The sequence below is a fragment of the Microbulbifer sp. HZ11 genome (genome assembly GCF_000708675.1).
Classification (GTDB): Bacteria; Pseudomonadota; Gammaproteobacteria; order Pseudomonadales; family Cellvibrionaceae; genus Microbulbifer.
This window is the reverse complement of sequence record NZ_JELR01000001.1, coordinates 230,687-692,059: the sequence shown is the minus strand read 5'-3', so window position 1 is coordinate 692,059 and position 461,373 is coordinate 230,687. Positions and strand designations below refer to the sequence as shown.

The 461,373-nt window shown below is 56.2% G+C and carries 399 protein-coding genes, 5 tRNA genes, 2 pseudogenes and 1 riboswitch (1 of these 407 running past the window's edge); of the genes and pseudogenes, 159 read left to right on the top strand and 247 right to left on the bottom strand.

Annotation, left to right across the window (positions count from 1 at the left end; all coding sequences use genetic code 11):
- The first annotated feature begins 179 nt into the window (after positions 1 to 179).
- Positions 180 to 1,382, top strand: a complete 1,203-nt coding sequence (locus AU11_RS03000) for an efflux RND transporter periplasmic adaptor subunit (protein WP_043316333.1) — start codon at positions 180 to 182, stop codon at positions 1,380 to 1,382.
- A gap of 5 nt (positions 1,383 to 1,387) precedes the next feature.
- Positions 1,388 to 4,561: an efflux RND transporter permease subunit gene (locus tag AU11_RS02995; protein ID WP_043316332.1), complete on the top strand. Its 3,174-nt coding sequence runs from the start codon at positions 1,388 to 1,390 to the stop codon at positions 4,559 to 4,561.
- Between the two features lie 81 nt (positions 4,562 to 4,642).
- On the opposite strand, the gene modC is transcribed toward AU11_RS02995, so the two are convergent.
- Genes modC through modA form a run of 3 tightly spaced genes read right to left on the bottom strand, consistent with a single transcriptional unit; the run spans position 4,643 to position 7,293 of the window.
- A complete protein-coding gene (gene modC / locus AU11_RS02990; protein WP_081847900.1) occupies positions 4,643 to 5,788 on the bottom strand; it encodes a molybdenum ABC transporter ATP-binding protein in 1,146 nt (381 codons plus the stop codon).
- Positions 5,778 to 6,470, bottom strand: a complete 693-nt coding sequence (gene modB / locus AU11_RS02985) for a molybdate ABC transporter permease subunit (RefSeq protein WP_043316330.1) — start codon at positions 6,468 to 6,470, stop codon at positions 5,778 to 5,780. Before modB ends, modC begins: the two co-directional genes overlap by 11 nt.
- The gene (gene modA / locus AU11_RS02980) at positions 6,460 to 7,293 is read right to left on the bottom strand and encodes a molybdate ABC transporter substrate-binding protein (protein WP_231491502.1); all 834 of its coding nucleotides are present in this window, start codon (positions 7,291 to 7,293) and stop codon (positions 6,460 to 6,462) included. Before modA ends, modB begins: the two co-directional genes overlap by 11 nt.
- Positions 7,294 to 7,396: 103 nt before the next feature.
- Here modA and AU11_RS02975 point away from each other — a divergent pair, with 103 nt between their 5' ends.
- A complete protein-coding gene (locus tag AU11_RS02975) occupies positions 7,397 to 8,056 on the top strand; it encodes an RNA polymerase factor sigma-70 (protein ID WP_043316326.1) in 660 nt (219 codons plus the stop codon).
- Positions 8,053 to 8,292 (top strand): zf-HC2 domain-containing protein, encoded by a 240-nt coding sequence (locus AU11_RS18625; RefSeq protein ID WP_043316324.1) that lies wholly within the window; start codon positions 8,053 to 8,055, stop codon positions 8,290 to 8,292. The genes AU11_RS02975 and AU11_RS18625 overlap by 4 nt, the downstream gene beginning before the upstream one ends.
- Here AU11_RS18625 and AU11_RS02965 read toward each other — a convergent pair.
- Both AU11_RS02965 and AU11_RS02960 read right to left on the bottom strand, forming a co-directional pair.
- Entirely contained in the window at positions 8,289 to 9,203 is a 915-nt protein-coding gene (locus tag AU11_RS02965) for a mechanosensitive ion channel family protein (protein ID WP_231491500.1), read from the bottom strand. The two genes, AU11_RS18625 and AU11_RS02965, sit on opposite strands and share 4 nt — an antisense overlap.
- 161 nt (positions 9,204 to 9,364) lie before the next feature.
- Positions 9,365 to 10,396, bottom strand: a complete 1,032-nt coding sequence (locus AU11_RS02960; protein ID WP_081847899.1) for a site-specific integrase — start codon at positions 10,394 to 10,396, stop codon at positions 9,365 to 9,367.
- Positions 10,397 to 10,561: 165 nt separating this feature from the next.
- Here AU11_RS02960 and AU11_RS02955 point away from each other — a divergent pair, with 165 nt between their 5' ends.
- A complete protein-coding gene (locus AU11_RS02955) occupies positions 10,562 to 11,671 on the top strand; it encodes a DNA-binding protein (RefSeq protein ID WP_081847898.1) in 1,110 nt (369 codons plus the stop codon).
- Positions 11,672 to 11,732: 61 nt separating this feature from the next.
- A complete protein-coding gene (locus tag AU11_RS02950; RefSeq protein WP_043316320.1) occupies positions 11,733 to 12,239 on the top strand; it encodes an acyl-CoA thioesterase in 507 nt (168 codons plus the stop codon).
- A gap of 17 nt (positions 12,240 to 12,256) precedes the next feature.
- Here AU11_RS02950 and AU11_RS02945 read toward each other — a convergent pair whose 3' ends face one another.
- The 9 genes from AU11_RS02945 to AU11_RS02905 form a co-directional block, all read right to left on the bottom strand.
- On the bottom strand, positions 12,257 to 12,595 hold the full coding sequence (locus AU11_RS02945; RefSeq protein WP_156035109.1) for a hypothetical protein: 339 nt from the start codon (positions 12,593 to 12,595) through the stop codon (positions 12,257 to 12,259).
- A 368-nt stretch (positions 12,596 to 12,963) separates the two neighbouring features.
- A complete protein-coding gene (locus AU11_RS02940) occupies positions 12,964 to 14,232 on the bottom strand; it encodes a site-specific integrase (RefSeq protein WP_043316318.1) in 1,269 nt (422 codons plus the stop codon).
- A 587-nt stretch (positions 14,233 to 14,819) separates the two neighbouring features.
- Positions 14,820 to 16,034, bottom strand: coding sequence for an FtsX-like permease family protein (locus tag AU11_RS02935; protein ID WP_043316317.1), 1,215 nt, complete (start codon positions 16,032 to 16,034; stop codon positions 14,820 to 14,822).
- Complete coding sequence (locus AU11_RS02930; protein WP_043316316.1) at positions 16,024 to 16,719, bottom strand: ABC transporter ATP-binding protein; 696 nt, start codon at positions 16,717 to 16,719, stop codon at positions 16,024 to 16,026. Before AU11_RS02930 ends, AU11_RS02935 begins: the two co-directional genes overlap by 11 nt.
- Positions 16,716 to 17,741, bottom strand: coding sequence for a murein tripeptide/oligopeptide ABC transporter ATP binding protein OppF (gene oppF / locus AU11_RS02925; RefSeq protein WP_043316314.1), 1,026 nt, complete (start codon positions 17,739 to 17,741; stop codon positions 16,716 to 16,718). Before oppF ends, AU11_RS02930 begins: the two co-directional genes overlap by 4 nt.
- The gene (oppD, locus tag AU11_RS02920) at positions 17,741 to 18,718 is read right to left on the bottom strand and encodes an oligopeptide ABC transporter ATP-binding protein OppD (protein WP_043316312.1); all 978 of its coding nucleotides are present in this window, start codon (positions 18,716 to 18,718) and stop codon (positions 17,741 to 17,743) included. Before oppD ends, oppF begins: the two co-directional genes overlap by 1 nt.
- Before the next feature lie 10 nt (positions 18,719 to 18,728).
- Positions 18,729 to 19,637, bottom strand: coding sequence for an oligopeptide ABC transporter permease OppC (gene oppC / locus AU11_RS02915; protein WP_043316311.1), 909 nt, complete (start codon positions 19,635 to 19,637; stop codon positions 18,729 to 18,731).
- Between the two features lie 15 nt (positions 19,638 to 19,652).
- A complete protein-coding gene (gene oppB / locus AU11_RS02910; RefSeq protein WP_043316309.1) occupies positions 19,653 to 20,576 on the bottom strand; it encodes an oligopeptide ABC transporter permease OppB in 924 nt (307 codons plus the stop codon).
- Positions 20,577 to 20,676: 100 nt separating this feature from the next.
- Entirely contained in the window at positions 20,677 to 22,353 is a 1,677-nt protein-coding gene (locus AU11_RS02905) for an ABC transporter substrate-binding protein (RefSeq protein WP_231491493.1), read from the bottom strand.
- A 287-nt stretch (positions 22,354 to 22,640) separates the two neighbouring features.
- On the opposite strand from AU11_RS02905, the gene AU11_RS02900 reads away from it, so the two are divergent.
- Complete coding sequence (locus AU11_RS02900) at positions 22,641 to 23,336, top strand: DUF3299 domain-containing protein (protein ID WP_081847897.1); 696 nt, start codon at positions 22,641 to 22,643, stop codon at positions 23,334 to 23,336.
- A gap of 4 nt (positions 23,337 to 23,340) precedes the next feature.
- Here AU11_RS02900 and AU11_RS02895 read toward each other — a convergent pair whose 3' ends face one another.
- Positions 23,341 to 23,730 carry a nuclear transport factor 2 family protein gene (locus tag AU11_RS02895; protein ID WP_043316307.1) on the bottom strand — a complete coding sequence of 130 codons (390 nt, stop codon included), beginning with the start codon at positions 23,728 to 23,730 and terminating at the stop codon, positions 23,341 to 23,343.
- Between the two features lie 192 nt (positions 23,731 to 23,922).
- Here AU11_RS02895 and AU11_RS02890 point away from each other — a divergent pair, with 192 nt between their 5' ends.
- The 9 genes from AU11_RS02890 (at position 23,923) to zigA (ending at position 32,262) form a co-directional block, all read left to right on the top strand.
- Positions 23,923 to 24,699 (top strand): DUF1826 domain-containing protein, encoded by a 777-nt coding sequence (locus AU11_RS02890; RefSeq protein ID WP_081847896.1) that lies wholly within the window; start codon positions 23,923 to 23,925, stop codon positions 24,697 to 24,699.
- 29 nt (positions 24,700 to 24,728) lie between these two features.
- Positions 24,729 to 27,230: a TonB-dependent receptor gene (locus AU11_RS02885; RefSeq protein ID WP_043316305.1), complete on the top strand. Its 2,502-nt coding sequence runs from the start codon at positions 24,729 to 24,731 to the stop codon at positions 27,228 to 27,230.
- Positions 27,231 to 27,290: 60 nt separating this feature from the next.
- Positions 27,291 to 27,701: a MerC domain-containing protein gene (locus AU11_RS02880; RefSeq protein WP_043316303.1), complete on the top strand. Its 411-nt coding sequence runs from the start codon at positions 27,291 to 27,293 to the stop codon at positions 27,699 to 27,701.
- Positions 27,702 to 27,713: 12 nt separating this feature from the next.
- Positions 27,714 to 28,139 (top strand): phosphoribosyl-AMP cyclohydrolase, encoded by a 426-nt coding sequence (hisI, locus tag AU11_RS02875; protein WP_043316301.1) that lies wholly within the window; start codon positions 27,714 to 27,716, stop codon positions 28,137 to 28,139.
- A complete protein-coding gene (locus tag AU11_RS02870; protein ID WP_043316299.1) occupies positions 28,136 to 29,470 on the top strand; it encodes a dihydroorotase in 1,335 nt (444 codons plus the stop codon). The genes hisI and AU11_RS02870 overlap by 4 nt, the downstream gene beginning before the upstream one ends.
- Before the next feature lie 109 nt (positions 29,471 to 29,579).
- Positions 29,580 to 30,485: a GTP cyclohydrolase FolE2 gene (gene folE2 / locus AU11_RS02865; protein WP_043316297.1), complete on the top strand. Its 906-nt coding sequence runs from the start codon at positions 29,580 to 29,582 to the stop codon at positions 30,483 to 30,485.
- A 103-nt stretch (positions 30,486 to 30,588) separates the two neighbouring features.
- Complete coding sequence (locus AU11_RS18655) at positions 30,589 to 30,741, top strand: SEC-C metal-binding domain-containing protein (protein ID WP_081847895.1); 153 nt, start codon at positions 30,589 to 30,591, stop codon at positions 30,739 to 30,741.
- A 30-nt stretch (positions 30,742 to 30,771) separates the two neighbouring features.
- On the top strand, positions 30,772 to 31,002 hold the full coding sequence (locus tag AU11_RS02860; RefSeq protein WP_043316295.1) for a hypothetical protein: 231 nt from the start codon (positions 30,772 to 30,774) through the stop codon (positions 31,000 to 31,002).
- Positions 31,003 to 31,068: 66 nt separating this feature from the next.
- Positions 31,069 to 32,262, top strand: coding sequence for a zinc metallochaperone GTPase ZigA (gene zigA, locus AU11_RS02855; RefSeq protein WP_043316293.1), 1,194 nt, complete (start codon positions 31,069 to 31,071; stop codon positions 32,260 to 32,262).
- Between the two features lie 133 nt (positions 32,263 to 32,395).
- Here zigA and AU11_RS02850 read toward each other — a convergent pair whose 3' ends face one another.
- The 6 genes from AU11_RS02850 to AU11_RS02825 all read right to left on the bottom strand — a co-directional run bounded on the left by AU11_RS02850 (position 32,396) and on the right by AU11_RS02825 (position 39,833).
- The gene (locus AU11_RS02850) at positions 32,396 to 34,579 is read right to left on the bottom strand and encodes a M3 family metallopeptidase (RefSeq protein WP_043316291.1); all 2,184 of its coding nucleotides are present in this window, start codon (positions 34,577 to 34,579) and stop codon (positions 32,396 to 32,398) included.
- 77 nt (positions 34,580 to 34,656) lie between these two features.
- A complete protein-coding gene (locus AU11_RS02845; RefSeq protein WP_043316289.1) occupies positions 34,657 to 35,142 on the bottom strand; it encodes a DUF6702 family protein in 486 nt (161 codons plus the stop codon).
- A 17-nt stretch (positions 35,143 to 35,159) separates the two neighbouring features.
- On the bottom strand, positions 35,160 to 37,592 hold the full coding sequence (locus AU11_RS02840; protein WP_043316286.1) for a M1 family metallopeptidase: 2,433 nt from the start codon (positions 37,590 to 37,592) through the stop codon (positions 35,160 to 35,162).
- 188 nt (positions 37,593 to 37,780) lie between these two features.
- Positions 37,781 to 38,800 (bottom strand): GTP-binding protein, encoded by a 1,020-nt coding sequence (locus AU11_RS02835; protein WP_043316284.1) that lies wholly within the window; start codon positions 38,798 to 38,800, stop codon positions 37,781 to 37,783.
- Positions 38,787 to 39,269, bottom strand: a complete 483-nt coding sequence (locus AU11_RS02830; RefSeq protein WP_043316282.1) for a Fur family transcriptional regulator — start codon at positions 39,267 to 39,269, stop codon at positions 38,787 to 38,789. The genes AU11_RS02835 and AU11_RS02830 overlap by 14 nt, the downstream gene beginning before the upstream one ends.
- 3 nt (positions 39,270 to 39,272) lie before the next feature.
- Positions 39,273 to 39,833: a DUF2796 domain-containing protein gene (locus AU11_RS02825; protein ID WP_197023745.1), complete on the bottom strand. Its 561-nt coding sequence runs from the start codon at positions 39,831 to 39,833 to the stop codon at positions 39,273 to 39,275.
- Between the two features lie 167 nt (positions 39,834 to 40,000).
- Between AU11_RS02825 and AU11_RS02820 the strand changes: the two genes are divergently transcribed.
- On the top strand, positions 40,001 to 40,420 hold the full coding sequence (locus AU11_RS02820; protein WP_231491483.1) for a TraR/DksA C4-type zinc finger protein: 420 nt from the start codon (positions 40,001 to 40,003) through the stop codon (positions 40,418 to 40,420).
- 100 nt (positions 40,421 to 40,520) lie between these two features.
- On the opposite strand, the gene AU11_RS02815 is transcribed toward AU11_RS02820, so the two are convergent.
- The 14 genes from AU11_RS02815 to AU11_RS02750 form a co-directional block, all read right to left on the bottom strand.
- A complete protein-coding gene (locus AU11_RS02815) occupies positions 40,521 to 41,231 on the bottom strand; it encodes a haloacid dehalogenase type II (protein ID WP_043316279.1) in 711 nt (236 codons plus the stop codon).
- Between the two features lie 184 nt (positions 41,232 to 41,415).
- Complete coding sequence (locus AU11_RS02810) at positions 41,416 to 42,129, bottom strand: cytochrome c biogenesis CcdA family protein (RefSeq protein WP_043316277.1); 714 nt, start codon at positions 42,127 to 42,129, stop codon at positions 41,416 to 41,418.
- The gene (locus AU11_RS02805) at positions 42,129 to 42,530 is read right to left on the bottom strand and encodes a thioredoxin family protein (protein WP_043316275.1); all 402 of its coding nucleotides are present in this window, start codon (positions 42,528 to 42,530) and stop codon (positions 42,129 to 42,131) included. The genes AU11_RS02810 and AU11_RS02805 overlap by 1 nt, the downstream gene beginning before the upstream one ends.
- Positions 42,531 to 42,866: 336 nt before the next feature.
- A complete protein-coding gene (locus AU11_RS02800) occupies positions 42,867 to 43,814 on the bottom strand; it encodes a cobalamin-binding protein (RefSeq protein WP_081847892.1) in 948 nt (315 codons plus the stop codon).
- A gap of 17 nt (positions 43,815 to 43,831) precedes the next feature.
- The gene (locus AU11_RS02795; protein WP_051686894.1) at positions 43,832 to 44,614 is read right to left on the bottom strand and encodes a heme ABC transporter ATP-binding protein; all 783 of its coding nucleotides are present in this window, start codon (positions 44,612 to 44,614) and stop codon (positions 43,832 to 43,834) included.
- Positions 44,614 to 45,636 (bottom strand): iron ABC transporter permease, encoded by a 1,023-nt coding sequence (locus AU11_RS02790; RefSeq protein ID WP_051686893.1) that lies wholly within the window; start codon positions 45,634 to 45,636, stop codon positions 44,614 to 44,616. The genes AU11_RS02795 and AU11_RS02790 overlap by 1 nt, the downstream gene beginning before the upstream one ends.
- Positions 45,633 to 47,108, bottom strand: a complete 1,476-nt coding sequence (locus tag AU11_RS02785) for a cobyric acid synthase (RefSeq protein ID WP_043316273.1) — start codon at positions 47,106 to 47,108, stop codon at positions 45,633 to 45,635. The genes AU11_RS02790 and AU11_RS02785 overlap by 4 nt, the downstream gene beginning before the upstream one ends.
- A 13-nt stretch (positions 47,109 to 47,121) precedes the next feature.
- On the bottom strand, positions 47,122 to 47,736 hold the full coding sequence (cobO, locus tag AU11_RS02780; RefSeq protein ID WP_043316271.1) for a cob(I)yrinic acid a,c-diamide adenosyltransferase: 615 nt from the start codon (positions 47,734 to 47,736) through the stop codon (positions 47,122 to 47,124).
- A 36-nt stretch (positions 47,737 to 47,772) separates the two neighbouring features.
- On the bottom strand, positions 47,773 to 49,626 hold the full coding sequence (locus tag AU11_RS02775; protein WP_043316269.1) for a TonB-dependent siderophore receptor: 1,854 nt from the start codon (positions 49,624 to 49,626) through the stop codon (positions 47,773 to 47,775).
- A gap of 103 nt (positions 49,627 to 49,729) precedes the next feature.
- A riboswitch (cobalamin riboswitch) is annotated at positions 49,730 to 49,877 on the bottom strand.
- Positions 49,878 to 49,926: 49 nt separating this feature from the next.
- The gene (locus AU11_RS02770; RefSeq protein ID WP_051686892.1) at positions 49,927 to 50,967 is read right to left on the bottom strand and encodes a hydrolase; all 1,041 of its coding nucleotides are present in this window, start codon (positions 50,965 to 50,967) and stop codon (positions 49,927 to 49,929) included.
- Between the two features lie 98 nt (positions 50,968 to 51,065).
- A complete protein-coding gene (locus AU11_RS02765) occupies positions 51,066 to 51,590 on the bottom strand; it encodes a DUF411 domain-containing protein (RefSeq protein WP_051686891.1) in 525 nt (174 codons plus the stop codon).
- Positions 51,574 to 52,527 carry an L-histidine N(alpha)-methyltransferase gene (egtD, locus tag AU11_RS02760; RefSeq protein WP_051686890.1) on the bottom strand — a complete coding sequence of 318 codons (954 nt, stop codon included), beginning with the start codon at positions 52,525 to 52,527 and terminating at the stop codon, positions 51,574 to 51,576. Before egtD ends, AU11_RS02765 begins: the two co-directional genes overlap by 17 nt.
- Complete coding sequence (gene egtB, locus AU11_RS02755) at positions 52,524 to 53,909, bottom strand: ergothioneine biosynthesis protein EgtB (protein WP_043316264.1); 1,386 nt, start codon at positions 53,907 to 53,909, stop codon at positions 52,524 to 52,526. The genes egtD and egtB overlap by 4 nt, the downstream gene beginning before the upstream one ends.
- 200 nt (positions 53,910 to 54,109) lie before the next feature.
- Positions 54,110 to 56,716, bottom strand: coding sequence for a TonB-dependent receptor (locus AU11_RS02750; protein WP_231491481.1), 2,607 nt, complete (start codon positions 56,714 to 56,716; stop codon positions 54,110 to 54,112).
- Positions 56,717 to 57,060: 344 nt separating this feature from the next.
- On the opposite strand from AU11_RS02750, the gene AU11_RS02745 reads away from it, so the two are divergent.
- Entirely contained in the window at positions 57,061 to 59,418 is a 2,358-nt protein-coding gene (locus AU11_RS02745) for a penicillin acylase family protein (RefSeq protein WP_043316262.1), read from the top strand.
- A 161-nt stretch (positions 59,419 to 59,579) separates the two neighbouring features.
- Here the strand turns inward: AU11_RS02745 and AU11_RS02740 are convergent, their stop codons facing one another.
- The 7 genes from AU11_RS02740 to AU11_RS02710 form a co-directional block, all read right to left on the bottom strand.
- Positions 59,580 to 59,843, bottom strand: a complete 264-nt coding sequence (locus AU11_RS02740) for a hypothetical protein (RefSeq protein WP_043317977.1) — start codon at positions 59,841 to 59,843, stop codon at positions 59,580 to 59,582.
- Positions 59,844 to 59,939: 96 nt separating this feature from the next.
- Positions 59,940 to 61,319, bottom strand: a complete 1,380-nt coding sequence (gene cysG, locus AU11_RS02735; RefSeq protein ID WP_043316260.1) for a siroheme synthase CysG — start codon at positions 61,317 to 61,319, stop codon at positions 59,940 to 59,942.
- An 18-nt stretch (positions 61,320 to 61,337) separates the two neighbouring features.
- The gene (serS, locus tag AU11_RS02730) at positions 61,338 to 62,612 is read right to left on the bottom strand and encodes a serine--tRNA ligase (RefSeq protein WP_043316258.1); all 1,275 of its coding nucleotides are present in this window, start codon (positions 62,610 to 62,612) and stop codon (positions 61,338 to 61,340) included.
- Between the two features lie 18 nt (positions 62,613 to 62,630).
- Positions 62,631 to 63,005 (bottom strand): fluoride efflux transporter CrcB, encoded by a 375-nt coding sequence (crcB, locus tag AU11_RS02725; protein ID WP_043316257.1) that lies wholly within the window; start codon positions 63,003 to 63,005, stop codon positions 62,631 to 62,633.
- An 85-nt stretch (positions 63,006 to 63,090) separates the two neighbouring features.
- The gene (locus tag AU11_RS02720; protein ID WP_043316256.1) at positions 63,091 to 64,440 is read right to left on the bottom strand and encodes a replication-associated recombination protein A; all 1,350 of its coding nucleotides are present in this window, start codon (positions 64,438 to 64,440) and stop codon (positions 63,091 to 63,093) included.
- Positions 64,433 to 65,050 (bottom strand): outer membrane lipoprotein chaperone LolA, encoded by a 618-nt coding sequence (gene lolA / locus AU11_RS02715; RefSeq protein WP_043316255.1) that lies wholly within the window; start codon positions 65,048 to 65,050, stop codon positions 64,433 to 64,435. Before lolA ends, AU11_RS02720 begins: the two co-directional genes overlap by 8 nt.
- 103 nt (positions 65,051 to 65,153) lie before the next feature.
- Complete coding sequence (locus AU11_RS02710; protein WP_043316254.1) at positions 65,154 to 67,478, bottom strand: DNA translocase FtsK; 2,325 nt, start codon at positions 67,476 to 67,478, stop codon at positions 65,154 to 65,156.
- A gap of 459 nt (positions 67,479 to 67,937) precedes the next feature.
- Between AU11_RS02710 and trxB the strand changes: the two genes are divergently transcribed.
- The 4 genes from trxB to infA all read left to right on the top strand — a co-directional run bounded on the left by trxB (position 67,938) and on the right by infA (position 70,928).
- A complete protein-coding gene (gene trxB / locus AU11_RS02705) occupies positions 67,938 to 68,879 on the top strand; it encodes a thioredoxin-disulfide reductase (RefSeq protein WP_043316252.1) in 942 nt (313 codons plus the stop codon).
- A 104-nt stretch (positions 68,880 to 68,983) separates the two neighbouring features.
- Positions 68,984 to 69,706: a leucyl/phenylalanyl-tRNA--protein transferase gene (gene aat, locus AU11_RS02700; RefSeq protein ID WP_197023744.1), complete on the top strand. Its 723-nt coding sequence runs from the start codon at positions 68,984 to 68,986 to the stop codon at positions 69,704 to 69,706.
- 140 nt (positions 69,707 to 69,846) lie between these two features.
- Positions 69,847 to 70,575 (top strand): arginyltransferase, encoded by a 729-nt coding sequence (locus AU11_RS02695; RefSeq protein ID WP_043316250.1) that lies wholly within the window; start codon positions 69,847 to 69,849, stop codon positions 70,573 to 70,575.
- Between the two features lie 134 nt (positions 70,576 to 70,709).
- Positions 70,710 to 70,928 carry a translation initiation factor IF-1 gene (gene infA / locus AU11_RS02690; protein WP_010130378.1) on the top strand — a complete coding sequence of 73 codons (219 nt, stop codon included), beginning with the start codon at positions 70,710 to 70,712 and terminating at the stop codon, positions 70,926 to 70,928.
- A gap of 93 nt (positions 70,929 to 71,021) precedes the next feature.
- On the opposite strand, the gene clpA is transcribed toward infA, so the two are convergent.
- Positions 71,022 to 73,307: an ATP-dependent Clp protease ATP-binding subunit ClpA gene (clpA, locus tag AU11_RS02685; protein ID WP_043316247.1), complete on the bottom strand. Its 2,286-nt coding sequence runs from the start codon at positions 73,305 to 73,307 to the stop codon at positions 71,022 to 71,024.
- A gap of 133 nt (positions 73,308 to 73,440) precedes the next feature.
- Complete coding sequence (gene clpS, locus AU11_RS02680) at positions 73,441 to 73,836, bottom strand: ATP-dependent Clp protease adapter ClpS (protein WP_043316243.1); 396 nt, start codon at positions 73,834 to 73,836, stop codon at positions 73,441 to 73,443.
- Positions 73,837 to 74,187: 351 nt separating this feature from the next.
- Here clpS and cspD point away from each other — a divergent pair, with 351 nt between their 5' ends.
- Positions 74,188 to 74,475, top strand: coding sequence for a cold shock domain-containing protein CspD (cspD, locus tag AU11_RS02675; RefSeq protein ID WP_043316241.1), 288 nt, complete (start codon positions 74,188 to 74,190; stop codon positions 74,473 to 74,475).
- A gap of 236 nt (positions 74,476 to 74,711) precedes the next feature.
- Here cspD and icd read toward each other — a convergent pair whose 3' ends face one another.
- Positions 74,712 to 75,962 (bottom strand): NADP-dependent isocitrate dehydrogenase, encoded by a 1,251-nt coding sequence (gene icd, locus AU11_RS02670; RefSeq protein ID WP_043316239.1) that lies wholly within the window; start codon positions 75,960 to 75,962, stop codon positions 74,712 to 74,714.
- A 254-nt stretch (positions 75,963 to 76,216) separates the two neighbouring features.
- On the opposite strand from icd, the gene AU11_RS02665 reads away from it, so the two are divergent.
- The 7 genes from AU11_RS02665 to AU11_RS02635 all read left to right on the top strand — a co-directional run bounded on the left by AU11_RS02665 (position 76,217) and on the right by AU11_RS02635 (position 82,644).
- Entirely contained in the window at positions 76,217 to 76,885 is a 669-nt protein-coding gene (locus tag AU11_RS02665) for a pseudouridine synthase (RefSeq protein ID WP_043316238.1), read from the top strand.
- A 275-nt stretch (positions 76,886 to 77,160) separates the two neighbouring features.
- Complete coding sequence (gene mnmA, locus AU11_RS02660; RefSeq protein WP_043316236.1) at positions 77,161 to 78,363, top strand: tRNA 2-thiouridine(34) synthase MnmA; 1,203 nt, start codon at positions 77,161 to 77,163, stop codon at positions 78,361 to 78,363.
- Complete coding sequence (hflD, locus tag AU11_RS02655) at positions 78,360 to 78,995, top strand: high frequency lysogenization protein HflD (protein ID WP_043316234.1); 636 nt, start codon at positions 78,360 to 78,362, stop codon at positions 78,993 to 78,995. The genes mnmA and hflD overlap by 4 nt, the downstream gene beginning before the upstream one ends.
- Before the next feature lie 58 nt (positions 78,996 to 79,053).
- Complete coding sequence (purB, locus tag AU11_RS02650) at positions 79,054 to 80,427, top strand: adenylosuccinate lyase (RefSeq protein ID WP_043316232.1); 1,374 nt, start codon at positions 79,054 to 79,056, stop codon at positions 80,425 to 80,427.
- Between the two features lie 27 nt (positions 80,428 to 80,454).
- Positions 80,455 to 81,654, top strand: coding sequence for a cupin domain-containing protein (locus AU11_RS02645; RefSeq protein ID WP_043316230.1), 1,200 nt, complete (start codon positions 80,455 to 80,457; stop codon positions 81,652 to 81,654).
- An 11-nt stretch (positions 81,655 to 81,665) separates the two neighbouring features.
- The gene (locus AU11_RS02640; protein WP_043316229.1) at positions 81,666 to 82,127 is read left to right on the top strand and encodes a GNAT family N-acetyltransferase; all 462 of its coding nucleotides are present in this window, start codon (positions 81,666 to 81,668) and stop codon (positions 82,125 to 82,127) included.
- Positions 82,111 to 82,644: a hypothetical protein gene (locus AU11_RS02635; RefSeq protein WP_043316227.1), complete on the top strand. Its 534-nt coding sequence runs from the start codon at positions 82,111 to 82,113 to the stop codon at positions 82,642 to 82,644. Before AU11_RS02640 ends, AU11_RS02635 begins: the two co-directional genes overlap by 17 nt.
- Before the next feature lie 114 nt (positions 82,645 to 82,758).
- On the opposite strand, the gene AU11_RS02630 is transcribed toward AU11_RS02635, so the two are convergent.
- Both AU11_RS02630 and AU11_RS02625 read right to left on the bottom strand, forming a co-directional pair.
- Entirely contained in the window at positions 82,759 to 84,933 is a 2,175-nt protein-coding gene (locus tag AU11_RS02630) for a malate synthase G (RefSeq protein WP_043316225.1), read from the bottom strand.
- Between the two features lie 116 nt (positions 84,934 to 85,049).
- Positions 85,050 to 85,985 (bottom strand): LysR family transcriptional regulator, encoded by a 936-nt coding sequence (locus AU11_RS02625; RefSeq protein WP_043316222.1) that lies wholly within the window; start codon positions 85,983 to 85,985, stop codon positions 85,050 to 85,052.
- A 176-nt stretch (positions 85,986 to 86,161) separates the two neighbouring features.
- Here AU11_RS02625 and AU11_RS02620 point away from each other — a divergent pair, with 176 nt between their 5' ends.
- The 3 genes from AU11_RS02620 to pta all read left to right on the top strand — a co-directional run bounded on the left by AU11_RS02620 (position 86,162) and on the right by pta (position 91,354).
- Positions 86,162 to 87,760 (top strand): isocitrate lyase, encoded by a 1,599-nt coding sequence (locus AU11_RS02620; RefSeq protein WP_043316221.1) that lies wholly within the window; start codon positions 86,162 to 86,164, stop codon positions 87,758 to 87,760.
- A gap of 211 nt (positions 87,761 to 87,971) precedes the next feature.
- The gene (locus AU11_RS02615; protein WP_043316219.1) at positions 87,972 to 89,210 is read left to right on the top strand and encodes an acetate kinase; all 1,239 of its coding nucleotides are present in this window, start codon (positions 87,972 to 87,974) and stop codon (positions 89,208 to 89,210) included.
- Positions 89,211 to 89,212: 2 nt separating this feature from the next.
- Complete coding sequence (pta, locus tag AU11_RS02610; RefSeq protein WP_043316217.1) at positions 89,213 to 91,354, top strand: phosphate acetyltransferase; 2,142 nt, start codon at positions 89,213 to 89,215, stop codon at positions 91,352 to 91,354.
- Between the two features lie 27 nt (positions 91,355 to 91,381).
- Here pta and AU11_RS02605 read toward each other — a convergent pair whose 3' ends face one another.
- From AU11_RS02605 to ppsA, 6 genes are all read right to left on the bottom strand, one after another.
- Positions 91,382 to 93,613, bottom strand: a complete 2,232-nt coding sequence (locus AU11_RS02605; protein ID WP_043316214.1) for an acetyl-CoA hydrolase/transferase C-terminal domain-containing protein — start codon at positions 93,611 to 93,613, stop codon at positions 91,382 to 91,384.
- 16 nt (positions 93,614 to 93,629) lie between these two features.
- The gene (locus AU11_RS02600; RefSeq protein ID WP_043316212.1) at positions 93,630 to 95,861 is read right to left on the bottom strand and encodes an acyl-CoA dehydrogenase; all 2,232 of its coding nucleotides are present in this window, start codon (positions 95,859 to 95,861) and stop codon (positions 93,630 to 93,632) included.
- Positions 95,862 to 96,012: 151 nt separating this feature from the next.
- On the bottom strand, positions 96,013 to 96,855 hold the full coding sequence (locus tag AU11_RS02595) for a DMT family transporter (RefSeq protein ID WP_043316210.1): 843 nt from the start codon (positions 96,853 to 96,855) through the stop codon (positions 96,013 to 96,015).
- A gap of 1 nt (position 96,856) precedes the next feature.
- Entirely contained in the window at positions 96,857 to 97,345 is a 489-nt protein-coding gene (gene rraA, locus AU11_RS02590; RefSeq protein WP_043316208.1) for a ribonuclease E activity regulator RraA, read from the bottom strand.
- 235 nt (positions 97,346 to 97,580) lie between these two features.
- Positions 97,581 to 98,270, bottom strand: a complete 690-nt coding sequence (locus AU11_RS02585; RefSeq protein ID WP_081847891.1) for a L,D-transpeptidase — start codon at positions 98,268 to 98,270, stop codon at positions 97,581 to 97,583.
- Positions 98,271 to 98,687: 417 nt separating this feature from the next.
- On the bottom strand, positions 98,688 to 101,066 hold the full coding sequence (gene ppsA, locus AU11_RS02580; protein ID WP_043316207.1) for a phosphoenolpyruvate synthase: 2,379 nt from the start codon (positions 101,064 to 101,066) through the stop codon (positions 98,688 to 98,690).
- A gap of 278 nt (positions 101,067 to 101,344) precedes the next feature.
- Here ppsA and AU11_RS02575 point away from each other — a divergent pair, with 278 nt between their 5' ends.
- The 3 genes from AU11_RS02575 to AU11_RS02565 all read left to right on the top strand — a co-directional run bounded on the left by AU11_RS02575 (position 101,345) and on the right by AU11_RS02565 (position 104,168).
- Positions 101,345 to 102,214, top strand: a complete 870-nt coding sequence (locus tag AU11_RS02575; RefSeq protein ID WP_051686888.1) for a pyruvate, water dikinase regulatory protein — start codon at positions 101,345 to 101,347, stop codon at positions 102,212 to 102,214.
- Between the two features lie 172 nt (positions 102,215 to 102,386).
- Positions 102,387 to 103,721, top strand: coding sequence for an aminodeoxychorismate synthase component I (pabB, locus tag AU11_RS02570; protein WP_051686887.1), 1,335 nt, complete (start codon positions 102,387 to 102,389; stop codon positions 103,719 to 103,721).
- 171 nt (positions 103,722 to 103,892) lie between these two features.
- Positions 103,893 to 104,168 (top strand): hypothetical protein, encoded by a 276-nt coding sequence (locus tag AU11_RS02565; RefSeq protein ID WP_043316204.1) that lies wholly within the window; start codon positions 103,893 to 103,895, stop codon positions 104,166 to 104,168.
- A 219-nt stretch (positions 104,169 to 104,387) separates the two neighbouring features.
- Here AU11_RS02565 and cysB read toward each other — a convergent pair whose 3' ends face one another.
- From cysB to AU11_RS02540, 5 genes are all read right to left on the bottom strand, one after another.
- Positions 104,388 to 105,362, bottom strand: coding sequence for an HTH-type transcriptional regulator CysB (gene cysB / locus AU11_RS02560; RefSeq protein WP_043316202.1), 975 nt, complete (start codon positions 105,360 to 105,362; stop codon positions 104,388 to 104,390).
- Between the two features lie 248 nt (positions 105,363 to 105,610).
- Positions 105,611 to 106,516, bottom strand: coding sequence for a 5'-nucleotidase (locus AU11_RS02555; RefSeq protein WP_043316199.1), 906 nt, complete (start codon positions 106,514 to 106,516; stop codon positions 105,611 to 105,613).
- Between the two features lie 9 nt (positions 106,517 to 106,525).
- On the bottom strand, positions 106,526 to 107,206 hold the full coding sequence (locus AU11_RS02550; RefSeq protein ID WP_231491478.1) for a TetR/AcrR family transcriptional regulator: 681 nt from the start codon (positions 107,204 to 107,206) through the stop codon (positions 106,526 to 106,528).
- 114 nt (positions 107,207 to 107,320) lie between these two features.
- The gene (locus AU11_RS02545; RefSeq protein WP_081847890.1) at positions 107,321 to 109,690 is read right to left on the bottom strand and encodes a TonB-dependent receptor; all 2,370 of its coding nucleotides are present in this window, start codon (positions 109,688 to 109,690) and stop codon (positions 107,321 to 107,323) included.
- Positions 109,691 to 109,902: 212 nt separating this feature from the next.
- On the bottom strand, positions 109,903 to 111,210 hold the full coding sequence (locus tag AU11_RS02540) for an FAD-binding oxidoreductase (protein ID WP_043316192.1): 1,308 nt from the start codon (positions 111,208 to 111,210) through the stop codon (positions 109,903 to 109,905).
- A 208-nt stretch (positions 111,211 to 111,418) separates the two neighbouring features.
- Between AU11_RS02540 and AU11_RS02535 the strand changes: the two genes are divergently transcribed.
- The gene (locus AU11_RS02535) at positions 111,419 to 112,753 is read left to right on the top strand and encodes a glutamine synthetase family protein (protein ID WP_043316191.1); all 1,335 of its coding nucleotides are present in this window, start codon (positions 111,419 to 111,421) and stop codon (positions 112,751 to 112,753) included.
- Between the two features lie 71 nt (positions 112,754 to 112,824).
- On the opposite strand, the gene AU11_RS02530 is transcribed toward AU11_RS02535, so the two are convergent.
- From AU11_RS02530 to AU11_RS02505, 6 genes are all read right to left on the bottom strand, one after another.
- Positions 112,825 to 114,483, bottom strand: a complete 1,659-nt coding sequence (locus tag AU11_RS02530) for a sodium:alanine symporter family protein (protein WP_043316190.1) — start codon at positions 114,481 to 114,483, stop codon at positions 112,825 to 112,827.
- A 347-nt stretch (positions 114,484 to 114,830) separates the two neighbouring features.
- On the bottom strand, positions 114,831 to 115,880 hold the full coding sequence (locus AU11_RS02525; protein ID WP_043317968.1) for a pyridoxal-phosphate dependent enzyme: 1,050 nt from the start codon (positions 115,878 to 115,880) through the stop codon (positions 114,831 to 114,833).
- 151 nt (positions 115,881 to 116,031) lie between these two features.
- On the bottom strand, positions 116,032 to 116,364 hold the full coding sequence (gene yajC, locus AU11_RS02520; protein ID WP_043316189.1) for a preprotein translocase subunit YajC: 333 nt from the start codon (positions 116,362 to 116,364) through the stop codon (positions 116,032 to 116,034).
- A 137-nt stretch (positions 116,365 to 116,501) separates the two neighbouring features.
- Positions 116,502 to 116,948, bottom strand: a complete 447-nt coding sequence (locus tag AU11_RS02515) for a helix-turn-helix domain-containing protein (RefSeq protein ID WP_043316188.1) — start codon at positions 116,946 to 116,948, stop codon at positions 116,502 to 116,504.
- Between the two features lie 443 nt (positions 116,949 to 117,391).
- Positions 117,392 to 117,868, bottom strand: a complete 477-nt coding sequence (gene bcp / locus AU11_RS02510) for a thioredoxin-dependent thiol peroxidase (protein ID WP_043316187.1) — start codon at positions 117,866 to 117,868, stop codon at positions 117,392 to 117,394.
- 197 nt (positions 117,869 to 118,065) lie between these two features.
- Positions 118,066 to 118,605 (bottom strand): DUF2244 domain-containing protein, encoded by a 540-nt coding sequence (locus AU11_RS02505; protein ID WP_231491475.1) that lies wholly within the window; start codon positions 118,603 to 118,605, stop codon positions 118,066 to 118,068.
- Between the two features lie 312 nt (positions 118,606 to 118,917).
- Between AU11_RS02505 and asnS the strand changes: the two genes are divergently transcribed.
- Positions 118,918 to 120,318, top strand: coding sequence for an asparagine--tRNA ligase (gene asnS, locus AU11_RS02500; RefSeq protein ID WP_043316185.1), 1,401 nt, complete (start codon positions 118,918 to 118,920; stop codon positions 120,316 to 120,318).
- Positions 120,319 to 120,498: 180 nt separating this feature from the next.
- On the opposite strand, the gene AU11_RS02495 is transcribed toward asnS, so the two are convergent.
- Positions 120,499 to 121,479 carry a malate dehydrogenase gene (locus tag AU11_RS02495; RefSeq protein ID WP_043316183.1) on the bottom strand — a complete coding sequence of 327 codons (981 nt, stop codon included), beginning with the start codon at positions 121,477 to 121,479 and terminating at the stop codon, positions 120,499 to 120,501.
- A 115-nt stretch (positions 121,480 to 121,594) separates the two neighbouring features.
- Entirely contained in the window at positions 121,595 to 121,873 is a 279-nt protein-coding gene (locus AU11_RS18650) for a hypothetical protein (protein ID WP_369797778.1), read from the bottom strand.
- A 241-nt stretch (positions 121,874 to 122,114) separates the two neighbouring features.
- Here AU11_RS18650 and AU11_RS18645 point away from each other — a divergent pair, with 241 nt between their 5' ends.
- From AU11_RS18645 to AU11_RS02485, 3 genes are read left to right on the top strand one after another with little or no spacing between them, the layout of a single operon-like run.
- A complete protein-coding gene (locus AU11_RS18645; protein WP_156035197.1) occupies positions 122,115 to 122,453 on the top strand; it encodes a hypothetical protein in 339 nt (112 codons plus the stop codon).
- Between the two features lie 31 nt (positions 122,454 to 122,484).
- On the top strand, positions 122,485 to 122,721 hold the full coding sequence (locus AU11_RS18640; protein ID WP_081847889.1) for a DUF4113 domain-containing protein: 237 nt from the start codon (positions 122,485 to 122,487) through the stop codon (positions 122,719 to 122,721).
- Positions 122,722 to 122,750: 29 nt separating this feature from the next.
- Complete coding sequence (locus tag AU11_RS02485; protein WP_156035107.1) at positions 122,751 to 123,698, top strand: hypothetical protein; 948 nt, start codon at positions 122,751 to 122,753, stop codon at positions 123,696 to 123,698.
- A gap of 22 nt (positions 123,699 to 123,720) precedes the next feature.
- On the opposite strand, the gene AU11_RS02480 is transcribed toward AU11_RS02485, so the two are convergent.
- Positions 123,721 to 124,110: a hypothetical protein gene (locus AU11_RS02480; protein WP_231491473.1), complete on the bottom strand. Its 390-nt coding sequence runs from the start codon at positions 124,108 to 124,110 to the stop codon at positions 123,721 to 123,723.
- 1,133 nt (positions 124,111 to 125,243) lie between these two features.
- Here AU11_RS02480 and AU11_RS02465 point away from each other — a divergent pair.
- The 5 genes from AU11_RS02465 (at position 125,244) to AU11_RS18620 (ending at position 131,909) form a co-directional block, all read left to right on the top strand.
- A complete protein-coding gene (locus tag AU11_RS02465) occupies positions 125,244 to 126,569 on the top strand; it encodes a TolC family protein (protein ID WP_197023742.1) in 1,326 nt (441 codons plus the stop codon).
- The gene (locus tag AU11_RS02460; RefSeq protein ID WP_043316170.1) at positions 126,566 to 126,952 is read left to right on the top strand and encodes a hypothetical protein; all 387 of its coding nucleotides are present in this window, start codon (positions 126,566 to 126,568) and stop codon (positions 126,950 to 126,952) included. Before AU11_RS02465 ends, AU11_RS02460 begins: the two co-directional genes overlap by 4 nt.
- On the top strand, positions 126,865 to 128,466 hold the full coding sequence (locus AU11_RS17635) for an efflux RND transporter periplasmic adaptor subunit (protein WP_197023741.1): 1,602 nt from the start codon (positions 126,865 to 126,867) through the stop codon (positions 128,464 to 128,466). Before AU11_RS02460 ends, AU11_RS17635 begins: the two co-directional genes overlap by 88 nt.
- Positions 128,460 to 131,666, top strand: a complete 3,207-nt coding sequence (locus AU11_RS02450; protein ID WP_051686884.1) for an efflux RND transporter permease subunit — start codon at positions 128,460 to 128,462, stop codon at positions 131,664 to 131,666. Before AU11_RS17635 ends, AU11_RS02450 begins: the two co-directional genes overlap by 7 nt.
- Positions 131,667 to 131,774: 108 nt before the next feature.
- Entirely contained in the window at positions 131,775 to 131,909 is a 135-nt protein-coding gene (locus AU11_RS18620) for a hypothetical protein (protein WP_255343167.1), read from the top strand.
- 127 nt (positions 131,910 to 132,036) lie between these two features.
- On the opposite strand, the gene AU11_RS02445 is transcribed toward AU11_RS18620, so the two are convergent.
- From AU11_RS02445 to AU11_RS18425, 5 genes are read right to left on the bottom strand one after another with little or no spacing between them, the layout of a single operon-like run.
- On the bottom strand, positions 132,037 to 132,270 hold the full coding sequence (locus tag AU11_RS02445; protein WP_043316168.1) for a GDCCVxC domain-containing (seleno)protein: 234 nt from the start codon (positions 132,268 to 132,270) through the stop codon (positions 132,037 to 132,039).
- A complete protein-coding gene (merP, locus tag AU11_RS02440) occupies positions 132,267 to 132,554 on the bottom strand; it encodes a mercury resistance system periplasmic binding protein MerP (RefSeq protein WP_081847887.1) in 288 nt (95 codons plus the stop codon). Before merP ends, AU11_RS02445 begins: the two co-directional genes overlap by 4 nt.
- Before the next feature lie 39 nt (positions 132,555 to 132,593).
- Positions 132,594 to 132,932, bottom strand: coding sequence for a mercuric transporter MerT family protein (locus AU11_RS02435; protein ID WP_043316166.1), 339 nt, complete (start codon positions 132,930 to 132,932; stop codon positions 132,594 to 132,596).
- A gap of 60 nt (positions 132,933 to 132,992) precedes the next feature.
- The gene (merR, locus tag AU11_RS02430) at positions 132,993 to 133,397 is read right to left on the bottom strand and encodes an Hg(II)-responsive transcriptional regulator (RefSeq protein ID WP_043316164.1); all 405 of its coding nucleotides are present in this window, start codon (positions 133,395 to 133,397) and stop codon (positions 132,993 to 132,995) included.
- Complete coding sequence (locus tag AU11_RS18425; RefSeq protein ID WP_197023740.1) at positions 133,376 to 133,519, bottom strand: hypothetical protein; 144 nt, start codon at positions 133,517 to 133,519, stop codon at positions 133,376 to 133,378. The genes merR and AU11_RS18425 overlap by 22 nt, the downstream gene beginning before the upstream one ends.
- A gap of 217 nt (positions 133,520 to 133,736) precedes the next feature.
- On the opposite strand from AU11_RS18425, the gene AU11_RS02425 reads away from it, so the two are divergent.
- Positions 133,737 to 134,072 carry a YnfA family protein gene (locus tag AU11_RS02425; RefSeq protein WP_231491713.1) on the top strand — a complete coding sequence of 112 codons (336 nt, stop codon included), beginning with the start codon at positions 133,737 to 133,739 and terminating at the stop codon, positions 134,070 to 134,072.
- A gap of 178 nt (positions 134,073 to 134,250) precedes the next feature.
- Here AU11_RS02425 and AU11_RS18520 read toward each other — a convergent pair.
- A pseudogene (locus AU11_RS18520) lies at positions 134,251 to 134,732 on the bottom strand (IS3 family transposase); the annotation flags it as partial.
- A gap of 621 nt (positions 134,733 to 135,353) precedes the next feature.
- Here AU11_RS18520 and AU11_RS18220 point away from each other — a divergent pair.
- The 11 genes from AU11_RS18220 (at position 135,354) to AU11_RS18615 (ending at position 146,648) form a co-directional block, all read left to right on the top strand.
- Complete coding sequence (locus AU11_RS18220; RefSeq protein ID WP_156035105.1) at positions 135,354 to 135,737, top strand: hypothetical protein; 384 nt, start codon at positions 135,354 to 135,356, stop codon at positions 135,735 to 135,737.
- A gap of 183 nt (positions 135,738 to 135,920) precedes the next feature.
- Positions 135,921 to 138,644, top strand: a complete 2,724-nt coding sequence (locus AU11_RS02410; protein ID WP_043316158.1) for a TonB-dependent receptor domain-containing protein — start codon at positions 135,921 to 135,923, stop codon at positions 138,642 to 138,644.
- A gap of 96 nt (positions 138,645 to 138,740) precedes the next feature.
- Positions 138,741 to 139,472 carry a hypothetical protein gene (locus AU11_RS02405; RefSeq protein ID WP_043316154.1) on the top strand — a complete coding sequence of 244 codons (732 nt, stop codon included), beginning with the start codon at positions 138,741 to 138,743 and terminating at the stop codon, positions 139,470 to 139,472.
- Positions 139,469 to 141,331, top strand: a complete 1,863-nt coding sequence (gene nqrF / locus AU11_RS17630; RefSeq protein ID WP_051686883.1) for an NADH:ubiquinone reductase (Na(+)-transporting) subunit F — start codon at positions 139,469 to 139,471, stop codon at positions 141,329 to 141,331. Before AU11_RS02405 ends, nqrF begins: the two co-directional genes overlap by 4 nt.
- 106 nt (positions 141,332 to 141,437) lie before the next feature.
- Entirely contained in the window at positions 141,438 to 141,884 is a 447-nt protein-coding gene (locus AU11_RS02395) for a hypothetical protein (protein ID WP_156035103.1), read from the top strand.
- Between the two features lie 190 nt (positions 141,885 to 142,074).
- Positions 142,075 to 142,608 carry a DUF411 domain-containing protein gene (locus tag AU11_RS02390; RefSeq protein ID WP_043316150.1) on the top strand — a complete coding sequence of 178 codons (534 nt, stop codon included), beginning with the start codon at positions 142,075 to 142,077 and terminating at the stop codon, positions 142,606 to 142,608.
- 7 nt (positions 142,609 to 142,615) lie between these two features.
- The gene (locus AU11_RS02385) at positions 142,616 to 144,598 is read left to right on the top strand and encodes a copper resistance system multicopper oxidase (RefSeq protein ID WP_051686882.1); all 1,983 of its coding nucleotides are present in this window, start codon (positions 142,616 to 142,618) and stop codon (positions 144,596 to 144,598) included.
- Between the two features lie 11 nt (positions 144,599 to 144,609).
- Positions 144,610 to 145,449, top strand: a complete 840-nt coding sequence (locus AU11_RS02380) for a copper resistance protein B (RefSeq protein WP_231491468.1) — start codon at positions 144,610 to 144,612, stop codon at positions 145,447 to 145,449.
- A gap of 120 nt (positions 145,450 to 145,569) precedes the next feature.
- A complete protein-coding gene (locus AU11_RS02375) occupies positions 145,570 to 145,863 on the top strand; it encodes a hypothetical protein (protein ID WP_051686881.1) in 294 nt (97 codons plus the stop codon).
- Between the two features lie 42 nt (positions 145,864 to 145,905).
- Positions 145,906 to 146,439, top strand: a complete 534-nt coding sequence (locus AU11_RS02370; protein WP_156035101.1) for a cytochrome c — start codon at positions 145,906 to 145,908, stop codon at positions 146,437 to 146,439.
- Between the two features lie 83 nt (positions 146,440 to 146,522).
- Positions 146,523 to 146,648, top strand: a complete 126-nt coding sequence (locus AU11_RS18615; RefSeq protein WP_255343165.1) for a hypothetical protein — start codon at positions 146,523 to 146,525, stop codon at positions 146,646 to 146,648.
- 92 nt (positions 146,649 to 146,740) lie between these two features.
- Here AU11_RS18615 and AU11_RS02365 read toward each other — a convergent pair whose 3' ends face one another.
- From AU11_RS02365 to cadR, 7 genes are all read right to left on the bottom strand, one after another.
- Positions 146,741 to 147,100, bottom strand: coding sequence for a cupredoxin domain-containing protein (locus AU11_RS02365; protein ID WP_043316148.1), 360 nt, complete (start codon positions 147,098 to 147,100; stop codon positions 146,741 to 146,743).
- Entirely contained in the window at positions 147,097 to 149,331 is a 2,235-nt protein-coding gene (locus tag AU11_RS02360) for a heavy metal translocating P-type ATPase (RefSeq protein ID WP_043316146.1), read from the bottom strand. The genes AU11_RS02365 and AU11_RS02360 overlap by 4 nt, the downstream gene beginning before the upstream one ends.
- Before the next feature lie 278 nt (positions 149,332 to 149,609).
- A complete protein-coding gene (locus tag AU11_RS02355) occupies positions 149,610 to 152,729 on the bottom strand; it encodes an efflux RND transporter permease subunit (RefSeq protein WP_043316144.1) in 3,120 nt (1,039 codons plus the stop codon).
- A gap of 12 nt (positions 152,730 to 152,741) precedes the next feature.
- Complete coding sequence (locus tag AU11_RS02350) at positions 152,742 to 154,007, bottom strand: efflux RND transporter periplasmic adaptor subunit (protein ID WP_043317943.1); 1,266 nt, start codon at positions 154,005 to 154,007, stop codon at positions 152,742 to 152,744.
- 17 nt (positions 154,008 to 154,024) lie between these two features.
- Positions 154,025 to 155,323 carry a TolC family protein gene (locus tag AU11_RS02345; RefSeq protein ID WP_051686880.1) on the bottom strand — a complete coding sequence of 433 codons (1,299 nt, stop codon included), beginning with the start codon at positions 155,321 to 155,323 and terminating at the stop codon, positions 154,025 to 154,027.
- A gap of 75 nt (positions 155,324 to 155,398) precedes the next feature.
- A complete protein-coding gene (locus tag AU11_RS18215) occupies positions 155,399 to 155,770 on the bottom strand; it encodes a hypothetical protein (RefSeq protein ID WP_156035097.1) in 372 nt (123 codons plus the stop codon).
- Positions 155,771 to 155,840: 70 nt separating this feature from the next.
- Complete coding sequence (gene cadR, locus AU11_RS02340; protein ID WP_043316142.1) at positions 155,841 to 156,263, bottom strand: Cd(II)/Pb(II)-responsive transcriptional regulator; 423 nt, start codon at positions 156,261 to 156,263, stop codon at positions 155,841 to 155,843.
- A gap of 74 nt (positions 156,264 to 156,337) precedes the next feature.
- Between cadR and AU11_RS02335 the strand changes: the two genes are divergently transcribed.
- Positions 156,338 to 158,521: a heavy metal translocating P-type ATPase gene (locus AU11_RS02335; RefSeq protein WP_043316140.1), complete on the top strand. Its 2,184-nt coding sequence runs from the start codon at positions 156,338 to 156,340 to the stop codon at positions 158,519 to 158,521.
- A 188-nt stretch (positions 158,522 to 158,709) separates the two neighbouring features.
- On the opposite strand, the gene AU11_RS02330 is transcribed toward AU11_RS02335, so the two are convergent.
- Positions 158,710 to 159,030 (bottom strand): helix-turn-helix domain-containing protein, encoded by a 321-nt coding sequence (locus tag AU11_RS02330; protein WP_043316138.1) that lies wholly within the window; start codon positions 159,028 to 159,030, stop codon positions 158,710 to 158,712.
- A gap of 127 nt (positions 159,031 to 159,157) precedes the next feature.
- Here AU11_RS02330 and AU11_RS02325 point away from each other — a divergent pair, with 127 nt between their 5' ends.
- The 3 genes from AU11_RS02325 to AU11_RS17625 all read left to right on the top strand — a co-directional run bounded on the left by AU11_RS02325 (position 159,158) and on the right by AU11_RS17625 (position 162,124).
- Positions 159,158 to 159,685, top strand: a complete 528-nt coding sequence (locus tag AU11_RS02325; RefSeq protein ID WP_043316136.1) for a hypothetical protein — start codon at positions 159,158 to 159,160, stop codon at positions 159,683 to 159,685.
- A 3-nt stretch (positions 159,686 to 159,688) separates the two neighbouring features.
- Complete coding sequence (locus AU11_RS02320) at positions 159,689 to 161,134, top strand: DEAD/DEAH box helicase (RefSeq protein ID WP_043316134.1); 1,446 nt, start codon at positions 159,689 to 159,691, stop codon at positions 161,132 to 161,134.
- Positions 161,135 to 161,251: 117 nt separating this feature from the next.
- Positions 161,252 to 162,124 (top strand): metallophosphoesterase, encoded by an 873-nt coding sequence (locus AU11_RS17625; RefSeq protein ID WP_051686878.1) that lies wholly within the window; start codon positions 161,252 to 161,254, stop codon positions 162,122 to 162,124.
- Positions 162,125 to 162,380: 256 nt separating this feature from the next.
- On the opposite strand, the gene AU11_RS02310 is transcribed toward AU11_RS17625, so the two are convergent.
- The 19 genes from AU11_RS02310 to AU11_RS02220 form a co-directional block, all read right to left on the bottom strand.
- Positions 162,381 to 162,980, bottom strand: coding sequence for an NUDIX domain-containing protein (locus AU11_RS02310; RefSeq protein WP_043316133.1), 600 nt, complete (start codon positions 162,978 to 162,980; stop codon positions 162,381 to 162,383).
- A 110-nt stretch (positions 162,981 to 163,090) separates the two neighbouring features.
- Complete coding sequence (locus tag AU11_RS02305) at positions 163,091 to 163,603, bottom strand: hypothetical protein (protein WP_043316130.1); 513 nt, start codon at positions 163,601 to 163,603, stop codon at positions 163,091 to 163,093.
- Positions 163,593 to 166,235: a hypothetical protein gene (locus AU11_RS02300; RefSeq protein ID WP_043316128.1), complete on the bottom strand. Its 2,643-nt coding sequence runs from the start codon at positions 166,233 to 166,235 to the stop codon at positions 163,593 to 163,595. Before AU11_RS02300 ends, AU11_RS02305 begins: the two co-directional genes overlap by 11 nt.
- Before the next feature lie 8 nt (positions 166,236 to 166,243).
- A complete protein-coding gene (locus tag AU11_RS02295) occupies positions 166,244 to 168,442 on the bottom strand; it encodes a hypothetical protein (protein WP_043316127.1) in 2,199 nt (732 codons plus the stop codon).
- A complete protein-coding gene (locus tag AU11_RS02290) occupies positions 168,442 to 169,662 on the bottom strand; it encodes a site-specific integrase (protein ID WP_043316125.1) in 1,221 nt (406 codons plus the stop codon). Before AU11_RS02290 ends, AU11_RS02295 begins: the two co-directional genes overlap by 1 nt.
- Before the next feature lie 58 nt (positions 169,663 to 169,720).
- Positions 169,721 to 170,221 (bottom strand): dUTP diphosphatase, encoded by a 501-nt coding sequence (locus tag AU11_RS02285; protein WP_081847884.1) that lies wholly within the window; start codon positions 170,219 to 170,221, stop codon positions 169,721 to 169,723.
- A 33-nt stretch (positions 170,222 to 170,254) separates the two neighbouring features.
- A complete protein-coding gene (locus AU11_RS02280; protein WP_043316123.1) occupies positions 170,255 to 171,031 on the bottom strand; it encodes a TatD family hydrolase in 777 nt (258 codons plus the stop codon).
- A 120-nt stretch (positions 171,032 to 171,151) separates the two neighbouring features.
- The gene (locus tag AU11_RS02275; RefSeq protein WP_043316121.1) at positions 171,152 to 171,505 is read right to left on the bottom strand and encodes a PilZ domain-containing protein; all 354 of its coding nucleotides are present in this window, start codon (positions 171,503 to 171,505) and stop codon (positions 171,152 to 171,154) included.
- Between the two features lie 200 nt (positions 171,506 to 171,705).
- Positions 171,706 to 172,743, bottom strand: a complete 1,038-nt coding sequence (locus tag AU11_RS02270; protein WP_051686877.1) for a DNA polymerase III subunit delta' — start codon at positions 172,741 to 172,743, stop codon at positions 171,706 to 171,708.
- Positions 172,740 to 173,378, bottom strand: a complete 639-nt coding sequence (gene tmk, locus AU11_RS02265; RefSeq protein ID WP_043316119.1) for a dTMP kinase — start codon at positions 173,376 to 173,378, stop codon at positions 172,740 to 172,742. Before tmk ends, AU11_RS02270 begins: the two co-directional genes overlap by 4 nt.
- 30 nt (positions 173,379 to 173,408) lie before the next feature.
- Positions 173,409 to 174,524 (bottom strand): endolytic transglycosylase MltG, encoded by a 1,116-nt coding sequence (mltG, locus tag AU11_RS02260; RefSeq protein WP_081847883.1) that lies wholly within the window; start codon positions 174,522 to 174,524, stop codon positions 173,409 to 173,411.
- A complete protein-coding gene (locus tag AU11_RS17620; RefSeq protein ID WP_051686876.1) occupies positions 174,518 to 175,423 on the bottom strand; it encodes an aminotransferase class IV in 906 nt (301 codons plus the stop codon). The genes mltG and AU11_RS17620 overlap by 7 nt, the downstream gene beginning before the upstream one ends.
- A 66-nt stretch (positions 175,424 to 175,489) precedes the next feature.
- Positions 175,490 to 176,731 carry a beta-ketoacyl-ACP synthase II gene (gene fabF / locus AU11_RS02250; protein WP_051686875.1) on the bottom strand — a complete coding sequence of 414 codons (1,242 nt, stop codon included), beginning with the start codon at positions 176,729 to 176,731 and terminating at the stop codon, positions 175,490 to 175,492.
- Between the two features lie 223 nt (positions 176,732 to 176,954).
- The gene (gene acpP / locus AU11_RS02245) at positions 176,955 to 177,191 is read right to left on the bottom strand and encodes an acyl carrier protein (RefSeq protein ID WP_010130751.1); all 237 of its coding nucleotides are present in this window, start codon (positions 177,189 to 177,191) and stop codon (positions 176,955 to 176,957) included.
- A 224-nt stretch (positions 177,192 to 177,415) separates the two neighbouring features.
- Positions 177,416 to 178,171, bottom strand: coding sequence for a 3-oxoacyl-ACP reductase FabG (fabG, locus tag AU11_RS02240; RefSeq protein WP_043316114.1), 756 nt, complete (start codon positions 178,169 to 178,171; stop codon positions 177,416 to 177,418).
- Between the two features lie 85 nt (positions 178,172 to 178,256).
- Positions 178,257 to 179,201, bottom strand: coding sequence for an ACP S-malonyltransferase (fabD, locus tag AU11_RS02235; RefSeq protein ID WP_043316112.1), 945 nt, complete (start codon positions 179,199 to 179,201; stop codon positions 178,257 to 178,259).
- 92 nt (positions 179,202 to 179,293) lie between these two features.
- Positions 179,294 to 180,328 carry a phosphate acyltransferase PlsX gene (plsX, locus tag AU11_RS02230; RefSeq protein WP_081847882.1) on the bottom strand — a complete coding sequence of 345 codons (1,035 nt, stop codon included), beginning with the start codon at positions 180,326 to 180,328 and terminating at the stop codon, positions 179,294 to 179,296.
- Positions 180,329 to 180,331: 3 nt separating this feature from the next.
- The gene (gene rpmF, locus AU11_RS02225) at positions 180,332 to 180,523 is read right to left on the bottom strand and encodes a 50S ribosomal protein L32 (protein ID WP_043316110.1); all 192 of its coding nucleotides are present in this window, start codon (positions 180,521 to 180,523) and stop codon (positions 180,332 to 180,334) included.
- 79 nt (positions 180,524 to 180,602) lie between these two features.
- Positions 180,603 to 181,181: a YceD family protein gene (locus AU11_RS02220; RefSeq protein WP_051686874.1), complete on the bottom strand. Its 579-nt coding sequence runs from the start codon at positions 181,179 to 181,181 to the stop codon at positions 180,603 to 180,605.
- A gap of 138 nt (positions 181,182 to 181,319) precedes the next feature.
- Between AU11_RS02220 and AU11_RS02215 the strand changes: the two genes are divergently transcribed.
- Positions 181,320 to 181,901 (top strand): nucleoside triphosphate pyrophosphatase, encoded by a 582-nt coding sequence (locus tag AU11_RS02215; protein WP_043316108.1) that lies wholly within the window; start codon positions 181,320 to 181,322, stop codon positions 181,899 to 181,901.
- Positions 181,902 to 181,911: 10 nt separating this feature from the next.
- Here the strand turns inward: AU11_RS02215 and AU11_RS02210 are convergent, their stop codons facing one another.
- Positions 181,912 to 182,556: an HAD-IA family hydrolase gene (locus AU11_RS02210; protein WP_043316106.1), complete on the bottom strand. Its 645-nt coding sequence runs from the start codon at positions 182,554 to 182,556 to the stop codon at positions 181,912 to 181,914.
- A gap of 42 nt (positions 182,557 to 182,598) precedes the next feature.
- Entirely contained in the window at positions 182,599 to 183,507 is a 909-nt protein-coding gene (rluC, locus tag AU11_RS02205; protein ID WP_051687045.1) for a 23S rRNA pseudouridine(955/2504/2580) synthase RluC, read from the bottom strand.
- 938 nt (positions 183,508 to 184,445) lie between these two features.
- On the opposite strand from rluC, the gene rne reads away from it, so the two are divergent.
- The 11 genes from rne (at position 184,446) to AU11_RS02150 (ending at position 197,234) form a co-directional block, all read left to right on the top strand.
- Positions 184,446 to 187,553, top strand: a complete 3,108-nt coding sequence (gene rne, locus AU11_RS02200) for a ribonuclease E (RefSeq protein ID WP_043317927.1) — start codon at positions 184,446 to 184,448, stop codon at positions 187,551 to 187,553.
- A gap of 134 nt (positions 187,554 to 187,687) precedes the next feature.
- Positions 187,688 to 187,775: transfer RNA gene (locus AU11_RS02195), tRNA-Ser, on the top strand.
- A gap of 258 nt (positions 187,776 to 188,033) precedes the next feature.
- Positions 188,034 to 188,738: a TVP38/TMEM64 family protein gene (locus AU11_RS02190; protein ID WP_231491466.1), complete on the top strand. Its 705-nt coding sequence runs from the start codon at positions 188,034 to 188,036 to the stop codon at positions 188,736 to 188,738.
- An 11-nt stretch (positions 188,739 to 188,749) separates the two neighbouring features.
- Positions 188,750 to 190,993, top strand: coding sequence for a hypothetical protein (locus AU11_RS02185; RefSeq protein ID WP_043316102.1), 2,244 nt, complete (start codon positions 188,750 to 188,752; stop codon positions 190,991 to 190,993).
- On the top strand, positions 190,990 to 192,270 hold the full coding sequence (locus tag AU11_RS02180) for a glycosyltransferase (protein ID WP_043316100.1): 1,281 nt from the start codon (positions 190,990 to 190,992) through the stop codon (positions 192,268 to 192,270). Before AU11_RS02185 ends, AU11_RS02180 begins: the two co-directional genes overlap by 4 nt.
- A gap of 26 nt (positions 192,271 to 192,296) precedes the next feature.
- Positions 192,297 to 194,828 carry an endonuclease/exonuclease/phosphatase family protein gene (locus AU11_RS17950; protein ID WP_081847880.1) on the top strand — a complete coding sequence of 844 codons (2,532 nt, stop codon included), beginning with the start codon at positions 192,297 to 192,299 and terminating at the stop codon, positions 194,826 to 194,828.
- Positions 194,829 to 195,052: 224 nt separating this feature from the next.
- Positions 195,053 to 195,733, top strand: coding sequence for a Bax inhibitor-1/YccA family protein (locus AU11_RS02170; protein ID WP_043316098.1), 681 nt, complete (start codon positions 195,053 to 195,055; stop codon positions 195,731 to 195,733).
- Positions 195,734 to 195,834: 101 nt separating this feature from the next.
- Complete coding sequence (tusD, locus tag AU11_RS02165; protein WP_043316097.1) at positions 195,835 to 196,227, top strand: sulfurtransferase complex subunit TusD; 393 nt, start codon at positions 195,835 to 195,837, stop codon at positions 196,225 to 196,227.
- Between the two features lie 4 nt (positions 196,228 to 196,231).
- Positions 196,232 to 196,591 (top strand): sulfurtransferase complex subunit TusC, encoded by a 360-nt coding sequence (tusC, locus tag AU11_RS02160; RefSeq protein ID WP_043317921.1) that lies wholly within the window; start codon positions 196,232 to 196,234, stop codon positions 196,589 to 196,591.
- Between the two features lies 1 nt (position 196,592).
- Positions 196,593 to 196,874 carry a sulfurtransferase complex subunit TusB gene (tusB, locus tag AU11_RS02155; RefSeq protein ID WP_043316095.1) on the top strand — a complete coding sequence of 94 codons (282 nt, stop codon included), beginning with the start codon at positions 196,593 to 196,595 and terminating at the stop codon, positions 196,872 to 196,874.
- Positions 196,875 to 196,889: 15 nt separating this feature from the next.
- Positions 196,890 to 197,234: a TusE/DsrC/DsvC family sulfur relay protein gene (locus AU11_RS02150; RefSeq protein WP_043316093.1), complete on the top strand. Its 345-nt coding sequence runs from the start codon at positions 196,890 to 196,892 to the stop codon at positions 197,232 to 197,234.
- Here AU11_RS02150 and AU11_RS02145 read toward each other — a convergent pair.
- Positions 197,231 to 198,667 (bottom strand): PLP-dependent aminotransferase family protein, encoded by a 1,437-nt coding sequence (locus AU11_RS02145; protein ID WP_051686872.1) that lies wholly within the window; start codon positions 198,665 to 198,667, stop codon positions 197,231 to 197,233. The genes AU11_RS02150 and AU11_RS02145 overlap by 4 nt on opposite strands.
- A 143-nt stretch (positions 198,668 to 198,810) precedes the next feature.
- Between AU11_RS02145 and ccoG the strand changes: the two genes are divergently transcribed.
- On the top strand, positions 198,811 to 200,163 hold the full coding sequence (gene ccoG / locus AU11_RS02140; protein ID WP_043316091.1) for a cytochrome c oxidase accessory protein CcoG: 1,353 nt from the start codon (positions 198,811 to 198,813) through the stop codon (positions 200,161 to 200,163).
- A gap of 19 nt (positions 200,164 to 200,182) precedes the next feature.
- On the opposite strand, the gene AU11_RS02135 is transcribed toward ccoG, so the two are convergent.
- A complete protein-coding gene (locus AU11_RS02135) occupies positions 200,183 to 200,590 on the bottom strand; it encodes a secondary thiamine-phosphate synthase enzyme YjbQ (RefSeq protein ID WP_043316089.1) in 408 nt (135 codons plus the stop codon).
- A gap of 147 nt (positions 200,591 to 200,737) precedes the next feature.
- Between AU11_RS02135 and trmA the strand changes: the two genes are divergently transcribed.
- The gene (trmA, locus tag AU11_RS02130; RefSeq protein WP_043316087.1) at positions 200,738 to 201,826 is read left to right on the top strand and encodes a tRNA (uridine(54)-C5)-methyltransferase TrmA; all 1,089 of its coding nucleotides are present in this window, start codon (positions 200,738 to 200,740) and stop codon (positions 201,824 to 201,826) included.
- A 143-nt stretch (positions 201,827 to 201,969) separates the two neighbouring features.
- Here trmA and AU11_RS02125 read toward each other — a convergent pair whose 3' ends face one another.
- Genes AU11_RS02125 through rmuC form a run of 3 tightly spaced genes read right to left on the bottom strand, consistent with a single transcriptional unit; the run spans position 201,970 to position 204,791 of the window.
- Positions 201,970 to 202,434 carry a DUF2489 domain-containing protein gene (locus AU11_RS02125; protein WP_043316085.1) on the bottom strand — a complete coding sequence of 155 codons (465 nt, stop codon included), beginning with the start codon at positions 202,432 to 202,434 and terminating at the stop codon, positions 201,970 to 201,972.
- Positions 202,431 to 203,375 (bottom strand): AEC family transporter, encoded by a 945-nt coding sequence (locus AU11_RS02120; RefSeq protein ID WP_043316083.1) that lies wholly within the window; start codon positions 203,373 to 203,375, stop codon positions 202,431 to 202,433. Before AU11_RS02120 ends, AU11_RS02125 begins: the two co-directional genes overlap by 4 nt.
- Positions 203,376 to 203,378: 3 nt before the next feature.
- Entirely contained in the window at positions 203,379 to 204,791 is a 1,413-nt protein-coding gene (rmuC, locus tag AU11_RS02115; RefSeq protein ID WP_051686871.1) for a DNA recombination protein RmuC, read from the bottom strand.
- A gap of 160 nt (positions 204,792 to 204,951) precedes the next feature.
- Here rmuC and murI point away from each other — a divergent pair, with 160 nt between their 5' ends.
- The 5 genes from murI (at position 204,952) to AU11_RS02085 (ending at position 214,276) form a co-directional block, all read left to right on the top strand.
- Entirely contained in the window at positions 204,952 to 205,776 is an 825-nt protein-coding gene (murI, locus tag AU11_RS02110) for a glutamate racemase (RefSeq protein WP_043316081.1), read from the top strand.
- A gap of 107 nt (positions 205,777 to 205,883) precedes the next feature.
- Entirely contained in the window at positions 205,884 to 208,613 is a 2,730-nt protein-coding gene (locus AU11_RS02105; RefSeq protein WP_043316078.1) for a PD-(D/E)XK nuclease family protein, read from the top strand.
- Positions 208,610 to 212,101: an exodeoxyribonuclease V subunit beta gene (locus AU11_RS02100; protein WP_051686870.1), complete on the top strand. Its 3,492-nt coding sequence runs from the start codon at positions 208,610 to 208,612 to the stop codon at positions 212,099 to 212,101. Before AU11_RS02105 ends, AU11_RS02100 begins: the two co-directional genes overlap by 4 nt.
- Positions 212,102 to 212,339: 238 nt before the next feature.
- Positions 212,340 to 213,413 carry a 3-deoxy-7-phosphoheptulonate synthase gene (locus tag AU11_RS02095; RefSeq protein ID WP_043316075.1) on the top strand — a complete coding sequence of 358 codons (1,074 nt, stop codon included), beginning with the start codon at positions 212,340 to 212,342 and terminating at the stop codon, positions 213,411 to 213,413.
- A 311-nt stretch (positions 213,414 to 213,724) separates the two neighbouring features.
- Positions 213,725 to 214,276, top strand: coding sequence for a YdeI/OmpD-associated family protein (locus tag AU11_RS02085; RefSeq protein WP_043316071.1), 552 nt, complete (start codon positions 213,725 to 213,727; stop codon positions 214,274 to 214,276).
- A gap of 452 nt (positions 214,277 to 214,728) precedes the next feature.
- Here the strand turns inward: AU11_RS02085 and AU11_RS02080 are convergent, their stop codons facing one another.
- From AU11_RS02080 to AU11_RS02060, 5 genes are all read right to left on the bottom strand, one after another.
- Complete coding sequence (locus tag AU11_RS02080) at positions 214,729 to 216,705, bottom strand: membrane dipeptidase (RefSeq protein WP_043316070.1); 1,977 nt, start codon at positions 216,703 to 216,705, stop codon at positions 214,729 to 214,731.
- Positions 216,706 to 216,843: 138 nt separating this feature from the next.
- Positions 216,844 to 217,824 (bottom strand): AraC family transcriptional regulator, encoded by a 981-nt coding sequence (locus AU11_RS02075; protein WP_197023738.1) that lies wholly within the window; start codon positions 217,822 to 217,824, stop codon positions 216,844 to 216,846.
- Between the two features lie 236 nt (positions 217,825 to 218,060).
- On the bottom strand, positions 218,061 to 218,696 hold the full coding sequence (gene tmpT, locus AU11_RS02070) for a thiopurine S-methyltransferase (RefSeq protein WP_043316065.1): 636 nt from the start codon (positions 218,694 to 218,696) through the stop codon (positions 218,061 to 218,063).
- An 18-nt stretch (positions 218,697 to 218,714) separates the two neighbouring features.
- Entirely contained in the window at positions 218,715 to 219,464 is a 750-nt protein-coding gene (locus tag AU11_RS02065) for a siderophore-interacting protein (RefSeq protein ID WP_043316064.1), read from the bottom strand.
- Between the two features lies 1 nt (position 219,465).
- Entirely contained in the window at positions 219,466 to 219,909 is a 444-nt protein-coding gene (locus AU11_RS02060; protein ID WP_043316063.1) for a MarR family winged helix-turn-helix transcriptional regulator, read from the bottom strand.
- Between the two features lie 167 nt (positions 219,910 to 220,076).
- Here AU11_RS02060 and hrpB point away from each other — a divergent pair, with 167 nt between their 5' ends.
- Together hrpB and AU11_RS02050 are read left to right on the top strand one after the other, a co-directional pair.
- Positions 220,077 to 222,620 carry an ATP-dependent helicase HrpB gene (gene hrpB, locus AU11_RS02055; protein ID WP_043316062.1) on the top strand — a complete coding sequence of 848 codons (2,544 nt, stop codon included), beginning with the start codon at positions 220,077 to 220,079 and terminating at the stop codon, positions 222,618 to 222,620.
- A 296-nt stretch (positions 222,621 to 222,916) separates the two neighbouring features.
- Positions 222,917 to 224,368: a family 16 glycosylhydrolase gene (locus tag AU11_RS02050; protein ID WP_369797777.1), complete on the top strand. Its 1,452-nt coding sequence runs from the start codon at positions 222,917 to 222,919 to the stop codon at positions 224,366 to 224,368.
- A gap of 77 nt (positions 224,369 to 224,445) precedes the next feature.
- Here AU11_RS02050 and nfuA read toward each other — a convergent pair whose 3' ends face one another.
- Positions 224,446 to 225,048 (bottom strand): Fe-S biogenesis protein NfuA, encoded by a 603-nt coding sequence (nfuA, locus tag AU11_RS02045; protein WP_043316059.1) that lies wholly within the window; start codon positions 225,046 to 225,048, stop codon positions 224,446 to 224,448.
- A 105-nt stretch (positions 225,049 to 225,153) separates the two neighbouring features.
- Positions 225,154 to 225,843 (bottom strand): type 1 glutamine amidotransferase domain-containing protein, encoded by a 690-nt coding sequence (locus tag AU11_RS02040; RefSeq protein WP_043316057.1) that lies wholly within the window; start codon positions 225,841 to 225,843, stop codon positions 225,154 to 225,156.
- 229 nt (positions 225,844 to 226,072) lie between these two features.
- Between AU11_RS02040 and metH the strand changes: the two genes are divergently transcribed.
- Both metH and AU11_RS02030 read left to right on the top strand, forming a co-directional pair.
- Positions 226,073 to 229,780, top strand: coding sequence for a methionine synthase (metH, locus tag AU11_RS02035; protein WP_043316056.1), 3,708 nt, complete (start codon positions 226,073 to 226,075; stop codon positions 229,778 to 229,780).
- Positions 229,781 to 229,899: 119 nt separating this feature from the next.
- Positions 229,900 to 230,115, top strand: a complete 216-nt coding sequence (locus tag AU11_RS02030) for a DUF2970 domain-containing protein (protein ID WP_043316054.1) — start codon at positions 229,900 to 229,902, stop codon at positions 230,113 to 230,115.
- Positions 230,116 to 230,284: 169 nt separating this feature from the next.
- On the opposite strand, the gene AU11_RS18610 is transcribed toward AU11_RS02030, so the two are convergent.
- Positions 230,285 to 230,419 (bottom strand): hypothetical protein, encoded by a 135-nt coding sequence (locus AU11_RS18610; RefSeq protein WP_255343161.1) that lies wholly within the window; start codon positions 230,417 to 230,419, stop codon positions 230,285 to 230,287.
- A gap of 294 nt (positions 230,420 to 230,713) precedes the next feature.
- Between AU11_RS18610 and AU11_RS02025 the strand changes: the two genes are divergently transcribed.
- Both AU11_RS02025 and AU11_RS02020 read left to right on the top strand, forming a co-directional pair.
- Positions 230,714 to 232,378: a nitrite/sulfite reductase gene (locus AU11_RS02025; protein ID WP_043316052.1), complete on the top strand. Its 1,665-nt coding sequence runs from the start codon at positions 230,714 to 230,716 to the stop codon at positions 232,376 to 232,378.
- Complete coding sequence (locus AU11_RS02020; RefSeq protein WP_051686869.1) at positions 232,362 to 232,931, top strand: DUF934 domain-containing protein; 570 nt, start codon at positions 232,362 to 232,364, stop codon at positions 232,929 to 232,931. The genes AU11_RS02025 and AU11_RS02020 overlap by 17 nt, the downstream gene beginning before the upstream one ends.
- A 32-nt stretch (positions 232,932 to 232,963) precedes the next feature.
- Here AU11_RS02020 and AU11_RS02015 read toward each other — a convergent pair whose 3' ends face one another.
- The 4 genes from AU11_RS02015 to AU11_RS02000 all read right to left on the bottom strand — a co-directional run bounded on the left by AU11_RS02015 (position 232,964) and on the right by AU11_RS02000 (position 237,439).
- Positions 232,964 to 234,001, bottom strand: a complete 1,038-nt coding sequence (locus AU11_RS02015) for an ArsA family ATPase (protein WP_051686868.1) — start codon at positions 233,999 to 234,001, stop codon at positions 232,964 to 232,966.
- A 19-nt stretch (positions 234,002 to 234,020) separates the two neighbouring features.
- On the bottom strand, positions 234,021 to 234,314 hold the full coding sequence (locus tag AU11_RS02010; RefSeq protein ID WP_197023737.1) for a cory-CC-star protein: 294 nt from the start codon (positions 234,312 to 234,314) through the stop codon (positions 234,021 to 234,023).
- A gap of 52 nt (positions 234,315 to 234,366) precedes the next feature.
- Complete coding sequence (locus AU11_RS02005; protein WP_043316050.1) at positions 234,367 to 236,043, bottom strand: carbon starvation protein A; 1,677 nt, start codon at positions 236,041 to 236,043, stop codon at positions 234,367 to 234,369.
- 172 nt (positions 236,044 to 236,215) lie between these two features.
- The gene (locus AU11_RS02000; RefSeq protein WP_043316048.1) at positions 236,216 to 237,439 is read right to left on the bottom strand and encodes a CaiB/BaiF CoA-transferase family protein; all 1,224 of its coding nucleotides are present in this window, start codon (positions 237,437 to 237,439) and stop codon (positions 236,216 to 236,218) included.
- Between the two features lie 250 nt (positions 237,440 to 237,689).
- Between AU11_RS02000 and AU11_RS01995 the strand changes: the two genes are divergently transcribed.
- Positions 237,690 to 238,034 carry a DUF962 domain-containing protein gene (locus AU11_RS01995; protein WP_197023736.1) on the top strand — a complete coding sequence of 115 codons (345 nt, stop codon included), beginning with the start codon at positions 237,690 to 237,692 and terminating at the stop codon, positions 238,032 to 238,034.
- 156 nt (positions 238,035 to 238,190) lie between these two features.
- Here AU11_RS01995 and AU11_RS01990 read toward each other — a convergent pair whose 3' ends face one another.
- Positions 238,191 to 239,672, bottom strand: coding sequence for a TyrR/PhhR family helix-turn-helix DNA-binding protein (locus AU11_RS01990; RefSeq protein WP_081847877.1), 1,482 nt, complete (start codon positions 239,670 to 239,672; stop codon positions 238,191 to 238,193).
- Between the two features lie 167 nt (positions 239,673 to 239,839).
- Between AU11_RS01990 and phhA the strand changes: the two genes are divergently transcribed.
- From phhA to AU11_RS17945, 6 genes are all read left to right on the top strand, one after another.
- Positions 239,840 to 240,640, top strand: a complete 801-nt coding sequence (gene phhA, locus AU11_RS01985) for a phenylalanine 4-monooxygenase (protein ID WP_043316043.1) — start codon at positions 239,840 to 239,842, stop codon at positions 240,638 to 240,640.
- 293 nt (positions 240,641 to 240,933) lie between these two features.
- Entirely contained in the window at positions 240,934 to 241,404 is a 471-nt protein-coding gene (locus AU11_RS01980) for an Lrp/AsnC family transcriptional regulator (RefSeq protein WP_043316041.1), read from the top strand.
- Between the two features lie 71 nt (positions 241,405 to 241,475).
- On the top strand, positions 241,476 to 243,155 hold the full coding sequence (locus AU11_RS01975; protein WP_081847876.1) for an aminotransferase class V-fold PLP-dependent enzyme: 1,680 nt from the start codon (positions 241,476 to 241,478) through the stop codon (positions 243,153 to 243,155).
- 176 nt (positions 243,156 to 243,331) lie between these two features.
- The gene (locus AU11_RS01970; protein WP_043316038.1) at positions 243,332 to 244,501 is read left to right on the top strand and encodes a cation:proton antiporter; all 1,170 of its coding nucleotides are present in this window, start codon (positions 243,332 to 243,334) and stop codon (positions 244,499 to 244,501) included.
- Between the two features lie 584 nt (positions 244,502 to 245,085).
- The gene (locus AU11_RS01960) at positions 245,086 to 245,328 is read left to right on the top strand and encodes a type II toxin-antitoxin system ParD family antitoxin (RefSeq protein ID WP_043316034.1); all 243 of its coding nucleotides are present in this window, start codon (positions 245,086 to 245,088) and stop codon (positions 245,326 to 245,328) included.
- The gene (locus tag AU11_RS17945) at positions 245,325 to 245,627 is read left to right on the top strand and encodes a type II toxin-antitoxin system RelE/ParE family toxin (protein ID WP_081847875.1); all 303 of its coding nucleotides are present in this window, start codon (positions 245,325 to 245,327) and stop codon (positions 245,625 to 245,627) included. The genes AU11_RS01960 and AU11_RS17945 overlap by 4 nt, the downstream gene beginning before the upstream one ends.
- Before the next feature lie 289 nt (positions 245,628 to 245,916).
- Here AU11_RS17945 and AU11_RS01950 read toward each other — a convergent pair whose 3' ends face one another.
- The 3 genes from AU11_RS01950 to AU11_RS01940 are packed head-to-tail and all read right to left on the bottom strand — an operon-like array spanning position 245,917 to position 251,874.
- Positions 245,917 to 249,081 (bottom strand): efflux RND transporter permease subunit, encoded by a 3,165-nt coding sequence (locus AU11_RS01950; protein ID WP_051686867.1) that lies wholly within the window; start codon positions 249,079 to 249,081, stop codon positions 245,917 to 245,919.
- Entirely contained in the window at positions 249,078 to 250,340 is a 1,263-nt protein-coding gene (locus AU11_RS01945) for an efflux RND transporter periplasmic adaptor subunit (protein ID WP_043316029.1), read from the bottom strand. The genes AU11_RS01950 and AU11_RS01945 overlap by 4 nt, the downstream gene beginning before the upstream one ends.
- 46 nt (positions 250,341 to 250,386) lie before the next feature.
- Complete coding sequence (locus AU11_RS01940) at positions 250,387 to 251,874, bottom strand: efflux transporter outer membrane subunit (protein WP_231491457.1); 1,488 nt, start codon at positions 251,872 to 251,874, stop codon at positions 250,387 to 250,389.
- Positions 251,875 to 252,175: 301 nt separating this feature from the next.
- On the opposite strand from AU11_RS01940, the gene AU11_RS01935 reads away from it, so the two are divergent.
- The 4 genes from AU11_RS01935 (at position 252,176) to AU11_RS01920 (ending at position 257,026) form a co-directional block, all read left to right on the top strand.
- The gene (locus tag AU11_RS01935; RefSeq protein ID WP_043316026.1) at positions 252,176 to 253,363 is read left to right on the top strand and encodes an acyl-CoA dehydrogenase; all 1,188 of its coding nucleotides are present in this window, start codon (positions 252,176 to 252,178) and stop codon (positions 253,361 to 253,363) included.
- Between the two features lie 182 nt (positions 253,364 to 253,545).
- Positions 253,546 to 254,163: a trimeric intracellular cation channel family protein gene (locus AU11_RS01930; RefSeq protein WP_043316024.1), complete on the top strand. Its 618-nt coding sequence runs from the start codon at positions 253,546 to 253,548 to the stop codon at positions 254,161 to 254,163.
- Positions 254,164 to 254,407: 244 nt separating this feature from the next.
- Positions 254,408 to 256,033, top strand: a complete 1,626-nt coding sequence (locus AU11_RS01925; protein ID WP_231491455.1) for an alpha/beta fold hydrolase — start codon at positions 254,408 to 254,410, stop codon at positions 256,031 to 256,033.
- Between the two features lie 123 nt (positions 256,034 to 256,156).
- Positions 256,157 to 257,026 carry a sulfurtransferase gene (locus AU11_RS01920; RefSeq protein ID WP_051686866.1) on the top strand — a complete coding sequence of 290 codons (870 nt, stop codon included), beginning with the start codon at positions 256,157 to 256,159 and terminating at the stop codon, positions 257,024 to 257,026.
- A 47-nt stretch (positions 257,027 to 257,073) separates the two neighbouring features.
- Here the strand turns inward: AU11_RS01920 and msrA are convergent, their stop codons facing one another.
- Both msrA and AU11_RS01910 read right to left on the bottom strand, forming a co-directional pair.
- A complete protein-coding gene (gene msrA / locus AU11_RS01915; protein ID WP_043316022.1) occupies positions 257,074 to 257,703 on the bottom strand; it encodes a peptide-methionine (S)-S-oxide reductase MsrA in 630 nt (209 codons plus the stop codon).
- A 32-nt stretch (positions 257,704 to 257,735) separates the two neighbouring features.
- Entirely contained in the window at positions 257,736 to 258,356 is a 621-nt protein-coding gene (locus AU11_RS01910) for a methyltransferase (protein ID WP_051686865.1), read from the bottom strand.
- Between the two features lie 232 nt (positions 258,357 to 258,588).
- Here AU11_RS01910 and AU11_RS01905 point away from each other — a divergent pair, with 232 nt between their 5' ends.
- Both AU11_RS01905 and AU11_RS01900 read left to right on the top strand, forming a co-directional pair.
- Positions 258,589 to 259,845: a porin gene (locus tag AU11_RS01905; protein ID WP_043316018.1), complete on the top strand. Its 1,257-nt coding sequence runs from the start codon at positions 258,589 to 258,591 to the stop codon at positions 259,843 to 259,845.
- A 55-nt stretch (positions 259,846 to 259,900) separates the two neighbouring features.
- Positions 259,901 to 260,434: a molecular chaperone DnaJ gene (locus AU11_RS01900; RefSeq protein WP_231491709.1), complete on the top strand. Its 534-nt coding sequence runs from the start codon at positions 259,901 to 259,903 to the stop codon at positions 260,432 to 260,434.
- A 13-nt stretch (positions 260,435 to 260,447) separates the two neighbouring features.
- Here the strand turns inward: AU11_RS01900 and AU11_RS01895 are convergent, their stop codons facing one another.
- Both AU11_RS01895 and AU11_RS01890 read right to left on the bottom strand, forming a co-directional pair.
- Positions 260,448 to 261,236, bottom strand: coding sequence for a methyltransferase domain-containing protein (locus tag AU11_RS01895; protein WP_043316014.1), 789 nt, complete (start codon positions 261,234 to 261,236; stop codon positions 260,448 to 260,450).
- 6 nt (positions 261,237 to 261,242) lie between these two features.
- Entirely contained in the window at positions 261,243 to 261,947 is a 705-nt protein-coding gene (locus tag AU11_RS01890) for a DUF599 domain-containing protein (protein WP_051686864.1), read from the bottom strand.
- A gap of 232 nt (positions 261,948 to 262,179) precedes the next feature.
- On the opposite strand from AU11_RS01890, the gene AU11_RS01885 reads away from it, so the two are divergent.
- From AU11_RS01885 to AU11_RS01870, 4 genes are all read left to right on the top strand, one after another.
- A complete protein-coding gene (locus AU11_RS01885; RefSeq protein ID WP_081847992.1) occupies positions 262,180 to 265,062 on the top strand; it encodes an insulinase family protein in 2,883 nt (960 codons plus the stop codon).
- A gap of 8 nt (positions 265,063 to 265,070) precedes the next feature.
- Positions 265,071 to 265,823, top strand: a complete 753-nt coding sequence (gene cmoA / locus AU11_RS01880; RefSeq protein ID WP_043317900.1) for a carboxy-S-adenosyl-L-methionine synthase CmoA — start codon at positions 265,071 to 265,073, stop codon at positions 265,821 to 265,823.
- 51 nt (positions 265,824 to 265,874) lie between these two features.
- Entirely contained in the window at positions 265,875 to 266,852 is a 978-nt protein-coding gene (gene cmoB / locus AU11_RS01875) for a tRNA 5-methoxyuridine(34)/uridine 5-oxyacetic acid(34) synthase CmoB (RefSeq protein WP_043316007.1), read from the top strand.
- Positions 266,853 to 267,144: 292 nt separating this feature from the next.
- The gene (locus AU11_RS01870; protein ID WP_043316006.1) at positions 267,145 to 268,530 is read left to right on the top strand and encodes an L-serine ammonia-lyase; all 1,386 of its coding nucleotides are present in this window, start codon (positions 267,145 to 267,147) and stop codon (positions 268,528 to 268,530) included.
- On the opposite strand, the gene AU11_RS01865 is transcribed toward AU11_RS01870, so the two are convergent.
- The 8 genes from AU11_RS01865 to AU11_RS01830 form a co-directional block, all read right to left on the bottom strand.
- Complete coding sequence (locus AU11_RS01865; RefSeq protein WP_043316003.1) at positions 268,527 to 269,324, bottom strand: class I SAM-dependent methyltransferase; 798 nt, start codon at positions 269,322 to 269,324, stop codon at positions 268,527 to 268,529. The genes AU11_RS01870 and AU11_RS01865 overlap by 4 nt on opposite strands.
- Before the next feature lie 45 nt (positions 269,325 to 269,369).
- A complete protein-coding gene (locus AU11_RS01860) occupies positions 269,370 to 269,738 on the bottom strand; it encodes an STAS/SEC14 domain-containing protein (RefSeq protein WP_043316001.1) in 369 nt (122 codons plus the stop codon).
- A gap of 96 nt (positions 269,739 to 269,834) precedes the next feature.
- The gene (locus AU11_RS17615; RefSeq protein WP_051686863.1) at positions 269,835 to 270,305 is read right to left on the bottom strand and encodes a hypothetical protein; all 471 of its coding nucleotides are present in this window, start codon (positions 270,303 to 270,305) and stop codon (positions 269,835 to 269,837) included.
- Positions 270,306 to 270,613: 308 nt separating this feature from the next.
- Complete coding sequence (locus tag AU11_RS01850; RefSeq protein WP_231491452.1) at positions 270,614 to 270,964, bottom strand: hypothetical protein; 351 nt, start codon at positions 270,962 to 270,964, stop codon at positions 270,614 to 270,616.
- A 232-nt stretch (positions 270,965 to 271,196) separates the two neighbouring features.
- Positions 271,197 to 271,847, bottom strand: a complete 651-nt coding sequence (locus AU11_RS01845) for an OmpA family protein (RefSeq protein WP_043315998.1) — start codon at positions 271,845 to 271,847, stop codon at positions 271,197 to 271,199.
- 713 nt (positions 271,848 to 272,560) lie between these two features.
- Entirely contained in the window at positions 272,561 to 272,788 is a 228-nt protein-coding gene (locus AU11_RS01840; protein ID WP_043315996.1) for a SlyX family protein, read from the bottom strand.
- A gap of 13 nt (positions 272,789 to 272,801) precedes the next feature.
- Positions 272,802 to 273,947, bottom strand: a complete 1,146-nt coding sequence (locus AU11_RS01835) for an EstA family serine hydrolase (protein WP_043315995.1) — start codon at positions 273,945 to 273,947, stop codon at positions 272,802 to 272,804.
- A gap of 139 nt (positions 273,948 to 274,086) precedes the next feature.
- Positions 274,087 to 274,950, bottom strand: a complete 864-nt coding sequence (locus AU11_RS01830) for an ion transporter (protein WP_043315993.1) — start codon at positions 274,948 to 274,950, stop codon at positions 274,087 to 274,089.
- Between the two features lie 170 nt (positions 274,951 to 275,120).
- Between AU11_RS01830 and yciH the strand changes: the two genes are divergently transcribed.
- Entirely contained in the window at positions 275,121 to 275,444 is a 324-nt protein-coding gene (gene yciH, locus AU11_RS01825; protein WP_043317897.1) for a stress response translation initiation inhibitor YciH, read from the top strand.
- A 62-nt stretch (positions 275,445 to 275,506) separates the two neighbouring features.
- On the opposite strand, the gene AU11_RS01820 is transcribed toward yciH, so the two are convergent.
- Together AU11_RS01820 and AU11_RS01815 are read right to left on the bottom strand one after the other, a co-directional pair.
- Positions 275,507 to 278,161: a hypothetical protein gene (locus tag AU11_RS01820; protein WP_043315991.1), complete on the bottom strand. Its 2,655-nt coding sequence runs from the start codon at positions 278,159 to 278,161 to the stop codon at positions 275,507 to 275,509.
- 284 nt (positions 278,162 to 278,445) lie between these two features.
- A complete protein-coding gene (locus AU11_RS01815) occupies positions 278,446 to 279,981 on the bottom strand; it encodes a sodium:alanine symporter family protein (RefSeq protein WP_051686862.1) in 1,536 nt (511 codons plus the stop codon).
- A gap of 260 nt (positions 279,982 to 280,241) precedes the next feature.
- Between AU11_RS01815 and AU11_RS01810 the strand changes: the two genes are divergently transcribed.
- Together AU11_RS01810 and greB are read left to right on the top strand one after the other, a co-directional pair.
- Positions 280,242 to 282,224: a S9 family peptidase gene (locus AU11_RS01810; RefSeq protein WP_051686861.1), complete on the top strand. Its 1,983-nt coding sequence runs from the start codon at positions 280,242 to 280,244 to the stop codon at positions 282,222 to 282,224.
- Complete coding sequence (greB, locus tag AU11_RS01805) at positions 282,224 to 282,730, top strand: transcription elongation factor GreB (protein WP_043315989.1); 507 nt, start codon at positions 282,224 to 282,226, stop codon at positions 282,728 to 282,730. Before AU11_RS01810 ends, greB begins: the two co-directional genes overlap by 1 nt.
- Before the next feature lie 95 nt (positions 282,731 to 282,825).
- Here greB and AU11_RS01800 read toward each other — a convergent pair whose 3' ends face one another.
- The 7 genes from AU11_RS01800 to AU11_RS01770 form a co-directional block, all read right to left on the bottom strand.
- Entirely contained in the window at positions 282,826 to 283,614 is a 789-nt protein-coding gene (locus AU11_RS01800) for a helix-turn-helix transcriptional regulator (RefSeq protein ID WP_043317890.1), read from the bottom strand.
- A gap of 155 nt (positions 283,615 to 283,769) precedes the next feature.
- A complete protein-coding gene (locus AU11_RS01795; RefSeq protein WP_043315987.1) occupies positions 283,770 to 284,327 on the bottom strand; it encodes a YbhB/YbcL family Raf kinase inhibitor-like protein in 558 nt (185 codons plus the stop codon).
- A 236-nt stretch (positions 284,328 to 284,563) separates the two neighbouring features.
- Positions 284,564 to 284,911, bottom strand: coding sequence for an AzlD domain-containing protein (locus AU11_RS01790; protein ID WP_043315985.1), 348 nt, complete (start codon positions 284,909 to 284,911; stop codon positions 284,564 to 284,566).
- Positions 284,904 to 285,650, bottom strand: a complete 747-nt coding sequence (locus AU11_RS01785; protein ID WP_043317888.1) for an AzlC family ABC transporter permease — start codon at positions 285,648 to 285,650, stop codon at positions 284,904 to 284,906. Before AU11_RS01785 ends, AU11_RS01790 begins: the two co-directional genes overlap by 8 nt.
- Before the next feature lie 120 nt (positions 285,651 to 285,770).
- On the bottom strand, positions 285,771 to 286,928 hold the full coding sequence (locus AU11_RS01780; protein ID WP_043315984.1) for an acyl-CoA dehydrogenase family protein: 1,158 nt from the start codon (positions 286,926 to 286,928) through the stop codon (positions 285,771 to 285,773).
- Positions 286,929 to 286,994: 66 nt separating this feature from the next.
- Complete coding sequence (locus AU11_RS01775; RefSeq protein ID WP_156035089.1) at positions 286,995 to 287,933, bottom strand: DMT family transporter; 939 nt, start codon at positions 287,931 to 287,933, stop codon at positions 286,995 to 286,997.
- Positions 287,934 to 287,955: 22 nt separating this feature from the next.
- On the bottom strand, positions 287,956 to 288,459 hold the full coding sequence (locus AU11_RS01770; RefSeq protein ID WP_043315982.1) for an Lrp/AsnC ligand binding domain-containing protein: 504 nt from the start codon (positions 288,457 to 288,459) through the stop codon (positions 287,956 to 287,958).
- A gap of 149 nt (positions 288,460 to 288,608) precedes the next feature.
- Between AU11_RS01770 and putA the strand changes: the two genes are divergently transcribed.
- Positions 288,609 to 291,755 (top strand): bifunctional proline dehydrogenase/L-glutamate gamma-semialdehyde dehydrogenase PutA, encoded by a 3,147-nt coding sequence (gene putA, locus AU11_RS01765; protein ID WP_043315979.1) that lies wholly within the window; start codon positions 288,609 to 288,611, stop codon positions 291,753 to 291,755.
- A 95-nt stretch (positions 291,756 to 291,850) separates the two neighbouring features.
- On the opposite strand, the gene AU11_RS01760 is transcribed toward putA, so the two are convergent.
- From AU11_RS01760 to AU11_RS01730, 7 genes are all read right to left on the bottom strand, one after another.
- A complete protein-coding gene (locus tag AU11_RS01760) occupies positions 291,851 to 293,701 on the bottom strand; it encodes a metallophosphoesterase family protein (RefSeq protein WP_043315978.1) in 1,851 nt (616 codons plus the stop codon).
- A gap of 180 nt (positions 293,702 to 293,881) precedes the next feature.
- Entirely contained in the window at positions 293,882 to 294,277 is a 396-nt protein-coding gene (locus tag AU11_RS01755; RefSeq protein ID WP_043315976.1) for a hypothetical protein, read from the bottom strand.
- 237 nt (positions 294,278 to 294,514) lie between these two features.
- Complete coding sequence (locus AU11_RS01750; RefSeq protein WP_231491451.1) at positions 294,515 to 295,831, bottom strand: cyclopropane-fatty-acyl-phospholipid synthase family protein; 1,317 nt, start codon at positions 295,829 to 295,831, stop codon at positions 294,515 to 294,517.
- A gap of 53 nt (positions 295,832 to 295,884) precedes the next feature.
- Positions 295,885 to 296,622: a DUF1365 domain-containing protein gene (locus AU11_RS01745; RefSeq protein WP_043315975.1), complete on the bottom strand. Its 738-nt coding sequence runs from the start codon at positions 296,620 to 296,622 to the stop codon at positions 295,885 to 295,887.
- Complete coding sequence (locus AU11_RS01740) at positions 296,622 to 297,902, bottom strand: NAD(P)/FAD-dependent oxidoreductase (protein WP_043315973.1); 1,281 nt, start codon at positions 297,900 to 297,902, stop codon at positions 296,622 to 296,624. Before AU11_RS01740 ends, AU11_RS01745 begins: the two co-directional genes overlap by 1 nt.
- Positions 297,902 to 298,690: an SDR family oxidoreductase gene (locus AU11_RS01735; RefSeq protein ID WP_051686860.1), complete on the bottom strand. Its 789-nt coding sequence runs from the start codon at positions 298,688 to 298,690 to the stop codon at positions 297,902 to 297,904. Before AU11_RS01735 ends, AU11_RS01740 begins: the two co-directional genes overlap by 1 nt.
- Complete coding sequence (locus tag AU11_RS01730) at positions 298,683 to 299,132, bottom strand: nuclear transport factor 2 family protein (RefSeq protein WP_043315971.1); 450 nt, start codon at positions 299,130 to 299,132, stop codon at positions 298,683 to 298,685. The genes AU11_RS01735 and AU11_RS01730 overlap by 8 nt, the downstream gene beginning before the upstream one ends.
- Before the next feature lie 201 nt (positions 299,133 to 299,333).
- Between AU11_RS01730 and AU11_RS01725 the strand changes: the two genes are divergently transcribed.
- Positions 299,334 to 299,954, top strand: coding sequence for a sigma-70 family RNA polymerase sigma factor (locus AU11_RS01725; RefSeq protein ID WP_043315969.1), 621 nt, complete (start codon positions 299,334 to 299,336; stop codon positions 299,952 to 299,954).
- 18 nt (positions 299,955 to 299,972) lie between these two features.
- A complete protein-coding gene (locus AU11_RS01720; protein WP_043315968.1) occupies positions 299,973 to 300,668 on the top strand; it encodes a ChrR family anti-sigma-E factor in 696 nt (231 codons plus the stop codon).
- 66 nt (positions 300,669 to 300,734) lie between these two features.
- Here AU11_RS01720 and AU11_RS01715 read toward each other — a convergent pair whose 3' ends face one another.
- Positions 300,735 to 304,259, bottom strand: coding sequence for an indolepyruvate ferredoxin oxidoreductase family protein (locus tag AU11_RS01715; RefSeq protein ID WP_051686859.1), 3,525 nt, complete (start codon positions 304,257 to 304,259; stop codon positions 300,735 to 300,737).
- Positions 304,260 to 304,484: 225 nt separating this feature from the next.
- On the opposite strand from AU11_RS01715, the gene AU11_RS01710 reads away from it, so the two are divergent.
- Complete coding sequence (locus AU11_RS01710) at positions 304,485 to 304,967, top strand: Lrp/AsnC family transcriptional regulator (RefSeq protein WP_010130896.1); 483 nt, start codon at positions 304,485 to 304,487, stop codon at positions 304,965 to 304,967.
- Between the two features lie 75 nt (positions 304,968 to 305,042).
- Here the strand turns inward: AU11_RS01710 and AU11_RS01705 are convergent, their stop codons facing one another.
- From AU11_RS01705 to AU11_RS01685, 5 genes are all read right to left on the bottom strand, one after another.
- Positions 305,043 to 307,277: a M3 family metallopeptidase gene (locus AU11_RS01705; RefSeq protein ID WP_043315965.1), complete on the bottom strand. Its 2,235-nt coding sequence runs from the start codon at positions 307,275 to 307,277 to the stop codon at positions 305,043 to 305,045.
- Between the two features lie 376 nt (positions 307,278 to 307,653).
- Positions 307,654 to 308,334, bottom strand: a complete 681-nt coding sequence (locus tag AU11_RS01700; RefSeq protein ID WP_043315963.1) for a glutathione S-transferase family protein — start codon at positions 308,332 to 308,334, stop codon at positions 307,654 to 307,656.
- A 32-nt stretch (positions 308,335 to 308,366) separates the two neighbouring features.
- Positions 308,367 to 309,728, bottom strand: coding sequence for a class II 3-deoxy-7-phosphoheptulonate synthase (locus tag AU11_RS01695; protein WP_043317878.1), 1,362 nt, complete (start codon positions 309,726 to 309,728; stop codon positions 308,367 to 308,369).
- 101 nt (positions 309,729 to 309,829) lie between these two features.
- Positions 309,830 to 311,026, bottom strand: a complete 1,197-nt coding sequence (locus AU11_RS01690; protein WP_043315961.1) for an amino acid aminotransferase — start codon at positions 311,024 to 311,026, stop codon at positions 309,830 to 309,832.
- Positions 311,027 to 311,121: 95 nt separating this feature from the next.
- Positions 311,122 to 311,655, bottom strand: a complete 534-nt coding sequence (locus tag AU11_RS01685) for a MarR family winged helix-turn-helix transcriptional regulator (protein WP_051686858.1) — start codon at positions 311,653 to 311,655, stop codon at positions 311,122 to 311,124.
- Between the two features lie 328 nt (positions 311,656 to 311,983).
- Between AU11_RS01685 and maiA the strand changes: the two genes are divergently transcribed.
- Positions 311,984 to 312,631: a maleylacetoacetate isomerase gene (maiA, locus tag AU11_RS01680; RefSeq protein WP_043315960.1), complete on the top strand. Its 648-nt coding sequence runs from the start codon at positions 311,984 to 311,986 to the stop codon at positions 312,629 to 312,631.
- Between the two features lies 1 nt (position 312,632).
- Here maiA and AU11_RS01675 read toward each other — a convergent pair whose 3' ends face one another.
- On the bottom strand, positions 312,633 to 313,625 hold the full coding sequence (locus AU11_RS01675; RefSeq protein WP_081847873.1) for a mechanosensitive ion channel family protein: 993 nt from the start codon (positions 313,623 to 313,625) through the stop codon (positions 312,633 to 312,635).
- A gap of 12 nt (positions 313,626 to 313,637) precedes the next feature.
- Positions 313,638 to 314,564, bottom strand: coding sequence for a 2OG-Fe(II) oxygenase (locus tag AU11_RS01670; protein WP_043315958.1), 927 nt, complete (start codon positions 314,562 to 314,564; stop codon positions 313,638 to 313,640).
- An 80-nt stretch (positions 314,565 to 314,644) separates the two neighbouring features.
- Between AU11_RS01670 and AU11_RS01665 the strand changes: the two genes are divergently transcribed.
- Complete coding sequence (locus AU11_RS01665; RefSeq protein ID WP_081847872.1) at positions 314,645 to 315,208, top strand: LEA type 2 family protein; 564 nt, start codon at positions 314,645 to 314,647, stop codon at positions 315,206 to 315,208.
- 49 nt (positions 315,209 to 315,257) lie between these two features.
- On the opposite strand, the gene AU11_RS01660 is transcribed toward AU11_RS01665, so the two are convergent.
- The 3 genes from AU11_RS01660 to AU11_RS01650 all read right to left on the bottom strand — a co-directional run bounded on the left by AU11_RS01660 (position 315,258) and on the right by AU11_RS01650 (position 317,149).
- Entirely contained in the window at positions 315,258 to 315,617 is a 360-nt protein-coding gene (locus AU11_RS01660) for a hypothetical protein (protein WP_231491449.1), read from the bottom strand.
- Between the two features lie 67 nt (positions 315,618 to 315,684).
- Positions 315,685 to 316,239 carry a sigma-70 family RNA polymerase sigma factor gene (locus AU11_RS01655; protein WP_043315951.1) on the bottom strand — a complete coding sequence of 185 codons (555 nt, stop codon included), beginning with the start codon at positions 316,237 to 316,239 and terminating at the stop codon, positions 315,685 to 315,687.
- A gap of 13 nt (positions 316,240 to 316,252) precedes the next feature.
- Positions 316,253 to 317,149 (bottom strand): DUF6249 domain-containing protein, encoded by an 897-nt coding sequence (locus AU11_RS01650; RefSeq protein ID WP_231491418.1) that lies wholly within the window; start codon positions 317,147 to 317,149, stop codon positions 316,253 to 316,255.
- 244 nt (positions 317,150 to 317,393) lie between these two features.
- Between AU11_RS01650 and AU11_RS01645 the strand changes: the two genes are divergently transcribed.
- Together AU11_RS01645 and AU11_RS01640 are read left to right on the top strand one after the other, a co-directional pair.
- Positions 317,394 to 318,023: a DUF924 family protein gene (locus AU11_RS01645; protein WP_043315949.1), complete on the top strand. Its 630-nt coding sequence runs from the start codon at positions 317,394 to 317,396 to the stop codon at positions 318,021 to 318,023.
- Positions 318,024 to 318,177: 154 nt separating this feature from the next.
- Entirely contained in the window at positions 318,178 to 318,474 is a 297-nt protein-coding gene (locus AU11_RS01640; RefSeq protein ID WP_043315947.1) for a YebG family protein, read from the top strand.
- A 98-nt stretch (positions 318,475 to 318,572) separates the two neighbouring features.
- On the opposite strand, the gene AU11_RS01635 is transcribed toward AU11_RS01640, so the two are convergent.
- The 3 genes from AU11_RS01635 to AU11_RS01625 are packed head-to-tail and all read right to left on the bottom strand — an operon-like array spanning position 318,573 to position 321,642.
- Entirely contained in the window at positions 318,573 to 318,965 is a 393-nt protein-coding gene (locus tag AU11_RS01635) for an MAPEG family protein (RefSeq protein ID WP_231491416.1), read from the bottom strand.
- Positions 318,965 to 320,260 carry an amidohydrolase family protein gene (locus tag AU11_RS01630; protein ID WP_043315945.1) on the bottom strand — a complete coding sequence of 432 codons (1,296 nt, stop codon included), beginning with the start codon at positions 320,258 to 320,260 and terminating at the stop codon, positions 318,965 to 318,967. Before AU11_RS01630 ends, AU11_RS01635 begins: the two co-directional genes overlap by 1 nt.
- The gene (locus tag AU11_RS01625) at positions 320,260 to 321,642 is read right to left on the bottom strand and encodes an amidohydrolase (protein ID WP_231491414.1); all 1,383 of its coding nucleotides are present in this window, start codon (positions 321,640 to 321,642) and stop codon (positions 320,260 to 320,262) included. The genes AU11_RS01630 and AU11_RS01625 overlap by 1 nt, the downstream gene beginning before the upstream one ends.
- 265 nt (positions 321,643 to 321,907) lie before the next feature.
- On the opposite strand from AU11_RS01625, the gene AU11_RS01620 reads away from it, so the two are divergent.
- Positions 321,908 to 323,548, top strand: coding sequence for a PAS domain-containing sensor histidine kinase (locus tag AU11_RS01620; RefSeq protein WP_043315943.1), 1,641 nt, complete (start codon positions 321,908 to 321,910; stop codon positions 323,546 to 323,548).
- A 22-nt stretch (positions 323,549 to 323,570) separates the two neighbouring features.
- Here AU11_RS01620 and AU11_RS01615 read toward each other — a convergent pair whose 3' ends face one another.
- Positions 323,571 to 323,900 carry a hypothetical protein gene (locus AU11_RS01615; RefSeq protein ID WP_043315941.1) on the bottom strand — a complete coding sequence of 110 codons (330 nt, stop codon included), beginning with the start codon at positions 323,898 to 323,900 and terminating at the stop codon, positions 323,571 to 323,573.
- Between the two features lie 195 nt (positions 323,901 to 324,095).
- On the opposite strand from AU11_RS01615, the gene AU11_RS01610 reads away from it, so the two are divergent.
- Complete coding sequence (locus AU11_RS01610; RefSeq protein WP_043315939.1) at positions 324,096 to 324,485, top strand: YchJ family protein; 390 nt, start codon at positions 324,096 to 324,098, stop codon at positions 324,483 to 324,485.
- Positions 324,486 to 324,514: 29 nt separating this feature from the next.
- Here AU11_RS01610 and AU11_RS01605 read toward each other — a convergent pair whose 3' ends face one another.
- Together AU11_RS01605 and AU11_RS01600 are read right to left on the bottom strand one after the other, a co-directional pair.
- The gene (locus AU11_RS01605; RefSeq protein ID WP_043315937.1) at positions 324,515 to 324,721 is read right to left on the bottom strand and encodes a hypothetical protein; all 207 of its coding nucleotides are present in this window, start codon (positions 324,719 to 324,721) and stop codon (positions 324,515 to 324,517) included.
- A gap of 23 nt (positions 324,722 to 324,744) precedes the next feature.
- Positions 324,745 to 325,953 carry an RtcB family protein gene (locus AU11_RS01600; protein ID WP_043315936.1) on the bottom strand — a complete coding sequence of 403 codons (1,209 nt, stop codon included), beginning with the start codon at positions 325,951 to 325,953 and terminating at the stop codon, positions 324,745 to 324,747.
- Between the two features lie 374 nt (positions 325,954 to 326,327).
- On the opposite strand from AU11_RS01600, the gene AU11_RS01595 reads away from it, so the two are divergent.
- Together AU11_RS01595 and AU11_RS01590 are read left to right on the top strand one after the other, a co-directional pair.
- Positions 326,328 to 327,053 (top strand): pseudouridine synthase, encoded by a 726-nt coding sequence (locus AU11_RS01595; RefSeq protein WP_043315935.1) that lies wholly within the window; start codon positions 326,328 to 326,330, stop codon positions 327,051 to 327,053.
- Between the two features lie 51 nt (positions 327,054 to 327,104).
- A complete protein-coding gene (locus AU11_RS01590) occupies positions 327,105 to 328,958 on the top strand; it encodes a M14 family metallopeptidase (protein ID WP_197023734.1) in 1,854 nt (617 codons plus the stop codon).
- Positions 328,959 to 329,010: 52 nt separating this feature from the next.
- Here the strand turns inward: AU11_RS01590 and AU11_RS01585 are convergent, their stop codons facing one another.
- The 4 genes from AU11_RS01585 to AU11_RS01570 all read right to left on the bottom strand — a co-directional run bounded on the left by AU11_RS01585 (position 329,011) and on the right by AU11_RS01570 (position 334,348).
- Complete coding sequence (locus tag AU11_RS01585) at positions 329,011 to 329,766, bottom strand: PP2C family serine/threonine-protein phosphatase (RefSeq protein WP_051686856.1); 756 nt, start codon at positions 329,764 to 329,766, stop codon at positions 329,011 to 329,013.
- Between the two features lie 18 nt (positions 329,767 to 329,784).
- A complete protein-coding gene (locus AU11_RS01580) occupies positions 329,785 to 331,293 on the bottom strand; it encodes an Hsp70 family protein (RefSeq protein ID WP_156035085.1) in 1,509 nt (502 codons plus the stop codon).
- An 86-nt stretch (positions 331,294 to 331,379) separates the two neighbouring features.
- Positions 331,380 to 333,614: a TonB family protein gene (locus AU11_RS17610; protein ID WP_051686855.1), complete on the bottom strand. Its 2,235-nt coding sequence runs from the start codon at positions 333,612 to 333,614 to the stop codon at positions 331,380 to 331,382.
- A gap of 89 nt (positions 333,615 to 333,703) precedes the next feature.
- Positions 333,704 to 334,348, bottom strand: coding sequence for a hypothetical protein (locus AU11_RS01570; RefSeq protein WP_043315933.1), 645 nt, complete (start codon positions 334,346 to 334,348; stop codon positions 333,704 to 333,706).
- Between the two features lie 269 nt (positions 334,349 to 334,617).
- Between AU11_RS01570 and AU11_RS01565 the strand changes: the two genes are divergently transcribed.
- The 4 genes from AU11_RS01565 to AU11_RS18210 all read left to right on the top strand — a co-directional run bounded on the left by AU11_RS01565 (position 334,618) and on the right by AU11_RS18210 (position 338,996).
- Complete coding sequence (locus tag AU11_RS01565; RefSeq protein ID WP_043315932.1) at positions 334,618 to 334,896, top strand: hypothetical protein; 279 nt, start codon at positions 334,618 to 334,620, stop codon at positions 334,894 to 334,896.
- A 75-nt stretch (positions 334,897 to 334,971) separates the two neighbouring features.
- The gene (locus AU11_RS01560) at positions 334,972 to 336,705 is read left to right on the top strand and encodes a hypothetical protein (RefSeq protein ID WP_043315930.1); all 1,734 of its coding nucleotides are present in this window, start codon (positions 334,972 to 334,974) and stop codon (positions 336,703 to 336,705) included.
- Positions 336,706 to 336,731: 26 nt separating this feature from the next.
- Entirely contained in the window at positions 336,732 to 338,543 is a 1,812-nt protein-coding gene (locus AU11_RS01555; protein WP_043315928.1) for a hypothetical protein, read from the top strand.
- Between the two features lie 189 nt (positions 338,544 to 338,732).
- The gene (locus AU11_RS18210; protein WP_156035083.1) at positions 338,733 to 338,996 is read left to right on the top strand and encodes a hypothetical protein; all 264 of its coding nucleotides are present in this window, start codon (positions 338,733 to 338,735) and stop codon (positions 338,994 to 338,996) included.
- Here the strand turns inward: AU11_RS18210 and AU11_RS01550 are convergent.
- Positions 338,913 to 340,808 (bottom strand): hypothetical protein, encoded by a 1,896-nt coding sequence (locus tag AU11_RS01550; protein ID WP_043315926.1) that lies wholly within the window; start codon positions 340,806 to 340,808, stop codon positions 338,913 to 338,915. The two genes, AU11_RS18210 and AU11_RS01550, sit on opposite strands and share 84 nt — an antisense overlap.
- Positions 340,809 to 341,155: 347 nt before the next feature.
- Between AU11_RS01550 and AU11_RS01545 the strand changes: the two genes are divergently transcribed.
- On the top strand, positions 341,156 to 342,229 hold the full coding sequence (locus AU11_RS01545) for an alpha/beta fold hydrolase (RefSeq protein ID WP_231491411.1): 1,074 nt from the start codon (positions 341,156 to 341,158) through the stop codon (positions 342,227 to 342,229).
- Between the two features lie 73 nt (positions 342,230 to 342,302).
- Here AU11_RS01545 and AU11_RS01540 read toward each other — a convergent pair whose 3' ends face one another.
- The 3 genes from AU11_RS01540 to AU11_RS01530 form a co-directional block, all read right to left on the bottom strand.
- The gene (locus AU11_RS01540; protein ID WP_156035081.1) at positions 342,303 to 344,051 is read right to left on the bottom strand and encodes a hypothetical protein; all 1,749 of its coding nucleotides are present in this window, start codon (positions 344,049 to 344,051) and stop codon (positions 342,303 to 342,305) included.
- Positions 344,052 to 344,151: 100 nt separating this feature from the next.
- Complete coding sequence (locus AU11_RS01535) at positions 344,152 to 344,397, bottom strand: DUF6482 family protein (RefSeq protein ID WP_043315923.1); 246 nt, start codon at positions 344,395 to 344,397, stop codon at positions 344,152 to 344,154.
- 97 nt (positions 344,398 to 344,494) lie between these two features.
- Positions 344,495 to 345,295: an ATP-grasp domain-containing protein gene (locus tag AU11_RS01530; RefSeq protein WP_043315921.1), complete on the bottom strand. Its 801-nt coding sequence runs from the start codon at positions 345,293 to 345,295 to the stop codon at positions 344,495 to 344,497.
- Between the two features lie 302 nt (positions 345,296 to 345,597).
- On the opposite strand from AU11_RS01530, the gene AU11_RS01525 reads away from it, so the two are divergent.
- The 3 genes from AU11_RS01525 to AU11_RS01515 all read left to right on the top strand — a co-directional run bounded on the left by AU11_RS01525 (position 345,598) and on the right by AU11_RS01515 (position 347,544).
- Positions 345,598 to 346,215 (top strand): hypothetical protein, encoded by a 618-nt coding sequence (locus tag AU11_RS01525; RefSeq protein ID WP_043315919.1) that lies wholly within the window; start codon positions 345,598 to 345,600, stop codon positions 346,213 to 346,215.
- Between the two features lie 10 nt (positions 346,216 to 346,225).
- Positions 346,226 to 346,891: a hypothetical protein gene (locus tag AU11_RS01520; RefSeq protein WP_043315917.1), complete on the top strand. Its 666-nt coding sequence runs from the start codon at positions 346,226 to 346,228 to the stop codon at positions 346,889 to 346,891.
- A 173-nt stretch (positions 346,892 to 347,064) separates the two neighbouring features.
- The gene (locus AU11_RS01515; RefSeq protein WP_043315916.1) at positions 347,065 to 347,544 is read left to right on the top strand and encodes a hotdog fold domain-containing protein; all 480 of its coding nucleotides are present in this window, start codon (positions 347,065 to 347,067) and stop codon (positions 347,542 to 347,544) included.
- Between the two features lie 275 nt (positions 347,545 to 347,819).
- Here the strand turns inward: AU11_RS01515 and AU11_RS01510 are convergent, their stop codons facing one another.
- The 3 genes from AU11_RS01510 to AU11_RS01500 are packed head-to-tail and all read right to left on the bottom strand — an operon-like array spanning position 347,820 to position 349,947.
- Complete coding sequence (locus AU11_RS01510) at positions 347,820 to 348,113, bottom strand: hypothetical protein (RefSeq protein WP_043315914.1); 294 nt, start codon at positions 348,111 to 348,113, stop codon at positions 347,820 to 347,822.
- Positions 348,110 to 348,439 (bottom strand): hypothetical protein, encoded by a 330-nt coding sequence (locus AU11_RS01505; protein ID WP_156035079.1) that lies wholly within the window; start codon positions 348,437 to 348,439, stop codon positions 348,110 to 348,112. The genes AU11_RS01510 and AU11_RS01505 overlap by 4 nt, the downstream gene beginning before the upstream one ends.
- Positions 348,440 to 348,465: 26 nt before the next feature.
- A complete protein-coding gene (locus tag AU11_RS01500; protein ID WP_255343216.1) occupies positions 348,466 to 349,947 on the bottom strand; it encodes an IS66 family transposase in 1,482 nt (493 codons plus the stop codon).
- Positions 349,948 to 350,011: 64 nt separating this feature from the next.
- Here AU11_RS01500 and AU11_RS01490 point away from each other — a divergent pair.
- Positions 350,012 to 351,557 (top strand): annotated as a pseudogene (locus AU11_RS01490) (IS3 family transposase).
- 12 nt (positions 351,558 to 351,569) lie between these two features.
- Here AU11_RS01490 and AU11_RS18205 read toward each other — a convergent pair.
- From AU11_RS18205 to AU11_RS01410, 16 genes are all read right to left on the bottom strand, one after another.
- Entirely contained in the window at positions 351,570 to 351,707 is a 138-nt protein-coding gene (locus tag AU11_RS18205; RefSeq protein WP_156035077.1) for a hypothetical protein, read from the bottom strand.
- Between the two features lie 26 nt (positions 351,708 to 351,733).
- Positions 351,734 to 352,090, bottom strand: coding sequence for an IS66 family insertion sequence element accessory protein TnpB (gene tnpB, locus AU11_RS01485; RefSeq protein WP_043315912.1), 357 nt, complete (start codon positions 352,088 to 352,090; stop codon positions 351,734 to 351,736).
- Positions 352,084 to 352,380 (bottom strand): hypothetical protein, encoded by a 297-nt coding sequence (locus AU11_RS01480; protein WP_043315910.1) that lies wholly within the window; start codon positions 352,378 to 352,380, stop codon positions 352,084 to 352,086. The genes tnpB and AU11_RS01480 overlap by 7 nt, the downstream gene beginning before the upstream one ends.
- A gap of 402 nt (positions 352,381 to 352,782) precedes the next feature.
- Positions 352,783 to 353,127: a hypothetical protein gene (locus AU11_RS01475; RefSeq protein WP_043315908.1), complete on the bottom strand. Its 345-nt coding sequence runs from the start codon at positions 353,125 to 353,127 to the stop codon at positions 352,783 to 352,785.
- Positions 353,128 to 353,222: 95 nt separating this feature from the next.
- Positions 353,223 to 354,766, bottom strand: a protein-coding gene (locus tag AU11_RS01470; RefSeq protein WP_156035073.1) for an IS3 family transposase whose coding sequence is annotated in 2 segments (ribosomal slippage) — positions 353,223 to 354,295 and positions 354,295 to 354,766 — 1,545 coding nt in all. Because the reading frame shifts where the segments join, the coding sequence is not laid out codon by codon here.
- Between the two features lie 29 nt (positions 354,767 to 354,795).
- Complete coding sequence (locus AU11_RS01460) at positions 354,796 to 357,114, bottom strand: ATP-binding protein (RefSeq protein ID WP_156035070.1); 2,319 nt, start codon at positions 357,112 to 357,114, stop codon at positions 354,796 to 354,798.
- Between the two features lie 261 nt (positions 357,115 to 357,375).
- Positions 357,376 to 357,452, bottom strand: a tRNA-Pro gene (locus AU11_RS01455).
- Between the two features lie 137 nt (positions 357,453 to 357,589).
- Positions 357,590 to 357,955: a MerR family transcriptional regulator gene (locus AU11_RS01450; RefSeq protein WP_043315902.1), complete on the bottom strand. Its 366-nt coding sequence runs from the start codon at positions 357,953 to 357,955 to the stop codon at positions 357,590 to 357,592.
- Positions 357,936 to 358,241 (bottom strand): integration host factor subunit alpha, encoded by a 306-nt coding sequence (gene ihfA, locus AU11_RS01445; RefSeq protein ID WP_043315900.1) that lies wholly within the window; start codon positions 358,239 to 358,241, stop codon positions 357,936 to 357,938. The genes AU11_RS01450 and ihfA overlap by 20 nt, the downstream gene beginning before the upstream one ends.
- 132 nt (positions 358,242 to 358,373) lie before the next feature.
- Positions 358,374 to 360,758, bottom strand: a complete 2,385-nt coding sequence (gene pheT / locus AU11_RS01440) for a phenylalanine--tRNA ligase subunit beta (protein ID WP_043315898.1) — start codon at positions 360,756 to 360,758, stop codon at positions 358,374 to 358,376.
- A gap of 80 nt (positions 360,759 to 360,838) precedes the next feature.
- A complete protein-coding gene (pheS, locus tag AU11_RS01435) occupies positions 360,839 to 361,852 on the bottom strand; it encodes a phenylalanine--tRNA ligase subunit alpha (protein WP_043315896.1) in 1,014 nt (337 codons plus the stop codon).
- 226 nt (positions 361,853 to 362,078) lie between these two features.
- Positions 362,079 to 362,438 (bottom strand): 50S ribosomal protein L20, encoded by a 360-nt coding sequence (rplT, locus tag AU11_RS01430; protein ID WP_010131381.1) that lies wholly within the window; start codon positions 362,436 to 362,438, stop codon positions 362,079 to 362,081.
- Positions 362,439 to 362,474: 36 nt separating this feature from the next.
- A complete protein-coding gene (rpmI, locus tag AU11_RS01425; protein WP_010131383.1) occupies positions 362,475 to 362,669 on the bottom strand; it encodes a 50S ribosomal protein L35 in 195 nt (64 codons plus the stop codon).
- Positions 362,670 to 362,810: 141 nt separating this feature from the next.
- Positions 362,811 to 363,338 carry a translation initiation factor IF-3 gene (gene infC / locus AU11_RS01420; RefSeq protein ID WP_043315894.1) on the bottom strand — a complete coding sequence of 176 codons (528 nt, stop codon included), beginning with the start codon at positions 363,336 to 363,338 and terminating at the stop codon, positions 362,811 to 362,813.
- Between the two features lie 52 nt (positions 363,339 to 363,390).
- Positions 363,391 to 365,325: a threonine--tRNA ligase gene (gene thrS, locus AU11_RS01415; protein ID WP_043315892.1), complete on the bottom strand. Its 1,935-nt coding sequence runs from the start codon at positions 365,323 to 365,325 to the stop codon at positions 363,391 to 363,393.
- Between the two features lie 121 nt (positions 365,326 to 365,446).
- Positions 365,447 to 365,523: transfer RNA gene (locus tag AU11_RS01410), tRNA-Val, on the bottom strand.
- A gap of 207 nt (positions 365,524 to 365,730) precedes the next feature.
- Between AU11_RS01410 and AU11_RS01405 the strand changes: the two genes are divergently transcribed.
- The gene (locus tag AU11_RS01405) at positions 365,731 to 366,738 is read left to right on the top strand and encodes a DMT family transporter (RefSeq protein ID WP_051686851.1); all 1,008 of its coding nucleotides are present in this window, start codon (positions 365,731 to 365,733) and stop codon (positions 366,736 to 366,738) included.
- Between the two features lie 11 nt (positions 366,739 to 366,749).
- Here the strand turns inward: AU11_RS01405 and uvrB are convergent, their stop codons facing one another.
- Entirely contained in the window at positions 366,750 to 368,759 is a 2,010-nt protein-coding gene (uvrB, locus tag AU11_RS01400) for an excinuclease ABC subunit UvrB (protein ID WP_043315891.1), read from the bottom strand.
- 232 nt (positions 368,760 to 368,991) lie between these two features.
- Here uvrB and AU11_RS01395 point away from each other — a divergent pair.
- Together AU11_RS01395 and AU11_RS01390 are read left to right on the top strand one after the other, a co-directional pair.
- Positions 368,992 to 369,067, top strand: a tRNA-Asn gene (locus AU11_RS01395).
- Positions 369,068 to 369,172: 105 nt separating this feature from the next.
- Positions 369,173 to 369,248 (top strand) — tRNA-Asn (locus AU11_RS01390).
- A 143-nt stretch (positions 369,249 to 369,391) separates the two neighbouring features.
- Here the strand turns inward: AU11_RS01390 and AU11_RS01385 are convergent.
- The 13 genes from AU11_RS01385 to gyrA all read right to left on the bottom strand — a co-directional run bounded on the left by AU11_RS01385 (position 369,392) and on the right by gyrA (position 385,809).
- Positions 369,392 to 371,386 carry a nucleoside-diphosphate sugar epimerase/dehydratase gene (locus tag AU11_RS01385; RefSeq protein WP_051687043.1) on the bottom strand — a complete coding sequence of 665 codons (1,995 nt, stop codon included), beginning with the start codon at positions 371,384 to 371,386 and terminating at the stop codon, positions 369,392 to 369,394.
- Between the two features lie 108 nt (positions 371,387 to 371,494).
- Positions 371,495 to 372,409 carry a glycosyltransferase family 4 protein gene (locus AU11_RS01380; protein ID WP_051686850.1) on the bottom strand — a complete coding sequence of 305 codons (915 nt, stop codon included), beginning with the start codon at positions 372,407 to 372,409 and terminating at the stop codon, positions 371,495 to 371,497.
- A 214-nt stretch (positions 372,410 to 372,623) separates the two neighbouring features.
- Positions 372,624 to 372,920, bottom strand: a complete 297-nt coding sequence (locus AU11_RS01375) for a ComEA family DNA-binding protein (RefSeq protein WP_043317851.1) — start codon at positions 372,918 to 372,920, stop codon at positions 372,624 to 372,626.
- A gap of 158 nt (positions 372,921 to 373,078) precedes the next feature.
- The gene (pyrF, locus tag AU11_RS01370) at positions 373,079 to 373,789 is read right to left on the bottom strand and encodes an orotidine-5'-phosphate decarboxylase (RefSeq protein WP_043315889.1); all 711 of its coding nucleotides are present in this window, start codon (positions 373,787 to 373,789) and stop codon (positions 373,079 to 373,081) included.
- Positions 373,790 to 373,842: 53 nt separating this feature from the next.
- Positions 373,843 to 375,033 (bottom strand): lipopolysaccharide assembly protein LapB, encoded by a 1,191-nt coding sequence (lapB, locus tag AU11_RS01365; protein ID WP_043315887.1) that lies wholly within the window; start codon positions 375,031 to 375,033, stop codon positions 373,843 to 373,845.
- A gap of 1 nt (position 375,034) precedes the next feature.
- On the bottom strand, positions 375,035 to 375,343 hold the full coding sequence (locus AU11_RS01360) for a lipopolysaccharide assembly protein LapA domain-containing protein (protein ID WP_231491409.1): 309 nt from the start codon (positions 375,341 to 375,343) through the stop codon (positions 375,035 to 375,037).
- A gap of 97 nt (positions 375,344 to 375,440) precedes the next feature.
- On the bottom strand, positions 375,441 to 375,749 hold the full coding sequence (gene ihfB, locus AU11_RS01355; protein ID WP_043315886.1) for an integration host factor subunit beta: 309 nt from the start codon (positions 375,747 to 375,749) through the stop codon (positions 375,441 to 375,443).
- Between the two features lie 140 nt (positions 375,750 to 375,889).
- The gene (rpsA, locus tag AU11_RS01350; RefSeq protein ID WP_043315884.1) at positions 375,890 to 377,569 is read right to left on the bottom strand and encodes a 30S ribosomal protein S1; all 1,680 of its coding nucleotides are present in this window, start codon (positions 377,567 to 377,569) and stop codon (positions 375,890 to 375,892) included.
- A 206-nt stretch (positions 377,570 to 377,775) separates the two neighbouring features.
- Complete coding sequence (cmk, locus tag AU11_RS01345; RefSeq protein WP_043315882.1) at positions 377,776 to 378,453, bottom strand: (d)CMP kinase; 678 nt, start codon at positions 378,451 to 378,453, stop codon at positions 377,776 to 377,778.
- A 77-nt stretch (positions 378,454 to 378,530) separates the two neighbouring features.
- Positions 378,531 to 380,804, bottom strand: a complete 2,274-nt coding sequence (locus AU11_RS01340) for a bifunctional prephenate dehydrogenase/3-phosphoshikimate 1-carboxyvinyltransferase (protein ID WP_051686849.1) — start codon at positions 380,802 to 380,804, stop codon at positions 378,531 to 378,533.
- Positions 380,805 to 381,908: a prephenate dehydratase gene (gene pheA, locus AU11_RS01335; RefSeq protein ID WP_043315879.1), complete on the bottom strand. Its 1,104-nt coding sequence runs from the start codon at positions 381,906 to 381,908 to the stop codon at positions 380,805 to 380,807.
- Between the two features lie 47 nt (positions 381,909 to 381,955).
- Entirely contained in the window at positions 381,956 to 383,035 is a 1,080-nt protein-coding gene (gene serC / locus AU11_RS01330; protein WP_043315877.1) for a 3-phosphoserine/phosphohydroxythreonine transaminase, read from the bottom strand.
- A gap of 191 nt (positions 383,036 to 383,226) precedes the next feature.
- A complete protein-coding gene (gene gyrA, locus AU11_RS01325) occupies positions 383,227 to 385,809 on the bottom strand; it encodes a DNA gyrase subunit A (RefSeq protein ID WP_043317845.1) in 2,583 nt (860 codons plus the stop codon).
- Positions 385,810 to 386,049: 240 nt separating this feature from the next.
- Here gyrA and AU11_RS01320 point away from each other — a divergent pair, with 240 nt between their 5' ends.
- The 5 genes from AU11_RS01320 (at position 386,050) to murQ (ending at position 390,949) form a co-directional block, all read left to right on the top strand.
- A complete protein-coding gene (locus tag AU11_RS01320) occupies positions 386,050 to 387,411 on the top strand; it encodes a TRZ/ATZ family hydrolase (RefSeq protein ID WP_051686848.1) in 1,362 nt (453 codons plus the stop codon).
- Positions 387,412 to 387,604: 193 nt separating this feature from the next.
- Positions 387,605 to 388,309, top strand: coding sequence for a bifunctional 2-polyprenyl-6-hydroxyphenol methylase/3-demethylubiquinol 3-O-methyltransferase UbiG (ubiG, locus tag AU11_RS01315; protein WP_043315875.1), 705 nt, complete (start codon positions 387,605 to 387,607; stop codon positions 388,307 to 388,309).
- A gap of 18 nt (positions 388,310 to 388,327) precedes the next feature.
- Complete coding sequence (locus AU11_RS01310) at positions 388,328 to 388,993, top strand: HAD family hydrolase (protein ID WP_043315874.1); 666 nt, start codon at positions 388,328 to 388,330, stop codon at positions 388,991 to 388,993.
- Between the two features lie 54 nt (positions 388,994 to 389,047).
- Positions 389,048 to 389,818 (top strand): YciK family oxidoreductase, encoded by a 771-nt coding sequence (locus AU11_RS01305; RefSeq protein ID WP_043315873.1) that lies wholly within the window; start codon positions 389,048 to 389,050, stop codon positions 389,816 to 389,818.
- Positions 389,819 to 389,965: 147 nt separating this feature from the next.
- A complete protein-coding gene (gene murQ / locus AU11_RS01300; protein WP_081847871.1) occupies positions 389,966 to 390,949 on the top strand; it encodes an N-acetylmuramic acid 6-phosphate etherase in 984 nt (327 codons plus the stop codon).
- A gap of 107 nt (positions 390,950 to 391,056) precedes the next feature.
- On the opposite strand, the gene AU11_RS17605 is transcribed toward murQ, so the two are convergent.
- Entirely contained in the window at positions 391,057 to 391,392 is a 336-nt protein-coding gene (locus AU11_RS17605; RefSeq protein ID WP_051686847.1) for a hypothetical protein, read from the bottom strand.
- Between the two features lie 198 nt (positions 391,393 to 391,590).
- Between AU11_RS17605 and AU11_RS17600 the strand changes: the two genes are divergently transcribed.
- The 4 genes from AU11_RS17600 (at position 391,591) to AU11_RS01275 (ending at position 395,555) form a co-directional block, all read left to right on the top strand.
- Positions 391,591 to 392,037, top strand: a complete 447-nt coding sequence (locus AU11_RS17600) for a hypothetical protein (RefSeq protein WP_051686846.1) — start codon at positions 391,591 to 391,593, stop codon at positions 392,035 to 392,037.
- Positions 392,038 to 392,404: 367 nt separating this feature from the next.
- Positions 392,405 to 393,556 (top strand): RNA polymerase sigma factor RpoD/SigA, encoded by a 1,152-nt coding sequence (locus AU11_RS01285; protein ID WP_043315870.1) that lies wholly within the window; start codon positions 392,405 to 392,407, stop codon positions 393,554 to 393,556.
- A gap of 190 nt (positions 393,557 to 393,746) precedes the next feature.
- Entirely contained in the window at positions 393,747 to 394,298 is a 552-nt protein-coding gene (locus AU11_RS01280; protein ID WP_231491407.1) for an acyloxyacyl hydrolase, read from the top strand.
- Positions 394,299 to 394,505: 207 nt separating this feature from the next.
- Complete coding sequence (locus AU11_RS01275; protein WP_043315867.1) at positions 394,506 to 395,555, top strand: glycosyltransferase family 4 protein; 1,050 nt, start codon at positions 394,506 to 394,508, stop codon at positions 395,553 to 395,555.
- Here the strand turns inward: AU11_RS01275 and AU11_RS01270 are convergent.
- Entirely contained in the window at positions 395,548 to 396,735 is a 1,188-nt protein-coding gene (locus tag AU11_RS01270; RefSeq protein WP_043315865.1) for a glycosyltransferase, read from the bottom strand. The two genes, AU11_RS01275 and AU11_RS01270, sit on opposite strands and share 8 nt — an antisense overlap.
- Positions 396,736 to 396,972: 237 nt before the next feature.
- Here AU11_RS01270 and AU11_RS01265 point away from each other — a divergent pair, with 237 nt between their 5' ends.
- Together AU11_RS01265 and AU11_RS01260 are read left to right on the top strand one after the other, a co-directional pair.
- On the top strand, positions 396,973 to 397,917 hold the full coding sequence (locus AU11_RS01265) for a TraB/GumN family protein (protein ID WP_081847869.1): 945 nt from the start codon (positions 396,973 to 396,975) through the stop codon (positions 397,915 to 397,917).
- Between the two features lie 282 nt (positions 397,918 to 398,199).
- On the top strand, positions 398,200 to 399,453 hold the full coding sequence (locus AU11_RS01260; protein ID WP_051686845.1) for an OprO/OprP family phosphate-selective porin: 1,254 nt from the start codon (positions 398,200 to 398,202) through the stop codon (positions 399,451 to 399,453).
- 81 nt (positions 399,454 to 399,534) lie between these two features.
- Here AU11_RS01260 and AU11_RS01255 read toward each other — a convergent pair whose 3' ends face one another.
- A complete protein-coding gene (locus AU11_RS01255) occupies positions 399,535 to 403,125 on the bottom strand; it encodes an indolepyruvate ferredoxin oxidoreductase family protein (protein ID WP_043315863.1) in 3,591 nt (1,196 codons plus the stop codon).
- Positions 403,126 to 403,393: 268 nt separating this feature from the next.
- Between AU11_RS01255 and AU11_RS01250 the strand changes: the two genes are divergently transcribed.
- On the top strand, positions 403,394 to 403,864 hold the full coding sequence (locus AU11_RS01250) for an Lrp/AsnC family transcriptional regulator (protein WP_010131435.1): 471 nt from the start codon (positions 403,394 to 403,396) through the stop codon (positions 403,862 to 403,864).
- Between the two features lie 105 nt (positions 403,865 to 403,969).
- Here AU11_RS01250 and AU11_RS01245 read toward each other — a convergent pair whose 3' ends face one another.
- Both AU11_RS01245 and AU11_RS01240 read right to left on the bottom strand, forming a co-directional pair.
- Positions 403,970 to 404,479 carry a shikimate kinase gene (locus AU11_RS01245; RefSeq protein ID WP_043315861.1) on the bottom strand — a complete coding sequence of 170 codons (510 nt, stop codon included), beginning with the start codon at positions 404,477 to 404,479 and terminating at the stop codon, positions 403,970 to 403,972.
- 23 nt (positions 404,480 to 404,502) lie between these two features.
- Positions 404,503 to 405,225, bottom strand: coding sequence for a DapH/DapD/GlmU-related protein (locus AU11_RS01240; protein ID WP_043315859.1), 723 nt, complete (start codon positions 405,223 to 405,225; stop codon positions 404,503 to 404,505).
- 231 nt (positions 405,226 to 405,456) lie between these two features.
- Between AU11_RS01240 and AU11_RS01235 the strand changes: the two genes are divergently transcribed.
- A complete protein-coding gene (locus AU11_RS01235; protein WP_051686844.1) occupies positions 405,457 to 406,086 on the top strand; it encodes a class I SAM-dependent methyltransferase in 630 nt (209 codons plus the stop codon).
- On the opposite strand, the gene AU11_RS01230 is transcribed toward AU11_RS01235, so the two are convergent.
- The 10 genes from AU11_RS01230 to AU11_RS01185 all read right to left on the bottom strand — a co-directional run bounded on the left by AU11_RS01230 (position 406,015) and on the right by AU11_RS01185 (position 416,689).
- On the bottom strand, positions 406,015 to 407,130 hold the full coding sequence (locus AU11_RS01230; protein ID WP_043317838.1) for a prenyltransferase/squalene oxidase repeat-containing protein: 1,116 nt from the start codon (positions 407,128 to 407,130) through the stop codon (positions 406,015 to 406,017). The two genes, AU11_RS01235 and AU11_RS01230, sit on opposite strands and share 72 nt — an antisense overlap.
- A gap of 65 nt (positions 407,131 to 407,195) precedes the next feature.
- Positions 407,196 to 407,978, bottom strand: a complete 783-nt coding sequence (locus AU11_RS01225) for a class I SAM-dependent methyltransferase (RefSeq protein WP_051686843.1) — start codon at positions 407,976 to 407,978, stop codon at positions 407,196 to 407,198.
- Entirely contained in the window at positions 407,978 to 409,375 is a 1,398-nt protein-coding gene (locus AU11_RS01220; RefSeq protein WP_081847868.1) for a glycosyltransferase family 4 protein, read from the bottom strand. The genes AU11_RS01225 and AU11_RS01220 overlap by 1 nt, the downstream gene beginning before the upstream one ends.
- Before the next feature lie 249 nt (positions 409,376 to 409,624).
- On the bottom strand, positions 409,625 to 410,437 hold the full coding sequence (locus tag AU11_RS17595) for an OmpW family protein (protein WP_051686842.1): 813 nt from the start codon (positions 410,435 to 410,437) through the stop codon (positions 409,625 to 409,627).
- A gap of 387 nt (positions 410,438 to 410,824) precedes the next feature.
- Positions 410,825 to 412,210, bottom strand: a complete 1,386-nt coding sequence (locus tag AU11_RS01210; protein WP_043315857.1) for a glutamine synthetase family protein — start codon at positions 412,208 to 412,210, stop codon at positions 410,825 to 410,827.
- 98 nt (positions 412,211 to 412,308) lie between these two features.
- Positions 412,309 to 413,658, bottom strand: a complete 1,350-nt coding sequence (locus AU11_RS01205; RefSeq protein WP_043315855.1) for an aspartate aminotransferase family protein — start codon at positions 413,656 to 413,658, stop codon at positions 412,309 to 412,311.
- Positions 413,659 to 414,020: 362 nt separating this feature from the next.
- Positions 414,021 to 414,329: a DUF6122 family protein gene (locus AU11_RS01200; RefSeq protein WP_051686841.1), complete on the bottom strand. Its 309-nt coding sequence runs from the start codon at positions 414,327 to 414,329 to the stop codon at positions 414,021 to 414,023.
- A complete protein-coding gene (locus tag AU11_RS01195) occupies positions 414,329 to 415,003 on the bottom strand; it encodes a GntR family transcriptional regulator (RefSeq protein WP_043315851.1) in 675 nt (224 codons plus the stop codon). The genes AU11_RS01200 and AU11_RS01195 overlap by 1 nt, the downstream gene beginning before the upstream one ends.
- Positions 415,004 to 415,079: 76 nt before the next feature.
- Positions 415,080 to 416,192, bottom strand: a complete 1,113-nt coding sequence (locus AU11_RS01190) for a hypothetical protein (protein ID WP_043315849.1) — start codon at positions 416,190 to 416,192, stop codon at positions 415,080 to 415,082.
- Positions 416,193 to 416,248: 56 nt separating this feature from the next.
- Positions 416,249 to 416,689, bottom strand: coding sequence for a VOC family protein (locus AU11_RS01185; RefSeq protein ID WP_043315848.1), 441 nt, complete (start codon positions 416,687 to 416,689; stop codon positions 416,249 to 416,251).
- Between the two features lie 225 nt (positions 416,690 to 416,914).
- Here AU11_RS01185 and AU11_RS01180 point away from each other — a divergent pair, with 225 nt between their 5' ends.
- Positions 416,915 to 418,012 carry a hypothetical protein gene (locus AU11_RS01180; RefSeq protein WP_231491404.1) on the top strand — a complete coding sequence of 366 codons (1,098 nt, stop codon included), beginning with the start codon at positions 416,915 to 416,917 and terminating at the stop codon, positions 418,010 to 418,012.
- A gap of 68 nt (positions 418,013 to 418,080) precedes the next feature.
- A complete protein-coding gene (locus AU11_RS01175; protein ID WP_043315846.1) occupies positions 418,081 to 418,806 on the top strand; it encodes an SIMPL domain-containing protein in 726 nt (241 codons plus the stop codon).
- Between the two features lie 172 nt (positions 418,807 to 418,978).
- Here AU11_RS01175 and AU11_RS01170 read toward each other — a convergent pair whose 3' ends face one another.
- The 3 genes from AU11_RS01170 to AU11_RS01160 all read right to left on the bottom strand — a co-directional run bounded on the left by AU11_RS01170 (position 418,979) and on the right by AU11_RS01160 (position 424,605).
- Complete coding sequence (locus tag AU11_RS01170) at positions 418,979 to 420,319, bottom strand: amidohydrolase family protein (RefSeq protein ID WP_081847867.1); 1,341 nt, start codon at positions 420,317 to 420,319, stop codon at positions 418,979 to 418,981.
- 143 nt (positions 420,320 to 420,462) lie between these two features.
- Positions 420,463 to 423,258, bottom strand: coding sequence for a pitrilysin family protein (locus AU11_RS01165; protein ID WP_231491400.1), 2,796 nt, complete (start codon positions 423,256 to 423,258; stop codon positions 420,463 to 420,465).
- Positions 423,259 to 423,516: 258 nt separating this feature from the next.
- Positions 423,517 to 424,605: a Glu/Leu/Phe/Val dehydrogenase dimerization domain-containing protein gene (locus tag AU11_RS01160; RefSeq protein ID WP_043315842.1), complete on the bottom strand. Its 1,089-nt coding sequence runs from the start codon at positions 424,603 to 424,605 to the stop codon at positions 423,517 to 423,519.
- 369 nt (positions 424,606 to 424,974) lie between these two features.
- Here AU11_RS01160 and AU11_RS01155 point away from each other — a divergent pair, with 369 nt between their 5' ends.
- The 7 genes from AU11_RS01155 to AU11_RS01125 all read left to right on the top strand — a co-directional run bounded on the left by AU11_RS01155 (position 424,975) and on the right by AU11_RS01125 (position 432,176).
- Positions 424,975 to 426,924 (top strand): VacB/RNase II family 3'-5' exoribonuclease, encoded by a 1,950-nt coding sequence (locus AU11_RS01155; RefSeq protein ID WP_043315840.1) that lies wholly within the window; start codon positions 424,975 to 424,977, stop codon positions 426,922 to 426,924.
- Positions 426,925 to 427,076: 152 nt separating this feature from the next.
- A complete protein-coding gene (locus AU11_RS01150) occupies positions 427,077 to 428,549 on the top strand; it encodes an aminoacyl-histidine dipeptidase (protein ID WP_043315838.1) in 1,473 nt (490 codons plus the stop codon).
- A gap of 98 nt (positions 428,550 to 428,647) precedes the next feature.
- Positions 428,648 to 429,115 carry a Cys-tRNA(Pro) deacylase gene (gene ybaK / locus AU11_RS01145; RefSeq protein ID WP_043315836.1) on the top strand — a complete coding sequence of 156 codons (468 nt, stop codon included), beginning with the start codon at positions 428,648 to 428,650 and terminating at the stop codon, positions 429,113 to 429,115.
- A gap of 44 nt (positions 429,116 to 429,159) precedes the next feature.
- Entirely contained in the window at positions 429,160 to 429,798 is a 639-nt protein-coding gene (locus AU11_RS01140; protein WP_043315834.1) for an HAD hydrolase-like protein, read from the top strand.
- Between the two features lie 43 nt (positions 429,799 to 429,841).
- Positions 429,842 to 430,153 carry a YceK/YidQ family lipoprotein gene (locus AU11_RS01135; protein WP_043315832.1) on the top strand — a complete coding sequence of 104 codons (312 nt, stop codon included), beginning with the start codon at positions 429,842 to 429,844 and terminating at the stop codon, positions 430,151 to 430,153.
- A gap of 131 nt (positions 430,154 to 430,284) precedes the next feature.
- Entirely contained in the window at positions 430,285 to 431,277 is a 993-nt protein-coding gene (gene rdgC, locus AU11_RS01130) for a recombination-associated protein RdgC (protein WP_043315831.1), read from the top strand.
- Positions 431,278 to 431,654: 377 nt separating this feature from the next.
- The gene (locus tag AU11_RS01125) at positions 431,655 to 432,176 is read left to right on the top strand and encodes a DUF4136 domain-containing protein (protein WP_081847865.1); all 522 of its coding nucleotides are present in this window, start codon (positions 431,655 to 431,657) and stop codon (positions 432,174 to 432,176) included.
- Positions 432,177 to 432,256: 80 nt separating this feature from the next.
- On the opposite strand, the gene gndA is transcribed toward AU11_RS01125, so the two are convergent.
- The gene (gndA, locus tag AU11_RS01120; RefSeq protein WP_043317828.1) at positions 432,257 to 433,777 is read right to left on the bottom strand and encodes an NADP-dependent phosphogluconate dehydrogenase; all 1,521 of its coding nucleotides are present in this window, start codon (positions 433,775 to 433,777) and stop codon (positions 432,257 to 432,259) included.
- Positions 433,778 to 434,090: 313 nt separating this feature from the next.
- Between gndA and AU11_RS01115 the strand changes: the two genes are divergently transcribed.
- The 4 genes from AU11_RS01115 (at position 434,091) to AU11_RS01100 (ending at position 437,317) form a co-directional block, all read left to right on the top strand.
- On the top strand, positions 434,091 to 434,597 hold the full coding sequence (locus AU11_RS01115) for a PH domain-containing protein (RefSeq protein WP_043315826.1): 507 nt from the start codon (positions 434,091 to 434,093) through the stop codon (positions 434,595 to 434,597).
- A gap of 317 nt (positions 434,598 to 434,914) precedes the next feature.
- Positions 434,915 to 435,703, top strand: a complete 789-nt coding sequence (locus AU11_RS01110; protein ID WP_231491399.1) for a triacylglycerol lipase — start codon at positions 434,915 to 434,917, stop codon at positions 435,701 to 435,703.
- Positions 435,704 to 435,814: 111 nt separating this feature from the next.
- Entirely contained in the window at positions 435,815 to 436,345 is a 531-nt protein-coding gene (locus tag AU11_RS01105; RefSeq protein WP_156035066.1) for a hypothetical protein, read from the top strand.
- A gap of 15 nt (positions 436,346 to 436,360) precedes the next feature.
- On the top strand, positions 436,361 to 437,317 hold the full coding sequence (locus AU11_RS01100; RefSeq protein WP_043315823.1) for a mechanosensitive ion channel family protein: 957 nt from the start codon (positions 436,361 to 436,363) through the stop codon (positions 437,315 to 437,317).
- A gap of 5 nt (positions 437,318 to 437,322) precedes the next feature.
- Here AU11_RS01100 and AU11_RS01095 read toward each other — a convergent pair whose 3' ends face one another.
- From AU11_RS01095 to cysM, 11 genes are all read right to left on the bottom strand, one after another.
- Positions 437,323 to 438,330, bottom strand: coding sequence for a tryptophan--tRNA ligase (locus AU11_RS01095; protein WP_043315820.1), 1,008 nt, complete (start codon positions 438,328 to 438,330; stop codon positions 437,323 to 437,325).
- Positions 438,331 to 438,415: 85 nt separating this feature from the next.
- Positions 438,416 to 439,534: a DUF3524 domain-containing protein gene (locus AU11_RS01090; protein WP_043315817.1), complete on the bottom strand. Its 1,119-nt coding sequence runs from the start codon at positions 439,532 to 439,534 to the stop codon at positions 438,416 to 438,418.
- Positions 439,535 to 439,591: 57 nt separating this feature from the next.
- Entirely contained in the window at positions 439,592 to 440,476 is an 885-nt protein-coding gene (locus AU11_RS01085) for an NAD(P)-dependent oxidoreductase (protein WP_043315814.1), read from the bottom strand.
- Positions 440,477 to 440,537: 61 nt separating this feature from the next.
- On the bottom strand, positions 440,538 to 441,338 hold the full coding sequence (locus AU11_RS01080) for an undecaprenyl-diphosphate phosphatase (protein ID WP_043315812.1): 801 nt from the start codon (positions 441,336 to 441,338) through the stop codon (positions 440,538 to 440,540).
- Positions 441,339 to 441,360: 22 nt separating this feature from the next.
- Entirely contained in the window at positions 441,361 to 442,089 is a 729-nt protein-coding gene (tsaB, locus tag AU11_RS01075) for a tRNA (adenosine(37)-N6)-threonylcarbamoyltransferase complex dimerization subunit type 1 TsaB (protein ID WP_043315809.1), read from the bottom strand.
- Between the two features lie 267 nt (positions 442,090 to 442,356).
- Positions 442,357 to 443,139 carry a hypothetical protein gene (locus tag AU11_RS01070; protein ID WP_043315806.1) on the bottom strand — a complete coding sequence of 261 codons (783 nt, stop codon included), beginning with the start codon at positions 443,137 to 443,139 and terminating at the stop codon, positions 442,357 to 442,359.
- Between the two features lie 269 nt (positions 443,140 to 443,408).
- Positions 443,409 to 444,440, bottom strand: coding sequence for a ferrochelatase (gene hemH, locus AU11_RS01065; RefSeq protein ID WP_043315800.1), 1,032 nt, complete (start codon positions 444,438 to 444,440; stop codon positions 443,409 to 443,411).
- A gap of 218 nt (positions 444,441 to 444,658) precedes the next feature.
- Positions 444,659 to 445,312 (bottom strand): adenylate kinase, encoded by a 654-nt coding sequence (adk, locus tag AU11_RS01060; protein ID WP_043315797.1) that lies wholly within the window; start codon positions 445,310 to 445,312, stop codon positions 444,659 to 444,661.
- Positions 445,313 to 445,569: 257 nt separating this feature from the next.
- A complete protein-coding gene (gene mazG, locus AU11_RS01055; protein ID WP_043315794.1) occupies positions 445,570 to 446,400 on the bottom strand; it encodes a nucleoside triphosphate pyrophosphohydrolase in 831 nt (276 codons plus the stop codon).
- A gap of 30 nt (positions 446,401 to 446,430) precedes the next feature.
- Complete coding sequence (relA, locus tag AU11_RS01050) at positions 446,431 to 448,683, bottom strand: GTP diphosphokinase (RefSeq protein WP_043315792.1); 2,253 nt, start codon at positions 448,681 to 448,683, stop codon at positions 446,431 to 446,433.
- A 53-nt stretch (positions 448,684 to 448,736) separates the two neighbouring features.
- Entirely contained in the window at positions 448,737 to 449,645 is a 909-nt protein-coding gene (cysM, locus tag AU11_RS01045) for a cysteine synthase CysM (RefSeq protein ID WP_304412652.1), read from the bottom strand.
- Positions 449,646 to 449,863: 218 nt separating this feature from the next.
- On the opposite strand from cysM, the gene AU11_RS01040 reads away from it, so the two are divergent.
- A complete protein-coding gene (locus tag AU11_RS01040) occupies positions 449,864 to 452,815 on the top strand; it encodes a response regulator (RefSeq protein ID WP_231491397.1) in 2,952 nt (983 codons plus the stop codon).
- Positions 452,816 to 452,817: 2 nt separating this feature from the next.
- Here AU11_RS01040 and recO read toward each other — a convergent pair whose 3' ends face one another.
- The 7 genes from recO to AU11_RS01005 form a co-directional block, all read right to left on the bottom strand.
- The gene (gene recO, locus AU11_RS01035) at positions 452,818 to 453,585 is read right to left on the bottom strand and encodes a DNA repair protein RecO (protein ID WP_043315786.1); all 768 of its coding nucleotides are present in this window, start codon (positions 453,583 to 453,585) and stop codon (positions 452,818 to 452,820) included.
- A 17-nt stretch (positions 453,586 to 453,602) separates the two neighbouring features.
- Positions 453,603 to 454,514, bottom strand: coding sequence for a GTPase Era (gene era, locus AU11_RS01030; protein ID WP_043315783.1), 912 nt, complete (start codon positions 454,512 to 454,514; stop codon positions 453,603 to 453,605).
- An 81-nt stretch (positions 454,515 to 454,595) separates the two neighbouring features.
- Positions 454,596 to 455,276 carry a ribonuclease III gene (gene rnc / locus AU11_RS01025; RefSeq protein WP_081847864.1) on the bottom strand — a complete coding sequence of 227 codons (681 nt, stop codon included), beginning with the start codon at positions 455,274 to 455,276 and terminating at the stop codon, positions 454,596 to 454,598.
- Between the two features lie 3 nt (positions 455,277 to 455,279).
- On the bottom strand, positions 455,280 to 455,732 hold the full coding sequence (locus tag AU11_RS01020; RefSeq protein WP_051686840.1) for a DUF4845 domain-containing protein: 453 nt from the start codon (positions 455,730 to 455,732) through the stop codon (positions 455,280 to 455,282).
- Between the two features lie 24 nt (positions 455,733 to 455,756).
- Positions 455,757 to 456,530 (bottom strand): signal peptidase I, encoded by a 774-nt coding sequence (lepB, locus tag AU11_RS01015; protein ID WP_043315780.1) that lies wholly within the window; start codon positions 456,528 to 456,530, stop codon positions 455,757 to 455,759.
- Positions 456,531 to 456,627: 97 nt separating this feature from the next.
- Positions 456,628 to 458,433: a translation elongation factor 4 gene (lepA, locus tag AU11_RS01010; protein WP_043315778.1), complete on the bottom strand. Its 1,806-nt coding sequence runs from the start codon at positions 458,431 to 458,433 to the stop codon at positions 456,628 to 456,630.
- Positions 458,434 to 458,624: 191 nt separating this feature from the next.
- On the bottom strand, positions 458,625 to 460,025 hold the full coding sequence (locus AU11_RS01005; RefSeq protein ID WP_051686839.1) for a DegQ family serine endoprotease: 1,401 nt from the start codon (positions 460,023 to 460,025) through the stop codon (positions 458,625 to 458,627).
- A gap of 247 nt (positions 460,026 to 460,272) precedes the next feature.
- On the opposite strand from AU11_RS01005, the gene mpaA reads away from it, so the two are divergent.
- A complete protein-coding gene (mpaA, locus tag AU11_RS01000) occupies positions 460,273 to 460,977 on the top strand; it encodes a murein tripeptide amidase MpaA (protein WP_043315776.1) in 705 nt (234 codons plus the stop codon).
- 27 nt (positions 460,978 to 461,004) lie between these two features.
- Here the strand turns inward: mpaA and ycjG are convergent, their stop codons facing one another.
- Positions 461,005 to 461,373: the 3' portion of an L-Ala-D/L-Glu epimerase gene (gene ycjG / locus AU11_RS00995; protein WP_051687036.1), read on the bottom strand. 612 nt of this gene lie beyond the right edge of the window; only the last 369 of its 981 coding nucleotides appear in the window; its start codon lies off the right edge, out of view — the gene reads right to left on this strand; its stop codon occupies positions 461,005 to 461,007.

Here is a 461,373-nt window from a genome sequence, read left to right as displayed (position 1 = left end):
TCCGGCAAGGGTTTTTCATACTTGCCCCTATGGGGCCAATACACTGAGCGGGTCTTTCAGTCACCCCGTCACGCTCTTCTACGACCGCCGCTCAGGTTCGCCTGAGGGGCGCCGTTTTTCCTGTTATCAATCGCGGTGGTGCCATGTGGCACCGGTATGGACGCAATCAAGAGGTCGTCATGTTGCACAAAAAGAAGTCGTTGATCTCCGGCAGTCTGTTGCTTGCCGTAGCGCTGCTAGCAGCCTGCGGAGAAAAACAGCCCGCCATGCAGGGACACACGCCGCAGGTCACCGTCGTCACGCTGGATACGCAGCCAGTCACATTGACCCGACAGCTTCCCGGTCGCACCAGTGCCTTCAAGGTGGCGGAAGTTCGTCCCCAGGTGGATGGCATCGTCAAGGATCAGCTGTTCAAGGAAGGAGGGCTGGTGGAAGCCGGCAGTGCTCTGTATCAGCTGGATGATGCCCGCTACCAGGCGGATTATGACAGTGCCAAAGCCTCTCTGGAGCGTGCCCAGGCCACACTGAGTGTCTCGAAGCTGCAGGCAGATCGCACCCAAGAACTGGTAAAGACCGGTGCAGTGAGCAAGCAGGACAACGACTCCGCCATTGCTGCACTGCAACAGGCGAAAGCAGATGTCGCATCGGCGAAAGCCGCGGTTCAGCGCGCCAAGGTGATGCTGGATTTTGCCCGTATCAGTGCACCGATCAGCGGCCGCATCGGGATTTCCTCAGTGACTCAGGGCGCACTGGTGACAACCAATCAGGCGGCACCGTTGGCAACAATCCAGCAGCTGGACCCGATTTATGTGGATCTCACCCAGTCGGTCAGCGAATTGCTGAATCTACGCAAGGCACTGGCCACGGGCAGTATGCAGGAAACCGACGACCTGCCCGTAACCATTCTGCTGGAAGACGGCAGTCCCTATCCCCACGCTGGAAAACTCGCATTCTCTGAAGTGAGTGTGGACCCGAGCACCGGCAGCGTGCGCCTGCGGGTAGTGGTGCCGAACCCGGATAACCTGCTGTTGCCCGGCATGTACGTGCGCGCATCGGTAGGTAGTGGTCAGCGCGACAACGCGGTACTGGTTCCACAGCAGGGTATTGCGCGGGATCCGAAGGGTAATACCACTGCCATGGTGGTCGGCGAAGGCAACACTGTGGAAGTGCGTCCGGTTCAGGTTTCCCAGACCGTTGGCAGCAACTGGTTGGTGGAGAGTGGTTTGAAGGCCGGTGATCGGGTGATCGTCGAAGGTCTGCAGAAAATCCGCCCGGGGGTGGTGGTAAATCCGGGAGAGGCGGCAGCCCCCGCACCGGTGGATCTGCCGGCGCCCAAAAATGAAACTGCAGGTAAGCCGCAGAACGACGCCAGCAAGGGGTAATTGAAATGGCAGGTTTCTTTATCGATCGCCCGATTTTTGCCTGGGTGATCGCCATCGTCGTGATGCTGTTTGGCAGTCTCGCGATCAGTAAATTGCCGGTAGAGCGATACCCGGATATTGCGCCACCGGTGGTCTCCATTACTGGTGCCTATCCCGGTGCCTCGGCGAAAGTCATCGAAGACTCGGTGACTCAGGTAATCGAGCAGAACATGAAAGGCCTTGATGGCCTTCTGTACATGTCGGCTACCAGTCAGTCTATTGGTACTGCGGAAGTGACTCTGACGTTTGCCAATGGTACCGACCCAGATATTGCCCAGGTACAGGTTCAGAACAAGCTGCAGCTGGCGATGCCGCTGTTGCCGGAAATCGTACAGCGGCAGGGGCTCACCGTCGGCAAGGGCCGGGCGGGCTTCCTGATGGTGGCGGGTTTCGTGTCCACTGACGGCAGTATGAAGAAAGAGGATATCGCCGATTATGTGGTATCCAATCTGGTAGACCCCCTCAGCCGGGTGCCTGGTGTGGGCAGCATTCAGGTGTTTGGGTCCAAATACGCCATGCGCATCTGGCTGGACCCGAACAAGTTGGATGCTTATAAACTGACACCTACGGACATCATCGCCTCGGTACAAAACCAGAACTCGCAAGTTGCGATTGGTAGCCTGGGTGGGACACCGGCAGTAGAGGGGCAGCAACTCACCGCAAGTATCACCGCGCAAAGCCGCATGCAGACACCGGAAGAGTTTCGCAATGTCGTGTTGCGGGCAAACTCCGATGGATCGGTATTGCGCCTGGGGGATGTCGCGCGGGTTGAAATGGGTACCGAAAGCTACGACTTCCTGACCCGCTACAACCGCGCGCCCGCTACCGGTGTGGCCATCTCCCTGGCGACCGGTGCCAATGCGCTGGAAACAGCCGAAGCGGTGAAGCAAAAGCTGGCAGAACTGGAGCCGAATTTCCCCACGGGCCTGAAGACGGTTATTCCTTTCGACACCACGCCGTTTGTTGAGGTGTCTATCAAGGGTGTTATCCAGACACTGGTTGAGGCGGTTATTCTGGTGTTCCTGGTGATGTTGCTGTTCCTGCAGAACCTGCGCGCTACCATTATTCCCACGATCGCGGTTCCCGTCGTGCTGCTGGGTACTTTTGGCGTTCTGTCGGTACTCGGTTTCTCGGTGAATATGCTCACCATGTTTGCGATGGTGCTGGCGATCGGCCTGCTGGTCGATGACGCCATCGTGGTGGTGGAAAACGTCGAACGTGTGATGCACGAAGAAAAGCTGTCGGCGAAGGAAGCCACCAAGAAATCCATGAAACAGATTACCGGTGCTCTGATCGGCATTGGTGTTGTGTTGTCCGCGGTATTCGTACCCATGGCGTTTATGGATGGCTCGACGGGTATTATTTATCGCCAGTTCTCTGCCACGATTGTCGCCGCCATGACCTTCTCGGTCATCGTCGCCATCGTACTTACCCCAGCGCTCTGCGCCACCATGTTGAAGCCCGGTGACCACGGTACCAAAAAGGGCTTCTTCGGCTGGTTTAACCGCAACTTCGATCGCAGCGCGGCATCCTATCAGCGCGGTGTGCGGGGCATTCTTGCTCGCAGTGGGCGCTTCATGGTGATCTTCGCACTACTGAGCGCGTTGATGGTGTTTCTGTTTGTTCGCTCGCCGAGTTCCTTCCTGCCGGAAGAAGACCAGGGTGTGCTTTTCTCACTGGTACAGACACCGGTGGGCGCGACCCAGGAACGCACTATGGAATCGGTTGAGAAATTGGAAAACCACTTTCTCGATAATGAGTCCGATCTGGTTGAATCTGTTTTCTCGGTGCAGGGCTTCAGCTTTGCCGGAAGTGGCCAGAATAACGCCATGGCGTTTATCAAACTGAAGGACTGGGACGAGCGTGAGGAGGAATCGGAGCAGGCTGGTGCCGTCGCCATGCGCGGTATGGGTGCCCTGAGTCAGATCAAGGACGCCATTGCCTATGCGTTCTCTCCACCCGCTTTGCCGGAATTGGGCACCTCGGCCGGCTTCGCCATGTATCTGAAGGATAACGCGAACCAGGGGCATGAGGCGCTGATCAATGCCCGCAACCAGCTGCTGGGTATGGCTGCCCAGAGTCCTCTGCTGGCCGGTGTGCGCCCGAATGGTCAGGAAGATACGCCCCAATTCAAGTTGAAGGTTAACAATGCCAAAGCGGCGTCGCTCGGCGTGTCCATTGGTGATATCAACAACACCCTTGGGGTTGCCTGGGGTGGCCAATATATCGATGATTTTATCGATCGCGGCCGGATCAAGCGCGTGTACATACAGGCCGATGCGCCGTTCCGTATGAACCCGGAAGACTTCCGTCTATGGTCAGTGCGCAACAGTAACGGTGAGATGGTCCCGGTGTCTTCCTTCGCGACGTTTGACTGGGATTACGGTTCGCCGCGTCTTGAACGCTATAACGGCGTGCCCGCTGTGCAGATTCAGGGGCAGGGTGCACCTGGGGTGAGCTCCGGTGACGCCATGGCAGAGATGGAGCGTCTGGTCAGCCAGTTGCCGGAAGGCTTCGGCCTTGAATGGACCGCACTGTCTTATCAGGAGCAGCAGGCCGGGTCGCAGACCACGTTGTTGTACGCGCTGTCGGTATTGATCGTATTCCTGTGCCTGGCGGCACTCTACGAAAGCTGGACGGTGCCCACCGCCGTGCTGCTGGTGGCGCCATTGGGTATTCTCGGTGCGATCGTCGCCAGTAACCTGCGCGGTTTCGAACGCGATATCTATTTTCAGGTGGCGATGCTCACGACCGTGGGGCTTACCAGTAAAAACGCTATTTTGATCGTGGAATTTGCCAAGCAGAACCTGGAAGCCGGTATGGAGCTGATTGAAGCCACAATGGCGGCGGTACGCGACCGTCTGCGCCCGATCATTATGACCTCGCTGGCCTTTGGTCTTGGTGTGTTGCCGTTGGCAATTGCGTCCGGCGCGGGCTCGGGTGCGCAGCAGGCCATCGGTACCGGCGTGCTCGGTGGCATGATTGTGGGCACACTGCTGGGTATATTCTTTATCCCGCTATTTTTTGTCGTGGTACAGAAGTTGTTCGGCAAAACGGTGGCGAGCACCGAAGGCGAAAATTTTGTCGGTAAGCTCGGGATCGAAGCGGAGCGCGCCGAGCGACGCTCAGAACCCGCGTAGACCGATGTTAAGTCTGTAAACCTTTGGCCGGGCATCGCGAAAGCAGCCCGGCCTTTTTTGTGTTCGGCAGTTACGTCTTGCTCAACGTACGATCGCCACAGATTTGATCTGGGCCCACACGGCAGTGCCTTTTTCAAGTTCAAGCAGGTGAGATGATCGCCGGGTAATCCGCGCAATAACACAGGAATGCTTTTCACTGCCCGTTATGTTGCGGGGGCGCAGTCGCACCAACACCATCGCCGGGTCTGAATCTGCGGATACTTCATCCACACACATTGGTAGCCGGTTCAGGATGCTGGATTGCTGATCTTCCTCCAGGGTCAGGCTTACATCCCGCGCGAGGATTCGAACGCGAAGCTGCTCACCAACGGACTCACCACTGTCTCGTAGCCACAGCTCGCCGCCTCCAAATCTTGCGCGCATCAAATTCCACTCAGGGTTTCGGTCCATGACTTCTGCACCCAGCAATACCCCCAGGTCATCGCCTACCTGCACCGGGAAATCCGTGCGCGACAGCAATTCGGTGGCCGCACCCGCGCACTGGATTCGGCCGTTCTCCAGAAGCAGTAAGTGGTCGGCAAGACGGGCAATTTCCTCGATGGAGTGACTGACATAGAGAATGGGTATGTCGAGGGAGCGATGCAGCTTTTCCAGGTAAGGCAAAATTTCCCGCTTGCGGGCCTGATCCAGTGCCGCAAGCGGCTCATCCATCAGCAGAAGCTCGGGTTTTACCAGTAGTGCGCGGGCAATGGCAACCCGTTGCTGCTCACCGCCAGACAGGGCATCTGGTCGTTGGGAAAGTAATGGTGCTATCCCCATCAGTGCCACGATTTCATCGAATTCTTGGTCGGTGACCGTCTGCGCGGCACGCTTGCGGGCGAATGACAGATTGCCTTCGGCGGTGAGGTGTGGGAAGAGGCTGGGTTGCTGAAATACATATCCCAGTGGACGCCGGTGAACCGCAAGCCTGCTGTCGCGGCTATCCGGTGACTGCCAGCAGGTGCCGTTCACCAAAAGACTGGCATTTTCACAGGGCTGCAGGCCGGCGATACAGCGCAGAAGCGTGGTTTTTCCTGAGCCCGATGGCCCGAAGATACCGGTAACCCCATGGCCGGGTATTTCGAAATCAACGTCGAGTGTAAACGGCTCGCCGCCCGTGCTGTCCCGTAGCGGCAGTAAGAAACGTCCGGCGATCACATTTTGTGGGGGGCGCTTGTTATGGGCCATACCGCCACCTCAATGCTGCGTGGCGACGCTGCAGAGTGTACAGGGCCAACAGTACGGTAAATGAAAATACGAGCATCGCCGCAGAGAGCCAATGCGCACGGGCATACTCCAGCGCTTCGACATGATCGTAAATCTGCACAGAAACCACGCGGGTTTCGCCGGGGATATTGCCACCGATCATCAAAATAACGCCGAACTCGCCCACGGTATGCGCAAAGCCCAGCACCGTTGCCGTAACGATACCGGGTTTCGCCAGTGGCAGTGTGATATGCCAGAAGCGGTCCCAGGGGCCAGCGCGCAACGTAGCCGCGACTTCCGCGTGCCTGCGGCCCTGGGCTTCAATCGCATTCTGAATAGGCTGGACGACAAAGGGCATGGAGTAGAGCAGTGAAGCAAAAACCAGACCGGCGAAGGTAAATGGCAGCGTGCCGAGCCCGAGGGACTCGGTAAGTTTCCCCATGGGGCCTGCGGGGCCCATAAAAATGAGCAGATAAAATCCCAGCACCGTCGGCGGCAATACCAGCGGCAGGGTAACCACGGCGCTCACCGGGCCCTTCCAGCGGGATTGGGTGTTTGCCAGCCAGTAGGCCAGCGGAGTGCCGAGGATCAACAAAAGCAGGGTCACCGTTCCGGCGAGCTTTAGCGTCAGCCAGATTGCGGTGAGATCGGATTCACCCAGCATCTACTTTCTCCACCGGGGTCTGTGTTGGGGTCCCAACCCGGTAGCCGTAGCGTTCAATAATACGCTGCGCCTGCTGTCCCTGGAAAAAGGCCCAGAATGCGTCCGTTGCGGTGCGCCTTCCCTGTTCTCGGTCACGCTGCAGAATAACCGCATCCTGACGAATGGGCTGGTGCAAAGTATCGGGCACGATCCACCCAGAGCCCGCGGTCAGATTACCGTTGAGAAATACCTGTGACAGCGCGATAAATCCCAGTTGCGCATTCCCACTGGCGACGTATTGATACGTTTGCGCAATGTTTTCACCCACAACCCGTTTCGCCCTGGTCTCGTCTTCGAGTTTCAGAGCGTGCAATACCTCCATAGCTGCAGCGCCATAAGGGGCCAGCCTCGGGTTGGCAATGGCGAGATGGCGAAAGGCGCCAGATTCGAGAGCCTGGCGCTCACCGCCGGCGAGCGTGCTATTTGCCGTCCACAGAATAAGTCGGCCCCGCGCATAAGTAATACGGCTGGCGGGATCGGCGGATCCCGCGCTAATCAGATAGGAGACTTTGTCCTGGTCTGCAGAAAAAAAGGCTTCAAATGGTGCCCCGTGCTGAATCTGGGCAAGCAGTTTTCCGGAAGAGCCGAAGGCGACGCGCACCCTATGCTCGGAGGTGGACTCAAATGCCGTTACGATCTCGGTCATGGGGGCGGAAAAATTAGAGGCAACGGCGAGAGTGATCTCTTCAGCCAGGGTAGCAGAGCATCGCAGAAGTGCCGACAGTGCAACCAGTGCGACGCTCGCCCGGCTGATCATCCGGTACTGTATAGGCCTACTCGCCACGACTGCTCTCCTGGCCGCACTGATGGTGAAGTGTAAGAATGTAGCGCATTATACGACTAAATCATGTGGTGCCCGCCATGGCCATCCCTTACGAGTATTACCGATGACCGACAGTACGCCCGATATTCGCGACAGCACAGGCCATACCCCTGAGCCTGACGCGGTAGGAACCGCGCTGCAAGACCCGCAGTTCGTCACCGAGCTGCGTCAGCAGATGCTGAAGTTCGCCCGCTTGCAGCTACGGGATGACCATCTGGCGGAGGATGCTGTACAGGAAGCTTTGGCGGGTGCACTCAAGAACGCGGACTCTTTTCGCCGCCAGTCGGCGTTGCGAACCTGGGTGTTTTCTATTCTCAAGTTCAAGATCACCGATCTTCTGCGCTATCGGCAGAAAGTCATCGCCACCAGCGAGCTTGGGGACGATGAGCACCGGGAGCAGGAGTTTTCCGAAATTCTGTTCAATCACGCCGGGCACTGGCACAAGGCTGAACGCCCGCGCGATTGGTCTGGTCCCCAGGGAGGGGTACACAGTGACCATTTCTGGCGGGTGTTCGATGCATGCCTGAATGGGCTACCAGAGCAGCAGGCGAGGGTATTTATGATGCGTGAATTTATCGAGCTGGAGTCGGATGAGATCTGCGATCAGTTGTCACTTTCGACCAGCAATCTGCATGTCATTCTGTATCGTGCGCGCCTGCGATTGCGAGAATGCCTGGAAAATGGCTGGTTTGACTCGAACGATCGTGGGGAGGCAGCGTCATGATGAACTGTAAGCAGGCCACGCGATTGCTATCTGAACGCATGGAGCGGGAGCTGAGTCCACGGGAAAAGTTGGGTCTCAAGGTACATCTCATGATGTGCCGCGGTTGCCGGAATTTTGGCCGGCAGATGGGCACACTGCGCGACTTGGCAAAGGCCTACGCTAAATCTGACGCGGGTCAGCGGACCGATAAACAATCCGCTGATTCGGGCTCCGGGTCCGATGGCGGCGAGGTCTAGCTCCCGGAGACAGGCAGGACCGGTGCCTCGGTGACCGCAGATTTGGGGCCGTACCAGAAGCGGTAAAAATCTTCGGTCACTTTTTGCTCGATGTCGGTGGCGTCTTCTCGGGGACAGAACAGGGTGATGGTGAGTACATCGTGCCCGAGCTCGCTGGTGGTGATCTTAATCTTGGGTTCGGTACCGGCGAGATCGACCCCCATGCGACTTTCAATCAGTTTACAGTAGCGTTCTGCTACATCTTTGAACGACTCGCAGTGTTCCAGAACACGCTCGGTAATAAACGCTTTAATGGCAAACGGGTTCTCGCCTTTGCTTTCGCGCACGATCGAAAATGTGTGCTCGATATATCGGCGCATAAAGTTCAGGTTTTTCACCGGTTGGGAAAAGAACACGCTGTTTGGTACATACAGTGTGGTTCCTGTGTAGCCGTTGCCCAGACCGTGCGGGTCGATCTCCAGCAAGGTTGTGCTCAGCCAATTATTGTCGATCACCTCACCAAATTGCTCGCCAATCTTGACCCAGTCGCCAATGGTAAAGGAGCGCATGCCGGCCTGATAGATACCTCCAACCAGGCACTGCACCACGTCACGCAGCGCAATTACGATTGCCACAGAAAAGGCGGCGATAGACAGGGCAAAATTGCGCAATTCGGACACCCAGATCGCAAACAGCCCGATCACCATGATGAGATTGCCGAAATTGTGCACCATATGCACCCGCCGGCGAATATCCTGACGGGCCCAGCTGGTTTTGCGAAAAGCGTGTGTCAGCAGGTAGCGGATCAGAATTATGCCGGCGATTAACACCAGGCTCCAGGCTAGTTGGCTGTCTAATAAAGGGCGAATGAATTCGCTGTTCATGAAGGGCTCGGTCAATCGGTAATCGGTAGGGTTTGCCGCCAGTGCCATGGCTTCCTCCGGCAGAAACAATCATTGCCAGGTCGAGAGCCTAAGTATGGCGTGCAGGTTTGGGGTGGGCGAAATTTCAGGCGGCAGTGTAGCCGATGGGAGGAAAACGCCGCAATGCTTGTTGCTGGGAAAGGCTCAGGGGATGGCTCTGGTTTTGGGGCTCATGGCCCCGATTCGCGTTCCAGTTCCGCTAGTTTCACGGCCAGGTTTTCCATGAGGGTGCTGGCTGCGTTGTCTGTCATCCGCTGTCCCTCCTCAATATATTCCCAGACCGTCGCATCACTCTTCCAGCCGCCCTGTTTCTTGATCAGCTCAAAGTCTACCTTTGCCCGGGCCGCCGAAGTCGACATGCCGCGCCGGAAACTATGACTACTCAGGGCATCGACAAAGTCGAACCCGCAGGCGGTCGCAAGCTGTTTAAGGATGTGATTCACCGCCCCAGGATTCAGAGGCTTTTCCTGAACCCGGTCCCAACGTGTAACGGCGCGAAAAACCGGGCCCCGTTCAATAAGTGCGTGCTCCAGCCAGCGTCTGAGCGCCCTCAGGGGGCAAACATCCGGCGTGCCAAAGGGGAGTGCGCGTTCCATACCTTCTCCGGTTTGGTCCGTTTTTGACCGGGGTAAAAATACGATGAGGCCATCTTCTTCCCACCTCAGATCTTCCACCCGGATTGAAACCAGCTCGCTACGGCGAAAGGCTCCGAAATAGGCCATCAGCACCAGCGCCAGGTCCCGGCGGCTTTTATGGCTTTCCGGGCTGCTACGGATATGTCGTGCGAGGGCGGCAATATGTTCCGGGCGGAGGGCTTTGGCCTTCTTCTTTGGTTGTGCGTGCAATCGGCGAATACCGCGCATGGTTTTCTGAATCAACGGATCGAGTGTGGGGCTGGCGATGCCCTGGTAGCGGTGCCATTGCCCGATAGCGGTCAGATGCAGATCCAGGGTACGGGGGTTGACGGTTTCAGCGCGCTCCAGCAGGTAGCGGACCAGGGCATCGGTGTTGGCGGGAAGGCGCCCGCCCCATTTTTCGAACTGGCGGATCGCAGATCGATAGGCACGTCGTGTACTTTCCGATGTCGCGGCATTCAGATATTCCCGCAGCTGAGGGTGCCGCGCGGGTGTGGTACTTGTCTGTGTGGCAGGGGTCTTTTCAGTTATGTGCACCTGGGCTAGGGGCTCGTCGTCGCTAAGCATTATTGACCGCTGGATGTTGCGCGAAGGTAGCGTTGTACCGGCGCTATGTTGAAGTCGTGGCTTTATTAAAATAAACCGATGATAAGTTTAATTATCGTCGGTTATGGTGTGGTTATCAAAGGTTGATTATCGATTCGAGAATAATGTAATAATACGTAACATGTAATGCGGTACGAAATAATTCCGAAACCTGGAGAGAACGAAATGGCGCGGTCCGGCGTGGGATATATCGACATTGCCAAAGCGGCAGAAGCGCTCAAGCAGCGCGGCGAAGAGCCCACCGTAGACCGGGTGCGGGCGGAGTTGGGAACGGGCAGTAAAAGTACCATCGCACCGCTGTTAAAACGGTGGCGTACCGAAGTTCAGGGTGAGGTGATTGACACCGGTGATCTGCCGCGAGAGCTGGTAGATGCGCTAAAAGAGTTGTACGGGCGTGTGCGGGCTCAGGCTGATCTCGAGGTTGAAAAAATTCGCGAGGAGTCGGAGCGTATTCAGGGAAATCTTGAGCAGGAGCTTGCACAGACCCGAAGTGCACTGTCGGTACGGAGTGCTGAACTGGAGCAACTGGAGCAAAAGTTGCAGGTGTCGGAGGGGGAGGGCCGCAGCCTGTCCCGACGCCTCTCAACAGCGCTTTCCGAGCTGGAAAAGAGTGAGTTTCAGCGCGATGAGGGGGCGAAGCGCACTGAGGAGCTGAAAGCGACGGTTGAAGAATTGAAGGCAGAAAATCGGGATATCCGCGAGCATTTTGAGCATTATCAGCAGCGTATGGCAGAAGATCGGCAGCAGGAGCGGGATCAGGCGCGTCTGGTCGCGGACCAGCTTCGCCATCAGGTCGCGAGCCTGGGGGAACAATGCGCGCAGCGTGAGCGCAGCATTGCGCAGCTGAATCAGCAATTGGAATCGGCGCATAATCGTTGTCGTGAGCTCGAAGCCGAAAGGCAGCTGTTGATCGCCGATGTCGAGGTGCAGCGGGGGAAACTCGCAGAGACTGAGCGATCGCTGCTCAGTCTGCAGCAGCAGCTCCAACAGAAGAGCGCGGAGTGTGAGCAGCACTTGGTGCAGGCCGGCGCGCTGGACGCGCAATTGTCGGCATCCATTCGTGAAGTGGAATGGCGGCAGTCGCTGGTCGATAAGCTCGAAATCGAGGTGTTGGCACTGCGAGATGCTGTGGAAACACTGAGGCAGGAAAATCGGGCGGCTCTTCAAGAGAAGGCGGAACTGCAAGGCAGGTTCAGGCAGCTGGAGCAATCGCTGGCTGCGGCAAGTTCAGCGTAGTGCCCTCTTTTAAACCCTATTGACCACTACCCACAAAACCAAAAAAAGATAAGGAAAGCCCATGGATGAGCCACGCGAGCACCAGCTGAGCATGAGCGTATTGATGACCCCGGATATGGCCAATTTTACCGGCAAGATTCACGGAGGTGATCTGCTCTCGTATCTGGATAAGGTCGCCTATTCCTGCGCCAGTCGCTATGCGGGGCAGTATGTTGTCACTTTGTCGGTTGACCGGGTGGTGTTTCGCCAGGCGATCAATGTGGGAGAGTTGGTGACCTTTCTCGCGTCGGTCAATTACACCGGCAATACATCGTTGGAAGTCGGTATCAAGGTGGTCACTGAAGATATCCGGACCCGCGTTGTCCGTCATACCAATAGCTGCTACTTCACCATGGTGGCGCTGGACGATAATGGCAAGCCTACGCCGGTGCCGCCTCTCAAGCCAAAAACCGTGGTCGAAAAGCAGCGTTTCGAAGCGGCCATGTTGCGCCGCAAGCTGCTGCATGAGCAGGAAGCGGCACACGATGCGATCAAGGAAAAGGTGCGTGGTTTTCAGTTTGAAAGCTGACTCGCTCGCTACGCGGATCAGTTCACCGCGTAGCGCATTTCCTGGCCAGAGGGCAGGGCAGTGATATCGAGAAAGTAGGTCATATAAAAATGCATGGCTCTCGCAGCCTGCTGATCGGTGTCAAGTAGGGCGCTCAAAGGCGGGTGAAAGGTGATGAGGTGGGCCATTTCCAGATGGTAGTCCGCGCATTGGCTGGGCAACGCGTCGGCAAGTACGGTGGCGATTTGACGGGCAACCAGGGGCGCGCTGCCGAAGTCCGTCAACACGCGGGTCATGCGTCGGCAGAAGCGCTCTCGATGGACCAGCTCCGGCGCGAAAAGTTCAATAGCGAAATAGATTTGTTGGCCGATAGACATAAAGCTCCCCCCGAGTAAAACGAGCGGCGCATCCTAGCGTTTACGTAGTCCGGAACCTATACGATATGGGCGCTTTGGCATGAATCGGCTGCCAAAATTTGTAACCAGTCGGTCATAGGATGCGGGCAACGCCAGTTCCACCAGTTGCGGGGGCGTCAATGGCGCCAATTGCCACCGTCTAGGCCGAAATCCAGCCTCCCACAGCTCCGCCAATGACTGCCAGCCGGGGCGGGAGCTTCCAGAATACCGGGGTGACCACTGCAGCGAGTTCCAGCGCGAAACCCTGCGAGCGATGAATCGCTAGGGCTACAGATTCCGGTACGGTCCGGTACGGATAGAATATACGGGGACAACCAGGCGTCCCGCAGCTATTCAACTTTCCGCCCCTTGCCACTTTCCGCTCGCACCCGGTTTTCCGTCTGTACATAGACCGTATCGGTTGTAGCCATGCTGGAATGGCCTAAATCTTCAGATAGATCCTTGAGTGCGCGGCCGCGCTCAACTTCCATGCTCGCGCCGGTGTGCCGGAGCCAGTGGGTCGAGGCCTCACGCAGTTTGCGCGCGCTGTCTTCACCCTCGGCTTGGCGCATATCGTCGTAGGCGCGATCGAATACCTGCTGGACGATCCGTGCCAGCTGCCGTGCTGTCATGCCGCCCTGACCGCGGATTTTTTCGACGATAGGGTGGTTTTCACCGGTGACGGGTAGGGGGCTTAACCCTCGGTAATGCCGGTAGCGCTTCAGGTACGGAATAAAGCTTGGCGGGACCGTGATATCCCTTAACTTGCGCCCTTTTCCGTAAATTTTCAGCCACCAGTTACCATCGGAATCCTGCCAGAAATGGCTCATCAGCGGCGACCAGGCGCGACGCTCGGAGAGCTCGGAAATCCGCAGAAACAGCGTCTTGAGCGCACAAATAATAAACAGGCTGCGCTCATGGATGGGATCTTCATCGGCCATCGTGTGTGCCACATTGAAGACATACTGCCACTGCGCCTCGGTTAAGCGCCGGATTTCCTTGACCTGGGCATCTCTGATGAAATGCCGGCAATCACCCTTGGCGATCTGCGCGGGGTTTCCATACAGGTATTCTTCGTTCATCAGGTATTTGTAGAATGCGATGATGCCGGTAAAAATCCCGGTCAGAGTCTGCTGCGATGGACGGTATTTCTTTTTGTCTGGTTCTTCATCGGCAGCCGGACGGTTTTTGGGTAGCTTGAGCCGAAACGGCGCCCAAGCAGGATTCTGTACGTAGCGGCCATTCGTCAGCTGAAACTTTTCGTGATTCGCGAGGCAAATCCAATCTACCGGCGGCTGCCAGCAGAAATCGGCGTACTCGAGGATGTCAGCTTTGCGCAGTCGGTCCATGGGTCTTTGCTTGATCTGAAACACCCATAACAGGAAACGCTCAGTTTCATTACGAAACCGTGTGTAGGTGTGTTCAGACTTGTTGCGGCCGATATAGCTGAGAAACTCCTGGCCCCAGAGCCAGTGTTCCATCCACCAGGATTCACCGGATGCCAGGTAGTCTTTAAGATCCGGGAAATCACCAAAGAACGTTTTGTCTGGGCTGACGGGCTTGAAGCCTTTGATGGCGTCATAAGTTGGGTACAGCGCGACGGGTTTCGGGATCGCCATATCTGGAGCCTGAGCGAGGTTTTTGTTGGTTTATGGAGCCAAAAGCCGATTCTAACCGCTTCCATATATATTGTCGAACACTAAACAGTATTGGACATAACTGAAGCCCTCTCCGTATAAGGCCTGTAGCCTACCAGTTAGAAAAACAGCAAACCTACGTCACATTGGCACATGGCAAATTAGCCACGCGGCGGGTCTGGATACCTCGAAAAGCACAAGTCAAAATCAGCCGATTCTGGCTTGATCGCTTCCAGCTCTGACCATATTTCCAAGATCACCGATTGGACCTGGCTGGCCTGCTCAGCTGATCCAGTTCGGGCCTCGATGGTTGGTCGATCCAGCCCGGCAAAAAACTCTCGAGCCGATGCAATTTCATCGGCGAAAAACGTAAATGTACTCCTTCACTTCCAACCCCTTAGTTCTAAAATATCAACAAAACGATGACTTGATTTAATTTTGGCTAAAATTTCCAGAATACCGGTCGCCCCTCTAATAGTGGCGCATTGGACCGCGCCACGTTAGCGGAACACATAACTCGCTACGGTACGCTCGCAACGATGGGAAAACCTTTTAGACCGTGAAATAGATTAAACCGTACTACGAAGTCCACTATTTATCGATTTTAGATATGCACTGAACGCAGGTACAGAGGCGATTGCGAGAGTCGCGATAAGCACTGCGCCGACAAGCTTCAAGGTTTCGCTTGTTAGCGGTGTCGCGGTCAGATAAATGCCAAAACACTCGTTCACCAATGGCTCCAACAGCCACTGACCGGCCAAGACCGCAGAAAATGCGCCTGCGGCCCCAAGCAGTACCACCAATAGCGCCTCCGCCTGAATCAGCAAAAACAATTGCAGCGGCCCCGCGCCAATCACCCGTAGCAATGCAATCTCCCTGCGCCGTTCACGCATGGATGTAAGCAACATGATGCAAAGGCCAAGCAACGCTGCAAGAACCACCATGGCGGAGATCAACAATAATATTTTCTCTACCATACCGAGCATTTGCCACATCTGGGATAGCGCTACGCCGGGCAAAATGGCAAGTAGCGGTTCGCCGCGGTACTGATTGATCTGTCGCTGTAGCTGAAAGGTAGCCACGCGGGAAACCAGCCCGAGCATAAATGCAGTAATACTACTGGGTGTCAGATCCGTATGTTCCTGTGCGTGGGGTTTGTGTACCGCTTCCATCCCTTCGAGACTGATGTAAAGGGCTCGATCCACCGGAGTGCCTGTGGCTTCGAGTATCCCGCTGATGATAAATGGGTGCTCTTCGTGGTGGCTGAAGCTGGTACTTCCCAGCCCGTGTGCGAGCACCAGGGAGTCTCCCCGTTCATATTTCAGCTGTTGTGCCACTGCGGCACCGAGTACCACATCGTGTGTTTCTGAGAAAGGGCGGCCACTGGCAAAGGTCAGCGCCCTGCTCTGGCCATATTGGTAGTGACGGAAAAAGTCATCGCTGGTACCCACAACCCGGTAACCGCGGTGAGAATCACCAAGGGAAATCGGAATCGTCCAGGCAATGCGTGGCTGCTCGGCTATATCGCGATACGCCTGCCAGGAAATATTGTTACTGGGTGTGCCGATGCGAAATACACTGTACAAGAGAAGGTTGATCTCGCCGGTGCGCGCGCCGACGATCAGGTCTACCCCAGAGACGGTGCGATTGAAGCTATCACGCGCTTGGTTGCGAACCTGTTCGACCCCGAGAAGTACCGTCAGGCTCACTGCGACCGAGAGTACCGCGAGAAGCACACTACCGCGGCGATGCATCAGGCTGCGCCAGGCGAGTTTAAGCAACATCGACGGCCTCCGGTTGCCAGGCCTGGTTCAGTTCTCGCATATCGGCGGTCACTGCAAAGTGTTGTGCCAATGTCGTGTCGTGACTGACAAAAATCAGTGTGTTTTCCGTGCCGGCGTAGCTTTCCATCAGCAACTGTACAAACGCATCGCGGGCATCCCGGTCCAGTGCGGACGTGGGTTCGTCTACGAGTAACAGTTGAGGCTGGTTGATGAGCGCGCGGGCAATGGCCACGCGCTGTTGTTGTCCCACACTGAGTGCTTCTGCGGGGCGTTGTAGCAGGTTATGGGGCAGCTTCAGCTGCGCAATCAAAGCTGCTGCCCGTTCGCGCACGTCGCCGCCACCGCCAAACTGCGCCGCAAGGCGGAGATTATCCATCACGCTGAGATAAGGAATCAGATTGAACTGCTGAAATACCACACCGATATGCTGTGCGCGATACTTGTCGCGTCCGCGATTACTCAATGCATTCAGTGACTGCCCGAAAATCTCTAGTTGTCCCTCCCCTTTCTTTGCAACCAACGTTCCCGAAAGTAAGTTCAGAAGCGTGGATTTGCCGGAGCCGGAGGGACCGCGCAGGAATACGCGGCTTCCCTGCGGCACTTGCCAATCGGCAACGTCCAGCACAGGTGCCGTGTTCCCGTAAGCAAACCGGAGGTTGTCTATGGCGACGGCGATGGCTTTCATGGCACCGCTGCTACCGGTAATTCGCCATTGCGCAGGCAGGCACTCTGATGCTCTGCTTCCCCTTTTAATACCGGCACCTGTTCGGCGCAGACCTCGGCTGCGTGGGGGCAGCGGGTGCGGAAGACGCAGCCACTTGGGGGATTGATCGGCGAAGGCAGATCCCCTTCGAGTAACTGAATCTGTTTGTCTTTTTCTTTTTTCGGGTCCGGAATCGGCACCGCAGACATCAATGCCTGGGTGTATGGGTGCCTGGGGTCGGCAAAGAGCTTGTCCTTGGTGCCGGCCTCTACCGCATTGCCGAGGTACATGACGATCACACGGTCCGAGATATGCTTCACCACGGACAGATCGTGGGCAATAAAAATCAGCGACAGGTTCATTTCCCGTTGCAGTTGCTTGAGCAGGTTGACCACCTGCGCCTGAATCGAAACGTCCAGCGCCGATACCGGCTCATCGCAGATAATCAGTTTCGGGTCGAGAATCAGTGCGCGCGCAATACCGATGCGCTGGCACTGCCCTCCGGAAAATTCGTGCGGGTAGCGGTTGACCAGATTGGGCAGCAGGCCCACTTTCTTCATCATAGCCTGCACTCTTTCGCTGACCTGCTCCCTGGGAACGTCCGGGCGCAGGGTGCGTAACGGTTCGGCGATAATATCGCCGATGGTCATGCGCGGATTGAGTGAAGCCAGGGGATCCTGGAAGATCATCTGTATGTCTTTGCGGGTGGCGCGCAGGGATTTTTCATCCAGCGCGGTGAGATCCTGGCCGAGCCACAAGACGTTGCCATCGGTCACTTTGGTAAGCCCGATAATGGCGCGCGCCAGAGTTGATTTACCGCAGCCGGACTCCCCCACAATACCGAGGGTTTCTCCCGCGTAGAGCTTCAGGTCCACACCATTCACCGCCTTCAGGTTGGCGGGTTTGGTCCACGGCCAGGCGTTTTCCTGCTTGATGGAAAAGTGCACCTTGAGCGCCTGTACATCCAGCAAAACTTCGTTGTCGGTGTGTTGTATATTCCGCATCAGCTGGCCTCCGGAATTTCGGCTAAATCCGCGTGGCAGGCACGCATGCGCGTTTGCTCGAAAGAGGTCAGTGCGGGGGCCTGCTGGCGGCAGTGCTCCTGTACCCGATGACAGCGTTCCTGAAATGGGCAGCCGCTGGGCAGGTTGAGCAGGTTGGGCGGATTGCCGGGTATGGTGGGTAGTGCACCCTCTTCTGAATCAAGCCGAGGAATCGCCTGCAGCAGCCCCTCGCTGTACGGATGGCTGGGGCGGTAGAAAATATCGTCGGCGCTGCCGTATTCCATGGTGCGCCCCGCATACATGACCAGAACCTTGTCACAGGCACCGGCCACAACGCCGAGGTCGTGGGTAATCATGATGATGGCGGTATTGAAATCCCGCTTCAGCTCGTTCAATAGCGTGAGAATCTGCGCTTGAACCGTCACATCCAGTGCGGTGGTGGGCTCATCGGCAATCAGCAGTTCGGGCCGGCAGAGCAGCGCCATGGCAATCATCACCCGCTGGCGCATGCCCCCGGAGAACTCGTGGGGATACATATTGAGGCGTTTGTGTGCCTCTGGAATCTTTACCGCATCGAGCATCTGTCTGGCTTCAGCGAGGGCGTCCCGTTTGCTCAACCCCTTGTGTTTGATCAGCACCTCTGCCAATTGATTGCCCACTTTCATATAGGGGTTCAGGGAGGTCATTGGGTCCTGGAAAATCATTGCGATTTTATCCGCGCGAATCTTGTTTAGTTCGCGCTCCGGCAATCCCAGGATTTCCTGCCCCTTAAAATTGGCGCTGCCGCTGACGATCCCGTTTTTGGCCAGTAGCCCCATCATGGCGAATACGGTCTGGGTTTTGCCAGAGCCGGACTCCCCAACGATACCCAGGGTCTCCCCTACATCGAGAGAGAAATTCAAATCATTGACAGCAGTAACGGCGCCCTCTGGTGTGGTGAATTCCACACGCAGGTTTTTGACGTCGAGTAAGTTCATGGGCACCTCTCTAGCGATCTTTCGGGTCCAGCGCATCGCGCAGGCCGTCACCGATAAAATTGAAACAGAACAGGGTCGTCACCATAAAGAGCGCGGGCACAATCAACTGCCAGAGGGCGATCTCCATGGTCTGGGCGCCCTCGTTCATCAGTGAGCCCCAGGAGGTCATGGGTTCCTGAACACCCAGTCCCAGGAAACTGAGGAAGGACTCGAACAGGATCATCTGCGGCACCAGCAGCGTGGCATAGACCGCGACGATGCCTAGTACGTTGGGAACAATATGCCGGGTAATCATGGCCCACTTGGATACCCCGTAAACGGTGGCCGCCTCGACGAACTCCTTGCTTTTAATGCTCAGGGTCTGACCGCGCACGATCCGCGCCATATCCAGCCAGCTGACTGCGCCAATGGCGATAAAGATCAGCAGGATATTGCGACCGAAGAACGTCACCAGTAGGATGACGAAGAACATAAACGGGAAAGAGTAAAGAATTTCCAGCGTACGCATCATGACACGGTCGGTGCGACCGCCGACAAAGCCTGCGGTGGCGCCGTAGAGGGTGCCAATCAGGACCGCCACCAGTGCCCCCATCACACCCACCATCAGCGAGATGCGTCCGCCCATGGCGGTACGTACAAACAGGTCGCGGCCGAGTGAGTCGGTGCCGAAGTAGTGGCCGGAGGCCAGTGAAGGTGCGGCGTGCATTGCGCCCCAGTCTACTTCATCAAACGCAAACTGGCTCAAAGCCGGACCGATAAAAACAAACAGCGTGACCAGTGCAAGAATGATCAGGCTGGTCAGGGCGGCGCGGTTATTGAAAAAGCGGCGGCGCGCGTCGTCCCACAAGCTGCGGCCTTTGACTTCCAGCTGTGTAGAAAGGTTTTCAACCGCTTCTCTATTGGCAGTAGTCGATAACATCAGAGTGACCTCAGCTTACGCGTAGCGGATTTTGGGGTCGACCACTGCGTACAGAATGTCGACAATCGCATTGAAAGTGATGGTGAGCGCGCCGACCAGAATGGTCAGGCCCAATACCATGGAGTAGTCGCGGTTGAGGGCGCCATTGACAAATAACTGGCCGATTCCGGGTAAACCAAAAATGGTCTCGATCACCACCGAGCCGGTGATAATGCCCACTAGCGCAGGCCCCAGATAGGACAGCACCGGCAAAATGGCCGGCCGCAGTGCGTGGCGCACGATGATATAGGGCACGGACAGGCCCTTGGCTTTGGCGGTACGGATAAAATTGGAGTTCAGGACCTCAATCATACTGCCGCGCATAATGCGCGAGATGGAAGCGATGTAGTACAGGGACATCCCCAGCACCGGCAGCACCACATACTGGGCCGCTCCATTGTGCCAGCCACCCGCGGGCAACCAGTCGAGCCAGATAGCGAAGATCAATACCAGTAACGGAGCGAGTACAAAACTGGGTATCACCACTCCGGCCATGGCGCTGGTCATGATGGTGTAGTCGAGCCAGGTGTTCTGACGCAGCGCGGCGATGGTGCCGAAGCACACCCCGCAGGTGACCGCGACAATAAACGCAAACAGGCCAATCTTGACCGAGACCGGCAAGGCCTGGGCCACCAGCTCGTTCACACTGAAGTCTTTGTATTTGAAGGATGGACCGAGATCACCCTGCAGCAGACCACCGAGATAGCTGAAATATTGCTGGTAGACGGGCTTGTCGAAGCCGTATTTTGCCTCGATATTCGCCATCACCTCTGGGGTCATGGTGATTTCAGCGGAGAAAGGATTGCCGGGCGCAAAGCGCATCAGGAAGAAGGAGACCGTAATCAGAATAAACAGTGTGGGAATCGCTTCCAACACACGTTTGGCGATAAATCTCAACATATGTGATTTCTTTTATCGTTTTTGTTGGCAACTTACTTGTTGTGAAATGCTTCCTTACTTAAAAATACCCGGAACTTCCAATGAAGCTCCGGGTATTCGGTTAGTGTTCGATGATCCACATATCTTTTGAATAGTAATTATCCAGCGGGTCTGCGGCATAGCCACCCACGTGGGGCTTGACCATATGCTGGATTACATACTGGTAAATCGGTGCGATGGGCATATCTTCAGCGAGAATTTCTTCCGCCTTCGCGTAGTACTCCGCGCGTTTAGCCATGTCCATTTCTTTCGAGCTTTCCGCCAGAAGTGCGTCGTAGCTGGGGTTACTGTACTTGGCGTAGTTACTGCCGCCGTCGGTCAGTAACAGCTTAAGCATGGTGGAGGGCTCATTGTAATCGCCGATCCAGCCGGCGCGGGCGATATCGAAGTCGGTATTGGCGCGGGTGGAGAGATAGGTCTTCCACTCCTGGTTTTCCAGGGTGACGTCCACGTGTTCCAGGTTCTGCTTCCACATGGCACTGATGGCGACGGCCACTTTTTTGTGGTTGTCATTGGTGTTGTAAAGCACGCTGAATTTGAGCGGGTTCTCCGCGTTGTAGCCAGCTTCGGCCAGCAACGCCTTGGCCTTGGCGATACGATCGGCTTGAGCAAGCTGGCTCCAGGGCGTCGGTGGTGCATCAAACCCTTTGACCACGCCGGGGGTCAGGTGAAATGAAGGTTCTTCGCCACGGCCCATAACCTTGTGAGCCATGATGTCGCGGTCGATGGCGTAGGCCAGTGCCTTGCGCACGCGAGCATCGTCGAACGGTGGCCGTGTGTTATTGAACTCGTAGTAGTAGGTGCCGATATAGGGGGTGGTTTTCACTTCATTACCCCGCTCTTTTTTCAGGCGGTGGATATGCTCTATGGGAATGGAGTACGCGAAATCAATCTCACCGGCTTCATAGCGCTTTAGCTCCGCATTGGGCGAAGCAATCGGGAGGTTGCGCACCTTGTCCAGTTTTACATTCGCCGCATCCCAGTAGAGATCATTTTTTACGTACTCGATACGTTCATTTACCACCCACTCGGTGAGCTTAAAAGCACCGTTGCCCACGTAATTCCCTACCCGGGTCCATTGATCCCCGTGTTTCTCCACGGTGTCTTTGTGCACCGGTGAGGTAGAAGCGTGTACGAGCATGGCGACGAAATATGGTACCGGGGCTTCCAGGACGACCTTGAGAGTCTTTGGATCCAGCGCTTCTACACCGAGGTCCTCAGGTGGCTGCTTGCCTTCACTGATGGCCTGGGCGTTCTGGACCTTGGCGGCGGCGAGATACCAGGCATACTTCGATGCAGTAGCCGGATCGACGAGGCGGCGCCAGGAGTAGACGAAATCATTGGCGGTGACCGGGTCACCGTTACTCCATTTGGCGTTTTCGCGCAGTTTGAAGATGTAGGTCTGGTTGTCGGTGGTGTCCCAGCTCTCCGCGACCGCCGGGCGGACACCGCCGTCGGGTGCGGCGATCACCAGTGTCTCCAGAAGGTCGCGCACGAGTGCGGATTCAACGGTACCGGAAATCTTGTGTGGATCCAGGGATTCGGGCTCCGAGCCACCACCGCGTACCAGGGTCTGATCTGCGGCCAGCTTGGTGGGGTCGAGTGCTACGGCGGGAGTACTGGATCCAGTGCTGGAGTCAGAAGGACCACCACAGCCGGCAAGGGTGAACAGGGCTGCCAGTGCAGACCCCAGATACCAGGTACGGCGATGATTGGAAGATTGGTTGCGTCGCATCATTTATTACTCATTCGTTCTTTTGGAACTTGGATTATTGTGTGCTTGGCTCTGCGGGCGATCGGCCCGCCGATTAGAGTTTATACCGCATTTGTCGCGAAAAGTTCTGCTCGGGCGCTCAATTGTGATCCAGGCGCCCAAACACGCCGGAGGTGCAAAAATGCTGCCAACTCGCACCGGTAAAATAGAAGGAGCGTATGTTTCTACCCGCGGCCTGCGGCTACCGTTTCCTTAACCAGCGCGAGAATGTACGATGCAACATATCGCAAAACACCAGACATTTACACGCCATGCTCATTAGAAATAACAGAACCGGCCGTTCACTTTCGCTCACCCTCATACTAGCAGGCGCCCTGGGTGTTGGTTGTAGTGATGAAAACAACGAGGCGGAGGCTGGGAGCGACAGTCAGCCGACGTCTACCGAAAGCGCGCCTGATAAGGCCGAAACCGCTGCCAAACTGGCGTCACCGGCTGATGAGAGCACTGTGGACTACCGGGAGATCAAATGGGAGGAACTGATCCCCCAGGAGGATCTGGATGCCCTACTGAATCCGCCAGAATACTACGCAATGATTCCCGAGGGCTCCGATGAGGATGTATTCCCCACCGAAGAGCCTCTCACCATCGACGGTCCTGCCAGTGCCGAGATGGCGCGCTACCAGCAGGCGCTCCAGTCCGCCAAGATCAAGCCAGAGTTCGATCAACAGCAGGTACGCATTCCTGGCTTTGTGGTCCCCCTGGAGTTTGATGACGACCAGACCATTACCAGTTTCCTGCTCGTGCCCTACTTCGGCGCCTGTATGCACCTGCCTCCGCCACCGCCGAACCAGGTGATTTATGCAAAGTTCCCCGAAGGGTTCCAGGTGGAGTTTCTCTACGACCCGGTGTATATCGAGGGCGAGTTGCGCACGCTTCCGGAAGATACCGAGCGTGGCAACGCGGCGTACACGATAAATGTGGCACGGGTGTCTGCCTACGAAGAGTAATGGTTTACAGTGTCCGTGGGATCTGCGAAGAGTGGTGGTGCAGGATCGGATTGGGGTTGGCGAGGTCGATCACGTAGCTGAATCGTGCCTCGAAATTAAGCAGTTCACCGTCAACGGCGAAGCGCCAGTTGTAGATGCCCCCCAGGGTGTACTGGTCACTTTTCATTTCCTGAACGGTCAGGGTCTTTTCGTGGAGCGCAATGCTTAGTTCAGGGCGACTACCCAACTTTTCAAAGTAATCCCGCAGTTTTTCCGGCGTATTTAGTATGCGGTTTGAAAACGTTGGGATCAGCACGGCGTGCGGGTCATACAGGTTTAGCAGGCTCTCTACGTCTGCGCCATTAACGGCCTGCATCCACTGATCAAGAATATCCTTGGGGCTGTGTTTCTTCATTTAAGCTTCCTTAAAAATCATTGTCTGCTGTTCGCTATCCCTTGGCTTTCGGCCTGTGCCTGACTTGCTGACTCGCCCCTGAGGGCGGGCTTATCGCGAGAAGTTTCGGTTGTTTCCGGATTCTACGGGCATTATGATACGTTATATCGTTAACGTAAAAGCCTGGCGGATTGTGAGCCGGATGAGGATGGAATGCGCTCTCTCGATATTGCCGAAAACGTCGCTGGTGCGGCGGCCGCCTCTTGTCTCTTGCCACGGGTTACACCAGTCGGGGCCGGGGTTTCCCCTGCCGTAGCACCACACAATGATAAGGGCCAGTCAGTCCAGTCGGTCTCTCGCCGCGCGGTATTTACACCCACGCCAGATGCATTTGGGGATATCTACGAGGACGACGTGCACCTGTCGGTCTGGCAGCGCCAGCTCAGCCCGGCACTGACTGCAGAGTGTGAAGCCTTTCTGGATCAGAAAGGCTTCAACAGTCATCGCCTGGTGGTGCCAAAGGTAAAAATCCAAAACCTGGGCGACGTGATACCGGGTCTCGATGCGTTCCCGAATTTATGCGCGGATATCGAGCTGCTGGCCGATATGTTCACTTGCCTGTTTGATCTGAGCGCCATTGGCATCCGTCTGAGTGTGCTGAGCGACACCATGTGCCCGCGCTTTCATGTGGATCGGGTGCCCTGCCGCCTGATCACAACATATTCCGGTGTGGCGACTGAATGGTTGCCCCACGATCAGCTGGATCGCACCAAGCTGGGTGCCGGCAGCGGTGGGCTCAGCGATGCGGAAAGTGGCCTCTATCCCTTTACTCAATCCATTCAGTCACTGGCTGCTGGCGAGGTAGCACTACTGAAAGGCGAGCTGTGGGCGGGCAATGAAGGTGCGGGTCTCGTGCACCGATCCCCAGCCGTCGAGCCTGGCAGCCAGCGCCTGATTCTTACCTTTGACATTGCGTCTTCTGACGACTGATTCTGAACGATTTGTTTCAAGGACTGATAATGAAAAAAACCGCGATCTCGCTCGCACTGATGACCATTTCCGGGCTGGCCAATGCCCTATCCGGCCAGGTGACCGATGCCGCCGGCAACCCCATTAGCGGTGCGGCGGTAGAGGTGACGGGTACTCTGTTGCAAACCCGCACCGACGAACAGGGCCGTTTTTCGATCGACACGGCGAGCGGAGCAGCGAACGAACTGCATATTAACGCACCCGGTTACAGTCACCAGACCCTGCGTCTCGAGAATAGCGATGCGGCGCCATTGGTTATCACGCTGCGTCGCTCAGCAATCGAGCAGATTGATGTGACCGCAACGCCGTTGCACACCTCCACCATGGAATCTGCGCAGCCGGTAACCGTACTTGCCGGTGACAGTCTGCGCCGCAAGCAGGCGGCAACGCTGGGGGAAACCCTCAAGAACGAAGTCGGCGTGCATTCGACTTATTTCGGGCCTGTGGCCAGCAGCCCGGTTATTCGCGGACTGAGCGGCCCCCGCGTGCTGATCACCCAGAACAGCCTGGATGTGAGTGATGCGTCCCGCGTCGGTCCGGACCACGTGGTGGCCACAGAGGCGCTCACCGCAGAGCAAATCGAAATTCTGCGCGGGCCCGCCACGCTCTTCTATGGCTCCGGTGCCATTGGCGGTGTGGTCAACGTGGTTGATGACCGCGTACCCGCTTCCAGTGAGTCCAAGGGCGCCTTTCAGTTTGGGCACAGTACCGTAAACAGCGAGGAAGACGCTTCCTTTGCGTATACCGGGGGCGGCGAGCAGTTTGCGTTTCATGTGGACGGTTTTACGCGCAAGGGAGATAACTACGAAATTCCTGGCGCTGCTGAACTTGAGTCCGACCATGACCATGAAGAAGAGGCGCATGGAGAACACGAAGAGCACAGTGTTGGCATTCTGGAAAACAGTGCCTCGGACAGCAAAGGCTTCAACCTCGGCGGTAGTTGGTTGCTGGACAACGGTTTTATTGGTTTGGCGTATGGCCGTCTGGAGCGTGTAAATGGTATTCCTGGTCACAGCCATGCCCATGGGGACGACGAGCACGGCGAAGAGCTGCACGAGGAAGAATACGTAGAATCCGAGATGCACGCCCATGAGGAAGAAGCGGAAGTGCTCTCCGATCTGAAGCAGGACCGCTGGCAGCTGATCAGCGAACTGAGCCTGGATAACAACCTGTTGAGCGGCGTGAACACGCGCATCGGCTACACCGATTACGAACATGTTGAAATTGAGAACAACACCACTGGCACCTTGTTCCAGAACGAGACGGTGCAGGCCCGTGTGGATCTGTTGCTGCAGGAAATGTCCGGCTGGCGCGGTGCCGTCTCTATTGAAGGTAAGTCGAGCGACTTTGCCGCAGTTGGCGAAGAGGCTTTCACCTCGCCCAGTCGTACTGACACACTCGCGATTGCTCTGATGCAGGAAAAGCACATGGGAGATTTCCTGTGGCAGCTCGGCGCCCGTGTCGAAAAGGTCACCATCGAGGCCGATCCCATTGCCTGGGAGTCTCATGAGCATGAGCATGAGCATGAGCACGATGAAGAACACGAAGGGGAAGAGCACGAGCACGAGCACGAAGAGCGTGCGCTGCTGGAATTCGACGAGCTCGATTTCACACCTTACAGCGTGTCCGCAGGTGTGGTGTGGGATTTTGCCGCAGACTACAACGCCGGCTTATCTGTGACCCACGCTCAACGCGCACCCAGCGCGTCAGAGCTCTTCTCTTACGGACCACATATCGGCACCGGTAGCTTTGAGGTGGGTGCACTGTTTGACCTACACGTTACCGACGAACCCCTCTTCGATTACGGCAACGCTGTTGAAGAAGAGGTATCCAACAACCTCGATCTGAGCCTGCGGAAGCACTCCGGCGACATCGGCTGGGTGGTAAATCTGTTCTATAACCAGGTGGGCAACTTTTTCTACGAGCGCGACACCGGTTTCACCAGCGAAGATTTCGAGTCGCACGCTCATGAAGAGCATGACCATGATGAACATGCGCATGAAGAAGGTGAAGAGCACGAACATGCCCACGACCACGGCGCCCTGCCCGTGTATGTCTTCGAGCAGGCAGACAGCGTGCTCTACGGTATGGAAGCACAAATGGCGTGGCAGTTCTCCGAGCCCTTTACCCTGACCCTGTGGGGCGACAGCATCCGCGGCAAACTCAAGGATGGCGGTAATCTCCCGCGGATTCCTCCAGTACGTCTCGGTGGACAACTGGCCTACGCCCACAATGGCTGGGAAGCCGCTTTCGGTGCTTCCCACTATTTTGAGCAGGACAAAGTGGCGGATCTGGAAACGGCTACCGATGGCTATACCCTGGTGGACGCAGAGCTGGGCTATACCTTCGCTAGCAACTTCGGTGACATGACCGTATTCCTGAAAGGTCACAATCTCACCGACGAAGAAGCCCGTGTACACGCTTCCTTCCTGAAAGACCGCGCCCCGCTTCCGGGCCGTAGTTTCAGCCTTGGTATGCGCGGCACTTTCTGAACGATTAAATATTTCTCGAATTTGACCTGAGCCAAGGTCAGGGAAAAGGAAAAAGTAGTAATGAAACCAACAACAGCAGCGACACACAAGATCGCCATTGGTCTATCTGCAATGTGTACCATCCACTGCCTGGCGTTGCCGCTGGTACTGGCACTGGTGCCCAGCATGGCGGCGCTAGGCCTCGATAATGAGGCCTTCCACCTGTGGATGGTGCTGGCAGTTATACCCACCAGTGTGTACGCCCTGACCATGGGGTGTAAGCAACACAAGCGTTACCGCGTTGTTGTGCTGGGCGGAGCCGGCCTGGGATTACTCGCCACCGCGGTTCTTCTGGGTGAGTCTGCCGGAGAACTGGGTGAGAAGCTGCTGACGGTTGCCGGTGCCAGCCTGGTAGCATTTGGACACCTGTGGAATTACCGCCTGTGCCAGCAGCCCTCTGACTGCGCCTGCCCCACCTCCAGTAACGGTTAAGCGAGACAGGCGATGCTACGGGATTATTTTATCGCGCTCGAAACGCACCCCAAGGATGCCCCTCTGGCGCTACACGATGTGATCGAGCAGTTGGCATTTAATGAGCAGGGATTGATCCCGGTCATTACTCAGGATGCGCAGAGCAAAACGGTTCTGATGTTCGCCTGGATGAACAAAGAGTCCCTGCTTGCCACCATAGAGACCCAGCGCGTTACCTACTGGTCCCGGAGTCGCGAGCAGTTGTGGGTCAAGGGCGAGACCAGCGGCCATGTGCAATCCCTGGTTTCCATGGCCTTCGATTGTGATGGCGATGTGGTGCTCTGCCAGGTAGAGCAGCAAGGCGCCGCCTGCCATACTGGACGTCGGTCTTGTTTTTACCTGCAGGTCGATTCGGAGCAGCGAAAAATCTGGGTAACCGGAGATCCTGTATCCGTATGACCTCGACATTGATTAAGCATGCGCGATTGGTCAACGAAGGCGATGTGATCGATGCGGATGTTCGTATTGTCGGCGAACGGATCGCAAAAATTTGCGCGGAAATCGCCGCAACGCCCGGTGATCGCGTGATCGACGCAGGCGGCGCCTATCTGCTGCCGGGCATGATCGACGACCAGGTGCACTTTCGGGAGCCCGGCCTTACCCACAAAGGCACTATCGCCAGCGAATCCCGAGCAGCGGTTGCCGGCGGCATTACCAGCTATATGGAAATGCCAAATGTAAACCCCGCCACCACCACCATTGAAGCTCTCGAAGACAAGTACGCGATAGCTGCCACGAGTTCGGCCGCCAATTTCGCATTCTACCTGGGCGCTACAGAGGACAATCTCGAACAGATCAAGCGGCTCGATCCGGCCAGGCACAGTGGTGTAAAAGTCTTTATGGGTGCCTCTACGGGCGACCTTCTGGTAGAACACCCGGAGGCGCTCGATATGATTTTCCGTGAGTCGCCAGCGCTGATCGTTACCCACTGTGAAAGCAGCCCGATCATTCGTCAAAACCACGCGGCATTACGACGCTCTAAATCGGTGCTGACGATCGAAGATCACCCAACGCTACGTGATACCGATGCTTGTTTTGCGTCATCTTCCTACGCGGTTGATCTGGCGAAGAGATACGGTAGTCAATTACATGTATTGCATATCACCACGGAAAAGGAGTTGGCTCTTTTTGAGCCCGGGCCGGTTCAAGGCAAACAAATCACCGCAGAAGCCTGCGTACATCACTTGTGGTTTTCCGACGAGGATTACCCGCGTCTCGGCAACCTGATCAAATGTAACCCGTCCATCAAAAGCCAGCGCGATCGCGATGCTTTGATTCAGGCACTACATAGCAATCAGATCGACATTATTGCTACCGACCATGCGCCCCATACGTGGGAGGAAAAGCAGGTCGATTACGAACAGGCACCCGCAGGACTGCCCCTGGTGCAACATGCCCTGCTGACCTTGATGGACCACGTGAAACACGGACGTATGAGTTTGGCGCAGGTGGTCGAAAAAACGGCGCACAACCCGGCGATTCGCTATGGCGTGATTGGCCGAGGTTACCTCCGCGAAGGCTACTTTGCCGACCTGGTACTGGTCGATCCAGACACAGCTACCTCGGTATCCAACGGGAACACCTTATATCACTGCGGCTGGTCACCGTTTGCGGGACACGATTTTTCTTCGCAAATTGTTGGCACCTGGGTCAATGGCCGACAGGTCTACAGTAGGGATGGTATTGCCGCAGCTGAAATAGCCGCGATGCCCCTTTCTTTTGACCGCTGAGAACCCGTGCTTCAAACACCCATAGGTCAAGGGTGGCACACCAAGGCCCCTCAACACATCGTTGACGGGCTTAGAGTCTTTTGAATCTTCAGATTTAGGCAAGAGTTACATGCAGTTTACCGGATCCCTCCCCGATATCGCCAAAACCCAGATTGAAACGGGAGCCTACCCGTTGCAGTGGGTTGGCATGGAAGGTATCGCCGTTCCCCTTACTCTCTCTCTGGCTGGCGGCCAGGCGCAGGTGGTTGCCGCCACAGCGAATGTGTATGTCAGCCTCGACGATGCCGCCGAGAAAGGCATTCATATGTCGCGGCTACATGCGATCCTCAACGAGCTGGCCGCGACCAATTGTGACAAAGAGGGCCTGGATACACTTCTGGCGAAAATGGTCACTTCTCAATCGGGTATCAGTCAGAGCGCAAAGGTCGATCTGGCTTTCGACCTGCTGTTGCCCAAAGCTTCACTGTTAAGTAATCAGACCGGCTACCAGACCTATCGCGTAGAGATCAGCGGTCAATGTTGCAATGGTGTCTATGACTATGGGTTGCAGGTAACTATCCCCTATTCCAGTACCTGTCCCTGTTCCGCGGCACTTTCTCGACAACTGCTGGCTGAAGCGCTGGACAAATCGTTTACGAGCGATCAGGTAGAGAAGCAGGAGCTATTGACACGTGTACAGGCCGCGAGTGTCGCCACGCCCCATAGCCAGCGTTCCTACGCCTATTTGAACCTGACATTGGGCGACAATGGCTGGCCAACCCTGTCTTCACTCATTTTCAATTTCGAGGAAGTGATCGGGACGCCGGTTCAGACCATGGTCAAGCGCAGCGATGAACAGGAATTCGCGCGCCTGAACGCGAATAACCTGATGTTTTGCGAAGATGCGGCTCGAAAAATCAAAGCGGTACTGGAGCAGTCGACCTGGGTAAAAGACTACTGGTTCAAGGTTGAGCATCAGGAAAGCCTCCATGCGCACAACGCTGTAGTGATCGATCGAAAGGCTTGTATCGATTAATCCCCTCTAAATTATTTGAACTGTGCCACGAGTGCGGGTCAACAACCGAGAAGTGAAAGACCTATGTTCGATGCATTAAGACCATTCCACTAGAGAGCAAGACATGGAATCGGCGAGTTGCTGTAGCAATGAAAGGTGTTGCGCGCCGCAAGCACCCGTCACACGTTCCACACCCAAGGTTGGGCGCAATGACCCCTGCCCTTGTGGAAACGGCCGGAAGTTCAAGAAGTGCTGTGGAAAGAATATTTTGGGTTGAAACAAGCATTGACAAAAGAAGGAATTATTTTTGGAAGCCATATTTACTCCGCAGAACTATCAAGAGTGGCGGCATTGCATCACGGTCACCTGTGGTCTGGAACTGACAGAAGCCTTTATAAACAGCCGCATAACGTCACTGAAGAACGAGTCGGATTACATGACCAAGCGCTTCGTCGAGCTGTATGGTGAGGCGCGACGACAGCGCACACTCGAGTGGTTTGTGCGCGCGAGTGAAGAAATAAAGCACCCCAGCCTGTAAATCCAAAGTGCTGCTGGGCAACAAAACCCTAGCGCTTTTTACCCTATCTTATTTGGAGTCACTCCAATGACTACGCAATTACCAGTGACGGTATTATCCGGTTTTCTCGGCGCCGGAAAAACGACGCTGCTCAATCAGATCCTCAACAACCGCGCGGATATGCGCGTGGCGGTTATCGTGAACGACATGAGCGAAGTCAACATTGACGCAGCGCTCGTGAACAATGAGGTGCAGTTAAACCGCACTGAAGAAAAACTGGTGGAGATGAGCAACGGTTGTATTTGCTGCACTCTACGGGAAGATCTGCTGGTCGAGGTCACCAAGCTGGCGAAAGAAGGCCGTTTCGATTGCCTCGTCATCGAGTCCACCGGTATTTCTGAGCCCCTGCCGGTGGCTGAGACATTTACCTTCGCTGATGAAGATGGACAGAGCCTGTCTGAAGTTGCACGCCTGGATACCATGGTCACCGTGGTGGACGGCGCAAACTTCCTCAAGGACTATCACACAGCGGAGCCCCTGAAAGAAGCCGGTGAATACCTCAGCGACGAGGATGAGCGCAATGTGGCGGATTTGCTGGTGGATCAGATTGAGTTCTGTGACATCCTGTTGATCAGCAAGGTCGACCTCATAAGCAGCGATCAACTCGAGGAACTAAAGGCCGTCCTCCGGAGCCTCAACCCCCGCGCGGAAATTGTGCCGATGCAAAAAGGCAATGTGCCTATTGAAAAAGTATTGATGACCGGCAAGTTTGACTTCGAGCAGGCACAACAGGCACCGGGCTGGCTTAAAGAAATGCGTGGCGAGCATACGCCTGAAACCGAGGAATACGGTATCAGTAGCTTTGCCTACCGAGCGCGCCGCCCTTTCCACCCGCAGCGACTATTCGACTTTTTTAATGACCCCCAGTTGAGCGGACGCCTGTTGCGTTCAAAAGGTTATTTCTGGTTGGCCAGCCGCCCCCACTATGCGGGCACCTGGAGCCAGGCCGGCGGAATCGCCCAGCACGGTGCAGCCGGCTATTTCTGGGCGGCAGTACCACGGAATGAATGGCCGGAAAATACCGAACAGCAACAGTATATTCTCGAGAATTGGGAAGAGCCCTTTGGCGATCGCCGTCAGGAGCTGGTGTTTATTGGTCAGAACCTTCCTGAAGAATGGATAAGGGGGCGACTGGATGAGTGCCTGCTGAATGACCATGAGATGGACGCAGGTGAAATAGTCTGGCGTACCATGCCTGATCCGTTTCCTGCATGGGATTAATGCATCACTATTATGGTGATTCGCATCAAACGGTACCGGACATTTTAGTAGAAAGTAAAAGCAAGAAAGCGGGCCATTGGGCCCGCTTTTTACGTTCAATTCACGTCGCTTTTACATGCACTTCCAGCACACGTTAGCCTTCTGAATTGAGACCACGGCGCTCAAGCAGCGCTTCAGTGGTGGGTTCCTGGCCGCGGAATTTGACATAGGATTCCATCGGCGGACGGGAGTTTCCGGTTTCAAGGATATTCTTGCGGTACCAGTCTCCATTCTTACGCGTTAAACCACCGCGCTCTCTAATATACGCGAAGGCATCGGCGGCCAGAATTTCACTCCACATGTATGCGTAATAGCCGGCAGAATAGCCACCACCGATAGAATGGGCGAAATAGGTGGACTTGTAGCGTGGCGGTACTGCGGCCAAGTCAACACCATGCTTTTTCAGTGCCGCTGCCTCAAACTTTTCTACGTCTTGAAGTTCCGCGTCCGCTGGTAGTGCGTGCCACTCCATATCCAGCAAGGCTGCAGACATATACTCCAGAGTGTCGAAGCCCATATTGAAGTTTTTGGCTTTCTGCACCTTCTCCAGTAGCTCTGCCGGAATAGGTTTGCCGGTTTTGTAGTGGTAAGCGTAATTCTCCAGTACTTCCGGTAATCCGGCCCAGTCCTCCTCAAAGGTTGACGGGAACTCGACGAAATCGCGGGATACGCTGGTGCCAGCCAGGCTGGGGTAACGGACATTGGAGAACATGCCGTGGAGACCATGACCCAATTCGTGGAACATGGTAGTCACGTGGTCATAGCTCACCAGCGTGGGCTCGCCCTCCGGGCCTTTTGGAATGTTCATGACATTCACCACCACGGGCTTCTGCTCAAGCAGTCCGGACTGGCCAACAAAAGAACTCATCCAGGCGCCGCCACGTTTGCCATCACGGGCAAAGTAATCCGCATAGAAAATAGCCAGGCTTTTGCCGTCGTGATCAAACAGTTCGTATGCCTTCACATCGGGATGGTAGACCGGGAGATCCGGGCGCTCTTCGAAACGGATACCGTAGAGACGGTTCATGGTGTAGAACAGGCCGTCGTTCAGTACACGATTGAACTCAAAGTACTCACGTACTTCCTGTTCATTCAGGTCGTATTTATCCTGACGGACTTTTTCAGCGTAGTAAGCCCAATCCCAGGGCTGGGCCTCAAAGTCGCCGCCTTCACGCTCGATCATCGCCTGAATATCGGCCTGTTCGGCTTTCGTATTGGCGACAACTGCCGGAACCATGGAGTTGAGCATGTTAAGCACACTTTCTGGCTTTTCCGCCATAGTGTTGGTCAGCTGGTATTCTGCCCAATTGTCGTAGCCGAGCAGCTCGGCTTTCTGTGCGCGGATTTGAACCAGGCGCTGAACGATGGGGCGGTTATCCAGTTCACCGGAGGTACCGCGGTTTGCTGACGCTTCCCAGATACGTTGGCGGAGCTCCCGGTTGTTCAGAGAGGCGAGCACCGGTTGGCGGGTGGTATTGGTGATGCTGATCAGATATTTTCCGTCGTGGCCAGCGTCTTTCGCTGCTTCCGCAGCCGCTTTAATGGCGCTTTCGGAAAGCCCGTCCAGTTCGCTCTTATCGTCCACGACCACCGCTATTTCCTTGGTGATCTTAAGCAGGTTCTGGCTGAACTGGGTAGTAAGAGTGGAATGTTCTTCGTTTAGCGCACGAAGTTTCGCTTTTTCCTCCGCAGACAGCTTGGCACCGGCTTTCACGAAGTTATCGTAGTACACTTCCAGCAGGCGATCGGACTCGGGGTCCATCTCCAGAGCGACACGCTGATCGTACAGGGCAGAAACGCGCGCAAACAGATCATCGTTCAGGTATATGCTATCCCAGTGCGCGGCCAGCTTGGGAGCGAGTTTGCTTTGCAGCGCGCGACGGGCTTCATTGCTATCGGTGCCGGAGAGGTTAAAGAATACTCGAGAAACACGGGTCAGTAGCGCACCGGATTTCTCCATGGCGACAATCGTGTTCGCAAAGCTCGCTTTCTCGGAATTCTTGGCAATTGCATCAATTTCCTGCAAATGCTCACTCATTCCCTGTTCAAAAGCTGGCTCGAAATGCTCATCTTTAATCTTGCTGAAGTCTGGCGCCTGGTACTGCAGAGGACTTGCCTTGAGTAGCGGGTTGTTCTGGACGGCGGCAGCGGTGACGTCGCCCGCTACCTGCGCGTTTTCCGCACCCGTGACTTGCTTATCTTTGTTGGCAACTGACTCAGGTGACTCAGAACAGGCCGTGATTGCCACGATTGCGACCGCGAGCAGAGATTTACGCATGTGTTTCTCCGGTTTCGATGTTGTTGTAGAAGTCCAGCCAGCTTGAGCTGAAATTCAACGGGTAATGAGATGTATGTTCAGTACTCTAGGGATTGCCAGCTGCTGTTGCGATCAAATACCAGAGATCGCACCTTGCCCAGCCCCTCGACATTTACCTGATTGACCTGGTCCGGCCAATAGTCCTGCAGGGCATCAAAGGCGAACCAAAGAGCCGAGAAGTGCTCTGGACGTGGTAACTCCTGGTATACCCAGATAAATTTACCGTCAACTTCCTGACCGATTGTATCGAGCGTTAACGGTTCTCCTTCTGTCACGCCCATACGGAAGTGTCCGGTGACATAGCGTCCGAACTGCTCCTGGGCATCCTTGTTCTCGGTAAGGTAAACCTGTTTTCCCAGTAATTCACTTAACGCGTGTTCAGCATCATGCACATAAAACCGGTGCATGATTTCCACACTCTGGGTCTGCTCGTTAAACACAACCCTGGTGATTGCCGTTTTCATTTGATGGGCCTGCACACTGCAGGCCATCCATACAGCGAGTAAAACAAACAGAATCCGCATGGCGCCCTACTTCCTGATTACTTCTGGTGAAAACCCGGCTTGGGTTCTTCCTTTTTCGTTTTGGAGTCGTGCATGATGTCACGATAGACCGGGTCGGTGCGCTTCTCTTCCTTGTAGATCTGTAGGCGTGACTTGTTGATGCGGCGCGGAAAGTGGTTGTTGTCATTATTGACATCCGCAGTTTCCCAACGTGGGTCAACCACTACCTGAGCCAGAGCTTTATCCGTAACCACCAGTTTGGATACGGCAGCTGGCGAGCGACGCCAGATCTCTGCAGGGATGTAACGCTCTTCCACGCTGCCATCTTCAAAAGTGAGTTCCAGTAGAATCGGCATCACCAGACCGCCAAGGTTGGAGAAGTCCATGACGTAATAATTTTTGTCTTCGTCCAACGCGCGCTTCAGTGCATCACGCTCCCAGGGCTCCAGGTCTGCCAGCATCTGCGCGTATTCATTGCGTTCTTTGTTGGTGACGGTGAAGCGGTCATTTTCGTCGTAGAAGTCGCGGATGTCCTTGTTTCTTTCCAGCCAGGTTTTATTGCCGGCATCGCGCTCGCGTTTTTCGAACAGTGGCTGCGGTTTGTCGGCCTCCTCCTGACGGCGGCGCTCAAAGTCGATATCCGGGTTCAGGGTGTCGAGACGCAGTTGCCGCACATTATCGATACTGATATCTACGTGATCGGTGGTATAGAACCAGCCGCGCCAGAACCAGTCCAGATCTACACCGCTGGCCTCTTCCATAGTACGGAAGAAGTCAGCCGGTGTTGGGCGTTTATACTGCCAACGGGTGGAGTACTCCTTGAACGCGTAGTCAAACAGTTCACGGCCGAGGATGACCTCACGCAATATGTTGAGGGCCGCTGCAGGCTTGGTATAGGCATTCGGTCCCAGGCGCAGTACAGAGTCTGACTGGGTCATGATTGGTACCTGAATATCGGACTTCATATAGTCGACGATATCCCGGGGCTCTACCCCCCACGGCATTTCCGGATCCCACTCGCGACCGGCGACGCCGTCGAGGAAGCTGTTCAGGCCTTCATCCATCCAGGTCCACTGGCGCTCATCGGAGTTGACGATCATGGGGAAGTAGATGTGCCCGATCTCGTGAATCACTACACCGATCAGGAAGCGCTTTTCCGCCTGGGTCCAGGTGCGGCTGCCGTCTTCATGCAAAGTCGTGCGCGGGCCGTTAAAGGTGATCATGGGGTATTCCATGCCGCCCACAGGGCCATTTACGCTCTGTGCAACCGGATACGGGTAGTCGAACGAAAAGCGCGAGTAGACCTCCATGGTGTGGATCACGGACTCGGTAGAGTACTTTTTCCAGAGTTCACCGCCCTCTTTCGGGTAGAAAGACATTGCCATTACTTCTGGCATGACGTCTCCACCTTGCTGGTAGCCGCGGGCATCCCACATGAATTTGCGCGAAGAGGCCCAGGCAAAATCACGGACGTTGTCGGCTTTAAACTTCCAGGTTTTGGTTTTGCGCGTACCTGCTTTCTCGTTTTCCAGCGCTTCCTCTTCGGTGACGATAAACACCGGACGCTTGGCTTTGCGGGCTTTCTCCAGGCGATCGCGCTGGGTTGCGGTCAGCACGTCCTCGGGGTTCTGCAGGCTGCCAGTAGAAGACACGATATGATCGGCCGGTACGGTCAGGTTTACTTCGTAGTCGCCGAACTCAAGGGTAAATTCACCGCGGCCGAGGAATTCCTTGTTTGTCCAGGCTTCATAATCGGTATAGGCATGCAGGCGCGGGAACCACTGCGCTAGCAGGAAGATATCGTTGCCGCCGTCTCGGGCATCATCGGGAAAGTGTTCATACCCGGAACGTGCGGAAACCGCATCTTCTTCCAGGATATTGAATGCAAAATCCATGCTGAAGGTAACTTGTTCGCCTGGCTTCAGTGGTCGCGCCAGGTCCACACGCATGTTGGTGCCGACGATGGTGGAGCGCAGCTCGGTGCCACTGGCATCCTTTAAATTGCTGATCGTGTAGCCCACTTCATTATCGGCAAGCCATTGCTGTCGGCGCAGCTCACCAAAGGTAATCCCCGCCGGTGCCTCAGGGGACTCGGCGCGGGTGCCGGGGCTGCCGAATGTGACTGTAGTCTCGGCGATGGAGTCCGGGCGGAAGCGGTTCTGATCCAATTGGAACCACAGAAACTTGAGCGTATCGGGCGAGTTGTTGGTATAGGTGATGGTCTGGCTGGCGTTTAGGGCGCGCTTGTCTTCATTCAGGCGCACATCGATGCGGTAATCTACCTGTTGCTGCCAATAGGCGTGCCCCGGTTCTCCGCCGGCATTACGATACACGTTCGCGGTGGGGAGCAATTCGTCGAGCTGACGAAACTTATCGCCGGTCACGTTCAGAGGATCTGCGGCCTGCGTCAAGGCTGCTGGGGTGAGGGTGAAGAGCGCCGCGGAAAGGCGTGCGACAAGTTTGAGGCTCATTGGGTGGTTTCCGGCTATATCACATCGATGTTACATCATATCGATGTGTCGCCGAAGGGCAACCATGCAATATATTGTTTTATCGCAGAATCAAAGCGTTTCACCCCGGCAGGGTCGGAATGGTCGTTACTTTATCTTGCATATGGCCGCCCGGTCAAAATAAGAAACTGTTGGAAACCTTCACCACTCTATCGGGCACTATCGGAGACGTTTGTTCTGGATTCGAGCAAGGCCGCCTCGATGGCATCCCAGTCCAGCTGGTCGGCGTTGATCATCTCCACACGGCTTTCCAGAGTGTCATCCAGCTCCATAATGCTCAATACATCGTCCGCTTTGTTAAAGCCAAAAACGCCCTCCTCTGTGATAAATACCCCTTTGATGCGCTCACTCATTGAACCACTGATCAGCGAGAAGAGTTTTTCGTATACGAACACAACCGCAGGGTCAAAGCGCCAGCCACAGCTGTGATAACCCTCGCCGCTGTTTTCGGCCCTGCGGTACCCACATTTGGGCAACGGCTCGTCCTCCAATTCTGGCGGTGGAGAGTGATGATGATTTTCACCTTTGTCTGGGTGCTGGAAGGTACTCGCTGCCTCTAGCCAGTCGGGTTCTATTTTGCCCTGTACCACGGTCTGAAGTGGCTTATCGGAATCCCCTGGAAGAAACGTGAGATAGCGCCGCAGGTGCTCCAGCTCGTCCGCTTCATACAAATCGGACTTGTTGGCGACTATCAGGTCGGCCACTTCAATCTGCTGGCGGAAAGTCTCATTGCATAGATAACGCTCATCCATGATGTGGCGTGCATCAACCAGCGTCATCGTGGCGCGCAGGTCCAACACGTCGCTTCGAACCAGACTGGATAAGGATTCCAGTACTTCGCGTGGGTGTCCTAGCCCGGTGGGCTCGATCAATAACCGGTGTGGCCGCGCCTTTGTAAGTAACTGGTTTAGCGCTACCTGCATGGGTAACCCGGCAGCGCAACACATACAGCCACCGGGCACTTCGCGGATAAAGATTTCACCTTCTTGTTCCGAGCCAAACAGTGCGCCGTCTATACCCACTTCTCCAAACTCGTTGACCAGTACCGCCCAGCGTTCATTTTCTGGCCGGTTTGCGAGCAAATGTTGGATCGCCGTAGTTTTTCCCACACCAAGGAATCCGGTAATTACATTGGTCGGGACTTTTTGAATCAATTTAGGTGTCGGCACAGGTAGGGCTCCGTTGGGCACAATCGGCGCAAAGGCAGTCAAGCTCTAACTGAGAGGACTGCAATTGGAAACCGGCCTCTTTTACCGTATCGCGAAGGGCGGTGATGAGGTCGGACTTGATGGCGATCTCACTCACTTTATTGCAGCTACAACAGATTAGAAATTGAGGTGTTCCGTGATGGTGACTGCAGTTGATATGGGCACAGGCAAGAAATTTGTTTTCGGAATTGAGCTTGTGGGCGAGATTTTCGTTCGCCAGGAAATCCAGCATGCGGTAGACCGACATTGCGGGTATGGGTTCACCGTAATCCTGACTGTATTGATCCACTATATCGTAAGCCGACAAAGGCTTTTGTGATCGCAGCAGTACCGCGAGCACATTTTTACGTTTTGCAGTCAGGCGGGCCCCCGATGCCCGGCAAGCAGCTTCGGCAGCGCTCAAGGTTCGGTTGATCTGAGTAGGGTTCATCGGCTATTTCATTTGGAGCTTAGGGCTTTTTGCGGTAAGAGTGGTTGCCCCCTGCTTGGTGGCTGTCAGCCACTGCGCATTGATTGTATGAATTTCACGAAAACGCGAAAACAATACAACGTTGATAGTATCCAGTGCGGCTACATTATCGCACCGATAATGGTAAGCCGCGCGAAAGCTTGCATGTGTAGAGTGAATTTCATGCGCATCGGAATGATCCGTGTGGCCGGTATGGTGGGCGTGATGTTGGCCTGCATCTGTGTGTGGCGGCTTGACTTCTGCACTCTGCAACTGGCACTCAGTGCCTTCGAACTGCAATAGCTGGTTTGGTGCGGCAAGCTCTCCAGAAGCCACTGCCAGCGCCTGCTCTTGTTTCTGATTTTGCGGCACATGCTCAAACCCGACCAGGTTGGCGCCGGGAGATTCAAATTCAATATGAAGCTCGTTACCGTTCACAGCTATAGCGAGTTGCGCTTCGCCATGTACATGGGCGTCCTGTTGTGCACTAGCCACTATTGCCACCAATGCAAGAGGTAGAAGGAACAACTTTGGTTGATTGGTCACGGTAAAGAGCCTCACGGTGATAATGCCCTGTGTGGACCCGGAAAGTATCCGGGCAGTACAGACAGACCTATAGGTAAGAACACTGAGTTAAGAATACTTGCGCCATGCTTATGTTACACCATATCATCTGGTGACAAGTATAAGCAACAGCAGTGACGCTCACCCCTATGCCACAAATCTCCGAAGACGAACTTTTGAAAATGCCTGCGGAAGAGTACATGAATGACCAGCAGCTGGCGTTCTTCAGGCATCGATTGCAGTTACTTAAAGAGGAAACCCGCGCTGAAATTGATAGTGCCCGCGAGGCCATCGCTACCGCAGATCTGCATGCAGCGGATGAGCTCGATCGCGCGGTAGCGGAAGAGGAAAACCGTCAGTGCCTGCGGTTCACGGAGCGAAAATACCTTTTACTGCGCAAGATTCAGCGCTCTCTGGATAAAATCGATGACGGCAGTTATGGCTATTGTGAGGTCAGCGGCGACCCGATCGGGCTGAAAAGACTACTGCTGCGCCCCACGGCCGAGCTCTCCTTTGAGGAGAAATCCCGCCAGGAACAACAGGAGCGCAATTTCCGCAAACAGCGGTAAAATGCGGTCGCAGCTCATTACAGCCGCGACCCTGTGGGAATGCCGTTACCCCCATCAGTATCGTCTGTCGGTACCGCTTTCTATCGTTCCGGCTGCCGCGTCAGCGGCGCTTGGCCTGCTGGAGCAACTCAGCCAGCTCTGTGACATTGTCCACCACATAATCCGGTGCCGCAGCCAGTGGGTAGAGTGCCTTACCAGGGCGTGCGATAAAGGCGGTCTGCATGCCCGCAGCCTTCGCGCCAGCCACATCCCATCCGTGTGCAGCCACCATCAGCGCTTCGTCTGGCTGTACACCCAGCTGTGCCAATGCCCAGCGGTAAGCTCGTAAATCGGGCTTATAGATCTGGATATCTTCAATGCTGTAACGTGCCTGGAAAAAATGCGTCAAGCCGGCATTTTCAAACTGGGTCTTGACGCCGTTGTTGGAAGAATTTGTCAGGCTGACGAGTTTGAACCCCTGTTTATTCAAGGACTTCAGCCCCGGGACCACATCCGGATGGGGTGGCAGACTGAGCAGCGGTGTGACGATTGCGGTCTTCGCCTCCCCTTCCGAGAGCTCGATGCCATTATTTTTGGCGACCATCATCAGAGAGGCCACCCCAATCTTACCGAAGTCGTGATAATCACCGGTCACTGTGGTAACCAGCGAATTATGCAGCATGGTGGAAAACCACAGTGGCAGCAGCTCTGCTCGATTCTCCAGTGCCTTACCGACCGACGCGCGCATGGACTCCAGGTCCAGTAGTGTCTCGTTCACATCAAAGACGATGACTTTCGGCAGCTTCTTCGCTGCAGTGGATGGTTTATCCATACCTGAAACCTCCTGTGCGATAGCGGATGCTGAAAAAGTCACGAGCGTTACAATGGCAATCTTCTGTATTAATCGATAAATTTTCATAACGGTTACATTATTTGCTGTATTTGGTTTGACGCCGACGCTGGAGAAATCCTGCGGCGCCGTTTCGAATTAAATCCGTGTCGAGGGTTAAGCTTGATCACAGAGAGAGCGCCCAATCGGGCAGAATACCCAGTGCAAACGCCTCCAGTACTTTGTCCAGTCCCGTCAGCACCATTAGTCCAAGAACGAGTAGCAGTGCCCCCAGTATCTTTTTGCCACGGCCGGCATTGGTCATGATGTTCCCACGCCAGCGGTCCAACAGCTTGCCTGACACGTATGCGGCTGCCAGTAGCGCGGCCGCCGTGCCAATGCCAAAGGCGAACATGACCACGAACGCTAAGGGGATCTGTTGACCGACCGATGCCAGGGCGATGGCCGCGCCTAGCGTGGGCCCCACGCAGGGTAGCCATACCAGGCCCAATAGCGCCCCCACCAGAAACTGTCCCCCAGCACTCGTGTGGTCGCCACCGCCACTATTGCCGAAACGTCCGGTCAAGCGGGACAGTTGTCCGCTCAACCAATTCCCCAATTGCGGAAACAGTAGGGTCAGCGCCACCAGGATCAGCAGTACCGCAGCAAAGTTACGGTAGGCGACAGGATCCAGGCCAAGATTAATGAGGAGGAGCGTCAACACGGTGCCGGCCACGGCGAAGGCGGTTGCGAGCCCGAGCGCCATAAAAATGGGGCCAGTGCGGCCACCACTGGCTGCGGAGGTCATGACGACCGGGACCAGTGGCCACACGCATGGGGACAGAATGCCGACAATGCCGGCGATCAACGCCAAGGGTATGGCGGCCAGCTCAAGTCCCATCACATGTCGCCTTGTGCAGCGGCAATCGCCTTATCCAGCTCTCGAGCAATGACCTCAGGACGGGTCTCCGCCACACTGAACCATGTCTGCTCTTCGCCGGCAAAGAGAACCAGTGTGGACTGGCGCGGTGCGCGAAAATGGCGTACCCACTCCTTGTCTTGGTCGAAATCCACCACCAGTACATGAAACTGCTTATCGGGATTCTGCGCACGATATTGCTTCAGCACTTCCTGCTGCTTCGCGCAGGTTGGGCACCATTCGGCAAAAACATCCACCAGGACCACCTCTCCGGCGGCCTTCAGTTGGTTAAATCGTTGCTCGGAGAACGGCTCTTTCTCCTGGGCGAATACGCTTGCGGTGAGGCCCAGAAATAATATGAGGCCAGAAATGAGTGATTTCATTGGGTGTCCTTATTAAACGTGGTGAAAATTGATCGGATACAAACAGTGCTGAATGTAGCTTTATTTGAGCGGCCGCTCAAGTTTGAGTTCCGAGGGATGTGAACGCTTTATCGACAAATCCACTCAGTTGATCGTTGTCACAGAGGGGGAAAGGAGACTTACAGGGGGGCGTGTCTTGCGCGGACACTAGAGATACTGTTCACACCGTTCAGGAAACCGGATGTTGTTGCGCTGGAAATACTGACTGCGGAACAAATTACTCTCTATCACCGGCCCGGTAGACGCCGCGCGCAAAATTCGTTTCCAAGCCAAATCAGCTGCCGACGCAACGGGCATTTATTTTCTGGACGCTTGCCCGGCCCGTGCTGATGCCAAATGGCGGCATACCATTTCCATGCCATCCAGAAGACGAAAGGTATGTCGCTGGATGATATCGGGCGGGACGTGGTAAAGGTTGCCATTTTTTACCGCGCTCAAGCCCGGGTAAGCTTTCCAGTCATTCAGCCACTCCGGGCGAGCATCGCCCATGCCGCTGGCGATAATTACGTCAGGATCCCGTTTCAGTACCGATTCGATACTGATTTTGGGTGCCAGCACGACGGCATCGGCAAAGGCATTGTGGCCGCCGCAGGCTTCGATCACATCGCTGATCAGGTGGTCACCATTCAGCGTCTGCAGGGGATCGTTCCAGACCTGATACAACACGCTGATCTTTGCCTGGCTTTCGTGGGCCTGCCGTAAAGCGTGCAGGCGATCCAGCCACTGTTTCGTTGCCCGATCCGCGATTTCTCCGGTGCCTGTCAATTTCCCAAACAGGCGAACGTTGTGCGGAATATCCTCCAGCGTGCGGGATTCGGTGACGAACACATTGAAGCCAAGATCCCGTAGCTTCTGAATCATTTCATCACCGTTTCCAGAGCCCCAGGCAACAATGAGGTCCGGCTTGAGTGCCAGCAGCCTTTCATAGTTGATGGATTTGTAATTGCCGACTTGTGGTAACTGCCGTGCCGCCGCGGGGAAATCGCTGTGACTTATCACGCCGATCAGCCGGTCGCCCGCCCCGGCGCTGTAAAGGTTTTCTACGATGTGCGGTGCCAATGCCACGATACGTTGCGCGGGTTGGGGAAGCGCCAGCCAATGACCGCGCGCATCCAGGACTCGCACTGGCTGCCCGGCGATCGTGCTGGAGGTACACAGGGTCAATAGGAGTCCGATGGTACGCACCAGCCCTGAAGCGAGAGAAAATCTGTTTCGCTTGGTGGGTTTGTTTAGCTTATTGGACATGAGACCGACCCGAAACGTTATTCATTTGCTAAAACCAGCGGCTTACCGGTAATTGGATGTGCAACTACAGTTACCCCGTAACCATACAGCTTCGATAGGATCGCGGCGGTAAGCACCGTTTCTCCGTCCCCATAGGCCATACAGCGCCCCTCTTTCAGTGCGAGGATACGGTCACTGTAGCCACTGGCGAGAGCGAGGTCGTGCACCGTCATTATTACCGCTACGCCGCGACGGGCGAATGCTCGGACCGCTTTCATCATTTCGTACTGGTGGGCGATATCGAGGCTGGTAGCGGGTTCGTCGAGTAGCAGCAGTCGATCGCCAACGTCTTCGGCACACCAGATTTGCGCCATCACCCGGGCCAGTTGTAGGCGCTGCTGTTCGCCACCGGACAGTGTCGTGTACAACCGGGCAGCCAGATGCGTGACATCTAGGGCCGCCATGGCTTCCATACAGATTTCCTGATCTCGGGCGATACCGGTGGTGTGGGGATTGCGACTGAGTGCGACCAGCTCAAGGCCGGTAAATGCGAACGACAGCGGATTGTGCTGCGGCAAAACCGCTAGCTGGCTGGCCCGCGCCCTTGGTGAAAGGCGTTCAATGCTTGCGCCTTTAAAGTGGACCTGTCCACGCGTCAGCTGCGCTTCACCACAAATTGCCCGTAACAAGGTGGACTTGCCCGCGCCATTTGGGCCTATCACGCACACCAGTTCTCCGGCATTGATATCCAGGTCGACACCGCTGACCAGTTCCCGCTGGTCTGCACAGACCGTGACATTTTCTGCATGCAACAGGGCCATCAGAGCGACTCCCGGCTTTTTCGAAGCAGTGACACAAAGAACGGGACTCCGATAAGCGCCGTTATCAGACCGACTGGAATTTCCACTGGCGCGATGATGGAGCGCGCGAGGGTATCGGATATGAGCAACAGGCTCGCACCGGCAAGGGCGGAAAGTGGCAGCAGTTGCCTGTGATCCGGCCCTACCCACAATCGCACCATATGCGGGACCACCAGGCCGACAAATGCGATGCTGCCGGCAACCGCCACCGAGGTGCCGACACCGGCCGCAGCGAGCACAATCAACCAGGTTTTGGTTTGCTCCACATCCACTCCGAGGTGCCGCGCCTGGGATTCTCCCAGTAACAGCACATTGAGAGACGCGCCGAAACGCACCATGGTGGCAACCAGCCCGCAAAGAATCAGCAACATCAGGAATGCGCGGGGATAACTGGCTGCGTCCAGACCGCCCATGCGCCACAGGCTGATACGGCGCAGCATTTCATTATCGGCAAAATACTCCATCAGCCCGGTAAGGCTGGCAGAAAACGCGGTAACCGCGATCCCCATCAATAGCATGGTGGCTACCGAGGTGCCGGTTACTCCTTTGGCAACGTGATAGACCAGCGCCACGGCCACCAGCCCACCGCAGAATGCGGCAACGGACACTACCGGTAAACTTCCAAACGCCGATGCCACTTGCGCGCCCAGAAGAATCGCCAGGCTCGCGCCGAAGGACGCACCCGCGGTGACGCCGATCAGTGATGGATCCGCCAGGGGGTTTCTAAAAAGCCCCTGCAACATGGCGCCGCAGATGGCCAGCACCGCGCCCACTGCGGCCGCGAGTAAGGCGCGCGGCAGGCGGATTGCCTGGACAATATCCGATGCCAGCCCTGCTTCACCAAACCCCGTCAGCGCACCGATTACCTGTGCAAATGACAGGGAAACAGCACCAATTGCCAGGGCAGTTATAAAACTCAACCCGAGCAAGCCGGGCAGAAACCACCTGGCGAATTTGAGACTGCGACGGCGAGCGAGAGTCATCGGCCCTCCTCAAATTGCTCTAGCCAATCGCGATTCATGTGCTCGCCGATGGTGTCCGCAAGCCGGTTCAGTTGTTGTTCCCGGTGCGCGTGTAGATCGAGTGTATTGGTGCCTTGGAGGCCGGCCCAATTAAGGAGTACCTGTTGCGCTGCGGGCGTGTCGAAAAGTCCGTGGACATAGGTTGCCAGTACCTGTCCATCACTGCTGATCGCACCGTCCGGACGAGATTCGCCGTCTTCTGAAACCAACTGTACTGCAGGCTGCTCCAGTGCCGGCCCTTCGCTGATTCCGCAGTGGATCTCATAGCCTTGCAGCGACACTTCAGAATGCGAGCCGTCGATGGAGAGAAGCCCGCTCACGTTTTTCAGTGCCTTTTCTGGCATCAAGGTGGTTGCGAAATCCAGGTAACCGAGCCCCGCTTCGCTGCCCGGCTCCTCTTCAATACCTTCGGGGTCATGCACGGCTGTGCCGAGCATTTGCAGCCCACCGCAAATTCCGAGTAACTTGCCTCCGTAGCGGAGATGCCTGTCCAGCTGCTGTGGCCAGTTGTTTTCCTTCAGGTGCGCGAGATCGGCGCGCACATTTTTACTGCCGGGAAGTATGATCAGATCGCAGGCAGGAACCGGCTCGCGAACACTGACAAATTCAAGGTCCACGTCCGGATGCAATCGCAATGCATCGAAATCTGTATGGTTGCTGATGCGTGGCAGCACCGGCACGATAACTTTAAGTTTGCCCGAGGTACTTACCTGCTGCGTGCTGATGGCATCTTCCGCATCGAGATAGAGGTCGTGTAAATAAGGCAGTACACCGAGTACCGGTTTGCCGGTGTAGTCTTCCAGCCAATCAAGGCCGGACTCCAATAGTTTGATATCGCCGCGAAACCGGTTGATGACGAAGCCAATAACCCGGTTGCGTTCGGATTCGGAGAGTAATTCGAGGGTGCCAACGAGATGGGCAAAGACGCCGCCGCGGTCGATATCGGCGATCAATATCACCGGGCAGTCTACCGCTTCGGCAAAGCCCATATTGGCAATATCATTTTCCCGCAGATTGATTTCCGCCGGGCTGCCAGCGCCTTCCACCAGAATCAAGTCATGCTCGTTGTGCAGGCGGTTGAAGGAGTCGAGTACGGCAGCCTGTGCGGTGGCTTTGTAGTGGTGGTAATCCAGCGCCTGCATATTGCCGATTGCCCTGCCCTGAATAATCACCTGGGCACCGGTATCGGAGGCGGGTTTTAGCAGTACCGGATTCATATCCGTGTGGGGTTCGACATTGCATGCCAGTGCCTGCAGCGCCTGGGCGCGACCTATTTCACCACCATCGGCAGTCACCGCACTGTTCAGAGCCATATTTTGTGGTTTGTACGGCGCCGCGCGTACACCGCGCCGAACAAAGTAACGGCCGAGCGCCGCGACCAGGGTACTTTTACCGGCATCGGACGTGGTGCCCTGAACCATCAATACTGACATGGTGGTCCGCCCGCTAGAAGTCCACGCCTTTGCGGGCCTTGATCCCCGCTTTGAACGCGTGTTTGACATCTTTCACTTCGGAAACCGTATCCATCAAGGCCTGAAGTGCACTGCCGCCACCACGACCGGTGACAACCACACTCTGCTCCGGTGGTCGCTGTCCGATTGCATCCAGTACTTTCTGTTCGTCCAGGTATTTGTAGGCGAGCATATAAGTCAGCTCATCCAGTACTACCAGATCGTAGCTGGCGTCGGTGAGCATGTTTACCGCTTCTACCCAGGTTTTTTCCGCTTCCGCCATATCGCCGGTGCGGTCCTGTGTGTTCCAGGTAAAACCGGTGCCCATCTGGTACAGAGTGACCTGTGGGCACTGATTCTTGATATACAGCTCTTCACCGGAAAGTTGCGCGCCCTTGATAAACTGCACAACGCCCACCTTCTGCCCATAACCAAGGGCGCGCATGACCATGCCGAAAGCCGAGCTGGATTTCCCCTTGCCATTGCCGGTCAGCAGAACCGCGACACCGCGCTCGGTGTCCGCCGCGGCGATATGGGAATCCACCTTGGCTTTCTGTTTCTGCATGGCCGCTTTGTGCCGTGCATTTTTCTTCTGCTGGTCGTCCGACATGGTCACCTCTTTGGGTCTAAAACGGCAAACGCGGGTTTAGAAGCTGAATTCAACACCGGCATAAGCCGCGACACCGGCAGTGTTGAAGCTGGCCACCTCAACGTAGTCTTTGTCGGTGAGGTTTTCACCGCGAACATACACGGTGGTAGCAGTGTTCAGCGCGTAACGCACACTGGCGTCCAGTACCTGATAATCATCCATGCTGGATCCGTCGATATCCACCCCATCGGCACTGGAGCGCAGATTCACGGCAACGCTGAGTGCGCTGGTGGGCTGATAGGTAAAGCCGAGGTTGGCCAGCTGTTTCGGGCGGCGCGGGCGCGGGGTGTCGGCGACGGTTTCCGAGTCGGTGTAGGTATAGTTGGCGGAGAGCATCAGGGTCTCGGTGACCTGAGCATCTGCAATCAGCTCCACTCCCCGCGACTGGCTCTCGCCACCGCTTTGCAGGTAGCCGGTGTAACCAACCAGGTCGAAGCCGATCTCATTTTCAATGATCTGGTCAAAAAGCACCAACTCCAGGTGCAGTGTATTTTCCCCGAAGTATTCAATACCCAGATCGACACCGCGACTTTCCTCTGGCGTGAGCGGTGCCAGGTCAGGGTTGTTTTGCGAGCGGTTGTAGTCAATCTCAAACAGGCTCGGTGCACGGAAGCCGGTACCGTAGCTGGCTTTCAGTTTGATCGCCCCATTTGCAACCTGATCGATCAGGTAAGCGGTACTGGCTCGGAAACTGTTGTGGCTGCCGAAATCCGAGTTGTCGTCGTGGCGCAGACCGAGGGTAAAAAATAGCTGTTCAGCGTAATTGCCCTGGTATTCCGAATAAGCCGCCCACTGATCGCGGCTCATATCGCGCACCGAGTCTTCGCGGCGCTCAAGTCCATAGATAAGCGCCTGGTTGCCACTCAGGTCGACATTTCCATTCAGATTCAGCTTTTGGATATCGCCCTCGGTATCGTAGGAAACGATACCCGCGGTGTAACTGGTGCGATTCAGGTCGGCTCGGGAATAGGAAAGCTCCTGCTGGCCGCTTTCACCATTGCGAGCAAGGCTGACGCGGGCATTTTGCTGGCTGAATGCGTCGGAGCACACATCCTGCGTTACCGGCCAACCACAGCGGTCGTATTCACTGGAGGCATCCACATCGCGTACTACCGCGTCCAGGCGCCATTGCTCGGAGATATTCCAGCCGGCGCGGCCGTGCAGTGTCTCGTTGTTGTAGCCGTCATCGTCCTGCAGCTCGGTGTCGTTGACGCTGGTATTGAATCCGGCGGTGTGTGCCTTGGCGGCAGAGACGAAATAGTCTAGAGACTCGGTGCTCCCGCCGGCACTGGCGTTGTAGCGTCTTGAATCGAAGCTACCGCCTTCGGCGCTCACATCAATCTGGTGACCGCTTTCTTCACGGCGGGTGGAAATATCCAGGACACCGCCGGCATCCGCGCCGTAGAGCATGCCCTGTGGGCCGCGCAGCAGCTCAACACGGCCCAGGTCATTGGTGAGAATATGCTGGATATGGGCACCGCCCTGGGTACTGGTCGGATCGGAAATATCCACGCCATCAATACGCACCAGGGTACGGAAGCCATCCTCACCACGCACACGCAAGGTGGTTGCCTTACCCATGCCACCAGAGTTGGAAACAGAAACAGACGGAACACTGCGTAGAACATCCGCCAGCGAAGCGAAACCGCGTGCCTTGATATCAGTCTCATCCAACACAGAGACGGAAGTGGCCACCCGACGCAGTGGCTCGCCCTGACGGGCGCTGACGACGATGATGGTTTCCAGGTCGGGAACCGTACCTTCAGTCACAGATTGGGTATCGGTGGTATTGGCGAACGCCGGTACGCTGGCAGCCGATGCAACGGCCCAGCTCAATAGAATCTTATTCAAGGTTCAACCCCTAAGGACAAATGCACATGGGATCGAGGGAGGAATAGCAATGCGGTGCGCGCACGCGCGGGAGGTCGTATTGCAGGATGGTAGCCCTCCGCTCCATCGTGATTCGATCAGAGGCCGGTATCGGGCTTACCGCTCACCTATTCAGGGACAGAGCAGATCACCGTTGCGGGGGCAGCGCCGGATTTCCGGACTTCCCGTTTAACCTTCTCAGCCGGTATTGAGCCTTGCTGGGCTCAGGGCAGAAGGCACCTCGTATCGCGGTGGCGAAATTAGGGGAATGGGTCCGGAAAGTCAAACTTTCCCGGTAACTGCCGCTACTTGGGCTGTAAGAAAAGCAGGAATAATCGACTCCAGCCAGTACACGGGCTTCCACAGGCTTCCGCTCACAAAACCTACATGCCCTCCCTGCTTGCTGATTGCCAGTGTGACCGAAGCACTGACGTCAGAATCGGTAGGAACCGCTTTCGGCGATACAAACGGGTCGTCGAGTGCGTGGATCAGGCAAGTAGGACGTGCAATGTTACTGAGGAGAGGCAAACTCGACGCACGTGTGTAATAGTCATCGACCCCGGTGAAGCCGTGCAGGGGCGCGGTGAAGTGGTCATCAAAGTGACGGAAATTGCTGAATGCACGAGGGTGGTCTATTGGCGGCATCTTGCGAGCCAGCTCCAGGTCCCGCGTCTTACGCGTCAGACTCTTTTTGAGGCTGTCGAGCAGGTGCTTCTGATAGACCTTTGAAAACCCGGTATTCATCTGCTTGCTCGAAAGGTGCAGATCCAGCGGCGCAGAGACAGAGACCGCGGCAGTCAGTGGGCTTTTATCGCCGTCTTCACCCAGCCATTTCAGCAGAACGTTGCCGCCTAGGGAGTAGCCGACAGCCATGAGCGGCGTATTCGGGTAGTGTGCCGTGAGTCTACCGGCTAACCAGCGCGGGTCGTCACTATCCCCACTGTGGTAGGCCCGGGGCAACCGATTTGGAATGCCGCCACAACCGCGAAAATGCATGACCGCAACCTGAAACCCGGCAGAAATCAACGCAGGCATCAGCCCTTGTATATAAGGGGATTCCACCGAGCCCTCAAGACCATGTAGGATCAACACAATGGGGCGACCGGGGTCATCTTCGAGGCGCACCGGGGCGTGTAATGCAATACGATCCCCATCGGGTGTTTCCAGCCATTGTGCCTGAGTGCGCACCCAGGGTTTTGAGCGATGGAAAACCGGAAAAACGGTTTGCAGGTGGCAGTTTGTGAGTCCGATACCTGGGGTAAAGGGCTGTTGTAAATGCGGGTGATCCCTAGATACGGGCGAGGTAGACGTGGAAGAGTTCAAATTGCGCGCAGCCGTAACAAAACATAAGTAATTGCTGCAAAGGGTATCCCCTGTCGGACGGCGATTCCAGCCCGGCAGGGGTTCTTTCCCGGGTGATGCTAGCTGGCTTCCGGTGCAGTCACTTTTTCGTAGAAACGGTATTCACCGTTGGACTGAATGGCATAAACCACATACGGCTCAAAGTTCTTGCCCCGGTACATGCCAGGGCTGCCCTGCGGCATTCCGGGTACCGCTAGTCCGATACTCCCCTTAGGGGGATTTGCCAGGAACTGGCGAATCAGCCGCGCGGGTACGTGACCTTCAAAAACATATTGATTGTTCCATACGCCAGTATGGCAACCTTGCATACTCGGTGGGATTTTCCACTGCTGTTTGACACTGGCGGTATCCAGTCCATTCTCACTGGTTACGGCAAATGCATTGCCTTCCAGATGTTCGATCCAGTCATTGCAGCAAAGGCAGAAGGGTGATTTGTAAACGGTAATCTGATTGCCCCCGAAGGCCGCGGCATCCCCCGACCGTGTATCGCCAGTATTTGATGCGCATCCACTCAGTAAAGAAAAAAGGAACACGCACCACAATGTGGGCTTTACCGCTTCAAATAGACTAAACAGCTTCGGCATAGTAAATCGCATAATGTTGTTGGTGATCGGTCCAGTACTGCTGGGGCTGAAATCCGGTTGATCGCAACAACTCTTTCAATGCTGCCAGCGTATATTTATGGCTGTTTTCCGTGTGGATGGTCTCGCCTTCATCAAAATGAAACTGCCGGCCACATACCTCTACCGCTTGCGATTCGAGGCTGACAAGATGCATTTCCACCCGACGGCGCAGGCGGTGATAAAACGCCCGATGTGCAAAAGCGTCGAGATTGAAGGAACCATCCAGTTCACGGTTGATGCGGCGTAACAGGTTTTTATTGAATGCTTCGGTAACGTGACTACTGTCATGGTAGGCCCTTTCTAGTACCACGGAATCCTTCACCAGATCCGCGGCCAGTAGCAACCCATCACCCGGGCGCAACTGCTCTGCGAACAGGGACAATAGCGCGTGGGCCTGTTCCGGAGTGAAGTTTCCGATAGTGGATCCGGGGAAAAATACGACTTTGCGCCCGGGAATTTCTGGGAGCTCCCGCCAGACACTATGACTGGTAAAATCCCCAACGACTGGTCGAATTGGCAGCTCCGGCGTACGGCGCTGTATACGTTGGCGTGCGGCCAGCAGAATTTCTGGAGAAATATCCAGAGGAAAGTATCCGGCAGGTGACAGCATTGCCCGCAGTAATGGCTCCGCTTTTTCACAGTTGCCCGCCCCAGGCTCAATCAGGGTGACTTGCGGGCCTATAGCCTCTGCCATTGCCTGGATTTCCCGAGCGAAAATGTCGGCTTCTGTGCGGGTCAGATAATAATCTTGCAGGGTGCAGATCTCTTCAAAGAGACGCGACCCCACCTCGTCGTACAGATATTTACAAGGCAGGGTTTTCTGCGGTGCAGCCAGGCCGGCCAATACGTCCTGCTCAAATGCCTGAACTATGGCAATTCCCTGTGCCGCCATATTCATAGTCCATCTCCTGCCAGGCGGATTCCGGTAAATTGCCAGGCCTGGTGCGGGTAAAAGAAGTTCCGATAAGTGATTCGGATATGGTTGCGTGGTGTCACGCAGGAACCACCGCGCAATACCATCTGGTTACACATGAATTTACCGTTGTATTCACCAACCGCATCGCCACTGGCGCGGAAGCCGGGATAGGGTTGATAGGCGCTGGAGGTCCATTGCCAGACATTACCAAGAAATTGCGCGCCGTCCGGCGCACCATGGCCGAAAAGTTCCTCCTGCTCGCTCACCGGCCGGAAGTGTCCCGATTCCAGCATATTGGCGGTGCGCTGTGCATCTTTGTGGCAGTGTAGCCAGGCGGCGATTTCCCACTCGAACTCTGTGGGTAGTCGGTACCCTGACCAGCTGGCGAATGCATCGGCTTCGTAAAAATTTAAGTGGCAAGCCGGCGCATCCAGGTCAATTGGGCGCATCCCGCCCAGGGTGAAATGTAGCCATTCACCATCCTGTTCGTGCCAGTACAGCGGCGCGCGGCGGCCGGAACGGGTAATGTCCGCCCAACCATCCGAGAGCCAAAGCCGCGGTTCTCGATATCCGCCATCCTGCAGAAATTCGAGATACTCACGGTTGGTTACCAGTCGTGTGGCGATGCGAAAGGCGGGTTGAAATCGCTGATGGGCAGGACCTTCGTTGTCAAAAGCAAATTGTTGGCCGTCGCTGCCCAGGGTGTAATTGTCCTCAGGGATGCTCAGCCAATGCCGGTCGGCGATCTCCTCTTGGTCATCGCCTGCGAAAATATCTTCACGGTAGCTTGGACGTAGCGGATTGATCGACAGCGCGTGTTTGATATCGGTCAGCAGCAGCTCCTGATGCTGCTGTTCGTGGTTCAAACCGAGCACCAGCAGATTGGCCAGCTCTGCCGTGACCTCTTCCTCTGTCAACCAACGCTCGATCTCACAATCGATGAAATGGCGGTAGTTCTGTACCTGAAGCAGGCTGGGACGGGATAACAGGCCCCGCTGTGGCCGGAAAAACGGTGTGCCCAGAGAGTTGTAATAGGAATTGAAGAGGTGGTGAAAATCGCGATCGAATGGGTCGTAGTCAGGCGCATGCGGCTGAAGGATAAAAGTCTCAAAAAACCAACTGGTATGCGCCATATGCCACTTTCCGGGGCTGGCATCGGGCATGGACTGAAGTTGCAGGTCTTCAGCAGACAGCGGTTCCGTGAGCGCCTCCGTCTGTGCGCGCACGCGTTGATACTGGGACAAGAGTGCGACACGCTCATCGAGGCTTAGGTCGCGACCCTCGCTTTCGCTCCAATAAAGCGCGGAGTGACTATCGACTTCCGGCATTGTAATGGCGGGATCCAACTCTGAGGTCAGGTTCATTCCATGTCCTGAGAACTGCATTAGATGCTCTTGATCATACATCCATTGCGGTGGATTCCCATGTCGGAAGTCACTTTGGCGCAGCAATCGGCGCCACTTATTCCCGAAACAATACTACCCTGCCCCAATACGCAAAAAGGGCCGGCAGAGCCGACCCTTTCCAGTGGCGCTAAGCGCCGGTTCGCAGACTGCGTCCGTGCTCAGAAACGCACGGTAAAGTCTGCACCATACATGCGCGGCATAAAACGCCAGGCCGGGCTTGCACCAATGGCCGCACCGGTACCGCCATAGCCACCAGCAATCTCCTCGTCGGTTACGTTCTGAACCCACAGGGCTGCAGAGTAACGGTCCGAAGCGCTGTTCCAGCCTGCACGCAGGTTCATCAGCTGGTAGTCCGGAATGACACGGGCCGGGTCGCTGATGGAACCAACACGCTCGTCGGTCCAGTTGTAATCACCGCGCAGTACCACGTCACCGCCGGCCGCCAGTTCCCAGGTGTATTCAGCCATCAGGTTGAATTTGTTCTCCGGGGTGCCGACGCGAGGCTGGCCAACACGAGAATGCTCCTCTTCCGTTTCACCAATCGCTTCAATGATCTGGTAGCGGGTGTACTCGGTGTCGAGGAAAGAGTAGTTACCGGCGATAAACAGGCTATCGGTCGCTGCCCACTGAACTTCAAATTCTGCACCGCGACCTTCGGCATCCGCATTGCGCAGGTAGTAGTTCGGAATCGGCGCACCTACGAGATCCAGCTGCTGCAGGTTCTTGTAGTCGTACGCAAATACGGAGGCGTTGAAGCGCACGGCGTTGTCAAACAGGCTGCTCTTCAGACCAATTTCCAGGTTGGTGACACCTTCCTGATCAAACGACGGGTCGATGCCTGGGGCGGCACTAAAGCTGTTGAAACCACCAGCTTTGAAACCGTCCGCCAGAGAGACGAAAGTCATCACGTCGTCATTCCAGCGGTAATCCAGAACGATACGGCCCGAGAGATCGCTCCAGGAGTCGCTCAGATCCTGACTCAGATCGGCAATACCATTGTTGTTGAATGCCATACCGAAGCGCTCGGCCGGAATACACGGCGGTGCTACGGCGTTATCGCAGGACGGCACCGCTGGTAGAGGCATCTGCATCATAACGCTGCCATCGGGAGCCATGATGTCAACCAGTCCCCCCGCAAGCGCGATTGGCAGCGTATTCTGGTAGGAGCTGACGATGGAGAAATCTTTCTCGTCGGCGGTGTAACGCGCACCGATGGTGAGATCCATCCTGTCGGTGAGGCTCCAGGTGGCGTCACCGTAAATGGCGGCGGAGCGGTAGTCTCCGGTGTTGAGTACCGACTCGTTCCATGGCGTGTCAGCCATTACCCACGGAGTGATGCCCGCCATCAGCTGCGCAGCCATCTGCTCGCGATTCAGCATACTGGCTGTGATACCGGCAGGCGCGCCCAGGCTGGTCAGTAGTGCGTCGGCCTGGCCGGACTGTACCATCAGGTCGTAGAGGAAGGTGGACACGGCCGCACCCTCAAAACCACCAGCAATCATGGCCTGACGCTGCTGATAAGCCATTTCTTCCACTTGGGTCGTGGTCAGGTCCAGGCCCAGTGCGTCCACCTGTGCCTTCACCCCTTCATACACTGCGAAAGATTCCAGAGAACCGGCGGTGAAGTAAGCATCGGTAGTGTGCTCCAGCTCTTCACGAGAGTAGGACGCACCCAGGGTCCACTTCAGGGTGTCGGTAGCGCCGTTCAGACGGAATTCCTGAGAGAACTGGGTCTGATCGTCGAAGTTGGCTGAGCCGAACATGTAGTCCGGGTTCGCGGTACCGTCTTCGTCCTGCTGCAGATGGGCTTCAAACCCACGGTAAGCAGTAATAGAAGTGAAAGTGAAGTTGTCGAAATCGTGTACCACCGACAGGGAGGTGCCCCAGGAGTCACGGTCTTCGATAGTTGGAGTATCCAGCGCGTAGTCACCGAACACATCAGTGCCGCCGGCCTCGGCCTGCAGCGATGGCACGATGGAGGTGCGCAATGCACTGCCCTGATCCATTACTCCGTATTCAGCACGCCACAGCACTTCGGTACTGGGAGTCGGCTCCCACAGCAGGGAGGCACGGTAGGTCTGGGTATCGATGTTCCCTACTTCGAAATCGTTCGCCAGGTTATCGGCGAAAGAGTCGCGGCGATTGGTGGATGCGGTAAAGCGGCCGTAGAGATTATCTGCGAGTTCGCTATTCAACAGCAGGTCAGAAGATACGCGACCGTAGTTACCGGCGGTGAGGTTCAGCTCTGCGGTATTTTCAGCTTGCGGCTTCTTGGAAATGATGTGAATGGCACCACCGGTGGCGTTTCGGCCAAACAGTGTGCCCTGCGGGCCTTTCAGTACTTCTACACGCTCAATGTCCGCCAGTGGAATCTCGGCGCCGGCGCCACGGCCGGTGTACACGCCATCGACATATACGGCTACAGCGGGGTCAGAGCCCACAGTGAAGTCGCCGGTCTCGATACCGCGCACGCTGTAGGTAGGCTGCAGAGGTGTGTCGTTGTTCATTTCCACACCCGGGGTGAATTTACCGAGGTCGGTAAGGTTTTTCACACCCATGGCCTTCATGCTGTCTCCGGTAAAAGCGGAGATGGCAATGGGCACGTCTTGCAGGTTTTCCGCGCGCTTCTGCGCGGTTACAACCACCTCTTCAATTTCTGCGGCGTAAGCAGCACTGCTCATGGCAGTGGTTACAGCAATGGCAGCGGAGAGAGTGGTCAGGGAAAAGGAACGGTTTTTTCCGGACTGATCGGCGTTGTACATCATCGCGTCCTCGCGTTTGTAGTTATATGAAAAGCGTGATGGAAATTGGTCGTTATTGATAGTTATGTTGGGCCATCTTACGTGTAGCTCGGTCCCAATAAAAGCTTGTTGTGACCTTTTTCTTGTGACTGGTCAGTTTTGCAGTATTTCAGAGTGGAATTTTGCGCCTACATGGCGCATAACGCTACAAAAAAGTGATAACCGTGACCGTATAGTGTCCTTCGGTAACCATTTAAGCGGCCTCGTATACTGATAGACTCACTGAAACAGCGGACCGCACCACTCTGTAATTGAGTGCCGGCTGTCCCAAAATAACAAAACCCAACCAACCTTCGAGAGACCTCGCGATGTTGACCCTATCCCCCTGGCCACGACGCCTGTTACGCAGTGCTGTTGCCGCTCTTGTCCTTTTGTTACTTGTTGTAGCGGCCACCGGGATCTGGCTGCGCCAGAGCCTGCCGATACTGGACGGCGTGCTGGACACCGGGGCGCTGTCCAACCCCGTGACCGTAGAGCGGGATTCACAGGGTATTCCTTTCATCCAAGCCGAGCACCGCACCGACTCCGCTTTCGCCCTCGGTTTTTTACATGCCCAGGAACGTTTCTTTCAGATGGACCTTCTGCGGCGCAATTCGGCAGGTGAACTGGCTGAACTGGTAGGTGAGGCCGCACTGCCCCATGATCGGGAAATCCGCGTTCATCAATTCCGCGAGCGTGCTGAGCGCAATGTGGCGGCAATGCCCGATGACCAGCAGCAGATCCTTATGCAGTATGCGGCGGGTGTGAACTTTGGCCTTGCGGAACTTGGGGCAGCTCCCTGGGAATACGCACTATTGCAGGCACAGCCCCGTGAGTGGGCCCCCGCCGATAGCCTGCTAACCATATTCAGCATGTACATGACACTGCAAAGTAATACCGGAAATTTTGAGCTCCGTGACAATGCTCTGGCGCAGTTGCTGCCAGAAGACCTCTATCATTTTTTTGTGCCCAAGGGGGGGATCTGGGACGCGCCACTGATTGGCGATGCCCGTGGCCCCCTGCCCTTGCCCCAGACCCATATCGCGTCGCTGGTGGAAGATGGAGAACCCATGGCTTACGAGCCGATGGAAAGTGAAGACATGATCTTCGGCAGCAATAATTGGGTCGTAGGTGGGGCGCTGACCGAGCATGGGGCGGCCATCGTGGCAGACGACATGCATCTGGCGATCACCGTGCCAAATATCTGGTATCGCGCAGGCTGGAATGTCCCTGGCACCGACTTCGAAATGCGCGGCGCCACCCTACCCGGCGGTCCGATCATCGTTGCCGGCAGTAATGGCAAAGTAGCCTGGGGTTTCACCAATACCACTGCCGACTGGGGTGATCTGATCCCCCTGGAAATTTCCCAGAACGGAGAAAAATATCGCACTCCGGAAGGCTGGCGGGCTTTTGATGTTGTTGACGAGCCCCTCGCCGTCAAAGGTGGCGTAACCGAAGTGCTCAAGGTGCGAAAAACCATCTGGGGACCGGTCGTCGGCGAGGATTACACGGGCAACCCACTCGCCTACCGATGGGTGGCTCACGACGTTCAAGGTGCCAACATGAATCTCCTTTTGATGGAGGTAGTCGAGACCACCCGAGAGGCTATGGACCTGGCGCCGGAACTCGGTATACCCCATCAAAACTTCGTACTGGGCGACAGCCTGGGTAATATCGGCTGGACCGTTGCTGGCCCGATCCCCCGTCGCGTCGGACTGGAAGGCAATCGTTCCGTCAGCTGGGCGGACGGCACCGCCTACTGGGATGGGTACCTGACACTGGCAGAGCAGCCGCACATATACAACCCGCCCTCTCATCGTATCTGGACGGCCAACTCGCGCACCATGGATGGCGAATATCTTCGTGTAATGGGTGACGGCGGCTACGCCCTCGGCGCTCGCCAACAGCAGATACGCGACAATCTATTCGCGAAAGAATCCTTCACCGAACAGGACCTCCTCGACATTCAGTTGGATGACCGCGCTGTATTCCTTGAGCGATGGCAGCAACATCTGGCGGCACTGCTGAAAGACAATGGGGGTTATGCAGATGTTCTTGAACAGGTAGAAAACTGGGGCGCCCGCGCCAGTGCGGACTCCGTGGGCTATCGCATCGTCCGCAACTTCCGCCTGCGCTTTATCGACCTGGCGACCGCACCGGTACTCACTTATATGAAGCGCTATGACGAAGGCTTTAAATTTGGTCGCGTAAACCGCCAGGTGGAATACCCGGCCTGGGAAATGCTTTCCGGCGAACCCGCACACCTGCTGAACCCGGAATACGAAAGCTGGCACGACCTGAAAATCGCTGCTCTGGATCTGGTTCTGGAAGAAATGGCTGAAGGCGGCCTGCCCTTATCCGAGCAAACCTGGGGCGTGCAAAATTCCGCTAAAATCCAGCACCCGCTGGCCCGTGCGGTCTCCGCTGTAAACTGGTTCACCGCCATGCCCGCCGACCCACTCCCCGGCGACTCCCATATGCCCCGTTTCCAGTCCGCGACCAATGGTGCTTCTGAGCGACTGGTTGTCGCACCGGGCCACGAAGAGCTGGGTATTTTCCATATGGCCACCGGCCAGAGCGCGCATCCGCTCTCTCCATTCTTTGGTAATGGTCACCGGGACTGGGTGGAAGGTAAGGCCTCTAGTTTTACTGAGAAATCCGCTGCCTACACACTGACTCTGCAGTGAGTGGACCCTAATTAATTTTGTGGCGGTGCTGCTACCGGGTACAAGCTTGCAAGACACGCCGTGAACCCATCCATGGGGGCTCTTCCGCGAGGTCCCTCTCGCGGAAGGTCTTGCAAGCTTGTACCCGGTATCAGCACCTTATCGTCGAATTCAGAGAAATTTCAGGCAGTTTCGTCGAGGATCGCAAAAGATAGAAAGGACGTGAAAAGTCCAAGGCCGAGGATAAACGGCAGCAATGGAAAGCAAATCATCAGCAAAGATGCGCCGATCCAGAGATTCTTCACCCAATTGCGTTTGATCTTGTAAGCGCGGGAATAGCGGCGCAGGTGGCTGTCGTCTTCGTCAGGCAGCGCGATTTCACTTTCTCGAGGCAGAAAACTGCGCACCAGAAGAGTGCAATAAAAGCAAAGCAACATCCACAGCATAAAACCACCATAGGCAAACATCCCTTTCAGTATAGATAGGGGTTTGCCAATGGTTAGTGGACTGGGTGCCTAAGCTGTAGCGCGCAGACAGAGAGCTTACTGGTACCAGCCGAGGCTCTCACGCAGCTTCACCACACCGCCGATGATCGTCAGCGCAGGTGCCTCCACTTGATGGGTCTCCGCCAGCGCCGGCAGGGTCTTGATTGTGCCGACAATCACCCGCTGATCCCGTGTCGTACCCTTCTCCACCAGCGCCGCTGGTGTATCCGCATCCATCCCGTTGGCAATCAACTTCTCGGAAATGGTGGGAAGACCCGTCAGACCCATATAGAACACCAGTGTCTGATTTTTGGTGATCAGCTCTTCCCAGGGCAATACCAGATCGCCCTGCTTCAGGTGGCCGGTGATAAACCGCACTGACTGCGCGTGATCCCGGTGGGTCAGAGGAATACCCGAATAAGCAGAACAGCCGATGGCGGCGGTAATACCGGGTACCACCTGAAACGGTACTTCCGCTTCCGCCAGCTTGTCGATTTCCTCACCGCCGCGGCCGAACACGAAGGGGTCACCACCTTTGAGCCGCAGAACCTTCTTGCCCTCTTTCGCCAGATCCACCAACAGCTGGTTGATGTCATCCTGGGGCACGGAATGGAACTGCTTCATTTTGCCCACGTAAATACGTTCTGCATCCCGGCGCACCAGTTCCAGTACCTCGGTAGAAACCAGTCGATCGTAGAGTACGACATCGGCCTGCTGCATCAGGCGCAGGGCACGGAAGGTCAGCAGGTCCGGATCACCGGGGCCGCCACCCACCAGGTAAACCTCACCGCTGGGCGCCGGTTTTTGTTCCCAGCGCTGCAATTCTTCCAGCACCGTCTGCTCGGCTTCCGCCTTGTGGCCACGCTCTATCTGGCCTACCACCGGACCATTGAACACCCAGTGCCAAAAATCTTTGCGCTGGGCCTCCGGCAATGCGATTTTGACCTTGTCGCGCAGGCGCCCGGCCAGTTCGGCGATGAGCCCCAGCCCGGGGGAAAGCAGTGTTTCGATTTGTGCGCGCAGCATGCGCGTGAGAACCGGTGCGGAGCCACCGCTGGAGATGCCGATGGCTACCGGTCCGCGTTCGACAATGGAGGGAAAGGTAAAGGTGCAGTGCTCTGGTGAGTCGACCACATTCACCGGCAGGCGACGTGCGCGGGCGTCGGCAGACACTTGGGCATTCACATCGCCATCGGCGGTGGCGGCAACCACCATTTCGGCGTTCTCAAGCAATTCCTTGCGATAAGTGCCAACGATGTATTCACCACCGCTGGCCATGACCAGCTGGCGCAACTCGTCGGTAATATCCGGAGCCACCACCAGCAGGCGGGCCTCCGCCTTGTTGAGTAGCCGCGCTTTGCGCGTGGCGATGGAACCGCCCCCAACAATGAGACAGGGACGGTTTTTCAAATCAAAAGCGAGAGGCAGGTAACGCAAGGTCTTATTCCATACTGCTTAGCCGATCTTGGTTGCGCCTTTCATATAGGGGCGCAGTACTTCCGGCACCTCGATACTACCATCGGCCTGTTGGTAGTTTTCCAGTACCGCGATCAGCGTACGGCCCACTGCAAGCCCGGATCCGTTCAGGGTGTGCAGCAGTTCTGGCTTGCCCGTTTCCGGGTTGCGCCAGCGGGCTTTCATACGCCGGGCCTGGAAGTCCCCCATCAGGGAGCAGGAAGAAATCTCACGGTATTTGTCCTGAGACGGAATCCACACTTCCAGGTCATAGGTTTTGGTTGCACCAAATCCCATATCGCCACCACACAGCACCACTTTGCGGTATGGCAGGTTCAGTTTCTGCAGAACATTTTCTGCGTGACTGGTGAGCTGTTCGAGCGTGTCCATGGACTGATCAGGGCGGGCGAAACAAACCAGTTCCACTTTTTCGAACTGGTGCTGCCTGATCATGCCGCGGGTATCGCGCCCGTGGGAGCCGGCTTCTGAGCGAAAGCAGTTGGTGTGGCTGACATATTTGTGCGGCAACTGATCGGCATCGACGATCTCATCGCGGTACAAATTGGTCAGCGGTACTTCTGCGGTAGGAATGAGGTAGAAACTACGCTCGTCCTCCAGTTTGAACAGATCTTCCGCAAACTTGGGCAGCTGGGAAGTTCCGTACAGGGAATCGCTATTTACTATTACCGGCACATTGGCTTCTGTATAGCCGTGCTCTTCTACGTGAAGATCTAGCATGAACTGTGCCAAAGCGCGGTGCAGTTTTGCTACCTGGCCTGTCATGACCGCGAAGCGGGAGCCGGTAATCTTGCTGGCTACTTCAAAGTCGAGGCCGCCCAGATTGCTGCCCAGGTCGACGTGATCGCGCACTTCGAAGTCGAAGCTGCGGGGTTCGCCCCACTTGGCGACCTCCACGTTATCGTCTTCGTCTTTGCCTTCCGGTACAGACGCGTCCGGTAGATTGGGTATTGCCAGCAGGATTTCATCCAACTGCTGCTGCAATTCTCCAAGGGCCTGCTTGGCTTCGTTCAACTGCCCACCCAGAGACTCCACCTCTTTCAACAGCGGCGCGATATCTTCGCCGGCGGCTTTTGCGCGGCCAATATTCTTCGACTTGGTATTGCGCTCGTTCTGCAGGGCTTCGGTGCGCACCTGCAGTTCCTTGCGCTGTTCTTCCAGTTGTTCCAGCTTTGCTGTGTCCAGCTGCACGCCGCGCTTGGCCAGGGCTGCAGCCACATCGTCGAGTTGGGTACGAATGAGTTTTGGGTCGAGCATGATTAATTGATTACCGCGTTACAGATATTTCATTCCCAGTGTGACGGCGGCTGCGGTCGCCCCCAGACACACCAGAAAGCTGACCGTCACATAGGCCAGCGCCGTTAAAGGCTGGCCATTGTGCCACAACAGCACAGTTTCCAGCGAGAAGGTCGAGAAGGTGGTGAGAGCCCCGAACAGACCGGTCATGATCAGCAGGCGCCACTCGTGACCGAGCGCACCTCGCTCGACGATCATCACGTAGGCGAAGCCGATCAGCAGTGAACCGAGCACATTGACAATCAAGGTGCCCAGGGGAAAACGGTGTTCAAACACCGGGTAGCTCCACAGGCCGATCAGGTGACGCATGATCGCGCCCACCGCGCCACCCAGGGCAATTGCAATCCACTGCATTGGATCAGGTCCTTTTGTTCTTATCGGGGTCTATTCAAGGGCCGATTCGGGTCGTGACACACGCCCGTTGAGACGAAGGGCGATTCTAGCGCTTTTCCCGCTCCGGGTATCGTTGCCGGCCGCTGCTTCGGTTGAGTTCCCTTAACTTTTCCATCTTTTCACTGATCTTCAGCTCAAGCCCCCTTGGCACCGGGTCGTAATATCGCCGACTGGCGATGGCCTCAGGGAAGTAGTTCTCCCCTGCCGCGAAACCGTCCGGTTCGTCGTGGGCGTAGCGGTAGTCGGCGCCATGGGCCATTTCCTTCGCCAGCCTGGTAGGCGCATTGCGCAAATGTACCGGCACTTCGTAGCTTGGCTCGCGACGAATATCGGCTAACGCACGTTTGTACGCGCTGTATACCGCGTTACTTTTTGCAGCGACGGCGAGATAGGTGATGGCCTGAGCGATGGCCAACTCCCCTTCCGGGCTACCGAGGCGTTCCTGGACATCCCAGGCATTCAGGGCTATCTCGAGGGCGCGGGGGTCGGCGTTCCCAATATCCTCGCTCGCCATGCGTACCGCGCGACGGGCGATATACATTGGGTCGCAACCGCCATCCACCATGCGCGCAAACCAGTAGAGCGCTGCATCCGGGTCGGACCCTCGCACCGACTTGTGCAATGCCGAGATCTGGTCGTAGAAAAAATCCCCGCCCTTATCAAAACGGCGCACGTCTGCGGTCAGCACTTCCGCCAGAACATCCTCATCAATCACCTGCCGGCTGCCCTCTTCTCGCGACAGATCGCAGGCAATTTCCAGCAGGTTCAGTGCGCTGCGTGCGTCGCCGTCTGCACTCAGGGTGATTTTGTTCAGGATCTCATCGGATATCGCGATGTTCCGGCTGCTAAGCTCTTCATCTTCTGTAAGCGCGCGTCGCAACATCCCCGCGAGCTCATCCTCGCTCAGGCTGCGCAGCAGATAGACTCGGCAGCGGGATAACAAAGCGTTATTCAGCTCGAACGCCGGGTTTTCGGTGGTGGCGCCGACAAAGGTTACGGTGCCCTCTTCCACGTACGGCAGAAAGGCGTCCTGCTGGGATTTATTGAAGCGATGCACCTCATCCACAAACAGGATCGTGCCTCGGCCGCTCTGGGCAGCATGCTGTTCAGCCTCCGCCACTGCCTGACGGATCTCCTTCACCCCGGCCAGCACGGCGGAAAGCGTCGCAAAACGCGCATCGCACTCCTGGGCGAGCAGTCGTGCGAAGGTGGTCTTACCGACACCGGGTGGCCCCCAGAGCACCATGGAATGCAGCTGGCCGCGCTCCACCGCCTCACGCAGCGGCTTACCCGGACCCAATAAATGCGTCTGGCCCACATAGTGGGCCAGAGTGTCGGGCCGCATACGTGCGGCCAGGGGCTGATGCCGGCGCGGTGACCGGAATAAATCATTCATCGCGAATAACGTCGGTACCCTTTGGGGGTTTGAAGTTAAAGATGCCGGATGACAGTTTTGGGTTGGCTTTGAGACCATTAAAGCGGATATCGGTAGTCTGCCCCATGCCATCTCGCACGGTCATTGCCGAAGGCAGGCCCTTGCCGTCGAAACGGATCACCATAGATTTAAACGGTGCCGATGCCCGCTTTGGGGTCAGATAGTAAGCGCCCTTTTTGTTTTCGACATTGAACGAGCCCCGGATCTCTTCAACCTTGCCGCCCAGCAAAAGCGCCGGGGTTTCTTTCATGCGGCTGTCTACCGGGCGGATCGTTACCTGCTCCAGATCCGGGTCGTACAGCCAGAGCTTCTTGTTGTTGGTGACAAGAAGCTGCGGGAAGGGCTCGCCGGTCTGCCAGCGCAGGCGGCCCGGCCGCTGAACGGAAAAATTGCCACTACTCTTCTGCAGAGTTTTACCCTTCTGGTCTTTCAGGGTCTGACTGAAATTGCCGGAGATGGCTCCCAGGGGCTGCAGCAGGCGGCTAAGCTCTTCGCTGGCGTCGGCGCTTGCCTTAGCCGTACCAAAGGTGCAGCCCAGTGCGATCAGGAAAATGCTCAGTGTGCGTTTCATTCGATGCCTTCCAGTTTGCTGATCTGTCCCTAAAGCCTAGTCGGACCCGGGTGAACCCGGCCTGAACCTGCAGAAAATCTATATTGCGCTCAGTGGTGTGCCATCAGGGCGGTGGCGGCGCCAGTACCTCGCGGTTACCGTTGGCTTGTTGCGGCGACACAACCCCAGCCGCCTCCATGGTCTCGATCATGCGGGCGGCGCGATTGTAGCCGATGCGCAATTGGCGCTGAACCGAAGAAATGGACGCCTTCCTGGATTTGGTCACAAAAGCCACAGCTTCGTCATAGAGGGCGTCCGCCTCCGGATCCTCGTCCCCTCCCTCTGTCGCCATTCCCGGCACGGGAATGCTGTTGTTGGAGTCATCAACAATGCCGTCAATATACTCAGGCTCACCACGGCGGCACCAGTCTGCTACAACCTGGTGCACTTCATGGTCATCGACAAAGGCACCGTGCACCCTTATGGGCACTGCGGTGCCCGGCGGCAGATATAGCATATCCCCGTGACCAAGGAGCTGCTCAGCACCCCCCTGGTCCAAAATGGTGCGCGAGTCAACTTTGGAAGAAACCTGGAACGCCATACGCGTGGGTACGTTCGCCTTGATCAGACCGGTAATCACATCCACCGATGGACGCTGGGTTGCCAGCAAAAGGTGGATGCCGGCCGCCCGTGCTTTCTGGGCAATCCGTGCGATCAGCTGCTCAACCTTCTTACCGACGATCATCATCATGTCGGCAAATTCATCGATCACAACCACGATCGCCGGCAGCGGCTTGAGGTGTGGGCGGGTTTGCTCCGCCTCCGGGACGCTGGACATCGGGTCTGGCTGCCAGGTCGGATCTTCCAGTGGCTCACCTTTGGCTGCCGCTTCCTTTACTTTGCGATTGAAGCCGGCGAGGTTGCGCACGCCCATTGCGGCCATCAGCTTGTAGCGCCGCTCCATTTCACCCACACACCAGCGCAGACCATTGGCTGCGTCGTTCATATCGGTTATTACCGGCGTCAGCAGGTGCGGGATTCCCTCGTAGACCGAGAGCTCGAGCATTTTCGGATCCACCAGGATCAGGCGAACCTCATCGGGTGTGGATTTGTACAGGAGGCTCAGCAGCATCACATTGATGCCCACAGACTTACCGGACCCGGTGGTACCGGCCACCAGTAGATGTGGCATCTTGGCCAGGTCCGCAACCACCGGCTGCCCGGCGATATCGTGCCCAAGGGCCAAAGTCAGTGCGGAACTGGATTTTTCATAGACCTCGGCGCCGAGTACTTCGGTTAGGCGCACCATCTGACGGTTTTCATTGGGGATTTCGATACCCACCACCGATTTTCCCGGAATCACCTCGACAACCCGCACACTGATTACCGCCAGGGAGCGCGCCAGGTCTTTCGCGAGGTTGGTAATTCGGCTGACTTTTACCCCTGGCGCAGGCTGAATCTCAAAGCGGGTTACCACTGGCCCAGGCAGTACGGAGACGACCTCTGCGACCACGCCAAAATCTTTGAGCTTCAGCTCCAGCAGTCGGGAAAGTGCCTCCAGCGCCTCGCGGCTAAAGCCGGCCTTTTTGTTGTCATCAGCCGGGTCCAGTAGGGAGAGTGCCGGTAAGGTTCCGGTGACCGGCCCTTTGAAGAGCTCGCCCTGCTTTTCTTTTACTGCCCGTGGGCTCGGTTTGGGGGGGGGTGCCGAAGGGGCAATCTGTGGCGGCTGGCGCTTTGCGGTCCGCTGTTTTTCTTCTTCTACAGCCGCTTTGCGCACCACGATAGCTTCACGGGCTACCCGCTGCTCCTCGCGCGCTTTCTTTGCTCGAGCCAACCGATTGCCCAGCCAACTGAATACAAACAGGACACTTCGGCCGATATCTTCGAAAAGCTGGAGCCAGGACATTCCGGTAAATACGGTGACCCCTATAGCAAAGGTGGCCAATAACAGAATGGTACCGCCCACGTAGCCGAGCCCGTGTTCCAGGGCAGAGGAAACCGCAGCACCAATAATTCCCCCATTGGAAAACGGTAATGGCTGCGCGGATTCGGTGAAACACAGGGTGGCTATACCGGCGCCGGCCACAAGCAGCAGTAGTAGGCCGGCTACCCGCAGTGCGAACAGCGGGCCGTGAAAACGCGCATTCCTGTCACGTAGAATCCGGTATGCCCGCCAGCCGATCAGCACGGGAAATAGGTAGGCCATCCAACCCAATAGTGACAGGCAGACATCGGCGAGCCAGGCACCGGTTGGTCCGATGGCGTTCGAGATATCGCGGCCACTACCAGTATGAGACCAGCCGGGGTCCTGCGGGCTATAACTCAACAGGCTGATGCCGACAAGTAAGGCGCCCGCCAGCAATGTAATCAGGGCGCCCTCGCGCACGATGCGCGCTATCAGGGATTCCGGAATTTCGGCCCCGGATTCGGTTTCACTCTCAGCCTTCAATGGCCACCTCGGCTATTTCTTTCTTCATGAAGGGCGCGCTGAGCGCTGCTCTTCAGGGTATCTGGAGGTCTGTGTACTACAGGCGTGCGGTAAATGCTACCGTGAAGCAACTTGATAAATCACTTTAAGTTATTATTTTAACTTAAAAAACAATAACTTATGTGACATACCTCCAGTACTCTTAATGTCCCGCGCAACACCATCCCGGAGGAAGGATGCCGTGGCAATACGGTCAACCTATAAAGAGGTGCAATGATATAAATTAGATCAAACTATTTGGTCAGCATGGCGCCATCCCCTATCATTGCCCGCGAAATTAAGCGGGTACCGTTACAAGCGACCGCTTCCCTTCACCGATACTGGAACAATGGGTTCCAGGCGGCTGCAAAAGGGCTTGCTACACGGCGCCGTAGCAATACAAATTCCAATTCCGAAAACTGAAGTACAGTGAGTTCTGATATGAGCAATCATCACCGCCTGATCATTCTCGGTTCTGGCCCGGCTGGGTATACCGCCGCGATCTATGCAGCACGTGCCAACCTGAACCCGGTGGTGATCACCGGTATGCAGCAAGGTGGTCAGCTGACCACTACCACGGAAGTTGAGAACTGGCCGGGCGGCGTGCACGATCTGCAGGGCCCAGACCTTATGGTTCAGATGCAGCAGCACGCCGAGCGTTTCGACACCAATATCATTTTCGATCACATCCACGAAGTGGACCTGAAACAGCGCCCGTTTACCCTGAAGGGTAACGAGACCTATACCTGTGACGCCCTGATTATCTCCACCGGCGCCTCCGCCCAGTACCTGGGCCTGCCCTCAGAAGAAGCATTCCAGGGACGCGGTGTGAGCGCCTGTGCCACTTGTGATGGATTTTTCTATCGCGATCAAAAAGTGATCGTGGTCGGCGGTGGCAACACGGCAGTAGAGGAAGCCCTGTACCTGTCCAATATCGCGGCTGAAGTCACCCTGGTGCATCGTCGCGATGAACTGCGCTCCGAGAAGATCCTGCAGGATCGTCTGATGGAAAAAGCACAAAACGGCAACATCAATCTCTGCTGGCACCACACCCTGGACGAGGTCCTCGGTGACGACAATGGCGTAACGGGGGTTCGCCTGAAGAACGTTCAGGATGGCTCGACCAAGGAGCTGGATGTTTCCGGTGTTTTCATCGCCATTGGGCACAAGCCGAACACCGATATTTTTGAAGGCCAGCTTGAAATGAATGGCGGTTACATTGTGGTAGAAAGCGGCCTGAACGGTAACGCCACTCAGACCTCTGTGCCCGGCGTGTTTGCGGCAGGGGATGTATCCGACCATATTTACCGTCAGGCGGTTACTTCTGCGGGTACCGGATGTATGGCGGCACTGGATGCTGAGCGCTACCTCGACGCCCAGTAACTTGCGCCGGGGCGTTTCCAGGAAGCGCTGACACGGTGTTATAAAAGGCGGCTCTTGAGCCGCTTTTTTCGTTTCAGGCCGTATCAGGTGGATAAGCGAACTGCATGGATGACATCCTTACACTACTGGACCCCGACCGGGTTGAGTTTCCCTGCACCAGCACAGCGCTGGCAGACCCAAATGGACTGCTGGCCGTGGGCGGCGATCTGACCCCGGAATGGCTATTGGCGGCATATGCCAGGGGTATCTTCCCGTGGTTTTCCGACGACCAGCCAATTCTCTGGTGGTCACCCTCCCCACGTTGCATAGTCCGCCCTCAGACACTCAAATTTAGCCGCAGCCTGCGCAAGACTATTCGTCAACAGCGCTTCGAGATTACCTTTGACCAGGCATTTGAGGATGTACTGCATGGATGTGCTGCCCCACGGTCTGACGATTCAGGCACCTGGATCACAGATGACATGCGCTGGGCTTATACGGAGATGCACGCGCGCGGCCATGCGCATTCGGTAGAAGCCTGGCAAGACGGTCAGCTGGTTGGCGGCCTGTACGGGCTCAGTATTGGTCGAGTGTTTTTTGGGGAGTCCATGTTTCATCGGGCAGCGGATGCATCCAAGGTGGCCTTCGCCCATCTGGTACGCCAGCTCAGGCTGTGGGGCTGCGAACTGATCGATTGCCAGGTCAGCAATCCGCATCTCGTCAGCCTCGGCGCGGAAGAAGTGCCTCGAGATGAGTTTGAGCAATTGTTGGTAGAGGGCGTCACCCAGGCTTCATTTCCCCACCCCTGGCCCGCAAAAGCGGGCCCCGAACTATTTGCGGCCGACTAGCAGGTCAAAGAGCGGCGCAGAATGTTTGAGTTTTTGCTGACCACAAATTACCCTCGGGTCTAGTGATACCCATCAATTGGCGGAGAGAGGACAGGCGTGGCAAAGGCAGACCATATCCGTGTCGAGCAGGCGGCAGACCAGTGAGCCAATACTCTCAATTGGATTCCGTGCGCCTGTTGGCAACCATGCCGCACCCCTGCGGCTACCTGGATGGGCAGGAAGCCACAACAGTGTTTGTCGATCCGCAAACCACGGTGGACCAGCGCCTCTACAGTCGCCTGTCTGAACTTGGTTTTCGCCGTAGTGGCAACTACCTGTACCGCCCTCAGTGCACGAGCTGTCAGGCCTGTGTGCCCGCGCGGGTGCCGGTGGAGCTGTTTGTTCCGAATCGAAATCAGCGACGCTGCTGGCGTCGCAACCGGGACCTGGACGTGTTCCATCGGCAGGATATAGATACTGACGAGCACTACGCACTCTACGCGCACTATATCGAGCAGCGCCATCGTGATGGGGAGATGTACCCGCCCAGTCGCGAACAATTCCGCAGTTTTCTGAATAACGCATGGGGTAGTACACGGTACCTTGAGTTTCGAGCCCGTGACCGCCTGGTGGGGGTTGCGGTAACGGATGTGCTCAACGGCGGCGTATCCGCGATTTATACCTATTTTGACCCCGACGAGGTCAAGCGCAGCCTGGGTACATATGCGATCCTCTATCAGATCGAATGGACCCGTCGTCTCGGATTGCCAAGCCTGTATCTGGGTTACTGGATACGGCAGTGTGAAAAAATGGCTTACAAAAATCAGTTTCAGCCGCTGGAATACCTGGTGGACAACCGCTGGACTCTCAAGTCAGATCAGGCGGACTAACGCCCTCTCCCCCATTTATCCAGCAAATCCCGGATTCACTTGGCCTGCGGGCGCTTTTCGTGCAAAATGCACGCCCGTCGCACCGCCGGCTTTGGCGGAATAGCTAGTACACATCAATCAAAGGTTGCTGCCGCATGGCAAAAGACGATTACATTGAAATGGAAGGCGAGGTGATCGACACCCTGCCCAACACCACATTCCGCGTAAAACTGGAAAACGGACACGTGGTGATCGCGCATATCTCAGGCAAGATGCGCAAAAATTACATCCGTATTCTGACGGGTGACAAGGTCAAGGTAGAGCTGACCCCTTACGACCTGAGCAAGGGCCGCATCACCTACCGCGCCCGCTGATTGTCAGATAGCAATTTCTCGCGGAATTGCAGCTGCAATAAAAAAGCCACCTCATGAGGTGGCTTTTTGCGTTTCTGGGTGGCTGACCGAAGGTCAGTGGAGTGCCGGAACTGCAGTCCTGATCTTCAGCTGATCATCTTCGACGGTAACTTCAACCTTGCCACCGTCTTCCGAAAGCTCACCAAAGAGAACGGCTTCCGCCAGCGGCTTGCGCAGCTTCTCGCGAATCAGGCGGGCCATTGGCCGCGCCCCCATCTTCTCGTCGTAGCCGTTCACTGCCAGCCACTCGCGGGCTTCGTCGTCCACTTCCAGTGTCACGCGGGACTCGTCGAGCTGGGCTTGTAGCTCGACCACAAACTTATCGACCACTGTTTTCACTACGCCGATATCAAGCGCACCGAACTGGATGATGCTGTCGAGGCGGTTGCGGAACTCCGGAGTGAACATTTTCTTGATCTCCTCCATGCCGTCACTGCTGTGATCCTGATTGGCAAAGCCAATGGAGCGGCGACTCATGACTTCCGCGCCGGCATTGGTGGTCATGATCAGAATAACGTTGCGGAAATCTGCTTTGCGCCCGTTGTTATCGGTCAGCGTACCGTGATCCATTACCTGCAGTAGCAGGTTGAACACTTCCGGGTGTGCCTTCTCGATCTCATCCAACAGCACAACACTGTGGGGGTGCTTGGTGACCGCGTCAGTAAGCAGGCCACCCTGATCAAAACCAACGTAGCCTGGAGGGGCACCAATCAGACGGGAAACGGTATGGCGCTCCATATACTCAGACATATCGAAGCGAATCAGCTCAATACCCATAACCTGCGCTAGCTGGCGGCACAATTCGGTTTTACCTACACCGGTAGGGCCGGCAAACAGGAAGGAGCCAATGGGCTTCTCTTCTGCACCAAGCCCGGCGCGCGCCAATTTGATTGAGGTGCTGAGTGCCTCGATTGCCTGATCCTGTCCGAAAACAACCATTTTCAGGTTTTCGTCCAGCTTGGCGAGTGCTGCCTTATCCGACGCAGAGACGCTCTTGGCCGGGATGCGGGCCATTTTCGCGACCACGTTTTCAATTTCCGTGACAGTAATGGTGTCGGTTCGTTGGTCGGCGGGCAGCAGCGCCTGATAAGCACCCGCCTCATCAATTACGTCGATTGCCTTATCCGGTAGAAACCGTTCAGTAATATGACGGTTGGCGAGCTGCGCGGCAGCCTCAAGCGCCGAGTCGGTAAAGCGCACCTTATGGTGATCTTCGAAACAGGATTTCAGGCCCTGCAGAATTTGTACGGTTTCTTCGACTGACGGTTCGTGTACGTCAATTTTCTGAAAGCGACGGGAAAGCGCGCGGTCTTTCTCGAAGATGCCGCGGTATTCATTGAAGGTGGTTGAACCGATACAGCGCATCTGACCGCTGGACAGCAGTGGCTTCAGCAGGTTGGACGCATCCATTACGCCGCCAGATGCGGCGCCAGCACCGATTATGGTGTGAATCTCATCGATAAACAGAACCGCGTGCTCGCGTTTTTTCAGCTCCGCGAGCAGCGCCTTAAACCGCTTTTCAAAATCCCCGCGATACTTGGTGCCCGCAAGTAACGAACCCAGATCCAGCGAGTAAATGGTGCTTTCTTTTAGTGGCTCGGGTACTTCGCCATCTACGATTCGACGCGCGAGGCCTTCGGCGATTGCGGTCTTACCCACCCCGGATTCACCAACCAGCAATGGGTTGTTTTTACGCCGACGCGCCAGAACCTGGGTTACCCGCTCCACTTCCGGTGCGCGCCCGACCAGCGGATCAATGCGCCCCAGTATCGCTTCTTGGTTGAGGTTGGTGGCGTAGCTCTCAAGCGGATCTGAACCGCCCGACTCCGCGGCGCTGCCGAGATCCTCATCCACCTGCTCCGGAGAAGGATCGGGGTTATTGTGCGTGTTATTGCCACCCGAGCTTACGCGAGAAATACCGTGGGTGATATAGTTCACCACGTCAATGCGGGCGACGCTCTGCTGCTTCAGGTAATAAACTGCCTGACTTTCCTGCTCACAAAAGATGGCTACCAGCACATTGGCCCCGGTAACCTCTTTTTTGCCAGACGACTGTACGTGAAACACCGCGCGCTGAAGCACTCGCTGGAACCCCAGGGTGGGTTGAGTTTCACGCTCGGAATCATTTTCAGGAATAAGCGGCGTGGTTGAATCGACGAATTCGAGCAGCTCCCGGCGAAGTGCGCTCAGGTCTGCTCCACAGGCATGCAGGACATCTGCCGCAGATTCGTTGTCCAGCAGCGCCAGCAACAGGTGCTCAACGGTCATAAACTCGTGGCGTTTCGCCCGTGCACCTTTAAACGCTAGATTGAGCGTTACCTCTAAATCCTTGCTGAGCATCTAAACCTCAAAAACCTTACTGGCCAATGTCGTCCGGATTGTCGCTGAGTACACCCGGCATTCCTGAAGTGTTGCCGGTTTCCCGGCGGGTTTGATGTCACCGGCATACCCGCCAGCGATCTCGAAAGCCTCTTCAACCCTCCTCGCCGCGCTCGTCGCCTTCATCTGCTTCGATCTCGCACAGCAATGGATGTTCATTGTCCCGCGCAAATTGATTGACCTGCGCGGCCTTGGTCTCCGCTATATCTCGAGTATAGACACCGCAGATCGCTTTTCCCTTAGTGTGCACCTGCAACATCAGCTGAGTGGCGCGCTCACGATTCACGTAGAAAAAGAGTTCCAGTGCTTCGACGACAAACTCCATCGGTGTGTAATCGTCGTTGAGCATAACGACCTTGTACATCGGGGGGCGCTTGAGTTGTGGCCTGGCTTCCGCAAGTGCAGTGCCCCCGCTCCCCTCATGAAAATCAAAGTCGTCATTATCAGGACCTTGATTCGAGTGTAGTTTAATGATTTGTGAATTTCCCATAGCGCTAATCAATCAATCTTCAGGAATCAGTTCACAGTGCTGTCACCGAGTTTTCTCTCGCTCAACGCGAGCGATACCAGCAGCTCGGTATCAGTCACTGCGTTCAACATGGCAAGCGGGCATTGTAACCGCAAATGGTGTGCCGCACATTGCGTCGAATGGTATTCACTTGACAAGCTCTGGACTGTTGGCTACAAGAGATAGTAACCACGCCATGTGGTTAGCGAAGGTACATAAATAATCGTACAAATGATTTTGCACGAACCAATCAGCGCATGAAGCGCGATAACAATAATGACAACATGTATAGGCGGCCTGCAGTCGCCCCGGCAATATTAGAGGGATTTCGCCATGCCTACCGGTACCGTTAAGTGGTTCAATAACGCCAAGGGATATGGATTTATTCTTGCTGACGAAGGTGGAGAAGACCTGTTTGCGCACTATTCAGCGATCCAGATGGATGGGTATCGCACCCTGAAGGCTGGCCAGCAAGTGCAGTTCGACATCATTCAGGGTGACAAGGGTTACCATGCGGCGAATATCAGCGCCGTAGATGCATCCCGCGCGGCACCCAGCCCAGCGCCTGCTCCGCAGACTGAAGCGGTCAGGGAGCAGGAAGCCGAAGAAGTTCTGGACTAACGGCTTACTGCAGTGCGGCGGCTGTCGTCAGCTTCCGCGCCTCCCGAACGATCACTCTGGTGTTGACCAGAGCCCCTTCCGGCTCGTTCAGAGCCAAGTTCCCTGACGCCCATACAGTGGCACACTCGTTCCACAGTGAATGAGTGAAGCGGACTTATATTTCCCGACACAAGAATTAGACATAAAAAAGGCCCCGCACCTTTCGATGCGGGGCCTTTTTCATTTCAGCTCGACAATCAGGCCATGTGCTTGATTACTTCGTCGCCGAACTCAGAGCAGGATTTCAGCTCAGCGCCGTCCATCAAACGCTCGAAGTCATAGGTAACGGTCTTGGCTTCGATAGCGCCTTCCATACCTTTAACGACCAGCTCGGCCGCTTCGTTCCAGCCCAGGTGACGCAGCATCATTTCTGCTGACAGGATCAGGGACCCCGGGTTTACCTTGTCCTGACCAGCGTACTTCGGTGCAGTACCGTGGGTCGCTTCGAACAGGGCAACTTCGTCAGACAGGTTGGCACCTGGCGCGATACCGATACCGCCTACCTGCGCAGCCAGTGCGTCGGACAGGTAGTCGCCGTTCAGGTTCAGGGTGGCGATTACGTCGTACTCGGCCGGACGCAGCAGAATCTGCTGCAGCATGGCGTCGGCGATTACGTCCTTAACCACGATTTCCTTACCGGTGTTCGGGTTCTTGAAGCTGCACCAGGGGCCGCCATCGATCGGCTGAGCGCCGAACTCTTCACGGGCCAGCTCGTAGCCCCAATCGGCGAAGGCACCTTCGGTGAACTTCATGATGTTGCCTTTGTGCACCAGGGTCAGGGAGTCGCGGTCCTGATCAATGGTGTACTGCAGGGCTTTGCGCACCAGGCGCTTGGTGCCTTCTTCGGAAACTGGCTTGACACCGATACCCACTTCTTGCGGGAAGCGGATTTTCTTAACCCCCATTTCTTCCTGCAGGAACTTAACCACTTTCTTGGCTTCGTCGGTACCTGCTTTCCACTCGATACCGGCGTAGATGTCTTCGGAGTTCTCACGGAAGATCACCATGTCAACTTTGTTCGGCTCTTTTACCGGAGAAGGTACACCGCTGAACCAGCGTACCGGACGCTGACATACGTACAGGTCCAGCTCCTGGCGCAGAGCAACGTTCAGGGAGCGGAAGCCGCCGCCTACTGGGGTGGTCAGCGGGCCTTTGATGCTGACAACGTATTCCTTGATGGCTTCCAGGGTTTCTGCCGGGAACCAGTCGCCGCTGTAGGTTTCAGCCGCTTTTTCACCGCAGAAGATTTCCATCCATGCGATGGCTTTTTCGTCGCTGTAGGCCTTGCTTACGGCAGCGTCGATCACTTTGCGCATTACCGGGGTGATATCCACGCCGATGCCGTCACCTTCGATAAACGGAATGATCGGGGTGTTCGGTACGTTCAGAGAACCATCTGCGTTGACTGTGACTTTTTCGCCGTTGGCCGGCACTTGGATATGACCCATTAAGTTGACTCCCGTAACTCTTTGACTAAACGTCCGGCTTTTTCGGGGAAATCTCGGCATAATGCACCAGAATTCCGCGGCCGGTCATGGTTGCCGCCCATTGTTTGCGCCGTTGCACACGCCGAGCTGGCTAAAAATCGGCGGGATTATACCAACATCCGCCTACTTTTGTAGTTTCATTACATCCGGTGCAGGATGACTCAGAATCAGGGCCACCACAGCGGGCATAACCAAGGCGCGAACATAGGACTGAGATGAGCAAACTGATCCTGCTGAACAAGCCCTACGGGGTACTCTGCCAGTTTACCGACCCGCAAGGCCGCCCGACCCTGGCCGACTTTGTGTCCGAGCCCGGTGTGTATGCGGCGGGCCGCCTGGATTTCGACTCAGAGGGACTGCTGTTACTGACCGCCGACGGGCAGCTGCAACACCGCATTGCGCACCCAAGCAACAAATTACCGAAAACCTACTGGGCGCAAGTAGAAGGTGAGATCACCGACGACGCCCTGCTGCGACTGTGTCATGGGGTTTCGCTGAAAGATGGCGATACCGCGCCGGCCCAGGCCCGAAGAATCCCGGCTCCCGACCTTTGGCAGCGCCATCCCCCGATCCGAGAGCGCAAATCCATTCCTACCTCGTGGGTCGAGTTGACCATCAGCGAGGGGCGAAATCGCCAGGTGCGGCGCATGACCGCCGCGGTAGGCTTCCCTACTCTGCGCCTGGTGCGGTGCTCGATTGGAAGCTGGCACCTCGATGGTCTGGCACCCGGCGAATACCGTACGGAACAGGTAAAAATGCCTGCCACCCCGACCAAGCCCCGGAAATCCCACCGCGGACCACCGGCAGCCGCACGCGGCAAGCGGAATCCGCGCCGCGCACCAGGGGCCAGCCCTGCGCCGCGCAACGGCAAGCCACGCCGGTAACAATCCTATGAAGAGCTAGGCTGCTATAGGCTGGTTATAAGATAGGAGCTAGTAGGAGCTAGAATCGGACCCGGCGGTCTGGGCTGCGCGTACAGGCGGTAGTGTTGGAGCATCAATCGCACGCTGCCCAGGGGAAATTGGTCACTGAACCCAATCGCAGGTAAAATGCGCCCCCATTTTCCCGTCCCAGTGTGGTTTTGCGGGGGTGCGGGTTGAAATCCCGCCCTCCCCCCTCACTGAAAGACCCGGTATTTCATTCAGATTCGGTATCAGTAGTGTCTTTAACGCCTAAATCACCTCTACCTGCGGGTAAACGCGTCATCGTCGGCATGTCCGGCGGGGTCGACTCTTCCGTGGCCGCCCTATTGCTGCTCCAGCAGGGCTACCAGGTGGAAGGTCTGTTTATGAAAAACTGGGATGAAGACGACGGGACTGAGTACTGTACTGCCAAACAGGACCTGGCAGATGCAGAATCCGTTTGCGCGCGGCTCGGCATCAAGCTGCACACGGCGAACTTTGCTGCCGAATACTGGGACAACGTATTCGAGTATTTCCTGGCCGAGTACAAGGCTGGGCGGACCCCCAATCCTGACATTCTGTGTAACCGGGAAATCAAATTCAAAGTGTTTCTCGAATACGCAGAAATGCTTGGCGCCGACGCGATCGCTACAGGGCACTACACTCGTCGGATTGATCGCGACGGTCACACCTTTCTTGCCAAGGGGCTGGACCCAAACAAGGATCAGAGTTATTTCCTGCACGCCGTGGGCGAAGCGGAGTTTGCAAAGTCGCTGTTTCCCCTGGGTGAGCTTGAGAAGCCAGAAGTCCGTCGCATTGCGGAAGAGAACGGTTTTATCACCCACAGCAAGAAAGACAGCACCGGAATCTGCTTTATCGGTGAACGTCGCTTCAAGGATTTTCTTGAACAGTACCTGCCGGCGCAGCCCGGTGAGATGCAGACGCCAGACGGCGAAGTCATGGGTCAGCACGCGGGGTTGATGTACCACACTATCGGTCAGCGCCAGGGATTGGGAATTGGCGGCGTCAAAGGTGCCGGCGATCAGCCCTGGTATGTGGTTGGTAAAGATTTGACCCGAAATGTACTACTGGTTGCCCAGGGAAAGCATCACCCGCTTCTCTATGCTACAGGCCTGGAAGCCACCCAGGCACACTGGATTAATGGGGCTCCGCCGGCGCAAAAATTCCGGGCAACGGCAAAAACCCGTTATCGGCAGGATGACCAGGACTGCGAAGTGAGCCTGGGTGAAAATGGTCAACTTAGCATTGCCTTCGATCAACCCCAGCGTGCCGTAACACCGGGCCAGTCGGTGGTGATTTACCAGGGGGAGATCTGTCTTGGCGGCGCCGTCATCGACTCGGCCACCGGCGTTGGCGATGTAGAGAGTGATGGCCCCGAACACGCTCCGAGACCGAGACGTAAGCCGATAGCCAATCAATCTGCAGGGAGCGACTTTTGAGTAATTGGCGAGATCAAGCACTGGCTCTGGCTGGTGTATTCCAATCAGCAATTCTCGTTGAGCGGCTGGCCAAAACGGGCACAGCCCCCGCCGACCAGATGGAAACTGCGATCTACAGTCTGTTTCAGCAGAACCCCGAAACTACGGAGGATGTGTTCGGCGGTGTCGAGAAGCTATTGCCCGGACTGCGCGCCGCGCGACAGCTGATTGCCACACGCAATCACCCGGAATACACCGACTGTCTGCGCTACGTGCTGTCGATACTGTACCTGCAACGACAGCTGGCGAAGAAACCAGACTTGCTATCTATTATTGGCAGCCGCCTGGAAAAGGCGCAGTTACAGATGGACCATTTCGGAATTGGCCATGAAAACGTGTACGCCAACCTGGCCAGTATTTATAGCGATACTCTGAGCACCTTCCGTTTCCGTATTCAGGTCCTCGGCGATTTCAATTTTCTGCAACAACAGCGTATTGCCAACCAGATTCGCACCATGTTGTTTGCCGGCGTCCGCTCTGCCATGTTGTGGCGCCAGCTGGGCGGTCGTCGCTTACACCTGCTATTCCAACGGAAAAAACTGATCGCCGAAATGGATGCATTGATATCCAAATACGAATCCCTGGAACACTGATTTTTCACGTTTACGCCGGACGCCTGATCCGGCAAGAGCTCACTACCGGAGAGACACAATGACTGTCGAGCTATCCGCACTGACCGCGGTTTCCCCCATTGATGGACGCTACGAAAGCAAAACCGCTCCCCTGCGCGATATTTTCAGCGAATACGGCCTGATCCGCGCGCGCGTGGAAGTTGAAGTGCGCTGGCTGCAACAACTTGCCCGCCATGAAAAAATTAACGAAGTGCAACCTTTCACCGGTAACAGTAATCAGATTCTGGATGACATCGTTGCCAAGTTTTCGGTAGAAGATGCCGAGCGTATCAAGGAAATCGAACGCACCACCAATCACGACGTGAAGGCGGTGGAGTACTTCCTGAAAGAAAAAGTGAAAGGCGACGAACAGCTGAATGCTGTGAGCGAGTTTATTCACTTCGCGTGCACCTCTGAAGACATCAACAACCTGTCCCACGCGCTGATGCTGCGTGCCGGCCGCGATCAGGTGTTGCTACCCGCAATGAATCAGATTGTCAGTGAGATCGCGACACTGGCAAAAAACTTTGCCGACGTCCCTATGCTGTCGCGCACCCACGGCCAGACTGCCAGCCCCACCACGGTTGGTAAAGAACTGGCCAACGTGGTTGCGCGTCTGCGCCGCCAGGTAAAGCAGATTCACGAAGTGGAACTGCTGGGTAAAATCAATGGCGCCGTGGGCAACTACAACGCGCACCTGTCTGCCTACCCGGATGTGGACTGGCAACAGAACGCCGAGGAGTTCGTGACCTCTCTCGGCCTTTCCTGGAACCCCTACACCACCCAGATAGAACCTCACGACTATATTGCCGAATTGTTCGATGCTATTGCGCGCTTCAACACCATCCTGATCGACTTCGATCGCGATATCTGGGGCTACATCTCTCTCGGTTACTTCAAGCAGAAAGTGGTTGCCGGCGAAGTGGGCTCGTCCACAATGCCGCACAAGGTGAACCCCATCGACTTCGAGAACTCTGAGGGCAACCTGGGGATCGCCAATGCCGTTTTCCAGCACCTGGCGGCCAAGCTGCCGGTTTCCCGCTGGCAGCGGGACCTGACCGACTCCACCGTGCTGCGCAATATGGGTGTGGGTGCTGGCTATTCCGTGATTGCCTACGCGGCCACCATGAAGGGCCTGGGCAAACTGGAAATCAACCGCGCACGCCTGGAAGAAGATCTGAACAACGCCTGGGAAGTTCTGGCTGAGCCGATCCAGACCGTTATGCGCCGCTACAACATCGAAGAGCCCTACGAGAAGCTGAAGGCGCTGACCCGCGGTCAGGGCATCACTAAAGAAACCCTGGCGGCGTTTATCGATGGCCTGGATATGCCGGAAGAAGCCAAGCAGTCTCTGCGCGAGATGACCCCAGCTTCCTACATCGGTAATGCCGTGGCCCAAGCCAACAATATCTAAATTCCAGAAAACGACCGGGAGCGTAGCATGTCAGCGTCGGGCCAGAATACAGCAGTACAACCTCTGACCCACCTGGGCGATATGCCGGTGGAGACTTTTTTGCGGGATTACTGGCAAAAAAAACCTCTGCTCATTCGCAATGCGTTTCCCGGGTTCGAAACCCCCATTACCGGCGAAGAACTCGCTGGTATGGCGCTGGAAGAACAGATTGAATCCCGTCTGATCGAAGAGCGCGGTGCAGATGGCCCCTGGCAACTGCGCAGTGGCCCCTTCACCGAAGAAGACTTTTTCGGACTGCCGAAATCCCACTGGACGCTGCTGGTGCAGGCGGTGGATCAGTGGATTCCGGAAGTGGCGGAACTCAAAGATCACTTTCGCTTTATCCCGGACTGGCGTCTCGATGACGTGATGATCAGTTACGCCGCCGATCAGGGCAGCGTCGGTCCCCATTACGATTTCTACGACGTGTTCCTGCTGCAGGCAGAAGGCGTGCGACGCTGGCAACTGGGCCCCAAGGCGGATGCCAGCAGCCCGCGGGTAGATGGCACACCGCTGAATATCCTGCGCGACTTTGAGGCCGAAGCCAGCTGGGAGCTGGAGCCCGGCGATATGCTCTATCTGCCGCCGCAGTTCAGCCACTGGGGTGTAGCCGAGGGTGGCTGCACCACCATCTCTATTGGCTTCCGCGCCCCGTCAGCGCGCACCTTGCTGGAAGACCTGGGCGGCGAACTGGCCGCGCATCTGCCCGAGCATATTCGCTACAGTGACCAGGATCTCGCCCTGCCCGCGAACCCTGCAGAAATAGACCCGGCCACGGTCGCCCGAGTCCAGGGACAACTCAGTGAATGGCTGAAGCAGCCGGAAACCATCGCCCGTTGGTTTGGCGCCATCATGACGGAATCCAAATACCCGGAAACGGTCGCCCTGGATGCCGGCAGCGCGGAAGACTGGCGCGAGCAACTGGAGGAAGGTGGCACCCTGATTTTGAATCCGGGGTCCCGCAGCGCTTTCTCCCGCCATCCGGAACTACTGTTCGTTGACGGTGAGCCCTTCCCTGCCCCGTTACTATTTGCGGAAGCCTTTTGCGATTGCCGCACTATCGCCAGTCTCGATATCTCAGCATATCCGCAACTGGCCATGGAAAATGGCTTGATCGACCAACTGGTTTCTCAGGGCAGTCTCATTTACCCTGAGCAACTCGAATACGACGATCAGGATGATGAGTAGGAGTTCGCTTCATGAGTCTGTTTGTACGCCTCGCTGATTGGCAGACGGACCGGGATGCCATTCGCAGTATCCGCCAGAAGGTCTTTGTGGAAGAGCAGCAGGTGCCACCCGAACTGGAGTGGGATGAACTGGAGGAATCTGCCCAGCACTTTCTCGTGTATCACGAAAACAAGCCCATCGGCACAGGCCGCCTGACGGATGGGGGCAAGATTGGTCGTATGGCGATTCTGAAGGATGCCCGGGGTCTCGGTGCGGGCCTTGAGCTATTGCGTCGAATCTGCAAATTTGCCGCTCTTTCCGGGCAAAAAAATGTGTACCTGAATGCCCAGGTACAGGCCATCCCCTTCTACGAACGCGCTGGCTTTGTCGCTGCCGGGGAAGAGTTTATGGAGGCGGGTATTCCACACTTGCGCATGGAGCGCACCCTCAACGAGAAAGAACCTTGCGCAAACCTCGATGACTGGAACCGCTGACCGACGCAAACAGCTTCAGGCAGGTGCCTCGCCGAATTGCACCGCCGCAGTTGAGCTGGACAACAGCAGTGCCTGTGCACAGGCGCTCGTCCAGCTGCTATCTGAGAGTCGCCGCCGTGTGCGAATATTTTCGCAACACCTTGCACGTCCCCTCTACCATCAAAAAGATTGCGTCGAAGCGCTGTCTCAGTTCGCCCGTCGCAGCCGTCACGCACGCGTAGAAATTCTGATTACTGACAGTGATCCGCTGCTGCGCCAGCCGCATCTGCTTGTCCCTTTGATACAGCGACTCGATAGCCGTATCAGTTTGCGGAAAATACAGAACAGTAGTGAGCCCAGCGATTGGGAATTTGCGATTGCCGACGACCGCCAAAGCCTGATGATCGTCGACGCGCATCAGTGGATTGGCCAGCACCGCGCCGACGACCCGGTGAGAAACCGCAAGCTGCAGGATGTATTTGAGCAGAGCTGGCTGAATGCGCGCCCAGACCCCGCCTTTCGACGCTTCGTGCTCTAGCGCACCCCACTTGGAACGACAGGGATCTACGGTTCCATCAACCTACTCAAGTAGAAGCCCCGCGGTAACGGGGCTATGTATTTTCAACAAGCATGTGCCGTGACAGACAGGCGCCTATCGCTGGCTTGCTTTGAACTCGCGACGGCGGCGATGTAATACCGGCTCGGTGTAGCCGTTGGGCTGAGCGCAGCCATCAAACACCAGTTCACAAGCGGCCTGGAATGCAATGCTACGATCAAACTCAGGCGCCATCGGACGATATGCTGGGTCCGATGCATTCTGACGATCCACCACGGCTGCCATGCGCTCCATGGTTTCCCGAACTTGCGCCTCTGTACATATGCCCTGCTTCAGCCAGTTGGCGATATGTTGCGATGAAATCCGTAATGTCGCGCGATCCTCCATCAGTCCGACATCGTTGATGTCCGGCACCTTCGAGCAGCCAACCCCCTGGTCGATCCAGCGCACCACGTACCCGAGGATACCCTGTGCGTTATTATCCAATTCGCGCTGTATTTCAGCATCACTCCAACCGGGGCTCTCTGCGACAGGCACCGTGAGGATGTCGTCAAGACTCGCACGCTGGCGGCTTGCCAACTGGTCCTGAACGTCTGCCACCTTGACCTGGTGATAGTGAAGCGCATGCAGGGTAGCGGCTGTCGGGGAAGGAACCCAGGCTGTATTGGCACCCGCTTTGGGGTGTCCGATCTTGGCTTCCATCATCGCCGCCATCTGATCGGGAATCGGCCACATGCCTTTTCCTATCTGCGCGCGCCCCTTCAGACCTGTGGCGAGCCCGATATCAACGTTCGAGTCTTCGTAAGCGGCTATCCATTTCGACTGTTTCATTTCGCCCTTGCGGATCATCGGGCCAGCCAGCATCGAGGTATGGATTTCGTCGCCCGTACGGTCGAGGAATCCGGTATTGATGAAGACCACCCGCTCCTGCGCTGCGGCGATACAGGCCTTGAGGTTCACCGTGGTACGCCGCTCCTCATCCATTATGCCCATTTTGAGCGTATTGCGCGCAAGTCCGAGGGCGTCTTCAACCCGATTAAACAGAGTATTTGCAAACGCAACTTCTTCGGGGCCGTGCATTTTGGGCTTCACGATGTAGACACTGCCGGTGCGGGAATTACGTATTGGACCTTCGCTGCGTAAATCGTGCATCGCAATGAGGCTGGTAATCATCGCGTCGAGGATGCCCTCTGGCACCTCGTTGCCGTCCGTGTCGAGGACTGCGTCATTGGTCATGAGGTGGCCCACATTACGCACGAACATCAGGCTGCGCCCCGGCAGAGTGAACTCGCCACCTTCAGCGCCCTTGTAATCCCGGTCGGGGTTCAGGGTGCGCACCACGTCGCGGCCACCCTTTTTCAGTGTTTCCCGCAGGTCACCTTTCATCAAGCCCAGCCAATTGCGGTAAACGATGACCTTGTCTTCCGCGTCCACTGCGGCAACCGAATCTTCGCAATCCATAATGGTGGTCAGCGCCGCTTCCATAAGGATGTCTTTTATCCCGGCGCTATCTGTTTTCCCAATGGGGCTGTCGCGATCGATCTGGATCTCGAAATGTAGACCGTTGTGCTCCAGCAGGATGGCTTCCGGTGTATCTTGGGCACCGCGATAGCCGCGATACTGGCGACTGTTTTGCAGGGTTGATACTTTGCCGTTTTGCAACTCGGCTTCCAGCAGAGACCCGTTGATCCGGTACGCCGACACGTTCCTGTGGCTGGCGCCATTCAGCGGTGCCGCCTCATCGAGAAAATCCCGTCCGAACTCTATTACTTTACCGCCGCGTACCGGGTTGTATTCTGCGGATTTCTCCGCGCCATCAGCCTCACCGATTACGTCAGTGCCATATAGCGCATCGTAAAGGCTTCCCCAGCGCGCATTGGCCGCGTTCAGCGCATAGCGCGCATTCATGACCGGCACTACCAGTTGTGGACCAGCCATTGAAGCGATTTCCGTATCCACGTTTTCAGTTTTTGCACTGAAGTCGGCCGGTTCGTCTACCAGGTAGCCAATTTCTTTCAGAAAGGATTTGTAATGATCGAGGTCACGATACCCTCTCGGGTTGTCAGCGTACCACTGGTCCATCTGCGCCTGAATCTGATCGCGTTTAGCCAGCAATTCACGATTGACCGGTGCCAGGTCGTTGACGATTTTCTCGAATTCCGCCCAGAACGCTTCCTCTTTGACACCGGTACCCGGAATCACTTCATTCGCGATCAATGCGTGCAGTTCTGTGGCGATCTGCAGACCGCCGATACGGACTCTTTCCGTCATGGTTGACCTCTTGGTACTGGTGGAGTGCTGCGGCATTCTAAACATGGCAACACTCATATCACTAATTTATCGCTGGAATCTTCACTATTCGGGAAATGAATTTTACTCTAGGCAGCCTATAGCTGTCGGCCCACATCCAGAATCAATCGGCGCATCCAGCGGTGGGGGGCGCTCTGCTGAAGCAATGGGCTCCAGGCCATTTTCAGCTCCAGGGGCGGTATTTTCAGAGGGGGCTCGCGCAGAACTACCCGTGGATTACTCGACGCCAACTGGGCCATTCGTGTCGGTACAGTGACGATCAGGTCACTCTGCTCCGCGAGCAACATGGCAACCTGATAGTGGCGCGTAAATACAGAAATGTCGCGCTTGCGCCCGAGTCGGCCGATGGCCTCATCTACCCAGCCCAGGCGTTGCACATCTTCGGGATTAACTCCCACGCCAACGCCCATACCGGTTTTACTGACCCAGATGTGCTGGGCCCCCAGATAACTCTCAAGATTGTAGTCCTGCAATATCGGGTTATCTGCACGCATCACGCAGGAAAAGCTATCGCTCCAGATGGTGGCCTGGTGAAAGCTCTGGGGCATGGAGTCAAATCGGTTGATCACCATATCCACCTTGCCCTGCTCAACATCCACGAAACTCACGTCCGACGGGGTCATGATGTCTAGACTGATACCGGGAGCCCCTACCCGCAACTGTTTAAGTAAGGGAGGGATCAATGTGGATTCAGCGTAGTCGCTCGCCATGATCCGGAAGGTGCGGCGAGCATCCGAAGGTGTGAAATCCCGATTGGGCTGGATAACCTGATCAATGGCGGCGAGCGCCTCTCGCACCATGGGTTGCAGTTCCATGGCCCGTTCGGTGGGCATCATGCCCTCGCGGGTACGCACCAGCAGTGGGTCTCCAAACAGTTCGCGCAGGCGCTTCAATCCATTGCTCATGGCGGGCTGCGATAACCCCAGATGACTCGCCGCACGGGTCACGTTGCGTTCCCGTAACAGTACGTCCAGGTATACCAGGAGGTTGAGATCGGCTCTTTCCAGATTCATCGGCACACTCTCTACCGGGCTTCTTTTCCCGGTGGTTTGTTGTGGTTTTTTGGGCGCTCCGGTCATCTATTCACGCTTTGTATAGTGAGAATAATGACAATAAATTAGCCAAATTATGCCAGCACTCCTAGGATACGCACAACCTATTCGCAGTCACCGTTCAAGGGAAAATTGCCATGTCTAGCTACGCGAAAGAGATCGAAACAGCCGCCAAGCTGTGTGACGCCAACGGCAGCACCTGGGATGCCATCAGCCCGGAATCTGTTGCCCGCATGCGCTTGCAAAACAAGTTCAAAACCGGCCTGGATATCGCGCGTTACACCGCAGACATCATGCGCAAGGACATGGAGGCTTACGATCAGGACACCTCCAAATACACCCAGTCTCTGGGATGCTGGCACGGATTTATCGGCCAGCAAAAAATGATTTCCATCAAAAAACATTTTGAAGGGAATACCGATCGGCGCTACCTGTACCTGTCCGGATGGATGGTTGCTGCCCTGCGCAGTGAATTCGGCCCCCTGCCCGACCAGTCCATGCACGAGAAAACCTCGGTAGCCGCGCTGATCGAAGAGCTCTATACCTTTCTGCGTCAGGCGGATGCTCGCGAACTGGGCGGTTTGTTCCGTGAACTGGATGCGGCCCGTGAAGCAGGAGATCAGTTGAAGGCCAAGGCCATCCAGAACCAGATCGACAATCACGTGACCCATGTGGTACCGATTATCGCGGACATTGATGCGGGCTTTGGTAATGCTGAAGCGACCTACCTGTTGGCCAAGAAAATGATCGAGGCGGGCGCCTGCTGTATTCAGATCGAGAACCAGGTTTCCGACGAGAAACAATGTGGCCACCAGGACGGTAAGGTTACCGTGCCGCATGAAGACTTCCTGGCGAAGATTCGCGCAGTGCGTTATGCCTTCTTAGAATTGGGCGTCGATAATGGTGTTATCGTTGCCCGTACGGATTCTCTGGGGGCGGGTCTGACCAAGCAGATCGCGGTTACCAAAGAACCGGGCGACCTGGGTGATCAGTACAACAGCTTCCTGGATTGTGAAGAAATTGCGCCGTCGGACCTGAAAAATGGCGATGTGGTTATCAACCGGGAAGGTAAACTGCTGCGTCCGAAGCGCCTGGCTTCCAACCTCTTCCAGTTCCGCAAGGGCACCGGTGAAGCGCGCTGCATTCTCGACAGTGTGACTTCCCTGCAAAACGGTGCCGATCTGATCTGGATCGAAACCGAAAAGCCGCACGTTCGCCAGATTGGCGCCATGATGGACGAGATTCGCAAGCAGGTACCAAACGCGAAACTGGTGTACAACAACAGCCCTTCGTTCAACTGGACACTGAACTTCCGCCAGCAGGTGTTCGATGCCTGGAAAGAAGAAGGCAAAGACGTTTCTGCGTACGATCGTGACAATCTGATGAGTGCAGAGTACGACGACTCCGAACTGTCCAAAGCCGCGGACGAGAAAATCCGCACTTTCCAGGCGGACGCGTCTCGCGAGGCGGGTATCTTCCACCACCTCATCACTCTGCCCACCTACCACACTGCGGCATTGTCTACCGACAACCTGGCCAAAGAGTACTTCGGTGAAAAGGGCATGCTTGGTTACGTTGAAGGCGTACAGCGCAAGGAAATTCGCCAGGGCATCGCCTGCGTGAAGCACCAGAACATGGCCGGCTCGGATATGGGCGATGACCATAAAGAGTACTTTGCCGGTGAAGCAGCGCTGAAAGCGGCCGGTAAGGACAATACGATGAATCAATTTGGCTGAGCCGATTCACCTCTATCCCTGAGAATCGTTTCATTCACTTCCGGGCCGCATAGCGGCCCTTTTTTGTGCCTTAAAAACCTGTTTCTGCTTCAGTCACCGCTTTCCCGGTCAAGTCGCACGCTGGACCCCACTGTTCAGATACGGTCATCGAACATTGGCGGAAAAATGAACTAGGCTTTTAGTCTGATCACGCAATCTGTTCGCGGCGCTTATGTCTATTGAGTCTCCTGTCAATGGTTATGTCCTCGTCCTCAATTGTGGGAGTTCATCACTCAAATTTGCACTGATTGATCCCTCCAATGGTGATGTCACCCTCAGTGGTATCGGCGATGCTCTGGGGCAGGAAGAACCGGTGGTCAGCTGGGAAGTGCACGGGGAACGGCAGTCACATCCCCTTTCGGCAGGTGCCCGCAACACAGAAGCCATCCAGTATCTTGTGGACGAGATACTGCACTCTGCGAGTAATCTGCTTCAGCGTATTATCGCTATTGGTCATCGTGTGGTACACGGCGGTGAAACATTTTCCGGTTCCGTGCTGATTGATGACTCGGTAATCCGTGCAATACGGGACTGCGTTGCCCTGGCACCGTTGCATAATCCAGCGCATTTACTCGGAATTGAAGCGGCGACCAAGGCCTTTCCCGATTTACCCCAGGTTGCAGTTTTTGATACCGCCTTTCACCAATCCATGCCTCGGTATGCTTACATCTACGCCCTGCCCTACGCCCTGTATCGCGACCACGGAATCCGGCGCTACGGCATGCATGGTACCAGCCACCGTTTTGTCACCGACCGCGCGGCAAAACTTCTTGCGATACCCATCGAAAAAATCAATCTTATCTCTGCTCACCTGGGTAACGGTGCTTCCATAACTGCCATCGCGAGTGGAAAAAGCGTGGACACCAGCATGGGGCTTACGCCACTGGAAGGCTTGGTGATGGGCACCCGTAGTGGTGACGTGGATCCGGGGCTACTTATGCACCTCGGCGCTCGGATGGACTATTGCCTGAAAGAGATCAATGACCTGCTAAACAAGCAAAGCGGACTGCTGGGTATTTCTGAGCTCAGCAACGACTGTCGCACCCTGGAGCGGGCGGCGGCCGATGGACACGAGGGAGCGCAGCTTGCGCTGGATATCTTCTGTTATCGTCTCAGTAAATATATTGCTGCGTATCATGGCGTGCTACCAAGCGTTCATGCTGTAGTCTTCACCGGCGGTATCGGTGAGAACTCTTCCCTGATTCGGGAGAAAGTTCTGCAACAGCTCAGCGGGCTTGGATATTGTGTGAACCACACCGCGAATGAAAAGATGCGGTTTGGTGCCGAGGGAACAATTCACAAAGAAAGTGGCCTGCAGCCCGATAGGCCTGTGATGGTGATTCCCACCAATGAAGAGTGGGTCATCGCACAAGATGCCGCGCGGTTGATAGCACACATCGAGGGGCCCTGAGAATGCCCCGTACGATAATGCTGGTGCCGATAAGTGCCGGTGTCGGTATTACCTCGGTCAGCCTCGGAATTCTGCGCGCGTTAGAGCGGGATGGCATCAGCGTAAGCTTTTATAAGCCGATTTCCGAAGCGGTAAAACATGAGCGCAATCGAGACCGAAGCAATGAGATCCTTCGAAGGGCATCAAATCTGAAAGTGCCCGAATCTTTCAGTATGCAACACGCGGAGTCGATGATTGGTCATGACGACCTGGCAGACCTGCTGGAAGAAGTGCTGTCCCGTTATAACGATCACGCGCATAAGGCCGATGTTGCGATTGTCGAGGGCCTGGTGCCCAATGCCGAGAACCAATTTGCCAGCCTGCTGAATCTGCAGATAGCAAAGACCCTGGATGCAGAAATCGTTCTTGTGGTATGCCCCGAACTGGATTCAATCCAGCAGTTGAAAGATCGACTGGAAGTTGCCTTGACCACATTTGATGGCGCCAGCTCCGGGCGGGTGGTGGGCTGTATCGTAAACAAGGTAGGAGCTCCCTCTCAGGTCCCGGACGCGCCGGGGGCAGATATTACCGGGGTATTCGAGGGCCCACGAGTACGTCGTGGGAGCCTCGAAATTCTGTCTCTGTTTGGCAAGAGTCCACTGCCGATTATCGGGTGCATTCCCTGGAATGCCGAGCTGGTCGCACCAAGAGCGAAAGACCTCGCGGACCACTTCCAGGCAGAAATCATTAACTACGGTGAACTGGAGAGTCGACGACTGCACAGTGTGACCTTCTGTTCCCGCTCCTTGGGTAATATGATCTACCGATTTGAGCCGGGTTCCATGCTGGTGTCCTCGGGGGATAGGCCCGATGTCATAGTCGCAGCCTGCCTTGCGGCAATGAACGGCATCAAGATTGGCTGTCTATTGCTGACCGGTGGTTACCACATTGAGTCACAGGTCCGTAAGCTGTGCGCACCGGCGATGGAAACCGGCTTACCTGTGATACTGGTACAGAGCAATACCTGGCAGACTGCGCTGCAGCTGCAATCCTTCAACACTGAAACACCCACCGACGACATAGAGCGCATAGAAAAAGTACAGGATTTCATCGCTGGTCATCTCGACAATCACTGGCTGGAGTCACTGGGCAAAGATTCCAATCGACCGCGGCGTCTTTCTCCCCCCGCGTTTCGTTACTACCTGACAGAGCTGGCGAGACGTGCCAACAAGCGGATTGTGCTGCCGGAGGGCGATGAGCCGCGTACAGTGAAAGCGGCACTTGTTTGCGCCGAGCGCGGCATAGCGCGCCCGGTGCTGCTCGGTGACCCAAAGGAGATTCACCGTGTGGCGGAGCAACAGGGAATTGCCCTCGCCGACAAGGTCGAAATCATTGACCCAGAGAGCGCCCGCAACAAATATGTGGACGCGATGGTTGAGCTCCGCAAAAACAAAGGACTCACCGAAATCGTCGCCAAAGAGCAACTGCAGGACAACGTGGTACTCGGTACTATGATGCTGGCCGAGGGTGAGGTTGACGGACTGGTTTCCGGTGCCGTGCATACCACCGCGAACACCATTCGCCCTGCGTTACAACTGATTAAAACCGCACCTGGTGCGTCCCTGGTCTCATCCGTGTTCTTTATGCTTCTGCCGGATCAGGTGCTTGTCTACGGAGACTGCGCGATCAACCCGGACCCAGATGCAGAGGAGCTCGCAGATATCGCCATTCAGTCTGCGGATTCCGCCGAGGCGTTCGGAATCGAGCCCCGGGTAGCCATGATCAGCTATTCCACCGGTACGTCAGGGTCCGGTAGTGACGTCGATAAAGTGCGAGAAGCAACCCGATTGGCTCAGAATAAAAGACCGGACCTTGTCATTGATGGTCCACTGCAATACGACGCCGCCATTATGGAAAATGTCGCCAAAAAGAAAGCGCCAGATAGCCCGGTGGCTGGCCGTGCGACGGTATTTATTTTTCCGGATCTGAACACCGGCAATACAACTTACAAGGCGGTACAGCGCAGTGCGGATCTTATTAGTATCGGTCCTATGCTTCAGGGAATGCGCAAGCCCGTCAACGACCTGTCCCGCGGAGCCCTCGTCGATGACATTGTATATACCATTGCACTAACCGCTATTCAGGCGAGCCAGCAAAATGCCTGACTTCGGCGGAGGATACCCTGGTACACATCACGCGCTCACAGTGTCAACACTCACAGCAGTCTCCCCCAGAGGACGCCGCTCGTCGTAGAACCGGACCAGTGCGCCAGCCACGACATAGGCCTCAAGGCGATGCTCAAAGGTATCGGTACGGTTGAAGCCCATACGTTTCAGACAAGCGTGGATTGATTGAAATTCTGAGGCCTCACTCTTACAGGCTTTCAACCCTTTGCGAAGAATGGGCCACAGCTCCCAGAGCTTACGCCCTTCTTCTTTGACTGCTTTCAGAGCCACGGCGAGTCGCGCCTCTTCTTCAGTCAAATCGGTGCCCAGTGGGTAATACGGCAGCAGGCTGAGCCGGTGCCCCTGTCCAAACACGGCGTGTAGTTTTTCCGGTGTATTATTGGTAAAGGGTTTGGGAATACAGCAGTCGGCTTCTACCTTTCCCGCATCCCGGGCCTTGCCCAGTAACTCCTGTTGAAAACGGGAATCGGTGATGCACAGCATCGCTACAATCACATCGCGATCGGTCTTGCCCCGAAGATCCGCCACGCCGTATTCGGTTACCACAATATCTCGCAAATGCCGGGGAATTGTGCAGTGGGGATACTCCCACACGATGTTGCTGCAAACACGACCGCCAGAGTGGCGTGTACTGGGTACGGCAATGATGGAGCGCCCCCCGGGTAGTCCGTGCGCCTGTGCGACGAAGTTATACTGCCCCCCCACTCCACTGACGACCTTGCCATCTTCAAGGCCATCGGAGATGACCGCTCCATTTAGCGTCACCATCATTGCAGAATTGACGAAGCGAGCATGCTGTCGCTGGGCAATCTTGAGCTCGGAGCTCTTAAGCATGTCATTGATATAGTCGATGGCGGTCATATTGATTCCCGCCATATCACCAGTCGGCATCGTCCGCAGGCGCTCGTAAAGCCGGGTAGACCCCAGGTAAAAACCACCGTGCAACCAGGTGCCGCCTTTTATGGCGTTCCCTTCACAGGTACCAAGCAACCGCTTTCGGCCGCTGGACGAATGGAGATCACATTCCTCCATTTCGCCCCCCTCATCGAGGAAGCGGTGTCCGCGCCAACTGTAGGATGGATCGACAATACCCACCTCTTGTAGAAATCGTGTATCCCCTTCACTCAGTGGGCTCTTGATTCTACCGACATCACGTAGTGCCAATAGCAGTGCCTCATCAACGGTCTCTGACACCCGCCCCTCATTCAGGAGTTTTTGAAGCGCGGTATCAGGATAGACATTGCGCACCAGTACTCCGGCATCGCGCAGATGAAAGAAGCCTTCCGGAACCATTTCACTGGCACCGTACAAGCCTCGCTGGAATCGACCGGTCTCCAGAGGTAGATGACAGATGGTTGAAGGAGACTCGGCCTGTAGCGCCTCGAGAATATCGATAAAGTCGGTGTTTTTACGTTGGCGCAGCGCCAGAACATGGCATACCGCATCACCCAATGCGCCGATACCGACCTGCAATGTGCCGCCATCTTTCACCAGTGCGGCAATATGAAATGCCAATGCATACTCCGTCAGACGAACCGGTGCATTGGGCGCAGGAAAGATTTCCTGGTCAAAAACGTCGCCAGCGAGCAAAAAATCGAACTTACTCGCCGGAACACGTGCATCGCCTCCGACAAATGGAAGCTGAGGGTTAATCTCACCAACCATTGTGATATGGCCATAACGGCGCTCCTCGGCGAGCGCAAGCAACGGCAGAGTGAGATCTGGGTTGGAGCTCAAACTCAGATCACCAGAATCGTCCGGTGCCGGAGTCACCATTTGCGCAACCACATTGACACCCCGGTCGAGAAGGTCTCGGGGTACATGGGTGTAGTTTGAGCTCACATAACTCTGTTGGGCGTTGGGTGAGTTAAGGAAACTCCCAGGTTGCATGAAGAATTCACATACTTCGACATTTTTCGGTAACAGCCCACGTCGACGCGCCTGATTGTAGGCAAGGTCCTGATAGTCGGAATAAAGTCGGTCCAGCAGTGGCTGTACAAATCGCCGTTCCAGCTCGCTATGGCCGGATGGTCGCTCCAGTGTCAGCGCAGTAAAAATCGTCAGGGAAATTTCGGGATCCACTTCGGCCCGTGCGTACAGGGCATTAGCAAAATGATTCGCCTTGCCAATGCCCAGCGGTAGCCCCAGAACGATGCGTTTGCCAACTTTTTCCAAAACCGCATCAACACAGGCCTCTGCCCTGTCAAAGCAATCCGGGGCTGAAACATTAGATGCCATGAGCGCCTCGTACTGGTCAACCCTTGGCGGTTTGCTCGCCGAGGGAACCGAAATGGTCAACCTGAATTGCCTTGTCCACGGCCTCTGCCGTCGATTTTATTTGCGCCGACTCTTCATCATTGATGACACCCTTCGTCCGTGCTTGTTCCACAGCGTCCACGCTGAGCGAGCGGATACCGGCCTTTTTCATTTTTTCACGGATTGGGGCGGTCTCATGACTTTTCAGGAATGCCTGTTCGACCACATCAATACCATCGCCAGGATTTCCCAGGAATACCCCCTGGGTCAGGCGGTCGCGGGTATCAGACGGTTCCATAATCAGGTTGGCACAGGCTCGCGCCTGGCGGTCCGATGCGGCACGAATACTGTGCCCCCAGGGCATGGTAAGGAAGTGCATGAATTGCCCGACAAAACGTACAGGGAAGTTATGAAAGACTTCAATCAGGCTGACTTCGATATTGTGAAAGCCTGAGCGCATGGCAAATTCCAGTAATGGCCGGTCTTCTTTCGGACTACCGTCATCGTGAAAACGCTTGAGTGTGCAACTCATCAGATAGAGCTCACTCAATACATCCCCCAGTCGGGCCGATATCATTTCTTTCCGTTTAAGTTCGCCGCCAAGTGACATCAGTGAAATCTCGGTGACCAGGGTAAGGACCGCAGAATAACGATTCATTTGCCGATAATATTTGGCGGCATCGCCAACCCCCTTGGGGCTGCTTGCGAACAGGCCGCCGGTCCAGCCATGAAACATGGCACGGCCGAGGGTCTTCAATTGAAACAGGAAGTGTTTCGGCAGCAGAGCATCCAGTTCCTTCACACCCGCATCATTGTCAGGGTTGGTGGCAGCCTCCATTTCCTGCAGCAGATATGGGTGACAACGAATGGCTCCTTGGCCAAAGATCATCAGGCTGCGGGTTAAAATATTTGCGCCCTCGACGGTGATGGCGACCGGTACTGCCCGATAGACATTGCCCAGGTAATTCGACGGGCCGTCAATGATGGCCTTACCTGCATGGATGTCCATGGCATCATTTATGGCCTGTCGTAAACCGTTGGTCGCGTGGGCCTTCATGATTGCCGACACTACGGCGGGTTTACGACCCTGGTCCAGTGCGCGGGTAGTGGTTTTGTGCGCGGAATCCAGTACATAGGCGATACCGGCAATTTCCGCGAGACGACGCTGTACACCCTCGAATTTCCCGATCGATATACCAAACTGCTCGCGAATATGGGCGTAGGCACCGGTCGTACGGGCCGCCAGTTGCGCACCGCCGGTGGACAGGGACGGTAGCGAGATGCCTCGTCCGGCGGCCAACGCACTCATCAGCATGTGCCAACCGTGACCGATATTTTCTTGCCCGCCAATAATCCATTCCATCGGAATAAAGACATCTTTCCCCCAATTCGGACCATTCATAAACGCCTGCATTGCGGGTAAGTGGCGCTGACCGATGGTTACACCTTCTGTATCCGTGGGTACCAGGGCAACAGTAATACCAAGTTCTTCTTCTTCCCCCAGAATATGGTCCGGGTCATATAGCTTGAATGCGAGGCCAAGTACGGTGGCTACCGGGCCAAGGGTGATATAGCGCTTGTGCCAGTTCACGCGCATCCCCAGTGTCTTTTCACCCTTGTAGTCGCCGTAGCAGACCACACCGTGATCGACCATTGAAGCTGCATCGGAGCCAGCCTCCGGGCTTGTCAGGCCAAAACAGGGGATATCACGCCCGTCCGCCAGGCGTGGCAGGTAGTGCTGCTTCTGCGCGTCGGTGCCGTGGGCCATCAGTAACTCCCCGGGTCCAAGAGAGTTGGGCACCATCACTGTGACACCCACACTGGTACTGCGGGTAGAGATTTTCGTTACGATCTGCGCATGTGCCGTCGGGGAAAAGCCGAGACCGCCGAACTCCTCCGGAATGATGATCCCGAAGAATCGATTTTTCTTGAGAAACTCCCAGATCTCTTCGGAGATGTCGTGATCTTCATAGGAGATTTGCCAATCGTCGATCATCTTGCAGAGTTCTTCCACCGGCCCCTCAATAAAAGCCTGCTCTGCATCTGTCAGAGTCGGCGGCCCCATTTCGAGCAATTGATTCCAGTCCGGCTTACCCGAGAGCAACTGGGCATCCCACCATACCTCCCCCGCTTCCATCGCCGCACGCTCTGTGTCGGATATGGGCGGAAGAACCTTTTTGATCCACTTCAATAATGGGGCTGTGATCCACTTCTGACGCAGGGTACTCATTACTTATCCTTGTTGAAGTATTGATTGCAGTGCCAACGGAATGACAACAGACAGCAACTGATTTAACCGCTGCGGCGCATAAGTTGACCGCTGCCGCTATGTGCCGCGCTTGCTTGCAACTATAGGCAATCAATTACGGGTATGGTGAATATCAGGCAAGTGCCAGAGTGCCAATGCCGCAGAAAATAATCAATGCTGCGAAGACACGCTGTAGAGAAAAACGCTCGTTAAGCAGGAATACGGAAATGAGAGAAGCAAATAGGATACTCACCTCTCGGGTTGCGGCAACCGCCGCCACAGGCATCATTGATGTTGCCCACAACGCGATACCGAAGCCACTCGTGGCAAGAACACCGGAAAGTGAACTTCGCAGGAAGTGTGCTCGGGCAAAGGCGAGCCCTTTCAGAGGACGTGTCAGGAGGACCGCCAGAATGATTCCGCCTCCGGAGAGAATTTCTAGCCAGGCCACGTAACTGAGTGGGTTTTCGACACTGCGTACGCCCGCTGCGCCGAGAGTTGTATAGCCAGTAATGGCGATTCCGGTGCCAACGGAGTACAGGATGCCCATTCTGCTCACCCGCAGCTCCTTCATGATGAGTGCGAAGATACCGCAGGTCACCAGTAAGATGCCGGTCAGTTGCAGTGGCTGTAACGATTCATCAAGAAATAGCAACGCGGCAGTCGCCACCATAAGCGGGGTCACGCCCCGGGCAATAGGGTATGCGGTACCGTAGTCCAGTGCGCGATAGGACCGGGATAACAGGAAGAAATACAGATACTGAAAAAACGCTCCGCCGAGCAGGTAACCCAATGCGTTGTGCCCGGGAAGGGGTAGTTGTGTGGCAAGTGCAGCGCCTACCAGAAGGCCGACACTGCGGATCATCGCCAGCTGCAGGAAACCTTCTTCACTGTGTTTGACCACCGCATTCCATACGGCATGAGCAAGCGCAGACAGCAGGACCAGCGCAAATAAAGCAGATTCTGATATTTCCAAATTACATAAGCGGTTGGGGAGAAACTATCACACCGTTATTATCGGCGTACAAATACTCTCCAGGTTTAAAGGAGACGCCGCCAAAAGTCACCGCAATATCCCGTTCCCCGATACCCTTTTTATCGGTCTTCATTGGGTGGCTTCCCAGCGCCTGTACTCCTAACTCTAGACCAGAAATCGCATCCACATCGCGTATACAACCGTACATCAGAATCCCGGCCCATCGGTTCCGACACGCCTTTTCGGCCAGTATGTCACCGAGACAGGCCCTACGCATCGACCCTCCAGCATCCACCACCAGTACTTTGCCAGTACCATCTTCCGCCACCCGCTCACGCACCAGTGAGTTGTCTTCAAAGCATTTGATCGTGACAATTTCCCCGCCGAATGCTTCCCTGCCCCCATAGTTGATAAACATGGGCTCTACCACCTGAACCAGATCGGGAAATTCATCACACAGGTCTGGGGTAGATATCATTTTTTGGTTCATGGCAGGCTCCTGAGTCCAATCATCGTTCCTGAAGGTCATTCTATGTGGTGCCGATCATACATATTCGGCCAGCACCTCATCATAGCGATTCTCCCTTCCGGCTACAGCGCGGCAACAAAAATGCCGGGTATTACCTCTATGGATAATACCCGGCAAACAGGTCCCGCAGGCTTCCGGGAATTTCTATCCCATGGATACACATTTCCCGGTGCGGATTGCCAATAGGGAATGCAACTCAGTAACTGACCGTTACAGGCATACCGACACGTGAATACTGATAAAACTTACGCGCCATGTGCGGCGGCATACGCACACAACCGTGTGACGCCGGATAGCGGGGAACATGGCCGGAAGCATGCAGACCTACCCCGCCATTGAAGCGGATATAGTGGTTCATTTTCGCTCCACGATAATAGGTTCCCGCCGGGCGGCGATGCTTGCGCGTATCAACATCTGCCTTGACGACACGGCCCGTGCTCCGGTCCACATAGCTACCATAAATACTTGAGCGGTGATTGGGACGCTTGGCTAATACACGAAATTTCCCGGGACTGGTACGGAAACCCTGTTTACCGGAAGAAATCAGTGATACGCCGACCAACTTGCCGCCTTTGTAGAAGTACGCCTTCTGTTCACTGAGATTGATACGAATGGACGGTGCACCGGAAGAACTCGCCGCAGCCTGATCGTCAAACCAGTTTCCTCCGTTGTGCGCCTCGGCGAGTGTCGGCCAGAGGCTCCCTAGCAGTGTCGCGGCGAACAGCAACGCGGCAGCTACAAAGCGGCGCGAGACGCCCGCTGAAATTCGCTCGGTTGCCCCTGCTTCAACGGCCACACCCCCCCCGGAATGTTCTAGCGTGTATTGCCCGTCTTGCGCGCGGGTGAAAGGCTCTTCATTGGGAGAGAACAGGAAACGTCTAAGCATGATGGCACCTCGGTCAGTACTTCAATAGAAGGTTTTCTCGGTGAATAACAGCAATCGAAGCCTCCGCAGATCACCGCATTACTGCGCTGCTTTGTACGGAAGCTTGTTCGATTTTATTGATCGTACTTGCCGTGCTTAGATTGATTTAATAGAGCTTTTGCCGGTTTTATGGAATTTGGCAATGCACTTAGACTGCGATAAACGTCGCCACAAGCCCGTGGGGTCGGTTTCGCCGAAGTCCATTTCGTCCGATGTGGCGTCAACGTGGAAATATTTCCTAATTACAGGCAAAAAAAAAGCGACCAATTCGGTCGCTTTATCGTGCTCAGGCCGCGAAAACCGGGTCTGATAAGTACTTATCTCGCCATTGCGCGCATTCTTTGCGTGCAAATAAGGTTAGTCAGGGGCATAACCCTCCTACTTCGACTCATCCGCGCTTCGCTGATTGGCGAGATACAGCCAGGTATCCACTGCGGTATCCGGATTCAAGGAAACACTGTCAATTCCTTCGTCCATCAGCCACTGAGCGAAATCTTTGTGGTCCGAGGGACCCTGCCCGCATATCCCCACATACTTTCCAGCTTTTTTACAGGCCTGAATCGCACGAGACAGGAGCATTTTCACCGCCGGGTCACGCTCATCGAACAGTTCTGCCACCAGTCCGGAATCCCGATCCAGCCCCAGAGTAAGCTGAGTCAGATCGTTGGAGCCGATGGAGAATCCATCAAAATACTGCAGGAAATCTTCTGCCAGCAGGGCATTGGACGGGAGCTCACACATCATGATGATCTTGAGGCCATTCTCTCCGCGCTTCAGCCCATTTTCTTCCAATAACGCCACAACCTGGCGGGCTTCATCTGGCGTGCGCACGAAAGGCACCATGATCTCCACATTGGTGAGTCCCATTTCGTCTCGAACTTTTTTCAGCGCCTTGCATTCCAGGGCAAAGCAGTGACGGAAGTCTTTGGAGCGATAGCGCGCAGCACCGCGAAAACCGAGCATCGGGTTTTCCTCGCTAGGCTCGTACATCTGGCCGCCCAACAGGTGAGCGTACTCATTGGACTTGAAGTCCGACAGCCGCACAATAGTGCGATTCGGCGCAAACGCGGCGGCCAAGGTGGAAATACCCTCGACCAGCTTTTCGACAATAAAATCTTCCGGCGAGGCGTAACCGCCAATGCGGTTGCGGATATTCTGTTGCAGGTCCTGTGGCAGCCGGTCCAGCTCCAGCAGTGCCTTCGGGTGAATTCCGATCATACGGTTAAGAATGAATTCCAGACGCGCCAGTCCGACACCCTGATTCGGCAAATTGCTGAAAGCAAAGGCACGGTCCGGATTCCCCACGTTCAGCATAATCTTGAAAGGCAGATCGGGCATATCGGTCACTTCGGTGAGGGAACGCTCGAAATCCAGCTGACCGGACATTACGAAGCCGGTATCACCTTCTGCACAAGTTACGGTGACCGGGGTCCCGGTCGACAGTTTCTCGGTGGCGTCACCACAGCCAACGACCGCGGGAATACCGAGTTCCCGGGCGATAATCGCCGCGTGACAGGTGCGGCCGCCGCGGTTGGTAACGATCGCACTGGCCTTTTTCAGTACTGGCTCCCAATCCGGGTCAGTCATATCGGTTACCAGGACGTCGCCGTCCTGCATCTTGGCCATGTCCTCTACCGAGTCGAGTACGCGCACAGGGCCGGCTCCGATACGCTGGCCAATGGCACGGCCCTCGCAAAGGATGTCGCCACGCTCCTGCAGCTTATAGCGCTCGATACTGGTACCGGTATCTCGCGAGCGTACGGTTTCCGGGCGTGCCTGCACGATAAACAGCTTGCCGGAATCGCCATCTTTCGCCCATTCGATATCCATCGGGCGCTGGTAGTGCGCCTCGATCTTGCGCGCCTGATTGGCTAGCTCGGTGAGCTCCTCATCGGTCAGGGCAAAACGCAGGCGATCCACTTCCGGTACCTGTACGGTTTTGACCGAGCGGCCGCATTCGCCACTCGCGTCGTATATCATTTTGATGGCTTTACTGCCGCGATTACGGCGCAGTATTGCAGGGCGTTTGGCCTCGAGCGCAGGCTTGTACAGATAAAACTCGTCAGGGTTCACCGCACCCTGCACTACGGTCTCTCCGAGACCGTACGCGGCGGTTACAAAAATCACGTCGCGGAAGCCGCTCTCGGTATCCAGTGTAAACATGACCCCAGAGGCGCCTGTTTCACTGCGAACCATATGTTGGATGCCAGCCGACAGGTAAACACCTACATCCGCGTATCCCGTGTGTACGCGATAGGCAATAGCGCGATCGTTGTACAGGGATGCAAAAACTTCCCGAACGGCCTGGAGAACCGCGTCGATCCCGCGAATATTCAGGAAAGTTTCCTGCTGTCCAGCAAAGGAAGCATCCGGCAGATCTTCCGCGGTGGCGGAAGAGCGTACGGCAACGGCGGTCTCACCGCCCCCCAGGGCCTCATACCCTGCGCGTATCTCTTTCTCCAGCCCCGCCGGAAATGGCGTGTCCAGCAGCCACTGACGAATTTCTTCACCGGCGGCAGCCAGTGCGGTTACATCGTCGACATCCAGTTCCTGCAAGCGCTCGGCGATGCGGGTATCCAGTCCTGCAGAGGACAGGAATTCACGAAAAGCTTCGGCAGTAGTGGCAAACCCGCCCGGTACGCTGACGCCGGCACCTGACAGGGAGGAAATCATCTCACCCAGGGATGCGTTCTTACCGCCGACCTTGTCGACGTCCGCCATGCCCAGCTTCGCGAACTCGATAGTGTAAGTGGTCAATGGATTGCCCTCTGCAACTTCTGTATTGGCGGCAGATTATAAGGAAGGGTTTTGTAAATAATACCCCGCAAACGTCGGTGAAATGGTCGCTTTTCTGTTGTAATTTTTCTACAAACGCACTTTCTGGATGACCGCCCCCAGACGATTCGCGAACATTGAGTCTTTGGTAACTTCAACCGCTTTGTCTTGGATTCGTAAATCACCCTACGAGTTTTTTGGTATTGTTGAACTTGGCGATTTCACGATTACTCTCTATACAACCATCAAGCGACCTGCCCATGAATCAACCTACCCGTTTCGGTACCTGCTCCACATTTGATACCCACCCGCCAAAGCGCACTGCCTTTTTTATTTCCGATGGGACGGGCCTCACGGTAGAGGGAATCGGGCACAGCCTATTGGCGCAATTTCCCGACCACCAGGTGGAACAGGTGACTGTCCCCTACGTAGATTCTGAAGCCCGGGTCAAACAGGTACTGCAAAGAATCGAACAGGCCGCCGAAGAGTCCGGGCTACAACCCATTATCATCACCAGTATTGTTTCGGATCATATCCGCGGGCAACTGCACCAGAGCTCGGCGCTGATGCTGGATGTTTTTGAAAGCTATCTCGCACCTCTGGCGAATCTGTTTGGGTCCGCGCCCAATCGATCCGTCGGGGTTTCACACGGTATAGCAGACAACAGCCGCTATACGGCCCGTATCGATGCCGTGCACTATGCCATGGACAATGACGATGGCCGTCGCACCCGCGAATTCGAAAGTGCCGATATTATTCTTGTCGGGGTATCACGCTCGGGTAAAACACCAACTTGTCTCTATCTGGCCCTGCAATTCGGCCTGCGCGCAGCCAACTACCCCATCACAGAAGAAGACATGGACAGTACATCCCTACCAAAAATCCTGCGCCCCTTTCAGCACAAATTGTTCGGCCTCACAATTGACCCCCGGCGCCTGATGAGCATTCGTCAGGAGCGACGTGCGAATAGCCGCTATGCCTCACCGGAACAGTGTGAGTTTGAGGTGCGTCAGGTTGAACAGATGCTGCGCCGAGCACAGATCCCTTTCTTGGACGCCACCGAGCTCTCCGTCGAGGAGCTCGCCACACGCCTGATGTCTCAGGCAGGAATTGAGCGCAGAATCAGCTAACTTTTGTCAATGGCGACAAAAAATACTCCGATTGCGCACCCGCTTGACCGCTGCCATTCCCGTTCGTTGGGCTAAACAGGCAAATTGGAGTAAAGTAGCGCCACCCAAGGGGCCGCCCCGGACAGATCCTTGCGTCCGGGGTGTTCATTCCGCGTGAAGTTTGGTTGACGTTTTGCAGATCATTTCCCTGCCCTATTCCCGCAATATCGGCGCGGCACTAGCCGTGCTGGCCGACCTCCCATACCCGGTCTGGCTGGATTCCGGCCTCGCGACCGCGCGCGGGGGGCGTTTCGACATCATAAGCGCAGATCCAATCGCTACCCTGACACTTTCCTCCAGTGATTCAGCACCATTCGCGGATCTTGATGACCTTGTGTGCGAGCTGGCGCCACAGGAGGCTGACCAGCAGATACCCTTCTGCGGTGGTGCTATCGGCTACGCCGGATACGAGCTAGGAGCCAGGGGGAACTTCCTGTCCGCAGATGAGCGTCCCTCACCGCTACCCGCCGGCTTCTTCGGCCTGTACAGCTGGGCAGTGATCGCCGACCATCAACTGGGCAGTGCGCATCTGGTGTTCCACCCGGCCTGTACCGATAGCCAGAAACGGGATCTGCGCCAACGCTTTGAAACAGTCGCTTGGGATGCACCGGCAGCACACAACGACTCGTTTCATCTGACAAGCCGGTTTCAGCATGAGTTCACCGCAAAGGAATATGCCAGACGCATTGCCCGTATTCTGGAATACATACAGGCCGGCGACATTTACCAGGCCAACTTTACCCAGCGGTTTCTCGCAGAATTCGAAGGGAACCCACTAACCGCATATATGGCATTACGGGAAGTCGCTGCTGGGCCGTTTTCCGCATTTCTGACGGTCCCCGGAGGGGCGATCCTCAGCCTATCACCGGAGCGATTTATCCTGCAGGATGGACGCTTCCTACAAACCGAACCGATCAAGGGCACCCTTCCTCGGGCCATTGATGCGGTAGAAGACGCGGCATTCGCTAGACGCTTGCAGGAAAGTGTAAAGGATCGGGCGGAAAACCTGATGATCGTGGACTTACTGCGCAATGATTTCGGGAAAGTCTGCCAGCGTGGCAGCGTGCGTGTCCCTAACCTGTTTGAACTACAGAGTTTTGCGAATGTGCATCACCTGGTAAGCACCATTACCGGTCAGGTTCCCGACACACTGGAGTTCGCAGACGTAATCCACGCATGCTTTCCCGGTGGTTCAATTACCGGTGCCCCCAAGCGCCGCGCCATGGAAATCATTCGTGAACTTGAATTGAGCCCGCGCGGGGTGTATTGCGGGAGTATCGGTTATCTGAGCAGCTGCGGCCGAGCCGATACCAATATTGCCATTCGCACCCTCACCGCCAGCAATGGTGAAATAAGCTGCGCGGCAGGCGGTGGCATTGTGGCGGACTCCATTCCCGAAGCGGAACACCAGGAGTGCCTGGATAAGGTGCGCATCCTGCTTGAAACACTCGAATCGCGATTTCATTGACTTTCTTGCTTAAGGTGAAATCGCAGTTATATCGCTATCGCCCTTCGGTATTTCCCTGATACCTGTTTCCTTGCTAGATTCCGCGCCATTCACTGGTAATACCATAAAAGCGACTCGGTCCGGCCCAAGACTGCCAGTCCGGATCCGGCTTACAGTATAAGGTTATGTGCAATGCGAATTACCCTGGTAAAGAAAATCCTCGCTGACGGCTCCCCTTGTGGTAAATGCCGAGACGTGGAGGAAAAGCTGAAGGAAAACGATCAGGAAAAATATCTGGATGAGACGTTGATTGCCGACGAGCGCGACCCGGAGAGTCCAGGTATGCAGCTGGCACAACGCCTGAACGTCCAGCGCGCGCCATTTTTTGTCGTAGAGGAAGAAGGCAGAGAACCGGAGGTTTATACCGTGTATTTCAAATTTGCCAAGGAAGTACTCAAGAACCTGTAATGTATTCAGCGCGATAACGCGCAAAGCCGGGGCGGAAATGATGGGTGCCGGTTTGCCCGAGGTTGATTCGGACTGCGCCCGCACCCTGCAAGGCAACTGCGATCTCCCAAATACCGTTTTGGCACCGCCATAAATGGCGGTGCGGAGCGCAAGGTGCGGTGAAATGGATTTACGGCGATTGAAGCGTTAGAGAACCGACTCGGAGCCGGCAGATTTCAATCAATAGACCGGTAGATCTATATGGGAAAAGAGCTCATCCACTTCCGCACGGGAGGACGCCTGGGCCGCCTGATCGATCAACTCACGGGTAAGGTGCGGCGCGAACTGCTGAATAAATTCGTACATAAAGCCACGTAGAAAAATCCCCTTCCGGAAACCGATTTTCGTTACGCTGGACTCGAACAGTTCGCTTGCGTCCAGCGCCACCAGATCACTATCCTCATCTTCCACTGCCGCCATATCGGCGACAATGCCGATACCCAACCCAAGGCGCACATAAGTCTTGATCACATCGGCATCCGCCGCGGTGAACACCACTTTGGGCGACAGCCCTTTTTCGAGGAAGGCCTCATCGAGTTTCGAGCGTCCGGTGAACCCAAACACATAAGTGACAATCGGATACCTGGCGACGTCTTCCAGAGTCAGCTTGGACAATTGTGCGAGCTCGTGGCCCTTGGGGACCAGAATACAGCGGTTCCAGCGGTATACCGGCATCATCACGAGATCGCTGAACAATTCCAGCGCCTCGGTGGCAATGGCGAAATCCGCGGTGCCATCTGCGGCCATTTCTGAGATTTGCATCGGAGTGCCCTGATGCATATGCAGGGACACTTCCGGATAGCGGGCAATAAAAGCCTTGATTACCGTGGGCAGCGCGTAGCGCGCCTGGGTGTGGGTGGTAGCGATGGCGAGACTGCCACGCTTGTCGTTGCTGAACTCCTGCGCTACCTGTTTGATATTCTCAACCTTGCGCATTATTTCGCCAGCGGTCTTGAGGATCGCCTCACCGGCCGGCGTTACGCGGGTCAGATGCTTGCCACTGCGGGCGAAAATCTCGACACCCAGCTCATCTTCCAGCAATCGAATCTGCTTGCTGATTCCAGGCTGAGAAGTAAACAGACTCTGTGCGGTGGCCGACACATTGAGGTCGTGATGAGCAACTTCCCAGATATATCGCAACTGCTGCAGCTTCATAGCCTCTCCCTGTCCATTGCTGGCAATTTGTGCAAAACAATCGGCCCGATCAATTTTGCGCCAGCGATTGGTTATAAAAACTCTGCGACTTTATGCGGGAAAAGCATAGCAGCGAAAGTTACAGCGGGCCAACAGAACGTGATATGCACATCAGAAATGCGAGCAAATAGTTACGAAAAGTGACCCGCAGTGGTGAGATATGTGCCGCTTATGGAAATTTGGCGGGAATATATTCTAGTCAAAGGCGGTTAGTTGCCCTGATTGGCTATGCCGTGGGGCACGTGCCCGGTAGCGACATGGGCGGCGGCGGATGCACAGTGGGTCGGCTGATCATCAAAAAACACGTCTGCCCCGAATGCACGGAGGAACTCACCTTTGGGTAGTCCGCCGAGAAACATGGATTCATCGATGCGGATATTCCATGCACGCAGGGTGCGAATCACCCGCTCGTGCGCGGGCGCGGAACGCGCGGTGACCAGAGCGGTACGGATGGGACAGTTCTCCGGTGAGAACTCCCCCTGAAGATGTTGCAGCGCCTCGAGAAACCCTTTGAACGGGCCTCCCTGCAGCGGCTTTTTCGCAGATGCGCGCTCGGCGTTGGCAAAAGCGGCCAAGCCATCGCGCTTGAAAATCTGCTCCGCCTCGTCGGAAAACAGGACGGCATCACCATCAAATGCAAAACGCAGTACTTCATCGCCCCGCTGTCGGGCACCACCCGGGATCAGTGTCGCCGCGGCAATCCCCTGCTCCAGCGCCCGCCGCACATCCTCACCGTCGGTGGAGAGGAACAGATGACACCCAAAGGGAGCAATATACCGATAGGGGCTGCCACCATTACAAAAGGCCGCGCGACTGATGCTCAGGCCGTAATGTTCGATAGAGTTGAAGACCCGAAGGCCGGTATCAGCGCTGTTGCGTGATAATAGAATCACCTCGACGCGGGGTTCACCGGAAAGCCGTTCATTGATCTGCAAAAACTTTTCCACCAGGGAAAAGGCTTCGCCCTTGGGCAGAATGTCATTTTCACGCTCAATCTGATACGCAGAAAACGCATCGACGCCCTGCTCTTCAAATATCTGGTGACTTTCCCGCAGGTCAAATAACGCCCGCGAGGAAATGGCAATGATCAGCTTGTTGGGTTTCGTACTATTCACAAAGCCACCTCAAGGTGCTTCTACATCGTCCAGACCAGAGGGGAATTCATCATTGCGATGCGGCTCAAGCAGCACCATCAGCATATTGAGCAGATCTTCCCGCGTCCGTTCAGAGCGCACACCAACCTGATTGACCACCACCAGTAACATGGCGTGGCAGGTCTCCAGGGTGGCGCGCGCCAGGCGATTGGTTTCATTGGCAGGGCAGGTAAAGCCCAGGCGGCGGAACATATCCATCAGATGGTTGATGACAAGCTCATCGTGGCGCTCGTCCAACTCGTGCAGTTCCGGTACCCCCCACATCGCCTGAACGAGAGGAAGCAGGCCCCGCTGCTCGCGGTAGACAGATACCCAGCGTGTAAGCAGGTCATCGAGAAATTCCCGCAGGCTGAGCTGCTCCAGATCACTGGCCGCAAGCTCGTTCAGGCGCTCGGTAAGGCTCGCCAGCCACTGCTCGCCCATGGCATACAGAATGGCATGTTTGTTGGGGAAATAGTGATAGACCGACCCAACCGAGACACCGAGCTCTTTGGCGATCAGGATGGTAGTGAGATCATTCAGACCCACCCGCTCTAGAAGCTGGCCAGTGGTATCCAGGATCTGACGGGCACGCTCGCGGGCCCGGGCCTGTACCGGCTCTCTTCGTGGCGACAACTGGTTTCTGCGGCGATTCTGTTCTGCGCTCGACACTTCCGAATTCCCTACTTGTGACAGTCCTTTTTAACACAATTGGGGCAGTGGCTCACTAAAAAAGGCCGGCATCGCTGCCGACCTTTCGCCCATCCTGTGAGATGAGTTTTGGTATCAGAACCGGTAATCTACACTGACGCCAGCCACTCGACCGCGAGAAGGGTCGGTCTGGGTGGCGGGCAGGTTGTAATCTGCCGCCGCATAGCCCCAGTGGTAGTACTCCTCCCCGGTCAGGTTTTCCACGTAGATACCGGCAGTGAGATTCTCGCTCGGCGCGGTAATGGAAGCGCGAAGATTAACCACGCCACGGCTGTCGAGTTTTACTTCCTCGGTATTTGCCAGGTCGGCAAACTGTTCGCCAGTGAAGTTGTATTCACCGGTCAGCGCCAGGGAACCAAAGCCCAGATCCGTGGTATAGGTCAGTGCGGTAGCCGAGGAAAATTCAGGCGCAAAGGCCATCTGATTACCATCACAATCTTCGCACAGCTCTTCTGGTGCGCCAGTGAAATCGGTGTTCATCCAGGCAACACCCATATAGAGATCGAGGTTATCGGTAATCAGCCAGCGCGCGTCGACTTCCAGCCCTTGCCCCTCACTCTCACCGACGTTGCGGGTCACAGCAGCCGCGCCGATAAAGAAGGCCTGCTGCAGGTCTTCGTAGGTGTACTGAAATGCAGCCGCATTCAGGTGCAGGCGATTGTCCAGCAAGCGCGCCTTCACGCCCAACTCATAGGAAAGTACCTGCTCTTCATCGAAACTGTTGGGCTCTGCATTGCTGCTATCGACAGTCCACTCATATTCCTCCAGCCAGGCGTCTTCGTCTTGTGCAAACGCCGGGTCTGTGACCCGATAGGTCAGGTAGTCAAAGCCACCGGATTTATAACCGGTAGCAACGCTCGCATAAGCGGTGATGTTATCCGAGAAGTCGTGGTTCAGGGTGGCACGGCCGGATACGTTGCTCCAGGTATCGTCGCCAGTGATTGGTCCGTCGGTGAACATGGCCTGATAGTTCCAGCCGCCGGTCCAGGTGTCTGGCCACGGAGAATCCACGGTATATATTTTGCGGTCCTGGGTGTATCGAACGCCCAACCCAAGGCTCGTGACATCGCTCAGATCAAAGGTGGTGTTCGCGAACACCCCCCACCCGCTGTACTCGCCGCGGGTATAGGACTCCTCGATGGACATGCCATCGCCCACGGAGACACCACCGGGAATGACCATGCCCGCTGTCGGTGCGTATTCCCAGGGGTCACCACCGGTCCAGAATGCATCATCCATTTCTTCTGGGTAAGCCAGCGCCAGCTCCGCACAGGTCATGGAGGAGTCTACATCCAGCTCGTAATCCACTTCCATGGCACCAGCGCAGATAAAGTCCTCTGCATCGACGCCGGCGAAGTAGGCATCCAGGTCTTCCTGGTAATAGCTCGCACCCAAGACCCAATTAAACGGACCGTTGTTATCCGAGGTCAGACGAAATTCCTGACTGAAAAAATCTCCAGTCTGATCGCGCACGAAGGTGTCGATGGTATCCGCAGTACCGTCAAAGTCTTCGATATAAGTGTAATTATGTGTTTTGTAGCCAGTGATGGAGGTAAACGTGAGAGCGTCCATCTGGTGCTCAATGGTGAGGATTGCATCACCGATTTCCGATTGGTCTACGCCTTGCTGGTCGTTGTAGACTTCATCGAAGTCGCTGTCGGTACCCAGTGCCCGGTAGATAGTGCCGTCACTGATTCGATCTTCATACTGACCAAGAAAGGTTACGGTGGTGTTCTCGATTCCGTCGTACACCGCAGTAAAGCGCATGGCATCCACTTCACTGGCGCCTAGCTTGCGGCCACCGGACAGGTTTTTCACATGCCCTTCTTCTTCCTGATGAACTCCGGCAATACGCACAGCAAAATCTTCGCTGACCGGCATGTCCAGGGCGCCTTCGAAGTCCAGGCGGCCATATTGACCGGCGCTGACTGACACCTCCCCTGCAAAGGCCTCTCCGGGCTTTTGCGTCGTCATGGAAATAGCGCCAGAAGCCGTATTCCGACCAAACAGCGTACCCTGTGGCCCCTTCACCACCTCGACCCGTTCGAGATCGTACATGGTGGGCGCCGCACCGGAGCGACTTTGGTAAACGCCTTCCAGAAATATCCCCAGGGCCGGATCACTACCCGAGCCAAAGCCGTTATTGTTCACACCGCGAACGGAAACAGAGTCGAAAAAGCCATCCGTAGTTTCACCAGAGATTCCCGGTGTTATGGCAAATAGATCTTTAAAGTCACTGAGGTTCGCACTCTTGATGGTATCGCCGGTAAAAGCGCTGACCGACATTGGGACGTCTTTCAGCGATTCGGCGCGCATTTGCGCGGTGACGGTTACTTCTTCGATCTCGGCTGCCGTGGCGCCACTGCTAACAGTGAAAATCATTGCGCCGATAGTGGTAGCCAGCAGGTTTTTTTTGGCCATGAACGACCGGTCTGATAGCGTCATCGTAACTCCCCGTGGGTTATTTTTATCGGGTTTGTGTCCAGTGATACCGCTTAGGACGGCCCCAGTAATCAAACTGCTCGGTCTGTTATTCCACAAACCGAACAATTATTCAACTTTATTTTTTGACCCCGAAAACCACTGGAAACACGGTGCCGCAACACCGGGACACCGGCGCTGTCGATGAAGCCGCGAACTGTAGACTTCCAGGATCCCTATCGCCCCAACTTGTCCAATAAGCTGTAATAGAGCATTCCTGCTACCAGTCCTGGCCAACGCAGCAGTGTCCCCCCCGGGAAACTTGGCGTTGGAATGCGCGACAATATATCAAACCTCTCTTCGGTACCGGCAATCACTTCCGCAAGAATTTTTCCGGCAAACGTCGCTGTCGGCACACCGTGCCCAGAGTACCCCTGGCTGTAGTAGACGTTCGGTTCCAGCCTGCCAATACTCGGCATTCGATTCATAGTGATCGCCAGAGTACCGCCCCAACCGTAGTCAATCTGCGTACCGGCCAACTGTGGGTAGACCTCCAGCATGTACTTCCGTACAAACCCGCGAATATCTCGAGGAAAGCGCGATGAATAATTTTCGCCGCCGCCGAAAATCAGACGGTTGTCTCCGGACAATTTCCAATAATTGATCACGAACAGCGTGTCTTGCAGCGCGTAGTCGTTCGCTATCAATTCTCGTGCCAGCTTCTCCTCCAGAGGCTCTGTGGCCAGCACAAAGTTGTTGATGGGCATAATACGCCCGGCCATACGCGGCTCCAGTTTGCCCAGGTACCCATTACAGGCAAGGACGATATTCGCCGCACTCACCCGCCCATGCTCTGTGGACACTACGCAGGGGCTGCCGCTGACGTACCCTGTGACCCGACTGTGTTCAAAAAACAGGACACCTGCGGCCCGCGCGGCATCGGCAAGGCCGAGCGCATAATTAAGTGGATGCAGGTGCAACGAACCGGAATCTATCTGCCCGCCGAAAAAGCGATCCGAACCGACGAGATCAGCCACTTCGTCCCGGTTGGCGTATCGCATGTCCTCATAGCCATAACGCTGGTTGAGCAATTCGACCTCTTGGCGGAGCTCGGCCTCGTGACTCTTTTTGGCCGCCAAATGCATAATGCCGCGCTTCAGGTCGCACTGGATACCGTGCCGGTTTATCAGGTGCTCCACGAGTTGCACCGCTTCCAGGCCCATATCCCACAGTGCTCTGGCGGTATCCCTGCCCAGCATTTTTTCGAGCTCTTCCTGACCTTTGCGCTGACCAACACCCACGTGGCCGCCGTTGCGCCCGGAAGCCCCCCAGCCCACGCGCTCCGCTTCGAGGACAACCACCTTGTATCCGCGCTCGGCAAGGTGGAGCGCGGACGAAAGGCCGGTATACCCCGCACCAATAATGCACACATCCGCTGTCACCTCGCCCTCCAGGCACGGGTATTCCGGAGTGGGGTTTGCACTGGCCGCATAATAGGAATCGGTATGGCCGTGCAATCTGGTAATGCTTCCGCTAGCGGACATCGAGTATCTCCAAAATCATCCTCGCTAAAACCGAATCATTATTCGGTATTTGTTGAATAATAATTCGGTTTCTTGCCATAATCAAAGTCCGGATGAAAAATTTGCGGTACGCCGGAAATCATCCTTCGCCACCCACAGAGGTTTAAGCTACTGTTTGGCGAAGTTGGCACGATAATCAAATACAAGCCTTCCAATCACAAGGTGTAACATGGACAAGATAACCCAGTGGCTCGCGGAACATTCGATCTCCGAAGTCGAGTGCCTGGTACCGGATATGTCCGGCAATGCGCGGGGTAAATTCACCCCGACGGACAAATTCCTGACCGAAGACAGCCGCCTGCCGGAGAGCATCCTGGTTCAGACGGTGACCGGCGACTATGTAGACGAGCATAATGAACTGGTAGACCCAGCAGATACTGACATGCTGCTGGTACCCGACCCGGACTCAATTCGCCTGAACCCCTGGGCGAACGAGCCTACCGCGCAGATTATCCACGACTGCTACACCCGCGATGGTAAACCGCACCCCATCAGCACCCGCAATATTCTCAAGTTCGTACTGGACAAGTATGCGGAACAGGGCTGGCAGCCAGTGGTCGCTCCAGAAGTTGAGTTCTACCTCGTCAAACGCAATCTCGACCCCGATGAAAAACTCTCCGCCCCCGTAGGACGCTCCGGGCGCACGGAAAAAACCCGCCAGTCTTACAGTATTGATGCGGCCAATGAGTACGAGCCAATCATCGAAGACATGTACGATTTCTGCGAAGCTCAGGGACTAGACGTGGACACCCTGATCCACGAATCCGGCACCGCACAGATGGAAATCAACTTTCTGCACGGCGATCCACTCCGGCTTGCCGATCAGGTATTCACCTTCAAACGTACGGTACGTGAAACCGCCCTGCGCCATGGCATCTATGCCACTTTTATGGCGAAGCCCATGGAAGATGAGCCTGGCAGTGCCCTGCACCTCCACCAGAGTATCGTTGACAGCAAGACCGGGAAAAACATTTTTGTAAATGAGGACGGCTCTGAGAATGAGCGTTTTATGCACTTCATCGGTGGCATGCAAAAATACACCCCGGGGTTTATCACGTTTTTTGCTCCGAACGTAAATTCTTATCGCCGTTTCACACCGGAAATGGCTGCGCCCACCAGCCTGCACTGGGGCTATGACAATCGGACCACCGGGCTGCGAGTACCAGACAGCTCACCTCAGGCAAAACGCCTGGAGAACCGCTTCCCCGGTGCCGACTGCAACCCCTACCTGGCGATTGCGACTTCGCTCGCCTGCGGTTATCTCGGCATGATGAACAAAGTCACACCAAGCAAACCGTACACCGGCGATTGCTCATCAGAGCCCATCACCCTACCCCGCACTCAGGAGCATGCGCTCAGCCTGTTGGCAGAATGTCCGGAAGCCGTCGAAATGTTTGGCGATACCTTCGTTCGCGCCTGGGCTGCGATCAAACGGGATGAGTACGAGGAATTTAACCGCGTAATCAGCTCCTGGGAGCGCGAGTACCTGCTGCTCAATGTCTGATTCATTGGCACCCCTAAAATACAAAAAACCCGGCATTTGCCGGGTTTTTTGTGCCCTGGTAATTCGAGCAATTATTTGTGGCTGGGATCTTTCCAGTAGTCCTTGACCGTATCTTTCATTTCCCTTGCGAGGATAGAAATACCAAACAGGTTTGGCAGTGTCATTAGCACAATCGCCACTGCGGACAGGTTCCAGATAATCGTCGTATCCTCGATCGCTGCCCAGAAGAAAGCCACCACGTAGACCAACCGGTACGGCATTACTGCTTTGGGACCAAACAGATAGATCATGGAGCGGTCACCATAATAGGACCAGGCGATTGCCGTCGAGAAGGCAAACAGCAGAATCCCGAGGGTAACAATGTAGCTTCCGTACTCTCCGAAGAACCCTTTCTGGAAGGCCCGGTTAGTCAATGCCACCGAGTGCAACAACGAATTACCCCAGACATCGACATTCGGATTTACCAGGCGGCCGCTATTGACGTTGAGCACACCGGAGAAGTTGTCCCCGCCCACTCGGAATTCCACGTCTTCGGCAACGGAGCGAGAGTTGAGCACAGTGAACTCATCTTTATTCAGAGGTAGGCCGTCGGCGACCACAATAGTCCCGGTGTATGGCTTAACATCGCTGCTCTGATTGCTCAGGAAACCAAACAGCTGTTTTACATCTGCCTCATCTTTGTCGGTATAGGTACCGGCAACCACCATCATATCTGCGCGTTCAAAGCGATTCATATGCTTCTCGGTCCAGACCCCCGACGACAGAATCACCAGACCGGTCAGGGTACAGATGATCAGGGTATCAATGAATGGCTCAAGCAGTGACACCATACCCTCAGATACAGGCTCATCCGCGCGTGCAGCGGCGTGGGCAATGGGCGCTGAGCCCTGCCCGGCTTCGTTGGAGAAGAGGCCGCGGTTTACGCCGCGGTTAAAGGCGTAGGCGAAGCTGGCGCCGAGGAAACCGCCCATGGCCGCACTGCCATTGAAGGCACCGGCAAAAACGGCAGAAAAGGAGGGGATGATGTTCTGGTAGTTGTACAGGATAACTGCCAGCGCGCCCACGATGTACAGCACAGCCATCACCGGCACAATGGTTGAGGTCACTTTGGCGATACGCGTAATGCCGCCGATAATCACCAGACCGAGAAGAATCGCCAGCACACCGCCGGTCAGCATCTTGCTCAGACCAAAGGTATCATACATGGCCTGGGCAATATTATTGACCTGCGGCAAACTGCCGGTACCAAATGAGCTGATTACCGTCGCGATGGCAAATATGACTGCCAGCCACTTCATGTTTAACCGTCGCTCCATGTAGAACATGGGGCCGCCGGCATAGTAACCGTCCGCTGCCTTAATTCGATATTTATGAGATAGGGTTACCTCAACGAACTTTGTCGTCATACCGAGAAATGCAGTGACCCACATCCAGAACAACGCGGCCGGCCCGCCAAGGAAGATCGCGAGCCCCACTCCACCAATATTACCGGTACCTACGGTACCCGACAGTGCGGTGGATAGCGCCTGGAAGTGGGAGGTATCCCCCGGGTCACCTGGTTTATCGTATTTACCCCGCACGATCTTGATCGCGTGGCCGAAGTAGCGGATCTGAGGGAAGCCCAGATACAGCGTGAAGAAAAAACCGACCCCTAACAGTACCCAGGGAAACCAGGCCGCTGAACCCAGCAACCCATCCAGGGTTAGCAACAACTGATTGAATGATTCCAAATCAACCCCCACAGCTCTTATTTTTTGATTGAAAAACAGTCAGCAATATGCTCGACGCAGGATCCGCCGAGACAGATTCGGGCAGTTTTTCGATATCGTTCTCTCGGTGAGAACACCGATTTTTATTACTCGACCGCCCCGACAATGACGCTGAGGGTAGCAGTTTCGCCAAAATGAGAACAGTAATCCGCCAATCATCAGCAGCATAGTCCTGTTTTCTGCCAAAAATTCGATTTATCACCAAATTTTTCGCTAAAACAGAGAATTCTGTCGCGAAACAGAACCCACGCCAGGCCTTGATTGGGCATCGAACAATTGGCCGTGTTTACTCAGTGCCAGGTTACTGACTAATTTTCAGCCCAACTGCTTTTAAAACCATCTCGCTGAGGGAATATTCCGAACTGCCCGCCAGTGTGAACGAACACGAGATTTTTGCTGCCTCGATACCGCCCGCGCTTAATCTCAGCCAATAATCCATGAAACGCTTTGCCGGTATAAACGGGATCCAGTAACAGCCCCTCTTGCTGAGCCAGTAGCGCAATGGATTGGTAAACCGATTCAGTGGCCAGTGCATATCCCGGACCAATGTAATCATCAATCACGTGTATTCGATCTTCGTCCAATACAAATCCGGCACCGCCCGCTCCGGGGTAGCGAACCTTCCAGTCCGCAATATCCTGCACGACTTTGCGCAAAAAATACGCTTCATCGTCGCACACCGCGTACCCCGTGACCTGGGTAGCAACACCGAGTAACTGACAACCGAGAGTCAACCCGGATTGAGTGCCACCACTACCGGTTGCACATATCAGGTGCTCAGGCTCAAACCCTGAGGCGCGACAATCGGAAATAATCTCTTCTGCACCGGCGATATATCCCCAGATCCCCAACCCATCGCTACCACCGGTGGGAATACAGAGGGCGCGGCGCCCTCGCTGCAAATAATGTGCGCTCCACTCTTCAAACAGGTCGGGGAGTCGCGCGAGATATTCCTTTAATGGGTATAGGGATACACGGGCCCCTGCGAGAAAATCCACCAGAAGGTTTCCGTCGGGAGCCGACGCCTCAAGGTCTGTACTGCGACCGGCTCGCAGCAGGACATGCGCCCGCAAACCGGCTTTGGCCGCAGCCAAAGCTGTCGCCCGGCAGTGATTTGATTGCTCTCCACCGCAGGTGATCAGTGTATCGCACCCCTGCGCCTTGGCTTCCGCGATAATGAACTCCAGTTTGCGTAACTTATTACCAGACATTGCGCTCTCGGTAAGATCGTCCCGCTTCACCCAGATCCTGGGACCTTCGAAGGGATAAGAGAAGGTTTCGCTGATGCGATCGAGAGGTTGTAACGGCGTCGGCAAATTCGCCAGTGTCTCTCTGGCGGGGTATTTAATCTTCACTATTGACCTCCTCAGGGCAAATTGCAGGTCGCCAGCCAGTCTCACGGCATATCAGGGTAAGCCAAAACCAAAAAAACCCGGCCTAGCCGGGTTTTGATCGAGATGAAGCCCAGTCGACAGAGTGTGATAAACACCTTCAGTCGGCTGGACAGCTTCAGATATTCTTGATGGTGCCCTTGGGCAGTACCGCGTGTACCGCGACTTTCTGGAATTTGAGCTGCATATTCTCAGCGACTTCCAGAATCAGGTAATCGTCGTCCACCTTTTCAACCCGGCCCAGCATTCCACTGGTCATTACCACTTCATCCCCCTTCTTCAGGGCACCCACCAATTCCTGGTGCTCTTTCTGGCGCTTGCGCTGCGGGCGAATGATAAACAGCCACATAAACACAAACAGGCCACCGAACATCAGCAGAGTGATCAGCGGGTTGCCCTGAGGAGCCGGAGCGGCCTCTTGTGCCATTGCGGCAGGAATAAAGAAATCCATGGTCTAAACCTCAATAGAGTCAGTCAAAATTCTGGGGCCAACTCTAACGGCTTTGACAAAATGAGGCAATCCAGAGCACCGGAGTTTACCGGTGCCCTGAACCACGTGATGCGAGGTAAAAGTCGGACAGGGACGACTTAGAAGCGCTGTCTTACCTGGCGGCGATAACCGGTTGGTGACATACCCGTCCAACGCTTGAATGCACTGGTAAAGCTGGTTCTGTCAGAAAAGTCGAGAATACGGGAAATGCCGTCGACGCTGAGTGCAGTGTCTTTAAGGAAGTGCACTGCATGGCGGAAACGAACATGATCACGCAGAGAGGCAAAACTCAGGTTGTGTTCCTGCAAACGGCGCTGCAGCGTCCGGGTAGACATACTGAGGTCAGATGCCACCGGGCGAATTGCCAGAGATGCCTTTCCAATCCGTTGTTCCAGCACATCGATAACTCTTGCAGCAATACCGAAGCTGGTCGCCTCCGGCGGTGCCAGCAACTGGTCGAGAATGTTCGGATCTCCGGACAGTCTGGCCTGTTGCAGAGGTTTATCTTCCGAGAGCGAAGCCTGGTCTGGCTGAATATGATTCATGGAGCTGCTCCTTGATGGGTTCCTTGAGCCGCGGTTATTGTTCTACGCCCGCTTCCTGCGAGTCCCTATATACCACCGCCAGCGACATTGCCGACTTGAATTGCGGTTACAAATTCAACAATGACTGACTACTACCTGGGTGCGGGGCGCACCTGAAAACAGGCGATCGAAGCCTACCCAGAGTGAACACTTTTTGTACTACTTCCTCGCACCACACCCAATCGCTCTGGGCCAAACGGTTGAGCGGCGCTCCTTTACACAAGCCAGTATAGACCATATAAGGATAATGCAAGGGACGACAGGCAATTTTTTTTAAACGACGCACAAAACGGCCGTGCCGCCACCGCAGAGAAGACCCCCGGACCTAACCAATAAGGGCTACCCAGGGATCTCTAAGGGCTAAAAATCGTCCAGACCAAGTACTGGAAGAAGCCCCTACTCGCTTATTCCAGGTTCTCGTCGATCCAGCTCAGCACATCATCGTGGTGGGACTTAGTTTTCACCTTATCCATGATGTGCTGTAAGCGACCCGCCTTGTCGATAATAAAGGTGGTACGGATCAGGCCCATGTACTCTTTACCCATAAATTTCTTCAGACCCCAGCAACCGTACTTGTCGGCGACCTTGTGGTCTTCATCTGCAAGCAGATCAAAATTGAGCTCATGTTTATCAATAAACTTCTGAAGCTTGGATTCAGGGTCTGGGCTCAGACCGAAAACCACAGTGTCTCGCTTGGCAAACTCTTTGGCACTATCACGGATTCCACACGCCTGGGTGGTACAGCCTGGTGTCAGTGCCTTGGGGTAGAAATACAGCACCACATTTTTTTCGCCGCGAAAGTCTTTCAACGCGACCTTTTCGCCATTCTGGTTATTCAGCGTAAATACCGGTGCGAGATTACCGATCTTAGGATGTGCCATATGCCGCCCCTCTGATTAAATTCACTATTAGGACTGTTTCTCAAGGTAAAAAGGCCCGAGGTTTCCGCCTCGGGCCCGGCATTATATAGAACTCATATCCCGCTGCATCCGTGTGAGGAAACCGATGATCGAAGTTACACATCGGTTATTAGTCGCTCGGAAATCCTTAGGCAGCAGGGAGTCTGATCAGAGATTACCTAAAAGTCCTGCAAACGAAAGCTCTGTTCTTTGCGCGCTCGCAAGCCACAATCCCCCAGCTTTTCAACCAGTGCGGCTTTTTCAGCGTCCGTCAGGAAGTCTCCTATTTCCAGACAACCTTCCGGACCGGTGAAAGTGACACAGGACGGCTCCGCCGGGGTTGTTCCCATTCTCACCAGCACCGCAAGGCTGTGGCGATCAAATTCCGTGTGATACACCGGTCGCTCAAGATTCCCGCGACTGCTATCCAGTACTACGCGATCATCACTGATTCGGATCACCTCTCTGCGGGTACCTTCCATATATACATACCCGAATAGCGCGCCCAGCAGGAGAATTTCCAGCCCGGCAAAAGGAATTACCATCCAGGCACCGGCGAAAGCGAATGCAATACTGATTCCGAGCGACACCGCAACCAACGAGATGAACACCCACAGGTTTCCGGCAAATGACAGGGATTGATTGGGCGCGAGGAGAATACAGGCCCGGCGCCCACGCGCGCCGCCAACTTCTTTGACCATGGGTACAACTTCCAACATCCATCACTGTGATACTTTCAGTGTAGGACAGCGCAAAATTGAACCAAGAGTCACGGCGGCGGGCTCTGCCTTCTATACTAAAGCCGCACTGCAGACCACAGCGACTCTCCGGCCATCGCATATTCACCACCTGACCCGTGGCCGCCGCACTTGCACTTCTGAGGTTTGAGGGGTGGATTTTCCGGCACGCAGGGGGCAAGATGCCGCCGGATTGCGCGACCAAAAGACGCGTGTAACAACCGCGCAGCCTGTGGTTCTTATACCGACAGCAATGCCCCATCGGCAGGCGCGAACGACAACAAGAGCACCATCATGCAAGTTGAATCCATTGAACAGCTTTTAAAATCCAGCCAGCGGGAAGGTGAGACCGCCCGAATCCAGGGCTGGATCCGCACCCGCCGGGATTCCAAGGCGGGCCTGTCTTTCCTCGCCGTACACGATGGCAGCTGCTTCGATCCGATCCAGGTGGTCGTGGAAGCGGACATCAACAACTACCAGTCTGAAGTGCTGCGCCTTACCACCGGCTGCGCCGTGGATATTGAAGGCACTATCAAGGCCTCCGAGGGCAAGGGTCAGGCCATCGAGTTGCTGGCAACCAGCGTGACCGTTGTTGGCTGGGTCGAAGACCCGGACACCTACCCCATGTCGCCCAAACGTCACACCATGGAACACCTGCGTGAACACGCCCATTTACGACCGCGCACCAACGTCAGCGGCGCTGTAGCGCGGGTGCGTAATTGTATCGCCCAGGCGGTACACCGCTTCTTCCATGAGCGCAGCTTCAATTATGTACATACCCCCATCATCACCGCATCTGATTGCGAAGGCGCCGGTGAGATGTTCCGGGTCAGCACTCTGGATCAGACCAACCTGCCCCTCACCGATAAGGGAGATGTGGATTACAGCGAGGACTTCTTCGGCGAAGAGACTTTCCTCACGGTATCTGGTCAGCTCAATGTAGAGAGCTACTGCCTGGCCCTGTCCAAGGTGTATACCTTCGGGCCGACTTTCCGCGCTGAAAACTCCAACACCACCCGCCACCTGGCGGAGTTCTGGATGGTGGAGCCGGAAATTGCCTTTGCGGACCTGGCGGACTGCGCCAATCTGGCGGAGGAAATGCTGAAGTATGTGTTCAAGGCGGTGCTAACGGAGCGCGCCGACGATATGGCCTTCTTCGCCCAGCGCATCGACAAGGAAGCCATCACCCGCCTGGAAAACATCATCGATAACGACTTCGCGCGTATCAATTACTGCGAAGCCATCGAGATCCTTGAGAACTGCAAAGAGAAGTTCGAATTCCCGGTTTCCTGGGGAATCGACCTGGCGTCTGAGCACGAGCGCTATCTGGCCGAAAAACACTTCAAGAAGCCGGTGATCGTGCTGAACTATCCGAAGGACATCAAAGCCTTCTATATGCGCATGAATGACGACGGCAAGACGGTGGCGGCGATGGACGTGCTGGCACCGGGTATCGGTGAAATCATCGGTGGCTCCCAGCGCGAAGAGCGCCTGGACAAGCTCGACGCACGCATGGACGAGATGGATATTCCCAAGGAGCACCTGGACTGGTACCGCGACCTGCGTCGCTACGGCACCGTGCCCCACGGCGGCTTTGGTCTGGGCTTCGATCGCATCGTGTCCTACGTGACCGGAATGGGTAACATCCGCGATGTGATCCCCTTCCCGCGCACACCCCGCAATGTGAAGTTCTGAGGTTTTGACCTGGTGGATGCGCTGCGCTTATCCACCCTACGCGCTACGGGCAATCACACACCCGTAGGGTAGATAAGCCGAAGGCGCATCTACCAGATAACTCCGGCCAAAAACGCAAAAACCCGCACCTGAAACCAGGTGCGGGTTTTTTGGCTTCTAACTTATTAAAAAGTAAAAAGCTTACGGCAGCAGGTGCGCAACAGCGTCACGCTCTTCAGCCAGCTCGGTCTCGGTCGCAGTCATTTTCTCGCGGGAGAAGTCATTGATTTCTACGCCCTGAACAATTTCCCAGTCACCGTTCTTGCATACAACCGGGAAGGAGTAGATCAGACCTTCCTGAATACCATAAGAACCATCGCTGTATACACCCATGCTGGTCCAGTCGCCTTCGGCGGAACCCAGCGCCCAATCGCGCATGTGGTCGATGGCGGCGTTGGCCGCAGAAGCTGCGGAGGAAGCGCCACGGGCCTTGATGATGGCGGCACCGCGTTGCTGTACCGTCGGGATGAAGTCGGTTTCGTACCACTCCTGCTCGACTTTGCCCATGGCGTCTTCGCCGTTGACCTTGGCCTGGTGCAGGTCCGGGTACTGGGTGGCAGAGTGGTTGCCCCAGATGGTCATGTGGGTGATGTCATTCACGCTGGAATCGGTCTTGTTCGCCAGCTGAGTCAGGGCACGGTTGTGGTCCAGACGGGTCATGGCAGTAAAGTTGCGCGGATCCAGATCCGGCGCGTTGCGCTGGGCAATCAGTGCATTGGTGTTCGCCGGATTACCGACAACCAGCACTTTAACATTGCGGGAAGCGACTTCGTTCAGGGCCTTACCCTGCGCGGAGAAGATAGCCGCGTTGGCTTCCAGCAGATCCTTACGTTCCATACCAGGACCGCGCGGACGGGCGCCAACCAGCAGTGCGTAGTCTGCATCTTTGAAGGCAACGGTCGCATCGTCGGACTGCACAATACCGGCCAGTAGCGGGAAGGCACAGTCTTCGAGCTCCATGGCAACGCCTTTCAGCGCTTCCAGTGCGGGAGTGATTTCCAGCAGCTGAAGAATAACTGGCTGATCTTTACCCAGCATTTCGCCGGAAGCGATGCGAAACAGCAGCGAGTAGCTGATCTGACCGGCGGCGCCGGTAACTGCAACACGAACAGGTGCTTTCACGATGTATCTCCGTTGTTTTCAGGCGCCCGCATTATAGGGCTTTGCAAATTAAATGCATTATCCTTTGGTCTGATCCTCGCGAAGAATTCAACCGAATCTGTCAGACCAAACTCCGTCAGGCGCTCGGGTAGCGACGTTTTAACGCTTCATACAGCTGATCACTGAAATTTTCTGCTGTTGCGTCCAAAGATTGAACAATCTCTGCTAGATGCTCATTGTCTTCCCGACCTTCCCAGGTTTTTACGTAGCTGCCGTCTTTGTAGCCGTAGTCCTGGCGGAGCTGGTTATGCGGTGATGTTTTTCGTATGATCGAGTGAGTGAGTGAGTGAAAACCTCTGTATTTTACGCTTATTTTCCCCAAAAAAATGGGGCTTCCACATACGGAAATGAACATACGATTAACTCTGCCTATAAAGCGCCACAAATGCCGTGGTACGGAATACGGTTTTTGATAGCTTGAATCAATGCCTAACTTCACTGCGGATAGATATTGCACGTTTGCGACAAAACACCTGACACTTCTACGATGCTTAGTAGCATAGGTATTAGCGCGAAGTCGCTTTGTCAGGTTACTAGCCTAAAAAATCAAACATAAGAGCCTAATGCAGCATTGGCCAGAGGTATAGCGGTACAGTATTGATGAGTCCTTTTCGAATTTTGAGGGGTTTGGGGCGGGCCTCAATGCCCAGTGCCAGGCACTGGTCGCTGCCGTGCGGCGGTGGACCAGTCTGCCCTGTTGCGCGGGTATCGCTCCCACTCGCACCTTGGCGAAGGCCGCCAACCACTTGGCCAAAACACTGGGTGTTTCTGGTGGTGTACTGCAGATCATTACGGACTATCACCGTCAGCAGCTGCCGGTGGAAGAAATTTGGGGGGTAGGCCCCCGGCTGACGAACCGACTGGGAGCGATGGGAACCATGACCGCTTGCGATCTGACGACGGCCCTTGAGCCGACGCTGCGGAAGGCGTTTTGAGTAACCATGGAGCGGACGGTGCGCGTCGGTCATGCTGACCGATCTTGAATGCACGCAGAGCGCTCAAACTGACCTTTTCGGCGCTGAAGATGCACTGAGGGTGGTAGCGGTGAATGAGTGCCTGTCGGCCATCAATGAGTGCTTTGGTCGGGGATCTGTTTCTTTTGCTACAGCAAAGTTGTCTACAGACTGGATGATGAAACGGGAACCTCTTTCGCCTGCTTACACAACGGATTATAGAGATCTGCCCGTTGCTCGGATCTGTTAAATTGCGAGAGCGTAGGCGGGGTTTTTGGAATGCTTAGACAAAATACTGTTATGTCTTGCAAAAAATATACATACACCGTTGTTCTTGAGTGTCCTGCTAGTGGCGAAACCAAAGGGAAAATCGGACGAACTGATAACCTCTTTATGCGCCTTAGAACGCTTGAATCAGAAAACAGTATGAAGCTGGTTTCTAGAAAATCGACGTACTACTGTGCCGATATTGAGTCAGACCTTTTGATTGCCACCGTTCAGCACTCCCTGGGCTCTGAACGAAGTGAATACCGCACGATTAGGGGTATTCAGGCCGCAAGGCGAGTGGCAAATAAGGCAGGCTATCAATCCTATCGGGTCAGTTCCTTTTTGAAAGCCCACAGGGAGACACGTGACGCCGGAAGATCGGAAAAGTTTGCACTGCAGATGGAGGCTGAAAGACAGGAGGAAATCAGAAACCTGAACTGGCAGCAAGAGCGGCTGAAGGTGCTAGAAGCTCAAACCCAGTATCTTCCGCATCCGACTCGATCTATATGGAATCGGCATGACTGGAAGGCGACCGGGACGAGCAGAATCAACAAACTCCGGCTGCGTCACTCGGACCTGATTGATAAGCTTACCCATCTGCGCCTTACAGCTTGCGAGCTTGCGAAAACCGTCGTTTCCCCCATAGTTGCCCACTATTTGCAGCCGTGTCCCATTGACGATTCGGATTTATCAGGGAGGTACCAAATTGTTTACGGCTGGATGCCGTTCGATGAAGGGTATCACCGTGGGGATTTGGAGATCACCGAGGCCCTTGTCTTGTACTCACCATATTGGCAGCGTGGTGGATCACCATATCCAGAGCAGAGAAGCGCGACATGTAGAGACTTTAAACGGTTTGACCTGCTAAGGGGGGCGAAGGTGGAGCAGCTGGCCAGCGTTGTGCGGGAATGTATGCGTGTCCAGGATGAACTTTTTGACCTTAGGTTTCAGATTAAATAGCTTGGCTTCGTCACCTGAGCACTCAATTTAGCCACCAGTTCCCATCCGAATCTTGCCAAAAGTGACTCATGATAGGTGTCCACTGAGAACGTTCAGAGAGTTCTGAAATTCGCAGAAACAAGGTTTTCAGCGCACAAATAACAAACAGGCTGCGCTCATAGATAGGGTCTTCGGCGGCCATGGCCAGTGCTACATCAAACACATATTGCCACTGTACTTCGGTAAGCCTACGAGCTTCTTTCACTTGGGCATCTTTAATGAAATGGCGACAATCTGGCTTAGCAATTTGTGCAGGATTGCGATATAGATGCTCCTCGTTCATCAAATACTTATAGAAAGCAATAATCCCAGTGAAGATGGAAGCTAAGGTCTCCTGGCCTTTCTGCTTCTCGCTGGCACCACATTGTTTCACCTGTTTGAAACTCGTCTCAGCAGGATCGTTTCCAGGCGCTAACTAACAGCCCATTCGTTAATGATCGTCCAACCGCCCAGACCACCCAACACTTGCGGCATGAAGGAGGGATCAGAGACCCGGTTTGGTGCCGGTTACAACGTGCTACCTGTGTTCAAGAGGCGGCTCAATGCCAAGAAGCTGATCACGAAACCCAATTCAGATGTCATCTACGCGCTCTCTTACGCAACTGCAATTGGGTTCCAGGCGATTTTGAAAAAGTAAAATGACTATCAGTTGCCTGCTACCGCAGCGATAGTTGCCCAATTCGAAAGTATCCCACCCGTTGATTCCAGTAGTTGGGCCGCTGACCCCGTTAATAACGGAATGCCCCTGGAAGCTTTCATTCGCTCCGAGTCGTTAAATTTCAAGAAAGGTATGACTGCTCGCAAATGGATCAATATCTTTTTCTACTTCCAAGGTGTTGCCAGCGTTGATGATAAATGCGCCGTCAGCCCAAGCAATGACGTTATCTATTCGATGGGAATTGATGCAAGTGGTATCTCATGTAACCGCGGGTAGTCTCCAGTTGAAATACTCGGGAACCAAATTCATAATCAATTCATGAACCACCGGAACACCTACACTCTGCGAACTTTCATGTTCCTGCTTTTGCTGGCCGTAGGGCCTCTGCAAGCGCAGGCGGTATTCGCATGTGCCATGATGGATATGCCGGTGCACCAGAGCTGTTGCTGCGACGACCACCGTGCGGATGACGCATGTGGTGGTTCAGACGGCGATTCAAACCTGATGCCGAGTAAGAATCCCTGCTGTGAACGCACCATTCAAGTGAGTGTCGACGAGGATTCGAAAGAGGACAACCCGATAGCGAAACCAGCGGAAGTAAGATCCGATGTAGATCCCCCGCAGACCAGCGCTATACCACCCGTTGACTTTGCTCTGTTGACACAAAGGCCACAACTCGCGGCCTATACACCCCCGCCTCCGGCTTCCCTATCGGGATCCCGCACTTATCTAGTCACCCAGCGCTTGCGCATTTAAAACCCTCCTTCTAGAAAAACCCGAATTCCGGCCACCTTCGGAGTTCGGGCGCGTTGCATTGTTAACTTGTAACCAACAGAAGGAGACGGGCAGTGCCTGCCAACTCTCTCAATTTCTCCATGTGCAAGCTGCGGGGCGCGCTGCTGGGCATGGTCCTGGCATCGGCGCCTGGTCTTGCGCTGAGCCAAGCATCGGCAACCGATGACGCAGCCAACCACCCACTGACCCCATCGGCGCTCGCGGCCTGGGCGCTGGAGGCCAACCCCGGTTTGGCCTCCGCCGCCGCCAGGGCCGAGGCGGCCGCCTTCCGCATCGATCCGGCCGGCTCGCTGGACGACCCCATGCTCGGCTATGCCGCCGCACCCAACACCGCCGATTCGCCCCGCGGCCTGCAGCAGAAGCTGGATTTCAGCCAGAAGATTCCCTGGCCCGGTACCCTGGCCGCGCGCGAGGCGGCCGCGCGCCACCAGGCGCTGGCGGCGGAGCGCGACCTGGACGCGCTGCGCCTGCAGGTGATCGCCCAGGCCAAGGCCGCCTACGCCGAGTGGCGCTATATCGACCGGGCCCTCACCATTCACCACCGCACCCAGTCCCTGCTGGATGAGCTGATTTCCGCCGCGCAGACCCGCTACGCCGCCGGCCGCGCACTGAAACAGGATGTGCTGCAGGCGAAGGTGGAACGCGCAGATCTGGACAACCAGCTGCTGCGCTTGCAGCAGTTGCGGACCAGCGTGCGCGCGCGCATCAACGCGTTGCTCAACCGCGCCGCGGACGCACCCTTGCCACCGGCGGCGCCCTTTTCCCCTCCGGCACCACCGCTGCCCCTCGCGACCCTGAGCGAGCAGGCACTGGCACAACATCCGGAGCTGGCGCGCCTGGACGCGCAGATCGCCGCCGCGGAGAGCCGCATCACCCTGGCCGAGAAGGCTTTCTACCCGGACTTCCAACTGGGCGCCGGCTACAACGAACTCTGGGACGCCGCCGACAAGCGCGCCGTGGTCGGCATTTCCATCAACTTGCCGCTGGACAGATCCAAGCGCCGCGCGGAGCTGGGCCGCACCCGCGCGGAGCTGCAGAGCGCCGAGTGGTCCCTGGCCGACAGGCGCGCGGCGCTGCTCGCGGACCTGAGCCGGGCCCACGCGGAGGTGGTCGAGGCGCAGTCCTCAGTGGCGCTGCACCAGCGCGAGCTGCTGCCGCTGGCAGAGGATTATCTCGCCGCAGCGCTGGCCGACTACCGCGCCGGCAGCGGCGCCTTCCTCAATGTGATTACTGCCGAGCAGCGGCTGCTCGCCACCGAACTTTCCGCGGCGCGCGCGCGCGCCGACTACACCAGGCGCCTGGCGGAACTGGAGCGCTGGAGCGGCAATGCCGCCCAGGTGTCATCCATAGCGGCGCCGTCCATGGGAGTGGAAAAATGATTGTGCTCAAAAAACACCAATTCTGGCTTGCCGCGACCGCGGTCCTGGCACTGCTCGCGGCTGCCAACTACTGGCTGTTCTCCGGCGGCGACAGCGAAGCGCCGGCCGCCGCCAAAAGCCAGCTGCCGCGCTACAGCGCCGGCGGCCTCGAGATAGGCGTGGGCACCGAGCCCACCGCGCCGCAGGTGGGCGACAACACATTGATCCTGGAACTGCGCCAACCCGGCGGTGAGCCGGTAACCGGTGTGGCCATCGAGGCATTCGCGGAAATGCCGGCCATGGGGCAATGCCGGCCATGCGCGCGCCGGTGGAGCTACAAGAAACCTCCCCCGGCCAATACCGCGGCAAGTTCAACCTCTCCATGCGCGGCGAATGGCCGCTGACCATCCGCTTCGACGCACCCGGTGGGAAAGCCGTACGCCTGCAGTTCGATCTGGCCACCGACCGCGCGGAGATGCCCATCGCCGCCGGCGGCGAGCCCGCCGGGGGGGCCGCAGGACCTGGGAAAATGGAAAGCGGTATGCCGCGCTACCGCGCCGGCGAGCTGGAGGTTGCCATCGACATAGACCCGGGCACCGCGCGCGTCGGCGACAACACGCTGTTGCTGGAACTGCGCGGCACAGACGGCCAACTGCTCGCCGGCGCCCAGGTGCAGGCCCACGCGGAGATGCCGGCCATGGGCGCCATGCCCGCGATGCGCGCGCCGGTGGACCTGGCGGAGACGTCGCCGGGCCAGTTCCGCGGCGACTTCAACCTGTCCATGCGCGGCGAATGGCCGCTGACGGTCACCATCAGCCACCCGCAGTACGGCGAGAAACGCCTGCAGTTCGATCTGGCCACCGACCGCGAGGGCCTCGCCATAGCCGCGGGCGCGGCGCCGGTCGACGCTGCCGGCGCGCAGATGGCGGAGGGCGGCGCCGATGTCATCACCATCGACAACCGCCGCCGACAGATGATCGGCGTGCAGACAGGCGAGGTTGAGAAACGCCACCTGGTCAAGCCCATCCGCACCGTGGGCCGGGTGACCTTCGACGAGCGGCTGCTTTCCAAGGTGGTGCTGAAATACGACGCCTTTGTCGGCGACCTGAAGGCCGACTATGTGGGCACGCAGGTGGAGAAAGGCCAGGTGCTGTTCACCATCTACAGCCCTGAGCTGTTGGCGGCGCAGCAGGAATACCTGGATTCCCTCAAACGCGCCCGCGGCCGCGGCACAGAAACTCGAGATGACCTGCTACGTGCCGCGCGCCAGCGACTGGCGCTCTGGGACATGATGCCGCAGGAAATCAGGGCGCTGGAGGAGCGCGGCTGGCCCCAGGAATATATCCCCATCTACGCGCCGCGTTCCGGCACCCTGATCAAACTCAATATCGCCGACGGCAGCGCCGCGCGCGCCGGCCAGACACTGCTGGTGGTAGCGGACCTGTCGAGGGTGTGGGTGGAGGCCGAGGTGTTCGAAGCGGACCTGGATCTGGTATCCGCCGGCACTCCTGCCGATATTACACTGCCCTACCTTCCCGGGCGCGAGTACGAGGCGCAGGTGGAATACGTCTACCCCTATCTGGAAGGCAAGAGCCGCACCGGGCGCATCCGCCTGACCCTGGACAACCCAAAGGGGGAACTGAAGCCCGAGATGTACGCCGAGGTTTCGCTGCAGTCGGATCTGGGCCAGCGCCTGAGCGTGCCCGAGCAGGCGATCATCGTCGCCGGTGACAGCCGCGTGGTGTTCGTCGACCTGGGCGGCGGCCGCTTGCGGCCCACACGCATCGAGACAGGCCGCAGCGCCGGCGACTATGTCGAGGTGCTTGCGGGACTCAAAGCCGGCGACAGGGTGGTGACCTCGGGCAACTTCCTGATCGCCGCCGAGACACGCCTGAAGACGGGGGTGCAGCAATGGTGACGAACGATCAAAGGCTGAATCACGGCCCGCTGGAAAAACTGATCGGCTGGTCCGCGCGCAACTGGCTGATGACGCTGATGCTGGTGGCGATAGCCGCGCTCTGGGGCTACCGATCGCTGATCAAGGCGCCGCTGGACGCGATTCCGGACCTGTCCGATGTGCAGGTGATCGTCTTCACCGACTGGCCTGGGCGGAGCCCGGATCTGGTGGAGGATCAGATCACCTATCCCCTCACCACCACGCTGCTCGCGGCACCCAACGTACGCTTCGTGCGCGGCCAAAGCATGTTCGGCCTGTCTTTCGTCTACGTCATCTTCGAAGACGGCACCGATATGTACTGGGCGCGCTCGCGGGTGCTGGAGTATCTGAATTCGGCCGCGCCCAGGCTGCCGGACGGCGTGCGCCCGACCTTAGGGCCGGATGCTACCGGTGTCGGGTGGGTGTACCAGTATGCGCTGGTGGATAAGAGCGGCAATCAGAGTCTGGCGGACCTGCGCAGCCTGCAGGATTTCAACCTGCGCTACGCCCTCGAGTCTGTGTCGGGAGTTGCGGAAGTGGCGTCGGTGGGCGGTTTCGTCAAGGAATACCAGATCAACGTCGACCCCAATAAACTCGCCTCCTACGGCATCCCCCTGCACAAGGTCACCATGGCCGTGCGCGATTCCAACCGGGATGTGGGTGGGCGTGTGCTGGAAATCGCCGGCCACGAGCAGTTTATTCGGGGCCGCGGCTACGTGAAATCCATCGAAGACTTGAAGGAAGTGGTAATTGGCCTCGGCGACGGCGGCGTACCTATCCGCGTGGCAGATGTCGCCAATGTCAGCCTCGGCCCGGCCATGGCACGGGGCCAGGCTGACCTCGATGGTGAGGGCATCACCGTGGGCGGCATAGTGGTCATGCGCTACGGTCAGAACGCCCTGGACGTGATTGAGCGGGTCAAGCAGCGCATCGAAGTGCTGAGAAGCAGTCTGCCCGATGGCGTGGAGATAGTACCGGTGTACGACCGCTCCAGCCTGATCCAGCGCGCCATCGACACCCTGAGTCACACACTGATCGAAGAGATACTGATCGTGTCCCTGGTGATCGGCCTCTTCCTGATGCATGCGCGCTCGGCCTTCGTCGCCATCATCACCCTGCCGATCGCCATTCTGCTGTCGTTCATCCCCATGTACTACCAGGGATTGACCGCCAACATCATGTCTCTCGGTGGTATCGCCGTGGCCATAGGTGCGATGGTGGATGCAGCTATTGTCATTATCGATAACGTCCACAAGCGGCTGCAGGACGAGAAGCTAAGTGGTGAGCCCAGAACCCGCGCCATTATTTCAGCGATGCAGGAGGTGGGCCCGAGCATTTTCTTTTCGCTGCTGATCATTACTGTGTCCTTCGTCCCTGTGTTTGCGCTGGAGGGGACCGAGGGCCGGTTATTCAAACCGCTCGCCTACACCAAGACCTACTCCATGTTCTTCGCCGCGCTGCTGTCAGTGACCCTGATCCCGGCGTTGGCTGTGCTGCTGATCAAGGGGCGCATCCGCGGCGATCGCAGTCGTTTGAACCAGTGGCTGAAATCGGCCTATGCACCGGTGGTGAGATTCGCGGTGCACTGGCGCTGGCCCGTGGTGATCGGCGCACTGCTGGCTCTCGTGGCCACGGTGCCCATCTACCGCAGCCTCGGCAGCGAATTCATGCCGCCGCTCAACGAGGGCAGCATCCTCTACATGCCCACCGCACTGCCCGGTATTTCCATCGAGGAGGCTACGCGGGTTATGCAGACCATGGACCGGGAACTGAAGAAATTCCCCGAGGTGGAGCGGGTCTTTGGCAAGGTCGGTCGCAGCACCAGCCCCACGGACCCGGCGCCGCTGTCAATGGTGGAAACCAATATCATGCTCAAGCCGCAAAGTGAGTGGCGCGAGGGCATGACCTGGGACAAGTTGATCGGCGAGATGGACGCCGCCATGCGTTTTCCCGGCATGCCCAACATCTGGTGGATGCCGATCCAGACGCGCACCGAAATGCTGGCCACCGGTATCCGCTCGGCGCTGGGAATCAAGATATTTGGCCCCGAGCTGATCACTATCGAGCAGACCGGCGTGGATATTGAGCGCGCGCTGCTCGAGGACCCGCGTACCGCACCCTACACCCGCAGCGCCTTCGCCGAGCGCGCCACCGGCGGCTACTTCCTGGATTTCGATATCGACCGCCAGGCGGCGGCGCGCTTCGGTCTCAACGTGGACGATGTACAGGCGGTGATTGAAGCCGCCATGGGCGGCGCCCGCGTCAGCGAGACGGTCGAGGGCCGCGAACGCTACGGAATACTGGTGCGCTATGCGCGCGAATACCGCGACAACCTGGAGGCCCTGAAACGGGTCTTCGTCACCACCGCCACCGGTGCGCAGATCCCCATCACCCAGGTAGCGGATATCAGATTCCGCACCGGCCCACCAGCGCTGCGCAACGAGGACGGGCAGTTGGTCAGTTTCGTGTTCGCGGACGTCAGCGACGAGATCGGCATCGCCGACTATGTCCAACTGGCGAAACAGGTGGTGGGGGAAAAGGTGCAGCTGGCACCCGGATATCGCCTAGAGTGGGCCGGACAGTTCACCTACTTCGAGCGTGCCAAGGCGCGTCTCAAGGTGCTGGTGCCGCTTACCGTGTTCGTGATCTTCTTCATGCTGTTCATGCACCGCAAATCGATGATCGAGACCCTTGTGGTGATGACCGCACTGCCGTTTTCGCTGATCGGCAGCATCTGGTTGCTCTCGGCGCTGGGCTACAACCTCTCCGTGGCGGTGGCCGTGGGCATGATCGCGGTGGCCGGCCTGGCGGTGGAGCTGGGGCTCTTGATGATGCTGTACCTGGATATTGCCTGGCGTGACTACCGCGGCCAGGGGCTGCTCAAGAGCCGCGCGGACCTGACCGCGGCCATAGTGACCGGCGCCAGCCACCGCATTCGCCCCATGCTGATGACCGGCTTGGCGCTGTTCATGGGCCTGGTGCCGATCATGTATTCGAACGGCAGCGGCGCCGACGTGATGAAGCGCATCGCTGCACCCATGCTCGGCGGTGTGGGCTCAGCCCTGATTCTGGTGCTAATGGTCTTCCCGGCCATCTTTTCATTCTGGCGCGGCCGGGGACTGCCGGCCCTGGTAACGGGGCCACAGAAGCAGGAAACCGGCAACAATGAGGAAAGGCAGTAATCACAACCCAATCGAGAGAAAGGTGAACACCATGGAACAGCATACTCTGAAAGCCGTCCTGCTAATGGCACTGATGGCGCTTTCCCAGCGCTGGTACTGGCGCAGGGGATGATGGAAAACCACGGCATGATGATGAGCGGCTGGATGATGTTCGCCTGCGGCCTGCTGGTGATATTGCTGATCGCGCCGATGGTGCTGGGGATACTGGCGCTGCTGAAGTACCTGCTCGGGCGCAGCCAGTGAAGTGGCGGGTGGAATGGGCGGACTGATGGCGGCAGCGGCGATTACTATCTCCTACTGGATCGCCGTGCCCACCGCCGTCGGTTACTGAATTTCGCTACACTCCGTCACCTGACGGAATGCCGCTTTTTCATTTTTTATTGTTTCCCGCGGCGCCGCAGCAACCACTCTGCAATTGCACCGGCGGACACGGCATGGTGCCGTAGGAGCAGTAGACACAGCAGTCGCCGGGCAGCGGTTTCAGCAGCAAGCGGCACTGCTCGCACTCGTAGAACCACTGGCAGGCGTCGGTGGGCATAGTTTCTGTCTTCTGGTGGCCGCAGTGGGGGCAGGTGATTTGCGATTGCAATTGCACTTGGCTCACTGCGCGGTCTTCGCGGCGAGTGTCGACGGAAAACCGGCATTGGTGGTGGCCTTGACCAGCGCCTCAGTGCTAGTGGCACTTTCGTCGAAGGTCACCACTGCGCGCTTATCGTCGAAGCTGACTTCCGCCTTGCGCACGCCCTCGACCTTGTCCAGTGCCTTTTTTACAGTGATGGGGCACATGGCACAGTTCATGGTCGGCAAATCCAGGGTCACGGTGCGCGTTGCGGCCTGGGCGGACAGGCTGGCGGTAAGCAGGGTCATGGCAATCAGGATGTTTTTCACGGTGCTTTCTCCTCGGTGTTGTCTGAAGCGATGGGTAGATCAGGCGATCCACGGAATCCAGTAGTTACTTGTCACCAGCAGGGCCGCGGCCAGTGCCGCCAGCACGAATAGGATCTGGCGACGACGGCGTACCCATGGCGCGGTACAGGCGCTGTCCGGCGCGCAGGGCCCGAACACCTTCCAGCCGGCCCAGCCGAACAGTGTCAGTACCGCCAGGATAAACAGCGGGCGGTAGGGCTCCAGCAGGGTCAGGTTGCCGATCCAGGCACCGCTGATCCCCAGGGACAGCAGAACGAAGGGGCCGGCGCAACAAAGTCCGGCGCCGATGGCGGCGGCGATACCGCCGATCAGGGGTAATCGGGTGTTGTCGGTGGGCACGGCCTCTCCCTCTTCCAGTAACTCATAGGCAGATTTTAGAGGCCGTACCACCGTACGGAGTCAAGCGTCCGGCAACAGCGTTTCGACGATGGGGCAAGGCCCATGGCTGCGATTGGCCTTACAGCTGCGCACCAGCCTGTCAAGGACCGCCTGAAGGCGCTGGAGGTCGGCAATCTTGGCTTCCACTGCCGCCAACTTTTCCGCGGCCATGGCCTGCACCTCGGCGCATTGCCTGCCGCCCAGCGCCAGCAGACCCGCGATCTCCTGGAGCGTGAACCCCAGCTCCTGGGCGCGTTTGATAAACAGCAGTCGCTCGAGGGTCGCCCGCGAGTAAGCTCTGTGGCCCTGTGCGGGCTTTGCAGGCTGCTCGATCAGGCCTCGCCGTTCGTAGTAGCGCACCGTCTCCACATGCACGCCGGCGGCCCGCGCCAAGCGGCCAATGGTCAGCGCTTCGTTGCCAGACATGGTTCCACATGCTCCTCATTCTTCTTCTGCACTATGGCAAAACCGTGACGTCCGTCCACCAGTTGCAGATTTCCCCGCGCAATCAGCCGGGCCAGGAAGTAACGCACTGCGGTTGAAAGCATCTGTGGCCGCACAATCCAGTTGGACGCTCTTTCTCTGGAAAGGATGAGCCAACCGCTTTCGCGGTTTTGGCAGAAAACTCCGTAGAGTACCCCTCTCTCGCCGTTCGGCTGGGAATACATTGATTAGACCCAAGGCTATATATGTCAGCATAATAAACGCTCCGGGCAGACGCCGCTGCCAACGTCTTTTTGAGGTCAATCAACCGAGGAACTATCGATCTTGATTCTGAAAACAACGGGACTTTATGTGGTAACAGCCCTCGCTGAGATCACCGGCTGCTTTCTGCCCTACCTTTGGCTGCGGAAAGGCGGGCCGATATGGCTGCTGATTCCGGCAGCGATGAGCCTGGCGATCTTCGTTTGGTTGCTCACATTACACCCAGCCGCGAGTGGTCGCGTCTATGCAGCTTACGGTGGCGTTTATGTGGCTACAGCGCTGGTCTGGCTTCGGGTCATAGATGGAGTAAAGCTGTCCGCCTTCGACTGGATAGGCGCCGGCGTTGCATTGCTTGGAATGTCAATCATAGTTCTGGGTTGGCAAAGCAAAGGATAGCGGACCACTGCCAGCCTCCTCAACTGAGTGCGACATCGCCAATCTATAGAGCTTCCTAGACTTTTCTTCCGCTTGACGCCCCGCAGAGAAGTCACGTTGTGCTTCTGCAACTGCTTCGGAATGGACCAGACTAGTAGGGGTTTGGGCGATGGACTGTCTGTCTGTAGTGGTCAACTTTTTAGGCCACTGAACTCTGAGCATTCCAATATTTTTCTTCCATCATATTCGGCGGCATTCCATCGTTTTTCTGATGGGGTCGTATCTGGCTGTAATGGCCAATGATGTAACTTGTGATTCCCTGTTTAGCCGAAGGGAAGGACTTGTAGCCGGTTTCCTGCACCCACTCTGCATTGAGACTTAGGAAGAAGCGCTCAGTCGGTGCGTTGTCCTAGCAGTTTCCGCGGCGGCTCAGTCTATGTGTCATTCTGTTGCGCCACAGCAGCTGTCGGAATGCGAGGCTTGTGTACTGGCATCCCTGGTCCGAGTGGAACAGAATACCTTCAGGTAGTCCTCGTGATTCATAGGCCATCGTTAGCGCCTTTTTAACTAGGGCGGTATCAGGCGACACCGTTAGCGCCCAACCAACTGGCTTACGCGTGCAAAGAGTTCTATTACTACCGCCAGATACGCCCATCGAGCGCCGGTCCAGATATATGTAATAGGTTCTGCGACAGTTGGCACAAGGTCTGTAGCGGCACCGAGATGCCCGCCAATCAGCACCACCGCCCCCCCCAGCACCCGATCCAACTCGCTGGCATTGGTGGGAATGCGGGGCAGCTCGCCGAGATCGAGCTCAGACAGTTTCTGCACCTTGCCCTGCCCCGCGGCACTGGCATCTCCTAGGGGCAGGGCCGGATCAACCTGGTGGGCTACCACCTGTGAGAGGGCATCTCTTTCGACGAAACCCTGGCCGACGGGACCCCCCTAGCTGTTCTACTACGCCATGCACCAGCTACCGGATACCACGCTACTGCATGTGGCGCTTGTCGAAATGGGTAATGCGGACATCCACCGCGGCATTGATTGAGATCAGTGCTGCGAGCAGGTGGCCCATTCAGAGGCTCCAAATAGCCAAACCCAACCAAGGATTAACCATTCCTTAGGAAGCTCATCCTCCAAAGCCGGGCAATGTGGGCGAGGCATATTGGATGTGTCGTAATTTTGATTTAACCACTCCCCCTTCCGGCCCCCTCACTTCGGCGCGGACAACTTGTACATACAAGTGATACCACTTAATCTCGAAGGCAATCAGATGGAATAACACATAAGTCTCTGACGCCCATGCCCTTTGACCTGACCCGCATACTGCTGCTGTTAATGACGCTGACCTTGAACGGTCAGGCGTTTGCGGCGCCCTGCGGATCCCGGGATGCAGGAAGCGGAGAGCATCACCAGACCGCTACATCGGCCCGGATAGAACAATGCGCCCAGGGCGCTCACCAGCATCACTGTCACCAGGGCGGTGACACAGAGGCCGCTGAGCCCTCGCCGGCAAGCAGCTGCGAGCAGGCCTGCAGCTGCTGCCCCGGCCACTGCGCCAGTGCCATTCCCGCCGCTGAACACACAGAGCCCGCCCGTCCCATCATCACCAGTATCACGCTTTACAACATTTCCCACAGCGCCCCGCTGCCCGAAACCACCCTGCGTCCACCCATTCTTCTCTGACACGGGATCAGTGTGCCCGGGATAAATGTCCGGGTCATCCGCAAAGCGCCAAATTTCTGCGCCACCGCGTACTCCCGCCTGTCGACACCATTTCCATCAGCCTCCGCGACGCCTCGAGCCAAATAGTGCATCGCAGCAGCGGACACGACGAGAACGAAAAGTCTCCCAGAGAAGGACAACAACATGAACGCAACAAGCTTCAGACTGACGAGAACCCCGCTTTTTATCGCCCTCGCCACGGTGGCCACGGGTTTCACCTCCATGGCTTCTGCCCAGCAAGCGGGTGAAACCGCGCAAAAACAAATTGAAGAAGTGAATGTCACCGGTACCCGCATCAAGCGCGCCGACATTGAAGGCGTGGGCCCGGTCACCGTACTCGATGAAGCCTCAATTGAAACCACCGGCTCCAGTTCCCTGGAAGTGCTGCTGCAATCGCTGCCGTCCGCAGCGGGCTTCGGCGGCAACCAGACCAACGCCTACTGGACCTCCAACGGTTACGGCACTGCCCAGATCAACCTGCGCGGCCTCGGCACCAACCGCACCCTAGTGATGGTCAACGGCCGCCGCGTGGTAAATGGCGGTACCGGCGCCAACAGCAGCGTCGATCTGTCGATGATCCCGATGTCCCTGGTTTCCAGCATTGAGGTGCTGAAAGACGGCGCCTCGGCCACCTACGGCGCCGACGCCGTGGCCGGCGTGGTCAACCTGATCACCAAGAAAGAATTCGACGGACTGGAAATCGAGGGCAAATACGGCCAGACCGCACTGGGTGACGGCGAGGAAACCGTCCTCGACCTGACCTGGGGCGTGTCCGGCGACCGCGGCAACCTGATGGTGAACATGAGCTACCAGGACAACCAGGCCTCACCACTGGACGCCCGCGTCCCCTGCCCCCTGAATGACGACAGCGAGTGCAGCGGCAGCTCCTCCACCATCGGCGGCCGCGCCACCCTGCCCGCAGGCGCAGTGCTGGCAGACGGCACCGTGCTGACCGAAAACACCCGTATCAACTTCAACCAGGATCCGAATGGCGACGGCGATTTCTACGAGCGCTACGACGGGCTGAAACACGGCTTCAACTACAACCCCTACTTCAATGCCGTGCAGCCGATCGAGCGCTTCAGCTTTACTACCCTCGGCAACTACGAGATTTCGGAATCCGCCACCCTGTTCACCGAGCTGATGTACACCAACCGCCAGTCCGGCCAGCCGGCCTCTCCCGGCAGCCTGGCCGACATCGCCTACAGCGCGGACCACCCCACCAACCCCACCGGTAGCGATTTCGTGCTAGAACGCCGGCGTCTATTAGAGAACGGCGCCCGCGATTTCTACCAGGAAGTGGATACCTGGCGTGTGGTCACCGGTATTGAAGGCGATATCAACGACAACTGGGGCTACGACGTTGCGCTGAACTGGGGCCGCAACACGGCCACTGACGGCATCGCCAACAACATCAACATGCAGCGCGTGGGCGAAACCCTGGATACCAGCCTGTGCGGCATGAACGGCATCCCCTGTGGCGACTACCTGGGTTACGGTGATGTCACCCAGGAAGTGCTGGATTACATCGTATTCAGTCAGGAAGGCACCGGCGGCAACGAGCAAAAGAGCGTGAGTGCCAACATCAACGGTTCGCTGATGGAATTGCCCGCGGGCACCCTGGGCTTTGCCGCGGGCGTCGAGTGGCGTGAAGATAGCGGCTGGCGCCAGCCGGACTCTCTGGTTCAGGCGGGCTACGCGCTAGGCAACCAGGAAGATCCGATCAGCGGTTCTACCGAATCCCGCGAGGTCTACGCCGAGGTACTGGTACCGCTGCTGGCGGACCTGCCGCTGGTGCAGTCGCTGGATATGGACCTGGCTGTGCGCTACTCCGACTACGATCTGTTCGAGGGCGAGGACACCTACAAGGCCGGCCTCAACTGGCAAGTAAACGACATATTGAAAGTGCGCGGCACCATGACCACCGCCTTCCGTGTGCCGAATATCCCGGAGCTGTTCGGCGGCGTGTCCGAAGGCAACCTCACCACCACCGATCCCTGTTCCGACTATGCCTCCCTGGATCCGTCCAGCACCCTGTACCAGAACTGTCAGGCAGCCGGTGTACCGCTGAACTACTCCCAGCTCGGCACCACCATCCTCACCGACCGTGGCGGCAACCCCGACCTCACCCCGGAGAGTGCAGAGACCTTCACCCTGGGTGTGGTACTGCAACCGCTGGACGGCCTGTCACTCACCGTGGACTACTTCGATATCGAGATCGATGACGCCATTCGCGAGGTGTCCGGTTCCACCAAACTGGCCATGTGTTACGAGTCTGCGGGCCTGAGCCACGCCTTCTGCGCACCGGACCAGCACACCCGCAACCCGGTCAACGGTGATGTGAATTACCTGTCCACACAGAAGTTCAACACCGGTAACGAGATGATGCAGGGGATCGACTTCGGCGCCCTGTACGACTTCGACATGTTTGGCTTGTCGCACACCGCTGACTTCAAGGCGTCCTACCTGAAGGAATATGAAACCACCGCGTTCGATGGCGACGAGCCCTTCGTGCTCGACGGTTTCATCGGCAGCGGCAACGGCGGCTTCCCGCACTGGCGCGCCAACGCGTCACTGACCACCCGCGGCAACCAGTGGAGCAGCACCTACTCGGTACGCATGATCGGTGAGGGGGATGACTTCAATGCGGACAGTGGTATCGGCTCCAGCATGCCCAACATCTTCTACCACAACGTGCAGTTCAACTACGACATGAACGACGCGCTGCGGATGAGTGTGGGTATCGACAACCTGTTCGACCAGGGGGCACCGCGGGTAGCCAGCTGGACCGACGGCAACACCGACACCATGACCTACGACCTGGCCGGCATGCGCAGCTACCTGCGTATGACCTACCGGTTCGACTGAGCCCCCTGAGACATTCACAGCGGCGGGAAGTACACTCCCGCCAGCTGTGTATTTTCTCACCAGCTGTATCTGAGAAAACACCCGAGAATAAAACCAATGCAAACGGCAACCCTTTCCAGAAAGGTCCACAAGTGGCTATTTCTGTTTGTCGGCGTCCAGGCCCTGTTGTGGACCCTGAGCGGCGTTTACATGGTGGTGATGGACCTGGACTTTATCCACGGCGATCACCTGGTCAAAAACCTGCGCGAGCCACTGCCGACGGAGCAGGGCACCCTGGCGCCCACCCAGGCATTACTCGAGCGCTATAGCGGGGTGAAATCCATCCAGCTGAAAGCGCTGCAGGCATCCCCCTACTACGTGATCCTGGCCGCGGACGGTGCACACCTGGTCGACGCCCGCAGCGGCAGCGAAGTCTCGCCCATCAATGGCGACCGCGCCCGCGCACTGGCGGAGCACTACTATTCCGGCAGCCTGCCGGCGGCATCCGCCGAACTGATTACCGACAATCCGCCCACCGAGCTGCAGTCCCGCGCACTGCCCCTGTGGCGGGTCAATTTTGACGACCGCTACGGCACCAGTCTCTATATCAGCCCGAATACCGGCGCACTCGTCACCCGCCGCCACAACTACTGGCGCGCGTTCGATTTCTTCTGGATGCTGCACATCATGGATTACGAGGAGCGGGCCGATATCCATAACCCGCTGCTGCTGATCGTCACCCTTGTCAGCCTGACCGGCGTTCTCGCCGGCCTGATCCTGCTGTTCTACAGCTTTGCGCGCAGGGAAAAAGCAGCCGGCACCGCGGCCGCGACGGGAGGTGCACAATGAATTTCATCAAAATCGCGCACAAATGGCTGAGCCTGGTGATCGGCGTGCAACTGGCACTGTGGCTCGCCAGCGGCCTCGCCTTTGCGCTGCTGGATTCCAATATCGTCAGCGGCCGCCATCTGGCCGAGCGTCAGGAGACCACGCCGCTCTCCGCCGGCACATCGCTGGTACCCCATAGCGAGATTGTCGGCCTTTACCAAAACGCCGGTAGCAGCGTGGTGGATATCCGCCTGCAACCGGGCTTTGACCGCCCGGTGTACCGGGTAGAGACCGATGCAGGGATCGAGCTGCGCGATGCACAAAGTGGCAATCCACTGGTGATCGATGCTGCCCTGGCCGTGGCAATCGCCGCGCGCGACTATGCCGGCGACGACAGCCTGATCGGCAGCCCTCAGCGTCTGCCACAGCCAAATATGGAATCCCGCCGTCACGACGGGCCCGTATGGCGTGTCGATATCGTGGATGAAGGCAATACCAGCCTATATATCTCCGCCGCGGACGGCCGCGTAATTGAGCGCCGCAACGACACCTGGCGGCTGTTCGATATCTTCTGGATGCTGCACATCATGGACTACACCGAGCGCCAGGATTTCAACAACCCGTTCGTGGTGATTTTCGGTATCGGTGCCCTGCTGCTGTCCATTTCCGGCTGTGTGATGCTGTTTTCCAGCTTCTCCCGCCACGACTTCAATCTGCTGGCCAAACTGCGTGGCAGCAAAGTTGCAGTAACCCTGCTCGATCAGGCTGCCACCCCGGTGCAGAAGCTGGCCTTGCCGAGCGGCGTCAACCTGTTCGACGGCCTCGCCGCCAGTGGCGTGCAACTGCCCTCGAACTGTGGTGGCGGCGGTAGCTGCGGCCTGTGCCAGGTGCAGCTCGACGCCGACGCGCCGATCACCAGCAGCGAGAAGGTCCTGCTGTCCGCAGCGCAACTGGCAGCCGGCCAGCGCCTCGCCTGCCAACAGCGCGCAGTGGCCGCCACCCGCCTGACGCTGGATGACAGTGTGTTGCAGGCCGGCGCCTTCACCGCCGAGGTACAGGAGACCCGCTTCCTGACGCCCTTCATCAAGGAAATCCGGTTGGCGCCCCGAGGCGAGCGCCCGTTCGGCTTCCGCGCCGGCGGCTTTGTACAGGTCGAGATTCCGCCGCACCAGCTGCGCCTCGTCGACACGCCACTGGATACACAGTACAGCAATGACTGGCAGCCCTGGCTGGGTGCCGCCGGCAGCAACCACACAGCACCCCTGCGTCGCTCCTATTCGATGGCGAATGCGCCAGAGGAAAGCACCAGCGCGAATGAATCCATCCTGCTCAATGTGCGGATACAGCCCCCCCCCGCAGGACGGGAAACCCTGCCCGCAGGTGCCGGCTCCAGCTACATGTTCAATCTGCAGCCGGGCGACCAGGTCCAGCTGAGCGGCCCATTCGGCAGCTTCCATGTGCAGGACAGCGAGCGCGAGATCATCCTGATTGGCGGCGGTGCGGGTATGGCACCGCTGCGCTCGATGATTGTCGACCAATTACGCAATCACGGCACCCAGCGGCCAATGCGATTCTGGTATGGCGCGCGCAATCTGCGCGAGGTGTTTTACGCCGAACTGTTCGATGAACTGGCGCAGCAGCACGACAACTTCCAGTGGCAACTGGGCCTGTCGGACCCGCGTCCGCAAGACACCTGGCAGGGTGCGACCGGCTTTATCAGCGATATCGCCGCGGACAGCTATCTGCGCCAGCATCCGGATATCGGCAATTGCGAATTTTATCTGTGCGGACCGCCCGCCATGCTGCGCGCAAGCATCGCCATGCTGAAGCGACTCGGCGTGCGCGAAGAACAGATCGCGTTTGATGATTTCGGCAATTAACAGGAAAAACGGCGCGCACCGGAAACCTTTCGGTACGCGCCGTTGTCCACTTGCCATAGTGACTAGAAACCCCTAACCTTCGGGCTTCCATCAAAAACCAGCTGACATGCAAAGATTTATCGCACGGATCATGGCAACGCTTATGTTGCTGTCTGTCTTCGGACAGGCGGCCGCACAGCCGTGCGCGGAAATGTCAGCGCCGACGATGGCCAAAGCTACGGTCATGGATATTGATTCCGATATCGACATCCAAGCGGGTCACCACCAGGCGGTGGATAGCGCGCAGACATCCGCACATTGTGGAGATATGCCTACCGCTCCGTCGCCCAGCGGTACTGATCGCTGTACGCAGTCCTCCGATACCGGTGTGAACACCACGGGCGGCCTCTGCAGCGCAAGCTGTACTTGTTGCCCCAGCCACTGCGCCACCGTTTTGCCGCCAGTGGAAACGGCCGGCATCCCCATGCCTCGCACTTCCCTGCAAGTAACCTACCGGGATCTCGCCTCATCTGCCGAGCCCGAATCCCTGATCAAACCACCCCGGTCTGCCTGACCCGGGGATCCCTGCGCGCCGACTGGCGCACTTTTCCTCATTTCAAACTGTTGCGATAACCGCGCTCCGAGCTTTGTCATCGCACGCGTTTCGCTGTCGCCCGCACTCGCACTGTCGAAACCGGGCCCAGCACCGTTACCAAAACAGTGCCGTCACTCAAACGTGACCACTACGAGGTTGGAATTGATTTATGAAACAGAATATTTTTCTGCGCAGCCTGGCCATTTCCGCACTGCTCGCATTGACCGCCTGCGCCAAAGCCGATTACGACCACGACCACGATATGAGCGAAGATAGCGCTGATGTCGCGGCCGTCGCCCCCATCGTCTCTACACTGACCACCTATAAAAGTGCCACTTGCGGCTGCTGTAAATTGTGGGTGGAACACGCCGCCGACAACAGCCTCGAAGTCGACGCACAGAACGTTTCTGACCTGAATGCCGTCAAGGACAAGTACCAGATTGCCGCGGAGTTCCAATCCTGCCACACCAGTGTGTCGCCGAACGGCTATGTTTTCGAAGGGCATATCCCGGCGAAACTGATTCGCCAGTTCCTGCAGAATCCGCCCGCGGGTGCCCGTGGCCTGGCGGTACCCGCCATGCCGTTGGGCAGCCCCGGCATGGAAGTGGGCGACCGCTTCGCCCCCTACAAGGTGCTACAGCTCAGTAAAGATGGCAGCACCACTGTATATGCGAGCATCGATCGTTTTGAACAACAACACTGAGGTACCGATGAACAAAATCCGAGAACCCCAGATTGCACTACCGCCCCTGTCACGGCGGCGCTTTGTCACCGGGATCGCCGCGGGCGCGGCACTATTGGGCATACCCGCGGGTGCAAGCAGCGCCACACCCCGTGCCAACCCTACACCGCAAACGCTGCGCGGCAACCAGTTTGATCTGCACGTGAATTATCTGCCGGTGAATTTCACCGGCCGCGAGCGCACCGCAGTCGCCACTAACGGCTCGGTGCCCGCCCCGATCTTGCGCTGGAAAGAAGGTGAAACGGTGACCCTCAATGTCACCAACCATCTAGCACATGATACTTCCATCCACTGGCACGGCATCATCCTTCCCACGGGTATGGACGGTGTGCCCGGGCTCAGCTTCAACGGTATCCGCCCCGGTGAAACCTTTACCTATCAGTTTGAACTGAACCAGAGCGGCACCTACTGGTACCACAGCCACTCGGACTTCCAAGAGCAACAGGGACATTACGGCTCCATCGTTATCGACCCAGCAGAGCCCGACCCGGTCGCCTATGATCGCGATTACGTGGTAATGCTCTCCGACTGGAGTGACGAATCCCCCCACGACATTTACGCCAAGCTCAAAAAAGAGGGGCACTACTACAATCGCCGACGTCGCACCGCCGGCGATCTGTGGGATGAGATCCGCCAGAAAGGGGTCGCCCAGACATGGCAGGACCGCAAGATGTGGAACGAGATGCGCATGTCCGACCGCGATATCTCCGACGTCACCGGTTACACCTATACCTACCTGATGAATGGCCAGACCCCAGATGGCAACTGGATGGCGCAATTCAAGCGGGGAGAGAAGGTCCGCTTGCGCTTTATCAACGGCTCCGCCATGTCGATTTTCGATATCCGGATTCCGGGGCTGAAGATGACGGTGGTGGCGAGTGACGGTCAGAACATCGAGCCGGTTACCGTGGATGAGTTCCGCATCGGCGTAGCGGAAACTTACGACGTCGTAGTTGAGCCGGTGGACGACCGCGCCTATACCCTCTTCGCCCAGACCATCGACCGCAGCGGTTTTGCCCGCGGCACCCTGACACCGCACCCGGAACTGCGCGCCGAAGTCCCGGCGATGGATTACGCCCCGGTCCTCACCCACCGCGATATGGGCATGGATCATTCCGGCCACAATATGGGCGGCATGAATGGCATGGGCCACAGCGGCCACGATATGGGCAGCATGAACGGCATGGACCACAGCGGCCACGACATGGGCGGCATGGACCACAGCGGCCACAACATGGGTAGCATGGATCACAGTGGCCACGATATGGACAGCATGAGCGGCATGGATCACTCCCAGCACGCCGGCATGCAATCCGGTAACGCCGGGCAGTACAGCCTGCACGGTGGACGCCCCGAGCTCGGCGGCATGCAGGGCGTCTGGTTTACCGATGGCCTGGGCCGCGCCGGACACGGTAGCAACAGCCCCATCGTGCACCTGCCCAGCGAATACCGCTACGGCGTGGATATGCGCTCAGAGATGCCCGGCAACGGACTGAATGATCCCGGTATCGGCCTGCGCGATCACGATATCCGCTACGGTCGCCGGGTACTTACCTATGCGGATATCCGCAACCTTACCCCCACCCTCGACAGGCGCGAGCCCACCCGCGAGCTGCAACTGCATCTGACCGGCAATATGCACCGCTACATGTGGTCGATGGATGGGATCAAGTTCAACGATGCCGAACCCCTGATGCTGAAATACGGCGAGCGTATCCGCATCACCCTGGTGAACGACACCATGATGACGCACCCCATTCACCTACACGGCATGTGGAGTGAACTGGAAACCGGCGACAGCGAGTACATCCCGCGCAAGCACACGATCATTGTGCAACCGGGCTCCAAGATCAGCTATCTGGTGACTGCCGATGCCTACGGCCGCTGGGCCTACCACTGCCACCTGCTGTACCACATGCCCGGCATGTTCCGCGAAGTAAGAGTGGTATGAGGACGATGCAAATGAACAGAAAAACCCTACTGGCATTAACCCTGGCGGCGCCGCTGGCGCACGCCGCGGAAGAATCGCACACACAGCACACCCATTCGATGCAGGACGATGAACACGCGGCCCATCAGCACATGGGGCACGGCTATCCCGCACCGCAAGAGGACAGCGCAGCCGCTGCATCGAACCTCCGTCACGCCCCCAACGAACCCGATCACGTAATGGACCACGAGGTGCTACTGACCAAGGTCACCATCGACCAGCTGGAGGCACGCGAGGACGACGGCAGCGCGCTGGAAGGCAGCGTGTGGTTCGGCGGCGACAAGCACAAGGCATGGTTCAAGACGGAAGTCGAACGGGCGGAAGGCGAGACGGAAAAAGCCGAATTACAGGCACTGTACAGCCGCGCCATTGCCCCCTACTGGGATATCCAGATGGGCGTGCGCCACGACTTCGAACTGGAAAGCGACAGTCGCAACTGGGGCGTCCTTGCCCTGAACGGGCTCGCGCCCTACTTCTTCGAGGTCGACACATCGCTGTTTGTCGGCGAAGACGGGGACACCGCCCTACGTGTGGAGGCCGAGTACGAGCTCCTATTCACTCAGCAGTGGATTTTAAGTCCGGAAATTGAAGTGAACTTCTTCGGCCAGAACACACCTGGAACCCATACTGGTTCCGGACTTTCCGACGTCGAGGCCGGTCTGCGCTTACGCTATGAATTCACTCCGCAGTTTGCACCTTATATTGGCGTCAATTACGAGAAGAAATTCGGTAACACCGCGGACTTCGCCCGTGACGACGGCGAGGCCACCAGTGAAATGACCTGGGTAATCGGGCTGCACGCCTGGTTTTAGTCAGGTAATCGGGACTTGTAATTTATCGCACTATAAGGATCCGCGGACTTTCCTCTAATCCAGGCAGAACTCAAGCTCGGAGAATGGACCGCGGATCTTTTAAAAAACTTGGAGATAACTATGAACACCTTCAACAAGCTGCTCTGCACTTTCACCCTCGTCGCCGCGAGCACCGCTCAGGCCCATGACCCTAGCATGCATAAGGAAAACACAGAAAAGGCAAACTGTGCTGCGATGAAGGAGATGGATCACTCGACAATGGATGCCGATGATCCAGTCATGCAGGCGATGATGAAAAAGTGCGCAGAGCAGATGCAACATGCGGAGCGAGACACTCACTCTGAGCATGCTCATCACGGTGAAGGCCATCACCACGAAGACCCGCCGAAACCGCAAAAGCTTGAAGAGAAATAAGGATTGGGGGGCGACAGCCCCCTTTCCTATTGGAGGAATATTTTGACAGCACTAAAGACACTGCTACTCACAATTCTGATTGTAGCCGCTGGACTACTAACGTTCGTCTACTCCGGCAGCTACCCCATGGGCGCCGACGTACCGCACACCAAATTCACCCACTGGCTGCTGGAGACTCTGCGCGAGAAGTCCATCGCACGCGCATCACGGAACGTGCAGCTACCGGAACTCAAGGACCCGGAACTGCTGCTTTCAGGCGGCGCCGACTACAACGACATGTGTGTGGGCTGCCACCTGAAACCGGGAGTGACAGAGAGTGATTTCAGTCTCGGCCTCTACCCGGCACCGCCTGACCTCACCAAGCCGGGAAGCGGCGACCCGCAACAACGCGTGCGCCGACAATTCTGGATCATCAAGCACGGCGTCAAGGCCTCCGGTATGCCCGCCTGGGGCCCCACGCACGACGACGGGCGCATCTGGGCTATGGTGGCATTTTTGCAGAAGCTGCCCGACTTGACGCCACAGCAATACCAGATCATTACTGCACGCGATGAAGAAGATTCAGGTCATCACTGACAGGAAAAATTGAACTGCTAGAACTGTTCAAATCCATTCACACATTAGGATTCTGCATCATATTCAGCGCAGTTGCGCTGAATATGGCTCACGGCGACAAGCCGCAAGCGGAAGTAGATCCGGCACTGTTTTCCGAGCTGGAAACCTTGGTGCTCACTCACATGGGCGACGACGGGAAGATCGTGCATGTGCACTGGTCCAGTAAATAAGAAGAAGGTTTTTTTTCGCGGTCGTGGGCCGCTCCTGAAAAAGCTGTAGGAGCAGCCCATGACCTAGACCTTCGCCTACACCAGAATACCCTCTATGCCACCACCAGAGTCCCGCGGTACATCTGCATCTGACAGGTAAAGGGGTATTCCCCCGCTTCCATCGCCGGTAGTTTTACCTCGGTCTCCTCGCCAACCGCTAGCTGCGCGTTTACATCCAGATCTGCGAACACCACATATTCGGCGCAGGGGCTAGGATCCTCTCGAAGGAAGTGCAACGTAGTTTCCTCATGGGCGGGTACTTGAATTCGCTCCGGCTCATAGACCCCATCCTTGACCATAATCACGGATGCGGCGGGAGCCACGGCCGCCGGCGCCGCCCTTTTACTCAACCAGAACCACCAGACGATGCCAACGATCAGTGCCAAACCCAGCAGATTGATCAACAAATTCATGCGTTTATCTCCGAAGGATTGAATAGGCGCAGCCGGTTGGCATTGCTGACCACGGTCACTGACGAGAGTGCCATGGCCGCACCAGCGATTACCGGGCTCAGCAGGTTTCCAGTGATCGGATACAAAAGTCCAGCGGCGATGGGAATACCTAGGATGTTATAGATAAAGGCACCAAACAGGTTCTGTTTAATGTTGCGTAACGTCGCTCGCGAAAGCTCGATCGCGTCAGCCACGCCGTGCAGCGATGAACGCATCAGTGTAACGTCGGCGGTCTCGATCGCTACGTCGGTGCCCGCGCCAATCGCAAAGCCGACTTCCGCACGCGCCAGCGCCGGAGCATCGTTGATGCCATCACCGGCCATACCTACGTGCCCGCCCTTCGCCTGCAGATCAGCGATAATGTTCTCTTTGTCCTCTGGCAGCAGTTCCGCATGCACCCAATCTATACCCAGCTGTGTCGCCACCGCTTCTGCGGTGGCTCGGTTGTCACCGGTGAGCATCTGGATTTCAAGGCCGAGGCTTTTCAAGCGCTGAATGGCGGATCTTGCGTCTGAGCGCAGCGGATCCGCCACCGCGATCAAGCCAGCAGCCTTGCCGTCGATCGCCGCGTACATGGCGGTACGTCCCTTGCCAGCCAGTGCTTCGACGGCCGCCTGCCAATGGTCGACATCAACATTTTCACGCAGCATCAGTTTGCGGTTACCGAGCAGCAGCTTGTGACCATCCACCTCTCCGCGCACGCCGTGCGCAATAATGGCCTCAAAGTGCTGCACCGTGCTCAGGCGTATACCCCGCTCTTGCGCCGCATCTACTATGGCCTCCGCTAGCGGGTGTTCCGAGGCCTGCTCCAGACTTGCCAGCAGACGCAGCAACTCGTCTTTGTCGCCTTCGGTTTCGAGGTCGGTAACTTTGGGAGTGCCCTCGGTCAGTGTGCCGGTTTTATCTACCACCAGCGTGGTCAGTTTACTCGCCTGCTGCAGAGCCTTCCCGTTACGCACCAGCACGCCGTGTTCTGCACCCTTACCAACGCCGACCATTACCGACATGGGTGTGGCCAACCCCAGTGCGCAAGGGCAAGCGATAATCAGCACTGAGGTGGCCACCACCAGCATATGCGCGACCTTGGGCTCCGGCCCCCAGTTAAACCAGACCAGTGCTGCCAGCACGGCGATCACCATCACTACCGGCACGAAGACCGCGGAAATCCTGTCCGCCAGCCGGGCTATGGGCACGCGCGAGTTCTGCGCGTTCTTCACCATCTCAATGATCTGTGCCAGTCGGGTCTCGGAGCCGACTTTTTCCGCAGTGAACAGCAGGGTGCCATTCTTGTTTAGGGTGCCGGCGGAGAGAAAATCGCCCTGTGCCTTCTGCACCGGTACAGGTTCGCCAGTGAGCATGGACTCGTCCACCAGGCTGCTGCCCTCAAGCACAGTGCCGTCCACAGGAATCTTCTCACCAGGGCGCACCCGCAAACGATCTCCCAGCTGTACCTCATCCACCGGCACATCCACCTCTTCACCGTTATGTAGCACTCGCGCACTGACGTCTTGAAGTTGCAGTAGTTTTTCAACAGCCGCGCTGGTGCGGCCTCGGGCTCGCACCTCCAGTGCCTGACCCAGGTTGATCAGCCCGATGATCATGGCACTGGCCTCGAAATAGACGTGGCGTGCCATCTCAGGCAGCAGCTGCGGCGCCACCACTACCAGCATGGAAAACAGCCAGGCTGTGCCGGTGCCCAGTGCGATCAACGTGTCCATACTTGCATTGTGGTGGCGAAAAGCCTTCCAGGCACCGGTGAAGAAGTGACCGCCGCAATATATGAGCACCGCAAGAGTGGCAAGCCCCACAAGTCCCCAGGCAACCTGCTGCACCGGCGCATGCACTGACATCTCGCCAGTGATCAGCCCCCAGGCCATCAGCGGCAGTCCTAGGGCCAGAGCCAGCCCTGCGCGCCACAGTAAGTCTCGGTAATGTTTTTGGTCCGCCTCGCGTTGCTGCTCGCGCAGCTCACGATCACTGACAGTCGTCAGCTCAGCGCCGTAGCCGGCTTGCTCGATCGCCAACACGCAGGCACCCGTATCAACCCGGCCCCACACTGAGGCAGTTTTCTCGGCTAGGTTTACCCTCGCCTGTTTCACACCTGGCACTTGGTTCAACACCGTTTCAATCTTGTGGACACAGCTGGCGCAGGAGGCACCGTGCAGGGTAAATACTTTTTTACTCTCAACCATCTTCCTATCCTAAGTCGTGGTCAGTGAAATGCACTCTATGAGGTTGCCGCTACGAGAAGGCAAGTTCCAACGCGAATTACTCGGCGCGCTACAATTCCATACGCGTCTTGCCTTCGCTTGTCGCTTGCCACTCAGTACGACAACCTTCCTCACGCCAGCCAACATGTATGGTTGGCTTATCGCTTCAATCTTTTTCACGATTCACACTCCCTAAAATCAAGAATTCATGACCGCAAGCGCCCCAGCCTCGCGCTGAGGCGCATGTAAAAGTTGGTTTGCTAATCGTGATTAGCGTTGGGGCCGCCATGGACAATCCGGTACAACAGAGGTAGCACAAACAGCGTCAACAGCGTGGAAGAGATGATGCCGCCGATCACCACCGTAGCCAGCGGCCTCTGCACCTCAGCGCCAGTGCCGGTGTTGAGCGCCATGGGCACAAAGCCAAGACTTGCCACCAGTGCAGTCATCAGTACCGGACGCAGACGGATCAGGGCCCCGTCAACAATAGATGACAACAAGTCGCCCCGTTCCCGCCAAAGTTCACGGATAAACGACAGCATTACCAGGCCGTTCAACACGGCAACGCCCGAGAGTGCGATAAAACCCACCCCTGCGGAAATGGAGAGCGGCATACCGCGCAGCCAGAGTGCCAGCACGCCGCCGGTCAGCGCCAGTGGCACGCCAGTGAAGATGATCAATGCGTCCCGCAATGAGCCGAAAGCGGTCACCAGCAGCCCCAAAATAATCAGCAAGGTGACTGGCACCACCAGTGACAGGCGCCGACTAGCGGACTCCAGCTGCTCAAATGTACCCCCGTAATCCAGCCAATAGCCCGGCGGCAATTGCACGTCACTGGCAATCCGTTGCTTAACTTCCTCAACAAAAGAGCCAAGGTCACGCTCGCGCACATTGGCGGTAACCACCACACGGCGCTTGCCGTTCTCGCGACTGACCTGATTGGGGGCCGGCGCCATCTCGAGGTCGGCGACCTCCGCGAGTGGCACGAAGCCGCCAGCGGGAAGCGGCACCGGCAATTCGCCGAGCCGATCCAGATCGCGGCGAATATCTTCCGGCAAACGTACCACCAGCTGAAAACGGCGGTCGCCTTCATAGATTAGTCCTGCGCTTTCACCGCCGATGGCGGTGGCCACCAGATCCTGCAATGTTTGCAAGTCCAGGCCGTAGCGTGCCAGCTGAACGCGTTTCGGCACTACCGACAATACCGGCAGCCCCTCCACCTGTTCGACACGGGCGTCGGCGGCGCCATTGATGCCCTCCAGCACGGCGAGAATCTCCTTCGCCGAGGCCACCAGCTGATCCAGGTCATCGCCGAACACCTTGATGCCGAGATCTGCCCGTACGCCGGAGATCAATTCGTTAAAGCGCATCTCGATCGGTTGGGTGAACTCGTAGTTGTTGCCTGGGAGCTCGCGCACCGCAGCCTCGATTTCTTCAATCAATGCATCACGGGACTTGTCGGGATCCGGCCACTCACTCCGCGGTTTCAGTATCACGAAATTGTCGGCTACGTTCGGCGGCATCGGATCGGTGGCCACCTCCGGCGTGCCAATCTTGGCGAACACCTTGTCCACCTGGGGAAAGGCTTTGATGCGCTGCTCAAGGATTTCCTGCATCTCCAGCGACTGCTCCAGGCCAGTGCCGGGAATGCGCAGTGCGTGGAGGGCGATATCCCCCTCGTTGAGCTGCGGAATAAACTCAGAACCGAGGGTAGTGGCGAGCCAGGTGCAGAGCACCACCAGACCGGCGGCTGCGGACAGAACCAACCAGCGTACTTTCATCGCAGCGAGAAGCAGTGGCCGATAGAGATTTTTCGCGGCCACGATCAGGAGGTTTTCTTTTTCGCTGATCTTACCGGTCAGGAACACAGCCACTGCTGCAGGCACCACCGTTAGCGATAGTACGAGTGCCGCCAATAGCGCCATCACCACTGTGGCCGCCATCGGATGGAACATTTTTCCTTCCACACCGGTAAGCGAAAAGAGCGGAATATAGACCACCGTGATGATAAGTACCCCAAACAGACTCGGGCGGATCACTTCGTTAGTCGCGTGAAACACCAGCTCCAGCCGATCCTGCAGCGGAAGCGTATTGCCGTTGCGGCGCTGGGCCTCTGCCAGCCGACGAATGGCGTTTTCAACAATGATCACCGCCCCGTCTACAATCAGGCCGAAGTCCAGCGCACCCAGGCTCATCAGGTTAGCGGACACGCCCGTCTTCACCATACCTGTGATGGTGGCCAGCATTGACAGGGGAATTACCGCGGCGGTGATAAATGCCGCGCGCAAGTTGCCCAGCAGAAGGAAAAGCACCGCAATCACCAGCAGAGCTCCCTCTACCAGGTTTTTCTGCACCGTATGTATGGCCTTGTCCACCAGTGTGGTGCGATCGTAAACAGCCTCCAGTCGCACACCTTCAGGAAGGGACGGTTTGATACTCTCAAGTGCCGCCGCCACGTCCCGGGCCACGGCACGGGAGTTTTCCCCCACTAACATCATTGCGGTGCCAAGCACCGTCTCCTTGCCGTCACGGGTGGCGGCACCGGTGCGCAACTCCTTGCCTATGGCTACTTCGGCAATATCAGCAACTTTTACGGGTACGCCATCGCGGTTGGCCACGACGACATTTTCGATATCGGCGATACCTTTAAGCTGGCCCGGCGATCGCACCAGCAGACGGCGGCCGTTCGACTCCACAAAACCTGCGCCGCGGTTGTCATTGTTGCGCCGCAAGGCTCTGATCACCTCTTCCATAGTGAGGTCAAAGGCCAGAATTTTGCGCGGGTTTGGCATTACGTGGTACTGCTTGTCAAAGCCACCGATGGTGTTCACCTCGATGACCCCAGGAACCAGTGCCAACTGTGGTTTGATGATCCAGTCCTGTATCTCTCGCAGTGCGGTCGCATCATAAGGACGGCCGTCCGCCTGTATCGCGCCCGGCAGTGCCTCCAGCGTATACATGAATATCTCGCCGAGTCCGGTGGCGAGTGGCCCCATCTCAGGCTCCAGCCCAGGGGGCAGCGCACCCTTGATCGCGCCGAGACGAGCGTCGATCAGGTTGCGGGCAAAATAGATGTCGGTACCCTCTTCGAACACCACCGTCACCTGTGATAGGCCGTAACGGGAAAGTGAGCGCGTATAGGAGAGGTTTGGCAGCCCCGCCAAGGCCGTCTCCACTGGGTAGGTGATGCGTTGCTCCGCTTCCAGTGGCGAGTAGCCCGGTGCCTCGGTATTGATCTGCACCTGTACGTTGGTAATATCCGGTACCGCGTCGATGGGCAGCTTCTGGTAGCTCCAGATACCGGCGCCGATCAATATCAGTACCAGCGAAAGCATCAAGTAGCGCCGCTCAATAGAGAGGCGCAGTATGGCTTCAATCATGACTGTCCTCCGTCAGTGGGCGTGGGCTGCGCCAGACTTTTCGATGTCGGCTTTGATCAGGTAGCTGTTGGCAGTGACATAGCGCTGGCCGAGCTCCAGGCCATCCAGCACCTCGGTCACGCGACCATCGGAGCGGCCCAATTGCAGCGGGCGCGCCTCGTAGTTATCGCCGACCTTAATGAATACCACCATCGAGTCTCGCAGCGGCTGCAGCGCGCGGTTTTCCACCAACAGTGGCACGCGCACCCGGTCAACGAGCACCTTCCCTTCCAGCATCAGGTCCGGCGGCCAGTTGAGTTTGCGGTTGTCGATGGGAGCGCGGGCGAGCACGAAGGGCTGCCCCGGCGTGCCCGGTACGAGATTGGCGATCTGTGTCTCCACCTGCTGCCCGTCGGCGCTGAGCGTCACCGTCTGGCCGCGGGCAACCTGTGCCCGCTGCGAGGGAAACAGCCGAAGCTCCGCCCACAACTGGTCATAGTTGGCAATGGTAAATAACTCGCGCTCGCCGCTGTATTCGCCGCTGCTCGCCTGTTTATCGATAACCAGCCCGTCGATGGGCGAAGTAATCGGGTAGACCTGCAGGCTGTCGTTGGACTCCACTTCTGCAAGCTTCTGTCCCTTCCGCACCCGGTCGCCGATCTCCACCGCCACCGACTTGATTGGCCCCGGAAAGCGTGCACGCACATGGCTTAAGCTGCCGTGGGCCAGTGCCGTATCACCGTAGAGGGTGAGCGATTGGCTGATTTCCCCTGGGCCAGCAACCTCCGTCTTGATACCTACTTTTGCAGCCATCTCGGAGGAAACCTCTACGCGCCCCTCGAAAGATTCATAATGCCACGCAGCACGCTCCTCGTTCCGAGACAGCAAAACGTCTACTTCGAACGAATGCGGTTCCTCTACGGCACCTTTGGCGAACCAGTAACCATCTGCCGGTAAAAAATCGAAACGTTCCACCTTGCCATCCAAGCGCGTCAGCTCCACCGCCAGACGCGCATCGCCTGCGTTCGACAGAGCTTTGCCATTTTCCAAAATCCAGGCTCGGAATTCTGGGGTACCACCGCGCTCGAAAAGTAATAATTCCACTTCAAGGTCACCGTCTTCAAATAGTCGACCTCCATTTTTCCCAGTTACTTCTTCATGCTCACCGTGCTGTTCCCCGTGCTCTTCGGATGGGGACGCTGTGGTGCTCTCAGGCGCAAAGAGAGCGGCCAAGCACAACAGCAGAGTGATCACCGGCACTGCAGCAATGGGGTCTTGCAATCTATTTCTTTGTTTCATGTGCATTCAAATCTTTTCTATTTAGTTGGCTCGACGTCCGCGGACAATAGAGGTGCGGCTGTCATCTGCTCTATTTCCGCACCAAAGCGCAGTGCTGCGCTGGCCGCTTCGATTTCGGCCCGGCGCGCACCTATCAGCTCCTCGCGCGCCGACACCCACTCCAGATAGGAATAACGGCCACGAAGGTATGCCCGCTCCACTTCTATTAGAGCTTCACGTAAAGTTGGCACTACCTCATCGCGCAATATCTCTACCGACATCACTGCCTGCTCACGTCCGCTGACAGCACGAAACAGTCGACTTTTCAGGCGCAATAGTGCCGCTTCGCGCTCAATAGCTACGCGCTCTCGCTCAGCAACAGCGGTGGCAATGGCCCCGGCACTACGACGAGCGGGAAATAGCGGCAGCTCCACCCCTGCGACCAAGGTGGTTTCACCGATTTCCCGGGAGTGCCGAATACCAGCAGACCAACCAATATCCAGGCTCGTTTGCGCCTCGGCCAAACGTAGCTCCGCGTCGCGCAACCGCTCTTCGGACGCGAATCTGGCAATGGCAGGGTTCTGCTGGGCACGACTGAAGAGCGTGGCAAAGTTTTCCGAGGGCGGAAATCGGTAAAGCTCACTGGAATCTAAATGGAAAGAGGAATCTTCCCCTCCCCATAACGAGGCCAACGCCAATTTGTGGTAATCGACCAGTCGCTCTTCTGAGTAAATTGCCAGGCGAGCACGGGAAACGGCGGCCCTTGCCCTTAGGCTCTCGGATTTAGGGGAAGCGGCCGCGTTTACACGGCGGTTAACAGCTCCAAGAGCATCTTCCGCGAGAGCTGCAGACTCCCGTGCCAAAGCCAAGCGCTGTTGCGCAGCCAGCACTTCTATGTACCGGCGAATCACGCTGCCTAATAGATCCAGTGCTTTCGCTTGCTCCTCGGCCAGCAACAAATCCTGACGAGCAGAAACCGCACCTACACGCGCAGATAGCTTGCCACCCAGTTCGATCACCGATGAAAGTGAAACGGTGAGCTCAGCGTCATCAGCACCACCTTCACCAGCAAAATTTTCGAGTTCGGCGCCTAGACTCACCGGCGGCCGTAGGGCCGCAGTTGCCGCTTGACCGGCAAGCGCTTGTTCGCGAAACCTAAAAACGGCCAATTCAGGATTTTGAGAGAGTGCGCGATCAATCGCCTCGCTCAAGGAAATCTGCGGAAATTGCTCAGATTCTTGAGCCTGTGCATTTGGCAACCACAAAATCAGCTGCAACAAAAAAATCGTAGCAAGCCGAAAGTGCACGCGAGTGACGCGCGCAAAAATAAACAACATTTGGGTTCTCCCAAGTCATTTCTTGAAAAGCGCGCAATTAATAAATATTTGGCACGCAAAAATTCAGGACGTAACTCAGGCTTTGGGAGGACGGAAAAGAGCGGAAAAATACCCGGAGGGAAAAGAAAGATTAATTACTTCCCGCAGAGAGATGCTGCGGATAACAACGAAACGTGTAATCTGACCAAGAATACCAATCACACCAATTCCGTGACAATGGCAGCAATGGTGGCAAAAGTCGGGGCCATTGGGGTGTGAAGCTGATCCCGACTTGACCTTCGAATCTGTTAGTTCTTGAGGAAAATCCACTCCTTGTTGCCCATCCTGATGATGAGGAGGAAGATGAGTGGCAATATTCTGCAGCTCTTCGTGGCTATCATAGAACGCAACTGCTGTCTGGAAGACCAGCAGTGAGATCAGTAGATAGCAAATTCGAGCGTAGTTCATTGCAGGGAATCAATGGTCGACTAGAACGTGCGACAATTTAACAACATACACAAAGAAATTCCAATTCCAGTTAGCTCACCTCAGCTGAGTGGCAACCGCACGCGGATAATCCATGTAAAATTTGACAGGAACCTATGGATTGTTCTCCCGAGCACTGGCTCCTTAAATCCCGCAGCTGTTGCCGCAACTGCTCCAGAGCATTCATTCGACATTCTATAGAGCCTATGTGCTCATCAATCAATTGGTTGATTCCAGCACAGCTCTTACCCGGCATCTCGCGAAACCGAAGTAACTCGCGGATATTATCCAGTGACATATCGAGGGAACGGCAATGCCGTATGAAGCTTAGCTGCTCCACTTGCGATTGACTATAGAGTCTAAAATTCCCCCCGGAGCGCGCTGGCGTGGGTAGCAGCCCCATCTGTTCGTAATAGCGCACTGTCTCCACCTTACATCCCGCCAGCCCAGCAGCCTCACCGATCCTATAGCTCATGATTGCCCTCTTGACTCTATAGTTGCTAGAGGGATTCTAATCCCAGTACCACCCACTGGCTACCGAGTACCCTCATGAAAAAACCGGAATCAGACAAATGTTGTGCCGGCACGAAGTCGCCCGACCTTGCTTCTGGTGAGCCCTCCTCCGCAATCGAAATAGGTGGTGAAACGACACGCCTGTTGATCGCCAAGATGGACTGCCCGACAGAGGAGAGTCTCATCCGCGGCAAGCTGTCTGGCAGGGATGACATCTACCACCTTGACTTCAATCTGGTTCAGCGGACATTAGAAGTGCGCCACGCCGAGGGTATGCAAGATGAGCTACTCGCCTTGCTGAAACCACTGGATCTGGACGCACGACTGGAAAATGCCGGCGAAGCAGAGACGGCTCCACCGCCTGCAGCGGCCAATTGGTGGATACTCGGGGGGGCTGCCATCGCCGCAGTGGCTTCTGAAGTAGTTTACTGGCTACAGGGAGGTAACAACTGGCTTGTTATGCTGCTGGCCCTCGCGGCGATCGCAAGTGGCGGCCTCAAAACCTACAAGAAGGGCTGGATTGCGCTCAGGAACCGCAATCTGAACATGAACGCACTTATGTCAATTGCGGTTACTGGCGCCCTCCTGATTGGCCACTGGCCGGAGGCCGCCATGGTGATGGTGCTGTTTACCTTAGCGGAACTGATTGAAGCAAAGTCGCTGGATCGGGCACGCAACGCTATTCGCGAATTGCTGGCACTTGCCCCGGAAACCGCAACGGTACAAGCGGAAGACGGCAGTTGGGTGGAAACAGATGCAAAGCAGGTTCCTATCAGTAGCCGTGTACGTGTGCGGCCAGGGGAGAGAATTGCACTCGACGGCGACGTCCTTGACGGAGAATCCGCTGTCGACCAAGCGCCGATCACTGGCGAGAGCTTACCGGTTGACAAGGCTCCAGGCGACCAGCTCTTTGCAGGCAGCATCAACGAGTCTGGAGCACTTGAGTACCGGGTCACTGCCGCGGCAGATAATTCCACACTCGCGCGGATCATCCACGCCGTGGAAGCCGCTCAAGGTAGCCGAGCACCGACCCAGCGTTTTGTAGATTCCTTTGCGCGCTGGTATACACCACTGGTTCTAGTGGTTGCAATTGCAACAGCAGTGGTGCCACCTCTATTGTTCGGTGGCGCTTGGTTGGAGTGGGTCTATCGCGCCCTCGTACTGCTGGTCATTGCCTGTCCGTGCGCTCTGGTAATCGCTACACCTGTGACCATCGTCAGCGGCCTTGCTGCTGCGGCCCGGCAAGGTATCCTGATCAAAGGTGGGGTCTACCTAGAGGAAGGCCGGCGGCTACGCTGGCTGGCACTGGACAAAACGGGCACCATCACTCGTGGCGAACCCTCGCAAACCGACTTTGAGCCTTGGGCCAAGAATGACGCCAATGAAGTTCGCATACTCGCAGCCAGCCTGGCCGCGCGCTCCGATCATCCTGTATCTATGGCGATAGCCAGAGCCGCACAGGATGACAATATTGCGTTGCGCGAAGTGAGAGCGTTCTCAGCCTTGGCTGGTCGCGGAGTCAAGGGTGAAATTGACGGCGAAAACTTGCACCTCGGCAATCATCGACTCGTCGAAGAGTTGGGCACCTGTACCAAGGAACTGAAGCAACGCTTAGGCTCACTGGAATCACAAGGTAAAACCGTAATCATGCTGGTGGGCGAGACTGGTGTACTAGCAATTTTCGCCGTGGCTGACACGGTAAAAGATACGAGCCGCGAAGCGATCGCAGAGCTGCACGATCTGGACGTAAAAACCATAATGCTAACCGGGGACAACCCTCATACTGCCGAGGCCATCGCTAAGCAGGTTGGCATAGACCGCGCTCAAGGCAACCTGCTACCACAAGACAAATTGCAAGCAGTGGAAGCTCTGACAGAACATAGCCACACGGGCATGGTCGGCGATGGCATCAATGATGCGCCGGCGCTCGCGCGCGCCAATATCGGTTTCGCTATGGGAGCAGCTGGCACCGATACCGCTATCGAAACCGCCGACGTCGCTCTCATGGACGACAACCTAAGTAAGATCGCTACGTTTATCCGCTTATCTCGAAACACTTCACGTATCCTGAAGCAGAATATAGCGCTCGCTCTGGGCATCAAAGCAGTCTTCCTGCTGCTCGCGTTTACTGGTCAAGCATCAATGTGGATGGCAGTTTTTGCCGATATGGGGACCAGCTTGCTAGTGGTATTTAACGGATTGAGGGTCATGCGACAATGAACGGTCTGACTTAGCGCTTGCAACAAATACAGGAATCTTTCGCACCACAATACATCGAACAGAATATGATAGTGAGTAGGCCTGCCACACCCCGCGCGAATAGCGGCAACAATTGAGATCCTGTCGGCTGATCAGCTTCAGCTTGAGCCATTCAAACTACAACAGATCCCTTCACCGGGCCGACGAGATCAGACCAAGTTGCCTGGTGATGCATTTAGCTGCTTAAGAAGCTCCAACTGCCGTTTCTTAGGAAGCTTGTCGATTTTACAAATCAGCTCGGCCAAGACATCTGATTCGCAGAAAAAGTACGCTACCGGCACACCCAGTTCTTTGCCGATTCTTTTGAGCATCTGGTAGTCAGGGCTGTGTCGCCCCTTTTCGTAATGCGTCATCCGGCTACTGGCCGAGCCTGGCTCAATGCCCAAGCGAATACCCAGCTCTTTTTGGCTGATATCTTTCGCGGTACGCGCTTGGAGCAGGCGCAACGGAATGGGGGAGGAATTGGGCAAAATACGAGCATCTACGAGTTCTCTGGGACTTAGATTGTCTAAGTATATGGGTGTCCGGTATACTTAGGAATCCTAAGCGCCACTATCTCAGCTGTACACTTAATGACCTACTCGATTGCGCTCCCCCATGACTCCATCAAAAATTAGGCCTGAACTACTCGACTTGTTGGTTTCGGGGAAGTTTGACACTTTCACCTGCCCCGCACTTACTCAGGCCTACTTTGCGTTACCTGGCTGCACCAGCCCAACAAAGCGCGCAGCGAGTCAAATTGTTGCGCGGGCGGTCAAGACCCTGAAAGTCGATAACTTGGTTGTGAACACCTCCGCTGCATCCGCGAGATCCAAGCAGTACCAACTCACCGCAGATTTCTATCGGATCTTCTCCGTGACGCGCGGCAATACGGTTCCGGCGTCTGAATCCAACACCACAAATGAAAATTTTCACTCGATACTTGAGGGAAAATTACTTGAATACAAAGTCGAGCTTCTGGAGGCTATGGGGGAAGTCGAAGAGTATGAGGAGTTAAGTAAAACCGCACCCGAGAAAAGGAAACAAATCCAAACGCTCTACGATCGAGCGCGTGACCAATTTTCTAGAACCCAGGGGCGAGTCAAAGCTATTGAGGCCGTTCTCGCTGAAGTAAAGCGATCCTAATCAATGCAACTAAGAAAATGGCAGTCCGAGTGCATATCAAGTGCGCTCGAGCATTACAGTACAGGTGAAACACATTTTCTGTGCTTGGCAACACCGGGCGCCGGGAAAACAGTGATGGCATCCACCCTAGCCAATCAATTATTTGACTCAAATCTAATAGACTTAGTAATTTGCTTTTCTCCTTCTGTCGTAGTGGCTGAGGATTTTAGATATGAGTTGGAGCAAATTACCGGCAATCGCATTGACGGATTGCTTGGGTCTTCCGGATCTTCTCTGACATACCAGTCATTACGTAATCTCGGAGAGCGATTTTGGGCCATTTTTGAGCACTACAGAGTCTTCGTAATCTTTGATGAGATCCATCACTGCGCGGGCAACAGTATTGAGTACTCAAACGCCTGGGGTGAAAAAATTATTACCCATATACAGGGTCGCGCGTCTTATACATTGGCACTCACCGGAACCCCCTGGCGATCAGACCAACTACCCGTAGTCCTGGCTAACTATTGCGATGAAAATCATCTGGTTCGCTGTGATTACCAATACGGCCTCAATGAGGCAATATTAGATAGTGTGTGCCGAACGCCAGTTATGATTGCTATTGACAACAATCAAGTTCAGTTTCAGCGCGACGATGACAGCAAGCAATATCGCTCTTTCAGAAGTTTACTCACCGAATCAGACTGCACTTATCAGGAACTATTAGAAAGTCCAGAATTAATTCTATACTGCTTGAATCAAGCCAACCAGAAATTGGATTCGTTACGGAGGAAAAGGCCAAATTCGGGTGGGTTAATAGTTGCCACATCAATTGCCCACGCCGAGAAGATACACTCAATTCTTGCTGGTGAATTAGGTGAACATGCCGACATCGTGACGCACAAAAATGAAAATTCCATATCTACGATCCACAACTTCAAGAAATCAGATAGGAAATGGATCATATCGGTTGGCATGATCAGCGAAGGAACAAATATCCCCCGCCTTCAAGTATGCTGCCATTTAACCCGGGTAAAAACCGAACTGTACTTCCGCCAAATCCTTGGCAGAATTCTGCGTTCCTGTGGCAGCCCTAATGAAATTGGGTATATGTACTTTCCTGCAGAACCAACACTAATGGAGTACGCAGAGCGAATTGAGAGTGACATCCCAAATACCGCCACTTTAAAATCATTTCTTTCAAAAGCTAATGAACAAGTAAGCTCAGTCCAGGCTCGCCCCAGATCAAATGTAAATAATCAGAAATCGGGAACTGTCAGTTTTTCCCCTCAAGAGCCGGAGGTTGTCTACTCGACGGTAAGAGTTAACGGCAAAAGGCGAGATTTGGAACTGCCGATTGACGCCACATACCAAGATTCAGACTTATCAAGAAACTATTTGAGATCAATAAACATATCTGGAAATTTCATTCGCAAACGGTTATCGCCGCAATTGGCCAAAAGCTATTGACAACCTCAATTACGACATATCAATGCGGTAGACTGCCTTTATTCGTCTCACTGTCGCTCGCTTGTGAATTATCGAAAGCGGAAACTTTCAGCCTTCAATCAACCGCACGAATTTTTCATGAGTCTATTTCTCAACGTTGACAGGAATCTTGCGGGCCGGGACTTTGTCGTCGGCGATGTGCACGGCCACTTGCAGCAACTGCATGCGCAGTTACAGGAGGTCACCTTCGACACATCTCTCGACCGTCTATTCTGTCTCGGGGATCTGATCGACCGAGGCACGGATAGCGAAGCCCTCCTCGAAATGATTGATCAACAAACCTTTTTCAGTGTTGCTGGCAATCATGAAGCGATGATGATCGCCGGGTTCGAGAACCCCGAGACCGCTGCCAGGCATCGCGCTAACGGCGGTGAATGGTTCTACACGCTGCCGCAGGCTCAGCGGCAGCACTTAGTGAGCCAGGCCAGACGCTGGCCTTGGGCCATTGAGCTGGATACCGGCAGCCAGCGTATCGGGCTAGTCCACGCCAATGTTCTCGGCGGTAGCTGGCCACGGACTCAGCTCGCCCTGACCGCTATCGAAGAGGCCTGGTCAGCAGGCATATCACTTGAAGACGACGAGCGAGTGGCGAGTACCGCAGAGCGGTTCTTGTGGGATCGTTCCCTAGCGAGCCAGCTGTATAGGCATCTGCTCGGCCTGGGCAATGCAAAGCGTACTCTGGCCGATTACAAACGATTATTCCTGGAGCGTATGGACACAATTGACCATGCGCAACCAGAAGCGCTTGCCCCATTTCAGATCAGCGGCATCGATGCACTCTACCTTGGCCACAATTTCGTGCCGAGGCCAGTCGCCGTGGGCAACTGCCACTTTCTCGACACTTATCGTGGAGCGCAAGGCGAGCGGTTGGCTTTGGTTTGTGTCAATGAGTTTCCAATCTCCCCGTCCGGCACATCTGCGGTTCCAACCAAATTCCGCCCTGTAATTTAGTATGCCACTACATTCTGGGTTTTGTTTGGAACTTCGCATCCCGGGCCAGATTATTGCCGGCGAGCCCTATTTAGATTCCGACACACTTTGTGGTTCGGGATCATACTGGCAAAATGCCTGCAGACAAGATCGCTGCGAATGATTGCTAGTATTGCGCCAAGCGATTAAATTTTCGACGGATGCAACCGCACTGGAGCTTTGAGGTACACCTAGTAACTCAAAAACCTGTTCAACACTTGACAGCACGTAGCCACCTCTACTTCTTTTCGTTTATGAGAATCTCGCAGATGATTCTAGCCCAGGTCTCAAGGTTGTATTCTCCCTTGAGGAGCTCTTCCGGGGCTCTAAAACCAATCGATCTGAGCTGCTCTTCGGCAGACTCTACACCTTCACCATCCAATTCATGAACATAAATCATTGCCATATGTACACGATCAACCTCTGTTTCATCACTACAAATCATTTTTGGAAGACGACGGGACCGAATAATTTTCGAGGTTAATTTAACTTCTTCTGCTAATTCTCGCTCCATAGCTTTAGCCAACGACTTCCCGATATCAATGACGCTCCCCTCAAAGACGATATCTTCCATATCCCAGTGACCGCCTACTGCTGCCGCGATTAGGTTATGGAGCCTAGATTCCCCACCTGATGTTGTTCGCTGGTAGATCCAAACCTTCCCATCGTGAGTAAACACCGAAATAGGCAGAACCTGCCGAAAATCTTCATCCTTCTCCAAAGAAGCTCGCTGCCCGAGCATTAAGTCCTCAAGCCGCAATTCGTATTCGATCAGTCCATTTTCTCCATGGGCTGCCTTAGAAGCCTTAACACAAACGATATGCTCTTGATGTTTCACTTTTTATTACCTCTTTTAAAATCAACTTCCCAAGCTTTCTTGGTTTCAATATTGTAGTCAGGACATTATCCTAAGTACATTATCTAACTAGCTGAAACTCATATATTACTTCAAATCAATTCGAGTCGCTTCTTAATATCCAAGGGTAGACTCTGAACTGTACGCTCATAAACAGCATCAATTATCTTACTAGTATTGTTCTCATCATGTTCTCTCTGGGCCTGCACTGTCCTCACCAGCTCCTCCTTAGATTTCTGCCTCAGCCCTCCGTTTAACTTTGTATATTTTCTGTCAACTAGAGATTTGAGAGCATCATTCCTTTCTTTCAGAAAATCATTCAAATGAATTGAGTAGCTTGCACTATGGAACAAAGGCTGCGGCTTTACACCACACAACCTAGCCACCTCGGCTTTTGATATTTGATATGTCGATTTCTTTCCGAGCTTCGATTTCGACCCGCATGTTCGAATGTAGTTCTGCTTCGCCTTAACCAGATCCAAAACAAGGCAATAAGCTCTGTACGAACTATTTTTGGTATCTACCCATGCTGGAAGCGATTCAATACATTCTTCTTGGACGACATCATCATCCAAGAACCTAGATAAGTAGTCTTCATTGCTCATACTCTAAAACTCCGCTTTCAAAAGCCAAAGGGCTGCAATTTAGCGCTAGCTCAATAGATTCCTCCATATGCATGATGAAAGCCTCATATCTACAACTGTCACGACTTCTTTCAGAAAGCTCCCTTACACGCTGCAGCGCCTGCTTCACAACAGGGATGTGCATTTCCTTAATGAATTTCGGTAGATTTGGGTTTCTACACGCGTCTATGTCAGGTTTGATATAAACCACAATCCCGCTGAAATTTCCCTCAGAAATACTAGCATTAACACAACCTAAGCAAAATTTAGGTTCCGCGTTTTGTCTCTGAGGGAAACCGTCAATAGAACATTTCGCACTATTCTCTGTGCCTATGCGCAATAAGCAAGTTCCCCAAGGGTTAGACTTTATATCGATCACCCTTTCCTCACTGATGCGCTGGCAAAACTTTTCATAGTCTTGTACTGAATGGACCTTCGTAGACCTCACTGATCTCGTCAAGAAGCGGTCAAAGCCACCTGCAAATGAGTGATCGTTACTGGAAAGTGCATGTAATTGCTGCCTAACAATACTGTTTATGACAGTACGCTTTGCAATTGAATATACCGCTTTGGTTTCCTTGTCTCTTAAATAGGACATGAAAAACGACTCATCCAGGTGTTTAAAATTTGCGCGAATAAACTTACCAACATCTCCTCTATATCTTCTGAGAACCGCCTCAGCCCATATATGGCGAAAAGCATGAGGTGTTGGATAAGGAAGATCGGCAAGCAACATACTGCGTATTTTTGCCACGGCTTCCGGCAACAACTTGTTACTATCCTCCTTTATGAAGCGAAGCCATTCATCAGGTAATAAATCTTCGAAAGATCGACAGTATTTCTGCTCCAAATCCCCTTTTGCATAAGACCGACAGATACCCGCAACATCCTCCAGAATCTCATACACCGGTAGATTGCCAATCAGGAATTCTTTCTGCTCTTTACTAGAGAAAAAACTGTAGTTCAGAACAAAATCTTTCCAGACAAAATCAGATCTTCTTGATATATATTCAGTCGAACGATATATCCTATCCGACTTCTTTTCGTCAAAGTAAGCTACTGGCTTGACCTCTTCAGCAAGGTTTAAGGCGTTCAGTTGGGTTGCAATTAGATATGTAGAAAGGGTCACCTCTCTATCAAGCTTTGTGTCAGAGGATGTCTTTGGTACAGTCCAGTGGACATGAAAACGGAATGGTGTGTATAGGCCATCCAAAACATCATGGTTTCTTTCCACTTTGATACTGCTGAGAGGAAAGCCGAACTCACTCCTTCGCCAGCCAAGTAATCCAAGCAACAATATAGTCCCGCAAGACTCTACGAATAGTAAACCTGATTTCAACTTCCTCAAACCATCTTGCTCAGAATATTGGCAAATACTCTCCGACTGCTTCCGACAAAAACTACTGGTTTCTGCGCGGTCGCCAGTGAGAGTTACTCGATTTGCGCCTACAGTTTCCAAACAAATATCTTTGAACTGCGGAAATGTAAGATTTGGCATCTCTGAGTTCGCTGACAACGCAGAGCTATACTCAGAAAAAATTTCTTCAGCCGATTTGACCTCATTCCCGCTAAACAATGAAAAGACGACTGAGCGGACAAACTCTTGAGTATCGAACCTCTGCTCAAGCCCGGATATACTAATTATCTGGTTGATTACATCTATCTTGTAAGCACAAGATAGATGTGCGTAGCTGTTGAATATAGCTACAAATCTTTCGTTGAATATATCGTAAATTAAATCCCTGTTGCTTAGCCTAAAATATCGCTTCACATATACATCTGGAAAATTCTCAGGTGTATCACCGAGCAAAAACTGAGCTACAACAGAGCCAATGGAAGCCCAGTTCCCCATTCCTAGCCGCGCCTTAACCTCATCTTCTATCGTATATAATGTCTTGCGCGCGGCGGCAGCGAATTGAAAGTGTTCGTCGAATTCATTTGCGCAATGATCAATATAATGCTTACCAATATCCAATCCCAGGAAGTTAAACGACCCACCTTTACGGTAATCAGCGGCTGTCACACCAAGGTGGCTTCTGCACGCCTCATCAAGGGCAGAACGGCTTTTAATTGTAGATATAGACCCAATTGGCCGATCTGCGCCAAAAGCCTTTAACGATCTAGAAAGTCCGTCGAGACCGAGCCTTGCGATAACTGCCGGGCCCGCAGCAGATAAGGAAGGCGTCGCACCATCATCAGTGAATCTCTTGAGCAGTAGATATCCGTAGAATTCAGACAAATTTGAAGTGTCTACCACATCAGTTTTAGATTCTTTAAAGTAAGAAAATAAAAGAGCTAGAGATTTAACTGACCTCATGGCAATGGCATCTACACTCTGCGTTCGTTCAAAAATCAATAGCCACAAGACCTTACCCATCTCTTGAACGGTCAGATTGATCTTTTCGCCCTTATAATCCAATACGGGACTATCCGTATAGTCGCAATCCGGATGGTCTAGCACACGGAAGTCCACCAAACGTTTACTTCCTAGATCCCAAGTGCTCTCATGAAATGTTGTGTCGCCTGTCGCACCCGCAAGAAGAAGAAGGTCATTCATACTCTTAAAAAATGCGTTTCGAGGACTTAAGTCGTTTTCTTTCTCGATGATGACCATGTATAAACCTATGTATGGGCACTAAACAATGGAGGTAGTGTCCGGGAGTATTTGTCGTATAACCCCCTGCCTTCGACTTCGCTCTTAAAGCGGCGATCTTGAAAAAGTTGCTCAATCCACTCTGCTGTTGGGAGCACAGTTAAAAACAAATAGTCAGGCGAGTGCTTGAGTATCATCCTGTACTTTTGGCGTACTTCGGATAGATAGTGAAGAAGCTTCAGCACCGTCTCCGGCGTATCCACCATGTGAATGGCATCCCCCACCCTGCTTGCCCGAGAAACTGAGATAACCCCAAGGTCGTCAACTCTTCCATCACTTTGACCAGTGACAAGTTTCAATCTTGCCGTCACTTCGTCTTTCTTTCTAGTAATATAAGAAGCTGCCTTTGTGTATTCACTATTAAATACTTGCCTCTCAGACTTTGATGCACGGAAAAGGTTTACCGTGAGATCCTGCATTACAGCTCTTGTCACACGTCCACAATTGTTGAGCCATTCCTCATTCGCATCAGTGAGATATGACTGCCTTTCAGTGCTATTTGTATGAGAGTGATAGTTTACTAGGCTTGACGGATCAAATTGGTCCGAACCTGAATGTACAGCCGAGGTTTTAATTACGGATGGCCCAAACAAGCTCTTCGGAGCAGGAAAACAAACCTGTTTCTGATGAGAGTATTCTCCATTTTCCATAATAGACAACATTGCGTCTAAGAATACTGTTGAAGCTGAAAAAGCACTCAATTTGGATTCAATCTCTTCTCTCAATTCACACTGCATGAATAGAAAAATCTGGGCAGTAAATCTTGATGTACAACTCAGCCTCTTCCATGCTTCAGACAAGCATTGATCATCCATTCCGCGTTCGCTAATGAATTTCAATAGACACCGGCCAAGATTGGTGTTGGCTTTAATATCCCTCGTGGAGTGAAAAGTCCCAGATCTACCCTTGTGGTAGTCAAGCTGGATATGTGTAATCTTCCCATCACGACGAGTCAAAAACCGAAAGTTTTTCCGCTTCAAGAGAGAAATATCTGAGGCTTGAACCGTTTGCGCGGCCATTATCCAATGAAAGAAAATATGCTCGGCCCAACACGCCGGGACAACACCTTGCTCTCGTGCCGCGTAACGCGACAAGTCACGCAAAAACGGGATACTGAAAAAAAGTAGTAAATCGCTGCATGCAATAGTAATCTTGCTTTTCCTTAATGCGCCATCACCATTCATGCTTCTATTTTCAAAAAAAGCATTACAATAGAGACTCCAATGACTTGGCATTGTGCAGGTTTGTAAGAAAATTCTTATAGCCCTATCAAGCCGTGGGCTATGCCCCTCAAAAGAATGATATCGACCTCTCAATAGTTCAAATAGACATTCAAAGTTCTTCCTCATGTGCATCACATAGTCGTTATTATTATCAAATGAGTCTCTAGTCTTCTCTACTGGGATGTCAGCCTCTCTTATGTTCGCCTCACGAAAGAATCGTATCAACTCACTCTTGCATTCTTGGACCTCATAGAATGTGACTTCAACAGCCACATTAAATGAGTTAATGATTGCCTTAGGCGAGGCCAGTCTAGAGTATAAGTCATGACCGACACCTACATCCTCCCTTCTCAGCCATTGCATTTGAGAGAACCAGCCCGTTAGCGACAAGTCCCCTGGATCTGAATGTGGGGCGGCCTTTACTTTGGTAATCATATCCAGATGGGACAACTCTGAATGGGAAAGTAATTTACTGTAATCTTCGTCCGTTATAATTCTGATCAGGGAACGTTTGAGAAAATATAGGCCCACACTCTGAGGCTTAACCTTGTTGATATTTACTCTATGAGTCTCAAAGAGCTTTAGGATATCAACCCTCCCTGATTCCTTAGCACCTTCATTTGTAATGAAGCTTATAAATTTGGGGATGACTATATGACACTCTTTACGATCAAACGCGGAAGCCTCGTCATTATTGAAATTTGTATATACAATCCTGTGCAAGGCGCCGAATATCAACTTAACTACAGGCGTTGAATTTGCGTCAATCGAAACCCGCCTTTTCTTTGAGGCCCCACATCTTGGGATAACAAAAGACATGGCCTCGATTACAAATGGATAATCCTTTGTCTGCTTCTTTGATTCAAGCTCAGCTTCCATCAATGATTGCTGATCAAATAAACTATCATTAATATCACGTGAAGTTAGTTCGTCAGCATCAAGCATTACACAAGTCCTTCATATTGCATCTTGATGTGACAAGACCTTATATAACTTCTAGTTGTCACTGGAGCTTTACCGTCAGCCGCGTTATGCCCCAAAAGTCGCGCCACAGTCAGATAAACCTGTGACGTTGGTGTGACATTATCCACGGCCATACCATTATCGGAAGCGTACTCATAGAACTTATCAGTGCCATAAGAGTGGCGGAGTACATGCCCTGTGTGATCTTTCTCAAGCATCTGCCCCTCTACAGGCAGCAAACCCGCTTCTTGCTTGGCCAGGACTTCGTCTCTAGCCTCTTTGAATATGCGGGAAGCTCTTCCTTCATCAATAGGGCTACCTATTTCGGAAGGAGAGTTATTTACAAAGAAACTGTTGTGTTCCGTCATTGGTCTCTCCGTTTCGAAATATTCCCTCATCCTCTGCAGTAGTGATCTATGAATATAAATTGTACGAGATCTACCCCCTTGGAACCTTACCCCCTTGGTGTATATACCCTGAAGGAAGTACTCGAATACATCTCGATCTGGATCATTATCCATTTTCTTGAATAGAGACATTAGGCCTAGGTGTTTTTTTCCGCCAACATGAAAATCATTAACCAAAAGACCGAGGTTTTCTTTGGATCTTAAACCCAGCTCCCCTCCTGTGCGAAGCAATAGTTCATCACGAATTGATTTCGTATTTCTGTAAATAATAGATCGCAATTCCGGAGTTAAATACTTAACAGCAGTTCTAATCTTCTGTTGTTGTCTAGCTTTCTGCTTCGCATTTGAACTTACATATATGCGTTTTATCTGTGCAAAACCTACTTTAGCCAGATAGTTGTAGTATGCATTTAATGCCATTAAGTGCTGCTGTACTGAAAGCAGACTCGCTCCGCGCTCACCAATAAGCACGTCAGCAACATAGTAATTTATCAATCTGTCTGGGAGATTGTGGTGAGTAGCAAGTGTTACGTGTTTACTAGTCTTTGAGTAGTCTTCGACCCAGCAAAGGAAAGTACTGAGTCGCTGCAAGATGATTTTTATGGTACTTGGTGAGACGTCTTTCTCTGCGAGGCTCCTAGATACGAAACCGCGTCCATCGCTGGAATCGACAGCTTTGTATACATGAGCATTCCTATGAAGGGCATGAGAAAAAAAACAAGGAAGGAGTAGCGGCTTCAATTCATCGTCCGCGAACAGGGTTGCCCCATGAGCCTCCGAATAATATTTTATCATCCACCACCATCCATACGGTATTATCCACAAGCAATGGTACGCATAAGTACTTTATGGCTCAACAACAACATACGTTTTTTTCAGCTTTACCACAGTGCGTAGTTAAGCGGTTCAGTACTTTTTTGCCGACATAACGCCGGTAAAGTTCGTCGAAACCCATTTCGCAACCGGCCATTAATTGTGCAAACCCCGGCAGGTCGAACTGCTTGGTCGACAGCGTGTTCAGGGTGAAGGCTTCCAGGTTCTCGCGGAAGTCCCCTGCTTCCAGCGCTGCCGCTTCCAGTTGCTGCTGCATTTTGCTGGCAACTTCTTCCGGGGAACCCTGCTGCAGCTCCAGGCTAAGGCCAAAATGCCAGATATCGACCAGCTCCAGCTTGACCTGCTCCATTTCAGGCTGCTGCTTTTTCCACCACTTCCAACCGTAGTGATCCAACAGCTCGGCACTCTCCACCCAGATGGCGCGGTACCAGGCAAAGTTTTGTGCACGCCAGTTTTCATTGACGACGGTGTTGATGGCATCTTGCAGGGCCAGCATGGACTGCAATTGTTGTTGTGACATGGTGATTCCTAAATGAAATACGGCGCGCTGGCTTCAGACCGCGCGGGGGAATAGACGATGGAAGTTCGCGGTGGTCGCTTCGGCCAGCTCTTCATAGGTGAGCCCGCGCAGGTCAGCAATAAATTCAGCCACTTCGCGTACATAAGCCGGAATGTTTGGCTTGCCCCGGTATGGTACCGGCGCCAGGTAAGGTGAATCGGTTTCCACCAGCAGGCGATCCAGGGGTACCTGCTTCGCGACGTCGCGCAACGCTTCTGCGTTCTTGAAGGTCACGATACCCGACAGGGAAATGTAGTAATTGAGATCCAGGGCCTGCTTCGCCATTTCCCAGGATTCGGTAAAACAGTGCAGAACACCGGCGTGTTCGCGACTGCCGTGGGCCCTGATCAGATTAATGGTGTCCTGCCGGGCATCGCGGGTATGCACGATCACCGGCAACCCCACTTCCCCGGCGGCCTCAAGGTGAGCGATGAAGCTCTGTTGCTGTACCTCTTTGGTCTCGGTGCTGTAGTAGTAATCGAGACCTGTCTCACCCAGAGCAACAACCTTCGCTTTTGCAGACAGCATTTTCAGCTTGTCGACGTCGGCCAGCCCGGACTCCACGTCCAGCGGGTGTACACCCACCGAGCACACTACGTCTGGGTATTTCGCAGCGATGGAAACCACCTGATCGACATTCTCCAGGCTGATACCGACACACAGGAATTTTCCGACACCGCGGCTCCGCGCAAGCGCCAGGACATCATCCAGGTCTCCGTCGAATTTATCGAGTTTTAGCCTGTCCAGGTGACAGTGAGAATCTACCAGCATCAATCTCTGCCTTTCGGAATGTGTGCGAGCGGGGAATTATACAGATCGGCCCCATAATGCGCGCGCTGCGGCATGGAGCCCGGGCGGAAGAGTGGACTTCCGCCACACTGGAATGGACGTTTACAGCGTATGTGTCGGACGGCTGGACTCGAGCGAGCCCGCCAGCAGAGTTTCGATCTTACCCTGGGCCATATTTTCTTTGTCGCTGAACTGGATACCGATCCCCGGGGTGCGGTTCCCCTGGGCTCCACCCGGTGTGATCCACACGACTTTACCGGCTACCGGCAATTTCTCGGGTTCATCCATCAGGCTGAGTAACAGAAAGACTTCATCTCCCAGGTTATAAGACTTATCAGTATTGATAAAAAGGCCACCATTTTTCACAAACGGCATATAAGCTGCGTACAACACGGATTTGTCCTGGATTTTCAGCGACAGAATACCGTTGCGGGCACCGCCCCCCATACCTTTCATAGTTGACCCCGTATTAGTCATCCAACGAGCCCGGCGCATCCGCCGATCTCTATTCCGACATGACCTTTGGTTGTTATTTGATCGCCGATTCGGCTATTGAGTGCGACTCAAGCAATCGACGGATACTGAATTGTCGCCTTAACTTACCCCGATGGCCAGTAACCTGTCCACACCGGCTGTGCGCTTGGCACCTTCCGACGCTAGCGAAACAGTGCTGACCAGCGAATCAGCAGCTCCTCCAAAAGAAGTCGCTTGTTCGGATTGCTGTTGCCGGAAAGCAACGCTCTTGCCTTGAGCAGGTGGTCGTAGAACACAAACACCGGCCTTAGACTCTCCGGACCAGTGCCTGGTAACCGCTGCAGGAGTGCCATTATGTTTGTATCAGCAATCCGGTCGACACTGCGGGATTTCAGCATCAGTGCCAACCAGCTTTGCCAGAATTGCAGCAGCAAATTCAGATCAGCGCCCTCTCCCGGATTTTCCCACTTACCTGCAAGGGTGACGGGGCTCTCATCACCGCGAGTAAGCGTGGCCAGGTCGGCGAAAAACTGCTGTCGGACCTCCTGAGATTCCGGCTCCATCAACCTGACTGCAAGTAACGGCGCACCACCAGCGAGGTCGAGTGCGGTACCTGCCTCCTCACCCTCAATACCACTCTCCTGCATCCAGCGAAGAGCGGATTGCTGGGGGGGCACCGGAAATGCAATGGTCTGACAGCGGCTTCGGATTGTCGGCAGTAGTCCTGAAGGGTGATCGGTGATCAATAGAAAGATAACGGAACCACTGGGCTCTTCCAGATTTTTTAGCAACGCATTGGCGGCATTGATATTCATGGCTTCCGCCGGTGCCAACAACACGACCCGGGCACCTTCGCGACCGCTGGTACGACCAACAAATTCACCCAGCTCGCGAATCTGCTCCACCTTCAGCGGCCCCTGTTCCTTTTCTGGTACGACCTGAGTGAAATCCGGGTGTGATCCAGCCACACGCAGCTGGCAGCCTCGACACTCGCCACACGCCAGCCCATGACGTGGCTGGTCGCATAAAAGTAACGCGGTAAACGCTTCAGCAAAACGCCGTTTCCCAAGACCCGCCTGACCACTGATCAGTAATGCGTGTGGGCAACGGCCCGCAATCCATTGAGCCCCAAGGCGCTGCCATTGGGCCGCCTGCCAGGGCAGCGGTGACGGAATAAGCGGCTGCTCTGGGGTTTTCCGCTGGTCACCTTGAGTGCTCATGAATCACCCGCAATTTGCTGCAGCGCAGATGCCAGGCTCTCTTGCACGGCTTCCAGCGGGACTGAAGCATCTATGATTCGATAGCGGTCTGGAGCATTGTCCGCACGCCGGCGGTAAGCGGCACGTACCTTCCTGAAAAAGTCGATCTGTTCGCTCTCGAAGCGGTCCGCCTCCCCTGTGCTTGCGGCGCGCTGTAGACCGATCTCAGGGGCAACATCCAGTAGAAGCACGCAGTGGGGTCGCAGGTTCCCTTGTACCATTTGCTCAAGCTGGGCAATCAGCGCCCAATCCAGTCCCCGACCGCCCCCCTGGTAGGCGTAAGTCGCGTCGGTAAATCGATCACAGACCACCCATTTCCCAGCGGCAAGCGCTGGCTTAATCACTTGATTCAGGTGCTGGGCGCGCGCGGCAAAAACCATGAGTAACTCTGCGGTGGGATCCACTGCCTCATCACGCTTTTCCAGCAGGAGTTGCCTGAGTTGCTCGGCCATTGGCGTGCCGCCCGGCTCTCGCGTTTGAACATAGGGAATACCCTGCTTATCCAGCCACTGGGTAATAAACCGGAGATTGGTGGACTTCCCCACCCCCTCTCCGCCTTCCAGCGTGATGAATTTTCCCTGGGGTAAATCTTGCATATGTATACCGGTCTTCAATAACGGCAAATTTTAATTCTGTTTTACATCCGCGGGACTTGAACGGTAGTCAGACCGACGCTTCAGCTGATATTGGCGCACCGCGCGGTTGTGCTCGGTCAGGGTCTCGGAGAACTTATGCGAGCCGTCGCCCTTAGCAACAAAGTAAAGGGATTGCCCCTCCTTTGGGTGCAGGGCGGCATGGATGGCTTCGCGCCCCGGCAGAGCAATCGGTGTGGGCGGCATGCCCTTGATGACATAGGTATTGTAGGGCGTAGCCTCACGCAGATCGGCACGGCGTAAATTGCCCGCGTAATTTTCACCCATTCCATAAATTACGGTGGGGTCTGTCTGTAGACGCATCCCTTTATTCAGTCGCCGGACAAAAACCCCGGCAATTTCGTCGCGTTCCCAGGGCACTCCGGTTTCTTTTTCCACAATGGAGGCCATTATCAGTGCATCGTAGGCGCGGTCGTAAGGTAAATCACTCGCGCGCTTTTCCCACTCTTCAGCGAGTACACGGTTCATACGCTGATGAGCTTGTCGCAGGAGATCCAGGTCGGTGGTACCCGACCGATAAATATACGTATCCGGGAAAATCAACCCCTCTGGGTTGCCCTCGATACCCAGTGCCTGCGCTGCCGCCGCGACGGTTGCGGCGCTCTCTGTAGGCTTTATTTTGTTTGACCCACGCACCAGGTCCAGGGCTTGGGCAAATGTCCACCCCTCAACTATCGTAAGACGATAGCGGGTGACATCCCCGCGGTTCATCCGTGCCACCAGATCCATGGCATTACTTCCCGCAGGAATCAGATACTCCCCGGGGTGTATATGTCCCAGTTTCTTCACTCGCGCGTACGCAAGTACCAGACGCGGATAACGCACCACATCCTGGCTCGCAAGCTCGTGTACTACGCGGGAAAGGTTGCTGCCGGACTCAACGTCGATACGCAAACCATCCAGCGGGACGTCCAGGGGCTCAACCAGCGCATTTTGAGTGAACCAGAATGCCGCGCCGCCAGCGAAGACACCAACCACCACCAGCACAAGAAAAACGCGCAGAGCTTTTGATAACAGCCCGATACCCGATGGCTGGCGTTTTGACGACTTTGTGGAAGCATTCTTACTGCGCTTTTTCTTCGCTACCATAACTTTTCCGAAATTCTTTGCTGCAATGCCGATACGGCCGGCCCGGGCATTACCGGAATGCTCTCATTTGGTGTCACCGACATACCACTCGGTGACCGGTGCACCGATAGCAGTCGCGCCGGTACCACTCCTCGGACGCTATTGCAGACTGCGAGCTCGTCTGCCACCTGTAACTCCGAAAGTGAAATGTCATCATCGCCGATTTCCACCTGACCAGCCAGCCAGCGAAGCATTACGCCCCGCACTCCAAACCGTCCAAGGTTCGGGGTGCGCCAGCACCCATCACGCAGGATAAGCAAGTTACTGCGGGACGCCTCGATGGCAAAGCCATCCGGGTCGCAGAGCAATGGCTCCAGCAGGGGGCCACCGGCACTACAGAAGGCGGGAAAGCGCCATTCATTCGCCGCCAGATCGTAGGTTTTTCGATCGAGCAATTTACAACCCATGTGATCGGATTGCACAGAACCTATGCACGAATTGGCATCGGAATCACTGAAAGGTGAGCGGGTATCCGCCTCGCTCAAACGAGTGTCGCAGGGTCCGAGTAACACACCATTGTCCCAGGGTGACGGAACTTCCAGCGGGAATGCACTGATATCCCAATGCGGAGACAACACGGTATCGGTGGACACACTTCCGTAACGCAAGCGCAGGCGAGCACCGTGAGCCCAGTGTTGTGTACGGGCGGCAACCGCGCCCAAGGACTCGGCGATCCTGCACTGGGTATTGCGCGCGAGATTCGCGCTGCGCGTGAGCCTCTCAATGTGTAATTGCAACAGAGGGATAGACCCGCGGTCCGCACGCATAGTCTCCAATAGCCCATATTCAAACGCACTATCGGGAACGACGGCCTGCTGCTCACCGCTGGCAGAGTAGTAAAGAGAGAGTGTATCCGTCACGGATATAAAGTGTTGGCGACAGCCCGACGATTGCACAATCTGCCGGGCACTCACCAGTGCAGTCAGTTAAACACGCTGAAAGATCAGCGAGCCATTGGTACCACCAAACCCAAATGAATTGGACAAGACCGCGTCGATTTTCATTTCCTGGGCTTTATGGGGTACCAGATTTACGCCGACACAGGCTTCGTCAACATTGTCGAGATTGATGGTCGGGGGAGCTACCTGATTTTGTAGGGACTTCACAGAAAAGATCGCTTCAATGGCACCAGCCGCGCCCAACAGGTGGCCGGTCATAGACTTGGTGGAGCTGACCGCAAGCGTGTCCAAACAATCGCTGAATACCGAACGAACCGCAGCAATCTCCGCTTTATCACCTAACGGTGTGGAAGTGCCATGGGCATTGATATATTGGATCGCGGACGCCTCCATACCCGCATCTTTCAATGCGTTCGCCATAGACAATGCTGCACCAGCACCATCTTCCGGAGGTGATGTCATATGATGCGCATCGCCACTCATGCCGAAGCCACTCAGCTCGGCGTATATTTTTGCTCCACGGGCTTTCGCGTGCTCGTACTCTTCCAGTACCAGCACACCGGCTCCCTCCCCTAATACAAACCCATCACGGTCTTGGTCCCATGGGCGACTGGCCGCCTGGGGGTCATCATTGCGCGTGGACAGGGCGCGCGCCGCACAAAACCCACCCAAGCCAACCGGGGTGGTGACCATTTCCGCACCGCCGCAAACCATCACATCGGCGTCGCCATACTGGATAGTGCGCAGACCAAGGCCAATTGCATGGGTACCAGTGGTACAGGCAGTGGTGGTAGAAAGATTCGGGCCTTTCATACCGTATTTAATCGACAGATTGCCGGACACCATATTGATGATGGCACCAGGCACGAAGAACGGAGAAACCCGACGCGGGCCCTTCTCCGCAATCAGCATGGCATTGTTTTCGATGGCCGCAATGCCGCCCATTCCGGAACCGATACAGGCGCCAACACGCGGTGCAATTTCATCAGTGACTTCCAGGCCGCTGTCTTCCATGGCCTGGATACTGGCACTCATGCCGTACTGCAGAAATACGTCCATCTTGCGCGCTTCTTTTTGCGCAACATGGGGTTCGGGATCAAAATTTTTGACGGTTGCCGCAAAGCGGGTGGTGAATGCAGAAACATCAAAAGTCTCAATCGGCACGACACCGCTGGTGCCAGCCAACAAAGCGGACCAGGTATCCTCAAGTGTGTTGCCGAGCGGGCTGACTACGCCCATACCGGTGATAACGACTCTTCTTTTAGACACTTGTGCCTCCCCCGAAATAAATCTACTGCGCCACAACGAGAATGCTGTTGTCGGTCGCTTGTTTATCAATATGCATTTTTTATCAATATGCAAATAAACGGAGAGCCGCGCTATGCAACATAGAACGGCTCTCGCGATGCTTTCAGTACTGCCTAAACACTCTTGTTAAGACAGTACGAGCAAAAGGCAATGCGTACCTTTTACTAACGCTATCCAGCAGGAATCAACCCAGGTTCTGGTTGATGTAATCGATGGCCAGCTGAACAGTGGTGATTTTCTCTGCTTCTTCGTCAGGAATTTCAGTTTCGAATTCCTCTTCCAAAGCCATTACCAGCTCAACTGTGTCGAGGGAGTCAGCGCCCAGATCTTCAACAAAGGATGCTTCAGGTTTTACATCTTCTTCCTTCACGCCCAGTTGTTCAGCAACGATCTTTTTTACGCGCTCTTCAATGCTGCTCATGATTCAATTTAACTCCTAGTGGATAAAAATCTGTTTTGGTCACTGTATAAAATTTGCACGCCATTATTGGCGAATCAGTAACCGGCTAACACAGCTTGTGGTTAATGCGAGGCGGCATTGTACCCTGATTTTTTCGGGATGTAATGCACCGCCTCCCAGCAACCGTTGAATGATAAATTTTTCTTTACCAATCAATTAGTTACAGCGATTTTCTCGAGAGAAAATCAACCCATATACATGCCGCCATTCACATGAATGGTCTCCCCGGTCACATAGCCACCAGCATCACTGGCCAAAAATGCGACAACCGATGCGATCTCTTCTGGCGCGCCCAGGCGACCCAGAGGAATTTTGCCCAGTAGCGCTTCACGCTGCGCTTCAGGCAGAACTTTGGTCATATCGGTATCGATAAAACCTGGAGCGACAGTATTAACAGTAATACCTCGCGATCCGACTTCCGCTGCCAGCGCCCGAGCAAAGCCACCAACACCGGCCTTGGTTGCAGCGTAGTTGCTCTGGCCCGCATTACCCATGCTGCCAACCACGGAGCTGATATTGATGATTCGCCCCCAGCGCGCTTTGGTCATATCGCGCAGACACGCTTTGCTCACACGATAGACGGCAGTCAGGTTGGTGTTCAGGACATCTTCCCACTCATCGTCTTTCATGCGCATCAGCAGGTTGTCTTTGGTAATACCGGCGTTGTTCACCAGAATGGTCGGCGCGCCAAACTCGCCTTTCACCGCCTCCAATACTTCCGCGATGCTTTCCACGCTAGTGACGTTCAGTTCTTTGCCGGCACCCTTGATACCTTTTTCCGCAAAACGCGCAGAAATTTTTTCAGCACCGGAGGCACTGGTGGCGGTACCAATGACGATAGCACCCTGTGCGCCCAGCAAGTCGGCAATCGCTGCACCAATGCCGCGACTTGCGCCAGTAACCAGTGCAACCTTTCCTTCCAGCGAAGTTGAAATTGTCATAGTTTCTCCCGATCACCTACTACAGCAGCCAAATGCAACTGCAATAAGGTGTCTCGTCCATTTTGTCTAATTTTATCGGTAACGATTACGGTGCGGTTGTTTTTGCCGCTTCCGATAACTGCTCTGGCTTTTCGATATTGAGCGCGCTCAGGTTTCGGTCGATACGCTTGGCCAGTCCGGCGAGCACTTTACCAGGGCCACACTCTACCAACTGCTGGATACCAGATGCGGCCATTGACTGCACGCACGCCGTCCAGCGAACCGGGCTGTAGATCTGCTCGACCATCAATGCTTTGATCGCCGCCGGATCACGCTCTGATTTCGCGTGCACATTGTGAACTACGGGAATTTCCGGCGCGTTAAATACTGTCGCTTCAATTTGCGGCGCGAGTTTTTCTGCGGCCGGGCGCATCAACTCGGTATGAAAAGGGGCGCTCACCGGAAGGGGAAGAGCCCGCTTGGCCCCAGCGGATTTACAGGCCTCAATCGCGCGCTCCACAGCTGCGGCACTACCGGCAATGACAACCTGCCCGGGAGAGTTATAGTTCACAGCGGACACCACCGCGCCTTGCGCCGACTCAGTACACGCCGCCTCAACCGCCTGATCCTCGAGGCCGATGACTGCAGCCATGGCGCCCTCTCCGGCCGGAACGGCTTCCTGCATCAAGCGCCCGCGCTCACGCACCAGGCGCACACCGTCTTCGAATGCCAAGACACCGGAACACACCAGTGCCGACCATTCACCAAGGCTGTGACCGGCCATGATCGCCGGTACCGGACCGCCCTGCGATTGCCATGCGCGATACAGAGCAACACTGGACGTCAGGAGCAAAGGCTGTGTTCTTTCGGTCTGGTTGATTTCTTCCTGACTGCCGTTCTGGCAAAGATCCCAGAGATCGTAACCAAGTACAGAGGAAGCTTCAGAAAAGGTCGCGGCGACCTCGGGGAAAGCCTGGGCGGCATCAGCCAGCATACCGATCTGCTGGGAGCCCTGGCCAGGGAATACGAACGCCAAAACTGGATTGGTCATGGAACATCCTTTAACCAAATGATTGAATTCCAGGGAGGCTGTGCAGTTGGCGCCGACGCTTAGGCCGAAATACCAACGCGCTCTTTCACGTGTTAATTACACCCGCTTTGACGCTGGGCCTGGTATGCCATGGCCCTTCCGACCAAATGTGCCAGGTCTGAATCGGCACACTCTTTTGCGGTCAACATTGCGCGGTAAAACGCCTCACTGCTGGCACCGCCATGACTTTTGATGACGTTGCCTTCCAGCCCTAAAAAGCTGGCGCCATTATAGCGACCAGGCTCCAGCTGTGACCGCCATTTTCGCAACAAATTTATGGCTAATTGGCCAAAAAAACGCTTGATCGGCGCCTTATTGTCAATCGTGAACGACTTCTGACCAATTAGTCGAATAACTCCTTCAGCGGATTTCATCGCCACATTGCCCATCAGGCCGTTACAGACCACCACATCTACCACGCCGGTAAAAATATCGTGCCCCTCAACAAACCCCACATAGTTAATCGCAGGGTCAGCCTGCAGCAACTGACCGGCACGACGAATCTCTTCTGTCCCCTTGTGCTCCTCGGCGCCGATGTTCAGCAGCGCTACGGAAAGCGCCTCTTTCCCAGAAAAAACGCGCTGCGCCTCAACACCCATCCGGGCGAACTGCAGTAGATCTTCAGCACTGCAATCAATATTTGCACCAAGGTCCAGCAAAAAGCACGAACCATCCGCGGTGGGCAGCGACTTGCCGAGGGCTGGGCGTCTCACACCTTCCACTGTACCGAGAATACTCCGCCCCAAAGCCAGCAGTGCACCGGTATTCCCGGAGGTCACCATAGCACCGGATTCTCCGGTGGAAACCGATTGCAGCGCCTTGGCCATTGAGGATTCGCGCTTGTGACGTAATGCCTGTACCGGGTTGCAGCCTTGGGTTATCACCTGGACGCAATCCACCACCTCCAGGCGCTCACGCACGGATGGCGGTTCTTTGATCAGGAGGGACTGAAGTTCAGAGCGAGGACCGAACAGTTTGAGTTCTGCCCGGGGATAGCGGATAAGAAACCTTGAGCAGGCCGGAACGACAGAGCGGGGACCTAAGTCCCCGCCCATCGCATCCACGGCCAATCGAAATTGGCTGGACAAAACTTACTCTTCTTCGGAAGAGCCACCAACATCGATCACTTTACGACCGCGGTAGAAACCGTCTTTGGTCACGTGATGACGGTGGTGCTTTTCACCAGTAGTCGGATCTACGGACAGAGTTGGTCCGCTCAGAGCGTCGTGAGAGCGACGCATGCCGCGACGGGAACGGGTTTTTTTGTTCTGCTGAACAGCCATTTGGTGCTCCTAAACATACTTAACAGTTAACACCGGAACCGGGGCGCCTACCGGCGAGCCCAAACCCTTCAAACAACTCTTACGACTTGTTTGACGAACCCTTCAACTGTTCCAGTACTTTAAAGGGATTTTCTCGTTGCTCTTCTGCTTCCGGCTCCTCACTACGACTCTGGAATGCCTCTTGTGCGACGCAGTCCCAGTCGTGATAAGCCACCATGGGCAGGTTGAGCAAAATCTCATCTTCCAATACCTGATACAGGTCCAGCTCATCACCTTCCTGTATCACCGGGTCCAGAGACTTGGGTAGTGAATTACCCTGCTCTTCCGACCACACAAACCCCAAGGCGATTTCTGCTTCTATCGATTCACTTACCGGTTGCAAGCAACGCTGGCAAAGTAAGCCGACTGTCAACGCAAGGCGACCGGTGGCCACCTGGTTGCGCTGCAGATCCCTGGCAAATGACAGGGAGACCGCTATATCGCCCTCAACCGACTCCGTGGCCGCCATCAGTCTCGACAACGCTTCCGGAGATACGGTACCGTCCAGCTGTTGCCCGCGCTGCACCAATTTGCGTGCATCTATGCGGCGTGGCAGCGCGGATCTCAGGTCCGATTTCTGCGCTGAATCCTGGGCAGTCTTTTGGGGGGGTATCGACATAAGCGCGCAATTCTATGGACTCACCTGAGCCTTGTCAAAACAAATCATCCAACGCATGCTCAGCGGCCCCAATGCCCGGCACACCGCTGTTTCGGCAGATCGAAGCAGACTTGGAACCCACCAATAAAGGAAGCTCTCATGCGCCGCCTAATTCTAGCGTCCAGCTCCACCTACCGCCGCCAACTGCTGGAAAAGCTGCAACTCCCCTTCGAGTGCCACGCACCCCATATAAATGAAGAAGCATTCCCCGGCGAATCCGCCACAGAGCTTGCGAGTCGCCTGGCCACGGAAAAAGCGCTCGCCCTGACCGGCGACCACCCGGACGCCCTGATCATCGGCTCAGACCAGGTGGCCGAATGCAATGGCGTCCTGCTCGGCAAGCCCGGCACCGCCACCAACGCCGTCGAGCAACTCGAGCGATGCTCCGGCCAAACGGTCAACTTCCACACGGGCCTGTGTCTGGCCGATGCAAGTAGCGGCACACACAGCACACTCTGCGAAAAATTTTCCGTGCACTTTCGCAATCTGGGAAAGGACAAGATCGAGCGATACGTGCAGCTGGATAACCCACTCGACTGCGCAGGTTCGTTTAAAGCGGAAGGTCTGGGGATCGCCTTATTCGAAAAAATGGAAGGATCAGACCCAAGCTCCCTTGTTGGGCTTCCATTAATTCGATTGATTGACCTGCTTCAGCAGCATGGAATCAGCCCGCTTAGCTGACTTCGCGCACTCAAGCCACCAGTGGAGGCCACTCCAGAAGCTCGGAAAAATGGTCAATCACACGCTGCGGGCCGCATTCGTGGAGCCGCTCTCGGCTATGCACGCCGTAGCTTACGCCGATCGACGGCATGTTGATGGCCGAGGCCATCCTCAAGTCGTATTCCGTATCGCCAACCATGACCGCCCCGCTCAGCGGGGCACCCGTTTCCGCAATAATTTCGCGCAACATGGTGGGGTTCGGCTTGGAGGCGGTTTCATCGGCGCAGCGGCTAGTGACGAACAGATGCCCTACCCCGTGATCCTCAAACTCCCGACTCAGCCCCCGACGACTTTTACCTGTCGCAACCGCCAGCTCATGCCCGGCACCCAATAGCTTGTCGAGTGTGGCCAATACACCGTCAAATAGCGGCAAAGGCTCGCCTCGCGCCGCAAGCCACTCATCGGCGTAGTAGTCTCGAAGGTCGGTGCGCTGCTCACTATGCGCTTCCGGGAACAGTGCCGCGATGGCCTCCGGCAAGCCCAGGCCAATAATGTTTCCTATTGCCGCAGGCTCGAGAACCGGAAGCCCCGCCCGATTGGCCGCCCGCTGCATACAGCTCACGATACGCGCCTCGGAGTTACATACGGTTCCGTCCCAATCGAGAATTACCAGCACCAGCGGTCACCTCACAATAAATCAGATCGCCAAAAAACCGGGCTAACGCAGCTTAACCAGCACCGCCTCCAGCTCAGCCGGCAGCGGCGCTTCAACATTCACCCGGGTACCGTCAGGCAGAGAGCACCCCACACCGGCGGAATGCAGGAATAGACGCCTCAACCCAAGATCACGGAAACTGGCATTCACCTCGTCCGGGGTGTACTTCACATCCCCAGCCAGCGGGCAGCCAACAAACTGGGCATGCACGCGAATCTGGTGGGTGCGCCCGGTCACTGGCTCGGCGCGCACCAGGGTCGCGCCATTGAAACGCTCCTCTACTTGGAAGCGCGTCGTCGAGGGCTTACCCTCTCCGTCCACTACCACCATGCGCTCGCCGCTTTTGAGGGTGTTTTTACGCAGCGGCGCCTCAACAAGCTTTTGCGCCCGCGGCCATTTGCCGGCAGCTAACGCAAGATAGGACTTCGCCATCTTGCCGGCGCGCAGCTCACTCTGCACATGCAGCAGCACGGCGCGCTTGCGCGCAACCAGGATGGCACCACTGGTATCCCGGTCCAGGCGATGCACCAATTCCATAAACGGGCTCTCGGGGTACATCTGACGCAGCGCCTCAATCAATCCGAGTCGAACGCCGCTACCACCGTGGACCGCAAGACCCGCTGGCTTATTGACAACCAGGAGCCCGCCGTTGTCATAGAGTATGGCCGCCTCCAGCGTGCGCCGGAGCTGCTCACCCGCGACCGCCGGTGGCGCCTCCTCGGAAACACGAATTGGCGGCACCCGCACCAGATCACCGCCCTTCAGGCGATACTCAGCCTTCACCCTCCCTTTATTTACGCGCACTTCACCTTTACGGAGAATGCGATAAACACGCGAGCGCGGCACACCCTTAAGGCGCGTCTGGAGGAAATTATCGATTCGCTGTCCAGCCAGCTCTTCAGGCACAGTGATAAATTGGACGCCCGCGCCAACACCCGCAACACCTCCAGCGCCACTCGAAGAAGCGCTGGAGGTATCTGTGCGGGAATCTTTGGCCCGGGAGGGTTTATTTGGGGAAGTTTTTGAGGGGGTATTTCGCATGGGGCGCATGATAGCCGCACACCTCCCCCTTTTGAAGCGCCACGATCAATACCTCGATTGATGCCCCCCATTGACCGTGGTATATTCGGCCGGCCTGAATTGGGGCCGGTTTTCGGCGGTGCACGGTTTTTCTGCTATAAAAACCAAGGTGCCGCTCTTGAGAAAATACCGCCAATTCGGCCGGTGCGCGGAATACCGCGTTATCAACAAAACTCTGTCGGTGAGACCCTTCGAGAGCGCGTCGCAAGGCGGTGCCAAGGGCGCGCAGAAGCGCCTCTCCTGAAGCTCTCGCCGACCTAAACCCGACGACATACGGGATTATTGCGAAGGTAAGACGGGCAGTTGCCCGCAGCGCTTGGAACAAACTCGACTCGTTATATCTCGCTCTGAGATTGCGCGCCAGCGACCGAACTGGCCCCCGGCCCCCGCCTGTGATGCACAATGCCATCCTTGCGCCGCCGGCAACTACTAGACCAAAACCAGGGCCCAGCCACGAGCCGGCCCCAGAGCGAAGAGATGTGACCCATGCTTGCCCTACTCGGCAAGTAGCCAGGACCCGCCCAAAGAATCACGCTGGGCCGGACTGGCAGGATCTGAATACACCCGAACAAGAAGGGGTATTCTGAGTTAATTCGATATGTACTCGGCAGATGTGCCCAATCTGGAGGCACCCCCTGCGCGGGCAGCATACGAGGCAGCCGTGACCACCTGGCCAAAACCGGCTCATGGGTCTTCACGGCGGTACCACCAAGGCCTGCGAGCTTCAGCGGCGTTTTACCTTTGCGCAACCGCAAGGAAAAAACCAACGCATGAAGAGAATGCTTATTAACGCAACCCAGCCAGAAGAGCTGCGTGTTGCACTGGTCGACGGCCAATGGCTGTACGACCTGGACATCGAAAATCGCACCCGCGAACAGAAAAAAGCCAACATCTATAAAGGTAAAATTACCCGCGTAGAGCCCTCCCTGGAAGCCGCATTCGTCGACTACGGTGCCGAGCGCCACGGCTTTCTGCCCCTGAAAGAAATCTCCCGCGAATACTTCAACAAACAGCCCAAAGACATCGAAGGCCGCATCAAAATCAAGGATGTGGTCAAAGAGGGCATGGAAGTCATTGTCCAGGTCGATAAGGAAGAGCGCGGCAATAAAGGCGCCGCCCTTACTACCTTTATCAGCCTGGCCGGCCGCTACCTGGTATTGATGCCAAACAACCCCCGTGCGGGCGGCATCTCCCGCCGCATTGAGGGTGACGAGCGCAGTGATCTGCGCGATGCCCTGTCCAGTGTGGAAGTACCTTCCGGCATGGGCATTATCGTGCGTACCGCCGGCGTTGGCCGTAGCGGTGAGGAGCTGCAGTGGGACCTGAACTACCTGCTGCAACTGTGGACCGCCATCAAGAAAGAAGCGGACGAGTCCAAAGCCCCCCACTTCCTGTTCCAGGAAAGCAACGTCATCATCCGTGCCATTCGCGACTATATGCGCGACGACATAGGCGAAGTGATCGTCGATGACAACGGCGCCTACCAGCTGGCCGCAGAGTTTGCCCGCCAGGTGATGCCGAATTACGCCAACAAGGTAAAGTTCTACGACGACAATATCCCGCTATTCAATCGCTACCAAATTGAAAGCCAGATCGAGACCGCCTTCGAACGAGAAGTAAAACTGCCTTCTGGCGGCTCCATCGTGATAGATATCACCGAGGCCCTGATCTCCATCGATATCAACTCCTCTCGCGCCACCAAGGGCGGCGATATCGAGGAAACAGCACGCACCATCAACCTGGAAGCCGCAGACGAGATCGCTCGCCAGCTGCGCCTGCGCGATATGGGTGGCCTGGTAGTCATCGACTTTATCGATATGCAGAACAAGTCCAACCAGCGCGAAGTGGAAAAGCGCATGGAAAAGGCGCTTGGCATGGACCGCGCCCGCGTTCAGGTTGGCCGCATATCCCGCTTCGGGTTGCTGGAAATGTCCCGTCAGCGCCTGCGCCCGTCTTTGAGTGAAACCACACACCGGGTCTGCCCACGCTGTAGCGGTCAGGGCACCATTCGCGGCACCAAATCCCTGGCGCTGTCCATCCTCCGTCTGGTCGAGGAAGAAGCGAAAAAAGAGCGCAGTGCAGAAATTCGCGCAATCACTCCGGTGAACGTCGCCACCTACCTGCTGAATGAAAAGCGCAAGGCCATTTCCAACATCGAGTCCCGCAACAATACCCGTGTTGTCGTGGTACCCAATGCCGACCTGGAAACCCCGCACTTCGAAGTTCAGCGCCTGCGCGATGACGATTCCACCACCCTGGAGACGTCGTACAAAATCGCCGGCACCATCGAAGAATCCGCAGACAAGAGCGACGACGAGCCTCTGCGCCCGGTGGCCCAGCCTGCGGTTCAGCAGATCGCCCACACCGCACCTGCGCCGACGCCGGTTACCAAGCCCAAGCCGAAGACCAAGAGCGACAAGGGCGAAGAAAAGCCCGGGCTGTTCAGCCGTCTGATCAGCGCCATCTCCGCCCTGTTTGGCGGTGACGACGAAGACGACCGCAAGAAGCACAAGAAGTCCAAGGGACGCGGCAAGAACTACCAGCAGCGCGATCGCAATCGCAACCAGCGCGGTGGCCGTGGACGTGGACGCGGTGGTCGCGGCAACCGTCGCGACGACCAGCGCAGCGATGACCGCAAGGAAGACACCCGCGGCAAGCGCGGTGACAAGCGTCGCGATGACGATTCCGAACGTCGCAATGAAACTGCCCGTGACGGTGGTCGAGACCAGAATCGCGATCAGAACCGTGACAGCAACCGCGAGCAGAACCGCGAAGGTCGCGAGGGCGGCCAGCGCCGCAGCCGTCGCCGCCGCGGTGGTGATCGTCGCAACGATCAGCAGGTCGCTTCTGCCGGCGTAGAAAACACCAACCTGGAGAATGCGGAAGCCGCAGAATCCGGTGATGATCAGCAGCGCCCGGCGCGTCGCCCGAGCAATGTGCGCGGCCGACCGCAACCGCGTCGTCGCGGTCGTCGCGGCGGTGACAACCGCAACGATGAGCAGGCCCAGCAGGACAATCGCGAAAGCAATGCCGACGCAGCGGAATCCAGCGCACGCGAGAGTGAACAGCGCGAAGTGACCGCCAAAGCGGAACGCCCTGCCCGCGAAGAGCGCGCCGAAGCCAAGACTGGCAACACGGAAAGCAAACGCGATCAGGCCCCGCAGGAACGCAAGCCGAAGCAGGAACGCAGCGAGCCAAAAGCTCCGCAGGAGCAAGCACAAGAGAAGCCGAAAGCCTCTCCTTGGGCAGAGGGCGCTGAGCGCATTGCCGAGCAGACGGAGCCAAAAGCCACTGAAGCAGAGCGTGAACCCAAACCGGAAGTAGCAAGCAAGCCTGCTGCAGAAGAAGTGGTAACCGAAACCGAGCCCAAAACCGAAACACCGAAGACCCATGCAGAAGGTGACTTCCTTGCAGAAACTCCGGTAGAAACTGCGGCAGTGCGCAGCGGCGAAACTGAAGCAGAAGCGCCGCAATCAGACACGCCTGCAAAAGGCGCACCTGAAAGCGCTACCGAAGCGGAGCCGAAAGCAGAGACTGCAGAAGTGGTAGCGGAGAAAGCGGAAGAAGAAGCCGGATCCGAACAAGTGGTAGAGGCGCCAGCAGCACCGGAAGTGCAGGTAACGGAATCTCCCGAGCCCGTACAAGCGGCCAGCACCGGCAAGCCTACCCGCGCCAGCAACGACCCGCGCATCAACCCGAAACCCCTGGTTGATCTGCAGATCGAAACCAAGCGCCCGGAAGTTGGCGAGCTGCGTCCGCTGGATACCGCGCAACCAGCCGATATCCAGCACAGCCCCCGCACCCTCTCCCGCCCCGCCAACGACCCTCGGGTAAAACGCGGTGCAGAAGAAACCAATAATTCTGCTGAGGCGAGCTAAGCGAGGCTGGGACAGACATGTAACCGATACCGGGTTAGCTGATCAAAATTGCAGCTAACCCTTTGAAGTTACTAAAAAAATTCGCTGCGCACTTGTACCCGCAAAACAGCTCGGTATAATGCGCAGCACAATTTGGTGGGGTGGCTGAGTGGTCGAAAGCGGCGGTCTTGAAAACCGTTGACTGTAACAGGTCCCAGGGTTCGAATCCCTGCCCCACCGCCATACGCAAAAAAGCCCGACTGGAAACAGTCGGGCTTTTTTGCGTATGGCGGTGGGGCAAACCTGGATGAGAGCCCCCGTTTCAACTCGCAGGGCGAAGCCCGATGAGCAGCGAGCGAAGCAAATCCCGGCCAGCAGGCAACGCCCCCCATCCACCTAAACATCCCAACTCCCCTCCCCCAATTGTCTAACCTAAAGAAAGACGCCTGAACCCGTTCAGCGCCCCTATTCACCCGTTACGCAGCCATGCATAGGAGTGGCGTGAAATTTAATCCTCTCTGGTTGATCGTAATCTGTAGCGTGACCGTGGTCACGGTACTCGCGATCCTCCATTACTTTGATCTCGACGACCGCCTCATCGAGCTGATGCAGTGGATGGACACGCTCGGCTGGCAAGCTGGTATCTGGTTTGCCCTGGTAATTGCCCTTGCCATCGTGTGTCTTTTCCCCGGTGTCATCTTCACCATGGGAGCCGGCTTCGTCTTTGGGGTAATCAAGGGAACGATTTATGTGGTGCTGGGAACAGTGCTTGGCGCCGCCATAGCCTTCCTGATATCGCGCTACCTACTGGGCGAGCGCGCCTCCAACTGGCTGCTCTCCAAAGTGAAACCTCCAAACCTGGGTGAAATTCTGCGAGATGAAGGTTGGCGAATGATCATGCTGACACGCATGGTGCCCCTGTTCCCGTTCAAACTGTCCAATTACTTCTTTGGACTCACGCCGGTCCGGTTCCGGGATTTCTGCATCGGGAACTTCATCGGCGTTATTCCCATCACAGTCAATAACGTCTATGTGGGTTCGATCGCCGCAGACCTCGCCAGTATTGGTAGCGAGCGTAGCGCCCGGACACCAACAGAGTGGACACTCTACGGTCTTGGGTTTCTGCTCGCTGTTATCGCGATCATAGGGTTGACCCGCATGGCCCGGCGCGCGCTCAATCAAAAAATCGGCCATAAAATCGATTAAGGAGAGCTTTGATGCCCTGGATGAAATGGCTTCCCTGGCGGTTCTTCGTACGCAAATTCGCTACGGCGCATGGGTTCCTCGATCCACTTGCGGTAATGGCACGCTTACAACGGTTCGCGGAACCGTCTGAAGTCAGCGAGCCAATCGAGCTACTGCGTGCTGGCGTCATTTTCCATGCGCGCGCACTGATGAACAGTAAAGTCATCCAGCACAATCTCGACTGGGTTTGGCCGTACTGGATTGAGCGCCAGTTCGATCCGGCAGATATATCGTTTATACCGCGCGCTTTTTCCATCACACATTGCAACCTAAGCCATCGAAACTGGACTGCGGTCGGTGTTCCGGGCAGTGAAGAAATGCCGATTGTCGATCCCCGTGGGTTGCTAACACCCCACTACGATGGATGGTCGATCGATACCTGGATCATTGGAAACGACGGTGAAAATCTGTATCCCTCACAACGGGATGACGTCTCCCAGCAACTCGACCTGGAGGGCGGCGTCGCAGTGGTGACGGAGTCTGGCTCGGAGCAATGCAACCTCAACGCCCGCGTATGGGCGGAACTGGATGAACGCGCCAACAATTGCCACCTGCGGCTAAAAGCCACGCATAACAAGGGTGGCTGGCTTGTGGTCGCCCTGCGTCCGTGCAATCCGGAAGGCGTCGCGTTCATTCACAAAGTCACCCTTGAAAGCAGCAGGGACCGGTGGCTGGTGGACGGCAAGGACCGCATCCTGTTTGATCGCACCGTTGATCGTCACCACGCGTCCGACTACAAGAAAGGCGACATCGCACTCTATCTGCGCGAAGAAGGAAACGAAAACCATGCGGAGTGCGAAGTCGGCATGGCAACCGCTGCCGCACTCTTCCGAATCGAGCCGGGGGAAACACTGGATACCCTGGTTACCATTCCGCAGCACTGCAAACTGAACCTCGGCAATGCACCGGCCGGCTGGGCCCATAACCTCGAGAAACACTGCGCGTTGACGGTGCCCGACTCGCAGATGCAATTCATGTATGACGCCGCAGTGCGCACATTGATCCTACACTCCCCGCACGATGTTTACCCCGGCCCTTACACGTACAAGCGGTTCTGGTTCCGGGATGCCGCCTTCATGATTCAGTCGCTACTGCATGCGGGTTTACTGGAGCGTGCTGAGCGCGCCCTGGAGCGATTCCCTTCCAGACAGAAACGCAATGGCTATTTCCACTCTCAGGATGGCGAATGGGACTCCAATGGGGAGGCATTGTGGATCATCGACCAGTACTGCCGTATTACCAACTCGAAACTTAAAGCGGAGTGGCTCGATCCGGTCCTGCGCGGGGCCCACTGGATTCACAACAAACGCCAGGCAAAAGACGGTAGCCTAACCGGCGGCCTGCTGCCAGCAGGCTTTAGTGCGGAACACCTGGGCCCAAATGACTGTTACTTCTGGGACGACTTCTGGGGCATTGCCGGCCAACAGGCGGCGGTTGCCATCTGCGAGCGCGAAGGCCAACGCCAAGACGCGGAAATATTTCAAAATCACGCCGACGACTTCATGTTGACGGTGGATGAGATATTAAATGGGTGTGCCAAGCGCCTCGGACGGCCGGCAATGCCGGCATCTCCCAAGCGCCGCCTCGACGCGGGCGCCATCGGTTCCATCGCTGCGGGCTACCCACTCAAGCTGTACGATGCGGACGACCCCCGGCTGCTGGACCTCGCCGAATTTCTACTGGAAAACTGCTTTGTATCAGGCGGGTTTTTCCAGGACATGATCCACTCCGGTATCAATGCGTATCTGACTATCCACGTGGCGCAGATTCTTCTGCGCGCGGGCGACCCGCGCTGCATTGATCTGATGCGCAATGTCGCCAGGCTTGCAACACCTACCGGGCAGTGGCCAGAGGCGATACACCCGCACTCTTTTGGCGGCTGCATGGGGGATGGACAGCACGCCTGGGCGGCAGCCGAGTGGGTTACCATGCAGCGCAACTGCTTTGTGCGCGAAGAAGGCGAGACACTCATTCTTGCCTCCGGACTACCACCCGAATGGTTAAGCGACGGCACAGCACAGCGCCCTATCCGCTTTGGCCCGGCACCCACACACTTCGGCACTATTTCCCTTGAAATTATTCCCGGCGAGAAGCCACGTATTTCCTGGAAGGGCAATTGGCACCGCGAAGCGCCGGCGATCGAAGTGCGCGCATTTGGCTATCGGGCGGAAGTCGCTGGCCCGGATACCGAAATGATGGAGCTCGAACCTCTGTGAATATCGTCATGCTCACCAACACCTACCTACCACATGTGGGCGGTGTTGCGCGATCGGTTGATGCGTTTTGCCGGGAGTACCGAAAACAGGGGCACAATGTACTGGTGGTTGCTCCAGAGTTCGCCGAGAAGATCGACAACGAAAAAGACGTTGTACGTATCCCTGCAATTCAGAATTTTAACGGCAGCGATTTCTCCGTGGCACTGCCACTTTCCGGAGAGCTCACCGAGCGCCTGGATTTTTTCGAGCCGGACCTGGTGCACTCGCACCACCCCTTTTTACTGGGCATGACTGCACTGCGTATTGCCCGCAGCCGCGAACTGCCTCTGATATTTACCCACCACACACTTTATGAACGCTACACCCACTATGTTCCCGCGGATTCAGAGGCTCTCAAACGCTTCGTTATTGAGCTGGCAACCCGCTATAGCAATCTTGCCAGTATGGTGTTTGCACCCAGCGAAAGCGTTGCAGATCTATTGCGTGAACGCGGAGTCAAGTCGCCGATCCAGGTTGTGCCCACTGGGGTCAAACTTGACGATTACCGCAATGGCGACGGTCGAGCTGCACGGGCGCGATACGATATTCCCGAAGATGCCTTTGTGATTGGGCACCTGGGGCGGCTCGCAGAAGAAAAGAACCTTGAGTTTCTATCCCGCGCTGTCGTCGAATTTGCACTGCGCAATGAATGTGCACACTTCATGGTGGTTGGCAGTGGTCCTCTACAGGGGCGCATAACCCGAATCTTTGCCGACGAGGGACTGGAAAAACGACTGCATCTCACCGGCATTTTGCAGGGGGAAGCTCAACGAGACGCATACAGTGCCATGAACGTATTTGGCTTTTCCTCCACCAGCGAAACCCAGGGTATGGTGTTGACGGAGGCTATGGCCGCTGGGGTACCCGTTGTCGCCCTGGATGCCAGTGGTTGCCGAGAAGTCGTTGATGACCGAATTAATGGCCGTTTGATTCTCAATCACTGTCAGCGTGAGTTGGTCGCCGGTTTACAGTGGGTGAACGACCTGCCGTCTGAGGAATACCAATCACTTTGCCGAAGTGCCCGACAAACCGCCGAGCGCTATTCCATGGAAAATTGCGCGGCCGCTGCGCTGTCCCACTACCAGTCACTGGTACATCAACACTGGCCGGTGGACGACTCTCTTTATGCCCAATGGATGCGCCTGCGCAACACCATCGGTGCTCAGTGGGAAATCCTTGAAGGTGTTACCAGCGCGGCCAGTGCTGCTCTGGATAACACCGGGAAAAGTAAACTCTAAATTCAACGCGAGCTGAAAGGCCCCGAATGCTAACCCGAATTGCCACCCGCCTCCGAATCTGGCGCCGACGCGTCAGCCGCAGTGAATGGCTGGCGCGCATGATGAAATTGCGGATCAATGAGCGTGACCCCGATGCCCCTGCGCTGGTTCTGATCCAGATTGACGGACTGGCCAGGCCGCAGTTTGATCGCGCATTGGCCGAAGGCAAACTGCCCTTTCTCAAGAAACTGATTGAACGCGAGCACTACCATGTGGACGACTGGTATTCCGGGGTACCGGCAACCACCCCAGCCGTACAGGCAGAAGTTTTTTACGGTGTCAGGGCGGCAGTTCCGGCTTTCGGGTTCATGTCTGCAGACTCCCACGAAATGCTGCGCATGTACGAGTCGCACGGAGCAAATAAGGTAGAACAGCGGCTGCTGGACGAAGGCCACCAGCCGCTGTTAAAGGGGGGAAGCTGCTATGTAAGCTCATTCCGCGGTGGCGCAGACAATGATGAAGCGCACTTCTGCCCGGCTTCCAAGGGATGGGGGTCGTCGCTGCGAGAGGCAGGTCCACTGGCGCTGATTACGATGGTGCTTGCCAACCTGTGGAGCCTTATTCGCACCATCGGCCTACTGCTGCTTGAACTGGTGCTGTCCATTGTCGATTTCTTTCGCGGCCTCATAAAAGGCCAGGACTTTATGCGGGAGCTCATGTTTATCCCGACCCGTATCGCCATCACCATTCTGATGCGCGAGCTATCCACGGTCGGGGTAAAGATCGATATTGCCCGCGGGCTACCGATTATTTATGTAAATCTTCTCGGGTACGATGAGCAATCCCATCGTCGCGGCCCCAGCTCAAAGTTCGCACATTGGACCCTTAAGGGGATTGACGACGCCGTTGCCAGAATCTGGCGCGCCGCACATCGCTCGTCCCGGCGCCATTATGATGTGTGGATCTACTCTGACCACGGACAGGATGACACCACGCCGTACGAAGACCTGCACGGCCGAAGCTTTGCCGACGCCGTGAGTGAGGCGCTGTCTGGCTTACAGAAGACTCCCGGCGGCGGCAGATCTAATTCCGATCGCGGAGTGCAGCTACAACGGGTCCGACTGTTTGGTGGCCAATGGGTGCAGAAACTGTTTCCGGTAAAAACTGCCGATGAACAGCGGGACCAGGATGCCCCCATGGCGCTTTCGGCCATGGGGCCGTTGGCGCTGCTCTACAACATCCACTGCAAAGACATCCCCCAACAGACCATCGCCCGCATTCTTGTGGAACAAGCAAAAGCACCCATGGTGCTTTATGCAGATCACCAGGAACGTGTAATCGGAGAAGACGGCAAGCAGCTGAGCAAGATCAAGGGTTGGTGGCGTGAGGGCGCCTTTTCACTGCCGGAAGACGGACACAAGGTACTCGGCAATGATCATCCGTTTTTAGAGGAAACCACCGAAGACCTGGCACACCTATGCCGACACCCTGAAGCCGGAGATTTTATCGCAAGCGGCTGGTGCGCAGGCGCTGAAAGTATCACCTTCGCCATCGAGTGTGGCAGTCATGGCGGTGCAAGCCGCAAAGAGACCCATGGCTTTGCGCTGATGCCCGGTGATATTCACTTTCCCGACGACGGTCGCGGCCACTGGCGGCCGAGAGACTTGCGCAATGCAGCACTTGCTTTTCTACGCGCGCAACCGGCACAGAAGCTCAAGTCAGCGCCGCCAAATATTCCTGCCAAAGCGGCCCCCATAATCACCTCAGGCCGGCGCCAGAAGGCATCGGACAGGCAGGACTATCGGAAGCTGCGTGTGATGACCTACAACGTACATATCTGCAAGGGTATGGACGGAAAACTCTCCCCCGAGCGGATCGCCCGGGTCATCGCACGTTACTCACCGGATATCGTTGCGCTACAGGAAGTAGATGTGCGCAGACAGCGCACCGGCGGCGTGGATCAGGCCCACCAGATCTCCCGCCTGCTGTCCATGGATTGCCACTTCCAGCCCGCCATGCACCTGGAAGACGAACGCTACGGCGATGCCATCATGACGCGTCTGCCAATGCGCCTGGTCAAGAAAGACATTTTACCCGGGCCATCCGAACACTCTCGGATGCACAAATTTGCAGAACCTCGCGGTGCACTCTGGATGGAGATTAATTTTCACGGCACCCTACTTCAGGTATTCAATACCCACCTGGGGCTGTCGAAGGGTGAGCGGCTGCGTCAAGTCGACGCATTGCTCGGGCCCAATTGGATAGGAAACCCCGAGTGCCCTAAGCCCAGGATACTGGTAGGCGATTTCAACGCACTTCCCAGTGCGTCGGAAATCAGGCGGCTCACCAGCGTTCTGGAAGATGCACAGCTGCAACTTCCCGGGCACAAACCCAAAGGCACATTCTTCAGCCGGTTGCCAAAAGCCAGGATCGACTACGTATTCGTGGATTCGGAACTCAAAGTCACCGATGTGCACGTACCACGCAGTGAACTGACACGCCTGGCCTCCGACCATTTGCCGCTGATTGTCGACCTCAAGATTCCCATTGACGCCCCCGGTACGGCAGACGACAGCTAAACTACCGAGTCATCTTGCAACTTCTGCCCTGCGCCCCCATTTACTGAAAAGGAGTACCAACGCGCTCAGACGGCCATAGCGAACACAGTGTTTCCAATGCGATACTGGTACACGCTATATTTCACCAAGGATCGGGCATTCACAGAACCTGACGCCTACTTGAAGGTCTAAAGCACTGGTTATATGATCCCAACAGATTTTATATTCACTAGCAGGAGACGCTAATGCAGCCCGAAGTTTATACACAGTCCCGAGCGCTGGACCGCTCGGAGTCCGCCAAAGTACTGCGTAACACCTACGCATTGCTGGCCATGACTGTTCTGTTCAGTGCAGTCACTGCCGGTGTTTCCATGGCCATCGGCATGGGCCGCGGCATGAGCCTGATCTGCTCTATCGCAGCCATTGCCCTGGTCTGGTTCGTTCTGCCACGCACCGCTAACTCCAGCGCAGGTGTAGGCGTAGTATTTGCATTCACTGGCCTGCTGGGCGCGTCCCTTGGCCCTATGCTGAACCACTACCTCGGCCTGGCCGGTGGCGGCCAAGTGGTGATGCAGGCTCTGGGAACCACCGCGCTGATCTTCTTCGCACTGTCGGCCTACGTGCTGACCACTCGCAAAGACTTCAGCTTTATGGGTGGCTTCCTGTTTGTCGGCCTGATCGCAGTACTGGTCTGCGCGATCGGTATGATGATCGCCAGTTTCTTCGGCGTGTACATGCCCCTGGCCAGCGTTGCTCTGAGTGGTGTGATCGCCCTGCTGTTCTCCGGCTTCATCCTGTACGATACCAGCCGTATCGTGAACGGCGGTGAAACCAACTACATCATGGCCACCACTTCTCTGTACCTGAACATTCTGAACCTGTTCACCAGCCTGCTGCACATCTTCGGTTTCGCATCCGACGACTGATGAGCCCGCTGACCCGGTTCTAACGGTGCCCCGCTCTGCGGGGCATTTTTTTATCGGTAGACTTTACTGACCCAATCCGGCTTTATCAGGTGGCTACACCCATGCAATTTACTCTCGTGGTGTACGGCGCTCCCCACAGCGCTCAGGGCGCAGGCACCGCCCTGCGTTTTGCCAAAGCCGTGCTGGCATCCGGACATTCGATTTTCCGGGTGTTCTTCTACGGGGATGGCATTCACAACGGCAGCGCCCTGGCGACGCCACCGCAAGACGAGCAGGATCTCCTCCGCCAGTGGCAGGCATTGCAGCAATCCCACCAGCTCGACCTCACGGTCTGCATCGCCGCCGCCCAGCGCCGCGGCGTGCTGAGTGAAAGCGAGGCGAATCGCCTGGAACGGCCCGCTGCAAACCTGGCCGATGGATTTACCCTGGCAGGGCTCGGACAACTGGCGGAAGCGACCGCACTCAGCGACCGCCTTGTGAGCTTTGGAGGCTGACCCTGTGACGAATTCCATACTCGCTTTGTGTCGCCATGCGCCCTACGGGACGACATTCGCCCGAGAGGGTCTCGAAGCCGTACTCGCGTGCGCCGCCATGGATCAGATCCCGGAAGTCCTGTTTATCAATGACGGGGTATACCAGCTGCTTGCGCAAAATCCGCAAGCCATCGCCGAAAAGAGCCTGTATCGCAACCTTCAGGCACTGCCGATGTTCGGGGTAGAGCGGATTTATATTTGCCAGAGAAGCGCCACTGAACGGGGCCTTGCACTGTCGCAGCTACAGCTCACCGGCGCCGATGTACAACTGCTGGAAGACCCTGGGTCATTAATCCGTCGCTTCGATCAGGTTTTGAGTTTTTGACATGACTTTACATATCGTCAACCAGTCTCCCCATGCGGGCAGTGCTCTGCGCGACTGCCTCAATGCATTTGCGGAAGGCGATGCATTACTCCTGATAGAGGACGGCGTTTACGCTGCACAGGAAAAAGCTCCGCTCGAACTCCCCGAGAATGACGTGTTCGTGCTGAGCGCCGACGCCGAAGCCCGCGGCATTGCCATTGCACCCGATCTCACGGCCATCGATGACCTGCGCTGGGTCACCCTTTGTGTCGAGCACACGCCGATCGTCAGCTGGTTTAGATAGCCGGGAGCCAGAAAAATGGAACAGACAGCAACACTGGTGATCGAAGGCCGCGAAATCCCACTGGATAAAGAGGGATTTCTGCGTAATCTCGATGATTGGAGCCCGGAAGTTGCCAGCGCAATTGCCGCTCAGGAAAAGATTGAACTGACGCACGACCACTGGGAAGTTATTCGCCTGCTACAGGCGTTTTACCGTGAGTTTGAACTGTCGCCCGCAATGCGACCGCTCGTTAAGTACATCGGCCTGCACCTTGGGCCAGAGAAGGGGCGCAGCATATTTTTGATGCAGCTGTTCCCGCCGAGCCCCGCAAAAATCGGAAGTAAGATCGCAGGGCTTCCCAAGCCGACCAACTGCCTTTAACGGTTTCCAGCATTTCCCCGTTGGGCGTCCGTCAGCCCGAATATCCGCGGCAATAACGCGAGCGCTTCTCGGCGCGCCGGGTGCCACGGGTGTGCAAAACTGATTCTCAGGCAATTGCCAAATTGTCCCGAGGCAGAAAACAGTGGACCCGGGGTTATCACCACTCCCTGTTCCAGTGCGAGCGGATAAGCGGCAAGCGTGTCAACTTGCTCCGGCAGTTCAACCCACGCTGCGAGACCTCCCTGCGGCACGCTCACACGGACTTCGCCCGGCCATTTTCCCAGTATTGCACGCAAGTGATCGCGCCTTGCGCGCAAGTCTCCACGCAAGCGACGCAGGTGCGCAGCGTAGCTTCCATCGGCGAGAAATGCGGCAACCCCCTGTTGCAGGTAGCGGCTGCCAGCCAACTGGGTGACCAGTTTTGTCTGCAGGATCTTGCGGTGCCATCGCGCACCGGAAACCCACCCCAGGCGCAGATCCCGGGAGAGGCTTTTGGAGAATGAGCTGCACAGAATGACCCGATCGTTGCGATCCAGTGCCTTGAGAGGATCCGGCACCGAAGTGAACCCGGTATCGCCGTAAATGTCGTCCTCGATCACCGCAAGATCAAACTCCTCGGCAAGCGCCAGCAAACGCTGCTTGCCTACCTCCGGCATCAGTGCACCGCCAGGTGTGGCAAACGACGGGGACACGATACAGGCGCGCACCGGCCAGCGACGTAACACCTCATCCAGCGCATCCAGGTCCATACCGGTATCAACCGCTGCGGGAATTTCGATTACCTGCAGCTCAAGGTATTCGAGCAGCTGCATCACCCCATAGAAGCCCGGCGATTCAACGGCTACTACATCACCGCGCTTACAGCTGGCCATTAGCGCGAGAAACAGTGCGTTTTGGCAACCGGACGTTATACAAAGCTCGTCCGCTCCAACCCGGCAGCCACGCCGCGCCATCAAAATCGAAAGCTGCTCCCGTAAGCCTGCATCACCGGCTGGCTCGTCGTAGTACTGATAACTGCCCTGTGACGGCCGCCGCAATGCCCGCGCAATCGCCCGATTGAGCGCGACAATACCAGACGGAGGCTCAGTCCCGGTGAATGTCGGCAATAGATCAAATGCCGCGTTACGTCCCATGATATCGAGCAACAGCTCGCTTACCGTGACCGGGTGCGGCGCCTCGATACGTGCGCGGCTGACCGGCTGCTGGACGCTCGGCGGGCGAATGGCGACGAAGTGACCGGCCTTTGGGCGCGCCTCAATCAATCCACGGGACTCAAGCCGCTGCAACGCGTGTTGCACCGTCGCTTTAGACAGCCGTCGATCCCGGCACAATGCGCGAATCGAAGGTAGTCGCTCTCCCCCACGCCAACGCTGCTCCCGGATGCCCTGCTCGAGCCAGGTCTCCAACGCCTCGTATCGAAATTGCTCGCTCACTCCGGCACACCTCCATTAAGCCTTACGGGACCAGAGCGGATCCCGGCACCAATCTGTACCTATTATAATTATTTTTATTATCCCTGACCCTATCAAAGAACTCCCTATAGGCTCCGCGCTAAAGTTCTAGCGGATAAGTCACCATGGAAAAGATCCCCGTAGTGCAGGACTACACCCCGGAACCGGACGGTAAGCTGCACGTCAGACTGACCGAAGGTCGCTTTCAGAACCTGCGCAGGTTGACCAGTTGGCCACTGATGGCTCTTTATTTTGCTCTTGTATGGGGGCAGATCAATGGCGAGCCGTTGCTGTTATTTTCCTTCGAGCAGCACCGGATACTGTTTTTCGGCAATGCCATCTCGTGGCGGGACCTTTCTCTTCTCGCTGGCCTGCTGATTGCCGCCGCCAGCCTTCTGTTTTTTCTCGCGGTCGCCTGGGGGCGCGTCTGGTGTGGCTTTGCCTGCCCGCAAAGCATATGGACCTGGATGTTTATCCGTATTGAAGACTTCACCGAAGGCAAAGCCCACACGCGAGCGCGCGAAGCACGACTGCCTTTATCGGGTTCACTGATTGTCCGGCGCCTGCTAAAACATCTGCTCTGGAGCGCTCTTGCGCTCGCCACTGCAGTTACATTCGTCGGCTACTTTGTACCCATTCGGGAACTCTTCGCCGACGCTACGCAGCTCCAGCTGTCCGCAGACACCTGGACATGGGTCCTTATCATTGCGCTATTAACCTATCTCAATGCCGGGCTGGTAAGAGAAAAGATCTGCCTGCACGCGTGCCCCTATGCCCGCTTCCAGAGCGTAATGTTTGATTCGGATACGCACACAGTCTGTTATGACAAAGACCGCGGAGAGCCCCGGGCAAGCCGCCGAAAAGGAGATGGGAATGAGGGAGATTGCGTGGACTGTGGTATTTGCCAGCAGGTATGCCCAACCGGAATCGATATTCGCAATGGCCTGCAGGCCGCCTGCATCGACTGCGGCGCCTGCATTGATGCCTGCGATCAGGTAATGACGAAGCTGGAGCGCCCGACGGGATTGATTCGCTTCACGTCCGAAGCGCAATTGACTGGTGAACCAAGCCACATATTACGCCCCCGACTCGCCGGCTATGGCCTCGTGATGCTGTGCGCGTTCACCGGAGTAATTTATGGCTTTACCGATACCACCAAACTATTGGTGGAGATTCGGCGGGATCGTACGGCGCTGTTTACCCGAATTGATCGGCATACGGTGTGCAACAACTACCAAATCAAAGTAGAGGGTTACGAAAAGCAGCAGGGCTCGGTTGCCGTATCACTCGCAGAACCGGGCCGTTTCAAAATTTTCGGCGCACCGAGTATCGACCTCGGGGAAAACAGTGCGACCTGGCTCCCCTACCGCGTTTGTGCAACTGCGCCGAAACACGCAAAAATGACGTTTGCCTTCAAGTTCAGCAGCGGTAATTCGGTAACTACCAAGGAAACCACGTTTCTTACTCGCCGATTTTAGCGGGCATTGGATTGAGCGCTCAGACCTGCACGATCACATTCCGCGTGCCGCGGTGGTGCCGATGTTCCCAAAGGTAGATACCCTGCCAGGTGCCTAATAGTAGCTGGCCTTCGTCCATCGGGATGCCGAGGCTACACGCAGTAAGGGAGGCCTTGATATGGGCCGGCATATCGTCCGGCCCCTCAAGTGTGTGGGTATAGAGGGGGTCATTTTCCGGCACCAGCCGGTTCAACCAGTTTTCCAGGTCCACCCGGGCACTTGGATCCGCATTTTCCTGAATCAGCAGACTCGCAGAGGTATGCTGGATAAAGAGGGTGCACAGTCCGCTGCCGAATAAATTCTGACCGGCCAGCCAGCGATTCACCTCTGCGGTAAACTCGTATAGCCCCTGCCCGTTCACTACAATTTCCAATCTACCCAGCGCCATTTCCTGTCTCCTGTTTCTGTCACCTGTAACCGCTGTCCGCAACCGTTTATCTGGAGGCCGCATCCGCTATAATCCGCGCCCCGACGATCCTTCATCCGGTTTCGGCAATCATTCCCATAACGCATCTCAACGACAACGGCTTCACACATGGCTCTTCACCGCGTAAACACCGACGACTACCAGCAACAACTGGACCAGAAAGTGGCCCGCTTGCGGGAAGCCTATACCCCCTACACCGACCTGCAACCCGAGGTATTTCCCTCACCGCCGAGCCACTACCGCCTGCGCGCCGAGTTCAAGATGTGGCAGGACGGCGCCCGTGTGGATTACGCCATGTACAAACAGGGGGAATACAAAAAGCCGTTTGTGATTGAAGAGTTTACCGTGGGCTCCGAGCGGATCAACGCCCTGATGCCGCCCTTACTGGATGCCATCAACGGCAGCGAAATCCTGCGCAAACGCCTGTTCTGCACCGAGTTCCTTACCACCCTGAGCGGCGATGCATTGATCACCCTGATCTACCACAAACCTCTGGGTGAAGAGTGGGAAGCGGAAGCACGCACGCTGCAGGAACGTCTGGGCGTTCCGATTCTCGGCCGCTCGCGCAAACAGAAGCTGGTACTGGAGCGGGATTACGTTATCGAGAAGCTCGACATCAATGGGCGGACGTATCAGTACAAGCAGGTAGAAGGGAGCTTTACCCAGCCAAACGGGGAAATCTGCCGATCAATGATCGGCTGGGCGAAGAGCTGCTGTGAAGACAAAACACGTGATCTGCTGGAACTGTACTGCGGCAATGGCAACTTCACCATTCCCCTCGCGGAGAATTTCCGCAAGGTGCTGGCGACGGAGATTTCCAAGGTATCGGTGAACGCGGCTCAGGAAAATATCGCGGCGAACGGCGTCGACAATCTGGCCATCCTGCGTTTATCCAGCGAGGAATTTACCCAGGCCATTGATAAGGTGCGGCCGTTTCGCCGCCTGAAAGATTTTGATCTGGACAGTTACGATTTTTCTACCGTACTCGTAGACCCGCCCCGCGCCGGGCTGGATGCGGATACCTGTGCGATGATCGCGCGCTTTCCGCGTATTTTGTATATCTCTTGCAACCCGGAAACCCAGCTGGAGAACCTGGCGGAACTGACCAAAACCCACCGTATTAAGCGCTTTGCGATTTTTGACCAGTTTCCGTATACGGATCATACGGAGTCCGGGGTTTTGCTGGTGAAGAAGTAAGGCGCTAATCGTAGAGCCCGGATAGTAAAGGCCAAAGAAGCTGGATCCCGGATCAAGTCCGGGATGACGGGAGGGCGGGATCGTCATACCGGCGCAGGCCGGTATCCAGTCGCACTGAACCCGACCCGATGCTCCCAACGAAATTAAAAACTCCGCCCCAAAATCCGCTTGGCCGCATCCAGGGCAAAATCCCGGTACTCGCCTTCAATACGTACCATTTCCTTCTCAAACGCGAACTTTTCCTTGCGGGAAAGCTTCTTCCAATCCTCCAGAATCGGAATATGGCTGGTCTTGTCCGCCACCTGATAAAACGCCACAAATTCCTCTTTCACCGCCGGCTCAACCTGCAGCGAATCCAATAGAACACGGATACGCAAGGATGCTTCGGTCAGCCCCACGCCCTCTTCCAGCAGTGTTTTCGCAATAATCTGAATACTGTTGTTCACCCTCTCCCGCTGCGCGTCCGCCGCCGCTTCCAGCTCTGCCAGCTGCTGCGCCTGACGTTTGCGCGCGGCGCGCAGTTCCAGGCAGTAATAAGTGGCGATGGCAGAGAGCACAAGAATAATCAACCCGGCAACTACCAGGATCCACACGGGTACTTCGGTCATGGGAGGTTTACCTTCAACAGTGCCAGCCCGAGGCTGGCGGTCACAATAGAAAAGAGTGTACTGATCGCGATGATGTTGGCGGCAAGCTGGCTGTTGCCACCGAGCGCGCGCGCCATGATAAACGACGCAGAGGCCGTCGGGGTCGCGGCGAGCAGGAACAGGATCGCCATGGACTGGGTATCCAGCCGAAACATCAGGCCTATGCCCAACAGTACCAGCGGCACGATCAACAATTTGAAAGCACTTGCGGCAAAGGCGCCAAATGAGCTGCGGCGAAGCATACTGAGATCCAGCGTCGCGCCGATACACAACAGGGCCAGAGGCAAGGTGACTGAAGCGAGATATTCGCCGGTCTGCACCACCATGTGCGGCAGCTTGAGCCCAACTGCCTTTGCCAGTAACGCCGCAACAATCGCGACGATCAGTGGGTTTCTGGCAATGTCTTTTAGCAGCTTGCTCCAGCTGAACCTGGCCTTCTGGGAATACACCGCAAACAGCGCAACCGCGGCGATATTGTAAAAGATGGTGATGACCGCCATCAGCAGTGCCGCCTGCGCCAGGCCCGCGGGGCCGTAGGCATTCGCTGCCCAGGCCAGGCCGATAATGCCCAGGTTGCCGCGGAAAGCACCCTGAATAAACGCACTGCGATCCCCGTAGGCCAATGGTCGCGCCACCACCCAGGCCAGGGGAACCGTCAGCATGGTCCCAATCAAGCCCGCCAGTAACAGCGGCCATTCATCCCCCAGGTGGGCGTCGGAACCGAAGATATTGAAGAACAGCAGCGCCGGCAGTGTTACCAGAAACACCAGTTTGGACGCATCGTCGACAAAAGATTCACTTAGCAGTTTGACCCGCGCGAGTCCGTAGCCCACCAGCAGGGTAAGAAAAATCGGCGCGGTGACCGCAAGCGCGAAGGAAAAGGTTTCGAAGATCGCGTTCAAAACTTATTCCGCTTCGCTCTCTGTTTCGGTTTCGGTGCCGGTGTCGATTAGTGCTTCGCATTTCGGTTCCGATGACGGCAGCTTGTGGCTGTCTTCCGCTTTCTCGCGCAGGTCCGCGGCAATCTGCTTGCGGGTCTTGGCACCGAGCTTGCGCAGGCTGTCGATGCGCTTCACCACATTGCCGCGGCCGGTGGCGAGGCGCTTGTAGGTTTCCTGATAGGCCTCATCGGCCTGACGGATACGGGTACCGAGGTTATCGAGGGATTCCAGCACCAGCGCAAACTGGTCGTGCAGCTTGCCCGCCTCATCAGCAATCTTTTCCGCATTCTTGTTCTGTTTTTCGTAGCGCCAGATATTCTCCACCGTACGCAGGGTAGCCATCAGGGTGGTGGGGCTGACCAGTACAATCTGGCGCTCGTAGGCGAACCGGAACATCTCCGGGTCCGCCTGCATGGCAAGCATGTACGCCGCTTCAATGGGGACAAAAATAAACACGAAGTCGAGAGTGCGCACCCCTTCCAGCTGCTCGTAGGCTTTTTTATTGAGGCCGGTGATATGGGCCCGCAGAGAATTCACATGCTGTTTCAGTGCTGCGGTGCGTTCCTCGTCGGTTTCTGCGGACGCATAGCGCTCGTAGTCCACCAGCGAGACCTTGGAATCGATGATCAGGTCTTTGTTCTCCGGCAGGCGCACAATCACGTCCGGCTGGCGACGGCGGCCATTGCTGGTAAAGCTCACCTGAGTTTCGTATTCTCGGCCCTTCTGCAGGCCGGATTCCTCCAGCAAGCGCTCCAGCACCACCTCACCCCAGTTGCCCTGGATCTTGCGGTCGCCTTTAAGCGCAGAGGTCAGGTTGAGCGCCTCGTCGCTGATGCGCTGGGTCTGTTCCCGCAGCGCCTTGATCTGCCCCATCAGGCTGTTGCGTTCGGCATTCTCGCGGTCGTAGACATGCTCTACCCGTTTACGGAAATCTCCCAATTGGCGCTCCAGCGGGTCCAGACTCTTGCGCAGGCTGTCTTCACTGCGGCGCTGGAAAGCCTGCTGCTTCTCTTCAAAGATGCGATTGGCCAGGTTTTCAAACTGCTGGGTCATGCTGGCGCGGGTCTGCTCCAGCTGCTGCTTCTGCTCTGCGAGCGCGGCCTCACCCTTCTCTACCAGTACCTGATAACGGGCCAGCTGGGTGGATTTTGTATCCAGCTCCGTGCGCAACTGCTGGATATCCAGCTCGTAACGGGATTCCTGCTCGCGGCTGCTGTTGAGCTGGGCCTGCACCACCTGGTGCTCTCCCTGCAGCGCCTGCAAGTGCCGGTTGACCGCAGAGCGACTGATCCATGCCGCGATGGTCACAAACAGCACAACCAATACACCCGCCAGCACCGCTTGCTCTAGAGTGACCTGGAGAGGAAACGAAATCATAGAAAACTCTTAAACTTATTGAGGTGGCCCGGATTACCCAGGCGACGCGCTGCGGGCAAATGACGTGCCAGTCCCGGCGCTGAATGCGGTATTCTTGGCCCGATTAGCACACCCTGCCACCGTGAGCGGGTTGCCGAATTGAGGGAAACAGGTTTTCGTTATGCCCAATGGAAGCGGCCATTCTAACAAGGCCCCCAGCGCATTGATATTCGATTCCGGCGTCGGCGCCATCAGTATTGCCCGCGAGATCCGCCGGCAGATACCCGCGCTCACACTGCATTTCGGGGTCGATAACGGCTTTTACCCCTACGGCACCAAAAGCGAGGAGGAGCTGCGTCCGCGTATCGTTGAGCAGGCCTCCGCCATGATGGCAGCCACCGGGGCCGATATTCTCGTGGTGGGCTGCAATACCGCCAGCACCTTGGCCCTGCCACAACTGCGTGAAGCCCTGAGCCAGCCCGTTGTTGGTGTCGTTCCGGCAATCAAACCCGCGGCCCAGGAGACCGAAAGTGGTGTTATCGCCCTCATCGCCACCGAGGGTACCGTCAACCGCCGCTATACCCGCGAGCTGATCGAGCAGTTCGCCAATGGCTCCCGGGTAATCAATGTGCCGGCACCTGAACTGGTGCGGCTGGCTGAAGCAAAACTCCGTGGCGAGAGCATCTCCGCCGCCGATCTGGAGCCGGTACTGCGCCGTATATTTCACACCGCCGGTGGCGACAAAGTGGATATCGCGGTGCTTGCCTGTACCCATTTCCCCCTATTGCGAGAAGAACTGGACGCGTTTGCGCCACGGCGTATCCGCTGGCTCGACTCCGGCCCTGCCATCGCCCGTCGTGTGCAATGGTGGCTGGAGGAACTGAAGCTGGTGCTACCAGAGACGGCAGGCGCAAGCCAGCTACTGAGTAGCGCCCCGGACGCAGAGCATCGGATCGCCCTCGCCTTTGCCGAGTTCTCGCCCGCCCAGCGACTGCCAGTAAGCTAACTGGTGATTATTTAGCCCGCCCGCGACCGTTGACAGGTCCCCCGCAAAACGCGACTGTTACCCGCAATACACGCCCATAAAATTTTAAGAATCAGGTTCGCCTTTCCATGCTGCAACCGGCATTCCCTGTCCTGCAAATTCTCGCGCAACTCCCACCCGGAGGCCTGCTGCTGACACCCAACAACCGCCTGCGCAATCGCTGCCAGCAGGTGTATGCCAGCGAACAGCCTGCCGGCGCCAGCTGGGCACCGCCCGCGGTGGAGTCCATGCAGGGCTGGCTGGATAAATTGTGGTTCTCCCTGCAACAGCAAGGTTGGCAACCGGCGATGCAGCAGGTACTGAACCGCGAGCAACGCCAGCTGCTGTGGCAGCGGGCATTCGATGAAGCGCTGGAAAGAGAATTGCTGAACAGCCTGCAGCTGTGCCGCGACGCGGACGGGGCGCTGGCACAATTACTTCAGTGGCAGCTGGTGCGCGACCTGGATCAGCTCGACAGTGCCATCGATCCGTTGCTGGAGCAATTCGCCCTGTCCCTGAGCGCCGACGAATTCCCGCTGTTCCGTATGATTCGAGCTTTCTCGCATCAGTTGCGCCTACACAATGCCATTACTCCAGACCAGCGCGATCAGCTGATTCTGCAGGCGTTCAACGAGGGCGCACTGCCGAAACTGCCGCAGATCGATACCGCCGGTTTCGCGCAGATATCGCCGCTGCACAAATCCATCATCGAAAACGCAGCCGAGAACGGCGCCGAGAAAGTCATCAACCACTCGGCAAGAAAACGCCAGGCAACAATCACCCGGGCCGCCTGTACCAACCTCGAAGAAGAGCTATACCAGGCCGCACGATGGGCGGAACAGAAGCTCGAACAAAGTGCCGCGACGAACAGCCGCGCCAGTGTCGGCATTGTGGTCAACAACCTCGGCCAGTGCCGCGCCCAGGTGGAATCCATTTTTGCTCGCGTGCTGGAACCACAATTTCTCGACCCGGCGCAACCGCGCTACACCTTGCCATTTAACTTCTCCGCCGGTACCCCACTCGCGCAGACACCGATCGGCGCCGCCGCATTGCAGTTGCTTGAACTCCTTGCGGACGAATGGGATTACTCGCAACTGAGAAACATCCTGTTCAGTCCCTTCTGGGGAAATGAAGACGAACTGTGGCTGCGCAGCGCCCTGTTCCGCCGCTTGCGCAAACTGGAGCTGCGCAAAGTCACCGGCGATACCCTGCGATACTGGGCAGAACGCATCACCGAAGAGCTGAAACTCGACACCGCCCAACTACCGCGACAACTGGAGCAGATCGGCGACCGCCAGCGGCGCTGGCAGCGCGCGCCCGCGGAAATCTGGGCCGCGCGTTTCTCCGAAATTTTCACTCTTTTAGGCTGGCCTGGCGAACGCAATCCAGACAGTCAGGAATACCAGCAGCTGATGCATTGGGAAATAGCGCTGGAAAGCTTTGCCACGCTTTCCGCCTTCGCAGGATCGCTAACGACGACACAGGCGCTGCAGCAATTGCGCCAGATCGCCAGTCGCACGCCGTTTCAGGCGGAAACCCGCGATGGCCCCCTGCAGATTCTCGGTGTTCTCGAAGCCGGGGGCCTGGCCTTCGATCACCTGCGTTTGGTGGGCTTCGGCCAGCAGCAGTGGCCTACCGCCCCGGCGCCCAACCCGCTGCTTCCAATCCAGTGGCAGAAATACTGGAAAATGCCCCGCGCCAGCGCCGAGCGCGAGCTGGAACTCGCCCGGGAACTCACCGACGACCTGCTGAATGCCAGTGGCGATATCGTGGTCAGCTATGCCTGCGAGGAAGACGGTGTGCACCAGGGGCTAAGCAATCTGTTTGGCGAGCGCGAGGAAGCGGAAACCTTCGACAGCGACGGCCTGACGGAATACAACCAGCGACTGACCAAAGCAACAACATTGGAAAAAGTCTCCGACACCAGGCTACCGCCGCTCATGCCCGCAGAATGTGAGCGCGTGCGAGGCGGTGCCTCGGTCCTGAAGGCACAAGCACTGTGCCCGCTGAACGCTCAGTTACGCTACCGCCTCGGCGCCAGTGATTTCATGTCCCCCAGCATCGGCCTCAGCCCTGCAGAACGCGGCAACCTGGTGCACCAGGTGCTGGCAGAATTCTGGCAAGCCTGCAGCGACTCAACCCAACTCAAGGCGCTGAGCGAAAGCGAGCGCAATCAACAGATCGAATGTGCGATCGATAATGCGCTGCGCAATATGCGCAAAAAACACGGGCACCTGCCCACTGGCTTCTGGGCCATGGAGCAACAGCGACTGTTGCGCCTGATGGAGCAGTGGCTGGAACTCGAAGCCGAGCGCCCCGCGTTTCGCGTGGATAAAATCGAATGGGATCAACAGGTCTCCATCGGCGGACTGCAATTCAACCTGCGCCTCGACCGGCTCGATCAACTCGACGGTGGCGAGCAACTGGTCATTGACTACAAAACCGGAACGCCCAGCATCAACGAATGGTTGCAGGAGCGAATTCGCGAGCCCCAGCTCCCCCTTTACGCCCTCTTCCAACCACAAGCCCAGGCCATCGCCTTCGGTCAGGTGCGCACCAGTGATTGCAAATGGAGCGGCTGCGGTGAACTGCAGCAGCCCATCAACGGCATCAAGCCCGTGGGAGACATCCAGAAAGACGCTCCCTTCACCACCTGGCAGGACCTCAGCGACTACTGGCGCCAGGGCCTGGAACGCCTCGCCGGCGAATACCGCAACGGCGTCGCCACACTCCAGTTCGACCGCCCACAGGACAACACCAATCAGAGCGAACTCTGGCCGTTAAATCGCTGGCCGGAACGGGAGCAAGCAGCACAATGACCAAAGCAGTACCCAATCCCGCAGTCTTCCAGCCCATCGACGCCGAAGCCCGTACCCGCGCACTGGATATTACCCGCAGTTTCGCTGTATCTGCGCCCGCCGGTTCCGGTAAAACCGGACTGCTCACCCAGCGGGTCCTGAAGTTACTGTCCAGTTGCCAGCAGCCGGAAGAAGTCCTCGCCATCACCTTCACCCGAAAAGCCGCGGGAGAGATGCGCGAACGCTTGATCGAGGCGCTTCAGACTGCGCGGGATACTATAAGACCCGAGAATCCGCACGATGCCATTACCTGGGATCTGGCCAGTGCACTGCTGGCGCGGGATCGCGAACTGAACTGGCAGCTGCTGCAGATGCCCCAGCGCCTGCGGATCCAGACCATCGATGGCCTGTGCCGCAGCCTTGCCAGCCAGTTGCCAATCGAAAGTGGCCTGGGTGCACCGGGAGAACCGCTGGAACAGACCCAGGTCGCCTTTGAAATGGCGGTGGTGAACCTGCTCAAGTCCCTGGATGGTGACGAGGCGGATACCGCCCTGCAACAACTGCTGCTACATCTGGACAATGACCTGGGTCAGCTCAACAAACTGTTGCAGATTCTGCTGGAAAAACGCGACCAGTGGCTGGGGCCATTGCTTGGTGTGGGGCACGAAGGTGCCCAGGATTATTTTCACTTTGCCATTGATGAGCTGGTAACGGATCGTCTCACAGAGCTGGCTGAATGCCTGTCTGTTTATCAGGGTGAATTGCTGGAACTGGCGGATTTTGCCGGCAGCTACCTGCGCGCCAATTCCGTGGCCCATCCACTGGCGGCATGCGCGGGTATTGTCGAATTGCCCGGCACTGACGCCAGTGCCCTGCCCCACTGGCTGGCGCTGATCAATATGCTGGTCACGGACAAAAATGGCCCGCGCAAGCGCGTGGACAAACGCCACGGTTTCCCCACAGAAAAAGAAGTGCCCGGGGCCGATACCTACAAGAGCCGGCTTTACGCACTATCTGCGGAATTGAGTGAAAACACCTCCGTAACGGAAGCGTTCAACGAAACCCGCAATCTACCCACGGGTTTGCAGGAAAGCCAGTGGGAGCTGCTACAGGCGCTGGCGCAGGTGCTGCCAAAACTGGTCGCCCAATTAAAGCTGGTGTTCCAGCAACTGGGTGCCACCGACTACACCGAGGTCGCCCAGGCCGCACTGATTGCCCTCGGAAATAGTGACGAGCCCACAGACCTGGCACTGAAACTCGATCTGCAAACCCGGCATATTCTGGTCGACGAATTTCAGGACACCTCGCAGATGCAGTTGCAACTGCTGGAGAAGCTCACCGCCGGCTGGGAACCCGGTGACGGGCGCACCCTCTTTATCGTTGGCGACGGCATGCAGTCCTGTTACGGGTTCCGCAACGCCAACGTGGGTATTTTCCTCGACGCCCGCGCCCGCGGCATCGGCCACGACGACAACCGGGTGCCCCTGGAGCCACTGGACCTGCAGGTGAACTTCCGCTCTGAAGGTGCCGTGGTGGAATGGGTGAACGATACTTTCCAGAAAGCATTCCCTGCGCAGGACAATATCAGTCGCGGCGCTGTGCGCTATCTGCAGTCTCACGCGTTCAAGAGCAGCAAGTGGCCGGCGCCGGCAGTGAATTTCTACGGTTGCGTGAATGACGAAACTCGTGATCTGGAAGCGGATCAGGCGGTAAAACTGGTAAAGGCATTGCGGGAGCAAGACCCCGAGGGCCGCATTGCGATCCTGGTCCGCAAGAAAAAACACCTCGGCCGCATACTACCTGCATTGAGCGCCGCCGGTATTGCCTTTCGGGCGCCCGACCTGGCGCCGCTGGCCAGCAAAATGGTGGTGCTGGACCTGCTCAGCCTTACCCGCGCCCTGCTCGACCCCAGTGACCGCATTGCCTGGCTTTCCGTATTCCGCGCGCCCTGGTGTGGACTGCAATTACCGGACCTGTACACCCTCGCCAATTGGTGCAATCAAACCGGTGACGGAACAGAAAACCGCGCACCGACTGACAGCAGCGCCCGCCCATTGATTATGGCGCTGCAAGAGATCGACGAGATTCCGCTGTTGAGTGACGACGCCCGCGAGCGACTGCATCGCTGTGCAGAGTCGATACATCAAGCCTGGCAACAACGGGGCCGTAAACCCCTGCGCACCTGGATCGAAGGCCTGTGGCTCGCCCTAGGTGGCCCGGCAACCGTAGCCCACAAAAGCGAACTGGATAATGTGCAGGACCTCTTCCAGCTACTGGAAAAGTTCGACACCGGCAGCACCATTGCCGACTGGACCCAGTTCTACAACGCACTGGAAAAACTGTTCGCCCGCCCCGGCCAGGATGCCAGTGTGCAGGTGATGACCATTCACAAATCCAAGGGTTTGGAGTTCGAGCACGTTCTGATTCCCGGGCTCGACCAGGGCGGCAAGCCCGGCGGCGACCAGTTACTGCGCTGGGCCGAGTGGCTAAATAGCGAAGGCGAAAGCCGCTTTATGCTCGCCCCGAAAAGCGCCCGCGGCGACAAAGACCCGCTGTTTGACTACCTGCGTCACGACAACAGCGAACGGGAGCGTTTAGAAGGCACCCGATTGCTTTATGTTGGATGCACCCGCGCCATCCGCTCCCTGCATCTGCTCGCCTGCGTAAAACGGGACGAAAAGAAAGGAACCCTCAAGCCACCTGGCGCCGCCGCACTATTGGCCTGTATCTGGCCATCCATTCCTAAAGAAGAAGCGAGCAACTGGTGCCACTGGCCGGAAGCACCCAAGCAGGAAGACGGCGAATCGCGTGTGCGCAAGGATTACGACTATCTTTTGCGTCTGCCACAACCCTGGGACAGGCCGGCTGCTCCCACACGGGACTGGTTGAGCCAGTACCGCACACCGGATTACAAACCGACGGAGCTGACAGAAGCTAGCGAGCCCAACCTACCAGACATGGGCCTGGTCGCATTGCGCTGGTTCCGCCACGCGGGCACGGTAGCCCACGAAACCCTGGCAACTCTCACCGAATCACCCGCGATGCTAGACAAGACACCGGCAGAGCTCAGCGAACGACTACGCCCTCTCTGGGACTTACGCCTTGCACAGGCCGGGCTCAGTGGCAGCAATCTGGAAAAGGCCCGGGAAAAAGTTGAGCAGGCAGTGGTGAATACTCTGAATTGCGAGACGGGACGCTGGCTGCTTGATGCCAGCCATAGGGACTCCGCGGCGGAACTGGAACTACACAGCGGCGGCCGACAGCTGAGACGCAATATCATCGACAGAACCTTTATCGATGACACCAATACCCGCTGGATTGTCGACTACAAGACCGCAGAGCCAATCGCCGGTGAAATCGAGGAAGCCTTTCTCGACCAACAGCTGGAGAAGTACCGGGGCCAGCTGGAAAACTACCGCCGCCTGTTTTATCAGCGCGGAGAAAGGTCTATCCGCTGCGCGCTCTACTTCCCATTGCTGCAGCGGCTGATTGAGCTTCCTCCGGAATAACACAGAGGGAATTCATCCTATCCAGAGGGCAAGGAATAAAGCCACGCGATAATCCATCCCACTGACGAACGATTTTAAATGACAGATATTGCGCCCACTCTCGAAAGCCGTGACACCTAAAACTGTTTCAAATGAAACCCTAGCTCTGCTCCCGACCACTAGGTAGCATAACTGCCCCGCAGCGTACGCCCTGCGGGCACGGACGCGTAAAAAATTATCGAAAAGTAGTGAATTGACCATGACCACGCAGCAGTTTGACGACCTGAACGTCGTCTCCCAGGACATCCTGATTACCCCGGAAGCGCTGAAATCGGAACTGCCCGTCAGCGAAGCTGCCGAAGCCTCGGTAGCCGCCGGACGCGCCGCAGTGCGCGACATTCTGGACCGCAAAGACCACCGCTTGATGGTTGTGATCGGCCCCTGTTCCGTTCACGACGTGGATGCGGCCATCGATTATGCCAAGCGCCTCAAGGCGCTGGCGGACAAGGTCTCTGACACCCTGCTGATTGTCATGCGTGTGTATTTTGAAAAGCCCCGTACCACCGTAGGCTGGAAGGGCCTGATCAACGACCCGCATCTGGACGACTCCTTCAAGATTGAAGACGGCCTGCATATCGGTCGCAAGCTGCTGCTGGATATTGCCGAGCTGGGCCTGCCCACCTCCACCGAGGCACTGGACCCCATCTCTCCTCAGTATCTGCAGGATCTGATTTCCTGGTCCGCCATCGGCGCTCGTACCACTGAATCCCAGACCCACCGGGAAATGGCCAGCGGTCTCTCCTCCGCTGTGGGCTTCAAAAACGGCACCGACGGCAGCCTGGAAGTGGCCATCAACGCCCTCCAGTCCACCGCCAATCCGCACCGCTTCCTGGGTATCAACAAAGAAGGCCAGGTAGCCATCATCCACACCGCCGGCAACAAATACGGCCATGTGGTATTGCGCGGCGGTAATGACAAGCCAAACTACGACTCCGTCAGCGTTGCCATGTGTGAAAAGGAACTGGAAGCCGCCGGTCTGGTGCCAAATATCATGGTCGACTGCAGCCACGCCAACTCCAACAAAAACCACGAGCTGCAACCGCTGGTGGTCGACAATGTGACCCACCAGATTCTGGATGGCAACAAGTCCATTATCGGCATCATGGTGGAAAGCAACCTCAAGGCCGGCAACCAGAAGATCAATAAAGACCGCAGTAAAATGGAGTACGGTGTGTCTGTCACAGACAAGTGCATCGACTGGGAAACTACTGAATCCCTGCTACTGAGTATGGCAGAACAGCTGCGCAATCCGTTGAAGGAGCGCATGGGGTAAAATCCAGCATAAACCGGGTTTCCCTATCGAAAAAAGGTCGGCATTGCCGGCCTTTTTTGTTTATAAACATACAGGATCACGCGCATATACAATCTAGACCCAAAAACATCTACCGCGCGCCAATTTATCAGGTAGTCCATCCGCGCGGCCCTACCAGATTCAACAGTGAACACAACCAATAAAATGCACAGAAGGAGCTGAATGCCAATGCCGGGCCCTAGATCCGCTTGCCCCCAATACAAAATCATTTGTATTGCCGAAACTGAACGTATAATTTAAGCGGGAATCGAGCCACCGGAAGGAAATTCCAAGTGTCCAAGCAATCAGTATCGACTGAGTTCTCCGCAAAACTACTGCGCCCGAAAAGCTCGGAAGGTGCTGAAAACTGGGCCTTCGTAATTCTTCCGGGTGAAGTCAGCGCGACCCTTCCGAGGCGCGGGCGCACCAGTGTCGACGGCTCCATCAACGGCCACGAATTTCGAGCGCTCCTCGAGCCCGACGGGAAAAAGAGCCATTGGCTCAAGATCGATAAAGACTTAATGAAATCCGCTGGCGCAGTTCACGGTGATATTGCAGAATTTGAGATTGAAGCAGTAGAACAGGAACCCGAGCCAGAGGTACCTGCAGATCTGAAACAAGCGCTAACCGCCTCGCCACAGTCCAAGGCAATCTGGGACGCAACAACGACCATCGCCCGTATCGACTGGATTCACTGGGTCGAATCCGCCAAGCACGCAAAGACCCGTACAAAACGTATTCAGGATGCCTGCAACATGCTCGCAGAGGGGAAAAAGCGGGTTTGCTGTTTTGATACTTCCGGTTTTTACAGCAAGGCGCTGAGTGCACCGAAAACTGCGGAATAGTACGTTGGCGAGCTAGCTGGAAATAATCACCAGTAGAGCCAGTAGCGCACCACACCAACAGCCACAGTGATCGTCGATACCAGTCAAATCTGGCCTCCTGACGCAAATGGCTCTGGATCACTCCCGCGTACAGATCCGGGTTGTGTCGCGACGCGTCAACAACCTCTCCACCAATTACCTCTCCACCAATTACCTCTCCACCCACATTTTCACCGCGACCCAACTCGCGATTGGTACTCCCGTCATCAGTGCGCTGCCACGTAAAACTCAGAAATTTCACTTGGCCAGACCCGCCACTTTAAACCAGCACAGCGCACCAACTGCCACTGACTTGTCTTCAGACCATGATCACAGCCTTTTTACGTTTATACAATGTTGTAAGCCCGGTCAAAAAAGTAAGGCCACCCGGGGGTGGCCTTACCTATTACTGTGTGGTGTTTTCAGATATGCGGTTACTGCACCATCTGTCTCGCGGGATCGTAGATTCGCTCCCACATAGCCACCATGGATTCCGACGATGTCTCGAGGTCGGTTACGTCCGCTCCCACCTCATTCAGATCCCAAAGCAGTGCGGGCAGCAAACCGATATGCGCCGTGCCTTTCTCGTTGTATTCCTGTACATAATCCGGCCAGTTCGGGTCCGCCGCTCCCTGGGCTCCAGCCTGCGCTAACCGGGTGGGCTCATCCGGCGCGGTTGCGCAGGCATCGGCACCAAATCTCGGAGGATTCATTTCGATAAATCCGTTGAAGTCGGAAGCAAACGCGGTTTTCACCCCGCGATCAGCAGCGTACCGATAGAACTGGGCAATTGATCGTGAAGATCCGTCGCAGTTATTCGCCACGCCCGACGCCGGGTAATCCTTCATTCGCTGGAGACCGGTGCGCAAACCGATGACACCGCCGGTCGCGCGGTAAAACTCCAGGGTCTCATCGGTAGTGACGTGTTCATTCAGAATATCTCGATCTTCCTGATACAGCAGTTCGTCGATGCGCGTATGGGAGTTAAACAAAGGGTAGTAGTTGTGATCCTGGGATACGACCTGATAAATCTCGCGCTGGGATTTGAGCGGTAGATGCGCCATATCGATGATCATGTTTAGCCGGATCATTTCGTCCAAGAGCTGGTACCCACGCGCACTCATGCCGATGTCGTTATGGACTCCATCACTGGCCTCAGCGTACTCCACATCACCGGTATACCAGGCCTTCAACTGGGTGACGATCTCAAAAATATCCTGGTGGTACGCGGCGCCGGAAAAGTCGTTATTGGTTTGGTGCGCGATCTGCAGCGCTCGCACGCCCATATCGTATACATCGTATAGTTGCTCTCGCCAGGGGCCGTCGGATTCGGGGAACAGGTTGCTGGCTTCGATGGCAAGAATCACCGCCAGTTTTCCTTCGGCGATCGCACGACGGGCATGCCAGGGATCGAGTACGATTTCAAACCAGTCTTCCGATTCGTCCATCTTTTTCAGCTCGGTGATCTGGTGCCGGACTGATTCCATATCGAAGGGAGCGATACGGTTATCATGGTTACCGGACGCAATCATACCCGCGGCAAGCGTCTGGTTGGCAACGACGGACGCAACCATCAAGGTCAGCCCCCGCTCATGGGCATCTTTTAACCATTCAGACGTGACCTGCTGGTGCTTGATGTCGTTCCAGCGCGGCCAGTTGATAAAATCAGGATATCCACTGGTTTCGCCGAGATGCGCCTTGCCGAGCTCATGAATTTCGATTCCCAGCGGCTCCAGGGTGCCATGGTTGTCCCCGCTACACATAGTGACCTGCGTCATAAGATCACCAGGCTGGTGGCTCCCCCAATACCACCCCTTGCTGTACGCGAGATCCGCGGTTTGATGCACGTGAACATCGGCAAAGCCGGGAACAGGCCCTGTCGGCGCACTCGTATCAGGCACCCACGGCTGACCTTCTGAAGGATTGCGCAGCAAATCGAATCGTATACGTGCGCTGCCGACCGCCCCGATACCTACCGCGTGAATCGATAAACGCTTGCCCTTCAGACCGCTGTATGACCGTATTACTTGGTCGCCGATGTTGCGACGCCCGCCGCTGAATTTGACCTCGTCCAGCTTCTGTACGTTTCCGCTCTCATCTGTGGCACACACCACTTCAACGACTCCGCCACCAAGCCAGCTACCGTGTTCCTTGGTAAATTTGATGGTAATTTGATCGACATCGAGGGCGTGCGGCTGAATAAACCGCTTGTCGGTAAAGGCCACAATTTCAGAAGTCTGATTGGTTACCAGCCTTCGCGGTCCGATGGTTCCGGGGCCATTTTCACTCTGAATCTCTGACATCATGTCATACAGGTTGTATATGACGTCTGTATCCCCGCAGCTATATGCCACAGCTTTTCCGCAGCCCAGTGCCACGGCACATACCACACCCGCAAATAACATTTTCATTATCGTTCTCCTCATCACCTCGCTATGGGTGAGAAAACGATATGAGACAGGTTTCGGTATTTCCTTCGTGTGGCAAACTTTTGACGGAAGAATATTTTCTTCAATGAAATCAATTGTTTGTAAAATACAAAGAAACGATCAAATACAGGCGAGTACGGTTTCAGGCATTTTCAAATGCCCTCTTTTCCGGAACTGGGCAGGCGTCATACCCGTGTCGGCCTTAAAGTTCGCATAGAACACGGAATTACTGCTGAAACCGCTGGCCAGCATGATGTCCGTAACAGAGCGGGCGCGCATTTCGGGATCGGCAAGCATCTGCTTGGCCGCCTTTACCCGGTACCGGTTGATGTAGTCGTAGAACCCGATATCGAGGTGGTGGCTGAACATTTTCGTCAGCTTTGCTGGCTGCGTATTCAGGTCTTTCGCCAAAGCCTGAAGCGACAGGTCGGAATCCAGGTAACAGCGAGTAATCCGCATATAGTGATGCAGTCTGTCCGCCAGGGCAGCGAGGCTGTCTTTTGCAACGGAATACCGCCACGACTGCCGAACACGTTCGACGTCCGTCTCACCAGAAATGGAACTTGGTTCACGTATTAGAATTGCGACAAAGCTGATCACAAACACGATCAAACCCAGTAGAAGCACGTGCCGCAATGACACCTCAAACTGCATGAGTGCGAGCGTTCCGATCAACAACCACAGGCAGTAGTAGGAACCAACAAAGTAGTGCAACCAGGGTCGGTGCAAAGGCACCTTCCCGTCGTACTGACGCACTCTTCGGTGATATTCCACAAGCACGAAAGGTGAATATACAAGGAGCTGAATGAGAATCACCCAGACCGTACCCTCATCGGACGGCCACCGCCAGTTACTGAATTCCAGGCTGTTTCGGTAGTAACTGAGTTTGTTTACTGCATCACTGAGCCAGAACGGCACCGTTGCGAGAATGGCAATCAGGGAAGGAATGAAATGTGCAGCGACCAGTAACGGGTGCATCGACCGGCCATTCAGGTTGCGCAGATACAGGTAGGCCAAGGGTGCAAAGGCTATGTCCAGCGGGTCCATCAGAAAAATCAGCCCGGTGAATCTTTCCGCCATGCCATAGCGAACCAGTGACATTTGCAGAGCCGCCGACCCCAAAATGCACAGGAACAGGCGCAAGGTCCAGGGAAGGTTTTTTGACGGCGACACTATCGCTATCAGAGAAGCCATCAAAAAACAGGAAAACCCCATAGGCAGAATCCAATCATCCAGCATATTTTTATTCTTTTGCCAGAAAGTGTTTCCCTCACATTAAGAGCTAGTGCCTAGAAAATCAAGAGAATCAAAAGAGAGTATCTCTGGGGCTTTCTCCATCAGAATTCCAGCATCCAGACCACCTCATCTGCTGCGACCTTGCCCTTCAGCCCCCCTTCCACGGGCACGGAATCAATTTTCTCAACACGGTAGCCAGCTTCATACAAGGCACGAATGGCCGAGTCGTTCACACAGAATGGTGGTCCCGGCAACTGATTCTGATCGTAGTCAAAGCTGATCAAGAGTTGCGGCGCCGCCCGGGTAATCTTGATCAGGTGATTGGCGTATTCGCTGCGCATGGATTCGGGCAGGGCCACGAGCGCCGCCCGGTCGTAGATACCATCGACCGCCCCCAGGGATGATTCCGTGAGTTCGAAAATATCGCCAACAAATACTTCGACACCGTCACCGTAGTATTTCTTCAGTTCTCCGAGTTCCTCGATTTGAGGAGTCATTGCCAATTGCTCAAAGAGCTGAATCACAGCAGCTTCACTCAGCTCTGCCCCAACTATGCGGTACCCCTCACCGAGCAGCCAGCCTATATCCAGCGTCTTTCCGCAAAGTGGCAGAAAAAGGCGGTCGCCTTTTTCAAGCTTCAGCCGGTGAAGGTGTTTCACCAGCAGTGGATGCGCTTCACTGTTATGAAAACCAATTTCATTTTTGCGCCACTTTTCCAGCCAGAATGATTTTTCCATGGATCTTCGCGCTCCCCGTTAAAGTACTGCCACTGTCGATTCATCTTCACGTTTTACGATCTTGTGCTGATCTTCACTCAGGCCATATTTCCAGTAGCTGGAAATATACCGAAGCTTCGGATCTGTCGCGCGCTCCTCTCGAAAATACGCACGAAACCGCCGCATGCTGGAGAATTCACAGGCACACCAGACAGACGGCGCACCTTCACGCCACGGCAATTCGGCTACCGCATCGAACAACGCCTCGCCCGGCGAGGACGGATTACGGGACACCACCCAGACGATGTCGACTCCGGGCGGACATGAAAGAGACTGGTGATCCGCCTCACTTGCTATTTCAATCACCACAGTACCTTGCGCCGTATTCGGTAGTAGCGCCAGGTTCACACTGATTGCGGGCAACGCGGTCATATCACCTACCAGTAAAAACCAGTCGCCGGCGGGGTTGATCAGCTTCCGAGGCCCGGGACCTCCAACCAGTATGCGGTCGCCCGGTTGTGCGCCCAGCGCCCAGCTGCCTGCCGGCCCCGGGTGATCGTGCACGACGAAGTCCACATCGATTTCATTTTCACGCTGATTGCGGATGGTGTACGTGCGCATCAGCGGTTTCTGGCCTTCGCCCTGCTCGAACAGCAGTTTGATATATGCACTCTCCTGGTCCGCCGGAAACCCCAAGATACCTTCACCGCCCAGTGTGACTCTCAACATGTTTGGTGTGATAAAACGGGTCTGTATAACCTCCAATGCTCGTGGTGCGGGTCTGGACATACTATCGGCCTCCTTCAGATTCTTTCGAGAGATTTGCCACCATTCGCGCGGTGAGATCGGCAAACTGGGAGAGCTCGCGTGTACTCAGGCTGCGCGTCATCGCCTTCGCTGTTTCCTGTTCCGCCGTCATCAGTTCGGCCAGAACCGCCTTGCCCTGCTCGGTTGGGAACAGGAGATAGCTCCGCCCATCATTCGGATTCGGACGCTTCTCAATCAGCTTCTCTGCAATCAGCTCCTTCAACACGCGCGTTATCTGGGCCTTGTCGCGCTGCATGCGCTGGGCAATGGATTGCGCGGTGGATTCCGGGTTGCGGCAGATCCCTTTGAGTGCACGGATATGGGTGATCGGCAACCCGAGATCCCGCCGCGACACCTCTTCGCGCAGGCGACCGCGATAGCCGTGCATCAAGCGATGCAGATTGTCGCTCAGTGTTGATTCACTCATAGATTGCGCTCACGAAAATTCTTTACCAGACCGCTTCGACCTCTGCCCAGAGTCGGGCGGATGAAATTTGATTGACACTATCAACAATAAAAAATAAAGGTGACACTGTCAACCATTTGATCGTACGCGCCCTCCTCCACCCATCTTCGGACCGGTATAATCGCGCCATGAAAGAATTGCCCATCCAGGACGTTCTGCCAGCCCTGCTGGAGAGCCTGACCGAACATCCAAATATCGTATTACAGGCCCCTCCCGGGGCCGGTAAAACCACCGCGGTCCCATTGGCACTGCTCAAATCCTCGTGGCTGAAAGACCGCAGGATCATCATGCTGGAACCGCGGCGACTGGCAGCGCGCTCCGCCGCCGCGCGCATGGCCGATATTCTGGGGGAACCCCTCGGCAAAACCATCGGCTACCAGATTCGCGGAGAGCGTAAAGCCAGCGATAACACCCGGATCCTGGTGGTTACCGAAGGTATTCTTACTCGGCTTCTGCAGTCCGACCCGGAACTCGCGGACACGGCACTGGTAATTTTCGACGAATTTCACGAGCGCAACTTGCAGGCGGACCTGGCACTGGCACTCTGTCTACAGGCTCAGGAAGTGCTCAGGGAGGACCTCAAGTTGCTGGTGATGTCGGCAACACTGGACGCAGATGCCGTGGCCAGCCTGCTCGGCGATGCCCCCGTGATTACCAGCGAGGGGCGCGCCTTTCCCGTGGAAATCGAGTACCTGCCTCATCGCGAAGTGCCGCAGGACGCACGCCAGCTCCCAGCACTGGTCAGCCGCAAGATTCAGGAGCTGATGGCGCAGCAAGATGGCAGCCTGTTGGCGTTCTTGCCTGGCGTACGGGAGATTCGCGCGGTTGAGGAAGCACTAAACAACGCGTTTACCGGAAACACGCACATCACGGTCGCACCCCTTTACGGCGATCTGAACAAGCAACAGCAGGACGCGGCCATCGCTCCCTGCCCCGACGGCAAGCGCAAAATCGTACTGGCTACCAACGTCGCAGAAACATCCATTACGATTGAGGGTATCCGTCTGGTGGTCGATTCTGGCTTGATGCGGGAATCCCGGTTTGACCCGAACACCGGCATGAACCGCCTGGTGACAACCCAGATTTCCCAGGCGTCCGCCACACAGCGCACAGGTCGTGCCGGTCGCCTCAGCGCAGGTCACAGCCTGCGCCTGTGGAGTGAATCGACCCAGCGGAGCATGGCGAAAAAAAGTGCTCCGGAAATACTCCTCAGCGACCTGGCGCCAGTGATGCTGGATCTGGCTCAGTGGGGCGTCACGGACACCACGGAACTGCGCTGGCTTGATCTTCCACCACCAGGACCTACCGCTCAAGCCAGGGCGCTGCTGCAGGAGCTTGGGGCACTGGATGACAACCTGCGCATCACCGAGCACGGCGAGGCAATGCTCAGACTCGGGGCGCATCCGCGACTGGCCCACATGATGCTTTGCGGCAACACCCTGGGGCTCGGCCGGGAAGCCAGTGTGATCGCGGCTCTACTTTCCGAGCGTGATATTTTCCGCGGCGAGCAACGCTGGGACAGAGATATACGCAAGCGCCTGGAGGTGCTGACCGGGGTCAGGAGCAATGCTCGGGCAGATCAGAGCACCGTGCACCGCATACGGCAACAGGCGAAAGCCTGGCAAGCGCAACTACCCAAAAGCGACCGCAGCCAGCGCACCACTCCCCACCAGCAGGATATCGCCGGGGTACTGCTTGCCTACGCCTACCCCGACCGAATTGCGCAGAATAGGCACGATCGCGAACGACGTTTTCTGCTGTCCAATGGTCGCGGAGCACACTTTTCCCACGACGACGAACTGGCACATGCGGATTATCTGGTTGTTGCTGATCTCGATGGCCAAGGGCGCGACGCGCGTATCCAACTGGCCGCACAGATTTCCGCCGATGCGCTTTTTACGGTTTGCCAACATCAGATCAATCGAGAGACCTCTGTACGCTGGGATGATCTGGCCGGACGCGCAATTGCCAGTGAGCAGACCCGGCTCGGTAAATTGATTCTCGAAGACAAGCCGGCCCGAGAGTTTTCACCCGAAATGCTGAGCCGCGCGTTACTTGATGCGATTCGGCAGCGAGGACTGCGAAGTCTGCCGTGGGATGATGAGAGTGAGAACCTTCTTGCGCGCGTACGCTTCCTGAAATCACACCAGTCGGAACATCCCGACCTTATAGATGCAGATGAACTGCCGGATTGGGGTGAAAACGCCCTGCTCCAATCCATGGAACGCTGGTTGCTCCCCCATATGCAAGGGCTGAATAAACTCGACCAACTCAAACAGCTGGACTTGCAGGCCATCTTACTTGCTCAACTGGAATGGTCCACACAACAAAAACTGAATCAGTTGGTGCCGCCACAGTTACAGGTCCCGAGCGGGTCACGCATTACCATACGCTATACAGAGTCGCCCCCCGTGCTTCCTGTACGTCTTCAGGAAATGTTCGGCCTGCAGCAGACTCCGACCATTCTCAACGGTCGGTATCCGCTGATGATCCACCTGCTATCCCCTGCGCAGCGCCCGGTACAGGTTACCCGCGACCTCGCCAGTTTCTGGGAAAACACTTATCACGAAGTAAAAAAAGAGCTGCGCATCCGATATCAGAAGCATTTCTGGCCGGATGACCCTGCAAATGCACAGGCTACGAACAAAACCAAAAAGCGTATGGGCAGCTAACGGGATGGATTCTCTACACGATAAAATGCTCTCGTCCAAACAAGTTTCCCGGATACGCACTGACGCGGAGCAATTCCTGCCAAATTTCACAGTTCACGAGTCTCACTTTTAGTTTGGACAGGATCTGGGACGCAAGGTCCCGATTTCCGATGGATAGTCTCAGCGCTCGCATTCTTTTTGCTTCATTAAATACGAGCAACCTCTGACAATAACAAGTGAGACGAAAAATGAGATCAGACATACCCCGGCACACCGCAAAATCACTTCGCGCCCTTCTTACAGGGTTATGCGCTACAGTGCTCTGCGCCAGTGCCAGCGCAACGATCTTTCAGGCAGAAGATTACGATGCGTTTTACGACACTACCCCTGGTAATACCGGTGGTGCCTATCGCACCGATGATGTCGATATCGAAGTAACCACGGATTCCGGTGGCGGCTACAATGTAGGCTGGATCGTTGCTGGCGAATGGCTCGCCTACAACAACCTGAACATCCCGAGCAGCGGAAATTACACCGTGCGTTTCCGGGTCGCCAGCGAGACGGGCGGGACTTTGTCAAACGATTTAAATGGCGGCGCAACCGTACTTGGAAGTCTGGACATACCCAATACCGGGGGCTGGCAGAACTGGCAGACCATTTCTCATAATGTCTACATAGAGGCAGGCACCTACAGCCTCGGAGTTTACGCGGTCACCGGAGACTGGAACCTCAACTGGATCGAAGTAGTCGCCGACAACCCCGACAATGGCGTAGCCAGGGTTCATGAACACTGCAATTTTAACGGGTGGTCCACAGAGCTCGGGGTTGGGAGTTACAACCTGGCCAGCCTGCAAGCTCTCGGCTTTGTAAATGATAAAGCGTCATCCATTCAGGTCTCATCTGGCTATCAGGCAACCCTATACGAGCACGATAACTTTACCGGTGCGTCGGTTACCATTTCCGGTGACGATGAGTGCCTCGACAACGAAGGCTTCAACGATAATGTGACATCAATCGTGGTGAGCCCGGCGGCAGGGAACGGGCTGGTTTGGGCGGACGAGTTTGATTCCATCAACGGCGCACACTGGACATTTGAAACCGGTGGCGGCGGCTGGGGTAATAGCGAATTACAGTATTACACCGCGGGCCAGAACGCATCGATTCAGTACGACGGCCAAGCAGGTAGTAACGTACTGGTTATCGAGGCGCGCAAAGAAGGCGGGCACAACTGCTGGTACGGCGCCTGTCAATACACGTCGACCCGTATGATCACAGCCGGCAAAAAAGAATTTCAGTACGGCCGCATTGAAGCCCGTATCAAATTGCCGCAGACCCAGGGTATATGGCCGGCATTCTGGATGCTCGGCGGAAATATACGGACCGGTACTCCCTGGCCCAACTCGGGGGAAATTGACATCATGGAGCATGTGGGCTTTGAGCCGACCCTTACCCATGGTGCTTTGCACGGCCCCGGTTATTCCGGTAATACGCCGATTATGGGAACCTATAACGTGGGCCATACCGTGGACGCGGGATATCATGTCTACGCGGTAGAATGGAACAGCAACGGTATCAGCTGGTATGTCGACGGCAATAATTTCTACAGCGTGTCACGCACCCAAGTGGAGCAGTATGGCCCCTGGGTATATGACCACCCCTTTTTCATTCTGCTAAACGTCGCGGTTGGAGGTACATGGCCAGGCAGCCCTGACGGCAGTAGCCAGTTCCCACAGCGGATGTATGTCGATTATGTTCGCGTCTACCAATAAGCGAAGCGGATAAGTATTGTTCGAGCAAACGAAAAAACGCGGCTGATGCCGCGTTTTTTAATTCCGGAAAAGCAGGCTCAATAATATGCCTGAGACTTGTCGGTATGGTCGGTAATGTCTTTAACACCGGCCAATTCCGGTACTTTTTCTTTCAGGGTTTTCTCAACGCCCTCTTTCAGGGTCATATCCACCATACCGCAACCCTGGCAGCCGCCACCGAACTTCAATACCGCGTACATATCTTCGGTCACTTCTACGAGACTGACCTGCCCACCGTGAGATGCCAACCCCGGGTTTACATCGCTGTAAAGCACGTAGTTGATCCGATCCTCAATGGGACTGTCGTCGGTGACCTTGGGCATGCGGGAATTGGGTGCCCGAATGGTAAGCTGCCCACCCATCTTGTCCGCAGAGTAGTCGACCCGGGCCTCATCTAGATACGGGATACTCCGGCCCTCGAAGAAGGCCTTAAACCCGTCCAGCTGCATTTCCAGATCGCCCTCTTTCTCCTCACCGGGACGGCTGTAGGCGATGCAGGTTTCCGCATTCGGTGTACCCGGGTTGGATACGAACATACGGATCGCAATACCCTCACAATCCTGCTTGGCCAGCAGGTCACGGAGATATTCCTGGGCTGACTCGGTAATGGTGACGTTCAATTCTGTCGACTGTTCTGACATAGACCTTCTCAAATTACCAGGCTCAAATAACTGAGCGTTTATGTCGGGTATTCTACGCCCATGCGCGGTCAATTTAAACCAGCCAACCCATTCGTCGTCGAACGCCTACTTCTGCACGTTCGACAGAGTACCGAGCAGCGCCCTGGCGGCCGCTTCTGAAGAGGCCGGGTTCTGCCCGGTCACCAGCAGCCCGTCGGAAATAACGAACTCAGCCCAATCGTCCCCTTTCGCATACTCGCCCCCATGGCCTTTGAGCATGTCCTCTACCAGGAACGGCACGACGTCGGTGAGACCCACGCCCTCTTCCTCACTGTTGCTGAAACCCGTAACCCTTTTACCTTTCACCAGGGGTTCGCCATCCTCGTCGACGGTGCTTTTAAATACCGCCGGTGCGTGGCAGACGGCTCCGATCGGCCGGTTGGCCCGATAAAACCCATGAATCAGTGCAATGGAACGCTGATCTTCCGCCAGGTCCCACAGAGGACCGTGCCCACCGGGGTAGAACAGCGCATCAAACCCCTCAGCATCCACCGTATCCAGAGGCTCGGTATTCGCCAGTGCCTGTTGTGCGAGGGGATCGTCGCGAAAACGTCTGGTCGCCGCAGTTTGAGCATCATCCGCGTCACTTTTGGGATCCAACGGCGGCTGGCCACCTTTCGGAGAAGCCAGTGTGACCTCAGCACCGGCGTCTACAAACACGTAGTATGGTGCCGCAAATTCCTCCAACCAAAAGCCGGTTTTCTCCCCGGTATCTCCAAGCTGATCGTGTGAAGTCAGTACCATCAGGATTTTCATAAGATCTCCTCGTGCCAGTGCGCGTTTTCAATGGTTCAGAAATTGTAACGATAGGCTCCTGTATGGAGGTTGGTTACCCCGGCTTCCACCCTTGTCGCGGTGCCGCAGTAGAACATTTGGTTACAAGGTTATGCAGAACGGTTCTGCAATGCTTTTGAAGGCCTGAAACGGCGCTAGATTGTGCTAAGATTGCCGCCCTTTTTTGATCCCCGGTATTAAGGAAAACACCATGTCGGAGAACCGGTCTCAGCAGTCCCGTGACCAACGTCTGCAACAGCTCTACAAAGCGCTTAGCGAGCGCATTGTGATCCTGGACGGCGGTATGGGGACCATGATTCAGCAGGAGAAGCTGGCAGAGGCAGACTACCGGGGTGAGCGTTTTGCTGACTACCCTTCGGATCTGAAGGGTAATAATGACCTGTTGGTCCTGACTCAACCGGACCTGATCGAACGCCTGCACCGGGAATATCTCGAGGCAGGAGCCGATATTATTGAGACCAACACCTTCAATGCGACCCGACTGTCCCAGTCAGATTACGATCTGGAAGACCTGGTGCCAGAGCTGAACCAGGTTGCAGCAGAGGTGGCCCGCCGTGCGGCTGACGCCCTTTCTACACCTGAGAGGCCGCGTTTTGTGGCCGGGGTTCTGGGCCCAACCTCCCGCACCGCAAGTATCTCCCCGGACGTGAATGACCCCGGCGCGCGCAACGTGACCTTCAACGAACTGGTGGACAATTATATAGAGTCCACCAATGCGCTGATCGACGGCGGCTCTGACGTGATCCTGATCGAAACCATCTTCGACACCCTGAATGCCAAGGCGGCGATCTACGCGGTACAGGAAGTGTTTGACCAGCGCGGTTTCGAGCTGCCGATCATGATCTCCGGCACCATCACCGATGCCTCCGGCCGCACCCTGTCCGGTCAGACCACCGAGGCCTTCTACTACTCGATCGCCCACTCCAAGCCGCTCTCCGTCGGCTTGAACTGTGCCCTCGGCGCCACCGAATTGCGTCCCTATGTAGAAGCGCTCTCCGGCGTCTGTGCAGGATACGTATCCGCCCACCCCAATGCGGGCCTGCCGAACGAGTTCGGCGAGTATGACGAGACTCCGGAACAGACCGCGGCGATCGTGAAAGAGTTCGCAGAGGCCGGCTTCCTGAATATTCTCGGCGGTTGCTGCGGCACCACACCCGACCATATTCGCGCGATCGCCAATGCCGTCGCCGATCTGCCACCGCGCAAGTTGCCCGAGATCAAACCGGCTCTGCGGCTGTCCGGCCTTGAGCCCTATGTGGCCGACGAAAACGCCCTGTTCGTAAACGTGGGCGAGCGCTGTAACGTCACCGGTTCCGCGCGCTTCAAGCGCCTGATCATGGAAGAGGATTACGATACCGCCCTGCAGATCGCCGCCACCCAGGTGGAAGACGGGGCCCAGGTCATCGACTTCAACATGGACGAGGCGATGCTGGATTCCGTCGCCGCCATGCGCCGCTTCCTCAACCTGTGCGCCACCGAACCGGATATCGCCAAGGTGCCATTTATGGTGGACTCGTCCAAATGGGAGGTGATTGAAGCGGGCCTGCAGTGCATCCAGGGCAAGCCCATTGTCAACTCCATCAGCCTGAAGGAAGGCGAAGAGGAATTTGTCGAGAAGGCCCGCTTATGCCTGCGCTACGGCGCCGCCGTGGTGGTAATGGCCTTCGATGAAACCGGCCAGGCGGACACCTTCGAGCGCAAGATCGAAATCTGTAAGCGCAGTTACGACGTACTGGTGGACAAGGTCGGCTTCAACCCGACGGATATTATTTTCGACCCGAATATCTTCGCGGTTGCCACGGGTATCGAAGAGCACAACAACTACGCGGTGGACTTTATCGAAGCCACCCGCTGGATTCGCCAGAACCTGCCCGGCGCCAATGTGTCCGGTGGCGTCTCCAACGTGTCATTCTCGTTTCGCGGTAACAACCCGGTGCGCGAAGCCATCCACTCCGTATTCCTGTATTACGCGGTAAAAGCCGGCATGAATATGGGCATCGTCAACGCGGGCATGCTGGAAGTCTACAGCGACCTGCCGGACGAGCTGCGGGACAAGGTGGAGGATGTGATCCTCAATCGCAACGATGAAGCCACCGAAGCCCTGCTGGATATCGCGGAAAAATACCGCGGCGATGGCAGCACTGCCGAACGCAAGGAAGATCTGGCCTGGCGCCAGTGGCCGGTGAATAAACGCCTGGAACACGCGCTGGTAAAAGGCATAAACAATTTCATCGAAGAAGATACCGAGGAGGCCCGCGCAGCCTCCGCGCGTCCGCTGGACGTGATCGAAGGGCCGCTGATGGACGGCATGAACGTGGTCGGCGACCTGTTCGGCGAGGGCAAAATGTTCCTGCCGCAGGTGGTGAAGTCTGCGCGCGTCATGAAGCAGGCAGTAGCCTATCTGCAACCGTATATCGAAGCCGAAAAAACCGCAGACAGTAAACCCAATGGCCGCATCCTGATGGCCACGGTAAAAGGCGACGTGCACGATATCGGCAAAAATATTGTGGGTGTGGTGCTGGCCTGTAATAACTTCGAGGTGATCGATCTCGGTGTCATGGTGCCAGCAGAAACCATTCTTCAGACCGCCAGGGAAAAGAACTGCGACATTATCGGGCTGTCCGGCCTAATCACGCCTTCGCTCGATGAAATGGTGCACGTGGCTGCGGAAATGGAACGGCAGGGTTTTGATATCCCCCTGCTGATCGGCGGCGCCACCACCTCCAAGGCACACACCGCAGTGAAGATCGACCCGCAATTCAAGCGCAACCAGGTGGTCTATGTGGCAGATGCCTCCCGTGCGGTGGGTGTCGCCAGCAACCTGCTGTCCGACGAGCTGCGTCCCGGCTTTATCAAAGGCGTGCAGGATGAGTACGTAAAAGTGCGCGAGCGCACCGCCAACCGCAAACGCAATGATCCGCGCCTGTCTTACCCCGACGCCTTGAAGGCGGGCCCGCAGTTCGACTGGGCAAACTACAAACCGGTCGTTCCGAACAAGCCCGGTCTTACCGTACTGGACGATTTTCCGCTGGAAAAACTGGTCGACACCATCGACTGGACCCCCTTCTTCATCGCCTGGGATCTCGCCGGTAAATACCCGGCGATCCTGAACGATGAAGTGGTCGGCGAGGCCGCAACGGATCTGTTCAAAAATGCGCAGACCATGCTCGCCGATATCATCGACAATAAGCGCCTGAAAGCCCGCGCGGTGTTTGGCCTGTGGCCGGCCAATGCGGACGGTGATGACATCGTGGTCTACACCGATGAAAGCCGTACCACCGAGCGCGCCCGTCTGCACCAGATGCGCCAGCAGGTACAGAAACGCGGTGGCGATGGCCTGTGTCGCTCGCTGGCCGACTTTATCGCCCCCGTCGGTAGTGGTGTCGAAGATTATGTAGGCGGCTTTGCGGTAACCACCGGCATTGGCGCCGACGAACTGGCCGCGGAGTACGAGGCCAAACACGATGACTACAGCGCGATTATGGTCAAGGCACTGGCGGATCGACTGGCGGAATCCCTTGCCGAATACCTGCACCGGGAAGTCCGCAAAAACTACTGGGGCTACCAGCCGGATGAAACCCTTAGCAACGAACAGCTGATCAAGGAAGCCTACAGCGGTATTCGCCCTGCACCTGGCTATCCGGCCTGCCCCGACCACACGGAAAAAGCCACCCTGTTCGACCTGCTAAATGCGGAAGAAAACGCCGGGATTGAACTGACTTCCAGCTACGCCATGATGCCCGCCGCTGCCGTCAGCGGCTGGTACTTTGCACATCCGGAGTCAAAGTATTTTAATGTGGGCAAGATTTCTCGTGACCAGCTGGAAAGCCTGGCTGAACGCAAGGGAATGGGTGTTGATGAACTGGAACGCTGGCTGCGGCCTAACCTGGAAGACTGATTTTGTGGTTTAGTGGTGGATGCGCTTTGCTTATCCACCCTAAGGTTCGGTGGGAACTTTATGTAGGGTGGATAAGCGCAGCGCATCCACCAACAACCGCGGAGTTGAGGCGAAAGGAAATGAAAGAAGACAACAAACAATCCAAACCGTCTTTCGGCCAGATCGCGCTGAGCATCCTGGCCGCCGCCATCGGCGTTCAGTCGAATAGAAACCGGGAAAGGGATTTCAAAGGCGGGAGCTTCAAGGCCTATATCGCGGCGGGGATTATTTTCACCACACTGTTTGTCTTGACCCTGGTGCTGGTAGTGAAAACTGTTCTCAGCAATATGGGCTGAACAGACCGCACCAGCTCATGGGGCTGAAAGAGTGGAATCAGGCAAACGAGCCCTTCTCCGGCGGCGCCCCGCCGGAAAAAAGAATCATTCGCAAGTTAAGCCTCGACCCATTGAATGCTTCCGCACAATACCTGAATGGGCCTAGGCTAAGTATTCAGTGTCGTCGGGTCTAGCCCTGCGAGGCAACCCAGTAAACACAGGTCGCGACGAAGATGGCCACCAGTGCCACCGCCGCAATGGCGTCTACAACGTTATCGCTATCGTCGGATACAACTACTACATCTCTTACCGCTTGATCGTTCATCGGAATACTCCGTCTCTCAAGAAATCATTATTGTTTTAAAGGTAGCAGCACCGCGTAAAAGTGCGGTTTCTCAAGTAGATCAAATCCCCACGAGGGGTGCAACCGCGCACTAATTCGCCAGTTATAGACGGACAAACCACTTATAACTGCCGGTTACTAAGGTAGCGAAAAAAATTGTTATTTTTTGTATAAGGCGGCTGGTATGTTATGCGCCACTCAGGGTCATAGGTAGGCTCCAGAAGACCCTCTGGGCGCTGTAAGACCAGCGCAAAAATGCAATGGAATCAAGCTCTTATGTATCGATACGACGAACAGGACCACAAGCTGATCCGGGAACGGGTGGCCCAGTTTCGCGGCCAGACAGAACGCTATCTCGCCGGCGAACTGAGCGAAGAAGAATTTTTGCCTCTGCGACTGCAGAATGGCCTCTATGTGCAGCGCCTTGCGCCCATGTTGCGCATCGCGGTGCCCTACGGGCTGATGAACAGCGCTCAGGTTCGTCGACTGGCGCACATTACCCGCAAGTATGATAAGGGCTATGCGCACTTCACGACCCGCCAGAACGTCCAGCTCAACTGGCCGAATCTGGAAGATGTACCCGATATTCTCGCGGAACTCGCGGAAGTGGAAATGCACGCAGTGCAGACCAGTGGTAACTGCATCCGCAACACCACCACCGACCAGTTTGCCGGCGTAGCCCGCGATGAACTGATCGACCCCCGCCCCTATTGCGAACTCATTCGCCAGTGGTCCACCTTTCACCCGGAATTCGCTTTCCTGCCACGCAAGTTCAAGATTGCGGTGTGCGGCGCGGAACAGGACCGTGCGGCCATTCGCGCCCACGATATCGGTGTGCAGATCGTCAAGAACGACCAGGGCGAAACCGGGTTCCAGGTATTTGTGGGTGGCGGCCTGGGCCGTACCCCGATCATCGGCGTTGCCATTCGCGACTTCCTGCCTGAGACGCACCTGCTCTCCTATCTGGAAGCCATCGTCCGCGTGTACAACCAGCTGGGCCGCCGCGACAACAAGTTCAAGGCTCGCATCAAGATTCTGGTGAAAGCCATGGGCGCAGAAGAGTTTGCGCAGCGCGTTGAAGCGGAGTGGGAACAGATCAAAGACGGTGCCGAAGAGCTGACCCCAGAAGCCATCGAGTGGTCCAAGCGTTTCTTCCCGGAGCCCGCGTATAAGACGTTCAGCGAAGGGCACGGTGAAGCGGTTCTGCGAGACCAGTCCGGTGAGGACAAGGCTTTCGCGCGCTGGCTGGAGCGCAACACCTTCCCCCACCGCGTCAACGGCTACCAGGCCGTCACGCTGAGCACCAAACCTACCGGTATTCCACCGGGTGACGTTACCGATCGCCAGCTGGAAGCCATCGCCGATCTCGCCGACAAATACAGCTTCGGCGAAGTGCGTGTCACCCACGAACAAAATGTGGTTCTGGCAGACGTGGAGCAGGAACAGCTGTTCGAGCTGTGGCAGGAAGCCCGCAAGCACGGCTTCGCGACACCGAACATCGGCACCCTCACGGATATGATCTGCTGCCCGGGCGGTGACTACTGCTCCCTGGCCAATGCCAAATCCATTCCGGTTGCGGAAGCCATCCAGCGCAAGTTTGACGACCTGGATTACCTCTACGACCTGGGCGACCTGGACCTGAATATCTCGGGTTGCATGAATGCCTGTGGCCATCACCATATTGGTCATATCGGCATTCTCGGCGTCGACAAGAAAGGCGAAGAGTTCTACCAGGTTCAGCTGGGCGGCAACTCCAACGAGAAAGCCAGCCTGGGCAAGGTTCTGGGGCCAAGCTTCTCCCGCGAAGAAATGCCGGAAACCATCGGTAAGATTCTGGATGTGTTCGTAGAGAACCGTCAACCGGAAGAATTTTTTATCGACACCTACAACCGCATCGGGCTGCAGCCATTTAAGGAGCGCGTATATGCCAAAGCCAGCTAACCTCTCCGCGAAAAAGCCTGTAGGCGCGCAACCGGAAAACCCGGCGCAACTGATTGTTGACGGTGCGGTTGTCGAAAACGAATGGAATCTGTTGCCGCTGGGCGGCGATGAAAAGATCAGCGCGAGCAGCCTGGCACCAGGCAAGGTAATTCTGCCCTTGAGTGTGTGGTTGGAATTGCGAGAAGACCTGCAGGGCCGCAAAGCAGAGATCGGCGTGTGGCTGGACAGCGATGAAACCGCGGACCTGATTGGCGACTACGCCAGCGAACTGCCGCTGATCGCCGCTCACTTCCCCGCGTTCACCGATGGCCGTGCATTCACCGCCGGCCGCCTGTTGCGCCAGCGCTATGGTTTTACCGGCGAACTGCGTGCGGTGGGTAATTTTATCCGCGACCAGCTGACTTACCTGACCCGCTGTGGCTTCAACAGCTTTGCTTTCCAGGGCGAACAGCCTCTGGCAGGACTGTTGGAATCCATGCAGGATTTCACGGACAGCTACCAGTCAGCGGTGGATCAGCCCCTGCCGATTCATCGCCGTCGCGCACTCGCATAACTTACCTTGCGTAAGTAAGTAGTAGCGAGCCTCTATAACAGCCCGACAGTCTCACTGCCGGGCTGTTTTTGTCTCCGGTCGCCAGATTCTGACGCTTTCACCAGTTGTGAAGCCAACCACTGCAACCCTTCCCTGCCCTGCAGAATGTTTCCTGTCATCGGTAATGCCAGGCTGGGCAACCCGCCTAACTGTTCCGTTATCTGACGCAGTACCCGCTGCTGGCACTCCCAGCCCCCCCGCAAAAAGGGAATCTCTGCGGCCTCTTCCGGTAGTAACCGGTTCAGCAAAAGACCGGCAACCGGAATCCCGCTGCCCTTGAGCGCTAACACCGCTCGCCGGGTTTCGTTCAACGGAAGCATTTCTGCAGTCATGACAAATACAAAGGCGCTGAGTTGCGGGTCTTTGAGCGTATTCGCGGATTCACGAAAACGTGTCTGACGCTCCAGAAGCGGCGCCAGTTGCGCGCTCACGGTCTGATTCGGCGTCTCTGCAGGCCCGGCAAACTTCCCGAGCACATCCCGAAAACGCCCAGCGCGCTCTTTCTGCGCAACTAGCCCCTCTGTCCATGCCGACATAACCACGGGCAGGGAAAGCAGCCGCAGGGTATGGCCGGTAGGTGCCGTATCGAAGATCATCAAATCAAATTCATCGCGGTTCTGAATCAACCGCGTGATTTCATCCAGAAGCGCCGCTTCTTCCGCTCCGGGAGAGTGGCGGGTAAGGTGCAACTGTTTCTCCAGCTGTCCACGCAAAGCCATGGCCACATGCGGGAGCATCTGCTGCCGCACGGATTCGAGATACCTTTCCAGCGCGAACTCCGGATTAATCTCCAGCGCATTCAGGTTTCCGGCGCTCCAGGGAATCTCGCATCCGGCAGAGCCGATTTTACACCCAAACAGGTCACCGAGATTGTGCGCGGGATCGGTGGATACCAGCAACGTCTTCAGCCCGCGACCGGCGGCGATCGTCGCCAGAGTGGCTGCCATCGTACTTTTGCCAACCCCGCCTTTGCCGCCCACCATGATCAGTTTGCGGCGCAACAATTGTTCCAGGTCGATAGATAATGTCATGGGGTTATGGGCTCTTCGGTTAGCAGCAACGCATTTCATCCAATGGCGAACGCTCCATCCCCATACGCCGGTGCCACTGATGAAATCGCTCCAGCATTTGCGGCTGCAATTCCAGGGTGTAAAAACTGACGGGATTGGGAATACCCAGGGACTCGGCGTAGATCAGCAGCATAAACAGATCTTCCTCATCCCGCGCCGCCCGCGCCAGCGCACTGCGATAAGGCGCGTTGTAATAGGCATCCAGCTGAGCGCTGATACGACGGAACACCAGCTTCAGGTTTCTCGGCAGCCCAGACGTGTTTTCGCCATCCACGGTTACACCCTCCTCAGCAGTTTTCGACCAGTTTCAGATTAGTGCGCGTGTATCACAGCTCTTCGCCACCAATTTCTGAAGCCGGCTTTTTAAAGGCCGAAACACATTCCAATGTCACAAGCATTGCAGCGACGAGGACCACAAGGTCCAGGCTCAGCAGGAACCAGTCTTTTTTCTGGTAAAACTCATTTAGCTGAATCAGCAGTGCGGCCAGCGTCATCAGCAACAGGAAGACCAGTGGAACCAGAGTGACCCAAACCGGGCGATTCAAACGCACCAGCATCACCGAAATCACCAGCAGAGTGAGTCCCGCCAGCAACTGATTGGTGGTGCCGAACAACGGCCAAATCAGGAGCCCTCCTGAGCCGTCCGCGCCACCTGCACCGAATGCCAACAACACGCAGCAGGCCACCGCCATCATCGTGGCCGGCAAAGGCTTCCCGAGCCAGCGAATGCCGTAAATCTCACCAAACTCCTGGAAGATATAGCGCTGCAGGCGCAAGCCGGTATCCATGGTGGTACCGGCAAACAGCGCCGCCATCACCGTCAGCATGGTGCCGGAAACCGCCGCATCAATACCCACCCCCTGATTGAGAATGGCCGCGCCGCCATCCACAAAGGCCTGCACGCCACCCTGGCCAAAGGCACTGTATACGGCCTGCCAATCGCCCAGCGACGCAAACCCCGCACAGGCTGCAATAATCGCTGCCAGCGCCAACGCGCCCTCGCCGATCGCCCCGAAGTACCCCACAAAGCGCGCATCGGTTTCTTTATTCAATTGCTTGGACGTGGTGCCGGAAGCCACCAGTCCGTGAAATCCGGAGATGGCACCGCAGGCAATCGTTACGAACAACAGGGGTATCAAGGGTGGCGCGCCCTCCGGCACCTGGTGATTGATCATCGGTGCCACCAGCTCCGGGCTCGCAATAAGCACCGCGGAATACAGCAGGATCAACCCGACGAACAACTGCAGGCCATTGATGTAATCCCGGGGTTGCAGCAGCACCCATACCGGCAACAGAGAGGCGACCGCGGCGTAGGCAAACAGAATCAGAATCCACGCGGCTTTGCTGGAAAGACCCACCACCGTTTCCGGCAAAGAAACCGGCACCGAAGGGCCGACATAAATCAGCGCATACAGGGCTATCACCCCGAACAGGGATACCAGCGCGAGATTGAATTTGAACCGGTAAATCAGCTGGCCAATGACCAGCGCTACCGCGATTGCCCCCCAGATTGGCACTACCGAGCCCGGGTTGTTGATCAACAGCCCGGCGATCACCACCCCGAACACGGCGTTGACCATCAGCAGCACCAGGAAAATCACGATCATAAAGATGCTGCGTGCACGCTTGCCGACCACGTGCCCGGTCAGGGAACCTACCGACAACGCCCGATTGCGCACGCTGGCCCAGATAGCACCGCTGTCGTGCACCCCGGCAAAGAAGATGGTGCCGAAGACGACCCACAGAAACGCGGGCAGCCAACCCCAGATAACGGCAATTGCCGGACCCACAATCGGCGCGGCACCGGCAACTGAGGTGAAGTGGTGGCCCCAGAGTACAAATTTGTTGGTGGGCACATAGTCCACACCGTCTTCAAATTCGTGCGCCGGGGTAATGAAGTCAGGATCGAACCGGTAAATGCGCTCGGCAATAAAGCGCGAATAGAAAAAATAGCCCGCAGCCATGCCACCCAGGCCGAGTACCATCAGCAATATCGCGCTCATGCACAGCTTCCTTATTTTGTGCTGTTAGCTTTATTGCTGTGATACTAGCGCAGTCGTCTAAACCTACACGGCCTGTGGCGCAACGCTCTTTATATTGGCGTAAATAGGCACACGTCGACAGGCGCTCGTCGATAGAAAGGCGCCCCTCGAAGCAGCGATCAAACGAGCCGCGTCAGATAACCCCCTGTGCGCGCAGATCTTCAATCTCACCTGGCGACAGGCCCAGCTCGGCTTCCAGTACAACCTGCGTATGCTCGCCAAGGGTCGGCGGCGCCTGCTGGTATTGCAGCGGTGATGCAGAGAACTCCAGGGGGTTGCGCACCGTGCGCACCCTGCCGGCCTGCGGATGCGGCTGCTCAACCACCATACCCCGCGCCATTACCTGCGGATCCGCAAATACCTGCTGCAGGTTATTGATGGGCCCGCAGGGCACGTGGGCGGCACTCAACTGCTCCAGCCACCAGGCTGCGGGTTTGCTGGCGGTTGCCGATTCGATCAGGGGTACCAGCGTATCGCGGGCTTTCACCCTGTCGCGATTGGTGGCATAAGCCGGGTTTGCGGCGAGCTCATCCAGCCCCGCAATCTGGCAGAACTTCTGGAACTGGCTGTCGTTACCGACCGCCAGCATAAAATAACCGTCGCTCGCGGGTACCGCCTGGTAGGGAACGATGTTCGGGTGCGCGGTGCCCTGGCGCTCCGGGCTGACGCCGGATGTCAGATAGTTTTGCGCCTGATTGGCAAGCCACGCCACCTGTGTATCGAGCAGCGCCAGATCGATGTGCTGCCCCTCGCCGGTCTGATCCCGGTGAATCACCGCGGCCAAAACGCCCGAGACCGCGTACATCCCGGTCATCAGATCCGCCACCGCGACCCCCACCTTCTGCGGCCCGGCACCCGGTTGCCCCTCGGGCACACCGGTAATACTCATCAGACCACCCATCCCCTGGATCATGGCATCGTAACCGGCGCGCTTGGCGTAGGGACCGGTCTGTCCAAAGCCGGTGATCGAGCAGTAGATAATGCGCGGATTGATCTGGCGGATGGCGTCGTAATCGAGACCGTATTTCGCCAACCCGCCTACCTTGTAATTCTCCAGCAGGATGTCGCACCGCTGCGCCAGTTCCCTGATCAGCTTCTGGCCGGTGGCCTGGGTAATATCCACGGTAATGGACTTTTTGCCGCGGTTTGCGCTGAGATAGTACGCGGCATCGTCGGTGTCCTGCCCTTCAGAGTCCTTAAGGTAGGGAGGACCCCAGTGCCGGGTATCATCACCCTTGTACGGGCGTTCAACCTTGATGACCTCGGCACCGAAATCCGCCAATACCTGGCTGGCCCAGGGACCGGCGAGAATACGGCTGAGATCAAGGACTTTCAGGTGGGAAAGAGGACCAGACATGGCGATTCCTTGTAGTCATGGACAGCGCCGAAGCGGCCACCGCCCAAAAACGTGATCACAAATTTGGAGCGAAGATTAACAGAACCCTCAGGTGCAGTCGAAACTGATCGGTCTGTAAGTGCATCAGAAGCGGCAATGTCCCTTTCAGACCAACGTTGGGTACCGGGTTCTGGTTAGAATCCGGAATAGCAACTTTCATCCAACATAAAACTTACGCCTACATACAATAAGCAATAAACAGGATAGCGAGATGGCAGAGAACACCATGCAGCAATCGAATGACGGGCAGGAAACTCCGCGCTTCAATTCATTCCGCGAGTTCTACCCGTTTTACCTGAATGAACACAGCAACCTGACCTGTCGCAGACTGCACTTTGTCGGTACTACGCTGGTGATTGGACTGGTGATTGCCGCTGTTGCCACGCAAAACTGGCCACTGCTGTACGCAGTGCCACTGGCCGGATACGGATTCGCCTGGGTTGGCCACTTCTTTTTCGAACACAACCGCCCTGCCACGTTTAAAAATCCGTTTTACTCCCTGTGGGGCGACTTTGTAATGTTCAAGGACATGCTGATCGGAAAGATCGAGCGCTAGTGGTTCATGCGGGAAGTTCGGTAACTAAGGAGCACAGCCAAAGCGTTCAGATCAAGGCGAGAAAGCGCAGGAATAGTGGTTCTATTTCAAGCTTTCTCAACGTAGAGCTGGACGCATTGGCGAAGCGAACAGTTACACAACTTTCCGCATGGACCACTAGTCGGCCAGTCCGTATTTGCGCAATTTGTTGGCGACAGCGGTATGGGAGATGCCCAGCCGCCGAGCCAGCGCGCGGCTGGAGCGCAGCCTTTTGGGCTGGCTTTGCAGTAACTCCTCCAGAATCCCCCGCTCGACTTTTTCCATCTGCTCCGCCAGTGTCAATCCGCGCCCCCAGGCGCTCCAAGACTCCTGCACTGGACCCGAACCCTGTTCCGCTACCGCCGAAAAGTCGTCAATGGATAAATACGCCCCACCGCGGGCACGCAAATGTGCAATTGCCGCCCTGAGCTGCTCCTCCAGCCCAATGAAATTTGTCGGCCAGTCCATTAATTTCAACTGATCTGAAATCGTGTCGGGTTCGCCGCCTTGCCACGCCGTGCCAAGGGTTTCTGAAGCACTGCGAGAGATTTGATCGACCATCAGGGCACAAAAGCGCGCGATTGCAGGGCGCATAGCGCGCAGTGGCGGTAATTGAATGCAGCAGCCTGAAAACAATTGCTGCACTGCCGGCGCGAGTCCGCCGAGCTGCGTGGCGGTCAGAATCAGTCGCGGCCTGAAATGGCGCTGCAGAACCATTTCCGCCAGGTGCCTCTGAACCTCAACCGGCACGGTATTCAGGTCATCCAACAACACCACGGTTTCAGCAGAGAGGTCGGCAAGGTATTCAATACGTTGCCGGTTCAGTTCTTCACCACAGCAGCGATATACCCTGCCGCGCTCCGCCAGCGGGCTCAGGTAATAGGCCGCATTCAGAAAAGTGGTTTTGCCACTTCCCCGTTCACCCAAAATCAGCAGCGGCGCACTCAGTGGCGCAAGCTGCTGCAATTGCAGACAGCAATGGCGACGCAGATCGAGATCCCAAAGCACCTGGGGCTCCGGTGGCACCTGCGCGGTGGTTTCCCCGGCACTGGCAGCCCGAGGCTGCAAGGTCAACACAGCCCCCGCCAGCGAAGCAACCGCACCCGGGGCATCGTCCAGCGTGATTGGGGACCAGTCCAGGGTATAGGGGCGACCGCGCACGGCAACGGGGAAACCGTAACGGGGCGCAGTAAGACCGCGCAGCAGCTCCTCCAGTTGTAAACGCGGCAGGAAGCGCTGCAACTGCATGCCCGGTGCCTGCTCCAGGCTCACACCAAACGCCCTGGCTGCGGCAAGGTTGGCCGCAATGATGCGCCCTTCCGGATCGACAGATAGCACCGGATCTGCCACATGCCGCAGCAAGGTATCCAGTTCGAAGTGGCGCCGTTCCGAGGGAATCAGGTCAATCCGGCGCACCTTCCGAACACCGGTAACCCGCTGCAGCGCCTTCTCGATGGACTGAAACTGGGTGATGAGCAGTCCAGGCGCCCACAGGTAGACCTTGTCCCCACTGTCTCCGCCAATTTCACCAGTGCGTACATTTATCCGGAAATCAGCAAATACACCCATAATTTCCTGCAAAATACCCACTCGATCGCTGCAAGTAATTTCAACTCTCATACCCAGACTGTAAACCTAAATTTACAGAAAGTGTAGCCAGCGGCCGCCCGAGTAGGCCGGTTTTACCTCACCTCCCCTGCCGCACCCCGGCGCAGATGTCTAAGAATAGAGAGACGATAAAAACAGATGTGGCGGCATATCCGTGACCGCCCACCGCGGAGATAGTCATGAGCAGCAGCAAAAAGCCCAGTAAGTACGTAGCCCGTGAACCCAATGCCGAAGGCTTTATTGCCTATACGGATCTGGAGCACCAGACCTGGCAACGCCTGATTGAACGGCAACTAAAAGTGGTACCCGGCCGCGCCTGCGATGAATACCTGCACGGCCTGGAGCTACTCAACCTCCCCCAGGACCGTATTCCACAGCTGGAAGAAGTCAGTCGTGTTCTGCGTCGTGAAACCGGCTGGGAAACTGCCCGGGTACCGGCGCTGATTGGCTTCGAGACCTTTTTCCGACTCCTGTCGGAGCGCAAGTTCCCGGTTGCCACCTTTATCCGCTCCCCAGAAGAATTCGACTACCTGCAAGAGCCGGATATCTTTCATGAGATTTTTGGCCACTGCGCCATGCTCACCAATCCGGCCTTTGCCAACTTTACCCAGAAGTACGGCGAGCTCGGCCTCAACGCATCACCGAAAGAGCGCGCCTACCTGGCCCGCCTCTACTGGTTCACCGTGGAGTTCGGTCTGCTGAACACCAAAGACGGCCTGCGCATCTACGGTGGCGGGATACTGTCGTCACCCAAGGAAACCCTGTACGCCCTCAGCGAAGAACCGGAGCGCGCCCCGTTCGAGGTCGTGGATACCCTGCGCACGCCTTACCGTATCGACATAGTGCAGCCGATTTACTACGTATTGAGTGATCTGGAAGAGCTCCAGCAGCTCACAGAAATCGATCTGATGGCGCGGGTGCGCGAGGCCATGGCCGCGGGGCTTTTCGAGCCTATGTTCCCGCCCAAAGAAGCGGCATAAGGGAAACGACCCGCACAAAACAAAATTCCTACATCTCCCCTGTAGTTTGGCCGGGCATTGCCCGGCTTTTTTGATGGTCATAAGTGGAGGGAAAAATTCCACTACTGATGTGGAAATACTGAGATTATCGTTACGGGCAAGACACGGGGCACAGCAAACGATTCTTCAAAGGCTCGCCAATGTCGGATCTCGCTGTGTCTTTCAAAATTACCGGGGTATTTTGTTGCAAGGGACTGCACGCAGACAGTGAATAATGGAACCGATCCCCGCGTTTTTGGGAGCGCTGTAGCACTATGTCCTCACTCGACGCGATTGATCGACAACTTCTTGCCATTCTTCAATCTGATGTTAGCCTCTCCATCGAAGAGCTGGCCGAGCGCGTGGGCCTTACAAAGACCCCGTGCTGGCGCCGGATACAGAAACTGGAGAAAAGCGGCATCATACGCCGCAAGGTGGCCCTGCTGGATGCCGAAGTCCTCGGCCTGCCGGTCTCGGTTTTCGCCCAGGTGAAAACCAACCAGCACACCGCAGAGTGGGCGGAGTCTTTCGCCCGCGCCATGGGTGACTTGCCGGAGGTGGTTGACTGCTACCGCATGGCAGGGGATTACGACTATATCCTGCGAATTGTCGTCAGCGATGTAGCCGCCTACGACCGCTTTTACAAAAAGCTGATCGGCCACTCCGGAATTTCCGACGTATCCTCCACGTTTGCCATGGAGCAGATCAAGAGCACCACGGAGCTGCCAATACCAACCGGTGAATAGCGCCCGCTCAATGTCTGACTCTGAATAACACCCGCGAGTGATCCTCGCGGGCGCAGTACATTGAGGTTGCCATGAACAATTCGACCAATAATACCGCCCACCAGGCGACCACAGCCCCATTCTGCACACCTGAAACCACCGCACTGCTGCAACGGATCCGCGACAATGTCATCGGCGAGCGCATGCCCTTGCAAACGCCCTTCGGCGAACGACCGCTGGTCTATGCGGACTACACCGCCTCCGGCCGTGCACTGCACTTTATTGAGGACGCCATCCGCAACCAGGTATTACCCTGGTACGCCAATACACATACCGAAACCTCCGCTACCGGCCGCCAGACCACTGCGTTTCGCGAGCAGGCCCGCGCGGCCGTACGCAAGTCCGTGAACGCTGGCGAGGACCACGCGATTATCTTCTGCGGCTCCGGCGCCACCGCCGCGGTGAACCGCCTGGTGGACTGTCTCGGGTTACGCAAGGACAGCTACAAACGCTTCGGCGGCGACGCGGGCAGCATTGCCGATGACAAACGCCCGGTGGTATTTATCGGCCCCTACGAACACCACTCCAACGACCTTCCCTGGCGGGAGTCCGTTGCCGAAGTGGTCACCATTCCCCAGGACAATCTGGGCGGCGTCGACCTTGAGGCGCTGCAGAAGGCTCTGGATCAATATGCGGACCGGCCACTGAAGATTGGCAGTTTCTCCGCCGCCTCCAACGTCACCGGCATTCGTACCGACGTAGACGCGGTAACCCGCCTGCTGCACCAGAACAACGCCCTGTCGTTCTGGGACTATGCCGCAGCAGCGCCCTACGTCGGAATCGATGCGCACGGTGACGGTCAGCTGACCAGCAAAGACGCACTGTTTATTTCACCGCACAAGTTTGTCGGCGGTCCGGGCACACCGGGTATTCTGGTTCTGCGCCGCGACCTGCTGCCGGAAAGCCAACCCGCGGTAACCGGCGGTGGCACCGTATCCTGGGTCAGCCCCGCACGCCACACCTACCTGCCCGCGGGCGAACGGCGCGAAGAAGCCGGCACCCCTGCCATTGTGGAATCCGTACGTGCGGGCATGGCGTTTGCACTCAAAGATCAGGTCGGTGCCGACACCATCGAGGCCCGGGAGGATTACTGGCTCACCCGTGCGTTTGAGCGCTGGTGCCACAACCCCAACATCCAGATCCTCGGCGGCACCCAAGCCCGGCGGGTCAGTATCGTCTCACTGCATCTACTCCACGCCGGCAAACCCCTCCACCACGGCTTTGTGGTCGCCCTGCTGAATGATCTGTTCGGTATACAGGTCCGCGGTGGCTGCTCCTGTGCGGGCCCCTACGGACACCACCTGTTGCACCTGACCGACGAGCAGAGCACCGCCATCGAAAGGCTCGTCAGCGAGGGGGAAAGTATTCTGAAACCGGGCTGGGTACGACTGAACTTCAACTATTTCCTGGATGAAGAAACCGTCGACTACCTGATTGATGCGATAGAGCTGATCGCGGAGCACGGCCACCGCATGCTGCCCTTCTATCAATACGATGCAAGCCACGGGGTCTGGCGCTACCAGGGCATTGAAGCGGGCGCGCCCATCCCTCTCGGTTTTGATATGGGCGGCAGTGCGCCGGCAAAAGTGGCAACGCCCTTACCTGAGTTTATTCAACAGGCGAGATCCATTCTGGCAAATCCACCGGGAGAAGTATGTGAGCAGCCGGTACTGTCGAAAGAAGGTGAGGTACTGCGCTGGTTTCAGATCTAAAGCAATTTGTCCTCTCCTAACGTCATACCCGCGAATGCCGGTATCCAGCCCCACAGATCCTGGATGCCGGATCAAGTCCGGCATGACGCTCAATCAGATCCCAGGTTGAAACCGCACGCACTACCCGCCGATAATGACTGCCCGAGCAATAATCCAGTCTGCTTCAAGGATGCGCAGTGCCTGAGACCTCCCTGTTCCAGTCGTTCTTCCTGATCTTCAGTGGCGCTGCCGTTGTGGCCTCCCTTGCGCTCTGGGGGCGTCAGCCGTTGCTGGTAGCCTACATCGCCCTTGGCTGCCTCCTCGGTCCTTCGGTCTTCGGTGTTATCGACAATGTTGCGCTGATGGCAGAGATGTCCAGCATCGGCATTATTTTCCTGCTGTTCCTGCTCGGCCTCGACATGCAGCCGAAAGCGCTGATTTCAGTACTGCGCAAAGCCACCTTTGTTGGCCTGATCAGCTGTGCGCTGTTTCTCGGACTCGGTTACGCCATTGGGCACCTGTTCGGGTTTACCGACACCGAGTCGTGGGTGATCGGTATGGCCATGATGTTTTCCAGCACAATCATTGGTATCAAGCTGCTGCCGACCACTGTGCTGCATCACAAGCACCTGGGTGAAATGATGGTCGGCCTGCTGCTGTTTCAGGACTTTGTCGCCATTACCTGTCTGATGATTCTGCTGAGCGGCAGCACCGGCTCTGTCGACTTCGCTCGCCTGGGTACTTCTTTTGCGGCACTGCCGTTACTGATCGCTTTTGCCTGGGGCGCAGTGCGCTATGTCCTGCAGCCGCTACTGGCAAAATTCGACCGTTTCCACGAATACGTATTCCTGCTCGCGCTGGGCTGGTGTATGGGAGTTGCGGAGCTGGCAGAAGTGGTGGGACTTTCACGGGAAATCGGCGCGTTCATTGCTGGTATTACCCTCGCGACCAGTCCGATCTCCCAATACATTGCCCTCAGCCTCAAGCCGCTTCGGGACTTCTTCCTGATTCTGTTCTTCTTCAGTCTCGGGGCCCAGTTCCATCTGGATATGGTGCCGGAAATCGCCATCCCTGCGCTGGTGGCCGCGACAGCGGTACTGATCATCAAACCGGTGGTGTTTCGCTACCTGCTCGGACAGCAGAGCGAACGCAAAATACTCGCGTGGGACATCGGCTTCCGCCTCGGCCAGATCAGCGAATTCTCCCTGCTGATTGCCTTCCTCGCCGTCAGCCAACAGCTGATCGGCAGCCAGGCCTCACACCTGATTCAGGCCACAGCGATCCTGACCTTCCTGGTATCGTCGTATATCGTGGTATTGAATTTCCCCAACCCTATTGCGATTAAGGATGAGTTACGGCGGGATTGATCCGCGACACTTGAGACGTCGCTATTAGGCGACGGCAACGCACAGCTGACTGGACGTGATCAGGCAAGAAAAAGTCGGGACTACATCTGACTGTTATTTTCCGGGCTCATCGTCTGCTTCACCTGCACGAAAGATGGTTCCAACCGTTATCGTTTTCCCTTCGGCTTTCGCTCTCAAAAACCTCTTCTGGAGTTTTGTGGGCTTATCTGCATCGATGGTCGCAAACGCTGGGATATTCGCAGTAGGCTCCCAAATCATTTTTGGATCAGCCGTGTTCACAAGTTCCGAGCGCAACCGTTCGATTCGCCAATCAGTCTCCGGCAATGGGCAAAGTTCGCGATACAATTTGGGGGAAACTTCGTAATTTCCACAATTTTGGCATACAACCGTCATTCGACCACCGCTCCATTCCGGAGGCCGAGCAACGGCATTACCTTTGCAAACCGGACAAAATTCCGTATTCACTGGCCTCGGAAAAATAGCGCGTCTCGGTAAAAGTTACCCAATTAAGTGCATGTTCGGAGTACTTGACAACCCACCTTCTCGATACCATATTTAGGTACTTATTGGTACCAGGAGGCGGTATGGCCAAAAACACCAGCATGACCCTTGGGTCACATTTTGACAAGTTTATAGCCAAAGAAGTAGCCAGTGGTCGCTACGGCTCCGCAAGTGAGGTGGTTCGCGCAGGTCTGCGGCTACTCGAGGACACCGAAATCAAACTGGAAACACTCCGGTCACTGCTCCAGGAAGGCGAGCAAAGTGGATTCACCGATTATACCTATGAGTCATTTATTGCCGAGCTTGATGAAAAGAAAACTCCATGAGTTCATTTAAATTAAGCCGTAAAGCTAAAGATGACTTGAGAGGTATCGCCAGATTTACTGAACATCACTGGGGAATAGTTCAGCGGAATGCCTACATAAAAAAATTTGACGATGCCTTTCATGAGCTCGCAGAATCCCCTCTTTCTGGAGTTGGCTGCGAAGATATAAAACTTGGCTACCGGAAAATCCCACACGGCGCTCACGTTATTTTCTATAAAATTTCTGAAAATAACTGCGTTGAAATAATCAGAATTCTTCACCAGAGCATGGATATTAGACCGAAGCTCCTAGGCATTTAGCGCCCAGCGCTGGCTGTCGCTCTGCCGCTGTTCGTTAGGCACCCACCTCCCTCTAGCCTGTCAGAAACCCCAAAAAAGTCAACGACTTAGCCTTACACGTATCCGATATCACATTCTGAAAACTGATCACCCTGCCCACTATCCGCCAAAACCGAAATAGCCGTAAACCATTAATTAAAATAGATTTTCCCGGCCAAACCGCGCCCACAGAAATAGTGATAAGCGTGACCGATATGCAGCCCTTCTTTCAGTTACGCTTAACCCTCAACTCCAGTCCGCGTATCGGTAATCAAGCTGCCGCGCTTTTGCTTACACGGCGTTTCAGCATCCCAAATAACTCAGGAAGATCTCTCGAAAACATCAAAAACAAACACGGCACCAGGAGTAATGAAATCGTGGTCGCGGCAAGAATCCCGTAGCCCAGGGAAATCGCCATTGGAATCATAAATTTCGCCTGTACCGACGTCTCAAAGATCATCGGCATCAAACCACAAAAGGTGGTTACCGTAGTGAGGATGATGGGGCGGAAACGGCGGGCGGCGGCGGCCTTGATGGCGTCGGTGATTGGCATGCCCTCTGCGCGCAGGCGGTTGCCGTATTCAATCATCACCAGAGTGTCATTGATCACCACGCCGGCGAGGGCCACCATGCCCAACAGGCTGACCATGCTGAGGCCGTACCCCATAACCAGATGCCCGAGAATCGCCCCGATGACACCGAACGGGATGGCAACCATTACCGTAAGCGGCTGAATATAACTCTTTAGCGGAATCGCCAACAGGAAGTACAACACAGCCAGCGTCAGCGAAAAGGTCATACCCAGGGACGAGAGCCCCTCCCGCTCTTCCGCCTGCCGCCCTTCATAGGAAATACTCAGGCCGGGAAACTGTGCGCGCAATTGCGGCATGGTCGTCTCGTTCAGCTCGTTAATGACCAGCGCCGCCTGATCTGCCGGTTCCACGTTGGCCGTGACGGTCATTACCCGCCGCCCTTCCCTGCGATTGATACTGGCATAGGCTCGCCCCTGATCAATGACCACCAGATCGGGCAAAGGTAACCACAGACCGTTGCCGGCCTGGATCATGATGTTGTTGACATCGTCCAGGGTTACCCGCTCTTCTTCCGGCAGGCGCACCATGACTTTTACCTGATCCCTGCCCCGCTGCTGACGCATGGCCTCGGCGCCGTATAGTGAAGCACGCAATTGCCGGCCGATATCCTCTGCCGTCAGCCCGAGACTTTTTGCGGTATCGGTAAGGGTCAGGTCCAGTTGTCGTTTACCCTGAGAAACACCGGCATCGATATCACCCACCGAAGGGAATGCCTGCAGCGCCTGTGACAGCTGGGTAGCGGCCTGCTCCAGCATATCCGTGTCCGCATGGCGCAACTCCACCGTGAGTGCAGGCCCGGCCCCCGGCCCACCCCGGTCACTGGCAAAACTGGAACTCAGTGCTCCCGGCACCGGCCCCACCTCGCGCCGCCAGCGCCGCACAAAATCACCGGTGGTCACTTCCCGCTGATCGCCCGGTGTGAGGTAAACATCAACCTGCACGGAATCGTTGCGAATCAGGCCGCGCATTCCGATAAATATCCCTTCACGCCCGGTCTCTTCGAGAATGCGATCGGCGGCCCCCATAATCTGGGTGCGCGCGCGCTCAAGCTGCGCTTCGGAGGTGCCCGGCGGAAAAGTCACCTGTACCCGACCGGAGTCCCGCTCTACTCGCGGCATCAGGGTAAAACCCATACGCCCGCTGGCCGCGTAGCCGGTCATCACAATCAGAATGGCGAGAGAAATGGAAATGGTGATGTAACGGTGGCGCACGCAGGCATCGAGTACCGGCTTGAAGCGGTGCTCCACAAACCGGTCCAGCCCCCGCGCGATCAGTTTCTGGCGTGCGGCGAGACGACGTGCCGAGCGACTTTTATAGCCCCGCTTGGAATGGGCAAGGTGTGCGGGCAGGATAAACAGTGCTTCCACCCAGGAAATAACAAATACCGCACCCACCACAAACGGAATGACACCGAAGATTTTACCCATAAACCCGGGCAACTCGGTCAGCGGAATAAACGCAACTATATTGGTGAGAATGGCGAAGGTGAGCGGCACCGCTACCTGGCGGGCACCTGCTATCGCCGCGTCAAAATTACTGTAGCCCCGCTGGCGCCATTCATAAATATTTTCCCCCGCGATGATCGCATCATCCACCACAATCCCAAGGGCAATAATGAACGCAAACATGCTGACCATGTTGATGGATATATCCATCGCCGGCAGGAACAACAGCGCACCCAAAAAACTGATGGGAATACCAAGGGTCACCCAGAATGCGAGGCGCAACTCCAGGAATGCACCGAGCACCACAAACACCAGTAACAGACCAATAAACCCGTTTTTCAGCAGTAGCGAAAGGCGCTCCTTGAAAATTTCCGAGTCGTCATCGCGCACCGTCACCTGCATACCCGGCGGCAGGGTTTCCTGCAACTCCTGCAACACTTCGTGGGTAGCGTCGCTGACACTCATTGGTGTCTGATCACCGATCCGGAACACGTCGATACCGGCAGCCGGCTCACCGTTGAAAACCATATTGCGCGGTTCATCCACCAGCGCATCCCGAATCGTCGCCACGTCTTTCAGGCGCACGGTACCGCCACCCGCACTCTGAGCGATGACGATATCGCCAAACTGTCGCGCCCAGTCTTTGCGCTCGGTTACCCGGACAAGAATTTCTCCGGCTTCCGATTTCACACCGCCGGCGGGAACGTCGACCGCGGCATTTCGCACCAGCTGCGCGATGGCCGCAAGCGTGAGGTTATAGCGGCGCAGGTCATCCCGCCGCACCTCGATCGCCACTTCGAAATCCTTAACGCCATAGGCTTCCAGCTGGGTGATGTCCGGATGCGCCTCCAGCTTGTCGTACACCTGCATCACAACCGCCCGCAGGGTGCGGTCGTCCACCTGCCCGTGCACGACCAGATCCAGCACGTCCCGCTTGCGCTCCGCCAGGCTCACCTGGGGGCGTTCAATATCCGAAGGAAATGTGGAAACCCGGTCGATGGCCGCCTGCACATCCTGGAATACCTTGTTGGCATTGGCGTCTTCGTCCAGCTCCAGGGTCAGGCTGGCATTGCCCTCGCCGGCGCTTCCGCGCAGCTCCTTGATCCCTTCAAGGCCGGTCACCGCCTGCTCTGCGGGCACCAAGACTCCGCGCTCGACCTCTTCCGGACTGGCTCCGGGGTAAGAGATATTGACGCTCACCATATCCAGGCTGAATTCCGGAAATACCTCCTTCTTGATGGTGAGGGAAAAAATCAGGCCGCCGATGAGGAACACCAGCATCAACAGGTTGGCGGTGACATGGTTGTGAGTCATCCACGCGATGGCGCCGCGGCTGGTATCGATGGCCGGGCGGGGTCCGCGATGGGCTCTGTCCATTGGATCGTTCGGGTTGCTCATCCACGTTCACCATCGGTGCCCTGCTGGCGCGCTTTGCGGGAGTTCTCCGGGAGTTCTGGCGGGCCCTCCGCACGGTTTCGCCGCGGATTGCCATCGGTAGATTCTTTACTGGTTTCTTTACCTGTACCGGCTGTACGCACAGGCATGCCCTCGGTGACACTGGCCAGGCGTGTGGTGACGAGCAGTTCCCCACCGCGCAATCCGCTGTCGAGAATGGCGAACTCATCGTCGTAGTGGGACAACTGCACCGATTGAATATGAATCTTACCATCGCGCACCACCCATACCCGATTGCCGTCCTGCAGCGCGGTCAGCGGAATGCGTACTTGTTGACCGGCGGCCTGGCCGGTGATTTGCACCCGCGCCAGATCATTGAGTAACAGTTGCGGTGAGCCGGGCGTTTTCAGGCCGAGCGGATCGTCCAGCTCTACCAGCACTCGCGCGAGGCGGCCCTGCTCTTCCAGCACCGGTATGACGCGCACAAACCGGCCTTCCCGGTATGTACCTTCGGGCCACTGGCTACCGCGAATCTGCACGGTGGCTTTGGGAGTATTCAGCTGTGGAAGCTGCCGAGCCGGCACCTCAACCTCAATTTGAAAGCGGTCCGCCCCGGCCAGCGAATAGAGCACGGTTCCCGGCGCCACCCGATCACCCACGTCCACAGTGCGCGAGACCAGCAGTGCATTGAACGGGGCACGGATTTCGGTGAGGCGGAAATCCCGCTGCGCCAGTTTTACCTGCGCCTGCGCCGCATCCATGCGCGCGCGGGCAGCGGCCAACTGCGGCTCCCGTAACACCAGGGACTGATCCGCATCCGGCAGCGAACGCCCCAACAACTCAAATTCTTCTTGAGCAACCAGGCGCTGGCCCTGCTCCTGCTGCAATTCCGCGCGGCGCTCGGCCAGCGTGCTGCGTGCGGACTGCAGGGCGAGTTCGTAGGGTTCGCGCTCAATGCGCATCAGTGGCTGCCCTTGTGCCAAGGTTGAACCCGGGCCCAGGTCGTAATCCAGCCAGTCAACACGGCCATCCACCTGCGGTTGAAGCTCCACCTGCTCGCGGGCGATCACTTTGCCGAGTGCTTTGATGGTTAACGGAAACTGCCCGTACTCGGCAGTGGCCACTTCCACGGTCAATGGTGGCGCTTTGCGTTCGCCGCGCTGCATGGTGGGTTTTTCCCGCAGCAGCCAACTGGAGACGACGGACGCCAGCACGATCAGCAGGATCGGGATGGCGATATTCCAGTTGATTTTATTCAGCATGACAGCTCCTGAAATACAGTTTCTAATTGTCCGTCTGCTCTCGGACTTATTGTGATTCCTGACGGTATATGTCCAGCTCGACCGGTACGGGTTGCGGCAGATCCTGCGCGGGCAGGCCACCGGACAATGCGCGGTACAGGGCCACCCGGTTTTCCAGCAGCTCCCGCCGCGCGGTCAATAGCTGACGTTCCAGAGATTGCTGACTGTTGGTGGCGGAGAGTACATTCAGGAAATCCAGTGTGCCCTGTCCGTAGGCGCGGCGTTGGCGCAGGGTAATCTGATCGGCGAGCTCGGAACGGGTCTGCAAAAACTGCAAACGCTGGCGAATGGCCTGCTCGTTGATCAGTACCTGCTCCACTTCGCTCAGGGCCTGTAACACGGTATCGCGCAGCAGCGCCCACCGCTCCTGCTCAACGGCCTCTTGCTGGCGCTGCTGCGCCCTGAGGTTGCCGCCATCAAATATCACGCCATCCAGTGATGCGCTCAGATTCAGCAGCCAGTCTTCGGTAATGTCCACCAGAGCCAGGCCGCCGCCATTCAACAACATGCTCAAGGAAAGCGTCGGAAGCCGTTCGGCCCACGCTTGATCCGCGAGATAGTACCCCTGTAAAACCGTACGCTGAGCGCTCTGTACATCGGGGCGTCGCAGCAGCAGGCTTGATGGAATCCCGGTATCCGGCAGAGGCGGTAATTGGGGTAGTTGAGAATCGGCAAAGGCAGAGGGCGGCAGAGATTCGACGCTGGTTCCGAGCAGAGCGGCCAGCTGGGTAAGCAGTATGCGGGTATTCGCGCGGCTCTGCTCGAGCTCCTGCAACGACTGCTGCACCAGCTGGCGCTGTTGCAGGACGTCAGCGGCAGCGGTCACCCCGCTGCCAAAGCGCAGTTCCAGGGCGCGCAGTGACTGCCGATTGGTGTCCAGCTGCGCCTGTAGAAGACGCTCCTGCCCGCGCTGCTCCTGTAACTGCAGCCAGACACCCGCCACTTCGGCAACCAGGGTCAGTGCGGCGATATTGAAATTCTGCTCCTGAGCCAGGTACCCGGCCTCAGCGGCGCGGGCACCACTGCGCACCCTGCCCCACAAATCTACTTCATAACTGGCGGCAAGGTTTCCGCTCCAGCTGTTGCCCTCGTTCTCGGCGCCGGAAAAATCGAATTCATTGCTGGAAGCACGGCGTTGCTCGGTGTTCTCCAGAGACCCGGTCAATCGGGGCCAGAACCCGCTGCGCGCCTGCGCTGCGGCGGCATCCGCCTGCTGCAGCCGCCAATAGGTCGCCTGCAGGTCTGGATTGTCTGCCAGCGCATCCTGTACCAGTGCATTTAATGCGGCGTCGTCAAACGCCTGCCACCACCGCGGATCCACCGATACCTGCCCGGTAGAACTGAACTGCTCCGGCAACGCGAACACTTCCTGCGGCAATTCTGTGGGCAGTGGTTGCGGCGTGTTACACCCGGCGACACTGACGGCGGCCACAAGACCACACAAAGCGAAGAATTTCCGCGAACACCCCATAAAACTGATTCGATCTATTAGCATTTCCTTTCATTATCAAAACTTATTAGCCAGTGGCCAAGACGTTTTACGTTTGTTTACGGTTCTACGGATTATCGGCAAAAAATGACACCCGACCGCAAAATGTGATCACAAACGTGACTCAGAGATGCCTGTTCGCTATGATGCCTCCACAGTCAATCTACCGGCTCCGCGGCACATCACCCTGAGACCGGTTTTTCCCGGATGTGCTTATGAATTGCCAGGCAATTGCCTACTATGACGTGAGCGCAATAACACTATTTCTAAAGACCCAGTCTCTAGAGACTATGTACGGATCCAAACCATGAGCAAAAATCAGCCGCTGGCCCACTGGGACGACATTCTGTTACTGGACCGCCAATTGAGCGATGAAGAGCGCATGATTCGCGACACGGCACGTGAATACTGCCAATCGAAACTGATGCCGCGGATACTGGAGGCCAACCGCCACGAGATCTTCCACCGTGAAATCATGGAAGAGATGGGCCAGCTGGGCCTGCTGGGCTCAACCATTGAAGGCTACGGCTGTGCCGGCCTCAATTACGTTTCCTACGGTCTGGTCGCCCGGGAAGTGGAGCGTGTGGACTCAGGCTACCGCTCCGCTATGAGTGTGCAATCCAGCCTGGTTATGCACCCGATCTACGCCTACGGCAGTGAGGCGCAGAAAGAAAAATATCTTCCCAAATTGGCCACCGGCGAGTGGGTGGGCTGCTTTGGCCTGACCGAGCCGGATGCCGGCTCCGACCCGGGCGGCATGAAGACCCGAGCGAAGAAAGTCGACGGCGGCTACCGCCTGACCGGCGCCAAAATGTGGATCACCAACAGCCCCATCGCGGATGTGTTTGTGGTCTGGGCAAAAGACGATGAAGGGGATATCCGCGGTTTTGTGCTGGAAAAAGGCATGGACGGCCTGAGCGCACCCAAAATAGAAGGCAAATTCTCACTGCGCGCGTCCATTACCGGTGAGATTGTGATGGACAATGTATTCGTGCCGGAAGACAACCGATTTCCGGATATCAAAGGGCTTCGCGGCCCCTTCGGCTGCCTGAACCGCGCCCGCTACGGTATTTCCTGGGGCGCCATGGGGGCCGCGGAATTCTGCTGGCACGCGGCGCGCCAGTACGGTCTGGACCGCAAACAGTTCAACAAACCACTGGCGCAAACCCAGCTGTTCCAGAAGAAGCTCGCAGACATGCAGACAGAAATTACCCTCGGTCTGCAGGGCTCCCTGCGGGTTGGTCGCTTGATGGACGAACAGAAGAAGCACTTCGATCCAACGATGATTTCACTGGTGAAGCGTAACAACTGCGGTAAGGCTCTGGAGATTGCCCGCATTGCCCGAGACATGCATGGCGGTAACGGCATTGCCGACGAATTCCACGTGATTCGCCACGCCATGAATCTGGAAGCGGTCAACACCTATGAGGGCACCCATGACGTACACGCGCTGATTCTGGGCCGCGCCCAGACCGGGTTGCAGGCGTTTTTCTGACAGCACTGTACCCAAACCTCTTAGCCCTCCATAATCCCACGCCAGAGGGCGCGGGCTCACCTTAGAACCCGGTAGCATAAGCCGCTACCGGGCTCCGCCTCCTTCTCCTCCAGATTCACTGCCAGCGACACTCTGCCTGGATCACCGAACTGGAACTCTGGAACTGATGCGAGCCGGATTCGATGGAACAACTTCTCTACTGGTGCGACCTGATCGGTATCGTGGTCTTCGCGTTTACCGGTGTACTTGCGGCGGGCCACAAACAGATGGATCTGTTTGGCGCTGTGGTCCTGGCCTGTGTCACCGCCACCGGCGGTGGTACCACCCGGGATATGATCCTGAATGTACCGGTATTCTGGCTGACCGATAGCTACTATCTATGGATCGCGGTCGTTACCGGCGTAATCAGTTTTTACGTTATCCGCTATCTCCGTGTGCCCATGCGCCTGCTGATGATTGCCGATGCGGCTGGACTGGCGGTGTTCGTGGTGATTGGCACACAGAAAGTACTGGACCTTGGGTACTCCCCGGCAATTGCGATCGTAATGGGGGTGATGACCGGAACCTTCGGCGGATTGATCCGGGATCTGCTATGCGGAGATATCCCGCTGCTGTTGCGCCGGGAGATATATGCCACAGCGGCCTTGAGTGGCGCCGCGGCTCTGGTAATACTGGACGACATCCCCGTGTTGCCCGGCGAGGCGGTGGTGGCCATCGCGGTTCTCGTTACACTCTCAATCCGGCTGGCGGCACTGCGCTGGAACCTGTCTGCTCCGATCGCCCGCTTGCGACCGGAATGACCGACCCCGGGCCGGCTCATACCACTATCAGAATTTCCCTATGCCATTACGTTCCTTACGCCTGATTTTCCATTTTCCACAGCAGACATTCCGCGGCCTTGGTGCACTGTGTCTGGTGGGGTTGGCAGCGCTCATGGCTTCGTGTGCCCCCGACAAGCAAGCGGCTGCACCCTCCCCTAGCCGGCTGATTGCGAAACCCTGTTGGTTTGATGCCGAGGCCAGCTGGCCGACCACGCAGTGTTTCATGATGGAGGTACCGGAAAATTATCAGAAGCCTGCGGGTCGCAAGATCCAGTTTCCGGTGGTGCGCTTTTTTGCAGAAATCAGCGACCCTGATAAGGAGCCGCTGCTCCACCTGGGCGCCGGTGGGCCAGGTGCCAGCATGGGGCTGGAGCCGGAAAATGCCAGCGACTGGCTGTGGGTGAACTATTCAGCCATGAGTGTAGAAGATGGCCGTGACCTGATTGTGATGGATCCACGGGGCACGGGCATGGCCGCACCCAAGCTCGCCTGCACAGAATTTATCAAGGACGCCGATCTTGCGTTTACGCGCAACCTGAGCACCGACGAAGAAGCCCGGGTTTTTACTTACAGCATGGAGCGCTGCTACAGCCGACTCAGCCAGAAAGCCGACCTGGCACAATACAATAGCGCGGTGGTCGCCAGGGACGTCGAGGAGCTACGCAAGGCCCTCGGTGTACCCAAGCTCAATCTGTATGGGGTTTCCTATTCAACCCGCTACGCACTGACCGTAGCCCGGGATTTTCCCGCATCGGTGCGCGCTATGGTGCTGAACAGCGCGGTATTTCCCAACATCATCTATACCCAGAAATTGCCGGAAGATGTGGTGGCGGCCTATCGTCGCGGTGTCGACCACTGCCGCAATGACCGTGAGTGCAACAAGCGTTACCCGGATCTGGAGCAGCGACTTGAAGCCCGTGTGCAGGCGCTGGACGAATCCCCCCTTGTCGTCAGCACTGGAAATATCCACCCCGGGCAACAATACGACTTTGTTCTGACCGGCCAGCGATTGTTGCGCGTACTGTTTCAGGCCCTCTATAACGAGAATTTCTACCGGGAATTCCCCGCGATCATTGAGGAACTTGAGTCGGAGCAGGCAGAACTGCTGAAACCCGCGATCGCCAGTTTCATGGGGCTGGTACTGGACCCGAACTTTGGCGACGCCGCCGGTATCAGCCACTTCTGTTATGAAGAAGCACCCTTCGTTGACTTCCAGCAGGCCCGCAATCTTGCCGCCACCAGTGGCATTCTCGGCGGTTCGGTTCGCGCGGATATCGATATGATGCAGATGCAGTGTCGCATTTGGGCCATTCCTTCCGCACCGATGGTGGAGTCGAGAGCAGTGCAGACAGCTATCCCGGCGCTGGTCATGCACGGTGCGCTGGACCCAGTTCTATCTGCCGAGGACGCAAACAAAGCCCGAAAAAAATTGCCGAATCACCAGTGGGTACTCTTCCCACACCTCGCGCACGACGTAATTTCAGCGAGCGACTGCGCAGAGCAGGCGGCCGCAGACTTTCTCGATAACCCGGACCAGCCTGTCGCGGATGTTGTTGCCCAATGCCGCGAGGCCGAGCTGGCGCGCCAAAAGGAACTGGAGCAGAAAATTACCGAGCTGAGAAAGCAGCAGGAGCAAGAGGATTCCGCTCCCACTCCCACTGAAGAAACGCAAACCGGCCAGACCAGCTCAAGTATCCCCGCAGAAACATCAACAGCGACACCGACCCCACCGGCCAGCCAGGACACCCCTCAATCAGAGGACGCCCCGGAGGGAGCAGGAAACGCGCGCGACGAAGCCCAGCGACACCGACAGACGCCGGGCGGCAACCGATATTCCGAGCTGTATTAAGAGATCCTGCACTGCCGGCCACTATTGCGGCCTGGCCAGTTCCCACCCCCTATCAAGAGGCTGGACAAATGCGCTGCGGAGGCTTAATTTGATGCCCATAATGACGATAAAAAAGCAGTAGCTATGAACTATCAGGGTGTGATTGAAGTCTCCGAGCTGGCGGCACTACTGGCGCATAAAAAGGGACACCAAGACACGGATGGCCACGTGGTCATTCTGGATTGCCGGTACGATCTGGCAGATAGCGAGGCTGGGGCCAACGCCTTCCTCGAAGAACATATTCCTGGCGCCCAGTACGCCAGTCTGCACAGGGACCTTTCCGCCCCCTGTGATCGCTATGGCGGTCGACACCCCTTCCCCTCACCGCAACAGTTTGCCGAATTTGCGCGTACCAAAGGTATTAATTCCGATACCCAGGTTGTGGTGTACGACGCCCAACGCTTCGCCTTTGCCGCACGAGCCTGGTGGATACTGCGGCACTTCGGTCATACGCGCGTGGCAATATTGAATGGCGGTTTTGGAGCCTGGAAACGGGCGGAACTGGATACCGAGAGCGGCGAAGCCCAACCCCTGGCCACTGGTAATTTTTCCGCGAAAGCGGAGGCGCAGGATCTGCTGAGTTACGACGACATTTACCCCCACCTGAATACCCCACCGTGGCAACTGGTGGATGCGCGCGAGAGCAAACGCTTTCTGGGGAATGAAGAACCCATCGACCCTATTGCGGGGCATATCCCTGGTGCCATCAACAAGCCGTGGCAGGCCATCACCGATGAAGACGGGATGCTGCGCCCTACTACAGCACTGAAGGAACATTGGCAGAGTATTCCGGCAGACGATGATATCGTCTGTTACTGTGGATCCGGAGTCACTGCCTGTGTAAACCTGTTCTCCCTGTTCCTGATCGGGCGCGCGGCGCGCCTGTACCCGGGAAGCTGGAGCGACTGGTGTGCGCATATTCTATATCCGCGTAACACCGCCGCTTCCGCCTGACGCCCTTAGAGGAGTCGCTGCCCGTCGGTGGTACGACGACAACACGCTTACCGGAGCAAACAGGCACCGGTTCCAGCCAACCCGCAGTACCCGCCCGGGTTTTTCGCCAGGTATTGCTGGTGATCTTCTTCCGCATAGTAGAACGTCGGAGCGGGTAGAATTTCTGTGGTGATTTCGCCGTAGCCTTTTTGCTGCAATGCCTGCTGGAAGGCTGCTTCCGATGATTTGGCCTGTTTCGCCTGCTCGGATCCGTAGGTGTAGATTACCGAGCGGTACTGAGTGCCCAGATCATTGCCCTGACGCATCCCCTGGGTCGGATCATGCTCCTCCCAGAAACGGCGCAGCAATTCGTCGTAACTGACCACCTTCGGGTCAAACACCACCAGCACCACTTCCGCATGGCCAGTACCACCACTACAGACTTCCTGGTAAGTCGGGTTAGGGGTAATACCGCCGGCATAACCCACCGCGGTTACCCAAACACCTTCAATCTCCCAAAACAGACGTTCGGCCCCCCAGAAGCAGCCCATGCCAAACACCGCCAGCTCTAACCCTTCCGGAAATGGTTCCACCATCGAATGCCCAGAGACAAAGTGCTTGCCACTGATTGGCATTGCTTCGGCGCGCCCCGGAAGCGCATCTTCGGGAGTGGGGATACGAGACTTGTCGAACTGCATGGTATACCTCGATTTGCCGTGGACGAGCGGATCTATTCATTGCCTGCGAGCATAATGCACCCCGAGGCCTTCATTGGGCGGAGAGTCTGCCACTCGAAATACTGGGCGTCGAGTTTTTCTACAGCGCGCTCGCCGAGACGCCGGAAAGGTGACCGCCCGGGGTCCACCAACATCACACGGCCGACACCCGCGCGCAGCGCCCGACGAGTCAAATTGTAGAGTGGTGCCTCCAGCTGATCCCAGAAACAGATATCCGTACCGATTACCGCATCAAATTCGCGCAGCGCGGCAGCAGTGACTTTCTCATAGCGGCAACGCCAGGTTGTGATCTCCACGCCATTAAGCTGTGCGTGGTATTCCGCAAAGGGGAATACACTGGGATCAGCATCCAGTGAGGTCACCCTGGCATCAAACTGCTTGGCACAAAAAATCCCTCCGAGGCCCCAGCCACAGCCCAGATCCAGCACCCTCGCCCCCTTCTTGAGCGGGTGCTTTTTCAGGTAGTCCATGGTGAGACAGGAACTCTTCCAGAACTTGTTCCCGTGAAGACTGGCGTCGCCCGCCTCGCGACGCAACCTGCGCATATCCGGGTGCGCATTTTTTCGCACGGTTAGCCCAAACATCTGGCGGCTTAGCGTTTGGCTTTCACTCAATGTGTCTCCCCCTTAGGTAACCAATCAATCTGAACGTAATCCAGTGTCCATCCGATTGCGGCTAAAACTACAAAAAAAATGTAGCCAATGCCATTTCTGCGAAGTCCCATCATTATGACAAACCAGACTGGCCAGCTGGTCTATTTTTGCAATTACAAAAATACGGATTTGTATCGATTGCCCGACCCTCAAATTCGTGTACGCAGAAAAACAGGCAAACGAGCACCCCATCATGCCAAATTTCCGCCGCACTTTATTAGCCGCCACCGCGATTACCGCAGCCTCCGGAACGCAAGCAGTGCCTATCTACCAGTCCAATCAGGTCACCCTGTATATGGAGGGCTACCTGACCGCCCACATGGTCAACAGCTTCGGCGATACCTCCATGCAAAACGGCGCGTCGCGTATTCGAATTGGCCTCAACGTTCCTGCCTACGATCTCTGGGATACCGGCTTCAATGTCGAGTGGGGGGTCAATGCGATCAACTCTGCGGGGAATGTGGTAATTCAGGGCGACCAGCAGGCGGCACTCGGTGAAACACAACGCTCACTTTACCTCAGACAGGGACACGGCTTTGCCAAACACCCCAAGTGGGGGGAATTTTCCGCGGGCAAACAGTGGGGTGTGTACTACGAAGTGACTTACATCACCGACTGGTACAACGTCTCCGGCGGCCTCGCCAGCGGTACTTATGCTCTGGGCACCGATGGCGGTGTTACCGGAACCGGCCGTGCGGACAGTGCCCTGGCCTGGCGTAAATCCTGGGAAACGGAAGCGGGCGAATTCAAAATCGGGGTGCAGTACGCGGCGCACGTGGCGGACCTTGAGATCAACGTGGACCTGGGCCCGGGTATGGAACTGGAGTGCCCCCACGGTGATTGCGAATACGGTATCAGCCACGGCATTGCCGCCGTGTACCGCGCCGATATTGGTGACGGCTTCTTTATCGGTGCCGCCTACAATCGGGTCAAACTGGATATCCAGACCGACAATGGACTTGTGTATGATCTCTCCAGCGGCGAGCGCGTACTGATTGATAGCAACTACCCGATCAACTCAAGTAGTAACGACTGGACCACGGCGCTGGGTATGTACTACGGCAAAGAGGCTTTTGCCAAAGGCTTTTACGGCGCAGTGGTGTTCCAGCGCTCCCAGAATAACGAGCTCGCTCCGGCAGGCTCGGTTGTCGGCATCACCAACTTCTTCGATGCCAAAGGGTCAGAATCCTTTCTCAGCTACACCTGGGGAAAAGACAATTGCTATTCCGTTTATGGCGGCCACAACTATCTGGTTTCCGATGACCCGGAATTTGACGCCGCACTGGTCGACGCCAACCGCTATAAACTGGCCCAGTACTACCTCGGTGTTCAGTATCGCTGGAATGAGCGGGTGCGCCTGTACTGGGAAAACGGTTACGACGATAGCAATGCCGTCGCCCGCCAGCAGTATGACAGCTTTATGGCCGTCGGCTTTCGCATCGACATCTGATACCCTTGCGACCTGACGTCACCTTCTCTGCCTGGAGTAGTTCACCTTGGGCCGCATGATCCTGCTAATCGCCGTCGGTATTTTTGCCTGGCTGGCGATCCAGAAATTCAAGTACAGCCCGCCGGAGCAGCGGCGCAAACTTCTTATCCAGTATGTGTTGATCGCGCTGGCACTAGCAGCGGTGCTTCTGGCAGTTACCGGCCGCCTGCACTGGGTGGGGGCCGCAGTCGCCGTGGTGCTCCCTATCGTCAATCGGCTGTGGCGCACCTTTGGCCGCCACCTGCCCTGGATTGCCCCCCTGATCGCCAAGCACGCCCAGGCCCGGGCACAGAAGCAGCAGGAAAAGGCAAACGGAGAACAGGGAGACACCGGGGGGGGAAAGAAAACCAAACCGGATCCTGAACCACCGCTGACAGTCGCCGAGGCCCGCCGTATTTTAAGCGTGTCTGCCAACGCCAGCCGTGAGGAAATCATCGGAGCCCATCGCAAGCTGATCCAGAAATTCCATCCGGATCGCGGCGGCAACGACTATCTGGCATCCCGTATCAACGCAGCCAAGGCGCTGTTGCTGAAACAGCTGGGCGAATAATCGGACGGCAAACCTACACCTTTCTGCAGAGCAGGTGGACGTATCGCGCCAGGGCACGATAAGGATCGATCCGGGAATAGACCAACTCCTTTTCCACTATGGCGTGCTCTGGCAGCTTGTCGCGCATCTCCGGGGTCATGAAATCGTGAAAGCAGCGAATACCGCTGTGCGCCACCAGAGACAGGCCCGCCTGCGCCACCCAGTCCTTCACATCTTCCGGCAACAATGGATTCTGCGGCGTGAGGCTGCCGGGGTGACCTCCCCAAGTCCCACTATCGAGATGCCGATCCAGTTGCCGCAGACTTCCCCGTTGCAACAAACGGAATTCGAGCGCGCGGCGATTATAGAAAGTGAGCGAAAGATAACCGCCGGCTTTGACGGATTCGGCCAAATGGACCAGAGCCTGCTGAGGCTCCCCCAACCACTCGAGCACCGCGTGGCACAGTACGAGATCCGCGGGGGGGATCTCCGCCATTCCGCGCAGTTGCTGTAACGGGCATTGGACAAGCGACACCCGCGACTGGAGATCTCGCGCCTGTACCTGCTCGTCAGCCAGATCCAGCATGGCTTGGGAAATATCGGTAATCCAGACACGATGGCCCGCCGCAGCGAGATCCAGCGCAAACTGCCCCTGTCCACCACCGGCATCCAGTACCACCGGCCGCTCGCCATCTGCAGAATCAAAATTGACATAATCAGCCAGATCCCGTTGCAGCACCGCCAAACGGATCTCGCCCTTGAGCCCACCGTAAATCCGCTTTCGGAAGCGCTCTGCAAGGTCGTCGAAATTTCGGTCTTCCACAAGCGCCTACTTTTCTCGCGCCTGATCCAGCGAGCGCCCTTCGGCAGCGAGGATCACTTGCAGAGTGCGGGAGCGAAATTCTCGCATGTACAACACCCACACTACCGCCAGGAAACCGAGCACGAACAGCAGGGGATGTACAAACCAGCCCATAACCGCCATTGAAAAGTAGTAGCAGCGCAGACCGTAGTTATAGCTGTGCCCGGCCTGGTCAATTACTTTGGCGGCACTGATGGCATAACGGCGACGCTCCTCGCGGGTTACATCCTGCTCATCTACCGCCGGCGCAGCGCCCAGTAACACGTTCGCGAAAGAATACTGGCGTAGGGACCAGGTAAAATTGAAGAAGGCGAAAATATAGATAAGTATCAGAGCCAACACCTTCAATTCAAACTGCTCTACGGTCGTGGTCTGCGCGAATGGCAGGCTGCTCAATACAGCAACCGCAGCACTGTTGGCGGACAGTGCGGTAACCAGACCGGCCAGGATCAGAATGCTGGTCGATGCGAAAAAGCCAATCACCCGCTCGAGATTACTGAGGATGGCCGCATCCGGCATACGCATATCGCGGTCCAGCATACGCAGCATCCATTCCACCCGGTACCACTGCATGGAGGAAGCCAGACACCAGGCCGTCTTGGCCTTGCGGCGGGCAAACACCGTATAGCCGGCCCAGGTAAAGCAAAACCCTGCCAGGCTCGCAAAATCCATCCAGTTCAACGCACAATCTCCCATCGACTACATTTATTGCGTCATGTCTAACGATAAGTACAACGCGGCCGGAAGTGTCGCACCGGTGAACCCGGTGTCAACCCTGTCATTTCGTCACCACTCGGCGCTAAAATGGCCGCCGATTCGGCCCTGGCGAAAACGTAGCGCCAGGGCGACCGCTAATTACCACTGGAGCTGACTTTTGAGCAACGCACACCCCGCCTTCGAACCGATGACCAGTGCCGAGATCGAGTCCCTTGGCGTTCGCGTGGAAGAGTACCGTCACCGCCGCACCGGTGCCCAGCACCTGCATATTGCCGCGGACAACCCCGAAAATGTGTTCCTGGTAGCCCTGCGCACCGTTCCCCACGACTCGACGGGGGTGGCCCATATTCTGGAGCACACCGCCCTGTGTGGCAGCGACAAGTATCCGGTGCGCGACCCCTTCTTCATGATGATACGGCGTTCACTGAACACCTTTATGAACGCCTTCACCAGTTCCGATTGGACCGCCTACCCGTTCGCCAGCCAGAATCGCAAGGATTTCGACAACTTGCTGGATGTATATCTGGATGCCGTATTTTTCGCCAAGCTGGACCCTCTGGATTTTGCTCAGGAAGGCCACCGCCTGGAATTCGCCGAAGCAGATAATACGGACAGCGACCTGGTCTTCAAGGGCGTGGTGTTTAACGAGATGAAAGGTGCCATGAGCTCTGTCACCTCACAATTGTGGCAGAAACTCAGTAAATACCTGTTCCCCACCACCACCTACCACTACAACTCCGGTGGCGAACCCGCGGATATCCCCGACCTCAGCTACGAGCAGCTGGTGGACTTCTATCGCACCCATTACCACCCGAGCAATGCCATCTTCATGACCTTTGGTGACATCGCGGCCGCCGAGCACCAGGCAATTTTTGAAGAGAAAGCCCTGCACAAATTTGACCAACTCGACGAAATCATCAGTGTTGACCGGGAAAAGCTCTACGTAGCACCGGTAAGGGTGGAAGAACATTACCCGCTGCCAGCCGAAGAAGGCCTGCAAGAGAAAACTCATATTGTCCTCGGCTGGCTGCTGGGTGACGTAACAGATCTCGAGCAGGCACTGACCGCCCACCTGCTATCCGGCGTACTGTTGGACAACAGCGCCTCTCCGCTGATGCACCTGCTGGAAACCAGTGAACTGGGGCAGTCCCCCTCCCCCCTGTGCGGGCTCGACGACAGCCAGCGTGAACTGGTGTTCGTATGTGGCATTGAAGGCAGTGAGCGGGAGCGAGCAGACGAATTCGAGCAACAGGTTCTGAAAGTCCTTGAGGACGTTGCGGAAAATGGCGTGCCCTATGAGCAGGTTTCCTCCGCCCTACACCAGCTGGAGCTGCAGCAACGAGAAATCGGCGGCGACGGCTACCCCTACGGCCTGCAGCTAATTCTGACCGCGCTTTCAGGCGCCACCCACCGGGGTGACGCCATCGGCCTGCTCAATATCGATGCCACTCTGGAAAAACTGCGCGAGCAGATCAAAGATCCGAAGTTTATCGCCAATGCCGCGCGGGAATTATTGCTGAAGAACCAGCACCGGGTGCGACTGGTACTGGCCCCCGACCCAGATATGGCCACGCGCGCTGAACAGGCAGAGAAGAAACGCCTGGCGGACATCAAGGCTCGCCTTGGAGAGGGCGAAAAACAGCAGATCATCCAGACCGCCAAGGCTCTGGCGGAGCGCCAGTCGCGTAAGGATGACGAGTCCATACTTCCTAAAGTGGGCGTGGAAGACATCCCCCCAGAGCTGCCCCGTGTGGATGGCGAAACAATCGAAGTCAATGGCAACAAGGTCAGCCGCTACAGCGCAGGCACCAATGGGCTGGTATACCAGCAACTGGTGGCCTCCCTGCCCGACTTTACCGATGAGGAGCGCCTGCTGCTGCCCTACTACTGCCAGACCCTGAGTGAAGTCGGCCTCGGCGACAAAGACTACCTGCAGGTCCAACAATGGCAGGCGGCGGTTGCCGGTTCCCTGCATAGCTTTACCAGTCAGCGAACCGGGCTCGAGGACCTGCACAGCCAGACTGGCCATTTCATTCTGTCCGGTAAAGCACTTGCCGCCAATCAGTCCGGCCTTACGGAACTGATGCAGGCCACCATGGAGCAGGTCCGCTTTGACGAGCTGCCGCGTATTAAAGAGTTGCTGTTGCAGACCCTTGCCCGACGGGAGCAATCCGTTGTCGGGAATGGCCACGCCCTTGCCATGGCCGCAGCCAGTGCGGGATTCAACCGCGCCGCCGCCGACGGCCACGAGTTCGGCGGCCTTCAGGGACTGCGCCGACTGAAAGCACTGATCAAGAGTCTCGACAGTAGTGCGGGCCTCGAGGATCTTGCCGGCACCTTCAATGGCATTCACCAGAAAATACTCGGCGCAGAACGCCAGTTTTTGCTGATTGGCGAGGAAGACAAGCTGACGGACTTCACCAATGCCCTGACGCCGCTGACCAAGGGGAATGGGACCCATTACGGCCCTGACAAAGACGATTTTACCGCAACCCCGGTACAGGAGATGTGGGTGGCCAACAGCCAGGTAAACTTCTGTGCCAAAGCCTACCCCACCGTGCCCATGTCACACCCGGACGCGGCCGCACTGGCGGTGCTTGGCGGCTTCCTGCGCAATGGCTACCTGCACCGCACCATTCGCGAACAAGGTGGCGCCTACGGTGGTGGAGCCAGCCACGACGCCACCATCGGTGCTTTCCGCTTTTACTCGTACCGCGACCCGCGTATGGCGGAAACCCTGAACGATTTCGATGCATCCGTGGAATGGCTGTTGAACGAATCCCACAGCGATCTGCAGGTGGAAGAAGCCATTCTCGGTGTCGTGGGCGGCATGGACAAACCCGGCTCCCCCGCCGGTGAAGCCAAGAAGGCGTTCCACTCGAATCTGTATGGCCGAACCCATGAGGTGCGCCAGGCGTTTCGCCGCCGCGTAACCGAAGTTACCCTGGAAGATCTACAGCGAGTAGGCAGAACATACCTTCAGGCGGAAAAAGCCAGTACCGCGGTGGTTACTGGTAACCAGGGGCGCGACGCCGGTCTGGCGCTGAACCTGCACGAAGAAAAATTGTGAGCCACCCCGTGAGCAAGTCCGACACTAAAAAAGACGATATTTTCGCCAGCCCACTGGGGCAGGTGGCGGGGTTCACCTTTGACCAGTCCGTGGTAGAAGTCTTCCCGGATATGATTCAGCGCTCGGTACCGGGGTACACCACTATCGTAGCCATGATCGGCACCCTGGCCGAGCGCTACGCTCAAGCCGGAAGCCGCTGCTACGACCTGGGCAGCTCACTCTGTGCTGCCACCCTGGCCATGCGCCACCGGATTCCGGCGGCGAACTGCGAAATCATCGCCGTGGACAATTCCACCGCAATGATCGAGCGTGCTCGCACGGTACTGGCCGCGGACAGCGGTCAGCTTCCCGTGCAACTGGTATGCGACGACCTGCAGAACGTAGTCATTGAAAATGCCTCGGTCGTAGTACTGAACTTCACCCTGCAGTTCATCGCGACCGAAGAGAGGGAAACCATTCTTCAGAAGATCTACGACGGGCTGCGCCCCGGTGGCGTTTTGATTCTGTCTGAGAAAGTGGCGTTTTCCGACATCGATCACCATGAACTGATGATTGACCTGCACCACTCTTTCAAGGCGGCTAATGGTTATAGCGCGCTGGAAATTGCCCAGAAGCGCAGTGCACTGGAAAATGTACTGATTCCCGAAACTCTGTACGACCACCGTACGCGCCTGAAAAGTGTCGGTTTCAAAAGTGTCGATGTGTGGTTCCAGTGCTTTAATTTCGCCTCCATGATTGCCATAAAACAGCGCGACGTCTGAGCCACTCCCCGTTAGCACGATACTGGTCGCCTCTATTATCCGATAGCCTTCATGATTGATTACACCTCACTGTACGCGGGTATCCAGCACACGCCCGAACTGCGCCCCTGGCTCACCAGACTGCCACAGCAGATCGCCGACGGGCTCAGCCCGGCGCGCTGGGGTGACCTTCCGGAATGGCGCCAGGTGCTGGACGCATTGCCAGACATTGTGCCCTCGTCTGTGGAAGTCACCTCAGAGATCCGCATAGGGCAAGCGGGCGATGCCACGGCGGAGCAGCTCGCGGGCCTGGAAACACAACTGCGTAAACTGCACCCCTGGCGTAAAGGTCCCTGGACACTGTTCGACCTCCTAATCGACACCGAGTGGCGATCAGACTGGAAGTGGGATCGCGTGGCGCCGCACCTTCACGATCTCACAAATCGCCTGGTACTGGATGTGGGGTGCGGCAGTGGCTACCACTGCTGGCGGCAGTTTGGCGCCGGCGCGCGACGCGTAATCGGTATTGATCCATCTGCGAAATTCGTTGCCCAGTTTTACGCGCTGAAGAAATACCTGGGCCAGGAAAAGCCTGTCGACGTATTGCCCTTGGGTATCGAGGCGCTGCCGCCGGGCCTGCAGGCCTTCGATACCACGCTGTCCATGGGGGTCCTGTACCACCGCCGCTCACCCCTGGATCACTTGCGTGAGCTCAAAGAGACTCTGCGTCCAGGTGGCCAGCTACTTCTGGAGACGCTCGTGATCGACGGTGGGCTGGGCGAATGTCTGGTCCCGGAAGGGCGCTACGCCAAAATGCGCAATGTGTGGTTTTTCCCGAGTACTGCGACCCTGGAAAGCTGGCTGCGCAAGACCGGCTTTGTGGATGTAAAAACTGTTGATCTGGACCGCACCACACTGGAAGAACAGCGCCGCACAGACTGGATGCAATTTGAATCCCTGGAAGATTTCCTCGATCCAGAGGATCACAGCAGGACAGTGGAAGGGCACCCGGCGCCACTGCGCGCCACTCTGACCGCGACGGCTCCCTGAACACGGGAGCCCTGCCCTCGACGCCTGACCGGGCATCCCCTACCCGTCTATTTTCTGCAGCATTCTGTACCGTCGGCCGCCACAAGCCAGCCATTTGTCGCACCGGCACCCTTTCCCACCAAATATAATTTTGATTTTTCATGCCCATATTGCGGCCCAGTTTCGCTTCGGCGAACGTGTGCGCCAGCAAAGCTCAGGGCGACTTTGCGCGGACCTGAAAGCCCGATAACTACACTAATAATCAACGTTCGCGGAGTTCACCGCGAGATATGGCGAGAGAGTCACCGAACACATGAGTATCAGTGTCTTCGAACTGTTCAAAATCGGCATCGGCCCTTCCAGCTCCCACACCGTGGGCCCCATGGTAGCGGCGCGACAATTCGTGTCTGATCTGGAAGTACGCGGCGATCTGGAAAAAACCGATCGAGTGGAAGTCCATCTGTACGGCTCCTTAGCCCTCACCGGCGTTGGGCACGGCACCGATATGGCGGTATTGATGGGCCTCGAGGGCGAAGCTCCGGATAGCATAGATGTCGACAGCATTGACGGTCGTCTCACGGGTATCGACACCCATCAGCAGCTGATACTGAACGGCCAACGTGCGATTCACTTTGAACGGGCACGGGACCTGCTGTTCCACAAGGAAGAGTTCCTGCCACAACACTCCAATGGCATGACCTGCAAGGCCTATGCTGGCGATGAGTGCCTGTTCGAGCGCAGTTACTTCTCAATCGGGGGGGGATTCGTGCTATCGGAAGAGGACTTCAGCAACAAAGAGCAGATAGCAACGCTTCTTCCCTATGATTTCAGTTCCGCTGAAGAGCTGATGGCCCTGTGCGACAAACACGGCTGGACCATCGCGGAGCTCGCAATGGAGAACGAAAAAGCGTTCCGTTCTGAGCAGGAAATCAAAGATACGCTCTGGAATATCTGGGAAGTCATGGACGCCTCCATCCAGCGGGGCTGCCGCCAGAGTGGCACCCTGCCCGGAGGGCTGGGCGTGCGTCGCCGCGCCGAAGAGCACTTTCGGGAACTGTCCAAACAATCCAAGGAGGAACGCTGCCAGGGTCTTTCTATTCTCGACTGGGTGAGCCTTTTCGCCCTGGCAGTGAATGAGGAAAACGCGGCGCGCGGGCGGATAGTGACAGCGCCAACGAATGGCGCCGCGGGCGTGATTCCCGCGACCATTGCCTATTACGTAGAATTTGTCCACGACGAGGCGCAGCACGGCGATCTGAAAGATCAGGTGGTGGAATTTATGCTCACCGCCGGCGCGATCGGCATGCTGTTTAAAAAGAATGCTTCCATTTCCGCCGCGGAAGTGGGCTGCCAGGGAGAGATCGGGGTGGCCTGTTCAATGGCTTCCGCGGGGCTGGCCGCGGTTCAGGGCGGCACCAACCAGCAGATAGAAAACGCTGCAGAGATCGGGATGGAGCACAACCTCGGGTTGACTTGTGATCCCATCGGTGGCCTGGTGCAGGTGCCCTGTATTGAACGCAACACCATGGGCGCGGTGAAAGCGATCAATGCGGCGCGTCTGGCACTGCGTGGTACAGGTGCGCACATCGTGCCGCTGGATAGCGTTATTGAAACCATGCGCCAGACCGGCATTGATATGCAGAGCAAGTACAAAGAGACCTCTCTCGGCGGCCTGGCGGTAAACGCGGTCAACTGCTAAACCGGCACACCGTGCTTGGTGTAGACATCAAACCTTCCGGACTTCCCCTCAAACCGCAGGCTCGGCTTGTGATCGTCTAGATCTGGCGCGAGCCGCGGTCGCTTCACTACGGTGCGGTAATAGCACGCCTCCAAAGCCGGGCTCAGGAGTGTATCCGCATCTTCGTCACTCCCGACAATATCGTGGAAGGCGACCATCTCTTTTTTGACCTTGGCGCTTTTATCGCGACTGGGAAACATCGGGTCCAGATAAATGACCGGCACCATTTCGGCCCCCTGCTCAGCCAACCAGGTCGCGGCGCTCTCGACTCTGGGCTCGAGGGACAGCCGACTCGCAATAGGCGCGAGCTCGGCATCGGTCTGGGCGGCAGCTTGCAGGCGCTCCAAACCGTCTTCAAGCAGCGCGTAGACCACGGGGTTACGCTCCAGCATACGGACCTCGCTGCCCAGGGAGGCGAGAACGAAAGCGTCTCGCCCCAGGCCGGCCGTGGCGTCGAGAATTTGCGGGTTAAAACCACTGCGGATTCCGACCGCTTTGGCGATCTGCTGCCCCTTGCCGCCACCGTACTTACGCCGGTGAGCGGCTGCGCCGGCTACAAAATCCACGGTTATCGGACCCGGGGCTTTACGGCCAGTGGCACAAAGCTGTAGCCGTTCACCCCGACGCAGTACAAAGGGGAAATCCTCGATAAATTTTTCCTGTACTACTCCAAGAAATGGCAAATCGAGCTGTTCGGCAAGGAATTGTGCTTGCGCCGAGATATTTTCATCTGCGGCGGTAACGGCCAGCTGCATGTTTTGGGCACACCCGAGTCATTCGTGCGGTATTGCGTGGGCAATTTACCCGGGATAGGCGAGCCATTCCAGTGCCGCCTGCTCCTCACTGCCAGGAAACGGACGCACCTCAGCGGCAACAAAGTGATTTAACAGCTGCGGCATAAAGGCCAGCAGCATGTTATCGGAGAGCACGGCAATGCGATGCAGGTGACGATGCTGATTGCGGGTGAAAACACAGTGGGACACCAGGGCGGCAAAATTCTGCCAACCCGGAAAATGACGTGCGTTGATCAGGAGGCCCTGCAGGCCGCCGTGCTCACAGATCACGGGGTCCACCTGCGCGGCCAGTGCACGAAATTCGGCGGGCTTGAGTTCCGCAACCGGCCGGATTTCCAGAATGTCGTGGTCGTGGTGCCAGCAGTGCTCGATCATGATCTGTCATAACTTCGTAACTACGCTTTAAGCGTAGAAAAGAAAAAGGCCGCGAACCAGTCGCAGCCTTCCATTACACTCAGATCAAACAGCGCATTACTGCTGGGGCTCGTCCTCACTCTTGGCTTTGTCCTTCAGGTCGTCCCACGCATCTTTGGCTTTGTCTGCCGCGTCTTCCGCGGCGTCTTTGGTTGCCTTACCGGCATCCTTAAGTGCATCACCAGCGTCATCAGCGGCATCTTTCACGACGTCGCCCGCATCATCGGCAGCATCTTTCACCGCATCACCGGCGTCACGGGCGGCATCTTTGGTGTCGTCCATCAGGCGGCTATCGGAGGATTGCGGATCAGTGGTTGTCGGTGCCACGTCGTCACTTTCCTGCGGCATGGTTGGATCACTGGATGAATCCGGCATGGTGGAGTCGCTATCCGGTGCGGGCTGGGTATCTTCGATGGCCGGCTTCTCCATCTTGTCGTAGGCATCACCCACGGAGTCGTCCGATTTCTTGGACATGAAGTAGCCGATAATCAGCAACAGAATAATCAGTGGCAAGAGTAGTTTTTTCATAGTCCCGATGACCCCTGGTCGGTTGGAATGAGAGCAAAACGATCGGGCAGATCCTGGGACCTGGCGGCAAGCACAGGCGGATTACCTGCCCCGTCGTTATCGGTTGGCGTTCATTCGGCAGCACCGAGGAAGACGACGCCAATACAGATAAGAATAATCCCCAATTGCCGCACTTCAAGGAACATTGTTCCAGCATTTAAGTATTTATGCTTATAAAGGTTCAATTCGATATTAGAGTAAATTCTATGGCCCGGAGTCCTTCACTCACAAGGGGTACCGCGCCTATGTGACTCTCCGGGGAAAACGGATCAACCTTGGTAGTATTGCTCCAGTTCAGCCAGCAAGCTTCCGGTTTCGGGATTGGCAATCGCCGCCTCGCAACTCAGCAGCTCCAGGTAGCCACGCGCATTTGTCCGCGCGAAAATCAGGTATTGTCGCCCTCTGGTCAATTTTTCCACGCAATCAGCCAAGTGCACACGAAACGCAATGTGCGCCACTGAAGCGCCCTTCCATACCCGTTGGGTAACGCCTGAGTATACGTAGCCCGTAACCGCGGTCATACCAGGCTCGGACAGCGCATGATCAATCAACCGCTGAACAGCCGTAATTTCAACGCGCGCGACCAGCTCAGCTGTTTCAAGCTGTTGCTTCAGCGGCACCGTAAGTGCGACTCCCTCCGCCCCGCCCTTTCTCGAGTCGGATAACGGGTCTGCTGCTAGGGGCGAGGCGGCCAATGTGAAGGCCAGTACGGCCGCATAGCGAAACCACGCGAATCTCGTCAGGTATCGTCGGTTTAGTTTACCCCCCAACATTCCTACCTCCCTGCATCCTCATCCCGAAATATAAACAGACACAAAAAAGGGCGCCGAAGCGCCCTTACGTATTCTCGCTCTATTGCAGCGGCAACAGTTCCAGCTCTACGCGACGGTTAGCCTGACGGCCTGCGTCGGAGTCGTTGCTGGCGATGGGGTAGCGTTCACCGTAACCCACGGCCTGCACTCGACCGGCAGCAACACCACGGGTGGTAAAGAAGTTCGCAACCGACTCAGCGCGACGCTCACTCAGAGTCTGGTTGGTAACATCCGAACCAGTGCTATCGGTATGGCCGCTCACTCGGATAGCGGTTTTATCAAACTCGTTCAGTACCAATACAACAGAATCCAGAGTGCCGTAGAAATCATTGCGGATTTCATAGCGGTTGGTAGCAAAGGTGATGTTGCCCGGCATAATCAGGCGAATGTTATCGCCCTCACGCTGAACACGAACACCGGTACCTTCCAGGCGCTGACGCAGCGCCATCTCCTGGCGGTCCATGTAGTAGCCGATACCACCACCGATGGCGGCGCCACCGAGTGCGCCAGTGATCGCGCCTTTTTTACGATCGCTCTTACTGGCTGTCGCCGCGCCGATGATAGCGCCGGCTACGGCACCGGCACCTGCGCCCTTGGCGGCATTACTGGTTTTACTTTCCTGGGTGTAAGGATCCAGGGTGGTACAACCAACCAGTGAGCCCAGAGCAAGAATCGCGACCCATTTTTTCATTAAGCTTTCTCCTAACGCTTTTACTGATGACGGGTGGAATATGGAGCAGTTTGACTGTGAAAAGCTGACTGCAGGCTGAACCGTGTTCGCCATTGGCACGAAGACTATGCGGAAAGTCCCTTCTGGTCTACCGCTCAATTCCCAAATTTGGCGTGAATTTGAAAATCGCCCTGAACCTGGAATCGGGCGGAGATACAAATACTCATCGGTAAAGGCAACGCCTATCACTGCCCGATGCTTTCTTTTGTATGCACCGACGAGGCTCACACACCTTGAGCTGCACAACCGCTACGAAAGCGAACGACACTCCCGCGGTATGCCCCAGAAAAACTTCCTTCCACAAGATCTGTGGATAACTATGTGTATGAATCTGCAAAACGGTGCGAGAAACGGCGCAATCCCTAGCCCCCAGCGATTTGTGCACTTTTTACACCGATGCATTTTTTCTTTAATAATCAAACACTTAAGAGAGTTTCAAGGCTTCGCGTACTAACTGTTGGTCCATTGGCAGGCGGTTCAAAAGAGACGGTTTCGATGTGGAAAAGATTTGTCAAGGGCTGACAGGAGGGAACAAGACGAAAAATAGTAAATTTCCAGAAACTCACGTAGAAATAGGCGCAGCGCTGAGAGTGTACCGCCAGCAGATTACATTCCGGTGATGGTGCCCCCTCCCCCTGGTGGCGGCAGGAACAGTAGAGGTGTGAGGTCACCGGTTAATAATGGGGCGGCCGCTCGTCGCCGGGCTTGTCGCCCTTGTTCATTTCAAACATCAGATCCTGATATTTCTCAGACACTTCCTTCAGGCGCCCCACCAGAGCGCGCAGCTGAGCATCCTGTTGAGCGATGGTGTCATTCAGTTGGGTCAGCGTATCTTCCTGAAACGCCAGTCGCGTTTCCAACTCATCGACTCGGGCTTCCAGTTGTCGAACAGCGTCACTCATTGTATCGCTCCACTTAAAGTAAACGGTAAAGGCAATCTTTCAGCCCCACCGCCCGCTGATCCATGAAAAGGCTCTGCCCCATTCGTGAAGTGACATAGCCAAAGCCCAGCTCCGTGTGTGGGTCCGCAAAGCCCACACTTCCACCGGCGCCGGGATGACCGAAACCAGCGGCACTACCAAACGCCAGGTCTGGTGCTGAACCGGCTTTCAGGAAGCCACAACCAAATGCCACATCCGTCTGCAGAATCGCATCCCGCCCGCGGCTCTGCTCTTTCGTAGCCTCGCGCAGAATCTCGCGGCCCAGCAGTTCCGGATATTCTCTGGACAGATCCCCGTACACTGCGGCCAGATCCCGGGCACTAAAATGGCCGTTGGCCGCAGGAATGAGCGCACTCCGCCACTGCTCTCCGTTGGTTCCCATCATAAGGGTGACAGGGTTGGTGAAGGCTGTGGCTACCGGGCCCTGCCTGTCTTCCTTGATTGAGCGACCGATCGCATTGGGGCGCAATTCAGGCAAAGGTTTTTTCAGAGGGCCAACGTCGGCGATCCGGGTCGAGCGATGCCCATGGGCACCAAATCCGCCATCAAGCTGTAGCGGGTCGCCAATACCGTGAAGGTACAGCTCTCCTATGCTGGCGCCACTGGCCTTCTCGATAAGACCACCCAGTGTCCAGCCATACAGAAACGGGGAATACCCCTGCTGGCTGCCAGGCTCCCACCAGGGCGCAGTCTTTGCGACCTGAGCCAGCGCGGCATCCCAGTCATAAATCAGCGCATCTGCGACTTTTTCGCGAAACGCAATCACACCACTGCGGTGGCACAGCAGTTGCCGACCGGTAATCCCACCCTTGCCCGCCTCAGCAAACTCTGGCCAATACTCGGCAACCGGGGTATCGAGGTCCAGTTTGCCTGCTGCAACCTGCTGCAGGGCGATAAGCGCCAGGATGCCCTTGGAAGAGGAGAACACATTGGCGAGAGTGTCTTCTTCATAGGCTTCGGTACCCGCGCGGTCAGCACTGCCGGCCCATAGGGAGGCGATGGTCTCACCGTGCTGCACTGCACAAAAGGAGGCACCGACGTCGCCATGTTCACGGAAGTTGGCCGCGAAGGCATCGTATAGGGCTTCAAACCCCGGGGCGCAAAATCCCTGTATATCCATGAAAAAGAATTACCAATCGAAATAGCTGAACAGAATTCACATATAACCGGCAATACCCCGGTCAATGCCGGTTATCAAACGGGGCGCAAGGATAGCCGATCACTGCAGGGCTGTTAAGACAGGTAGAGTGATCGCCGCTCTACCGGTTTATCTGGCCCGGGTGTGAAACCCCCTCGCCCGCCGGCTCCTCGAAATCCTCCAGACGATAACCGCACTGCTTGCAGTATTCCGCATCGGCGTCATGACCAGCTTTTCCACAGTTGTGGCACCTAGCCAACTGCTTCTCACGGCCGATCTCATGGGCCAGTTCCGCGGTGACGATACCGGTCGGCACGGCAATGATGGAATAGCCGATCAGCATCGTCATGGAGGCTATGGCCTGTCCAAGCGGGGTATGTGGGGTAATGTCCCCGAAGCCGACAGTGGTGATGGTGACGATGGTCCAGTAAATGCTTTTGGGGATACTGGTAAATCCGTGCTTGGGACCTTCCACCACAAACATGATACTGCCGAAAATGACGCACAACACCAATACACTGGTGTAAAAGACAAATATCCGCCGCCTTGCCTGCCACAGTGAGCGCATCAGAATATTGGCATCGCTCAGGTAACGAACCAGTTTGAGCACCCGGAAGACCCGCAACACCCGCAGCAGGCGGATCACCATCAGATAGGTAGCACCAGTAAAGATCAGTGCAAGGTAACTGGGCAGGATAGCTAGGAGATCGACGATACCGTAAAAGCTAGTGATGTACGCCTTGCGATCCCGGGCGCAGTAGACCCGGGCCATATATTCGAGGGTAAACAGAGCAGTAAAATACCACTCCAATTGATAGAAGGCTTCCCCGTAGCGCACCCAGAGGCTTTCCACGGATGCCAACACCACCAAGATAACACTCAGCAGGATTGCCCAGATCAGGACAACATCAAAATACTTCCCCGCCGGCGTGTCAGTACCAAAAATAACTTCATTCAGCCACTTGCGGGTTCCCGTGAGAGGCATGTAATCGGGTCCTTCTCGTTTTCAATAATAGAAAAAGTGCATTGGGTGACATTCTAGCTGACACCGGTGACACAGAATACGCCATTTTTGAAACAAGTCTCGGATCCGCTATGCTTCGCCACCAGATCAACTCCGACATCCCGCACCACGTCGACCAGCAGGAAACCGAAATGCGCGACAAGAATCGACTCGTTTACTCAACCGACCGCGGCCGTATCAAAGAGCCGGCCCAGGAGGAAAAGCGCCACCAGGGCGATGGTATCGTCCGAATCCAGCGGGAAACCAAAGGACGGAAAGGCAAAGGGGTAACCTGTGTCCGGGGGCTGGACGGCACAGACGCAGAACTGAAGCTGTTGCTCGCGGAACTGAAAAAACGGTGTGGCTGTGGTGGTGCCCTGAAAGACGGGGTCATCGAGATCCAGGGCGATAAGCGCGAAGAGATTAAGGCGGTGCTCGAAGGGAAGCAGTTGAAGGTAAAACTGGCTGGCGGCTGACCGCCAAATCATCGAGCACGAGCGGGAGGAACCCGCAACTGCCCGTCGTGCCCAACATCAACTCAGATACTGGCAAGCCGTAAAGGTTTGACTTTCAGCCGCTCCTCTTCAGTAAGGCAAAGCGCCAGCAACTGCGCCAGCTTTGCCTGATACGCATCCATCACCGCAGCACTGGCAGACTTGCCACGCAGCTCCAGAGCCTGCAATGCACCGGTCACATCACCGCTACGGGCTGATGGTGGAATCGCGGTTTCGCCCTGGCCGCAGGAGGTCAACTTCTCCAATTGCACTGCGCTCAGCGGCACCCGCCTCGCTTTTACGACCTCTTCTATTTGGCGAATTTGCTGGCTGATAAGCTGCGGGTATTTCTGTAGCAAAGGGGCAGGCAGTTCCTGCTCAGGTGCGCGCTCGATCAGCTCGCACACAACATCACTGTAGCGGTTGAGTGCGGCCAACGGCTCGCTCAGCGCGTCAAATTTACGCAAGTGCGCAATGGCCTCCTGTGCCTTACTCCGATCCGGCCCGGGCATACTTGCCATGGCCCGCTCTATCCTCTGATAAAACATACTATGCAACTGCTGGCGCTGCTGCAGACACTCCTTGACCCGCACCCGGTTGTCCTGGCGCGATTCATCCGTCGCCGCCGGCGTGGTGCCGCTCAGACCGTAGCTACGGGGATCCACCCGAACATTCGCACGCACCAGCGCCGCCCCAATCTGTAATCGCGCCCCCTTGAGCTGCAGCTGCGCAATCCGCTGTTCCAGGTCCTGCAAATCCACCAGGCGACCACGCAACCAGTCGATGGAAGCCTGTAGATCCAATTCTTTTAGCTCTTCGTTCCGCGGCGGGTGGAGATGGAGAAAATCTCGCGGAATCGCGCGGTTGAAGTAGCGGGTCAATACCTGCTGGGCAGCCTCGCTGTTCTTGTCAGTCTCCAACAGCGCGCGATTATCCACCGGACGACAGCTGTCGTCGTGCCCTACCCGGCTCACCCGCGCAGAAAGCTCGACAAAATCCGTAAACAGCTTCTGCAGAGAAAAGTCCTGCCGCTGTAATTGCGGCCGTAACTGCCGCTCTTCCACCGCACCAATACGCTGGTGACCGGCGGGCTCACCCTGCGACCAGCAGTCGGTTTCTTCCGCCATCGCAGCATCAATACCCTTCAGGGTCTGCGCGTCCATATTGTTGTATAACCACCGCACCGCCAGCGGCACATTCGCCAGGCGTTTACCCAGCGCCTGGGCCTCGCGATTGATTTCGCCACATACCAGATCGGCGTGTACCAGGCGATTCCAGCGCTCGGCAAATCCGTGAAAGGCATCCGAACCGATCATCTGTCCCGCTGCGCTATCCGCCTGCGCTTCGAGGCGCTCGGCCAATGGGCCGCTCAACCGCTGGTGCGCGACCTGCAGCCGATCGATTACCGGTACCAGCGGACGCCCGCATATTGCCAAAAGTCTGTGCAGGGGCTTTAACATGGCGGTAACCTCTGCATCCGTTCCACATATCGTCTGGTCTCGCTCCAGTGCATCCTGCATCCACTGCAGACGTTCGGAAGTGCCAATTGCAATCGCCTGTGCAGCCCGCAACCACCGGCCCCGATGGTTGCACATGGCTCTGGCCATCAACGCGAGTACATCGCCACCATCCAGAGCGGCCACAGCACTGAGACCCAGCGACAGTTTTGGCGGGGAAAACGGTTCCCGAAGCACCCGGATGTCGCCACCCGCCGTTACCAGAACCTCGGTGGTCACAATGCCATTGACGGAAGTAAGGTTCCTGGGCCCTTTCTGCTTACCCGCCACGCTGATACCACACGTCTCACCCATCACTTCCAGCAGCAGGAAAAAGCCCGGTGCCTCCCGCTTCGTAAGCCGCACCGCGTCAAGGTCCCCTGCCACGCCGGCACTCAGATGGGAACGCCTTGGGAACAGATACGGGTGCAGTACCAACACACCGCAAAAGCCCACCAGTAACACCGTTACACCACTCCCGAGCAGCGTAGCGGCGCCAAACTCTCCGTCGAGTACCGCCGCAGGCAACGCCCAGAGCGCACCCGCGAGCTGATACAGGCACAGAGCCATCAGCGCGATAAAACCCGCGGGAACTGTTGCTGCCGGCAACAACTGCCCCATCAGTGCCATTCGCGCCGATAGTGTCGGCGCGCCCGGGTTGGGTTCAGGATGAAACAACGCCCGAAGCTGGGCGCGAAGGGCGCCGTCCTGCGGTTTGGATTCATGCACCGCATTACCGGGGCCGGACTGCTGGCTGCTGGCTGTTTCCGCTTGGCTCAGCTTGCCCGGACTTTTGGTTTTGCCAGTGCGGAAGCGCTTTTGTGGGGAAAAGGCAGCCGGTGTGGAGGGAACTGCTTCCAGTGTGGGCTTTGTAGCGGACGCCTTGTGATCTACAGGATTTACCGATGAATTTTCCGGGTCCTGCGCGTTCGGGGTCGCCACAGGCTGGGCTTTGCGCTCCTGCCGCTGCCGGGCGAACTTCAGGCGCGCAAGGATGGCACGGTTGTCGAAAGTCCCCGCGGGGTGCACTTCTATTTTCAGACCAAGTTGCTGCAACTGGGTCCGGAACTGAACCACCTGACCCGCGGTCAACTGGTCCTTGATCACCCACCCCTTCAGAAAGAGCTTTCGCGCCTGCTCAGCGCTGATGGAGAATGCCGCCACCAGCTGCTGCAGCACTTCCTTGGGTGGTTTAGAGCGCAATGTCTTTCCGGCGGATATGATCTGGAATCGGTCCTGATTCCTTCCCTGCGCATTAGCGGGTAACCGATTGTGAATCCTTGCCTGGCCTGCCATCTGTTCCTCGTCGCCCCCGCGGGCAGATGTCCGTAGATAGCGCGCAGGGTACGGGATTAGAAGCCATGGGAGTGGGGACTGGTTCTCACTGGAATTTTCGCCGAAGTTCGATGGGCAATTTCCCCAATCAGATCGCAGAAGAGAGGCCAACGAATTCCCAGTTGAAACCTCGCTCCGGTCACGTTTCCCCATCAGTCACCGTTTCCGGTGGCGCCGCGTTTTACGGGGCCTCGCGAATGACTGCTCTCCGGGGTTTCCGGCGGGGTCCAGACCGAATGATCTACCCCCGGAATATCGTGGCGTCGCGCGTCAAACACCGGCTCCTCGATTCCTTGACTGCGCTGCTCTTCGTAGTCAGAAAACACCTTGAGTGCGGCACCCGACAACAGCAGAATTGCCAACAGGTTCGCAGACGCCATAAATCCCATGGACATATCGGCCATATTCCACAGCAAGGCAAAGTTTCCGGAACTTCCTGTGTAGGCCACCCATGCGCCGAACAAGATAAAACAGATATAAAGAACCCGGTAACAGAATATCGATGTGCGGGTGTGCCACAGATAAAAAATATTGGTTTCCGCGTAATAGTAATTGGCAATAATGGAAGTGAACGCGAAAAACAGGAGCGCAACTGCGACGAAGCTATTACCCCAGGGGCCGAGCACGCTGGCCAGTGCCGATTGAGTGAGCGTAACGCCCTCGACCGCACCGTTCAACTCCACATCACTGAGTAGAATGATCGCCGCTGTCGCAGTGCAGATCATCATGGTATCCAGAAATACCGAAGCCATCTGCACGTAGCCCTGCACCACAGGGTGTTTCACATCCGCCGCCGCTCCCACATTCGGTGAAGAGCCCATCCCCGCCTCATTGGAAAACAGACCGCGCTTGATGCCATTGGCGACCACCGCCCCGAAAGCGCCGGCACCGGCCTCCTGAGCGCCAAACGCATTCCCTAGAATTGCGCCGAATACATCTGGCAGGCGATCGATATTCATCGCCACAATCACAATGGCAATCACGATATAAAAGAGCGCCATAATGGGCACCACGATTCCCGCGAAACGGCCGATGGTATGAATACCACCAAACACAATCATCCCTGCCAGAATCGCAATCACTGCACCGATCAGCAGCGGACTGATCCCCCAGGCCGCGTTGATTGCATCGGCCATTGCATTCGCCTGCACCGCGTTAAAGAAAAAGCCAAAACAGATCACGAGAAAAATGGAGAACACTACGGAAAGCCATTTCCATTTCTTTCCCAACCCCTTGTCGATATAGTAAGCCGGCCCGCCGCGAAAAGTGCCGTGCTCGTCGCCAGGCTCCTTGAACGTCTGCGCCAAGGTATTTTCGATGAGACTCGTGGCCATACCGACAAGTGCGACCATCCACATCCAGAAAACTGCACCTGGTCCGCCCGCAGTAATAGCCACGGCCACCCCGGCGATATTTCCGGTTCCCACCCGTGCGGCCGCACTGGTAGCGAACGCCTCGAAAGACGATACGCAGTCGTCGCTTTCCTTACGAAAGCTGCGCGCCATGACACGCAACATATGCCCAAAGGCGCGGATCTGCACAAAGCCCGTACGCACAGTAAAGTAAATACCCGCCGGTAGCAGTACGGCAATCAGAATGCCCAGCCACCAGAAACCGCCCAGCCCACCCCAGGTGATCTGGTTTCCTGCGCTGACAATGGAGCCGAATAAATCCAGAAGGGTCTGCATGACAATCCTTTTGACTGATATTACCAATATGGGTTGCGTGGGCGCGGCACTCGGCAACAGACGAAAACTTTTCCTATAAATCCAGTAAAGTTCAGCACTCGGAAAGCGCCAGCTGCACTGCGGCCAGTGATCCCCAGAGCACTCAGCGGGGTTGATCCGCGACTTGTTACCCTCCCGCGGTGACGTACAATGCATCCGATCCGGCCGAGACTTCCGGTCGCCCAAATATCAGGTACGTAACAGGGGTCCAGCAAACCGTCATGTCGTCCAACACTTCGTCATCAACGTCATCCACCGCAACCCAGTCTGCACCCTACGGCAGCTGGAAGTCCCCGATAACCCCGGATCTACTCACAGCGGGGAATGTGCGCCTCAGCGACGCACGCCTGCTGGATGGAAAAGCGTACTGGTTGGAATCGCGTCCCGCAGAAAAGGGGCGCTCGGTGCTTGTGGAATGCGACATCAGCAACCCCACACAGCCCCGGGCTCGAGACGTCATCCCCGCCCCGCTGAGTATCCGCTCAAAGGCCCATGAATATGGTGGCGGCGCTTACACCGTGACCGGCGGCAAGGTGTACTTCGTTCTGGCGGCAGATCAGCGAATCTACCAGATGGCACTCGATGGCCAGACACCGGAACCGATAACCCCAGAGGGCCCGTTTCACTACGCCGACCTGCAACTGGATCCTCACCGCAACCGTTTGATCTGCGTTCTGGAAGATGGATCTGCCCCGAATCAGGAGCCCGTGGCACGGCTGGTCGCCATTGATCTGGAAGGCAGTGAATACCGGCAAACGGTACTCGCTCAAGGTGCAGACTTTTACGCCACTCCAAGCCTAAGCCCCGATGGTAGACAATTGAGCTTTCTTCAATGGCACCACCCAGATATGCCCTGGGATGCGACCGAGCTGATGCTCATGGAGCTCGACGCCGATGGCAGTGCTGGCAGCACCAAAAAAATCGCCGGAGGGGCCGGCGAATCCATCTTCCAACCGCAATGGTCACCTGCTGGAGATCTCTACTACGTTTCTGACAAAAACGACTGGTGGAATATTTACTGGACAGGTAACGATGCCCCACTCTGGGAGAAAGCGGCGGAGTTCGCAACACCGCAATGGGTGTTTGGCATGTCCACTTACGGTTTCCTGGATCGCGACACCATCTTCTGCACCTTCACGGATAATGGACGCTGGCAACTTGCGTGCCTTGATCTCAAACGCGGGAGACACACACTGCTGGAACACCCTGGGTGCGACTTCGAAAGCATTCGCTGTGCCAAGAACAACGCCGTGTTTATCGGCAGCAGCGCAACCGACTTCCCCGCGATCCACCTTTATGCCGGTGACACTGGTCAGTTCCAGACCCTGGCCAGCAGCAGTTCGATCGCAGTGGACAGCCATTATTTTTCACCAGCACAATCTGTCAGTTTTGAAAAGGACGGCCGGGAAGTACACGGTTTTTACTACCCCCCGCACAACCCGAACTATCACAACCTCACCGACGAAAAACCGCCGCTCATCGTTTTTGGGCATGGCGGCCCTACGGGTGCAACCTCCGCGGGGCTCAATCTAAAAGTGCAATACTGGACCAGCCGCGGCTTCGGTATCCTGGATGTCAACTACTCCGGCAGTACCGGCTATGGTCGCGCCTACCGCGATCGTCTCGCCAACAATTGGGGAGTTCTTGATGTCGAGGACGTCTGTGCCGGCGCGGAATATCTTGTGGAACAGGGATTGGCAGATCCCGAACGTCTGCTGATCAAAGGGGGCAGTGCAGGCGGCTATACGGTGCTGGCCGCCCTCACCTTCCACAATACATTTTCCGCGGGCGCGAGCCACTACGGCATTGGTGATCTCACGACTCTCGCACAGGACACACACAAATTTGAATCCCGTTATCTGGACAAGCTGGTGGGCCCCTGGCCTGACGCTGAGAATATTTACCGGCAACGCTCGCCGATCAACCACATTGAACAATTGGATTGCCCGGTGATCTTTTTCCAGGGAATGGAAGACAAGGTAGTACCGCCCAACCAGGCGGAAACCATGGTGACCGCCCTGCGCGAGCGACATATCCCCGTGGCTTACATCACATTCGAGGACGAGGGCCACGGATTCCGATCTGCGAGCAGTATTAAGATGGCACTGGAAGGTGAACTGGAGTTTTACAGCCGCATCTTTGAATTCCCGCTGCCACAACCGGGCCCGGGCATCACCATCCACAACCTCGAGGGTACCCGATAATGGGCCGTTGGCGGCCACCGCGGCCACGGGGCTCCCGGTATATCACCCCGGACGGTGCTGCACGTATGCGCGCAGAGGTAAAGCAACTCTGGGAGGTCGAGCGCCCGCGAGTCACCCAGGCCGTGAGTGATGCGGCGAAACTCGGTGACCGCAGCGAAAACGCCGATTACATCTACGGCAAAAAAAGACTACGGGAAATTGACAGCCGGGTGCGCTTTCTTACCAAGCGACTCGAGGAAATCACCGTGGTCGACCGCATTCCCGATGACCGGGATAAAGTGTTCTTTGGCGCTTGGGTCACATTGGAAGACGAGGATGGCAATACAACGAAATATCGCATTGTCGGCCCGGACGAATTCAACGTTAAGGAGGGGTTGATCTCGATGGACTCTCCTGTGGCGCGTGCATTGCTGGGAAAGCGGATCGATGATGAGGTGGAAATACAACAATTTGAAAACTGGATAACTTATTATATTTCGTCTATCGAATACCCAGGAAGCGAGTAATTGGGGTAGAACATGACAATCGGCCAAATTAAAATGAGCGCCGTGAAAAACAGGAGGGGGCACTTGAGATTCGGTAGAATCGCGAAACTTTTGCCCTAGCCTATCTTTCGGGTCTTTCTTAGCTCGCTCGGTGTGACCCCAAACAACAATTTAAATTGGTCGGTAAAGCGAGATTGTGATCGGTACCCGCAACGTTCGGCAATCACCCCAATTGGCTCAATGGTACTTTGTACCAAATGCAAGCCGAATCCAAGCTTGGTTCTGTTCTTAATATCCTGAAAACTGGATTTCTCGACCTTCAACTTACGGCGGAAAGTCGATTCACTCATACACAATATGTCGCAAAGTCGATCAAGGCTCCAGTCTTCCGAGATGTCTCGACTGATAATTTCAAATACTTGGTGGCTCAAACTCGGTGGCTCGGCTACCGCGCCCACCTCTTCATAGCCAGACAAATAGATCAAGTTCAGTAATTCTTGCTTGCGAAACTTTAGAGCTTCCCGCTGCACCTGGGTGGAGATTTCTATTAATTGACCGAGAGCAAGGCTTAGTGAAGGGCTGATCTCACCCTTAAAATACTTTTTAGCGTTATTCGGTTTGCGCCTGAACTGACTGAAATCAGAATAATCAAACTCCAGTAGCACTGCAAAATACTCGTCATCGCTACTTGGGATGTTTCTCATATCCACATCAGGACTATTGGAAAGGAATACAAAGCTTCCTGAAGGGCAGGCCTGCTTCTCCCTTCCCAACAGTTTGGTTCCACCAAGAACAAAGATAAGAAGCGGCTTAATAACAGGAACATTGGCCAAACGCTGTTCCTTGACCGAAGAATAGACAGAAAACGGAAGGTCACCGCTACGGGAAACAGCTCTTAATGCCATTTCTTTCAGTTTCTCGTACGAGAGAGGTCCTTGGTCCGTTAAATTCCCTGAATCCACCACGCTTCCTGTCCGATCCTTTAGATACTCGCCATTCTATACGCACACGTTCGTGGACAGTATGAAAATCCGTCGTTTGGCTACAGTATATCGCCCAGTTATTTACGCTCGTAAAGAGCCTCTATTTTCGTAGAGCCCAGTGAATGCGCCTTAACCATGTAACCAGCAAGGGCTCCAGAGGCACCCTCAGGAAGGGTCAGTTTTTTCGATAGTGCGTACAGCGTAAACTGATATCGATGCGCTCCATGGCCCTGTGGTGGGCAGGCACCTCCAAACCCTTTTACTCCGTAATCATTGATGATACTAACGCTACCCTCAGGCACAACATTCTTGGCTGGATCACCAGCTCCGGCCGGTAGACTGTTTACTGAAGCCGGAATATTAATCAACTGCCAATGCCACCACCCGCTTCCGGTCGGCGCGTCCGGGTCGAAGACCATCAGCGCAAACGCTTCGGTGTCCTCTGGCGCGCCGGCCCAAGAAAGCTGTGGTGACTGATTATCACCATTACAACCAAACCCCTGGAATTCATGCTGACTCTTCATGAATTGACCATCAGTGATATCGCTACTGCTCAGGGTGAATGTTTCCGCGTTCACCGAACACATTCCGAAAGTGATCAGCGGAAAAGCCAGATTGAGTGCAAAAGTTCGCATAGCTATTCATCCAAGTTGTGTTTGAAAGTCGAATTTTAGACTTTTACTGACTTAGAATTAGCCTCAAAACCTCCAACCTTTCGCCCTTATCCGTCAACAGTGCAACAACGCAAGACTAAAGCCGAATACTTTACGAAATCGCTTGGGCAGTATTTTCGGGGGCACTTTCGGTAGTAGAAACCAGCAGTTTGCCCGTGATGACGTCGGAACAGATACAAAACCCGGTAAGTTCCAGCTTAGAAACTGGAACTTACCAGCAATACGATACTGCCATACGCCGCGACGCCAGCAAACACCGGCCAACCCAGAGAGTGGGTATACCGCCACACAATATAGGTCGCCAGCATACCGATGCCTGTTGCCCACCAGCTGAGCGCGTTGATTTTAGGCGGTACTAGTGATACACCAAACATTGCCGCAATCATCAGCGGTCCGAGCACCGTCAACCAGGACGGCATCGCATCCAGCGAATTGGCAGACTGCTTGCGAATCAGGTGTCGGCGCATCCACAGCAATGGCAATGCGCGCATCATCAGGGTACCCAGGGCAGTCACCAGCAGAGCGCCCCAGAGTTCGCTATCCATTTTTCGCCTCGCTTGTGCTGTTTAGCCGATTGCGCACCAGTATATCCAGACCGTAATACACCAGAGCACCGCATACGGCCGCAATAGGTATGGCCGCGTTTTTAAATCCATAGAGGGCGATGAGAAGGGCGCTCGATATGGTGGCGGCCAGCGTCAGTGCCCAGTGTCGCGAGGCGAACCTGGGTGCGAGCAGCACAAGAAAGAGCGCCGGCAAAGCAAATGGCATCACTTCGCCCACCAGTGGCCAGCGCTGCGTCAGTTCCATCCCCGCAACCGCGCCGATGGCAGTCCCTCCAATCCAGCTGAACCACGCCACCACCGCCACACCGATATACCAGCCCATACGGTGTCGTGCCTCTAGCTGGGGAAGGCGAACGTGGGAAAGTGCAAAGATCTGATCGGTAAGTCCGTGCATCAGCCATGGCCACCAGCGACTACCGCTGAGCCAGGGCGCAATATTCGGCCCGTACACCAGGTGTCGGGCATTAATCAACAGAGTCATCACTACCACCAGCCACAACGGAGCACCGGCAGCTACCATGGCGACAAACAGAAACTGGGACGCTCCGGCGTAAACCACGGTCGATATCAACACCGCCTCCCAAGCTGAAAAACCGGACTGTACCGCGATCAGACCGAAGGAAATCGCTACTGGAATATAGCCACCCAGTAACGGAATGCCCTCACGTGCACCCGTTATCCATGCAGAGTGGATAACGGGCTTTGCAGGCGAACTCACAACTACCAATCCTCTGCCCCGGTGGGGCGAATACATAAAATCCGGAACATACAAAGCCCCGATAGCCGTACATGGCTAGCGGGGCCTACACCAATGGTGGTGGACAACAAACGCTGTAAACTAGCGCACGCCGTCGAGTAGATGGCGGGCGATAATCAAGCGCTGGATTTCACTGGTGCCTTCATAGATAGTGGTAATACGCACATCCCGCGCCATCCGCTCCAGAGGAAACTCCCGCGTGTAGCCGACGCCCCCGTGCATCTGCAACGCCACATAGCAGGCTTCATTGGCTTTTTCCGATGCATATAGCTTGGCCATCGAAGCGGTTGGGCCAAATGGCTGCCCCGCATCTTTTTGCCAGGCCGCCTGTAACAGTAACAGGCGTGCGGCTTCCATCTCGGTGTACTTGTCGGCAAGCTGCCACTGCAGACCCTGGAACTGTGCCAGTGGCTTTCCGAACTGCTCCCGTTGCTGCAGGTAGGTGCGCGCACAGTCCAGGGCTTCCAATCCGATACCCAGCGCCAATGAACCAATACCAATCCGACCACCTGCCAGCTCGCCAGCCGCGATACGAAAACCACGATTTTCTTCACCGAGCATATTAGTGAGCGGCACTCGACAATCCTCAAAGGCGACCTCGTTGGTCACCGAGGCTTTCTGCCCCATTTTCTCTTCTGCTTTGCCGATCACCAGGCCTGGCGTCCCCGCCTCTACCAGAAAGCAGGAAATCCCCTTGCCTTTGGGGGCAGCAGAATCGGTCACAGCCCAGACCACGAAAACCCCGGCAAATTCAGCACTGCTGATAAACAGCTTACTGCCGTTCAATACGTAGTGGTCACCGTCTTTGACCGCGCGGGTACGCATCGCCGCTGCATCGGAACCGGAGCTCGGTTCGGTCAGGCAAAAGGAACCTGCCGGGTATTCGCCACTGCAGATTTTGGGCAGGAAGTATGTCTTCTGCGCTTCGGTGCCCATCGCCTGAATCACTTCCGCCACCATGTTGGTGACCGAGGTGGTGGTCGCGGTAGACGCGCAGCCGCGGGCGATTTCCGCAATGGCGAGACTGAAGGCGATGGTACCCGCCCCGGTGCCGCCAAATTCCGGATCAATATTGATCCCCATAAACCCGAGTTCGGCCAACTCCTTGAGCTTCTGTAAAAACAGTGACCGGTTCCCGCTCTTGTCCAATTCTGCGGCGATCGGCTTCAGCTCACTATCAGCAAACTGGCGCGCGGCCTCCTGGATCATTTGCTGCTCTTCAGACAATTCAAAATTCATGACTGTTTCTCATTCATCATAAAATGCATTTCAGGTCATCAGCTCCCGGACAATGCGTCGTTATTGTTATTTGATTGAAGTATTTCTTCGGCGTAAAAGGACGCGCTGTAAAGCCCCCTGTTGTATCGCCACACCCAGTAATATCAGCGCGAGCCCCACGATCGTCGCCAGATGGATACGCTCGCCGACCAGTAGCGCAATCAATAAAAGCGATAGTGGCGGAGAGAGGTAAATAAAATTACTGATACGCGCCGTATTCTCACAGTTCAGTAACGCCGCCTGCCACAACAGGAAAGCGACCCCCATCTCGAACAGACCAACATATACCGCCCCAGCCCAACCTGCGGCTGGTGGCCACTGCCAGTCCCCCTGCCACCAGACCGCAAGGGCCAGCCAGGGCAGGCCACAGCAGAAAGTCAGAAACAGGTTGACCGCCGCATTACCGCCGATACGGGTATTCAACAGCCAATAGCAAGACCAGATGAGGGTGCTGAACAATGCCAGCGCGACACCCAAGGGCTGCTCAAACTTGAGCTCTGACAGATTGCCGCCAGTGGCGATCACCAGCACTCCGCCGTAACACACCAGGCCTGCAAGCAGGTCCTGGCGGCGCAGCTTCTGTTTCAATAGCGGGACTGATAATAGTGCGAGCACCACCCCCCAGGTGTAATTGAGGGGCTGGGCCTGCTGTGCCGGCAGCAAGTCGTATGCGTGAAACAGCACCAGGTAATAGAGGAAGGGATTACAAAACCCAAGGGCGAGGAACCAACCACGGGCACGCCGCCAGGTACCCAGCAATTCCCCTCCACGCCCCTGCCACACCACGACGCCCCCCATAAACCCGGCAGAAACCAGCGACGCGATGGTCACCAGCTGCAGTGGCGACAGGTACTGCAGAGATAGCTTGAAAGCGCTGGCCACGGTGGACCAGCACAGTACCGCGGCCAGCGCGAACAGGGTCGCGCGGCGGTTATTGCGGTATATGGTGTCGGCAGATGCTTCCATCAGAGCGTGTGCAACAGATCGCTCAGCGCTTGCCGTTTTTCAGGTCCTGCTCCGGAATGGCGACTGACGTATCGGTCTTGACCTCTTCAATCACCACGTATGTGTGGGTTTCCCGCACCCCGGGGACTGACGCGAGTTTTTCGCCGAGGAATTGTCGATAACCGAGCATATCCTTAATACGAATTTTTACCAGGTAGTCAAAACCGCCGGCCACCATGTGGCACTCCTGAACCTCTTCAAGGCTGGACAAATGCTTGTTAAACGCTTCCAGCGCTTCGGTCGCAGTATCCGTAAGGGATACCTGGATATAGACCACGAGACCCGCGTGCACTTTCAGCGGGTCCAGCAGCGCGACATACTCTTTAATAAAGCCTTCACGCTCCAGACGCTTGACCCGCTCAAGGCATGGCGTAGGACTCAGATTGACGCGACGCGCCAGTTCCACATTGGGAAGGCGGCCCGCACGCTGAAGAATCCGCAGAATCTGGCGGTCGATACGGTCCAGATCTTCCAATTTCCGAGACATAGCAAAATACCCTACTGGTGATTAACCGGATAACCCCTATATTTAACCACACTCTTTTCCAAAATGGAGATTAATTCTGGGATTTATCCCACATAATCCGGGTTTTTATCCTGTACTTATTCCACCCAGAGGGCTCTAAGGAAATACCTATGCCTACACACTTCGCCGGAGAACTGAAAAGCGCGCGTCACAACGCCCGCAAGTATCTGCATGCCGACGAGAATCAGTGCGTCAGTGAGCTGTTGGCGGCCCCGCGCCCGGGCGAGGCACTGCGGGAGAAGATCCTTTCGACTGCCAGCCAGTTAGTGGTCAAATCCCGTGAACAGCGCAGCAAGCGCGGCACCCTGGATGCCTTTCTGCAGCAGTTCGGCCTGTCAAATAAGGAAGGCGTGGCCCTGATGTGCCTGGCGGAATCCCTGTTGCGTGTACCGGATGCTGATACAGCAGACAAACTGATCGCTGAGAAAGTTCACTCCGGCAACTGGTCCAGCCATCGCGGACAATCCGACTCCCTGTTCGTCAACGCATCCACCTGGGGCTTGATGCTCACCGGTAATATTGTCGAGCTTGACCCGGACATTACCGAAAAGCCATCCACCTGGATGAAGCGACTGGTCAGCCGTATGGGTGAGCCCATGGTGCGCACTTCCATGATGCAGGCGATGAAGATCATGGGTGGGCAGTATGTACTGGGGCGAACCATCAAGGAGGCGCTGAAACGCGGTCCCGCGGAAAACGCTCCGGGCACCCGCTTCTCCTTCGATATGCTGGGAGAAGGCGCGCGCACCATGGCCGATGCCCAGCGCTATTACGATGCCTACATGATGGCCATTGAAGCCATCGGTGCCGACAACAGCAAACGCGACGTCGTGGAAGCCAATGGTATCTCCATCAAGCTCTCTGCCCTGCACCCCCGCTATAGCGAGCTGCAACGTGAACGCGTAATGACTGAGCTGCTGCCGAAAGTGAAATCACTGTGTGCCGCGGCAGCCAAATTCGATATGGGCCTCAATATCGATGCTGAGGAAGCCGAGCGCCTGGATATATCCCTGGATATCTTCGAAGCCCTCGCGCGCGACCCGGAGCTCGCCAGCTGGCAGGGCCTGGGCTTTGTTCTGCAGGCCTACCAAAAACGCGCGCCATACGTGGCAGATTGGCTGATCGCGCTCGGCCGCGATACTGGCCGCAAACTGATGGTGCGACTGGTAAAAGGCGCCTACTGGGATACCGAGATCAAACACGCCCAGCAAATGGGCCTGGCGGACTACCCTGTGTATACGCGCAAGTGTCATACGGATCTGTCCTATCAGGTCTGTGCGAAGAAGCTACTGGATGGCCGCGATGCCATTTACCCGCAATTCGCCACCCACAATGCCTACACAGTAGGTCTGATTCTGGAGCTCGCGGGCGACGGCAATGACTACGAATTCCAACGCCTGCACGGTATGGGTCACCTGCTCTATGAGCAGATCGAAGCGGTTCACGGCAAACGTGTACCGGTAAGAGTGTATGCACCGGTAGGAGCACACAAGGACCTGCTGCCCTACCTGGTCCGCCGCCTGCTGGAAAACGGAGCAAACAGCTCTTTCGTTAATCGCTTTATGGATGAGAAAACACCTGTGGCGGAGCTGGTGCAGGACACCCTGAAACAGAGCGAAGCCTGCAACCCTTACCGGCACCCCGAAATCCCTGTCCCCGCGGATATTTACCTCGGTCACGAAGCGCTACCACGCAAGAACTCCGCAGGTATTGAACTCACCGACCCGCAGGCGGTTGAACCCCTACTGCAGGCCGTAGAAGCAAGTCGGAATAAATCCTGGAGTGGCGGCCCGATCGTGGACGGCGTCGCTGCAGCGGCCGATCTGCCGGTTGTCAATCCGGCCACTGGCGAGGTGGTGGGGCACACCGCCAATGCCGGTGAGGCTCAGATTGAGCAGGCGTTTGTATCCGCCTCTGAGAATCAGCGCGCGTGGAATCGCCTGGGCGGCAACGCCCGCGCGAAGATCCTCGACAAGGTTGCCGATTTGTACGAGCAACATATGGACGAACTGGTGGCGATGATCTGCCGCGAAGCAGGCCGCACACTGAACGACGGTATTTCAGAGGTTCGCGAAGCCGTGGATTTCTGTCGCTACTACGCCAACGGCGCTCGACAGCATTTCAGCACTCCCACCGTGCTGCCCGGACCCACCGGGGAAAGTAACGAATTGAGTCTGTGTGGCCGCGGTGTCTTTGTCTGTATCAGCCCGTGGAATTTCCCGCTGGCCATTTTCACCGGCCAGGTCGTGGCCGCCCTCGCCGCCGGCAATAGCGTGCTGGCAAAACCGGCAGAGCAGACTCCCCTGATTGCCGCGCGCGCAGTGCAGCTGATGCACGAAGCCGGAGTGCCCGCGAAAGTGTTGCATTTGATCACCGGCACCGGGGCCGCGGTGGGTAAACCACTCCTGGACAACCCTCAGGTCGCCGGCGTCGCCTTTACCGGATCCACCGAGACCGCCAAGCACATCAACATGCAGCTTGCGGCGAAAGAAGGTCCGATCGTACCGCTGATCGCGGAAACCGGCGGCCAGAATGTCATGATCGTCGACTCCACCGCCCTTCCCGAGCAGGTGGTTGACGATGTGATTCAATCCGCCTTTCTCAGCGCGGGCCAGCGCTGCTCCGCGTTGCGGATTCTGTGTGTCCAGGACGTAATTGCAGACAACCTGCTGAATATGCTCAAGGGTGCCTGTGAAGAATTGAGTCTGGGCGATCCTTCCAAACTGGAAACAGATATCGGCCCGGTGATCGACGAAAAGGCATTGGGGCTTCTGGAAAAACACCGCGAGCGCATGGAGAAAGAGGCCAAGCCGCTATTTGCCTTTGACCCGGCCAAACAACCGTCCACTGGCACATTCTTTGGCCCACAGGTAGTAGAGATTGAAAACTTCAATCTGCTCAAGCGCGAGGTGTTTGGCCCCTTCCTGCACGTGGTGCGGTTCAAGGCCGAAGAGCTGGAAGACGTAATCCACCGGATCAATGCCACCGGATACGGCCTGACCTTCGGCCTGCACTCCCGCATCGAAGGACGCGCCGGCGCGATCTTCAAGCGTATTGATGCCGGCAACTGCTACGTTAACCGGGACATGGTGGGCGCGGTAGTCGGGGTGAACCCCTTTGGTGGAATGGGCCTGTCCGGCACCGGCCCCAAGGCAGGCGGCCCGCATTACCTGTTCCGTTTTGCCAACGAAAAAACCAAGACCGTCAACACGGTCGCAACCGGGGGGAATACCCAGCTATTCACTCTGGGGCAGTAAACAGCACAAATACATAGACACAAAAAAGCCCGGAATCTCCGGGCTTTTTTGTGTCTTGTACGCGGCCCGTAAATGGCCGCGGCTGCCAAGTGCCTTTAGCGCTTCACCTGCGCGGCGCCCGCGGGCTTCCGCAGAGAGAATTGGTCGATTACGGTACCCTCGCCATCAATCGCACGATACTTGAGTGAGCCACTTAACGGATCAACATCGATAACCTGGTAAGTCCGGGTATTCACCGCACCGAAGGCTGCAAACTCTGGCAATTCCTGCTCGTACATTTTGGTACCGGAAACCGCAACCAGATATATGGTGCCCTGCTCGCCCTGAGCCACCGGCTCATTACCCCGCATAGGCACGGTACGCATATATGCATGGTCGTGTCCCTGGAACGCGATATCGACGTTGTGCTTGTCAAAAATAGGGCCCCAGGTGTCGCGAATAGATTTGTTATCACGACCTTCACGGGACGCGTAAAACGGATGGTGATAAATCACAACCTTCCAGCGGGCATCGCTCTCCCCCAGCACACGATCCAGCCAGTCTACCTGTAACTCAGGCTCCACCAGGTGGTAGTTGGAATCCATAACCACAACCAGAAGGTCCTGATAGGTCACATGATACGTGCGGCCAGGGTCCAGCTTGCTGCTACCATTGTCTGGCAACGCAAACTGCTTCAGGTACAACGTGGGGTGCCCGCCGTGACTGTCATGGTTGCCCAATGCCGGCACCACCATAGAGCGGTCAAACACGGAGCTACCTTCGTGAAAGAACTGGTCCCAGTTATCCTGCTCCTGTCCGTGGTCGATCAAATCACCAGCAATCATGTAGAAGCGTGCATGAGGGAAGTCAAAGTCCGCCTGACGGATCAACTGCCCCCAGCGGTCCAGGCCATTCTGCGGGTCACCCAGGTAGACAAAAGAAAAGGGCTCACTCGGTGTGGCGGCAGCAGTCCGAAACTCGCGAGGCTCGGTCCAGCGCTTCCCGTTATCGGTACTTACCGCATAGAGATAATCGGTCGCAGGCTTCAGACCCTGTAACGCCACCCGGTGCAAACGCACCGCCGGGTCATTGACCACCTGGCGAGTACGCAATACAGAGGATTGGGATTTCTTCCGCGTCGCACTTTTTACACCGCGAGAAAAGAAATCTGCTTTCGGTGCCACCCAAAGAAGCCCCTGCTCCACGCTGTCATCCGTGCGCCACTGAACGGTCGCGGTGGTTGCGGGGTCCCCCTGCCAGGTCAACTGGAGGTGGTCCGGGCGGGCAGACGACGGGTAGCGGGTTTCCCGAAAATACCCCACGAAGCGCGACACCAGCTCCCAACTCTCGAAGCTGCGCAGAACTGGTAACCCCACCAGCGCTTTCGGCAGGGTATTGAAGTAGTCGTTATCGTCGATAAAAGGCAGGCCGCCAATCCGGGCAGTCTGGACGTCCGCTCCGGGTGTGAGGGGCGTGATCGCAACCGCCTCCCGCCCGCTCGCCGGCGCCGCAAACACCAGATAGGGTTTGAGCTCACCAGACAGGCTCGGTACGCCAAGGCGCACCTCGCCCGCAGGGACGGCCTTGGACCAGACATGATAGGGATCTTCCTCATCGACGATGAAGTCCAGTGCCCCACGACGCGTGAACCCTTGATCCACCAGCCAGAACGGTGTCTCTCCGTAGGAAGAATCAAATGCGACATAAATAACCGCATCGCGGTCTAACCGGAAATGCGAGAAAGCGGTACCCAGATACTGGCGCTCATCCGCCGAGAGAAACTCGACAACGGATTCCGGCGTAAGCGCAATACGCTCCGCCGGTGTCAACTCATCAGACATCCGGTCAATAATGACCGACACACGCTCTTCAAGCTTTACATGTACGCTTTCCGGCGCATCCGCAGCGAACACCGCACCACTGCAGACCAGCATCAGCCCCATAATCAGGTTAGAAATTAAACGCATAGAACCCCCTAAAAATAATGCGCAGATTCTAACGACATATTGCCGAAGGTGGGGTCAGGGATATGAATTTTTCATGTCAGTTTGATGACAGGGAAATGAGGGCCGGGCCGAGTGACACAACCCAATCGACATAAAAAAGCCGGGCAAAAGCCCGGCGCAACATCCTGTGGTTTGCCGAATCTAGTTCAGTACTCGATATCCACGTCCGCGCAAGCAATTGCGCGCAATCGCATTCTGCTCCGCATGCGCACTACCTACCCCGCTGACACCGCCAACCAGGGCACCTGCGGCAGCAGCACCGGCGGCTGCGCTACTGGTATCTCCAATAATCGCGCCCAAAGCGCCGCCAAGAAGTGCGCCGCCAGCAGCGCGGGTAAACCCACGGCGGCCGGCATCATTTCTTGCCGCCATTGACATGGTTTTACAATCTGCGAGGTCCAGCTGATATTGCCGCATATTGACCCCTTGCGTATCGATCACGATATTGCCTGCTCCGTACACCTGTTCCTGCTGACTGGCACAGCCAAACAGGGCAACTGCGCTAAGGCCCGCAGCAACCATAAATCGGAAACTCATTGGCGCCCCTCTTCACATTTGTCGCCTGTGTCCTCTTAGGTTTAGACCAGCGTGGAAGGGCGCGCCATGACAAGTTGCTATTAATAGCTCGGGGCTTAGAGCTGCCCGACGGGTCACGGGCAGAATAGACAGGCTTTCTACAGAGGCAGTATCGGGGTGACGGGTATATGAACGGTCCCTGAGCAGGGCTCTAACCGATCGATATGTGACAATCCGCGCACTTGGCGGCTACTGCGGTCAGTGCAGTTCGGGAAGCTTTCGGCAGCGCGGTTTGGCGAAAGTGAACTGTGCCGTACTGATGGCACGCTCCAGAAATCCGCCCTCGCAATAGCAAAGGTAGAATTCCCACATATTGATGAAGCGCTGATCGAACCCCTGAGCCCGGATTTCATCGATATGCTGGAAAAATTTGTCCCGCCATGAAGCAAGTGTTTTCGCATAATCGAAGGTGATATCGTCCAGTCCCACTATCTGCATATCTGTGTGCTCAGCGATATTATTCGCGACTACCTGGTTGGAGGGCAGGCAACCACCTGGAAAGATATAGCGCTGAATGAAATCCACACTGTTTTTGTACGACTCGAAACGTTGATCCTGAATCGTGATTGCCTGCATGACCATCAGACCATCATCCTTCAGCAAAGCGCTACACCGGTTGAAGAATGTTCCATAGTACTGATGGCCAACCGCCTCAATCATCTCAATTGAAACAATCTTGTCGTACTGACCATTCAGCTCCCTGTAATCCTTCAGTAAAAGTGTGATGCGGTCTGACAGACCTTCGCGTTCGACCCACTCCTTGGCATGAGCATATTGCTCTCGGGATATGGTGGTCGTGGTCACTCTGCAACCAAAGTGTTTGGCCGCGTACACCGCCATACCGCCCCACCCAGTACCAATTTCCAGTAGGTGATCCGATGGCTTTAACTGCAGCTTTCGGCAGATCCTGGCCATTTTAAACTCAGAAGCTTCCAGAAGGCTCGCCCGCTCAGACGGGAAAACCGCGCTCGAGTAAAGCATGGTGGGGTCGAGAAACAGCCCAAAAAATTCGTTACCCAGATCGTAATGGGCAGCAATATTTTTTTTAGAGCCTCGCAGTGAATTGGCATTCAGTCGATGCAGGGCTTTAATAACTAGCTTGTGCAGAAAACTCCAGCGGGAATCCAGGTCCTGCAGCAGTTTGATGTTCGCAACCATCAGACGAATTACCTGAACCAGGTCAGGCGAATGCCAGGCGGACTCCATATACGCCTCGCCAGACCCGATCGTACCGCTCAAAAGCACCTGGGTATAAGTGGACGGGTGGCGCACATGAATATGCGCCTCGATTTCAGAAAATCCAGGAGACTGACCAAACTGCGCCACATACTTTTCGCCAAATTGTTCGTGTACGAACAGGGTTCCCTTGTCAATCCTGGCCAGCTTGGCCAGCACAAGTTTTCTAGCCAAGCGCTCAATCCACTGGAGCTCAACGTTTCCACCCGGAACATTCTTCCCCTCAGCAGGCACTGAGGGACTGGCGGTGTGTAACATTTCTTTCTGCACAGAATTCATGACAAGAAAAACCTCTCCCGAATAAAGAGCCGGGTCCAAATTACAATGCGGCCTCAACGCTGTGGGTGAGAATATAAGGGCACCCGCTTGAGCAAGAGTCTGAACGCTTCCCAGTAGATGGCAGCGATTACTTTTACGGTAAACAGTGGGTAACGGATCAACTTGCGCGCGAGAACCTTGGAATTTATTTCCTCCCGTTGCAACGACATACAGGCATCAAACACACGTTCACCCGCCTGTTCAAGACAGATACTCACCGTCAGGCGGTTCCCCGGCGTGGTACTGCGCCAGTGATACGTCTGTTCAAAAGGCATAAAAGGAGATACATGCAGCGCTTTATCGAAGATAGCACGCTGTACTCGGCCGCGATTAACAGGCAAAACATAGCCATGACGCTCTTGCCACGGCGTGTTGTGGACATCCACCAACAGTGTTTCGACCTGCTCTCCCGAGGAGTCAAAACAGTAGTAAATGCTGATGGGATTCATGTTGTAACCAAAATAGCGCCAGTTGGCGAGAAATGCGATAGGGCCCGCAGGCCGTTTCCCCAATGCGGATTCCACCCTATCCCGCACTGCCTGGTCGAGGGAGACGGACGGATCACCATAAAAATCTTCACGACAGAAACGCGCAGGCGAACATGAGGATGCAGACCAAGCCCAGGATTGTGCGAGAATCTCGGGAATTTCATCGAGAAAGGCATAAACCATAAATCCCCGATAACGGAAGCTGTGGCTTCTCGGCGAAAATCGTCGATGTTGAATCCACCCGGAGTAGATGCCACTTCGCATCAGAATTCGACTCCCAGCGCACTTGCAACACGTATAGCACTCACCACACCGTCCTCGTGAAAACCGTTGGCCCAGTAGGCTCCGCAAAACCAGGTGCGATTCACCCCATTGATCTCCGCCCAGCGGGATTGGGCGCTATTTCCCTGTACGGAAAATTGCGGATGTGCATATTCAAATTTTCCGATCACCTTTGTCGGGGCAATCAGATCATCAGCGTTCAAAGTGACACAATAGGTTTTTTCCGTCCTCAGGCGCTGAAGAATATTCATGTTGTACGTCAAGGCAGGCAGTACTGAATCCTCTTCCTGCAAACGATAGTTCCAGCTGGCCCACGCCGACTTCCGCTTCGGTAACAGGGTATGGTCAGTATGTAGAACCACAGAGTTTTGCTCATAGGGGATGTGCCCCAGAATATCGCTCTCCAACGCATCCGCATCGCCCAATAGGCTGAGTGCCTGATCTGAGTGACAGGCGAATATCACCTGGTCGAAACACCCAGAACGAGTTTCACCAGAGGGCGCCCGGCACTCAACTTCCACATGCTGCCCCATGCGCATGACCCTTTGCACCGGGCTACTGAGATGGATGCGCTCCGAAAACCCCTGCACCATGGGCGTGATATAGCTGCGAGACCCACCTTTGATCACCCGCCACTGCGGTCGATTAAACAGGTTAAACAATCCATGGTTGTAGAAAAAGCGCACGAAGAAATCGACGGAAAAATCCAGCATTCGGGACATGCTGGCTGACCAGATTGCGGACCCCATCGGCACAAGATATCGCGACGCAAACTCGGAAGAGTAACCGTTGACCTGGAGATAACTTCCCAAGGTGGTCGTTTCGCCCAGGGCGCCATTTTTCCAATCCGCTACTGCATCGCGATTGAAACGGACTATATCCCGCAACATCCGCCAGTGGCCACCGTCCAGTAGATTTCTGCGCTGGGCAAACATGGCGTTGAGATTATTACCTGCGTACTCAATTTCACGCTGACGACCGCAAGCGGAGGCCGGCGCAGAGACGCTGAATCCCATATCAGTGGGCTGACTTTCCACACCCAGCCGCTGCATAAGCTTGATGAAGTTCGGGTAAGTCCAATCGTTGAATACGATAAAGCCCGTGTCTACCGCAATGGTTCGGTCCCCTTCTGTGACGTCAACCGTCGCTGTGTGGCCACCGAGGCGTGAATCCGCCTCGAACAGTTCAATCTCGTGCTTTTCGTGCAAGAGATAGGCAGATGTCAGGCCAGAAATTCCACTACCGATGATTGCGATACGCATCAGCCTCTCCTTAGATGACGAATTCTTGTTAAGCGAGGCGCGATTAGCCTGAACCAGACAGGTGAGCAACATCGCAATAGGCGCAAAGGCCAACTTAACCGCCTGGGAAAGTCGATGATGGATTTTTTCTTTTCCAGACCTCGAAGAATACGCCGCGCAGCCTGCTCTGGATTCATCAGGAATGGCATTTCGAAATCGTTCGCTCGCGTCAGCGGCGTATCAATAAAGCCCGGGCGCACTAAAACCGTACGCAGGGGGACCAGCGAAGTGTCGGCGCGTACCGACTGCAGGAAATAGTCGACCGCCGCTTTCGAAGCACCGTAGGCTTCGGCTCGTGGAAACCCAACTAACGAGGACAGGCTCCCCACAGCCACAAAAACCGGAGCACGACTGCTGGCCAATAACGGTAGTGCGACCCTGAGGGTATTCACCACACCGAAAAAATTGGTGTCAAATACACGGCGATAGCTGGCACTATCCAGGGTCAAACCATCGTCGTATTCACAGGTGCCCGCACACGCGATTACCAAATCCAGCTGATCGGTTACCTCCCCGAGCAATTCTCCGGAAGCGGCCATGGAGCGGTCATCTCCCACATCACAGTCAAGCACCCTCACCCGCTTGGGCGCCGACTGTTGAATGGTCAGCAGAGGCGCACGGGTTCGCCCACTGATGATAACGAAGTGCCCCTCGGCGATGAGCTGTCGCGCTAACGCAGCACCGATGCCAGAACCCGCACCTGTGATCCAGATACTCAGTTTGTCGGTCCATTGCACGGAATCAGCCACAGGCGCCTCCGCTCGTTCCCAGACGCTGTTTGATTTGTCGAATAACAGCCCCCAGAAGTGGCACCTGCTCATAGATCATGGCACCGAGGTCGTAGACATCCTCATGGAAGCTTACCCGGTCGATTTCCGGATCTATGCAGATTATTGAAGCGCCTCGCAGCTGCAATGGAGCCCCATTTTTCAATTTTGGATGACGGTAATGCATGGTCCACCAGAGGCTGTGCCAGGTACCACCCTCGACTACACGGTCAAACTCAAACCGGCACTCACGGAGATTGGTCGAAACACCAGTAAAGTACGCCTGCATCGCCTCCAGACCGACAATCTCGTGCACCGGATCGCGAAATACGATATCGGCCGCGTACAGATCCGCAATCGAGCGCGCATCTGCGGCCAAAAAATCCGCGTACAAGGCTTTAAGACGTGTGAGGGCTTGAGACATAGTGTCGCGCTTTCCTTTGCCAGTGAATGTCGTGGTTACTCTACGCCCGCGTCATCGATTTGGATTCGCGGGGCAACAGATCTTCCCCTCTCGCCAGATGATCAATCGCCACTCAAATTCTGTGATCCAGCTAGAGACTGCAGGCGTACAAAGAGTGATGAAGTAACCGTCAGGCAGAAAACGGAGGCCGGCTTAGCTATCATGGCCGCAACACATCCCAATAAGGGCGGAATCAGCAGCGTGCAGGTACCAGACCACACTAGAGACGATGAATGGAGCGGCCTTCTGGTGCGCGTCGGGCGCGACCGGGATCGGCGCGCATTTGAGCGCCTGTTCAGCCACTTCGCGCCCCTGATCCGCGGCTTTCAGTTCAGTCGAGGCGGCCAGAGCTCAGCGCCCGAGGCAGCAGATGAACTGGTTCAGGAAGTCATGTTCCGAGTATGGACCAAGGCCCCCACTTTTCGGCCTGATAAGGCAGCGGCAAGCACCTGGGTTTTTACCATTATGAGGAACTGTCGTATTGACGCCTTGCGCAAGAGCAACCGCCAGCCTGCAACCGATGAGAGCCTGAACGTAGAAGACATCTGGGATGATAGCCAGGACGAACAACCCCTGGTGTACCTGCAGCAGGCGCGCAACCAGCACGCCATTGCCGCCGGGCTCCAGGGGCTGCCCCCAGAGCAGAGTCACGTGATCGAAAAAGCCTATGTAGAGGGCAAATCCCACAGTGAAATATCCGAAGAACTGGGGCTACCTTTGGGCACTGTGAAATCCAGAGTTCGCCTTGCCCTTAAAAAACTCCAAAGTAGCATTTCCAGGTAACGAGGTCAGGTAGGGAGCATGATTCACCACCATCCCGACAACAATTTATTGCTGGAATACGCCAGCGGTAGCCTCAACTGGGCACACAGCCTGGTGGTTGCGGCGCACATCCAACTGTGTCCGAAATGCGCGGCCCAGCTGAAATTACTCAATAGCGTGGGGGGTAGCCTACTTGCTACGGCAACACCCAGTGCTTCATTGGAAAGCAGTGAGCCCGATGCATTCGGCAAACTGATGCAACGGATTGATCGACAACCGGATAAAGATGAAGAGCAGTGTGCGGGTTCAGGCAGCAGTGCCCTCCCCTTGCGCGACCCGATCTTTGCTTCGGTTCCACCAGTGGTGCGAAAGTTACTGGCCGAGAACCCCGTACTTCAATGGCGCCGACTGTCCAGGGGGCTAAAGGAAGCCCGCTTGAAAACTGGGCAAAATGAACGTGAGGTGTCGTTTCATCGAATTGCGCCCGGAAGTAAGGTGGCCGAGCACGATCACCGTGGCCGTGAAATCACCATGGTGCTTTATGGCAGTTTCTCCGATGCCGATGGCGTTTACACGCCCGGCGACTTCCTGGTACGAGAGCCGGGTGAAGTCCACCGCCCTACCGCCACACAGGATCAGGAGTGTCTGTGCCTCTCGGTGGTCGAGGCACCAGTGGCGCTGACAGGCATTTGGGGGAAAATTATCAACCCGTTTTTATCCATTAAACCCCAGTGATACTCTCTCCAACTGAAAAAGCCCGGCTTCCCGGGCTTTCCTACCATCCATTCTCAGTATCCCGATTTAACGCTGATCTCCCAGCATGCTACCAACCACAGCACCCGTACTTGAGTTACTGAACCGGGATCGCAGCTCACGCCAGCGCACCTGAATCTCATCCAGTTTCTGCGCGCGCACATGTCCGTAGCCGCGCACCCTCTGGGGTAACGAAAGCAGTTCTTCCGCCTGCGCGAGATTCGCAACAGACATCGCATCTGCGACCTGCAATACCGTCTCGCGAACCTCTCGCGCCCAGCGGCGCTCGCCGCGGCGCTCCGCAGTGTAGCCAAATATATCAAGCGGCGTACCACGAAGTACCCGACCTTTCGCTAGCCAAGGCAACACACGGGTCATCCAGGGACCCAGCGAAATTTTACGGATTTTCCCACTCGCGTCCGGTCGCGCCAGAAGTGGTGGTGCCATCAGAAATTTAAGCGTGTAATCACCGCTGAACGTTTCCTGCAACTGTTCTCGAAAACTATCACTGCAGTAAAGGCGCGCCACTTCATATTCATCTTTGTAGGCCATCGCCTTAAACAGACTCAGTGCACCAGCACGGGTTACCGCAAACCGGGTATCGGCGATGCGGGATTCTGCACGCCTTAACCTTTCTACAGTGCGCTCGAACACGCGCGCGTACGCGGTATTCTGATAGTCCCGCAGCTCCTCGGTGAGGCGTGCGATCAGCTGATCGACTGTCTCTGGGGGATCTATCATTTTCACAACCTGCGCAGGTGCCAGGATCTGCTCGATCGCTTGGGGAGTTTCCGCCAATAGTCGACCTGCACGGAATGCGCGCAGGTTATTTTCCACTGCCACTCCGTTGAGAGTCACCGCTCGTTCGAGCGCACCGCGACTCACCGGTAGCAACCCTTTCTGGCAGGCGTAACCCAACATCATCAGATTTGCTGCCACCGTATCTCCGAACAGGGACTCCGCGTAGCGATTGGCGTCGAACGCGAAATATTCACCTGCGACCGAGCGGATACTTTCCACCGTGGCATCAGCAGGGAACGCCAGGTCGTTGTTGCGCACAAAAGCGGCTACCGGAACTTCTGCGGTATTCACCAGCGCTCTGACCTTGCCGTGCGCGAACTTACTGCGCTGACCGGCTGCGGTTACCATGTCACAGCCAAGTAATAAATCTGCGGCGCCATCACGAATACGTGCGGTAGTAATATCTTCCGGGGCTTCCGCGACTTTCACATGGGCCACCACAGCGCCATTTTTCTGGGATAGCCCGGTGAAATACAAGGTTGTACTACCCTTGTCTTCGAGGTGTGCCGCCATACCCAATAATGCGGCGACAGTGAGAACACCGCTGCCACCGATACCCGCCACCAGGATGTTGACGGGTTGATTCAGGCTTGGTTCCGGTGCCGGTGTCAGAGACTGGCTGGCCGCATCGATGGCTTCTGCGAGTGTGCGGACTTCGGGCTTTTTCAGCTCACCACCTTCCACACTGACAAAGCTTGGGCAGAATCCGTCAGCACAGCGCATGTCTTTGTTACAGCTCGACTGGTTGACCTGGCGCTTGCGGCCAAATGGCGTTTCCAGCGGCTCAACGGCAATACAACTGGACTGTACGCTGCAATCTCCGCAGCCTTCACACACGCGGTGGTTGATCAGCAAACGGCGGGATGGGTCTTCCATCTGACCTTTTTTTCGCCGGCGGCGTTTTTCCGCCGCACACACCTGCTCGTAAATAATCGCAGTTACCCCGACAGTATCCCGCAGCTGCCGCTGTACATCGTCCAGGGCATCCCGATGAAATATTTCCAGTGAACCCGGCAGCTGCCCGCGGTGATGACGCCAATGATCGGGATTTTCACTCACCAGGCACACCCGCCCGACCCCCTCTGCGATCAACTGTCGCGATAGTGTGGGCACGGTGACTTCCGCATCGGTCGGCTGCCCACCGGTCATGGCCACCGCGTCGTTAAGCAGAATTTTGTAGGTAATATTGATACGACTCGCCACCGCCTGGCGGATGGCAAGCAGCCCGGAATGGTTGTAGGTACCATCCCCCATGTTCTGGAAAATGTGCTTATCCGTGGAGAACCGATGCAGGCCCACCCAGTGCGCGCCTTCCCCACCCATATGGGAGTATGTGTCCGTACGCAGACCTTTACCCAGTGCCATGATATGGCACCCAATACCGGCACTGCCGATACTACCTTCGGGCAGCTTGGTCGAAGAGTTGTGCGGGCAGCCCGCACAGAAAATCGGTTCACGCGCCAGAAGCCCAGTAGTTTTCCCCGGAACAGTGGTGCCGAGTTTTTCCGCCAACGGCACCAGCTTTTCTGCGAGCGCGGTATCCGCCAGCCAGCGGGTAATCGCCCTGGCCACTTGATCCGGGCCAAAGCCCCAGATCGCCGGTAGCAGGTCATTGCCGTCCAGGTCTTTCTTGCCGACGACTTTCGGGCGGCGGGTGTCCTCCCAGCTATACAGGAAATTCTTGACCTGGTCTTCCACCAGAGGGCGCTTTTCTTCGACTACCAGAATCCGCTCCATCCCCTCGGCGAATTCACTCATGCCACGGGGTTCGAGCGGCCAGCTCATGGCAATCTTGCGAATGGATATGTTCGCATCCAGAAGATCCTGCTCAGTGAGATTGAGCAGCCTCAGCGCTTCCAGTAGATCTCCGTGGGCCTTGCCCACCGTCACGATACCAAAGCGCTTTTGCGGCGCGCTTACGATGTTCCTGTCGAGGCCATTCGTGTAGGCAAATGCCCGCGCTGCGGGCAGTCGCTCTTCGAGCATGCGCCGCTCGTACTCCATCCGCTCTGCAGGCCAGTTTAGGTGTGGGTCGTAATTGAGACCGTGAGCGGGCACCGGGAAATCCGCTGGCACAACAAATTGCGGTAGTTCCGGCACCTGAATAGAAGCCCCCGCTTCCACAGTTTCCGTGATTGTCTTGAATCCAACCCAAAGGCCGGAGAAACGAGACAGCGCGATACCCGCAAGCCCTAGGGTCAGGTACTCGTCAATCGTGGTTGGAAACAGCAAAGGCATCATGACCGATTCAAAGATTTGATCGGTATTGTGGGAAAACATGGAAGATTCAGCGGTATGGTCATCACCACACAATGCCAGCACCCCGCCGTGTCTGGAGGTGCCCTGGATGTTGGCCTGCCGGAATACATCTGCGCTGCGATCGACGCCGTGACCTTTGCCATACCAGATCGAGAAGACGCCATCACGGGTCGCTTGCTGGCGATAGTGATCGAGAAGCTGAGTGCCCCAGATATTAGTAGCGCCAAGATCCTCGTTGATACCCGGTTCGAAATGAATATCCCGGTCTGCCAGCAGTTGTTTGTGACGCCAGAGGGATTGATCGTACCCGCCCAGTGGCGAGCCGCGGTAACCGGAAATAAATCCCGCCGTGTTCAGCCCCGCCTGTTCATCCACGCGCTTCTGCATCAGGGGGAGACGCACGAGCGCATCGATTCCCGTAAGAAACACCCGCCCGCTATCACGGGTAAACGCCGCTTTGAGCGAGTATTCGCTATCAAAGCCCAGTTCCTGATCGCTTTCAACCATCGCCATCGTGGGGTACCTTCGCTAGTACTGTCGGCTACATAGACCGCAACGCCGGTTGTTGTGGAACAGACCGCGCCGTTTATTGTTTGCCGTAAACTATCACCGGCAATGCGGGCAGGTCATACCAAAATCACCACATTTGCGCGCTCAGGCAGCCATAAATCACCACTTACAATTGAATTTCTGCAATAATTGGGTCCTTGAGACCAACCGAGACTGTCAGGTACCACTATGGCCTATTTATTGGATGCCATTGATAAGCACATTCTGGAGATCCTTCAGGAAGACGCCACGATTCCCAACATTGAGCTGGCAGAAAAAGTGTGCCTTTCCCCTTCGCCCTGCTCCCGTCGGGTAAAAAACCTCCATGAACAGGGGTTTATCAAGCGAGCCGTTACGCTGCTGGAGCCGGATAAAGTTGGCCTGCCGGTAAGCGTGTTTATCCAGGTAACCCTGAATCATCAGGTCAAAAAAGAGCTACAGCATTTTGAGTCGACCATCGGACAGTGGCCGGAAGTGATGGAGTGCTACCTGATGACCGGCGACTTCGATTACCTGCTGCGCGTAGTAGTGCCAAACCTGCATGCTTACCAGGAGTTTCTGGACAAGAAATTGACGGAACTACCGGGTATCGACCATATCAAGAGCAGCTTCTCCCTGAAGCAAGTGCGCTATCGCACCGAACTACCCCTGGACCAGTTACTCGAGAAATAATCGACATCGAAGAGATAACAAAAAGGCCGCGATGCCAGTACATCGCGGCCTTTTTATTTCCCACCAAGCGCAGAATTAATTTCCAGCTGCGGCGGTCCCACTACTCGTGTTTTCCGATTTGGCACCTGTAACCGGGAAACCACGATCACGCATCAGAGGCTCAATTCCGGCATCGCGGCCTCGGAAAAGGCGATAGGCTTCGGCGGGGTCGATGGCGTTGCGCGGTGCAAACAGATATTTCACCAGCTTGCCGGCAACTTCTTTATCATAAAAGCCGCCTTCAGCTTCAGCGAAAGCCTCGGATGCATCCGAAGTGAGAACGTCAGCCCACATATAACCGTAGTACCCAGCGGAATAACCTTCACCGGAAAAGATATGTCCGAAGTGCGGAGTGCGGTGACGCATCACCAGCTCCGACGGCATGCCAAGCTTTTCCAGCGTTTCCCGCTCGAATGAATCCGGATCAATACCTTTCGGATCGGTCGTATGCAACTTCATATCCACCAGCGCGGATGCGAGGTATTCAGTGGTAGCAAAACCCTGGTTGAAATTCGCAGCCTGCTTGATCTTGGCAACGAGTTCTGCAGGAATCGGTTCACCGGTTTTATAGTGCACCAGATAATTGTCGATGATGGGGTCAGTACTTAACCAGCGCTCAAGGAGCTGCGACTGAAATTCAGTGTAATCTCGCACACCGCCGTTCAGCGTCGGATAGCTCACATTGGAAGCCAGGAAGTGCAACGCGTGGCCGAACTCGTGGAAAAAGGTTTCCGCATCGTCCCAGCCTACCAGTACCGGCTCACCCGGAGCGCCCTTGATGAAATTGGAATTGTTGGAGGCCAACACCGTTTCCTTTCCATCAAAAGTGGTGTGATCCCGGTACATGCTCGCCCAGGCACCAGACCGCTTACCAGTGCGCGCAAATGGATCCAGGTACCAGAGCCCGACATGCTCACCGGTAGTCTTGTCGGTAACCTCCCAGACCTTCACGTCTTCATGGAACACCGGCACGCCGCCCTCTTTCACCGGAGTGAAAGCAAAATTGAACAGTTCACCGGCAACGTAGAACATGCCTTCGCGCAGCTTATCCAGTTGCAGGTATTGTTTGACCTCGTCCGAATTCAGGTCGTACTTCGCCTTGCGCACTTTCTCCGCATAAAAACGGTAGTCCCACGGCTCAATCTTGATACCTGCCTTTTCCGCATCCGCAACAGCCTGCATATCCGCGACTTCTTCATGTACGCGCGCAACCGCCGCCGGCCACACGGCCTCCATCAGATCGATGGCATTCTGCGGATTTTTGGCCATACGATTCTGCAAACGCCATTCCGCATAATTATCGAACCCTAGCAGCGCCACGCGCTCATCACGCAGCTGTAGAATTTCCGCGATGATCGCGTTGTTATCGTGCTCACCGCCGTTATCTCCGCGGCTGTAATAATTGGTCCAGACCTTTTCACGCAGCGCGCGATCCTCAGAATATGTCAGGAACGGATCCATGGAAGAACGGGTATTCTTGATCGCATACTTACCCTTCTGGCCTTTCTCCTCCGCCATCGAGGCCGCCGCTTTGACAAATGACTCAGGCAGACCCGCAAGCTGATCTTCGGTCAGGAAAATATCGTAGCCTTCTTCATCAGCCAGCACATTGTTGGCAAATCTGGTGTGCAACTCTGCGAGACGAGTATTGATTTCGGCATAACGCTGCTTGTCTGCACCGGAAAGAGTCGCGCCATTGGTTGCGAACTCATCGTACACCAGCTCCACAACACGCTTCTGTTCCGCAGTGAGATCACTGGTATCCCGGGCGTCGAACACGGCTTTTACCCGTTGGAATAGCTTGTCATTCTGGATAATTTTGGAGTTAAAGGCGGAAAGCTTGGGGGCCATTTCTGCCTGCACGGCACGGAACTCCGGAGTGGACATATTTCCGCTCCAGATACCCCAGTAAGTGAACACGCGACTCAGAGCCTTGCCGCTACGCTCCATCTCCTCGATGGTATTGGCAAAAGTTGGTGGCTCGGGATTGTTCGCAATCTTTTCAATTTCCGCGAGGTTCTGTGCCATTCCGTATTCCAGTGCCGGCTTCAGGTCCTCAACCCTCATCTTGTCGAAGGCCGGCACGCCACCATAGGGACCGGTCCACTCCGCCAGTAACGGGTTACTGCTGACCACATCCGCCACCACCTCGGCAGACGCACTCATCTGATCAGATGGTTTCGCGGCAACTGCGTTCTCGGACTCTTTACTACATCCAGCCACCGCAGCCAGGGCGGCGGCAATGGAAATGGCGATTAACGTCTGGCGCATCGACTCGATCCTCGTATCTATCTTGTGATATGTAATTTGTTATTAGATTTCAGTGTGACCGAGTGTACCCCGCAGCAACCGATGTATCTACGATGGCACGGTATGCTACCGATTCCCGTCGGCGAACCGAACGCCCAACAGAATAATCCCCCACCATTGATTAACTTGGCAGAAGGTCTCACTGTACGGCATAGGTTAAATCATATGGTAACGACTTATTACGTGCATTCTTTTTACCGTGTAACGACACCGTGCCTGAGGTTCGGTACTGCCGATCGGCCCCAGGGAATCAACCCGAACGGTTCCGCCAGGTACGACTGAGGTAAAAAATGATCAATAAAGGAAGGTTTACGGGAGCCGGCATGCCCCCGTTCGATTAGAGCCTGCGATCTTCAATGATGCTACCGACTGCCCGCAGCTCGTCTTCATGGTCGGCTTCACGCCAGGGTTCACGAATGGCATCTCGCAACCATGCCTGCATCGCCGGAAGTTCGCGCATGTGGTCCGCATATGCCATGGCGCCCTCGCCCAGGGTCAATTGATAGCCGAACAGACGAAAAACCACCGGGGCAAAGAATGCATCTACCGCAGTAAACTGGTCACCAGCCAGAAATGGACCGCCAAAGCGTTCCAGTCCCTGCCGCCACAGTTCTTCAAGGCGGGTCAGATCCCTCTTCAGAGCATTATCTATCTGATGCAGGGAAACGGTCACACCGCAGTTCATACTGCACTGGTTGCGCAGGGCAAAGAATCCCGCATGCATTTCCGCGGCTGCACACCGGGCCCAGGACCTGGCAGCCTTGTCCGCCGGCCACACCGCGGAATTGGCTTCAAACAGATACTCCGTAATCGCCAATGAATCCCATACGGTGATATCCCCATCTACCAGGCACGGCACCTGGCCTGTGGGGGAAAATACGCGAAATTTATCCCAGCTCCCACCCTCGTCAAAAGGCACCAGGATTTCTTCAAAGGGAATGCCCAGCTGGGTCGCCAGCAGCCAGGGGCGCAGGGACCAGGAGGAATAGTTTTTATTGGCAATATATAGCTGCATCATTCCCTCTTCTTTTGACTCACGTCCTGACGAACTCAGCGCTTTCCGTTGCGTCCATCCCGCAACATCTCGGAGATACAGAACGCCAGCTCAAGCACCTGATCGGCATTCAAGCGCGGGTCGCACTGGGTGCGATAACAGCTGGCCAGATCGGCATCCGAAATTTCCCAAGCGCCACCGGTGCACTCGGTGACATGCTGACCGGTCATTTCCAGGTGGATACCGCCGGGATGCGTCCCTTCGGCGCGATGCACCGCAAAGAAATCGCGAATTTCTTTCAGGATATTGTCGAAATTACGAGTCTTGAATCCACTCGAGGCTTTTTCCGTATTGCCGTGCATGGGGTCTGTACTCCACACAACGGAGCGCCCCTCTTTTTCTACGGCACGCACCAGTGCCGGTAATTTCTCGCCCAGCGTGTCGGCGCCCATTCGAGTAATCAGTGTCAGCCTGCCGGGTTCATTATTCGGGTTCAGGCGATCGGTCAGACGAATCAATTCGTCGGTCGCCATATTCGGCCCTACTTTGACGCCAATCGGATTCCATACGCCAGCGAGAAACTCAACATGCGCGGCATCCAGCTGACGGGTACGCTCACCGATCCACAGCATGTGCGCGGAACAGTCGTACCATTTGCCTGTGAGGCTGTCAGTACGGGTCAACGCCTGCTCGTAATTGAGTAGCAGCGCTTCGTGAGAGGTGTACAGGGTGGTTTCACGAATTGCGGGGGTATTATTGGAGTTCACGCCGCACACCGCCATGAATTCCAGAGCATCCTGAAGGCGCTCGGCCAGCTGTAAATAGCGATCCCGCTGCGGATTGTTTTCCAGGTAACTCAGGTTCCAGGCATGCACCTGATGCAGGTCTGCAAGGCCACCCTGGGCGAAAGCGCGCAGCAGATTGAGGGTAGCAGCGGACTGATTGTAGGCAGTCAACATGCGCTGGGGATCCGGTACCCTCGCCTGCTCTGTGAAGTCGATACCATTGATGATATCGCCCCGGTAACTGGGCAACTCAATTCCACCAACAGTTTCTGTGTCGGCGGAACGCGGCTTCGCGTACTGGCCAGCCATACGAGCCACTTTGACCACGGGTAGATTGCCGGCGAAGGTCAACACCACCGCCATTTGCAGTAACACCTTGAAGGTATCGCGAATGCGATTGGCATTGAAGTCTGCGAAAGATTCAGCGCAATCGCCGCCCTGCAGTAAAAATGCCTTGCCCTCAGCCACATCGGCCAATTGACGGCGAAGCTCCCGCGCCTCTTCCGCAAATACCAGCGGCGGATACCCGGCTAACTGCGCCTCCACCGCCTGCACATCACGTTCAGACTGATACTTCGGCTGCTGATGTGCAGTACGCTTGCGCCAACTGGCGGGATCCCAGGGTTTTACCAGTGACTCACTCTGGTACTTCGGCTCGCGGTGTTCGGACACGGTGGCTTCTACCTCAATTTCCATTTTCGGCTATCTCTTAAATCAATCGATCGATCTGTCGATCAAGACTCTAACACTTCAGCAACGGACTCACAGAAATACGCCATATTGCTCTGGCTCAGACCCGCAATACTGATACGACTGGAATCTACCATATAAATAGAATATTTCTGTTGCAGCTTTTGCACCTGCTCCGGAGTAATCCCCAGAAACGAGAACATACCTTTCTGTTGCTGGATAAAGTGAAAGTCCCCGACAGCGCCTGCTTTCTCCAGGCTGTCCACCAGTCCGGAGCGCAGGCTGTTGATACGCTCACGCATTTCCGTCAACTCAGCCTCCCAGTTTGCGCGCAGGCCGGCATCCGTCAGGATGGATTCGACGATGGCACCACCGTGGTTTGGCGGCATGGAGTAGTTGCCGCGCACCACATTCAGCATCTGGCTTTGGCCACGATCCGCAGCGTCGGCGTTCCGGTAAATGGCCATGGCCATCCCAACACGCTCGCGGTAAAGACCGAAATTTTTCGAACAGGAGGCGGCCACCAGCATTTCCGGTACCGACTCGGCCATTAGCCGCAACCCATAGGCGTCGGCTTCCAGACTGTCACCAAACCCCTGATACGCCATGTCGATAAATGGCGTGAACCCCTGCTTTTGTGCCATTTCCGCCAGCACATGCCATTGGTCGCGACTCAGGTCAGCACCACAGGGGTTATGACAGCATGCGTGGAAAAGAACCAGGTCGCCCTCGCCGACCTTCTGCAGGGTTTCCACCATTTCGTCAAACTTGAGGCTACTGGTCGCGCGATCGTAGTACGGGTAACTCTTGATCTGCAGACCGGCATTACCCAGTAACGGGACATGATTTGCCCAGGTCGGGTCGCTCACCCAGATGGTGGCATTCTCCTTGGCGCGATTGGCGAACTCGGCCAATACGCGCAAGGCACCACAGCCACCAGGCGTCTGCGCGGAGCGCACCCGGTTTCCAATCAGTGCTGGATGCCCTGCACCGAGCACCAGCTCTTGCATGGCGCTATTGAAGCCGGGAGTGCCAGCGGGACCAACATAGGCTTTGGTTTCTTCACTGCGCAACAGCCGGGTTTCCGCCTCTTTTACCGCTTGCAAAACCGGCGTGTGGCCGGCCTCGTCTTTGTAGACACCCACCCCCAGATCGATTTTGCGTGGGTTATCGTCGGCACGGTAGGTGGCCAACAGGCCGAGAATCGGGTCCGCAGGCAGGCTGCTCAGGTGGTCAAACATGGTCACTCCTGAAAATTCCGGCCGGCGTGCGCGCAACCGCACACCGGCAAATGAAACCGGTTGGTTGAAAGTAAGAATGGCAGAAGAAGAGCCGATCAGTCGATCAGGCCGCGGTTCGCCCAGTCCTGCGCACGTGCCATCAGCTTTTCGATGATGCTATCGAGCTGATTACGCTCATCCGCAGAGAGCGACCCCATCAGGTCGTTCTCGTATTGCTGCGCCAGCGGTACGATCCGCTCGTACACGTCGCGCCCCAGTTCGGACAGGTTGAGCACCTGGCGGCGGCGATCCGCGAGGTCTTCACTACGGGTGATGTAATCATTCTTGATCAAAATGGACACGGCCCGGCTGATGGCCACCTTGTCCATTGCTGTCTGCTCCACCAGATCGGCGGCGGAGAGATTGGGAAAGCGGCCGAGAATGGCCATCACCCGCCAGGCGGGAATGGTGAGATCAAAGCGCGCGCTATAGGCATCCGCAATGGCGTTACTCACCCGGTTCGACAGAACCGACAAACGATACGGCAGGAACTTCTCCAACCGCAGGTCGTCCGGACGCACAGCGTCGATGGGGTCACTAAATGCCCCAGTTTCGCTGTGCGTTTCGCTATTGGTGGTGTCGTTTGTCATTGCGGTCTTTGTACCTGCTAGGAATCCGGTTGTACCAAATATCAAATGTAACTAAGATTGGTTTCAATTGTAACCACTGCCGCAGGAATTTTTCTGGCAGGGTGCTGCCGCTGACGGGGAGCGCCGCACGACCGGTGGATTTCCCGCCAGCCTGATGCGCCTGTACAGCATCAAACGAAATTGGCCGCGCATTATACGGCGTCTCACGCCATTTTTGTCAGCCTTGCTGTAAGTTTACGCAAACTGTTTGCTCGGGCAATGGAGGCTCGCAATCTGCCCCCCCTGCCCTCTGACACAAGACTTTCCCATCTTTGAGGATATTCAGAATATGGAGCTTCACGGATACTTCCGCTCTTCCGCCAGCTATCGGGTGCGCATTGCCCTGAACCTGAAAGGTCTCGAGTACCAATACCACCCGGTAAATCTACTGAAAGGTGAACAGAAGGAAGCGCCGCACAAGTCCCTGAACCCCCAGGGCCTGGTGCCCGCATTGATTGACGACGGCCAGGTGCTCACCCAGTCCCTCGCCATCCTGGAATGGCTCGACGAACAGTATCCGCAACCCGCCCTGCTACCCGATGGCGCGCTGGCTCGCGCACGTATTCGTGCCCTCGCCTACAACGTCGCCTGCGACATTCAGCCGGTTCAGAACCTGCGCGTGCTGAAATATCTGCAAGCGGAACTCGGAGCCTCAGACGAGCAGAAAGTCGCGTGGATACGACACTGGATCGGTCTGGGGTTTGATGCACTGGAGACCCAGCTGGCCCCACAGCTCAGCGCGCAGAGCACCGCGTTTGTGGGCGGTGAAAGGCCCGGTCTGTTTGAATGCTGCCTGGTGCCGCAAATCTACAGCGCAGAACGATTTGGCGTCGCGGTAAGCGATTACCCGACCATTGCACACATCGGCGCCGCCTGCGCCGCGCTGCCGGCGTTCGATAAGGCGCGTCCGGAAAACCAGCCGGACAGCACGCTCTGATTCACTCCTGCGCCGACGCCTGCGCAGCAGGGCCACCCAGAGAGAGCGGTTCTTTGAACGTCAGGGTCCGATAGGGGAAGGGAATTTCCATACCTGCAGCATCCAGCGCACGTTTTACCGCGGCCACCACCTGGCCGCGGGATTTGCGCTCCTCCAGTGGTGTGGAGCCCGCCCACCAGCTGATCTCGATCTCAATACCACTGTCTGCGAATTCATGGGGAAATACCTGGACCGGATCGTCGTCCCGCACCAGGTCACAGGCACGCACCGCTTCCTCGATCACCCCCACCGCAGCATCCAGGTCTACCCCATAGGCCACACCCACTTTGATACTGAAGCGCCGCTTACTTCGGTCTGTGAGAATTTCGCAGGGATTTTTGAACAGGAACAGATTTGGGACTATCACCAGCTCTCCCGTAGTACGGCGAATGGTGGTATTGCGCACCTCAACCGCTTCAACCCGACCGGACACGTTCTCACACTGGATGACATCCCCCGCCTCAAACGGGAAGCGCCACAGGATCAGGATGCCGGCGAAAAAATTCTCGAATATATCCTTGAATGCCAACCCTACTGCCACCGATAACAATCCCAGCCCACCCAGCGCTTTCGCGGGCGTCAATCCGGGGAAAAGCACCATTGCCGTGAACAACAGGCCGATAACCCAGATAAAGATACGGACCAGCCGAACCAACAGGTCCTGCAACGATGGGCGTTGGGTGGTTTTTTTTGCGAAGCGCCGGGCAAATTTTCCAGTCAGAGTCGCAACCAGCCAGGTCAGCAGCAACATCATGACACTGGCCGCGAAGAACGGAATATGCCCGAGAAACCCCTGCCAGATATTCAGCAGCGACTCGGATACGGTATCAATGACGTCACTAAACGAGGAGGGAGCGACTTTCGCAAGTTCCAGGGTTTCCGCCAATTCTTTGGCTTTGTCCGTATCCACCGGCGAGTTTTGCACGTGGGTCAGGTGGGAGAAATCTCGCAGCATCGCCCTGCCCTGTCAGGATACGCCGGGCGCATAGTCCTGGGTACGCAGCCACTTGGTCGCGATCCACTTTTCCCCGGCCAGTACCGGGCTTCCGCCGTGGAGTGTCTGATAATCCAGTTCTCCGGAATCACTGGTGTAGGAAAAGAACAGCGCAGCGCCTTTCTGCGGAAGAATATCAAGGCCCACCCGGGGGAAAACCGTTGCACCACCGGAAGACACATCATTCAGGTACATAATCAGGGTTCCCACCCGCTGCCCCCCTGAACACAGCACCCCATGGTTGCCCGGTTTTTCCGGATTGAAAAAGTCGTAATGAGGGCGATACTCCCCGCCGACCTGATAATTCAGTATCTGCAGCGGTTCGCCGCGCTCCTCGGGGACGTCCAGTAGGCGCGAGATGCGCGCCTCGATTGCCGTGATCACCGGTGTTTCACCACGGGCGAAATGTGTCCCGGAACTGGTACGGGTATCGCGTAAATCGAAAGACCCGCGCTCAGAGTTCACCACCCGGGACGGCTTCAGATTGGGTTTCGACATCGCCACCAGCGCATCGCACTCGCTGTCAGACAGCAGGTTAGCGAACAGAACTATGTTAGGGCGTTTCATGGCGAAGCGGACATCCACCAGCCGGTCGCCCAGGTCAATCTGGTTACCATCAGCGGCGAAGCGGTGGAAACGCCCGTTGCGCTCGCTGGTTTGAGCCACAATCCACGGCGCGGACGTCTCAGGACTTTGCGTGTGTGCGGGACGGGCGGGCGCTGTACCGGTATCGCGACGGCCTATCCCGTGGTCGAGAATGCACTGCTCTACCGCCTGCGAGATGCCCGGCTGGTATCCCGCTTTCAGTAAAGCATCCACCATGACGGAGAGGTGGTGCCCACTTTTCACCGCATCGCGGATCCACTGCTGTAATTCAGGTTGAAGCTCTGCAAATTCCATTTGCGATCCTTACCCGTGCAAACGACCACATGAGTATAGCCCTGGGCCCGCGAGATGGTTAGGCTTGCGGTAGTCGAGTTATGGGAAATCTCAAGGAGTACATATTGAACACCTCTATGGGCACGAAAAGCGACCGGGCACAGAATCGTTGTTCTCACGCTAGTGCAGGCCTTCTCAGGGCAATGATGGCGCTGTTACTCGTACCATTCCTGTTGATTCAGGGATGCGCCTCGTTATCGCCGAATTTTGAAAAGCCGGATGTCCAGGTAACAGCGGTGGAACCGCTACCGAATAACCACAGTGGTGACCTGCGTTTTCGTATTCACCTGCGTGTATTCAACCCCAATGACAGCGCCCTCGCCCTATCCGGGCTGTACTACACGCTGAAGCTGGCGGGGCACAAGGTGATTACCGGCACCTCGAATAATCTGCCGGTGATCCCGGCCTATGGTCAGGACGCCATAGTGGTCGATGCGTCCGCCAACCTGATGGGGTCAATCATGGCCATGACCGAGCTGGTTCGGCTACAGGGGGATACCGTGCCCTATGAGCTGGAGGCAAAGCTGGGATTGCAGCAGTCGATTTTGCCGGCGATACGGGTCTCCAAAAGCGGCGAGCTGCGCCTGGGCCAGTATCAGAACTGATTTGGGTGGGGGTTCAAGAGAGATTTGATTCCCGGAGGGGGCCCGCCAATCAGCGGCGGGCAGCCATGATGCCGCCAGTCATCGCCACCAGCGACCCCAGCATACCGAGGCCCACCAGGCTATACAGGCTGATACTCTGTTCTGCCGCGGCCACCAACACTTCCCGCAGCGGGAATTGCCAGCAGACAATCGCCGAGGCCAACACCACCGCCGCATACTGATAGCGGGTGGCTCGACGTTCAGCGCGCTTGGCCGGTACCGGCGGTAGGTCCGCCATTACCCGCTCGCAGAAACCGTCGTCGTCCAGATGCGGCTCGCTGAACTGGAGCTGCTGCGACAACCAGGTGTCGAAATCTGGCTCGCCATCGCCCATAGGACCGGCGTGCACAACACCGTTTTTGACTACCATACCGTCCGATCCACCCCACACCTGCTGGGGATTAATGCTTTGCGAATCTTTTGACTGTCTGTCGAAATCAGCCACTGACTACCTCCTCGCGCCAGGCCTGAAGCAGCGACTGCAGCTTGGTCCGAGCGCGGTTGACGTGGGATTTTACCGTGCCCAACGGCAACTTCATAATGCTTGCCGCCTCCTCATGTGAAAAGCCACGCTGCATACACAGATGCACCGCCTGCCTTTGGGCGTCACTTAATTCCCCCATAGCCGAATTCAAGTCTCTGGCCATCCCCAGCTGTTGCGCTTCTTCGACGCTTTCCTGGGATTGGGCGCTGTCCACGGCTTCCTGATCCACCACCGGAGCGTTCTTGCGCTTGTGACTCATGACCAGATTGTAGGCAATGCGGTACAGCCAGGTGCTGAACCGAGCATCCCCACGAAACGCGGGCAGCGCCTTATAGGCCTTGATAAAAGCCTCTTGCGCCATGTCGTCTGCAAGACCCTGGTCGCCATCGCACAGCTGACGGAGCGAGAAACGCAGCTGTGACTGATAGCGACGAACCAGCTGGGCATAAGCCCGCTGGTCCCCGTCTTCGACGACGCGCCTGATCAGATCCCCATCATCGAGGTTCATTTATTGGTTGCCCTTAACCCGCTTGTTTCTGGTCGTGCTTCCAATTGACATAGCGGGCGATCCCGATAAACAGCGGGATCAGGCCGAGGCTACCCACATCCACCCCGGCGGAGATGGACAACCAGATAAATACAGCGGCGCCGATGGCGATCAGGGTAATCCCCCTGTCTTTCGTGGTATTGGTACCCTCGCGATCCATCGCATCCAGCAGCTCCGGCGGAATATCACGGCCTTCAGACACCATGCGGTTGATGTTCTCCATCAACAGCTGCTTCTTACGGTAGTTGTTGCGGGTCACCATCCATACAATCAGAATCGGAGTACCGAACACTGCGATAATCGCCACGATACCGATCAACCAGTCCATATCCGGCCCTCCCGAGCGCTGCTCTCTGACCTTTTCTTCACGAACCTCATAGGCATGCTCGTGCATCCGCTCCGCATGCTCCCGAGCCCGTTCCGCCCGCTCGCGGATGCGCTCGGCACGCTCCATGTCGGCCTTGATACCGATACTGATGTTGCGGGGTACGGAATCCAGCGCCTGCTCCACCACCAGGCCTTTCTCATCCAGAATGCCTTTCTCTTCGAGCTTCTCGTAAATGCGTTGAGTCACCTTGCCGCCGAAGGCTTCGCCGAGATCAATCTCCACATCGGCGTTTTCGCCATTTTCATCCCGTGTATGGATGCGCAGAGTACCGTCGTCCTGGCGCAGTATGCGCACTTGTTTGGTCACCTCCTTCTCTACCGGCTTCGGTTCGACCACCGGGGCTGGAGGGACTGGCGGCTTGGGTGCTACCGCCTCCTCTTCCTGGGCCAGCAGGCTGCTCGACGCACCCATACCCACAGCGGCTACCAGGGCCAGTGCCCAGAGATTCAGCGGGCCGCGTTGTCTGTTTTCAATCGCTCTCATTGGTGTTATCTCGCTCTAACTGATCTGAGGTAAAGCAGGGAGTTGCCCTGGCCAATCTCTTCCGCGATGGTGACAGATAGACGAACTACCTCGAAAGACCATCAATGGCGCAGGATTGTACCTTTTTTAGTCAACCGGTATCAGGTTTTGGGATTCCCGGAACCTGCTTTTACCCTTCCCCTGATGGACGACAACACCCAGCTGTTTGGATGCAAGCGGCAGAAAATAATTGAAGGAGCACACAATGACCCCCGAATCAGTGTCGCCAGCGGCCATTCTCGAGTTCTGGTTTGGCAGCTCGGACCTCAGTTTCACGCCACCCGAGCCCCTGCGGGGGCGGTGGTTCCAGCGTAGTGACCCGTTTGATGAGGAGATTCACAGCCGCTTCAGCGGCGTCGTCGGGCAGGCCTTCAACGGAGAACTGGATTACTGGCGGGACACCCTGGATGGTCAGGTGGGGTTGATCCTGTTGTGCGACCAGTTCAGCCGCAATATTTTCCGTGGATCGGCGGCCGCCTTTACCGGGGACCCGCTGGCGCTGGAAATCAGCCAGGCCATGATCCGGGACAATACCCACACGCAACTGGGCCTTCATCAACGGGCATTCGTCGGAATGCCGCTCGAACACTCGGAACACCCCGAGGTTCAAGAGCAGTCGGTGGCCTATTTCGACCAGTTACAACGGGAATTTGCAGCAAACGGCACAGGGGTTACCTCCGAGGAAGCCAAAGCGGCGGCCAGCTACTGCCGGTTTGCCGTAGCCCACCACAAGGTCATCCAGCAGTTCGGCCGATACCCCCATCGCAATCAGGCCCTTGGCAGAGAGTCCACTGCTGCGGAACAGGCATGGCTCGACAACGGCGGCGGCTTCTAGCCCTCCTCCTCAACTAGCCCTAACCGGCCCTCAGCGCGTACACTGGCGCGGAATGTGGTGTATTGCAGTTGACACTGAATATTCATACAGATACTGTATATCCATCCACATCAACGACACATAACCACAATACCAAGACCTCAGGAGGCCCAGTATGGCGGTAGTAGCCGTTTGGAAATGCGATAGAGACGGAGCCATGTTCGATAACAAAAAAGATGCCGAAGAACACGACAAGATGCTGGAACTTGCCGCCAACATCACCGCACTGATCGAGCGCAACGTTGAGGGCGTGTCCGAAGAAGCGAGTGAAGAAATCGGCCTGATGCTGGCCAAGCGCCGCGAAGTTCTGGCGAAAGCCTGTAAAGGCAAGCCGGAAGAGCTGCTCGCCACGGAAGAGCAGGACGAGCAGTCCAGCGATGAAAACGTCACACCGCTGGCGGCAAATCAGTAATCCCCCCTGGATACCAATATTCTGGTTTCCATCCCTGTACTATGCCCGGCTTGCCGGGCTTTTTTTTCCCCGCAAGCCGGTCAGGACACCGGTCTATATCAGACCGCGGTAAGGATATTGATGACCGCCAGGATAATGATCACCAGCCAGGTCAGTGCGGTACCGCCAAACCGACCGGGGTGATACCCCCCTTTGCCGCCCACCAGACCAATCGCGTGCAGAATTCGTGCAAACACCAAAGCCCCACCCAGACAGTGCAGCCACACCGCCGAAACCCCATTGATCTCCGCCACCAGTAACAGAATCAAGGCAAGTGGAATGTACTCAATCGCATTCGCATGCGCGCGCACCAGTACTGCGCCCTCTTTATCACCTCCGGTGCCGATTCCAATCTTTTTGCCGCGACGGAAACGTACCACGTTAAATGCCAGCGCAATTACCAACAATGCACATAGGCCGCCATAGAGCGCAGTAATTTGTACACTAATCATCAGTTTTTATATCCATGTCCGGTACCCGCCTTGGGGTGTAAGTAACGATCCCGCAATCGTGTGGAGCGATTGACGAGAGACTGAGGTTTGCCATCGATCAGCACCAGTTCAGCGAAGCTGGTGACCTCCAGCGGATCACCACTCCACACAACCAGCTCCGCGGCACCGCCCGGTGCCAGAACACCGCCATCGATACCAAAGATTTCAGCTACGTTGGCGGTCACCGAACGCACTCCCTCCTCGAAGGGCAGCCCATAGGCGACCGCGTTGCCCGCAGCCTGACGCGACAGATAGCTATTGTGTGACCCTGCGTATCCGGGGCCACTGATAGCCACGGTAACACCGGCCTTGTGCAGCAGCGCGGCGTTGTCCATCCGCGCCCCAAGTTTCTCAAACGCATCTGGAGTGTTGCCCAGCACATCGACAACCACCGGTACCCGCGCTTTCGCCAACTGATCGGCGACCATCCAGCCTTCAGCAGCACCGATAATGATTGGTCGAATCTGGTAGGTATCCGCCAATGTCAGAAGCTGCAAGATATCACTGGCGCGGTCCGCGCTGACCAAGAGGCGCTGCTCACCGCGCAGTACCGGCTGCAGAGCCTCCAGGTCGTCCAGCGTAAAGTCCAGTTCTCGCCATTGTCCCCGGCGAATCTGATCCCGGTTATCCGAGTATTCCTTTGCCTGTTGCAGCGCACTCTCCAACTGGGTGAACGCCATGGCTCGGCTGCCCCCTGCCAGCTGCGCGCCATACTCGCCAAAGTACACCTTCTGCACCAGCTGTCGGTCTGTGACACTGTCGAACTCTCCCGTGAGCTTGATGGCGAACCCCTGCCCTGCAAAGATCTTTTCTTCACTGGCGGGCAATACGATTGCGCGGGTCAGGCCACCGGCCCGGTTGAAGGGGATCAGCGTGGACCGGGCGTTGAATGCCACCACTGGATCAAAGGCGGCACCAATAGATTGTTCGACCACTGCACCGTCATTGGTAGACGCAGCCGCACCGATTTCGGTCAGCCCCAGTTCACTACTGGGGGCAATCAACCCCGGAGTCACCACCTTGCCACGACCGTCGATAATCAATTCCGCCGCAACATCACCAAGCTCTTCTGCGATCTGCAGGATCTTGCCATCACGCACAAGCAAGTCACCATTTTCCAACGTACCCTGATCGCCAAGGGTGAGGATTCTGGCATCCTTGATCAGAATCGTTTGACCTTGGGCACCCAGGGCAAATCCTAGCAGGCAGAACAGGGAAGCTTGTACGCCAGCCCGCAGCGAGTTTGAAATTCCCATTAGCGCTCCCCTCCTTCCGGCAGACGCTCACCGTCAGCGTCCAGAATACCCAACTCAAAATCACTGTGCGGCTGTCGCGCAGGATTATTGCGGTCGTACATCAGTACCCCGTCGATAAATACTTGCTCGGCCTTGGCGTAGACACTGAACGGGTTGCTGGACCAAACCACCACATCCGCCATTTTGCCCTTCTCCAGGGTTCCAGTGACATCATCGATGCCCAATGCCCGGGCGGGGTTACGTGTCATCCAGGTGACCGCATGGCGGGGCTGGATCTCGAAGCCGGCGCGCTGGCCGGCTACCATGGCCTTTGCGGTCTCTTCATTGAGGTGCTGAATACCCACTGCAGAATCGGAATGGATCATGGCGCACGCCTTGGCCTGATCAACGATGGCGATGTTGGCCTCGGTCATATCGAAGGCTTCGTGCTTGAAACCCCACCAGTCTGCCCACATCGCCGCACACACATTATTCTTCGCAAGCAGATCAGCCACCTTATAGGCTTCAACTGCGTGGTGGAATGTCGATATCTGGAAATCAAACTCCCGCGCAATATCCATCATGATGGCCATCTCTTCACCCCGGTAGCAGTGGTTGTGCACCAGGATGTCACCATTCAGTACACCGGCGAGTGTCTCCATTTGCAGATCCCGGTCCGGCGCGTCTCCACCATTAATGTGATAATTTTCCCACTTCTCCTTGTATGCAGCGGCATCGATCCAGGCTTGCCGGTAACCCGCCACGTTACCCATACGCGTGGATGGCAGACTACCTTTCCCTCCGTACACCCGCTTGGGGTTCTCACCACAAGCCATTTTCAGACCGTATGGCGCGCCGGGAAATTTCATATCCTGGACACTACGACCGGGTACGTTTTTCAGAGTGATACCGCGGCCCCCAAACAGGTTGGCGGAGCCCGGTAGAATTTGCAGGGTCGTCACCCCGCCCGCCAAAGCCAGAGCAAATTGAGGGTCCTGTGTCCACACCGAATGTTCCGCCCATACCTGGGCGGTATTCGGGGACGTCATTTCGTTTCCATCCTGAGAGGATTCAATGGAGGGAGCCGGGTAGTCCCCCAGATGGGAGTGAACGTCGATAATACCGGGCGTCACCCACTTACCTGCACCTTCTACCACCAGGCCCTTCTTTGGCGCTTTCAGGTTATCGCCAATCGCTGCGATCTTGCCTTCCTTCAGGAGCAGATCGGTATTGAGCAGTTTTTCGCCGGTGCCGGTCAAAACCGTCGCCCCGCGAATCAGCACCGGCGCGGCCTCGTCCGGCTGATAAGTGCTGGGGAAATCCCCCAGGCGAGCAAAATCCGGACCGTCTGAATGTGTCTCTTTGTCCTCGCCACCACAGGCAGTAAGCACAACACTGGCCATAAGCGCCCCCCACATCACCAGCGGGCAATGCCATCGCCTTTGCGGACTTTTTACTACTTTCCAAGATAAGCGCATGCCCTTTCCTACCCCCTGATTTGTTATTAGGAAACTATTGTCGAATTTTTTACGGGACTACCGGATTCAACACCAATGTGACGCCAGCAGCAACTTCCGATTTCGCCACGGCAATCGCTGTCCGTTTACTAGACAATTTCAATAAGCCGTGTTGCAATCGAGAAACGTTCCCAGGTTCCTGGAAGGACAAATGGAAACCAGAGTAAACACGGCGAGCAGCGGCCCCACACCCGCGAACGCAGAACCGCCGCCAGCAGAACATGATTCACAGGAGGTTTACGAAGCCTTACGAAAAAGTGAGGAGCGCTACCGCGAACTGGTCGAACATGCCAATTCGATCATTCTCCGCTGGGACCGCAACGGAGTCGTTACTTTTTTCAACGAGTACGCGCAGCGTTTTTTCGGGTATAGGGAAGCGGAAATAATCGGCAGGCATGTGGTGGGCACTATTGTGCCCGAAAACGAGAGTACCGGCCGCGACCTGCGCCCACTGATGGACCATATCTGCAACCACCCCGAAGAACACCGCTATAACGTCAATGAAAATGTCACCAAAAATGGAACCCGGGTATGGGTGGCCTGGACCAACAAATTACTGACGAATGACGACGGTGAAGCAATCGGCGTACTGAGTATCGGTACCGACATCACCAAGCAGCGACTGCTGGAGGAAGAACTGCGGCAGGCGCAAAAGATGCAGGCGATCGGCGAACTGGCCGGCGGTATCGCCCACGATTTCAATAATATGGTGCACGGTATTGCCGGTTTCGCCGAGGTTATCAAGCAGACAACCTATGATGCGAAAATATCAGAATATGCAACGCAGATTCTGACGACCGCCCACCACGCCGCGGAACTGACCAAACAGCTTCTTACTTTCGCCCGCAAGGGCTCCTATCAGCTACACGACTGCAATACACACGACATCGTGCGCGACGTCTGCGCAATGCTCGAACGCACTATCGACCGTCGCATTGTAGTGCGCCAGAATTTGGGGGCCGAATTGCCAAACGTCAAGGGCGACCCCTCCCAGTTGAAAAGCGCTCTGCTGAATCTTGGCATCAATGCCAAAGATGCCATGCCAACCGGCGGCCATCTGGTATTCAGCACCAGTAACGTTGAAGTTACCGAGCCTCTCGCCATATCCGATTTCCAGCTGGAGCCAGGTGAATACTTGCGCATCAATGTCTGTGACAGTGGCACCGGCATGACGGAAGAGATCCGACAACGGATATTCGAGCCCTTCTTTACCACCAAGGCATGTGGCCGCGGCGCAGGGCTCGGGCTGGCAGCAGTATATGGCACAACGCACCTGCATAAAGGTGCGATTCAGTGCCGTTCCGAGGTGGGCAAAGGCAGTAATTTTGACTTGTACCTGCCAGTCATTAGCAACGGTGGCAAACAGCAGCGCTACCCGAAAGCCATGCACTGCACTCGGGCAATTCGCATGATGCTGGTGGACGACGAAGCGATCGTTCGCAGTTATTCCAAAGCACTATTCGAGATGCACGGCCATCGCGTCGACACCTTTGCCACAGCCATAGAGGCGATTGAACACTACGAGAAGCATTATCAGGAAATCGATCTGGTGCTCCTCGACATGATTATGCCGCAAATGGATGGGCAGCAATTGTTTGCACAATTGAAGCGAATCAACCCTGCCATCAAGGCCATGCTATCAACCGGTTACAGTGTCGAATCCAAAGTGCAGGAAATTCTTGCCGATGGCATTCTCGACTGTATAAAGAAGCCGTTTACCTACGACCAGCTGGAGCAGAAAATCTCTCTGCTGTTCGCGCCACTAGGAGGCCAGCCACCAGAGGGGAAATAAACCATGCTAAATACCGGCCCGGTCAATAGTGCAATATCTTGATGATCGGCTCACCATTATCACACTCGCCAACCACTTCAGGCTTCGATATCAGTGATCCCGCCTGACGGGGAATTCGCGAGGGGTATGGGGCGAGACAGGCATAGTGGAAGTTGACCGACCAATTGCAGTAAATGATCCCGTCATCCTCGTCATAGAAACGTTCCTGACAAAAGCTCAGGTACGGGCTCTGCCCTCCCCCCGGTTGCCCGGTCATTTCGCCGCCCTCCGAGTCACTCTGGGCCGAAGCCGGACTGGTTGCCAGACACGCCAGTATCAACCAGCCGAATACCCACTGATCGCAGCGATTCATAAGGAACCCTCGCAAACTGTATTCCGGCGACGCACCACCAGGGCGACACCGGGGAGCCCACCGGAACGTGAACCTCTCCATTGAGCTTAGCAGCTCTGGCGCAAATCTCTTCACAAAGACACCGGGGTATCGACCTGCCAGTCTACCCCCCAGCTGCTATGATACGCCGCCACGTGAACACCCTCTGAGGCCCTGATGTCTACCTCCTGCCCCTGCGGTACCGGCAAACCCATGGATCAATGCTGCGGGCTCTACCTGTCTGGCAAGGCCTACCCGAATAACGCAGAGCTGCTAATGCGCAGCCGCTACAGTGCCTACGCCACCGGAAACCTTCCCTACCTGATCAAAAGCTGGCACCCGGATACCTGTCCAGATCTCAACAGCGACGACCTCCGCACCCTCTGGCTGCGCCTCGAAGTTCTTCAGAGCAAAAAGGGTCTAAAGAAATCGATCGTAGAATTCAAAGCATGGTTCGCAGCAGAGGAATCCGAGCGGGTGCTGCACGAGATATCGCTGTTCAAGCTGTATAAAAAACGCTGGGTGTATGTCGGGCCGCTGGAGCAGTGGCCATCGTCACACATGTGAAAGCAGAACGCGGGGAAAGCCAGGTACGGCTATGCGCAGGCGCGCTGGCCGCGGGAGCCCTGCCACTCCCGCGCCTCTTTACGTGCCTTCTGTTTTTGACTGAAACGCTCGGCGGATTTGGCGCGCACATGCGGCCCACCCTTACCAAGCAGTGGATTCTGCGCAACCCGATTGCGGGGGCTGCGCATGACCTTCATTGATTTCGGGGTGCTTTTCCCCGATGTTTTTTTCTTCATTCGTTTCTCCAGAGTAAAAACTGCTACCCCTTGATACAGATCACCTGCTTCAGGGTATGCACCACATCCACCAGATCACGCTGATTTTCCATCACCTGATCAATGTCTTTATAGGCTGCGGGGATCTCATCGATCACCCCCTTGTCTTTTCGACACTGCACACCGCGAGTCTGGGCCTCCAGATCATCGCGGGTGAAGCGCTTGCGTGCAGCGGTACGGCTCATACGGCGACCCGCCCCATGGGCGCAGGAGCAGAAAGATTCTGTATTTCCAAGCCCACGCACAATGTAAGAGCGTGCGCCCATGGAACCGGGGATAATTCCCAGCTGATCTTTCTGCGCGCTGATCGCACCCTTGCGAGTCACAAAAACATCGCGCCCGAAATGCTGCTCGCGTACCACATAGTTGTGGTGGCAATTTATCGCCTCGCGCTCCAGCGTAAACGGCGGTAACTGCTGTTGCAGCACGCCGACCACCAGCTTCATCATCTCCTGCCGATTTACCCGGGCGTACCCCTGAGCCCAGTGCACCGCGGCGATGTAATCGTCAAAGTGACCGTTGCCCTCTCGGAAGTAAGCCAGATCACGGTCGGGCAGATTGTGCATATGCCCTTCCATGTCCTTCTTCGCCAGCTGGATAAAGTGCTGGCCGATGGCATTGCCAATTCCACGACTACCGGAGTGCAGCATTGCCCACACACGGTTGTTCTCATCGAGACAGATCTCGATAAAGTGATTTCCACTCCCCAGAGTACCTAGCTGGGTTACCCAGGTTTCTTGAGGGTTACGCAACCGTTTCAGCAGCTGTGGATGTTTGGCAAAAAGCTGTTCGGCACCGCTGGCCAGGTTCTTTGCCGCTGCCTCGCGGGCACTGATCCGCTTGTGGCGACCAAAGCCGACCGGTACGCGCCGCTCGATGGCATCCCGCAGTGGCTTCAGGTTATCGGGCAGCTGATTGGCATGCAATGAGGTACACACCGCATTCATGCCGCAGCCAATGTCCACACCAACCGCGGCGGGAATAATCGCGCCCACCGTAGGGATCACCGATCCAACTGTTGCACCAATGCCCATATGCACATCCGGCATAGCTGCCACATGGGAATGAATGATGGGCAACTGGGCAATATTTTTAAGTTGTTGCAATGCGGCATTTTCTACGTCTTGCGTATAAATTTTTACCGGCACGGTGCCGGCAGGTGCATTGCCATTGAGTACCATTTTTACAGGCATAACTTGTCCCTGGATTTCTCCACGTATGTATTCAGATGCCTTTCAGAATTCGCTGGACGTAAAAATAAAAAAGCCCCGGCAACTGCCAGGGCTTCAAAGAGGTCTGGCTTGAAAGGCGGTATCACCTTTCAAGCGCGAGCACATGAAAGGCCGTTCAATTTGAACTACTGGGTTTACTCCGTAACTGCATTTCATGTCTCCTGTTGGTATGTGCTTAAATCAAGCAATAAAGATTGCGCGCAAGCATATTGGCTTCAGCCCCAGTGTCAATACTTTTCCGGAAATTTTCTCGATCCTGTTCGGTTCTCTGCGTGTTTCCCGCTAAGACACACTTTATAATTCCATTCCGTTTCCAGCCGAGCAGCGCCTCGCAAATGACACCAGAGTTACTCTTCGAAGACGACCACCTGATCGCCGCCTACAAACCGGAGGGCTGGCTGGTGCACCGCTCGGATATCGACAAGCATGAAGACCGCATCCTGCTACAGTACCTGCGGGATCTGGTCGGTGTGCACCTGTACCCGGTGCACCGGCTGGACAAACCAACCTCCGGTGTGATCGTGTTTGGCAAAAGCGGAGAGGCAGCCGCCAAACTGCAGGGGCAGCTGGACAGTGACTCCTCGATCAAACAGTACCTCGCCATCTGTCGCGGCTATTGCCCGGAAAGCGGTGTCATCGACCACCCACTGCCGCCGGTGGCGGACTTCAAGCACCAGCGCAAACGGCCAAAAAGCGATCTACCCCGCCAGGATGCGATTACCCATTTCCGGCGTCTCGGCACTGTGGAGCTCCCCTACTCCGTCGACCGCTACCCCAGCAGCCGTTATTCCCTGGTGGAAGTCGAACTGAAGACCGGCCGCCGCCACCAGATTCGTCGTCACTTCAAGCACCTATCGCACCCGCTGATCGGCTGCCCGAAATACGGAAAATCCACCCACAACCGCTTCTTCGCAGAAGAGCTGCAATGTGCAAGACTCTTGCTGCATGCCTATCGGCTGTCCATACAGCACCCTGAATCCGGTGAACGCCTCGAGATTGTGGCACCACCCAGAGGCTGTCTTATGACATTGATTGAGCGATTTGGCTGGCAGCTGCCCTGAGGGCGGCCCGTTAATAAAGATAGATCCTACCTACACCGTGGAGCCCCCCGAATGTCCCTGATGTCCATTCATCGCACGCCCGCCTTCCGCCGCCGCGCATGCTCACACCTGTGCCGGTTTATTGCGGGGTTGGCCCTGGCCAGCAGCGCTTCTGCTATGGCATCCAATGAGCTGACCGCCCCACTCCCAAAACTGCTTCCCTGGAAGGGTACATCGGAAAAACTCGTCCAGCAGACAGGCGACTGGGTGACCCCGGCGGAAGCCAGCGACTTCAAAACCACGCCCGATTACGAAGCAACCCGAGTCTTTGCCAATCGGTTGGCTGCGGCCAGTGACGATATTCAGGTAAGCGATATCGGTGCCGCCAACAGCGGCCGCAAAATCCAGCTGATTACCGTGACGGAAGGTGGCAGCGACGCGATAGCCAACGGCAAGCCTACCCTGCTGGCCCAGGCGGGTATCCACTCCGGCGAGATTGACGGCAAAGACGCGAGCTTTATGCTGCTGCGCGACTATATCGGCGGTGACAAGGAATTGAAGGCGCTCATCAGCAAAGTCAACCTGCTGATCATCCCGATTCTGAATGTCGACGGACACGAGCGCGCCGGCCCGCACACCCGGATGAACCAGCGCGGGCCACACAACGCGGGCTGGCGCACCAACCGCAACAACCTCAACCTGAACCGCGACTACGCCAAACTGGACACACCAGAACTGCGCGCGGTGATGGACGTGATCAACCAGTACAAGCCAGAACTCTACCTGGACATCCACGTCACCGATGGTGAGGACTACCAGTACGACATCACCTACGGCTACAACGGCTCCTTCGCCAGTGATTCACCAAAGATCGCGCGCTGGCTTGAGCAGACCTTCCAGCAAGACGTGGACACGGCCTTGGCAAAAGCCGGACATATTCCCGGCCCGCTGGTATTCGGCGTCAACAGCAACGAATTCTCCGATGGCATCAGCCACTGGACCGCCAGTCCCCGCTACTCCAACGGACTCGGCGATCTGCGCCACACGCCCACGGTTCTGGTGGAAAACCACTCACTGAAGCCGTATCGCCAGCGTGTGCTGGGCACCTATGAACTGATCAAGGCGAGCCTAGCCTCACTCGCGGAGCACGGCAATGCACTGCGCGCTGCCATCACGGAAGATCAGCAGCAGCGCCCACAGACCCAGGTGCTTGCCTGGAGCGCCAACAAGACACCAGACCTCAGCGTCTATGCTGAAAAGCCCTTCAAAGGCATGGCCTACGAGAAAAAACAGAACCCCATCAGCGGCAAAGAAAATGTGGTCTGGCTCGGCAAAGCCAGAGATTATCGGGGGTTACCGGTATTCAGAGACGACGTTAAAGCCGTAGAGGTGCGCGTACCGGAAGCCTTTTACATCCCCCGCCATGAAAAGCTCGTCGTCGAGCGCCTGAAAGCGCACGGCATCGAAATGTCCAATGCTAAGGGCGGACCACTCCCGCTTACCCAGTTCACTGTTGAAGCCCACGAGTTTGGCAAGGCGCCGTTTGAAGGCCACTTCCGTGTCGATGCAAAGTTCTCGCGAGAACGCATTCAACGGCCGGTTGATGATTACCTTGAGGTATCCACCAACCAGCCATTGGGAAAGCTTGCCACTGCGCTCCTGGACCCTCGCGGCCCTGACTCCTTTTTCCAATGGGGATTCTTCAACCAGATTTTCCAGCGTACCGAGTACGCGGAACCCTACGCACTCATCCCCTTGGCAGAAAAAATGCTGGCGCAGGATGCCGATCTGAGAAGCGCCTTTGAGAAGCGGCTACAGGACAAAACCTTCGCCGAGAGTCCCTCCGCCAGGCTTTCTTTTTTCTATCAGCGCAGCCCTTACTACGACCAAGAATATCTGAAGTACCCGGTTTTACTGAAATACTGAAAGGGTCTGCACCATGAAAAAAGCACCTAAATTAATAATTCGCAGGCTGGAGCTAGCGCCCTAGCCATTGCTGAAACAGACCTTTCAAGCCAGGTGTGGGGTGTGCTAACAGAACAAAACTGAAATTATCTGTTGCACTGGTGCCTTCGATCGCACGCGTGAGCGCTGCTGCGGTTTCTTGTAGATCGCCACCCGACGTCAATATATCGCTCAGCTCACCGGGGCTGAGCATATCGCTCACACCGTCTGAACAAAGCATTAGCCCACCCCTGGAGCCCGGTCGATAGTAGGATTCGCCCGGATTCAGATGCGGTAGCTCCACCAGGCCCAGGGCCTGATTGATCAGATTTTTTTTCGGGTGATTCTGGGCCTCCTCTTCACTCAGAACCCCACGCTCAATCAGATCTTCCACGAAGGAATGATCCCGGGTCAATTGTCGCAGTCGCCCCTTCTCATCCCAGGCGTAAACACGGCTATCGCCACTCCAAATCAGCCGGAATCCACGCCGGCATCGCTGTACCGCAACGAGCGTGGTACCCATACCCGACTGATCGGGGTTATCGCGAGCAGCGGCTTTAATTGCCACGTGGGCACGCTGCACCGCCTGGCGCAGGTCATCCCCCGCGATCATGTCCTGCACCACCGTATCCACCGCTAACTGGCTCGCCACTTCACCCGCGGCGTGTCCACCCATGCCATCCGCAACGAGCCACAAACCGCGCTCATCGTCATTGAACACCGCATCTTCATTGTGCTCACGTACGTGCCCTACCCGGGATACGGCAATGCTCTCAATTCGCCCCTGCATCAACCTGGTTTCCACGCTTTAACTATTGACATCCAGCTTTTGCAGCCAACCCTGCTGTTCAAACAGCGCGCGATCCAACGCTTCGGATTCTTCGTCCATGACCTGGCGAATTTCCCGTCCGGTTTCCGGATCCCGCGCAGTGATGGTCACTATCCCCTCCAGGTCATAGCACATCTCAATTTCCACCGGGTATTTCTTGCGCGGATTTTCGATAGGGCCAAACGCAAAGTACCCCAGACTCTTTTCTTCCGCGGACTCACCCTCACCGCGTTTCTGCACCGCCTCGATGATCATGCGGGTCTGGTCGTCACGGCTGGTATAAAAGGTGGTGACTGCACTGGCGGGAACCGCAGAGTTCTGTTCGATCAATACTTTTACCATCGGCTCGCCATCACGCCCGAGCGTCCGAATTCCCAGATCATAGGAGCAGATGGACTGTAGCGCTTTTCCGCTTGAATGGCCGAAGGTCTGCTGGGCCAGAATGGCTGTGCCGTAGGCGACCGCCTGATGGGGTTGCTTGCACACCAGCTGGTCGCGTGCCTTGCCACTCGCTCGCGCGACCTTATCCAACACTAGAGGTAGCAGTGATGATCCGCCGGTAAGAAGCACGGTATCGATAAAGCTCCAATCCATACCCGAAGCCTGTAACGCCCTGTTACACACCGCCAGAGTGTCATCAACAAAATCGTCGATGAGCTGGTTGAAGCGATCTTTGGTAAGAATAAATTCCAGCGTACGACCTCCGAGAACCAGTGTTTTGTTGACACGGCCTTTACCCGGTTTGGCCAGGGTGTGTTTTGCCTCATTGGCAAAACGGCGTAGGGTTTGCAGCGACGCGGGATCGTCCGGTTTGAACCCGTGCTGACGCTCAAACTCTTCGACAATAAACCGTACGATGCGCTCGTCAATGTGCTTTCCACCAAGACGATTGCTACCCTGAGTCGACAGCGCGTAAAGCCCGTCCTCGGAAGACTGCAATACCGTGGCATCAAAAGTGCCACCACCCAGATCGTACACGAACAGGGTCTGCTCTCCGCCGACCTGATGCACTCCGTAAAAAGTGGCCGCCGCCACAGGCTCTTCAATCAACTTTACTTGGGAAATGCCTGCCATCTGCGCTGCGAGCTTGGTCGCCCGACGCTGTGCATCGTTGAAATTGGCAGGCACGGCAATCAGTACACCACCGATATCTTCATGAGCAAACGCATCGACATCCTTGAGGACTTTCTTCAACACAAGCGCCGAGAGTGCCTGTGGATACCACTCCCGTTTATCGCTATCAGTAAATACTGGCCGATTCGCCTCCATATCCAGTTTGAAAAACCGCGCGTGAGGTAATCCCGGTTCATCTTCCAGAATTTCTTCCACCGGCGTGCCTACCAGACACCCCTCCTCCCCAAGATGCACCACACTGGGTGTGCGGAATTCATTGGCATCGTGAAAATCAGGAAACAGGGTCGGCTGGCCACGGTCGTTGACGAAGGCCGCTACCGTGAATGTGGTTCCGAGGTCTATCCCCAAATGCAACAATGTATTTCTCCAAAAAGTCTTTCCGCTTTGCGGCTATTTCCATACACTCACAGCGCATGTTATTCGTATAAAAATTCAGCTAATTACTGCAAAGTGAAGTCCAATTGTGTCATCACTCCGCGCGTGCGCACTGGAACACCATCTTCAATCAGTGGCTTATATTTCCATTTGGATACCGCTCTTTTTGCTTCACGGTCAAACACACGTAAGGGGCGCGAATCCACGACCTGGACGTTTTCAACCGCACCCACCTCATTAATATCAAACGCGACGATCACAAACCCTTCAATGCCATCCCGCGCTGCCTGTATCGGATAGCGAGGCGCGATTCGAACAAGGGGTTGCAGCTTATCCATTTTTGCCTGCTCTTCTTTACGTGCCAGCGCTTCGAGGCGCTTTTGCTCCGCCATTTTTTCTGCCTCGCGGCGCCGCTGTTCTGCCGCGGCAAGCTCTGCCCGGCGCTTTTTCTCCGCCGCTTCCGCATCCCGTTTGCGCTTGGCGGCCACTACGGCTGCCTTTCTTTCCGCATCAATACGAGCGATCTCGTCGCCCATGGCCTCTGGAGCCTCGCGCCACTGTTTCTCACCCAATTTCCAGCCCCCCAGGGCGGCGGCAAAGTCGCCCCGTTGCTCGGCCAGTACTGCCTGATTCTTCGCCTCCAGTGCTGCGGATACCTGAGCAGGTGCACTCAAACTGTACTCATCCTGTACACGCTCCCAATCGTTTCGGGCTTCATCGAAGGCCGCTTGTGCCATAAGGAGCCCGGCTGCCGCATCGAAATCCTCCAATAAGGCAGAAAAACCGGAACGCACTTTCTCAAAGACCGGTTGCGCCTGATCAAAGGCCTCATCGCGCAACAACGTCTCAGCCATCGACAAATCTCCTTCCAGCTCCGTCAGGCGGTGGCCTGAGAAAATGCCCTGCTCTGTAGCCTGCTGCCAATTTTCCAATGCTCTCAACTCCGGGCTCTCGTTGCGTTTTGCATCCCGCAGATCACTGTCGAGATCACGTCGGGAAGAATCCAGACGTTGTTTCAGCACCTTGATTTCCCCCTGAATACGGGCGAGGCCGGCCTTGCGTATGGCGATCTCTTCCTTGCTCATGGGCAGCAGGCTTTTCAGGCTGTCTAACCCGATATGTCCACTGGAAGCCAGACCACCGACGCCCAACAGCGCCACCAGTAGGCCGGCAGCGATACCGATTCCTTTCCAGGGCAGGTTCAACCTGGTCCGGCCTTTGCTTTTTTCCAACGCCTGCGCAAACGCGGCCATATCATCAAAGCGCCCTTCGGGCAGTGTATCCAGTGCCTTTTCAATATCGTCGGTAAAACGCTTGCTCAAATCTTTACGAAGATCGCGTAGCGGCCGGAATCGGCCCGCAGGGACTTCACCAGCGAGCAGTTCATACAACAACACCCCCAGCGCATATTGATCGGCGCGCCCGTCAATGGCGTTACTGCCCTTCAACTGCTCCGGTGCCATGTAATAGGCAGTCCCCATGGCCGCACCGGTCTGGGTGCGCTGGCTCGCGGATTGAATGCGGGCAATACCGAAGTCCATAATCTTGTAGTCACCGTCTTCGGTGACCCAGATATTCTCAGGCTTGATATCCCGGTGAACAGTAAACTGGTGCGCGTGAACGAGTGCCTGCGCGAGTGTGACCGCCAACCCGCGGGCTTCCTCCTCGGTGAACGGCTGACGAGTGAGACTCCGCACCTCCATCAGCTGTCGTAGGTCCTGCCCCTCCAACAGCTCCATAGTCAGGAAAAAGAGGTCCCCATCCTGCTGGACGTCGAATACATTGACGATATTCGGATGGCTCAGCTTGGACGAGATGCGCGCTTCATCCAGAAAGCGCTCGCGGGCCCGCTCATTGCGAACCAATCCGGGTAATAACACTTTGAGCGCGATCTCATCCTGCCGGGTCGTATCGTACGCACGATACACCGCGCCCATGCCACCCGAGCCTATCTGCTCACGAATCTCGTAGCGGTTGGCAAGAAGCTGACCGGATTGAAGCCGAATTTGCACATTGTTCGCCGCATCAAACTGCGTGCCCGACTGCGGCAGGTCCGCCATTTTGGTCTGCGAAAGAGCGGCATTCACATGCCCGCTCTCGCTGTCCTGAGCGGTTAATTGCCCACGAGCAAGCTGCAATTGATCCAGTTGCCGCTGATACTTATTGCGCAAAACATCCGTCGGCGCCTTGGCTTGAGCCTGCTGCAATTGCACGATTTTCTGTGCGATCGCCTCCCGTATCTGATCTGCGCTGGCACTTTCATCAAGCCCCACAAGTTCAGCAACTGCGCTTTGATTCATTGTGTCGTTTTCCAATATTTTAAATTACGTTTCTGCAACCGCTGCCCTGCAAGGTGCGCGTCGAGCGGCGGGCAACCTGTGAAGCATCGTCAATTCACCGCCAGCATAGTGGGCGTACCCCTTCGAACTAAAGATCGGTCTTCGCAGTCGATCGCGTTGTAGTAAATAGATTCTGAGGGCAACAGGTAGCGCTCACCGCCGAATTGCTCATCGTTGGTCTGATATTTGAATCCGTTTTGTACAACGTGCATCAGGCGCACGTTTCGCAGGTTGGGCGCCGGAGGAAATCGCAGCGCGCTACCATAGAGACCAACGCGAATTAAATTTTCCTGTTGCGGCGATTTCTGCTCGGAAAAAGTACCGGGTTGAGTGACAGGATTTTTGTTCGGTGCGGCAGGTTTTGGCTGGGGAGCCTGCAATGGCTCTAAAGAGTCGGGCCCGAAAGGGCTATTCGTCGGAGCTGGCTCCATCGCTCCCTGCGATGCTTCTAATTGCGGGACACGAGGCTGGCATTTCGGCTTTGGCGTTTGCTCGCGAACCAGCGCCTTATGCGCCTGGAATTCACGCCAGCTGGTGCGCAAATACTTCGCAAATTCACGGTCACGGGCGGTAACAAATCCCTCAAAGGCGCCGCGCTGCTTCTGTTTCCAGCGATTGAATTCGCTGTCGCCCCAGACCAAATTGCCCGAAATACACAAAGTCAGTGCCAAAAGACACGATACGACCTGTTTCATGTGATGGGATGCGTGCTGTTTTCGTTGTTGTTACAGATGGCCAAATCGGTGCATTACACACAATCACCCAGCTCTTTATTGAACGTGTTCAATAATGCGACAAGGGTACCATTTAATGCGTGAATTGCGCAGCATAAAATGCGACGATCAGACACGAGTACGAGAAAATCACATCCAATCGATGCAGATGCTGTCATCCAGTGTGGATTTCCCGACACCAATATCCGCGACTGAACTTGCAGTAAATAAAAAACGACAAAAACAATTTCATGCGCAGTACGAATTCCTGGCCAGCGTTAATACTCTCTGAAGCATGGATCGGCAAGCTCGACCGCCTCGCCAACTCGCGCTTCGGCCAGCCTGGCCTTGCGGAAGAAGCCTGCACCTATGTCATCGATCGCCTGAGTGAGAATGACTGGTCGCGCTGCAAAACCTACTCGGGACAATCCAGGCCAGAAACCTTCGCCCAGGCACTCGCCACAAACCTGCTGAAAGAATTCCGCGTAGCCAAAGCCCAGCAGGAGCTTGAGAAAGAACTTTCTCGCTGAAAGGCGCCACCGTAAAATGTGAAAAAAATCACACAACTACAACAACATTGGTCGTACCTGCCAGGAACCTCAAATATGCCCAGCAAGGAATTCAGCTCCACTCGCAACGAACTTGAACAGCAGCTTGCCCAGGCACGCGCCGAAGCGGAAAAAGCCCGTCAGGCTGCGCAGGACGCCGAACTGGATAAACAGAAGGCGGAAGGCGAAGCCTCCCTCGCCAAAGATCAGGCGACACAGGGCCAGGAAGCGTTGAATGTGGCCCAGCAACAGGCCCAGGCAGCGACCGAGTCCATGAGCCAGGCCGCCAGCGGTGCGCAGCAATCGAGCTCCTCCGCCAGCGATGCTCAACAGCAGGCCAACCAGGCCGCGCAGGCCGCCGCCGAAGCGCAGCGCGAAGCCGCCGAGGCCCGCCAGGCATCGGACACCGCTGACTCGGAAGCCCAGGCCGCCCGCTCTGCCAGTTCCGATGCTGCCGCAAATCAAAGTGAAGCGGCACAGATGGCCAGTACCGCCGGCTCCGCAGCGAGCAGCGCAGAACAACAGGCCAGCGCCGCCGGGGCTTCCGCCAGCGATGCACAGACCCAGGCCTCCCAGGCAAACGCCGCAGCGACCGATGCCCAGAACCAGGCCTCCCAGGCGGGGCAATCCGCCGCAGACGCGCAAAACCAGGCTGGCGCGGCGAATAGCTCCGCCCAGGACGCGCAGGCGCAGGCCACAGACGCCGGCACCGCGGCCGGCGAGGCACACACCCAGGCCGGAGATGCTGGCCAGTCCGCCGACACCGCGAGAACCGGTGCCGATCAGGCCACAACCGCCGCAACCGATGCCCAGACTCAGGCCGACAGCGCCACGAACGCCGCCAACCGATCAACTCAGGAAGCCGAGCGCGCGGCGGAAGCATCGGAAACCGCCAGTACCCTGCGCGACCAGGCACAGAGCGCCGCTGACGTGGCCCAGGAGAGCGAAACCCGCGCGGCGGACGCCGCAGTGAGCAGTGAAGAACAGCAGCTGGCCGCGCAAAAAGCGGCGGAACTGGCCCAGCAGCAGGCCCAGGCGATTGCCGAAGAGGCGGAGAGTGCAAAAGAAGCCCGCACAACCGCCGATAGCGAAGCGGAAGAAGCCGACGAGGCCCAGCAGACCGCCAGCGCGGCCGCCGAACAGGCGGAGTCTGCGGCACAACAAGCCGACAGCGACGCCAGCCAGGCCGCTGGTGCCGCAAGCCAGGCGCAGTCTTCCGCCTCACAGGCACAGTCGGAAGCCTCACAGGCATCTGCTGCCGCATCCGAAGCCCAGTCCGAGGCGAGCCAGGCGGCGTCCGCTTCGTCCGCCGCCGCCAGTGCCGCCTATCAGGCGCACAGCAGTGCGGAACAGACCGACGAGGCACTGCGCCGTGCACAGGACTACCTGGCCCGCGCAGAACAGCAACTGCAACAGGCAGAGGCGGCGCGACAGGAAGCCGAGTCCCTGCGCGACGACGCCCGCTCGACCTCTGAACAACTGGCAAACCTGCTGTCGGATATGGAGCAGCAGGCCATCGCCGCGGTGGACAAAACCGAAGGCGAAGCACTGGATGCAAAGAATGCGGCCACCGACGCGTGGAAACACAATGAAAAAGCCATGGACGCAATGATCGACGCGCAAAAGCATATGGACACCGCCGAGCGCTATGCCGGCGAGGCGCAAAACGGCGCGCAACAGATCGTGGGATTTGTGGACACCGCGCGGGACACCCTGAGCACTGCCAACGACGCCGCCGGCGATGCCCGCGAAGCGGCATCCGATGCGCGCTCGGCAGCCAACAGCATTTAATGCGGTCAACGAACTAGGACACTGTCATGGATTCCACAACCAAAGACCGCAGCGAACTGGAAGCCGCACTGGCGCGGGCTCGCGCGGAAGCCGAACAGGCCCGCCAGGCTGCCCAGCAGGCACAGGCCGACAAACAGGCCGCGGAAATCGAAGCAGGTATTGCCCAGCAGCAGGCCGCGGCCAGCCGCGAAGCCCTGCAACAGGCCCGCAGCACGGCTCAGTCGGCTACCGAATCTGCCACCCGCTCAAGCCAGCAGGCGCAACAGGCACAGAGCAGCGCCAATACCGCCCAGCAACAGTCACAGCAATCCCAGCAGGCAACCAGCGAAGCACAGCGACACGCGGCCAAGGCCGGAAGCGCCTCAGATACCGCAGAGCGCGAAGCACAAGATGCCGGCCGTGCCTCCCGCCAGGCAGAAAACGCATCGCAAGAGGCAAGCCGCGCTGCCACGGCCGCCAATGCCGCTGCCAGCCAGGCGCAACAATCCAGTGGTGCCGCGCAAAGCGCGGCCAGCAACGCACAGGCCCAGGCCGGCAACTCCGCCAGTGCCGCCAGCAGCGCTCAGGGCAGTGCCCAGACCGCCGGTAGTGCGGCAAGCGATGCGCAGTCCCAAAGCAGCATTGCCAATGCCTCCGCGCAGGAAGCCCAGTCCGCCGCATCCGCGGCCGGCAGCGCCAGTGAGCAGGCGCGCGACCACGCCGGCAAGGCTGGCCAGGCTGCCGATGCTGCACGCTCGCAGGCCAACGACGCGTCCCAGGCCGCCGGTACCGCCGCGGACCAAGCCGGCGATGCCGGGACCGCTGCCGCCAGCGCGCAAACCGGTGCAGATACCGCGACCGATTCCGCCGGACGCGCACAGCAGCAGGCCGAAAACGCCGGTGATGCCACCAGTGCCGCGGGAGATAACGCAAACACCGCAAATTCCTCGGCGGAATCCGCTGACACGCAAAAGTCTGCCGCGGAGCGTGCTGCCGACGCTGCCCGTGATCAGCAGCAGAGCACAGACAATCTCGCCGCCGAGGCCGCGCGTCTGCGTGCAGAAACCGAACAACAGGCCAACCTTGCACAACAGGCCAGCGAACAGGCACAGCAACAGGCGGAAACCGCCGAGAGCAACAGCCAGTCCGCGGAAGACGCCAACGCCAAGGCCAACGCGGCTTCCTCGCACGCGGGCAGCGCGGCGAACGAAGCCGCGTCTGCAACCGCCCAGGCCACCGCTGCGGTGGGGCGCGCCCAGAGCGAAGTCTCTTCCGCACAGACCGCGTCCGCCAATGCGCAAACCGCTATGCAGTCTGCCGAGCGTTTCGACGATGCCGCGCAGCGGGCGCACGCCACAGCAGACGTCCACGCCAGTGAAGTCGACAAATTACTCGCGCAGATCCAGCGGCTGTCCCAGGATACCCAACAGACACGGGACGACACCGACGGCCTCAAGTCCGACATCCAGGATCTGCTGAGTTACGCCGAGGACGCCGCGCAGGAAAGTCGCAGCCGCTTCAACGAGCTGCTCAAAGAAGCCATGGATGCTAAGAATCGCGCACTGGATGCAAACCTGGATGCGTTCAACGCCCAGGTCACCGCCGAGGCCAACCGCGACAAAGCTCAGGAGCACGCCGACGCGGCCAAGGTTTCCGCGGAACAGACCGCTCAGCATCACGGCGATGCCAGCAATGGACTGGGCCAGTGCCAGCGGATGACATCCAGCTGCACCGCGGAAAAAAGTGATGCCCAATCCAGTCGCGACGAGGCCGAAGACTGGGCGCGGGTAGCGGAACAGCGCAAGCGCGAGAAACTGGATAAAGCGAACAGCACACCCAATGGTTGGGCGAATATCTGATATGCCAAGAACAGCAACCGCAAAACCATTCCTGATAAGCCTGACCGTCGCCAACTCACCCTCTACCCGGAGCGTGTCAACGGCCAACGACTGCCCCTCCAGGTACCTGCGGCCGCCGAATACCGCTGGCAGATAAAAACCGGGAACCCCGGCTATCTGCATCTGCTGGGCGTGTATCAAAATGGTGAGGTGGATATATTGCGACAGGACCTGACCATGCGCCGGGCAAACGCCATCACCATCCCGGAAAGCGGCGGTGTGTGGGAGGCGGGGCTGATTGCACCGGACACCCCCACAACGGATTCCTACATTGCACTGGTCACCGATGTGCCACTGACCGAGACGGCGCTGGGGCAGCTGTTAAATGGATCAAGCGTCCACCAGCATTTCGAGTTGGGCCCGACAATCACTGACGATCTTGCTTACGTTGCCCTGCAGTTTCTGCGCGGGTAGCTGTTGCCGTTGCCACTGATTGATCAGCGTATCGATATTCGCCAGGCGCTGGCGGGACTGATGGGATTGCTTTTCGCTGGTCTGGCGCTCGCGCTGTTGCCAGTCTTGCAAGGTGCGGTCCAGCACCAGTTGCCATTGTTTTTTGATGCGCTCGAGAAAATCGCCGATGCGCGATTGCTTCTCACGGGTCAGTTCCCCCAATAGCCGGCGGCTGCTGCCGAGAACTTCCTCGCGCACGCGGCTGACCTCTTTCTCAAGGCGCTCCTCGTCCTCCCGCTTCCAGCCGTAATAGGTGAAAACAAAAGCACCGACAAACACAAAGAAAATAATGACGCCGATCAGTGGGTTATCCCGCAGATTGATACCCATCATCGCCAGCAGCGAAACACTCATCAGAATGACGAAGGCCGCGCGGCGCGCTTCCCCCAAACGCTGAAAAAAGCCGCGCTTGGGCATCTCGCCCTGGTAGCGCATCTCCAGATTCACCGAGCTGGCGAGATCATCAATCAGGCCATCGCGATTGAGCGGATCGAACTCCAGCACCGGCTCCACGCCGGTCTTGCTTTTGAATTCATTGGACAGGGAGCGCTTGAGGGAATCCAGTTCGCTATTGAGCATTTCCGCATCGCGTTTAACCCCGTTTTTCAAGGCGTCGCGCAGAAAACGGGTAAGGGATTCCTGATACTTGTTGCTGAGAGATAGCTTGATCGATTTGTACCCCTTCTCCATCGCCAGATCGTCGATGTGCATGGAGTCGATAAACTGCTTCAACTGCTGACCGGCGTTGCCGGTGCCAGTGTCGTTGCGACGGGCCTTTTCCTGCAGGGATTTATTGATGTCACTCACCCCATCCCCGAGGTGGTTGCGCAGCTGACTGGCGAAACCCATGTCATTGCCCAATGCAGCGCTGGTCTGGGTTTTGCGCGCTTCGCGCTTTTTGCGGCTCTCCAGCTGACGCAGCTCCTGAGACAGCCGCTCGTTGACCGCCTCGACCGCAGTCTCCGCCTTGCGACCGAGCAGCAGCAGTTGCAAGGTCTGGCGCAGCGCATTTTCCGGGCTGGTAAGGAACCCGGGCAGTTCGGCCTCAACATGGGTGGTAATCAGCTTGGGTGGCAGGTTGATCTTGGGGCGTGCCACCTGCTGCCACCAGCCGTTCTCCGGAATACTCACCTCTTCCGCAAGCTCATCCACGGGCAGCAACGGCCAGAAGCCTTCCATCTCCGCCATCAGATCATTGATCACACCGCGCTCGATTTCCGACAAAGCGTAGTGCGGATGCCCTGCCACCATCAGAATATTGGTCTCGCGCAGAATGCGTGTCAGTAATGCGGGCGACTCCTGCACAAATTTTGTGCTGTCCGGCAACAGCAGGTTGAGGTTCTTCAGGTCGTTTACCCGCTCCGTCACCAGTGTAAGTTCCTGGCCACTGCTGTCCGTCATGCCGGACGGATCGCCCACCACCTGTACCAGCTCCTCCCAGGTATCGAACTCCTGACGCGAGCCACTGCTGTTTTCAACCGCGTAGCCCTTGTCCTTCAGCTGCACTTCCAACAGGCCGATCTGCCCGGAAATCTGCAGTGAGAAAACCGCAAACTGGTGGCCGTACAGCCACTTCAGCACCCGCTCCCGACTGGGCTTGTCCAGGCACAGCAGCGTGACGGAAAACGGCCGACGATCCAGAGATTGAATCAGGCTACCGAAGTGCTCGGCCAGCGGCATTTCCGCCTGGCCCTGTTCCAGGGTGGCGGCAAGATTGCGGGCATCGGATACGGTCTGGCGGAAGTGGTTTTCGATTTGCTGGGTGCGGGCCATTGCTACGTCTCGAACTTATTGTGGCCGCCGATGAAGCGGCACGATTTATTCACGAAGAATCATCTACGGAGAGGGACCAGCAGCCATTTTAAACAGAACTCGATGAAATTTGTGATTCCTCGCACAGAAATAGCCCCTTGGAGCCATGCCCTGTGGTAGACCCGACAGCCACCGGGAATCCATCGCGGTAAATACGGTCAGTCATCTATCAGTGCTATGATCATCGGCGCTGCTGTCCAGGTCGTTTTATAAACAGAACAAATTAGCAGCGGCGCGATCGTGCAGAGAGACAGAACCACGGCTCACCCAGCCGAACATTCGCAATACCTCAAGGAGTACGAAGACTTATGCTGAATGCCACCCGCCAACCGTGGATCCGACTGCCCCTGTTGCCCCGATTTCTTATACCCCTGGTCATGGCCACGCTCGGCCTGATCTGGCCGCCGGCTTCCCTGGCCGCAGAAAGCGCCCCTGCGGTAAAACCCCAGGATGCCCGCTTGAGCGATATGGACTACCCCTACCCGGTCGAGACCTTTGCGTTCCGCGACCAGCAGCAGCCACTGGAAATGGTCTATATGGACGTACCGCCGGCAGCGGACGCCAATGGCAAAACCGTTGTGTTACTGCACGGCAAGAATTTCTCCGGCGCCTACTGGCAGAGCACCATCGATGCCCTCAGCAGACAGGGCTATCGGGTTATCGCGCCGGATCAGATTGGCTTTGGCAAATCCAGTAAGCCGGAGGGCTTCCAGTTCACCTTTCAGGCGCTGGCGGACAGCACCAAAGCACTGTTGGACAAGCTCGACGTTTCCCGCGCCACCGTCGCCGGCCATTCCATGGGCGGGATGCTCGCTACCCGCTTTGCCCTGATGTACCCGGAAACCGTCAAAAAGCTGGTGCTGATCAACCCCATCGGCCTGGAAGACTGGAAGCGGTTCACCCCCTATCAGCCCGTCGAGCAGGCCATTGCCCAGGAAAAACAGCAGACCCCGGAGAAGGTGAAAAGCTATATGACCGCCGCCTACTTTGACGGTAAATGGAAAGCGGCCTACGACCCGCTCCTGGCTATTCAGGCCGGCTGGACCATTGGTCCGGACGCAGACAAGATTGCGGAAATTGACGCGCGCACATCCGATATGGTGTTCACCCAACCGGTGCTGTACGAATTCGGCGACCTGAAGGCCCCCACCCTGCTGATTATCGGCACCCGCGATCGCACCGCCATTGGCCGCAATCGCGCGCCGGAGTCCACCCGCGCCGATCTCGGCCGTTACGACAGACTCGGTAAAGTAACCGCAGAAGCCATCCCCAATGCGCAATTGGTGGAGCTGGACGGCATCGGTCACGTACCGCAGTTTGAAGACTTTGACCGCTATATGGCGGCACTGACCGAATTTCTGAAAGCCCCCGGCAAGCAGTAAGCGCGGTTTAAAAGTCCGGGCGGTAAAACCCGGTGTGCCCGGACTTTAAACAATAAAAGGAAGCGATCGAATACTAGGGCGATCGCGTTCCGCAAAATTCCTGCTCGCACCGGTTTTCGTAACAGTTCACCAAGGCGTCCCGTGTACAGAGAAAACTCTCGGCCACGGCGCTCCGCTTACACTCCGCATCCGGGCTCCAGCGAATCTCCGCCTTGTAGCTGCTCCCGCAGAACTCGGCCGCCTGATTACGCAAATTGGTTTCCGCCAGGTCAATGGCCACGGATCGCTGATAGTAGCTGCTGGAACTTCCGCTGAGCGGGTAATCGCGCCCCGCACCCACATAGGCATTTTCGCTATTTTCTTCGGCTCCCATGGGCTCTGCTTCCTTGGCAGCGGCGACGAGTGCAGGGCTCGCCGTGTCGGGCCTATACTGCACTTTCTTTCCCACTTCCGATTCCGAACCCGATTCCGCAGATTTTCGCTCCTCGTTCGGTTTACCAAACGCCGGACGGGGCGCAGATTGTGCACGGTCGACCATGGCACTGATCTGGCGAGACTGCTGTAACACCTGCGCGTTGCGGTTGCTGATGGCACTGAATGTCGACTGCCAGGTAGCCTGACTAAAGGCTTCCGCGCGCTGCTTCGAAGCCGCCGCCCGCGCTTCTGCCTTTTCAATATTCGCCAGGTCGTGGTAGGCACTTTCGATTCCCTCCGCAGCCTCATCGATCCATTTCACCGCCTGCGGCACCACCTCCTGCGGCGGTATCATCTTGCGGCGAAGGGAACCGCTGGACTGGGCCCACAGCGCGCTCTCACGCTGCTGCAACTGCGCATATTGAGACTGGTAAGTATTCAGGTCGTACCGCGCCAGTGCATCGCTCCGGCATTCCACATATTCCCGGTTCAGGCGGATACGCTGTTCCACATACATTGGTGCCAATCGCTTATAGCGTTGACGGGACGACTGGAAATCTTTCGGACAACCCTGGGACACGGCAAAAGCATCGAACAGGAGCGGTTCGACCTCTTCGCGCCAGAAGCGGCGATAGCGCGCATCTCCCTCACGGGCATCCGCCAGGGCGGCCCTGTTTTTCAGGTAATAATCGGTAAATGCCTGCTGTTGCTCCCGGGCACGCTCGCCTACTTCCACGGTCAACGTCGCCGTACCGGCAGAGCGCGTGCGCGCCGCAGCTGCCGTGTTCAGAAAGTACAGGCCACCCAACGAGCGGGCTTCCATCCGGCGTTTTACACTGGATGTGAGAAAGTTCAGGTCTCGCATTTCCAGTTCTTCGATCTCGCGCTGGGCAAAGCAGGCGTAGCAATACTGCCAGTCGGTAACCACGGCACCCTTATACGGACTTGCGGGCATTTGTGCGGGCAGTCCAAGGTCTTTCTGCTCACTGATATAGGCACCCTGCTGGATAAGCGTCTCTGCACTTACATATTTCAGAGGGATTACCACATATCGGTACAGCGGAATCGCCTGCGGTCCCTTTTTCATTTCCAGCCATGCCACCACCATCGGTGTTTTTGCGGACACCAGTTCGTCGGTGCTGCGCAAGCGCTTCACATTGGTAAACTCTGTTGTCGCATACGTGGCCACCAGCACCGATCTGTCCGAGCGGAACTCGGCGTCAGAATCCTTGTGCCAGTCTGCCGCCCATTGATCGATGCGCGGCTTCTCACTGTGGTATGCCTCAGAAACCACCTGACGTGCCGGCGTACTACACCCGGCCACAAGGACTGTCACGATATTGAGAATCAGAACGCCGAGGCAGGCATGCCGGCGAGAAAGGCGAGCAGAGGTATTTGACGAAGGCATTTACTGTGTCTTTGAGTCCGTTAGGTTTGGTTCAAAGACTACATCAGGGTTGATAGACGACACAATTTTCGGCGGCTGACACCGGTAGTGAATTGCTGAGCTACCAGTTCAACTTGATCCGAAGGGGTGCGGTATCATCGGTCAGGCCGCACATCTCTTCATAGGGCGTCTGCTGCTCCAGCCACACATCGTCCAGGCTTTTCCAGGCAAAGTGGTCCCGAATCTCTTCGAGGCAGTGAAACTTTTGTGGTGCGTTGTGGCGATCGGTAAGAAGGTGGGAACCAGATTCATCTACCGTCTTTACGATATAAAATTGTCCTTCCAGCGAAAGTATCTGTAGGTCCATATTGCCTCCTACCGCGCTCAGCCAAAATACACGGGGCGCACCTTCAGCTTAAGGTGCCTTGGCCGCAAACGGAAATTTACCGGGCACCAAGCCACTTTCATACCGATACGGAACGGCCGGCAAACACCGCCGCAGCGGCCCGTTTGCCGCCCGCTTCCACCCGCGCTGCTCCCACCAGCTCATTCCAGCGCGCCTTCAATACCCGGTAGTAACTGGCCGCATGGATATCACCAAACGCCTTGAGCGACCAGGCGTCTTTTACCTGAACCAGTGCGGTGTGCCCTCTCGCCATCACTCCCCAATCCATCGCAAAGGCCCGCGGCGCGGCAGGGTCGGCGCGGAATGCTTTCAGCGCCCTGTGCACCACGCGCATATCGATGGAAGGCCCCGCTGGGCCGGCGTACTGGCCGCCCCCAACAATCACTCCGTCCACTACGTATAGGCGGAATTCACACAGCCACTCCACCACCTCGGAGGCGTACACATCCAGCGCAGGCGGCGCATAGTGCAGTGCATTGTTGTCGCAATCCGGCGAATAGACGTTGCCCGGCACCAGCCCCCAGGCCATCGATTTGGCAAACGCCATTTCCCCACGCTGAACCCGGTTGAGCAGATTTTCTACGGTGGTCGGCCATACGGCCCGGCGGAGATAGGGTCTTAGGGAGGCGGGATAGGGATCCAGAGAGGGCGGCGCCGCACCAAGGGTTTTCAATGCATCCTTGACCGCACCAACACAGCCTACCACCAGCTGCGCATACTTCAGGGAGAGCTTGCCACTGCAAATATCGAACGGCTCGAACACCTGGGTAGGTATCCGGTTGGCTGTGCAGTATTCCATGATGAGCTTGGACTCTACATCGAAACAACCGTCCAGGCCCTTTTCGACGAAAACGGCCATCTGCAATCCTGTGATTCTTTTTATCGAAGAACAAGTGTAGGCAGAGATTTGGTGTTGTGGGAAAAAAGCTGGGACCCAATGAAGCTTTGCGCGCCAAACTGACAGCTAGGCTGTTCAATATATTTCGCCGTGCCACCACACCTAGCACGTTTCACGGTTACCGATAACAGGACTCTGATCGCTTTATCAAATCCCTACGCCTTATGCTCGAGACTCTGAACGATCGTACCTGAACTCTCGATTCAATTTTCGACGCGACAGAGATAAAATTAGGCTTTAGAAAATCATTACGGGATGAAAGCATGCCTCTTAACCCGGCAATAAAGCACACCGTGGCGAAGAAGCTCGAAGAGTACGAAGGCCGTTACAACCATCTTTATTTAGATACGGTTGGCAAAGTCACCGTAGGCATAGGACACCTGATTCCAGACCGCCATGCCATAACAACAATCCCAATGTACAACACACAAAACGGGATCGCGACGACTCCAGCCACCACCGCTGAAAAGCAGCAAGAGTTTGATCACATATCAAAACAGAAGCGGAACTTTCGCGCCAAATGGTACAAACAGTATTGCAAACTCATCATGAAAGACAGTGACATAGAGATTCAGCGGGATCGGCATATCAGCAGTTTCTACATCGAGTTAAGCACGCTCTACAGCACTGCAAATGGCTACGCAAAAAACTTCGACAGTTTTCCGGATAAAGTTCAGTTAGCATTGTTCGACATGATATTTAACATTGGGGCTACCAAACTGAAAAAACAGTTCATAAAGTTCAACAAGGCCATACAGAACGAAAACTGGCTGGCCGCGAGTACCGAGAGCCACCGCCCTCAGGTCAGCCCCAGCAGGAACGCATACGTTCAGAATCTCCTTAAGTCTGCCCACCAAACTGCGGTTTCAGCACAGCCCTGAGGACGACATCATGCGATCATTATTAACTCTCTTTTCGGTAATGATTATTTCCGCCTGTACCGAAAAGTCCGGCAACCCGCATATTGAAAAAGCTATTTATTCTGACAACTTCGCAGGACTCGTCGAGGTCGGAAAAAACTACAACGAGAGCAAATTCGACTACGAACTGGACACAAAAAATGGATCAACGATCCAATTTCAGACCTGCGGGGACATCAAGCAGACCAAGGCAAGCGAGATCCGGGAAGATCAGTTCTCACTATTCACCATGTTGAACGTGAACTGCGAGGCATTAAAGCTTTACTTCTCTGCAGGTAACTCCCGAAAGTCATTCTTCCCCCCCGTGCTTACCAGTGAGCTTATTCAGCAACTACCTGCAAACGCCACCCCGGATCTAGGAGGTGACCCATCGCCAGTATCAAATCAAGAAATAGCACAGGCTTTCCCCAACTCTGAAATAGTCGAAATAAGCCCAACAGTGGTCCAAAGTAACCTTGCTGGCCTTGATATTGACTATACCCTTCTGGCCAGAGGTGACCTGGATGGCGACGGCACGGAAGACTTGATAGTGCGTATGGATTGGAACAATCCCAATGCATTTGGCAATGGTTACGAAATGCTGCTAATTGGGGCAAACGAGCTGCGCACCAGACTGCTAAAGAGCCCTACCCACTGAATAGACTCAAACCGCCCAACCAACCCATTTGCGCCAGAAAGAACTACTGTTAAGGCGCTGAGGACAACAACTAGTGATAAGGACAAGCCCATCGGGCAGTTTGACACTAAATCTGCGGGTAACAAAGGTGCAAGATAGGCAACCCTATGATGCAGCGAGTCACGAGATAGCAAATGACCTACGTACCCTCCAAAAGCCCGATTCTGAAACTCTGGAACACCCTGGGCGGCAATAGCCTTGGCCGCTGGCTGGTGAGCAAAATTGTCTGTTTCAATGCCCCCTACTTCAGTTCAATCAAACCTCGCTTCAAGCAGATACAGCCGGGCCTGGTTGAAGTCCGACTGAAGAAGCGCCGTGCAGTACAAAACCACATTAAAACCGTGCACGCCATCGCCATGTGTAACGCTGCCGAACTGGCTGGAGGCGTATGCCTGGACGTATCCCTGAATGGCAATTTCCGCTGGATTCCGGTTGGCATGACCGTGCAATACCTGAAGATGGCCAAAACCGACCTGCGCGCCGTGTGTAGGGTCGACGACTTTCATTGGGATTCAGCACAGGATGTGGTGATGCCGGTGAGCGTATTTGATACCAACGGCGAGGAGGTCTTCTACGCGGATATCACAATGCGGATTTCTCCCAAGAAGCAATAAGTTTCGCCGGCACAAAGGTACATTCACGCTTAATAATGCGTGGTTTCTTGGTGAGATGACTATAGCAATGGAAATAGATTGGACTAATCAAAACTGGCCGCTCCCAGCAGATACTGTTAAGTCAATATATTGACCCCGACCTCTGATAAGAATTGACACCGATTTGGGTAAATACGACCCGGAAGCTACTGAAACGCTTCCGGGTCATTTGCATTCGCGCTTTACGCTTACCCCGTCCCTACCACCCCCTACTATAAAAGGAACGTTGCGATAACTTACGCATTATCGATTTCGTCATTCCACTGTTGCTCGTAGCCTGCACGCTCCAGATACCCACCTAGCGTGCTATAAAGCTTCTCCGTCCAGTACTCCGATGTACCCTCGCAAGGCAAGTTCACTCCCTGAGCAGATTTATTAACCATGGCCCAGAAAAACTTACTCAGATGTGTTGCTTCCTCCGCGGAACTTACGAAACCCCGGTCAATAATAGCTAGCGTTTCTCCATCGTTGAGCAGATTTGCGAAAAACTTGGCGACAACTTTCTCTTCCTGATATTTGTACTCGATCATAGCGCTACTCCGGCATCTTCAATCACAGACATTCGATCTGCAATCCACTGCAACTTTTCTATTAATTGATGTACCAGCATTTTCTGCGTCACCGTCAAAAAATAGTGTCCCTTTTTACGTTCATCAGGCAAAAATTCAAGCCCCGGCGGAATATCTGCGGTCTCAAGAACCCAATATACATGTACCGCAGCACCAGGATTGTGCTTTTGCTTCATTTTGTGCAAACCTTTCAGGTGCTGCCAATTGGAAGAAAAAGACAAACCCATCTGAGAATGCGGAAGCACCCACTGCAAGTCGGATGAAAGATACCAGTCTTTAACCCGCAATCCATTGACTAGATCCTCGTAAGCGATCAGTCTTCCCCGCCCTCGACGCGAGTATTGCTTTCAGGTAGCCCAGCAGCTCTGATCTTCCACGGTAGCAATGCCTCGATGGCCTCCACTGATTCGGCTTGTGGCAGACGGCTGTATACCGCAGCCAGATATTTGTGCGGCTCCAGGCCATTCAGCTTAGCCGTTTCAATCAGGCTGTATAGCGCCGCACTGGCTTTGGCCCCTTTCGGCGTATCACTGAAGAGCCAGTTCTTGCGGCCGATCACGAACGGACGTATGGCATTTTCTGCGGCGTTGTTGCCGATACGTAGGCGGCCATCTTCCGTATACCGGTAGAGCTTCGTCCAGTTCTTATCGAGGTACGACATTGCTTTGCCAAGTGTGCTCTTGGGTAGTATTTTCGGTAGGTTTTTATCGAGCCACCCGCGCAGCTTGTCCAGTACGGGCAGGCTTTTCGCCTGGCGGATCTGATAGCGCTCTTCCGCAGTACACGTTTTAGCTTGCCGCTCGATGCCATAGAGGTGGCCGATGTAATTCAATGCAATATCGGCTTTACTGGGCGATTTCGATTTGCTTTTGCTCTTTTTATCTTTGCCGCCGGTAACCTTTTGTGCCTCGATAAATTTCCGCCGCGCGTGGGCCCAGCAACCGATGTGCGTGATGGTGTTTTCACTACCCACGGCGTGGTAACCGGCATAGTCGTCGGTCTGTAGATAGCCGGTGTAGCCGGACAATAGGCGGCCGGCCACGTCGCCACTGCGGCTGGCGTGGTAGTCGTAGAGTACGACTTGCTCATCCGGGAGGCCGCCGAGGCGTACCCACATATAGGATTTGCTCTCCGGTGGCTTGTCGGGCTCCTTGAGTACCTGCACTGGTGTTTCATCGCACTGAATGATGGGACCTGATCGTAATCGGTCTTCCATCAGGTTCAGCAGTGGCTGTACCAGCTCACCGCAGCGGATAATCCAGTTGGCCAGAGTGTTACGTGGGAGATCTACGCCATATCGGGCGAAGATCTTTTCCTGTCGGGCCAGCGGCAGTGCATCTTGGTATTTGGCAACGGTGACCTGGGCCAGCAGGCCGGGACTGGCATTGCTTTTCGGGATGGGCTGGGCCGGTAGTGGCGCCGTTTTGACATTGGACTCGCAGGTCTTGCAGGCGTACTTCTTGCGTACGTGCTGGATGACCTGGATTTTGGCCGGGATGATGTCGAGTTGTTCGCTGATCTCTTCGCCAATAGCCTGGAGCTGGCAGCCGCAAGTACAGCTCTTTTGCTCCTCCGGCAGATCGTGCTCACGGCGGACACGTGGAAGTTCCGCCGGCAAGGCGCGGCGACCGGAGGTCTTTCTCGACTGAGGTTTTGTGGCGTTTTCAGAAGGGGGTTCTTCGGCAAGATCCGGCGCAGGCGTTTCCGATTCGACTTCAGCCTCATCAAAGAAGCCGTACTGATCCGGGGACTGTTCACTGCTGCGGGCAAAGTGCTTGTCCCGCATCAGTAGAATCTGCTCTTCGAGCAGGTCCCTATGTGTCAGGGTAGTTGTCGCCTGAACTTTTCAGAGGACAACCATGCCCCACTATTCACCTGAACGTAAAGAGGCCATCCTCAAGAAGATGGCGCCGCCTCACAGCATGACCGTTGCCGAACTGGCGAGCCAGGAAGGCATCAGTACCGCTACCCTGTACAATTGGCGTAAAGCCGCCAGACAACGAGGTGCTGTTTTGCCTTCCAACTCTGCTACTCCCGATAATTGGAGTAGCGAAGAAAAATTCAAAGTCGTCCTTGAAACTGCCCCAATGACTGAGGCGGAGCTCAGTGAATACTGCCGCAAGAAAGGCCTTTACCCCGAGCAGATTGAGGCCTGGAAAACGGCCTGCATGTCAGCCAATGCTGTATCTGACGAGCAGTCTAAACGCAACCAAAAGGCCAGTAAGGCCGAGAAAAAGCGTATCAAAAAGCTTGAGGCAGAGCTGCGACGTAAGGAGAAGGCGCTCGCTGAAACCGCTGCGCTCCTCACACTGTCAAAAAAAGCCGAGGCGATCTGGGGCCACAAAGACGAGGACGAATGACCAGCCTCCCAGATCGCCAGCAGATCGTTGCTCTGATTGCCGAAGCCAATCGCAGCGGAGCCCGGCTGGCCAAGGCCTGTGCCTTGCTGAACTTGAGCGTACGCACCTATCAACGCTGGGTCACTGACGAGGTTGTCAGGGAAGATCAGAGGCCCGTGGTGCCGAGGCCGGAGCCATCGAACAAACTGACGGCTAAGGAGCGTCAAGCCGTAATAGCCCTGTGTAATCAACCTGAATACCGAAGCTGCCCTCCAGCATTTATTGTTGCTGACCAGCTGGATCAGGGCCATTATCTCGCCTCTGAATCAACGCTCTACCGGGTTTTACATGAATACAATCAAGTCCACCGTAGAGGCCGCCAGAAGGCGCCGGAGCGGAAGCGAGCAGCGACCACACACAAAGCATCAGAACCAAACTGTCTGTGGTCGTGGGATATCTCGTGGCTACCAGGACCAGCATGCGGAACCTGGTATTACCTTTACTTGGTTATGGATGTTTACAGCCGGAAAATTGTCGGCCATGAGGTGTATGAGCGTGAGACCGGAGAGTTGGCTTGTGAGTTTATCGAGAAAGCCTGCTGGCGTGAGCGCCTGACGGCGAAGAGCAAGCCGCTTGTACTGCACTCCGATAATGGTAGCCCCATGAAGGCGGCGACATTCCTGGAGAAACTGTATGACCTTGGTATAACCCCCCTCGAACAGCCGCCCCCCGAGTGAGCAACGACAATGCCTACTCTGAGTCATTGTTCAAGACGCTGAAGTTCCGACCGGGCTTCCCGGCAAGTGGCTTCAAAACGATCAATGAAGCTCGGAACTGGGTGCTGGCGTTTGTGCGATGGTACAACACCGAGCATCGCCACAGTGGCTTGAACTACGTAACACCTGAGCAACGCCATAATGGAGAGGCTCACGAGATACTGATTCAGCGCAGAGTTGTGCTTGAGGCTGCGAAGGCCAAGAACCCTCGACGCTGGTCAGGAGAAACCAGAAACCTCAGCTTGCCGGAGTCAGTAATGCTGAACCCGGACAAGGCGGTAAATTGTTAAAGAGCTGATACCTTAAACGCGACAACTACGTTGACAGATACCGAGGTCGATACGCTGCTGCTTCTGCAGCAACTGAGATTGCTGCTGAACCAGAAGCGCTTTCAGCGCATCGATATCATCTGGGAGTTGTTCGGCGGTCAGCTTCTTCATGACCGCCATTGTATCGCAGCGCGGGCTCAGGTAACCGAGTCGAACTGGATAGATCGGTGGGGTTTTTGGCTCCAGATATTGAGCCCGTCGAGGAGCTGGTTTAGATCGCGACCAGTGCGTAGCTGATAGACAAAGTCCGCATCGCGCATCCACTGGAAGCGCTGTTTCTCTAAGCGCTTGTACCAGACCACGAAGCCGTTGCGTTCCCAGTAGAGTAGCTTGATTTTGTCGCGCCCGCGGTTGCAGAACACGAAGATGGCCTCGAGCGCTGGCGACAGCTCCATCTCCAGCTCCACCAGTGCCGCGAGGCCGTCGATGGACTTGCGCATGTCCACCGGCTCCATGTACAGGTAAACTTGGGCGGACTGTGCCGGCCTTAACATGTGCGCTGCTCTCGCAGCAGGCGCCACAGTATCGGCAGTATTTGCCCAAGAGCGGTGACCGGAAGCTGAAGCTGAATCCCGCCCGGCAGTGAGAGCTCAGCCAGATCGGAGGTTGTCGGCATAGATACCGGGATCAATTTCGGCCGGGGCTTGCTCTGCTTGCTGCGCCAGTAGGTGAAGGTGCTGAGCTTTAGATTGTGCTGGTCACAGTAGACAGCCTGAGATAAACCACTAGCATGCCAGTCCGCAATGTGCTGCTGCCAGAAATCGGTTTTACTTTGGGTGGTCATGTGGATCTCCTGATCGTTAAAAATCAGAAGCGTACCGGGCAGGGTTGCCGAGTTTTAGATGGGGTTAATTGAGCGCTTACTTTAAAAGGACTCATCGAGGCCGCTGATAAGGGAGACTGGGAGACCTTTACCGAGCTATCTGGTGGCCCCACTCCAGAACGAGCCAGCCTACCGTTGCGGGCGCTGCACGTCGCCAAAGAGGGATTAAACAAATACGGCCAAGAAGCTCAAAAACTGATCGGCCTGCTATTCCAAGCCAAATCTCGGGTTGTCACCCGCTTTCACGAATGGACAGTTCGACCAGTTGCTGAATTCGAAAGCTGCGGAGCGGAGGCGAGAGCAATAGGAGGGGCGAACGCCCCTCCCTTGGAGTACTGTCAATAACTGTACGGGCAAATTTAACTACGTATTTATCATCAGACAATCCGTCACATGATGAGCTTTTCCCTTAACACTATCAAAAGAAAGAACCGCCAATTGGTTCCCCTCTCGCAGCTTCACCCAGTCCTGCCACTCACAATTAGTCAGATATTGCAAATGAACAAAGTATTCTTCATCACTTGCATCCTTTGCAAAAAGGAAATTAGACCGGTTCCCCTTTTCATTCTTAGCGAAATGCACAATTTTCACTAAAACGAACTCTCCAACAATTTCATCGATTTCAACCCCGTTAGAAATTATCGGAGAAAGGTATGTTTTCCATCTATACTTTGATTTGAAAGGATTATCGGGTACATCAATCTCCATCAACGAACTAACTTTCTCAACAACCGAGTCCAAATTCGCCCTTGGATGCCCGCGGTATCTGTCAACGTAGTTGTCGCGTTTAAGGTATCAGCTCTTTAACAATTTACCGCCTTGTCCGGGTTCAGCATTACTGACTCCGGCAAGCTGAGGTTTCTGGTTTCTCCTGACCAGCGTCGAGGGTTCTTGGCCTTCGCAGCCTCAAGCACAACTCTGCGCTGAATCAGTATCTCGTGAGCCTCTCCATTATGGCGTTGCTCAGGTGTTACGTAGTTCAAGCCACTGTGGCGATGCTCGGTGTTGTACCATCGCACAAACGCCAGCACCCAGTTCCGAGCTTCATTGATCGTTTTGAAGCCACTTGCCGGGAAGCCCGGTCGGAACTTCAGCGTCTTGAACAATGACTCAGAGTAGGCATTGTCGTTGCTCACTCGGGGGCGGCTGTTCGAGGGGGTTATACCAAGGTCATACAGTTTCTCCAGGAATGTCGCCGCCTTCATGGGGCTACCATTATCGGAGTGCAGTACAAGCGGCTTGCTCTTCGCCGTCAGGCGCTCACGCCAGCAGGCTTTCTCGATAAACTCACAAGCCAACTCTCCGGTCTCACGCTCATACACCTCATGGCCGACAATTTTCCGGCTGTAAACATCCATAACCAAGTAAAGGTAATACCAGGTTCCGCATGCTGGTCCTGGTAGCCACGAGATATCCCACGACCACAGACAGTTTGGTTCTGATGCTTTGTGTGTGGTCGCTGCTCGCTTCCGCTCCGGCGCCTTCTGGCGGCCTCTACGGTGGACTTGATTGTATTCATGTAAAACCCGGTAGAGCGTTGATTCAGAGGCGAGATAATGGCCCTGATCCAGCTGGTCAGCAACAATAAATGCTGGAGGGCAGCTTCGGTATTCAGGTTGATTACACAGGGCTATTACGGCTTGACGCTCCTTAGCCGTCAGTTTGTTCGATGGCTCCGGCCTCGGCACCACGGGCCTCTGATCTTCCCTGACAACCTCGTCAGTGACCCAGCGTTGATAGGTGCGTACGCTCAAGTTCAGCAAGGCACAGGCCTTGGCCAGCCGGGCTCCGCTGCGATTGGCTTCGGCAATCAGAGCAACGATCTGCTGGCGATCTGGGAGGCTGGTCATTCGTCCTCGTCTTTGTGGCCCCAGATCGCCTCGGCTTTTTTTGACAGTGTGAGGAGCGCAGCGGTTTCAGCGAGCGCCTTCTCCTTACGTCGCAGCTCTGCCTCAAGCTTTTTGATACGCTTTTTCTCGGCCTTACTGGCCTTTTGGTTGCGTTTAGACTGCTCGTCAGATACAGCATTGGCTGACATGCAGGCCGTTTTCCAGGCCTCAATCTGCTCGGGGTAAAGGCCTTTCTTGCGGCAGTATTCACTGAGCTCCGCCTCAGTCATTGGGGCAGTTTCAAGGACGACTTTGAATTTTTCTTCGCTACTCCAATTATCGGGAGTAGCAGAGTTGGAAGGCAAAACAGCACCTCGTTGTCTGGCGGCTTTACGCCAATTGTACAGGGTAGCGGTACTGATGCCTTCCTGGCTCGCCAGTTCGGCAACGGTCATGCTGTGAGGCGGCGCCATCTTCTTGAGGATGGCCTCTTTACGTTCAGGTGAATAGTGGGGCATGGTTGTCCTCTGAAAAGTTCAGGCGACAACTACCCTGACACATAGGGCCCGTCAACAATATCAAGTAAGTGCTTATCACAAAAAACTAGAGCATCACGGGCAAGATCAACATTGTTTTTACGAAATAATTGATTTACAAAACATACAATAATTTCTTCAACCAACTTAAATGCTTGAACACAGAAAGCAGCTGCGTAGCCTTCATGAGACAACACTTCGTCTGTAATCTTCAACGCACTATTTAGGGATTTCTTCGCCCCTTCATGATCCGAATGTATTTCTAGCTCCAACTTTCTTTTAAAGGCCGTAGCTCTAAATGTACCTACAATACCCTTGAGATGACCCAATTCCTTCCATTTTTTTGTCTCCTCAATAACCTGCAAGAACTCCCCTGTATAAATCAGCCCCAGGTAATAACCTTGGTAAACAGATCTTTCAAAGTCTTCAAAATCATCAACCAATTCAACCCTACCAAAGTCCGAAAGAATATCTCGGTATACGACCACAGCCTTTTCTGGCTGCATGGCAGAATGATAAAATCGCCCCAAACCATACATCATAACCAAAGGATTATCAGATGCTGAAACAGCCTTTTTGTATTCAACTTCAGCCTGATCAATTAACTGAAGCTTTAAGAGTATTAAGGCGTACGCCCTTAAAAAGAACTCATTCTCCGAGTAGTGAACATATTTTTCTTTAAATTCTTTATATGCTTCCGCGAGGAGCTCTCGCTTCTTGAAAGCTCTATTCGACTTCTGCAAGATAATCTTAAGAGCGTCATCAGTATCAACTGGAATAAAATCAATGTGCCAAGACGGGGTTTTATTGACTCGCTGCTGAACATCAATTTGCGTAGCTATTGCCTTTCTCGAGGAGATTTTTTGTTGTATTTTTTCTCGCACTAGTAAGTTTTTTGGATTATACGCGAGAAGCTCTTCAACTGAGCCATTAACCTGATAAGATTCAACATCGTCTTTAGAAGAAATCCTCTTGATCAGCGATGTACGGAATAGATTAGACAACGCCTCTGCAGCCTGGTCAGGATTACAACCTAATATCTCACACACACTTCTCCTATCGCACACGCCACGGATAAATATCAACTCAAGCACCTGAACTGATAAATCGGGCAATGAATCGATTAAGTTTTTAAATGAAAATTCAGAGATGCTAGATTTTGCCTGGCTAATTGAATCAGGAATTTCATTTCCAGATAAAATTAAATCGATCGTCAATCGTATTGCTAGAGGGTTACAGTAGCAGAGTTTCGCAATTTCCAAATATCTCGAGTTCTCTAACTCCTCACCACCTCGATTCTTATTATAGAGGCGCGCAAGATGTTCTGCTGATCGCTCAGGCAGCTCGGACAGCGTGTGGATATAAGCATTTGTGATGGTCACTCGACTTGTAACCAATACCTTCCACGTTTGTGGAAGTAAATCTACCACCTCCTCAAAAACCTCAGGACTATCCCTAAGAATAGTTTCAAGATTATCAATGCAAATCAAAAGCCTCTTATCTGCGTAACTTGCAATAAATTCGCGGATATTATCAAAATTTTCATCGAATACGTCATTTAATATCTTACGAACTTGATCCTCTAATTGCAGAGATTCGAAGTCAGACGCAATTTTTTTGGCCCCACCCTGTGTCAACTCCTCAACCTTTAGCGAGCAATAACAAACTCCATCAACCCAATCTGTGGAACTGGGGGAGGACACAATCGACTTCAAAAGGTCTATCGCCAAGGCTGTCTTTCCAAATCCTCCAGGGGCCACGATGGCAAGCGTGTTAGTTCTTGGCGATTTAAGTTTTTTGGTAAGGTAGTCATGCTCCTTATTACGGCCAATGAGTCCCGTAACATCGGATTCCGCTGTAGCTGGCAAATTATTAGGAATCTCCCATTTATAGCGGTCTTCCCACCCTTCAGGTGGATCTTCTATCGTATTATTCTCTGCGGAATACAGGCAGCCCATTAACTCCTTGATCCCTAGCCGCTCGAATGCCGGGTCAGAGCAAATTGCTGCAACCCTATACCAGTAACAATTAAAAAAAGTACGATTAGGATGGGCAATCGCATTGCGAATTTCAAATAGAGATAAATCGTGAGCTAAACGGTACAAATGCTTAACATGATTTTCCGAGCTTGTACCTTGAGTTGCTGCAATAGCAAGCTTAAAAATATCGTCGAGATAACTCTTCTCGAGCTCATTTCCGATATTTACATCGGAATATCCAGAGTTCCCGAGTGATATGGCACCCTCGTTGTCACGAACATAGTTACCCAATGACTCCTCAAGTTCATAAAGCAACATCGCGGTCTTTCTTTTATTTTTCGTTAAATCCAACTGCGCCCCCTTTTTTTAAACTAAGCGACCAGTAGTTCTTATACATGTAAAAGTAAGACGGACACAACCTACGGCTTCCAGAGGCTGCGTCACTGCTGGATACGATTGCGATAGCAGCCCACCTCTCTTCCTTATTGATGGCAAGCGCTGCAAGACCAGCCGGCATTGTCGCCACTAGGACTTAATATGGACTTAAATTCCAGACACAAAAAAGCCCGCTAACTTGACGGGCTTCTAAGTCGTTGATTTACAACGATTTTATGGTCGGAGTGGCCGGATTTGAACCGACGACCACCACACCCCCAGTGTGGTGCGCTACCAGGCTGCGCTACACTCCGATGGAGATATAAACCGAGCGGTCAAAGTGACGTAAGTGCTTGATTTATAAGGGGCATCGCTTGGCGATGAGGCGCAAATCATACCGAAGTACGGAGGGAATGCAAGCCCGTTTTGCGCCTTTTTGACTCTGGTTAGATCAGGCTTCCACTTCCAGCAATTCCAGCACACCTTCGAGCTCGGCGATCATCTGTGGGATCACCTGGTTCAGCTGAACCGTCTGCACTTTCTCGGAGGTACCGCTTTCCATCTGCAGGCGTGCGCCGCCAATGGTGTAGCCCTCTTCGTACAGGAGCGCACGGATCTGACGGATGAGGATGACATCCTGGTGTTGGTAGTAGCGGCGGTTGCCGCGACGTTTGACCGGGCTGAGCTGCGGGAATTCCTGTTCCCAGTAGCGCAGTACGTGAGGTTTGACAGCACACAGCTCGCTGACCTCACCGATGGTGAAATAGCGTTTCCCCGGGATTACAGGGAGTTCGCTGTTATGACTCGCTTCCAGCATCTTCTTCTACTCGTGCCTTGAGTTTTTGCCCCGGCTTGAAGGTGACTACCCTTCTCGCGGAAATGGGGATTTCTTCGCCAGTCTTGGGGTTCCGTCCCGGGCGCTGGCTTTTGTCACGCAGATCGAAATTGCCAAACCCCGACAGTTTGACCTGCTCGTTATTTTCAAGGGCGTTGCGGATTTCCTCGAAGAAATATTCGACGATTTCTTTGGCTTCGCGCTTGTTGAAACCCAGCTCTTCGTACAACTTCTCGGCGAGCCCGGCTTTGGTCAGTGCCTCTGTCATTGGTTCCTGCCCAACAGATTCAGAGGCGTCGACTCCCGGTTGTTCAGCCTGGTACCGCGTTGGCTTGGAACCCGGAGGCAGACGCTCTCGGGATACGCGCGTCAGACTGCGTACCCCGGAGCGATTTCCGAATCAGCGCAGGCTGGCGTTGTATTTTTGTTCTAGTTCAGAAACAACCGCTTGCACGGCGGCATTGATTTCTTCGTCGTTAAGGGTGCGCGAGGGATGCTGAAAGGTCAAGCCCATGGCGACACTTTTTCTATTAAAATCAATGCCTTTGCCCTGATAGACGTCAAAAATGTTGAAGTCTGTCAAAAATTCACCAGCGGCGCTGACCGCCGATTCAGCCAGCTGACCAACCGGGGTCTCTACGTCTGCCAGTATGGCGAGATCGCGGCGCACCTCGGGGAATTTAGACAGTGGAATAAAGGCAGGAATGACCGCCTGCCCCAGCCCGTCCAGGCTCAGCTCAAACAGGAAGGCACCTTTTGGCAGGTCGTAGGCTTTTTGCAGTTCCGGGTGCAGTGCGCCCAGTACGCCAACGGGCTTGCCGTTGCGCTGCAGCTCGGCGCACTGGCCGGGGTGCAGAGCGGAGTGCCTGGCGGGAACGAAGGTGAATTCGCCCTCTGCCTCGAAGTGGCTCAGCAGCGCTTCCACATCCGCTTTGATGTCATAGAAGTCCACCAGGTCTTTGGAGCCGGTCCAGCCTTCCGGCTGACGGGTACCGTAGATCAGACCGGCGAGCATACGCTCCTGTTGCAGTGCCCCACCCTCATTGCCGGGCACGAAACGCAGGCCGGTTTCGAACAGGCGCAGGCGGTCCTGCTGGCGGTTGAGGTTGTACTGCAGGGCTTTGACCAGGCCCGGCATCAGCGTGGTGCGCATGACGGAGAGCTCTGCGCTGATAGGGTTCTGCAGGGCTACAGGCTCTACTTCCGGGTCGAATTTGGCGGAGGCATCGCGATCGATAAAGCTGAAGGTGATGGCCTCTTGATAGCCGCGGGACAGTAGGGTCTGCTCCAGGCGGGACTGGGCCACATTGGCTTCGGCGCGCGGCACAATATCCAGAGACGCTTTCAAGGCGACACTGGGAATACGGTTGTAGCCGTAGACGCGTGCCAGTTCTTCCAGCAGGTCGGATTCGATAGCGATATCGAAACGGAAGCTGGGCACCAGGAAGGTCCAGCCTTCGCTGTCTTCAGCGATCTTTTCCAGGCCCAGACGGGTGACAATCTCAACGATCTCGGCATCGCTCATTTCGATACCGAGACCACCGCTTACACGCTGGCGGCGCAGGGTGATATTGCGCTCGGCCGGCATGGCTTCGGTCACTTCACGCAGGTGTACCGGGCCCGGCTCACCGCCGACGATTTCCAGCAGCAGCTGGGTCGCGCGCTCAATGGCTTTTTCCTGCAGGCGGTAATCCACGCCGCGCTCGAAGCGGTGGGAGGAATCTGTGTGCAGGCCGTAGGAACGGGCTTTACCGGCAATGGCCAGCGGGCTGAAAAAGGCGCTTTCCAGGAAGATGTCGTTGGTGGCCTTGGTGACGGAGGAATCCAGTCCACCCATGATGCCCGCGATGGCCAGTGGGCCTTTCTCGTCGGCAATCAGCAGGGTGTCGGCTTTCAGTTCCACTTCCTGCTCGTCCAGCAGGGTGAGCTTTTCGCCCTGCTCCGCCATACGCACCTTGATGCCGCCGCTCAGTTTGGCGAGGTCGAAGGCATGCATGGGCTGGCCCAGTTCCAGCAGAACATAGTTGGTGACATCCACCACCGGATCAATGCTGCGCACACCACTGCGACGCAGGCGCTCCTGCATCCACAGCGGGGTTTCTGCGTCGATATTGATGTTGCGGATCACACGGCCGACGTAGCGCGGACAGGCGTCTTCGGCGAGCAGGGAAACTTGCAGGCTGTCGTCGATTACCGGGGCAACCGCCTCGATAACCGGCGGGGTGACTTCGCAGCGGTTCAGCACACCCACTTCACGGGCGATACCGGCGACGCCGAGGCAGTCGGAACGGTTCGGGGTCAGGTCGACCTCGATAGTGCTGTCGTCCAGCTGCAGGTATTCGCGCAGGTCGGTGCCGGTAACGGCGTCTTCTGGCAGCTCCCAGATACCGTCGTTGTCGTCACCCAGTTCCAGTTCGGTCTGGGCACACAGCATGCCGAAGCTCTCGACGCCGCGCAGTTTGGCTTTTTTGATTTTGAAATCGCCGGGCAGCTTGGCGCCCACTAAAGCGAAAGGAATCTTGATGCCGGTGCGCGCATTGGGTGCGCCGCAGACCACTTGCATCTCCCCTTCCGGGTGGCCTTTTACTTTACAGACGCGCAGTTTGTCGGCGTCCGGATGCTGTTCACAGGCGACGATTTCACCCACGACCACACCGGAAAATGCGCCGGCTACTGGCTCTACGGCGTCCACTTCCAGGCCCGCCATGGTGATCTGGTCGGCCAGCTGCTGTGCTGTCAGGTCCGGGTTTACCCACTCCCGTAACCAGGCGTTGCTGAATTTCATATCTGATCTCTAGCTATTTGTTTCTTGCGCGCTTTGCGCGGTTCACCCACACAGTGGGCTCCCAATAAATTGGATTCGATTTAGAACTGCTTGAGGAAACGCAGGTCGTTGTCGAAGAACAGGCGCAGGTCGTTTACGCCGTAACGCAGCATGGCCATGCGCTCGACGCCGAGGCCGAAGGCAAAGCCGGAGTATTTTTCGCTGTCGATATCGCAGGAGGCGAAGACGTTGGGGTGCACCATGCCGCAGCCGAGAATTTCCAGCCAGCCAGTGCCGGAACACACGCGGCAGCCCTCACCGCCACAGTTGGTGCACTGGATATCCGCTTCCGCAGACGGCTCGGTGAACGGGAAATAGGACGGGCGGAAACGCACCGGTACGTCCGCTTCAAAGAAGGCCTTGAGGAACTGGTCGATACAGCCTTTCAGGTGCGCGAAGCTCACGCCTTCGTCGATCACCAGGCCTTCCACCTGGTGGAACATGGGCGAGTGGGTAACGTCGGAATCGCAACGGTACACGCGGCCCGGGCAGATAATGCGCAAGGGCGGATTGGTTTTTTCCATGGTGCGGATCTGCACGGAGGACGTGTGCGTGCGCAGTACCGTGGACGGATCGATATAGAAGGTGTCGTGCATGGCCCGCGCCGGGTGGTGGGCGGGAATATTCAGGGCTTCAAAGTTGTAGTAGTCGCCCTCCACTTCCGGGCCCTGTTCGACGGAGAAGCCGAGGCGCTGGAAGATCTCTTCAATGCGACGCAGGGTACGGGTGATGGGGTGCATGCTGCCGTGATCTTCACCGCGGCCCGGCAGGGTGACGTCGATGGTCTCTTTGGCCAGCTTTTCTTCGATGGCGGCTTTTTCCATCGCGGTACGGCGCGCATTGATCGCGTCCTGCACCTGCTGCTTGGCTTCGTTGATTTTGGCTCCCGCCGCGGGACGCTCTTCCGCAGAGAGCTTGCCCAGACCTTTCAGCAGTGCGGTGATCTGGCCTTTCTTACCCAGGTAATCTACCCGCACCTGGTCCAGTGCGGCGAGGTCGCCGGCCTTTTCTACCAGCGCCAGCGCCTGCTCGGTGAGGGACTGCAATTCTTGCATTGATACTATCTCGCTTAAGGCTCGCTATTCGCTCGCTCTGACTCGTTCTGATCGATGAGTGACAATGAGTACTTATTTTCCGCAGCGGATAATAGCAGTCCACCGCGTCATAAATTTGTTCTGTATAGACATTACAGATAAAAAAATAGGGAAGAGCCAAACAGCCCTTCCCTATTTTTAAAGCACAAATCCGCCCTCGCGGGCCGATTTATTCTGCAGGCGCTAATTAAGCTGCCAGGGCTGCCTTGGCTTTTTCAACTACGGCAGCAAAAGCGGCTTTGTCGTATACCGCCAGATCAGCCAGAACACGGCGATCCAGAGCGATATCCGCCTTCTTCAGGCCAGCAATCAGTCGGCTGTAGCTCAGGCCTTCAGCGCGGGACTGGGCGTTGATACGCGTGATCCACAGAGCGCGGAAGTTACGCTTCTTAACGCGACGGTCGCGGTAAGCGTACTGACCAGCTTTGATGACTGCCTGCTTGGCTACGCGGAATACGCGAGAACGCGCACCGTAGTAACCTTTAGCCTGCTTCAGAATTTTCTTGTGACTGCGACGCGCCACTACACCACGTTTTACACGGGCCATATCAATATCCTCTTAAAAACTTACGTGTGCAGCCAATTACTTGGCGCGCAGCATGCGATCGACCAGGGTGGCATCAGACTTGTTCAAAGTGTTGGTGCCGCGCAGCTGACGCTTACGCTTGGTGGTCATCTTGGTGAGGATGTGGCTCTTGTTGGCGTGCTTGTGCTTGTAGCCCGAAGCCGTCTTCTTGAAGCGCTTGGCAGCGCCACTGTGTACTTTTGCTTTCGGCATTTTGTACTCCAAAGTAAATAATGACCCACGAATGGGCTTGTTTAATTGGCTACAGGCCGAGGCCTGTAACTGTGCGGGAGTGAGAAGGCAGCCGTCGCCCGATCACTTCCCGAAAAGAAGGTGCAGAGTGAACCCTGCGCCTTACTTTTTCTTTTTACTGGGCGCGATGACCATGATCATCTGACGGCCTTCCATCTTCGGCCGCTGCTCCACAGTACCCAGCTCCTCGAGATCTTTCTCGATGCGCTGCATCATTTCCATCCCCAACTCCTGGTGGGCCATTTCACGGCCGCGGAAGCGCAGGGAGACTTTCGCCTTGTCCCCGGCTTCCAGGAAGCGGGTCAGGTTGCGCAGCTTGATCTGGTAGTCGCCGATATCGGTACCGGGACGGAACTTCATTTCCTTGATCTGCTGCTGCTTCTGTTTCTTCTTAGCCGCATTTTTAGCCTTCTTGGCCTCAAATACGTGCTTGCCATAGTCCATGATTTTACAGACGATGGGGTCGGAGTCCGAGGCGATTTCAACGAGATCCAGGCTGGCTTTCTGCGCGTGTTCCAGCGCCTCTTCCAGAGAAACAATACCTACCTGTTCACCATCCGCACCGATCAGTCGCAGTTGCGATGCTTCGATCTGATCATTGATGCGGGCCTTTTTGGACTTTCCTTTCATATCTCGTTTAATAACACTCGTCTCCGGTAATTAATAAAAGTCTACTGGGCACTTATTCAGCTGCGCCCTCAATAGACGAACGGCCGCGGCGATCCACATCCTGGCGGAGGAGCTCAAGGAAAGACTCATAAGTCATGGTTCCGAGGTCCTCACCGCTACGTGTCCGCACGGCGACCGTCTGGTTTTCCACTTCCTTATCGCCGATTACCAGCAGATAAGGTACACGCTGAAGCGTGTGCTCGCGGATTTTAAAGCCGATCTTCTCGTTTCTCAAGTCGGCAGCGGCGCGGAAACCTTCTGCACCCAGCTTGGACTCGAGGTTCTGGCAGTATTCAGACTGGCGGTCGGTGATATTCAGCACCGCCACCTGCTGCGGGGCCAGCCAGGTCGGGAAGGCACCCTCGTAGTTCTCGATCAGAATACCGATAAAGCGCTCGAACGACCCGAGGGTCGCACGGTGCAGCATTACCGGGGTCTGACGGGAACCATCTTCCGCCACATACTGGGCGTCCAGGCGGCCCGGCATGGAGAAGTCCACCTGAATGGTGCCGCACTGCCATACACGGCCGAGGCAGTCTTTCAGGGAGAATTCGATCTTGGGCCCGTAGAAGGCACCCTCACCCGGCAGCTCTTCCCACGGCAGGTCCGCCGCATTCAGGGCATCCGCCAGGGCTTTCTCCGCCTTGTCCCAGCTTTCGTCAGAGCCGACGCGCTGTTCCGGACGGGTAGATAAACGATAGATCACTTCCTCGAAGCCGAAGTCTTTATAGACCGCGTGCAGCAGGTCCATGAACTCGGACACTTCGGACTGGATCTGATCTTCGGTACAGAAGATGTGGCCATCGTCCTGCACAAAACCGCGCACACGCATCAGGCCGTGCAGGGAACCGGAGGGTTCGCTGCGGTGACAGGAGCCGAACTCCGCCAGTCGCAGGGGCAGATCGCGGTAGCTGCGCAGGCCCTGATTGAACACCTGCACGTGACAGGGGCAGTTCATGGGCTTGATGGCGAACTGACGCTCTTCGCTGGTCAGTGTGAACATGTCGTCGCCGAACTTGTCGGCGTGACCGGATTTCTGCCACAGGGAGAAATCCACCAGTTGCGGGGTCTTGATCTCTTTGTAGCCGCGCTCGCGCTGGCGCTCACGCATGTACTGCTCAACGGTGCTGTATACCGTCCAACCGTTGGGGTGCCAGAACACCATGCCCGGCGCTTCTTCCTGAATATGGAACAGGTCAAACTTCTTCGCCAGCTTGCGGTGGTCGCGCTTTTCCGCTTCCGCGATACGGTGCAGATACGCCTTGAGCTCTTTCTTGTTGGCCCAGGCGGTACCGTAAACACGGGTCAGCATTTCGTTTTTGGCATCGCCACGCCAGTAAGCGCCGGCCACTTTGGTCAGTTTGAAGGCCTTCAGCTTGCCGGTAGACGGCACGTGCGGGCCGCGACACAGGTCTTCAAAGTCGCCCTGGCGATACAGGGAGATATCTTCGTTGGTGGGAATGCTGGCGATAATTTCCGCCTTGTATTCTTCCCCCATCTCACGGAAGTATTTGACCGCGTCATCCCGGGGCAGCAGGCGACGGCTGACCGGAATATCTTCCTTGGCCAGCTCTTCCATGCGCTTCTCGATCTTTTCCAGATCTTCCGGGGTAAATTGCCGCTCGTAGGCGAAATCGTAATAGAAGCCGTCTTCGATCACCGGGCCGATGGTGACCTGAGCACCGGGGTACAGCTGCTTGACCGCCTGGGCCAGCAGGTGTGCGGTGGAGTGACGAATGATTTCCAGGCCTTCCGGCTGGCGATCGGTCACGATGGCCAGGTCGGCATCGTGATCAATCACAAAACTGGTGTCCACTTCCTTGCCGTCGACAACACCCGCCAGGGCAGCTTTCGCCAGGCCGGGACCAATATCATTGGCAACGTCGAATACGGAAACAGGGTTGGAGAATTCGCGACGGGAACCGTCAGGGAGGGTAACAACAGGCATTGTTCTTCCTTTTGTTTCAGTGGCGATCCCTACGAAAGACCGCGTGATTCACAGTGTGTGAAGAGTGGGCTTTGGCCCGGTGCGAGCTAGATCAGGATAGGAGAAAGAACTCGCGAGAAAATGGTAGACCCGAGCAGACTCGAACTGCTGACCTCTGCCATGTCAAGGCAGCGCTCTAACCAACTGAGCTACGGGTCTAAAGACTGACAACTGGAACCCGTAGGACACGGCCCCCGCTGCAGAGGACGCGAACTTTAGCACCAGCTTTTTTGCTTTTCAACTGCCGAAATCAGAAAAAATTTCCGCCAATCAAGCACTTGGGGTATCGTGGCCCGGCTGCAGGATGCAGCGCCGAGACCGCAACCGTGTCCGACCGGTCTCCTGCCATAGTATTTAAAGGACTTTATGAGCACCTCACCTACCGACATCGCCACTGACAGCAATATCAGCCGCAGTGGATTTCTGCTGGCACTGGGCGCCGCCGCCCTCTTCTCCATTAAGGCGATCTTTATCAAACTGGCCTACCGCTATGGCGTCGATGTGGAGACTTTTATTCTCCTGCGCATGGCCCTGGCACTGCCGTTTTACATCGCCATTCTGCTTTTGCTACACCAGCGAGGACAGTGGCAACCGGTGAGCGGACGCAACCTGCTGATTACCGTCGCTCTGGGGCTCTGCAGCTATTACCTGGCGAGCTTTCTCGACCTGCAGGGGCTGCGCTATATCAGCGCGAACTTCGAGCGCCTGATCATTTACCTGTACCCCACCCTGGTACTGATCCTCGGCTGGCTGTTTCTGGGGAAATCCGCTTCACCCCGGCAGCTGCTGTGCCTGGCGGGCGCCTACGGGGGGATTCTGTTGATTTACTGGCAGGACCAGGATTTCAGTACCGGGGTGCCAACCCCCTCCTGGGTAAACCTTGAGGGCGTGAGCTGGGGCGCGCTTCTGACCTTCGGCAGTGCACTCAGCTTTTCACTCTATGTGGCCTTCAGCGAGAAAGTGATCCAGACACTAGGAAGCCGGCAGTTCACCGCCCTGGCCATGATGGCCGCAAGCGCCGCGATTGCGGTGCATTTTGCAATCCAGGGGGACTGGTCGCGCCTGCAACAACCGTGGCCGGTTTACAGCTATGCGCTGGCGGTCGCGTTTCTGTGCACGGTGATTCCGTCGTTAATGATGAGCGCGGCGATCCTGCAGATCGGCTCCGCGACGACCGGCGCCATTGGCACATCCGGCCCGGTGGTGACACTGATTGCTGCCGCACTGGTACTGGGGGAACCCTTTACCACGATCCACCTGTTCGGCATGGTGGTGATTATCGGCAGCCTGCTGCTATTGAAGCAACCAGTGAAGCAGCCGGTGAAGCAACCAACACAACCCAAGGCTGCGCCCGCAACCAATCAGACGAACTAGCAACCAACACCTTACGGCGCCGCCTCTTTAAGCCTGGTGATTTCATCGCGCAGCTTGGCGGCGGCCTCGAACTCCAGGTTTTTGGCGTGGTTGTACATCTGCTCCTCGAGTTCTTCGATGCGCGCCCAGCGCTGCTGATCGGTAAGCGGCTTCTGATCGGCCTTGTAGGCAGCACCCTTCTCAGCCACTTTACGGCGTGATTTGGGCACCCCGGGAGCGATGGCGCCCTCCATGATATCGGCGACACTCTTGCGGATGCCTTTGGGGGTAATGCCGTGTTCCGCGTTGTGTGCCAGCTGTTTTTCGCGGCGGCGCTCCGTCTCCTCCAGCGCGCGCTTCATGGAATCCGTGACTTTATCGGCGTACAGAATCGCCCTGCCCTCCAGGTTACGCGCGGCGCGACCGATAGTCTGGATCAGCGAGCGATCTGAGCGCAAAAAGCCTTCCTTGTCCGCATCGAAGATGGCAACCAGAGACACCTCAGGCATGTCCAGCCCCTCCCGCAGCAAGTTGATCCCCACCAACACATCGAACTCACCGATGCGCAGATCGCGGATGATCTCTACCCGCTCCACGGTATCGATATCCGAGTGCAGATAGCGCACTCGCACGCCGTGTTCCTGGAGGTATTCGGTCAGATCTTCCGCCATGCGCTTGGTCAAAACGGTAATCAGCACGCGCTGATCCTTGTCCACACAGCGGTGAATTTCCGACAGGGTATCGTCCACCTGGGTCGCCGCCGGACGAATCTCGACTTCCGGATCCACCAGGCCCGTGGGGCGCACTACCTGCTCTACCACCGCGCCGGCATGTTCCTGCTCATACTTACCCGGGGTGGCCGACACGAAAATCGTCTGCGGCGACAGATTCTCCCACTCTTCAAACTTTAGCGGCCGGTTATCCAGCGCCGATGGCAGACGGAAACCGTATTCCACCAGGGTTTCCTTGCGGGAGCGGTCGCCGCGGTACATACCGCCGATTTGCGGCACGGTCACGTGACTTTCGTCGATAAACAGCAGCGCATCGTGGGGCAGATAATCGAACAGGGTGGGCGGGGGCTGGCCGGGGTCGCGCCCGGACAGATAGCGGGAGTAATTCTCCACACCGTTGCAGTAACCCAGCTCCTGCATCATCTCCAGATCGTAGCGGGTGCGCTGCTCCAGTCGCTGGGCCTCCAGCAACTTGCTGTTCTCCCGCATCTGCTCGAGACGCTCTTTCAACTCCTCTTTAATCTGGTCGATGGCGTCGACAATGGTCTCGCGCGGGGTCACGTAATGGGACTTCGGGAAAATGGTGATGCGCGGAACTTTCTGTAGCACCTCCCCGGTGAGCGGGTCGAACAGGGTAATCTCTTCGATTTCCTCATCGAACAGAGAGAGGCGCACCGCCTCCAGATCCGAGTCCGCGGGATAGATGTCGATGATATCCCCGCGCACTCTGTAAGTAGCACGGCGGAAATCCGCATCGTTGCGGGTGTACTGTAGCTCGGCGAGACGACGCAGAATCGTGCGCTGATCGACGATATCCCCACGATCCAGATGCAGCACCATTTTGAGGTACTTGTCCGGATCACCCAGACCATAGATGGCCGATACTGTCGCCACCACAATCACGTCTTTGCGCTCGATCAGCGCCTTGGTGGCAGAGAGGCGCATCTGCTCGATGTGCTCGTTGACCGAGGCATCCTTCTCAATAAAGGTATCCGACGACGGCACATAGGCTTCCGGCTGGTAGTAGTCGTAGTAGGAAACGAAATACTCCACCGCGTTGCGCGGGAAAAACTCCTTGAGCTCACCATACAACTGAGCTGCCAGGGTCTTATTGTGCGCCATGACGATGGCCGGGCGCTGCAGGCGCGCAATGACATTGGCCATGGTAAAGGTCTTGCCGGAGCCGGTTACCCCCAGCAGAGTCTGGTGCGCCAGACCATCTCCCACCCCCTCAACAAGCGCCTCGATGGCGGCTGGCTGATCCCCTGCGGGCTCGTATTTACTGGCAACTTCAAAAGGACGGGTTTCCATTGACCAACTACCACTCCGGTTTCGCTTCACGCCCGGCACTCCGGGGTGGGAAATTGTAGGCGCACACCCCGGTGCGGGACAAATCAGGTCTTAGCTTGAACGGGGCGGCGAGAAAATAAACACTGCAAAATCAAAGGCTTATTTTTAGGTAAAAGGGTTGACCTGGTTTGGGGTGCTCTATAAGATACGCGCCACCTGACCGGGACGGCATTTGCAAGACCGATCAGGCAGTTCCGCCTTAGCTCAGTTGGTAGAGCAAATGACTGTTAATCATTGGGTCGCTGGTTCGAGCCCAGCAGGCGGAGCCAAATTCAAAATGTTCGTTGCGACACTTAATTGCCACGAAGATTTTATTTAGAGCTATGCTCTTTCAGGGCCACCTTCACCAAGAGGCAGGCGCCCTAACCGAAAATTCCGCCTTAGCTCAGTTGGTAGAGCAAATGACTGTTAATCATTGGGTCGCTGGTTCGAGCCCAGCAGGCGGAGCCAAACAAAAAACCCCGTACCCTAACCGGTTACGGGGTTTTTTATTGCCTGACGTTTGGTGGCCTCGGCAGGCACTTTGATTGGGCCTTTATTCCGGGAATACGGAGGGGGCAAACACAATTCGCCCCACCCCACGTATCCATCAATTATACTTCCGGCACTTCGCCGGTGATTCTTTGCACCCGGCGACCACCTGACGCTACAGGCAAACGACGCACTTCTGCGCCCTCCGACACAGCACTTCCAGATACACCGGCTTCCGACAACTGCGTCCAGACTGTGTCCACCAACTCCTGTTTCGGCGTATAGTCTTTCACCGCTTCAATCAACAGGCGATGCACCGCAGCACAATCCTGGCGCACGCAGGCGTCTTTCAGCTCGACCATAAACGACTGAAGCTGCTCACTGGGCAGGCGCTCCTCTTCGGCGCGCATGATCATAGGGTGATCAGTTCCCGCAACCGCATCCCCCAGCAATAACTCTTCGTAAAGCTTCTCACCCGGGCGCAACCCGGAAATCTGAATTTCGATATCGCCATCGGGGTTGGCCTCATCGCGCACGGTGTGACCCATAATCTGAATCAGACGCCGGGCAATATCCAGAATGCGAACCGGCTCACCCATATCCAACACAAAGACTTCCCCTTTGCGCCCCATGCTTCCCGCCTGTAGCACCAGCTGTGCCGCTTCAGGAATGGTCATAAAGAAACGGGTCACCTTGGGGTGGGTCACCGTCACCGGGCCGCCGGCATTGATCTGGTCGGTAAACAGCGGAATAACCGAGCCTGAAGAACCCAGTACATTTCCGAAACGCACCATGCAAACCCGGGTACGCCCGAAACGACGCCCAAAATCCTGACAGATCAACTCGGCAAGGCGCTTAGTCGCTCCCATGACATTGGTCGGGCGCACCGCCTTATCCGTGGAAACCAGTACAAACTGCTCCACGCCGTACGCCTCGGCAGCTTCCAGCACGGCGAGAGTACCCAGCACATTATTCTCGGCACCCACCACCACATTCTGCTCCACCAGCGGCACATGCTTGTAGGCCGCCGCGTGATAGATGGTGTGCACTTCGAATGACTGGATAATCTCGGCAACCCGCCCGCGATTACGAACATCCCCCAACAGCGCTGTCACTTCCACTTGCAGGCCTTCATCCTGCTGCTGTTGCTGTAACTCGCGCTCGATCTGGTACAGGGAGAACTCTGAAGACTCGAGCATTATCAGCTTGGCAGGTGCCCACTGGATAATCTGACGACAAAGCTCCGAGCCGATAGAGCCACCCGCCCCTGTCACCATCACCACCTTGCCGGTAATGGATGCTGAGACCAGCTCTTTCTGCGGCTCAACCGGGGCACGCCCCAGGATGTTTTCATAAATCTGGGAGACATCGGATACGCGGCCGGCACTGTCTACCAACTCCTCCATACCCGGAATCACTTTCACCACGATACCGCGCTCACGCAGGCTGCGAGTGATCTCTCGACGACGACGCTTGGGCACGCCGGGCATTGCCAGCAGGATTTCGGAAATGTCCCGCTCGGCAATCACTTCGTGGATATTGGCCGGGCTATAAACCAATACACCATCAATCAGCGTATTCTGTTTGGAGGCGTTGTCGTCAAAAAAAGCGACGGTCTTGTACATCTCGCCGTGAATCAGCCCCTTGTACAGCTGCAGGCCAGCGGTACCCGCACCGTAAATTGCAACGCGAGTTTTGTGAATTTCCAGCGCCATCTGGTAGTAGACACGCACCAACCAGCGGGAACCACCCACGGTAATCAGCGCGAAACACCAGTAAATGACCGGGACAGAGCGCGGCACACCGGCATAGGTGAGGTAGGAAGCCACCGCCAAGACCACGGCAGACGCCGTCACGCCCTGCAGCACAGCCACAATAGCCTGCTGACCCATGTAGCGGATTACCGTGCGATACAACCCCAGGCGGAGGAAAATAAAACTACTGGAAATGAGTGTCATGGCCAGACACAACGCCATAGCGGGCTCGGTGACCGTGCCAGCACCATTAAAGCGAATGGTCATGGCCAGTAAAAACGCAGCCGTGAGCATCAGCAGGTCATAGCAGAGCATCAAAAACGGCTTGTAGTTTTTTTGCGCAGCTTTATAAAAGCTTTTCACCAACCCCCCAAAAAATTCCTTTACCGGGCACCACAGGCCCTCCCACAAACACAAACAACCGAAATGCCCTTTACGTCATTTACCCTTCGCAACCACTTTGTGGGGCCGTCAAGCCACCCCGGATGCTACCAGCACCAGGGCTAACAAAGACGTGCTCACCATCACGGCCACTTCGATAAACAATGACGTTTTCACGCCGTGCTTCAGTGCCATCCGCTGGTAAAAATGCTGGCGATGCGCTTCCCACCAGCGCTCTCTGCGCAGCATTCTGATGATCAGGGTAACCGTGGCATCCAGCCAGAACGGCAGAAATATCAGCAACGGAACCACCAACCCAAAGGCGCCCTGCTGCCAGCCTGCCACACTCACTGCAAAAACCGCCAGACCGATTACGGTTGAGCCGGCATCACCGAGGAAAATTTGTGCACGCGGCCAATTGTAGTACAAAAAAACGACACTACTTGTTGCGACCAACAGGCAAATAATTCCGATTTGCGGCACATTTCTCAAAAAGCAGATCGCACCCAACGCTGCAAAGCCGATCGCCGTCATACTCCCGGCAAACCCGTCCATGCCATCCATAAAGTTATACAGATTGACAACCCAGACGCCGGTCAGGACCAACAGCGGCCATATAACCCACGACCTTGGCGTAACAAACGACAGCGCCAACGAATACAGCAAGACCATTACGGATAAAATCTGTACAGAGAAACGCAATCGCGCGCTCAGCGAGCGCAAATCATCGGCCACAGAAACCAGCAGTAACGCGATAAAGGCAAAAACGATGCCAGGTTGAAATTCCGGCTGACTTAGCAGTAATCCGACAGAGGTGCCAGTCAGCAGCCCCCAACCCCCAGTTCTCGGCACCGGCGTTTCATGTAGGGAGCGGTGATTCGGCGCATCCAAGGCAAATTCACGCAGCCGGGTTAGAAGCAGTCGCAACACCATCGCGGCGACGGCGCCGGACACTGCGCAATAAATAAGCAGCGACCACCAACCGTGATCAAAATACGCCCCCATCAACGATCCCCGTCCAAGCCCCGTAAATACTGACTGTAGCGTCGATTTGCGCGCCAATTCAGTGCATTTTTTATTCGCGCTGAACTATATAGCTCGCTCCTTTGAACATCAAGGAAACCTGTCTTAACTCCCAGGTGCAGCCAACGCCCCTCAACTATCGGCCCTCATCGATCAAAAAAGAAACAGCGCCCTGGGGCGCTGTTTTGGTACTTATTTACAACTGGATCCGATCTCTATTCTTCTCCAGCGTGGCTACGCCGATCCCCTTGATTTCGAGAAGCTCTTCAACGCTGGAAAAGCTACCGTTTTCTTCTCGATACTGGACGATCAGCTCTGCACGCGCCGCCCCTACGCCATCCAGTGCTGCGGACAATTCTTCCGCTGTGGCAGTATTCAGGTTCACGACCTGCACTTCCTGCGCCGGCATATCTTCGGCGAATACAGCCGGTACATTGACCAGCAACATGGAAAGGGCAAATAGTGCAGCAAGAGGGAAACGAAACAGTTTCATGGCAAATTCCTTTTTGTAATTGCTCAAAGTGTTATGGTCTTCAATCCGTGGGACCACAAACCTCCCCAGGCGGAAGCACTCTAGCAAACTATCTGCAACCTTTTGAGCCCTGAGCCATTACACGCCATTACACCGCGTTACACCGGTTTACATTACGATCAATGGCCCGCCAATTCCCGCACGATCGCCTGCAGCGCTCCAGCTGGATCTTCCGCCGCGGTGATCGGGCGACCAATCACCAGATAGTCAGAGCCGTTTTTCACTGCATCTGCCGGCGTTACGATACGACGCTGGTCGTCTGCTGCCGCACCCGCCGGACGAATACCGGGGGTCACCAGCGCAAAATTCTTGCCGCATGCAGCTTTGAGCGCACCCGCTTCACGCGCAGAACAGACAACACCATCAAGGCCACTTTCTTGAGCAAGCCTGGCCAGCGCGGTAACCTGCTCACCCAGAGCACGCGTCACCCCTACCGGCGCCAGCTCTTCCTCGGCGGTACTGGTCAGCACGGTTACCCCGATCAGCAGCGGGCGCCTGTCGCCAAAGGACTCCAGGGCGTCGCGAGCGGCGCGCATCATTCTCTCGCCGCCGGAGGCGTGCACATTTACCATCCAGACACCGAGATTGGCGGCCGCACGTACAGCGGCCGCCACCGTATTCGGAATATCGTGAAATTTCAGATCGAGAAACACGTCAAAGTCCAACGCCACCAGCTGTCGCACCAGCTCCGGGCCGGTGATGGTAAACAGTTCTTTTCCGACTTTGACACGGCAGACTGCCGGATCCAGTTGCGCGGCCATCGCCAGAGCGTCGTCGGCATTATCGTAATCCAGAGCCACGATAACCGGAGAAGAAACAGATTCAGTCAATGAACACCTCAGTGTCAGGAATGGGTGAAAGAAATAAGTCGGCCGGACCGGAGCTATTCGCCCTCAATCCCTTTGACCGAGCGCACGGTATCCCAACGCTTGCAGCTGGGACACAGCCAGTGCAGTTGATTGCCGGAAAAACCGCAGTGATTACAGCGGTAGTGAGGACGGCTTGCAATCAGCTGATCGATCAGGTTTTTCAGCAGGTACAGGTTCTCTCGAGAGCGCCCTTCAGTACTGTCGATATGCAGGTTCAGAAAATGGCCCAGGCCACGCAGTGAAGGACGTAGCGCGAGCTGCTTACCCATAAAGGCCGCCGCTTCCGCTTCACTCTGCTGCTGATGAATACGCTCTGCCAGCGCGATCAACACACTATTTGTGGGGTGCTCTCTCTGCAGCGCCTCAAGATAGCGCTCGAGCCCCCGCTCGTCGCCTAGCGCGTCGTAGCAGGTAATCAGTAATTCAAGGATTTCCGGGATGTAATCCGGATTCTGTTTGGGCACCCGCTCTAACACACGAATCGCTTCCTGTGGGCGCCCCAGAATATGCTCCAGCCGACCCAGCAGCAGATTGGCACGCACCGAGTGCTTGTCGTATCCCAGCGCCGCGTCAATATGTTTACGCGCGCTCAGGTAGTCCTTGCCATTGATCGCCTCTTCCGCCAGTTCACAACAGAAATGCGCCTGAATAGGCGCCCATTCGCTGGACAATCGCTTGAAGCGACGGCCGTGCAGTAGGTTAACTGCATGAATACCTTTGGCCCACTCCCGTTCATCTCGATAAACCTCAACCAGATATTCAAGACTGGTATTACGCAGCTCAGAAGACGTTTCCACCAGCTCCTGCAACAAACGCTCTGCTCTGTCGAGCCAACCGGCGGCGATATAGTCCCGCGCCAGTTCCAGTTGCGCCTTTTGCTGGCTGATACGATTAAGGCTGGGGCGTGCGAGCAGGTTCTGATGCACCCGAATAGCCTGATCGTGCTCCCCGCGTTTACGCAGCAGGTTGCCGAGGGCAAGGTGGGTTTCAAAGGTGGCGCTACTGACTTCAAGCGAGTCAATGAACTTTTCGATGGCGTCGCCGTGGCGCTCACTCAAGAGGTAATTCAACCCCTGCGCATAAGACTGCGCCAGGGCTTGGTGCTCGTTATTCTTGGCACCCTTTTTCTTGCCACTCTTGCGACCGAGATACCACCCAATGGCAATAGCCGCAAAAATGAAAATGAAAAATATCAGGTCGCTCAAACTACTCTCCGGCAACCTGTCGACGCACCGTATGCAACTCGCGCTCGGTGCGCAGTAATTGGCGCTCCAGGCCTTTCACCCGACGCCGCTCAGTCCAATAAGGCAGAAGACTGGCGAGAAACCCGAGCAAGGCACCGATCAGCAGGAAACCGATCAGCCAGAAGCCGACACTGCCCGCAAATAGGGGATATCCCGCAAATCGGGGGGTAATGCTTTCGGGGTTATCGACTGCAAAATATACACCCAGCGCAATACACGCCAGTGCCAATATCCCGAACAGCAAACGCGATATCCAGCGCAGAAATGACAAGTGAACCTCCGGTTCCGGAAGGAATGTGAAAATCTAAAAGTCCGTTACAGTGTTAGCCCACTGTGACCAGCTCAGCAATGGAATCCTCGTCCGCGACTTACGCGTCCTCGTAGACATCCCGCTTCATCTGCTGGTTTACCCTATCCCTGAGTTCTTTTCCCGGTTTGAAGTGCGGAACATATTTGCCCGCCAGCTCCACGGAGTCACCGGTTTTCGGGTTGCGCCCGGTGCGCGGCGCGCGATAATGCAGGGAAAAGCTGCCAAAACCGCGAATTTCTATACGCTCCCCTTCTGCCAGAACACTCGACATAGTGTCCAGCATGACTTTGACCGCCAGTTCAACATCCTTAACCGGCAGCTGATCCAACCTCAGAGCAATTTTCTCGATCAGTTCAGACTTGGTCATGCAGTCCGCAATCCTTTCTAAGTCATTGATTATTCTGGAATAGCGGCAATCATCTAATAGAAAGCCGGACTGGGCAACCCCAGTCCGGCTTTCGCATAGCCTCAGCTCATTGAGCCAAAACCATTGATAACAAAACCTTATCAGTCTTTGTTATTCATCTGCGCCTTGATCAGGTCACCGATAGTCGCCGGCTGAACCTGTTCAGCCTGCTTCTTGCTGTGATCCTTGATCGCTTGCTTCTCATCGTCCTGATCTTTGGCTTTGATGGAGAGGCTGATCACGCGGTTCTTGCGATCCACGCTGGTGATCTTGGTCTCTACTTCTTCGCCTTCTTTCAGAGCGTTGCGCGCATCTTCAACCTTGTCGCGGCTGATTTCGGAAGCGCGCAGTACGCCTTCCACTTCGTCCGCCAGGGTGATAATGGCTTGCTTGGCATCAACTTCTTTGATGGTACCCATTACGATGCTGCCGCGATCGTTGGTGGCTACGTAATCAGAGAACGGATCGGATTCCAGCTGCTTGATACCCAGGGAGATACGCTCACGGTCGGAGTCGATACCCAGGATAACGGTTTCCAGCTCGTCACCTTTCTTGAACTTGCGCACGGCTTCTTCGCCAGCTTCGTTCCAAGAGATGTCGGACAGGTGAACCAGACCGTCGATGCTGCCGTCCAGACCGATGAAGATACCGAAGTCGGTGATGGACTTGATCTTACCGGAGATCTTGTCGCCTTTAGCGAATTTACGCGCAAAGGCATCCCACGGGTTCTCTTGACACTGCTTGATACCCAGGGAAATACGACGACGCTCTTCGTCGATATCCAGAATCATTACCTCGACCTCGTCGCCAACATTGACAACTTTGGACGGGTGAATGTTCTTGTTGGTCCAATCCATTTCGGAAACGTGTACCAGACCTTCCACACCTTCTTCCAGCTCGGCGAAGCAGCCGTAGTCGGTCAGGTTGGTGACAACCGCTTTCACGCGGCTGTTTTCCGGGTAACGCTGCTTGATGGATACCCAAGGATCTTCGCCCAGTTGCTTCAGGCCCAGGGATACACGGCTGCGCTCGCGGTCGAACTTCAGTACTTTTACTTCGATCTCGTCGCCAACATTCACGATCTCGCTCGGGTGCTTGATGCGCTTCCAAGCCATATCGGTAATGTGCAGCAGGCCGTCGATACCGCCCAGATCTACGAAAGCACCGTAGTCGGTCAGGTTCTTCACGATACCTTTGATCGCCATGCCTTCTTGCAGGCTGGCCAGCAGGGCTTCACGCTCTTCGCTGTTGGCTGCTTCCATCACGGCGCGACGGGAAACAACAACGTTGTTGCGCTTGGCGTCCAGCTTGATCACTTTAAAGTCGAGCTCTTTGCCTTCCAGGTGCGCGGTGTCGCGAACCGGGCGAACGTCTACCAGAGAACCCGGCAGGAACGCGCGGATGTTCGCAACGTCAACAGTAAAGCCACCTTTAACCTTGCCGCTGATAACACCCTTGACCACTTCGTCTGCAGCGTGTGCAGCGTCGAGGATTTTCCAGGCTTCAGCGCGCTTGGCTTTTTCGCGGGACAGACGGGTTTCACCGAAGCCATCTTCTACGGCTTCCAGGGCAACCTGTACTTCGTCGCCGATCTGCAGATCGACTTCGCCTTTTTCGTTTTTGAATTGCTCTGCAGGAATCACACCTTCAGACTTCAGGCCCGCGTGAACGGTAACCCAGTCTTTATCGATGTCGATAACCATTCCGGTCACGATAGCGCCAGGCGCCATCTCGACACTCTTCAAGCTTTCTTCAAATAACTCAGCAAAGTTCTCGGTCATTACTCATACCTATTTAGGTGGGCCCGGCCGCGGATGACTGTAAAACGTAGTCGATCTTCAGCTCAGACCCCGCCGCGCTGCCAGCACGCGGGCTAGATTACGACAGCGGCCGGGCAATTCTGGCTGATCCCGGCCGCTGACGTTAGAAACAGATTGTTTGGACTGATCACTACCGGTGCGCTTTAGCACCCTGTTGTCAGTCTGGCTCAACTGATACGTTCTTGTACCAATTCGAGCACTTGTTGCAGAACACCCTCTATATCGATGTCCGTGCTATCCAGCACCACGGCGTCTTCTGCGGGGGCCAGAGGGGAGGTTGCGCGGTTCATATCCCGGTCGTCCCGGGCGCGGATGTCCTCCAGCAGGTCGCGGAGGCTAACAGAAACACCCCTACCCTGCAACTGATCGAAGCGGCGGCGGGCGCGCTCTTCCGCACTGGCCGTCAGGAACACTTTGACCGGCGCGTCAGGGAACACGGTGGTGCCCATATCACGCCCGTCGGCGACGAGCCCCGGCAACTCGCGAAAATCCCGCTGCCGCTGCAGCAGCGCTTCACGCACAGCGGGTAAAGCCGCCACTTTGGACGCCGCCATGCTGACGCGCTCCATACGGATATCGCGGCTGACATCTTTACCAGCCAACACCGCACTGACTTCGCCGCCGGCAATGGCGAAGCGGATATCGAGGTTGGCAGCTATCTCTGCCACCCTCTTCTCATCCGCCAGATCTACCTCCGCATCCAAAGCGGCCAGCGCGGTCAAACGGTACAGCGCCCCGGAATCCAGCAGCGAATAGCCGAGCTTGTCTGCGACCAGCTTGGCAATGGTGCCTTTACCGGAGCCGCTCGGGCCGTCGATGGTGATTACAGGGGCTTTGGTGGTCATATCAGTCTCACGAAATCCAGTACTACTTTAGTTAGCCGCGATGGCCTCTGGCAGAGATTCTGCCACTTCCCAGGAAACTAACCCAGGGAAACTACCCGCAGGTTCATACCCGCACCTTTCGCCAGTTCGGCAAAATTGGGGAAGGAGGTGGCCACGTTGGCGCAGTGCTTGATACGGATATCCGCACCGGCACGCAGAGCGGCTACCGCGAAGGACATGGCAATACGGTGATCGCCAAGACTATCCACCTCACCGCCACCAAATACCGCGCCTTCACCACCTTTACCCTGAATCACGATGCCATCCGCAGTCGGCTTGGCATCCACACCCAGAACTTCGAGGCCGTCGGCCATGGCCTGAATGCGATCACTCTCTTTGACCCGAAGCTCTTCCGCACCGGTCAGCACAGTCTCACCCTCGGCACAGGAAGCGGCGACAAAGATCGCCGGAAATTCGTCGATGGCCAGGGGCACCTGGTCTTCCGGAATTTTGATGCCTTTCAAAGGGGCGTAGCGCACACGGATATCCGCCACCGGCTCACCGCCCACTTCGCGCTGATTCTCCAGGGTTATGTCGGCACCCATGGCGCGCAGGATATTGATGGCACCGTCGCGGGTCGGGTTGATACCCACGTGCTGCAGCAGCACGTCGGAGCCCGGTGCGATGGAAGCCGCCACCATAAAGAAGGTGGCAGAAGAAATATCCGCGGGCACATCGATGTGGCCAGCGGTCAGTTTGCCGCCGCCTTTCAGGCTGGCGCGGGGACCGTCACGCTGCACTTCATAGCCGAAGCCCGACAGCATACGCTCGGTGTGATCGCGAGTTGGCGCCGGCTCGGTCGTACTGGTTTCACCATCGGCGTACAGGCCCGCCAGTAACACACAGGACTTTACCTGGGCGCTGGCCATGGGCAGGGTGTAATCGATGGCCTTGAGCGCATTACCCCCTTTGATCTTGAGCGGCGGACGCCCTTCCTCTCCGGTCTCCACCACCGCACCCATTTCACGCAGCGGGTTGGCCACACGGTTCATCGGGCGCTTGGACAGGGATTCGTCACCGGTCAGCACGGTATCGAACTTCTGTCCGGCGAGCAGGCCCGCCAGCAGACGCATGGAAGTGCCGGAGTTACCCACGTACAGAGGCCCGGGAGGCGCCTGCAGACCGTGCATGCCCACGCCGTGAATGGTAACGCGGCCGTTGACCGGCCCCTCAATCACCACACCCATATCGCGGAACGACTGCAGCGTGGCGAGGGCATCTTCCCCTTCCAGGAACCCTTCCACCTCAGTGACGCCTTCCGCCAGGGAACCCAGCATGATCGAGCGGTGAGACATGGACTTGTCACCAGGCACTCGTAGGTCGCCATTTACCGCACCGCCCGGTTGGGCAATAAAAGTTACTTCCTTCGCTTCCATAGTTTCCGTATACGCTTTTTTGGCCAGCATTTTGGTGAAGTGATCCCGCGCCGCCTTGGCTCGGGTAAATACCCCCATCAGCTGCTCGCTGTCGCCGCTGGCAATGGCACTGCGCAGAGAACCCAGATTGGAGGTGTAGAGATCGATGGATTTCAGAATGGCATCGCGATTGGCCAGCATTATATCCCGCCACATCACCGGATCACTGGAAGCGATACGGGTGAAATCGCGGAAACCGCCGGCCGCGTAACGAAAAATATTTTCGTTCTCCGCATCATGGGCCAGGGTATCGACAAGACCGAAAGCGATCACATGAGGCAAATGACTGGTAGCGGCGAGCACTTCGTCGTGCTCATCGACCGGCATACTCAGCACTTCTGCACCCACCGCTTCCCACATTTTCCGAATGCGGTGTACATGCTCATCCGCGGTATTTTCCATCGGTGTGAGAATAATGCGGTGCGCGATATAGAGATCGTCGCGAGCGGCGGTCACCCCACTCTGCTCGGAGCCGGCGATGGGGTGGCCCGGCACCAGAAATTCTGGCACTTCGCCCCAGACATTTTTTGCCGCGGCAATCACGCTGCCCTTTACACTGGCCCCATCGGTAATGGTGACACCCGCAGGTACCCGGTCTTTTAGCTGGGCGAATACCGCCTCGACCGTCAGCGTAGGTACCGCTACGAAAATCACATCCCCGGCTTCCAGCTCCGGTAGGATATCCGCGATATCGGTAACCGCGCGATCCACCACACCCAGCGCCACTGCCTGCTCACAGGTCTGGGGGCGGCGGGCAACGCCAATAACCTCACGACAACCACTGGCCGCCTTCAATCCCAGCGCGAGACTGCCACCAATCAAACCAATACCGACCACGACCAAACGGCCAATCCCGGCTGCTGCATCCTGACCCGCCAAAGTCCCTGCTTCCGGCATTTACAGAACTCCGCGGGGGTAGGAGCCCAGCACTTTCATATCCGATGCGCAGGCACCCACATCCTTAAGCGCCGCGGCGATATTCTCGGTATCGCGGTGACCAACAAAGTCGATGAAGAATACGTACGTCCAGTTGCCACTCTGGGACGGACGGGTTTCCACACGGGTCAGATCAATTTTGTGGGTCTGGAATGGCACCAGCAGATCGTGCAAGGCACCCGGCTCGTTGCGCATGGAGACCATTAGAGAAGTCTTGTCATCGCCACTGGCGGGCACAGCCTGAGTCCCGATAATGAGGAAGCGGGTGGAGTTGTCCGGGCGATCTTCAATTTTCTCATTAAGGATCTTCAGGCCGTACATCTCCGCAGCCATATCGCCGGCGATGGCCGCCGCATTCCACTCACCTTTGACGCGCTTGGCGGCTTCTGCATTACTGGCCACCGCTACCCGTTCCACATTCGGATAGTAGGAATCCAGCCATTTGCGACACTGGGCCAGGCTTTGTGCATGAGAGTAGATGCGGGTAATGGATTCCTTGCGGGTGATATCGGAAATCATCAGGTGCTGGTGGATACGCAGCTCCACCTCCCCACAGATTTTCAGGTTGGACGTCATAAAGTTGTCCAGGGTGTGGTTCACCACACCCTCGGTGGAGTTCTCCACCGGCACTACACCGTAATTTACCGCACCGGCTTCCACTTCGCGGAACACTTCATCGATGGCCGCCAGCGGCTTGGAAACCGCAGAATGCCCGAAATGCTTCAATGCCGCCTGCTGGGTAAAGGTGCCTTCCGGCCCCAGGTAGGCGACCTTGATGGGCTCTTCCAACGCCAGGCAGGCAGACATAATTTCACGGAACAGCCGCGCCATCTCCTCATTGGTCAGCGGCCCCTGATTGCGCTCCATGGCACGACGCAGTACCTGCGCCTCGCGCTCGGGACGGTAGTAGAGTGCGTTCTCACCGTTCTTTTTTTTGACTTCTGCCACTTCCAGCGCACAGTTGGCGCGCTCGGAAATGAGCTTCGCAATGTCGCTATCGAGACTGTCGATACGATCACGCAGTTCGAGCAGGCGCGGGTCCTGCTTGGGCTTATCTTCAGACATAACTATCGCCCTCTTACCTAATCCTTCCAATCAATATCCGGCTGCAATCAGCCGTTGCGCTGTTCGAAGTCCGCCATAAAGGCGACCAGAGCCTCAACCGCTGCCAAAGGCACCGCGTTATACAGGGAAGCACGCATACCACCCACGGAACGATGCCCCTTGAGGTTCAGCAGGCCTGCCGCTTCAGACTCTTCGAGGAACAGCTTGTCCAGTTTTTCGTCTGCCAGCACGAACGGCACATTCATGCGCGAGCGGCTTTCCTTCGAAACCGGACTGGAAAAGAAATCGCTGCGGTCGAGGAAGTCATACAGCAATGCAGACTTCTTCTTACTCAGCTCCGCCATGGCGGCAACGCCACCCTGCGCTTTCAACCATTTGAATACCAGTCCAGACAGGTACCAGGCGAAAGTCGGCGGTGTATTGTCCATAGAACCACCGTCTGCAGCGACCTTCCAGTTCAGGCTGCGCGGAATATCCGGCAAAGCACGATCCAACAGGTCGTCGCGCACGATACCCACCGCAATTCCGGACGGACCGATATTTTTCTGGGCGCCAGCGTAAATAAAGCCGAACTTATCCACCGGAATTTCCTTGGACAGAATGCAGGACGACATATCCGCAACCAGCGGGCTTTTTACATCCGGGATGTATGGGAACTCCACACCGCCGATGGTTTCATTCGGTGTATAGTGAAAATAAGCTGCATCATCACTTTCCTGCCAGCTATCCGCCGCCGGCGCGTAACTGAAGTTGCGGTCTTCCGATGAAGCGACAATATTCACCTGACCATAGCGCCGTGCCTCCTTGATCGCCTTGTCCGCCCACTGCCCGGTATGAATATAGTCGGCGGACTTGCTGCCGCCCCCCAGCAGGTTCCAGGGAATGGCGCTGAATTGACCGGTGGCGCCTCCCTGCAGAAACAATACCTTGTAGTGGCTCGGGATAGCGAGCAGGTCGCGCAGGTCCTGCTCGGCGGTTTCCGCCACTTCGGTAAACTCCGGCGAGCGGTGGCTTACCTCCATCACAGAGCAGCCCAACCCCTGCCAATCCAGCAATTCTTCCTGTGCCTGCTGCAATACCGGCTCCGGCAGCGCCGCAGGTCCCGCACAGAAATTAAACTTTCTCATCGATTCACTTCCACAGAGAAAAAACAAACTTGGATAAATTCTTTGGCCTCAGACGCAATGTCGAGATGGGCAAACCCCACTTTCAACACTTGCGATTACAGACCTTTCGCCACCGACACATTCCCGGCCGCTAAAGTCAAAAAAGGCCGCGAGTTTTCGCAGCCTTTTTCGAGATAAATCCGGTTCAGAGGTTACTCCTCGGCAGCGCCGCCTTCGGCTGCACCACCCTCTTCGCCCTCTTCACCTTCGGTCTCCTGAATACGCGCCAGACCAACCAGATGCTCGCCGCTCTTCAGGCGAATCACCCGAACGCCCTGGGTATTTCGACCGAGAACCGAAACCTCATCAACGCGAGTACGCACCAGGGTGCCCTGATCGGAAATCAGCATGATTTCCTCTGATGGGTGCACCTGACAGGCGCCAACCAGGGCACCGTTGCGCTCACTTTCCGCAATGGCAATCACACCCTGAGTGCCGCGCCCTTTGGTGGGGAAGTCGGAAGTCGCAGTGCGTTTACCGTAACCATTCTCGGTCACCATCATCACCGAGCCACCCTCTTCCGGGATCACCATGGCGATGACATGTACACCTTCGGCCATGCGGATACCACGCACACCACGGGAAACACGCCCCATGGAGCGTACGTTTTCTTCCGCGAAACGGGCCGCTTTACCGGCACTGGTCAGCAGCAGCACATCCTGCTTGCCATCGGTAATGGCAGTGGCAACCAAGCGATCGGTTTCTTCCAGCTCAATGGCTCGCAGGCCAACGCTACGCGGACGGGAGAATGCCGTCAGCGGGGTTTTCTTCACGGTGCCGTTGGCAGTGGCAAAGAAAATAAAGTGGTCTTCGTCGTACTCGGACACCGGCATCAGGCTGCTGATGCGCTCGTCATCTTCCAGTGGCAGCATATTCACCATTGGGCGACCGCGGGAAGCGCGACCGGCGGTGGGCACCTCATACACCTTCAACCAGTACACCTTACCCTTGTTGGAGAAGCACAGAATGGTGTCATGGGAGTTGGCGATCAGCAGGTGCTCAACAAAATCTTCGTCTTTTACCTGAGTGGCAGATTTACCCATACCGCCACGGCGCTGAGCCTGGTAGTCCGCCAGCGGCTGGCTCTTGGCGTAGCCGCCGTGGGAGATGGTTACGACCTTGTCTTCGGGGGTAATCAGGTCTTCTACGGACAGATCCTGGCGGGAAGCGACGATATCGGTACGACGCTCATCGCCGTACTCTTTTTCCAGCACTTCAAGCTCTTCGCGGATTACCTGCATCAGGCGCTCGGGGCTGCCGAGAATCTCCAGGTATTCGGCGATCTGTTCCAGACGCTCGCTGTATTCCGCCAACAGCTTGTCGTGCTCCATACCGGTCAGGCGGTGCAGGCGCAGTTCGAGAATGGCCTGGGCCTGAGCCGGCGACAGATAGTAAGCGCCATCGCGCATACCAAATTCTTTCGGCAGATCATCCGGGCGGCAGGCGTCGGCACCGGCGCGCTCCAGGAACTGCTCCACTTCACCCACCGGCCAACCTTTGGCCAGCAGCGCCTCACGGGCTTCTGCCGGAGTGGCGGAGGCTTTGATCAGCTCGATGACCGGGTCGATATTGGAGATGGCAATCGCCAGACCTTCCAGAATATGACCGCGCTCACGCGCTTTGCGCAAGAGGTATACGGTACGGCGGGTCACCACTTCCTGGCGGTGACGGATAAAGTATTCCAGCAGCTGTTTCAGGTTCAGCAACTTGGGCTGGCCGTCCACCAGCGCCACCATATTGATGCCGAACACGCTTTCCAGCTGGGTCTGGGCATACAAATTGTTCAGAACCACATCACCCAGCTCACCGCGCTTAAGCTCGATCACTACGCGCAGGCCGTCTTTGTCAGACTCGTCGCGCAGCTCGGAAATGCCTTCGATTTTCTTTTCTTTAACCAGCTCGGCAATACGCTCGATCAGGCGCGCCTTGTTCAGCTGGTAGGGAATCTCGTGGATGATGATGGTTTCACGATTGGTCTTGTCATCGCGCACCACTTCCGCTTTGGCACGGATATAGATGCGTCCGCGACCTGTGCGGTACGCCATCAGGATTCCCGCACGACCATTGATGATCGCGCCGGTGGGGAAATCCGGACCCGGGATGTACTCCATCAACTCATCGATGGTCAGCTCGCTGTTATCGATCAGCGCCAGGCACCCTTTCACCACCTCACTGAGGTTGTGCGGCGGAATATTGGTGGCCATGCCCACGGCAATACCGGAAGAACCGTTGACCAGCAGATTGGGCACCCGCGACGGCAACACTTCCGGCATTTGCTCGGAGCCGTCGTAGTTATCAACAAAGTTGACGGTTTCTTTATCCAGATCCGACAACAGCTCGTGGGCGAGCTTATCCATGCGGATCTCGGTGTAACGCATCGCTGCCGCGCTGTCACCGTCGATGGAACCGAAGTTACCCTGACCGTCTACCAGCATGTAACGCAGGGAGAATGGCTGCGCCATACGCACAATGGTGTCGTACACAGCACTGTCGCCGTGCGGGTGGTATTTACCGATTACGTCACCCACCACACGGGCAGATTTTTTGTAGGGTTTGTTCCAGTCGTTTTTGAGTTCGTTCATCGCGTAGAGCACGCGCCGGTGCACCGGCTTCAGGCCATCGCGCACATCTGGCAACGCACGGCCCACAATCACGCTCATCGCATAGTCGAGGTAGGATTGCTTCAGCTCTTCTTCGATATTGATCGGAGAAATTTCTTTGGCTAATTCGCCCATATTTTCAGGCATTCCTTATCGTTAACGCCACCCGCGGGGCAGGCCCCGGCTACACCTGTAACCACCACCCTTCTCTGGGAGCGCACAGCAACAGGCTGGGAACTGGTGGGGCCAGTAAGTCACGGACCCCGATCAAGCGGGCGATTCTAGCACATCAGACGCCAAGTGCGGACTTGTTCGCGCACCTTCCCGCAGTTAAAGTCTGCGCCTTTCCAACGGAACAAAAAACACACAACAGCCATGGTAAACCGCACCGCACCCACTGAAAGAACGCACAATAAACAGGCGATCGACACCCTGATCCACGCTCGCTGGATTATTCCGGTAGTACCGGAAAAGCGACTGTACGAAAATTGCTCACTGGCGATTACTAACGGCACCATCACCGCCATCCTGCCCAGCAGTGAAGCCCGCAACCGCTTCGCACCAAAGGAAGAACGGCAGCTTGGTGATCAACTGCTTATTCCAGGGCTGATCAACACCCATAACCACGCCGCCATGAGTCTGCTGCGGGGGTTCGCCGACGACTATCCGCTGATGACGTGGCTGGAAAAACACATCTGGCCCGCGGAGCAACAGTGGGTCGGCCCGGAATTCGTCAGCGACGGCACCAGACTCGCCATGGCCGAAATGCTGCGCAGCGGCACCACTACTTTCTGCGACCAGTACTTCTTCCCGGAAGCCACCGCCGCCGCCGTCCGCGAAGCCGGCATGCGCGCCCAGATCGCCTTCCCAATCATCGACTCCCCCAACAACTGGTCCAGAAATGGCGACGACGCCATCGAAAAAGGGCTGGCACTGCGGGACGATTACCGCTCCCACCACCGCATCGGCGTCGCCTTCGCCCCACATGCGCCCTACACCGTGGGCGACGAGACCCTTAAGAAAATTGCCATCTACGCCAACGAGCTGGGAATATCGGTGCAGATGCACCTGCACGAAACCGCCGGCGAAGTAGAACGCGCCGTGGCCGAGACCGGCCAACGCCCCACAAAACGACTGCACAACCTCGGCCTGCTCTCCCCTCAATTCCTGGCCGTACATATGACCGCACTGAACGACGATGACATCGCCCTGATCCAGAAAACCGGCGCCCACATCAGCCACTGCCCACGCTCCAACCTCAAGTTGGCCTCCGGATTCAGCCCGGTGGCGAAAATGCTGGAAGCCGGCATCAACGTCTCCATCGGCACCGACGGCGCCGCCAGCAACAACGGCCTCGACATGCTCGCGGAAACCAACACCGCCGCACTACTGGCCAAAGCCGTCTCCGGACAGGCCGACGCCCTCCCCGCCCACCAGGCCCTCGCCATGGCCACCATCAACGGTGCACGCGCCCTGGGCATTGACGATGTCACTGGCAGCATTGAAGTAGGCAAAGCCGCAGACCTGTGTGCCATCGACCTCAGCGCCCTGGAACAACAACCCCTGCACGACCCGCTGTCACAGCTGATCTACACCGCCAACGGTCACCATGTGCGCAATGTGTGGGTGGCCGGAAAGCAGCTGCTGAAAGACCGCAAACTCACCACACTCAATGAAGAAGAACTGAAGCAACGGGCGGCGAACTGGCGTGATAGAATCGCGGGTCGCACGCACTAGGCTGCTAACGAAGCCAAACACCAAGAATCGAAGCTGGCGCTCCCGGTAACCGTTTCCGGGACCGTCTGCGGCCAGGACGGCCGCAGCCGAGCCCCCATGGACGGGTTTACGGCGTGTCCCGGAAACGGTTACCGGGAGCGACGGCGCCACTGCAGGTGGGAATAACGGACCCCACAACCTAAACAAGGCCCAAATGATCAACGTAGATCCGGCGGAAATCGCCAAATTTGAACAACTGGCCAGCCGCTGGTGGGACCAGCAGGGTGAATTCAAGCCCCTGCACGAGATCAACCCCCTGCGCGCCAATTACATCGACCAGCGCGCACCCGTCGCCGGCAAAAAACTGCTCGACGTAGGCTGTGGCGGCGGCATTCTCACCGAAGCCATGGCGCAGCGCGGCGCCGATGTCACCGGCATCGACCTCGGCGAAGCCCCACTGAACGTCGCCAAACTGCACGCCCTGGAATCCGGCGTAAAGATCGATTACCAACGCATCCCCGTGGAAGAGCTGGCCGAAAACCAGCCCGGCAGCTTCGACATCGTCACCTGCCTGGAAATGCTCGAACACGTACCGGACCCCTCTTCGGTAATCCGCGCCTGTGCCAAGCTCGTCAAACCCGGCGGCCACGTCTTCTTCTCCACCATCAACCGCACCCCCAAGGGGTGGCTGTTTGCCGTGGTCGGAGCCGAATACGTCCTACGCATGCTGCCCAAAGGCACCCACGAATACGGCAAATTTATTCGCCCGTCAGAACTGGGGCGCTGGGTACGGGAAGCAGACCTGCAAACCCGCGACATCACCGGTATGACCTACAATCCCCTCACCAAACAGTACAAACTGAATCCGAGGGACGTCGACGTCAACTACCTGATGCACACCATTCGCCCCGCCGAATAAATCCAGAATTACCCGACTATGAAAGCTGTACTCTTTGATCTCGACGGCACCCTGTTCGACACCGCTCCAGACTTTGTGGTGGTGCTCAATCAATTGCGCGAGCAGGAAAAGCTGCCGCCTCTGGCAGACGCCACCATTCGCGAAGTGGTCTCCAATGGCGCCCGCGCCATGGTGCACCTGGGTTTCGGCGTCGACGAAGGGCAACCCGGGTTCGACATGCTGCGCCAACGCCTCCTGGACCTGTACCTGATGCACCTGGCCAAACACACCGTACCCTTTCCGGGCATTGAAAAACTGCTCAATCAACTGACGGAAAACGGTATCGCCTGGGGCGTGGTGACCAACAAACCCTCGGCCTACACCATTCCCCTGATGCAAGCCTTTGCGCACCTCCCCACCCCCGGTGCCATCATCTGCCCCGACGACGTCACCCATCGCAAACCCGACCCTGAGCCCATTCTGCTCGCCTGCAGCCGCATCGGCTGTAATCCCTCGGAAGCAATTTACGTCGGTGATCACGAGCGCGACATCATGGCAGGCCGCGCCGCCGGCATGCCCACCATCGCCTGTAGCTATGGCTATATCGATACTGGTGATGATCCGGAGAACTGGCAGGCAGACCACCTGATCCACCACGCGGAAGAGATCTGGCCGCTCTTGGAAAAACACTACCTGAACAAATGATTGCGACACGCAATCTTTACCAAACACACGCGATCAACGAGCCAGTAAAAATACATGTCTGAAACCATCACCAACGACACTGCCACGCAATATCAGGCACCCGCCGACCTGCTCAAAGAAAAAGTCATTCTGATCACCGGCGCTGGCGACGGCATCGGCCGTGTTGCCGCCAAGACCTTCGCTGCGCACGGCGCCACCGTGATCCTGCTCGGCCGCACCGTACCCAAGCTGGAAGCGGTCTATGACGAAATCGAAGCCGCGGGCGGCGCCAAGCCCGCCATTCTACCGGTGGATCTTTCCGAAGTACGCTGGGAAGAGCTGGAATACCTGGCCCAGGGTGTCGACCAGGAATTCGGTCGTTTAGATGGCCTGCTGCACAACGCAGGCGCACTCGGCCAGCGCACCCCCATGGCCAACTACCACTACGCGACCTGGCAGCAGGTGATGCAGATCAACGTGAATGCCGCGTTTGGATTGACCAAGGCAATGCTGCCACTCCTGGAAGAATCCAAAGCGGGCTCAGTGATCTTCACCGGTTCCGGGGTAGGCCTGAAAGGTCGCGCCTACTGGGGCGCTTACGCGGTTTCCAAATTCGCGACCGAAGGCATGATGCAGACCCTAGCGGATGAAGTGGACGGTGTTTCCAATATCCGGGTCAACAGTATCAACCCGGGCGCCACCCGCACCAACATGCGTGCTGCAGCCTACCCGGCGGAAGACCCCGCCTCGGTGACCACGCCGGAAGACATCATGCCTACCTATCTGTACCTGATGGGTGACGACAGCGTTGGCGTTAACGGCAAGCAGTTCAACGCTCAGGGTTGATCCCCTCCTCCCTGCAATCAATTCGAAAGATCCGGGCTGCAGTGGTGCACTGCAGCCCCGGTGATTACACTTTCCCCAATCTCGACCAACACGCATTTCAGGTCGACCGCCAGGTTCCGGGCATAAATCAATCGCCGGCGAGGGGATATGACCGACCACAGCTCCAAATCAATCGCCAGTTCAGGCGCCAGCGCTACACCCAATCGCACTAGCGACTCTCAAAAAGAGGATCTGGGCGTACTTACCAGTGAGTCCCGCAATCCGGACACTCAGGACATTGATCTGCTCCCCACCTACGGGATTCTCGAGAAGATCAACGACGCTGACAGCGGTGTCCCCGGCGTGGTGCGGCAGGTACTGCCGGCGATCGCCGAGGCGGTGGATAAAGCGGTAGAGGCCTTCAAGGCCGGGGGCCGCCTGATCTATATGGGTGCCGGCACCAGCGGGCGCATCGGCCTGCTGGATGCAGTGGAATGTCCTCCAACGTATGGTGTTCCGGAAGGAATGGTGGTGCCACTGATCGCCGGCGGTGAACAGGCAGTACACCGCGCTCAGGAAGGTGCGGAAGACAACCCCGCACTGGGTGAACAAGACCTTCGCAGCATCAAGCTGACCAGCAAGGACATGGTGGTAGGCATTGCGGCCAGCGGGCGCACGCCTTATGTCACCGGCGGGTTGCGCTACGCGCGCAGCCTCGGTTGCACAACGGTAGCCCTTGCCTGTAACAAATCCGCAGCCATTGCCAAAGAAGCAGACATCGCCATTCTGCCGGAGGTGGGACCGGAAGTATTAACCGGCTCCACGCGCATGAAAGCCGGCACCGCACAGAAACTGGTGCTGAATATGCTTACCACCGCCAGTATGATTCGCATCGGCAAGAGCTTTTACAACCTGATGGTGGATGTGAAAGCCACCAACCAGAAACTGGTGGACCGCACCCGGCGGATTGTTGTCGAGGCCACAGGGGTGAGCTACACAGAAGCCGATCAGGTGCTGATGCGCTGCGATCACAACGCCAAGCTGGCAATCATGATGATACTGAGTGGACTAGAGCGCGCAGAAGCGGAACAGGCACTAAAAAGAGCCGACGGCTTCCTGCGCCTGGCACTGCAGAACCTGCAGCAGCACTAATCACTAAAATTAGTGAATTGCCACAAAAAAATACCCGGATAGCGAAAAGGATAACTCCTCCCGCGCCCCGGGTATTTTTCAACGGCTGCAGCAAACGTCAGCGAGAGTTACTCTCCGCTGTGATCAATTTCCTCGACCAGTTCTTCCACTTCCTCGGCCATCTCGTGCATTGCCTCTGACGTTTCATCCAGAGCGTGCCCCATGGCTTCCGGCACATCGGCAAACACATCCCCTTCTGCAGAGGCCATCATATCGCCTGCGGCCTCAGGAGAGTTGTCTGCCGCCGCCTCTGCTTCTGCTACGGCGGATTCGACTTCGTCAACGATTTGCTCTTCCTCGACAACAACCTCTTCCGCCTGCGGCGCAGTCGCTTCGAGGTTGGTGTAATAGAAATAACCACCGACGGCGGCAATGGCAATTGCGGGAATCAACAGCTTTTTCATATTCGGCTACACCCCTGAGTGTTGTTTATGATGTCTTATGATTTTTGTAAGCTCTCGGCTCGAATATTCTTCCACGGTGTGCCAATTGGAAATGTGACAGGCAACTCAAATTGCATTGTGTAGCGCGCACGACTGGTGCAATATTCGACAGACCTAACGAACGGACCTGACATTATGCGAAAAATAGGCGCTCCTAATTTGCCCCATGCCAAACCCTTCTTCGCCCCCCTGCTATTCCTGTTCGCAATGACGCCCCTTCTAACACCCGCCACCAGTGCCGAGACTCTGGAAGACGCACTGCGCCGCTGCACAGAATTCAGCGATGACAAGAAGCGGCTCGCCTGCTTCGACAAGGCTTCCGGAAATCTCAAACAGCGCGCTGAGCTGCGCTTTGGTCACGAAGGAAAAGACGTAGCTGAAGAAGCCCCCGAATCCATTTCGGCCACGATTACCAGCGCAGTGGAAGGCGCCCACGGGAAATATACGTTCACGCTGGATAACGGCCAGGTTTGGCGGCAAACCGGCAGTGGCCGCGCCATCTGGCGCGAGGGTGAGCAGATCACACTGGAACGCGGTGCCCTGGGCTCCTTTTTTATGCGCAAGGCAACTGGCGGTCGTTCACTGCGGGTCAAACGCATCAAGTAATCGTCAACGTCGGTAAAACCGCGCCGTCAGGTGCGGTTATAACCGGACAAAATAAGCCGCCCATCAGTAACTGAAAACGCCTCTATACCACTATTTTCCAGTAAAATTCGTGAAATCCCGGCAACCTGCCGGGTTTTGCCGTTAACCCTCCCCCTAGCCCCGCACACACTCCCTCCGAGTACTCACCGGTCCCGTTTTTTGCGGCGCTAATTTCCACAGAGCCCGCGCCGTCATCTATAGTCAAATGGTCCGCATGGCAATTTCTGCGCCATGCAGCGATCCTGCGAAAGGATGACGCCGGTAGTTTTACGGCAGCAGCGCGGTCCACAAGGTAAAACTGCGCTGCCTCAGCATAAGGTTCAGACTTTTGTCCCGAGTAAATATTGAAACAAGGGATGACCAGTGGCTGAAGGAAAATAGCAACAACGCAACCGGGAGCAGCTTCCAACAGGAAGACCCGGATCCATCCATGCAACCCCGCGCGGAGGCAATCGAAGAAGACTCAGGCTCAGAAGACTCCCTTGGCGATAACGTCGGCACGCCGATGCAGAATTACCTTAAGCATCTCTATCGGCTTGATCTGCTGACCCCGGAGGATGAGCACACCACCACCTGCCTGCTGCGGGAGCTGGAGGAGAAAATTATCACGCTACTGCAAAAACGCGGCGTGACGCTGGTAGACCTGCGCAGTGAAGGGGTTGAGCAACGCGGGAGTACCGGGGCCTACGACCACGGGTTGATTATCGCCAAAGCTGACGGCCTGTTAGCGAGCGGTAATATTTCCCAGCGCGATCGCAGCGCGCTGCAAAACCTGATGAAAAAATTCAAGGCGCAGCGCAAGAAACTCATTCAGTGTAATCTGCGCCTGGTCATTGCCATCGCCAAGCGTTTTCGCAACCCTTCGGTGCCATTCATCGATCTGATTCAGGAAGGCAACGTAGGCCTGATGAAGGCCATTGAGCGCTTTAAACCCCAGATGGGTTACCGGTTCTCCACTTACGCCTACTGGTGGATTCAGCAGGAAATCCAGCTGACCCTGCGACGCAACGACGACCTGGTGCGCCAGCCCGCCAATGTGCAGGACGATTTGCGCAATATCTACCGGGCCATCAATCAGGTGCGTTCAGAGGGGCTCCCGGCCTCGGATGAAAATGTGGCGAAACAAACGGGTCTCGACCTGGAGCGCGTACAGAGCCTGCTCAAGTTACCCGGCCCAACCGGCTCGCTGGATGACCCGATCTCCGACGACCAGGCCAGCACACGACTGGACTATGCCCCCGCCGGGGATATGTTCAATACCGACGAGCTGGTATCCAATCAGGAATTGGCCCAGCGCCTGCGGGACGCGGTTGCCAAGCTGCCACCACGTCAGCGCACGGTTCTCAGTTTGCGTTACGGACTTATTTCAGACCGGGATTGTTCATTCCGGGTTATCGGTGAGCAGCTGGGCCTTAGTCAGGAGCGAGCGCGGCAACTGCATTCCGATGCGCTGCGGCAACTGAAGCGTCAGTGGCGCTAAGGTAGCAACCAAATCTATCATACCAGGGCCCCGGAAACGGGGCGCCTGCTTGCCTTCATTTCGATTCCGGCTAACCTTGTAATACTGCCCACTAACAGCGATAACCGGCGATTACATCATGCCTCACTCCCCCACCGCGGCCCCGGTGCCCGTACCCTCCCGCACCATCGGGAAACAAATATTTGCCCTGGTGATTACCGGCGCCCTTCTGACCCTGAACTCAATGGCTGCTCAAGCCGGTGCAGTTTGGCGTGACGGCTCTCAGGAGCTGATTTTGAGCGGCGGCAAGGGAATCGGAAGCGCTCTGATCCAGCAGAAATCCATTGCCGGGTCGGATATGGTCGGCGTCAACTGGTCGTATCAGTTTTATGACTATCCGGGCAATCACCACTTCCAGTGGTGGGCGCAGGTCAGCTACAGCCATATGTGGATTGACTATCAGGGTGAGGATCAGAAACAGCAGATCTGGGAGCTGAAACCAGTGGTTCGCTGGTACCCGCAACGTGAGGCAAAAGGGATTTTCGGCGAATTCGGCGTTGGTGCAGCCTACCTGACCGAGCGCAGTTTCGGTGCCATAGACCTGTCAACTAATCTGAATTTTTCGCTGCATTTTGCCGGCGGATACACTCTTGAGAACGGGCACACCATATCGTTGCGGTACAGTCATTTTTCCAACGGCTATACCAATTCCCCCAATCCCGGCTTCGATTTTGCATCACTGAACTGGCACGCCAAATTCTGAGGTGTACGGTTATTTTCCAACCAACTTAAAACTAACCGTAATATTTACATCAAAATATTGTCACACCTGTGAGGGACAATAACGCCATTCCTGCACCGTGCACCACGCGCGGTCAGTCTGGCGCCGTACCGATACCGCACACACGTGCCTATCCTGCCTGACACCAATAAACCCAACGCGGCGCAGAGACATCGGACGTGTAGCCGTATGATTCAAAGTATCTGTCACCTGATTGCCAGCCGTGAGCACGGCGGTATGGAAAAGCATGTCGCCGACCTGTCCCGCTGGCAGGCCTGTAACACTGACGCGCAGGTGGCGGTGATTGCCCACCCCCGATACCTCCAGACGCTCGATGAGCGCATTCAGTTTATTCCGTTGAATACAGACCGCAGCCGGCATCACCCCAACCTGGTTTGGCGCCTGGCCAACCTGATTCGTAAGGGGGAATACCAGATTGTCCACGGCCACGGTTCCAAATCTGCGCAATTACTCGCCGCGGTCCAACCTTACACGGAAACTCGCCAGATCATTACCCGGCACAATGTACGGCACCCGCGCGATAAGCTCGCCAGCGCATTCGACGCGCGCATTGCCATCAGCGAAAATACCGTGGCCAACTCAAAACTGGACTGGAATATTATTCCCAATGGCGTCGAATTACCGGCAGCCCCCAGCGAATCAACACCCCAACTATCTCTCAGTGCAGAGCAGCCAACCCTGCTGGTCGCCAGCCGGCTGATCAAAGCACGTGCCGTCGACAAGCTGATCGATGCAGTCGCACTGCTGCCGGGAACACGCCTGATGATTCTGGGGGAAGGTCCGGAGAAGGAAAACCTGCAGCAACAGGTAAGAAACTTGAGCTCAAGCAAACCGGCGCTGGCGGATTTCGCGCAACGGGTGGAGTTCTTTTCGGGCAATGGGATTGTTGCGCAGTTTATGGAAGCGGCAGATCTTGTGGTCATCCCCGCAGAGGCAGAAGGCACGCCTTACACCCTTATTGAGGCATTGCTGCAACGAACCCCAGTACTGGCCAACCGGGCAGGGAATGCCATCGATTACCTTCCGGAAAAGTATTTACTGGACACGACAGATCCGGACCACCTCGCGGAAAAAATCCGCGGTGCACTGCAGAACCCAACTCTGAGCACGGATTTCTCGGCCCTTTATGACCGCGCCGCAAACAGCTTCACCCTGGACTCCATGGCCAAGGCAACCTGGCAGGTTTACACCCAGCTACTGCCAGAAGCCATCATTTGACAACACTAACGGCCAACGGCTGAGAGGACGCTGCAGTAAGCTCGTCGAACCAGCGAACGGCCTGGGCCGTCGTTTCCGCGAGACTGAAGCCGGCAAACTGGATGGATTTTGCGGCATCCAGTACCGACACACTGGTACGCACCAGCGGTTCCATCCCGCAACCGCCCTCTCCCTGTGCGGCAGCCTCCACTGGCACTCCCTGAGGAAAGCACTGCTGGAGTAGCTCAAGCCCGAGCCCACCATCGGCAATCGCAGGGCACCCCATTGCCAGGGACTCACAGACCACCCGCCCGTCAGTCAAAGCCGGTTCCGCCAGGTCGAAGGTTATCCGTGCACTGGCGTAGAGCTCGCGCATATCCCTGCGCGCGCCGAGAAACAGAACATGTTCGGCAAGGCCCATGGCTTCCGCCCGTCTTTCCAGGCCGCGGGCAAACTTTTCCTGCCCGGGAAGCGCCTCTCCGACCACCAGCCCAAACAGGTCGTCGCGCGTTTTTTTCAACTCGGCCAACAATTCGAGAAACCGTTCCTGGCCACGCCCGGGGCCGATGTCACCGGGTAGCAACAGCCAGCTGCGACCTTCAATCTGCGGGAAGCTGTTCAGCAGCCGATGTTGCCAGTGCCCGGAGACCGGGGCGCGCCGATCCAGTTCTCGGGTGTTCACTCCACGGTAGATAACCTGGATTCCCTGTTCACAGGACCCGGGCTCAGCAACCGGCATGGAGAAACGCTGTGACATCCGCTGCGCGAGATTCCGTGAAGAGGCCAATACTAATTCACCACGCGACACCGCGCCGTTCTGCCAGGCCCCGCTGAACGGCCCACCCGCTGGCCAGCGGTGCAGCGCTGTTACCAACCGTGGACGCGTCGTCTCAGGCAGGCGGGACCACACTTTCCAACCGTGCCAACTGCACAGGGAGTCGCGACATAGAAGGACATCCGCCTGCAGAGATTCAAGCTGATGATACAGACGGCGGTGCAGGCGGTGGTTGAAAAACCCTTTGCGATTTACCGGTAACTCCAGATGTTGGCAATTGTGCAACGTCAGACGGGATACCAGCGTACCACCAGCCGAGATCACCGAAGACTCATGCCCCTGGCGGGCCAGCTCCTGGGCAAACTCCAGTGTTTCCTGGGCCAACTTGCTGCCGTCCATGGACGGTACCAATTGAACAATCCGCATGCGACTCGATCCTAAACGACTCCTGTCCTGATCATTACATTGTACCGGCAAATTCTGCGCCACAAGCCACATTTTTATTTTCTCGCGACCGCTTCACAAAACCTGCGGAATCCCGTCACCCTCGCGGCCGAAAAGCGGGGTATCATGGCTCGCGGCCGAATGACCGGCATAGACTTCAACAAAAGAGCCCACCGCGACAAATGGGCTACTCGAATAACAGTGGAAGGAAACACACGAATGGCAACTCAAGGCGTATCTTCAACCTCGATACCGGGTCTTACCAGGAAGGGTCTTTTCACCCGCTGGCTCGCCAGCTTCAGTATTGCCCTTTTGGCAATAGCGCTGGCGGCTTCCGCACAGGCGGCAAATGATCGAGGTCTTCTGCTGGAGGCAAAAAAGGGGGAGAAGCGCGTTTACCTGCTGGGATCCATCCACCTCGCCGACAAAAGCTTTTACCCACTGCGCGACCAGATTGAGCGCGCTTACTCCAGCAGCGACGCGCTGGTTGTGGAGGCGGATATTCTCGCCATGGAAACCGATCCGGCGCTGCAAATGAAAATCATGCAGGAGTCGGTTTATCCTGCGGGCCAGCAACTGAAAGACCACATTTCACCCGCGGTGTATAAACAGTTGCAGGATTGGCTGGCCAAACGACAGATTCCAGAGCAAAACTTTAGCCGCCTGCGCCCGGCAATTGCCATGATCACCCTCAGCATGATTGAAATGCAGGCCCGGGGACTGGACCCTAAAGCGGGTATTGATCGCCATTTCCTCAACCAGGCCCACCGGAACAACGGGACCATTCTTGAACTGGAAAGCGTGCTCGGACAGATCGAAATGCTGAACAATCTCGACAATCCCGAACTGTACCTGCAACAGACCCTTGCTCAGGTATCCGAAATGGACAGTTTTGTCCCGCGCATCACCAAGGCATGGAAAAAGGGAGACCAGAACGACATATACGACCTGGTGATCCGAGAAAGCCTGGAGGAAAACCCCGGGTTTGCCCCGCTGTTCGACAAACTTTTCTATCAACGCAACCAGACAATGGCTGAGAAAATCCGCGACTTCAGCGCGGATTACAATACCCTGTTTGTCGTAGTTGGCGCCGGGCATCTCGTAGGAAAGAAATCCGTTACGGAGTTACTCGAAGAAGCCGGCTATTCCATCGAGCAAATCTGACATATCGCGCCCTCTACGAGCCCGGCAACGCCGGGCTCCATCCCTCCTTACCGATACTCATCGTTTATTTCGACAATTCCGCTGTGCCATTGGGTTTCTCGCGCAAAATACTCCCACTCAAGTGAACTATTATCCCTATGCATATCGGCGTTATGGGATATGTCTTTCAGACCCGCCGCCAGCAGATGTTACGGAAATATTTCATTTCTGCGCGCGTTATGTTTCCATTGCGCCCCAAATTTTTATCAATCGTTTTTCATAACGCTGCGATCAGGAGTTCCAATGAAAGCCTCAGGTACAGGGAAAATGGGCAAGGCGCTCGCCGCGGTCACATGCAGCCTGCTTTCCATCACCGCCATCGCCGACGACGCTGAAACCAAGGGCGGACTGAAAATCACTTCGGACGACGGCAATTTTTCTGCCTCGCTGGGGGGGCGCATCCACTTCGATACCTATCTTTTCGACACCGATATCGAAGATCCCGTAAGTACCACGGAATTTCGTCGCGCGCGAATCACCCTGAAAGGCAGTATCTACGACTGGAAATACGTGCTGGAGCAGGACTTCGCCGCGGGCGACACCCACGCAGGCTTTCGCGACGTGTTTATTGCCCATAAATTTCTAGATGGCGAAATTCGTATCGGACAGTTCAAGCCGTTCCGCTCAATGGCGGAAATGACCAGCTCCAATGAGATAACCATGCTGGAGCGACCTTTCTCCAGCGCCACCGGCCTGTATGACGGTTACCAGTTCCAACAGGGTATTGGCTGGACCGGCGTTCTGGACTGCTTCACTCTAGGAATGATGGCCTTCAACCTCCGCGATGCTGCCGAGTCTCGCAATGAAGGGGTCGGAGCCGCCGGGCGGCTGGCCTGGGCACCCATCAATACCGATCACGCGGTATTCCATTTAGGCACCTACCTAAGCTATGAGAATGCCAATCGCGACTCCGGCGATCTATACGCAGAGGCCGACTATGCTGGGCGCCGCGGCCCTTCGCAACTAATGGCGCTGACACCCGGCGATCTGGGCGAAGACGCGTCTTACGCCGGCTTTGAAATCGCAGGCAGTTACGGGCCGCTCTACCTTCAGGCGGAATACGCTATCGGGGAGTTTGAGGCAGACTACTACCTGACCGAAGTCGAATTTGAAGATGAATTTGGTGCGCCACCTCCCTTCTACTGCGACCCGATGTTCGGCTGCTATATTGACGATCAATCCGTACACACCTGGTATGTGCAGGGCAGCTGGATGATTACCGGTGAACACAAGACCTACAGCAAGAAACGCGGTGCCTTCAATTCCGCCAAACCTTCTGGCAACGGCCTGTGGGGCGGAGCCTGGGAACTGACAGCCCGCTACGACACCATGGAAAACCGCGACATTCACAGTCTCGAAGCCAGCAGTGCACAGATCGGCCTCAACTATTACGCCAATCGTAATGTGCGCGTGATGATGAATATGATCTTCGGTGATGATGACTTTACTGGCGACAACACCAATCAGCTTGGCCTACGAGTACAGATGGCCTGGTAAGCAGGTTCTGGTGTGTTGAGCTAAAGAGCACAAAAAAAGCGAGCTATTTAGCTCGCTTTTTTTGTATCCAATTTTCTATCCCTACCCCACCTGCTGTGCCTTGGCGGGGTCAAACACTTCTACTTGTGAAGTCTCCGGAACTTCCACTTTCGGATTATAAAAACGCTGTAACGCCTGATTGCGAGCCTGGTGTGCGAGTTTTACATTTTCTTCCTTGATTACACCGTAACCACGAATCTGGTCTGGATAGCTCAGCAGTTCAATCGCCGCTGCGTGGTTCTCGGCATTCAGTCGGCCCAGTACTTCGTCGACAATTTTTTCGTATTCGGTAATCAGGCCACGCTCCATTTTGCGCTCTGCGGTGTAACCGAAAATATCCAGCGCGCTGCCGCGCAGGAATCGAAACTTTGCCAGTACACCGAACGCCTTGTGCATCCAGCCGCCGAATTTGAGTTTGCGCGGGCGCCCGGTATTTTTATCGAACGGGCTCAAAAGTGGTGGTGCCAGATTGAATTCCAGCTCGAAGTCTCCGGCAAAATTCTCTTTCAGGGACTCAATAAAACGCCCATCGGAGTACAGACGCGCCACTTCGTACTCGTCCTTGTACGCGAGGAGTTTGGCGTAATGCCTTGCCACCACCTCGGCCAGTGCCTCACTGCCCGGCACCTTGAGAATCTCCGCGTCCTTCACCTTGTCTACCAGATGACGGTAACGGCGGGCCAGCGCCGCACCCTGATAGCCGGTCAAATGCTCCACACGGTGGGCGACAATCGCCTCCAGCCCCTGCGGCAGAACGAGCTCTTCCTCTTTCGACAGGAGCTGGTCCAGTGCCTCGCGATCCGCCGCAGCCAGACGGCCCGCTGCCAGCCCCTGCAGGTTACCTTCTACCGCCACCCCATTGAGCCGGATCGCCTCCTGGAGCGCCTCTAGCCCCAGGGGAATCAGACCTTTCTGCCAGGCAAAGCCGAGCATGAAGATATTCGCCGCAAGAGTGTCTCCCAGCGCCGCCTTGGTGAGGGTGTGCCCCTCGACCACATCCAGCTCCAGCACCGCATCCTTGATGGTGTCCAGTACCGCCTGCGGCGAATGAATATCTTCGCGTCCCAGCACCGATGCCGCGGTCGGGCTTAGGTGGGTATTCACCACTGCGCGGCTGTGGGTCTCATCCAGTTTGGCGAGACTAGCAGACAGATTGCCTGCGGCAATCAGGTCACAAGCCATGAGAGCGTCCGCACGCCCATCGGAAATACGCACCGCTTTCAGGGATTCCGGTCGATCCGCAAAGCGCACATGGGAGTACACCGCCCCTCCCTTTTGCGCGAGACCGGTCTGGTCCAGGGTACTGCAGGCTTTCTGTTCAATGTGCGCCGCCATGGCCAGAAGTGCACCAATGGTGACCACCCCGGTGCCACCGACGCCAGTTACCAGCAGGTTGAACGGCTCACTCAGATCCGGCATCTGCGGGGCCGGCAACTTGTCGGCCGCCTGGCAAAGGGCGTCACCGACACCTGCACGCTTGTTCAGTTTTCCGCCTTTCACAGTAACAAACGACGGGCAGAAACCGTTTACGCAGGACATATCCTGATTACACGCGGTCTGATTGATCCGGCGTTTGTCACCGAGCGCCGTGGTAACCTTCTCGACGGCAATACAGCTGGACTGCGTGACACAGTCGCCGCAGCCTTCACACACCAACTCATTGATAAACGGGCGCCCTTCCGCTTTTGGCAGAAGGCCACGCTTGCGCTTGCGGCGCAGTTCGGTGGCACAGGTCTGGTCATAAATGATAACGGTGCAGCCGGGCTCCTCGCGCAGCTCTTTCATCACCGCAGGCATATGGTCCCGGTGGCGAATTTCCACTTCCGACGGGAAGCTCAGGGCACCCTTGTACTTGTCGGTGTCGTCCATCACCAACACGACTCGCTTGACCCCTTCCGCCAGAACCTGGCGACAGATCATATCCGGGTGCAGCTCACCATCGTGGGGCTGGCCACCGGTCATCGCCACCGCATCGTTGAACAGAATCTTGTAGGTAATATTGACCTTGGCGGCGACAGACGCGCGGATAGCGAGAATCCCGGAGTGGAAGTAGGTTCCATCCCCCAGATTCACAAAGACATGAGGCTCACTGGTAAATGCCGCCTGGCCGATCCAGTTGACGCCTTCAGCCCCCATCTGGGTGAAGGTATAGGTCTCACGGTCCAGCCACTGGGCCATATAATGACAACCGATCCCCGCCAACGCGCGGCTGCCTTCTGGTACACGCGTGGAGCGGTTGTGGGGACAACCGGCGCAGAACATCGGCAGGCGCGCGACACTGGATCCGGCCTGGGCAGAAATACGCTCGGCCAGGGCGTCCAGTCGCATCAGGCGGTGTTTGGCGCGATCGTGCAGATTTTCTTCACCCAGCAGGTAACCGAGTACCTGCGCCACAACCGCTGGCGACAGTTCGCCGTACATGGGCAGCAGCGGCTTATCGTGCTCGTCCACCTTGCCGAGAATGCGCGGGAAATGGGGGTCGCGCAGATGTACGTTGTACAACTCTTCCTTCAGCTGCACTTCCATCAGACTGCGCTTTTCTTCCAGGACCAGTAGAGAGTCGAGGCCACGGGCAAACTCCTGAATGCCGGGCACATCCAGCGGATAAGTCATACCCACCTTGAGAATCCGAATACCGAGGTCGCGAGCGCGCTCCTCATCGATTCCCATATCCTCAAATGCCTGCATCAAATCCAGATGGGCTTTACCGGCAGTGACGATACCGAGTGTCGCACTCGGGTTATCCAGCACCAGTTTGTTCAACTGGTTAGCGCGAGCAAAGGCGAGTGCCGCCGGGCGCTTGTAGCGCCACAGACGCTCTTCCTGCTCGAGCGGGTTGTCCTGTTTGCGGATATTCAGGCCGCCCTGCGGGCGCTCGATTTCCGGGTACTCGAACGAGACACCTGCCGGGTCCACATCCACAGTGGAGGCACTGTCCATATTTTCCGCCAGGGTAATCATCGCCACCCAGCAACCACTGAAGCGGGACAGCTCCAGGCCGTAAAGGCCGTAGTCCAACACCTCCTGTACCGTCGACGGGTTCAGTACCGGAATATGCATATCCACGAAGGCAAATTCGGACTGGCCCGGATAGGACGACGACTTACAGCCGTGGTCATCGCCAGCAATAATCAGTGCACCGCCCTTCGGAGAGGAGCCTGCCGCGTTGGCGTGGCGGAACGCATCACAGGAGCGGTCGACGCCCGGCGTTTTGCCGTACCAGATTCCGCAGACGCCATCGACCTCAGCCCCGTCAAACAGGCCCACCTGCTGGGAACCCCACACGGCAGTCGCGGCCAGCTCTTCATTCACGCCGGGTGTAAAACGGATATTGAATTGATCTAGGAGTGTTTTGGCGCGGGCCAGTTGCTGGTCATACCCACCCAGGGGGGAACCGCGGTAACCGGAAATAAACGTGGCGGTATTCAGTCCCCGCGCAGCGTCAATACGCATCTGATCGATGGGGAGGCGCACCAGCGCCTGAATACCCGATAACAGCACTCGCCCCTTGAGGGTGGTGTACCTGTCATCAAGAGAGACTGCTTTCGCCGCAGCCGAATTGCCGCTGACCGCCTGATCCAGACCTTGCTGAGACTCGGACTGAGATCCGGTGTTCACCTTCTGCTCGTTCATACGCCTACTTCTTCCCGCTGATCGTTGAAGCACCGCCTTGGACACGGGCTTCCGCTAATTATTGTGATTCGGGGCGCGCATCGCCGAAATTGGCGCCAAATTGATCGGACCGATGGGTGTCTCGGCCGGGGCTGCCAAAGATAGCGACGGCGTGGTCAGGTCATACTAGTGCTTAAAGCGCATTGAAACATTGCTTTATTTACAGGTTTGCACGTAAAATTATGACAGCCATCTCGGCCAATAGTGAAACTGTAGGACAGGAGTTTATATGAAGCGCTCAACCGACCTGGATGATTTCGACCGCAAGATTCTGAGGGCGCTGCAGGAGAACGCCGATTATTCCATGGCTGAGCTGGGAGACAAAGTGGGTTTGTCCCATACACCTTGCTGGCGCCGCATCAAGCGCCTGGAGGCCGAAGGTATCATCCGTGGCCGCGTCACCCTCCTGGATCCGCGCAAACTTGACCTGGGGGTCACAGTATACTGCTATGTCACCATACACAACCACGATGAAGATTCTTTGAATAATTTTGAATCGGCGGTACAGGACGTACAAGAAGTGGTGGAGTGCTATTCCACCAGTGGTGACAAGGACTATGTACTGCGTGTAGTGGTGGACAGTGTTGAGCATTACGAGCAGCTACTGAAACGCTCACTGGTGCATTTGCCGAATGTTGCATCGGTGAACTCCACCTTCGCATTGAAACAGGTAAAGTACACCACACAGTTGCCGCTCTAAGCGGGCGCGAAAAGATACATCCAGATCCATCATGCCGGATACAATCCGGCGTCGGGCTTTTCAGCTTTGCATTCCGGGCCCAGCCCGGAATGAGAGAGCGGGCGCTTAACGAGCCTCCAGCCTAGCAATCACCTGCCCCAGCACCTGCTCCAGATCCTGACCATCGCAATCCACCACGATATCGGCGTATCGGCGATACAGCGCCTGACGCTCCTCAAACAGTGCCTCAAAGCTCTGACCGGGGGCCTTGGCGATTCCGCGACTCTCGTAATTGTGAATACGGCGACGGAGCTCGTCTGCGGAACAGTTCAGGAACACCGCTGGGCCATAGGACAAAAGGTTGCGCATACCGTCCTCGCTGTACACCGCACTGCCACCGGTTGCGATCACATGATTGGGCAGCTCGGCATCCGCAATCACTTCCCCTTCGATACGGCGCAGGTTGAGGTAATCGGATTCATTCATGATCTCCTGCAACGTCTTATCTTCCCGCAGCTGGATCAGCACGTCCGTATCCACAAAATCTTTCGCCAGCTCCTTGGCCAGCAATACCCCCAGCGTACTTTTGCCCGCCCCCGGCATTCCAATCAGTACCACACTGCCCTGTTTTTGCATTGTTATTCGGTATCCAAACTACGTTAATCCCCTCGCCTCGGCCACAGCAGTGACCGCAGCCAACCCAACAGGCCATTACCTGCAAGCAGCATTTTATCTAATTCATCCAGATTGTGCGCCTGCCTGAAACTGTCCGCAAACAGGGCTTCCCGGGTAATCATTCGCCGGCGCGGATTGATCTGCTTAATCTCCCTGGCCGGATTCCCTGCCACCACCGTATTCGCTGGCACATCCCTGGTTACAACACTGCCGGCTCCGACAACCGAGTTGTCGCCAATGGATACCCCTTTACAGATAATCGCGCTGTCGCCTATCCAGACATTGTTGCCGATGGCAACCGGTGCGGTGCAGCGAAACGGCCGGGTACGGTTGTAGATCCCGTGCCAGTCTGAATCGGATATATACACATTGGCGGCAAGCATGCAGGCATCGCCAAGAGTGATGGATTCGCCAGCCGATATACGCACCCCCGGGGAAATCAGCACGTAGTCACCAATGGTGATTTGCGCATCGCCACCACGATGGCCCATTGCGGTAAAGCGAATGCAATTATCCGGTGTTGATATCAGGTGCGGAAAATCCCCCAGGCAAATGTTACTGCCAAATACCTTGACCGAAGCCGGGTGCATGATTTCAGGCTCACGGCCTATGGCATCAAACTGCGGCAGCAGGAAATGCCGGCAGCGCCAATTGCGAAAGGCAATCAGCGCGCGCTTAAGCCAGTATGGTCTATGATCTTTTCGCATAATGCGCCTTTTGTTTCGAGTATCAACCTAGCGCTCGACAACTCACGGCTGACAGACCGCAATTGCCGATCGCTGCCCAACTACCTCTGATACCGAAACCTGTTCGTTATTTTGAATTTTGGGTTTGCAACTTCCGCCAGTAAAACTGTCGCTCCAGCGCATTGCCAAAGTGCGCTATTGCACGTAACGTCTCGCAAAACTTACGAATTACCGCTCAGAGATTACCCCACTATGGATACCGCCCTGCCCATGGAACTCCCCCTGGATATCACAACCGTAAAAGGTTTTCTTGCAGATACCGAAGGCGAAGCACTCTACCGACTGGCCGCCGATGCCAGTGACCGCGGCCCCTGTCTGGAAGTGGGCAGCTATTGTGGAAAGTCCACCATTTACCTGGGCAGCGCCTGCAAGCTGATGGACAACACCCTATTTGCGGTGGACCATCACCGGGGGTCGGAGGAGCATCAGCCCGGAGAGGAGTACCACGATCGAGAACTGTTTGATGACCGCAGCCAGTTGATGGACAGTTTTCACGCATTCCGCACCAATATGCGTGCAGCAAAACTGGAGGATCACGTAGTGCCAGTCGTTGCGCCGACGGCTGTCGCAGCGCGCCACTGGAACACCCCACTCGGCCTCGTTTTTATCGACGGCGGCCACTCGCTTGAAGCGGCACTGACGGACTACCGCAGCTGGTCCCGGCATATCGTGCCTGGTGGTTATCTGGCCATTCACGACATTTTCCCCAACCCGGAGGACGGCGGCCAGGCACCTTACGACATCTACAAACTAGCGCTGGCTTCCGGTCAGTTCGAGCTGGTCGAGTTGGTCGAGACGCTCGGTATCCTGCGCCGTCTCTGAGGTACTCCCCGTCAAACTCACGCTGGTAAACAGTCTGCTGGCCGGCGTCAAACCGGCCAGCGCATCCGCCGCCAACAGCATTGCCCCAACCGTCCAGGTGGTTTTTTCTTCCGGCCAAATAGCCCTGTCACGGTACACGTACCCGGTCCAGTAGCCGCCATCCTTATCCTGCCAACGGTGCAGCCCGCGATACAGAGTGCGCGCCTTACCAGTCTCGCCGGCCGCCAGCAAAGCCATGGTCAACTCGCAAGACTCGGCCACGGTAACCCAGGGCTCGTCATTGACACAGCGGCAACCCAGTCCCGCCACAACAAATTCACCCCATTTTTTGTGCAGGCGAAATTTGGCCGCATCGCCCGCCACTGCGCCGGTCAACACCGGGTAAAACCAGTCCATGGAAAAGCGGTCTTTGCTTTCCCAGGTGCGATCAAACCGATGGGGCTTGTCACGCAGGGCTGAGCCCAATCGCTCACGGGCATCCATCCAACGGGGCTTGGGCCGCCCCAAAACTGCCGCAATATTGATGCCGCACTCAAGACTTTTGAAGATAGACGCGCAGCCGGTAATCAGTGCATCCTCCATTGGGACGCCGCTCTTATCTACGGCCCACTGAATCTCACCATCGGGCGACTGAAGTTTCAGCACGAATTCCAGGGCGGCCTCGACCATGGGCCAGTGACGCTCAAGGAATGCCTGCTCCCTGCGAATCAGAAAGTGGTGCCAGACACCGGTCGCCACATAAGCGACAAAGTTGGACTCACGACGCTCGCCAGCCTGACTGCTGGTATCAATTTCACCATCACGGTAAGCCGCCCACCAGCTGCCGTCTTGCAGCTGTTTGCCCGCAAGCCAGCCGTATGCCCGTTCTGCTGCGGCGAACTCACCGGCAATGCTTAGCCCCATAGCAGCTTCAACGTGATCCCATGGGTCAGCGTAGTGCCCTTCAAACCAGGGGATGCAACCATCTGGCTGCTGCTGGGAAAGAATGTAATCTGCGCTACTGCGGATAAAACCTTCCGGCAACAGTGGCAGCTCTGCGCTCATCGACGCGCCATCGGCAGCCCCGACACCATCTCGCTTCAGGGGCTTCAGGGTTTCTGTACACCGACTCATGCAGCCTGCTCCTCTCGGGAACCGGCGGCACCGGCCGCGGCCACTGACAGTGGCACACCAGCGCTATCCTCTGCCGAAGACTTCACGAAATACAACGCGACACTTTTGCCCAGCAGCGGGTTTAACAGCGTCTCCACCCAGCGGGTAATTCGCGGACGCTCCATCATGTCCCACACCAGCAAACGGTGGTATTGACGTACAACCGGCGAGTCATCCCGCCCCCAGAACAGGCATTTGAGCCACCAGTAAGGCGCATGCAGTGCATGGGCTTTGTGCCGGGCGAAATACGTTAGCCCCAGCGCTTCAATGGCATACCGTAATTTTTTCTCGCGGAATATCCGGATATGGCCACCTTCAACCTGATGGTAAGCATCGGACAGTTTCCAGCACACCCACTCAGGAAAAAACGCAGGGACAGTCGCAGCAAAAATACCGCAGGGCTTGAGCACGCGATAAATTTCCTGAAGAACCCCTTGATAATCTTCGATATGTTCCAGCACCTCAGAACAAATCACCACATCAAAAAAATTTGAGGGAAATGGCAGTTGCAGCGCATTTCCCACACACAACTGCAGGCGTCCCCTCTGCTGGCCACATTCGGCAAAAGGCTGCGCACGTTCAGCGGCGGTCGCCAGATCATTCGCGCTCAGGTCAAGGCCGAAAATGTCTACCTGATCGGTAATTGAAAAGTGGATGGCATGGCGACCTTCCCCACAACCAAGATCCAACACACGTTGGCCGGCTTGCAGGTTCAAGCGACGGGGATCAACAGTAATCATCAGGCTGCTTCCCCACGGCGCGCGGCGGCTTCAGCACTGATTTCCGACCGCTCAACGGTTTCTCCATCAACACCGCCTGGCGCATGGGCAACCGCACGATCAATTGAGTTCGTGCGTTCGTTGCCAGCAGCGAGGATTTCCCGGTAAAAGCGCACCAGGTGTGTCGCCGCCACCTGCCAGGAGAACTGCTCTTCGATCCGGCGGCGCCCCGCTTCACCCAACGACATACGCAAGGCCGGGTCCTGTAATAGTTGCTCAATGGCGCGGGCCAGCGCACCACTGTCACCGGCCGGCACTACAATACCCGCATCCCCGACCACCTCGGGCAGTGCACCACCATCACTGGAAATAACAGGGATACCGCAGGCCATGGCTTCTCCTGCGGGCAGTCCGAAACCTTCGTAAAGAGACGGGCATACCACCATACCGGATGAGGCGTAATGACGAACCATCTCTTCATTGGAAATGCCCGAGACAAAGGTTACGCAGTCCTGCAGTTTCAGCTCCTGCAGCAACTGTTCGGTAGCTCCCCCCTCTTTCAATTTCCCCACCACCAGTAATTCCAGCTCAGGGTGACGCACGCGCAGCAGCGCCATCGCCTGCAATAAGAAACGCAACCCTTTCAGCGGCTGATCTGCAGAAGCCGTGGTCATTATGCGCATCGGATTCTGCACCACGCCGGCCTGGGGGGCGAAAATGTTGGTGTCGATGCCGTTATAGATCAATTTCAGCTGCTCACGCCTGACGCCGAACTGGGACACGATATCGTTCAGTGATTGCGTCGACACAGTGACAATATGCTTGAGCTTGCGTGAAACCTTGATTTGCATTCCGAGAAAACTGTGCCAACGACGTACCAGCAGCCGGTAAAACCAGTCGGGTGCAGCATCCAGTGCGAGTTGACGGTCGCGGGTAATCGGGTGGTGAATGGTGGCAACAACAGGCAACCCCGCCTTCTCGATATCAAGCAGCCCGTAACAAAGAGACTGATTATCGTGCACAACATCGTAACGGCCCCGGTGCCGGCGTAAATAACGCGCCACTCGCCGGCCGAAGGTGTACGGTTCAACGAAGCCCCCGGTCAACTTGCCGAACCATTCGTAAAAATCCGCCCAGCTCAGCAGGTGCTTAAGCTTCAAGGCGCGAGTGGGATGTTCATGCTCGTAGAGATTGAGGCCGGGCATTTTTATCAATTTCACCCGAGGGTCCAGTTCCGGGTACGGTTGCCCCGAAATGACATCAACCCTGTGCCCTGCCTCAACAAGGGCTTTACTCAGGTAGTGGAGATAGATTCCCTGACCACCACAATGCGGGTGGCTACGGTACCCCAACAAGCAGATATGCAGTGGCCGCAACCCGGCCGATGGACCGTCTGTATGATTCCCCAAGGCGGTCATAATTTCCCCGTATTTATCGTTCTGGCTGGCGTCTGATCCGGTGCCAAGAAAGGCGAAGAATACACTGGCGCGGTTATGACCGCTAGACAGAATCCGTCCACGTCCGGTACAAGACTTTTCAGCCCGCGGGCACTATCAGGATCACTCGCAAAGTGAGAGTGCGATCAGTTTTCACCCATACAGGCACGACAAAGCCCCGGCCCGCCCGTGTGGCGCACCGAGGCAATGATGTCTGGAGCACTTATCCGATCAGAAACTGAACTTGTAACCCACGCCCAGATTGAACACCCAGGAATCCATGTCCAGATCGTCCCGGTAACGGATGCTCTCAACCGCAATGCCATTGCTCAGAATCACATCATCAACACCAATTTCTACTTCCGGAGAGGCGTCAACATACATCGCAGAGGCGTTGAACAGCCAGTTGGCATCACGACCAAATTCGATGTCGATACCAACCTGAGCAGTCCAACCCCAGGAGCTGCCGAAGTTCACCAGGCCGCGGTTTACCCGATCGACAACCTGACCGTTGTCATTAGTGACGTCTTCAACAAATACCGGACGCAGGAAATCCTGGTCAATATCCGTATAGTTTACGCCAATTCCCACATAGGGCTGGACCCAGCTCTCGACACAGACCGGATACCAGTTAACGAATGCGCTTGTGATGTTGGTTTCGAAATTACCGAGGCTGTCGTAGCTGCGAAAATCGATGTTTTCGCCAATGACATAAGTGGTGTAGTCCGCGTCCAGTTTGGCGGCGCCCATGTAGTTCAATTGAACAGCCCAGTGGTCCGCCACAAAGTAAGTGCCGTTGATAAACCAGGTGGTATCTGAATCCAGGTCCAGTGCATCACCCAGCTCTACTCTGATCGTCTCTTCCGGATCCAGAGGGTCAATGACATCCACAATAGTGCTTTGGGAGAAAGCGGAATTCTCCGGGTCCATGTAGGCCGCGCCAACACGCACAATGAAATCACCGGCGTTGAAATCGGCAAATGCCGGAGAAGTCGCGCTGGCGGCAGCAATCGCCAGCGGCAGAAGAAGGGACTTGGTTCGCATGGGTAACTCCTTTTAACACGAAATGCTCCAGGGCCGCCGGGGCCACAGAATAAAAAGTGACCCGTGCGTGCGGTTAGTTTCAGTATAGGTGGAGTTTTCAGGAAAACAGCAAGTACCGACTAAGGTTTAACCCGCAAATGGGAAGAAATTTCTGCAAAAAGTTTTCGGGCAAAAAAAATGCCCGCCAAATGGCGGGCCAGATTTCTCGAACACACTTTCAGGAGGAGAGTTTGCGACCGGCTGTGAACGCAAGTGCACAGCTGTCTGTGTTTAGGTATAGCAGAGCATTTCCCCCTGCCAGCCCATCTGTCATCAAACCCTTTGGGTTGTGGACGCAAACCACGCCGGAAGTATATGAAGTGATAAAAATGCAGACCGGCAGGATCATCAGACCCGTTGCAGGTAGCTCTGGTACTCCACATCAGTCACCCGGGCGGCAATCTCCGCCTGCTCCTGACGTTTGAGTAAAACAAACAGCTCAACAAACTCCGGGTCCAGATATTCCCGCCAAAGTGCACTGCGCTCGAACTGCTTCAGAGCGCCATCCCAGGTATTGATCAGCTGTTCGCTTTCCACCTGATAGGCATCGCCCTCAACCGGTGCTGGCGGCTGTAATTTATTCTCCAGGCCGTGGCACACACCAGCGAGAATTGCCGCCAACACCAGGTAGGCATTGACATCAGCGCCTGAGATACGGTGTTCAATTCGGCGGGCTTTTGCCTCACTGGCAGGAATCCGGAACGTCACTGTGCGGTTGTCATACCCCCAACACAGGTTGAGTGGCGCGTGGCTGCTTTCCTGAAAACGGCGGTACGAATTGGCGTGTGGGGCAAAAATCGCCATGGCGTCATTGGCCGTACGCATCATTCCTGCCACAGCGTGGCGCAGCAACTCCGCCCCTTCATCACTGCCATCGTCAAAAACGTTATTGCCGTCTTTGTCCACCAGACTCATGTGTACATGCATGCCGTTGCCTGCCAGCTCACCAAACGGCTTGGCCATCGCGCTTACCCGCAGACCGTGACTGCGTGCCACCCCCTTCAACAAGCGTTTGAACAACAGGGTCTGGTCCGCCACCTTTACCGGATCATCACAGTGCAGCAGATTGATCTCAAATTGACCAGGTGCGCATTCCGAGAGGATTGAATCCGCTGGTATCCCCTGCTCTTCACAGGCAGCACGCACGTCGGCAAAAAAGTGCCGTTGTGCGTCCAGCTCGGCAAGATCGTACACATCGGTGGAAGGAACCAGGTCAGAGTCGTTGTCGCTAACCGGGCGCGGGCGCCCCAGCTCATCGGCCTCTTCCCGCAACAGGTAAAACTCCAGCTCGGTGGCACAAACCGCCTTGTAGCCCAGCTTACCCAGACGCTCGACAACTTTTTGTAATTGCGCCCTGGGGTCTGCGTAGAGCACATTGCCATCCGCCTCAAACAACTGCATATGCAGCTGTGCAGTCTGCTCCCGGTGCCAGGGCGCCAGGCAAATGGGTGAAACCGGATGGCACACGCCGTCGCTATCACCACTGGCAAACACCAGCGGGCTATTTTCAATATCGCGACCCCAGATATCCAGACTGACGGCGCTGCGCGGCATTTGCAGGCCACCAGCCAACAGCTTCTTGGCGGAGTCCGCCGGCAACCACTTGCCTCTCGGCACACCGTTGATATCAAAGGCAAAGCCCTCAATCCATTTCAGTTCGGGGTGCGTTTTGAGGAAGGTTTCCGACGATTCCAGGATCTCCGCCGGTGGCTGATATTGTTGTTCTGCTGCCATAAAAAAGGGTTCACACAATTGGTGGATATTGGCTGATAGAGCATTGGCTGAATACGTGGGCTCCCGCAGTTGGTAACCACAGGAGCCACTCACGGAGTTTACGCCATGGCTTTGGCGGTATCATCCAGTGCGCGACGGGCTTTTTCTACCAGTTCATCAATCTGGGTAGTGTCCAGAATCAGCGGTGGTGCGATGATCATGGTATCGCCGGTGGCACGCATCACCAGGCCATTCTTGATACTCATATCGCGACATACCGCACCGGCGGTGCACTTGTCGTCAAAGCGCGCTCGGCTTCCCTTGTCCTGTACCAGCTCGAGGGCGCCAACCAGGCCTAGGCTACGAGCCTCCCCGACAATCGGGTGATCTGCCAGCTCGGCCCAACGCTTGGCGAGGTACGGCCCGGTGGTATCCCGCACCGTCTCGATAATCTTTTCTTCGCGCAGAATGTTCAGGGTGGCAATGCCAGCAACACAGGCCGCGGGGTGGGCCGAGTAGGTGTAGCCGTGGGTGAACTCGCCACCCTTGGCTTTGATCACTTCCGCTACGCGGTCGCTCACCATGGTGCCACCCAGCGGAAAATAGCCGTTGGTAACGGCCTTGGCAAAGGTCATCAGGTCCGGCTTCATGCCGTAGTAGTCCGCACCGAACCACTCACCGGTGCGCCCGAAGCCAAAGATCACTTCGTCCATCACCAGCAGAATGTCGTACTGATCGAGCACCTTCTTCACTTCTGGCCAATAGGTCTCCGGCGGAATAATCACACCGCCAGCACCCTGAATGGGCTCGGCGATAAAGGCCGCGACTTTCTCCGGACCCAATTCCTGAATTTTCTCATCCAGACAGCGGGCAGCGTACACGCCGAACTCTTCCGGTGACATGTCACCACCTTCGCCGAACCAGTAAGGCTGCTGGATATGCTCAATGTAATCCAGTTTCTGGAACTGCTTGTGCATACCGCTCATACCACCCAGGCTGGCACCGCCGATGGTGGACCCGTGGTAGCCGTTCGTACGGGAAATCACGATGCGCTTCTCTGGCTGCTCCAGCAAGTCCCAGTAGCGGCGGATGATACGCAGGTTGGTATCGTTGGCTTCACTGCCGGAGCCGGTGAAGAATACGTTGTTCATGTGCGCCGGCGTCACCTCCGACAACAGGTCGGCGAGCTCGATAGAGGGCACGGTGGTGCACTGGAAGAAGCTGTTATAGAACGGTAGCTTGTTCAGCTGCTCGTAAATGGCCTCGCTGATTTCCCGACGGCTGTAGCCCAGGTTGCAGCACCAGAGGCCGGACATGCCATCGAGCATTTTGTGGCCGTCAATGTCGGTGATATAAGCGCCTTCCGCACTGGTGATCACACGGGTGCCCTGTTTACCCAGATCGCTGAAATCCGTAAACGGGTGCAGCAGGTGCTCGCGGTCATGCTGTTGTAACTGGCTCTTGTTCATGAACTCACTCCTGATTCGAATGACGCCAGCGGCTACCACGGCACTCCGAAGCGGCCGCCACAAAATGTGATCACATTTTAGGGGTAAGAACGGAAGTAGTGCAACTGCTATTCACCGGGAGGTCACAAACACGATATTCCCGCCAAATCACAGTAGCACGGCAAGCACAAGCGTAGTGCCAAACAACGTGCAGTGGTTGCGGAGTTATCGGAGGGTATCGGAGGGTAAAGATGCGGGAAATAAGGTTTCGCTAACGAATTACACAACCGGGAAATAGGCTAAGCATTCAGCGAAGCATGCACCGGGTGGTCATATGGAGACTCTCGCCCCAAGACCATCGCTCCAGGCTGGGGGAAACCAAATCAAATTCCACAGTCGATGGCATCCAACAGCATATGGGTAACCAGTCCAATACCCAGCCAACGCACCGGCTTCCACGGCAGAAACATCATCGCGCCGTAGAAAGAAATCGGGAACATAGTGTGCAGAGGATGGAAGTTGATACTGCAGCGATCCGGGTCGTACATCGGCGACGCAAGCAGGTGGTCGAGATCCACCAGGTTTGCCGCCAGCATAAACAGCGCGGCCTTCTTCCATTCGTCACGAAAGAAATACCAGGCGATGGCGAGGGGAATCAGGAAATGTAAAACGATATGTAAATAACTGAACATCAGTGCGGCATTAACTCTTCAGCAGAAATAGAACCCAGACCCTCTTCGATATCCTGACGGATGGCCGTTCGCACGGCTTGCTCGTCTTTTTGCGCAATGGCCTCAACCAGGTCCTGGTGCCTGTCCGGCAACTCCTGGACACCGAAGCGCTGAAAAACCAGGTGCTGCAATGGTGCCGTTTGCAGCCACAGGCTCTCGATCAAGGACAAAATGATATGCGGGCGCCCGAGACGGTAGAGGGTGAAGTGAAAATCCAGGTTACCTGTCACATATTCCTGAATATCGTTTTTATCCAGCGCCGCTGTGACCCGATCATCCAGAGCACGCAAAGCCTCCAGCTCTGACTCGCCGACGTGGGGCAAAGCCTGAGCTGCGGCCTGACACTCCAGCGCCACTCGCGCCGCACAGATTTCGTCCAGTTTTTCCCGGGTCATGGTGGGCACCGTGACCCGCCGCGTATCCGACAGTTCCAGCGCCCGCTCTGAGGTCAACCGCCGCAGCGCTTCGCGCACGGGCATCGGGCTGCAGCCCAGCTCCGCGGCAAGGCCGCGAATCGTAATTGGATTTCCAGGCAGAAACTGACCGCGGAGTATGGCATCCCGTACCTGGTAGTAAACCCGTTCCTGGGTCGTGCGGAATTCTTCCTGCGGTTCGGTAAACTCGGCGTCTTTCACTGGTGGCCTTTTGCTATTGGTCCCGCGATCACGGATTCAGTCCTTAAGGCACCGTCACGCACGGCTTGAACGCCGCCTAAGCGGAAAGGGCCAGCTTGTGGGGTGCCTGGTCGCTGCCAACTTCGATCAACTCGCTGGCAATGGCGCCAGTTTGCCACAATTCGAAGAAATCCTCCGCTACCTGTTTGCCCGCTTCGGTCACCGCATTCCAGTACTTGAGGCGTTCCTCGGTAGAGAGCTTCACGAAATCGTCCCGATCCGGGATTTTGCTGAAGGGCAACTTGGCCACCCAGGACGGCGACGGTGCAACGAGAATCACATTTTCCATGGCGCCCCCACGTACCCAGCGCCAGCGCAGGCTCTTGTCGAACCAGCCCGGCACCATATAAGGAAAGAAGTGGGGATACAGAACCAGCCCCTGCGGGTGCTCAAAGCCGAGGTCGAAATGGTAGTCGGTGATACCGCCATCGCGGTAGTTTCCTGTGGGGGCCCCGGCGGGCGTGGGCACTCCGGCCATCACCAGGGGAATAGATCCGCTGGCGAGCACCGCCGGGCACACATTATCTGCACTGAGCGGAGTGTTGACCGTGCTGAGGTTGCGAAAAGCCACACTCGGCGCCTCGCCAGAGTGGAATACCACCCGATCCCAAAACGCTCGCAGACTGCGGCGACTGACCGCGTTCGCCAGGGCCGACGCCAGCAGCGCCGGCGCCAGCAGGGCTTTTTTCTCACTGGCCAGCGGCCCGCGTCCACGCACGGTTACAAAGTGGCTGCGCCACACGGGGTTATCCGCCACCTGCTGCGCGCCCTCTTCCCCCAGCACATCCAGCAGGATCTTCTCACCAGCACCGGTAATCTCCGCCGGCAACGGTCGGTCGCTGGCGTACGTCTGATTGACGTAGCCGTACTCAAGCTTTTCCAGCGCAGCCATCGGGTTGGCGGTGGCGTAACACATGTTGCGGAAGCTACCGATGGATGAGCCGAGAGTAGCGATGGGCGTTTTGCGGTCGCGGAAAAACTCGCCAATCAGTACCCGATCCAACTGGCTGATCGACAACCATTTGGGGCCGCCGGATGCTCCGACCAGGGTGGACACCATGCCCTGATTGAGACCTTCCTCTCGCACTCGCCGGGCCGCGCTGGCGCCGGCAAGAATCACACAGCTTCGGGGTTTGTTTGGCTTCACCATCTTTACTCTCAACTCAACTACAGCGTACTTCGTTAACTGCGATTACCTGTGGCGGGTTACCACTCCCCGGTGTTCTCCATAGACGCCCAGGGCTCCTGCGGCGGCAGAGAGTCACCCTTCTGCAACAATTCGATGGAAATATTGTCCGGGGACCGTACAAACGCCATATGACCATCCCGTGGCGGACGGTTGATGGTGACCCCCATGTCCATCAGGCGCTGACAGGTTTCGTAGATATTGTCTACGCGGTAGGCGAGATGGCCAAAGTTCCGGCCACCGGAGTATGACTCCGGGTCCCAGTTGTAGGTCAGTTCAAGGCAGGGCCGCGCGTCGGCATCCGCTGTGCTCTTGTCTCCCGGCGCCGCCAGAAATATCAGAGTGAAGCGACCTTTCTCGTAATCATTGCGCTTGACCTCGTACAGGCCCAATTTGTCGCAATAAAACTCCAAAGATTTTTCCAGGTCGGTGACACGCACCATTGTGTGCAAATATTCCACTGCAACGCCTCCTTTGCGGGATTAAAATCTCAGGGATTCTTTGTTCAAGCCATACGACAACATTGCCGACTTGTTCAGAGGTTCCCTAGTACATCGAATAACGGATGACAATTTAGCCATCCCAGATAAAGTTACCAGAGCGAAATGTATCAAAAATACTATCGACATTTTTTACAGGCCGCCCAAAAAGCTGCCTCTCCTGGCTGCGACCTGCCGGTTCTGCATATGGCATGCCACTCCCACCACTACTGGGCCGACGTCACCCTGGATGCGGTGAATGCCTACTGGCAGGACGCTGCGGCCATGGCCGATCTCAAGTGGGAGAAGATTTTTGGCGAGATGATACCGGCCTTTCAGCGAAGTATTGCAAGCACACTCAACCTGCCCGCGCCGGAGCAAATCGCGCTGGCGCCAAATACCCATGAACTGATATTCCGGCTGCTGAGTGCATTTGATCTGAACGAGCCCCTGCGCATCCTGACCACCGACGGCGAATTCTACAGCTTTACCCGGCAATTGCTGCGCCTGGAAGAATTGCCCAATGTGCAGGTAACCCGCATACCCACCCTGCCCTACGCCACGCTGGCGGAGCGCTTTGATGAGGAGCTGCAGTCCGGGCAGTACCAGCTGGCCTACGCCAGCCAGGTCTTCTTTGACTCCGGCGTTGCCTTTCCGGATCTGCTGGCGCTGGCCGAGCGCAAACCCGAAACCACAGAAATGGTGATCGACGGCTACCATGGTTTCTTTGCCCGCCCCACCGATCTCGGCACCGTAGCGGACAAGGTTTTCTACACCGCAGGATCTTACAAATATCTCGGCGCTGGTGAGGGCATGTGCTTCATGAGCATCCCGCGAGGCTGCCAATTGCGGCCACTCAACACCGGCTGGTTTGCAGAGATGGCAGAGCTGGAAAATCGCGCTGAAGGTGTCGGTTTTGGCAATGACTGGCTGCGTTTTGCTGGCGCCACTATGGATTTCTCACCACTGTACAAAGCACTCGCGGTACTGGATTTGTATCGGCAGGAAGAAGTGACGATACCCAACATCCACCGCTATGTGCAAAATAATCAGCAACGCTTTCTGCAAGCCATGGACAACGCCGCGCACCCGATCCTGAACCGGAAAAACCTTATCGCACACGACCTGGAAAATGGCCACGGCCACTTTTTCACCTTCCGCTGTGGCAGTGCCGATGCAGCAGAAAGACTCCAGGCGCAGCTGCGGAAAAAGAATGTGCTGTGTGACCGGCGCCAGCAATTGCTGCGCCTCGGCTTTGCCCTGTACCATCCGGAAAGCGAAACATTCGAACGTCTGTTCACCTGATATTCATCTTATTGGCGCCACAATGGCCGCCGTAACGAGAAGTACTTTTGGCAACATAAGGATTCGCCATGCACAAGACCATAAAGCTTTTCTCCGCTGGCCTGATTGCCGGCCTCGCCATTTTCGCAACCGGATGCGGTAGCGACACCGACGAGCGCCCGGCAGGCACATTGATCAGTATCTCGGCACAGGGAGAAGCCAGCCAGGTACCAGACATCGCAAACATTTCCGCGGGCGTGGTTACCGAAGCCGATGAAAGCCAGGCAGCCATGCAGGCCAATGCTGAGCAGATGGAAAAAGTCATGCGGGCAATCAAGAAAGCCGGTATCGAGGAAAAAGATGTGCAGACCAGCGGCATCAGCCTCAACCCGCGCTACGACTACCAGCCCAACCGCGAACGCAAGATCATTGCCTACCAGGCCCGCAATAGTGTGAGTATTACCGTGCGCAAACTGGATGACCTGAGCAAAGTGATCGACGCACTGACCGCGGAAGGTGCCAACCAGATCCACGGCCCCAGTTTCTCCATCGACGATCCGGAACCCCTGCTGGGGGAAGCCCGGGAAAAAGCCCTGAAAATGGCTCAGGCCCGCGCGGACTCCTATGCGGAAGCACTGGGTACCAAGGTACGTAGAATTGTGAGCATCTCGGAGGGCAGCCACGGCGGCATGCCGCGCCCAATGGTAATGCGCGCAGAAAGTGCCATGGCCAAAGACAGTGCCAGCACGCCGGTGGCGCCGGGGGAGACTTCGGTATCGGTGAATGTGGAACTCGTTTTTGAACTAGCCAAGTAAAAAATTATTTGCCCCGGTAGCGGTGGCACTGTCGGGGATAGGTGTGCGAGACACGCCGTGAACCCATCCCTGGGGGCTCTGCACCGCCATCCCTGGCGGTGAAGGTCTCACACACCTATCCCCGTCAGTGCCACGTTCGCCCAAACGCATACGCACTATTCAGCCTTCGAAATCACTCGGGCTGCTTGTAAACCTCCCCACCCTTCATCACAAACCGAACCCGTTCAAGGGTAGTGATATCTTCCAAGGGGTTACCAATCACCGCCACCATATCCGCCCACTTACCCGGGGCAATGCTGCCCAGTTCATCCTGGACCTGCAGCAACTGTGCCGCATTCCAGGTGGCCGAGCGGATCGCATCGGCAGGGCTCATACCACCCTGCACCATCAATGCAAATTCTTTCGCGTTATCCCCGTGCCGGCTTACCCCGGTATCGGTACCAAACGCGATTTTCACGCCCTTTTTGTGCGCAAGATTGAACGTATCCTGGATCAGGGGGCCAATTTTGGCTGCCTTGGTACGTACCATGTCCGGGAAGAAACCCTCCACCGCGGCCTTTTGAGTGACCCAGTCACCGGCGAGCAGCGTTGGCACATACCAGGTGCCATGGTCCACCATCATCCCCATGGTCTCATCATCCATGTAGGTGCCGTGCTCGATAGAATCCACACCCGCGCGAATTGCCCGCTGCATACCCTCTTTTCCGTGGGCGTGCACCGCCACGGTGAGCCCATAGTCTTTTGCCGTCTCTACCACCGCCTCGACTTCGTCCTGCATAAACTGCGGATTCTGGCCACTTTTGGCCACACTCAGCACGCCTCCGGTGGCGGTAATTTTGATCAGATCCGCACCCTCTTTGTAGCGCTGCCGCACAGCCTCGCGGGCACTGGCCACACCATTGATCACACCCTCCGCCGGGCCGGGGCTGCCCATCAGGTCGTGACGATGGCCATTGGTCGGGTCTGCGTGGCCGCCGGTGGTAGCGATGGATTTACCTGCCGTATATATCCGCGGGCCAATGATATCGCCCCGATTGATGGCATTGCGCAGACTGACCGTGACGTTGCCGCTGTCTCCGAGATCCCGCACGGTAGTAAAACCAGCCTTGAGAGTTCGCTCCGCTGTATTCACCGAGCGCAGTGTGTAATCCGCCGGGTTCCACGTGAAGGCCTCTGTGTAAGTACGCGGCCCAAACTCATAGGAGAGGTGCGTGTGCATATCCATCAAGCCGGGCAACACAGAGAAAGCGCGGAGATCGATTACCCGCTCACCTTCGCGCTGGTTGAAGCCTCGCTCCACAGACTCCACCTTGCCATCCACGATATGTACCGTACGTTTTTCCAGCAGGCGCCCTTTTTCACTATCGAACAGCCAGCCCGCGTGCACCGCAATCTGTTCCGCATTCACTGTAGTACTGAGGGTTGTGAAGGTGGCGAGAAGTAATGTGCACAAAACGGGCAACCCACCCAGACAGCGTCTGAGCCCGTTGAGTATGTATGTCAATGTGATCATGAGTAATCCGGCCATTTCGGGCCCGGCAGTCGCCGCCCCGGTATTATTGATTTATAGGTCCGGTGCAATTTAACGTAATCTGAGGCCATAAAAAAAGCCCGGAGCGGACTGCTTCGGGCTTACGGATAAGGTGACATACATGTTTAATCGGTTGGGAGCACCTCAACCGGCCCCAGGTTCAATGCCTCAATCGACTCCTGAATTTTTTTCAGATCGCCAACCACCAGCCAGGTAAACTGGTCCGGAGCCAGGTATTCTCTCGCCGCTTTCTCCACCTGTTCTTTGCTCAGTGCCGCCACACGCTCAGGGTAATCAGCAATGTAATCTGCGGGTAACCCCTTCTCCACCTGCCAGGCAATACTGGATAGTAACTGACCTTTTGTCTGAAAGCGGGCGCTCTGTTTCAGTACCTCATCATCTTTGTAATCGTTCAGTTCACTGTCCTTGATCGGGCGCTTACCGAGGTAATCCCGATATTCCTTGACCAGCTCTTTCATCGCCGCCGCGGTCTTGTCTGTTTGGACCGGGGCGACCACGATATATGGACGCTGCGCTTCTGCATCCATGGAAACAGCCCGGGCGCCATAGGACCAGTGCTTATCTTCCCGCAGATTCATGTTAATGCGTGATGTAAATTTACCCGCGATCGCCGACGCCATAGCATCAAACGCTTCCGCTCCCTGCGGGTTCCACGGAGGCATGATCAGCCCCGCCATAATATAGCTCTGTTGAGCACCGGGACGATCCAGCAAATACACTCGCGCCTTGGGCGGGCGCTCGACCAGCGGGATCTCCAGAGAGGGCAACGCTTCTGCCGGCGCGGTCCAGTTGCCGAGGGTTTCATTCAGCAGCTTTTCAATTTCCGGCTTGGTTACATCCCCAACAACAACCAGCTGGGCGTTATCCGGGCGCAACCAGGTCTGATGGAACTTCACCAAATCCTTACGGGTAATTGATTCGATGGCCTCGGGCGTACCAGAGCCAGTAAGTGGCGCGCCATAGGGGTGATTTTCACCATACAGCAGGGGCGGCAGTTTACGCATCGCCAGCCCTTGGGGCTGCGCCTCTTCCTGGCGAATGGAGTCCAACCAGTTAGATTTGACCCGCTTTAGATCATCTTCCGGAAACAGTGGACTTGAGATCACATCGCGAAACAGCTCCAACGATGGCTTCAGCTGAGATTTCAGCGCACTGAAACTCAGTGTGTTGTAATCGAGCCCGCTGCTGGCGCCAATACTCGCCCCCAGCTCTTCCTGACGCGAGCTGAAGGACAGGCTGTCATACTCACCGGCACCCTCACTCAACATTCGCGCCACCATGGAAGCCAACCCGGGGGTTTCACCATCTGCGGATGCGCCACTGCGATATTGCAGACTCATAAACACAGCGGGGGTATCGTGCCGCTCAGCCAGCACAACCTTCAAGCCATTTTCCAGTGTAAATTCCTGCTGTTCCGGCAGTTCAAGATCAACAGTCTTGTCGATCGACGGCAAGGTGCTGCGGTCAACGTCCTGGCCGGTTGTCGTGTATTCCTCCTGAGGGGATATGACCAGAGTGAACTGCTCGGAGGTGAGCCACTCCTGCGCGACACCCTGAACATCCGCCACCGAGACTTTTGCATAGTCATCCAGGCCACTAATCAGTGCTCCCGGATCGCCATAGTAGAACTCAGAGCGCGCGAGAATATCCGTCTTCCCTCCAAAACCACCAATTTTCTCCAGTCCCTTTACCAGACTGGCAAATTCACTCTGTTTGATCCGGCGCAACTCATCGGCACTAATTCCCGTGCTCACGAACGCCTCCAGTTCGTGATCAAGCAGCGTTTCCACTTTTTCAACAGACTGACCGGGCTTTACATCCACCATAATGATCAGTTGACCAGCAAGCTGGCGGCCGTAATAGAACGCACTGACACTGGTAGCAACCTGTTCATCGCGCACCAGACGGCGGTAAAGCCATGAGTTTTTTCGGTTTGCGAGCAGCGACGTCATCAGGTCCAGTGCATTTTCTTCTTCGCTACCGATGGCTGGCACGTTCCAGACTTTGTAAATGCGGGTCTGAGGGACCTGATCGGTAATCGCCTTGCGCTTCTCGACCTGCGTGGGCAACTCCCAGTTTTCCAATTTCGGTGGCACAGAGGTACTGGGAATATTACCGAAATATTTACGCGCCTTTTCCATGGCTTCCGCGACAGTGATATCCCCGGCAATGACCAGAATGGCGTTGGCCGGCTGGTAGTAATCGGAAAACCACTGCTTAACATCTTCCAGGCTGGCATTGTCCAGGTCCTGCATCGATCCTATTGTGGTCCAGGAATATGGGTGGTCTGAGGGGAAGGTTGCGCGGGCGATTTCATCAAACGCGGTGCCATAAGGCGCATTTTCACCCTGGCGCTTTTCATTTTTTACCACGCCACGTTGTTCATCCAGTTTCTCCTGGCTAATGGCGCCTTTGAAGTGACCCATGCGGTCCGACTCCATCCACAGAGCCATATCCAGGGCACCCACCGGGACAGTTTCAAAATAGTTGGTGCGATCGTTATTGGTGGTACCGTTCATGTCCGTAGCGCCGGAACGTTGAAACGGCTCGAAATATTCGCCCGGAAAGTTTTCGGAACCGTTGAACATGAGGTGTTCAAACAGATGGGCAAACCCGGTTTTCCCAGGGGGTTCATCTTTCGACCCGACCTTGTACCAGATATTGATGGCGACGACCGGCGCTTTATCATCCTCATGCACGATCACCGTCAATCCATTTTTCAGTACTTCTTTGTGGTACGAGAGTTCTATATCGGGGGCTTTCACAAAAGCGGCATTTCCACTGGCGGCCGCTTTGCTGCTGGCCGCAGCCTGCTTATCCACCGTGAGCGCCTTGTGCACGTTTTCGTCGCCACTTGCATCGCCCTGGTGCCGATCGCACCCGACCAGAGCAAAAATCAAACAAGAAGCACACAGGGGTAAAAACAGCCGGGAAAATCGCATGTCCATTGTCAATTAGCCTGATTTTCTGGGAACGCCATTCAAGTCGTGAACGGTAAGGTGTGACGGGAATATCACGTATGGTACGCGAGTAACAGTGTAGGCAAAAAAGCGGGCGCCGTAGCGCCCGAAGAATACCTCACAGAGAGACGACATGTCGCCAGAGGAAAACTGCAGCCCCAGTGCCAAATGTACCGGGGCGAAAAAAGGAAAGAGAAATCAGGCGGCGGCGGAATCTGTGCCATTCAGCGCATCTTTGTGGCCGAACCGCTCTTCGGCAACGCGGTCTGCGACCTGTGCAGTGGTATCGCCGGTTTCGTCAGCACGCTGGAAAACCTCTTCCATGGTGGTGGCGATACTTTCAATATGCGCCTTCACCTGAGCGGCATTGTACTCACCCTGCTCCTGACCCAGCTGCTGGTAATAAACATCGATAATGCCACCGGCATTGATCACATAATCCGGGGCATAAAGGATGCCGCGCTCTTTAAGTACCTGAGCGTGGCGCTCTTCCGCCAACTGGTTATTCGCGGCACCGGCAATGGCGCCTACTTTGAGGCGATCAATAGTGCTGTCATTGAGAATGGCACCAAGTGCACAGGGGGCAAACAGATCGACATCCAGATCGAAAATTTCATCGGCACCAACGGCTGTGGCACCCAATTCGCTTACCGCGCGATCGATGTTGTCCTGGAAAATATCCGTAACAAACAGTTCGGCACCCGCATCCTTCAACAGTTTGCCAAGGCGGAAGCCCACATTACCGACCCCCTGGATAGAGACCTTCATGCCACTCAGATCGGTGCGCCCCCATCGGTGGGCAGCTGCGGCTTTGAGGCCAACAAATACGCCATATGCAGTCGAAGGCGAAGGATCACCACCGTGCTCCTGACCGGCAATCACACCAGATACATATTTGCTGCGTTCGCCGATAATCTTCATATCGGCCACGCTGGTGCCACTGTCTTCGGCGGTGATATAGCGCCCACCCAGGGTATTCAGAAAGTCACCCATGGCGCGCAACAGTTCAGGAGTTTTCTGCTTGCGCGGGTCGCCGATAATGACCGACTTGCCACCACCCAGCTTGAGACCGGCCATGGCCGATTTGTAGGTCATACCGCGCGACAGGCGCAACACATCATTCAGCGCCTCTGCATCATCCGCGTATGGCCACATACGACACCCACCCAGTGCGGGCCCCAGATTGGTATTGTGCACGGCAATAATCGCTTTCAGGCCGCTTTTGGCGTCGTGGTAAAAAGCAACTTCTTCGTGATTGTCGTAGGCAGGATGGGAAAAAATACTCATGTGCATTCCTCTCCAGAGGTCGGAATTACTACGGCGCCAGGCGCGGCCGATTTTGTCGACACAACCCGCAACCGCGATTTATTGTAGCCACTAAGAATATAGCCAGCAGCAGCAAATTATCATTGCGATCTTTGCATGAATCAATCAAACACGACCAAGAACATCCTAATCCAAGAAACAAATTGGGATAAATATTTCGCAGGTGATCAGGCAGGCCATCTGGTCATTTTTTAGTCGATCCAATAGGGTAAATTGGCCGGCAAGCGCCATCGGCAACTGGTCTGGAAACCCTCGTCTGGTAGAATCCGCGCCCTGATGCGGTCTTCCGCCGATTTCCCCCATTACAGACAGAGTTACAGAGATCTGGTTATGCTCAATGCCGACGCCCTCAAGCAGCTTTCCCAGCTGAAGACCGATATCCGCTCCACCAAGGAATTCGCCGAAGGCCGCGTGCGTGGCGCCAATGGAAAATTTGGCTTTGTGGTATTGGATGATGGGCGGGAGGCATTCTTACCTCCTGCGGAAATGGACCGCGTTTTTCCCGGAGACCGGGTAAAAGTCAGTTTAACGGAGGAGGATAAAGGTAAATTGTCGGCAGAGCTGGACAGCCTGATCGCATCCGACCTGAAATATCTGGTAGGTCAATATATCCAACGAGGCCAGGGTCACTTTATTCAGCCCAGTGAGCACGGGCTATCCCGCTGGATCTTCCTGCCGCCCAAGGCGCGCGGCAAGGCCCAACCGGGCGAGTTTATTGCCTGTAGCATTACCCGCCACCCGTTCAAGGATGGCAAGTCCCAGGCGAAGGTCGAGAACATCATCGGCAAACCGGATATGGCGGGCATCGAGCACGCCTTTGTAGTAGCGCAGCATCGCCTGCCCAATGAATTTTCCGAGGCTGCGCTGAAACAGGCGGAAGCCATTCCCTCGCAACTCGAGAGTGTATGCGCCGGGCGCAAAGACCTCTCTGACCTGGGGTTTGTCACCATCGATGCGGAAAGCACCCGCGATATGGATGATGCCATCGCCGTGACCAGAACTGAAAATGGCTGGAAACTGCATATTGCCGTCGCCGACCCTTCCAGTCTGATTGAAGCCGAGAGCCCGCTGGATAAAGAAGCTCGCGCACGGGCGAACAGCGTGTACCTCGCTGGTGAAACCATTCCCATGCTGCCTGCCAACCTTTGCGAAAACAGTTTCTCACTACTGCAAGGGGAGCAACGCCCAGCGCTGGTGATGCACATTACCATCACTAGCGACGGCGCCTTGAACGGATTTGACTACGAATTTGCCACGATTCGCTCACAGCACAAACTCAGCTACGCGCAAGTGGCGCGGTTTATTGACGGCGATGCCAGCGCTGTGCCGACGGCACACCATGCACCACTCAGTGAACTGGATGCTCTCAGTAAGGCCCGCGCCCAATATCGTGCCGGCCACTCGCTGGTAATGGAGGATCGCCCGGACTACGAGCTGATTCTCAACGAACAGCGCAAAATCGAGCGTATTGAAAAACAGGAGCGTTCATCCGCACAGCGCATGGTGGAAGAAGCCATGCTCGCAGCCAATATTTGCGCCGGAGAAAAGCTCGCCGCACTTGGCGGAGGGTGTTTCTCGGTGCACCTGGGCTTCCGTGACGAGCGCATGGCGGAAATCCGCGCACTTTTGAAAGATGCCATGCCCGAATTTGCAGACCAGGATCTGCACCAACTGGATATTTACCTGAATCTGGTCAAGACGCTCGCATCCCGAGGCGATGACGAATCGAAAAACGTACTGGCGGTGCTGAAGCGCATGCTCCGCCCCGGCGAGCTTTCCGGGAATGCGGCTGCGCATCTGGGTCTGGGACTCGCCCACTATGCCACAGTCACCTCCCCGATTCGTAAATTCAATGACATGCACAATCACCGGGTGCTGCGTGCCGCTGCAGAAGCACAGCCTCTACCCGTTTTCACTGGCGATGACGGTGAGTCTCTGCAACAAAGCGTCACTACCGGCAGACAGGCCGATCGCGCTCTTCAACAATGGCTCTACTGCCAATTTCTGGAAAATAAAATCGGGGAGACCTTTACTGGGAAAGTCACTCTGGTAAACGGCGCCGGTATTGGCGTACGTCTGGATGACAACGGCATCAACGGCTTCGTACGATTCAATAGTAAAAAGAACCCGTTTGAGTTCGACGGCAAACGTCTGCGCATCACCCGCGGCAAGGAACGTTTTCAACTCGACCAGGGAGTTGAGATAAAAATTGCGGCAGTAGATACCGACAAGCGCCGCATCGCGTTTGAGCTGGTCGCAAACGAATCTGCTAGCGCGTAAGTGCGGCTGCCACTTTAGCCGCCCAGTAGTCTGACGGACACACTCGGTCACCGACTCAGAGTAACTAAACATCCAGCCACTGACCAAAAGCCTGTGGCCGTCACCGGCTCCACACCCCGGAGCCGATGATTCACGTTTAAAAAGGAAACACCATGTCGACCATTGCAGAATTGACACCGACGCCGCTGTGGAAACACTTCGCAAAGCTTTGTGAAATACCACGTCCATCCAAACACGAAGACAAGGTGGTGGCTTATATTGTCGACTTTGCGAAAAGCCGCGGTCTTGACGTTAAACTGGATCAGATCGGCAATATCATCATTAAAAAGCCGGCCACCCCCGGTATGGAAGATCGAAAAACTCTGGCCATGCAGAGCCATGTGGACATGGTGCCGCAGAAAAATGCCGATACCCAGCACGACTTCTTGACCGACTCCATCAAACCCTATATGGACGGCGAATGGGTCACGGCAGAAGGTACTACCCTGGGAGCCGATAACGGCATCGGCGTCGCGGCCATTCTCGCACTGATGGAATCCACCGATATTCCGCACCCACCCTTGGAAGCCCTGCTGACCATTGACGAAGAAGCGGGTATGACCGGCGCCAAACACTTGCAACCGGGCCACTTCGAGGCAGAACTGCTGCTGAACCTGGATACCGAAGATGAAGGCGAGCTGTATGTGGGCTGCGCAGGTGGCGTCGACGTGAATATTTCCCTGCCCTACGTCGCCGAGCCGGTCAAGACAGGTCACCAGGCCTTCAAATTAAGTGTGCGCGGCCTGCGCGGCGGGCACTCCGGCCTGGATATCGATAAAGGTCGCGGCAACGCCAACAAGATTGCCAACCGCATTATCGATACGGCGCAACAACAGATTCCGGCACTGCGCATCGCCAGCCTAGACGGTGGCAGCCTGCGCAACGCCATCCCGCGGGAATCTTTCAGCGTTGTTACCGTACCGGAAGGTAACGCTGAGCTCTTCAGGGATATCGTGCAGCAGTCAAGCGCAACCATCAAAGCTGAGTTCGATAATGAACCCAAACTGGACATTGCACTGGAAACCGCTGAAATACCCGCAGTGGTGATGGACCTGGCAACACAGCAAAAATTGATTCACTGCATCCGCTGCTGCCCCAACGGGGTGGAGCGCATGAGCACCGCACTGGAAGGCATCGCCGACACCTCGAACAACCTTGCTCGCGTAGTAACCGAGACCGGCGAAAGCGGCAATTATCAGGTAAGAATCCAGTGCCTAGTACGCAGCCTGTCTGACAGTGCCCGGGACGAACACGGCCTGAACGTCGCCGCCGCATTCCAACTCGCCGGTGCCGAGGCCAGCCTCGACAACGCCTACCCAGGCTGGACCCCCAATATGCAGTCTCCGCTGTTGGCGCTAATGAAAGATGTCTACAAAGAAATGGAAGGCAAGGAACCGGAAGTCAAAGTAATCCACGCTGGGCTTGAGTGTGGCCTGCTCGCCAAGCCTTACCCCAACTGGGACATGGTCTCCTTTGGCCCCACCATCCGCCGCGCCCACTCGCCAGAAGAGCGGGTACATATTCAGAGCGTGGCAAACTTCTGGGATTACTTTGTGAGAGTGGTTTCCGCAATTCCGCAGAAATAAACCGTAACCGCTTCAAAAAGGCCCGGCCAGCACGCCGGGCCGTTTTGTATTGCGGAAGTAAACGGGAGAGAATGTGGAAAACCGGATAGGTACCCAGCATGACCCCCGCAATTAAAGCCGCCGAAAAAGCGAACGTGACATTTCAGATTCACGAGTATTCCCATGATCCAGCGGCTGAATCCTACGGTCTGGAAGCGGCGGAAAAGCTGGGGCTGGCACCGCAACGGGTGTTTAAGACCCTGGTGGTATCCCTGGATGGAAAATCGCTGGCGGTAGCCGTGCTACCGGTGGAGGGTCAACTCAATATGAAGTTGATCGCCAAGGCAGCGGGCGCAAAAAGAGCAGCGATGGCCGACAAAAATGCGGTGACACGCTCTTCAGGCTATGTACTTGGTGGGGTAAGCCCACTTGGCCAGAAAAAACCGCTACCTACGTTCCTGCACACTACAGCGAAGTCCTACGACACTATTTATGTCAGTGCCGGCCGCCGCGGATTGGAGATTGAGCTGGCCCCCAATGACTTATTGGAGCTGACCCGAGGAAAACTTGCTCCGCTGGCCACATAATCTCCGCACCTGCTGGAAATTGAAATTAGACTCAGGAGCAATACATGAGTAAATATGAATGGCTGTTATTTGACCTGGATGGGACCCTGAGTGACCCCGCAGATGGTTTCGTGAATTCCATGAATTACGCCCTGCAAGCCTTCGATTACGCACCGCGGCCCGCAACTCAACTTACCCCGCATATTGGCCCACCTCTGGAGGTGACCCTCGCGCACCTCACTGGCTCCGACGACAACACCCATGTCCGGGCCCTGGTCGATAAATACCGTGAGCGCTACGGCGAAACAGGCTATGCGGAGAACAGGCTTTATCCCGGAATCGCTGACATGCTACAGCAACTCAATATGCAAGACGGCATTCGCCTGGGTGTATGTACCTCAAAAAGAGCCGATTTTGCCACGCGAATTCTCGAACAGTTTGAGTTACGCCACTATTTCGAGTTTGTCAGTGGCGGTGATGTGGGTATCACCAAGGGGCAACAGCTTGAGACACTGCTCAAAGAAAACAGAATCGGGCACAATTCCCTCATGATTGGCGACCGGCGCTATGACCTGTCCGCTGCTGCACAAAACGGCCTCCCCGGTGCCGGCGTTCTCTGGGGCTACGGCTCCAGAGAAGAGCTCGAGAAACACACACCCAGCCACCTGTTCCGCCACCCATCCGAAATCCTGAACATCTTCTGATTTCTGTGGTCCGACTGCCGATAGCAAAATAAAAGGAAATCTCGTGAAACGCATTTTATGTACCCTGTCCCTCGCGCTTCTTTCTGGTTGTGGCACCGTGACCACTCTGACCAGCTCTGACTCAGAGATAGCCCGCAACCTGAAACAGAAGAACTCGGGGTGTGTCAGTGTGCCCCGGGTATACAGCGGTGTTGCCTACAATATGTGCAAGTTGAATTCCAATGGAAGCTCCATTTACTTTGCCCCACTGGTAGGTATTTACCTGGTCGACAGTGTATTTTCAGCGGCCACCGACACCGTCGCACTGCCCTACACCATCTATGCGCAAAGTCAGCAAGGCAGTGTAGATCTGTAGAAATTCTGACCAATATTTTCCGGCTGCGCCAAGCCCGCAGGGAACCGCCGGTCCCGACTTTGGCTGGCTCCCTGCCCGCTTACATCGCATAATGCGCGGCCAAATTTTCCAATCGACTCCTGGCCTGTTGTATGTGGTTTAAAAACCTGCGCGTATACCGTCTCACCCGCGAATTTTCCCTGTCCGCCGAGCAACTGAATGAAATGCTCGAGCCGGACGTCTTCACCCCCTGTGGCAGCCAGGATATGGCCCGCTACGGCTGGGTTCCCCCTCTGGGCCGGCACGGTACCGAGCTGGTGCATGCGGCCAACGGCTACCTGATGGTATGTGCGAAAAAGCAGGAAAAGGTCATCCCCGCAGCAGTGGTAAACGAGAAGGTCGAAGAGATGGCCCTCGCCATTTCAGAAAAGGAAGCCCGCAGTGTTGGCCGCAAAGAACGGCAAAACCTCAAGGACGAAGTGCTCTTGGAAATGCGACCCAAAGCCTTCGCACGCTCCAGGCTGCAGTTTGCCTATATCGACCCGAAAGATGGCTGGATTGTGGTCAATGCCTCTTCCGCCAAGGCTGCCGAAGAGCTGCTGGAAAACCTGCGCGAAGCTATCAGCAGCCTGTCTGTAATTCCGCTGACCGCGAAAAATATCCCCCAGCAGTCCATGACCCACTGGCTGACCGCCCCGGAGGCACCCGCCAACTTCGAGTTCGGCCACGAGTGCGAACTGCGCGACCCGCAGGAATCGGGCAGTGTCATCCGCTGTAAGAACCAGGACCTGTGCGCGGAAGAGATTCACAACCATCTGGTGGCCGGTATGCAGGTGCACAAGCTTGGCCTGATCTGGCGCGATGGCGTTGAGTTGATGGTGGACGACCAGTTAGCGATCAAGCGCCTGAAATTCAGTGATGCGGTTACCGAGAAAGCTGACAACGTGGATGCGGACAACGCGGCCCAGCGATTCGATATTGAATTCTCGGTAATGACCCTGGAAATCTCCGCCCTACTGAAGGACCTGCTCAGCGCCTTCGGCGGGCTCAATACGGACACCGCCAGTGTTGATGAGATCGTCGCCCGCGCAAGCCGCGAGGATCGCGAGCAGCAGCTCAGCACTGAAGTGGAAGAGGTTGTGTAGAGGCGGGAGCGAAATCGCCCCCAAATGACCAGCCGGTTCCAGCAATGTTTTTTACGCCAGCCCGAATCAAGGGAACCTCTGACCAAGTCCATGATGCCTCAGGCTTTCAGAGCGGTTCACAATCAAGGCGTGGTTTCGCAGGAATGTCTAGACCTTTCAAGAAGTCACAACGCAGAGTGTGAATCGCTCTGAAAGCCCCGCAGGGCGCGACCTGAAGACAGCATCTGCTGCGTTGCAGCTCTTGTAAAGGGCGAGCCATTCACTGCGAGCTGCGCCTTACAGCTACTGCCTTCAGGTCACGCTGAGGCATTACGGACTTGGTCAGAGTTTCCCTATGCTGGTGTCGGTAATCACTACCGACGTTTCGGGGTTGGCTTATGAAACACAGGAATTTCTTCCACAAACCCTTCACCACGGCAGCGCTACGGGCGCTCTTCCTGACCGGGTCGCTAACAGTGGCATTCACCACCCTGCAGGGTTGTGCCACTCCGCCCTCCGATAAGGCAGCGGCAGCCGCTTTTAGCCAGTACCGGACTTTCGGCTTTGCACCGGTTACCGGCAGCAACGGCCGTGCAATGTCATTGGCACAAAACGAAGTATCCCAACAACTGATGGCCCGCGGCATGATGCCGAGCACCAATCCCGACCTGCTGGTGAACGTGCAGGTACGCGCATATCCCACACACCAGATGCCAGCAAGTGCCCCACACGCGCGCGTAAGTCAATCCGCTACTGAGGGACAACTGACCATAGACCTTGTTGATGCACGCCAGAAACACCTGGTATGGCAAGGCCGTACCGTCGCTCCGATCACCCGGGAGGTGCTGAATAATCCGCAACGATCGATGGATCGGGCAGTTGATGAAGCATTTCGCAGCTTTCCGCGGCGCGTGCACTAGTCCGCGAAAATCTCACAAAAAACTCAAAAAAAATGGCCGCAGCTTTTCAAAGTTAGTGCGGCCATTTTTCTGGTGAGTCTTTAGACCTTCTTCATCGGCCGACCCGACTCGCCCCAGAGTACGTGGTACTTCTCCTGCTCTGGCTTATCCACCCGCGAAAAGGTGTGCGCGCCGAAGAAGTCCCGCTGGGCCTGCAGCAGGTTGGCCGGAAGGGATTCGCGACGGAAGGCGTCGTAGTAACTGAGGGCAGAAGACAATGCCGGGACCGGAATACCACCGATGGTGGCGTCAGCGACGGCGCGGCGCCAGTTGCCCTGGTGATTGGCAATCTGCTCAATAAAGAAATCATCCAGTAACAGATTGGAAAGCTTCACGTCGCGCTCGTAGGCATCGCTGATGGACTGCAGGAAGACGGCGCGAATGATGCATCCGGCGCGCCAGATGCGCGCGATCTCGGCAAAGTTCAGTTCCCAGCCCTGTTCGCGGGCAGCCAGTTTCATCAGGTCGAAACCCTGCGCGTACACACAGATTTTTGCGCAGTAGAGTGCGTCGTGCAGCTGGTCGATCACCTCCTGACGCTTATCCGCCGGTACCGGTGCGACCTCTGGCCCAACCAGCTTCTTGGCCGCACGACCACGCAACACCTTGCGCGTGGACAGTGAGCGCGAAAAAACCGCCTCGGCGATACTGGGCGCCGGGCAACCCACCTGCAATGCGCCCACCGCGGTCCAGAGGCCGGTACCTTTCTGGCCCGCACGATCGAGAATCACATCGACAAGGGGCTCGCCGGTTTCCGAGTCGCGGGTGTCCAGTACTTCCGCACTGATATCGATCAGATAGCTGTTCAGCACTCCCTTGTTCCACTCACGGAATACGCCGGCAATTTCACTGGGGGTCATTTCAAGCGCACTGCGCATGACATCATAAACTTCGCAGATCATCTGCATGTCGGCGTATTCGATGCCGTTGTGCACCATCTTCACAAAGTGGCCGGAGCCAATCGGTCCGATATAGGCTGCACAGGGATCCCCTACTTTTACCGGGTTACCGGGCTCAAATCGCTCGATGGGCTGGCCGGATTTGGGGTCTACCTTGGCCGCGATGGCGTGCCATACCGGCTCGATGCGCGCCCAGGCGTAACGATCGCCACTGGGCATGAGCGACGGCCCGAATCGTGCACCCACCTCACCGCCGGAAACCGCGGTAGTAAAGAATATCAGCTTGCCCTCGTAGCGCTTGCAGCGCTGTACCGAGTCAGTCCAGAGGCTGTTGCCCGTGTCAATCACGATATCGTCGGCCTGTAAGCCGGCGTCCAGCAGTTTGTTGCATACGTCGTCTACCGGTGCACCGGCCGGCACAGAAAGAATGACCAGATGCGGTGCTTTTACCCGGGAAAGCAGCTCTGTATAGGAATTGCACACTTCTACCCGCGGGGCACTGTCACCGCGTTCACGGGCATCTTGTTCAAGCAGCGCATCCAGGCGACTGTGATCAAGATCGAAAGCACACACACGGTATCCGTTATCCACCAGGTTGAGGATCAGGTTCTTCCCCATGACGCCGGCGCCGATAAAGCCGATATCGCAGAGTGTTTCTTTCATTTGAATCTCCAGTGCACACTTGTTGGCGGTGGGGCTGGCTGGTTTTATGCCCCTGCTCAAAGGGCGCGGAGTATAGCAATCGAACAGGCGCATCGGGAGCGCATTTTACGCCTGACGCCATTGTAGTAATCACGACACTCATTCACCGGTTCCCCTTCTCAGGGCACGCCCGGTACTTGGTACCTACATGTTGATGCTGCATTTTGCCTCGTGGTAACGACTGGATGCACAGGCTATCAATTGGGCACGCGATTACCCTGTCAGCTTTATAATACGCGCTCTAATCAGCCAGACTACGGACTGTTGCCACAATATGAAAAGCCGGATTTACGCTGCTCCCTGGAGCCGCCAGCTGAAATTGCTTACCCTGCTATGTAGCATTATTCTGCTGGGCATTACTCTCGCGCTACTATTGCAAACGCCAGATGAAGCACCGGCCGTTTACCAGTTGGGCATCTGGATTCCAGTGGCGACTCTTGTACTCGGCGCCCTCTTCACGGTGCGCGGGTATCAGGTTGAAGGAAGTCAGCTCTATGTATTGCGCCTCGGGTGGCACAGCCGCCTGTCATTGACACAACTGGAAACCGTGACTGTCGATTCATCAGCAATGGATGGCTCTATTCGATTGTTCGGCAATGGCGGCCTGTTCGCCTATCTGGGGCTATTCCAGAACAAACCGCTGGGCCGCTATCGCGCCTATGCCACAGATGCTGCCCGCAGTGTGGTATTGAAACTGAGAACAAGAACAATCGTGATCACTCCGGATGACCCCGAAACATTCGCCCATAGCGTCGCCCATCTGGTCACAAAAAATGGTTAGTGGTGCAGACAATAGCCTAGCTGGCCACGCGCTTCCGCAATCAGCACCTCCGCTTGACCCATTCACCGCAAGCGGCATCATTCAACCCTCCATCTGACGCTGAACTACACTTTCAGGGTTGGGTTTTGGCGACTGCCGCGGAGGAACGGATGAATCGGTTTACGCATCGACAACCGCCGCCCCGGTAAGCGCAAGGTCCGTAAAGTGCACACGCGGATCGCTGGGGTATATGATGGTCTCCATCGACGGTAATCCAGTCGTTGGCTTGCGCCCCTAACCCAGCGATGAACCAATACACAACGCAGTGACCAAGAACGATGAAAATCCTGATTTCCTCGGTGCTCAGCGCAACCATGGCACTTTTCCTGCCCCTCTCGGCACAGGCAGAAGATTGTGTGATTTTGCTGCACGGCCTGGCAAAGTCCAAAAGCGCGATGAAAAAGTTGGATACGGCGATTTCCGCAGCGGGATTTGCCACGGTCAATGTGGATTACCCTTCGACAGATCATCCGATCGAAGCACTGGCAGGCCCGGCAATTGCCCCCGCGCTCGATCGTTGCGCCTCCCTGACCCGTCAAGGGCAGAGTACTGACCCGGCACAGAGTACTGATGCAGCGGAAAACACCCTTTCAGCCCGATCCTCCCGCGTGCATTTCGTTACCCACTCCATGGGGGGCATTCTCGTGCGCCAGTACCTGAGCAGGGTGAAGGTGAAAAACCTGGGCCGTGTTGTCATGCTGGGCCCACCCAATCAGGGCAGTGAAGTAGTGGACAACCTGGGAAAGGTACCGGGGTTCCACTTTATTTTTGGCGACGCCGGATTGCAGCTGGGGACAGGGAAATTGAGCGTGCCAAACAAGCTCGGTGCAGTTGATTTTGAACTCGGTATTATTGCTGGCACCCGCAGTATCAACCCGATCCTGTCCACGATGCTGCCGGACCAGGACGATGGTAAGGTCAGTGTCGCCCGCACTCGCGTTGACGGCATGGATGACCATCTGGAGATGCCGGTGACCCATGTATTTATGATGAAAAACCCCAAGGTCATCGCACAGGTCATCCACTACCTCAAACATGGGAATTTCGAGCGACTTTCCGAATCCTAGGTTTCATAGCCTCGTCCACCACCGCCAATACCCAAGAATACCTACGACGACTAGTTCTCCGCCGGGCAAACTACACTGAATGGCTCAGAAATCTATCGAGTGGGGCATTTCGTGCAGTCCATCTCCTGGTTCTTTCACCGTCTGCCTTCTCTGCACATGGACCGTGTGTCGACCTGGCTGTTACTCCTGTCCATGTTGTCCATGCCGTCACACCTGCAGGCACAATCCGCCCTCTCCTCCACATCGGGCGAATACACCCCACCACAAACAGAGGCGACAGAAGCGCTCCAGCCGATTGTCGAAAAAATCCAGCTGCATAAGCAACGCAACGGTCCGTTTGAGTTTGCGGGAGTCAAGGGCACCCTGAGCGGAGGTAACACCATCGAATATCTGATTGAGGCGAAAACCGGCCAGTCGCTGGAGCTGGACCTGCGCAGTGATCATGCCCAGGCCAGCTACCGTATCACCGCGCCGGCGGCACCGCGCGCGCTGCACCGCGGCCAGGGTCGACACTCGATGTACTCCGTTACCCTACCGCGGGACGGAACCTATCGGGTGCTGGTTTACCTGATGGACGCCGCCGCAAAAAACGGAGAGCGAGCGGAGTTTTTTCTGAATATCCGGATTCGAAACCCCGGGTAACGCCAGGCGGTCAATATGCAGGAAAATACCCGGGAAAAAGCCAGTGAAATTGATGCCGACCTGAGTGAGGCGATCGGTCAGGTTGATAGCTGGGTAGATGGTGCCATCAAGCTCTTGCCAAACTTTGCCGTGGCACTGGTCGTTCTCATCATTTTCTACGCTATCGGCGCGCTGGTAAGACTTCTGATTCGACGCCATCTTAAACGCCGTGACCGCTCCAATCTGGGCGATGTACTGGGGGGGCTGGTGAAATGGGGAATCACCCTGATCGGGCTGCTCCTCGCGGCAACCATCGTCATGCCCAGCCTGAAGCCCGGCGACCTGATCGCCGGCCTGGGGGTCGGCTCAGTTGCCATCGGCTTCGCATTCAAAGACATATTACAGAACTGGCTGGCGGGACTGCTGATACTGATCCGACAACCCTTTGAAGTGGGTGATCAAATCCAGGTTTCCGATTTTGAAGGCACAGTGAAACGCATTGAAACCCGTGCAACAGTCATAAATACCTATGATGGCCAGCGGGTTCTCATTCCCAATAGCGACATCTACACTAATGCGATCCTCGTGAAAACTGCTCGCTCCTTACGCCGAAGTGATTACGAAATTGGCATTGGTTACAGTGACAGTATCACTGAAGCCTGTGAGGTTATCGAAAAAGCACTCGGGAATGTGGAGGGTATCGTCACGAAGCCGGCGCCAGAAGCACTCCCGTGGGATCTTGCCGCAAGCTGGGTAACCATCCGCGCACGCTGGTGGACCAACAGCCGACAGACAGATGTTACCCATGTACGCGCGCGGGTCGTAGAGGCGGTGAAAGAAGCGCTCGACGAGGCTGGCATCGATATGCCATTTGAGACACAGGTGCATCTGTTTCATGACCAGACCGATGAATCTGACGGCCAACGGGGGAGACAGAGGGAAGGATGGCCCGCAGTCAAGAAAACTGCGAGCCAATCAAAGCAGGACCAGTAACTGCCTCAACTAATTTTGCGGATACCGACCGCTTCACGTAGTTTTTCCAGGAATGGTGCCGAATAGGCGCGCGCCTTCTCCGCCCCCTTTTCCAGTTCAGCCTCGATCTGAGCGGGGTTAGCGAGCAGTTCGTTGTAGCGCTCGCGCGCCTCGCCAATCTGGCCGTTGATCAACTCGAACAGCTGCTTTTTGGATTCCCCCCAAGCGATACCATCGGCGAATGCCTGCCGCATGTCGGCGGTCTGCTCCGGTGTAGCGAATGCCTGCCAGATCTGAAATACCGTAGAGGTATCCGGGTCTTTGGGTTCGCCTGGCTCAAGCAGGTTGGTTTTGATCTTGTTGATGTGTTTTTTCAGCTGTTTTTCCGCCAGGAACAACGGAATGGTATTCCCGTAGCTTTTGCTCATCTTACGACCGTCGAGCCCTTGCAGTACCGCGACATGATCGTCCACCACCGCCTCGGGTAACGCGAAGTGCTCTCCGTAGTGGTGATTGAAACGGGCCGCAATATCACGGGCCATTTCGATATGCTGAATCTGGTCTTTACCCACAGGAACCTTGTTGGCGTTGAACATCAGGATATCTGCGGCCATTAGCACCGGGTAGCTGTACAGGCCCATGGTGATCCCGAAATCGGAATCCTGGCCATCATCCCGGTTGGCATCCACCGCCGCCTTATAGGCATGGGCTCGATTCATCAGGCCCTTGGCAGTCTGGCAGGTAAGCAACCAGGTCAGCTCGGGAATCTCGACAATATCGGACTGGCGATAGAACACAACGTTATCGGTGTTCAACCCCAACGCCAGCCAGGTTGCGGCGATTTCCCGGGTGGACTGATGAACCTGCTCCGGGTCATGACATTTGATCAGCGCGTGATAGTCCGCAAGGAAATAGAAAGACTGATTGTTCTCGTCCTGACTGGCGGCGATGGCCGGGCGAATCGCTCCCACGTAGTTTCCCAGGTGGGGAGTACCGGTGGTGGTAATACCGGTCAATACACGCTGCTTGCTCATATGTCCTTAAAATTCCGTACTTAAAATTGACTATCTGCTGAACTAAGGGCCGCATGATACCTGTTTCCTGCGGCCGGTTGTACGCTCAGGCGCGCACACCTCTTGCGCCATCGGCACAATTGCGCAGCCGCACCTCATATTCACCGGCCATGTGCGTCCAGCTCAGGTGCTGGACATCCGGTACATGCGCCGTTACGCAGTCTCGCACTCCCCTCGCACAACGCAGCATAGCGGCACTGAGGTTTGCCGCGCAGGACTCAATATCATCGGAATAACGCCAGCCTCCGCCACCGAACCACTCCGGATACGCCAGATTATCTGGCACCAGCGGCTGGCAGCCAGCAGCCACCGCCTCCAACACGGCCAACCCTTGAAAATCATGTCGTGCGGTGGAAATCACCCCGTGGCTTTGCCCGAGAAGTCGCCGATACTCGGGCAGTTGCTCCTGATAGCCCCATGCACCAAGAGCTCCGAGTTTCTGCAGAAGCTTGCGGATTTGGGCGAACTCCGCGGGCTGTCGCCGAAACTGCTGTCCGACCACGTGACAGGTAAATGGAATTTGCGCACGCCCGAACCTACGCAGGGCGGCGAGTAAAATATCCGGCCCTTTATCGTACTCCCAACGGTGGTTCCAGATAAATGTAGGCCTCGTCGAAGGAATCCGCTCGATACTGAACGCGCTGCTTTCCAGTGGCACCGGCAACACCCAGGACTTACTCTGGATTTCGTCACAAATACCGTCGGGCACCTGATCCGGCAATTTATTCAGCAGCTCGGCGGCACCGTCCAGCAGGCTGCTGCGATTGAATTCCGAATTGAACAGTATGCAGTCCGCACACAACGCGGAATAGATGTTGAGAATCTGCGGTTCGACCGAGGCCACCGCGTTTTCGCTGCGCGGATAGCTGAACTGGTTTTCGTGAAAATAGACCGCTGTCGGCACGTGCGCCAGACAGGGCACCAGACCCCGCAGAGATGCCAGATCCACCATGGAAGTGACGACAAGCAGGTCCCATGGCTGCTCCATTAGCGCGCGCGCTTCTCCCCTTCCCCAGCTCAGGCTGTTTCCACGTATACGCCAGCTGAAAAAGCGGGGGGGCAGTGTCAACTGGGTCCACTGCCAGTGTGGAATGGCCGACACCAGACCGCGCCGCCAGCGCTTGTGACTGTCGGCATCGTATGCAGAAAGTAACAAAACTTTCACAAAAATGACTCGTTAAGGGCACTCAGCACTGGCACACATGATCTGCGGGTCTGTGTATCAGTCGAAATCGCGCAGGTTAGTCAATCTTGCGAACAGGCTGGAAGTATCCCAGCGGCCGCCACCAAGGGCCTGCACTTCACTGTAGAACTGATCCACCAGCGCGGTGACCGGCAATAGAGCGCCATTTTTTTGCGCCTCATCCAGAACAATTCCCAGATCTTTGCGCATCCAGTCCACTGCAAAGCCATGCTCATACTCACCTGCCAGCATGGTCTTGTAGCGGTTTTCCATTTGCCAGCTTTGTGCCGCGCCTTTGGAAATCACTTCGACAACCTGTGCCGGGTCCAGCCCTGCAGCCCTGGCGAAATGCAATCCTTCCGAAAGTCCCTGCACCAGCCCTGCGATACATATCTGATTGACCATTTTGCACAACTGTCCACTGCCCACGGGACCGAGCAGGTTCACCGCGCGGGCATAGCAGTTCAATAAGGGACTGACACGCTGGTAATCCGCATCCACGCCACCCACCATGACCGTGAGTGCACCATTTTCCGCACCAGCCTGACCGCCGGAAACCGGCGCATCGAGAAATCCGATACCGCAACGGGACGCTGCATCGGCGAGCTCTCTTGCGACATTGGCGGAGGCCGTCGTGTGGTCAATAAACAGGGTCCCGGCCGCCATACCATGAAATGCTCCGTTTTCGCCCGTAGTTACCTGGCGCAAATCGTCATCGTTTCCGACACAGCAAAATACATAGTCCGCCCCTTCCGCAGCCTTGGCCGGCGTCGTGAACGCTTCACCTTCGTAGGAGTCCAGCCACAACTGAGCGCGACTCGCCGTACGGTTATAAACCTGTACTTTGTACCCTGCCCGGGAAAGAAAGCCCGCCATGGGAAACCCCATTACTCCGAGCCCGATAAATGCCACTGTGGTCGTCATGATTACACCTGAAGGTTTTGCAGTACCGGCCGCACCAGCTGGTCACAAGGCTTACGCCGGGTCAACTGGATAGAATAAGCCAAATCAGTGCTCCCCCCAGCAGCAGCCGGTAGATTGCGAAGGGCGCCATGCCAATACGGCTAATAAACTGAAGGAAAAAATGGATGCACAGATAGGCGCTGATACCGGATAGAACAACCCCGAGGAAGATACTTCCCCAGGGTACGGAGCTTGTGTCGAGTAACTCCAGGGTCAATAGAAGCGCACTCAGAGCAATCACCGGTATCGACATCAGAAAAGAAAAACGTGCAGCGGCCTCCCGCTTCATTCCCAGCATCAGGCCCGCTGTCATGGTAATACCAGAGCGGGATGTGCCAGGGATCAGTGCGAGAGCCTGGGCCGCACCAATCAATAAGGCCTTTTTCCAGTTCAGTTTTTCAATATCATCACGGCGCTCGCCGCGAGCATCCGCCCACCACAGCAACAAACCAAAGATAATGGTCGTGGCTGCGATCACCGCCGAGGAGCGCAGATGCTCCTCAATGAAGCCCTTGAATGCCAGGCCTACAAGACCAGCGGGAATCGTGGCGAGCACTATAAGCCACGCGAGGCGGCCTTCACTGGAAAACTGACCAGTCTTGAATCCCCCCAGGCCGTCACTAATCAACTGCCAAACGTCTTTGCGAAAATACACCAGTACGGCGATCAAGGATCCGAAATGCACGGCCACATCAAACGCCAGCCCCTGATCGGGCCAGCCCAGTACCTGATGAGGCAAAATCAAATGTGCGGAACTGGAAATTGGCAGAAATTCCGTAATTCCCTGAATAAGCGCCAGGATGACAATCTGAAAGGTTTCCATACTCTTCTACTGCATTAAAACGTTATTTGAGCGGACGAATACGTTCACGCTTTTTCCAGGTAATTTCATTGCGCAGGTAAGCGGGCTCCAGCGCTTCTGCGGATACCTGCACCCCAGTTCCCCACAAATCAGCGGCCAGCACCGCAATATCCTGGGCGTGGATGGCAGCATCCAGCGCGAGTGCCCGTGGATTAAGCTCTGCCAAAGGTGTGTACTTCCAGCCGGGACCGGCTCCCAGCAGCGGCGCGCAAGGCTCGGATTCGACAATATACTGCTCCGCCACCAAGGTGGACACGACCTGATCCGGGGCGGACACCTGATCGTCAACGAGAGGCTTTCCCGGGCTTGAGGCGTCGTAGAGCCCCCAGTAAACCTCCTGCATACGCGCATCCAGAGCTGCCAGTACGGGTACCGACTCTGCTGCCCACTGCGGGTTCTCACGCACCGCACCACAGGCGAGAGCAGCAAGACTGGAAACGGGTACTACCGGCTTGTCTGCGGAAAACGCCAACCCCTGCACGCAACTGATCGCGATACGCAGACCGGTAAAAGAACCCGGCCCCTTACTAACCGCCATGGTATCGATCTGGGACAGGCTACATTGCCCTTCGGCCAATACCTGCTCCACCATAGGCAATAGTCGGCGGGTGTGATCGCGCTCTGCACGGACAAAAGCCTCACGCACCGCTCCGTGATCGTAGAGGGCAACGGAGCAGGCGCCGGAAGTAGTATCGATAGCAAGGATTTTCAACAGACAGGTCCCATTCCGGTGTTTTACTAAGCAGTTACGGTGGATATCAGGCGATTCAGCCCCCTGGTGAGCTGCAGGACTTGTACCACCCCTACCTCTTCCAGACTGACCGTGCTCCGGTATTCGGGGGCGAATTGTGGCACGGCCAGCCGTAAACGCAACTGGCCGCCAAACTGGACCTACTACAAACCAAAAAAGCCCCGGAACCAGGTTCCAGGGCTTTTGCGAGTGCGCCCGCGAAGGGCACTCCGGGTCAGTGGCCGTTGATCATGCCTTCTTGGGCGGACGACCGCGCCGGCCTGTGGCCTTTTTGGCAGTAGCCTTCGGTGGGCGACCGCGACGTGCGGACTTCTTGGGTGCTGATTTTACCGCTTTGGTTGCCGCTTTTCTGGCGGCAGCCTTTTTCACGGTCGACTTTTTCGCAGCGGCCTTTTTAGGACGCCCGGCCGATTTCTTCACCGCCTTTTTCTTACTGGCTTTCTTGGCTGCCTTTTTGGCTTCTGCTTTCGCTTTGGCAGCAGCCTTTTTCTCCATCGCCTTGGCTTTCGCAGCAGCTTTCTTCGCCGCAGCTTTCACTTTGGCGGTAGCTTTCTTCTCTGCCGCTTTTACTTTTTTGGCATCCGCCTTGGCTCGGGTCTTTTTCCAGCGGGCCTCAAAGGCTTTCAGCGCCTTACTCAGCTCCTTATCAGCTTTGTTCGACAACTTCTCGGCCAACTCGGAAACCGACTTCTTCGCGGATTCTTCAGCCTGGCGCACGGCATCCATGGTATTGGCTTTTGCAAGCCCAAGTTTGGCCTCAGCCAGCTTGGCGCGCTGCTCACGCAACTTTGCATTGGCGGCTGTCAGCGACTTTTTTGCCGCCGCAGTGTTGGACTTTTGCACCCGGGCACGGGCTTTTCCAACGCGGTCCAGCTGTGCATCCAGCGATTTTGCAGCGGCATCCACTGCTTTCTGGGCTTTGACTACCACTGGTGAAGCGGCAACGGAAGCTTTGGCGGCCGGTTTTGCTACCCGTTTTGCCTTAGCCTTTTTCTTTGCGACTCGTGCCATCCCTTGTCTCCTCTTTCTCTAATTAAAGAAGTCACTGTTCACACTGAATTGTGTATCGACCAAGCGTGAAAATTGAGAGCAGCCCAGCCATTGAAAATGACACGGCTGTATCAAAGTTAATAAAAAAAAGAGGGTTTGCAAGAAAAAAAGATTAAAAACAACCAAATTTCACAAAAAAGTTGGATTTTTTTAGGGATTTAACAAAATTCCGATGGAATTTCCGGAAAACCCCAAGCGCGGGAGAGGAAAAGGAAGGGAGTGGATAGCAATTAATTTATTCCATCTTCCGCGATTTGATCTGCAATGACCGCCGGTAAACGATCTCGAACCACCGCTTCCAATGCTTTTAAATGGTCCTCGCGGGCGTTCAGTGCTGGAATATACCGGTACTCGGTACCCCCCGCTTCGATAAAATTAGCGCGATTCTCTACCGCGATTTCTTCCAGGGTCTCGAGACAATCAGCAGAGAACGCGGGGCAAATCACATCTACGCTGGCCACCCCACTTTGCCCCCACGCTATCAGGGTTTTGTCGGTATAAGGCTGTAGCCACTCCGCCTTACCAAAGCGGGATTGAAAGGTAATTGCCCATTTATCCTCAGAAAGTCCCAGTTCAGCAGCCAGCAGCCTGGCTGTGCCACAGCACTGATCATAGTAAGGGTCGCCCTTGCGAATGTTTGCCTTGGGAATGCCATGGAACGACATCATCAATTTCTCCGCAGCACCCCGACCCGCCCAATGCTCGCGCACCGAGTTGGCCAGCGCTTCAATATATAAAGGGTGCTGCCAGTATTCGTGTACCACGGAAATATCCGGCACATTGCGGCTACTGCGCAGGATCTCTGCCACCTGATCGTAGATGGCACCAGTGGTAGTGGCGGAATACTGGGGATACAACGGCAAAACGGTAAACTGGGTAATGCCATTTTCGGACAACCGGGACACGGTATCGGCCAGCGAAGGGCCACCGTACGTCATCGCATAGGCCACGGTAAATTGCCCTGGGGCGCGAGAGTTCAGCCGTTGCTGTAGCAAGGCCACCTGACGCTGGGTGTAATACACGATGGGCGAGCCGGTGACGGTTTCACCATCCAGCCCCTGATTCCAGATTTCCCGATAAGCGGGGGCGATCTTCGCCGGGCGGAACGGCAGCACCAACAGGTTCAGGATCATCGCCCATAACGGACGAGGAATCTCGACCACCCGTGAGTCAGAGAGAAACGCCTTCAGGAACTGGCGCACGGCGCCGGGAGTCGGCTCAGCGGGGGTACCCAGGTTCATCAGGATGATTGCATGCGCCATATTGCGATACGCTCCTCTATTGAAAATCAGTGTGGGGTCAGGGGCGAATGTGATGCAGAGTATTCCAGAATCCTGAAAAAAAGTATTTAGCAGGTTTTCCCGGTAACTTGATAGGCTGTGACAATCAACCGGGGGGAGGGACGTGAATACAAAAAAAGCTCCCGAAGGAGCTTTTTCGTATTATTCCCTCTACTGGGAACATCGCAGGAGATACGACTTCAGCTCAGCGCCTCAATCACTTTCTCACGGATATCGTCCATGGAGCCAACCCCTTCCACCTTGCTGTACTTGGGGGCGGTTTCCGGTGCGCGCTGGGCCAGTTCGCGGTAGAAACCGACTAGCGGCTCTGTTTGCTCATGGTATACCGACAGGCGATTGCGCACGGTGTCTTCGGTGTCATCAGCACGCTGAACCAGTGCTTCGCCAGTCACATCATCCACACCTTCGTTTTTGGGTGGATTGTAAATCAGGTGATAAACGCGACCGGAGCCTTCATGCACCCGTCGGCCGGACAGTCGTTTAACGATTTCTTCATCATCAACAGCGATTTCCAGCACGTGATCGATGGATACGTCCGCATCCAGCAGTGCCTGTGCCTGGGGAATAGTGCGCGGAAAGCCATCAAACAGGAAGCCATTAGCGCAGTCTGTCTGTGCAATTCGCTCCTTCACCAGCGCAATGATCAGATCGTCGGAAACCAGCTTGCCGGCTGCCATGACATCTTTGGCCTGCAGACCCAGCGGCGTGCCCGCTTTGACAGCGGCGCGGAGCATGTCTCCGGTAGAAATCTGAGGAATACCAAACTTCTCGGTAATGAACTGGGCCTGGGTGCCTTTGCCGGCGCCAGGTGCGCCCAGAAGTATGATTCGCATAAACAGATAGTCTCCAGATCATGCCGAGGCAATTATTGAATATTCCCAGCCGGAGGTTCCGGTGGCGCCCCGAGAAAAGAGCGCTACCTTACACTTTGCCCCCACACAGAACAAGTCCGCATGTGGTCAGGCCGAATTAGGTAATTTTTTTACAAATTTCCCGTCAATTAAAGCAGATCGCTTCTCTTCCCGGGGATAATTTCACCAGCCAGCCAGTCAAGTCTTTCTTGACTCAAGCAAACAGCACCGAACACCGTTCAACCCGCCTCCGGGGACTGATTTCCGGCGACCTTCGCCGCGTCCCAAAGCCGGTCCAGTTCTTCGAGAGAAACGTCCGCAGGTTGCTGGTCGCGCTTAGCGAGCGCCGCTTCAACCGCAGCAAAGCGCTGCTCGAATTTTCGATTGCTCTGACGCAGGGCCGTCTCAGAGTCAAGTTTCAGGTGCCGCGCCACGTTGACGCAGGAAAACATCAGGTCGCCCAGCTCTTCACTCGCGTGGTCACGGTCGCCACTGGCTATGGCTTCTCGCAGCTCCCGCAGTTCCTCTTCTACCTTGTCCAGCACCCCATCTATTTCCGGCCAGTCGAAGCCGACCTGGGAAGCCCGCTTCTGCAATTTCGCGGCACGGGTCAGCGCCGGTAATCCCACCGCCACACCGGCCAGTGTACCGCCCTCGCCTTTTGCTTCCCGCTCGGCGGCCTTGATCGCTTCCCAGTTGGCCTTCACTTGCCGCTCGTCGATTTCCGCTGTCTGGTTTTCGCCATAAAGCGCACCTGACGGAAACACATGAGGATGGCGACGAACCAGTTTACGCACCAGCGTATCGACAATTCTGGAAAAATCGAAGCACCCCTCTTCCCGCCCCAATTGCGCGTAAAAGATGACCTGAAACAACAAGTCGCCCAACTCTTCGTGCAAGTGCTCGAAATCTTCCTGCTCGATAGCTTCGGCGACTTCATAAGCCTCCTCAATGGTCGACGGTACGATACTCGCAAAGCTCTGCTTGAGATCCCAGGGGCAACCACCGTCAGGATTTCGCAGCTGCGCCATCAGATATTGCAGATCTTCGACATCGTAGGTTTGCTTCATAATCGACTCGCTTTCTCGTACCTCGCCACCTCAGTGCAATATTCGACGCTTCGCCGAGGCCACATTGGGCAGCTGGTTAATGCGATGTAGCACCTGGCTGAGTTCCTCAAAATTGTGGATCTCTGCCGTGATGACCATATCCACCGTGTGCTTGTGTTTGTTGGAGTGAGTCTGCATGGCAGTGATATTGATACGCTGGCTATCAAGCATGGTGGTGACATCCCGCAGCAGGCCGTGGCGGTCGTAAGCCTCTACCATAATTTCCACCGCGTATACTTCCGTTGGTTTCTCGGCCCACTCCACCTGCAGGATGCGCTCTGGTTCTTCCGACTGCATTCGCAGCATATTGGCGCAGTCCTTGCGGTGAATGGAGACCCCGCGTCCCAGGGTGATGTAACCCATGATTTCATCGCCGGGCAGAGGGTTGCAGCAGCGGGCAATATGCGTCAACAGGTTGCCGACACCATCGATATAGACATCCGCCTGCCCCTCACGCGCCACCGGTGCGGTAAGTGACAGTACCGGCTCGCCCTTTTCTACCTTGATCATCCGCTGAGCGGCATTCAGCACCTGTCCGACCCCGATATCTCCGGCGCCCACTGCAGCATACAGATCATCCAGGGAATGCATATTGAGTTTTTTCGCCAGCTTTTCGAAATCGAAATCCGTCAGCGCCAGCCGTTTGAATTCGCCATCAAGAATGGTGCGGCCTTCCGCCACATTCTGGTCTCTCGCCTGCTGCTTGAACCAGTGAATGACCTTGGCCCGCGCTCGCGAGGTAGTGATATACCCCATACTGCGCGAAATCCAGTCGCGGCTGGGTGCCTCCCGTTTGCCGGTTAGAATTTCTACCTGGTTTGCAGTTTGCAGCTCGTGGTTGAGGGGCACGATGCGGCCATCCACCTTGGCGCCCCGGCAACGGTGCCCGATCTCTGTATGGATTTTGTAAGCGAAATCGAGGGGCGTCGCACCACGGGGCAAATCCACTACGTGACCATCCGGCGTAAATACATAAATTCGAGTATCTACGTCGCTGGCCTGCAGGTCGTCCTGCAACGGATTTCCCCCCACCTCTTCGTGCCAGTCGAGCACCTGACGCAGCCAGGAGATTTTCTGTTCGTAACCGTCCTGGCCTTCCAGCTGACCAGACTTCTTATCCGTACCTTTATAGCGCCAGTGAGCACAAACCCCGTACTCGGCCTCCTCGTGCATGGCGAAAGTACGGATCTGGACTTCCAGAACTTTGCGATCAGGTCCGATTACCGCGGTATGTAAAGACCGGTAGCCATTTTCTTTAGGCGATGCAATGTAATCGTCAAATTCATTGGGAATATTGCGCCACAGGTTATGTACGATGCCGAGCACCGCGTAACAGTCGCGCACCGTGGGCACCAGGATTCTCACCGCGCGAATATCGTAGACTTGGGAAAAGCCGATGTTTTTCCGGCGCATCTTCCGCCAGATGCTGTAAATATGCTTGGCGCGACCGAAGACTTCACCTTCGATATCCGCCTTGTGCAGTTCGTTGCGCAACAGACCGAGCACATCGTCGATGTACTCCTGCCGCGCCAGCCGCTTCTCATCCAGCAGCCGGGCAATCTGCATATAGTCATCGGGTTCAAGGTAACGAAAGGCCAGGTCTTCCAATTCCCATTTGATATGACCGATGCCCAGGCGATGGGCGAGCGGTGCATACACATCCGCCACTTCGCGGGCGACACGGCGCCGCTTGGCCTCGTCGGCCTTTTTCGACGCGCGAATAGCGCAGGTACGCTCCGCCAGCTTGATCAGCGCAACCCGGACATCGTCCACCAGCGCAACCAGCATACGGCGGATATTTTCCGAATGCTCTTCAACAGCGCCGCTCTGATTTTCCTCCCCAGTGTCCGCACTGCGATTGCGGATTACCGCCATCTGCAGAACACCGCGAATCAACTTGGCGATCGTCTCGCCCATTTCGCTTTCGACGGTTTGCAGGGACAGGCGTTTCTCCCGCACCGCTCGATAGAGCATGGCCGCACACAGGGCTTCGCCGTCAATCTGCAGGTCCGCAAGGATCTCTACCATTTCCAGACCGGTAAGGAAGCTGCTGGCGCCCTCGGCCCAGATATTTTCTGCCTCGATGGCTTTCTGTTCCGCTTCCTCACTGATCTCCACGGCTTTGCGCAGATTGACCAGTGTGCCCCCGTCCAGCTTGGCCATCGCCTGTATGTGGCGCAACCATGCCTCCCTGTCCAGGGTGCCGTCTTCCAGTCGCGGATAATTTTTTCTGACTTGTACCAATGGTCTAACTCGCGGTTACAAGGATCTTTATACGGCGTGATCGCTGTTCGGACTTATGCATCCTGGTCGGCGTCAAACAGACCAGATGACAGATATCGGTCGCCGCGATCACAAATGATCGCCACAATCGTGGCATTCTCAACTTCAGCGGAAACTTTCAGTGCACCGGCCACCGCACCGCCGGAAGACACACCACAGAAGATACCTTCTTCCCGTGCCAGGCGACGGGTCATGGCTTCGGCTTCTGCCTGACTGATGTCCATTACCCGATCCACCTCTTGCGGAACAAAAATCTTGGGCAGATAGGCCGGCGGCCAGCGCCGTATTCCGGGAATGGATGAACCCTCGGTGGGCTGCAGACCGATGATCTGCACCGCGGGGTTCTGCTGCTTCAAATAGCGGCCACACCCCATGATCGTGCCGGTGGTCCCCATGGACGATACAAAGTGCGTAATCAGGCCACCTGTCTGACGCCAGATCTCGGGGCCTGTACTATCGATATGCGCGCTGGGATTATCCCGGTTAGAGAACTGGTCCAGTACAAGCCCCTGACCTTCCGCCTGCATTTGCAGTGCCAGATCCCGTGCACCCTCCATACCCTGCTCAGCGGTGACCAGAATCAATTCGGCACCGTAGGCGGTCATCGCAGCCTTGCGTTCATCGGTAGCGCTCTCAGGCATAATCAGAATCAGACGATAGCCCTTGATCGCCGCCGCCATGGCGAGGGCTATACCGGTATTGCCACTGGTGGCCTCAATCAGCGTATCCCCCGGGGTAATCTGACCACGGGCCTCAGCTCGGCTGATCATGGACAGCGCAGGCCGATCCTTGACCGATCCCGCAGGGTTATTGCCTTCCAATTTGAGCAGCAGCGTATTGCTGGTCTGCCCTTGCAGGCGCTGCAAGCGCACCAGTGGCGTATTGCCGACACAATCGGCAATCGTCGGATATTCCATAGTCAACTTCAGGTCCATCGCTTGGTTCAAAGAACGCATCAAAAGGCCATTCAAGGGGCGGCCAAAGGCCAGGCGGGCGCACATTCTACCTGTCCGCGGGGCGAGCTGCGAATCCGAACCCGGATATCTGGCCACTGACAAGGTTAAATGGGGCTGGTTTCTGCTGCCAGCAGAGGTAGAATCGGACAAAAATAACACAATCGAAACAGGCGCGATCAGGCAACATGGTTCCCCCCACCCCCTCAGACCCGACATCCACGCCGCAAGTGCCTCCGTCTAGCCGGCGCCACAGGAGCAAGCGCCGACTGTCCCTGAGAGCGCTGCTGTTCCGCTACGCGATGACGCCCGCACTGATTCTGGCCGTGCTACTGTGCCTGCTGTTCACGCTCCAGCAAATGAGCGACCGGCGTGACCTACTGTTGAGTCATGGTCGCGCCAGTGCCGAGCAACTGGTAGAGCTGATCCACCTGAGCGATGGCTACGCCTTTGAGGAGCGCATCCAATGGCTTGATAAAAGCCTGATGGCGCTGATGCTGGAGCGGGACATGATCCGCTCGGTCCAACTGTACCGGGCAGACCTGAACAGTGCTGGCGAAGAGGAATTCAAACTGATATCCAGTGTCGGGCCACGCCCTCGCACCATATTTACTGCCGATGAGCTGCGCGGCAAGTCGGCTCACGTGCACGAGGACCTGAAAAGTCTTCAGGTACTGCAACCGCTGATCGGAGACGACGCCAATTGCTGGTTGAGTATTGAACTGCACCGCCCCTACTTTCTGGTGGGCACCTATCAGGTGGCGCTGGTAGGGTTAGTCGGGCTGATCATCTGCAGTCTGGTGGCGCTGGTATGGGCGGTTGCCATGTCGGAGCGCGCCTCCCGCAGTATGGATCGCATCAAGGAGTCCCTACGGATTATCGGTACCGGCAAATTCGCCACCCGGGTACCCAACTCCCACAATCTGGAACTGTTTCAGCTGGGGGAAGAAATCAACCAGATGGCACGCAACCTGGCGGAATACCACCGTGACTACCAGGAAGGCCTCCACCAGACCATGGAGGACCTGCGCCAGTCTCTGGACGCCATGGAAGAGCAGAACATCGAGCTGGAGATCGCGCGTAAAAAAGCCGAGGAAAACAGCCGCGTCAAGTCCACCTTTCTCGCCAACACCAGTCACGAAATCCGCACGCCACTGAACGGAATCATCGGGTTCACCAACCTGCTACTGAAAACTGAAGTCGACCAGCTGCAGCACGACTACCTGCAGACGATACAGCGCTCATCCGAGAATCTACTGACGTCGATCAACGATATTCTGGACTTCTCCCGGATTGAGTCCGGTAACCTGGTGCTGGATCACAGCCCCATGAATCTGGGGCAGGTTCTGGAGGAAACGCTGCAGATCCTCGCGCCCTACGGTTACGAGCACAACCTGGAACTGGTGCCTTTCGTCGACCCGCAGTTGCCGCCCTCCCAAATTGGTGACCCGCTACGGATCAAACAGATACTGACCAACCTTGTGAGCTCTGCAATCCGGTGCTCGGAGAACGGCAGTATCCCCGTGCGCATTGCCGTTTTGAGCGGCAAAGAGTCCGAGCTGATGGTGCGCATCAGTATCACCGACAACGGGGAGCGCTGTGATGATCAGGGTCGCCGCGAGCTGCGCCTGCTACTGACCGGTACAGCCAATCAGCAGCAATTGTCCAATAGCGGTATGGGGCTGGGAATTGCGCGTAACCTGGTGCACTCCATGCAGGGGGAAATCGGTCTCGACGAGAATGAACAGGGCGGTTGCACCTACTGGATTCAACTTCCTCTGACCATCGATCGCAATCGAATCGCAGTAACTCGAGAGCAGTTCCCGGGCTGTCGTCTGCTGTTGGTGGACCCCAACCCCATGACCCGCCAGCAGATCTACCAGCAGCTCTCGTACTGGCGCGCTGCACCGCTGGAACACAATGATGGCGAAAGCCTGGTGCCGGCGGTAGAGCAGATGTGGCGTCACGACGCTCTGCCGGATGGCCTGATTATCGACACGGCCCTGGCGAATAACGATTTCGATGGTTTCATCAGCACCGTGCAGCAACTCATCGACACCTACCAATGCCGGGTGATCATTCAGGGATCACCGGTTGACCTCCGGCGCTGCTACGACGCCCTGCGCACCCGGGTGCTCGCATTCCTCGCCAAACCGGTCAGCCGCGAAGGTCTGCTGCGCGCCCTCAAGCGCGCGGTCCCGCAACAGGCACAGTCCCGCCCACAGACGGGCACCTTTCCGGCCCTGCCCTGGCCGACCCAGCCGCGGGTCCTGGTGGTGGACGACTACGAAGCGAACCGGCGATTGATGAGCGAACTGCTGCGAGCACAGCACATCGAAACAACCCTGGCCGACAGTGGTGAAGAGGCTCTGCGACTGTGGCGAGGACAGCATTTCGACATGATCTTTATGGATATCCAGATGCCGGGGCTCGATGGCATCGCCACCACGCAGACGATCCGCAGCGAAGAGAGCGGGCGGCGCACACCGGTGATCGCCCTTACCGCGCACGCCGGCACCGAAGAGAAGTCGCGCCTGTTAAGTGCCGGCCTCGACGACTACCTCAGCAAACCGGTCAGCGAGAGCCAGTTGACTCACACCGTAAAACGCTGGATGGAAGTGAGCTCAAATGGTGCCCCAACACCACTTACCACACTGATGGAGCCGCGACTGGTCGACATCGCGGACAGTCTCAACCTGGCCAATCAGGATGCAAGGCTCGCACGGGATCTGCTGCGCATGTTGCTGAAAGGCCTGCATGAAGACGAGCAGGCGCTCGCGAGTATGGCGCAAAGCGGCGATTACCTCGCCATGTTCGAACGGGTGCACCGCCTGCACGGCGGCTGCTGCTATTGCGGCGTACCACGCCTGCGCACCGCCACCGAGCAGCTGCAGGAGCTATTGCGGCCACTGCAGGAGAAACACCTGGATGGTGAAAAGGCGGAAACACAGCGCACTCCACTGAGTGACGACGACCTGCCGGATAAAGCGACTTTTGAGACAGTCTACAAACTGGTCAGAAAAGAGATTCGCGGATTGCGGGATTGGGCGGCGGACCAGGACCTGGACGCATTGTTCGGCCTGGAGTGCGAGGTAGAGCAAGCAGACCCCGGGGAAACTGACCTCGACCATCGGCTGTAAATTCAGTCTGCGCAGTACACCTGTCGAAATAGCTCGCGACTTTTAAGTGGACGCTGACCGAGCATTGGGCTCAATAAAAGGCGTGTAAGGCGTTTGGCATCGCCAAGCTGCCCCTGAGGCGCCGTACGACTCTCAAATAGCGTGTCCTCTGCGAGCAACTGCGCCAATGCCAGCAGCTGTCCACCAACAAAATCTGCCCCTCGCAGCGCCTGACCCGGGGGCACCGCGACAGGTACAAACCCCTCTTCCAGAGTCAGCCGGTAGACTCCATCCGGCCTTATCGCAGCACCTTCCAGGGAGCAATAATCCAATTCGGGGCAGCTGCCCAGCGCTTGCAACATCTGCAACTCGAAAATTCGCAGTGGCAGTTCCAGCTCATCACTTTTCTCGCCGGACAAACTCGCCAGACGCTGCAACAAATTCTGGTATGCGACAAATATGGATACCTGACTTTCCCCTTCCGGCATCAACCGCACCAGAAGTTCGTTGGCATAAAGCCCGGCATACACGGCACGCCCCTTCAGCCAGAGCGGCTGGCCGGCATTTTCCAGCGGCCCGAGCGTCTTCAGCTCGTGACGCCCCAGTAGGGTTACCAGTAACGGGGCAAAAGGTTGCAAGGCGCGCTGGCGACGCTGTTTGTCACGGCGCGCGCCCTTGGCGATACAGGCGATACGCCCGTAGTCCGGGGTTAGCAGCGCCAGAATCAGACTGGAATCCCGGTATGGACGGGAGTGGAGAATGTAGGCGGGTTGCGGCGGAAGCTGCTGCACAGCACGTTGCCGAGTGGTTACTGCTTATCGACGTAGCCGAGGCTGCGCAGAGCGCGCTCGTCGTCGGACCAGCCGGATTTTACTTTCACCCAAAGGTTCAGCATCACCTTGCTATCAAACAGGGTCTCCATATCCAGGCGTGCTTGCTGGCCAATCTGCTTGATACGCTCACCCTTGGTGCCAATCAGGATGCGCTTCTGGCCGTTGCGCTCCACCAGAATCGCCGCACTGATGTGTAGCACCTTGCCTTCCTGGGAGAATTCTTCCACTTCCACAGTGACCGAATAGGGAATCTCTGCACCCAATTGACGCATCACTTTCTCACGCACGATTTCGGCGGCGAGGAAGCGGGAGCTGCGATCGGTAATCTGGTCTTCCTCAAAGAAGTGCCCGCCTTCAGGCAGGCGCTCGACTATCACATCTTCCAGAGCTTGCAGATTGGAGGTACGCAGTGCCGAAATCGGTACGATTTCCGCTTCGGGAAAGCGCTCCTGCAAGGCTTGTAGCTGGGGTAACAGCGCATTTTTGTCCTGCAACTGGTCCACTTTGTTCACCGCGACAATCAGCGGACACTTAAGGCCTCGCAGCTTTTGCGCCACCAGCTCATCCCCTTCGGTCCAGCGTGCAGGCTCCACCACAAACACCACCGCATCGACATCCCGGGTAGAACTGATAGCAGCGCGATTCATATAGCGGTTGATGGCCTTTTCTTCACCTGCATGAAGCCCGGGAGTATCCACAAAAATAATCTGGTTTTGCCCGTCGGTCTTGATACCCAGCATATTGTGGCGGGTCGTCTGTGGCTTGCGGGACGTAATACAGATCTTCTGCCCCAGCATATGATTCAGCAGAGTGGATTTCCCCACATTGGGGCGGCCCACGATTGCGACATAACCGCAGCGGGAAATGGGGGTATTGGGTTCGCTCAAGGGGGTCTCCGAGCTGGTCGAATTGGCCCGCCGTAGGCGGACCGGTCTGTATTTGGGTGCGACTTGCAGCTGATTATAGGCTCAGTTCTGCCCGGTCAGTCGCGCGTAGGCTTCAGTGGCCGCGGCTTTCTCCGCGGCGCGACGGTTTCCAGCAATACCTTTGGCGGGCTCACTCAGGCCGGAGACACGGCACTCGACAACAAACTGCTGGGAGTGCTCTTCGCCCGCCACTTCCACCACGGTGTAATCGGGCAGCGGCTTTTGCCGTGCCTGTAACCACTCCTGCAGGCGGGTTTTTGGATCCTTTGCGGTTTCCAGAGACAGGCTCTGCAGGCGCGGACCAAACCAGGCCAGTACCCGCTCCCGCGCCGCGTCGAGCCCGGAATCCAGGTAAATTGCACCGATTATCGCCTCCACCGCATCCGCAAGAATCGAGGCACGGCGATAACCGCCACTTTTCATTTCCCCCTCGCCAAGGCGCAGGCATTCGCCCAGCTCCAGCTCACGGGCCACTTTGGCCAGGGTTTCGCCGCTGACCAGCTGCGCGCGCAGCCGGCTCATCTGTCCTTCGCGGCCATCGGGGAATTTTTCAAATAGCGCCGCGCTGATGGTAAACCCGAGAATCGAGTCACCAAGGAATTCCAGCCTTTCATTGTTGCGGCTGCCGTGAGAGCGGTGGGTAAGTGCCAGGTCAAGCAGATCCGCCTGGGCAAATTGGTACCCCAGGCGGTTGCCCAGTCGTTGCAGATGGAGGTCGGTCACCGGTCAGTAGTCGTCTCGCTTGCGAAACTGCTCAAGATCCACGAGCGGCTCACAACACAACTCGGGCTTGGCAGTATTCAGTTGTTTGTCGAACTTCATCACCACGTCCACATTGTGGAACAGCGGCTGACGAAGCTCATAGTTGATGCTGACAAGAGTACTGTCGGCACCACGAATTATCTTGACCGAGTTGACCGGTTCACCACGCACGTTATTGATGGTGAAGAAGCGGTCCAGCTCACGCTTGATCTCGGTATTGCTCATTTCCCGGACACCGTCATTTTGGGCCAGGGAGTGCAGCCCCTCTTCGACAAAGTGCGCATCCACATAAGCCGGCCCCATTTTGGATACCACGGTCAAGCCAAAACCGAATACCGCAATAATCGCCAGCCAGCCCCAGTAACTCATGCCTTTTTGGCCAGCCATACGGCGGGAAATCTGTATATCTAATGCCATGTCGATCTACCGATTGTTATCGTTTTAATCAATGCTCCCTACCCGGTCAAAGCTGGGTAGGCTCAGTAGTTTCTCCCAATGCATCCAGATTGCAAAGGCTTTGCCGACAATGTCTTCCTCGGGCACGAATCCCCACTTGCGGCTGTCGAGACTGTTGTCACGGTTGTCGCCCACCATGAAATAGTGACCTTCCGGCACTTTCAGGGTTCGAATATTGCCAAACGGGCCCGGGCGGCTCTGTTTCGCGGTCAAATGGCGATGCCCACCGAGGGTCTCCCACAGCAGCTCACGCCCAGGGTTTTCCGTATCAAAGCGGATAAACTCCTGCGGCATGGCCTCGCCATTGATATATAGCTGGTTGTTTTCTATACGAATCTCATCTCCCGGTAGACCGATAACACGCTTGATGTAATAGGTCTCGTTCATATGCGGGGGGAAAAACACCATGACATCGCCGCGCTTGGGCTCGCCGATATCCAGTATTTTGGTACGGCTTACCGGTAGGCGAAGGCCGTACGCGTATTTGTTCACCAGAATGAAATCACCCACCTCCAGCGTCGGGTCCATGGACGCGGAAGGAATCTGGAACGGCTCGACCACAAACGAACGCAGCACGAATACGATAGCCAGCACCGGAAAGAAAGACTTGGCGTATTCCACCGCCACCGGCTCTTGTACCGGCTGTCCTTTCGTCGCCTGCGCCTTGCGTCCACGGGCGAGAAACAATGCATCAAACAGCCAGATCACCCCTGTCACCACAACCAGCAACAGCAAAATTAGGGGGAAGTTGATATCCATTCAGTTGTCTCTTTCCGACTGCTTCTTATTGGGGTAGCGGGTCTCCACCAAAGCGCCCCGCTACCGAACGACTGTATTTTGCCAGATTACGAGCGTATCAATTGTCCACTTTCAGAACCGCCAGGAATGCATCCTGCGGCACTTCGACCTTGCCCAGCTGCTTCATGCGGCGCTTACCGGCCTTCTGCTTCTCCAGAAGCTTCTTCTTACGGGTCACGTCACCACCATAACATTTGGCGGTTACGTTTTTACGCAGGGCTTTCACCGTGGTGCGCGCTACCACCTGACCGCCGATAGCCGCCTGAATTGCCACGTCAAACATCTGCCGAGGAATCAGCTCTTTCATTTTTTCTGCCAGGGCGCGACCGCGCTGTTGCGCGTTGTCCCGGTGCAGAATCACCGCCAGGGCGTCTACTCGCTCACCGTTGATCAGGATATCAAGACGCACCAGTTTTGCCGGGTCAAAGCGCACAAAGTTGTAATCCAGGGAGGCAAAGCCGCGGCTGACGGACTTGAGGCGGTCGAAGAAGTCCATTACCACTTCACTCATGGGCAGCTCGTAGCGCAGGGAAACCTGCCCACCCACGTACTGCATATCCTGCTGAACGCCGCGCTTCTCCACACACAGGGTAATCACGTTACCGAGGTATTCCTGCGGTACCAGAATATTCGCTTCCACGATGGGCTCACGCATTTCCTCGATCTGACCCAGGTCGGGCATGCGCGAGGGGTTGTCCATATTGACGATTTCGCCATTGGTCAGTTCCACCTCGTACACCACAGTTGGCGCGGTGGTGATCAGATCCAGGTTGTATTCCCGCTCCAGGCGCTCCTGGATAATCTCCATATGCAGCATGCCGAGGAAGCCACAACGGAAACCGAAGCCCAGGGCATCGGAGGTTTCCGGCTCGTAGAACAGCGACGCATCGTTCAGGGAGAGCTTGTCCAGGGCATCGCGGAAGGCTTCGTAATCGTCAGAGCTCACCGGGAACAGGCCGGCGTAAACCTGGGGTTTGACGCGCTGGAAGCCCGGCAGCATTTTGACCAAATCCGCATCTTTTGCGTGGGTCAGGGTGTCACCCACGGGGGCACCGTGAATGTCCTTGATACCGGCCACAACAAAGCCTACTTCGCCGGCCTTCAGTTCACCGGTTTCCTTGCGCTTGGGGGTAAACACACCGACGCTGTCCACTACGTGGGCGCGGCCGATGGATTTGGTAACGATCTTGTCTTTATTCTTCAGGGTGCCCTGCACCACACGCACCAGGGACACAACACCCAGGTAGCTGTCGAACCAAGAATCGATAATCAGTGCCTGCAGGGGTGCGTTTACGTCACCTTCGGGCGGCGGTACCAGGCGCACCAGGTCTTCCAGTACGTCTTCGATGCCCAGTCCCGACTTGGCACTGCAGCGGGTGGCCTCTGTGGCGTCGATACCGATAATATCTTCGATCTCTTCCGCGACCTTTTCCGGCTCCGCCTGGGGCAGATCCATTTTGTTCAGAACCGGAATCACTTCCAGGCCCTGCTCGATCGCGGTGTAACAGTTGGCGACGGATTGCGCCTCCACACCCTGGGCCGCGTCTACTACAAGTAGAGCACCTTCACAGGCTGCCAGAGAGCGGGATACCTCGTAGGAGAAGTCCACATGCCCGGGGGTATCAATGAAGTTCAGCTGATAGGTTTTGCCGTCGCGCGCCTTGTAATCCAGGGTAACGCTCTGGGCCTTGATGGTGATGCCCCGCTCCCGCTCGATATCCATGCTATCAAGCACCTGTGCCGCCATCTCACGGTCGCTCAGGCCACCGCACACCTGGATAAAGCGGTCTGCGAGGGTGGATTTGCCGTGGTCGATGTGGGCAATAATGGAAAAGTTGCGGATATGGGAGAGATCAGTGGCCACTGCGAGGATAAAACCTTTTAAAAATCAGTGAGTTAATGGGCGGACCGGGCCGCGCTGTGGGCGCAAGTCTAACAGGTTGCGCAAAAAGTGCATCCAATCTGTCTGCAACCCTTGGCGCTACTGGCCTCGAGCGGCCTGAGGGCAGACTTCTACCCTCAACCGCTCTACTCACGTGATCTATAAGAGAGCCATCAGTCCTCTTCGATCTGGATGGTACGGAAGGTCGGCTGGCCACCACGGAAGAAGCGGATCGGCAGCAACTCGCCGGTGGGCAGCTTCTTCACCACTTTCTCGTAATCCGACAGGGACTCCACCTGTTCGAAGCCAAGCTGCGCGATGATATCACCACTGCGCAGCCCCGCGTTGGCGCCGGCTTTCCCGGGTACCACCTGCTTGACCAGCACACCACTTTCCACCCCCAGACGCTGTTTGAGACTATCGGGGATTTCGTCAACGACCAGGCCGAGACGACCGCCAACATCACTGGCGGCCGGGGCGTTGGCCTGCTGCTGACCATCATCATCGCCAGGCAAAGCGCCTACCCGCACATTCAGCTTGCGCTCTTTACCCTCGCGCATCAGCAGTACCGGCACCTCGGCACCCGGGCGGGTACGGCCGACAACATGGGGAAGATCGCCGGACATCAGAATCTTCTGGCCGTCAAAACGCATGATGATATCGCCCACCTGAATACCGGCATTATCTGCAGGAGAGCCGGCTTCCAATTGACCGACCAGCGCACCTGCCGGCTTCCCGAGCCCCATGGCGGTGGCGAGCTTGCGGTCCACATCCTGGATACCCACGCCCAGCCAGCCGCGGTCAACGCGGCCTTTCTCTTTCAGCTGGGCAACCACATCCTGCGCCAGGCTCGCCGGAATCGCGAACGACAGACCAATAGAACCACCGCTGCGGGTGTAGATCTGGGAGTTGATACCGACCACTTCCCCCTTCAGGTTGAACAGTGGGCCACCGGAGTTACCGGGGTTGATCGCCACATCGGTCTGGATAAACGGCACGTAGTTCTCGCGGCTTTCGTTGGGGATACTGCGGCCCATGGCACTGACAATGCCCGCACTGGCCGAGTAATCCAACCCGAATGGGGAACCGATGGCCACCACCCACTCGCCAACCTTGATAGTTTCAGAGTCACCCCAGCGCACCGTGGGCAGATTTTCTCCTTCCACTTTCAACAGAGCCAGGTCGGACCGGGGGTCGGTACCCACGACCTTGGCATCGTATTCGCGGCGGTCGGTGAGGGTAATGCGGACTTCATCTGCCCCCTCGACCACGTGGTTATTGGTGACCACATAGCCATCATCGGAAATGATGAACCCCGACCCCATACTGGCTACTGGGCGCTGTTGGCGCTGACGGGGTTCCAGCAGATGGCGGAAGATATCCGGGATCTCCTGCTGGTACTGGGGGGGCATGGAATTGCGGGAGACGCGATTGCGCTCCACGGTATTGATCTTCACCACCGCCGGTGAATTCTGCTCGATCAGGTCGGTCAGTTCCGGCAAGCCGCGGGCAAATGCTGCGGTCGAGATAAGGAAACAAAGCGCAATCAAGAATTGCGAACAGCGTGCAACCATATTTGTCACCCCTGATAGGCCCTTTTACTAATATGCAAAAAATACATTTTGATTTGGCAGCCTTTTGGTTATCACTCAGTGTTATCCGCGAAGGCTGCTATCGGCCGGGAACACTATTGAACCCCAGCCCGTGACACCCTATTAGTTGGGCATTACGTTAAAAAGTTCGCATTCCCTAGTGTAAAACAGTGTTAAGGATTGCATGACAGCCCCAAAACAACCGCTCCGCCAACATCGTCCACCGCCAGTGCGCCTCAGACCGCGGCCACAGCGTGGCCTGTTCCACGCTCAGCGCCTGCAGTACGGTCAATCCGCTCTCGGGGCGCCGCTGTACTACTTTCCCGCCGAAATCTGTGATGAAAATTCCGGACTGGTAATGGCGGGCACCCACGGCGACGAAGTCGCTGCGGTTGTCACCCTTTCCTGCGCCCTGAGGTCCCTGGAGGCGGGCCTGTTGCGCCACCACGTTATCCTGGCGGTCAATCCCGACGGCTGCCAGCTGGGAGTGCGCTCCAACGCCCGCGGCGTTGACCTGAACCGCAATTTTGCCACGATCAACTGGAAGCCCGACGGCACCGTGTACCGCTGGAACAGTGCCGCCGAGGAGCGGGATGTATTCCTATCCACCGGCGACCACCCGGGGTCCGAGCCAGAGACCCAATCCCTGTGTCGTCTTGTTCGGGAGCTGAACCCAGCCTGGATGGTATCGATCCACGAACCCCTGGCGTGCGTTGAAGATCCCTTGCAGAGCCCCCTGGGGCACTGGCTGGCGGAGCGCATCGAGCTGCCTCTGGTCACCGAATTGGGTTACCAGACACCCGGCTCGTTCGGCACCTGGTGCGCGGAAAATGCACACCCTTGTATCACTCTCGAGTTCCCCCCGATTTCCGCCGATGTCGCCAGCGAGGAATATCTGCAGGTGATGACCGATCTGCTCTGCTACCGCCCCTGAACCGCAGAGACCCGCCTCAGTGGTTCATCAGGTCCAGAATACCCGCCCGTGAAAGAACTGTAGCGGGTGCACATCTTTTGCCAGCCAGGTTGGTCCGTCCAGATCCACAAACCGCGCCCGCTCACCGAGGGGCCAAGCCGCGCGAATCGCCCGTGAGGTACACAACATACAGCCGAGCATCAACTCGAAGCCCTGAGCGCTGGCGGCGTCGGCGAGCATCAGCGCCTCCTGCAGCCCGCCGGTCTTGTCCAGCTTGATATTCACCATGTCGTAGCGACCCTTGAGTTTTGGCAAATCCGCACGGGTATGACAGCTCTCATCCGCGCAAATCGGCAGCGGGTGCGCGAAGCGCTCAAGCACCTGATCCTCGCCCACCGGCAAAGGCTGCTCCAGCAT

Coding starts and splice junctions, on each gene's coding strand:
- AU11_RS03000 (WP_043316333.1), top strand. CDS start 180: ATGTTGCACAAAAAGAAGTCGTTGATCTCCGGCAGTCTGTTGCTTGCC.
- AU11_RS02995 (WP_043316332.1), top strand. CDS start 1,388: ATGGCAGGTTTCTTTATCGATCGCCCGATTTTTGCCTGGGTGATCGCC.
- modC (WP_081847900.1), bottom strand. CDS start 5,788: ATGGCCCATAACAAGCGCCCCCCACAAAATGTGATCGCCGGACGTTTC.
- modB (WP_043316330.1), bottom strand. CDS start 6,470: ATGCTGGGTGAATCCGATCTCACCGCAATCTGGCTGACGCTAAAGCTC.
- AU11_RS02975 (WP_043316326.1), top strand. CDS start 7,397: ATGACCGACAGTACGCCCGATATTCGCGACAGCACAGGCCATACCCCT.
- AU11_RS18625 (WP_043316324.1), top strand. CDS start 8,053: ATGATGAACTGTAAGCAGGCCACGCGATTGCTATCTGAACGCATGGAG.
- AU11_RS02965 (WP_231491500.1), bottom strand. CDS start 9,203: ATGGCACTGGCGGCAAACCCTACCGATTACCGATTGACCGAGCCCTTC.
- AU11_RS02960 (WP_081847899.1), bottom strand. CDS start 10,396: ATGCTTAGCGACGACGAGCCCCTAGCCCAGGTGCACATAACTGAAAAG.
- AU11_RS02955 (WP_081847898.1), top strand. CDS start 10,562: ATGCGGTACGAAATAATTCCGAAACCTGGAGAGAACGAAATGGCGCGG.
- AU11_RS02950 (WP_043316320.1), top strand. CDS start 11,733: ATGGATGAGCCACGCGAGCACCAGCTGAGCATGAGCGTATTGATGACC.
- AU11_RS02945 (WP_156035109.1), bottom strand. CDS start 12,595: ATGTCTATCGGCCAACAAATCTATTTCGCTATTGAACTTTTCGCGCCG.
- AU11_RS02940 (WP_043316318.1), bottom strand. CDS start 14,232: ATGGCGATCCCGAAACCCGTCGCGCTGTACCCAACTTATGACGCCATC.
- AU11_RS02935 (WP_043316317.1), bottom strand. CDS start 16,034: ATGTTGCTTAAACTCGCCTGGCGCAGCCTGATGCATCGCCGCGGTAGT.
- AU11_RS02930 (WP_043316316.1), bottom strand. CDS start 16,719: ATGAAAGCCATCGCCGTCGCCATAGACAACCTCCGGTTTGCTTACGGG.
- oppF (WP_043316314.1), bottom strand. CDS start 17,741: ATGCGGAATATACAACACACCGACAACGAAGTTTTGCTGGATGTACAG.
- oppD (WP_043316312.1), bottom strand. CDS start 18,718: ATGAACTTACTCGACGTCAAAAACCTGCGTGTGGAATTCACCACACCA.
- oppC (WP_043316311.1), bottom strand. CDS start 19,637: ATGTTATCGACTACTGCCAATAGAGAAGCGGTTGAAAACCTTTCTACA.
- oppB (WP_043316309.1), bottom strand. CDS start 20,576: ATGTTGAGATTTATCGCCAAACGTGTGTTGGAAGCGATTCCCACACTG.
- AU11_RS02905 (WP_231491493.1), bottom strand. CDS start 22,353: ATGATGCGACGCAACCAATCTTCCAATCATCGCCGTACCTGGTATCTG.
- AU11_RS02900 (WP_081847897.1), top strand. CDS start 22,641: ATGCTCATTAGAAATAACAGAACCGGCCGTTCACTTTCGCTCACCCTC.
- AU11_RS02895 (WP_043316307.1), bottom strand. CDS start 23,730: ATGAAGAAACACAGCCCCAAGGATATTCTTGATCAGTGGATGCAGGCC.
- AU11_RS02890 (WP_081847896.1), top strand. CDS start 23,923: ATGCGCTCTCTCGATATTGCCGAAAACGTCGCTGGTGCGGCGGCCGCC.
- AU11_RS02885 (WP_043316305.1), top strand. CDS start 24,729: ATGAAAAAAACCGCGATCTCGCTCGCACTGATGACCATTTCCGGGCTG.
- AU11_RS02880 (WP_043316303.1), top strand. CDS start 27,291: ATGAAACCAACAACAGCAGCGACACACAAGATCGCCATTGGTCTATCT.
- hisI (WP_043316301.1), top strand. CDS start 27,714: ATGCTACGGGATTATTTTATCGCGCTCGAAACGCACCCCAAGGATGCC.
- AU11_RS02870 (WP_043316299.1), top strand. CDS start 28,136: ATGACCTCGACATTGATTAAGCATGCGCGATTGGTCAACGAAGGCGAT.
- folE2 (WP_043316297.1), top strand. CDS start 29,580: ATGCAGTTTACCGGATCCCTCCCCGATATCGCCAAAACCCAGATTGAA.
- AU11_RS18655 (WP_081847895.1), top strand. CDS start 30,589: ATGGAATCGGCGAGTTGCTGTAGCAATGAAAGGTGTTGCGCGCCGCAA.
- zigA (WP_043316293.1), top strand. CDS start 31,069: ATGACTACGCAATTACCAGTGACGGTATTATCCGGTTTTCTCGGCGCC.
- AU11_RS02850 (WP_043316291.1), bottom strand. CDS start 34,579: ATGCGTAAATCTCTGCTCGCGGTCGCAATCGTGGCAATCACGGCCTGT.
- AU11_RS02845 (WP_043316289.1), bottom strand. CDS start 35,142: ATGCGGATTCTGTTTGTTTTACTCGCTGTATGGATGGCCTGCAGTGTG.
- AU11_RS02840 (WP_043316286.1), bottom strand. CDS start 37,592: ATGAGCCTCAAACTTGTCGCACGCCTTTCCGCGGCGCTCTTCACCCTC.
- AU11_RS02830 (WP_043316282.1), bottom strand. CDS start 39,269: ATGAACCCTACTCAGATCAACCGAACCTTGAGCGCTGCCGAAGCTGCT.
- AU11_RS02820 (WP_231491483.1), top strand. CDS start 40,001: ATGCCACAAATCTCCGAAGACGAACTTTTGAAAATGCCTGCGGAAGAG.
- AU11_RS02815 (WP_043316279.1), bottom strand. CDS start 41,231: ATGGATAAACCATCCACTGCAGCGAAGAAGCTGCCGAAAGTCATCGTC.
- AU11_RS02810 (WP_043316277.1), bottom strand. CDS start 42,129: ATGGGACTTGAGCTGGCCGCCATACCCTTGGCGTTGATCGCCGGCATT.
- AU11_RS02805 (WP_043316275.1), bottom strand. CDS start 42,530: ATGAAATCACTCATTTCTGGCCTCATATTATTTCTGGGCCTCACCGCA.
- AU11_RS02800 (WP_081847892.1), bottom strand. CDS start 43,814: ATGTCCAATAAGCTAAACAAACCCACCAAGCGAAACAGATTTTCTCTC.
- AU11_RS02795 (WP_051686894.1), bottom strand. CDS start 44,614: ATGGCCCTGTTGCATGCAGAAAATGTCACGGTCTGTGCAGACCAGCGG.
- AU11_RS02790 (WP_051686893.1), bottom strand. CDS start 45,636: ATGACTCTCGCTCGCCGTCGCAGTCTCAAATTCGCCAGGTGGTTTCTG.
- AU11_RS02785 (WP_043316273.1), bottom strand. CDS start 47,108: ATGTCAGTATTGATGGTTCAGGGCACCACGTCCGATGCCGGTAAAAGT.
- cobO (WP_043316271.1), bottom strand. CDS start 47,736: ATGTCGGACGACCAGCAGAAGAAAAATGCACGGCACAAAGCGGCCATG.
- AU11_RS02765 (WP_051686891.1), bottom strand. CDS start 51,590: ATGCCGAAGCTGTTTAGTCTATTTGAAGCGGTAAAGCCCACATTGTGG.
- egtD (WP_051686890.1), bottom strand. CDS start 52,527: ATGAATATGGCGGCACAGGGAATTGCCATAGTTCAGGCATTTGAGCAG.
- egtB (WP_043316264.1), bottom strand. CDS start 53,909: ATGAACCTGACCTCAGAGTTGGATCCCGCCATTACAATGCCGGAAGTC.
- AU11_RS02750 (WP_231491481.1), bottom strand. CDS start 56,716: ATGATGTACAACGCCGATCAGTCCGGAAAAAACCGTTCCTTTTCCCTG.
- AU11_RS02745 (WP_043316262.1), top strand. CDS start 57,061: ATGTTGACCCTATCCCCCTGGCCACGACGCCTGTTACGCAGTGCTGTT.
- AU11_RS02740 (WP_043317977.1), bottom strand. CDS start 59,843: ATGCTGTGGATGTTGCTTTGCTTTTATTGCACTCTTCTGGTGCGCAGT.
- serS (WP_043316258.1), bottom strand. CDS start 62,612: ATGCTCGACCCAAAACTCATTCGTACCCAACTCGACGATGTGGCTGCA.
- crcB (WP_043316257.1), bottom strand. CDS start 63,005: ATGCAGTGGATTGCAATTGCCCTGGGTGGCGCGGTGGGCGCGATCATG.
- AU11_RS02720 (WP_043316256.1), bottom strand. CDS start 64,440: ATGAATGATTTATTCCGGTCACCGCGCCGGCATCAGCCCCTGGCCGCA.
- lolA (WP_043316255.1), bottom strand. CDS start 65,050: ATGAAACGCACACTGAGCATTTTCCTGATCGCACTGGGCTGCACCTTT.
- trxB (WP_043316252.1), top strand. CDS start 67,938: ATGAGCAATCATCACCGCCTGATCATTCTCGGTTCTGGCCCGGCTGGG.
- aat (WP_197023744.1), top strand. CDS start 68,984: ATGGATGACATCCTTACACTACTGGACCCCGACCGGGTTGAGTTTCCC.
- infA (WP_010130378.1), top strand. CDS start 70,710: ATGGCAAAAGACGATTACATTGAAATGGAAGGCGAGGTGATCGACACC.
- clpA (WP_043316247.1), bottom strand. CDS start 73,307: ATGCTCAGCAAGGATTTAGAGGTAACGCTCAATCTAGCGTTTAAAGGT.
- clpS (WP_043316243.1), bottom strand. CDS start 73,836: ATGGGAAATTCACAAATCATTAAACTACACTCGAATCAAGGTCCTGAT.
- cspD (WP_043316241.1), top strand. CDS start 74,188: ATGCCTACCGGTACCGTTAAGTGGTTCAATAACGCCAAGGGATATGGA.
- icd (WP_043316239.1), bottom strand. CDS start 75,962: ATGGGTCATATCCAAGTGCCGGCCAACGGCGAAAAAGTCACAGTCAAC.
- AU11_RS02665 (WP_043316238.1), top strand. CDS start 76,217: ATGAGCAAACTGATCCTGCTGAACAAGCCCTACGGGGTACTCTGCCAG.
- purB (WP_043316232.1), top strand. CDS start 79,054: ATGACTGTCGAGCTATCCGCACTGACCGCGGTTTCCCCCATTGATGGA.
- AU11_RS02645 (WP_043316230.1), top strand. CDS start 80,455: ATGTCAGCGTCGGGCCAGAATACAGCAGTACAACCTCTGACCCACCTG.
- AU11_RS02640 (WP_043316229.1), top strand. CDS start 81,666: ATGAGTCTGTTTGTACGCCTCGCTGATTGGCAGACGGACCGGGATGCC.
- AU11_RS02635 (WP_043316227.1), top strand. CDS start 82,111: ATGACTGGAACCGCTGACCGACGCAAACAGCTTCAGGCAGGTGCCTCG.
- AU11_RS02630 (WP_043316225.1), bottom strand. CDS start 84,933: ATGACGGAAAGAGTCCGTATCGGCGGTCTGCAGATCGCCACAGAACTG.
- AU11_RS02625 (WP_043316222.1), bottom strand. CDS start 85,985: ATGAATCTGGAAAGAGCCGATCTCAACCTCCTGGTATACCTGGACGTA.
- AU11_RS02620 (WP_043316221.1), top strand. CDS start 86,162: ATGTCTAGCTACGCGAAAGAGATCGAAACAGCCGCCAAGCTGTGTGAC.
- AU11_RS02615 (WP_043316219.1), top strand. CDS start 87,972: ATGTCTATTGAGTCTCCTGTCAATGGTTATGTCCTCGTCCTCAATTGT.
- pta (WP_043316217.1), top strand. CDS start 89,213: ATGCCCCGTACGATAATGCTGGTGCCGATAAGTGCCGGTGTCGGTATT.
- AU11_RS02605 (WP_043316214.1), bottom strand. CDS start 93,613: ATGGCATCTAATGTTTCAGCCCCGGATTGCTTTGACAGGGCAGAGGCC.
- AU11_RS02600 (WP_043316212.1), bottom strand. CDS start 95,861: ATGAGTACCCTGCGTCAGAAGTGGATCACAGCCCCATTATTGAAGTGG.
- rraA (WP_043316208.1), bottom strand. CDS start 97,345: ATGAACCAAAAAATGATATCTACCCCAGACCTGTGTGATGAATTTCCC.
- AU11_RS02585 (WP_081847891.1), bottom strand. CDS start 98,270: ATGCTTAGACGTTTCCTGTTCTCTCCCAATGAAGAGCCTTTCACCCGC.
- AU11_RS02575 (WP_051686888.1), top strand. CDS start 101,345: ATGAATCAACCTACCCGTTTCGGTACCTGCTCCACATTTGATACCCAC.
- AU11_RS02565 (WP_043316204.1), top strand. CDS start 103,893: ATGCGAATTACCCTGGTAAAGAAAATCCTCGCTGACGGCTCCCCTTGT.
- cysB (WP_043316202.1), bottom strand. CDS start 105,362: ATGAAGCTGCAGCAGTTGCGATATATCTGGGAAGTTGCTCATCACGAC.
- AU11_RS02545 (WP_081847890.1), bottom strand. CDS start 109,690: ATGACGCTATCAGACCGGTCGTTCATGGCCAAAAAAAACCTGCTGGCT.
- AU11_RS02540 (WP_043316192.1), bottom strand. CDS start 111,210: ATGTCCGCTAGCGGAAGCATTACCAGATTGCACGGCCATACCGATTCC.
- AU11_RS02535 (WP_043316191.1), top strand. CDS start 111,419: ATGGACAAGATAACCCAGTGGCTCGCGGAACATTCGATCTCCGAAGTC.
- yajC (WP_043316189.1), bottom strand. CDS start 116,364: ATGGATTTCTTTATTCCTGCCGCAATGGCACAAGAGGCCGCTCCGGCT.
- AU11_RS02515 (WP_043316188.1), bottom strand. CDS start 116,948: ATGAATCATATTCAGCCAGACCAGGCTTCGCTCTCGGAAGATAAACCT.
- bcp (WP_043316187.1), bottom strand. CDS start 117,868: ATGGCACATCCTAAGATCGGTAATCTCGCACCGGTATTTACGCTGAAT.
- AU11_RS02505 (WP_231491475.1), bottom strand. CDS start 118,605: ATGTTGGAAGTTGTACCCATGGTCAAAGAAGTTGGCGGCGCGCGTGGG.
- asnS (WP_043316185.1), top strand. CDS start 118,918: ATGCAAGTTGAATCCATTGAACAGCTTTTAAAATCCAGCCAGCGGGAA.
- AU11_RS18650 (WP_369797778.1), bottom strand. CDS start 121,873: ATGTTCATTTCCGTATGTGGAAGCCCCATTTTTTTGGGGAAAATAAGC.
- AU11_RS18640 (WP_081847889.1), top strand. CDS start 122,485: ATGCTGACCGATCTTGAATGCACGCAGAGCGCTCAAACTGACCTTTTC.
- AU11_RS02485 (WP_156035107.1), top strand. CDS start 122,751: ATGCTTAGACAAAATACTGTTATGTCTTGCAAAAAATATACATACACC.
- AU11_RS02460 (WP_043316170.1), top strand. CDS start 126,566: ATGATTGTGCTCAAAAAACACCAATTCTGGCTTGCCGCGACCGCGGTC.
- AU11_RS17635 (WP_197023741.1), top strand. CDS start 126,865: ATGCGCGCGCCGGTGGAGCTACAAGAAACCTCCCCCGGCCAATACCGC.
- AU11_RS02450 (WP_051686884.1), top strand. CDS start 128,460: ATGGTGACGAACGATCAAAGGCTGAATCACGGCCCGCTGGAAAAACTG.
- AU11_RS18620 (WP_255343167.1), top strand. CDS start 131,775: ATGATGGAAAACCACGGCATGATGATGAGCGGCTGGATGATGTTCGCC.
- merR (WP_043316164.1), bottom strand. CDS start 133,397: ATGTCTGGCAACGAAGCGCTGACCATTGGCCGCTTGGCGCGGGCCGCC.
- AU11_RS18425 (WP_197023740.1), bottom strand. CDS start 133,519: ATGCTTTCAACCGCAGTGCGTTACTTCCTGGCCCGGCTGATTGCGCGG.
- AU11_RS18220 (WP_156035105.1), top strand. CDS start 135,354: ATGCCCTTTGACCTGACCCGCATACTGCTGCTGTTAATGACGCTGACC.
- AU11_RS02410 (WP_043316158.1), top strand. CDS start 135,921: ATGAACGCAACAAGCTTCAGACTGACGAGAACCCCGCTTTTTATCGCC.
- AU11_RS02405 (WP_043316154.1), top strand. CDS start 138,741: ATGCAAACGGCAACCCTTTCCAGAAAGGTCCACAAGTGGCTATTTCTG.
- nqrF (WP_051686883.1), top strand. CDS start 139,469: ATGAATTTCATCAAAATCGCGCACAAATGGCTGAGCCTGGTGATCGGC.
- AU11_RS02395 (WP_156035103.1), top strand. CDS start 141,438: ATGCAAAGATTTATCGCACGGATCATGGCAACGCTTATGTTGCTGTCT.
- AU11_RS02390 (WP_043316150.1), top strand. CDS start 142,075: ATGAAACAGAATATTTTTCTGCGCAGCCTGGCCATTTCCGCACTGCTC.
- AU11_RS02385 (WP_051686882.1), top strand. CDS start 142,616: ATGAACAAAATCCGAGAACCCCAGATTGCACTACCGCCCCTGTCACGG.
- AU11_RS02380 (WP_231491468.1), top strand. CDS start 144,610: ATGAACAGAAAAACCCTACTGGCATTAACCCTGGCGGCGCCGCTGGCG.
- AU11_RS02375 (WP_051686881.1), top strand. CDS start 145,570: ATGAACACCTTCAACAAGCTGCTCTGCACTTTCACCCTCGTCGCCGCG.
- AU11_RS18615 (WP_255343165.1), top strand. CDS start 146,523: ATGGCTCACGGCGACAAGCCGCAAGCGGAAGTAGATCCGGCACTGTTT.
- AU11_RS02365 (WP_043316148.1), bottom strand. CDS start 147,100: ATGAATTTGTTGATCAATCTGCTGGGTTTGGCACTGATCGTTGGCATC.
- AU11_RS02360 (WP_043316146.1), bottom strand. CDS start 149,331: ATGGTTGAGAGTAAAAAAGTATTTACCCTGCACGGTGCCTCCTGCGCC.
- AU11_RS02355 (WP_043316144.1), bottom strand. CDS start 152,729: ATGATTGAAGCCATACTGCGCCTCTCTATTGAGCGGCGCTACTTGATG.
- AU11_RS02350 (WP_043317943.1), bottom strand. CDS start 154,007: ATGAAACAAAGAAATAGATTGCAAGACCCCATTGCTGCAGTGCCGGTG.
- AU11_RS02345 (WP_051686880.1), bottom strand. CDS start 155,323: ATGTTGTTTATTTTTGCGCGCGTCACTCGCGTGCACTTTCGGCTTGCT.
- AU11_RS18215 (WP_156035097.1), bottom strand. CDS start 155,770: ATGAACTACGCTCGAATTTGCTATCTACTGATCTCACTGCTGGTCTTC.
- cadR (WP_043316142.1), bottom strand. CDS start 156,263: ATGAGCTATAGGATCGGTGAGGCTGCTGGGCTGGCGGGATGTAAGGTG.
- AU11_RS02335 (WP_043316140.1), top strand. CDS start 156,338: ATGAAAAAACCGGAATCAGACAAATGTTGTGCCGGCACGAAGTCGCCC.
- AU11_RS02325 (WP_043316136.1), top strand. CDS start 159,158: ATGACTCCATCAAAAATTAGGCCTGAACTACTCGACTTGTTGGTTTCG.
- AU11_RS02320 (WP_043316134.1), top strand. CDS start 159,689: ATGCAACTAAGAAAATGGCAGTCCGAGTGCATATCAAGTGCGCTCGAG.
- AU11_RS17625 (WP_051686878.1), top strand. CDS start 161,252: ATGAGTCTATTTCTCAACGTTGACAGGAATCTTGCGGGCCGGGACTTT.
- AU11_RS02305 (WP_043316130.1), bottom strand. CDS start 163,603: ATGAGCAATGAAGACTACTTATCTAGGTTCTTGGATGATGATGTCGTC.
- AU11_RS02300 (WP_043316128.1), bottom strand. CDS start 166,235: ATGGTCATCATCGAGAAAGAAAACGACTTAAGTCCTCGAAACGCATTT.
- AU11_RS02295 (WP_043316127.1), bottom strand. CDS start 168,442: ATGCTTGATGCTGACGAACTAACTTCACGTGATATTAATGATAGTTTA.
- AU11_RS02290 (WP_043316125.1), bottom strand. CDS start 169,662: ATGATAAAATATTATTCGGAGGCTCATGGGGCAACCCTGTTCGCGGAC.
- AU11_RS02285 (WP_081847884.1), bottom strand. CDS start 170,221: ATGTCACAACAACAATTGCAGTCCATGCTGGCCCTGCAAGATGCCATC.
- AU11_RS02280 (WP_043316123.1), bottom strand. CDS start 171,031: ATGCTGGTAGATTCTCACTGTCACCTGGACAGGCTAAAACTCGATAAA.
- AU11_RS02275 (WP_043316121.1), bottom strand. CDS start 171,505: ATGAAAGGTATGGGGGGCGGTGCCCGCAACGGTATTCTGTCGCTGAAA.
- AU11_RS02270 (WP_051686877.1), bottom strand. CDS start 172,743: ATGAGCACTCAAGGTGACCAGCGGAAAACCCCAGAGCAGCCGCTTATT.
- tmk (WP_043316119.1), bottom strand. CDS start 173,378: ATGCAAGATTTACCCCAGGGAAAATTCATCACGCTGGAAGGCGGAGAG.
- mltG (WP_081847883.1), bottom strand. CDS start 174,524: ATGGTAGCGAAGAAAAAGCGCAGTAAGAATGCTTCCACAAAGTCGTCA.
- acpP (WP_010130751.1), bottom strand. CDS start 177,191: ATGAGCAGCATTGAAGAGCGCGTAAAAAAGATCGTTGCTGAACAACTG.
- fabG (WP_043316114.1), bottom strand. CDS start 178,171: ATGACAATTTCAACTTCGCTGGAAGGAAAGGTTGCACTGGTTACTGGC.
- fabD (WP_043316112.1), bottom strand. CDS start 179,201: ATGACCAATCCAGTTTTGGCGTTCGTATTCCCTGGCCAGGGCTCCCAG.
- rpmF (WP_043316110.1), bottom strand. CDS start 180,523: ATGGCTGTTCAGCAGAACAAAAAAACCCGTTCCCGTCGCGGCATGCGT.
- AU11_RS02220 (WP_051686874.1), bottom strand. CDS start 181,181: ATGTCGATACCCCCCCAAAAGACTGCCCAGGATTCAGCGCAGAAATCG.
- AU11_RS02215 (WP_043316108.1), top strand. CDS start 181,320: ATGCGCCGCCTAATTCTAGCGTCCAGCTCCACCTACCGCCGCCAACTG.
- rne (WP_043317927.1), top strand. CDS start 184,446: ATGAAGAGAATGCTTATTAACGCAACCCAGCCAGAAGAGCTGCGTGTT.
- AU11_RS02185 (WP_043316102.1), top strand. CDS start 188,750: ATGCCCTGGATGAAATGGCTTCCCTGGCGGTTCTTCGTACGCAAATTC.
- AU11_RS17950 (WP_081847880.1), top strand. CDS start 192,297: ATGCTAACCCGAATTGCCACCCGCCTCCGAATCTGGCGCCGACGCGTC.
- AU11_RS02170 (WP_043316098.1), top strand. CDS start 195,053: ATGCAGCCCGAAGTTTATACACAGTCCCGAGCGCTGGACCGCTCGGAG.
- tusD (WP_043316097.1), top strand. CDS start 195,835: ATGCAATTTACTCTCGTGGTGTACGGCGCTCCCCACAGCGCTCAGGGC.
- tusB (WP_043316095.1), top strand. CDS start 196,593: ATGACTTTACATATCGTCAACCAGTCTCCCCATGCGGGCAGTGCTCTG.
- AU11_RS02150 (WP_043316093.1), top strand. CDS start 196,890: ATGGAACAGACAGCAACACTGGTGATCGAAGGCCGCGAAATCCCACTG.
- ccoG (WP_043316091.1), top strand. CDS start 198,811: ATGGAAAAGATCCCCGTAGTGCAGGACTACACCCCGGAACCGGACGGT.
- AU11_RS02135 (WP_043316089.1), bottom strand. CDS start 200,590: ATGGCGCTGGGTAGATTGGAAATTGTAGTGAACGGGCAGGGGCTATAC.
- trmA (WP_043316087.1), top strand. CDS start 200,738: ATGGCTCTTCACCGCGTAAACACCGACGACTACCAGCAACAACTGGAC.
- AU11_RS02125 (WP_043316085.1), bottom strand. CDS start 202,434: ATGACCGAAGTACCCGTGTGGATCCTGGTAGTTGCCGGGTTGATTATT.
- rmuC (WP_051686871.1), bottom strand. CDS start 204,791: ATGATTTCGTTTCCTCTCCAGGTCACTCTAGAGCAAGCGGTGCTGGCG.
- murI (WP_043316081.1), top strand. CDS start 204,952: ATGCCCAATGGAAGCGGCCATTCTAACAAGGCCCCCAGCGCATTGATA.
- AU11_RS02105 (WP_043316078.1), top strand. CDS start 205,884: ATGCTGCAACCGGCATTCCCTGTCCTGCAAATTCTCGCGCAACTCCCA.
- AU11_RS02100 (WP_051686870.1), top strand. CDS start 208,610: ATGACCAAAGCAGTACCCAATCCCGCAGTCTTCCAGCCCATCGACGCC.
- AU11_RS02095 (WP_043316075.1), top strand. CDS start 212,340: ATGACCACGCAGCAGTTTGACGACCTGAACGTCGTCTCCCAGGACATC.
- AU11_RS02080 (WP_043316070.1), bottom strand. CDS start 216,705: ATGAAAATGTTATTTGCGGGTGTGGTATGTGCCGTGGCACTGGGCTGC.
- AU11_RS02075 (WP_197023738.1), bottom strand. CDS start 217,824: ATGTCACTGGTTCGCTATGGCATGGCGGAAAGATTCACCGGGCTGATT.
- tmpT (WP_043316065.1), bottom strand. CDS start 218,696: ATGGAAAAATCATTCTGGCTGGAAAAGTGGCGCAAAAATGAAATTGGT.
- AU11_RS02065 (WP_043316064.1), bottom strand. CDS start 219,464: ATGTCCAGACCCGCACCACGAGCATTGGAGGTTATACAGACCCGTTTT.
- AU11_RS02060 (WP_043316063.1), bottom strand. CDS start 219,909: ATGAGTGAATCAACACTGAGCGACAATCTGCATCGCTTGATGCACGGC.
- hrpB (WP_043316062.1), top strand. CDS start 220,077: ATGAAAGAATTGCCCATCCAGGACGTTCTGCCAGCCCTGCTGGAGAGC.
- nfuA (WP_043316059.1), bottom strand. CDS start 225,048: ATGTCAGAACAGTCGACAGAATTGAACGTCACCATTACCGAGTCAGCC.
- AU11_RS02040 (WP_043316057.1), bottom strand. CDS start 225,843: ATGAAAATCCTGATGGTACTGACTTCACACGATCAGCTTGGAGATACC.
- metH (WP_043316056.1), top strand. CDS start 226,073: ATGTCGGAGAACCGGTCTCAGCAGTCCCGTGACCAACGTCTGCAACAG.
- AU11_RS02030 (WP_043316054.1), top strand. CDS start 229,900: ATGAAAGAAGACAACAAACAATCCAAACCGTCTTTCGGCCAGATCGCG.
- AU11_RS18610 (WP_255343161.1), bottom strand. CDS start 230,419: ATGAACGATCAAGCGGTAAGAGATGTAGTAGTTGTATCCGACGATAGC.
- AU11_RS02025 (WP_043316052.1), top strand. CDS start 230,714: ATGTATCGATACGACGAACAGGACCACAAGCTGATCCGGGAACGGGTG.
- AU11_RS02020 (WP_051686869.1), top strand. CDS start 232,362: ATGCCAAAGCCAGCTAACCTCTCCGCGAAAAAGCCTGTAGGCGCGCAA.
- AU11_RS02015 (WP_051686868.1), bottom strand. CDS start 234,001: ATGACATTATCTATCGACCTGGAACAATTGTTGCGCCGCAAACTGATC.
- AU11_RS02005 (WP_043316050.1), bottom strand. CDS start 236,043: ATGAGCGCGATATTGCTGATGGTACTCGGCCTGGGTGGCATGGCTGCG.
- AU11_RS02000 (WP_043316048.1), bottom strand. CDS start 237,439: ATGTCTGGTCCTCTTTCCCACCTGAAAGTCCTTGATCTCAGCCGTATT.
- AU11_RS01995 (WP_197023736.1), top strand. CDS start 237,690: ATGGCAGAGAACACCATGCAGCAATCGAATGACGGGCAGGAAACTCCG.
- AU11_RS01990 (WP_081847877.1), bottom strand. CDS start 239,672: ATGAGAGTTGAAATTACTTGCAGCGATCGAGTGGGTATTTTGCAGGAA.
- phhA (WP_043316043.1), top strand. CDS start 239,840: ATGAGCAGCAGCAAAAAGCCCAGTAAGTACGTAGCCCGTGAACCCAAT.
- AU11_RS01980 (WP_043316041.1), top strand. CDS start 240,934: ATGTCCTCACTCGACGCGATTGATCGACAACTTCTTGCCATTCTTCAA.
- AU11_RS01975 (WP_081847876.1), top strand. CDS start 241,476: ATGAACAATTCGACCAATAATACCGCCCACCAGGCGACCACAGCCCCA.
- AU11_RS01960 (WP_043316034.1), top strand. CDS start 245,086: ATGGCCAAAAACACCAGCATGACCCTTGGGTCACATTTTGACAAGTTT.
- AU11_RS17945 (WP_081847875.1), top strand. CDS start 245,325: ATGAGTTCATTTAAATTAAGCCGTAAAGCTAAAGATGACTTGAGAGGT.
- AU11_RS01950 (WP_051686867.1), bottom strand. CDS start 249,081: ATGAGCAACCCGAACGATCCAATGGACAGAGCCCATCGCGGACCCCGC.
- AU11_RS01945 (WP_043316029.1), bottom strand. CDS start 250,340: ATGCTGAATAAAATCAACTGGAATATCGCCATCCCGATCCTGCTGATC.
- AU11_RS01940 (WP_231491457.1), bottom strand. CDS start 251,874: ATGCTAATAGATCGAATCAGTTTTATGGGGTGTTCGCGGAAATTCTTC.
- AU11_RS01935 (WP_043316026.1), top strand. CDS start 252,176: ATGAGCAAAAATCAGCCGCTGGCCCACTGGGACGACATTCTGTTACTG.
- AU11_RS01930 (WP_043316024.1), top strand. CDS start 253,546: ATGGAACAACTTCTCTACTGGTGCGACCTGATCGGTATCGTGGTCTTC.
- AU11_RS01925 (WP_231491455.1), top strand. CDS start 254,408: ATGATGGAGGTACCGGAAAATTATCAGAAGCCTGCGGGTCGCAAGATC.
- AU11_RS01920 (WP_051686866.1), top strand. CDS start 256,157: ATGAACTATCAGGGTGTGATTGAAGTCTCCGAGCTGGCGGCACTACTG.
- msrA (WP_043316022.1), bottom strand. CDS start 257,703: ATGCAGTTCGACAAGTCTCGTATCCCCACTCCCGAAGATGCGCTTCCG.
- AU11_RS01905 (WP_043316018.1), top strand. CDS start 258,589: ATGCCAAATTTCCGCCGCACTTTATTAGCCGCCACCGCGATTACCGCA.
- AU11_RS01900 (WP_231491709.1), top strand. CDS start 259,901: ATGATCCTGCTAATCGCCGTCGGTATTTTTGCCTGGCTGGCGATCCAG.
- AU11_RS01890 (WP_051686864.1), bottom strand. CDS start 261,947: ATGGATTTTGCGAGCCTGGCAGGGTTTTGCTTTACCTGGGCCGGCTAT.
- AU11_RS01885 (WP_081847992.1), top strand. CDS start 262,180: ATGACCAGTGCCGAGATCGAGTCCCTTGGCGTTCGCGTGGAAGAGTAC.
- cmoB (WP_043316007.1), top strand. CDS start 265,875: ATGATTGATTACACCTCACTGTACGCGGGTATCCAGCACACGCCCGAA.
- AU11_RS01870 (WP_043316006.1), top strand. CDS start 267,145: ATGAGTATCAGTGTCTTCGAACTGTTCAAAATCGGCATCGGCCCTTCC.
- AU11_RS01865 (WP_043316003.1), bottom strand. CDS start 269,324: ATGCAGCTGGCCGTTACCGCCGCAGATGAAAATATCTCGGCGCAAGCA.
- AU11_RS01860 (WP_043316001.1), bottom strand. CDS start 269,738: ATGATCGAGCACTGCTGGCACCACGACCACGACATTCTGGAAATCCGG.
- AU11_RS17615 (WP_051686863.1), bottom strand. CDS start 270,305: ATGAAAAAACTACTCTTGCCACTGATTATTCTGTTGCTGATTATCGGC.
- AU11_RS01845 (WP_043315998.1), bottom strand. CDS start 271,847: ATGAAAAAATGGGTCGCGATTCTTGCTCTGGGCTCACTGGTTGGTTGT.
- AU11_RS01840 (WP_043315996.1), bottom strand. CDS start 272,788: ATGAGTGACGCTGTTCGACAACTGGAAGCCCGAGTCGATGAGTTGGAA.
- AU11_RS01835 (WP_043315995.1), bottom strand. CDS start 273,947: ATGGATATACAGGGATTTTGCGCCCCGGGGTTTGAAGCCCTATACGAT.
- AU11_RS01830 (WP_043315993.1), bottom strand. CDS start 274,950: ATGCCTCTCACGGGAACCCGCAAGTGGCTGAATGAAGTTATTTTTGGT.
- yciH (WP_043317897.1), top strand. CDS start 275,121: ATGCGCGACAAGAATCGACTCGTTTACTCAACCGACCGCGGCCGTATC.
- AU11_RS01815 (WP_051686862.1), bottom strand. CDS start 279,981: ATGCAGACCCTTCTGGATTTATTCGGCTCCATTGTCAGCGCAGGAAAC.
- AU11_RS01810 (WP_051686861.1), top strand. CDS start 280,242: ATGTCGTCCAACACTTCGTCATCAACGTCATCCACCGCAACCCAGTCT.
- greB (WP_043315989.1), top strand. CDS start 282,224: ATGGGCCGTTGGCGGCCACCGCGGCCACGGGGCTCCCGGTATATCACC.
- AU11_RS01800 (WP_043317890.1), bottom strand. CDS start 283,614: ATGGCATTAAGAGCTGTTTCCCGTAGCGGTGACCTTCCGTTTTCTGTC.
- AU11_RS01795 (WP_043315987.1), bottom strand. CDS start 284,327: ATGCGAACTTTTGCACTCAATCTGGCTTTTCCGCTGATCACTTTCGGA.
- AU11_RS01790 (WP_043315985.1), bottom strand. CDS start 284,911: ATGGATAGCGAACTCTGGGGCGCTCTGCTGGTGACTGCCCTGGGTACC.
- AU11_RS01780 (WP_043315984.1), bottom strand. CDS start 286,928: ATGAATTTTGAATTGTCTGAAGAGCAGCAAATGATCCAGGAGGCCGCG.
- AU11_RS01775 (WP_156035089.1), bottom strand. CDS start 287,933: ATGGAAGCATCTGCCGACACCATATACCGCAATAACCGCCGCGCGACC.
- AU11_RS01770 (WP_043315982.1), bottom strand. CDS start 288,459: ATGTCTCGGAAATTGGAAGATCTGGACCGTATCGACCGCCAGATTCTG.
- putA (WP_043315979.1), top strand. CDS start 288,609: ATGCCTACACACTTCGCCGGAGAACTGAAAAGCGCGCGTCACAACGCC.
- AU11_RS01760 (WP_043315978.1), bottom strand. CDS start 293,701: ATGCGTTTAATTTCTAACCTGATTATGGGGCTGATGCTGGTCTGCAGT.
- AU11_RS01755 (WP_043315976.1), bottom strand. CDS start 294,277: ATGAGTTTCCGATTTATGGTTGCTGCGGGCCTTAGCGCAGTTGCCCTG.
- AU11_RS01750 (WP_231491451.1), bottom strand. CDS start 295,831: ATGAATTCTGTGCAGAAAGAAATGTTACACACCGCCAGTCCCTCAGTG.
- AU11_RS01745 (WP_043315975.1), bottom strand. CDS start 296,622: ATGCGAAGTGGCATCTACTCCGGGTGGATTCAACATCGACGATTTTCG.
- AU11_RS01740 (WP_043315973.1), bottom strand. CDS start 297,902: ATGCGTATCGCAATCATCGGTAGTGGAATTTCTGGCCTGACATCTGCC.
- AU11_RS01730 (WP_043315971.1), bottom strand. CDS start 299,132: ATGTCTCAAGCCCTCACACGTCTTAAAGCCTTGTACGCGGATTTTTTG.
- AU11_RS01725 (WP_043315969.1), top strand. CDS start 299,334: ATGGCCGCAACACATCCCAATAAGGGCGGAATCAGCAGCGTGCAGGTA.
- AU11_RS01720 (WP_043315968.1), top strand. CDS start 299,973: ATGATTCACCACCATCCCGACAACAATTTATTGCTGGAATACGCCAGC.
- AU11_RS01715 (WP_051686859.1), bottom strand. CDS start 304,259: ATGGCGATGGTTGAAAGCGATCAGGAACTGGGCTTTGATAGCGAATAC.
- AU11_RS01710 (WP_010130896.1), top strand. CDS start 304,485: ATGGCCTATTTATTGGATGCCATTGATAAGCACATTCTGGAGATCCTT.
- AU11_RS01705 (WP_043315965.1), bottom strand. CDS start 307,277: ATGCGCCAGACGTTAATCGCCATTTCCATTGCCGCCGCCCTGGCTGCG.
- AU11_RS01700 (WP_043315963.1), bottom strand. CDS start 308,334: ATGATGCAGCTATATATTGCCAATAAAAACTATTCCTCCTGGTCCCTG.
- AU11_RS01690 (WP_043315961.1), bottom strand. CDS start 311,026: ATGTTTGACCACCTGAGCAGCCTGCCTGCGGACCCGATTCTCGGCCTG.
- AU11_RS01685 (WP_051686858.1), bottom strand. CDS start 311,655: ATGACAAACGACACCACCAATAGCGAAACGCACAGCGAAACTGGGGCA.
- maiA (WP_043315960.1), top strand. CDS start 311,984: ATGGAGCTTCACGGATACTTCCGCTCTTCCGCCAGCTATCGGGTGCGC.
- AU11_RS01675 (WP_081847873.1), bottom strand. CDS start 313,625: ATGCTGCGAGATTTCTCCCACCTGACCCACGTGCAAAACTCGCCGGTG.
- AU11_RS01670 (WP_043315958.1), bottom strand. CDS start 314,564: ATGGAATTTGCAGAGCTTCAACCTGAATTACAGCAGTGGATCCGCGAT.
- AU11_RS01665 (WP_081847872.1), top strand. CDS start 314,645: ATGGGAAATCTCAAGGAGTACATATTGAACACCTCTATGGGCACGAAA.
- AU11_RS01660 (WP_231491449.1), bottom strand. CDS start 315,617: ATGGTAGTCAAAAACGGTGTTGTGCACGCCGGTCCTATGGGCGATGGC.
- AU11_RS01655 (WP_043315951.1), bottom strand. CDS start 316,239: ATGAACCTCGATGATGGGGATCTGATCAGGCGCGTCGTCGAAGACGGG.
- AU11_RS01650 (WP_231491418.1), bottom strand. CDS start 317,149: ATGAGAGCGATTGAAAACAGACAACGCGGCCCGCTGAATCTCTGGGCA.
- AU11_RS01645 (WP_043315949.1), top strand. CDS start 317,394: ATGACCCCCGAATCAGTGTCGCCAGCGGCCATTCTCGAGTTCTGGTTT.
- AU11_RS01640 (WP_043315947.1), top strand. CDS start 318,178: ATGGCGGTAGTAGCCGTTTGGAAATGCGATAGAGACGGAGCCATGTTC.
- AU11_RS01635 (WP_231491416.1), bottom strand. CDS start 318,965: ATGATTAGTGTACAAATTACTGCGCTCTATGGCGGCCTATGTGCATTG.
- AU11_RS01630 (WP_043315945.1), bottom strand. CDS start 320,260: ATGGGAATTTCAAACTCGCTGCGGGCTGGCGTACAAGCTTCCCTGTTC.
- AU11_RS01625 (WP_231491414.1), bottom strand. CDS start 321,642: ATGGCCAGTGTTGTGCTTACTGCCTGTGGTGGCGAGGACAAAGAGACA.
- AU11_RS01620 (WP_043315943.1), top strand. CDS start 321,908: ATGGAAACCAGAGTAAACACGGCGAGCAGCGGCCCCACACCCGCGAAC.
- AU11_RS01615 (WP_043315941.1), bottom strand. CDS start 323,900: ATGAATCGCTGCGATCAGTGGGTATTCGGCTGGTTGATACTGGCGTGT.
- AU11_RS01610 (WP_043315939.1), top strand. CDS start 324,096: ATGTCTACCTCCTGCCCCTGCGGTACCGGCAAACCCATGGATCAATGC.
- AU11_RS01605 (WP_043315937.1), bottom strand. CDS start 324,721: ATGAAGAAAAAAACATCGGGGAAAAGCACCCCGAAATCAATGAAGGTC.
- AU11_RS01600 (WP_043315936.1), bottom strand. CDS start 325,953: ATGCCTGTAAAAATGGTACTCAATGGCAATGCACCTGCCGGCACCGTG.
- AU11_RS01595 (WP_043315935.1), top strand. CDS start 326,328: ATGACACCAGAGTTACTCTTCGAAGACGACCACCTGATCGCCGCCTAC.
- AU11_RS01590 (WP_197023734.1), top strand. CDS start 327,105: ATGTCCCTGATGTCCATTCATCGCACGCCCGCCTTCCGCCGCCGCGCA.
- AU11_RS01585 (WP_051686856.1), bottom strand. CDS start 329,766: ATGCAGGGGCGAATTGAGAGCATTGCCGTATCCCGGGTAGGGCACGTA.
- AU11_RS17610 (WP_051686855.1), bottom strand. CDS start 333,614: ATGAATCAAAGCGCAGTTGCTGAACTTGTGGGGCTTGATGAAAGTGCC.
- AU11_RS01570 (WP_043315933.1), bottom strand. CDS start 334,348: ATGAAACAGGTCGTATCGTGTCTTTTGGCACTGACTTTGTGTATTTCG.
- AU11_RS01565 (WP_043315932.1), top strand. CDS start 334,618: ATGCGCAGTACGAATTCCTGGCCAGCGTTAATACTCTCTGAAGCATGG.
- AU11_RS01560 (WP_043315930.1), top strand. CDS start 334,972: ATGCCCAGCAAGGAATTCAGCTCCACTCGCAACGAACTTGAACAGCAG.
- AU11_RS01555 (WP_043315928.1), top strand. CDS start 336,732: ATGGATTCCACAACCAAAGACCGCAGCGAACTGGAAGCCGCACTGGCG.
- AU11_RS01550 (WP_043315926.1), bottom strand. CDS start 340,808: ATGGCCCGCACCCAGCAAATCGAAAACCACTTCCGCCAGACCGTATCC.
- AU11_RS01545 (WP_231491411.1), top strand. CDS start 341,156: ATGCTGAATGCCACCCGCCAACCGTGGATCCGACTGCCCCTGTTGCCC.
- AU11_RS01540 (WP_156035081.1), bottom strand. CDS start 344,051: ATGCCTTCGTCAAATACCTCTGCTCGCCTTTCTCGCCGGCATGCCTGC.
- AU11_RS01535 (WP_043315923.1), bottom strand. CDS start 344,397: ATGGACCTACAGATACTTTCGCTGGAAGGACAATTTTATATCGTAAAG.
- AU11_RS01530 (WP_043315921.1), bottom strand. CDS start 345,295: ATGGCCGTTTTCGTCGAAAAGGGCCTGGACGGTTGTTTCGATGTAGAG.
- AU11_RS01525 (WP_043315919.1), top strand. CDS start 345,598: ATGCCTCTTAACCCGGCAATAAAGCACACCGTGGCGAAGAAGCTCGAA.
- AU11_RS01520 (WP_043315917.1), top strand. CDS start 346,226: ATGCGATCATTATTAACTCTCTTTTCGGTAATGATTATTTCCGCCTGT.
- AU11_RS01515 (WP_043315916.1), top strand. CDS start 347,065: ATGACCTACGTACCCTCCAAAAGCCCGATTCTGAAACTCTGGAACACC.
- AU11_RS01510 (WP_043315914.1), bottom strand. CDS start 348,113: ATGATCGAGTACAAATATCAGGAAGAGAAAGTTGTCGCCAAGTTTTTC.
- AU11_RS18205 (WP_156035077.1), bottom strand. CDS start 351,707: ATGAAGAAGCTGACCGCCGAACAACTCCCAGATGATATCGATGCGCTG.
- tnpB (WP_043315912.1), bottom strand. CDS start 352,090: ATGTTAAGGCCGGCACAGTCCGCCCAAGTTTACCTGTACATGGAGCCG.
- AU11_RS01480 (WP_043315910.1), bottom strand. CDS start 352,380: ATGACCACCCAAAGTAAAACCGATTTCTGGCAGCAGCACATTGCGGAC.
- AU11_RS01475 (WP_043315908.1), bottom strand. CDS start 353,127: ATGGAGATTGATGTACCCGATAATCCTTTCAAATCAAAGTATAGATGG.
- AU11_RS01450 (WP_043315902.1), bottom strand. CDS start 357,955: ATGCTGGAAGCGAGTCATAACAGCGAACTCCCTGTAATCCCGGGGAAA.
- ihfA (WP_043315900.1), bottom strand. CDS start 358,241: ATGACAGAGGCACTGACCAAAGCCGGGCTCGCCGAGAAGTTGTACGAA.
- pheT (WP_043315898.1), bottom strand. CDS start 360,758: ATGAAATTCAGCAACGCCTGGTTACGGGAGTGGGTAAACCCGGACCTG.
- pheS (WP_043315896.1), bottom strand. CDS start 361,852: ATGCAAGAATTGCAGTCCCTCACCGAGCAGGCGCTGGCGCTGGTAGAA.
- rplT (WP_010131381.1), bottom strand. CDS start 362,438: ATGGCCCGTGTAAAACGTGGTGTAGTGGCGCGTCGCAGTCACAAGAAA.
- rpmI (WP_010131383.1), bottom strand. CDS start 362,669: ATGCCGAAAGCAAAAGTACACAGTGGCGCTGCCAAGCGCTTCAAGAAG.
- infC (WP_043315894.1), bottom strand. CDS start 363,338: ATGAAAGGAAAGTCCAAAAAGGCCCGCATCAATGATCAGATCGAAGCA.
- thrS (WP_043315892.1), bottom strand. CDS start 365,325: ATGCCTGTTGTTACCCTCCCTGACGGTTCCCGTCGCGAATTCTCCAAC.
- AU11_RS01405 (WP_051686851.1), top strand. CDS start 365,731: ATGAGCACCTCACCTACCGACATCGCCACTGACAGCAATATCAGCCGC.
- uvrB (WP_043315891.1), bottom strand. CDS start 368,759: ATGGAAACCCGTCCTTTTGAAGTTGCCAGTAAATACGAGCCCGCAGGG.
- AU11_RS01380 (WP_051686850.1), bottom strand. CDS start 372,409: ATGGGGGCGTATTTTGATCACGGTTGGTGGTCGCTGCTTATTTATTGC.
- AU11_RS01375 (WP_043317851.1), bottom strand. CDS start 372,920: ATGAAACTGTTTCGTTTCCCTCTTGCTGCACTATTTGCCCTTTCCATG.
- ihfB (WP_043315886.1), bottom strand. CDS start 375,749: ATGACCAAGTCTGAACTGATCGAGAAAATTGCTCTGAGGTTGGATCAG.
- rpsA (WP_043315884.1), bottom strand. CDS start 377,569: ATGACCGAGAACTTTGCTGAGTTATTTGAAGAAAGCTTGAAGAGTGTC.
- cmk (WP_043315882.1), bottom strand. CDS start 378,453: ATGACCACCAAAGCCCCTGTAATCACCATCGACGGCCCGAGCGGCTCC.
- AU11_RS01340 (WP_051686849.1), bottom strand. CDS start 380,804: ATGCCGGAAGCAGGGACTTTGGCGGGTCAGGATGCAGCAGCCGGGATT.
- pheA (WP_043315879.1), bottom strand. CDS start 381,908: ATGTCTGAAGATAAGCCCAAGCAGGACCCGCGCCTGCTCGAACTGCGT.
- serC (WP_043315877.1), bottom strand. CDS start 383,035: ATGAGAAAGTTTAATTTCTGTGCGGGACCTGCGGCGCTGCCGGAGCCG.
- gyrA (WP_043317845.1), bottom strand. CDS start 385,809: ATGGGCGAATTAGCCAAAGAAATTTCTCCGATCAATATCGAAGAAGAG.
- AU11_RS01320 (WP_051686848.1), top strand. CDS start 386,050: ATGGTAAACCGCACCGCACCCACTGAAAGAACGCACAATAAACAGGCG.
- ubiG (WP_043315875.1), top strand. CDS start 387,605: ATGATCAACGTAGATCCGGCGGAAATCGCCAAATTTGAACAACTGGCC.
- AU11_RS01310 (WP_043315874.1), top strand. CDS start 388,328: ATGAAAGCTGTACTCTTTGATCTCGACGGCACCCTGTTCGACACCGCT.
- AU11_RS01305 (WP_043315873.1), top strand. CDS start 389,048: ATGTCTGAAACCATCACCAACGACACTGCCACGCAATATCAGGCACCC.
- murQ (WP_081847871.1), top strand. CDS start 389,966: ATGACCGACCACAGCTCCAAATCAATCGCCAGTTCAGGCGCCAGCGCT.
- AU11_RS17605 (WP_051686847.1), bottom strand. CDS start 391,392: ATGAAAAAGCTGTTGATTCCCGCAATTGCCATTGCCGCCGTCGGTGGT.
- AU11_RS01275 (WP_043315867.1), top strand. CDS start 394,506: ATGATTCAAAGTATCTGTCACCTGATTGCCAGCCGTGAGCACGGCGGT.
- AU11_RS01270 (WP_043315865.1), bottom strand. CDS start 396,735: ATGCGGATTGTTCAATTGGTACCGTCCATGGACGGCAGCAAGTTGGCC.
- AU11_RS01265 (WP_081847869.1), top strand. CDS start 396,973: ATGGCAACTCAAGGCGTATCTTCAACCTCGATACCGGGTCTTACCAGG.
- AU11_RS01260 (WP_051686845.1), top strand. CDS start 398,200: ATGAAAGCCTCAGGTACAGGGAAAATGGGCAAGGCGCTCGCCGCGGTC.
- AU11_RS01255 (WP_043315863.1), bottom strand. CDS start 403,125: ATGAACGAGCAGAAGGTGAACACCGGATCTCAGTCCGAGTCTCAGCAA.
- AU11_RS01250 (WP_010131435.1), top strand. CDS start 403,394: ATGAAGCGCTCAACCGACCTGGATGATTTCGACCGCAAGATTCTGAGG.
- AU11_RS01245 (WP_043315861.1), bottom strand. CDS start 404,479: ATGCAAAAACAGGGCAGTGTGGTACTGATTGGAATGCCGGGGGCGGGC.
- AU11_RS01240 (WP_043315859.1), bottom strand. CDS start 405,225: ATGCGAAAAGATCATAGACCATACTGGCTTAAGCGCGCGCTGATTGCC.
- AU11_RS01235 (WP_051686844.1), top strand. CDS start 405,457: ATGGATACCGCCCTGCCCATGGAACTCCCCCTGGATATCACAACCGTA.
- AU11_RS01230 (WP_043317838.1), bottom strand. CDS start 407,130: ATGAGCGCAGAGCTGCCACTGTTGCCGGAAGGTTTTATCCGCAGTAGC.
- AU11_RS01225 (WP_051686843.1), bottom strand. CDS start 407,978: ATGATTACTGTTGATCCCCGTCGCTTGAACCTGCAAGCCGGCCAACGT.
- AU11_RS01220 (WP_081847868.1), bottom strand. CDS start 409,375: ATGACCGCCTTGGGGAATCATACAGACGGTCCATCGGCCGGGTTGCGG.
- AU11_RS17595 (WP_051686842.1), bottom strand. CDS start 410,437: ATGCGAACCAAGTCCCTTCTTCTGCCGCTGGCGATTGCTGCCGCCAGC.
- AU11_RS01210 (WP_043315857.1), bottom strand. CDS start 412,210: ATGGCAGCAGAACAACAATATCAGCCACCGGCGGAGATCCTGGAATCG.
- AU11_RS01205 (WP_043315855.1), bottom strand. CDS start 413,658: ATGAACAAGAGCCAGTTACAACAGCATGACCGCGAGCACCTGCTGCAC.
- AU11_RS01200 (WP_051686841.1), bottom strand. CDS start 414,329: ATGTTCAGTTATTTACATATCGTTTTACATTTCCTGATTCCCCTCGCC.
- AU11_RS01190 (WP_043315849.1), bottom strand. CDS start 416,192: ATGGTGAAGCCAAACAAACCCCGAAGCTGTGTGATTCTTGCCGGCGCC.
- AU11_RS01180 (WP_231491404.1), top strand. CDS start 416,915: ATGGCATGCCACTCCCACCACTACTGGGCCGACGTCACCCTGGATGCG.
- AU11_RS01175 (WP_043315846.1), top strand. CDS start 418,081: ATGCACAAGACCATAAAGCTTTTCTCCGCTGGCCTGATTGCCGGCCTC.
- AU11_RS01170 (WP_081847867.1), bottom strand. CDS start 420,319: ATGATCACATTGACATACATACTCAACGGGCTCAGACGCTGTCTGGGT.
- AU11_RS01160 (WP_043315842.1), bottom strand. CDS start 424,605: ATGAGTATTTTTTCCCATCCTGCCTACGACAATCACGAAGAAGTTGCT.
- AU11_RS01155 (WP_043315840.1), top strand. CDS start 424,975: ATGCTCAATGCCGACGCCCTCAAGCAGCTTTCCCAGCTGAAGACCGAT.
- AU11_RS01150 (WP_043315838.1), top strand. CDS start 427,077: ATGTCGACCATTGCAGAATTGACACCGACGCCGCTGTGGAAACACTTC.
- ybaK (WP_043315836.1), top strand. CDS start 428,648: ATGACCCCCGCAATTAAAGCCGCCGAAAAAGCGAACGTGACATTTCAG.
- AU11_RS01140 (WP_043315834.1), top strand. CDS start 429,160: ATGAGTAAATATGAATGGCTGTTATTTGACCTGGATGGGACCCTGAGT.
- rdgC (WP_043315831.1), top strand. CDS start 430,285: ATGTGGTTTAAAAACCTGCGCGTATACCGTCTCACCCGCGAATTTTCC.
- AU11_RS01125 (WP_081847865.1), top strand. CDS start 431,655: ATGAAACACAGGAATTTCTTCCACAAACCCTTCACCACGGCAGCGCTA.
- gndA (WP_043317828.1), bottom strand. CDS start 433,777: ATGAAAGAAACACTCTGCGATATCGGCTTTATCGGCGCCGGCGTCATG.
- AU11_RS01115 (WP_043315826.1), top strand. CDS start 434,091: ATGAAAAGCCGGATTTACGCTGCTCCCTGGAGCCGCCAGCTGAAATTG.
- AU11_RS01110 (WP_231491399.1), top strand. CDS start 434,915: ATGAAAATCCTGATTTCCTCGGTGCTCAGCGCAACCATGGCACTTTTC.
- AU11_RS01100 (WP_043315823.1), top strand. CDS start 436,361: ATGCAGGAAAATACCCGGGAAAAAGCCAGTGAAATTGATGCCGACCTG.
- AU11_RS01095 (WP_043315820.1), bottom strand. CDS start 438,330: ATGAGCAAGCAGCGTGTATTGACCGGTATTACCACCACCGGTACTCCC.
- AU11_RS01085 (WP_043315814.1), bottom strand. CDS start 440,476: ATGACGACCACAGTGGCATTTATCGGGCTCGGAGTAATGGGGTTTCCC.
- AU11_RS01080 (WP_043315812.1), bottom strand. CDS start 441,338: ATGGAAACCTTTCAGATTGTCATCCTGGCGCTTATTCAGGGAATTACG.
- AU11_RS01070 (WP_043315806.1), bottom strand. CDS start 443,139: ATGGCACGAGTCGCAAAGAAAAAGGCTAAGGCAAAACGGGTAGCAAAA.
- hemH (WP_043315800.1), bottom strand. CDS start 444,440: ATGGCGCATGCAATCATCCTGATGAACCTGGGTACCCCCGCTGAGCCG.
- adk (WP_043315797.1), bottom strand. CDS start 445,312: ATGCGAATCATACTTCTGGGCGCACCTGGCGCCGGCAAAGGCACCCAG.
- mazG (WP_043315794.1), bottom strand. CDS start 446,400: ATGAAGCAAACCTACGATGTCGAAGATCTGCAATATCTGATGGCGCAG.
- AU11_RS01040 (WP_231491397.1), top strand. CDS start 449,864: ATGGTTCCCCCCACCCCCTCAGACCCGACATCCACGCCGCAAGTGCCT.
- AU11_RS01020 (WP_051686840.1), bottom strand. CDS start 455,732: ATGGCATTAGATATACAGATTTCCCGCCGTATGGCTGGCCAAAAAGGC.
- lepB (WP_043315780.1), bottom strand. CDS start 456,530: ATGGATATCAACTTCCCCCTAATTTTGCTGTTGCTGGTTGTGGTGACA.
- AU11_RS01005 (WP_051686839.1), bottom strand. CDS start 460,025: ATGGTTGCACGCTGTTCGCAATTCTTGATTGCGCTTTGTTTCCTTATC.